The organism is Paenibacillus cellulositrophicus (assembly GCF_009363095.1).
In the GTDB taxonomy this organism is placed as follows: domain Bacteria; phylum Bacillota; class Bacilli; order Paenibacillales; family Paenibacillaceae; genus Paenibacillus_AQ; species Paenibacillus_AQ favisporus.
In genome coordinates, this window is record NZ_CP045295.1 from 3,251,201 (window position 1) to 3,637,500 (window position 386,300).

Genomic DNA, 386,300 nt, shown 5'->3' on the forward strand with positions numbered 1-386,300 from the left:
AGTCGTCCACGTAGAATCCGGTATACCGGTCCACTGACACGGGAGAAGTCAGTCGGTCAAACAGGCGGTCGCTGACCACGAGGCCGCTGAAATCGCCTTCCCGCTTCCATTTCATCTCCCGTAGGACATGCTCAGGCACGGGTACCCGCGACGTGTACCCGATCTCCCGGATTTGCAGCCTCTCTTCCGCCAGCGTATAGACCTCCATCTCCCGGATCCGGGTGTAGGTACGGTCGCGCTCGGAACTGATCATCACCAGGGCGTCAATGCCCTCTAGCGGCTTCTCCAGGTCGCTGTCCCCGGCGGCTTCCACCGCCTGCTTGTAGCTGGAATAAGATATGACCGGAAGCAGCGCACGGTCCCCTTCGCCGGCTGGCAGGCCGACCTGGATGTTTTTGACCGGAAAGCTGACGATCGCTGGACTGAGCCCCTTCGCACGAAGTTCGTCCTCAAGCTGCCGCACATGCTGCGCTTCCAGAGAATTTCCGCCCTTGGACAGATAGCTGACCGCCGCCGGGTAGTCCTCCCGGAACTGGCCGGAAAGCGTATTAATGGAAGCAAACACCCCGACAGCACAGAACGAAACCGTCGAAATGATCGTCACCATGAACAGCATGTTCGCGTTGTCTTTGAGCCGGTACGCCAGATTGGAGACCGTCACGATATTCGTCTTTTTCCAGAAAAAGAGCCTCCGCTTCTGCAGCAGCCGGACGACCCATACGCCAAGCTGGGTGTACAGGAAATACGTGCCGGCGATGGTCATGATGACGACCGGAAGCATGCGGATGTAGATCGTATTCACCGTGGTCGTCGCGGCCAGCGCATAAGATGCAAGCAGCAGCACGGCCGCCAGCAGCGACTGGATGCCGGACGTCCGCGGCGGCGTCTTCGGCCTTTGCCCGGACTGAAACAGCTCGATGAGCGTCCGGTTCCGGAGCATGACGGAGGTGCAGACCGAAATCAGCAGGAACAGCAGTGCGAATGCGCCCGCTGTCAGCGCCAGCGCCTGCCAGGGCAAGTAAAACGGAATCGGGGCCATGCCAAAGGAACGGGAGCCGATCATCAAAAAGAGCTTGCCTGTGATAAGGCCGGCTGCCATACCGGTCAGGATAGCCCCGAGGCCGATCAGCATGTTCTCCATCAGGACCATCCGGTTCAGCTGTCCCTTGGTCATCCCATGCATCAGCAGGATTCCGATCTCCCGCTTCCGCGAGGTCAGAAAGGAGCCTACCGAATACAGCACGAAGAAAAAAGAGAACAGATACATGATGCATTCGGCGGTGATCATCGTCTGCATCACGATCGGGTAGATCAGCTGCCCGCGGATATAGGGGCTGAACAGGAACAGGGCGCAGATGAAGAAGATCATGACCGAGAAGGCGCTGCTGAGAAAATAAGCCGCATAGGTCCGCTTGCTGCGGGCGACGTTTCTATAAACGAACTGTAGAAAGGACACGATTGTCTCCCCCCAGCAGCGACAGCATGTCGATGATTTTCTGGAAAAACGCCTGCCGGTTGCTGCCCTGATAGATTTCGTTATAGAATTTGCCGTCCTTGATAAAAATGACCCGGTGGCAGAAGCTCGCCGCGACCGGATCATGGGTCACCATCAGCACCGTCGCCTGCTCCTGCCGGTTCATCTGATCCAGCGTCTCCATGACATCCTTGGACGCCTTGGAGTCGAGATTGCCCGTCGGCTCATCCGCCAAAATCAGCGAAGGCCGGTGGATCAGCGCCCGTGCGATGGCTGTCCGCTGCATCTGTCCCCCCGAAATCTCGTAGGTGCGCTTGTCCAGAATCCCGCGAATGCCAAGCTTCTCCGCCACTTCCTCCAGCCTGCGCTCCATCTCCCGTACGGGCACCCCGTCCAGCGACAGGGACAGCACGATGTTCTCCCCGACGCTCAACGTATCGAGCAGGTTGAAGTGCTGGAACACGAAGCCCAGCTCCCGCCTGCGGAACAGCGCGGTCTGTTTGCGGCTCAACTGATGCGGGTTGGTCCCGTTAATCCAGACTTCGCCGGCCGTCGGCTCGTCGATGGTCGCAATCACGTTGAGCAGCGTAGTCTTGCCGCTCCCCGAGGGGCCCATCACACCCACGAATTCGCCGGCGGACACCGCAAACTGGATATGGTCGAGCGCCTGCAGCGGTACGCGGCCTTCATAGATTTTTGACAAATGCTTCACTTCCAGAATCGTCACGTGCTCCAGGCTCCTCCGCTTTGATTTCTGTCATAGGCTTATTATAGGCAGTGCCTGCTTCAGCCTGCCATCGCGCAACATTACACTAGCTTACACATTTGTAAGCTTGAATTTGATCCGGACGGTCGTTCCCCGTCCTTCCTCCGATTCGATCTCGACGCCGTGTCCCATGCGGCTGCAAATCTGCTTGACCAGGTACAGTCCCATCCCGGTCGATTCCTGGTACAACCGGCCGTTCTCGCCGGTAAAATACGGGTCGAACACGCGCGGCAGATCCCCCTGAGGAATGCCGATGCCCTCGTCCTGGATGTCCAGGACCGCCTCGCTGCCGCTCTGGTATCCGCGGAACCGGATTTGCCGGTGCTCCTCCCCTGCAGAATACCGGACCGCGTTCGTGACCAGCTGGGTCATGACAAAGGACAGCCACTTCTCGTCCGAAGCGATTCGAAGCGGCCGTTCGAACTCGATGACAGGAAAGATGCGGCTCCGTATAAACAGCCGGCGCTGTGAGGACGTCACCGAACGCACCACCTGCTCCAGATCCAGCTCTTCCACATAAAAGTCTTTTTCGAACGTGTCGAGCCGGGCGGTGTACAGCACCATGTCCAGCCCCTTCCGGAGCCGGTCGAGCTCATCGCCGATCGCGGTGAACTCCGGCTTGTCCTGATGCTGAATGATCAGATGGATGACCGACACAGGCGTCTTCATCTGATGCACCCACTGGTTGATGAATTGAATATGGTAATCGAGCTTGTGCTTATACTGCTGCAGCTCGGTTTGATAGCGGCGGTACTGCCCCTTGATCAGACGGTGCAGGCTCAGGGACAAGGGAGTCTGCTGCTTGTTGTTCAGCAGCTCTTCCGTCGTCGGGGACGACGCGGACAGCCGAGCATAGAAGGTCCGGTTGCGCCAGTACCGGATCAGGAGGTAGCCGGCGAACAGGAAGCTGCTGAGCAGCGCCGCATATAGGCTGACCTCGGTGTTCCGGTATCCGTCGAGCCGGTATACCAGCGTGATGAGAAATAATTGCAGAATATAAAGGGCGATAAGCGGGGCTTGGTCTCTCAGATACAGCTTCATGCTTCGTCCTCCCAGTTTGGAAGCAGCCGGTAACCTTGGCCCCTGACGGTCTGGACGGCATCCTGCACGCCGAGCCCCGACAGTTTTTTGCGGACGCGGGTGACGTAGACGTTCAGGGTGTTGTCATCCACGAACGACTGGTCGTCCCAGATCCGGTCCAGCAGCCGGTCGCGGCTGACGACCTGCTCTTGGCGGGTCAGCAGTTCCTCTAATATTTTGGCTTCGGTATGGCTGAGCTCCACCTTTTGCCCGTTCAAGGTCAGATAGAGCCGGTCCACGTCCAGCGTAAGCCCTGAGACCGTGACGGACCGCATCTGCTGGGATGCGGCATACGAACCGTACGCCCGGCGAAGCTGGCTGCTGATTTTGGCCACGGCGATTTCATAATCGAACGGCTTGGTCAAATAATCGTCCGCCCCGTTTTCCAGCGCCATCACTTGGTCCATCTTGCCCTCCCGGGCCGATATGAAAATAATCGGGCAGGTCGACAGGCCGCGAATTTGGCGGCACCAATAGTATCCGTCGTATTTCGGCAAATTGATGTCGAGCAGCACCAGGTGAGGATCGTAGCTCCGGAAGTCGCTCAGAACCGCAGCGAAATCCGTCACGGAACGCGTGTCATATTCGAATTTATGCAAATGCTCCTCCAGCAGGCTGACAAGCTTCTTGTCATCTTCGACAATGAAAATTTTAAACATGACGAAAAATCTCCTTTGGAAAAGTAAAGGTATCTTCTCACTCCTTTGGTATTGTACCATGTCCGGCCTGCCGGGCCGAATTCCAGACTGGAATGCCATAAAAAAGGAGCCGCAGCCCCAAAGGGCGCAGCTCCTTGTCTCAAACGATCCAATTGCATACATTCACTGAAAGCAGACCGCTTGCAGCGAAAATCTTGTTACCGAATATGGAATGGTCCAGCATCGCTGAGGCCTTTATTCTCTTCAGTCAGGTGCTCAACCGGTGAGCCCGAAGCAAGTGTTGCAACGGCGCTCTCATGGGTCTCATGACGACTCTCCCGATCATGCAAAGTACATTTCAGCTGCATCGAGCTCGCGGCTTCCGGATACCTGATAATTCTCCTGAAGGAGAACACCGTCCTCATCCTGCAGCTCGATTCCCCGGCGCTGCAGCTCCGACATCAGCAGGGCCAGAAATTCCCGATCCAGTTCCAACTGCTTGGCCAGCATCACGCATTCCAGCAGCTGTTCATCAGACAAGATTTGCATTTCAATCCCCCCGATCTTCCAAGGTTCCCTAAGAATCCTGGAGATCTTCCAGGAGGAAAGGAACCCTTAATGATGAGTAACCGATTTTGCGAGGAAAATGGGCTTACCCTATTTAAAACCAAGTCAGCCGGTTTGTAAACGCACTTTCATCGGGATGAATGTTTTCCATAAAAATATCAATTCGTCAAATTAATCCCTAATCAGACAAAACTTTACTTCCATTACGCTTAATTACAAAGATACCAAATCAGTGCTTAAACGGTTCAGCCGCTCCACGCCGTTCTCCGTAATCAGAAGCATATCCTCAATCATGATGGCTCCAATCCCGTAGCCGTAGTAAGGCGTCTCGATGCAGACGACCATGTTCGGCTCAAAAATCGCCGTCTCGGACGGGCTGATGAACGGCCCTTCCTCCGCGGCAAGGCTTAGCCCTGCGCTATGCCCCAGATGGCCCCGGTTGTACTGGCTCAGCCCCGCCGCACGGATGACGCTCATCCCCTCTTGGAATGCCACCTTCATTGGCATCCCCGGCTCGATCGTCTGCAGCAGGCGGTCATGCCCGCGCCGGAGGGCCTCATAGATCCGCTTCGTGACATCCGTAGGCTCGCCCAGCACGAAGGTGCGGGCGATGTCCGAGCCGTAGCCGGCCACCTCGACGCCTACGTCAAACTTGATCACGTCCCCCGGCTGGCTTGGCCGGGTATCAAACACTTGTACAGGGGCAAAGTGGTCCCCGACCGAAATCATATGGAACCGCGGCGTCGACCCGTCCGGATTCCGCATCAGCGATCTCCGGAATGCATCCACGATCCCTGCGGCAGAAACACCCGGCTCAATTTCGCGCACGGCGTACTCGACGCCTGCTTCCGCATAAGCGCATGCCCTGCGCAGCTGCTGAATTTCCCACGGCGTCTTGATCGCTCGAAGCCGCGTGAAGATCGGCCCCGCCTCGGCCAGCTCGGAAATGTCTGGGCACGCCTTGCGCAGCGCCATCACGGAAGAATGCCGCATCAAATCCAGCTCGGCCGCAATTCGCCCCCGGGAGATGCCGTACTCCTCCAGCACCTGCTGAAGGACGCCGAACATCTCCTCTGCCTGCGGGGACACCGGCCGCTTCCCTTGATAGCTGCCGCCTTTCAAATGAAGCGGATCATCCACATCTACCCAAGTAGGGTAGGTGCGAACCTCATACTGCTCGGAATCCCCGGCAAACCCGGCGGCTTCGAAATCATTCATGATGATGACTGCCTTCCGCCCAGGATCGCGGAAATGAACAGCCAGTCCAACCTCACTCATGCGCAGGGTATACATAAAGGCACTCTGATGCCCTGAGAGATAATAAAAATTTTCGCTGCTGGTCGCGACCAGCGCGTCGATATTTTCACTGTCCATGATCCGCCGTACCCGCTCCGAAATCATGTCCAGATGCTGCTGATGATGATCATTCATGCTGCGCTTCAACTCCTTCGGATCAGGCTGTCCTGTCTCCGTTTTTCCGTTCTTAAGTCCGTGTATCATCGTTTATATTCCAGCCTAGACTGGCTCCTGCGCCATCTGGCGAAGGAACTTGCGCGCCCGTTCCGTTTTCGGTCCGGCAAAGAAATACTCCGGCGCCCCTTCTTCCTGAATGATGCCTTCGCTCATAAATACGATCCGATTCGCCACTTCCTGCGCGAATTTCATCTCATGCGTAACGACGACCATCGTCATTCCTTCTTCCGCCAGCTGCCGCATCACCTGCAGCACCTCGCCGGTCAGCTCCGGATCCAGCGCCGATGTCGGCTCGTCGAACAGCATGATCTTCGGCTCCATCGCCAAAGCGCGGGCGATCGCCACCCGCTGCTGCTGCCCGCCGGACAGCCGCGAAGGATACTCGTCCCTCTTCTCCGCCAGACCTACCTTGCCAAGCAGCTTTTCGGCAATGTCAATCGCTTGTTCCTTCGGCATATTTTTCACCGTCATCGGGGCCATGATCACATTGTCCAGGACGGTGAGGTGAGGGAACAAATTGAACGATTGAAACACCATGCCCGTCAGGCTGCGCAGCTCGTGGACTGCCTTTTTTCGCTCTTTGGCGCGCATCGCAGCTTCGATGTGGACGCTGTCGATGCGGACCGAGCCGGCATCAGCCTGCTCCAGGCCGTTCAGGCACCGGAGCAAGGTACTCTTGCCCGAGCCGCTGGGTCCCAGGAGCACCACGATTTCGCCCTGCCGAATGTTCAGGCTCACATCCTTCAGAACCGATAACGATCCGAAGCTTTTGCTTAAATGGCTGACTTCGATCATGCCTTCTCCCTCCTTAATAAGCCTTGGACAGCTTCCGCTCAATGACGTTCAAAATCGCCGAAAAGCCTGTGCTCATCACCCAGTACATGACGGCGATAGCAAGGTAGAACGGCATTGCCACGTAATACTGGGCGATCAGCAGCTGCGCCGAACGCAGCAGCTCTGTAACCGTGACGATGGACACCAGCGACGTTTCCTTAAGCATCCCGATGAACGTGTTGCCCATCGGCGGAATCGCCGTCCGGGCCGCCTGGGGCAGAACGACCTTGCGCAACGTCTGCCATGGCGTCAGCCCCAGAGACAGCGCCGCTTCGGTCTGCCCTTTATCCACGGACAAGATCGCCCCGCGGATAGTCTCAGACAAATAAGCGCCTATATTAATGCTAAGCGAAATATAGGCGGCCGTCATCGGCTGCAGTGCAATCCCGTAATCGGGCAAGCCGTAGTAAATGATGAAGATTTGCACGATAATCGGGGTTCCGCGGATGATGGACACATATACCCTGGCGATGCCGGCGATCAGCCGGTTTCCTTTTAACCGGGCGATGGCTGTGAACAGTCCGATAAACAACCCAAAAAACATGGAGACGATCGTGATGAGTAGGGTGTAGTAGGCTCCCGTAAACAGAAAACCCAAATTATCCATTACCAATTTCATTTAAAACGGCCTCCCACAGCTGTAAGACTCATAACTTAAAAGCTTGGATCGACGCCAAACCATTTTTGGTGGATTTCCTTCAGCGTTCCGTCGGTCTTCATTTCGTCCAGCGCTTTGTTGATTGCATCCAGCAGTTCCGGATTGTTCTTGCGCATCGCAACACCGGCATAATCGTCCTTGATGGAATCGCCGACCGCTTTGATCTTCAGATGGTTCTGGTCGATAAGAGGCTTCAGGGCGAACATGTTGTTGATCGTTGCGTCAATCCGGCCCGTGTTCAAATCCATCAGAGACGAAATGACGTCGTTGTACGTTGCGATTTCAAACTTGCCAACCTTCGGCATCGCTTCGTCGCGCAGGTATTTCTCGTCATTGGTGCCAAGTCCGACACCGATCTTCTTGCCTTTAAAATCGTCGATCGACTTGATCGTATCATTGTCGCTCTTCACGACCACATTCACAGAGTTCTTGATGTAAGGCTCTGAGAAGTCCATCGTTTTCTTCCGGTCATCCGTGATTGTCACCTGGCTGATCAGCACGTCGTATTTTCCCTGCTGCAGCCCTTCGATCAGGCCCGAAAATTCGCCGGTAATGAACTCAGCCTCAACTCCGAGCTTCTTAGCGATCGCTTTGGCGATGTCGGCGTCGTATCCGTCTACTTCCTTCTTGTCGTTCAAGAAGTTATACGGAGCATACGTACCCATCAAACCTACCTTGATTTTTCCGTTCTTCTTGACCTGCTCAAGCAGATTGCCAGCCGAAGAAGACGCCTGATTGCCGCTTCCACCGGAAGCATTGCTGCCCGATGATGCCTGATCTTTGCCGCAGCCGGCCAGTACCAGAGCGATAACGGCGATCAGCGACAGCGACATAAATAGTGATTTGGCTCTAAACTTCATTTCTATAATCCCCCTTAAAATATATAGATTGAACTAATGTTTTTATTGAACTTCCTGTTATACGGCCCAATAGAGGCCTGTATTATTCATTTCTTTAGTTCATTCTATATAGGTTGTAATATTTAACCCAGCAGCCCGCGGAACTCGAACCGGGCCGTTTCTTCGGCAATCTGCGATGCGGTGTACACAGGCTCGTAGTCCACGTCATGCAGCGGACCGAACAACCATTTGGTCAAAACGCCCGTGATGAGCGACACGAGAATGTTCACGCGCAGCGAAACGTCCGTAAACTGCGGCAGCATGCCCAACTCTATAGCGCGGAGCACATTTTTCTTAAAGGCCTCTTCAAACGCGATCCACACTTCCGATACCGCCGAACGGACCTTGGGATCAGCGCCTTGCCCCTTGATCAGCAGAAAGGCCATCAAATTCCGGTTTTCATTGGCAAACTCGAACAGGTTGGTCAGCAGGTTGGCTGAGGAATTCACCATGTCGTCTACAGATCCCGCATGCTTGCGGTATCCCTGTTCAATGACCTCGACCAGCTTGTCCCGACCGTTCTCCACCAAACGGATGGCCATCTGCTCCTTCCCGTCAAAATACCAGTAGAACGTCCCCTGCGAGACGCCGGCCGCCTTCACCACTTCCGATATCTTTGTATTATGGTAACCTTTGCGTGCAAACAGCTCGAGGGCTGCCTGCCTCAGCTCCTGCTCGCGCTGTGGTTCCTCATTAGTTTGCGATGGCAGAATCAGGACCCCTTTCATCACTTGACTGACGAGTCAGTTAATTTAATTCCGATGGGTTTACTATAGTATATGAAGCCTTTGGGGTCAAGCGTAATTTCTTCCTCGCCAGCAGCTCTGCGCTTTTTGAGAAGCGTTGAAGAAGCAAAAAAAAAAGAGCTGCTCAGCGCAGCTCCTTTCAGACGATCAATATTCCCGGGTTATAGGCTAATAGCTCCTCTTTAATCTTGTTGTACCTTTTAAACGCCATGGTGCAGCATTTGGAGCCCTTATGGATTTCCGGCTCAAAATACGCCTTCTTGTACACGCTGTCGATCAGCATAATCCTGTCCACGTTGACGAGGTTCCGGTCCACGTTGCGGAACGTATACCCGCTCGCGCTCAGCATGCCGGACCAGTATTTGAGCGTGCCGTTCATATAAAACTGCTCTTCCATCGTATGAACGACAACCCGGTCTGCCGGAATGCTGAATTCCATGAACAAAATATCGTGTACCCGAAGATTGACGATGCCTGATTCCCCTTCAATATCTCGTGAAACCGTAAGATATTGCATCTGAATCAGCTCCTCCATTTCACTTCAGCAGCTCCTCAGGCGTCTCACCGCTGTAAATATACACAGGACTGGCAACACTTACGAGATACACAGCTACCAGCGTTAATGCCGAAGCAATGGCTGTGAATGTGCTGTGCTTAACTTTGCTGATCAGTGACATGGCGTTTCACCTCCTTTCGGTGGATCAGGCTGAGGGCTTGGACGAAGAAGACGACGGCAAGCGTCTGCGACTGAATCAGGACGTTGGCCAGTACAATGAGGACTCCGATCACCCGCAGCTTGGGATAATGCCTGCGCGGTATTCTGGATTGCTTTTCGATTTTGCACGGAGCAAATGCAGCCACAAGCACCATGCTGAGAACGTTCAGTACCTGAACATAGAAGGCGGATAGCTCGATGAACGACACCAGGGTGAACAAGGCGGTAGTGACAAGCACGCACCATTCCCCGGTTTTCAGATGAATACCGCCCGTGAATTGGCGCAGCAGCGCAAATCCGATCAGCGCCGTCGCCGCGCGGGCCATATGCCCTGTGAAGAACGCGATCAGCAGCGTGAGGACGATGATCAACACCACGTTCAGAATGACGGCAATCGCATGTTTGAGGATGTTCACCGAGGATTTATGATCCGGAACCTGCCGCTTGATCCCTTCAGCGATTCGTACGGCGGCCGTTTCAATCAGCATGGATATCCTCCTCCTCCTTGCGGATGGTGTAATACAAAAAGAGACCGAACGTGCAGGCGAAAAACAGAACGTTGATCCATACCTTGTTGTAATAGAAAATAAATTCCACCAAGACGAGCGTGACCATAATCAGCAGCACCAGCACGATGTGCTCTTTCTTGAAGCGCAGCCTTTCAAAGTCAAAGGCGAACCCGATGCCAAACTTGTACATGAGCCACGATACCCCAAGTCCCGTTAACGCCGAGACAACCTGCAAGCTGTAAGAGTTAACGTCCGTGGCGCTGGCTTCCTGAACCGATCCGAACAACCAGAGCACATAGACGGTCTGGATGAGCGCATACAGCGCATAACCCAGAATCGTGCAGATAGCCGACCAGGCCAGAGGAATCTTCATCACGGTCGTATACAGCAGAATGTAAATCAGAATCGTGATTAACGGTGCCGCAAATGCCAGCGACAGCTCGTCCCTCATTACATAGCTCTGCACATTCGCCAGCAGCGTGATACACAGAGTCTGCCACAAGTAATCCGAGGTTTTGAACCTAAACAGCGACATCGTCAGCGAATAGATCGCAAATGTCTCCAGCGTTGAAAAAAACATGAAGCCGAGAGCTTCCACCTAACTTCCTCCTACTACCGTACCATTCCTATGTTTGACTTTTCTTCCGTTATTCTCACGGTTCACAGGCGGCGGCCAGCATCCATACGCCGGGGGACTTCCCCGGTGCATTTTGCTTCCCTAATATATTTTATAAATTGGAATTTTTAACTTACTATAAACATACGACGTTGTCGATAAAAACGAAAGATGGAATTTTATGTTTTAGCGAATTTTTTTACGACATGTTCCCGGTTAAATCGACACAAACCCTATTTATTTGAATACGCTTTCAAAAAATGTGGTAGCTCACAGCTCTTGAGGCTGTATCATCCGGCAGCAAATCCACGTAATGCGCTCCGCACTCATCGCATCCCGCCGCCAGCCGGTGAGTGTGCATATAGTATCCGGTCTTCAGCACCTGTCTGGCCTGGTGCTCCTTCACGAGCTTGCCGCATCCCATACAGTAAATCCGGTCTTCGAAACATGATTGATTCATACAGGTAAACTCCCTTCGATCTATTTCTTTTCACCTCTATAACATATACTTCATGTGAATGCGAATCCCTCCCCATCCGGTACTTTTTATCCAAGGGAAACCTTTCCTGATTGTACGTGAATTGGGCCCGGTGCACTCTGGAGCTACAGCCAGCCTCCAAATAAAAAGGCACAGCCTGCATGCATGATGCGAAAACTGTGCCTTTCATTTTTTTATTATGTCTATCAAAAAAACAACCCGTTACGGCAGCTCGCCCGTGGATGAGTAAATCTCCATCCTCTGCTTACCCTTTGCTCGCTCCCGATGTTAAACCGTCTACCAGTAGGCGCTGCAGGAAAATAAAGAGGATTGTGATCGGCACCGCAATCAAAACCGCCCCTGCGGCGAAGGTGGTAAAGTTCGTATTCTGATTTGTGCTGACCATGTCGAACAATCCGACGGCCAGCGTCCAATTTTCTTTCGTCCGCAGCACAAGGCGAGCAAAGATGTAGTCCACCCATGGGCCGACGAACTGCGTCAGTGCCATGTAGGTCAGCATCGGCCGGGACAGCGGTAGAATAATACGGCTGAAAATCGTCCAGTTGCTCGCTCCGTCGATCTTTGCCGCCTCATCCAGCGTCCGCGGGATCGTGTCGAGAAAGCCTTTGGCGATAAAGGTGCCGCCTAGCGGCGCTCCCGCCGCATAGACGATGATCAGTGCGAGATGCGTATCCAGCAAATGCCACTCCTTCAGCAGCAGGTAAATCGCGATCATACTCATGAATCCCGGGAACATGCCGAGGATGAGCACGGTCGACAAAGCCGTCTTGCGCCACTTGAAGCGGAAACGCGACACCGCATAGCTCGTGAGCAGGGTCAGGAAGACGCCGATGATCATCGAGCACACGGCGATTTTCAGGGTGTTCATGTACCACTGGCCGAACAAAATGCTGCTGGACGTAAACAGTTCCCGATAATGGTCCAGCGTGAACGCTTCCGGAAGAAGCGTCTTGCTGTAGAGCGATTTCCCCGGGCGGAAGGAGCCGAGAATGACCCAGAGGGCCGGATAGATCGAGCCGATGGCCATAATGATGAGAATGATGTAGCTGACCGTTAGCCGAACTGCTTTTCTGCCTTGACGTCCGCTCATTGGATCATATCCTCCTCTTTAAATGATTTGGTCCGCCGGTAATTGTAGATGGAGAATATGGCGATGATCAGGAAGATAATGATGCCGACGGCCGACGCCATATTGTATTTGTTCTGATCCAGCGTCAGTTTGTACAGCCAGGTCACGAGAAGGTCCGTCGCTCCCGCATACTGGTAGTCTCCGACCACCGGGTTCCCGTTTGTCAACAGGAAAATCATGTTGAAGTTGTTGATGTTTCCGGCAAACTGCATGATCAGTGTCGGTGCCGTCGAGAAGAGGATCATCGGCAGCGTAACGATGCGAAACTTCTGATACGCGCTTGCCCCGTCGACTTCAGCCGCTTCGTACATGTCCTTCGGAATGGTCGTGAGCACGCCCATGATCAGGATCATCGAGACCGGAATGCCCACCCACATGTTGACGAGAATAACCGTCACCTTGGCCCAGAACGGATCGGTCAGCCAAGGAAGGCCGCCGAGCCCGAAGTAGCCGAGGTACTGGTTGATCGGCCCGAACTGGCCGTTAAACATATTCCTCATGACGAGCAGCGAAATCAGCTGCGGAATGGCATAAGGGATAACCAGGATCGTCCGCCACATGCCCTTGAATTTGATGCCCTGCTGGTTGATCAAAAGCGCAACGAGCAGGCCGCCCAAATACGTGGTCGCCGTGGACAGAACCGCCCAGATAATGGTCCAAGTTAATACGCCGAAAAACGTATGGCTCCAGGTTTTCAGCGACACCAGATCTTTGAAGGTCTGGAATCCGACCCAGTCCACCAGCTTCGCCGGAGGGATATGGTTCGGTGCGGAATAGTTCGTAAAAGCCAGCATGATCATAAACAGGATCGGCATGATCGTAAAGAACAAGATGCCGAGTGCCGGCAGCGTCAAAAAGGCTTGGGCGAATTTATAATCCATCACAAATTTAATGGATTTGGCGAAACTGTTCGGGACTTGCCCGTTTTCCCGCTTGATCGCCGTATGGTACGCGTCTCTGACGTTCATGACATATACGAAGATAAAGATCAGCAGAAACAGCAGCGTGATCAAGCTTTGAATCATGATAAAGATGGAATGGTCGCCATCGATCCACTTGCCTTTCACGAGCAGACGCGGCGTATCCCCGAGCGACGTAATCCCCCAAAGCGCTCTTCCCAAATTGTTGATGAAGTAGTAAATGCCAAAAGCCTCGACCAGCAGGAACAAGATGCCTTTGATCCATTGGCGGTTATAGATTTGTCCCAATCCCATGCTGATAATCGACAGTAAAGCGGCTTTGCCGCGGAGCCTGTTCATCGTATCCTCTTCTCCTCTCCCCGGGTCAACGGAAGCACCCCCGGAGGGTACTGCTTCCAAGAAGACAGGCCGCGCTTTCCCGGCCCTGTTCCTTGGCGATACCGGCAGCCGAAGCGTGCGCGCTTTCCAGCGGTACCGGTATGTCAGGGAATGACCCGCCGCGGTTGATGGCGGCGGGTCATACTTCCATTCATAACGTTTGCCTTACCTGACAGCGGTGCGTCGATGCCTTACTTGGTTGCGCCGTTGTTCAGATCTTTGATTTGCTGTGCCGCTTTATCCATCGCTGCCTTCGGATCCGCGTTGTTGTCCCAAATTTCAGGCAGTGCCGCGTTCACCGGACTCCATACGTTGCCCATTTCCGGGATGGAAGGCATCGGCTGGGAGTTTTTCGTCTGCTCCGCAAAAGCCGAAATGTACGGATCGTTTTTGATTTGATCGGATTCCAGCGCCTCTTTGTTCGTCGGGATGGAACCAACCTTCGTGTTCAGCAGCAGCTGGGCGTCCTTGCTGGAGGCGAAGTTCGCGAACAGTTGGGCTGCATTCGGATACTGCGTAAAGGAGTTGACGTACCAGGCTTTGATGCCGGAGAACGAGATTGCCGCTTTGCCGCCGATCGTAGGGATCGGAGCTACGCCAAGGTTGTCGCCGAGCGCTTGCTTGTAGCCGGCAAGCTCCCATGGGCCGTTAATGTCCATCGCCACGTCACCCGCGTTGAACAAGCTGCGCTTGATGTCCGGCGAAATGTCGCCGCTCTTCACCGGAAGGATTTCCTTCAGCTGCACATAGGTTTTCAGGCCTTCGACCGCGCCTTCGCTGTTGAGGCCGATATCGTCTTTATCCGTACCGTCTTTACCGAAAATGTATCCGCCGGTCGTTGCGATAAACGGATAGTTGAAATACATGTTGCCCGTTTCCCACATGATGCCGTATTTCTTCTTGGCTTTGTCGGTGAAGGTTTTGCCAAACGCAATGACGTCATCGAACGTCTTTGGCGCTTCCTTCACAAGGCTCTTGTTGTAGTACAGGGCATACGTTTCGGCCGCTCTCGGGTACCCGTACAGCACGCCGTCATAGGTAACGCCTTGAATCGAGGCTTCCGTGTTGTTTTTCACCGTTTCGTCCTTGAACGCATCGTTGGCGAGCAGCAGTCCCGCTGCCGCGGCTCTGCCCAGGTTATCGTGAGGGAACATCACGATGTCGGCTGCGAGCCCCGACGGACCATCCTGGGACAGCTTCGTTACCTGATCTGTTGCCGCTACCTCTTCAATCTTGACCGGTACGTTGTACTTTTCGGTAAACTGCTTGGCGATTTCGTCGGTAAAAGAGCGCTCCTCTTTGGACTCCCATACGACGAGGGAAGCCCCTTCTTCCGGCTGAAGGCTGTCGCCCGAAGCCGCTGTGTTATCCGACTGGCCGTCTGTAGCCGCCGTTTCAGTTGTTGTAGTCGATGGAGTTTGCTCCTCCGCCTTGCTGCCGGAGCTGCCGCACGCCGTAATCGAGAATGCCATGGTCAACGTTGCGACCAGCGCCATAACCTTTTTCATCTTCATTCCAAAACGAACCCCTCTCTGATCATTTACTCGTTACACTACTGACTTACTGACTCCCTTTAATACCAGCTGCCTTGCTGACTCCCATTCATGCCTGATACCTCGTCGATTCCAATGAATACCTGATGCCTGCCGACTGATGCCCTGCCGACTCTACTTGAGGACCTGCATACTTGCGCAAACGATTTCATAAACATGCCTAACTTCCCATTTGCAAGCGCCTTTCTTGGCACGGCATGATTGGATGCATGTTATGAAGCCCTTCCCGGATAATGATCGACTAAGCAATCAGATGGCAAGGTCAGCGTAAATCCGCAGTTTTTTTAAGAATCGTCGGTATTTCCTTGTGCGGAAGTTACCAAGTAAGCGCTTTAAACATGCGTTTATCATACACAACGTCTATATTTTTGTAAAAACGTTTGCACAATGTGTTTTAGCCCATTTACAGAATATAAACAACATTTTTCTTTATTATTCTATCCATATCGCATTATATCTTTAAATTACGTCAATTTTATTCCAAAACCACACTGGAATATGGAGGGATGTGAAGCAAATTTTGCTCTAAAACCGTGGATTTACTGCTGCTTTTGAGTACCTTTTCGATTCCCCTTCCCTGCCCTGCTTCGAGCTGGACTTGCTGCTCCTTGCCTGACAAGTTGTGCAAAACTAGCACAGTTTGTTGTGCACTACGGCGCACAAAGGACACCACGGCCGGATTGCCGGAGTCATAGCTCTGGATGTCGCCATCCCGCAATGCGGGAACGTCCTCTCTCCAGCGGATCAGGTCCCGATAGGTGGACAGCAGCGAGTTCGGGTCGGCCGATTCAGACTGGACACTGATTCCTTTCGCTGCTTCTCCTGTGAGAAGCGGTTGTTCCCACGACGTCTGGCCGGGCTGAGGAGACAGATCACTCCACACCATCGGTTCCCGGATTCGCTCGTCGGGCTTCACGCCGCGCATGCCGATTTCCTCGCCGTAATAAATAAACGGGTTGCCCGGCAGCGTCAGCAGCAGCGCCGCGGCCATCCGCGCATGGTCCGGATTTCCGTCCAGCTGGCTCATTACGTGGTCCTGGTCGTGATTCGACAGAAAAATGGCGTCGGTGAACTGCCCCTGTGATTGTTTGCCGTAGAACTGCTGTGTCCGCTGCAGCGTAAAGGCAAGGCTGTTGTCCTTCTCGTCCTTCACCGCGCTCAGGATACTCTCCGCCAGGCTGAAATTAAATCCCGAATCAAAGGCCTGATCCAGATATGGCGCGATGGCAGCGGCCGAATTTTCCCATACCTCACCCACGATATAGGCTTCCTTGTTCACCGGATTCATGCCGGTCCGGAATTCCTGCCACCACGCCGTGTTTTTGGCTGTGGCCGCCTGGCCCCGGTCGCTCTGCAGGTTCTCGTAAATGTGTTTGGCGCCGTCCACCCGGAATCCATCCATGCCGAGCTTCAGCCAATATTGGCCGATCCGGACGGCTTCCGCCCGCACCTCGGGATTGTCGTAATTCAGATCCGGCATACCTTCCCAGAACGTGGCCAGATAGTGGCTTCCGTTCAAGGCATGCCACGGACTGCCGCTGCCGGCTGCACTGACCCCGGTGGGACTGAGCTTCTGGTCTTCCGCCCACACGTACCAGTCCCTATATTTGCTGCCCGGATCCTTCGAAGCGCTGACAAACCAGGGGTGCTGCGTGCTGGTGTGGTTCAACACCAGATCCATGATGACCTTGATCCCGCGCTTGTGCGCCTCGGCGATCAGCTCCTGCAGATCTTCCAGCGTCCCGTAATCGGGATTAATGCCCTCGTAGTCGGTAATGTCATACCCATGGTAGCTGGGCGACGGCTGGATTGGCATCAGCCAGATGCCGCCGACACCGAGATCATCCGTCGTAGCCAGATTGCCGTCGTTCAGGTAATCCAGTTTCTGTGTCAGCCCCTTCAAATCGCCGATGCCGTCCCCGTTCGAATCATAGAACGAGCGGACAAACACCTCATAGAACACGGTCGATGGCTGCTCGTCAACGGCCGTGGCGGCAGTTCCGCCAAGCTGTTCCCCTGCTGTGGTTCCCGTTCCCGCCTGCCCCTGTTGTTCTGCCGTCTGGCTGCCAGCTTCTGCATCGGGCTGCCGCTCTTGAGCCCCGTTGTCATTCGCAGCATGGTTTCCCGTGCTGCTGCATCCCGACAGCAGGGCAACCGCCATGATTACCGCCGTTACGCTTGCTGCCAGCCTCCGCAGTTGTTGTCCTGCTGGCATGCCCCATTTGTTTGTTTTCATGACATCCTCCTTTGCTTGATCCGGCATCCCTTGAGCAGAATACTGCCGATCAGCCCCGTCAATCACCAGGAAAGAAAGCGGATACAATTGCTGGCGAACTGGACTGACCCTGGGCAGCTTTCGGACGACACCGGTCTGTATGGAGAATACGACGGCTTAATTTCTATGAAAAGCTGGATTTATACCCGATTTTTCGCAATATATAGCGATACATACTGTATTATCTTTTATTTTCTTGACTATTCTATCTATATCATGGTTTTTTATATTACCGCCGCCCATTCCTGCTTGTAAAAAGTGCCTCAAGCTAGATCCCACCGGCTTCTTTCGCCGCCACAGGTTGGATATTTACAAGCTTGGGGCTTTCGGCTAAGATAGCAATTGTAAAATAGCCAGCGTCTATGAGACGGCCGTTTCTCATTTACGATATAGTGCAAACGGTTCCACAGGAGGTAACAAATGTCTGTAACGATTAAAGATGTCGCCAAACGAGCGGGCGTTTCCCCCTCCACCGTCTCCCGAGTGCTGTCGAATAACTCCAGAATCAGCCGTGAAACGTCGCAGAAGGTACGGGATGTCATGGAGGAGCTCGGATACCACCCCAACATGACGGCCAAAAGTCTGGTTTCCAAGACGACGAGCAGCATTTGCGTCATTTTGCCCAAGCCTGCCGAAGAGCTGTTCCTGAATCTGTTCTTCATGGAATTGATCCGCGGTATCGTCACCCAGGCCAACCGCTCGGGATACGATGTGCTGATCAGTTCCGGAGGCAGTGAGAAGGAGGAGGTCGAGGCCGTCTCCCGGCTGCTGAACGGCAAGCGCGTTGACGGGGCGATCCTGCTCTATTCGCGCAAAGAGGATCCGGTGGTCGATTTTCTGCAGCAGAACGGCCATCCGTTCGTGCTGATCGGACGCAGTGAGAAGTACCCGGACATTCTGTCCGTGGACAATGACAACATTCAGGCCGCTTACGACGCGACCAAACATCTGATATCCCTCGGCCACCAGCGGATTGGTTTTGTCAGCGGGCCTCCGAATCACATCGTCTCGCGCGACCGGCTGAAAGGTTACACGAACGCTCTGAAAGAGGCGGGGCTCGAGATGCGCAAGGACTGGATCGTCGAAGGCGAGTTTCTCCAGGAGAGCGGCTACCGGGCGATGTCGTTTTTCATGAATCTGCCGGAGCGTCCCACTGCCCTCGTGGTCATGGACGATCTCGTCTCGCTAGGTGTCCTGCGTGGACTTCACGAGCTCGGTTACCGTGTTCCGGACGACCTGTGCATCGTCAGCTTCAACAACATTTCCATCGCCGAACTGTCCACGCCGCCCATCAGCAGCATGGATATCGGCATCTATAACTTGGGCTACACCGCAGCCCAGGCGCTGATTCAGTCCATTCAGCACGACGGGGACCGGCAGTTCCAGAAGCGCCACATTATTCCCCACCGGCTGGTGATTCGGGAATCGTCCATTTTTACGCCGCCTAAACCATCGTAAACGTATCAAAACCATGTGGAGCATCCCGGTGCTTCATTTCTTTTCACCCGTTTGTTCAAACGTTTGCACAACTACATAAGGAGGAATGACAAATGACAGCTGCAGCTCCCATTAAAGCTTGCCTGTTCGATTTGGACGGGGTCCTGGTCGACACAGCCAAATACCACTATCTCGCATGGAAACGCCTGGCCGAAGAGCTCGGCTTTGTATTTACTCCGGAGGATAACGAGCGCCTCAAGGGTGTCAGCCGAATGGCGTCGCTGGACATTTTGCTTGAAGTCGGCGGGCTTGAGCTGGACGATACGACCAAATCCGTGCTGGCCGACAAGAAAAACCGCTGGTACGTCGAGTATATTTCGCATATGGATGAACAGGAGATCCTTCCGGGGGCGCTCGCCTTCCTGCGGGAGCTGCGTGAGAACGGAATCCTCATTGCCCTGGGATCAGCCAGCAAAAATGCGATGACCATCCTGAACAACACCGGCCTTGTTCCGTATTTCGACGCGATTATCGACGGAACCAAAACGGCAAGCGCCAAACCCGATCCGGAGGTTTTCCTGCTGGGTGCCCGGGAGCTTGGCGCACAGCCGCAGGAATGCGTCGTGTTCGAGGATGCCGAGGCCGGCATCGAAGCCGCCAAGCGGGCCGGAATGCGCAGCATCGGCATCGGCTCGCCGGAAGTACTGGGCGCGGCGGATGCCGTGGTGCCTTCGCTGCAGGACATGACGACAGTCCGCCTGCTTGAGCTAGTTTCTCACCGCTAGGTTCCCCGAACCAGGCGGCGTTCGTGCAGCAGGGAGTCCTGGCAGAGATGAAAACCAGGACTCCCCTGTCCTGCGCAGCACAATGATTATACGTCGCATAACAAAGAGTTAATAACACTTTTTTTTCCGAAGGAGCCAGTTAACTATGAAACAATATCTAACGTTGGACCCATGGAATATTATCGAGGAGCAGTACGATCCCCAGCAGCAGGAAATATCCGAGAGCGTCTTCAGCATCGGCAACGGATATATGGGCCAGCGCGCCAACTTTGAGGAGGATTACAGCGGTCCGTCTCTGCAGGGAAGCTACATGGCCGGTGTCTACTATCCCGACAAAACACGGGTGGGCTGGTGGAAAAATGGATACCCCGAGTATTTTGCCAAGGTGCTGAACAGCACCAACTGGATCGGCATCGGCATCTCGGTTAATGGCACCGAGCTTGATCTCGCAGCCTGTCAGGTCAAGGCTTTCAGACGCGTGCTGAACATGAAGGAAGGTACGCTGTCGCGCAGCTTTACCGCCGCCCTGCCGGATGGGAAGGAGATTCGCGTCGAGGCGGTCCGTTTCGTCAGCCTGGCCCGGTATGAGATCGGAGCGATCCGCTATGCGGTGACGCCGCTGAACTTTAGCGGAACGCTGACCGTCACGCCGTACTTGGACGGCGATGTGCAGAACAAAGATTCGAACTATGACGAGAAATTCTGGGTCGAAGTGCACAAGGAAGTGACCGCGGACAACGCCGCATTAACGGTCCGGACCAAAAAGCTCGATTTTCACGTCACCTCGGTCATGACGTTTGAGATCCATCAGAACGGCGCCAAGCTGGTGCTGGAACCGGAGCAGATCGAGCAGGAGAAGTTCGCCGGCTACCGCGTACAGGTGGAAGCCAAGCAGGATGAGGAGACCGTCATCTACAAATACGTAGCGAACGTGACCTCGCGCGACTACGGGTACGCCCAGCTGCTGGACGCAGGACGATCGGCGCTTCAGGATGCTGCTGCTGCCGGTTTCGGGCAGCTGTATGAGGAGCAGGTGCAGGCTTGGGCGGCCAAATGGCGCGAGAGCGACATCGTGATCGAAGGGGACGTGGCGGCGCAGCAGGCGATCCGGTTTAACATTTTTCAGCTAAACCAGACATACACCGGCGAGGACGACCGGTTGAACATCGGGCCCAAAGGCTTTACCGGGGAAAAATACGGCGGCAGCACGTACTGGGACACCGAAGCCTACTGCCTGCCTTTCTATCTGAGCACGGCGGATGCCACCATCGCCCGCAACCTGCTGATCTACCGCTATAAGCACCTCGAGAAGGCGCGCGAGAACGCCCGTAAACTCGGCTTTGCCAAAGGCGCACTCTACCCGATGGTGACGATGAACGGCGAAGAGTGCCATAACGAGTGGGAGATTACATTTGAGGAAATCCACCGTAACGGAGCGATCGCCTACGCCATTTACAACTACGTCAACTACACCGGCGATGACAGCTACCTCGCCCAATACGGCGTGGAGGTGCTCGTTGAAATTTCCCGTTTCTGGGAAGAACGGGTAAACTACGTCCCAGCCAAGGACCAGTACATGATTCTGGGCGTGACCGGGCCGAACGAATACGAAAACAACGTCAACAACAACTGGTATACCAACCGGATCGCCTGCTGGACGTTGGAGTATACGCTGCAGGTGCTGTCCGACCTTCAGGCAAGCGACCCGGCACACTACGAGGAACTGGTGGCCAAGCTGGCGCTGGCGCCCGAAGAAACGGCCAAATGGGGCGACATCCTTGCGAAAATGTATTATCCGGTTGATGCGGAGCGCGGCATTTTCCTTCAGCAGGACGGCTTCCTCGACAAGGATCTGACGCAGGTCAAGGACCTTGCCCCGTCGAACCTGCCGTTGAACCAGAACTGGTCTTGGGACCGGATCCTGCGCTCGGCGTACATCAAGCAGGCCGACGTGCTGCAGGGGCTGTTCTTCCTGGGGGACCGATATGACCTCGATACGAAAAAGCGGAACTTCGACTTTTACGAACCGCTGACCGTGCACGAGTCTTCCCTCTCCCCTTGTGTTCACTCGATCATCGCCTGTGAGCTGGGCTACCGGGAGAAGGCGTACGAAATGTACCTGCGCACATCGCGCCTAGATCTGGACAATTACAACAACGACACCGAGGACGGCTGCCACATCACCAGCATGGCCGGCACCTGGATGTCCGTCGTGCACGGGTTCGGCGGGCTGCGCGTCAAGGATGGAGTGCTGAACCTGAATCCGTTCAATCCGGGACATTGGAGCTCCTTCTCCTTCAAAGTGATGTTCCGCGGCGCGCGTCTCCAAGTAACGGTAGGCGAACAGGATGTGACCGTGACCAATGAGACCGAAACTCCGGTCAGCATCAGCGTTTACGGGCGCGGCTATCAGCTCGGCGGGCTGGGCCAGGTCCAAGCAGGCATCGGCAATCCGAGCAGCAGCGCGATTGTAAGCTGACATGGGCAGCGCAGCTAGGTGACATTAAGCAGTACAGCGTAACTGACATTGAACAGTGCAGATGTAATCTAAATTGAGAATACTGTCTTGGACTAACATCAACTCCACTGCCGAAAAGCGGCCTGGCTTTTTGAAAGCCGGGCTGCTTTTTCCTATGCAAAGAGCGGGCGTTTGCCCTTGACAAGAGCAAACCCGAAGATTATGATGACAGTAAGTACTGACAGTCAGATCATGGAAAGTGGGCAGAGTCACATGAACGAAAACAACCAGTTATGCACCCAGGATAAGCTGATGCAGGCGGCAATCGATCTCATCTCCGCCAAAGGCTATGACGGGGTGTCCACACGTGAAATCGCCGCTGAAGCCGGGCTGAGCGAGAAGACGCTCTTCCGTCATTTCGGCAGCAAACAGAACCTGCTGGAGAAGGCATATGACCGCTATTTGTATGCAGCTGAGATGCAGAAGCTATTTAAGGAAAAGCTCACGGGAAATTTGCACGAGGACCTGCTTATGATCAGCCGGACCTATCATAAAATTATGGACCGCAACCGAAAGCTGGTTATTATCAGCATTCAGGTCGGCGATCATTTGCCCGGCTTCCGGGATTATTCCGAAAGCCACCCCCGGCAGTTTCGGGAGGTTCTGACGAATTACTTCAAGTACATGTCCGATCAAGGGAAGCTGGTCACGAAGGACCCGTCGCTGACGGCTGTCGCTTTTATGTGGATGAACCTCGGGGCCTTCCTCAATACGACCCATGCGGTCCAAACGTTTACGGATATCGAGATGGACGCCTTTATTGAGGAAAGCGTCCGGCTGTTCACCAGAGCGTTAACCCCTTAACTTTTATCGCAAGAGTGGCGTTGAACCCGCTGCTCGACCGCCAATAAATGCACCTATTTTTTCATATCGGGCGTATACCTTGGAAATTAGTGCCCTTTTGCAGTCAAAAAAGGCTTTGAGCTTAAAAAAAGCGCATATTGCAGCGCTTTTCTGCACTATATGTCAGTAAGTGCTGACAGACATTTTGTCCGCCGCCGAATGGCTCCTCAGCTAATCACTTATCCGAAAGAAGGGAATAACGATGAAATCTACGGCCGAGTCCGTCAATCAAGGCAACAAACTGATCCAGATTCTCATGTTCACGCTGGTTATTTCGGTCATGAACGTTTCCATGTTCAATATCGCGCTGCCCGGCATCCGGGCGGAATTTCACCTGAGCGCCGCCCAGGTCAGCTGGGTGTCCTCCGCCTACATGCTCGTCTATGCGGTCGGATCGGTGACCTACGGAAAGTTGGCGGACAAATACGCCCTGAAAAAACTGATCACCATCGGGCTGATCGTGTTCGTGCTCGGCTCCGTCTTCGGGCTCGCCGCCGGCGCCTACTGGATGATCGTCATCGGCCGGGTATTTCAGGCGGCCGGATCGTCGGTGATCCCGGCGGCCGCCATGATCATCCCCGTCCGCTATTTCCCGCCGGAGACCCGGGGCCGCGCCCTCGGCAAGTCGGCGATCGGCCTCGCCGTCGGCAATACGCTCGCCCCCGTGGTCTCCGGGCTGATTATGGGCTACGCCGGATGGCGCTGGCTCTTCTGCTTCTCGGTCCTCGTTCTGCTCACCCTGCCCTTTTACCGGAAATACCTTGACGATGCCAAAGAAAGCAGTGGGCGCATGGACGTTCTGGGCGGCGGACTGCTCGCCGCCGCGACCGGTCTGATCCTGTTCGCCTTGACCGGTGGAGGCTGGGTTGCGGCAGCCGCCGGAGCGCTGCTGCTTATTCTGTTCGTCATCCGTATCCGCAAAGCAGCCGATCCGTTCGTGCAGCCCCGGCTGTTCCGGAATCTAAACTATACTTTTGGCATCGGCATTGCCTTCGTCATTTCCTGTATCGCGTTCTCGATCCCGTTCCTGATCCCGCAGCTGCTGGCAGGGTCCAATCATTTGGACGCCAGTGTCATCGGCTTGATCATGATTCCGGGTGCCGCGGCTTCCGCGCTGCTCGGCTTCGCGGGAGGAAAGTTCGCCGACCTGAAGGGCAACCTCTTCGTCGTCTGCATCGCAGCCCTTCTTCAAATGATCGGCTTCTTTCTCCTCTCCGCCTTTGCCGGCATCAATGCTTGGATCATCGCCATTGTGCTGATCTTCAGCAATGTCGGCCAGACCTTCATGCAGGTCGCGCTCTCGAACACCGTCTCCCGCACGCTGGCCAAGGAAGAGACCGGCGTCGGGATGGGACTGCTCAGCATGCTGAATTTCATCGGTGCAGCGGTTGCCACGTCCGTGTACAGCAGCATTCTCGACACCGGCTCCTCTGCCCATTGGAACCCACTGAACACGTATCCGGGCAGCTATTTGTACAGCAGCATTTTCCTGGTGCTGGCCGTCATGATGATCATCGTCGCTGTCGTCTACCTGCTCCGCTTTGGACGCAGCGCGGCACCGCAGCAGAACACCCGCGCCGGTGTCGGCTCATAATCCGTCCCGCTCATGCACTTGGCTCCGCCGCAAACCCCCATGCCGATTCCGGAACCTTGCGGGACTCCCTGGACATTCATAAATTTTCTATTGAACAAAAAAAGGACGAAAAGCAGAACTTTCTCTGCTCTTTCGTCCTTTCGCGGTAAATCCCGAATCGTACCTATAGATTGAAACTTACGGAATCATAATTTGCTGTCCGACCTTCAATCCATGCACGTTCGTAATGCCGTTGACATGGGCGATGGTCTTCCAGTCCACACCGAACTTGATGCCGATGCGGTACAGGTTGTCACCCTTCTTGATGACGTATACTTTGCCGGAAGGCTTCGTTTCCGGTGCCGGAGCCGGTTTGGACGGCGTGGACGGTTTCGAAGGCTGCGCCGGCGTCGATGGCTCGGACGGCTTCGAAGGCGTCTCCGGTGTGGTAGCCGGAGGGGTCACCGGTGCCGTACCTGCCGTGCTAACCGACAAATCGAGTCCGTATTTGGCAAAGCCGTCTTCGGCCGCGCCGATGTATTTCATGTTTTTGCTGCTGGCCGCAAGGTCCTTCGCATCCGGAGAAGAGGTAAAGGTCACGTTCAGCTTGGCATCCACCGGCGCAAAAGTCCAGTTGCCGTCAGCGGACGGATTGATGGTTCCGTTGTCACGGATGTAGTCGATGATGACCTGACGGTTTTCGTCCGGAGCGGCCATGATGATCCGCTTGCCGTCCGGGTTGGCGAGCTTCGAGGACGAAGCGCGGTAGTTGTTGGTCGCCACGACAAACTTCTGCTTCAGGTCGATCGGCTTGCCGCCGAACTGCAAATTCTTGATACGGTTTGCCGAAGGATTCACTACCGTGCCCTTTGCATCGTATTTGTTCGGTTGGGTCACATCGATTTGATACGTTACGCCGTCGATGACATCGTAATTGTATGTCGGGAAGTCCATGTTCACGAGCGGCTGCTCGGTCGTCTTGGAAGGATCGATCTGGTTGAACTGGCCTGCGGACCACTCCAGCCATTCCTTCACCTCGGCTCCCGTAACGACAACGGCATGCACGGTGTTCGGGTACACATAGAGGTCGGAGACGTTCTTGATCGCGATCGTTCCGGCCGGAATGTTCGTATAATACGAAGCGCCGTTACGTCCGCCCGCCTTGAAAGGAGCCCCTGCCGACAGCACCGGAAGGTTTTCGTATTCGGTCCCCTTCAGGTTTTTCTCGACATACCATTTCTGGGCGTTGGTGACGATTTGAATGGACGGATCGTCCTGTACGAGTGCAAAATAGCTGTTGATCGGCGCACTGGTTTTGCCTACCGGTCCGCGTACATAATCGATTGTTGCATCATGTTCTGTTTTAACTGCGTTCACGATTTCTTGATCGGCGTCAACGAGCGCCTTTTTGTTTGCCGTATCGTAGATCGGGCGCGCTTCGGTTTTCGAGTCAACTACTTTCCACTTGCCGCCTACGTTCTCCAGGTTCAGGTCGATGATGCCGAGGTGATCGCCCCAGAATCCAGGTTCGACCGAAGGAACGCCGTTAATCGTGCCTTTCTCCAGGTCGACGCCGGTTTTCCCCTTAAATTCTGCGCTCGGAAACGTTTTATGGGCATGTCCGAACAGGATGGCGTCAATACCTTCCACCTTGCTCAGATACAGAACGGTATTCTCCATCAGAGGCGTCTCCGGAATATCCTCAAAGCCGGAGTGAGGAATAGCGACGATGACGTCGGCTCCTTCCTTCTTCATCTGCGGAATGAACTTTTTGGCGGTCTCAACCATGTCCTTCACGATGACTTTGCCTTCAAGGTTGGCTTTATCCCATTGGGAAATTTGCGGAGGAACGAATGCGATCACACCGACCTTGATCGTCTGCTCCTTGCCGTTCTCGTCCGTAACCTTTTTGTCCAAAATCGTATAAGGGGTAAAATAGTTCACGTCGTTGCTGTCATCCTTGTCCCCGTCGTCTTTGTAGACGTTGGCGTTGACAATCGGGAAGTTGGCTCCTTCTTCCGACAGCTTCAGGAAGTCCAGACCATAGTTGAATTCATGGTTGCCGACGCCGCCGGCATCGTAATCCATCAGGTCCATCGCTTTGTAAACCGGGTGCACTTCGCCCTCTTTAAGCGGTTTCACTTTGGCCACGTAGTCGCCAAGCGGATTCCCTTGGATCAAGTCCCCGTTATCGAACAGCAGGCTGTTCTTCGCTTCGTTTCTGGCTGCCTTGATCAGGCTGGCCGTCTTGGCAAACCCGTATTCGTCAGTGGGCTTGTCCGCATAGTAGTCATAGTTGACCATGTTCACGTGCAAATCGGATGTTTCCATGATCCGCAGCTTCACCTTGGATCCGTTGCTGCTGTCCGCAAATACCGGCACCATTGGAACGGCGAGCACGTTGATCGCAACGGCTGCGGCGGTGATGCCTTTGAGGACTTTTTTACGGGACTTCGACATGTTACCCCTCCTAATAGATGTACATCGAGTACGGTGGGCAGAACAAATTTAACCCCTTTATTTAACTAACCATTGTTAAATTAAGTTCTGTCTACAAGAGTAGTTTATATCGATGTAACCTATGAAATAAAGACAAATACATCCAATTCCCAAAAAATAATGCCCGAGAACAAGGTCTCGAGCATCAGGGCGTATCACGGATCTATGAAAATGGTTCCAATTGCTTATGGACACAGTGAATCTACTCGATCCATTCGTGCTTTTCCCCATCTTTCCCCGTATATTCTACACGGACGGGCGTAATTTCAAGCAGGACGTAATCCGGATCATCGGGACCGGTAAACCGCTTCTTGAATTCTTCCTTCCAGATCTGCTTACGCAGGGAGTCCTCAGCCGTTACTTTGCAGGTTCCTTCAATCTCCACAACCTCACGCGATCCCCCGATTTCATAGCCCAGCAGCAGGGAAACGTGAGGGTTTTCCTCCAGTTCCTCGACTTTATGCGTCTTGCGGTCGGTGACCAGATGGATGCTGAGGCCCTGATTATATAAAGCCATATACCGCTGCTTCGGCCGGTTGCCTTCCACTGTGGCAAATGAGCAAAACTGGTTGTGATCCAGTATTTTGGCCAGATTTTGTTCCAGGATGATTTTCGCTTCCATCTCTAGATGATCCGCTCCTTTCTGCTTCGTGTTGTCCATGGGCGCAGCCCGTACCCATAGTGTACCCTGTCCGGTATAGGATGAACCTTCGAACACGGCAGCTTTTATCCAAGAATAGGCATGACGTGCCCTGAATACCTTGTTATGATGGAGATACCGGCCGTCATCCGGCTTGTCCGCACCAAGAATTTAATACTGTAAAGGAGTTCCTCATGAAACGACTCATTTGGATAGGATGTCTATCCTATTTTCTGATCGGCCTGGCTCATGTCGTGCTGGGATCGGTCCTTCCCGTGCTGCTGGAGCATTATGACCGCGAATACAGCGAAGGCGGGACGCTCATCTTCACCCAGTTCGCCGGTTTTCTGGCCGGTGTGCTCGTATCCCCGTGGCTGAACCGCCGTTTTGGTAAAAGGGGAGGGCTGCTGATCGCCATCGGCCTGCTTACGGCCGCCGAGCTGGTCTATACCCTGCTGCCGCCTTGGGAATGGCTGTACGCCATTGCCGTGTGTGCAGGCTTTGGTTTCGGCATGATCGAAGCGGTGATCGGGACCATTATTATTGCGGCGATTACTGATAAAACCGCTGTGGCGATGAGCCGCCTGGAGGTCTTTTTCGGGGTCGGGGCCATGGTCATGCCGCTAATCGCAAGCGGATTCATTACGGAAGGCTGGTGGAGGTTCTCGTTCCTCGTGATTTCGCTGATTGCACTCGTCACGCTGCTGTTCTGGTCGAAGGCCTCCTTCGGTGAAATCGATGCCGTGTTGAGCGCCAAAGGGTCTGCCGCTTCCGTATCCGGTCAAGAGCATTCCTCGGCCAAACGCTTCCCTTATCAAGGCGGAGCCTTCGGCATTCTCGTCCTCTTTATCGTATTCTTCTTTCTGTACGTCGGCACCGAGATGAGCCTGGCCAACTTTATGCCCGCCATCCTGATTGAGAAAATGGGCATGAAGGAAGCCGCCGCGGCGCTCAGCGTCACCTGCTTCTGGATCGCGATGTCCGTCGGCCGGATCTTTGCCGGCGTCGTTGCCGAAAAGATTCATTACCGGGTCTACGTGCTGTTCAGCTGCCTCATCACCCTGGTGCTGCTGATCGTGTTCCCGCTGATGGGCCAGGTATGGTCGGCTTTCGCGATCATCCTGCTGCTCGGGCTGTTCATGTCGGGGATCTTTTCGATTGCGCTCGTATTTGCGAGCAAGCTGCTGCAGGGCAGCGAAGAATCGACGCCCAGCATTTTGATCGCCTCCGGCGGCGTCGGCGGAGCCATCCTGCCGCTTATCATGGGCTGGAGCCTGGACCATCTGGAAGTAAACCAGTCGGCTTGGATGCTCGCGGTGTTTACCGCCGGCATGGTCGTGCTCAGCTTTGCGGCCTTCCAGCTGCAGCGGCGGAAGCTAGCTCACCAGGGCGGACTGCAGGGGTCGTCAGGTGCAGGAAAATAAGCCATTCAAATTAAATGCGGGCCAGCAGGTCCGCTTTTTTTTTATTTTTATATAACCACTAAAAATATATTTACAGGTTATATAAATGCGATTATAATCCAATTATAACTTGTAATAAAAATTTTAAAGGTTATACGAAGGAGATGGATTGACATGGAACTTCAAAAGCTTCCCTGGGCAGGCATTCGGGTGACGGCAGGAGCCACATCGGTGGTCATTGACCCGCTTTATCATTTTCCGGAAAGATACGCCCAGTCTCACGAAGCGCTCTTCCCGCTTAACGAATACGGCCCGGCAGATGCGGTGCTGATCACCCATGAGCATACGGATCACTTTGATCCCCAGGCCATCATCGATGCCTACGGGGCTGACATTCCCGTGTACCTCCCGCAGGAGAGCGTCCTCCTTGCCGAAAATAGCGGCCTCAACCGCGTAATCGGTGCTTCCGTCGGCGATGCCTTCCAAATCGGTGCGCTGGGCGCAGCCGCCACGTACTCCGTCGACGGGGTCGGAGACGTGCAGATCGCCTGGGCGCTGAGCGACGGCGAGCACCGCCTGCTCCACTGCGGAGATACGCTGTGGCACGGCTACTGGTGGAAGATTGCCGCGGCCCACGGCCCATTCGATGCGGTATGCCTGCCGGTGAACGGTGCCGTTCTGGAACGTCCTGATCGTCAGCCGCCCAGCGGCATGCCGATTACGCTGCTTCCGGAACAAGCGGCCGCGGCCGCACGCGTTCTCGGGGCCAAACGGCTGGTGCCGATCCACCATACCGCCATCCACCATCCGCCTGTATACCTGCAGACTCCCGATTGGCAGAATCGCCTGCGGACTGCAGTTGGTGATACAATGGACATAGCATTCCTGAACACAAAGGAAACGATTACTCTATAAAGGATGACGCATCATGGATAAATCCCCTTCCCGCAACGTGCTGGGGGGCGCCCTGTGGATCAATCTCGCCAATACGGTTCGCATGCGGGAGCATCGGGTCACGGATATGCTGGCGGAGCCAGGTTATTTAGACGAATGGCTCCACGATAATGAATTGCACGGTTTGAACAATACCGCAGGGGCCGCTTCAGCTGTGACGCGGGAAGACCTGCTGCCCGAACTGCTCCGTCTGCGCGGCGTGTGCCGGCTCGTTCTAGAAGACCTGGACCATGGTGGCTTGTCGGATGAGGCATTCGCCGCCATGGAGGCCGAAGCTTCGCGGTTAGACGTGGCGCTCCGGGCTGAGCGGGATGCACAGGGCACCCCCCTTCTCATCACCTACGGACAAACCGCCGTCCAAGGCGTGCTGTACCCCATCGTCCGCTCCCTGTTCGAGACGCTGGCAAGCGTATCTTCGGACCGCATCCGGATCTGCGAGCATGACGACTGCATCCTGCACTTTGTGGACACCTCCAAGAGCGGCAAGCGGCGCTGGTGCAGCATGGAAACTTGCGGCAACCGCCATAAGGCGGCCGAATTTTATGCGAAGAAGAAGCAGCGCGGGAACTAAAATAAGCCTGGGATCGTCTGATGGACATCCCGGGCTTTAGTCAAATGAGCCTGTTGCGTTATTCACTGCCCTTGATTTATATGGCGGACACTCAGCAGTTTAGCTCCTTTGTCCAACGACTTGTATGAGTATGTCGATAGGTACGTTCTTCCGACCTCTAACAAGTTCCAAGTGTTTTCATTATCGACTTTAATTTTAACTGGTCCTTCTTCTTTACTATGGGTTTTCTCGACGACAATCCAATATGTCGAGCCAATGAGCTGCTTATCGAGTATCGTTATGTCCCCTCCGCCAGACGTTGGCCCGGTACATGCTGTCAACATACACATGAAAAGCCATGCTGCAATTATTTTTTTCAGGACCCTCTCCCCCGTTCCTGACTGTTTCAATACCTAACGAAGCCACCAAACAGCCTATAATTTATAAACAATGATGTTTGCATAAAGTTGCCTTACAACTCGGATTTAAATGCTATAATGGCCTTAATTTAGGGCAAACCCATTACTTATAAGTACTATGAAAAGGAGCTTATACATATGGCTAATAAACGTTTGGATCATGTCGGCATCGTCGTACGGGATTTGGAATCAACCATCCGATTTTATACCGAGATCGTGGGCCTGGAGCTGAAAGGCCGGCTGACGCACACCAACGGCGTGTTCCAGCTGGCGTTTCTCGGCTTCGGGGACAGTAACGAGACGGAAATCGAGCTCATTCAAGGCTACAGCTACGACCTGCCTGCCGAAGGCACGGTGCACCATTTTGCGATCCATGTCGACGACATTCAGAAGGAATTTGAGCGGATCCAGGCGCTCGACGGCGTGGAGCTGATCGATCAGGAAATCGTGACCCTGCCCAACGGATACCAATATTTCTTTATCTATGGTCCGGAAAAAGAATGGATCGAATTTTTCCAGAGATAATCTGGAATCGGGCGGATGTCTGGACACCCCCATGGGGATGGACTATAATATGGGAGGAAAACAACCCGAAAACCTTATAGAATCCGGGGTGCTGGAATTGGCCGGCTGAGATTGTATCCCTTCAAGATACTGACCCTTTTAACCTGATCTGGGTAATGCCAGCGTAGGAAACCGTTTGTCACGGCATACAAGCCGTGCTGATCTTGCGCATATGAAGCGTCCCGTTTACGGGGCGCTTTTTTCATTCATACTAATGAAAAACGGGATTACGCCTTGCGAATGCTTCTATGATTCAGTCACTCAGATCGGCTTACGATTCTAAATATAACGGGGAGAGGGGATCACCGGTCGATGCTTCCACAAAAGAGAATAAGAACGGCCGGACATCAAAGGAGAGAGAAAGCCATGAAGAACAAATCCATCGGACTGCTGCTGGTCTGCATGCTCGTACTGGCGCTTGCCGGATGCGGCGGCGGCCAGAACAATACGGGCAGCGGAGAAGGAACATCCGCTTCCGACAGCACGGCAGGCCAGGATAACACCGCAGCGAAGCCGCTGAAGGACGTCAAAGTCGTCCTCGACTGGACGCCCAACACGAACCACACTGGGCTCTACGCTGCCAAAGACTTGGGCTACTATAAAGAAGAAGGCTTGAACGTCGAAATCGTGCAGCCGGGCTCCACCGGCGCCGATGCCATGGTCGCTTCCGGCAAGGCACCCTTCGGCGTTAGCTATCAGGAGAGTGTGACCCAGGCCCGCACGCAGGGCGTGCCGCTCGTCTCGATCGCCGCGGTCATCCAGCACAATACGTCGGGCTTTGCCGCACCGGTGGACCGGGGCATCAAGACGCCGAAGGATTTTGAAGGCAAAACCTACGGCGGCTGGGGCTCCCCTGTGGAGGAAGCCGTCATGGGCTCCATCATGGAGATCGACAAGGCGGACGTGAAGAAGGTGAAAATCGTCAACATGGGCGACGCCGATTATTTTACCGCCGTGAAGCGGGACATCGACTTCGCCTGGATCTTCTACGGCTGGACTGGTATCGAGGCGAAGCTGCGCGGCGAGCCGCTGGACATGCTGTATGTCAAAGATTATTCCGAGAAGCTGGACTACTACACGCCGGTTCTCGTAACGAACGAGAAGCAGATCAAGGACGACCCTGAGCTGGTTAAAGCGTTTATGCGCGCGACCGCCAAAGGCTATCAGTACGCGATCGACAAGCCGGAAGACGCTGCCAACCTGCTGCTGAAGGACGTGCCGGACCTCGATAAGCAGCTGGTGATCGAAAGCCAGAAATGGTTAAGTCCTAAATATCAGGACGACGCAGCCCGCTGGGGCGAGCAAAAGGAACAAATCTGGAAGGGCTATTCCGACTGGATGTACGAGCACAAACTGCTGGACAAACCGCTGGACGTGAAGAGAGCGTACACGAACGACTTTTTGCCGGAACAATAAGCCGCATCTAACCTAAAATACACGTAATCTTATCAAGAGAGGAAGTTGATTCGCATGGCCAATACGCTGTTAAGCATTCAGGTGATCCCGAAGACGCCGGGCAACGAAGACTCTTACGCCTACGTCGACCGTGCCATTGAGGTCATTCAGCAGTCCGGCGTGAAGCATGAGGTGCACCCGCTGGAAACGACAATGGAGGGCGAGCTGGAGGAGCTGCTGGACGTCGTGCGCAAAATGCACGAAGCTCTGGTGGCCGCAGGCAGCCCGAGTATCATCTCCCAAGTCAAAATCGCCCATAATCCCGGCGGAATCAGCATGGACAAGCTGACGGAGAAGTACCGTCCATGAGAAGCTGGTGGAAAAACGTATGGCCGCCCCTCGTGGCGGTCATCTTCTTTTTGCTCGTGTGGCAGCTGCTGACCTCCCTGTTCCATATTGAACAATGGATTTTGCCTGCGCCGAGCGACATCGCCCGGGAAGCCGCGGCCGCTTCCGGCGGCTTGTGGGAGCATGTATGGGCCACGCTGAAGCTGACCGTGTTCGGCTTCGCCATCGGAACCGCCATCGGGCTGGTCATCGCACTGATTCTGCATTTGATTCCGTTTTTAAAACAGGCGCTGTATCCGCTGCTCATTCTAAGCCAAAATATTCCTACAATCGCCCTCGCCCCCCTGCTGATGATCTGGTTCGGCTTCGGCCTCCTGCCCAAGCTGATCGTCATCACGCTCGTCTGCTTTTTCCCGGTGGCGGTCGCCGCCCTGGGCGGCTTGAAGCAGACCGATCCCGTCATGATGAACTACATGCGCATGATCGGGGCGGGCAAGGGCCAAATTTTCGCCAAGCTGGAGCTGCCCTACGCGCTCCCTTCCATCTTCTCCGGCATTAAAATCGCCGCCACCTACAGTGTCATGGGTGCGATTATCGCCGAGTGGCTGGGGGCCGACAAGGGCATCGGCTATTATATGATGCTGCAAAAATCGGGCTACCGCACCGACCGCATGTTCGTGGCGATCATGATTATCGTCGTGCTGAGCCTGTTGATGTTCGGGCTGATTGCGCTGCTCGAAAAATGGTTCGTCCGCTGGAAGCCGAAGCAGGGCTAGCGGGCCTGGCCGGAAAGGAGATATACCGTGATGAATAAAGAAACCACGCCCGCGCTGGAGATCGACTCCGTCAGCAAAAGCTTCAAGGAGAAGCGCCGGACGCTGCCGGTACTCAGCGACATTTCGCTGACCGTGGGCCAAGGCGAATTCGTGTCCATCATCGGACCGTCGGGAAGCGGCAAGAGCACGCTGCTGCACGTGATCGGCGGGCTGACCCGCCCGGATGCCGGCACAGTCCGGATGAACGGTGCCGAGGTGACCGGGCAGCAGGGGCATATCAGCTACATGCCGCAGCAGCCCGCCCTGTTCCCTTGGCGGACGATCGAGGACAATGTGCTGCTGGCCCAGGAGGTGCACGGCCCCGTCAGCCGGGAGGCCCGTGAAGACGCGCGGCGCTGGCTCGCCAAAGTCGGCCTGGCCGGCTTTGAGAAGGCGCATCCGCATACGCTGTCGGGCGGCATGCAGCAGCGGGCGGCCTTTCTCCGCGCGCTGCTCAGCCCGCAGGAGCTGATGTGCCTGGACGAGCCGTTCAGCGCGCTCGATGCGCTGACCCGCAGCGACATGCAGCGCTGGCTGCTCGACATTTGGGAAGAGAACCGCCGCTCGGTTCTCTTCATTACGCACAACATCGAGGAGGCGCTGCTGCTCTCGAGCCGCATTTACGTCTTCTCAAGCCGGCCGGCCGCGGTGCTGCACGCCATCGACGTGCCGTTTCCGCGCCCGCGGCGCGAGGAAGTGACGGAGGCTCCCGAGTTTCTGCAGCTGAAGCGTCAGCTGAGCGAATGGATGCGCGAGGAGCAGCGAAAAATGCAGGCTGCACAGCAAGGAGGTTCACGCCTATGAGCGGCAACCACAGCGAAGTAAACCCCGCAAACGGCCAAGAGATGGTCCTCGACCGGGCAGCAGCGGCATCCGCATCGCCGGCGGAGGCGAACCGGTCGCCGCTTGCGCCCTTGATCGATGCCCATATTCATCTCGATACTTATAAGGAGCACGAGATGCAGGCACTGCTCGGGAGCCTCACGGATGCCGGCGTCGAAGCCGTCATCGGCGTGTCCATGGATTTGGCATCGAGCCAAGCCAATCTGAGGCTTGCCCAGACTTGGCCCGGGCAGGTCTATCCCGCCTTCGGCTTCCATCCTGAGCAGCCGCTCCCTGCTGACCGCGAAATCGACGCACTCTTTGGCTGGATGGCGGAGCATGTGGATGACATGGTCGCCGTCGGCGAAGTCGGCCTGCCGTACTACTCGCGGCTGGAGGCTGCCGAAGCCGGGCTTCCATGGGATAACGGGCCGTACGAGGCGCTGCTTGAGCGCTTCGTACGTTTTGCCCGGGACCATAACAAGCCGATCGTGCTGCATGCCGTGTACGAGGATGCGGATATCGCCTGCGATCTGCTGGAAAAGCACGGCGTCTCCCGCGCCCATTTCCACTGGTTCAAAGGATCGGCGGACACCGTGCGGCGCATGGCGGATAGCGGATATTACGTCTCGTTTACGCCGGATATCGCCTATGAGGCGGAAATCCAGAAGCTCGCGCGCCGGTATCCCGCCTCCCAGGTGATGACGGAGACCGACGGGCCTTGGCCGTTCGAAGGGCCGTTCGCCGGTCAGATGACCCATCCCTGCATGACCGCGGAGGTGGCCCGCGTATGGAGCAGCATTCGTGGCGTCCCCCTGCCGGAAGCCAGGGCGCTGCTGCATGCCAATGCCTGCCGTTTTTACGGCCTTCCGCGCTAAATCAAAGAAGGGTCTGCCCGCTACGGACAGGCCTTTTTCTTTTTACAAACCCAGGATATGCCCTTAATACAGCTTCTGCTTGTTTTCAATCCGCTTGGTATCCAGATTCAGTTCCTGATAATAGATCATGTTTTTGTCCACCTTAGTCACGTTGAAAATGACACCGGTCTTCCGGGACGTTTCAGGGCCCTTCACCACGGTGACGGTCTCAGCGAACACCTCGTCCGGGTCCGGCACGGCTTTCAAGGAATCCACACTGATCTGGCTTCGGTACGTATTCGGATGCTTATCGAAATACTCCGTAGACCGAATCAACCTGCCATCCTCGTCCCATCTGGGCTCGCCGAAGGTGTTCAGCACAGCGTAGGACTTCAAATCCCCGGTATAGTAAAGTTCCGATTTATAGCGGTCGGGATTGCGGCTCGTTACCCGGTTGACGATAAAGTAAGGCCCGGTAGGACTTAGGGATACACTTGACTCCTTGGCGCTGTATGTATGCTTGATGACGAGCTTTTCCGTTTTCGCCTGATAGTCTCCGAAATAGACCTCGAAGCTGCTGCCGGCCGCCGATTTAATGTATACGTATTTTTGGGTGAGCCGGGAATAGCTCAAGCTTTTCACAGTCCCCGTGTTGGTCAGGGCCTTCATCTGATCGGCAAAAGAGGCGTTACTCCCCTGCACCCCCTGCTCCGCTGTTCCAGCTGCCCCACCTGATGGATGCCCGTTCTCCGCATTGCCAGGCTTTCCTGCCTCCTCGCCGGCGCCGATGGGAGCAGGAGTCCTTCCAAGGCCGTCATTCAAGCCGCCCGGTTCCGTGCAACCCGCCAAAGCCAGAAGCATACAGCATCCCGGCAGTACCATTTTGAATCTTGTCCGCATGTATGGCTGCTCCTTTTCCATAAAATGATCATTTCTATATCTTTCAATCTGGGATATGCGATTATAAGCATTATAGAGACCCCTGCTTGTCTATAAAAGGGCGGCTCCGTTACTTTTGGATGAAGGTTTTGTCACCATTCCTAAGTTATTTACCCAGGAAAAGGAAAATTGGCACAACAGACACAATAAAAAAAGAGACCTGCGCTTTTTAATCGCAAGCCTCTTTTTATATCATAATCGAGTTACGGCGGCTGCCGGTTTATTTTTTCATAAAGCCTTTACCGCTCAAAAACTCCCGCATATGCAGCCGGATTGGCTCGGCCAAACGATCGGCCATAATCTGCGACCATGGCGTATCCCGCTTGCCGCCGGTACGCTCGGACAGGTAGCGCTGCATCGTTTGGTCATATGCCTGCACCGGCTCCTGAATCCGCTCCTCCTGGTAACCGTTGCGGTGCAGAACCGCCTCCACCGGCAGACGCGGACGAATGCCCGGCTCCTGATCCGGCACACCCAGGCACATGCCGAATACCGGGTAGACAAGCTCCGGCAGGTTCAGCAGCTCGGACAATTCGGCGATCCGGTTACGGACGCCGCCGATATAGACGATGCCAAGCCCGAGCGATTCCGCGGCGACCGCCGCCGTCTGTGCCGCTAAGGCCGCATCGACCGTGGCCACGATAAAATTCTCCGTCGAATCCACGTACGACTCCCGGCCGGCCATGTGCCCGGCGGTGACCTGATCCAAACGGTGCAAATCCGCGCACCAGATCAGAAACACCGGGCATTCCTCGATATAGGCCTGATTGCCGGCTAATTCGGCCAGCTGCTTCTTCAGGGCCGGGTCCGTGGCCGCGATAACGCTGTAGGCCTGAACATTGCTGGAAGTGGAAGCGCACTGTGCCGCAGAAATGATCTCGTTCAGCTGCTCCTCCGTAACCGGTTCATTCTTGAACTTGCGGATGGAGCGGTGGTTTTTTATTAAGGATATAACCTCGTTCATCAGTCATACATCTCCTAACGCGAGTGGTTATTGTCTAGCCGCCTCATGATTTGTATCGCACCTGCAATCGCGTGAATACAGGCAGACATGGACCCTTTTATTATAAACCAATCCTCGTCCTTTCAAAAAATGGATGCGCTGTGTCCTCCCGTGTTCTATTTTTCATAGAAATCCATTAGAATGTATTTAGATGATTATCTAATTTCGCTTACGTTAAATCAATTGTTGTTTGTTAATCACGTTAACGATTTGAACCGCAACACGAACTGTCTATGCCAAGGAGGCCCCTTCATGAATCCGATTGCCACCAGCACCACCTTTTATCTCGTCAGACACGGCACCAAGGTCCGCGCCATAGGCGATGTCCCGCTTTCCCCCGAGGGAGTACTGGAAGCCCGTCAGACCGCCCGGCATTTAGGCCGGCTGCCCCTGGCCGCGATTGTGTCCAGCCCGCTCCGGCGGGCGGCGGACACGGCCGGATATATCGCTGAAGCGTCCGGCCTTCCCGTGCACACCGATGTGCGCCTGAGGGAGCGCGCCAACTGGGGCGACCTTCCCGGCCAAACCTTCGAAGCGTTTGTGCGCATGTGGGATCGATGCACCAACGACCGGGATTACGTCCCACCCGTCGGCGACTCCGCGCGGCAGGCCGGCGACCGGCTGTCATCGCTGCTGTCGGAGCAGGCTTTGCAGCATCCGGGCCAACATCTCGCCTTGATCACGCACGGCGGACTGATCACGGATTTTTTGCTCAATGCCTTTCCCGAGAGCGAGCTGAACCGCTGGCACCCCTCCTTTGTCTCCAGGCAGAGCGAGCTGGTGCCGGAGTGCTCGATCACGACCGTCCTGTCCGGCGGGCACGGCCGATTCGTTCTGGCCGGGTTCGCCTTCATCCAGCATCTTCAGAAGTAACCGGCAGCACAAAGCCCCGGCAGGGGGATTGTGGCAAAGTCCCTGCCAGGGCTCAGATGGATCCGTCCATGAAGCGCATGGCGATCCGTTATCTGTTGAGCGAGTTCACATCGAAACATGGCTTCATTACAGTGTAGCCATATCAATGACGAACCGGTACCGCACGTCGCTGCGAAGGACGCGTTCATAGGCCTCGTCGACCTGGTCGGCGCGGATCACCTCAATTTTAGGGGCAATGCCGTGCTCCGCTGAGAATTCAAGCATCTCCTGCGTTTCCCGAATGCCGCCTACGAGCGATCCGGCGATGCTGCGGCGGCCCATAATTAAGGAGAACACATTGTACTGATCCGGCTTGCCCGGTGCACCGACATTCACAAGCGTACCGTCGACGCGAAGGAGTGATAGATACGCATCAACGTCAAGATTCGCGGATACGGTGTTCAGGATGAGATCGAAACGGCCGGCCAGCATTTTGAACGTATCCGGATCGCTGGTAGAAAAGTAATCGTCTGCGCCGAAGCTTTGGGCTTCGTCTTTTTTACCCATGGAGCGGCTCAAAACCGTGACTTCCGCACCCAGGGCATGCGCATATTGGATCGCCAGGTGGCCGAGTCCGCCCATCCCCACAATGGCTACTTTTTTGCCGGGACCAGCGTTCCAATGCTTCAATGGGGAATACGTGGTGATGCCGGCGCAGAGCAGCGGGCTTGCCTCGCTCAACTCCAGACCTTCCGGGATCCGAACTACGAATCTTTCCGTAACGACGATCTTTTGGCTGTACCCGCCATAGGTCGGATTGCCGTCATAGTCCAGCGAATTATAAGTCTGAACGACGCCCTTCGTGCAATACTGTTCTTCCCCCATGAGGCAGTATTCGCACGCTCCGCACGAGTCTACAAAACAGCCCACGCCAACGCGGTCACCCACCGCAAATTGGGTCACTTCCGAACCTACGGCCGCTACGATGCCGGCAATTTCATGACCGGGAACCATCGGGAACATCCCCCCGCCCCACTCATCGTAGGCACTATGTATATCCGAATGGCAAATACCGCTGTAATGAATATCGATTAAAACGTCGTCCGGCCGCAGCTCTCTCCGCTCAATCGTTGTTTTTTCAAAAGGCTTTTTTGCGCCTGGGGCGCTGAGCACGCGTGTTTTACACATGTTATCTCACTACTCCTTTACTCATGGAATTGGATTGCCTTATGGGATTGCATGTTTAGCATAAATCTTAAAGTTCACTTTAAGTCAAGGGTATTTTTCCATCACTTAAAAGACCACGATCCTTTGGCATAAACACTTCCTATTCCTGAGTTCTTTACGCATATTTCGCTCAACATCCTCTGCTTTTCATACTGTGTTCCGTTTTCTCTAACAACCTGCTGCCTGTCCCATCGGCATTCGATCCATCCAGCCGCTCATTTCAGTTACTTCTGAACACCACTTATGCTAAAGTTAACTTTAACGACAAAAACAAAGGGGTGTATCCATGAACAGTATAAAAGAGGTCACGCAGATGACCGGAATATCGGCTTCCACGCTCCGGTACTATGAAAATGAAGGCTTGCTCCCTCATGTCAAACGCGATGAGAACGGGAAACGCCAATACGATGATGAGGACCTGGAATGGGTCCATTTCATTACCGCACTTCGGGCAACGGGCATGCCCATCGTGCAGATACAGAGATATGTCCAGTTGTATCAAGCGGGCGATTTCACCATTGCGGAACGTAAAGCGATGATGCTCCAGCATAAAAAGGATATTGAAAACAAAATAGCCGATCTCTACCGCAATTTGGATAAAATCAATTATAAATTGGCGCTGTACGACGTGCTCGAAGCTCAAAGGAATCATGCGGACATTAAAATTTAATCGAACCGGGCCATATTGCCAGGCATCAGTCCTGTTCAGGGCAGCCGGGGGAGATGATTTACACGCAAAAAGCCCAAGGGGCCGGCGTTTATCCGGTTCCCTTGGGCGTATTTGATGTGCAGCATATGCAGTTACACTAGCGACAGGGATAACCCTTGCCACCGCCGTTTAAGTCTAATCGGCGGCAGAGTCACAGCTTCACCCGTTGCAGGCGCAGCGCGTTCAGCACGACCGACACGGAGCTGAACGCCATCGCGGCGCCGGCCAGCCATGGCGCCAGGAAGCCCGCCGCAGCGATCGGGATGCCGACCGTGTTGTAGGCGAGCGCCCAGAACAGGTTCTGCTTGATGTTGCCCATCGTCCGGCGGCTCATCAGAATCGCGTCGGCGATGGCGTTCAGGTCGCCCCGCATCAAGGTGACGTCGGCGGCCTCCATCGCCACGTCCGTCCCTGTGCCGATCGCCATGCCGATATCGGCCGTAGCCAGGGCCGGGGCGTCGTTGATGCCGTCCCCGACCATCGCGACCTTGCGGCCGGCCTGCTGCAGCTTCTTCACTTCCTCGGCCTTGCCTTCCGGCAGCACCTCCGCCAGCACGCGGCGGATGCCGGCCTGGGCCGCAATCGCCTGCGCTGTCCGCTCGTTGTCGCCGGTGATCATGACGACCTCGATGCCCATCTCCTGCAGGCGGGACACCGCCTCGCGCGACGTCTCCTTGATCGTATCGGCGACGGCTACGAGCCCGGCATATCTGCCGTCCACCGCTACCAGCATCGCCGTCTTCCCGGCCTCCTCCAGCCGATTCATCACCGGAATGGCGCTGTCCAGCGCTACTCCTCGTTCGGCCATCAGCTTCCGGGTGCCGATCAGCACGAAGCGGCCGTCGACCCGGGCGGAGACACCGTAGCCCGGCAGATTGGCAAAATCCTTCGCTTCCGGCAGCGGCAGCCCTTTGCTCCGCTCCTGCCCGCCCGTCACGATGGCTTCCGCCAGCGGATGCTCGGAATGTTTCTCGACCGCGGCAGTCATCCGCAGCAGCGACTGCTCGGTCATGAGCGGCGCGGGCACCACGTTCGTCAGCTGCGGCTTGCCGCTCGTCACGGTGCCGGTTTTGTCCAGCACCACCACCTGGACGTCCTGCGCCGACTCCAGATGCTCCCCGCCCTTAAACAGGATGCCGAACTCCGCGGCCCGGCCGGAGCCGGCCATGATGGAGGTCGGCGTCGCCAGCCCGAGCGCACACGGGCAGGCAATGACGAGCACCGCGATGGCCTTCTCCAAGGCAGGGGCAAAGTGGCCCGGGTCCACAAGGAAGTACCAGGCCAGCCCGGTTACAATCGCTATGCCGACCACGATCGGTACGAAGATGCCGGAAATGACGTCGGCGATCCGCTGGATCGGTGCCTTGGAGCCCTGCGCCTCCTCCACCACCTTGATGATCTGGGCCAGCGCCGTCTCGCTGCCGACCTTCGTCGCCCGGATGCGCAGCACGCCGTTCTTGTTCAGCGTGGCGCCCACGACGTTGTCCCCGGCCCGTTTCTCGACCGGGAGGCTTTCGCCGGTAAGCATCGACTCATCTACAGAGGACGATCCTTCGAGTACCCGCCCGTCCACCGGGATCTTCTCCCCGGGACGGACGATCACGGTATCGCCGGCGGCCACGTCCGCGACCGGGATGCTGACCTCCTTCCCGTCCCTCAGAACGAGCGCCGTTTTGGCCTGCAGCCCCATCAAGCTTTTGATCGCCTCCGAGGACCGGCCTTTGGCAAGCGCCTCAAACCACTTGCCCACCAGAATCAGCGTGATCAGAATGCTGCTCGTCTCATAATACATTTCCACCGAATGGTTCATTCCCATCGCGGCGGAGGCAATCGTCAAATACAGACTGTAAAAATAAGCGGCCGATGTACCCAGAGCGACCAGCACGTCCATGTTAGCGCTCCAATTGCGCAGCGCTTTATAGGCTCCGACATAGAACTGCCCGCCAATGATGAACTGTACCGGCGTAGCCACGATCAGCTGGAACCACGGGTTCATGAACAGCGAGGGTACCGGGATCCATGCCGTAAAGGAAAAGTGGCCAACCATCGCCCATAGCAGCGGCAGGGAGAGAATGGCCGACATCATCCACTTCCACCGCTTGTGCTGGATCTCCTGACGGCGGAGCTCGGCGGTATCCTTGGCTTCCTGCTTCGGAATCGCCTTGTACCCGAGCTGCTCCACCTTATGCATCATGTCCTGCACGGTCACCGTCCCCGGCATATATTCCACCCGGGCCGTTTCCAGCGCCAGATTGACATTCGCCTCCGTCACGCCGGACAGCCGGCCGAGCCCCTTCTCGATCCGGGTCGCGCAGGCCGCGCAGGTCATTCCCGTAATGTCAAAATCCATCGTTTCCTTCATCGTGCCGTAACCGAGCGATACGATTTTGTCTTCCAGCTGCTTCAGATTTGTCTGCTTCGGATCATAGGTGACGGAGGCCTTCTCCAATGCCAGGTTCACGTTCGCCCGGCTGACGCCTTCCATCCGGCCTAGCCCCTTCTCAATCCGGGCTGCGCAGGCCGCACAGGTCATTCCCGTAATGGGCAGGGTCGTATGCTTCTCCGATTGATCCGGCGTATGCTGTTCCATAGCCGCGTCCTCTCCTTTCCCCAAGTCTATGGCATACCCCAGCGGGGTATAAACTAGAGTCAAAAAAGGCAGCGCCCGCAAATCACGTAAATTCGCATCGCTGCCTGGTATAAGCGGAGGACATCCTCGCCTCCGTTATCTTCTGAAACTCGTATTCGAGGCGTAACATCCGCCTGATCTAATGTTTAGACAACATCGTAGCCTTGATCCTCAATCGCTGCCTTAATGGTGTCCAGGCTTACCTTGTTCTCGTCGTAGTCCACAGTCACCGTATTGGACGGCAAGTCAACCTTGCCTGCGGCGCCGGCATTCTTCACCGCGCCTTCTACCGCATTGACGCAGTGGTTGCACGACATGCCTTGAACGTTAAGCGTAACCTGTTTCATCATATATTCCTCCTTAAGTTGGATAATCCCTGCTTCTCATGCAGGTATTATTTCATTAATTTCTTCACCGTAACCAGCAGTTCGTCAATCACTTCATGGTCCCCGGCTTCGATCCGCTCGACCACGCAGCTCTTCATATGACCCTCCAGGAGCAGCTTGCCTACGCCGTTCAGGGCCGATTGGATCGCCGCGATCTGGTTCAGCACATCATCGCAATAGGTATCCTTCTCGATCAGGCCTTTCACGCCGCGGATCTGTCCTTCAATCCGGTTCAAACGGGTAATCAAATTGTTCTTGGTTTGTTCCGAATGGTGGCTGTGCCGCTCGCTGCATCCCCCTTCGCAGGAGCTGTCAGGACCGGCAGCGGAGAGCAGGGCATCGCCCGTCATTCCTTCGACCTTCATTTCGACCTTCGCCATAAGGACACCTCCTATGCCGCTTTGATACTGTCATTATACGATACCCCCCAATAGTATGCAAGCACAGAACCGTCAGATGATGATTCGTTTTCCATTCCGCCTTGAAAATTAAAGGAATTAAGATTTAACAAGGCGAAATAAACATCTGATTCGAATATCCATTTTTTTGCTGCAGGGAGATAAATCTTATGTTCAAAAAACGTCTAATTACGCAGCAGCAAATTCCCGGGTTGGTCGGCACGACGGTGTTCTGCCTGCTTGGCACCCTTCTGTTCCTGCTCCACATGCGCAGCCTGTCCCTCGCATATACTTCGGCGGACTGGTTTCTTCTTGGCTCCATGCTTGCCGCGTCGCTGGTCCTGTATATGTATACCTTCCAGGTTCCCCCGGACGGGAGCAAGCAGTCGATGGACTCGGTCGTGTATCTGGCGTGCATCTTTACTTATGGGAGCGCGGCTTCTCTGGTCATGCTGCTGGTCAGCGCGGTCATCTTCGCCTTCATCGAACGGAAATTGGCATGGTGGAAGCACCTTCTCAACTTCTCCATCTATTCCATTATGATTTCCGGTGCAGGCGGCATGTTTCATCTGATGGGCGGCCGTCAAGGCTACCTTCAGAACGTTCATTTGCCGGCATACTTCAGCGCCCTCGTTGCTTATTTTATACTGAACTTGATATGTATCAGCTTGTACTACTGCTTGATGTACCGCAACCGGGACAACCTGTATGCCCTGCTGAAGGGGTTGCTGCGGGAATCCATGCTTGTCTACTTATGCATCCTGATCCTCTCTCTCGTGCTCACGATCATGGTCGTTCATAACGGCGTGACGGGACTGGGGCTGTTTCTCGGCATCAGCCTGCTGCTGTCCCACCTGTTCCGGATGCAGTTCGGCATGTATCAGCAGGTGCAGGAGCGCGCCAATACGGATCAGCGGACGGGATTGTACAATCACACCTACTTTGAGCAAATTCTCGACGTGCAGCTGCAGCAGGCGAGAAATACCGGCAAGCCGCTGTCCCTGGCCATGGTCGATATCGACGATTTCAAAAAGTACAACGACCACTTCGGTCATCTGAAGGGCGACCGGCTGCTGGGCCTCATGGGCCAAATTTTAAAAGAAGAATCGGAAACGGCCGGCATTTCCGCCTCCCGGTACGGCGGTGAGGAGTTTTCCCTGCTGATGCCCGGTTACGATACGCAGCAAGCCCTTGAGTTTATCAACCGTCTGCGCAAACGGATCAACGATACCCCTTACGAAGGCGTAGAAATTTTCCCGCATGGATGCTTGTCCTTCTCAGCCGGCATTTCCGGATACAAGCCCGACATTCACGACAAATCGCTATTGGTGGATCAGGCGGACCAGGCCCTCTACGGTGCCAAAAAACAGGGTAAAAACACCGTACAAATCTTCGGGGAATCCCAGCCTGTTCAGGATGAGCAGGACATCGCCCAGGACGTCAAAAACATCGAGCAGCTGCTCAGCCTGTTTCTGTACAAGGATATCGATACGTTCAAGCATTCCAAGCGGGTGTTTCGCTACGCCATGGATATGAGCAAAGTACTCGGGCTGGACCCGGTCAGCCGGAAGCAGTTCGTGCTCGGGGCGCTCATCCACGATATCGGCAAGCTCGAAATACCGCGCGACATTATCCGGAAGCAGGGCAAGCTGAGCCCTTCGGAATGGGAAACGGTGAAAAAGCATGTCGTTTGGGGCAAGGAAATCGCGCTCATTCAGGAGCCGTTCAAAGCGCTGGTGCCTTATATCGAGCTGCATCATGAACGGTACGACGGCAAGGGATATCCGCACGGGTATCAGAGGGAGGAAATCCCCCTGCTGTGCCGGATGCTCACCGTGATCGATTCCTTTGACGCCATGACCTCGGAGCGCCCATACCAGAACACCAAATCGGTTGAAGATGCAATCCGCGAGCTGCGCGCCTGTGCCGGAACCCAGTTTGACCCGGACCTGACCGAGCTGTTCATCCGGTATATCGAAGCCAGACAGAAGGGCAAAGCCCTTCCTGCTGCGGATGTGAACCTTCTCTATGCGGGTTCGCCAACAACGTCTTGATTTCACACGTATTCTATTTATATGAACGAAAAACCCGGCGCATGTCTGCAAGCATGATCCGGGTTTCTTTAACTTGATTTCATTGCTTTCTTAATCTAAAAAGATACCCTTGCGGGTACCCTTTTTCTGTCCGTCCGGATCAGCCCAGCCGGCTTACCCGCGCTCCGTGTTTAACTCGTATGATGTTTGGTGTAATTCCTTAATCATGTGCTGCAGGAACATGTTCTGTTGACGGCTGATTCCGTACTGGTTATCCTTGATGATCAATTGTTGAATCCGTTTCTTCAGCAGCTCACTCCGACGTTCCAATACAGCCAAACTCATGAATAACATCACTCCTGATTTCAATTTTTTCGTTCATTGGGAACTCCCTTTTTATTATATCGAGACCTGAAACTTATTGAAAATGTGCTGAAAATGGCTGATCCCGGCCCTCGCGGGCTGAACCGCGATGACCGGGGCTCAGAGCCCCCAGCCGGAGAAATCCTGCCGTATCCTCCGGTATCCGGCAAGTCAGCCGCCAAATATCCCATTTCATGGAAAAATTTAGCTTCCGAAAAAGAAGAATCTCCTAGATCCATCCAGCTTCATGGCGAAAGTTCACGAAATCGATGAATCCTGTGGTCCGCTATAGCCCATTAGGGTCATTTTCATCTCGGAATGATGGCTATACAATTACCAATGTGCCGGCCGCAAGCGGCGGTAACGGCACCGAATTCAAAGTAGGTGAATCCTTGATATGTTCAAACGTAATATGAAAACGCTATGGGTGTGGATGCTGGTGATCTTCATCGGAGTGCTCATTCATCCTGCCGCCAGTTCGGCCCATGCCTATCTGACCAAATCCAGCCCGTCCGATAATGAAGTGATGACGCAGGCGCCAGCCAAAGTGACGCTTCAGTTCAACGAAGCGCTGCAGCCGGCCTTTCACTCCATCATCGTGATGAATTCGTCCGGAGCAGAGGTTAACCAGGGCAACAGCAGAGTTCCGGCCGGACAGCCGGCCGTCCTGGAAGTCGACCTGAAGACCGGTCTTCCGGACGGTATTTATACAGTTCAGTGGAAAGCCGTGTCCGGCGACGGCCATCCGGTGAACGGAACGTTTCCGTTCCAAATCGGCACAGGCAGCCAGAATACGGCCAGCCACATTGTGTACGCTGGTTATACGCCGGGCGCCGATCTAATCCTGATCCGCTGGGTCTTTTATGTAAGCTTGGCTTTTCTGCTTGGCGTTTTATGCTTTTATCTATATTTGCTTCCTGCGGGCGGAGGATCCCGGCATCCGGTGTTGTCTCCTCGGAGCCGTAAGCTTCTGGGCATATCCTATGCCGCTCTGATCCTCGGTGTTCTCCTGAGCCTGCCGATGCAGACGGCGATCGAAGCTGGAGTCGGCTGGGGCGAGGTGTGGAACTCGGAGCTCCTCGGCAAAATGCTGCGCATTACGAGCTTCGGCCATATTTGGCTGGTGCAGGTGATCCTTGTGCTGCTCCTGGGCGCGCTGCTCTACGCCGCAACCCAGAGCACCGAGCAAAAAGGGCTCCGTGCGTTGTATGCGGGCACGCTGCTGACCGGCGTGGGGCTGCTGCTGTCCAAGGCATTCATTGGGCACGCCGCTTCGGCCGAGTCGATATGGATGCCGGTATTTATGGATTTCCTTCATCTCGTGTCAGTTTCCATCTGGCTCGGCTGCCTGCTCGCCCTCTGCTTGATTCTGCCTAGGGAGGCATCGCTGCCAGACGATCCGGATCTTCGCAAAAAGAGTTACTTCGCGGTCATCGAGCGCTTCTCTCTATGGGGCACCACCTTGGTGGCGGCTGTGCTGATCAGCGGCGTGTACGCCTCGCTGACGTATGTACCGACCTGGTATTCGCTCCTTCACACCGCCTACGGACGCATCCTGCTGCTGAAATGTGTGCTGCTGCTGGTGATGCTCGGCTTCGCCGCCGTGCACCTCATCCGCGGACAGCGCCGCAGCAAGCCGCTTGGCGCCGGCGTATGGATCGAGTTCTCGGCCGGCATTGCGGCCCTGGTGCTCGCCGCAGCCCTCTCGAACCTGCCCCCAGCATCTTCCAATCCGGGGCCGGTAAGTGTGCAGCAGACGCTGGATAACCGCACCGTCGTCACGCTGCAGATCAGCCCGAATATCGCGGGCGAGAATACCTTCGAGGTAGGCGTGAAGGATGCCAGCGGCAAGCCGGTGCAGGGCATTCAGCAGATCAAGCTGACGCTGACCTCGCTGGACATGGAGATGGGCAAATACGAGATCGAGATTCCCGGCGCTGACAAGACGTATAAAGCCCAGGACCTGATCAGCATGGCAGGCCGCTGGAACGTCCATGTCCATATTTTGACCGAGTCCCTCGACGCCTGGGATACCGATTTCCAGATTACCGTCGGAAGCAGTTGAAGCATGCGGGGCAAGTGATATCGGCCTCATCACCAAATACAATATAAAGGGGTATTGAGCATGAAAAAATTGTTGAGCAAACGCATCCCGTTCTTGATCACGGCAGCCGCCGGCCTGCTTCTGTTTTCCGGCATCGCCAGCGCCCATGTGACGGTCAAGCCGGCCACATCGGCTCCGGGAGCCTGGGAAACGTACACGATCAAGATTCCGTCTGAGAAAGAAGTCGCCACTACCAAGGTAACGTTAAAAGTGCCGGAGAACGTGGACCTTAAACAGTACCAGCCGGTGCCGGAGTGGAAAGTCACGACCGAAAAGGATGCCTCAGGTAAAATCAAAACCATTACGTGGAGCGCTACCGGGGCCGGCATTAATGCCGGAGAATTCCAGCAGTTTAACTTCGTTGCGCAGAACCCGGACCAGGATGCCGATGTCGCCTGGGACGCCTACCAATATTACAAAGACGGCAGCATCGTGGAATGGACGGGTGACGAAGGCGCGGATTCGCCGCACTCCATCACCAAAATCACCGCCACGGAAACAACAGAGCCTGCCGATCACGGCCATGACGACACAGCCTCCACGGATAACGGAGCCGGGGCCGACACGTCCGCTCAGGACCAGACTGCCGCATCGACTCCCGCCCCAACCGCAACGGATTCCGGAAGCAGCGGCGTTCAGACCGCGACACTGGTCGCTTCGATTGCCGCCCTGCTGCTGTCCATCGTGTCCTTGATCACTTCGTTTACGAAAAGACGGCAATAAACGACCGGCAAAAACAGCTGATCAGAGGAACTGCCCATGACAGCTCGACAAAGGAATATTAAAGACAAAAAAAGCTGCCCCGCATCAAAACGGAGCAGCTTCTTTTTCGTTACCGGCAGGCGGGTATCAAGCGTTGCCGCCTGGGCACTCTATATGCTAATTCCTATTTCTTACCACTGTGTTCAAGGATCATATCCACGAACAAATCGATTTGGCCCATAATAGCAATCGGATCATAGCGGTAGAACGTGTCAAAGTCGTTATAGAAGATGCGGTCGTTCTTCGCGGCCGCCAGGCTGTTCCATACCGGGGAAGCCTTCAGTTCCTTCAGCTTATCGCCTTTCTTCTCCGGATCGTAGGTCGTCAGGAACATGTAGTCCGCCGCATACTCCGGCAGGAGTTCCATGGACAGCTGCAGCGTCTGGTTTTCCTTGCTGTTCTTCGCAGGACGTTTCAGCTGAAGCGCATTGTACAGCACCTGGCCGCCGCGGCCGGCATTGTCGCCGAACGTCCACAGCTCGCCCTTGTCCGTCAACTCGTAGATGCCGAAGGTGGCATTCTCGTCCACGACGCCTTTGAGCTTCTCCCAGGCAGCCGCTGCTTTTTCGTCGAACGCTTTGATAAATTCCTCCGCCTTTTCCTCCTCGCCGGCAATGTCGCCGAACAGGCGCACCGTATCGTCAACGTTAGTTGCTGTGCCGTAAGGAATGTAGATGGTCGGTGCGATTTTGGACAACGCCTCATAATTGTCGTCATACATGACGACGATCAGGTCGGGCTTGAGCGAGAGCGCCTTCTCGGTATTGATTGGATAGCCTACATCCTCTACTCCGTTCAGCTTATCCTTCAGGAACGGGTTTTGGAAAATGCTCGGTTCCGCGCCCACCACAGGGGCTCCGACGGACAGCAGCTCGCCTCCATAATAATCGGTTACGATGCGCTGCGGCTTTACGGGAATCTCCACGTCGCCTTTTTCTGTCTTGTACGTACGCGTTCCTCCGTCCGACGCCGCTTCCTTCGAATCCGATGCGGCTGTCTCCTTGCCTGAAGTTTCGGCTGCCGTCCCGCCGGATGCCGCTGACCCGCTGCCGCCGCTATTGCCGCCGCAGGCCGTCACCAGCATGGATAGCATGACCACCAGGATCATGACCGTAAACGATGATTTGGACCTTGTAAACATAATAACCCCCCATAGGTATGTAATTCATCAGTAATGATAATCATTATCAATTGAAAACTTATCAGCTCGCCGGCCCCTTGTCAATCTTTATTTCTTGCCGGGAATTCAGCATCGTCCACAGATTTACCCGATACCTGTAGGGTTTGACCTGCGCACTTCCTTATGGAGAATGGCCTTTTTCCAGTGCATTGCAGAACCAACGCTTAATTGTGCCAGATTTATGCCGATTTCATATTTCTCATTGCCAAGAGGCCTGCTGTTCATATAAAATGAGTAATTGAGAATGAAGTGAGAATGAGAATCAATTTCATGGAAATAGGTGACAATATATGAATCAGCAGGCAGCAGCGAATATGACCCCGGACTCCAAGGAACGCCTTCGTTCCCGTCCGAAGACCGCCAGCCTGATCCTTATCGGCGGCCTTGCCGCTCTCGTTCTGAGCATGGGATTATCGATCTCCTTCGGGGCGGCCAATATCCGGCTGTCTGAAGTATGGTCGGCCGTGTTCCATTTCCATGCGGATGTGGTCAATCATCAAATTATTCGGGATTTGCGCCTGCCGCGGGTCCTTGCCAGCGCGATGATTGGTGCAAGCTTTGCGGTAGCCGGCGCATTGATGCAGGGGATGACCCGCAATCCGCTCGCTGACTCGGGACTCCTTGGCATTAATGCGGGTGCAGGCTTCGCCCTTGCGCTATGCTTTGCCTTCTTCCCCGGTCTGTCCTTTATGTACCTGATCCTGTACGCCTTTCTCGGCGCGGGCGTCGGTGCCGGACTCGTCTATGGCGTCGGATCGCTCGCCCCGGGAGGGCTTACCCCGGTACGCCTCGTTCTGGCCGGTGCAGCGCTCAGCTTGCTGCTGACCGCGCTCAGCGAAGGCGTGGCGCTGTACTTTCACATCGGCCAGGATCTGGCCTTCTGGTATGCCGGCGGCGTAGCCGGTACGAAGTGGGTGCAGCTCAAGATCATGTTCCCATGGATCGCCGGTGCCCTGATCGGCTCGCTGCTCATTTCGCGGTCGATCACGATGCTGAGTCTCGGCGATGAGGTCGCCAAGGGGCTCGGGCAGCGCACCGCCCTAATCAAGCTGGCCGCCGTGCTCATCGTGCTCGTCCTGGCGGGTTCCTCGGTAGCCGTGGTCGGATCGGTGGGCTTCATCGGGCTTATTATCCCGCATGTCACCCGCTATCTCGTCGGCGTCGATTACCGCTGGATCGTCCCTTGCTCGGCGGTGCTGGGCAGCCTGCTGGCGGTCCTCGCTGACTTGGCGGCAAGAATGATCAATCCGCCGCATGAAACCCCGATCGGGGCGATCATCTCGCTGATCGGCGTTCCGTTCTTCCTCTATCTTGCACGAAGAGAGGTAGGGGATCTGTAATGTCCGAACGACAAGCGGTTTCTACTTACGAACAGCGGAGAAAGCTTCGCGGCATGACCGTCATGCTGATTCTCGCGCTGCTCATTGTTGCAGTCTTTATTATCAGCATGAACACCGGCTACATACGGTTAAGCCCGCTCGACCTGATCCGGACGCTGTTCGGGCAGGGATCGGATCAGGAGAACCTGATTCTCTTCGAATTCCGGCTCCCGCGGATCGTCATTTCGGTGCTGATCGGCGCGGGACTGGCGGTGTCCGGAGCGGTCATGCAGGGGATTTTCCGCAATCCGCTGGCAGACCCCGGCATCCTCGGCATCAACTCGGGAGCGGGGCTGATGGTCATGCTGCTCGTGTCGTTCTATCCAACGACACAGGCGATGCCGGTGTTCCTGCTCCCTCTCCTAGCCTTTGTGGGCGCAGGATTGACGGCAGCGCTGATCTACTCCCTGTCCTACACGCGGAACAAGGGAATCCGTCCGATCCGACTGATGCTGACAGGCATCGCCGTCGCCGCCGGCATTCAGGCGGCCATGATCGTGCTGACGCTCCGGCTGAAGCCTGAGCAGTATCAATTCGTCGCGACATGGCTAGCAGGGAGCATCTGGGGAACAAACTGGAAGTTTGTCCTCTCCCTTCTCCCCTGGATCGTAGTTCTGGTGCCGTACATTATTTATCGGGCACGGGTGATGAACGTGCTGCAGATGGGAGAGCAGATGGCGACCAGCCTTGGCGAAAATGTACGCAAAGAGCAGTTCCGCCTGCTCGCCGCTGCCGTCGCCCTTGCTGCGGCCAGCGTAGCCGTCAGTGGCGGGATCGCCTTCGTCGGGCTCGTCGGTCCGCATTTGGCCAGACGCCTCGTCGGTCCGAAGCATCAGATGCTGCTTCCGGTCTCAGCGCTCATCGGGGCGCTGCTCGTTATCGCGGCCGACACGATCGGCCGCTGGATTCTGCAGCCTTCCGGCGTACCGACGGGCATCGTGGTCGCCGTCATCGGCGCACCTTATTTTCTGTATCTGCTCGCCAGAGCGAAAAGTTAAATGCCAGTGCTTGATATAGATCGTATTTTCCGACTTTTGGATCGGATCATACCTGAATGGACTTGGAGGGAAAACCATGAGTGAATCATTGGAGCTGTACGACGTAACCATCATCGGGGGTGGCCCTGCGGGCATGTATGCGGCTTTTTACAGCGGGATGCGCGACCTGAAGACCAAGCTGATCGAAGCGAAGGACGAACTGGGCGGACGGATGCTGATTTATCCGGAGAAGATGATCTGGGACGTCGGCGGCACGGGACCGATTCTATGCCGCAATCTGATTGAGCAGCTGAAACAGCAGGCGCTGACTTTTGATCCGACCGTCGTGCTGGGCCAGCAGATCGTCGGCCAGGAGCGCCTGGAAGACGGCACCATTCTGCTTACTTCCTCAACCGGAGAAAAGCATTGGACCCGCACGGTCATCATGGCGATCGGTTACGGCATCCTGGAAATGGCGAAGCTGGACATCGAAGGTGCCGACCGGTACGAAGTGAGCAACCTCCACTATACGGTGCAGGAGCTCGAGCCCTTCCGCGGCAAACACGTGCTCATCTCCGGCGGCGGCGATTCCGCCGTGGACTGGGCCAATGAGCTCGAGCCGATCGCAGCCAGCGTCTGCGTGGTACACCGGCGCGAGCAGTTTGGCGGCCACGAGCGCAACGTTGTTCGCATGAAGCAGTCCTCCGTCCAGATCCATGTTCCCTATACCGTCCGCCAGCTGCACAGCAGCGACGGGTGCGCGATCAACCAGGTTTCGATCTGCCACGAAGAGAGCGGCGATACCCTTCGCGTGGACGTTGATGCGGTCATCGTCAACCACGGCATGCGGTATAACTTTGGGGCGATCCGCGACTGGGGCATCGATATGGGCGAATGGACGGCAAACGTCAGCGACAAGCTGGAAACGAATGTGCCGGGAATTTTTGCCGCAGGAGACTTTGTGGACTACAGCAGCAAAGTGAGACTAATTGCTGGCACATTCACCGATGCTGTGCTTGCCACGAACAGCGCCAAGCTCTACATGGATCCCGAAGCGCCCAAGGTTGCTTATGTCTCTTCGCACAATGAGCGGTTCAAAGAGAAAAACCGGGCGCTTGGCGTCATCGACGAAGACCACTAACACCGGGTACCGGCCAGGAAAGACTGTCTAGGGTTCAGGACATAAACCATTAACAAGATAAATTAATTAACCGAACCAGAACCTTCAATGGGGATAACTTCGATCCGAATCCCATAGAAAAAAGGCCTGCATGATCGTGCAGACCTTTTTGCCGTTTATATCGGATTATTCTATGATTTCACACGGGTTCATTGCTTAGGAGTCGATCTTGACGCCCTTCTTGGCCGATTTCTGATCGGCACTCGAATTGTTCAGAACAGGAAGCATTTTCGTATCCCGTACCATCGGGGAATTACACAACCTGCAGGTCGGCTCATGCTCAAAGGCGAAATTGTCGCGCATCCACCCTTTGCACCCTTCCTTCGTACAGGACCAGATCGCTGTATTTTCCTCAGGTATTTCCTCCATCGACTTTTTGCGGTAGTTCATGCTCAGTCCCCCTTTTATGAAGTATAAAACCAAACTGTATAAACGGACGCCCTGCAGCAGTCAACCTCCGCCAAGAACGGATCTTGGACAAGCCTGCTTGGTCTATATGAAAAAACTGCCCTTAACGAATCTGTTAAGGGCAGCCGCTTGTTGATGTTACAGTTTCACTACGTTCTCAGCTTGTGGTCCACGGTTGCCTTCAACCACGTTGAATTGGACGCGTTGTCCTTCGTCCAACGTTTTGAAACCATCGCCAGTGATTGCACTGTAGTGTACGAAAACATCGTTTCCGCCTTCAACTTCGATGAATCCGAAGCCTTTATCGGCATTAAACCATTTAACTGTACCTGTTTGCATGGGGCTGTACCTCCAAAATAGAAATTTAATATGATCCTTCTTTTAAATAAAGCTAAAAAAAATTCACACATTGAAAAAAGTTCCATCGTAAACATGATACCCTTTTCAATATGTGAATTGGTTTCAAATTTCAGAACTGAATACAGTGTACCACGGAAATCACCAAAATGCAAGGATTTGGGAAATGTTGATATGCCATGCCAAGATATGACTTCGAGCTGACGGCATTTGGGCAGGTTAATCATTTTATCGGGCTTACAGCAATATAGTGTTACGAGCACGTCGGGCCGACATGCTCCTTAAAGAGGTTGTTCAAAAAGTCCGCTTTTGATCACGAAGTAAATCGGGAAGCTGATTCGGCATCGAATCTTGAATTCAGCCGGGCCTTCCGGTGCTCACGTACCCACTACGTACGCTCTGCTCCTCAGTCCCTTGCTTCATTCAATCTTCTCGGTGCTGAAAACCGAACTTTTTGAACACGCACTTAAAGGTTACATAGGAAGGGAGGTATATTTCTGATCGAATTCAAGAACGTCAGTAAATTTTACGGCAGCTTCCATGTCCTCCAGAATATCGACCTTCGGATCGAAGAGGGCGAAGTGGTCGTGATTATCGGACCGTCCGGTTCCGGCAAGAGCACCCTGCTCCGCTGCATCAATCGGCTGGAAAAAATCTCGTCGGGCGAGCTCTACGTAAACGGAACGGCGCTGCATGACAAAAAGATCGACATTAACCGGTTCCGCCGCGAGATCGGCATCGTCTTTCAGCATTTTAATCTGTATCCCCATAAAACGGTGATCGACAACATTGTGCTTGCGCCGGTCAAGGTGCTTGGCCTCTCCAAAGAAGAAGCGGCCGAGCGTGCGACCTCTTATCTGTCCCGCGTCGGCATTGCGGATAAGGCATCCAGCTACCCTTCCCAGCTCTCGGGGGGACAGCAGCAGCGGCTCGCCATCGCCCGGGGCCTGGCCATGCATCCGAAGATCATGCTGTTCGACGAGCCCACATCGGCTCTCGATCCCGAAATGATCGGCGAAGTGCTGGACGTAATGCGCTCTCTCGCCTATGACGGGATGACGATGGTCATCGTTACGCATGAGATGGGATTCGCCCGCGAGGTTGCCGACCGTGTCGTTTTTATGGACAACGGTCAGATCATCGAGGAAGGCCCGGCGGCAAGCTTCTTTGACCATCCGCGGGAAGAGCGCGCGCGGACGTTTCTCAGCCGGCTGATTCATCATTAAATTCAGCGGAAAGCATATGGAAAGGGGTTATTGAATTCATGAAAAAACCTTTGAGGTGGAGTGTTGCGTTTGTTCTGTTGGCGATGTGCCTGGTGTTCACGGCCTGCGGAGGCTCGAAGAGCGAGCCCACGGCCGCGACCGGCGGCGGTTCGACCGACACGACCGCAAGCGGGAACAAGGACGACGGCGGGGACACGGCCGCCAAGGGCGGTACGCTGGAAGCGATCAAGGCCCGCGGCAAGCTTATCGCCGGCGTGAAATACGACACCAAGCTGTTCGGACTGAAGGACCCGACTTCCGGAAAGGTAGAGGGCTTTGACATCGACATCGCCAAGGCGCTGGCCAAAAAAATACTCGGCGATGAAACCAAGATCGAGCTGAAAGAAGTAACGTCCAAAACCCGCATTCCGCTGCTGCAAAACGGGGACATCGACCTCATCGTCGCCACGATGACCATCACCGAGGAGCGCAAGCAGCAGGTCGATTTCAGCGACGTCTATTTTAAAGCGGGTCAATCCCTGCTCGTGAAGAAGGGCAGCGCCATTCAAGGCCTGGAGGACTTGAAGAAAGGCGTGAAGGTGCTGACCGTCAAAGGCTCCACCTCGGCTAAAAACATCCGTGAAAAGGCGCCGGACGCCACCGTGCTGGAGTTTGAAAATTATCAGGATGCATTTACCGCGCTGAAAGCCGGCCAAGGGGAAGCCCTGACGACCGACAACGCCATCCTGCTCGGCATGCAAAAACAGGATCCGAACTACGTGCTGGTCGGCGGCACCTTCACCGACGAGCCTTACGGAATCGCCATCAAAAAAGGCGACGCGGAGTTCGTAAAGACAGTCAACGATCTGCTCAAGGAAATGAAGGACAGCGGCGAATACGACAAGCTGTATGAGCAGTGGATGGGTGTCAAACCCGAGTAGGGCCTTGGCTTTCGCTGCCTTTCCCGGTACGCTGCGGGGAGCCCTGAAAACCTTTAAGAAAGGACGAAGGCCATGCCGGGCAAATTTGACATTCACGTCTTGTTTAACCACTGGGACCGTTTTGCCGAAGGCTTTATTCACACGATCGAAGCCAGCGTCCTCGCCTTGATCGGGAGCTTCGTGCTCGGCGTTATCATCGCCGTGATGCGGATCTCCCCGATCCGGGTCCTGAATGTGATCGGAACGGTGTATGTTGAGTTTATCCGCAACATCCCGCTCCTGCTCGTCGTGTTTTTCTTTTTCCTGGGAATCCCGTCGCTCGGACTGCCGCTGGACGGCTTTACCTCGGGGACGCTTGGGCTGATGGTCTACACCGCCTCTTTCATCGCGGAAGCCATCCGTGCCGGCATCCAGTCCGTACCGACCGGCCAGACCGAGGCCGCCCGCGCGACGGGACTGTCGTACATCCAGACGATGCTTCATATCGTGCTGCCCCAGGCGATCAAGATCGTGCTGCCGGCCATCGGCAACCAGTTTATTAATCTCGTTAAAAATTCGTCCATTCTGGCCGTCGTGACCGGGATGGACCTGATGTATTACGCCGACCTGATCAACTCCGACACCTTCCTGCCCCTGACGGTGTATACGATCGTCGCCGTCTTTTACCTGGTGCTTACGCTTCCGCTCAGCTTTGCGGTCCATTATATGGAACGCCGTTTCCGCTCGGCTGACCGATAAAGGGGCTTTATTCTGGCAAGAGGAGAAGATGCCGCCATGGATTTTATAGGTGCCTATTCCCTACCCAACGTCAAGTTTCTGCTTGAGGGGTTTCTCGTTACGATCGAGGTCGCGGTGTTGTCCATCGTGTTCAGCTTTGTGCTTGGAACCGTTCTCGGGACGCTGCGTTACGCCAAAATCCCCGTATTGTCCCAGATTGTCGCAGCCATCGTCGATATTATCCGGAACCTGCCGCTGCTGCTGATCATCTTCTTTATGTACATCGTGCTCCCTCAGCTCGGCATCAAGATGTCCCCCTTCTGGGCGACGGTCGTCGGCCTGACCTTGTTCGAGGGGGCCATGATTTCGGAGATCGTCCGCGGCGGACTCAATTCCGTTGACCAGGGACAGATCGAGGCGGCCCGCTCTTCGGGGCTGAGCTATATGCAGACGCTCCGGCATATCATTCTGCCGCAGGCGCTGCGCCGTATGGTTCCGCCCTTGGTCAGCCAGTTCATCTCGCTGCTCAAGGATACGTCGCTCGCGGTTATCATTTCGCTTCCCGAGCTCATGCACAACGTACAGATCCTGCAGGGACACAGCCCGAACTACGTCATCCCGGCCCTCATCTTCGCCGCCGCCCTGTACTTCATCGTGAACCACATTCTCTCGATCATCGCCCGGCGGCTGGAGGCCAAGACACTCTGACACGGCTGCTCGGCCCAGACAAAGAAAACAAGCCCAGCTCTCCCCCTTCATGGGTGAGGCTGGGCTTGCTTGTGCTTGAGGCGTATCCGCATCAAGTATGGTGTGGGCGGTTAACGCGCCAGCGATACCACCAGCGTTTTGATTTCGTACGGCTTGAAGCGCAGCTCCGTACCGTTGCCCGATACGCTCAACGGCTCGCCGCCTTCTTCCATTAAATTCGTCTCGGCCGCCGCGCTGACCGCACCGGCCAGCGGGTCCAGCTCGACCCGGGCGCGGGTGCGGATGCCGCCGTATTCGTACATGCGGATGACGATATCGTCGCTGTCCTCAGCCTTTTTGACCGTGTCGATCATAATATTCGGCTGATTCACCTTGACCAGGCCAAGCGCCTCCGGCAGAATGCCTTCCTGTACCGGCACGGCCAGCAGCGGCGTGTTCAGGCCGCAGGCCGCCTGGTGGGTTCCGCCTTCATACCAGCCGCCGCGGTGCGGATACAGCGAATACGTAAATTCATGCTCACCCTGATCGGCGGTTCCGTCCGGATAGACGGCGGACTTGATCAGGCTGAGGCGGATGACGTGGTTGCGGATGTCATGCCCGTATTTGCAGTCGTTCAGCAGGCTGACGCCGTAACCGCCCTCGGAAAGGTCCACCCAGCGCTGCGCCACGGATTCGAACCGGGCGTAATCCCAGCTCGTGTTCCAGTGGGTCGGACGCTCCACGTTGCCGAATTGGATCTCGTAAGTGGCCTTGGTGGAGCGGATGTCGACCGGAAAAGCTGCCTTGAGCAGCTGCTGGTGCTCCTGCCAATCCACTTTGGTCACAAAATCGATCCGCGGGTCGTCCCGGTACACCGTGAACCGCTGCTCGATGGTGGAGTTGTGATACGCATACACCAGCTTGATCACGCCGCGCAGCGGACCTTCCTCCAGGACCGTCAGTTCCTTCAGGTCCTCGACCGTCCGCATTTTTTCCTGGTAGAAAATATCGATGTCCCAGGCGTCGTGCGCCATCGGCTTATCCTCGAACACCTGCAGCACGTTGGCCGGCTCGCCCGGCTTCAGCACTTCGCGGTCCGCCTGCTTGTCGTACAGCGATACCAGCTGACCGGCTTCGTTCAGGCGTATGCTGTAGAACGGCGTTTCCACGACGTCTCCCGTGATCTGCCAATCCGTCTCACCCGCTGCAGCGGAAGCTGAACCTTGGGTTCCCGCCCCCTCGCTGCGGCCGTAAATGGTCGTGTAGCCGTAGGCCGGCACGTCCTTCACGGTAACCAATACGCGGGCTGTTTCACCCTCCTGCGCCGGAATATTCTGGGATGGCAGCTCTTCTCCGGCTGCGGAATACCACACCATCTGTGCGGCCCCTTCCACGGAAACTTCGCTGACGAAAGAGCGTTTCCAGCCGAGCGGATTGAAAATCCGGACAGGGAAGCCTTTGCCCACCGCCTTGGCGGAGTCCGGCTGTGCGCCCGCTTCTCCGCGGCCCTCGGCGGTAAACTGCGACAGCCCCTGTTCCAACACCTGTACGGCCAGCTGCTCGGCTTCGGCATACTCGACCCGGCTGTCCTCATACACTTCGTGAATAGACGAGCCCGGGATGATGTCATGGAACTGGTTGCGCAGCACGATTTCCCAGCTGTCCGCGAGGCCTGCGGCCGGATAAGCATAGCCCGGATTCAGCATCAGCGCCAGCGCGTTCACGAATTCCGCGTTGTGAAGCAGCTGCTCCATCCGGCGGTTCATCCGCTTGTTATAAGCCTGGGACGTATAGGTGCCGCGATGGTATTCCAGATACAGCTCCCCGTCCCACAAGTGAAGCTGCGGATCATCCTTGACCCGCTCCTCCAGCTGTTCGAAGAACGCTTCCGCTCCGCCCTGCTTCACCTGCGGCGCTGCCGGCATGTCTTCGTAACGGCGGGCCGCTTCAAGCATATCCCGGGTCGGACCGCCGCCGCCGTCGCCCCAGCCGTAGGCGAGCAGCAGGTTCTCGTTGATGTCCTTCTGCCGGTAGTTATCCCACAGCCCCTGAATCGAGGAGCCGGTAATGTTGCCGTTGTACGTATAGAACCAGCTGCCGTCGTTGTCCGGCGTCGTGATGTAATGCGTCAGCATTTCGGTTCCGTCGATGCCGCGCCACATGAACGTGTCGTACGGGAAGCGGTTGTACTGGCTCCAGCTGATTTTGGTCGTCATGAAGTAGTCGATGCCGCTCTTCTTCAAAATTTGCGGCAGCGCCCAGCTGTATCCGAACACGTCCGGCAGCCATAAGACGCGGTTGTCGGCGCCGAACTCCCTCTTGAAGAAGCGCTTGCCCGTCAGCAGCTGCCGGACCAGCGACTCCCCGGAAGGAATGTTGCAGTCCGACTCCAGCCACATCGCCCCGGTCGCTTCCCAGTTGCCTTCCTTCACGCGATCCTTGATTTTCTCGTACAGCGTCGGAAAATCCTTCTTCAAATAAGCGTACAGCTGCGGCTGGGACTGAAGGAAGACATACTCCGGAAAGCGGTCCATGAGCGTCAGCACCGTCGAGAACGAGCGCCCGGACTTCTCACGGGTATGCTTCAGCCGCCACAGCCAAGCGACGTCAATATGGCAGTGGCCGACCGCGGTGATCTGCGGCCGCGGGCCGCGCGGAATCGCCTCAAGCCGCTCCTTCAGCACGTACAGCGCCTGCTCGGTGGAGGCGTAGAAGCGGTCCGATCCCGGCGCGCTCCAGTCCAGCAGCCGGAACGCCTCCTCCAGCGCAGACGTCATCGCCTGCTTCTCCAAGGCGCGTTCGTCCAGCAGCTTCACCGTCTGCAGCATGTGCAGCGCCGTGTAGTACAAATCGTCGGTTGCCGCGTCCAGTACTGCAAGTTCCAGCACATCAACCCGGTGATCAAACGGCATATGGCTGCCGTTCGGGGGCGTCAGTCCGCTCCATGCGCGGATGGCCAGCTCCACGCGGCCTTCGTCCACAGCCTGCGCCGGGAAGAACAGCTCGGCATGGTTGCGGTCCACGGCCTGCGCCGGCTCCCCGTTTAGATACACCTGGCCTTCATACCCGCTGCAGTTGCCCCCGCCGGTTTCCCCTAGCTTAATCAGTCCTACGACGTCCTGCGCCCGCCACGATGCGGGAAACGTCACGTCGGCGATGAACCAGGCGTAGCGGTCCCTTCCTCCCCAGCGGTCCCCTACCTTCACGACCGGCTGGCTGCCTGCGGCGGCCTTCGCTTCCGCCAAACCGTCCACATCCGGTACGATATGCATGTTCTCCAGCGGCTTGCGGTCCCGGTATCTCAGCCCGGCCAGCTCCTGAATGCGCCGCTCCAGCTTTTCAATCATAAATCTCATGGATGATCACCTTTTCCCCTTCTGCATCCTTCCGTCTCCGGCCATGCATGCTCCCGGAATTTCCGGAGTAATAAATTGCTGCTTCGTCGGTTACAGCACATCGGCAATAAGTTTTGCTCGTATTAATATATATAATATAGCATTTATGTTTAATATAAAACAAAAAAAACAGCATCTCTTGTTTCAAGAAATGCCGTTTCTCGATTCCTCTGGTTATACCGGGCCTGTCGTATGGTGTATGACGAGACGGGGTTTAAAGATCCGCTTCGTATACTTGACGTCCTTGATGTTCCCTTCCAAAATGTCCAGCAGCAGGCTTGCCGCCTCGCGACCCATTTCTTCCTCGCTTTGATCGATATACGTAAATACGCTGAGCTCCTCGAGCATAGGACTCGGGTTATCAAACGTGACGATGGACAGGTCACCCGGGACATCCAGCCCCAATTCCTTGGCCATGGACCACAGGTTGACCCCAAGCTTGCAGTTCAGCGCGATAAACGCTGTCGCCATCCGGCTCTTGAGGAAGCGGTACAGCGGGTGATCCGTACGGGAACGCCCCGTTGGGATACTGAAGTCGGTAAGAATCAAAGCAGGATTGATCATCGCGCCCTTGTTCTTCAGCGCTTCGTTATATCCTTGAATCCGTTCATCGACCGTCACCGTCGGTATTGGAGAATCCGAGCATATCGCAATGTTCCGGTGTCCCAGATCCCACAGATGATCCACCGCCAGAATGGAACCCAGAGCCGGATCGGACAGGACCACGTTCGTCTCTACGCCGGGCAGATGCCGATCCAGGAGCACGAACGGGTAATTCTGCATCTTCAGCGCGATAATTTCTTCACTGTACACCTCGGCATCCACCGGAAAAATAATCAGCCCGTCCGTCGTGCTGCGGAGCTCGCGGATCGCTTCCTTCTCCAGTTCCTTGGAATTGTAAGTGAACATGACGACCAGCGAGTATTTACTCCCCGACAGCGCGCTGCGGATCCCCCGTACCATTTGGATGGCAAAATAATCTTCAATGGAAGGAAACACGAGCCCGATCTTGGGAGCCGACGACGATTTGGCCTCAGAGACGAGAGAGACCGGATTACCCGATATGTACTTCTCAGGCACGCCCTTGACGTAACTTCCCCGGCCCGGAATCCGGTAGATCCAGCCTTCGCCCGCCAGCTCGGCCAGCGCATTGGCCACGGTGATCCGGCTCACCTGAAACTGGTCGATCAGCTCCTTCTCGGTCGGAATCCGGTCGTCTTCCTTCAGCTGCCTGGAAGCAATCAACTGCTTGAAATGGTTTTGTATTTGAATGTACAGCGGCTCCCTGTCCTGGCTCATGACAATAATCCTCCAATACCTGATCTTTCGGTCATCTTCCTTTTAGCATTATATCCCATGGGACATACATGTCAACGCCGCTGCCCAGCCGCACGATCATCCGGACCGCTGAATATCGTACCGGATATCCAGGAAACGGAGTCCGAAAATCCACATCCGGTGGCGGGCCGTCAGCCGCTGACCGGACTCCCCCTCCCGGATCCAGAAGGTTTCCTTCAGGGGCAAACGCATCGTGAACCATGAGGCATGCAGGTAAATGCCCTCATCGCCCCGGTGAGCCGGGCTGTGGGCGCTGGTCAAGACGAGCCCGGAGCCTTCATTATACAGGCGCAGCATCCCGGTCATATTGGCGCCCGGCAGCGGCAGGGCGATATTCATGTAGGGCTCGTCTCCGAACCAATGCAGGGAATAGAGCGCAATGAAAATCGCCTCCCCCTTCCCGTTCAAACGCTGCCAGGCGCGAACCCGCTGCCTGCCGTCCCTGCCCGACGCCACCGGAAGAACCCGGCCGTACATCCCCTGCCACCCTTTAAATGTGCCAAGATGGATCTGCCCGATCCGGCGGCTGATGACTTGGTAGACCACAGCCAGCGGCCTAAACCACCCGGCCCAGCGGATGTCGGCCCGCATCGCGTACTGATCGGTATGCTCGTAGAAATCCCGAATGACGGGCGACAGCCTCCGGGCGCGGAACGAGGCGGAGTCAAACCCGTCGATCCGGTCGACCAGCCCTGAGTAGGATGCCGTTTCGTCAAGGAGTCCTTTCCTGCTTAAGAAGTGGCGCCCGATATGCCTTCCGCCGGTGATGGAGCTTACCGGTTTGCCATAATAGCTCTCCTTCGGGAAGTTTCCCTCCAGCAGCCAGCCCGCAAGCGACGGAAGAGCTACGCCTACCGCGTTCGTGAAGCCGTGAATCCAGATCATCCGGTTGATCGAGAGACTCCCGAACCCCATCGCCCTTCCGGCTGCGTAAATCAGGGAGAAAAGAATTGTCACCATCAATACGAGCGCCGAAAAAGATATGAGGTATTTGGCCTCCCGCCGGGTAAAGGAAGCTTCGAAAACAAGCAGTCCGTAGCCGTACAGGGCAGCCAGGTACGCCGCCACCAGAATGAACTCAAGGGCGGTGGAAAAAGCAATGCCCAGCGCAATGCCGGCCGGGGCCAGCATGATGATGACGGTCGAGGTTAAGTACAGCTTCCGTCCAACCGTTATTTTTCGCCCCAGCAGCCCGGCCAGGATCGGGATAATAAATGAAGAGTAATGAAAATGAACGGCTGTCAGCATGATGAGCACGTCCGAAAAATCCATTATACGCCAATGCAGCGACGCAGCCAGGAACCAGAAACCGCCCCCGGCCAAGTACATCAGTCCGAAATCCACCGCGGTTTCAGCAAGCGGATGCAGCCCCCTCTCCAGCAGCCGTCTCAGCCCATACAGCGCCGTAATCACCGTAAAAGCCACCCAGGGAAGGCATAACAGCGGGATATCTCCCATAAAGGAAAGTGCCGCACAGACGGCAGCCGGGGGGTAAAGGATCGTCATGATTTTGTACAAAGCCATCGTTTTCCCGTTTCGCAGGCGGGCATCCACCAGCATCAGGAAACCCGGTACCAGCACCAGCACCGCCAGCATCAGTACCGCTTCAAGCACTTGAAGCTGCCGCCCGCTGACGCCGAGAAACATCACATACAGCAGCAATCCGAACCATGCGTTACGCTTCATCCCGGCTTCCTCCGCTCCCGTCTTTCCTTGTTCCCGTAAAGCTCCCCTTATAGGCGAAAAGGGTGCCGAACAGCGGATTGCGCACATGCACCCGAATCCGGAAGCCCTGCCGCTCCTCGTCGTAGGACTCCACGATCTGGGCCGCCCCTTGAAAAACCCGGGGAAGCGGGATCCGCATGCCGAACAGGGGCAGCCACTGGCTTCTGGAGGAGATGTGCATGGCTCCTTTGTCGTCCACGTGGAGGGACAGGGAGGAGCCGAGCAGCGCCGGCTTGCCGAACAAGTCCAGGATCTGCTCCTCCTCACTGTCCCATTTCATCACGGCATCGAAATGGCGCTTTTTGCCCCGGAAATCAAACGTCCGATCCCAATGTACCGTCTCCTGGCCCTTTGCATCCCGGGATACTTTGTTGTGGATAACAAAAGGGATGTTCCGGCCCCGCTCGGGAAAGAACAGACGGGCCCGAATGCCCAGCACCATCATGGCCCGTACGGCGAACGAACCGCCGCTGATTTCCTCCATCCGGCCGGCCCCGGTAAACACCGCATCTCCCGTCAGCCGGTAACGCTCCTGCAGTTTGGGATGCAGCAGCTGATAGGTATCGCCGAGCGCCTGTTCATAGATCGATTTCATAGGTCACCTGCCTTCTTTCGGCGGCAGCGGGCAGCGCTGGGCAGATGTCGGCTGTTCCCGTAGCCGATCAGCGACAGGACGATCAGCATACCGTTTAGCGTCACAGGATTAAACGGGGCAACAAAACTGCCGATGTCCCCGATCCCCGCAGAGGCGGTCAGACCGCAGATGGCGACGATCTGGAGAATAAACAGCGGGCGCTTCAGCTTATACAGCGGCAGCAGCCACACGAGTCCAAAGAGCATTTCCAGAATGCCGACCATCCGGATCATCGCCACACCGCTGCCCATGCTCCCGGTTACGGCTTCCATCATCCGAATTTCGTCCGGATGGGCCATGATTAGCTTGGGAACGAGGCCGTGGTACAGCCATACAAATGCGATCACCCCGCACACGGTCCAGTACGTGAGAAAGCGCTGGAGCAGCAGCTTCGGATAAAATCCCTGCTCCAGCCACATTTTTAACGCGTCAAAGCTCCAAGCCGTCGCCCATCCGAGCAGCGGCCTGAACAGGTAGGCATCGGCAAGACGCCCCGCCGCGCCGAAAGCCGACTCATATTGGTACAGCGTCTCGAAGCCGATACTGCCGTCTTTCTTCGTATACTTCCAATACCCGCTGCCCTTTCGGATGAGCGACAGCCGGTCATGCGTCCAAAACTTCAGCGAGGAGACCCGGTCCCCGGATTCCTTCTCCACTTGTCCCGCCGATTCTCCCTCGCCTGCAATGTCGATGCCCATGCCGATCCGGGTTCGGTACCGAAAACGTTGAGGCTCATCCTGTGCCCGCGGCAAATACGAAATTTCCGTAAACCGGGCATCCCATACGGTATGCAAATCCGGGTTCTGGGTATATTCCCATAGCTTATCCATCGTTGTGTCGATATCGATTTGCACATAGATGGGCCGTTGCTTTTTCATGGCGTCTCCCCCTTGCTTTGCTCCCTTCCTAATTCGCGGAAAAAGCCCGATGTCCTTCTAAATTCCCTCCTGTTTAGACAAGATCATACACCGATGGAATTTGTTTGGAGGCCTCCGGCGGCGCGAAAGCTGGAAGGAACTGGCGAAGAAAGGGCGAATCCTTAATAGATTGTTATAATCTGCCGATGTTGGGGAGGAAAAAGTCCATGAGTTTTTTAGACCGTTTGGAAAAATACGCCGAGCTCGCCGTCCATGTTGCGGTTCATATTCAGCCGGGGCAGTCCTTGTGGATCAGCGCTCCGATCCATGTGCCGGAATTCGTGCGCATGATCACCAAGCAAGCGTATCAAGCCGGGGCGAAGCTCGTTCATATTGAGTGGCAGGACGAAATCAGCACACAGCTGAAATACCATCTCGCTCCTGACGAGGCTTTTCAGGAGTATCCGGTATGGAGAGCAAAGTGGGTTCAGGAATTCGCCGAGAATGACGGGGCATTTCTTTTTATCGAATCGGCCAATCCCGAGCTGCTGAAGGGCGTGGACCCCAAGCGGATCTCAGCCCATTCCAAAGCGGCCAGCGCCGCACTCTCCAAGTGGCGGGAGTATATGTCCGCAAGCAAAATGACCTGGTCCATTATCGGCGTTCCGTCCGAAGCCTGGGCGAAGCTGGTTTTCCCGGACCTGGCACCGGAAGCCGCGGTCGAAGAGCTGTGGGAGGCGATCTTCCAAACCGCCCGTGTGAGCGGCGGCGATCCCATCCAGGCTTGGAACGAGCATAATGCGAATTTGCGCAGCAAACGCGAATATTTGAACCGCAAGCAGTACAAGCAGCTTCATTATAAAGCTCCGGGCACCGACCTGCTGATCGAGCTTCCGGAGCATCATGTCTGGAACGGCGGTACCGCCCGAAACGAAGCGGGCAATGAGTTCAACCCGAACGTTCCAACGGAAGAAGTGTTCACTTCGCCCCGCAGGGAAGGGACCCGGGGAACCGTCCGCAGCACCAAGCCGCTCAGCTACCAGGGAAACTTGATCGAAAACTTCAGCCTGACGTTTGAGGACGGAAAAGTCGTCGATTTTACGGCAGAGAAAGGCTACGAATTTTTAAAGGGAATGCTCGACATGGACGCGTCGGCCCGCTATTTGGGCGAAGCCGCGCTTGTGCCGCACCACTCGCCGATCTCAGAGACCGGGCTCATTTTCTTCAATACGTTATTTGACGAAAATGCATCGAACCATCTGGCCCTGGGCGAAGCCTTCCCGACCTGCATCGAGAACGGAACCTCGCTCACCCGGGAAGAGCTTGACCGTGCCGGGCTGAATCACAGCATGATCCACGTGGATTTCATGATCGGCTCTGTGGACATGGACATCGACGGCATCACAGCGGACGGCCAAAGGGAACCTGTATTCCGTACGGGTAACTGGGCGTTCTGATCCACCGTAGTTAAGCAAAGGCCCTCCACCCGCCTCACATGCAGGCCGGATGGAGGGTTTTTTCTTGTCATCGGTTCCAGCCGTGCTGCGAGAGCAGCCTTTACGACTGATTCGATCCAATCCGAAACGAGATGCTCCGAAGGTCCGACCGCTGCATCCAGCGCTCAAAAGCCTGCACGGCGGCCTCCGCCACCTGAATATCCTGCTCGCTCGTCCCTCCGCTGACCCCGATGCCCCCAATGATGACATCACCTGCTTTTAACGGGATTCCTCCCCCCAGGATGACCACCCTGCCCTGATTCGTCGTATTGATCCCGAAGGATGGCTGCCCAGGCTGAGCCGTTCTGGTCAGATTCGAGGTCGGCATCTGCAGGGCCACGCTGGTCCAGGCTTTGTTCTGGGCGATATCGATGCCCCCGATCCGGGCGTGGTCCATCCGGTGAAAGGCGACCAGGTTCGCGCCGTCGTCCACGATGGCGATGTCCTCTGCGAGCCCCATTTCCTTGGCTTTTTTCTCGGCTGCTTCAAGCAGCATTTTGGCAAGATCCAGCGTCATTCTCATGATCAGGCTACCTCCAGCTTCAATGTTCTTTCCCCATTGTATGGCCGCCAGCCCATAAGCGTGTTATTGGACGGAGAACGCTGTGAATTTGCCTGCAATGTGCAACATTTGGCATGACCGCCTCGTCAGGAACTATGAAGAGCAAGCATCATTTACCAATTGCATGCACGGTGAAACATTCCGATCCGCACTCGCAAGAACGCCATATAGAGGAGGAAAATGACAGATGAACAAAATTTACAAAGTATTGGCAACCGCATCAATTTTCGCTCTGGCAGCCGTTCCAGTTGCGGCCAGCGCCCAGGAGGTTCCGCCCGCAGCCGCTCAAAGCGGACAAGGCCAGGTTCAAAATGAGGCCAAAGTGGTTCCTGCCACCTGGGGACAAATCACGAACTTCGTGAACGACAAGACCGGCAAATCCGTTACGGTTACGGGACGGGGGCTGGCTCCAAGCGATCAAAGCCAGATCGTCCTGGCCATCACGCCGGAGACCAAGATCGTCGATGCCCGCGGGAAAAGCGTTCCTCTGAAAACCGTGATCGATGAGAAAAAAGTCGTGAAGGCGTTCTACGGTCCGAATATTACGAAAAGCCTTCCGGCCCGCGGTACGGCGCTAACGCTTGTCGTTCAGGATAAGAGCTTTACCGCCATTGACGGTACCGTATCCGAAGTGAGAGAGAACGGCATCCTGGTCAAAGGAACCGATATTTACACCTCTAATGAGGACACGATTCTTCTGCACCTGGCCGATAAGGCCACCATCCTCAGCCAGGACGGCAAGGCGCTGACCAGCGGCGACATTAAAGAGGGCACGAGCATCCGGGCTTTCTATGGTCCTGAAGTGGCCATGAGCCTGCCGCCGCAAGCCGGAACGAATTATGTGATCGTGAACACAGAAGACACCGGAAGTGGTGAAACCGGAAATACAGATCAGGAACTCAAAGCCGGCACAGATGGCATCGTCACCAATACGGCGGATGGCAAAGTAACGGTCGTCGGCAAGGCGCATGACAAGGGCGGCGTCAACTACGTCATCCTCTCCGTCGATGACAAAACCCAAATCGTCGACGAAGACGGCAAGGCGCTGACCAAGGATGCCCTGAAGGCGGATATCCGCGTGGACGCATATTACAGCGATATCATGACGATGATTTATCCGGCCCAAACACATGCCGGCAAAATCGTAGTGAAGAAAGCGGAAACGGTCAGAATTGAAGGTACCGTTAAAGCATCAGACCGCGCTTCAGCCGATCAGGTCTATGTAAACGTAGGATCCGATGATTCCATCGACAACGACGTCATTCTGAACATCTCGAAAGATACGCCGGTCATCCCTACGATGGGCGGCGATACCAAGCTTCGCCCTGGCACCAAAATTATCGCCTATCATTCTCCGATCATGACCAAATCGATTCCCGGCATCACGAGTGCCGAAGCGATTATTGTGACGTCGGACGCCGATACGATACAGCCTATGTAATATCAACGTATACGCAGCTTGCATAAAAGCGCCAAAACCCTGCCGATTCTTCTGAAGAATCGGCAGGGTTTTTTGGGAGGTACGAACGTATAACTTAGGGCTGCCTGATTCACGGGCGGGACCCGTTCATCCGATAATTGGAGAGCCTCGGACGATCTTGAATCCCTTGCCGGTTCGTCCGCCGTTCCATTAGCTCTTCCGCTTTCTCCCGGCGAGCGCGACCGTCATCGGAATGATCAGCATCGTGTAGAATCCAAGCACCGTCATGCTGAGGATAAAGGCGCTCGTGTAGCTGCGCGCATTCGACTGCGATACGCCGTCCGCCACCAGCCTCTCGGCACCGCCGGCAGCGGAAGCGATAACCTTGCATGCGCCGGGAGCCGCCTGTGCCTGACCGGCCGCTGCCGGGAAGCAATCGCGCAGCCTGGCCAGCGCCGTCTGCCCCTGCTCCTCCGACAAGGCGTAGGATGTCAGATGCTGCCGCAGCTCAAGCTCGGTCCGCGCCTCCGCCTGATTGGCATAATGGCTTAATGAACTCATCCAGACGATTCCGATAAGGCCGATACCGATGGCAGAGGCGAGCTGCATCCCCGTCGTCAAAATGCCGGAGCCCGACCCGATATCCTGCTTCTCTACCTTGGACAGCACCACATTGGTCAGCGGCGCGGCGATAAAGCCTTGGCCTATGCCCAGCAGGACCAGAGCCGGCAGCCAGAACCATACGTTCGGCGACCACCCGGTGGCCCAGATCGTCAGCGCGACCGCGAAATAGCCGACGGAGGTCAGCACCGAACCGACCGTAAGGACGTGGGCTCCAATTTTGCCCGCCAGCTTCGGTGACAACAGCGAGGCCAGAAAATACCCGATGCCCATGGGCAGGATGATCAATCCGGATTTCAGGGCACTGAATCCATGCCCCATTTGCAGCAAATAGGCAGTGATCAGAAAGAAGGCGGCTTGAGCGGTCATCATGAGAAAGATCACGGCCAGGCCCAAGCTGAATGCTTTCTGACCGAACAGCCTTACGTTCATAAACGGCCGGCGTCCTTTGGCAAGCAGCCTACGCTGCGTCCATACGAATACGGCGAGGACAGGGCCGGACAGAATCAGGCTGATGATGAGCAGCGCCGGCCACCCCTCCTTCTGCCCCTGGACCAGCGGATACACCAGGAGGAGCAGTCCTGCTGCCGCCACGGCCGCACCGAACCAGTCCATCCGCGAGCGGTCCGAATCCCTTGATTCCGGAACGAACGGAGCCATTGCCAGGATGATCAATCCGATCGGGACGCTGAAGAAAAAGACCAGCCGCCAGTCGAGATGCCACGGATTCCAGCCGAGCAGCAAACCGCCGATCAGCTGGCCGGTCGAAGCGGCCAATCCCTGGGCTGCGCCATACAGCCCGAAGATCATTCCCCTCTTCTCCGGCGGGTACTGCGCCTGAATGAGGGACAGCACCTGCGGCGATATCAGCGCCGCACTAAAGCCTTGAAGCACGCGGATGGCCGTAAGCACACCGACACTGCCTGAAATGCCGCATAACAAGGATGTTAATGTAAAGCCAGCCACGCCGATCAGGAGCATCTTCCGCCGTCCGTACCGGTCGCCCAGCCGCCCGCCGATAATCAAGGCCACGGCATAGGACAAGGTGTAGGCCGAAACGACGAACTGTACGCCGTAGAAATCGGCGTGAAGCCCCCGCTGAATCGAAGGGGTTGCCACATTGATGATAAAAATGTTCGCTACGGCCATAAATACGGACAGCAGCATCACCGCCAGCATTAAACGCGGCCTCTGGCGCGGCTCAGCCGCCGCCTGCGCAAGAGGCGCGGGAATGGAATTGACCGGTTGGTTCATCGCTTGCTTCATCCTCCTCTGGCGGGTCCGGATATTTGACAGCAGCCGGAATCAGCCATTAAAATAAATGAGACAGATCTGTCTCGTTTGATAACCGTATGATACAGACAGATCTGTCTCATGTCAACAGCGAATTTACCTTATTTTAGGAACAGGTGATTAGAATGACCAAGAAGGAATCCGCCAAAGAACGGATACTGAAGGTGGCGTCCGATTTATTTTATAACGAAGGCGTGCGTGCCGTGGGGATCGATCGGATCATTGAGGAATCGGGGGTCGCCAAAGCCAGCTTTTACCGCAACTTTCCGACCAAGGACCATCTGGTCGTGGCCTATTTGGAGCTGCGTTCCAAGACCAGGATGGAAGCATTTGAAGAAATAAAGCGGCAGTTCCCCGATTCGCCAAAGGAACAACTCTACGCCCTCCTGGAGGAATTGGTTGAACGAATGAAGAGTTCCAAGTTCCGCGGCTGTCCTTTTATGAACGCCATCGTCGAGTTTCCGGATGAGGACCATCCCGGACACCAGGCAGCCATGACACACCGCTCCACCCTTTGGAAAAATGTTGAGGATATTGCCCGCCAGGCCGGCGCCCGCGACCCGGTTCAGCTCACTTACCAGCTTCAGCTGCTGAAGGAAGGCGCCATGATGAGTGCCTACATGGATAAGGGGTATTACCATGCCGAATATTTTCTGAACGCCTGCCAAGTGCTGATCGACCGGCAGTTCGATGAGCCCACTCCGTCCCGCCGGACAACCGAATAACATGGCGCCGCGGGCAGCAAACATGCGGGCAAGACCGAGGGCACCCTTCGTGCTTATTCCCGGCCTTGCCCGTTTTCATGCCTTACGACTTCGCTATCGCAAGCAGGTGGGAAGTGACGCCCACATACTCCCGGAAGGAGCGGATCCGTTCCTGCTCGAAACGGAACACGATTACCAGCTCATTCGTGTACGGCATTTCGTTAAAGATCCCCTCCGCTTGAAAGATAACGATCCCGGTATCCTCCTGCTCTACGCAGATGACCGGCGTTAGTTTGGCACTCATGCTTGCCCGTTCAAGCTCGACCAATTCCCGGAACCTCCCGGTTCCCTTCTGCTCTCCCTGCCATTCCTCAAAAGGGATCGGGACGATAAAACCAAAATCAGAGGTCACCAGCGCTTCAAACGCCCCCGTATCCCCTTCCTCAATCGCCCGGCGAAATGCATGAAACGCTTGCAGACTGCGCTCGTTTCCTTTTTCCATTGGTTCCATACAGCATCCTCCTCTATTGGGGTTGATTATGCCTTTCCAAATCTTATGAACTCATCATATCGTTTAAACACGACAGGTGCTGTCTTGTTTTTGTGATACACTTGAGAAAAAAATGAAAGGACGGGACGCCGATGTATAAATCCCAGCGGTTGATCCGGCTTATCATGCTCGTCAATGCCAAGAAAAACTTTACCCTCCGCGAGCTTGCGGATGAGCTGGGCGTGTCCCAGCGGACCATATCCAGGGACCTCATCGAGCTTGGCGAGCTGGGCATCCCCGTGTACTCCGTTCAAGGACGCGGCGGCGGTTTCCGCCTGTTAAACGAGCGGCTGCTGCCCGCAATCGCTTTTACCGAAAGCGAAGCGACCGCCTTGTTCTTCGCTTCCCAATCGCTGGCTTATTTTGGTTCCGTCCCGTTCGGTAAAGCGGCCGCTTCCGCCCTCGACAAGTTCTATCACTATCTCCCACCGGACCTGAAAGAGAGAATCAGCCGCTTAACCGGTAAAATGGCGATTTGGAGCCCCCGGCGCAGCATGCCTGCCGAGTGTCTGGAAGTGCTGCTGCAGGCGGTTATGAGTCGCAGCGCCGCAACCATTGTCTATCAATCCGGCACATCCGCGGACGAAAGAGTCATTCAGCCGATCGGCCTCTACTCGGACCAAGGATACTGGTACTGCCCTGCCTACTGCTTTACTCGTAATGCTTATCGCCTGTTCCGGGCCGACCGCATCCGCTCGGCCGTGCTGAATGAAGAGGTCTGCTGCCTTGACGAGGTTGATGAGAAAACGGTGTTTAACTGGAATGAGGATGAGCTGAAAAAGGCGCCAAAGACCGACTTCATCGTCCGATTGACTCCGGAAGGCGTCCGAATGCTGGAAGGAAACGGCAGGCTCCAGCCTCATATCGAGTGCTCGCCCGATGGCAGCGGCAGGATCGATATATCCATTCCCCGGAAGGACGTGGCGTTCTTTGCCGATATGGTCTGGTTGTTGGGGCCCGAAGCGGTCATTATAGAGCCTCCCGAAGCCCGGGAATGGGTGAACGGCCGGCTGGCCGCCATGCAGCGGCAGTACGCGGAGCGCATTCCGGAATCTGAATCTAGGCAGGTTACGGACATACCAAAAAGCCAGGCCCCTTAAGGACCTGGCTGTAGTTTATCCCATTAATTACTCTGATGCTGTAAAGTGGTGCCGTACAGGTATTTCTGGACCCACGTGCAAGTTATAATACTACAGCCGGAAGTATAAGTCTATATTTTTGGCGGATTTTTTCTATACTTAGACTTATTCTTTCACAGGGAGGGTCTAAGATGTTGAACCAAAGCGAAGCCGATGAAAGGCGTTATGCCGAATCGATGACAGACAAGCTGGGACGGGCGCTGGAAGACATCCGCGGGAAAATCTCCGCTTCCTACCGCGACGTCATCGAGGCGAAAAAATATATGTGGGAAAACATTTCCCAGCTGGATCCCGCGGAGCGGGCCGCGAACAAGGTCGACATCTCGCTTCAGATCAACTCGGGGGAGAAAGCGATCGACAAGGAGCGGAAGCTGCATAAGCTGTACCAGTCTCCTTATTTCGGCAGGGTAGACTTTCGGGAAAATGGCCTAAAAGAAGCCGATGCCTATTATATCGGGATTCATTCCTTTGCCGGGACGGACGGGCATACGAATCTGATTTATGACTGGCGCTCGCCGGTCGCCAGCATGTTTTACGATTTCGGCGTCGGGCCCGCCTATTTCCTAGCTCCGCTGGGGCGGATCGAGGGCGAGCTGACGGTGAAGCGACAGTACAAAATCAGGGACGGCCGCATGGAATATATGATCGAAAGCTCGATCAACATCGACGACGACGTCCTTCAGAAGGAGCTCAGCAGCACCTCGGACGAAAAGATGAAAAACATCGTCGCCACGATTCAAAAGGAGCAGAACGTCATCATCCGCAATGAAACCTCCGATGAGCTCATCATTCAGGGCGTGGCCGGTTCCGGAAAAACGTCGGTCGCCCTGCACCGTATCGCCTTCCTGCTGTACCGCTACAAGGAGACGCTGACGTCAAGAAACGTGCTGATCATCTCGCCGAACAACGTGTTCTCCGATTATATTTCGAGCGTTCTGCCTGAGCTCGGTGAAGAAAATATGATGGAAATGCGCCTCGAGGAGCTGGCGGAAGCGGAGCTCAAGGGGATTGCCGGCTTCCAGACGTTCTACGAGCAGGTCACCGTATTGATGGACCAAGAAGACCCGGGCATGGTCGAACGCATCCGGTTTAAGGCGACTGCCGACTTCATCCGGAAGCTGGATGAGTTTGTCGCTTATGCAGAGCAGCATTATTTTGCGCCGGAGGATGTGCAGGCCGACGGACTGCGGATTTCTTCCGCGGAGCTGCGAGCCATCTATGACGGCACCCGCCGGATGCCCGTACTGTCCAGGCTCGAGCGGACCGCAAACCAGGCTGCGGCAAACCTCAGGGACAAGGATGGACAGAGGCTGTCCGCACCCCGGATTCGCAAAATCAAGGCGGCTGTTAAAAAAATGTTCCGTGCCTCCACCCTGCTGGCGCTGTACAAGGATTTTTACAACTGGCTGGGCAGTCCGGATCTGCTTCGCATGGCAGGTCCGAAGAAGCTGGAATATTCGGATGTCTTTCCCCTCGTCTACCTGAAAATGTACTGGGAAGGAACGGCGCCGTTTGATTTCGTCAAACATCTGATCGTCGACGAAATGCAGGATTACACGCCCATCCAGTACGCTGTCCTTTCCAGGCTGTTCAACTGCCGCAAAACGATCCTCGGCGATGCCGGCCAATCCGTCAATCCCTACTCCTCCTCTTCGCTTGCCGAGATCAAAAAGGTGTTCCCGAACGCGGATACGGTAGAGCTGTTAAAGAGCTACCGGTCCACCTATGAAATAACGACCTTTGCCCAGCAGCTCAAAGACAACAGCAGCGTCGTACCCATTGAGCGGCACGGGGAGAAGCCTCGAATGGTTGCCTGCGAAGACAAGGAGGAGGAAATGGAGCGGATCCGGTCTGTCCTCCGGAAATTTGTACATTCCGGGTCGCGTTCCATGGGGATCATTTGCAAAACAAAGGCCCAGGCAGACGAGGTCTATCAAAGCCTGAGGGACGCATTTGACAACCTGTATCTGCTGGATTTCGACAGCGAGGAGTTCCGCGAGGGCATCAGCATCACGTCCGCCCATCTGGCGAAAGGCCTGGAGTTCGATGAGGTGATCGTTCCTTTCGTGAATAGCGAAGTCTACCGGAACGAGATGGACCGATCGCTGCTCTATATCGCCTGCACCCGGGCGATGCATAAGCTGACGCTGACGCACAGCGGGGCACGGACGACGTTATTAAAAGAGCCCGGGGAGCTTTAGCCCCCGGGCTCTTCCTTTTTATCCAAGATAAGATTCCAGCATCCAGACGTGCTTGTCGAGGTCCGCCTGCATCCCGATCAGCATATCTGCCGTCGGATGGTCGCCGGCGTCTTCCGCCAAACGGATCCCGTCCTGCAGCTCCTTGCTGACTACAGAGAAGTCATGGATAAGCGACTGCACCATACCGCGCGCGTCCTCTTTTCCCGTAGCTTCCGCTACCGTGCCGATTTCAAGATATTCTTTGATCGTCGCGGCCGGTCTTCCCTTGATCGTCAGGAGGCGTTCGGCGATGTCGTCCGCTTTTTGCGTAATGTCGTTGTACAGCTCTTCGAACTTCGCATGGAGCGTGAAGAACTGTTCCCCTTTTACGTACCAATGGTAGTTATGGATTTTAACGTAAAGAATGCTGAAGTTCGCCACCTGCTGATTCAATACCTGTTCCAGCGTAATTGTCGTGTTTGCCATTTGTCATCCATCCCTTCTTTATATGTTATGGACCGCCTTAGGCGATCCGGCTGACTAAGAAACTTTTGCGGCGGCCGTTCGTTACGGCTGCTTGGTGTCTTCTACGGGGACAACGGTAATGTCATCCACGTTCGATTCGCAGTGCGGGCAATAATGGCGGAGTTCGACTTCGTGGCCGCAGGCGGTATGCTTCAGGCTTTTATAGCATTTATCCAGGTGCTTCTCTCCCCACAGGATAAAAGCATGAAAGATCATTTCCATATCCCGTCCGCTTTCCGTCAATTCATACTCATACCGCGGAGGATGCGCGGAGTACAGGTTGGATACGATCAGCCCGTCCTCCTCCAGCTGTCTGAGCCGCTCGGATAACACATTCGCAGAGATCGTCGCCAGCCCCTGTTTGATCTCGTTGAACGTTTTTTTACCGACCAAAATTTCATGTATGACCATCAAAGACCATCGATCGCCAACGATGTTCAATGTCTGCGCAATGTTGCAATCCAGGTTGTAAATATTCTTCGGCATATCCATGACCCCCCGTGTATCTTTGCCTCAAATGTGGTACTGCCTTCTAATCCTACAGTGCCACAAATGACCGCTTCACGCAAACCGGCCCCAGCGCGGCTCCCGTCAGAATCCTTCCAGTACGACCTTGCCCACCGTACGGCCGGTCTCCAGCAGAGCATGGGCCTTGCGAAGATTGGCAGCATTGATCGGTGTCAGCGTCTCGCTTGTAGTGGTCCGGATGACGCCCTCGTCCACGAGGCGCGCGACTTCGTCCAGCAGCTTGTGCTGCTCGATCATATCCGGCGTTTGGTAAGTGGAACGGGTAAACATGAGCTCCCATACGAACGTGACGCTTTTATTCTTGAGCAGGGTCAGGTTGAGCAGTTCATCCGTCTCCACGATCGAGCAAATCTTGCCTTGCGGCGCGATCGCTTCCGCCATGTTCGCCCAATGCTTCTCCGTGCTGTTCAAGCAGAGGATGTAATCGACCTGCTCGATGCCGACCGCCTTAAGCTGCGGCAGGAACGCTTCAAAATGGTTGATGACGTAGTCCGCCCCGAGCCCTTTCACCCAATCGGCCGATTCCGGCCGGGAAGCCGTGCCAATGACCGTAAGGCCGGAATATTTGGAGAGCTGTGTCGCAATCGATCCGACCCCGCCGGCTGCTCCGATAATCAGGATGGTTTTGCCGGTGTTGTCCGCCTGGTTCTTGGAAACTCCAAGCCGGTCGTACAGGCTTTCCCAGGCAGTAATGGTCGTTAGCGGCAGCGCCGCCGCCTGTGCAAAGTCCAGCGTGGATGGCTTCTTGCCTACAATTCGTTCGTCCACCAGATGAAATTCGCTGTTGCCGCCAGGACGCGTAATGCTGCCGGCATAATACACTTCATCGCCCGGCTTAAACAACGTCACATCCGGACCTACCTGCTCGACGACGCCCGCGACATCCCATCCCAGCACTTTCGGTACGCTTTCCACGCGGTCTTTAGGCGAACGGACTTTATAATCGACAGGATTCACCGAGATGGCGTGGACTTTCACCAGCAAATCCTTGCCTGTCGGCACCGGCTTTTCCAGCTCGACGTCAATCAGGCTTTCCGGATGATCAATCGGTAAATACTTATATAGGCCTACGGCTTTCATCGTCTCTTTTACTTTCGTCATGGTTGTTCTCTCCCTTATAAATGTGATTTATCGTGTTAAGCTGAGTGACGTTGTGTCCGTCAATATGTAAGCGATGAGCTCGTAGAAAGAGCTCACTGGATCGCGCCGAGCAAGTCGTTAATCGTCTCCGCCATCGACGGATGCGTAAAAATGGTATCGCGGAGTACAGTGTATGGCTGCCCGGACTGCATGAACACGGACACGATGTTCACAACCTCGCTGGATTCCGCACCGAACATGGTGAACCCGAGCAGACGGTCCGTTTCGGCGTCGACGACCGCCTTCAGCAGCCCTTCCGTCTGTTTCAGCTGGCGTGCCCTCGTCGATGCGGTAACAGGTAATTTTGCCGTTTTCACGGTGTGCCCCCGCTTCAGTGCCTCCTGTTCCGTATACCCGACTTGGGCCAGCGGAGGATCGATAAACACGGAGTAAGGGACGAATCGCCGGTCGCCGGTTGTACGCGTCCGGTCGCCGAACAATTGATTCTTGAGAATCCGGTAGTCGTCCAGCGAAATATACGTAAACTGCGGGCCGCCGTTCACGTCGCCGATCGCCCAGATATGCGGCACATTGGTCTGAAGCGTCTCGTCGACCCGGACGAAACCGCGCTCCGTCACTTCAACGCCTGCGGCTTCAAGATTCAGCCCGTCCGTATTGGCCTGTCTTCCGGTGGCGACCAGTACGGCATCCGCTTGGAGTGTGTCCTCACCGTCAGGCGTGGACAGCAGCAGCTGAACGGATTCCCCTTGTTCCGTAATCCGGGACACCTTGGTCTGCAGCCGGAAGCGGATGCCCTTGGCCTCCAGCACCTTTTTGACCTCTTCGGCAATCTCCCGGTCCTCTCTCGGCATAAATACGCCGCCATTCTCAAGAACGGTCACCTCTGAGCCGAAGCCTGCATAGATGGAGGCGAATTCCAGGCCGATATAGCCGCCGCCGATGATGGCCAACCGGGAAGGCAGCTTCGCCAAGTCCAGCATTTCCGTGCTCGTATAGACATGAGCTCCGTCAATCCCGGGAATGTCAGGAAGGACCGGCTTTGCCCCCGTATTGATGAAAATCCGCTCGGCCTCGGCGAGGATGCTCCCAGCTTCCGTTTCCACCTGAACTTCGTGCGGGGATTGGAACGAAGCCGTCCCGGTCAATACCGTGATCCCCGGATGGCTGTTCAGGTTATGGAAGTTCTTGCCGCGCAGCAGGGTAACCAGCTCATCTTTCTCCTGAAGGGCGCGCGCATACTTCGCCTGCCGGGACTCCGGACCGTTCCCTTCCTCCTGCGAAACGATATGCGACTGATAGGCCAGCGCCTTAGTGGGAATGCAGCCGATATTGATGCAGGTTCCGCCATACATCAGAGGTGACTTTTCCACGACGGCGACTTTCAATCCCTGCTCGGCCAGAAAGGGGGCCAACGTTTTTCCGCCTTTGCCAAAGCCGATAATTAACGCATCGAACGTTTCCTTGATCATCGGATGATCCATCCCTTCTCGAATGAAGCTCTTACTCAATTTTTTTCTCGTCATGATCTGCTTTGCTGAGCGCTCACCTGATGTGATCGTTTCTATGTAAGTCATAATACAATACTTAGTTAGTTTTTACAACCTACTAATTTAAAAAAACTTTCTTTTTGGCTTTTTGGAACCCATTCGTTCCCTTAACGAAGGGGAAAAAGGTAAGTTTGACGCCGGTTGATCAACGGTTCCCCGCTGTTCACTGCAGCAAAAAGACAGCCGATCCTCATGGCGGCTGCCTTCCTTGAACTGCTTTATCTGCTGCTTCTTATCGTTATATTTGTCGGGTTTCGTTCCCGCCATTACATTTTCGTGATCATCCACGTTACCCCGAACCGGTCAATGACCTCACCATAATAAGCGCCCCATGGCTGAAGGGCAAAAGGATATTTGCTTTCTCCGCCCTCACTCAGCTTGGTATAGGCCGCTCTGGCTTCCGCCTCATCGGTATACGTTAAAGAAAGGCTGACGCTGCGGCTATACGATACCGGTTCAAACGCGTCGGACAGCATCAACGGATTCGTTCCCGCCACCGTTACCGCCAAGTGCATCACTTTATCCTTCATCGCCTCAGGCGCTCCGGGCGCGTCTCCGTATGTACTGACAAACTGGATTTCCCCACCGAGGGCCTCGATATAGTAATTCGCCTGGCTTCTTGCATCCACCGACATCAGATAAGCGTTCATTTGTGCTCCCATATTGTTCAACAACCTTTCACCTGTTTTTTGTCTTTACATCAATACGACGAATGCATGTCGGCGAAATCGACACGGAAGCAAAAAAAATTTTAAAAAGTTTTTTAATACAAAAAAGAGCTGCTTCCACGGTCATCTTCGCCCCGTTCGAGCAGCCCTTCAATTATAGTTATCCATCTGTTTTGTTTTTAAGGTTGAATGGATGCACCGGTCGCATACCATTTTCCGGATTTGAGTTGGAGTGTCAGCCGGACCGGCTCCCTGAACCCGAAATGCTCACCGGAGTACTGCTGGGTCACATAAGCCAGAGATACGCCGAAGAAATGCAGCGGAAATACGAAGCCGATGTCGTGAACGGCGGGGTCATACGCATACTCCTTGTCCGTCATGCCTCGCTGGACCGGATGGATGTCATGATAGACAGCCTCATCCATGTATTCGGTATAGTCCGGATCCCCGCTCATGGCTGCCACCAATATCCGTTTCGTATCGTGGGCGATCCAAGCCCCAAACCCGATGTACGCAGCCACAATAGCGATGATCAGCGATAACGCTAGCCTTTTCCCCTTCATGCCGGTCCCCCCTTGGTTATTCCAGGTTCCGCAGTTCTGAAGTACTCCCTGCTAGTGAACGAGCCGCGTAATCTGCTTCTTTTTCCATGAGAAGCGGTAGTAACTGTATACCAGAATGAAGCTGGCGATGAACGCTGCCGGATACCCGATCCAAATGCCTTCGATGCCAAGGCTTGTGTGGTACGAGAGCACATAGGCCACAGGGACCTCAACGCACCAGATCGACACGATGTTGAACACCGTCGGCCACAGCACCGTGCCGCTGGACCGCATCGTCGCCCCGTAAATCTGCGTGTGGCCGAAGATAAGGTAGCTCCACAGCGTGATCATGAGCAGCCGGTGGGCGATGTCCAGCGTATCGCTGCTCGTAATGAACCAGGACAAAATATGCTCCGAGAACAGGTACACCGGGATAATGATGATGGCCCCAATGATATAGTTGAGCATAATACCCACGCGGATGACCTGTTTCAGCCGGTCCAGCTGACCGGCCCCGATCGACTGCGCTCCCAGGACCGATACGGTCATGCCCAGGCTGATCGCCGGCATCTGGACGTAGCTCGCCACCTGGTTCCCCGCGCCGTAGGCGGCGGTTGCGTCCGAGCCGAACCGGTTGACGAAAATAATGACCGCAATCTCGGACAGCGACACCAGGATCATGCTGATACTGGACGGAATGCCGAGACGAAGCAGCAGCTTCAGCATTTCCCGGTCCATCCCCAGGTGCCTGCGCACCGAAGCGTCGAACTGCAGCGGGTGCTTCTTCCAGCGAAGATACCAGAGCATCGCGATAAAGGTCACGATCGTGGAGACGAGATTCGCGTAAGCCGCGCCGTACAGGCCGAGCTTGGGCAGCCCGATCCAGCCGAAGATCAGCACGGGCAGCAGAATCAGGTTCAGCGCCGTACTGACGATCAGAAAATAAAACGGCGTTTTCGAATCGCCCGTTCCGCGCATAAATGTCGTATAGACTGCATACAGGAACAAAAATGGCAGGCTCCAGAACATGATGCGGGCATAATGTACGGAAATGTCGATGATGTTGGACGGGGTTCCGATCAGAAGCAAAATGTCCTCGGTAAAGATGCCCCCCAGCACCGCCAGGACGATGCCGAGGATGACCGTGAAGGTCAGCGTCGTGCCGACGACCGCCTTAAGCTTCTCCTCGTTGCGGGCACCGTAGGCTTGGCCGATCAGAATGGCACTGCCCGAGCCGATCCCGATCACAAAGGATATGACCAGAAAAAATAACGGGAAAAACGCGGATATCGCCGCCAGTGCCTCAACCCCGATCCAGCGCCCCACGACGATGCTGCCGACCAGCTGGCCGACGGACTGCAGGGCGTTGCTCAGAATAAGGGGGATAAGGAAAGCGATCATGGCCCGCAGTACCGTATCCTTCTTCTCGGGAGCACCCGGCCCCGGCCTCTCGGATGGCACGGCACCGGAGGCGCCTTTTAAACCTTGCTCGGTAGAACTCATGTAAAACCATCTCCTTTAATTATCTTCCAGTAGAAAGACCGCTTCGTACCCATCAATATCCCATGTCCTTCAGCAGGCGGGACAAAATGCGGAACCGCTCGCCCAGCAGCTCACCGTCTTCGTTCAGCGCTTGGGCAAACAGCTTGATATCCTCGTCAATCATTGGATTGTCCGTGCATACCGCCACTTCCATAGCATCGCCCTGTACCCCTACACGGTCGATTGTCGTCTCTTCCGGGTCATACAGCTTGGGATAGCGGTACGCCTCGCTGAAGTAAGCGCTGCTGCGCAGGATCAGAATCGCCAGATCCAGCACCCGGTGCATCGGAAGCTCTTCGGATTGGCGCGACCATTTCTCGCCGGTATATCGCCATACCTTGGCGGAAATGTCCACCTTCCCGCGCTCGTTCCACTGGGCAAGGCCCAGGGACAATCCCTTGGCATCCGTGCTGTACGCCTTTCTGCCGTCGATGTTTTCGTAATTCTCGGATACGATGACCGGTTTATGTTTTAACGTTGTTGGGATCCTCATGGTTAGATCATCTCCACATTTTCTAATTTATCTTTCCAGATGTCGCGCAGAAGCTCCAAGTCCTCCGTATAGTCGGTTTTAGACTCATCCTTGTCGTAGGCGAGCGTGTCCACGACCTTCACTTCAAACTGGCTCTCCCCGTATTCGTTCCATTCCCGCTGCAGCTCCCTGCATTTGTGCAGCCCGGATCTTAACATAAACTGGTGCCTGTTCAGCATACTTTTCATATCCTGGGTGAAACCCAGATAGATGCGTCCGGAAGGGACACACTTGAGCATATATACACCCATTTGGGGTTTCATTTCTTTGTATTGGGCGATCAGCTCTGCCCTGCGGCTTTTATCCATCCGATTCATCTCACCTTCCCGGTTAATATTTAGTAATTTACTAAATCAGTAATTTACTAAATAACTAGATCATTTATATTACAGATATTGTATCCTGTCAAGGAATTTGGAAAACCTTAGGGATGGAATATCGGCATCCGCCCTTTTGCGATGGGGAAATTGCATTGCATTCAAATGCAGAAAAAAAGCACCCGGCCGTTAGCCAGGTGCCTCAGGGAATCGGCGCAGCCTCGCGCCTTCCTATTTATTTTCCAGCTTCGCCTGCTCCACACGCTGCTGCGCCGCCGTATAGGTGTCGATCAGCTTTTGGACGCCGAGGCCGTTGATTTCCTCCACATATTTATCCCACTCGCTTAATTTCCGCGTGCCCAGGACGAACTTGGAGAAGTTCTCTTCGCGGTATTTCTTCACAGCCTGCCCGGTCACCGACAGCACCTCGTTCTCCGCGTCAGTAAAGGCCGGCTTCGGCTGCATCGCCGGCGGATCGTATTTGGCCGCTTCCTCATAGGCCTTCTTCAAATCGTCCGAGAACAGCGACAGATGCGCATTGAAATCGATCCACGTATACGTGCCGCTCGTCTGCAGACCGGTCTGCTTCCGCATTTCCGTCACGTCGGTATACTCCGGCTTAAATTTCTTTTCCCCGTTTTCCACCGTATAAGTCTCGCCTTCCTTGCCCCAGCTGCTTAAGTTTCGCCCATCTTCACTGTAGAAAAAGTCCATATACTTCATAATTTCGTCTTTATGCTTGGAGCTCGAGGCAACGGTCAGACCGCCCTCTAGATAGTGGAAATACGGGTTCAGCTGTTTCATACCCGGCAGTCCTGCCGGCGGCGCCATGAACTGCAGGCTGTACTCCGGATTGTCCTTGCGCATCGCGTTGTTGAAGAAGTCGACGCGGCTGATGTAATCGATTGTCACAAAGGATTGGCCCGTGGACATGACGTCCTGCCACTGCTTCGTCTGGATCGACAGGAAATCCGGCGGAATCAACCCTTCCTCGTAGAAGGTATGCCACATTTCCACCATTTTCTTATAGTTGTCCTCGGTCGGTCCGAACTTCCACTTGTTGTCGTCAAAATCGTAATACACGTCCGTGCCCGTATCGAAGTTGGTCGTCAGGTTGGCGTACATTTCATCCGGTATTTGCCCGAAGCGCATCGACAGCGGATAGCTGTCCGGGTATTGCTGCTTCAGCTTTTTCAGTACTTGGTGCAGCTCCTCATAGGTCTTTGGCGGCTGCAGTCCGTTTTTCTTGAACACATCCTCGCGGTACAGCCAGATCATCCGGTTCGTCTCCCCAAAGCCCTGGTTCGGGAACATATACATTTTACCGTCCGCGGACAGCGCGGCCTTGGCTTCCTCCGGATACTGCTCCATCCACTTTTTCAGGTTCGGCATTTGGTCGACATGGTCCAAAATATTTTCCAGCGCGCCCTGGTCCCCGTATTTGTTGGAGTCCCTGCGGCTCGACATATACATGAGGTCCGGGAGATTGGCCGAGGCCATGACGAGGTTCAGCGTGTCGCTCAGCTTGCCCGAAGGCGTCTGTACGTTCAGCGTGACCCCGGTTTTCTCCTGAATCCACTTCCAGAGAGGCCAATCCTTGCTGTACGGGAAGGTCGCATTGTTGTCAAGGAGAGCCGTTAAGGTGACCGTCTCCTTCTGTCCCCCGGTTCCGGCATTTGGTGTCGTACTCGTCTCTTCCTTCTTCCCGCTGGTGCATCCGGCTGCGGCAATGACGATCAGCAGTGCGGCCAGCAGCGCTGAAGCGATCTTTCTTTTCTTCATTCGTTTCGCCCCTTTGATCAAAATTGGAACATCACAGTTATCCCTTCACCGCGCCGATCATCGACCCTTTCACAAAATATTTCTGGACGAACGGATATATGATCAGGATCGGAATGGTGGATACCATGATCGTTGCAAACTTCAGCGAATCCTCGACCACCATGTTGTCCCCGCCGATCTGCGTCACCTGCCCGGAGCTGACGCTTCCGGCAAGCACCAGATTGCGGAGAATGACCTGAAGCGGGAACAGGTCGGGATTACGTAAATACAGCAGCGGATTCATGAAGTTGTTCCAGATGCCTACCGCATAGAACAATGAGATCGTAGCGAACACCGGCTTGGATAACGGCACGATGATGCGGAAGAAGATGCCGATGTCGTTCAGCCCGTCGATCCGTCCCGATTCCTCCAGCTCTTTCGGAATGCCGCTGAAGAACGTCCGCATCAGAATGAGATTCCACGTGCTGACCGCTCCCGGGAGCACCATGCCCCAGATCGTATCAACCAGCCCGAGCGAGCGGACCACCAGAAACGTCGGGATCATGCCCCCGCTGAAGAACATCGTAAACACGATCAATAGCGTAAAGCCCTTGTGAAACGTCATATCACTGCGGGACAGCGCATAAGCGCCCATGGACGTAATGATCATCGCAATCGCCGTGCCGAGCACGGTGTAGATGATCGTGTTCCGGTAGGCCGACCAAATTTTCGGGTCTCCCAGCACCAGATCGTACATCCGGAGATTAAAGCCTTTTGGCCACAGCGTGACTTCTCCCTTCATGACGTACACGTCCCCGCTGAGCGAGACCGCAAGCATGTAAACGAACGGATACAGCGTCACGACGGCGACACCGAGCAGAATCAGCGTATTGACGATGGTAAACAGGCTGATCCTGCGGCGGCCGCGCACCTCCCCTGCACTTACCATAGGCTGGTTCCCCCCAGTCTGCGGCTGATAAAGTTGGCCGAAAAAATAAAGATGAAGCTGATGACCCCCATGAACAGATCGATGGAAGAGGCATAGCTGAAGTTCCCCTGCTCCATCCCGACCCGGTACACATAGGTACTGATGATGTCCGCCGTATCGTAAATGGCCGGGTTATACATCAGAAATACTTTCTCGAAGCCGATCTCGAGCACCTTCCCGATATCGAGGATCAGGATGATCATGATGGTCGGGGCAATGCCGGGCAGCGTCACATGCCACAGCTTCCGCCACCGGCTCGCGCCGTCGATGCTGGCCGCTTCATACAGCTGCGGATCGACCGCGGTCAGCGCCGCCAGGAAGATGATCGTCTCCCATCCGATGTGCTGCCAGATTTCCGACAGGACATAGACCGGCCGGAACCATCCCGGCTCCATCATGAAGTTGACCGGCTTGCCGCCGAGCGCGGTAATCAGCTCATTGATGATTCCGCCATTCGGGGACAGGAACATGATCACCATGCTGGCCACGATGACGTTGGAAATGAAATGCGGCAGGTAGCTGACGGTCTGCACCCATTTTTTGAACACGGCATTCCGGACTTCGTTCAGCAGCAGGGCCAGAATGATGGGCGCCGGGAAGCCGAAGACCAGCTTGTAAACGCCGAGCAGCACCGTGTTTTTCATCAGCACCCAGAAATCCGGGTTTTCAAAAAACATCCGGTAATACTTGAAGCCCACCCACTCGCTCGCCCAAATGCCCTTGAACACGTTGTAGTTTTTGAATGTAATGACGAGGCCGAACATCGGTGCATACTTAAAAATCGCGTAATACAGCAGGCACGGGAGAAACAGCAGCCATAAGTATTTGCTTCGTCTCCAGGCCCGCTTCAGCCTGCTCTGCATGGTCATGCCGCTGCGGCGCTTTACGTTCAGGCCCGGCAGGCCTGCCTCAACGATTCCCGACACTTCCGATTGTGCTTGTTTCACCCACATGCGCACCTCCCTCTTTGGTCATGGGCCGTGAAACCCTGTACCCGAATCATACTTGAACGCTTCCCCATAAATAAATCTGCACGTTTGTGAGGATATCCCCTTTTTCCGGGGTCAGCCGGAAGATTGTAGAGATACCCGAAAAGGTGAATATTGTTTGAACGCGAAAATAAATCTTATGATATACATAGATTGAACTAAAGAAAGGAATGTTCTAGGCCTCTATTGGGCCGTTATAACGGAAGTTTCAATGCAAAACTTTAGTTCAATCTATATAGATAACAGAGCGCACATTGCCGGAGGTGTTCAAGAGATGTCACTCATCCTGACGAAAAAACTGGGGTATACGACGCTTTTCACGAAATTGCTGCTTGGATTTCTGGCCGTCATCTTGCTTCTTGCCGCCTTCAACCTGGTTTCCTTCTTCTATTTAAAACGCCAGATCCACCAGGAGATCGTCAAGTACAACGAGCTGAGCATTAATCACGCGGTGGAGGGCTATGAGGACCATTTTCGCCTGACCCGGGAAATGGTGCTCGGTCTGAACCAGAACAGCCTCTGGGCGACCCACATCAATTTGCTCCGGCATGCCCGAGTCAACAAGGCTTACGGTTACGTCAACGACGTCATTGCCGAGATGAAGCAGCTGTACACGAATCCCTTCCTTTATATTGACAACCTCATCATTGACTTCCGCAGCGACGCCTACGTCATCGAGAAGGACGGGACAAGCAGCGCAAAAGCGATGTTTGGAACGTATTACATTAGCCCTTCCTACCCGCCGGAGTTTTGGGACCGACAGTTTGACGAATCGTACGCCTACCGCGTGTTTCCGGCTGCCGCCTTTACCGAGAACACGGCGGGCCATACGGTGTCCAAAGGCATACTGATGCCCATGATCATTAAAATGATGCCTTACCGCGACATGTACTTCATCGTCATGATCGATGCCCAAAAGCTGACGCAGGACCTGCACGTTTCGATCAGCGACCAGTTTTATATTTTGAATGCTGACGGGCAGCCGCTCTACCAGACGTCGGCCGACATCAATTCGGGTCTGGTCACTTCGTTTGACCCGGGCCACTCCTATATGCAAACGAAGGATTACTATTATTTTTATAAAAAGGGGGCCGGTACGGGTTTCACCTATGTCAGCCGGGTTCCGGTCCAGAGCATTTCCGGCCAGCTCCTCAATCTGAACCTGATCCTGCTGTCGCTGCTCGCCATCGTCGGCGTACTGATCGTGCTGACCTTCCTGTTCAGCCGGCGCATGCACCAGCCGATTCGGCTCATCGTCGACGAACTGAAGGGCTACGAGACCGACGCAGGCAGCGGCACGGATAACGAACCCGTTCGCGAAATCGAGCTGATCACGCGAAAAATGCACCACATGCGCATCTCCCACCAAAGCATTTCGCGCGATCTGGCACGCAAAAATTCCATGCTCCGGCATTACGCCTACACCAACAAGCTGAAGAACATCCATATGAACCTGAAGGAGATACAGGAGCTGACCGATACGAGCCTGCCTTACGTGGTGGTGGTCTACCAGGTGCTGTTCAAGGATGCTTTCGAGCATTATCAGCAGAAAACGGGTAAAGGCTCTTATTACCTCCGCGTGTACGTCGACAATGTATGGCGTCAGGCTTTTCCCGATGCCGTCACGATCCAGACAGAGCCCCATCAGATCCTGACGCTGCTGTTCCTGCCCGATCCGGAAGCGGATCTCACCCCGTACATGCAGCGGCTGCTGCAGGTGTTCTCCGTGGACCGCGACAGCTATCTCGTCACGATGGCCCATGGAGCCGTTCAGCCGGCGGGGGCGGACTTCACGGCTGCGTATGAGCAGGTCCAGGAGCGGCTGAAGCTGCGCCGCCTGGTGGATGAAACGCAGTGGATTCGGCCGGACGTCCCTGACGGCGGAGCGCGAGGCGAGCGCTACCTCAAAGCGATGTGGGAGCAGGAGTTCCAGACCCGCCTGATGAGCGGCAGTGAGGAAGGCATGCAGGAGTGGGTCCGGCGCAGCCTGGACCAGCTCGAGAAGAAGCAGGCGGTGGCCAGCGACTACCGGCAGTTCGCCAAAGATGTGTCGGGCGAGCTGGATAAAGCGCTGCGCCAGCTTCCCGCGGCCGCATCGGCCGATGCCGGCGGCCGCCCGCCGCTCGAAGAGACCCGGCGCTTCTACTGCCGGGCGCAGTACGAGCGCTGGTTCGCTGACCTGCTGCACCCTGTGCTGCAGGGAATCCGGCGCAAGACGGAGGAGCATGATCCGATCACATCGTTCGTGACGGAGTATATGTGCACGCATCTGGACGAGGACATCAACCTCGACATGATGGCCGACAAGCTGAACATTACGTCCGGCTATCTGTCGACGTACTTCAAGGAGAAGACGGGCGTCAATTTCAGCGACTATCTGAACGACCTCCGCATCCGCACTGCCAAGGAGCTGCTGCAGAACCTGGATCTGCGCATCCAGGACGTGGCGGCCCGGGTCGGCTACCGCAACGTGAACTCGTTCATCCGCATGTTCAAGCGGCATGCGGGGATTACGCCTGGGGAGTATCGGCGTAAATATGCGTCGTAGGGGGAGTGATGGCGGGCAGGCTGGGCGTGGCAGCGTGGTGCAGGCAGGCGTCCGGTAAATGACAGCTCATATTAAAGCGGGTACTTCGGCGCCCGAGTGGACACTCCGTTGGCATTGATGCTTCATGATACTTCGGCGCTCGCATGGACGCTCCGTGTACGGATCGTTCTTCCGATCGCTGTTGTCTTTGGATTTCTTTACCGGAAACATAACAAGGGTGAAATCCAAAGACAAAGGCGACCGCTTCGCTTCTCCAGATCGATTCCGCCCACTCCGCTGGGTCGAGGTTGGAGTTACGGTACTTAAAGATTAATGGCATGAAAGGCCGCCGAACCTCAGCAGGGCCTGCCGCCATTACATGTGGGTAAGTAAAAAACCCCCACCCGGACTGCGTATCCGGGTGGGGGTTCATGTTTTGGTTCAGCCCGCGCTATGCTTGGGACTGGATAAGACAAAAGCGACCGCTTCGCTTCTCCAGATCGATTCCGCCCACTCCGCTGGGTCGAGGTTGGGGTTACGTTGCATAATGATTAATGGCATGAACGGCCGCCGAACCTTAGCAGGGCCTGCCGCCATCACATGTGGGTAAGTAAAACCCCCACCCGGTCTGCGTATCCGGGTGGGGGTTCATGTTTTGGTTCAGCCCGCGTTAAGCTTGGGGCTGGATAAGACAAAGGCGACCGCTTCGCTTCTCCAGATCGATTCCGCCCACTCCGCTGGGTCGAGGTTGGAGTTACGGTGCATAAAGATTAATGGCATGAACGGCCGTCGAACCCCAGCAGGGCCTGCCGCCATCACATGTGGGTAAGTAAAAACCCCCACCCGGTCTGCGTATCCGGGTGGGGGTTATGTTTTTGTCAGCCCGCGCTAAGCTTGGGGCTGAGTATTGGCCTGCGATGCGTGCGTGGTGCGTGGACTAGGGGTATGGTGCGAGGTGAGTACATCTTCGGGAAGAGATGGCCATGACTCATGGTGCGAACGTCATCGGGTGGAGATGGCCATGACTCATGGTGCGAACGTCATCGGGTGGAGATGGCCGCGATGTGTGGTGTGGGCATCATCGTGTGGAGCAGCGCATCGCGTATCGCGAGGGTGTCATCAGGTAGAGAGAGCTGCTCGCATCGTGGCGGGCAGCATCATGTAGAGAGCAGCGCGCATCGTGTGGACAGCATCGTGTAGAGAGAGCAGCAGCGCGCATCCTGTGGGCGTTATCGTGTAGAGGCTACTGCGCGTGGTGCTGGTGTTATCGTGTGGCGATGGAGAGCTTGCACCGCGCGGGCGTCATCCCATGGTGCCGGCGTCTTGCTCATCGCGGGCGTCGTACTTTAGCTGCCCGCGCTTGTAGGTGCGAAGGATGCGGATGCCCGCCGCATCCTTCGTGAAGAGCGCCACGTCTGCGGGCGCGCCGGGCGCAAGGCCCTGGGCCGCTGGCAGGCCGAGCAGGCCCGCGGGGCGCACCGAGGCCATCGCCCATGCCTCGCCGAGGCTGGCGATGCCCCGCCCCGCGAGGTGCGCGATGCCGGCGGTCATGGGCAGCGCCGAGCCCGCAAGCAGCGCTGGCTGCCCGGCCAGGTGCAGCCGCCCTGAAGGCGTCAGCGTGACACGGCCGCCGATGTGCGTGTCATACGTGCCGGGCGGCATCCCGCCGAAGCTGACGGCATCGCTGACCAGGATCAGCTGCTCGCCCTTCACCTTGGCGGCGACGCGGAGAAAAGCGTCCGGCAGGTGAAAGCCGTCCGCAATCACGCTCGCCCACAAGGGCTCCTCCGCCAGCTGATCCCATATGTAATTCGGGTGGCGGGGCAGCACCGGGTGGGCGCCGTTGCCCAGATGCGTGGACATGCGCGCCCCGGCTTGAACGGCCGCCTGGATCTGTGCCGAGTTGGCCGCGGTGTGGCCGATCGAGACCAGCACGCCGCTGCCCGTGCACCGCTCGATAAAATCCACGGCCTCCGGCCACTCCGGCGATACCGTGACGACTCGGATCCGCCCTCCGGCAGTCTCCTGCCAGGACTGGAACAGTTCCCAGTCCGGCGCCCTGACATACTGGGCGTCATGGGCGCCTCTCGGCCCGTCTTCCGGGGAGATAAACGGCCCCTCCAGGTGAATTCCCGCCATATTGTGATTGGGGTCCGTTTCACACACTTCGGCAATCGTGCCGAGTCCGCTGCGCAGCGCTTCATCGCTGTTCGTAATCAGCGTGGGCAAATACGAGGTAACGCCCTCCGCCCACAGCCTCTCGTTTAACTGCCGGACAGTTTCCGCTTGCAGCGGATGGGTGTTGAGATCCAGCCCCGCGTACCCGTTAATCTGCAGGTCCACAAGTCCCGGTCCGATGAGGGGCAGCTCCTGCCCGCCCGCCTGTGCCCCGGCAGCCTGCCGGATCTCCACCTCCTCCGGTGTCCCGAGCACCTCGTACCCGGCAATCACCCCGCCTGCCAGGGTGAGCCGGATATGCTCCCCGGTCAGGGCATGAATGCCCTCCAGCCGGATCAGGGCGTCACGGCCGCCTGCTGCCGTGGGTTCCATCTCGCGGCGGTCAGATTCCATACGAATCCCGGTCCAGGTATAACGTACAGTTCGGGTGCTCCCGCAAAATGGAGGCCGGGCAGGCGGTCGTGATCGGTCCCTCCAGCGTCTGCGTCACCGCGCTGCGCTTCGTCGGGCCCGGCACGATGCAGAACAGGCGGCCGCCGGAGAGCAGCGTAGGGATCGTCAGCGTCATCGCGGTTTCGGGCACCTCCCGGAACCGGTCAAAGCAGCCGTCCCGAACCTGCTGTTCCCGGCACATGTCGTCGAGCTCGACGATTTTTACCGTCTTCGGGTCGTTGAAATCGGCTACCGGCGGATCGTTAAAAGCTAAATGGCCGTTCTCCCCGATGCCGAGGCAGACGATATCGATCGGGGCCTCCTGCAGCAGTGCCGCATACCGTTCGCACTCCGCGGCGGGATTGGCGGAGCCGTCGATCAGGTGGACGGTTCCCGGGCGGACCCGGGAGAACAGCCGGGTATCCAGAAAAGTGCTGAACCGCTGGGGAGCATCTTCGTCCAGTCCGATATATTCGTCCATGTGAAACGCGGTTACCCGGCTCCACTCGATATCTTTATCCGCTGCGAGGTAGTCCAGCAGCTCGTTCTGCGACGGGGCCGCGGCAAACACGATCCGCAAGCTGCCCCGGTCCGCCAGGATCGCCTTCATTGCTTGGGAGACATCGGCTGCCGCCGCTCTTCCCATCTCGTCTCTCGACGCGTACTGCCGGACCTGAAGACGGTCCTTCCACCACTTTTTCTCCGCCAAACGGGGACTGGGCATGATCATTCCTCCTCCATTAATTTACGAACCGCTCTTGCTTATTGCTTGCTTATTGAAATGGAGCTCCGCTCCAGCAGCTCAAACAAGGAATTCAGGCAGTCGATCGTCGCCTCTTCCCCTCCCTCGGAAAAAGCATATCCGGCCGGGCGCTTGAGCTGCTCTTCCGTCAGGCTCGATTGAAGCCTGTAGTGGGTTTCGACCACCAAATAGCCGTCATACCCCTCTTCCACCAGGCGGCGCAGCAGGCCGGCGTAATCCACCTGACCTTTTCCGATCGCCACCGCTTCGGTATGATCTCCCTGCTTGACCGCATCCTTCAGGTGGATGTGACAGATCCGCCCCCGCAAAGCATCGTAGCCGTCAGGGTAAGGGACCTCCCGGTCCGGATCCCACAGGTCGTTACCCGGGTCATACAATCCTTGAACATAAGGCGAATCCACCGCCCGGATCAGAGCTGCGGCTTTGGCCGCATTGGAGGCGTAGACCGCCGGATCCGCTTCCAGCGCGTAAATGACGCCATGCTGCTCCAGGATCGGCACTACGTTCTTTAATTCCCGGACGATGTCGCCAAACGCCTCCTCCAGCGGGCCTTCGGCCCAGAAGCTGAAGCCGCGGACATACCGGGTGCCGAGCCGCTGCGCCAATTCCGCATAACGGGTCAAAATTCCCCGGTGTTCGGCTACTTCTTCCGCATTTCGGAGATTGCACTTAAACACCGGGGCAGATAAGCCGCTGACCTTCAGGCCAGCCGCCCGGATCGCCGCACCGATCTCCTCTATGCGCGAATCGCTCAGCTGATACAGCTGCTCTCCGTCCACGGAGCGCAGCTCCAGTGCGGCCAGCCCGTATCTGTGGGCAATGCGGATCGCATCGGCGATGTCCTGGGAGATTTCGTCGGTAATGACGCCCAGTTGAAAAGCCGCATTCATTTCTCCCTTCCCCTCCTTTCATCACCATCATTCATCGTCTATGCAAAATCAGATCATTGCACATCTTCATCTTCTTGCATGTTTCAGATAACCCGTTATAGACTCCCAGGGTGCGCTTCGTCCAACCGTCATAGTTGGGATGCGGCAGCAGTATCTATGACACCGAGCCGGGAGCAAACCTGGATGGCTTTTACCGCGCCGCACAAAGCAAGCGTCAAAATCAGGAGCTGGCAACCGGGCTGATGCCCGTATCCAGCTTCACGGTTCTGCCGGTCTCCCGGCTTTCGTTGGCGGCCTCCAGAAACGCGATGACTTCCAGCGTCTCCGTCATGTCGATCGGAGCCGCGCCCGTTTGGAACATTCGGATGACTTCCTCCAACATGCTAGCATAATAGGGCTTGCCGTCCGCATACACGTCGACATGTTCGGTCCCCTGCTCACGGTGAATCAACGCTCCGAAACGGCGGTTGCCCTTCCGGTTGCCGCGCAGCGTTCCGACCCTGCCGTCCTCCCATACACCTACGGCCAGATCATGGTCGGCATTCGTGGTGACTGTGACCTCTTTACAACCTTTGCCCATGCTGCGGTACAGCATATCGGCGGCATGAATACCGTACCAGTAAAAGCCCGGCTGCGTAGACTGCAGCTCCATGGGGCCGTAGGTATCCACCCCGATGATGTTCCCCTGATCGGCTGAGTCCAGCGCCCGGCCCAGGCCTTCCGACCAGCGGACGGAGGAGCAGCTCATGAGCGGAATTCCGTGCTCCTGTGCCAGCCGGTAAATCGCCTTGGCGTCACGGGTCGTGACAGCAAACGGCTTGTCGATAAAAACCGGCTTACCATAAGGAACGATCTGCCGGAACTGCTCCAGGTGCACGCGCCCGTCCACTGAGAGCAGCAGGATGGCATCGGCGCTTTCGGCTGCCTCCTGGATGCTCTGGACGATAGGGACGCCGCTGTTATCCCTGACTTCCGCCGTGAATTTGTCGACCCGCCCGATACTCAGCTCAAAATCCGGCGATCCGCCCGGATAGGCGGCCGTCACTTTCCCGCCGCGCACATGGTGCGGGTGATCCGGGTTGTTCAGCAGCTCGGCAAAGAGCGGCGCATGCGACGTGTCCAGCCCAATGATTGCGATCTTCAGCTCTTCTGTACTCATTTCCGTTCATCGCCTCTTCCTACAGTTTGATTTCCTTGCCCGTACGCGAGGACTCGTAAATGGCCAGGATCAGGTCTACCGATTTCCTCGCTTCCTCTCCCGAAATGAGCGGCTCACGATCCTCCCGCACCGCCTGAATCAGGTCGTCGATCAGAATGTAGTGCCCGTCGGAAGAAATGGCATTCGGGTCATCCGCACCTTCGGCGGAGCCTTCCGACACGAGCGGGGCTGCATCACCGTCAACCGTTTTCCATACTTTAAAACCGCTGTCTCCGTAAATGATCGTCCCGTGCTCGCCGTGAATTTCAAAACGCGGCTCCTGGCCGGGATTGACCGACGTCGTTCCCTGAATGACCCCAAATGCCCCATTCTTATATTTCAAAACCGCAACCGCTGTATCCTCCACCTCGATGTCATGAATTAATGGAGCCGTGTAGGCAAAGACGCTGTCTACATCCCCCATCATCCAGCGGATGATGTCGATGCCGTGCACCCCCTGATTCATGAGGGCGCCGCCTCCGTCAATGGCCCATGTTCCGCGCCATCCGGCGCTTTTGTAATATTCCGGGCTGCGGTAGTACTTCAAGTAGGCGTCTCCAAGCACTAACTTGCCCAGCTTGCCTTCGTTAATGGCCTTTTTGGTCAGCAGTGCATGCGGCGTGGTCCGCTTCTGGAATACGGTGGCCAGCTTGACGCCGTGGCTCCGGCAGGCTTCGATCATCTCGTCCATGTCCGCCTTGGTAATGCCGAGGGGCTTTTCGCACAGCACATGCTTGCCCGCCTCCGCCGCCGCGACGGTTGCATCCCGGTGGCCTCCGCTGGGTACGCAGATGCAGACGGCGTCCACGTCACACTCCTGAAGCATTTGCCGGGTATCCGTATATACGTGGGCCGCTCCGAATTCCTCTGCTATTTTTGCCGCTTTTTCCGGAACGGCGTCTACGACCGCCGCCAGCTCCGCTTCCGGATGGCTCTCGATGGCTCTCGCGTGCAGAGGGGCGATCACGCCGGCCCCAACAATTGCAAAACGCATTTTTTTGCTCATACCAATCTCCTCCCGGTGGGAACCACCTGTAAGTTTACAACCCCATTCTAGTGGGACCCGTCTCCACGGCCAATCGCCCATTCTGCGGCTTTGCGCACAACTTTGGCGTCATCCGCAGGATCGAAGATGAATCCGTAAAGATGTATATGACAGCGCTCTCCGGGACTTGACCATAAGCCAACAAAAAAAGCGCCCCCTGCCCTCCGGCAGGAAACGCTCTTCTTACAAAAAATAATTTGTGATCGACTGGTCGCTGGCCAGCAGGCCCTCGCTGTCCAGCTTCTTTTTCAAATACTTTTTATCCGAGGAAATAAACACGCTCATGATCAAATCGACCACGAACAGGAACGTAATATGATTGGACATAAAGGCGCTGTTATTGACGGATATTTTATCCGGGACAATAATATCAACGGCCGCGTTCTCCGTAATCGGCGAAGCGTCGTAGCAGGTGATCGCGATCACCTTCGCCTGATTGACCCGCGCGATGGATACCGCATCGATAATTTCCCTCGTTGAACCCGAACGGGAGAAAGCGATAACCACATCGTCGGGACCGCACTGGGAGGCAGCGATCTTCATTTCCCTGCTGTCGTTGATGGCTTCCGCCATCATGCCGATAATCGCCAGCCGGTTGCGGAGCGCCATTGCCGCCAAAAACGAATCGAACAATCCGATGACCACGATCCGGCGGGCATTCTTCAGCAGATCCACGACCTGGTTCAGCTGCTCCTCCGTCACGAGCGCGGATGTGTTCACGATCAGCTCATTATAATCCAAAGCGAGCGCATCAATGGGATTGATCTCGCGTCTTTCTTTCTTCTTCGCCTGCATATCCCGGTAGAATGCGTCCTGGGCAAAGGCAATCTTGAAGTCGTTGAAGCCTTTGTAGCCGACCTTTTTGCAGAAGCGGTTAATGCTCGTCTCGGACACGCCGATCTCATTCGCAATCGCCGTGATGGTATTGCGGGTAATAAACTCCGGATTATGAATGACAAAGTTGGCGATTTGATTTTCGCCGTAGGTTAACTTTTGGGTTTGCGATACGATTTTGGCGATGACGGCCGGAACCTGTGAAGACATGTGACCTCCTCCTGACCTACCTGTGGGAAAATAGCTAATCCGGTAACCCCCGCTAGCACACCCCATTATATCATACAAGGGAAGGTATTTAGAAAACGATGTCACAACGCCGCCGCATGGCCGCTCTTCCAGGCCTCGACCTCCCGGTAAAAGTCCTCTTTGCTTAAAGAACCGGTTTGGATCAGGAAGGCGTAATCCAGTACATTCGGCAGGAAAGGCAGGCCCATCATCTCCTTACAAAAGGCGTGGGCAGCGATTTCGCTGCACTGAACAACGCTCGAGCGCTTCACCAGCCGCCTGCCCAGCCGGAACACCTCGACCGGCTCGAGCATGTCGTTGGTAAACTGCGCGGCCCGGTACTCCACATAGTGAAAAAATTCATGCGCCAGGTGGATATCGACCAGCCGCTCCAGTTCATCGTCCTGAGGGGTTAAAGAACGCTGCGCCTGTTCTCCCGGACTCATGACCGCCCGGTATGCATCAGCCATACCGCGGAGGGATGCGGCGTAAATGACTACCTCCGGCGGCGTTTGGTTGAAATCGATCCGCGCCCGCAGAGAGATCTGATGAAACGTACCGGAGCGGTCGGTGATTTCGTAGCCGAGGCCTTCCCTGCGGTACAACTCGCGGATGGACATGCCCCGGCAGGCCTGTGCCGCTTCCCTGCCCCTTTGAAGCGACCTGTCCACATAATAGGCCAGGCGATCATGGGGAATTTTGCGGTACAGCGGGTCCTTGGTGAGCTCCGCATGGGCGAGCACCTCATCGGTCAGTCCAAGATGTTGAACATTCCAACCGTATTCCTGGAACTCCGGCATGCCTGTCATCCCCCTCCTCGTGTTCTAACCTTGATCTATCTCTTCATCATCTCTTTAGCTTTTCTATTGGTACGCAATGACGATCATTTCGTCCTCGGACTTCAGCATCTCCGTTTCAAGCGTCAGAATCGACAGCAGCTGCTCCTTCGTCTGCATGCCGGTCAGATCCAGCATTTTCTCCTTATAAAAGGCAAACACCTTCGGGATCGTCGCGTTGGCGTCGGAGTAAATCGTATTGTCGTCCAGAAATTCGTTAAGCCGGTCATCAGCCGCAGCTTTCGTCACTTTCGTAAATTGGACGCCGCTTTTCTTGAAGCGGACAACCCCTTCGCGGTCCAGCACCGCTACGTAGTTGACCTTCTTCTTCATCAGGCCGAACAGGGACTTCTTCGTCTGCTCCGCTTCGAACAGGCTCCACCGTCCGCTCTGTGCCGCCAGCCGGGTGTTCTCCGGCGATTGGTCGACCGAGCTGGCCGCGACCGCCGTCATTTCTTCCAGCGGCATGGCCTGCTGGCCGAGGTCTTTGGAGCGCAGCTCGGTGGAGCCGGTCGCGATGGCCCGCAGAATGTTCTTCTGGCTGTCAATTTCAATCGTGACCTCCACGGTCTCCTCGCTGGCTCCCGATTGGACGATCCGCTCCACGATGTCGGCCCGGATCCGCTTGATATCCTCTTCCGTCGGATTGACGACGGTCCGCTCCAGCTGCTCCTTGACCATGGCCAGCGCCACCCCGATCGTGGAGACATAAGGTGCGTTGCTGGCGATCTGGCTCTTGAAGCCTTCCCGCTCGGCCATCGCCGGCACCAGCACCGCCCCGCTGCCCCCACCGCCGACGAGCGTAACGAAGGCCCGGTCCAGCTCATAATCCTGAATCATTTCATTTACGGTTTTCATCGTTTTATCGATCGCAATGTCCATCACCTTGCGCGCGGTTTCCTCCACGCTCAGACCGACGTGTGCGGCAAGGGCTTCCCATGCTTTTACCGCCGCTTCCTTGTTACCATATGCATAGTCGCCCTCCGGCACGTAGCCGAGGATGTTGGCTGCACCCGCCAGCGTATACGAGAACTCCCGTCCATTTCCGCACTCGCAGATGGCGTATTCGGCCGGATCGCCTTCCCGGGGGCTGACGAATTTCACCTTCGGACTGACGATTTCGTCCGCCGGTGCAAACGCCTCGTACTCCTTGCCGGCGATGTGTGCGCTCCGCGGGCCGACGTCGGTAATTTTGCCGCCGGACACCTTGATCATACTGCCGCCGGCAATGCCGAGCGTGCGGACGTCCAGCGACTGCAGGTACGTGCGGTGGCCGCCGACCTGGGCGTTCTGGATCATGACCTTGCCGTTTTTAATAACGGAAATGTCGACACTCGTTCCGCCGACCTCGAAGAAAATGCCGTCCGAAATTTTCTCATACATCAAAGCGCCCGCCACCCCGGCCGCGAGGCCTGACAGCATCGTCAGGATCGGGCGCTTCCGTACCTCATCGATGCTCATCACGCCGCCGTCACAGCGCATAATCATCAGTTGGGACTGGATATTGGCGTTTTTGACGGACTTCTCGGTCATGTTGGCCGTTTCCATCATTTTCGGAATGAGGGATGCATTGACGACCGCCGTCCGCGTCCGCGTCTTCAGCCCGTACAGCTGAGAAATTTCGTGGCCGCCAGTGGCATAGATGCCCTTGCGGTTCGCCAGTTCGATGACCCGCAGCTCATTGGTCGGATCGTCGACGCTGTACGCCTCGGAGGCGACGATGACTTCGGCCCCCTGCTGAACCAGGGCGTCGATGGCGATTTCAATGTCTGCGTCCGTGAGATTTTTGGAGTCGAGGAACGTATGATATGTTTTCAAAAACTTGCCGGGCGCCAGCTCAATATCCCCCGGATTGGACTCGGACCTTGCGCTCATGCCGTCGAGTCCCGTGCCCATACCGATGATGCCGACTCTGGCCACGTCCCCTTCGAGCAGGGCGTTGGTCGCCTGGGTTGTCCCATGGGCGATAAACGTGACATCCTCCGGGAGAATGCCCTGGCTCTCCAGAATCCGGTTCAATATCTGCACGATCCCTTTCGCCACACCGTCCTCATCATGGTGGGTCGTCGGGATTTTCATTTTGCCGATGACTTCAAACGTTTCGTTGTCGATGACGGCCGCGTCCGTAAACGTTCCGCCGACGTCGATGCCTACCCTTACTTTTTTTCTCTCCATGTTACCCTCCTGAAGTCAGGACAGGGGAAGGCCCGCATCAAGCCGCGCAGTCCGTTCCCCGTCCGGAATCATCCGTAAAAGCCGTCTTTATCAAAACACCATGAATGCGCCGATGATCATCGAGATCAGGACGGCGACCATCATCCAAGGCAGCGTCTTCTTCAAGATTTCGTTGATGTCTGTCTTCGTAAAATCCGAAACCCATACGTTATGCGAGTTCGTCGGGTCGGACACAGCCTGCACGTTGCTGACCACGCGCAGCGCCAGCATAGCGGCAACCGGCGTCATGCCTGCCGTCACGAACAGGGCGGCGATGCCGCTGCCAAGACCCCACACGTTGAGCGGGCCGCGGTAAATCGCCAGCGGCGACAGGATGGTGAAGAAGAGAATGTACATGATCGGATTGCCGGGAAGCACCGCCTCAATGAGCGGGGAAATCAGCGCCGAAACCTGCGGCGCCATAACCGAATTGAGCAGGATGCCGATGCCAATCATCAGCGCCATGGCGCCGGCGACGTCCTGGATGCCCTCGATCAGCGCGCTGGAGAGCACGTGGATCGGTCGCTTCGGCCAGGCCAGTAGGATCGTGACGAGCGCTCCGATGATGACGGCGGGAACGATATCGATTTTAAAAGCGAACACCAGAATAACCGGCACCAGCGGGCTGATCAGCGCATAAGTCGGCACCTTCTTGCCGTCACCGCCGGTAGCTGCGGGCATCGCCCACGCTCTGCGGCCTTTGCCGTCCTTGCGGATATAGAACACGATCATGGCCAGGGAAAGCACGATCAGCGGCAGCGCGGCCACCAGCGTGTAGTCGGCGATCTGGTCGACCGAGAGTCCGAGCACATCAACATACACGGCCCAGTTGGATACGTTGAAAAGCGCGCCCACCCCGACCGCGGACAGTACAACGATCGACGCAACGAACTGCGAAATGCCGGCGGTCAGCATGATCGGAATGACGATCGTACCGACCAGGATCACCATGCCCAGCCCGCCTGCGGCGGAGAAAATAATCGACGCGGTCACGAAAAACAAAATCGCGATCAGCATCGGCTTATCCCCGGCCAGCTCGGCGGCTTTGCGGATAATCGATTTGGTAATACCGACCTTGTTCAAGATTTGCCCGAACCAGGCGCCGAACACGAGGCCGGCTATCGCCCCGGACAGCCGCATTGAGCCGGACGCCAGGATCGTTTTGGCAATGCTTGTCGTATCGGGATTATTCGAGTTCCATGGTACCCCGGCGATGATCGCAAACAGGATCGCCATCAGCGGAAGCGCCAGAATTGCCGGGATTTTACGCGTCATCATCAGCCCGACGAACACCAAAAACACAATCAAAATACCGATCGCTTGCACCCACATTACACCAGTCACTTTGGTTACCCCTCTCGTCATGAGATTCCTTCACGTGGTTACTTCATATGCTTAATAATTCATGGACTATATTTCCAAATGGGCTCCTTGCTCCTTAAGCTGAGCCTGCACCGCTTTGATGTCCACATCCTGCACGTTAACGCCATGTTTGGCCGCGTACGCCGCAGCCACGCCTCCCGCATGGCCGATCGCCCCCGTCGTCGGGGTCGTTCGCATGGCCGCCTGCGCTTCAAACGTCGCCGAAATGCAGCGGCCGATGACGATCAGGTTTTTCACAGAATTCGTGATCATGCAGGAGTACGGAATGCTGTACATGCCGCCCCACTCCAGCTTCTGATGCTTCGTCCCTTCCCCGTCCGGGCTGTGAATGTCGATCGGATAACCGGAATGGGCAATGGTATCGTCAAAAAGCTTCTGTTCCAGCAGATCCTCGGCGGTCAGCGTGTACACCCCTTTGATCTGGCGGGAGCTGCGCACCCCGATGTTCGGACCGGTGGACTCCACAACTGCGTTCTCGAAGCCCGGAATGTATTTGCGGACAAACAGCTCCAGCTCGCGGCACTGCTTCCGTCCTTCCATCTCGGCCAGGCTGAGGCTGAACGCATCTGTCGGATCGTGGCCTAGAATCCGGGTTGTATTCAGAATGACCTCGCCCGGATTGTTCGTTTCGAAGAACAGCACGTTCTCGCGCTGGATCGAAATTTCGCCGCGCTCCTTCGCCTTCCGGAACAAGCTGTCAAAACCGCCGACCGACAGGCGCGGCGCCTTCTCGATGATGGAGGTGTCGCCGTTGTATAGCGGAAAATCCTCCGGATGCGCATGGATGTACTCCTTTACTTTGGGGATGTTCACGTTGTACATTTTCATTTTCAGCGTCATTGGCTGCATTGCCCCGTCGGACTCCCGGCCTTTCGTAAACTCCGCCCCGGCGCCTACGGAAAGGTCCCCGTCCCCGGTTCCGTCGATAAACACGGATGCCTCGATGTCGGTCAGGCCCGACTTGTTGCACACCTTGATGCTGACGATGCGTCCGTCTTCCGCCTTCACGCCGGCGAGCATCGTATGGTACAAAATCTCCCCGCCGCTCTCGGTCACCATCAGCTCCAGTTCATGCTTCATCGCCTCGGCGTCGAACGGGGTTACCGAATACGTAAAGCCGACCGTGTCAAAAATATGCCCCGGCGACTTCCCCTGCCGCTTCAGCCGTTCGATCAGCTGGTCGGTAAAGCCCCGGATCGCCAGCTTATCCCCCGCATGGAAGGTCATCATCGGTCCGACGCCGTTCGCCGTCAGCGTACCGCCGAGAAACCCGTACGACTCCACGATCAGCGTCTTGGCCCCCGAGCTTGCGGCCGCCACCGCAGCCATCGAGCCGGAAATACCGCCGCCCATAACCACCACATCATACTTCAGCTTGTTCTCCAATTCGTCCTCACTCCTCCGGTAAATGATGTATGATTGCTTCTTGATTCATAGACTATCAAAACCACAGGTTTATGTAAACGCTTTTAAGAAAATATTTTTCTATATATCCGGATTTTTAGTAAATTATTTTCCGACGGTTCTATTTCGGGGTTATACGGCATATAACAATGAGTTTGGAATGGGAATGGGTGCAGAAATTATTGGGACGGGAAAGTGGTCAGAGGAAAGTGATAGGGGATAGAGTAATAGGGAAGATTACAGACACAGTGGTAGTGGATAGTAGTGGGAAAGAAAGTAGGTAGCTTGGGGAAGTCAGTCTCGCCTGCCCACAAATTGCCGCCCTTCACAGCACACCCGAAACAAAAAAGCACCGGATTTCCGTCCGATGCTCCCTTCAACAGACCTGCTAACGCTGTTTGTTTTATAGATTACTTCTCATAGTTTTTCGCCATAAACGGCTCCGCCAGTCTCGACGGGTGCAGCTTGCGGCCGAGGCCAAAAAACTCGCAAAAGCTCATGATTAGCGGGTTCCACCGCTCGGGGTTGATGTAGTTTTTCTCCCCCATCAGCAGCTCCTCATCGATGTGGATCCGCTTGATCTTCATCTCCATCGCCGCGATGGAGCTTGGCTCTTCGAAGGAGTGGATCTGCACCAGCTCCGCCTCCAATTGAACCGGGCACTCCCCGGCCCGCGGCGCTTTTACCAGGTCCGACGGGATTTGTGTAAACCCGGAAAGACCGAATTTATCGGGCTCGTACCGGTAGCCCATCTCCGCCTTGTAATCAGGGACGGGGCTCGCCCCTGTCGTCAGCGCCAGGCGATCCACCTGACTGACCAGATCGGCCGACGGCAGATTCAGCACGCATTCGCGCTCACGCTTGATGTTCTGGACCGTCTTCGATTTGCCGCTCATGCCGAGCATGCAGGACTGATTCAGCCACCAGGCCGAAGACATCGGGGCTAAATTGGCCGAACCGTCCTCATTCAAAGTGCTGATCAGAACTACAGGCGTACCAAAGTAGAGAATATTAGGTTCAATCGTTGTAAGCATCCTCTTACTTCCCCCTATCCATTTGTAAAAAATCGTTGACCAAGGGATATCCTGCAGGGCTGCAGCCACCTCAAGAAATATCTCGGCTTAAGTATACTGCCGCCGGTGAGAGCTTGGAAGGCTTCCCAAGTATAAGCGCAAGATAACAAAACCGCACAAACAGGCGCAGGTGCTCAGGGTCTATCTGAAGTCGCAAGCCAAGAAGCACCGGGATCTCTCCCGGTGCCTCAACCTATCATATAAAGCTACAGCAAAGCGGATCGTATCTGGCTGTCGGCATATGGTGGCGAACCTTTGACATGCGCCGCCATAGTGAACCTGCGCTCACCGGACTGCCCTTATACACACGCTTTACCCTACACCGAATACAGCCGCCCGTCGTCCTCTTCCTTCAGCCAGACCTGCATAAATCCCGGCTCCCGGTTGTCCCACAAATGGTACGGGACGAAGCGGTACCCCCGCTGCCCGTCGAACCCGGTGAGCGCAACGATGCCGCCCAGCTCGTCCCGCGGCTCCAGGCCAAAGGAAATGCCCGGCCGGACCGCAAACTCGTCATAAACGAGTTCCGTGTTATCCGCCTGCTCCAGGCAGTACACCAGCGGTCCGCGCTGAACCGCGACACGTCCCCGGTCGGCCTCGACCTCCGGCCGCGCGTGCACCTGCTGAACCGGCATCTCCATCACGTAATCAATCGTGTCGCCCATCTGCCAGCGGCGGCTAAGCACGAGGAATCCCCGGTCTATGGTCCAATCCGCAGGAGCCACGTTCTCCCCGTTAATGGACAGCTTCGCCCCGCGGCACCATCCCGGCAGGCGCAGCCGCACTGCGAATTCGGCCTCCCGGGCCGGCTCCACCTCGACATGAACATGTCCGTCCCAAGGATAGCGGGTTACGGTCTTCATCAAAACCCGGCTGCCGTCCTTCAGCGTCAGGTCGGCCGTACCGGCGACGAACTGCAGCATGACGGGGCCTTCCTCGTTCACGGCATAATTGTATCCGCCGATCGAAGGCAGAAACCGCACCAAATTCGTCGGGCAGCAGGACGTGTCGAACCATTCGGTCCGGTGATGATCGCCCTGTGACGCCAGCGGGTTGACGTAGAAAAAGCGGTCGCCGGACAGCGAGATCCCCGCCAAAGCCCCGTTGTACATGGCGCGCTCCACGACGTCGGCGTACTTCGCCTCACCAAACAGCAGGCTCATCCGGTGGTTCCAGAACACCATCGCGATCGAGGCGCAGGTTTCGCAGTAAGCGCTCTCGTTCGGGAGGTCATAGTCGTGCGTGAACCCTTCATTATGCCGGGACGGCCCGATGCCTCCGGTAATGTACATGTTCCGCTCGACCGTGTGCGCCCACACTTTGCGCAGGGCGTCTTCGTAGGTCCGGTCTCCGGAGGCAAGCACCACGTCCGCCATGGCGGTGTATAAATACATCGCACGGACGGCGTGCCCGGTCACCTTTTCGATGTCGCGGACAGGCACATCGTCCTGGCAGTACGCTGGTCCCCACTCCTCGCGGTCCCATATCGCACCATGGCCATGCCCGTGCCCCCGCTCCTCGAGCAGCCACAGAGCGAGCTTCCAATAACGCTCCTCACCGGTCGCGTGATACAGCTTGATCAGCGCCAGCTCGATCTCCTCATGGCCTTCCACCCAGTGCCGCTTGCCCGGCCCGAACAGGCTGTCGTAATGGTCAGCCAGCTTGCAGGCCACGTCCAGCAGCGTGCGCTTGCCGGTAGCCGCGTGGTACGCAACCGCCGCTTCGATCAGGTGGCCGCCGTTATACATCTCGTGCTTTTCCATATCCGTCCACTTCTGGTCCGGGGCTTCAAGCGTGTAATACGTCGTCAGGTATCCGTCCGGCTCCTGCGCCGCTGCAATCAAGCCGATGATCCGGTCGATCTCCGCCTCCAGCTCGGGGTCCCGGTCCGCCATCAGCAGATATGCCGCGCCTTCAAGCACCTTGTACACATCGGAGTCGTTAAAATAGATACCCTCGAATTCCCCTTCCATAAGGCCGGCCGCTTTGGCGAAATTGCTGATCCGCCCGGTCGATTCGCATTTGTCCAGGCAGGTCCGGAGCGTCACCTGCTTGCATATCTCCAGCCTCTGCTTCCACAGTTCATCTTGGATCTTCACTTGAGTAAAAGGCACGCCCTGCCAGCCCTGCTGCGAATGAGTCGTTGTCATCCTGCACCCTCTCCCTTCATGCAATATGTTGCGATGCTTATCCTTTCAACCCCGTCAGGGTAATTCCTTCTAGAAAATAACGCTGTCCCAGCAAAAAAATGACCACGCACGGGAGGATGACCACCGCAGAGGCTGCCATGAGCAAATCCCACTGGGCCGAGTAGCTGCCCTGGAACATCTGCAGGCCAAGCGCCAGCGTGAAGCGGCTGTCGCTCTTCAAGTAAATGAGCGGTCCCATAAAGTCGTTCCATGTGCCCAGGAAGGTGAACAAGGCAACGACGATCACAGCGGAGCGGCTAAGCGGCAGGATGATGCGCCAATAGATTTGAAAGTAACCCGCCCCGTCGACAAATGCCGCTTCGTCAAAGTCCTTCGGAATCGACATATAGAATTGCCGCAGCAAAAAGATGTTGAAGATCCCGCCTCCGAAAAAGGACGGCACGATGAGCGGATAATACGTATCGTAGAATCCGAGCTCCTTCCAGCCGAGAAAGCTCGGGATGAGCGTCACCGCTCCCGGCAGCATCATACTCGACAGAAGGACGGCGAACACGGCATCCCGCCCTTTCCAGCGGATCCGGGAAAACCCGAACGCCGAGATCGTGCTCGTCAGTACCGTTCCAATCAGCACGCTCGCCACAATGACCAGCGTATTGACGAAGTACGTGCCAAACGGGAGGGACGTAAGCGCCCTTTTATAATTGTCCCAGTGGAAGGGATGCGGAATCCATTCAGGCGGCATCACGAAGATTTGCGATAAATCCATCAGCGAGCTTCGGATCAGCCAAATAAACGGGATGATAAACAGCAGTGAGATCACTCCAAGCGCCACATAGCCCGCGCCCAGCTTCAGTCTGGATTCCCTCATGACGGACCGCCTCCTTCGTAATGAACCCAGGATTTCGACGATCGAAACACGAGGAACGTAAACGCCAAAATGATGACGAACAGCACCCAGGCCAGCGCCGAGGCATAACCCATTTCCGTATCCCGGAACGCGGTCCGCCACAGGTAGAACACGAAGAACAAACTCTTGTCGTTCGGTCCACCCTGGGTCAAAATATACGCCTCATTAAACACCTGGAAGGAGCTGATGATGGTCATCACCGCATTGAAAAAGATCGTCGGCGTCACCATCGGAATCGTAATATGACGCAGCTTGTGGTACCACCCGCCTCCGTCCACATCAACCGCCTCGTAGTACTGCTTGGGAATGCCGGACAAGCCCGCCAGAAAAATGATGACGGTCCCTCCGATGCCCCACAGCGTCGTCAGCACGATGGAGGGGATAACGCTCTTTTCGGAAAAAATCCAGTCGCTCGTCGGCAGATGGAGCCATTTCAGCATCATGTTGATCAGCCCCAGGTCCGGGTTGAGCAGCCACATCCAAATCATCGCTGAGGCCACAGCCGGCACAATGCTCGGTAGATAGATAATCGTCCGAAACAAAGCTCGCGCCTTAATGTTCATATTCAGCAGCAGGGCGATAATGAAGGAAATGATGATGCAGGCCGGCACCCGCAGCACGACGAAATAAAACGTGACGCCAAGCGAGCGGTAGAAGCTCTCGTCCTGGCCGGAGAAGAGCCGGGCATAGTTATCGAAGCCGATAAAGGACACCGACTCCTTGAATACGTTGTAATCGGTCAAGCTCAGCACAAAGCTCGCGATCATGGGACCGGCGGTAAACAGAATAAACCCGAGTACCGCCGGAGCCGTAAACAGCAGCCCGTAGAACAGAGCTTTGCGTTCCCGTACGCCCGCCTTGCGGCGCACAGGAACCGGAGCGTTCATCGGAATGTTCGTCTGCATGTGTACTTTAAGCCCCCTATTTTACGTCTCGCCGTCCCTGCACCTGTGCCTGAGCCTTGGCCGCGATGCTGTCCATCGCCTCTTTGGCCGTTGTCTTGCCCAGCCATACGTTATCCATGGCAGGATTGACGATATCCATGATCTTGTTGAAGTTCTTAACGTAACCGGTAGGTGTAGCATGGCTATGATTGAGCACGACGTCAATAACCGCATCTTTGTAGCCTGATGGCCGGGAAGGCTGATTCACCGCCCATTTCGACAGCAGGGCATCATCCGTATACCAGTCCTTCAGCGAAGGCATCCATGTGCCGTAAGTCAGCATCTCGATTGACGCGTCTGGGTCAATAAGCGCCTTGAGCAGCTCCCAGGACTCTTGGGGATGCTTGGTCGATTTAAAGATGGAAAACATCGCGCAAACTACCGTGGTCGCCGGCTTTTTCATGACAGGAAGCACCCCGACGTTAAAGTGAACCTTCGATTCCGCAAGCGTGCTGGTATTCCATTGTCCGTCAATCACCATCGCCACTTTTCTCGTCTGCAGAGCCACATTTGTTGCCGGAATGTTCTTGGCCTGCAGCGGCGACGGAGCAACGTGGTACTTATTGATCAGATCGGCGATATTCTGCAGCGCCTCGACGGCTTCCGGCTGGTTTAAAGCAAACGTCTTGCCGTCCGGGGAGACAAAGTCGCCGCCGTTCGAAAAAATAAAGCTGCTGTACGCTCCCCACCAGTTGCCGGGGTTCACACCGTATTGCTTAATGTTTTTCGGATCAAAATTTGGATCGTCCGCATTCCGCCCTTTATTGTCCAAGGTCAGCTTCTTGGCGGTATCCACGAACTGTTCCCAGGTCCACGCTTCCGATACCTTGGAAGGCGGCGGCGTCAACCCAGCCTCTTTGAAGGCATCTTCGTTATAAAAAAGCGTAAACGATTCCGGGCCGGGGGCTATACCGATGATATTGCCGGGCTCCGAGGAATAGGTGATATTCGGAACCAGAGAATCGGCCTTAATTTCGGGGTCCTTGTCCAGGAATTCCTGAAGATTCAGGAATTTCCCCTGTTCCGCAAGCGGAAAGGCGATCGTCGCCGATTCCATCATCGCCACGTCCGGTTCATCGTTGCCGGCAACCATGGTTGTCAGCTTGGTGTCGTAATCGGTAGGAATCTGCTGCAATTCGACCTTCACGTTGGGATGCTCTGCTTCGAACCGGGCGATGACCTTTTTGTTTACGGCAATCTCATTAGGCGCTCCCCATAAGGTGAGTCTGAGCTTGATCTGCTCGCCGGCCGCCGCCTGGGTTCCCCCCTTGTCCGCGCTTCCGGCTGCAGGCCCGCCGCTTTCCTCCGACCGGGTGCAGGCGCTCAGCAGCAATCCTGCCGTGAGCAGAAATGCAATCGCTGCCGTCAGCGGCTTTCGGTGTTTTTTCATCATGAACTTTAACCCCTCTCCTGCTTTACGATGGTTTCATAGCTGCAGCCTATGTTGCCTTTGATTATAGATTTTAGGCAGCGCTTTCAAAACCGGATTATTTTTGGAATGGTGGACTTTGATTAGAAAAGTGGGGCAGTGTGATGATCACGCGTGTTCCCTTGCCTACAGCGGATTCGATATCGATGCCGTACTCGTCCCCATACGCAAGACGAATGCGGGAAATCGTATTTTTGATGCCGATCGAGGCGGACTCTGCATACAATATCCGCTGAATCGTTTCCCGGCTCATGCCGCGGCCGTTATCCGAAACAACCAGCACACGAGTCCCGCCCTTGATCTCTCCGGTAACTTCGATGCGTCCCCCTTCCTCCATTTGCTCGAAGCCGTGGAGAATGGCATTTTCGACGAACGGCTGGAACAGCAGCCTCGGCACCGGGGTGTCCAGCAGCTCGGGAGCGATGCCAAAATGAACCGTGAACTTCGATTCAAAGCGGGCCTCCATAATGTAAAAATAGTCCTTCATCCACTCGAGCTCTTCGGCAACCGTTACGGCTCCCCAGTCCTTGCGCGAGGTGTAATGCAGCATATTGGACAGGCGGACGAGCATCCGGTTCAGCTCCCTCTGTCCCGATTCGATGGCCATCCAGTTCATGATGTTGAGCGTATTGTAGAGAAAATGCGGGTTCATTTGCATATTGAGCGCCATGATTTCCGCCTCTTTCTCCTTGATCCGGATTTCGTAGTTTTCCTTCACCAGCGTTTCGATACGCGAATTCATCCGGTTGAACCGCTGCAGCAGCACCCCGAACTCGTCATGGGTTTTGACCTCTACCCGGGTCTGAAAGTCCCCTTCGCCGACCGAGCGCATGGCGGTGAAGAGCTGCCGGATTGGGCCTGTCATTTTGCGGACGATGAAATAAGCGAACAGGTATGCAATCAATGCCAGAAGCGCAGCCAGCAGGATCGTCGACGTGCGGATGGTCGGAATAAAGCCGCGGACGAGCGTGGATTCCGGAATCAAGACCACCGAGAGCCAGCCGGTTACGGCGGACCGGTCGAAGCACAAGATCGTCTTTTGGCCGTCCAGGACCAATCGCTGCGTTCCGCTTCCAGCCTTTCGAATGGCGTTCACCCATTGTTCATTGAACACTTGGGTCACCTGAGAGGCGTTCGAGCTCGCCACGACCTTGTTATCCGGATCAATCACCAAATAGCTCGATCCTGTCGGAATGCTCTGCTCGAATTGGGAGTTGAAAAAGTCCGCTTTAAAGCCAATCGTCAGTACCGGCCGCTCCACGTTCGGCCGCAGCCTGGCAATCGTGGAATTATCGACATAGGAAAATTCCATCAGGCGGGTGGCGGAGAACATATACCGGTATTCGATATCGCTGTTTTGCAGCCAGGGCTGATCGAACATTTGGACAAAATCGTAGGTCGGGTACCAGACCATTTTGCCATGTGCCCTCTCCGCCTCCTGATACAGCGCCGTGCGGGTCGGATCCCCCTGCGGAAGATTGCGCTGTGAACCGAAACTGTAATAGGAAGTCCACAGCTGGTACGTGTACACATCCTCATTTTGCGTAAAATACTTGCTCAGAATGGCGGACACCTGCCTGTCCGCATTCAGCAGCTCCGACGGGACGGAAGGATCCAGCTGGTTGAAGATCCGAAAAAGGTCCCGGTCGACGAACAAGGCCAAGCTGCCCTGGTCTACCTTCCTCAGCTTCGTATCCATCACTTCATTGCTCTTCTTGACGATTTCGAGCACGTTGTTTTGCGCCTGATCCCGCATCGAGCTCAAGCTGTTCCGGTAGTAGATGAAGCTCAGGAGCAGCAGGGGCAGCGCAATGAGAACGACATAGCTGGCCAGAAGCCTGGAGCGGAATTTCATCTGGACCTCCCCTCCCCTGATTTTTGCTGCCCGGCCCAATGACGGTACGCCTCCGGCGTAACACCGACATGCTTTTTAAAGCTCCGTGAAAAGTATTTCGTATCGCGGAATCCGCACCTTTCGGCAATCTCGTACACCTTTAATCCGCTCCCGTCCCGCAGCAGCTCTTCGGCTTTACGCATCCGGATCTCAATGAGAACATCCGAGAAAGAACGGCCTGTCGCCTCTTTGAACAAGGTGCTGAAATAAGACGGGTTGAAGCGGAACGATTCCGCCACCAATTCCAGCGATAAATCCTCCATGTACCGCTCGCGCATCAGCTCCAGGCAGCTGTCGATCACGAGCTCGCGTTTGCTTTTTTTCTGCTCCTTCAGCGTGACGCCCATTTGCTCGAGCACCGAATCCAAAATCTCCAGCAGCTCCACAAACCGCCGGCAGGTGCGGATCTGCCGCACGGCTTCTTCCGTCAGCGGGTTCATCCCCCACCCTGATTTGCTGTCCGCCAGCTTCAGCAGGAGCAGGCAGGTTTGGTCCTTGACGGACTGCGGCTCGGCCATGCCGTCAGCCGACATGGCGGTCACGGCTGTACGGCACAATTCCTTTGCACCTTCCGTATCGCCGGCATTCAGGAGATCCAGCAGTTCTGCGGCAGAGCACATTAAAACCGGATGTACCGGCAGAAGCTCGCCATGAACCAAGATGTCCCCATGCTGGTCGTAAAACAGATACGGCAGCGCAGCCAGTGCCGTCCGGTAAGACTGAGGGCCCCCTTTGGCTAGGTCAACACATTCTTCTCCGATCGCATGCACCCATCTGCCGGAATACCCCACAGCGGTGAGTTCTGCCTGTAGGCTCATAAGCCCCCTGCGCATGTCTTCCCGCTTTCCGCCAAAGCTTGTACCCGTTTGGAGGATCGTGACCCACCTCGGCCGAGTCCAATCCGCCGCATCCCAGGCGATCGTCAAGGCCTTGCCGAAGGCAGAGCAGGCGCGCTCCAGCGCTCGGTGCAGCCTATCAGCCGTCAGAGAGGTGGAGCGGGGTTCGGTGTAAGTGTCAGGTGATGGGGCGTGGAACCCTGATGACATCCCGCGATCCGAATGTTCCGTGGTAGATCCGCTCCCATCCCCGCTGGCCGGCTCCAGCTCTGAAACGATGACCACTCCAGGACCATCCACGATTCCGGTCGAAAGCCAGCTCTGTTCCTCCTCCAAGCTCAGGCTGCAGGACAGCCACTGCTGCATCAAACGCCCTTGATGCGCCAAGGAAGCTGCCGTCATTTGCTGCTCCAGTGCTATGGTTCGAGCCCGCGCCTCACGCTCTTCACGGTAGATGTGTTCCAGCCGCTCCAGCACTTCCTCCAGCTTGTCGACATCAACCGGCTTTAACAAATAATCAAAAGCCCCCTGCCGCAATGCCTCCTGGGCATATTCGAAAAGGTTGTACGCGGACAGCATCACGATCCGCGGCTTGTAAGGCAAGGCTTCGTTCGCCCGCCGCAGGAACGTAAGCCCGTCCATTTGCGGCATCCGGATATCTGTAAATATGACCTCGGGCCGGTCGATGCCGGCCATTTCAAGCGCCTTGGCTCCGTCCCCGGCCGTAAACACTTCGCAGCCGGGCCGGCTCGCCAGCAGCATCCCGGCCATGCCCCGGCGGTGCCGCGGCTCATCGTCTACAATCATGAATTTCAAGCGGTTCACCCCCAGAATATTCATAGCATTAAATTCAACAACATCGTATCAGATGGGAGGAGAGGTAGGTATATAAAAAAACGTCTATCGACGTACCTTCAAAGAAAACAGACCGCGTTTAAAGGAAGTTTTTCTTGCGAGATCCGGAAGCGGAGGCTCCGAATCTTATACTTTCTGATCTCTTAAAAAAACAACCCGGGCAGGAGGGATCCTGTCCGGGTTGGTTGGGTTTATGGTCTCTGTTTGAAATGATCAGAGCGTTGGAAGAACGGTATAGTGAACCTTGAAAGCCTGCCCAAGCGGGATGAACTGTTCTATGTCACCTGTTTGTCTTCCCCACTGCAGTTCTGCAGTGTATTCTCCAGGTATAGGCACATTCCCTTCATCCACCGGGGCAACCATCCGTAAGGTGAATTCCGCTCCATCCGGCGTTGGGCCATTTTCATTCACAAGTCCTAAATTTATCGCAGCCAATTGCGGCGGAAGCAAAACATCAGCAATCCCGTCGCTATTCGTTTCCCCTACAGCAACTTCCTCACCGTTATGCAACAGCATGAATTGAGCACCAGGTGCCGCCACGGATTCCTCCCCACTCCCTCTTCTAAGGTCGATCTGCAGACCTAGGACGGCCTCGGGTGTGATTGCGCCGGCTTTTACTCTTAGTGTTCTATCCAGGTCGGTGCCCTCTACTGGGTAAACCTCTGTCGACAGCTCATCAAAAACATGGACCTCTTTGGTCACGGTCACGAGCGGATCGCCGGCAACCTCTTCATCCTTCAGCAGCTCAACCTTTACCTGGTAGTCGCCGACCTCCGGCAACCTGGTTTCAAAAGTAATCGGCGTGCCGTTCAGTTCGCCCAGGGTAAAGGCTTCCCCTTCTTCCCCGTCTGCTCCGGCTTCCTTTGTTAGGATTATACCGTCAGGGCTTAGTTGGCCCTCTTTAATGGCCTTTTCACCATACGAATACGTGTAGTCCGTTTCTGCTAGGTTAATGCCCGTTTTAGAGCTGTAAGTCACTCGTACCTTTACTTTCGTATCTTGATTCGATTGACCGCTGCTAAATCCAAACGTGAACTTGTGTGAAGAATTGAGCGGCACTTGTTCCGGAAAATCCGGGCTGAAAACAGCTTTAATGTCGACAGGCTTTGGATCGACCGGAGGATCCACTGGCGGTTTCACCGGAGGTGTCATCGACCCACCCGGCGAATTTGGCTGCTGCGTAGGAGCGGCAGGCTGCTGGCCTCCCATTTGAATCCGCTCCTGTTCGCGCCGTTTCGCTTCTTCTGCAAAACGCTTCTTTTCATCAGCGCTCAGCTGCTGCTGAAACTGGATCACGGCCTGCGTAGCTCTTTGCTCTACTGCCTTTTGGTTGGCCTGCTGCATTTCTGCGATCGTTTTCAGGATCTTGTCGATCATAGCCTGTAATTGCTGCTGCATCTGCTGCTGCAGCAATATATCCTGCATCTGTTGCTGCTGCAATACTTCCTGTGTCTGCTGCTTCTGTTGCTGAATTTGCTCCTGGATCTTTTTTTGCAGCTCCTGCTGAGCCTTCTCCTGCTCTTTGCGTTTAGCCTCCAACTGCGGGTCCAATCCCACGGTCGGATCAAACGGACGCACATTTCCAAGGTCAATTTTTCCGTTCGGGTCGTCAATCCCGCGGTTCACCTGATCTATCAACTGATCCAATTTACTTTTTTCGATCTTGCCCTGACTACTTGCCTCCTTGGCTACATTGCCGACCAAGACATTCAAATTTTGCTGGATTTTTTGAAGGTCTTCCAGTTGGCTTACCAAAAAGAGGTCGTTTGACCCGTTTGATGCCGAAGAACCGGAAGGTTTGGACTGACCTTGTTCCAATTGCTTCTTCTGCTGCTCAATCAGCTCCTGGTTCTCCCGGTCGATCTGCGCCTTGTTTTGGATGATCGCTTTAATGATGTCCGGTGAAACCTGATGAACAAGATCCGAAATATCGACGCTAGTCGGCGTTTGAAGGGATGGATCCACGCTGGGCGTTAAGCTGATTTGCTGGGCTGGATATAAAGTGACGGGCGACTCGGCCTTCCCGGCAAAGCTTTGAGGGTTCGTACCCGAAACCTTGACCACACCTGCTCCCGCGACAACATCAGGGGTACCTGTCAATGGATTGATAATGACAAAAAACTGCGTTCCTTTGACCTCCAGCTTCTGCCCGGGGACATCCATCTCGAACACGTCCCGGGACTCACGCAGATCATGGACGCTCGTATACGCCTGGCCTGACATCAGCTCCAGCTTGGTCGTCGACTGTACTGCTCCACCCATCAGCACCTTGATCCGAATTTCGCTGTTCGGTGCCAACGTGATTTCGTCCCCTTCATCCTGAATGGACAGCACCGCGCCGCCGGATTCGGTAACAAGGGTGTCGCCCTCATGCAAAAGCATTCCCGGATACGCCTGAATGCGGAGCGCGCCCCCGCTCTGCTGGATATAAGCCGGTCCGTCGATGCGGCTGATGGTCATGCTGCGTGCGCTGTCGGCGGAAGCCTGCGTCGTCCAGGCCGCCGAGCCTGCAAGAAGCAGAATCAGCGCCGAGCTGACCATTTTCCAACATAATTTTCCTCGTCTCACGTTGTTTTCAACTCCTTTCCTTTATTTATCACGGATAACCACGGTTTTCTCCGAAGCCAGCCATTTCACGTCCTTGTCCAGCAGGTCCGTCAGCGTCCGGATCGGCACATACAGCTTCCCGTCGATGGACTGGGCCGTGCTGCCGGCCTCCAGCTGAATCATACGGTCTCCCGATTGAACCACGGCAGACTTGGCCGAAGCCGATACCAGCTTCAGTCCAAGCTCGGAAGCGATAGATCGCAGCGGGATGAGCGTCTGGCCGTCCTTGGTCACCCGCGTATCGATCTGCAGCCATTTGGCGTTGTAGGCCACGTAAACGGCACCAGCCGGTTTCATCGGTTTATGATCCGGCTGCCGATACAAGCTCCACTGGCGCAAGCCGTTTCCGGCAATCCAACCGACACTCCCATCCTGGCTTACAGCAACGCCCTGCGGATAAGAAAGCAAAGAGGTGCTCTCGACACCGTCTGCTTTCCCTTCTTCTCCCTGCAAAGAGCCCACAAGCGTATGGACCTGGCCGTCTTTCAACGTTCGCACGACCTGGTTGAGCGAATCGGCAATGACCAGCTCATGCTGAGAGGAGGACCAAGCCACATCAACGGGACGATTAAATTTCGCCGAAGCCGCAGCGCCGTCTTGGTAACCTCCGTCCCGGTAGAGTTTCCCTGATGCCGCCCCTTGTCCATCGCCCGCTACCGACCCGGCGACCGTCGTGACCATGCCGGTTTTCAGATTAATATAGCGAATGACCTGGTTGCCGGAGTCACTGACGTAGAGGTTCCCCTCATCGTCCAGCGCCAGCCCTGAAGGCTCGTTAAACCGCGCATCCTTCAGCGCCCCGTCCTTGTAGTCGCCAGCGAATGCCGCCACTCCCGAATAGACCTCTACTACACGGTTGGAAGATCCGGTTAGCGTGTTGACCGTACCGTCTGCGGCGATTTTCCGAATCACATGATTCAGCGTGTCGGCAACGTACACGGATCCGTCCTTCGCCACCGCTACATCCTCTGGCGTATTCAACGCGGCTGCCGAACCGATGCCATCCTTGAACCCCTGCACTCCGTTTCCTGCCAGCGTGCTGACCTGCCCTGTAGGGGTAATTTTGCGGATCGCATGGTTCCCCGAGTCGGCGACGTACAAATTGCCGGCGGCATCCGTATCCATGCCCATCGGCTGATTAAAAAGTGCGGAATTCGCAGCCCCGTCCAGCAATCCGCCCAGCGGCTTGGCGTTCTCCTTATAACCCGCAAACCGCATTCCCGCAAAAACGGTCCGCTGCGTGCCGCTGACCTTCCATATCACATGGTTCACCGTGTCGGACACCAGCACGCTGCCGTCCTTTGCGGCCAGCACCCTGCCGTTTCCAACCCATCCCGCGGTGAGCAAATCCCCTTTCGTGCTGGCGGTAGCATCCGGCTGCCAAGTGCTGACGCTGAGCCATGCCGAGTCCTCTCTGACCCCTGCGCCGAAAGCCAGTGAAGGCACACCAAGTGCCATGCACAGCGCCAACGCGGCGGTAACCCACCTTTTACCGTACCCTTGCAAATTTCATTCCTCCTACGTATTTATGAATGGATGCAAGCCACAACGCTGAATTGTTCTGCATCGATCTTATCCTGATTAAAGACATCCGACTAGTAAAATTTTTCTATTTTAGGGCCCGGACCGGCAGGGTATCTTCCTTTTGAGGAAAAAAAGATTCCCGCCTAACATTCAGGCAGGAATCTCACCAATTTCTATATGCTATTGTTTACCGGGACAGCGACTCCACGACCCCGCGGGCAATCCAAACGCCGGCCGCCCCGGCTTGGGCCAAACCGCGCGTGATCCCCGCTCCGTCGCCGCCGCAGTACAGCCCGCGGATTTCCGTCTCCAGCGTCTCCGACAGCTTGGGACGGGCGGAGTAGAACTTGGCTTCGACGCCATAGAAAAGCGTATGCTCCGAAGCGATGCCCGGCGTGACATGGTTCAGCGCCTCGACCATTTCGATCAGGCTTTTCATCGTGTTGTAGGGCAGAACGAGACCCAGGTCCCCCGGTACAGCCTCCTTCAGGGTAGGCTCCAGAAATCCTTCCCGGATCCGCCCTTCAGTCGAGCGCCGTCCGCGCAAAATATCGCCGTACTTCTGGACAATGATCCCGCCATTGGACAAATCGTTGGCCCGTTTGCATATTTCACGCGCATACTCGTTCGGCTTATCAAACGGTTCCGTAAATTTATGTGAGACGAGCAGCGCAAAGTTCGTGTTGGACGAGCCCAGCGCCGGATCCTTGAAAGAATGGCCATTGGCCGCCATCGCTCCGCTGTGATTCTCGACCACGACATGGCCGGAAGGGTTGCTGCAGAACGTGCGGACCCGAGTGCCTACGGAGGTGTTAAAGACGAATTTTCCCTCGTACAGATGCTCGTTAATTTCCGACATCACCACATCGGAGGTTTCGACGCGAACGCCGACGTCGACCTGGTTGTTGTACATTTTGAGCCGGCGCTTTTTCAGGATGCTTGTCAGCCAGGCTGATCCGTCCCGGCCGGGGGCAATGATGACGCGGTCCGCCTCGTAACTGTCCCCGTTCTTCAGGACGATGCCCTGCACCGTGTGGACCCCGTCTTCCTTGACGGTGAGGATGTCTTCCACCTCGGCCTTGAACATCATGTCGATGCGCGTGTTCAGAAACTCGTAGATCGATTTTAAAATTTCCAGGTTCTGTTCGGTGCCAAGATGCCGTACCTGTGCCCGCAGCAGCTTCAGACCCGCCGCATAACCGCGCTGCTCGATACCCCGGATGACATCCGTCGTCGGATCGGTAATATTCGTCGTAGCGCCATGCTGCAAGTTCAGTTCATCAACGTAACGGATCAACTCAAGCACTTTGGATGGTGGCAGATAGTCCGTCATCCAGCCGCCAAATTCGGTCGTAATGTTAAATTTTCCGTCGCTGTAAGCTCCGGCTCCGCCAAAGCCCGCTGTGATCGAGCAGGCGGGCACGCAGCCCGCAAACTCCTTACGGCCGCCGGCAGGCGGACATAACTTGATTTTGTCCTCCAGAATCGGACAGCTGCGGCGGTAAATATCATGCCCTTTATCCACCAGAAGCACCTTCAGATGAGGCGCCTTTAACGCAAATTCATAACAGGCAAAAATGCCGGCCGGACCGGCTCCAACGACAATGACATCATATTTATTCATCATGTTCCTCCTGAAATGGGTTAGGTCAGCAAAAAAAATCCCCGGCATAGAATAGGTATGCGAAGCAGCCTATTCGTAGCCAGGGATTTACGGCCCCTAGTAGAAACCCTCAAACCATATCATTGAGGTTATACGAACAATGTATCTGTTATTTATCGTTTACAGGAGTTAGTGTAATGGAAAAATACGAATGTGTCAACACCTTATACGACAATCGTTCGTATTTTATTAAAAAATAATTAAATAAAATGCATTTTACATAACATAATACCATAAAAGACGAACATTATGCATACTCGAAAATAAAAATTGCCAATAGCGCTTTGATTGGATAAGATGAAAGCGTTACCATAGGACGACGAATCATACCGAATCGGAATTCTAAATCAATCTATGGGAGGTAGACCGGATGATTAGAGGGATTGGGCATTTGGCCTTTGATGTAGCCGATATGAACAAATCGATCGATTTTTACTGCGGCATTCTCGGATTTAAAAAGGCCTTTTCGATTGAGGATGATCATGGCAACCCCTGGATCGAGTATATCAAGGTGCGTGAAGGCCAGTTTATCGAGCTGTTTTATGGGGCTGAAAATAAACCCGAAGCGGTGAAACGCCCCATCGGATTCTCGCATTTGTGCCTGGAAGTGGACAGCATCGAAGAAATCGCCGCCCATCTGAAACGGCATGGTGTCCCGCTGGACGTGGAGCCCCAGCAGGGCAAAGACTCCAATTGGCAGTGCTGGGTGAAGGATCCGGACGGCAACCGCATTGAATTTATGCAGCTTAACCCGAATTCCCCGCAAATGAAGGCTTAAAAAAACCCCTTAATCGCACCTTTCGTGTGATTAAGGGGTTTCCTTTTATCCATTTATGAATTTCTATCAATGGGGCCAATCTGTCCTGCCACTGAAATTCATCCTTATTTCCCATCTGTCGACGGCTGATCGCCGGATGCCTTTTCGTCGGTCGTATCGCCGGTTTCCTGATCCGTGTTTCCTTGCCCAGAATTTACGGTCAAAACAAACGATCCTCCGGCCGCGTTGACTTTATCAATCTGGCTAATGTCCAGCTTTTTGCCCAGCTTCACGGTTACAGTGCTGGTGTATTCGTCCGTCAGCGTATTACCCGAACCTGGTGCACCTGTAGTTCCCGTTGTTCCTGAACTGTCCGCCACTCCCCCGGTGCCACCGTTACTGGTGTCTGCGCTGCCTGAAGCCGTACCATCTTTTCCGCCGGCAGTGCCAGTCGATGCATCATCCGATGGATCGGCAGCCTTGTCGGACGACTGACCGGCGTCCGCTCCCCCACCGTTCGAGTCCGTTCCCGACGTTCCATCCGCGGCGTTCGTCTTTCCGGAAGACCCGCCGGTATCCGCCTGTCCGTCCTTCGTCGTATCCGTATGGGTCCCGCCAGGCGTTTCGCCGGTCTGGCCGCCTTCCGTCGCATCCGTGCCTGACGTTCCTGCCGAATCGGAGGTCTGCCCGTCGGTTGCCTTGCCGCCTGCCGTATCTCCGGACGTGGAATCCGTTCCCCCGGCCGGATCCGCCGCGCACTGGCTGACCGTCTGCGGATCAATCGCCTCAAACAGGATGTTACCGTCCTTGTCCAGGACGGTCACTTCACCGGCTTTGAAGTTCCGGCAGGCTTCCGGCTGCTTGAAGTGGAAGGTGAGCTCCGTCAATTCCCCTTGCTCCCCATCCTTGACCTGCTCCGCCGTAAGCAGCGGAATTTCCGTTGCCGTCTCCGTCACCGGAGGCTGGGAAGCGACTGGCGGTTTCGTAACGTCTACCGGGTCCGCCTTCCGGTCAAAGGCGCCGTTCGCCTGCAGCGTCAGCATCGTTACGCCTGCCGCAATCACGATGACCAGCAGCACCGAGCTGAGCATGATCGGCTTGCGGTTGTTTCTGAAAAACTTCATCCACGATGGCGCAAGTTCCGACCGTGCCCGGGCGTAGGCCGGCTGAAGCGCCTGCGGAGCGGAGTCAAAGTATCTTTTCACCTTGTCTTTGTTCCGGAAAGCGCCCGGGTCATTTCTTTTCATAAACGACACGATCGCCGCGGCATACGCGGGCACCAGGCCGCGCGGACGAACAAACAGCGGCTGGTCCGCAGACCACTGGATGTACTCATACACCGTCTCCGGGCTGTCTCCGTATTTATACACGAAATCCAGCAGGGATCCGTAATCCACCGCGCCGGTCTCCACATCCTGACAGAAGGCAAGAGTAATCCACTCGAACACCTCCGGCTTCACTTCCCGCTGCAGCCAGCCACGGCCGATATACTGCACCTGATCCCGCTCGGCAAAGGACAAACCGTCCAGCACGTCCTCCCTTTTCGGATGGTCGGTACCGAACCATTGATAGAGCGCCAGCATGACGTTCGCTTTGGAGCGGATGCGGGCATCGAATCGGGATACCCACGATCTTAATTCCTTCGCCTCCCGCAGAAATCCAATATCCAGCAGTTGCTCTCTCGAAAGACGTTCCAAATCCAGATCCTTCAGCAAAAAGAGATTGGCCGCATACACCAGCCGGTCGACAAACCGCGACCCGCCTTCGATTTGGCCCAGTCCGCGGCCCGGATCCCGCTCGAGATCGTCCAACTGGTCCATCACCGCATTCACGGCGCGGACCGGATCGGACTCCCGGCCCAGCTTGTCCATCAGCTGCGTTTCCGCAAGCTTGGTGAACACCGCGTTCTCCAGCACGATCGGGTGATTCTGCACCCAGGCGCCGGCGAGCTCGACCAGATCGCTGGCTGTCGCTGCCTGTTTCAGCCTGTTTTCTATGTAAGGCTCGAACAGCAGGGCGGGCAGCCCCGGGCTGCTCAGCACACGGGCGAAGAAGGTGCGGCTCAAGGCCGGTGTGCTCTCCAGCATGCCGTACGCGGCTTGCGCAATATCCTCACGCTGCTGCGACAGCGCATTGTTGATCGTACGGATGAAATACTCCACGATGCGCAGGCCAAAATTTTTGCCGTCGACGGCATAGTAATCCTTGATGCTTTCGATGATGTCCGTTCCTGGCACCTCGCCCAGCTTCACCCGATCCAGCTCCTTGTCAAAACGCGTCAAGAACAGCTGATTCAGCTGGGCTTTGGCATGAATGGCCCCCGGTGTGGACAAATAATCAAGGATGCAGCGCAGCACCGTGCCGGGTTGCGCCGTATACAGCTCTTCCCGCCCCTGATCGATCTGGTACAGCACGCAAAGCTCATGGTAGCCCGCAACCGAGATCCGCCGGATCGGCTCCATGCCCTCCATCATTTGGTCGGCAAAAGCATAAAAATCCTCCAACCGTTCCGGATTCCGAAGATTCGCCCAGGCAAAATCCAGATACGGCTGCTTGGACCAGTCCAAGTCCACGTTGATGACGCGGCCCGCCGCCAGCTCAAACAAATAATCCTTCTCCACGCTGCGGTCGCCGAGGCGCAGGCCCCCTTTTTCCACGAAGTTCAGGTGGATGCCCTTTTTGCTCTGCGGCTCTTTGGCATACGTCAGAAAACCGAGCTCGCTACGCAGCGCGTAAGGCAGGCTGCCGTACAGCACATGCAGCAGTTCGCGCGCCTTGACGGACAACTGCTCCACCGGAACGTCCAAGACGATGTATACCTTCTTTTTGCCCGATACCGACGACATGGCTGCAAACAGCAGCTGTTTGAACACCTTCTCGTCAATATGCAGCTCCTCCAGGAGCGCCATGACCTCGGCCGCCGCCATATTCTGCCCGTCTTTCGCCACCGGCAAATCTCCCAGTTCGGGGAGGTCCGGGCCCAGCTCAATGTCGTAATGTTCGGCAAACTGGGCGTTCAGCAGCCTGCGGTAATCTGTGCCCGTCTGCTCCATCCAGCCCGGAGGGAGTACATAGTTATGGGTAAAAAAGGCGCTGCGCAGCCCGGTAAAATCCGCCGGCTGGTACACGCTGCGCCCCAGAACCGTTTCCCCGGTCTCGGCCCGAAACAGATGCAGGGCGTCCGGATAAGCGGCTGATTCCTTCTCGCTCCGAGCGGTCAGCTCCGCCGGAGCGTCGTATTGGCAGAACGGATGCAGCACCTTTTTAATAAAACCATGTTCCAGCCCCAGCGATCTGGCGATCGTATCAAACCCTTCGGTAGAGCGGAAAATCCCGCGCCGTTCGCGGGTATACATTTGCTGCTGAACCTTTTTGGGAGTGAAATCCGGCACTAGTCTTCTCTCCCCTCAATGTATTTCAGCTTGTACAGCAGCCAGATAAAGGGCTCATCCACCCGGATCGGGCTGACCACGCTCTGCAGCTTCTGCCCCACCGGATTGCTGCCCAGCGCAGACACCGCGAAATAAGCCGTATTGGAAAAATACACGTCCATCGTCCCCTTAAACGGGCGGTCGACCTTTTCGATGAAGCGGCGGATTTCTCCGTCGATATTTTCGAACTCGGTCAGATTCAAATATTTGCGGTGCACCATGTTGTTGAAAATGTTGCTGTTCGGCTTCACGTACTCGCCGTCCTCGTCCTTTAGCGAGTGGAGCATGTCGCTCTTCGTCAGCACCACCGCTGTCGGTATGTCGGTTTTGCCCTTGTCCTCGTAGGCGATAAAGTCGCCAAACAGGGTCAGCACCACGTCCCGCGGCTCATCGTACTGCGACACCCATTCGCCCGGCTGGTCGCCTAAATTGAGGCGGATCTTCTCGCGGATCGAGCGGATCTGCAGCGGATCGATCATGAACAGGATGCCGGCGGAGTTTTTGATGTGCTGCCCGTGCAGGCCGAGGTAATCCTCGTCGACCATGCCCTCGCCGGCCACATCGAAGAACACCAGCGTGAGCGGCGGCTTGGTCTCGTCCTTGAACACGAATTGGAAAATAAACGGCTCCTGCATCTTCTCCTTCTGCGTGGAGGCAAGCAGGTCCCCGCGTTCAAACAGCGGCTCCTCGTACATCGTGCGGAACTTGCGGCTGATCTCCGCATTCAGCGGCATACAGGCCGCATTGAAATGGTCCGCCGTCATATGCTGAAGCGTATGGATCAGCGAGGTCATATACACCGACTTGCCGACCTGCGAGGCGCCGATGATCGAGATGATATTGCTCGGCACTTTGCCCGCCGTTACCGGAAGTTCGTTATGGCACTTCGGGCACAGCCGTCTGCGCGTGACCACCCCGTAGCGGTCGTTCAGCCCGATCAGCACGTGATCGGAGTAGATCTGATGCTCCTCGGGAATATCCCGCGGATAGAGAATCGCTTCCATGTCGTACACCGAATCCAGGCCGAAGCGTTCCCGGTAGCGGTTCAGCTCCTCATCCTCACGGAGCGCGTAATCCTCGTCGTCTTCCCGATGGTGGGCAGCGCGGAACACGACCTCCTCCGGCGAAAATTTGCTGAAGCAGTACGGACATACGATATCGTAAAACAATGGCCGGGGCTCCGGCTCCGGCTTCCTCTTGAACCTGTCAAAAATGCCCATGATGCTGTCGTTCCCCCTTTCCCGTACTTCTATGTTCAATAGCTGGCTCGAAGAGCCGCTAGTAATCTCATTGTAAGCTGGCTCGAAGAGCCGCTGATGCCTTTTCATGAGCTGACTCGAAGAGGCGCTGATGACCTTTCGTGAGCTGACTCGAAGAGGCGCTGATATCTCTCGTTTTGCGGAAGCAAAACATCGAGAATATCTTCTTCGAGCTGTCGCAGAGAAGCTACAGCCCGCTCCGATGCCGGATCATTCTTCCGATCGCTGTTGCCTCCAAATTTCCTGATTTGATTAACCCTATTAAAGGTTGAAATTCCGCGGCAAAGGCGACCGCTACCGCTTCTCCAGAATGATTCCGTCCTCTCCGCTAGGTCATCTCCGGAAGCATTTCTTCCCTGGGCCTCGCTCTGCTTTAGCCCTATGGAGTTCTGTAACTTTGGCATTCAGCCGTTCAGGCCAGTCTGCCCTTAGCGCTATGATGGTCCAGGTTGCAAATTTAATCTCTGAACATTAAGTTCAAAGCCCTAATCTTTAAGCTCACTCTTAGGCTCTAAGCTCTTTCTCTCTATGCTTGTTTCCCTCTAATTCTCTAAGCACTTCTCTCTATCCACTTCTCTCTATCCACTTCTCTCTAAGCTCTGCTCCCTTAATGTATACGTCCTGCTAATCTATTCGTTCTGGTCATCTATTTGTTCTGCTAAACTATTTGTTCTGCAGATCTAAAGGTTAGCCCTACTGCGAACCCTCAAACTCTATTCTGCAGCTTTGCAGGTCGATTCCGCAAGCTTGCGTACTTTTAGCCTGTATTATTTCGCCTCTCAAAGCTAGCATTTCGCCTTTGAATCCAATTCCGTTCACTCTAACCCTTAATTTCACTAGTTTAATAGTTCATATGTTTAATCTCTATATTTTATCGCTCATTCCTGCCCATAAGGCAGCCGGTACGGCCTGCCCCGGATCCCTGAATCGGCTTGCACCTGCCATCTTCGAGCTATCCAGCTTCTGCCTTCTCCTCTGGGTCAGCCCACAATGCTCCCAGCCAATCGAACATAGGGCACCCTGTGTCCGCCAACAAACGCTCCCTGCCATGTCGATATGGAGCATCCTGAGTCTACCCACAAATTGCCCCCTGCCAAGCGGAATATATGGACCGGAGAGTTTACGTGCTTCCTTTGAAATCGTGTTATTCCCTTCCTATCTCATCAAAATAACACGATTTCAACAGAAGCCGGAGGTGCTTATATGGAGTGTAACTCATACAGCTGCCCGTACTTCTTGCCGTCCGTAAAAAACAGGCGCACATAGTCGTTTTTGCCCACCTCGATGGCGGGCAGCACGTTTTTCCCTGCCGCGAAATCCATGACGAACGGATACACCGTGCCGTCTTCCTTGTGGGCGGGGTAACTTCCCTGCTTCTTGACATAGCAGAGTGCTTCCTTTGGGATCGGGACCTCGGTCGTCACCCGGATTTCCACGGTCTTGAACCTCTGCAGCCATCCGCCCTTCTCACGGATGGAGACGGTCACGCGGGCTTTGCCTGTGCTGAAGACGGCACGATTGGCCCCGTCAGGCTGGCGGAACAGGACGGCATCGCCTTGTTCCGTTACCGAAGCATAGACGGTGTAGATGACGCGTCCGACGCCCTCGATCCGGTCGTGATAACCGTTGTTCGCTTTATATTCGTTTCGGGTATACAGCCTCAGCTTGTCGGAAGGCGAATCGGACGGAGCCGAAGCTCCGCCCTCTCCCGCGTCGTCCGCAAGAATGTCAAAAGCTCTGCCGATGTACACGGCCTGAATCCCCTCCGGCCACTGCCAACGGAGGGTGCAGCGATCCTCGTCCAGCTGGTGGGACAAGCCGCGGATGACCGGGTCGCCCGGCTGTGCATCGATAAACCGCATAAGTCATGCGCCTCCCTGCTTAGAATCCTCTGCTCGTGTTGTCTTTCTGGCGCCGATCGAAACCGGACTGCGTCCGTCCGGCCTGGCCTGGACGCTGAAGACCGGCCGCCAGCTTGCCGTTCTCCTTCACCGGAATGACGCCGGTGAACAAGGCGAGCACGCCGGCCAGGATCAGGCACGACAGCAGGCGAACCATCTCGTCGCCAACGGTGTGGCCCGACAGGCCGAATTCGAGCACGGCTCCGGCGATCAGGCCGGACACCACGCCGCCAATACCAAAGCTGCGGGCCAAATACCGGTTGTCGAAGATCAGGCCGAGGGACAAGCCGATCGCCCCGCCGATGATGGCGATGAAAGCGATGTGCAGCATCCGGTAATAGATGCTGTCCTGCGTCGGGCCGGTCCGCTCGGTCAGAAGCGTCCGGTCGCCTACGTCTTCATAGATTTGCTGGAAGACCGGCGACAGGTCGCCTGCATTGGACACGTCGTAATACTGCCCGCCCGTCTCCCGGGCAATGTCCTGCAGCAGCTGCGCCCCATCCGCCTGAACCAGGCTGAGCCCGATCGTGTTGACGGCGATTTGGCGCTGCTTGTACGCCGCAAGGGCGCTGTTCAGGTCGACATCGCTGATGCCGTCCGACAGCAGGATAACCATCGTGTTCCGGCTGGCGTCATTCGTTTCCTCGATATGCTTCATCGTATCCGCCAGCGCCAGGCTGATGTTCGTTCCCCCGTCGGTTGCCTCAAGCCCGTCAATTTCGGAGATGACCTTATGTTTGGCATCCTTATTTTTGACCTTCATAAACGGCTGCAGCAGGGTCGTCTGGTCGTTAAAGACCATCACCGCCACCCGGTTGTCACTGTCCATCCGGTTGATCAGGTTTTTGGCTGCCGTGTAGCGGTCATTGTCCGGGTCAGTCTCCCCCATGCTTCCAGAGTTGTCGATGACCAAAGCAATGTCCTTGACCGGCTTCGCATGGCCGGGATTGATTTCATAGACGAACTCCAAAACCAAACCCAGCACGAAGACCAGCACCAGTGTGGCCGGCACGAGCAGTTTCCAGGAAGTCCCCATATACCGCTGTCTCCAGGACGGCCCATTCAGGCGTGGTGACATCATCTCCGCGATCAGGCACCCGGTGCCGATGCAGAGAGCCAGTATTCCCAAATATAATCCAATGGCCACGATTCGCGGAAGATCGCTGCCCCACACGTGCAGCACGACCTCTCCGATGACGTAGCCGGCCGCGCCGCCGATCAGGCTGAGGAGCAGCAGAAGCAGATTGATTTTACGCTGCATGATACCATGCTTCCTTTCTTAAGTGGCACCCGGGCTCTTACCGCAGCTCCGGCAGCTGCCCGGGGTCCACACCGTGAAATTCGTAGCCGTTCTGGACGTACGTCTCATAATAGGCTTTGCCGTTGCGGTAATACATTAAGTCCTCCAGATGGAATCCGCCCATCAGGTTCAGCTTCTCGACGCCGCTGCTGCGCTTCTCGTGCACGACCCCGAGCTTGTAGATGCGCGAGGTCTCGTCTGCCCCCAGGGCATACCGGACGAATTCGCTGCTGGCATCGCCAAAGAAATACTTTTCCTCATAGCGGTGCTCCTGCGTGTAGTCAAACAGCCGCACGTTAATGACCGCATGCTCCTCAAGGGTTCGGTACAGCATCTTGAACAGGTCTTCCTTCGACAGCACCTGCTTGTTGCTGTAATCGATCGTTACGTTGGCCCGGCGCAGCAATTCGTCCTCAAAGGTCTGATCAAAAGGCTCTGCCGTCAGCAAATCACGCTCCACGACAGCAATGAGCCTCTCCAGCAGTCTGTCGGTCCCCGCAGCTGCCAATGCGGACAGGTTCCCGACATAACGGTCCTCGAAAAAGATAAACGGCCCTCTCCTCGCCTCCAGATCGCGCACGATGTCTTCGGTCACGAGTCCGTAATACTCCATAATGTTCTGCCCGATATAATCGTCGGCAGCCCGAATGCTCTGCTGCGCGGAGGCATGCAGCTCACCCTCCAGCTGCTCCAGCCGCTGCGCCTGCCGTTTGTAGTGGCCGTGCAGACGCTCCAGCTCCGCCTCGTAGCGGCGGTACAGCTTCAGCTCGGTCTCCAGAAGCAGCAATTCCAGCTTGCGCTGATAGATGGTTTCCAGAAAATAGCGGATAAAGCTCCGCACATTATGCTTGTCCATCAGCGGCCGTTTTGGAAAAGGCAGGTTCCCCACCTGCTCGCCGTAATACCGGTCGAGCTCGGCCCGGTCAGCCTCCAGCTGGCCGGCCATATCGCGGATCCGGGCCCGTAGCGCCTCCAGCACACCGCCTGCCCCGTCTTTCTCGCCGGTCCATGCCGCAATGTGGAACACGCTGATCTCCGGATGCTCCGCCATCCGCTGCCGGATGACGGAATCCAGCTCTTCCGCCCCGTCCAGGCGGCCCAGCGCTTCGTTTGCCTCCTGCTCGTAGTTGGCTTGAAAATACCGCCGGCATCCGTCACCGAACAGCGCCTCCTCCGCTTCGCGTACGGACATGCCTTTCAGCGAAGCGAAGCCGACCGGCCGGGTCATCATGCCGTTCATTTCCTCGATCCGGCTGCCATCCGGCACCACATGGTCCGCTCGCGACGAAACCGCCGCCGGATCCAGCCCGAAGAACGCCAGGCGTTCCTTGATGCCGAGCTCCCTTCCGGTCTTCATCCGCAGCAGCAGCTGGCTGTAAAAATGGTACAGCACCGTCAGGGCAATCGGCTGGTTCGGCCGCTTGACCCTGGAGAAACCGGCGGAGACATATCCCTGCCGGCCGGACTCGGTCATGATGTTGTTTTTGAAGGAGGTATTGTTATAGCTTCCTGCCTGACCGTCGACCTGATGTTCCTTCTGCTTGCGGTTCTTCAGCAGGCCGAGGTGGCAGATGATCTCATAGTTGTCCTGCATGCCGCCAGGATCGGCGATGCCGCGCTCGTTTTTGTCCGACAGCACGTACACCAGATCGAAGAGCGGCGAAGCCGGATGTCTCACCGGAATGGACAGTCCATCCTCCGTTACGTGCAGCGGCGCAGAGAACGTGTACTCGGGGCGCTGCATCATGTCGAGCTCCCGCAGAAAAGCCATCCCTGCCGAGCTGGCGTATCCGAACGACTCCAGCTGCTCCCGTTCGCTGATCAGCGCGTACAGGTCCATCTGGACCGACTTAAAGGACTGGCTGAAGATCGACTGGGCCAGCAGCGAAATTTCCGGTATGAACACATTAAGCGGGTCGTCGACCCGCGTAATGACAGAGAGATGGATCCGGTCGAACGAGGAATACATCCGGCCGTAGCCCGCAATATGAGACTCTAGCCGGCGGATCGCCTTATTCAGCTCGAACAGCTGCTTTTCGTTCCGGTAGAACGCCCGGTGCAGCTCTTTGCGTATCGTTTTGGGATCACCCGGCACAGCGGAGTCGTCCAACAGAAACCGGCTCAGCAAGGAGCCCCCGTTTTCGGAGTGCACCTCGCCGAACCCGTACCCTTTGGCTTCAAACCTTTCATTCGCATGACTTCCCCTGGAGGCCATGGACGCCAAAGTGCCGTGGGTTTCCTCTGAAACAGCACCTCCCCGGTCGTTGCCCGACGCCGTGCCGACATGGAAATACGTCACTCCGGCGCTGTTATCCCACTTTTGCCGGTGGATCTTCATGATCGGGCCGATGGCGTCCGCCGTCTTGTCGCCGATAAACAGAAGCACCGCCGGGTAATGGATGCTGCTCTGGTCGTCTCCCTTACCCGTCAGGCTCTCCTGGGCCGCGGCATAGCTGGATGCAAACCGCTCTAAAATGCCGTTCATCGCTTACTTCAGCCTTCTGCGGATATCGTTCAGCTTGGAAGAAATCTGTCTGTAGAACTGATAGCGGTCTTCCCCGTCCGCCAGCTCCACCTTCTCGTATTCGAGACGGTCGCGGGCTTCCAGGAAGGTCGCCGACAGCTCCTCCAGCTTGGTGAGCAGCGGGGTGATATCCTCCGAAGCGGTCAGCTCGGCATCCCGGCGGGACGATTTGCGCAGCAGGGTGCTGCGGCTTTTCTCATCCAGCCCGCGGAAATGCTTAAACACTTCGTATTCGACGTAATTGACGCTTTTCAGCAGATTGGCAAACGGCTGCCACGCTTCTTCTTCCGGGTCGCGGTCGTAGACGTACAAGGCGCCCTTCTTGCAGATCGTGCCGGTGTACATCGCTTCGATAAACTGGTCCAGCCATTTCTCCTCATCCTGATGCTGGCTGATGATGTCTTCCAGCTCGGCAGCCTTGGCGGCAATGGCTGTATATTTGGCCAATTCGGCCCGTACCCGGGCGATGAGCTCCGGCGAACGGATCAAGTTCTCCTTGGCCAGCTCCTCATTGATCGAGCCGAAGATATCCTTCGATCCTTCCCGCTCCAGGCCCTCGCTCAAGTAACGCTTCAGCTCGGTCAGTGCCCGCTTCACTTCGCCAAGATTCGGCTTGGCGGAATTCAGCTGCATGTCGTACGCGCGCAGCGCCGACTCCACGTCAAACGGCTTCGTAAACACCACAGCATAGCGGTTGCTGGTGTTCTGGTCTGCATCCTTCAGCTGAACCACCTTCAGCTGCAGCGCCTGGTCGAATTCGGTGCGGACACGGGCGTTGTAGCTCTGCACCCGCGGGTTTACGTAGGTCTCGCCCCACGATTTTTCCGGAATCGGCGAAGGCAGGTACGTCCAGTTCACACGATCGGTCTGCACCAGGTGGCGGCCGATGCCTTCTTTGTCCAGAATCGTGCGTTCGTAGCTTTCTTCGTACACTTTAAGCGGCGTATACACAAACAGCGGCACGCCATTTTTCGTGTTCAGCCAGAAGATCCGGTTCTTCACTTCGCTCTCTTTGACAGTAAAGTGCGATTTGCCCACCGAATTGTTCTGATAATTGCGGATCCCCTTCAGGATGCTCGGCGCCTGCACCGGCACGGAGACAAACCCCCAGGACGGGAAGTACAGATTGCCTGCGCTGTTGCTCAAGTGGAAGACCGGCACGGCCTCTTCGTCCAGCTTGCTGGCGATGTTCCGCTCCACAAACTTCTCGATCGACTCCTCCTGGCCGAACTTCATGATCAGGAAGTCTTCCATCGAGCGGGTAATGAGGTCGCCGAACTTGTCAGTTAGAAACTCCGAAATGGAGCTGACCACGTCGATCTCCTGCTCGCGAATCCAGCGATTGGAATGGTCCAGCAACTCCTGCGCAAAGTCGCGGATCAGATCGTCAACATCCTTCTGCTCCATCATGCGGTTAATGACCTTCGAGATGTCGGGCACGCTGACCAGATTCCAGTAGTAGGTTTTGTTGCCCTTGTGATCCTGCTGCTCCTCCCCGTTCAGGAGAATGTCCCCGTTTTTGGCGAAAATGGAGTTCAGTGCGTTCAAAATTTCGGTATATACGTTATAAATACGGTTGTTTTCCTTGTTCAGCAGATCATACAGATCCTCGTAGAACTCGATCATCTGCTCGGTACGCTCTACATCCGCCATCAGCCAATACTCGTTGATCTTGGCCTCGATGTAGACGTTTTTCTTCTTTTCTTTGGATACGAAGGCGCTCTTTGCATCACCCAGACGCTCATCCGCCTGCTCCCGGGCCACCTCGATGTCCCGCGGAATGCGGGTCAGGTTCTCGCGCAGCGTCTCAATATAGGAGAGCAGCATTTTGAGCAGGCTGAATCCCTTCTCCGTGTAGATCAGACGGGACACATAGAACGGCCCTTGCTGCGGGTGCAGGAACATGCGGCGGATCTGGTCGCTGAACTGCGCCACGATTTCGCCTGGCAGCTGCTTCTTCGCCTTGATATATTCCTCCCGTGCCCGCGCCAGGAAATTTTGCTCCAGCTCGGTGTCCATGTTGATGACCTGATTTTTAACAACGTTCGTGTAGCTCAAGCGCTCGCTGTTCTGGTAGCCGGGCAGCGGCTCCGGCACGCGCGATTCAAACGTCTTCACCATCGTGTCGAGATCGACGCCGAGCTTGCGGGCGAACTTCTCCACGTCTTCCTGATTCGGCGCTTTTTCGAACATCGTTTCCATTTTGCCGAACAGGCGGTACGCCAGGAACGTCGTCATTTCCTCAATCGGAAGCACGGCCGACGAGGCACCGATGATGTTGTAATCGTAGTTGGCCGGATACGCCTTGTTCATTTGGGCGATGTTCGTGCGGATGTTGCTGATATAGTCGTGAATGGCGAATTCTTCGCCGGATTGCTTTTCCTCGCTCGCCATGAAGTTCGTAATGTTCTCGGCGGTGACGTTCATGCAGTAATCGTAAGCATTTTCCAGCAGCTTGCCTTCCGTGTTGGTCGCCGAAATCAGATGGCACAGGTTAAACGGCGGGAGCGGCGAGTTGACGGTCAAAATGTTGCCGTACTGCTGCTTGAACCGCTCCCCGCGCGCATCCACGTTCATCCAGTAGTCGAGCTCTTTAAGGGCCGCATAACCGTTCTTCTTGATGTACTCACGCGTATGTTCGCTAAGGCTCTTGTTCGCCAGGTTAATATCCGGCGTGAACAGATAACCGAGCGTGTTGACCCGGTCGATCCCGGCGGAGCCATGGTCGCGCTCGATAATGCCGCGGACGATATAGGCAATGTCCAGGAAGCAGCCGCTTCCGGTACCGCCGGAGAGGCCGGTCAGCAGGAACACCATCAGCTTCTTGTTGGTGCCTACAGAGAGCGTCTTGATCTTCTTGTCGATGGCCTGCACGACCTGGTTGATCTTCGTGAAAAGCAGCAAGCGTCCCGCCTGGCGGACGCCCGCCGCGCCGTTCATGCCGTCGGTGATGCTGAGCTCGGGCGACAGCCAGTCCGTAATGTACGGCTCCAAAATGCTGCGGTTCTGCAGCAGTCCGCCGATCTCGGCGTTCGACAGCAGCACGAATTCGTTGATCGGATCGAGGCCCACGCCTTTGTAGCGTTTGTTCCGGTCCTGCTCGTTCGTTTCAAAAGCCAGGAACTCAACGTTGTCCGGCTTGTCCATTTTCTTCTTGGAGAGCGGATCCTCCGGCAGCTTAAAACGACGGTTGATCTGGTATTTCAGGCGCAGCAGCGCATCAATGCCGGTGCCGCCGAGGCCGATGATCAGAATCGGGTTGTCAATCGTGTCCACCCGGATTTTTTCGCTGACGATACCGCCTCCCAGCGACACGTCCAGCTGCTGTATATGTTCTCTAACGACCGGTTTCATAGATTCCCCTCCTGGAAAAGGTGTACGGATATGAATAAACTGTTACACCAAATATTCAAATTGTATCGTTTTATCAATCTGCTGCAGAGACACACTCAGGCGGTCTCCGCTCTTCAGCTCCACGCCGATGGAAGCATCCAGAACGCGGCCGGACCGCTCAATCGTGCAAGGCGAGGCATTTTTCAGCACCAGGCGGTCGTTCTTGCCCGGCGTAAACATGATTTTGTCGGTTTCCTTCAGTTCCGGCGCCAACTGGAGCAGCTGGTGCAGGTTGAACTTGCCCCGGAATGAGGTCAGCTTCTTATATTGCGGGTACGTCTTCTCCCCGGTATTCTCGTCGCGGATCTCGATGACCATCTGCCCGACAAAGCCCCGATTGGCCTTCTTCACGACATTTAATATAAAATACGCCGCGGCCGCGATGATCAGAAGGGCAATAACCCCGATCACGACGAGCATCGTAGGGAACGGTTTATCCTTAGACGCTCCTGAAGCAGCCGTCCCGGCCCCCGTGCCTGAAGCCGCCGGCTTTGCGCTGACGGTCACCGGCTGGGTTTCGCGGTAGAAGCTTTGGTCTTCCGCACGCACCTTCAGTTCGTATTGGTGCTTGGAGGGAATTTGGTAAGAACCCTCGAAATGGTCTCCTTGGTTCGTCAGCTTAACTTCCTCGGTCTTGCCCGTATCGAGGTCCTTCACCAGAAGCTTGGCGGCCATACTGCCATACAGCGCCTGATCCTGAAGCTTCTGGCCGCTGCTGACCAGATACGACTTGATCTCTATCGTGTCACCCGGCTTCACCGATTTGGACGGCAGCGGATCCATCGTCAGGTCCAAATCATAGTTAAAGACGAGATTGATGTCGATTTTGTCCTTCGGAACGCCCTTCACCTGAAGCTTCCAGTCGCCCTGCTTAGGCTTCAGCAGCTTGATCAGGGAGTACGTCTTCGACTTGGAGCTCAGCACGTTCGCCGAAGGAATGGTCTGAGCCGTCCCGGCAGGATCGGTTAATTTCACGTCGACCGGGCTTCCGGACATCATTGAAATGTTCGCTTCCAGCACGTTCGCATTCGGAACGCTGATGGTCACTTCCTGATAGCTGCCGTTCGCGGTGATCGACTGCACCGGAACGATCTTCAGCTTCTGGTGGCTGGCGAAAATTTCGCTCAAAATTTGCGGCAAATCATCCGCCGAGCTGGTGGAGAACGATTTGGCCCCGGTCTGGCTGGCCAGATCCGTCAGGGCGGCCTTGTTCAGCTTGCCGTCGGCATTCAGCCCGATCGTATAGATCGGGATGCCTGCCTGCTTCGCCTCCTGCACGGCGGCGCTCAGCTGCTGGTCGGCCTGCTGCTCCGTCTTGCCCGATTTCGGGTCAAGCTCATTGTTGCCGTCCGCCAGGACGACGATCATCGGCTCGTGGCTCTTGTCCATGCCCTGTTTCAGCACCTTCACCGCTTCATCCACGCCGACCGAAATGTCGGTATAGGCGCCGCGGTCAAGCTGGTCGATGAACTGCTTCAAATCTTCCTTGTCCGCCGCGGATTGAATTTCAAGCAGCGCCTTCTCCCGCTGGATCTTATCTGTATAGGAGACGATTCCGACCTTGTCCCCTTGGGTGGACAGCATGTCGATGAACATCTTCATCGCCTCACCGCTGATCCGGTTGGGATCGCTAGCCTTCATCGAATTACTGGCGTCCATCACCAGTACAGCGTCAATCTGGGATGACGGCTGCCCGGCAGCCGATACCGGCGGCAGGAAGCCGCACCATGACACAAGCAGCAGCACCCCGGCCAGCAGGCACAGCGTCCATTTATTTTTTAAATGCATAGCGTTTCTCCTTCACAACGTTAGTCTTCGGTTTCCAATATTCGAGTCAGTATTCTGCAAAATTCGACCTTTCCTAGCCGTAAGAGTGCCATTATTAACTCTAGGCAAAAAGTCTTAAATATTCCTTAAGAAACGATAAAAAAACGTGAAGCACCGTTTCTAGTTTCATTCCATATTCAGTAGAAACTTCCATGCCGAGCGCTAAAATATCCCAATCTATAACATTATGATATAATTATACCTGCCAAAGTTCAATGTTTACAGGAGCTCTGCGGAGTGTAGGCATTAGGACCTAACTATCAACTTGCATAATTATCCATCCGATAGAAAGGAATATTGATATGATTGCTTACGGATGTCTCGCCGTTTTGTTTCTTTTTGTTTTGATCAAATCCGTCAATTATTTCAGACGCCAGAAGACCGCGCCGCTGCCGGAAGAGCTGGACGAAACGCTGCTCACCATTGCCAACCCGGGAGACCGCCATGGTTAAGAAGAAGCCGGTACGTCTGCGCCCTTATTATAGAACGAGATATGCCTATCAAAAGTTAAGAGTTTGCAAACATTGCCATCATTTTACCGTCCTGTGGGAAGACACTTGCGCCAACTGCGGCCGTCACGCGCTGATCCCAGTCATGGACCAGGCGGCGATTAACGCCAAGCGGTCGATGCAGACGGAAAGGCTTGCCGCCCTTCTGCTGACGCTGGTGGCCGTGCTGCTAAGCCAGACATTCCAGCAGATTGCCGTCTGCCTGGGCGGGGGCATCCTGCTGACGGTGCTGCTGTGGCTGCTCCAGCGGCGCATGCTGCCGTCCGAGACGCGCCGCCAGCTGGACAAGCTGCTCCACGGGAGCCAGCGCCTGATCCTGGAAGGCATCTATTTGAATCTGTCGACCGCCTCGGCCGCCATTAAGGATGACGAGCAGATCGGGTACGAGATTCTGCGAGAGATTGCCACCATCGTGCATAACGACCGGATCCAGCTGCAGCAAATCGTGCTGCTCCAGTCGTTCGTGCTGCGCAAAGATATGGATCTCGAGCTGGAGCCGCTGCTGATCGAGGACTTCGATTCCGATCTGGCCGCTTATATCGGCGAAATCGCCAAGGTCAAACGCGAGCTGATCAAGGCCAGCGCCATTCGTTATCTGCTCATTCATGAGCGTTACATCCTGCAAATGAAGCAGGGTGCCAGCATTATGACGGCTGCGGCCGGCGCTGCTGTACGGATGAAGAAGTACGTGGATATGTATCCTGATTTCATCCGGCGCTACGCGCGCGGCCTGCCGCGGGAGCGGTTTTTGCGCCTGTACCAGATCGTGCGGCGCAATCCGGACCAGTCCTGGGACGGCTTACGCGACGAGGTATCCGCCATTTATAATGAAAAGTACCGCTGGGACCCAGATTTTCAAAAATGGGAATAAAGAGGCCATAAAGATATGACGATGAAAAACGCGCTAACCCTGCGTAATTTGTATATTTTGCTCTGCGCCGCGGTTTTGGTCCTGATCGGAGTCAAGGGTTATGACATGAACCGGAAGATCGATTGGGTCGCCACAGCGGGTCAGTACTACGACCGGAAAGATCTGATCAGCGCAGAGGAATGGTATCAAAAAGCCGCTGCAAACCGGTCCATACGCTATAAGGAAGATCTGATCGCCTCCCGGCTGAAAGAGCTTGAGCCGATCACCTCCATGAGGCAGTCGCTGTCCCGTTTGGATCAACGCGCGGAAACTGCTGCCAGAAACCGGGATTTTGACGGTCTTATGAATGTGTACGCCGACTTGGTTGCCGCCAAGAAGGAGTATATGGCTGCGAGCCAGCCGCTGGCCGCCTACTATCCGAAGATCTCCGCCATGTACGGCATTTCGGAGGATCTGACCAAGGACTTCAAGCAGTTCCAATCCCTCTTTTACCAGCAGGCGAAGGATCAGTTGGCCCAGGGGGACGTTAACGACAATGCCTTTAAATGGAATCTGCTGGCCATTCCGGCGGAATTTTACGGCGGTGCGGAAGCCAAAAGCAAGCAGTTAAGCGGAAAATTTCAATCGTATGACGAGGCTCTGATGGCCCGCATGGCGGGTGCCGGGCAGTATCAGAACATGCTGGACTGGTCGCTGTCCATGATGACCGAATACAAGAGCCGCAGCTTTAAGGCGAATTGGGTAAAAGAAAAGGCCGACTCCCTCACCCGCACCCTGCTCACAAAGGACGTGCAGGGAGACCAGGCGGCAAACTTTGCCGCCCACGCCAAGATGTACACCGCCTACATGGCCGGCGCCGGCATGAAGCAGTCCGCTGTCCAGGATTACATTACCCGGCAAATCGGCACCTGGCTGAAGGGCGCAGACCGCAAAGTGAAGAACCATAAGTATGAAGAGGCGATCGCGATTTACCAGGCCATATCCGGCTACGAGGATACGGAAGACAAGATCAAGGCGGCCCAGCTGGCCTGGACGGTTCACGATCCGGTCCGCCTGCTGCAGAGCGCCGATCCTTCCCCCTCCTACGACTTCGTCAGCGGAGGAGCGGATCGCTTTGGCGGCAAAGCCTATGCCATCGGGGCGGACGGCAGCAACACCGTCTATTTCACCCGGATGAACAGCGATGAGACGGTGCAGGGTTACAGCAGCCATGATTTCCCGCAGGGAGCCGCCATCCGGAAAGTCTCCATCGAACCGTCGCTCAGCACGGGCAGCACGCCGGTCATTCTCGTCGAAGCGGACTCAACGTCCCGGAAGGCGCTGTATGCCGCTTATGAAGTCCGGGAGAACGGCATGGTCCAGCTGTTCCAATTCAGCGCGGACGGCTATAGCGTTCAATCGGACAAGTCGCTCCTGGTGACGAATCCGGAGATTGGCGGAGACAGCGTGACCGGCGGGATGGACGCTGCCGGAGGCACGGCACCGGAGGCGATATATGAGCGGCGCGGCGACGCCTATGAGTTTACGGGCTTCCAGCAGGACTTTACGGATATCGTAGCGACCGATCTGCCGTCGCATCCGGGAGAGAAGGTTCGCTTTACCATCTATATCGTCCAAGGCGGCCAGGGCGAGGCGCTCGCAGAAATGGAAGGGTCGTATATCAAACTGAGGGGCAATTTCCAATTCACCGAGGGCAGCGTGACCGTCATCGGAACCTATAACGAGTCCGAGGAGATGTACCCGGACGGCGATCAAACCGTCGAGTCTGTGAACATACCGGTCGTAGACGTGGAACGGCTGGAGTAGATTCGGTGGCCAAAGACCAATTTCAAAAAGAATATCGTGCATGAATCGTTCCTGGTCTAGTTATTAGGATCGTTCATGAACATTAAAAGGCTTCCGCTTCGGCGAGAGGCCTTTTTTACTATGCCATCTTTCCAATTACGACAACTTTTGTCGTATATATGAATTATTCTAAAACCATCCAAGGTACCGTATCGCAAAATGAAAGAGAGGGATGGATTCGTGGATGAATATATTGAAATCGAAGGGGCCCGGGAGCATAATCTGAAAAATATTTCGCTCCGCATTCCCAAACGCAAGCTGGTCGTGCTGACGGGCTTGTCCGGGTCGGGCAAATCGTCGCTCGCAATGGATACGCTGCAAAAGGAATGCCAACGGCAGTACATGGAGTCCATGGGGATGGTGACGGACTTCATCAGCAAACCGCGGGTGGATTCCATCCGCGGCCTGTCTCCTTCCATCAGCGTCAGCCAGCATGTGACCAACAGGAACCCCCGGTCCACCGTCGGGACCGTTACGGAAATCTATACGTACCTGCGTGTGCTGTACGCCAAGCTTGGCGTGCGGGTATGTCCAGCTTGCGGTCAAAGCATTCACCCCGTCTTCGAAGACAGTCCAACGGTGTCCGAAGAAGTTCTTGAACCATCGGAAGATGCGATTGAGGAGCCTAAGCATATGCCCTGCCCGCACTGCCATGCCCCGATCCCGAAGCTGACGATGGCCTACTTCTCCTTCAACAAGCCTGAAGGAGCCTGCCCGACCTGCACAGGAATCGGCATCGTGACCGATATTGCCGTGGACCGGCTTTTGCAGGAAGACCGCAGTATCTTGGAAGGAGGCGTAACGCTCTGGGACGGCTGGGTTCGCGAATACTATGCGGACGTGCTGCTGGCGGCATCTAAACATTACGGTTTCCCGTACGAGCCGCACCTGCCCATCCGCGATTATGGCGCGATCGCACGCGACATGCTGCTCTACGGCGCAGCCAGTGAGCAGTTCCAGCGCCACTTCCCCGGCGTTAAGCCTCCCAAAACGGTGGGCCAGGGCAATTTTGAAGGCTTGATCACCCATTTGCTACGCAAGTACAGGGAACATGACGGAGACCCGGAAGAATCGGGCTCTAAAAAATGGGACCCGTACTTTATGAAGCAGACCTGCCCCGATTGCCGGGGATCGCGATTGGGGAGAGAGGGCCGGCTCGTTACCATTAGGGGTACGACTATTATCGAGGCGGCTTCTTACACCCTTCTCCCGCTCTATGCCTGGCTCAAGCAGTTGAAACAGGAGCTGCCAGGCGAAAGCCTGGCCGTATGGGAGCCCATTTTCAACGGGTTGGCCGACCGTATCCAGCGGCTGATCGACGTCGGGCTCGAATATTTGTCGCTAGACCGGAAGGCGAGCACGTTGTCCGGCGGGGAAGCCCAGCGGCTCCGGCTCGCTTCGCTGCTCGGTTCAGGCCTCACCGGCGTCCTGTACGTACTGGACGAGCCAACGGCCGGTCTCCATCCACGGGATACCCACAAGCTGATCCGGGTGCTGAAGCGGCTCCGCGATTTGGGAAATACCGTGCTGGTCATCGAACATGATACCGAGGTGATGAAGGCCGCGGACCATCTGATCGAGATTGGCCCCGGCTCCGGAAAAGAAGGCGGGACCGTCGTCGGCACCGGAACACTCGAACAGTTGAAAGCAATCCCCGAATCCGCTACCGGGCGGTATTTGCGGGAGGTGGACATCGCCGGCCCTCCGGTTACGCGGAGAGCGGGCAGCGGCAGCAAGCTTACGATTGAGCAGGCTTCCGCCCATAACCTGAAGCAGCTGACCGTCAGCTTTCCGCTCGGATGCCTGATTACAGTGACGGGGGTTTCAGGTTCAGGCAAATCCACCCTCCTCTTCGATATCCTCGAGCCTGCGGCAAAATCCCATCTTCGTTTGTCCGGCGATATGCCAGGCCAATACGAACGCATCACCGGCCTGGAGCTTATCGACAAGGTCATCGCCGTCGATCAAGCCCCGGTCGGGAAAATTTCGCGATCCAATATCGCGACCTACACCGACCTGTTTACCCCGATCCGCAGCTTATTCGCGGAGCTGCCTGAGGCCCGGAAACAACGGCTGAGTCCCAAGCACTTCTCCTTTAACACGCCTGGCGGCCGGTGCGAGAAATGCCGCGGCATGGGCACCCTGCAGCTGGATATGCACTTTCTGCCGGATGTCGAGGTGCGCTGCCCCGTTTGCCTGGGAAAACGGTTCAAAGAGAATGTGCTTGCTGTTCAGTACAAGGGCTTCAGCATTTCGGACATTCTGAACCTGACCGTCCTCGAGAATGCTGCCCTCTTCGAGGAGCCGGTAATAACCGACATGCTGAACCTGCTGGGTGAAGTGGGGCTCGGCTACCTGCAGCTGGGGCAGCCCACGACGACGCTGTCGGGCGGAGAAGCCCAGCGGATCAAGCTGGCGAAGGAGCTTGGCAAAAAAAGCAGAGGGCATACCTTGTACTTGCTGGATGAGCCCACGACCGGGCTTCATCCCAGTGATGTCCGGCATCTGTGCCGTCTGTTGAACAGGCTCGTGGACGCCGGCAACACGGTCATGGTGATCGAGCACCATCTCGATCTGATCGCCGCGTCTGACTGGATCGCCGATTTTGGACCCGAAGGCGGGGATGCCGGAGGGCAGTTGGTCGCGCAGGGTACGCCGGAAGACGTGGCGGCCGTTCAGGCCTCTTATACAGGCCGCTATCTGGCCGAGCATCTGTCACGCTGATCGCGTTTCCCCATCGCCATGGCTCCTGCAGCTTGCGCAGGCAAAAAAGAATCACCCTCAGTCACATGGACTGTGGGTGATTCTTCATATTCGGATCGCTTTGATCCGCTTATGTTCTATTGCACTGTAACGACCACCTTGGTCGATTTGCCGCCGAAGCTGACCGTGATCGTCGCTTTGCCTTTGCCGTTAGCCGTGATCTGGCCGTCCTTCACCGTGGCCGTCAAAATTTTGGAAGACTTCCAAAGGGCCGGCTTGGAGACATCCACATCGGTTCCGTCCATGTAGGTCGCCGTGGCCGCCAGCGTCAGCTTGTCGCCGACGTTCAGCGTCACGCTCACCTTGTCAGTCTGCAAATATTTCAGCGTATCCACTTCGACCGGAATCCGGACCGTCTTGTTGCCGTACTTGGCCGTCACTGTCGTTTTGCCGTAAGCGGCGGCGGTAATGACACCGTCGTTAACCGATGCTACTTTATAATTTCCGGTTTTCCATTCCGCCTTGGACGTCACGTCTTTGGTGCTGCCGTCGCTGAACGTCACTTCCAGCTTGACGGTGGCCGTTTTATCCTTGGCTTTGCCTGCCGTCTTCAGCGATACTGCGGTCTCGCTCGCCTCAATGGCGGAGATGACGTCGACTTCCACCGGGATCGTTACTTTCTGTCCGCCGTACTCAGCGGTAATGTTGGCTTTCCCGCTCTTCAGACCGGATACCAGGCCATTATTGTCTACCCCGGCAACCGTGGAGCTGCTCGACTTCCAGGACGCTTCCTTGGTCACGTCCACCACCGTACCCGTCGCATCCTTCGCGGTCAAGGTCAGCTGCTTCTTGTCACCGGCGGACATGATCACGAGCGTATCCGACGCTTTCAGGTCGCTGACCAATCCGACTTCCACGGTCATCGTGTACGATTTGCCTTCGTACTTGGCCGTAATCGTCGCGGTGCCTGTCGCCACGCCGGTGATGAGTCCATTTTCATCAATGTCGGCAATATCCTTTTTGTTTGTGCTCCATTCTACCTTGTCCTTGGACGAGATCGTCTCGGCTGCACGGTCCGCACCGTAATCCAGCACGATGCTCGCCTGGTAAGTGGCGTCCACCTTCAGGGACAGCTTCTTCACCGGCAGCGAGATGCTAAGCGGCATGTCGACCGCTACCGATGTCGTTACCGTCACTCCGCCGTAGGTGGCGCTGACTTTGGATTCCCCTTTTTTGAAAGCCGTCAAATTCCCGCCGCTGACAAAAACGACGTCCTCATTGCTGGATTTCCACACGGCTTTGCTCTGAACCTTCTCGGTTTCCCCGTTCGCATAGGTAGCGATCAGGTCCAGCTGCTTCGTCTTCTCACCCGTCAGGCTCAGCGCAACCTTCTCGACCAGATCGAGGTGGCGTGGCACGTCGACGTCGACATTAATAGCCACGCTCTTGTCCCCGTATTTGGCGGTGATGATCGCTGCGCCCGGCGCGATGGCCGTGATAACGCCTTTGTTCACATAAGCGACCTTCTCGTCGCTGGAAGACCATACAGCATCTCCTGTAATGTCCACCGGATCCTTGTCCGGATACACCGCTTCAACCTTGATCGGCTGTGTGGTGGAGTCCCCTGCATGAAGGAAAATATCCTGCTTGTCCGCCTTCAGGCGGACCGTCTTGTCGACATCGACCTGAATCGTTGCCGTTTTCGTACCGTACTTCGCCGTAATCGTCGCGGTTCCCGGACCGTAAGGAGTAATCTGCCCCTTAATGACGTCCGCCACGCCTTCGTTGCTCGACGTCCACTCGGCGTCGGCCGCAACGTTATCCTTGGTTGTGCCATCCGGATAGGTCGCTTTCAGCGTCACTTGCACCGGCGTCTTCTCGCTCAGCAGCATGGACACCTGCGCAGGGTCCGCATCGAGCCGCTTCACCACTTCTACGCTCACCGGAATCGTTACGGTCTGCTTGCCGTACACCGCCGTCAGCGTAGCCGTACCCGGACCCACCGGCGTCACCGTTCCGTTCACGACCGTCGCCACGCTGGCGTTATCCGTCGACCAGTCCGCTTTGCCGGAAACTTCTTCCGTATTGTTGTCTGTATAAGTTGCGGTCAGCTTGATCTGGGGCTTGTCCCCCAGCTTCAAATCCAGGCTCTGCACATCTTTCGTAAGCGCCTTGACCTTCTTCGTTACGGTCACCGACACCGACTCGGATACGTCCCCGAATACGGCTGTTACCGTTGTCGTACCTTCGCTCTTCGCGGTTACGGTACCGTTATATATGGTGGCAACTACGTTGTTCGAGCTGCTCCAGCTCGCCTTTACCGTCAAATCTGCCGTTGAATTATCCGAATATACACCCGTCGCGGTTACTTTCGCCGTATCGCCGATTTCAAGGGTAAGCTCATTTTTGGACAAAACCAGCTTGGTCAAATCCGCCGTGGCAGCCCAGGTCGTTCCGGCATAAGCCATGCACAGCACCATAACCAGCGACATGACCAGTACCCTTTTTAATCTGATTCGCAATGTAAATTCCCTCCAATTCCCTTATTTTGAGTAGAAACAAAAAAAGACCCTACCTCCCATATCGGTCAGTCCAGCCAAAAATGTTAGTTTTTTGGAGATTTTCTGCAATTTTTTGATAAAAACCGCCGTTTGATTCTGAAATTTGCGCGTCACGCACGCTAAAAAGGGGTAATCCTCTAATTGGTAAACTTTCTAGCGAAACCTGTACGGGGGTCATGGCGTCTAATTAAGATAGGAGGTGCCATAAGCGCATGATCATTCCTGACCATGAAATCATTGAAGAAGCCAACTACCTGGTGCAGGAGCATTACGGGGAAAGAAACCCGCTGAGCGTCACCATCGGCATTCTGGAGAACGGGGACCATTTTTACACCGGCTGGGGACAACCTCCGGGCTTCGATTACGCATCAGCCATCTATGAAATCGCATCCGTAACGAAAGTTTTTACGACCTCACTTCTGTGTATTCTGCAGCGTCAGGGCAAACTGCAGCTGAAGGATACCGTAGGCCAATACATACCTGAAATCGCCTCTAACACCAAAGTCAGCGCCATCACGCTGGAACAGCTCGCCACGCATACCTCCGGACTCCCCCGGCTGCCGGTCGGTCTCAAGCAGACCGTCACCGACAAACTGAACCCGTACCAAAACTACACCGAGCAGCATCTGCTGCAGGACCTGCAGAAAACCAGGCCCTCATCGGGAGGAAGCTTCGAGTATTCCAATCTCGGCGCAGGCCTGCTTGGACTGATCTTGAGCCGCTGCACCGGCCTGAGTCTGGAACAGCTTATGCGGGAAGAGATCTGCGGACCGTTATTTATGGAGGACACGGTATTTGAACTGAATGAAGAGCAGCAGTCCCGTCTCCTCCCGGTGTATACAGCCAACGGCAAGCCGGTTCCCCACTGGGATTTGGGCGTTCTCGCCGGCGCGGGAGGCTTGCGTTCCACGGCGCGCGATCTGCTCCAATTTGCAAAAGCGAACGTCGGCATGGGCTCCGCCCCAATCACGGCCGCGCTTCGCGACGGTCAGAAGCCCCGCCACCGGGTGCGCCGCGGCGAGGACGTCAGCCTCGGATGGATGGTCAAAACCGGCATCTACCACGACCGGATTCACTGGCATAACGGCGGTACGTACGGCTCAAGCAGCTTCCTGGGCTTTCACATGGAAAAAAACACGGCGGTCGTCGTGCTGTCCAACAACGGCAGTTTTGCGATGAAAATGCTGTCCATGATGAGGCCGCAGAAACGGCATGTGGACGAGATCGGTTTCCAGCTGTTCAAGCAGCTGACCAAAACGGTCTATTAACCGGTCTAACCGCATCCTCATGTAAAAAATCCTTAATAAAATATACAGCCAAAAAGGCTGCCTCCCGGATTGCTCGCAAGCCCGGTTGTAGGCAGCCTTTCTTCTTCTAACAGCCTTTATTCAATTCCAGGCGCCTTGCGGCGAGCGCAGCGTTTACGCCTTTTTATCCGTCGGCACTTGGCAGGAGCCGTCCGTGCAGGAGAGGTCATCCCCCTCAGCACTATTCCCCAGCAGCGTTAACGGATGCTCCTCTTTCCAGATATTGTCCAGCGCTTCGGCAAACACCTGTGTCGGCTGGGCGCCGGAAATGCCATATTTCTGGTTGATGACGAAGAACGGCACGCCGTTGATGCCGAGTCGTCCCGCATCTCCCTCGTCCTTGCGGACATCGTTCGTGTAAGCATCGCTCTCCAGCATGGAGGCTGCCGCAGAGGCGTCCAGCCCGATTTCGCCGGCTAAGCGCGCCAATACCGCACGGTCTCCCAAATGTTCCGAATCGGTGAAGTACGCCTTGAACAGCCGTTCCGTCATCTCATACTTCTTCCCGAACTCCCCGGCCCACTGCGTCAGACGATGCGCATCAAACGTATTGGTCGGGACCAGCGTATCGAAATTGTATGTTAGCCCCACCGTCTTGGCCTGCTCGGTCATATTGTCGTTGGCCGCCTTGGCCTGTTCCCAGCTCATGCCGTACTTGGAGGCCAGGATGCTGTGAATGTCCTTATCGTTGTCTTTCGGTGCGCCCGGGTCCAGCTCGAAGCTGCGGAACACAACCTCGACTTCATCCTTGTGCGCGAACGGCTCGAGGGCAGCCTCAAAACGGCGCTTGCCGATATAGCAGAACGGACAGGCAAAGTCCGACCATACTTCGATTTTCATATGCAAACCTCTCCTTTTCGGGTGATGTTCTTTGGTTGGTAAACTGATACTTTTTCCATCACAGTAAGAGTCAAAAGAAAAGCAGTCACTCAGCTGTAACTGCATCAGGTACATTATATCGCGATTACCGGGAGCGCGCAACCTGCCTGCGCCGATCTCCCGTTATATCCAGCTTCCTTAACCTCCCGGTTAACCGGTTGTCGGCACTGTTGCCGGCACGGCCTCCGGTCCGTCCTGCGGTTCGATCAGCGCATGCTTCTCCCACGCCCGGCTCCGCCAGCGGAAATACATGATGACGGCACGGGCCCATTCGTCCGCGGCAATGGCGAGCCACACGCCGGCAAGGCCCATGTGAAGCTTGAATATGAGGAAGTATCCCAGCGGCAGAGACATGCATACCATAGACAATAGCCCCATGTAGACCGGGAACTTGGCGTCCCCCGAAGCGCGCAGCGAGTTGATGATGACGATGTTGACGGTGCGGCCGGTCTCCAGCACGATGCTGAGCAGGATGACCTGCGCCCCCATTTTGATAATGAGTGCATCGTCCGTAAACAAGCCCATCAGCGGAACGCGGAACAGAATAATGATCAAGTCGATGACGATTGTCGCGGCCAGCGCCCACTTCACGCTCTGGAACACCCGGGTGTAGGCGTCCTGGTTGCGTCTTTCACCGACGTAATGGCCTACCATAATGGCCGTGCCCATGCCGATCGCCATGCTGAACAAATAGATGTACATCGAGATGTTCACGGCATACTGCCGGGTGGCCATCGCCTCTGCCCCAAGGTAGGTGACGTACAGCGTGAAGGTCAGCTGGCACATTTGGTATACGATGCTTTCCAGAGCCGACGGAATGCCGACATTCAAAATTTTAAGCACAAATTTCTTCGACAGACGGATGTAATAACGCCATTCCACGTGCACTTCCATGACCCGGTACAGCAGCCAGAAGAAGATCAGCAGGCAGACCAGGCGGCTGAATACCGTCGAGATCGCCGCCCCCTGTACGCCCAGCGCCGGAAGGCCGAAATGCCCGAAGATCAGCGCGTAGTTCCCTGCCACGTGAATGATGTTCATCAGAAGCGACACGACCATCGTTTCTTTGGTGAACCCGTGGGTCCGGATCGTTGCGGCAAGGGCGTTAATGAGTGCCTGCAGGAAAATGCCGCCTCCGACGATCTGGATATAAGACTGGGCATACCCGTAAATTTCCCCGGTAACGTTAAGCAGGCGCAGCATCATTCCGCCGAAGGCGAGAAAAATAACGCTTAGGAGCACCCCTACGGCCAGGTTCAGCGTGATTGCATTTCCGGTCACCTGCGCCGCGTCGCTGAGCTTTTTGGAGCCCAGGTACTGGGCCACCACGATCGCCGCCCCGCTGCCGATCACCTCCAGCACGAGGATGGCGATGGATATAATTTGGTTAGCGGCGCCGACGCCGGAGACGGCATTGTCGGAAACCGAACTGAGCATCAATGTATCGACACTGCCCATCAGCATGAACAGGAACAATTCGAGAAATATAGGCCAGGTGAGGCGGACAAGACTGAGCCGTTTTTCTGACCGTGCAGAAGGCTCTTGAACAGTTGCGGTCATGAGTCAGAATTCACCTTTCTTTCAAACGTATTCTTTGAAACAAAGGTATGTTAGCACAGTTTTCATGAAAATACATGACATTTAACAGAAAAACACTGAAAATTTAATATTCTTTTTTTGGTAAGCCCTTACTTCCCTAAAAATGACCATTATTCGTACCGGGACAGCAGTTCAGCGAGTTTTTCGCGGATCAGACCGACCAGTGCCTGAGGCTCTTTCACAGTCGCATTCGATCCCAAGCCAATAAAAAATTGGGCGTAAAACGAAAGGTCATGCTCCGGAATCATTCCGTCCACCCAGCCGGTCCCATCCTCGCGGATATGCAGCTTGGACTCCAGCCACAATTCTCCCTCGCACCGTTCCACGCCTTCCGGGGTCAGTTCCACATAGCAGCGAAGCTCCGCCGAGTCCTCCCCGTGAAATGACTTCCGATTCCCAAGATGCACATGGCTGAGGTCGGCCGCTTCAAGGCCGGTTGTATCTTCGGCGGCATCGGTAATCCGGTCGCAGCGGAACAGGCGGAAATCCTTCCGCTGGAAGCAGTACGCCGGGCAGTACCACAGTCCCTGGCTGGCATAGATGCCGATCGGCTGGATCTGCCGAATCGAGCTGCTGCCGCGGGATTCGTAAACGATGCGCAGCACCTTCTGGTTCACGGCCCCGTCCAGCAGTACGGACAAATGGGGCGCACCCGCCCGCCGGGACGGGGTTATAAAGTCGACCCGGTTCTTCATCCGGTCGATCCGGTCGCGCACATCCCCGGGCATGTAGTGGTAGAATTTCTGGAGCGCGGACGAGCTCTCCGTCTCAAACGGGATATGGACATAATGCCGGAGACCGTGCACCGCGAAAAAAATCGCCACCGCCTCTTCCTCCGTAAAGGCGATCGGGGGCAGGATCCGTTCCTTCAGTACTTGGTAGCCGCCATGCGGCCCCACTTCCGAATATAAAGGGACGCCGAGCTCGCTCAGCTCCTGCAGGTCCCTTAAAATCGTCCGGGTGGACACCCCGAACTCGTCGGCCAGCTCCTTGACTTTGAAGCGGCGCATCCGGTTAATCGTCATCATCAGGTCGAGCAGTCTTTTGGATTTGGACATGTCGGCACTCCCGTTACTGGATTTGGCGGTACACACCATCGGAAACAAATAGGGTCGGTGACAAACCTTGTCATTATTATAAACGACTATAGGAATCTGCCCAAAACATCGGCCACAGCCCCGATTCCTCGTACCCCGCAGGATCATGGAAGGGCTGCCCATTTTTCTGCTATATTAGTGTTATATTTCATAACATATCGCTGTGAAACAGCGGAGGATAGTGGTATTGAGCAGCTAATAAAGTGAAACATGTCTTTTTCCAATCCGAAAGTCACGTCGCTAACCGGCATAAGCCCGATTTTTTGCTTGAAATCATGAAGATTTCCATGTCAAATGTAACCTTTTATGACAGGTAACGCTTACAAGCCTGAAATTTAGTATTGATTATTTGCAGACCATCCACTATGATAATGGCAACAGGCAGGAGATGAAAGTTAAAGCACTTTAACTTTTAAGATTATAACCCGCTATTATAAATAAATATTTAGGGTTTAATTTGTCCTATAAGTTAAAGCGTTTAAACTTTTTTAAACTTTGTGAGAAAGGTTGATGCTCCCGTGACCCATCGCGAAAGCAGGCGGCAGACGCTGTACATGTATCTGTTTATTTCCCCCTGGCTCATCGGCTTTCTGGTTTTTGCCCTGTATCCCATCTTGTCCTCGCTTTATTACAGCTTCACGGACTACGACATCATTCACCCGCCCCAATTTATCGGCCTGGCCAACTATGCGGAGATGTTCGGCAATGATCTGTTCTGGAAATCCGTCACCGTGACGCTGAGGTATACGCTCATCAGTGTGCCGATCCAGCTGCTGCTGGCCCTTGGATTCGCCCTGCTGCTGAACCAGAAGATCCCGCTGCGCGGATTTTTCCGGACCGCGATGTATTTCCCGAGCATGGTATCCGGCGTGGCGATGTCACTGCTCTGGTACTGGATTTTCAACCCGCAGATCGGGCTGTTCAACTACATGCTCTCCTGGTTCGGCATCAAAGGCCCGGCCTGGCTCATGAACCCGGACACGGCTCTATACGCCTTGATGATTATGTCCTTCTGGACGGCAGGCTCGGGCATGATCCTCTTTCTGGCGGGACTGCAGGGCGTTCCGGCGAGCCTCGTGGAAGCCGCCAAACTGGACGGGGCGGGACGCTTCAAAATTTTTCTCCATGTCACCCTGCCGATGATCTCGCCTGTACTGCTGTTCCAGCTCATTATGGGCATGATCGATTCCTTCCAGGTGTTTACCCAGGCTTTTGTCATGACCCAGGGCGGCCCGAACTACTCTACCTGGTTCTATGTCTACAACCTGTACACCAGCGCCTTTAAAGAGTACCGCGCCGGCTATTCCTCCGCCTTGGCCTGGGTGCTGCTCGTCGTCGTCATGCTTTTTACCGCGCTTGTGATGAAGCTGTCGAACCGATACGTTCACTACGAAGGAGGCAAACGCTAGATGAGTACCCTTCCGGCCGCCGGCCCGCACGCGGACAACGCCGCCCCCAAGCGGCGGCGCAGCACTGACCCCGTAGGCATTGTCAGCTTTATCGCGCTGGTCGTTACCACCTTTCTGATGCTGCTGCCCCTGTTCTTCATGGTATCGACGTCGCTGAAGTCGAAGAAGGAAATGCTGAAGTTTCCGCCGACCTTTCTGCCGGAAAGCTGGCAGTGGAGCAATTACAAGGAGATTTTCGATACACTCTCCTTCGGCACGATGTACATGAACAGCCTGATTATCGGCGTTCTTACCGTGATCGGAACGCTGCTCTCCTCAGCGCTCGCGGCCTACGGCTTTGCCAGATACCGCGGCAAGGGGAGCAACACGTGGTTCCTGCTCATGCTGAGCACGATGATGCTGCCCTACCCGGCCATCATGATTCCCCAGTTTATCCTCTTCTCGAAGCTGAACTGGATCGACACGTTCCTGCCGCTGATTGTCCCGGCGTTCTTCGGCTCGGCGTACAACATCTTCCTGCTGCGCCAATTCTTCTCGACGCTCCCTGAAGAGCTGTTCGACGCCGGGCGCATCGACGGCTGCAGCGAGTTTCGCATGTGGCGCCAAATCGCCCTCCCGCTTTCGGGACCGGCGCTCGCCACCGTAGCGATCTTCGCCTTCATCTACAGCTGGAACGATCTGTTGACGCCTGTGCTGTACCTGAGCTCCACCGAGAAATTCACACTGCCGGTCGGTATGGCATCCCTGACGTCATCCCGCTTCCGGATTCCACCGTGGCACCTGCTGATGGTCGCCTCCGTGCTGGCCATGCTGCCGATCGTGACGCTGTTCGCTATAGCCCAGAAGCGGTTCGTGGAGGGCATCGTGCTCACCGGGATCAAGTAGTGGCACGGATCTATTGGAAGACCCGTCGTCCCGGCAGTCATCCTCAAGCGCCACCGGGGCGCCGTCGAAGCCGGCATGCTGCAAGCACCTTCCCCACAGGACTAGCAAGCCGGCTTTTACTTCAACAAGTTCAGACAGCAGCAGCACCCATTACATGAAGGCAATGGAGGTATCGGTTCATGAACAGGAACAGGAAAAGATCAGGTTTTGCCCTTCTTCTGACGACGCTAATGCTGGTTGCGGCCGCGCTGTCCGGCTGCAGCGGCGGCAAATCGGCGGGCGATGTGGTTTCCGGAGGCGAGAGCTCCGCAGGGGGCGATAAAGGCGGCACAGTGACGATTACCCACTACACGATCGACTCGGAAGACCGCACGTTCGTCGAGAAGCTGATTCCCGACTTTGAAGCAAAGCACCCGAATATTAAGGTCAAGGTCGAAAAAGCGCCTTACGAGCAGTTTGACAGCAAGCTCCAGACGCTGATCGCCGGCGGCAAGTCCCCGGACGTCACCAGCCATTACGGCTACGGCGGATTTGCCGAATATTACAACAAGGATATGCTGCTGGATCTGACGGACATCATCCAGGAGGACGGCTTCAAGGCGGAGGATTACGGCATTCCGGACAACCTGATGAGCATCTACAAGGTAAAGGACCGTACTTACGGCATTCCGGTCAATATGTATGTCACGCTGATGCTCTACAACAAGGATATGTTCGACGCGGCGAAGGTGCCTTATCCGCCAAGCGATTATGAAGACAAGAGCTGGACGTTCGACAAAATGGTCGAAGACGCCAAGAAGCTGACCGTTATTTCGGACGACATCGCCAAAACCCAGTACGGCGTGGACTTTACCTGGGCTGAGCGCGATAACCGCCCTCTCTACTTCGGCGCCGAGCCTTATTCGGAAGACACCTGGACCAACGGCGGCGTTCCTTCCGCTACCCATTTCGATTCGCCGGAAGTGATCGCAGCTTATAACAAGCTGTTCGGTTTGATTTTCAAAGAGAAGGTCTCCCCGACGACCGAGTGGAGCAAAAGCGTCGCCGGTCAGAACGGCGATCCCTTCGTCGCCGGCAAAATCGGCATGTCCGTCGGCGGTTCGTGGAACCTGGCGGGGGCCAACGATTTTCCGTTCAAAGTGGGCGTAGCGGCCGTGCCTTGGGGCGGCAACGACAAGGTGCGCAGCACGCTGTACGTCGATCCGCTCATGATCCTGAAGGGTTCCAAGCATCCGAAGGAAGCTTTTGAATGGATCAAGTATCTGGTCACCGCCGACGTGCAGGAGAAATCCATCGAGCTCAGCGGAGGCAATCCGCCGGTGAACACGCAGGCAGCAGAAGCTTATTACCAACATTTTGAGGGCGTCGACCCGCAGGATATTAAGAACGTATACGAAGGCGCCATTAAATACGGCTTTGAGTCCTATAACCACCTGATCACGAATTACTCGCAAATCAACGACATGTTCATTAATGAGATGCAGCCGATCGAAAGCGGGCATAAGACGGTAGAAGAAGTCATGCCGACGATCCAGAAGAAGCTGCAGGAGATCATCAAGCGGTAAACGGAAAATTTGTGGAACATGAATAGAGAAATTTCCCCTTCCATCGTAAAAATGTCCTCCTCGGTGGAGCGGGCCATCATTTTATAATGTAGATATTCGATTCAATTCGGTATACCTTTTTACGACGTATCGGCGATCGGATGCCGTCCTCTGCGCGGCGGTATCCGGTTTATGCCATCCCATGCTTCGCGGACAGACTTCCGTCCATGTATACTAGGGATAAGTTTATAGGTTCGGAAAAATCTGCCCAAGGAGAAATGAGAGATGAAAGTAAGTATTTTTGACGTTGCCAAAAAATCAGGACTGTCCGTTGTAACGGTATCCCGTGTGTTGAACGGGGCCGAAACCGTCCGGGAAAAAAATCGGCAGAAAGTGCTCGATGCGATCAAAGAACTGGGATACCACCCGAACGCCGCCGCCCGGAGCCTTGCCCGCGGGAAAACCGGCATCATCGGCCTTATTGTAACGACCCTGCAGGATTCCTTCTTCGATGCCGTTGTCAAAGAGCTGAACGAAGTGTTAGCGCTTCACGGCTACTACCTGGCCATTTCGGTATCGACGGGCATCGGTTCGGACGAGAGCCATTACCTGATTCAGGAGGACCGGGTGGACGGGCTCATTCTGCTCTCCCCCATGGAAGAAGACAACTATATCGTAGAATTAAAAAAACGCGGCATTCCATATGTACTGATCGACAATCAGAAACCGGAAAACGACAATTTCTCGGTAACGATCGACAACTTCAAGGGCGGCTATGCAGCGGCAAGCCATCTGCTTGATAACGGATATACGTCCATCGCCCATTTGTGCGGACAGGAGATGTTCCGAAGCACCCGGGAGAGACGCGACGGATTTATGCAGGCGCTGTCAGAGCGGGGGCTTGCCCCCTTTGAAATCGTAAACGGAGACTTTGAAATCGGGTTCGGCTATGAAACGGCCGTACGGTGGCTGAAGGAAGGGCAGCTTCCGCAAGCGGTCTTCGCCGGCGACGACAATATCGCCCTCGGCGTGGTGAACGCGCTGATGGAAGCGGGCGTTCAGGTGCCCGGCCAGGTAGCCGTCGTTGGCTATGACGACCAGACAATATCCTCCCAGCTTCATCCATATCTGACGACGGTACGCCAGCCGGCGGACCGGATCGGCATCGCCGCAGCCGACATGCTGCTGAAGCGGATCGACGGTACGATGAAGCGCGGAGCCAACTTGAAAATCGATCCGGAGCTCATCGTCCGGGAGTCGTCCGTTCCTGGGCGCCGAGCCTGACTTTAATTACCCGGCTCCGGATCATCATGTACAGCAATAGCATGAATTGATCATATAGGAGTGACGACTATTGGCTTACTATTTGGGAATCGACGGGGGAGGCACCAAAACCTATGCCCTGCTCACCGACGAACAGGGGCAAGTGCTCGGCAAAGGCCAGAGCGGCAACGGGAATCACCAGATTGACGCCGCCGTGGCCGCCGAGAGCATTCGCAGCGCCGCTTTCGGTGCCATCGCCGACGCCGGGCTGCAGCTTGCGGACATCCGCCACGCCTTCTTCGGCCTGGCGGGAGCCGACCGTGAGCCGGACTACCGGATCCTGCATCCCATGATCCGAAATATGGGCTTCACGGATTATTCGGTCGACTGTGATACCGTCATCGGCCTCCGGGCCGGGACAAAACGGCCGTACGGGGTCGCCCTTATATGCGGCACGGGCACCAATGCCGCCGGCCGGAATCCGCAAGGCAAGCATGTGCAGTGCGGCGGCTTCGATTACATGTACGGCGATTTTGGCGGAGGCGGAGCCCTGAACATCGAGGTGTTCCGCTCCGTCATCCGCGCCTGGGACGGACGCGAGCAGCCGACGCAGCTGACGCAGCTGCTGTTGTCCCTGCTGGGATATGATACCGTCGGCGAGATGTTCGACGATTTCTACGACAACCAGCGCAGCGTGCCCGTAGACGCCGCACGCCTGCTGTTTGCAGCTGCTGCCGGTCAGGATGCGGTGGCGCTGGAAATTTTGAACCGCCAAGGTGTGGAGCTCGGCAAATCGGCCGCTGCCGTCATCCGCAGGCTCGGTATGGAGAACGAGGCCTTTGATGTGGTGCTTGCCGGCAGCCTGCTGACGCGGGGTGACCGCGGATGGATCCGCGGCCCGATTGAGCAGGCCGTCCGAGCCGTTGCACCAGCGGCCTCGGTCGTGACGCTCGCGACGGAGCCGGTCGTCGGCGCCGTGTGGGCGGCCATGGAGGCGGACGGTCTAACGATTCCGGAACAGGTCTATGAGCAGATGCGGCTGTTCCGCGATTTTGAACATATTCACCAAACTACCCGATAGGAGTGAAGGATCATGACTTCAAAGCAGGGGTTGAAAATAGCAGTAATCGGCGGGGGCTCCTCGTATACGCCGGAGCTGGTGGAAGGGTTTATCCTGCATCACCGCGAGCTTCCGGTCCGCGAGCTGTGGCTCGTCGATATCGAGCCAGGTCTGCGGAAGCTGAACATCGTCGGCAGCCTGGCGAAGCGGATGGTTGAGAAATCCGGGCTGCCAATCGAAGTGCATCTGACCACCGACCGCCGCAAAGCGATCGAGGGCGCCGACTTCGTCAGCACCCAAATGCGCGTAGGCATGCTGGATGCCCGGGGACGCGACGAATCGATTCCGCTCAAGTACGGGGTCATCGGTCAGGAAACGACCGGTCCCGGCGGCATGATGAAGGCGCTGCGGACGATCCCGGTCCTGCTCGATATTTGCCGGGATATGGAGGAGCTGGCGCCAAACGCCTGGCTGCTTAACTTTACCAATCCGGCCGGCATGGTCACGGAAGCCATCCTGAAATATTCCAATGTCCGCAGCATCGGGTTATGCAACGCGCCCATCGGCCTGATCAAGCAAACCTCCGCCAAATACCAGGTCGCTCCTGACCGGGTCTACGCTGAGTTTGTGGGTCTGAATCATCTTCACTGGGTCACCCGCGTCGATGTCGAAGGCGAAGACAAACTCGATGAACTGCTCGCCGATACCGCCGGCTACAGCGCTTCGAATGTGCCGGCCCGCGAATGGAATCCCGAGTTCCTGCAGTCGCTGCGCGCCCTGCCTTCCTATTATTTAAAATATTTTTACATGACGGACGCGATGCTGGAAGAGCAGCTCGAGTCCTTCCATCAGGGCATCAACCGCGCCGAGGTCGTGAAGCGGGTCGAAGAGGAGCTGTTCGAGCTGTACAGCGACCCGGATCTGAAGGAGAAGCCGAAGCAGCTGGAACAGCGCGGCGGCGCCTTTTACTCCGAAGCCGCCGTCAACCTGATGCGATCGCTCTATAACGGCACCAATGACATTCAGACGCTGAACGTGGCCAACCGCGGGACGCTGCCGTTCCTGCCCGAGGACGCCAGCATTGAGGTCAACTGCGTCGTAACGAAGAACGGGCCGCTCCCGCTGCCTGTGACGTGCATCCCGCGGATGGCCGTCGGCCTGATTCAGGCCGTCAAAACCTATGAGCAGCTCGCCATCGACGCCGCGGTCACCGGTGACCGCGGGCTGGCGATCCAAGCGCTGGCCCATCACCCGCTTGTGCCGTCGGTCGAAGTAGCGATCAAGATGCTGGATGAGATGCTGGAGGCCAACAAAGAATACTTGCCGCAGTTTTTCGGAAAAACACCGGCTCATCCCTGAGGCAGAGGGATGGTCTCAAGGGATGAGCGGATGATCGTGACGCCTGTCTGCGGAAGACCCGTTCTCCTTTTCCGTGAAAATAAATGCAGATTTGCATTACTTCCGCTGCAAAGCACACAAAAAAACCTTGAACGGCACGTTCCCGTTCAAGGTTTTTTCAGTCCGCGCCGCAGCAGCGGCACGCTGTGAAGGCGGCCCAGTGGCCTGGTGGCCGCCTCCCAGCCATGCTCTGCGGCGTCCCCGGCGTCACAGCCCTGCCGAGGCGTCCGTCGAGCTGGCTTGGCTGGCACGCGTGTGTCGGCGCACCAGCAGCACGTAGCACAGCACGGCGCCGACGTCCGCGCAGGCGATGACGATGCCCATCGGCAGGGCCGAGGTGCTGCCTCCGATGCCCACGAGCGGGCTGACGATCCCGCCGAAGATGTAGGAGAGCAGCCCGAGCAGCGCCGAGGCGCTGCCTGCCGAGCGGCCGTAATCCTGCAGAGCCAGCGAGGAACCTGCGGTTCCGACGATGCCGACGCAGGATACGACCACGAACAGCGGCGGCAGGATCGCCGCAAGGCCTGCCCCGGCGGCGAGCAGGATCAGCAGCAGCATGCCGCCGATCGTCGCCAGGGTAATGCCGGTCACGAGCAGCTTCTTCTCGCTGACGCGTCCGGCCAACCGGCCGGTGATCTGCCCCGCGATAATGATGCCGAGTCCGTTCGTGGCGAAGATCACGCTGAACATTTGCGGGGATACCCCATAGATTTCCTGCAGCACGAACGGCGAGCCGGAAATGTACGCAAACATCGCGGCCGATATAAAGCCTGAGCTGAGCGCCAGGCCCATGAACTTGCCGTCGCGCAGCAGCTTGCCGAACGTCTTCACCATGCCCAGCGTCCCGCCGCCGGAGCGGTTGCCGGGCGCCAGCGTTTCCGGCAGTCCGAGCATGACGGCCAGCAGCATGGCGACCCCGATGGCCGTCAGCACGATAAAAACGCCGCGCCACGAAGTCACCTGAAGCAGCTGCCCTCCCAGGATCGGCGACAGAATCGGCGCCGCTCCATTCACCAGCATCAGCATGGAGAAGAACTTGGTCAGCTCGCTCCCGGAGTACATATCCCGGACGATCGCCCTCGAAATGACAATGCCCGCCGAGCCGGCAATGCCCTGGATAAACCGGAGCAGAATCAGCAGCTCAATCGACGGGCTGAAGGCGCACAGCAGCGAAGAAACCCCGTACACCACCATCCCGATCATCAGCGGCGTGCGGCGTCCCCTCACATCGCTGATTGGCCCCGCCAGCAGCTGGCCTACCGCAAGCCCGATGAGGCAGGACGTCAAGCTGAGCTGGGTCAGCGAGGCCGTCGTGTGCATCGACTTGGCCATTTCCGGCAAAGACGGCAAATACATATCAAGCGAAAACGGACCGAAGGCTGACAGCGCCCCCAGCACAATAATCATCCAGACCCGGTTCGCGCCCGGTCCGGAAGCAGCTGCGGCCGCAGAGCCGCCTGCCTTCGCATCCGTATGTGTGCGTTTATTCATAAGTTCTAACTTGTTCCCCCTCTGTGTTCCCTGCTCCGATGCATGGCCTTTATAAAGTGAATTCTCTTCACTAGAAAGATTGAACTAAAGTATAGAGTATCATATTTCCCCCGCAAAATGAGCGGCTTGCCTATATTTCCAGAAGCATCGTCCTCCCCTTCAACTGTCCCCCCCATACCGCTATCCCCATTTCCTTGGCGCTCGTTCATCCCGCCTTTTTGGCAGCTTACGTCTACAAAGAAAAACAGCCTGGCCAAAGAAATTTGGCCACGCTGCGGCGTCTTGCTAACAACGTTTAACGACATACTTTTTAAGAAGACAGACTGCGTTAAGCGGAAGTGTTTCCTGCGAGATAAAGAAGTTTTGCCCGGGAAGTTAATACTTTCTTATCTCCAAACATAAACATAACCCGTTAACCCTTGATCCCGGACAGCGTAACGCCCTCGATGATATACCGTTGACCGATAATATACACAATCAGCACCGGAATCAGCGCAATCGAGGCGCCGGCCATCATGAGCGTCCAGTCCGTGGAATACATGCCGCGGTACAGGTTCAGCATCATCGGGACGGTGAATTTTTCGGGAGTGTTCAGGAAAATGAGCGGATAGAAGAAGCTGTTCCACATGCCGAGGAACGTGAAAATGCCGAGCGCCGACAAAGCCGGCTTCACCAGGGGCAGCATGATCCGCGCATAAATCGTCCAGCGGTTGGCACCGTCCACGATGGCGGCCTCCTCCATCTCCTTCGGAATGCCTCTGAAAAACTGACGCAGCAGGAACACGCCGAAGGCGTTAAACAGCGCGGCGGGCACAATGATCGACAAGTGCGAGTCGAGCCAGCCGATGCTTTTCATCATCAAATACAGGGGAATGATCGTGACTTGCCCCGGCACCATCATCGTCGCCAGGAACAGGACGAAGAGGGGCTCCCGAAAAGGAAAGCGGATCTTGGCAAACGCGTAAGCCGCCATCGAGCAGGTGAACAACTGCGAAGCAACGACGATGATGTTGATATAGAAGCTGTTGAAATACGCCCTTCCGAAGGGCAAAGCCGTTAACGAGGTTTTGAAATTGGACCACACGAACGGATCGGGAATCCATTTGGGCGGCACGATAAAAACTTGGGACAGATCCTTGAGCGAGCTGAGCAGCATCCAAACAAACGGCAGTGCCATAATGCACGCGCCGATCAGCAATATAATATGAAGCAGGACGGTGGACAAACGTAGTCCTCTGGTCTGCATGCGTTCTCCTCCTTATCCGGTCGATTCTAGTCCTCGTAATGGACCCAGCGTTTGGACATTTTCATTTGGAACAGCGTCAGCGCCAAGATCATAATGAACAAAATGACTGCGGTCGCCGTGCTTTTCCCGAACGTAAAGTCCACGAACGCCGAATCGTAAATGTGAAACACGATCGTATAGCTCGCTTTCGCGGGCCCGCCGGAGGTCATGACGAACGACTGGTCGAACACCTGAAACGAACCGATGATCGTCATAATCGTCACGAAAAAGGTCGTCGGAGACAGCAGCGGAACGGTTATATTGACAAACTGCTGCCATTTGCTGGCGCCGTCAATCTGTGCCGCTTCGTAATAGCTGGCGGATATGCCCTGCAGCCCGGCCAGGAACAAGACCATATTCCCGCCAAGCCCCATCCAGACGCTGAGCATGGCGATCGACGGCATAACAAACCGCGTGTCGGTCAGCCAGCGGGGACCATCGATCCCGAACCACTCCTTCAAGTAAAGGTTGATCAACCCGAAATCGGCGTTAAACAGCCACATAAAGACGACGGCGACCGCCACGGACATCGTAATGTTCGGCATAAAATAAATGAGTCTGTAGATCAGCTTGCCTTTTACACGGTTCAGGCCCACCGCGATGAGCATCGCCAGAATAATGCCCGTAGGCACGGTAAGCACCGTATAATACAGCGTGTTGACCACGGCGATCCGGAAATCCTCATCCTTGAACGTGTTGATGAAGTTATCCAGTCCGACAAACTGCTTTTCCCCCATCCCGTCCCATTTCATCATGCTGAGCACGAAAGCCGAAATCAGGGGAATTAAGGAGAACAGCAGCAGTCCGACCAATTGGGGAAAAATAAAGACATAGCCCCATATGCCATCCGATGTCTTGCTCGTCATAGCGGTCTTCCGTTTGTTGTCCGGCTGCAAGGCCGGCGCAGAAGCCGTTCGATCGGCCGTCTGATTCTGCATAAACATCCACCTTCCTCTTGCGAATTACGCCTTATGAAGCGCTGGCCGCCAGCCGCCGGCCGGCATGGAAAGAGGGAAGGAACGCTGCGCTGTGCCCTGCGCTCCTTCCCTCCGGACTTTCGTTATTTGCCGTTTTTATAATCGTCGATTTTTTTGTTGGCCATTTCCTGGATGTCTTTGAGCGATGCGTCCAACTCGCCGTTCTTGAGCCACAATGCCTCGAACTTGGAAGTAATATCCGTGCTCAATCCTGGGATGCCGGCCTCGAATGGCGTCAGCGAATAACCTACCTCACGGGCATCGAGGAACAGCTGGGCATGCTCCGGCAGATTGCCTTCCAGAACGACGTCATCCACGCCTTGAACGGACGGAACGGCATTACCCCCGCCTTGCAGACGGAACTTCTGTCCATCCGAGCTCAGGAATTCGGAGTAGAAGGTATAGGCGGCGTCTTTATGCTTCGATGCGCTGTTCATAACCAGAAATGCCGTCGGAATCCCGGCCGGTTCAATCTTGTTCCCGGTGTTCGTCGGCCAGGTCACGACATCGTACTCCAGGCTGGAGTTTTTCTTGAACAGCGGCAGATACCAGCGTCCGGCTCCGACGAACCCGACTTGGTTGGACATAAACATCGCGTCACCGCCCTGCCCCTTCGGCAGCGTACCGGCGAATGTAATATTTTTCTCCTTCACGTTATCGTACAGGAACTGGAACGCTTCCTTCGCCTTCGGATCGTCGTAGCCGATGAACTTGCCGTTGTCGTCGTAAACTTTGCCGCCGTTGGACGTTACCCAGCTGTAATAGCTGTTCCAGGAGTTATCCAGCACGTACCCGTACTTTTTCGAGTCGCGGATTTTCTCCACCATGCCTTTGAACGCGTCCCAGGTCCATTGACCCTTCGCCTGAAGGTCGGCCGGCATCTCCGTAATTCCCGCGTCATTCAGCACTTTCTTGTTGTACCACAGCACCATCGGATTGCAGTCGACCGGCACGCCGTAGATTTTGTCGTCACGCTTGGCCGCGCCCCACAGCCCTTCGAAGTAGTCGTCCGGTTTGATTTTGCTGTCTGCCGCCGTCATTCTCGGCGTTACTTCCTCGATGCTTTTGTTCTCGATCAGTTTCACGACGAAGCCATCGCCGGCATAAAACACGTCAGGAGCGGTTCCTCCCGTCAGCTGTGTCAAAATTTTCTGGTCGTATTCTCCCGGAATCGGAATCAGCTCCGCCTCAATGTCCGGATGCCTCGAGTTGAAATCCTTCGTAAACTCCTGGAAGCGGGTCAGCTCTCCGGGATTTCCCCAGGTCGCCCATTTAATCTTGACCTTCTCCCCGCTGCCTTTGCCGTCTTCCGCCACCGCTCCCTGGTTATCGCTGCTGCCGCCACCCGATCCGCATGCCTGCAGCACAACCGTCGCCAACAATACCACCGCGAGCAAGGACTTTCTGAGCTTCTTCATTTCTTTACTCCCCCATTCAAAAGAGTAGTCATCGGCTTAGCACCTTGGTGTGAAAACGCTTACGTGATTATTATAAAACGACGCCCTTCGCCTTTTGAACGGCACATATTTCCGAAATCGTGTCATGTTTTCCTGTGTTTTTGGACACCTCACCTGCGCGGCATGCCCTGGAATTCCGCCGGCGTCAGTCCGACGACCTTTTTGAACTGCTTGCTGAAATGCTTGGTATCATTGAAGCCGGACATCTCCGCGACCTCATATACCTTCAGCGTTGGATTTTGCAGAAGCTCCTTGGCCCGGTTCACCCGCAGCGTAATCAAGTAATCGATGAAATTATGTCCGGTGACCCGCTTGAACATTTCACTGAAGTAGTTGCGGCTGACGCACACCTTGTCGGCAACCTGCTGCAGAGAGATCGACTCTGTAAAATGCTCCGAAATATACTCGACCGCCTGCTGGACGATCCGTTGGTGCAGCGATTTATCCGGAGGCGGACAATCCGCAGGGAGGGGCAGCGGCATCACCGCAACCGCCGGATCTGCACTGTTTTTTTCTTTGTACTGCTCCAGAATGCGGTGATCCTCCTTCTCCTTCTGCAGGCTGTGGCGCATTTCATATAGCACCGTTTTCAGCGATTCCGCACTCAGCATCGGCTTTAAAATATAGTCAAAGGCACCCAGCCGGATCCCCTCGCGGACGTACTCGAAGTCGCTGTGGCAGCTGAGCAGGAGCACCTTGACCCAAGGACAGATTTCCCTCGTCCTGCGCGCCAGCTCAAGCCCATCCATGACCGGCATGGCAATATCGGTAATCAGAATGTCGATCTCCTTGCTTTCGACCCATTTCATCGCCCGCTGGCCGTTGGAGGCTTCTCCCACCAGCTCGAATCCGTTGACTTCCCATTCAAAAGTAGACCGAATCCCCATTCTTGCGATGGCTTCATCATCAACCAACAGCACTTTGTACATCCTGATCCCCCTTTAAATTTGAAAAAGTAATCGTGACCTCCGTCCCCTGCATGAGCTCGCTGGTCACGCTGACCCCGTATCCGATGCCGTAATACAGCCGAATCGTTTGGTGCACATGGCGCAGCCCGATGTTGGTCATCCCCCGGTGATGATGGGCACGCTCGTCAGCGAAGATGTGGGCCAGCCGCTCTTCGCTCATACCTACGCCGTCGTCGGCGATGCTGACGATGATCTCCTCCCCCTCTTGCCGCGCACGGATCTCAATCGTGCCTGGTTCGTCTTTGGGCGCGATACCGTGGAAGACCGCGTTCTCAACGATCGGCTGCAGCAGCATGCGCGGAATCGGAATTTGCTTCAGCTCATCGGGACAATCGATAAGCAGGGTGATGGCATTGTCATACCGGTACCCTTGAATGACCATATATTTCTGCAGCAGGTCCAGCTCCTCGCCTAACTGGATAAAGACGCCGCTGCGCCCCATACTGACCTCGAGCAGCTGGACGAGCGAGGTGACGGCCTGGTCGACATCGTTCGTACGGTTCAGCTTGGCCAGCCAGCGGATCGAATTCAGCGTGTTGTACAGAAAATGGGGATTGATCTGGTACCGAAGCGCCCGGATTTCGGCTTTCTTCTTCTCGGATTCCTCCTTGGCAATCCGCTCGATGAGCAGCTCGATCTGTTCGATCATCTTGTTAAAGCTGCGGCCAAGCTGGCCGATTTCGTTACGTCCGACACTGCGGCTACGGATGGTGAGGTCGCCGGCTTCCCCTTTGCGCATCAAGCGGCTCAAGTTGACGAGCGGATTCCCGATTCTGCGTGTAACGTAGTAGCCCATGCCGATCGCCAGCACGATCGAGCAGAGGGTAATTAACACCGTCAGGTTGCGGATGCTGGCCGAATCGGCTGTCATCTCCTCCAGCGGCACGACGCCGACGACGCGCCAGTCGTTGTCGAGCAGCTCGGGAATCATCAGTGTGTTGCGCCGCCCTTCGCGCAGCTGCGTCTTCCGGGTCGGCAGCGGCAGCTTCGACGTTTGGCCGTACTCGTCCGGGTCGGGATGGTAGAAATACTGATTCCGGTCGTTGACGATGTAGACGTATCCCGTATCGCCGAATTGAACGCGGTTCAGCTCATCGATCAGCACGTTCCCCATCACCTCGACAAACATGACACCGATAATTTCGCCGGTCTCCCAGCTGCGGATGGCCCTGCCGAGACCAAACACCGGGAAGCCCATCCCGGTCTTTTTCAGGTATGAGGTTTCGGAGAGCCCAAACCATACGGTATTGCCATTGGCCTTCAAAATGGCTTTGTACCAGTCGGAATCCCACTGATTCGGAATCGACATAAGCGAGTCTGCGCTGAGCACCGAGTTTTTGCCTTTGACATCAAAAATATAAATATCGAGAATTTCCGGTGAATTGATCATAATCGAGGTCAGCATATCTTTACCGTCCTTCACCTTGAGCGTCGTTTCATAGGCGTTGTCGCCCTGCCTTTGCTCCAAAATGTTGTGGACGATTTTGCTGTTTAATACCATCATCGAGGAGTCATCCAGTTTCTTGAAAAACATGTTCAGCTTGTCGCTGACCTGCACGATCGTTAGCGCGGCCACCTTGCTGACCTGCTGTTCAACGATCAAGGACGATTTGTGGTAGGACAAAAAACCTCCTATAAGGACAGGAAGAGTCATCCCGAAGAAAAAGAAGAGGAAGAGCTGCACGACAATCGAGTGTAGCGGGGGAAAGCGCGTGAGGAGCCAGGATCTCATATGCGAATCACCCTCTTTTTCCAAGTGTGAATTTCGTAATGTTATTGTATATACGAATGATTGCGCTTTCAAAGTCTTGTTGCATAAATTCCGAACAAAGCACGAAAGATCAGAAGAAAAGCCCTATCGACGTAAACTCATGATAGCTGAACCGCGTTTAGCGGCATCCTCAGACTAGGCATCTGCCCAGTCCGGGGATGGCCAAAGCGCCTATATCGGCGTTCGGCTGCCTTTCTACAACCTCAGTTCGGCTAACGTTTCATACCAGCGGGTGAGGACGGCTTCGGGCTCCTTAAAGTCGACCTGTATGCCGGACCTAATGTCTGCATACGCGGCCACGTCCGCTCGGACGGATAAGATGTCCGCCTCAAAACGCTCCCGTGGATGCTTGGCTGCGGGAAGCACCGGCAGAAGTCTCAGCGCAAGCTTTACGTAATAGGCCTTACCGGAGTAGACCAGAACGAGCGTCGCTTTTCCCGTACGAATCATGTTTCGGGTCGTCGCGGTTCCGTTCCACATGGCCAGCCGGACCTGCCCCCGGTCCAGGGCGACGATCTCGCCTACACTGATCATGGCCGTATGCGGCCAGCCCTCCTCCGTTACGGTCATCAGCATCATCGCCTCATGCTGCTTCGTGATCAGCTCCCTGCCGTCCAGCAGCTCGTACAGCTCGTCCGGAAGTTCCGCCGTCTCCATGTATTTCATTGACTGACACCTCCTTTCTTCCCTGTAGTTCTCCTATTGTACTCTATGAAACAAACGATGGCTGTATAAAAAGAAACACGTAAGCTCCGGCGATCCCCGCCGTTTTCGCTCCGCTTTCCTGTACAAAACAAAAAGCAGCCCGGCCAAACGAATTTGACCAAGCTGCTCTAATTCACGGCGAAATCCTTAGGGTAAATACCCCAGCTCGACTTCCTGCAGAACGCTTCTTGCGCGCTGTACCCACTCGTCCTCCAGATGTGCGTCAGGATCGAGCGGTGCCTGAAACTGGTCGAATAAGGCGCCGAGCAGATGGGGCATGGCATGCTTGTCAGTTCCCGTGTTGTATACGTACTTGAATACGAAAGGTCGTCCCAGCTTAACGGTCGCCCGGCAGCCGCCGCATTCGCCGTCCAGGTTGCCTTTGGTTACATGAAAAGGGATCCGCAGCCACACCATTCTTTCCTGGTCAAGGCGCTTATCCAGATAGCCGTGCTTATAATCCCAGTTGCCGGCCAGCGAAAAATCATGCTTGCATAGGTAGCTGTCAATATTGACGAATTCGTCTTCCACATTTTCGAGTCTGGACTCCAAATTGATCATTCCTGCATCCTCCCTGTCGGTTTACCTTCAGGATGAGCAGGAATATCTTTCTTTATACTTCAGCGGCCGCCGTCCGGCGGGATTAGGCTGATTGGACCGGCTTAACCGATTCCGCCTTGACCAAAGTCACATAAATCCGCTCATTTTCGACCGGCTTGCCTTCAATAATTTTGATCAGCTGCTCGGATGCGAGCGAACCCCACTTTTTCTTGGAATAATCGATCGTCGCAAGCCTTGGGCGGATGTACTCGGACAGCTCGATATTATCGAAACCGATGATGTGGATGTCCTTGCCCATCTCCAAATCCGTTTCGGATAAATAATCATACATGCCGATCGCCATTTCGTCATTCAGGCAAAAGACCGCCACCGGACCCGCGAATTCCGCGGCAATCTGTTTGCCTGCCCGCTCGCCGCCCGTGCGGTTAAAGTCACCGGGAATTTCAATGCATTCCACGTCGCTGTTTCGTTCGACCGTTTGTCTGACCGCAGCCATACGCTGCTTCGAGTCGTAAGAGCCCTCGGGACCGGTAACCACGTAAATTTTCCGGTGTCCCAGGTCGATCAGATACTCCATCGCGAGGCTGGCCCCGGCTTTGTTATCAAGAAGAACGTGATTGATATTCGGATGCTTCAGCTCCCGGTCCAGCACCACCAGCCGGTGCCCAAGCTCGGCAAAGTTCAGCAGCTGCTCGTCCGAGAACGTGTGGTCGAGGATCAGCGCCCCGTCAAACAGTTTCTCGGCCAGCAGCCGGTGCGACTGGGGGCCGCTGCATACTACCAGATCGTATCCTTTTTGAATCAGCGTGCCCTTCATTCCCTGAAGCAGATCTCCGTAGAAACCGCCGCTAAAATCCGGCAGAAAGGCGCCGATAATTTTCGACTCCTTTTTCTTCAGGCTTCGTGCCGCCGCATTGGGTACATAATTCAGTTCTTTGGCGATGGCCAAAATCCGGGCGCAGGTCTCATCCGTCACCTTCGAGCTTCCGTTCAGCGCGTAGGATACCGTTGATATGGATACGCCGGCTTTTTTGGCGATATCTTTAATGCTGGCCACGGCTTCTCACTCCAATCGTTTGGCTTATCATTTCATTGTATCATTCTGTTTGAATCGTTTCGACACCGGTTCCCCGTTCCCCTGCACAACAGCGCTTTCATACAGGCTAAAATTCATTTCTACCAACGGCACTGACCTGTTCCTGAAAAAGAAAAGGACCGCCGGGCAACAGATTTGCTGTCCCTGGTCGGTCCCTCATTTATACCGCTTTGGAAAGGGGCAGGATGCCGATCGTTGGCAGTCCTCACCGCATGGACGGCAGCAGGTCCCTCTATTGAGATGGATCCCTGCGCGTCCTTTTTCAAATTACTTCTTGGCGTTGTACTTGACCGTAACCTCAAGGCTTGCCTTGTTCCCTGCCAGGTCGGCTGCTTCCAGCACAATCCGGTTTTTCCCGCTGGCCAAGGTCAGCTTATGATTGAACTTGCCGTTCACGACTTTTATGGTAAAAGGCTTTCCGCCATTTAAGGAGACGCTGATCGTGGAATCCTGCAGAGCCTCGTTAACGCGGCCGGAGAGCACATAGTTCCGGTTGTTTTGCGGTTTGCCCTTGTCGTCCACCGTGATGACCGGTGCTGCCGTATCCGTGCTGCCGGCGATATCGCCAAGAACAATGCCGAGGCCGTTGGTCGCCAAATATACGCGGCCGTAAACCCTTGGATCCCCGGTGATCGCCGAGTTGGCCGAACCGAACTGGTGCTGGTCGTCATTGATGCGTGTCCACTTCTTGCCTGCGTCATCGGAGCGGTAAATGCCGTCCACATTGTTGATGGTGGCATGGGCATACAGCGCCATGTATTTCTGGCCGGGAGCGGCTTTGCCGAAACCGATGGCCGCCGCTTCCTGAATCTGTCCCAGCTTCGTAAACGTACGTCCCGAATCCGTGGAATGCCATAATCCAAAAAGGCTGTCCTGATTCTTGTTATCCGCGGCAGCGGCCACCCAGATGTCGCCTTCCACGCCAGGTACGGCTTTGAAGTTACTTGTCAGGTTGGTCGGCAGGCCCGCGGCTGCCTTGACGAAGGAGGCGCCTCCATCCTGGCTGACATAGAACGTGCCGTCCGCAATCGCGAAAAACTTATTCGGATTCACCCGGTCCGAGGCTACTCTCGCGCCGCTTGGAACCCCGGACGAGGCCGTCCACGTGGCGCCCAGGTCCCGCGAGTAGCTCACCGGCTTCGGAGCGGCCGAGTTGGACGGGCTCCAGACGATGGAAGACCCGTCCGCACCGACCGCGACATAGCCGCCCTGCGTGGCATCGTCGGATGCCGACGCCCAGGCGTTGGCCGCCGGCTTCCATGTCTTGCCGTTATCCGTGGACACGCCCATCCTCGGGTTCGCCCCGTCGCTGTTGCCGACGCGGACGGCGATGTCCGGGTTCAGTTCGGCGTAGTCGATATCCGTGCTTGTCCCGATATACGGGTTCGTAATCATGGACGGGGCCTTGGTCAGATCCTCGTGGCGGAAGCCGCCGATATCCCCCATCGCGCTCAGCAGATGAGCTCCGCTCGGCGGACTGATCAAACCGAGAATCGCCGTCTCTTCGATCCCGTCGGCCATGACGGAGATATTGACGTTTTCTCCTTTGTCCAGGGCAGTCACGTTCTCCGAGCCGTACAGCGTTGCGCCCGTACCGTACATGATCCGATCCGGATTAAACGGATCGATCTCCAAGTCGCCGATCATCCAGCCGAGCTTCGGATTCTGTTCAGGCAGATTCTTTTTTTCGCCCCAATCCAGCCACGGAGACAGGGAGTAGTCAATAGTATAATTGTTCGTCCTTACCGGGTCTTTGGCATAATCCAGCGTCCAGAACGGCTTCCACGTCTTGCCGCCGTCCGTACTCCGGTAAATGAACTCATCCGGCCACCATTTGTTCATCGTGGCGACCATGATCGTATCCGGGTGCTGCGCATCGACGGCAAGGCCGCCGTACGGACTGTCCGTAGAACCCGCACCGGTCGGGCTGATATCGGTCCACTGTCCGGTTAACGTATCGTATTTCCACACCGAGCCTTCACCGCCGTTATACGGACCCACTTCCTTGGTGTAGGTCACGTAGAGGCTGCCGTTCTTCGAAAGCACGCCATGGTGCGGGAGGAATCCTTGGTCAGGCTGTCCCGGCACCGGCTCCCAGGTTTGACCGCCGTCGGTGCTCCGATAGATGCTGTGCTCGGTATCGGCGACTCCCACGTAAATGGTCTGGGTGGTTTTCCCTTGGCTTCCCGTCGACGGGTCAAACGTCACCCACACGACGCCGACGAGATCGTTGTATGGGTCCTTCACGTTGCCGGCTGCAGTGAAGCTCTCAACCTTTTTCCAGGTGACTCCATAATCGGTGCTGCGCCACAGCCCGTTGCCGCTGCGGGTACCCATGTAGAGAATGCGGTTATTGTTCGGATCGATCGCCAGCCGCTCGCCCATCGACCTTCCCGGCATATTTCCCCCGAGTTTAAAAGGAAGCTCCGTGCGCTGCCACGTCTCCCCTTTATCCGTAGAGCGCAGCAGCACGCCGTTCATGTCGGTCCAGTCGTTGGTGTAGGTTCCGGCCGCCACATACAAACGGTTCGTTTCCACCGGATCCGTCGCCAGGGTGTCCACGCCAAGCATGTTCCATTCTTTCGCACTGACAAAATCCAGCAGCTGCTTCCAGGTCTTCGTGGCCGGGTCCCAGCGGTAGGCCCCTCCGATATCCGTCCGGGCGTAGATCAGGTCCTTTTCGCTCGGGTTGTAGACAATCCCCGGAACAAAACCTCCGCCGACAACCTTGACCCGGTCCCAGCTGTACGTTTGGACAGGTGCCTTGGGTCCTTTACCATTGTTCACCTTGTCAGCGGACACCGGGCCCCCCGCACCGGCCAGCGGCAGTGCGATGGAAGCGGCGAGAACCAAGCTTAACGTCTTCTTGAACATCATTGCCCTCCTCAATCATAAAATGGATTGGTTATTCGAAAGCGTTTTCAAAAAATGCGATGATGACTGACATGAGAATTTGCTGCAGCCGCAGCACTTTATGTAAGCGGTTACCAATGATGAGTAAATTTATTGTACGGGCAAAGAATCCCGTAAGAATACCCTAATAATTGGATTATTTTTCATATAAAAATTAGACATGTGTAATAAAAACAGCCCCTGGAATCAATCATCCAGGAGCTGCGATTTGCGGGCCGATGATCGACAAGTTAATGCCAATTCCGTTGTCAGCCCTTTGTTTTGCTGGAGACGGTTGCCTTGGCTTCCGCCTTCTTCAACAGTTTATAGTCGCCGGATTTGTCCGGCGTTCCTTGCGGTGAGTCTTTCACAACCTGATAAATGCTGCCTTGATCGCTCACCAGCTGGTTTTTGACGTACTTATCCGCCTTATCCTTGTCGAATGGCGTCACGAACATATAACCGGCATCGGAGGAAAGCACGCTTTTGGGTGCCTGCTCCCCTTTCAGCACGGACAAGACGTACACCAGATAGCTGGCATTCGTATCCAGCTCCTGGCCGTAAATATCTTTGTCGCCTGCCTGGAAGGCTGTCTCGTAAGAGCCTTTGTTGGCCTTATCAACCTTCTTGAAGCTGTCCGGTACCTCCTTGACGGATTTCGCCGTCATGAACGTGGTTGATCCAACCGGCACGGCGAACACCTTGTAATAATCGATGGTGCTTTCATCCGCTGCCTTCGCAAAGGTAACTTTGACCTCTTCATCCTTTAGTTCCGAGGCGGTAACACGGGTCACCAGCGTCGGGTTGGACTGCAGTGTGATTTCATTGGAAGGTTTCGACAGGACGCTTCCTTTACCGGACGTGGTCATCATAGACAAGACCAGCACCTTATAAGATTTTCCGTTCTCAATCAGTTTATCGTCGATGTCTCTGGCATCCGGACTGAGCGTTTGTTTAAAGTTCTCTCCCTTCCGTGCCTCCGTATAATTCCGGATCTCTGCTACTGCTTCCGCCTTAAGTCCGTCTGCTTTATCGGCAGGCACGACCAAGACGCGGTATCCGTAAACATTGCTCTCATCCGCTGCTTTGGTAAAGGCAACCTCCAGGTCACTGCCGTTGTTTCTATCTCCTACATCCGACACGCTGACATCCGTTACGGGACTTGCAGACTTCGTGGACAGTGTGATCGGCGCAGATGGTTCAGACAGCGCATTGGTACCGTTCGCTCCTACAGACAGAACGAACACCTTATAGCTGAGGCCATTTTTGATGGCATTATTATCGACGTCGCGGGCCCCTGCATTCAGCGCGCCGATTAAGTCCGATCCCGTTTTATCCACTGCGGTATAACGTGAGCTAGGCACGCTTTCAGCATCGGAAAGGCCGAAGAAACGAGCCGAATCTGCCTCGACGACGAGAATCCGGTAACCTTTAATGTTGCTTTCGTCCTTGGCACGATTGAAAGTCACTTGCAGATCGCGTCCATCGCCGTTATCGCCGATATCCGCCGCCTTCACATTCGTTGCCGGATTGACGTTCACGTTGCCCGCTAGCGTGATGGATGGCGAATACGAGGAGAGAGCATTCGTTCCGGCGTAGCTGCCCGTTCCTACCGACAAAATAAATACCCGATAGGAGATGCCGTTCCGGATGGCGTCCCCATCCACATCCCGCGCTCCCGAAGCGAGGGCCTTGCTAATGTTGGCACCATTCGGCGTGACTGCTGTGTAGTTCGAGCTGCGCACCGCGTTGGCGTCATTCAGGTCAAAACGTGCGGCATCCCCGTTTTTCACGACGAGAATCCGGTATTGGCCGATATATCTTTCGTCGTCGGCACGCTTAAAGTTCACAAGCAGATCCCGGCCGTCGCCGTAGTCCGAAACGTCAGATACGCTCACGTTGCTTGCCGGTCCTACGTAACCGTTGGTGCCCAGCGTAATCGCCGGGGAATAGGAAGACAGCGCGTTGCTGCCGGAGTAGCCGCCGGAACCGATCGACAGAACGAACACCCGGTAGCTGGTGCCATTGCGGATATAGTCGCCGTCCACGTCCCTTGCTCCGGAAGACAGCACCTTCGTAATGTTATATCCGGTTTTGTCTACCGTCGTGTAGTTCGAGCTGGACACCGAGTTCGCCCAGGACAGATTGAAGCTTCCTGCCTGGTTCGACTTCACGACCATGATCCGGTAGCCGGAAATACGGCTCTCGTCGGATGCCCGGTTAAAGGTAACCCGCAGATCGCGGCCATCGCCGTAATCGCTAATATCGCTGACATTCACATTGCTTGCGGCATCGACGTTACCATTGCCGTATAGCACAATGGAAGAAGACGCCGAAGACAGCGCATTGCTGCCGGAATAGCTTCCCGTTCCCACGGCCATGACGAACACGCGGTATACAACGCCGTTCGCAATCAACGATCCGTCGACGTCACGCGCTCCGGAAGACAGCGCCTGACTGATGTTATAACCAGTTTTGCCCACCTGCGTGTAATAAGCGCTCGGAACATTATTCGCTGCCGAGAGGCTAAAGCTGCCAGCTTTGCTGTCCTTCACGACGAAAATCCGGTAAGAACCGATGCGGGATTCGTCGGACACCTTATTGAAGTTCACGCGCAGATCCCGGCCGTCGCCATAATTGCTGATGTCATCCACACGGGTAATGACCGGTGCGGATACCGCATTGGCCGCCAGCGTAATGGACGATGAAGCGGCGGACAGCTGCGACGTGTAGCTGCCGGTATTGCTGACGGACATCACAAATACCGTGTAAGGAACCCCATTCCGGATCAGTTCGCCGGAAGTATCCCTTGCCGAAGAAGAAAGATTGCCGGACAAGGTCGTTCCAGCCTTGTTCACCACCGTGAAGTTTGAGGACGGCACCTTGTTCGCAGCGGTCAGATCAAAGCTGTTCTTATCGTTGGTTTTGACCACATAGATGCGGTAATTCGTAATATTGTTCTCGGTTTGGGCCTTGGTAAAGCTGACGGACAGGTCCCGGCCGTCCCCGTAGTCACTCGCATCGGATACTTTGAGGTTCGAAACCGCTCCAACGGATGGAAGGGTCGGAGCCTGAGACAGCGTGATGGTCTGGGATACGCCGGACAGAGCGCTGTTTCCGCGTTTGCCTACGGTGAGAACAAATGCTGCATACGATTGCCCCGACCGGAGCAAATCACCGTTCACGTCGCGGGTCTGGGACGACAAGGTAATCGACACGTCATCCCCGTCCGGGCTGATCGAGGTGTAGCTGCTGGTCGAAAGCGCCTGGGCGAGATTGAAATTGTATGCATTTCCCGATTTGACCATCAGCACCCGATATTCGCTTACGCCGGACTCCGGCGAAACTTTCGGGAAGCTGACCTCCACATCGCGTCCGTCGCCGTTTTTGGAAATGACCCGGGCCGAAACATAGGCCACGGCATTAACCGGTCCGCCGGATGTCGTGATCGTTACCGTCTTGTTAGAAGCATTCCAGTCTACCTTTTCACCCAGCGCCTCGCTGACGAACCGGACAGGCACCATCGTGCTGCCCTTGTAGATCTGGCCGGGTACATCCAGGGACAATGTCCGGTTGTTGACGATCGCAGACTTAGAGCCGATCTTCAATACAATCGTCGTTTGATCCCGTTTCGCGGTGACGGTTTTCGTCTTCGCATTCCAGTCGAGCGTGGCGTCGAGCGCCTCAAAAATGGCTCGCATCGGGAGCATGGCCCTGCCTTTCACCATAATGGGAGCCTGAGGGGAGTACAGCTTCTGGCCGTCAATATAAATCGAGATTTGACTGGCTGCGGCTGCTGCCTGCCCCTGATTGGCGCCGAGGGCGACCGAGAAGATCATCACGGCGGCCATAAGCGTTAACCAAATTTTTTTCACAAACGCGCCTCCTTTTGCTTTTCCTGATATAGAAATTATTGACTGTGTAATATCTGACGGAGGAAGACAGCAAAAAGTTATCTGCTCCGAAAAATAATTTTTTCAACGGAATCTCCGGACCCTTATTTTTTGTCCCCCGTTTCCCGTCCAGAACCCTGGCCGCCTGAATCCCGCAGCGGTTTACGTGTATAATGATACTGAGTTAACGATTATAGGAACACGAGTACTGCTTTCATAAGGAGAATTCGGATATGTATAAAATATTGATCGTCGAGGACGATCCGAAGATCGCCGGTCTGCTTCAGTCCCATATCCAAAAATACGGAGACGAGGCCATCGTGATTCACGATTTCGACCGCGTGCTGGATGAGTTTACGGCGGCCGCCCCCCATATCGTGCTGCTGGATGTCAACCTGCCGAGCTTCGACGGCTACTACTGGTGCCGGCAGATTCGTCAGGTGTCGACCTGCCCGATCGTTTTTATTTCGGCCCGCAACGAGAAAATGGACCAGGTCATGGCCCTGGAGAACGGCGGCGACGACTATATCACCAAGCCGTTTCACTACGAAATCGTGATGGCCAAAGTCCGCAGCCAGCTCCGGCGGGTCTACGGGGATTACGCTGCCGGCGGCGAGCGGACGGTCGAACAAGCCGGGCTTGTTCTGTATCCCGAACGGATGGAGCTGAAGCTGGGGGACAAGCGGATCTCCCTGACCCGGAAGGAAACGATCCTGATCGAAACCTTGCTGGAACGCAGTCCGCGGCTGGTCTCCCGGGAGACGATCCTCGAGAAGCTGTGGGACGACACGTTCGTGGACGACAACACCTTGAGCGTGAATATTACCCGTGTCCGCAAAAGGCTGGCGGAGCTGGGCATCGGGGAGGCGCTGGAAACGGTGCGCGGCTCGGGCTACCGCCTCAATATGGCCTGGAAGGATGAGACATGACGGTGAAGCTCTTCATTCGCGATCATATTCCGCTGCTGATCTTCACGATGCTGGAACTGCTGGCCGTTGTGGTTGTGTTCTGGTTTGACGGATACGACCATCCGCTCACGGCGCTCTATGGCATTTTTCTCGGCCTGTTTATTTTCGCCGGATATCTCATCTTTCGTTTCCTCAGCCAGCGGCTGCTGTACATGCGCTTATCCCATCCATTTGAAGCCTTGAACGAGTCGATCGCCGCAGGCGGTACCGCACCGGTGTCCCAAGCCTTTAACCACCTGCTGGAGACACAGTACCGGCATTACCAGAACCTGCTTCAGACCTGGGAACGCAAGCAGCAGGAGCACCTGACCTTCATGAGCCAGTGGGTGCATCAGATGAAGACGCCGGTATCCGTCATCGAAATGATTACGCAGGGTGAAGACGATGAGCGTCTGCTGAGCATATCGGAGGAAACCGACCGCATCCGGCGCGGCCTGGAGATGGTGCTGTACGTGTCCCGTCTCGAAACCTTCGAGCAGGACTTCAGCGTGGAGCCCGTCGGGCTCAGGCAGACCGTAAACGAAACGGTGCATGAGCTCAAGCGGTATTTTATCCGCAGTCATGTGTATCCGGAAGTTCAGGTGGACGACGGGGTTATGGTGCAAACCGATGCCAAATGGATGCGGTTCATGCTCGAGCAGCTGTTGTCCAACGCCATCAAATATGCCGCCGGCTCCGGCAGCAAAATTACGGTTTCCGCCAGGATTGAAGACGATCGTTCTTTGACCCTGGAAATCCGGGACCGGGGCGTCGGCATTCCGAAGGCGGACCTCGGGCGGGTCTTCCGTCCTTTCTACACGGGCGAGAACGGCCGCAGGTTCAAGGAATCGACGGGTATGGGGCTGTATCTCGTAAAAGAGGTCGCGGACAAGCTGGGCCACGGCATTCGCATCGAATCGGCGCCCGGGGAAGGGACGGCGGTCCGTCTCCATTTTGAGCGCTCACAGGTACAGGTGCGGAATCGCTGATTTCGGCGCCTTTTTGCCGCGCGTCCGGACAAGACAAGCCTGCAGGCGGTGACGCAAGCTTACATCCGTGTAAGATTGCTGAAAGGTCCATCCATAGGAGATTTGGGCTCCATCGCTTACACTGGACCTAGATGAACCCTGCAAGCATCCTTTTACATCGATGCGCCATCACTGATCTTGTGGGGCCCTAAAATTGAACGGACCGCCGGCTCCGCCGCTCTCCCGCGCGCGGGCAGGTGTCCGGGTTGAAGAGAAGGAGTGCTTCGGATGACGGACATTTTATCCGCCAAAAATATAGGCAAAATTTATAAAGGCATGGTTTCCTACGAGGCTCTGTCCAATATCGATTTAACGATTCAGGAAGGCGAGTTTGTCGGCATTATGGGGCCGTCCGGGAGCGGAAAAACGACCCTGCTGAACATCGTGTCGACCATCGACCGCCCGACCTCGGGCGAAATCCGCATCGGCGGAGAGGATCCGTACCGCCTGTCCCAGGATCAGCTGGCACTGTTCCGCCGCCGGGAGCTGGGCTTCGTCTTTCAGTCGTTCAATCTGCTTCATACGCTGACGGTGAAGGAGAACATTATACTGCCGTTAACGCTGGATGGCGTTGGCGTGCAGGAAATGAACGAGCGGGTCGCCTTGCTGGCCGAGAAACTTGGCATAACCCCGATCCTGGATAAGCGGACCTACGAGATCTCCGGAGGGCAGGCGCAGCGAACCGCGATCGCGCGGGCGCTGATCCACCGGCCCAAGCTGCTGCTGGCCGACGAGCCGACAGGCAACCTGGACTCCAAGGCAGCGCGCGACGTGATGGAAATTCTCGAGAAGCGCAATCAGGAGGACGGGGCCACGATGCTGCTCGTCACCCACGATCCGGTGGCGGCGAGCTACTGTCACCGCGTCATTTTTATCAAAGACGGCCAGCTGTACAACGAAATCCATGACGGGGATAACCGCGCGGCGTTCTACCAAAAGATCATCAACGTGCTGTCGCTGCTGGGAGGGAACGGACATGAATTTTCGCCAGTTCGCCTTTAATAACGTCTTCCGGAACAAGCGCGCGTACGTCGCCCATTTTCTGAGCAGCGCCTTTTCGGTCATGATTTTCTTCATCTATGCCCTGCTGCTCTTTCATCCCGACCTGAAGGGAAACATCGTGTCTTCCAGCGAAACGCTGAGCATGCTTGGCACGATGGGGCTGCGGGTGTCCCAATGTATCGTGTTCATTTTCTCGTTCTTTTTCCTGCTGTACTCGGCGTCTTCGTTTATCAAGCTGCGCAAAAAGGAATTCGGCATTCTGCTCCTGCTCGGCATGTCCCGCAAACAGCTGAACCGGATGCTGTTTATTGAAAATATCGCAATCGGCGCCGCCGCCATTATCGCCGGGATCATCGTCGGTGCCGTGTTCTCGAAGCTGATCCTGCTAATCTCCGCCTCGATGCTGGCGATCGTCGACGGGCTGCCCTTTTACCTGCCGGGAAAAGCCATACTGCTGACGGCAGGGGCGTACCTGCTTCTGTTCCTGCTGGTCGCTTCCTTTACCTCGGTGATGACCCGGAAGGGCACGCTCATCGAGCTGATCAAAGCGGAGGATAAACCCAAGCCCGAACCGAAGGCATCGGTCCTGCTGTCCGTCCTATCCGCCTTGCTCATTCTGCTCGGCTACGCCTGCGTGTTTCTGTTCGCGCTGCGCCGGATGTTCTCATTCCCTCTGCTGCTTGGCGGCGTGGCCCTGGTCATCTTCGGCACGTACTTTCTGTTCACCCAGCTCAGCGTGTACGTAATGAGAGCGATGAAGAAGCGGCCCCGTATCTTCCTCAAGCGGACGAACCTGCTGACGATTTCTGAGCTGATCTACCGGTTGCGGGACAATGCCGTCATGTTCTTCATGGTTGCGATCATTTCCGCTACCGCTTTTACCGGGATCGGAACCGCGCTGGCCATCGGCGATCCCGGGCTCGCCGCGATGAAGAACCCGTATGCGTTCACGTACGATTCATACCACGATTCGGACCATAAAAATTCGTTTGAGCAGAAGCATGTCCGCCTGATTGAAGATACGCTGCGGAGGGAGGGTTTTGACTACCGCAAAGTATCCTTTATACCGACTTATTCGGATAACGGGTTCATGCTGATCAAGCTGGACGATTACAACCGCCTGGCCGGGGCTCTGGGCTACGAGCAGGTGACTCTACGTGAAGGGGAAGCGTTCGCCACGCCCTCGACGGTCACGCAAACCAGCGAGTTCAAGCTGGACGGATTAACCCAGGACCGCCTGACCCTGACGAAGGAAGGCTCGGAAATGACCCTGCATCTGCTCAAAGCGCTGCCGCATATCGTTGTTCCCAATACCACCAACGTGTATGTCGTTTCCGACGCAGACTATGCGAAGATGAACGCCGGCAATCTGCTCAAGATCGTCTCTGTGCAGTTTGTCGTCCCGGACTGGCATCACACGCTGCGTATCGCGCAGGAGCTCCGCGACACCATTAATAATGACGTCGATGAGTCGGGAATTATGAATTACAACTTCCAGGCGCTCGTCATCGACTGGGTCGAGTCCCGGCAGTTAAACGGCCTGCTGCTGATCGTCAGCGGGCTCGTCGGGATCGTGTTCTTCACCTTCGCTGCGAGCTTCATCTACTTCCGGCTCTATGCCGACCTGGCCCGGGACGAAGAACAGTACCGGATGATCTCCAAGGTGGGATTAAGCCGGAGGGAATTGGGGCGAACCGTCTCGAGGCAGCTGCTGCTGATGTTCTTCCTGCCGATGCTGGTGGCGGTCATCCACAGCAGCGTCGCCTTTCTGGCCCTGCAGCAGCTGGTCGACTTCTCCGTCGCTTCGCATACGCTGGCCATCTTCGCCACGTTCCTGGCGATCCAGGTCGTTTATTATTGGATCACTCGCTGGCGCTATTTAAATCATTTACATCAGAAAATGATCTGAAGCGGGGTCAATCCCTAGGAAACAAGCCCTGGTGCGTGTAAGCGTGCCAGGGCTTGTGTTATGTAGCCGGGGGAGCCACGGCTCGCTCAAAGCTGCTCCATTTCATTCTTGATATCCCGGCGCCGGTCTTCAATATATTCCCTGATGACATCCGGTTCCGTATCAAATATACCGACATCCCACTTATATTTAGGGTCATCATAGATATCCTGAGCAATGGCGCTGTGCATTTTCCTGACCACAGGCATCAGGCGGGATAAGGTAAAGTTAGATTCCAGTGCCCGCTCAAGGATTCGCTTATACTTCTGTCTGTTCGCCTTGTAAGCCAGCACTTTTCCAGTCAGCACGTTGTATCCCTTAATCCTGACCAGGTCGGATTTTACAGCTTTACCATAGCAGTTTCTGCCCCATGTGCCCTCATAATCCCAAGGGATCATTCCATACTTACTGCGTTTGCCGGATTCGAATATCGTATAGTTCTGGAGGAACCCGTCGTAATTTCCGGTCAGCACCGCCCCGCATAACCAGCGCAAGTAATTGTCCATATCCAGTCGCTGCCGAAGATAATCGCTTAGCTCGGTCCCTTTTTTCCGGTGAATGCTTCGGATGAAGTCGCTGAGGCGGTTCCTGTCCGTTTCGCCGCCTTTAATGAAAGCGTATCCTGACAGCAATCTGCTCGACTTCGCATTTTTTTCCGGCATTGCAAAGTCAGCATTATCATTGACCGCATAGATGATGCTTCGTGCATGGAGCCCCCTTTTGCGGAAAAAAGCGGACTTCACTGCCTCGATTCTTAAATACACCCCTTCCTTCTTTCCATTCATATAAAGTACGCAGTGTTTCGTCGAGGGGCTGGGGACGCCAAGCACATTAAAATAATGAAATGAAAGGGCGTTTCTCATCAGGGACGGATCATCGTGTTCCGCGTTAAAGTGGTACGTCGCCTTGGCCGTCCGAATCTCATAGGATTTTTTCGGATATTCACGGGTATGGCCCCCGCGGTAACGAATGCGAATCGGCGTCCTCCGGCCATCCATACTCATCGTTCCACTGACAAACGAATCGGACCATATGTTGCTCTCCAGCTTTTTCATCGCCGAATCCTTTAACTCGATCCGGTATACAGGCAGACCCATGCCGTAACCGCCCTTCTAGATTGAATCGCCTGATCTACGGCCTGCCCGGCCCACTGGGGCTGAACACAGCGTGATCATTTGCCCTATTTAGGCTTTGTTCAACCTATGCGGCCCCGGCAGTTCACGTAAGGGCTCCCGCCTTTCTAGTGTAAAAACTATTCGGCAGACATAGAAAGATAGACTCCGGTTTGATTTCGGATAATCTAGTATTTTCGGCTAGTCCCCTTTTTTGCAAGACACATATAAATAGATTACAGATAGACTCGAAGGACAAATAAAGCCCTTCATGAGACTATCCAAACTATCTTGGAAGGGGTAATTGGTATGTCGTTAGCAGGTCTTAACACAATGAACTCCATTGGGAGCGAGGTGAAAATCAATCGCGGCGGGCCCGATTCGATCGTAGGCGTTCTGGTGGGCGTACAACACGGTTACCTGGCCGTTGCGACGAAAGAGGGCATCGTCTATGTCAACAGCAGCCATATCAAAAGCATCAGCAGCACAGGCAAATCCGGAGGGGCAAGAGCCATGACGGCGGACCCGATTATGGCAGGAAATTTCACTGGATTGCTGCACGCGCTCCGTTACCAACACGTACAGATTAACCGCGGCGGCCCCGAGAAAGTCGAAGGTGTGGTTGCGGATGTAAATCACTCCACCTTGACGCTAGTAGCCAAAAAGGATGAAGTCATCAGTATTCCGATTTTCCATGTAAAATCCGTTATAGTCATCGGCTCAAACACCAGTGGAGGAAACAAGAACAAGAGCGGCGGTAACAAAAACCAATCTAAGGGTAACCAAACCAAAGGCAATCAGACCAAAGGCAATCAGACCAAAGGCAATCAGACCAAAGGCAACCAAACCAAGGGTAACCAAACCATGGGCAACAAAACCAAAGGCAACAAAACTATGGGCAACAAAACCAAAGGCAACAAAACCAAAGGCAACAAAACTCGCGGCAACCATACCAAAGGTAATCTGACAAGAGGGGCCATGGAATGGGCTAACAGATCCTGGAGAAAGACCAAAACGATTAAACGTACGGTACGCAAGCGCAAAATCGGTAAATAAGCCATGACTGCATTCAACCAAATAGACCCTTCGCGTTGAATCCAATCCACAAAGGGGGGAATAAACCATGTATGTATTTATTGCAGTTTTAATTGCCGGAATCCCGTTGTACTGGATGATTCGTCCAGGAAAAGCTACACGGACCGCAGATCCAGTCATTCAGCCAGTATCCAGTGTTCTCCCCCTGGGAGGTGAGTCAAAGTAAATGTCTGACTACCAAATGTGGCTAACAGTCGGCGTATTTGCCATCACCGTCATTTTCTTGATGTGGCGTCCCCGCGGAATCAACGAATCCATTTCAACCACCGCCGGAGCATTTATTCTGCTCGCCGCCGGGGTCGTCCCTTTAACGGACCTGATCACCATTTTCAACATCGTTTCCGGAGCCGCTGTGACGATTCTGTCTACAATCGTGATGTCCCTGGTGCTGGACAGCGTCGGTGTTTTTCGCTGGGTTGCTCTCAACCTGATTGAACGGGTAAACGGTTCCGGCCGAAAACTGTTCTGGTACGTGATCCTGCTCTGCTTCCTAATGACGATTTTCTTTAATAACGATGGCAGTATCCTGATCACAACGCCCATCATTATTCAAATCTGCTCGATGCTGAAATTAAAGCCGCATCAAAAAATACCGTATCTCCTGTCTGGAGCACTCATCGCAACGGCATCCAGCGCACCGATCGGCGTGAGCAACCTCGCGAATCTCATTGCGCTTAATATCGTAGGCCTGGACCTGAACAGCTATACCCTAATTATGTTCGTCCCCTCCATGATCGGGATCGCAACGATCGCCGTGCTGCTCTACCTCTATTTCCGCAAACAGATTCCCGTTACCATCTCCCGTTACCCCGCCCGTGATTATTCATTGATTAACATACACCCGCTTCAACAGCCAACCGAATCCAGGACCCAAATCGACTGGTGGCTGTTTCGTGTCAGCATCTGCATCGTAGTCCTCTTCCGGGCTGGTTTTTTTCTAGCGGCAAGCTTGGGTATACCGCTCGAATATGTCGCAATCACCGGGGCTGCCCTCATCGTCTTCGTCCGCTGGTTTCGGACCAAAACCGGGATCAAGGACATCGTCACGAAGACGCCTTGGCATATCCTGCTGTTCGCCTTCAGCATCTATATTATCGTCAAAAGCCTGGATAACGCCGGGTTAACCGCCGCTTTAATCAACGGATTACAACCTTTTGCCGGCATGGGTGAAGCCAGTCTGATCGCTGCATTCGGACTTTTGCTGACCCTGTTGTCCAATATCGTGAATAACCTGCCGTCCGTCATGATCGGAACCTTAGCGGTGCTCGGCATGGGACTTGATCCGCAGCATGTCCATCTCGCTTATATGGCAACGATTATCGGAAGCGACATCGGTTCGCTGTTGACGCCTGTCGGAACCCTCGCTACCTTGATATGGATGTTCATGTTAAGAAGCAGCAAAATTCATATCACATGGAAGCAGTATATGCGCGTTACGTTCATTGTGATACCTGTCGGTCTAATCGTCAGCCTCGCCAGCCTTTATCTCTGGACCCAATATGTCATATGAAAGGAGGCAAGCTATGGAGTCCATCCGTTCTCTACTTGGAAAAATAATAGAATTAAAGATCTCGGGCTATAAAATCCCGATCATCGGTGAACTCATTGATGTCGGCAGTGATATTTTGGTCCTCTACTCGGAAAACAAATATATTTACACTCCGGTACACCATCTTCAGCACATGAAGGTCATTGAGGAGGCCGAGGATTCGTCTCAAGCTAACAAAGAGCCCGTTCTTGACCATGCCCATATTTCTTTTCGCAAGATGCTGATGAATGCAAGAGGCATATTTACGGAGATCCATCTTGGCGGTGCCAGCTCGATTCATGGGTATGTAACCAGCATTATGAATGATTATTTCCTTTTCTACTCCCCTGTTCACCATACCGTCTATATCCCGCTGCACCATGTAAAATATTTGTCTCCGTACCCTCCGAATATGACCCCCTATGATTTGAGCGATTCGCATTTTCCCGTGCAGCCGGGAACACCGGCCCTATCGAGGAACTTGGAACAACAGCTTGAAAAATTCCAGAATGGTCTGGTCGTGTTCGATTTGGGTGAATCTCCCCTCAAAGCCGGGCTCCTCAAAAAAGTAGACAGTCATATTATAGAGCTGATCGAGGCCGGAGGCCAAACCATCCTTCTTCACACGGATCATATCAAATCCATTCATCTCCCCTAACCAAAAACAGCCAGTGCAGAGCATGCTCTGCATTGGCTGTTTTTGCATAACGCCGGAATCCGGCAGGGGGGCCGTTTCCGGTTTCCGGGGAGCTTCGCGGCAGAGTTGCGGGGAAGGGGGATCTAGGAGCCAGGAGCAGGGACCTTTCGTGGGGAGAATGGCGTTGTTTGGTTAACTGGGGTGACCGGCTCATCGTCTCACTTTCCGATCTGCGCATATTTTAACCGAAGAACAGGCCTTTGGCGATTAACGAAAGTTAACGGATCGGCCGTTTTTTTATATAATGAGAGAAAAAGTACGGAAAAGGCATCCATTTTGTCGGAAATTTGGAGGATACAATGATCACGCGGACCGATGCAATCATCTTAAAAACAAAAATCACCCTGCCCTTTCCGAAGGATGGCCTGGTCGAGAGGGAACGCCTGCTTCAATCTCTGTCGGGTGGAGTTCATGGCAGACTCACCTTGATTTACGCCCCTGCCGGCTCAGGCAAAACCACCCTGTTGACGCAGTGGGCCCGAAGCGAAGGCGTCAACTGCGCCTGGCTGGCGCTGGACGGCCGTGACAACGATCCGGTCCGGTTCTGGCGCTATGCGGCGTTTGCATTGGCGGAAATCCTGCCGGCCCCGGCAGCCCTGCGAATGCTGGAACTGGCCAATGCCCTGCCTTCCCTGTCGGCAGACGCCTTTCTGGATGCGTTAATGAATCAGCTTTATGGACTGTCCGAGCCTGTAAAGCTCGTATTGGACGATTATCATTGGATAGAGGATGACCGCATCCATAACGGTTTGTCTTACCTGATCGACTATATGCCCCCCACCCTCCATGTGACGATCGCGAGCCGCAAGGAAGTACCTTTTCCTTCATCAAAATGGCTCTCCAAGCGGGAATGCATCGTCATTGACGCCGACAGGCTCCAGTTTACCCGGGACGAGTCCGAGCAGTTCTACCACAAGTCCGGCATCATGCGGTTGACCCCGCGGCAGATCGACCGGATTGCGGAACGAACCGAGGGATGGGCAGCCGGTCTGCAGCTGGCTTCGCTCTCTTTAAGAACGGCGGAAGATGTGGACCGATGGATCGAAGGGTTCTATGGGGACCACCGGGATGTGGCCGATTACCTTTTTCAGGAGGTACTTGCGCAGCTTCCTGCCGACTTGAGGTCGTTCGTGCTGACGACGGCCGTTCTCGACCGGATGGATGCGGGCATATGCAGCCTGCTCACGGGCGACCCTGCGAGCGGGGACAAGCTTGATGCGGCCCGGCGGTTCAATTTATTTCTCATCCCGCTGGACCTGAAGCATGAATGGTTCCGCTACCACCATTTATTCGCCGGATTTGTCCGGGAACACCTCAAGCGGCATCAGCCCGATGAATGGTTGCAGCTGAACCAGCTGGCAAGCCGGGGCTTTGCGTCCCGCGGATTGCTGGACGAAGCCGTAGACCACGCCATGGCTGCCGGAGATTACGCCGAGGTGGGCCGCCTGCTCGAGCAGCATATTCCAGCCGTGCTGGAGCGCGGGGAAGTTTCCGTCCTGCTGCGCTGGTTCGAGGGCTTCCCGCCAGCCTATGAGCTGTCTATGGAGCTGTCGCTCCTGTACGCGTTCGTATTGGTGCTCACCGGGCACTTCGGCCAGGCTGAAGCCAGACTCGGATCACTGGAGGCGTCGACCCGGATGCTGAAGGAATCGGAGCGGCTGAAGCAGCTGCAGAGCGGCATCCTGTTCGTCCGTTCCAATCTGATGTTCGCCAGCGGAGACTTCACGAATTGGTTTGCCTTCATCGGTACCATGCTGGACGATATCCTCCCGGCTGACCCGACTTATTATATGTTTAACTACAACAAAACGGAGCCTCTTGTGAGACGGACCTCTCTGGGGCTAAAAGGAGTTCTGTCGGCGGACACGGAAAAAATCGGCACGCTGTTTATGGGTGTGCTCGCCGCCCATGGCTGGCAGGGGTCGCTCATTCATCTCTACGTGAAGCAGTCGCTCGTTGAAGGATATTATGAATGGAACCGTCTCGGCGATTGCCGCCAGATGCTCCAGGAGATGACAGCTCTGACCGAAAAATTAAACGTACCGGGACTGCTCGTCCCCATGCTGCTCATGAAGGCCCGCCTGCTCATTGCGGACGGGCGGACCGCTCTGGCGCATGACGTCATCGACGAAGTGCTGGATGCCCCGCTCTCATCTTCTGCTGGCTGGGGCACGCCCTGGGTCCATCTGCTGACGGCATTCAAAATCCGCATGCATCTTGCGGACGGGCAGATGCCGGCCGCCAAGAAGCTGATGGCCCGGCTGGGGCTGTCCGTCAAGGACAAGCCGACATTTCAGCGGGAGTATGAAATGATGACGCTTGTGCGCCTGCTTGGCAAGCAGCGGAAGGAGAACGAGGCGCTGCGGATTCTGGAGCATCTGCTGCCCCAATCGGAGCGCGAGCAGCTCGTTTCCGGCATCGTGGAGAACCATATCCTGCAGGCGCTGCTGAAGGAACAGCTGGGGCAAAAAACGGCCGCCCTCCGCCACCTCCATACCGCCCTGTTCCTGGGAGAACAGAACGGGTATATCCGGAGTTTTGTGGATGAGGGCAAGCCGATGATGTCGCTGCTTGGCCGGTATGAGGCGGTCGTCATTCGCGGAGAGTCCGGTGGAAGCCATGAGGACTTTGGGGCCGGGCTCCCGGGCGAAGTATCCGGGGATTATGTCCGCGCGCTTATGGGAATATTCGCTGTGGCCATGCAGGAGACGGCGGCTGCGGCTGCAGCTCCGGCGGCCACGGCCGAGCCGCTGAGCCGCAGCGAATCCGAGCTGCTCCGGCTGATCGGCCAAGGGGCAAGCAATAAAGAGATGGCCGCCGAGCTGGCGCTGTCGGAAGGGACCATTAAGGTCTACTTATCCCGCCTGTATGAAAAGCTAGGCGTATCCTCGCGAACCCAGGCGCTCGTTACGGCCCGGCAGCTCGGTCTGCTGTCTTAGGCAGCCGGACCGTCATTTCCGTGCCTTCTCCCGGAGCGCTTTGGACCGAGACGCTGCCGCCGTGCATCTGCACGATTTTCTGAATAATCGATAGTCCCAGCCCGCTTCCCCCGCCGGAGCGGGTTCTTGATTTATCCGATTTAAAGAATCTTTCAAAAATATGCTCGAGGTCTTCGGCCGGAATGCCAATGCCCGAGTCCCTGACGCGTACGACGGCTTCCTGCCCGCTTTCCTCGAGAAAAACCTGGACCGTTCCGCCCGCCGGCGTAAACTTAATCGCATTGTGGAGCAGATTCACCCAGACCTGGCTGAGCAAATCCCGATCCGCCTCGATCGTCACGGGTTCAAACTCTACGGACATATCGAGGTCCTTGCCCTGCCACTGGGGCTCACAGGAGAGAACGAGCATCTGCAGCTGTTTGTCCAGCCGGACGGGTTCGGCGTGAAACGGATGCTTGTCGGAATCCAGCGACGCTAGGCGCAGCATGTTCTCCGACAGCCGGGAGAGCCGCACGCTTTCTTCTTCAATGATATTTAGGTAATGATCCCGCTGGCCGGGACTCAGGTTCTCCTCGCGCAGGACGCGGGCAAAGCCGCTGATCGAAGTCAGCGGGGATTGAATCTCGTGGGACACGTTCGATATAAACTCCTGGCGCATATGCTCCAGGTTGTTCAGGTCGGCGGCCATGTTGTTGATCCCCTTCACAATCCCGCCCCAGTGGCCGTTTTCACCGAACACCGGAATTTCCACCTTGAAATCACCTTTGGAGATCCGCTTCAGCGCATCGATGACCAATTGGTAAAACTCCGACTGTCTCCGCTTCGCAAACCGCGAAATAATCGAGATGGAGACGCCGAAAATGACAAAGCCCAGCACGGAGTTCAACAGCTGCCTCACGAGCGGGGAGATGTGCCAGCGAAGGCCGTGAGTTAAATAGAACGCAGCGGTCCAGCAAACGATAAGCGCTGACAGCACAAGGATCATGAAAAAGATGATCCGGACGCGCAGCCAAAAGTTCGGCGGCTCACCATCCATGCCCCGAATCTCATTCTCTCTGCGCTTTGCGACTTCCTTCCGCTTCCTTCTTCGCTCTTCCTTCCGGAGCCGGCGGGCCTCCTGCCGGTCCTCCGGCTTCGTTCCCCTCGCGTGATTCATGCGCTGCCACGTTTCGTTCTGCTCCCGATCCAGACGGCGGCGCTGAATCCGTTCCCGTTGGGTGCTGTAACGATCCGGCCCGCTTCGCTCCAGGTTCCCGGAACGGGCATCGGTACCGTCAGCCTGGAACGCATCAACCGATTCCTGTTCCCTATCCTTCATGACAGCACCTCGAGCCGGTAGCCGAGGCCGCGGATCGTGCGGATCTGAAAGCGGTCCTGCTGGTCGGCAAACCGTTCCCGCAGCCGCTTGATATGCACATCGACGGTCCGTTCGTCACCTTCATAGTCATAGCCCCAAATATGTTCAATGATTTGATCCCGGGAAAACGTCTTGCCCGGGTAGCTGCCGAGCAAAAACAGCAGCTCAAATTCCTTCAGCGGGAGCGTCAGCGCAGCCGATCCTGCGTAGCATTCGTACGTTTTGCGATTCAGACGCACGTCGCCAAACTGGATTTCCTGCGAGGCCGATATTTTGTAACGTTTGAGCAGCGCCTTCACCCGGACAGTCAGCTCGAGCGGGTCAAACGGTTTGACGAGATAGTCGTCGGTCCCGAGCTCAAACCCTTTGACCTTTTGCGAAGTCTCACCTTTGGCCGTCAGCATCAGCAGCGGGATGTCATAGGCCGCATCCAGCTCACGGCACAGCTCCCAGCCGTCCATGCCCGGCATCATAATATCGAGGATGACCAGATCGGCCTTGAACGACTCCATCGCCTCCAAGGCTTCATTTCCGTTCGCCGCCTCCGCTATCGTATAGCCCTCATTCTTCAGCAGATGGCTGACGAGCTCCCGGATATGAGGATCGTCGTCAACAACCAGTATATGAGCCAAGTCGCCCCACTCCTTTCGATAATAGATATGAAATGAACGCGAACGTTCGCGTTTATGCGTTCCGTGCATCCATGCCCCAACCGGAGGGGCCATTTTCGTCCTACCTGCATTTTACCGATTCCGTTCCGATCTCGTAAACATCAATGTGCCAACGATCGTGAAGACCAGGAAGAATCCGGCCATCACGAGCAGATCCGTCACCGGATGGTACAGCACGACCTGCGAGTACACCGGCGTCCCGGAATAAAACACCGCCCGGGCCAAATCGATGCAGTACGTCATCGGCATAATATGGGCTAGAAAGCCGAGAATGCCGGTGGAATGCTGGATCGGAATCATCGCTCCCGACAGGAACATCTGCGGCATGACGAGCAGCATCGAACCGATATCCGCCGTCTTACTGTCTTGGACAAACCCGATGAAGAAAATACCCAGCGATCCGCCGATCAGGCAGAACAGCGGCGTAATGAGAAACAGCCATACAATATGCATGCCGCCTAATGGAATTTGCATCAGGAGCGCAACGATCAGAATGCCGATCAGCCCCACGATGCTGGTGAAGCTTGAACCGATCATTTTACCGAGGATAATGGAATACCTGGAGATCGGGGACACATACAGCTCCTGCGTCAAATTCTGGTTCCTTTCCTCGATCAGGGAGCTCATCCCCGTGATAAGGCCCGTGAACACGCTGTTCACGATCATGCCGATCATCATGAACTGCAAATAATTGTAGCCGAGATTGCCGGCCATGTTCTGCGACAGGCTTCCACCAAAGATGCCGATGAAAATGATCGGAAAGACGATGCTCACGATCATCAGCACCGGATTTTTGATCCCTTTCGTAATTTCCCGTGCGGCAATCGCCACGACCGCATTGCTTTCTTTTTGCGCTTTGGTCATGAGCATTTAGACCGCCCCCTTTCTCGATTCGTCGTTCTGACTCTGCTGCACCAGGCTCAGATAGGCTTCCTCCAGCGTCTGCTGGTGCACTTCCATCCGGCTTAACGGCGTTTGCAGACGGGCTACGAGGGACTGCGGCGTTTTATCCTGAAAACGGACTCGGAAGCACTGCTCCTCTTCGGTAAAGGAAACCTGAAGCTCCTCCAGCTCCGCCCGCAGCGCCTTCCGGTCGCCTGCATCGATCAGCATGCTTTTGTCACCCAGCAGCTTGTGCTTGATCTCTTCCGGCGTTCCGAGCACCGCCACTTTGCCATGCGTGATCATGCATACCCGGTCGGCTTCCTCCGCTTCCTCCAAATAGTGTGTCGTCAGGAAAATTGTAATGTTTTCCTCCTTGCGGATCTTCTGCAAGTAAGCCCACAGCGATTGGCGGGCTGAGGCGTCCAGCCCCTGCGTCGGCTCATCCAAAAATAAAATTTGCGGCTTGTGCATCAAGCTGCGCATGATTTCCAGCTTGCGCTTCATCCCGCCGGAGAAGCCCTTGACCTTCTTGAACAAATTGTCGTGAATGCCGACGATGGCGGCCAGCTCCTCGATCCGCTGCTTGTATTCTTTCGGCATCATGCTGTAGAACGGCCGGTAAGCATAAACGCCGTAAATGCTGACATGGAGGCGGATGTTCTCTTCCGCCGTCAAATCGAGGTCCAGGCTCGGGTTCTGAAAAATAATGCCGACATTCCGGCGCACCTTCGCCGCTTCCTTCTCCACGTCGTAGCCGGCGATCATAACCGTGCCTTCGGTTTTGGACAGCGTGGTGGTCAGGATCGAAATCGTGGTCGTTTTCCCCGCCCCGTTCGGGCCCAGGAAGGCGAAAAATTCGCCCAGCCCCACCTCGAAGCTGATCCCGTCCACAGCCGGACGTTTGCTGCTTTTATATTGTTTTCGCAATTGTTCTACGCGAATGATAGGTTCCATCTTCATACCTCCCTTGATTCTGGGTCACCGGCCAGGCCTGCAACAAGCAGCGCCAAGCTTGTGAACGGTACTAAGATTAAACCTGTAATGTGAACTCAATATGAACTGGAGGGGCTCCGCATGCGGATCATGCTTCCGAAATATCCCCTTACCCTCTCCCCTTTTGATTAAGCCAGCTTTTATTCCCTTGTCTGGTTTGTGAAATGGCTTCAACGGAGCAGGCGGAATCGTGCTGGAGAAACGAAGTGGTCCCCTTTATTCCCAGATTTCAACCTTCTACCCGTTCCATGGAAATCCGGGAATAACAGGGATCGGAGGCATGATCCGCATGCGCAGTGACGATTAGGCTGCGGACTGGATCGATAAAGTTTGGATTTAGTCAAACTTTATCTTGAAACACTTCCAGATTATTGTATGATGGATATTATTTGCATCCGGTCAATTATGAAAGCCGGGCGAAAGCAAGTCACCATACATAAGGTTTCGTTTGGAATTGGGGGGTTTTACCATGCAACAATCCGCAAAGCCGTCGATGTCCTGGCTGCTGAAGTATTTGAAGCCGGTCCGGGGGCGGCTGCTCCTGCTGCTTATTCTGCTGCTCGCCTCGACCGGGGCGCAGCTGGTCAATCCGCAGATCGTGCAGCGCTTTATCGACACGGCCGCCGCGAACGGCATCGTCTCCAGCCTGCTCGTGCTGGCAGGAATTTACCTGGTCTTTGCCGTGCTGAACCAGGTCCTGACCGTGGCGATCAGCTATCTCGGCAACGACGTGTCCTGGCGCGCCACCAACCAGCTGCGCGGCGACCTGCTGAAGCACTGCCTGCGGCTCGACATGCGGTTTCACAACTTGAAAACGCCGGGAGAAATGATCGAGCGGATCGACGGGGACGTCACCAACATGTCGAACTTTTTCGCCATGTTTATCATTAAAGTCATTGGCAGCTTCGTGCTTCTTGCCGGCATTCTCGGCTATATGTTTACGATCAATTGGCCGATCGCCTCGGTCATGACCCTGTTCACTTTGGCATCCATTGGGGCCATGATGTTCATCCGCAATCTGGGCGTCACTTCCTCCAAAGATGAACGCGGCGCCAGCGCGGCACTGTTCGGCCTGATTGAGGAACGGATCGCCGGCATTGAGGATGTTCAGGCGAACGGCAACGTGCCGTACGTCATGAACCGCTTCTACCGTTCCATGCGAAATGTGTTCCTCAAAGGTCGCAAAGCCTGGATGCTGCGCGTCATTCCCTGGAATACGACGGTCGTGCTGTTTGCTATCGCCGTGACGGCGGTGCTGATGCTCGGTGTTCATTATTTTCTGACCAACCAAATATCGCTCGGAACGCTATTCCTGATCTATCAATACACCCAAATGCTGAACGATCCGATCGAGCAGCTCGGGGATCAGGTTCAGGAATTCCAAAAGGCCAAATCCGGCATGCTGCGTTCCCAGGAGCTGCTGGCGAGCCGCACCGAAATCATGGAAGGATCGCAAACGGCGCTGCCTGACGGAGCGCTTGGTCTGGAATTCGACCATGTCCATTTCAGCTATAACCCGGATAAGCCGGTACTCCACGATATTACGTTCACCGTCCGGCCCGGCGAGCGTCTGGGCATCATCGGACGTACCGGAAGCGGCAAGTCGAGCCTCAGCCGGGTCCTGCTGCGCCTGTACAATATCAACAGCGGCACCGTCCGGGTAGGGGGCGTAGACATCCGCGACCTGAAGCTCGAGGCGCTGTACCGCCGGGTCGGCATGGTCACGCAGGACGTGCAGCTGTTCGACGGCACACTCCGGGACAATTTGACACTGTTCGACGGCAGCATATCGGACGACTATATTCTGGGCACGACGGAAAGGCTCGGACTCAAGCAGTGGATCGACTCGCAGCCGCAAGGTCTGGATACGCATCTGAAGGCCGGCGGCGCCTCGCTGTCCGCCGGGGAAGCGCAGCTTTTCGCCCTGACACGGGTCTTTCTGACCCAGCCGAGCCTGGTGATTCTGGATGAGCCGTCGTCCCGGCTGGATGCCGCTACCGAAGCGATGCTGCAGTCTGCCGTGGATCAGCTCATGCAGAATTGTACGGGCATCGTGATCGCACACCGGCTCTCCACGCTGGAGCAGGTCGACCACATTATGGTGCTGGGCGACGGCCGGATTCTTGAATTCGGGGAACGGGGGGTATTGGCGAAAGACCCAACCTCTCACTACGCCCAGCTGCTGATTACCGGACGAGAGGAGGACTTGGCATGACCGTAACCCGGTTTATCCAACGCCTGTTTACGTATAACATCTCGCTGTTTATTGTGAACGGCCTCTTGTGGGGGCTGTTCCATTCCATGCCGCTGCTGCTGGGTCTTGGCATGCAGTGGTTTTTCGACAGGGCGACCGGCGAGTCGCATAACTATTTGTGGCTCGTCGCCCCGCTCATTTTTATCGCGATCGTCCGTATATCCCGGACTGGCGTCTTCTTCTGGGCCTTTTTTAAATGGGTCACCTATATTTACGACATCCAGGCGATTCTCCGCACGAATATGCTGAAAGGCATCATGCGCTGGCCCGGACGGAACCTCCCCGCCTCGCCGGGCGAAGCCGTGAGCCGGTTCCGCGAAGACGTGGATGAAGTGGTCGAATACGTGGAGTCCTGGGTCGACTTCTGGGGACGGTTTGCGTTTACGATCATCTCCTTGGTCATCATGGCCCGCATCAACTGGCAGATCACTCTGGTCGCGATCCTGCCGCTGGTTGCGGTAACGCTGCTGAACAATCTGTCCGGCAACCGGGCGAGACGCTATGGCCAGCAGAACCGTGAAGCCACTGGGCGCATTACGAGTTTCATTGCCGAGTCTTTCGGCGCGGTGCAGGCGCTGAAGCTGGGTCAGGCCGAGGATCATGTCCACCGGCGCTTTGTGGAGCTGAATGAGTCACGGCGGCAGGCGGCGTTGAAGGATAACCTGTTCAAGCAGTGGATGCGCTCGCTCAATCAGCATGTGCTCAGCATTTGTACCGGGATCATCCTGCTGATGTGCGCCTCGGCGATGAAGGCCGGGCAGTTTACCGTCGGCGATTTCGCCCTGTTTACCTCATACATGACCAATATTGCATTCAGTATTTCCCTGTTCGGATATATGGTTTTTCAGCATAAAAGACTTAAGGTGTCCCTCGACCGTATGAGTGTTCTCTTCCGGCCGGGGGAGCAGGAGCGGATCATGGATTTCAGCGAAACGTACCTTTACGGCGAGCCGCCAGAGCTGCCGTTGGTCGAGCGCAACTCCGATGACCAGCTGCAAACGCTGGAAGTCCGGAACCTTTCCTACACCTATCCGGGCTCGGAGAACGGCATTGCCGATGTGAGCTTTGCGGTGACAAGGGGTCAGTTTGTCGTTATTACCGGACGGATCGGTTCCGGCAAATCGACCCTCGTCCGCACACTGCTAGGCCTGCTGCCCAAATCGGGCGGTGATGTGCAATGGAACGGCCGAGTCATCGATCCGGCGGCGTTCCTGGTTCCGCCGCGCTCCGCTTATACGCCGCAGGTTCCGCGGCTGTTCAGCGACACACTGCAGGAGAACATCGTCCAGGGCAGCCCGCCCGAGGCGGATGCGCTCGCCCGGGCGATCCGGCTGGCCGTCATGGAGAAGGATATCGAGGACCTGGAGAAAGGTCTCGATACCTTCGTCGGCCCGAGAGGCGTCATGCTGTCCGGCGGCCAGATCCAGCGCGCCGCCACAGCGCGCATGATGATGACCGAGTCGGACCTGTTTATCTTCGACGATCTGTCGAGCGCGCTCGACGTCGAGACGGAGAAGAAGCTGTGGGAGCGCCTGTTTCAGGAACGCGACGTCACCTGCATCGCCGTGTCCCACCGCCGGGCGGCGCTGGCGCAGGCCGACCATATCATCGTGATGAAGGACGGCCGCATCGAAGCGGAAGGCAGCCTTGCCGAACTGCTGGAGTCCAGCACGGAAATGCAGCTGCTGTGGCAGGGGGAACTGACGGATTCATCGGAGTCGGGTGAGCAAACTGACAGCAAAAACGAGACGGTGAAGGTCTGAACCACTTCATCACTTGGGGATAGCCAAACAGCCCCGGCCCAATTGCGGCCGGGGCTGTTCATGTTATTTTCCCATAGACAGGCTTCCCCAGAAATTAATACGTCCACCAGTTGCCGGACATCACAAGGAGCGAGAACAGCTTAATGCTGTCCTCATAGTATCCTTCGCTTGAGCTTCCGGCCGTATATGTCCACACAGAGTTCAGCCAGGTCTGGTTCGACGAGGAAGTCATGGCGCTGACGCCGAACGGGGCGAAAAAGGCGCCGCTGTTATACGAGCCGATGACGCTTCCGTTCAACTTGTATCCGTCCTTGACTGCGCCCGGGTTGCTGTTCACCTTGCTTTTGATCCAGCTGCTCATCTGGTTCAGCTGATTCAGGGCCCGGTTGTCGCCGGTCATCAGGTAATCGGTCGTAATCCGCCAAGGCGTACGACAGGAATTATAGGCGTAGGAGCCGTCGGTCGTATCTTCCAGGAAGTCGGCCGGCGCCGGCTTGTACGCGCCGCCCGAGTAGACGACAAAGTCGGGCAGCAGTCCCGTCGATGCACTGTAATTTGTATAAATCGAATTGATAATGGAGTAGGTTTTATCAATGACCTTAGTCCACCGGGTATCACCGGTAGCCTGCTGGAACGCCTTCAGATGATTTAGCATGAAGTCTGAAGGACGGGTCGCCGTAGCGTAGGAACCGTCGGTAGCCCAATCGCCAAGCCGGAGGGTCCATTGCGTCTGGTTCACGTCGTTTTGCATAATGGCGTTGATGATATTTGTGGCGGCCTGCAAGTAGTTCACTGTGCCGCTGCTGCCCCACTGCTTGTCCGCTAACAGGAGCGAATAAGCGATGTCCATATCGCCGTCGGTGGCGGAATCGGCTCCCTCAACATTCTGAAAGCTGCTGTTCTGCTTCCAGGCCATCAAGTAAGGATTATTGTCGCTGGGATGCTCGGTGTAGTACTTATACAGTCCGTTAAAATAGGTCTGCGCGCTGCTGTCGTATCCGGCCATCAGCACGGTCAGCAGCATGCCGTAGCCATGCGCTTCGGACACCGTCGCGCCGCTTGCATCGTACTTCACATAATATTTGCCGGTCCCGGCCGGCTTCAGGTAAGCTGATTTCCAGCTGTCCCATTTGGATTTGACTGCATCGTCCATCGTGGTCTGGGTTACATGACTCGGCTTGATCGAGCCGCTGGTGTAAGTCGTATGCTGAGGAAAAGGCTTGTTCGGCGCCGCCAGCGCAAATCCGGCGGGAACCATCAGAAAAGCGAGACAACCAATCAGGACGGCTTTGCCGCTTAATGAAAATCTCTTATTTCTTTTCATCACCCATTACGCTCCTTTAATTTCATAGATTAGGAAACAGGTTATGCCTCGGTTCATCTCAGCTGTAACCGCCCGGATGCCATTGGCGCGGGCAGCAGATCACAGGATTAACGCAGTCTCACCCCCTCCGAAAGTTAAAGCGCTTTAATATTAGTTTCTCTATTAGTCTACCTGATTTCCAATTATTTGTAAAATATATTTTTATATGTAATCCAACAGCTGCACGGCATTACGCCGCATATCCTCCGTCCGCTGTCTAAAAGCGCAGTAGGCGATATGGTCCAAGCCAATGTGGAGCAAACAGCAGCGGAGACGCTCCTCCATCTGCGAAGGAAAGCCTCCCTGCCGTTCCCAAACGTCATTCAGAACCTGCTGCAGATCGATCACCTGCCACTGCGGATACCAAGGCCACCAGTATAAAAGCCAGGCAATGTCATACAAGGGATCGCCGTAAATGGCATTTCCCCAATCGATAATGCCGGTCAACCCGCCGCGGTCCACCAATACATTCCGGTTCAAAAGGTCGCAGTGAGCGATACCTCTGTACTCGGGAAGACGGGGGGCGAGCCGCCGTAAAGCCGAGACACCGCTATCAAATATTTTGGACTCCGCAGGGAATAAATCCAGCCGCTCCCGCCAGCCGGGAAGCCGGTCCCTCGGTCCGGTCACGGACAGCAGCTCCTCACTCCAGCTTGCGCGACGGCCCCCAAGACGCCACTCTCCACCATGGCTTATACTTCCTGCATCTACCTGCTGAAGTCCCGAGAGCGCATCAATCAGCCCCGGAAGGATCAGCCGCATTTCCCCAGCCTCAAGCTCATCCAGATGTCCGCCACGGACCCGCCTCGATACGGCATAAAAACCTTCGGATGTCTCTCCGATCAAGGTAACCTCAGGAACGGGTACCATTGACGGGGCGAGTGAACCCATGACCTGATCTTTTTGAAAATCTTCCACATGAGCGCCGAAACGGATCACCATTTCCTGGCCGTCCAGCGTGAATCCGTAAGCCGTTGACCAGTCTCCGGCACCCACCGGGGCAATATCCTTTGCCCGGCTGCCGAAACGGCTGTTTATAAACCGGACTGCGCCAAGAAGATCAATAGTCATGAGGCTTCCTCCTTTAATTACCAGATTACAAGCAGTCTACCAGCCTTGTTCTCTCGCTTCAAGTTTAAGGTCAAAAAACCGCATCCCTCTCGGATACGGTTCGATTTCACAGCTCCAATTTAAGATTTTTAGATCAAGCGGCGTCCTTCCGATTTCCGGTACTGCTCCGGCGTCATGCCGGTCATTTTGGCAAAGGCCCGGAAAAATTGGCTCGTGCTCGAGAACCCGAGGTTGAAACTGATATCGGTGACCGTGTCCGCGGACTTCTTCAGCTGTTCCATCGCTTCCCTCACCCGTAGCTGCAGCACATACTGATACGGGGGCACGCCCGTCAGGGACTTGAACGACCGGATAAAATGGTACCGGCTCTGCATCGCCATCGCTGCGAGGCTGCTGACGCTCAGCTGTTCCGTGAAATGCGCATGCACATATTCGAGCACCTGTGCCAGATGCCGGTCGGCGGCAGCATGGGCCATCTTGGGGCTGGCTGGAACGGTCCCCTCCCAAATCAGCTCCCGCAGATCGCAGATCATCCGGGCTTCCAGCTCCTCCTCCACGAGCGGATCAGCCATGTCGAGAGCCATCATGTCCGCTGTCCATTGCCGAAACACCCTCGATACCCGGCTCACGTCAAACTGCTTTCTGTGCCGAAGCTCACTGTAAATCGAGGAATCACCCGGGTACAGGCTCTCGGGCCGGATCCGGATCACCACCACGCCCGTGCCGTCGCCGATGTAGAAGGAATGCCGGTCGCTAGGCTGCAGCACAATTCCTTCACCGGGAGGGAGCGCCAGTTGTTTATGCTCATGCGTAAAATGGCAGGTTCCTTGAAGTGGAATCGTGATCTGGTATTGATCGTCGTGCGTATGCGGTGTATTTTCGAACGGGCTGGAGAAGCGGTGAACCTCCAGCTGCGGCATTACGATCTGCATTCTCATGTACCCTCACCCCGCTTCAGTATAGCATATCGTGCTCTGTCCAAAAGGCAATTTTCGCTGCGACAGCTGCGTGGTCGATCCGCTATGATGGGTAGAAAAAAAGAGGATGTGGAGAAATGTCACAATCTGAAATGACCGTGGATACGGCGAAAAATACGGCTCTGGCCGTTCTGCTCGGCGTCAGCTGCGCCCACCTGCTGAACGATGCGATGCAGTCGGTCGTTCCTGCGGTGTTTCCGCTCTTTCAGCAGCAGATGCACCTGAGCTATACCGAGATCGGCTGGGTTGCCTTCACGCTCAATATTACGGCTTCCATTCTGCAGCCGGCCATTGGGTACTATACCGACCGCCGACCGCTGCCGCTGCTCCTTCCGCTTGGCATGTTGTTCACCCTGCTCGGTATGGCAGGTTTAGCCCTGGCTCCATCGTTTTGGTACCTGCTGCTGTCAGCGGCCCTGATCGGGATCGGTTCCTCGGTGCTCCATCCCGAGTCGTCCCGGGTCGCCCACCTGGCCATGAACCGGCGGAAAGGACTGGCGCAGTCCGTGTTCCAGGTCGGGGGCAACACCGGCCAGGCGTTTGCTCCGCTGATGGCCGCATTCATCATCAGCCCGCAGGGGCAGCTCGGTTTTCTATGGTTTATCGTGCTGGCCGGACTCGGCATCGCGCTGCAGCTCGGCGTCAGCCGCTGGTACAGCCGGCAGACCCGTCCCGCCCGGACCGCAAACCGTACCCATCGCCAGGAGTCCAGCCGGTTCAGCAAGCGCTTCATAGCGTATGTGCTCGCGATCTTGATCCTCATGCTGTTTTCCAAGTTCGTATATCTCGCCAGCATGACCGGTTATTACGCCTTCTATTACATGGATCAATACCACCTTCCGCTAACCAGCGCGCAGCTGAGTATTTTTGCCCTGCAGTTCGCCGGCATGGCCGGTACGTTCATGGGCGGTCCGCTGGCGGACCGGTTCGGGCGTCAAAAAATCATCTGGTTCTCCATCCTTGGCACGTCCCCGTTCTCCCTCCTGCTGCCCTATGCCGGGCCGATCGGGTCGGTGATCCTCTGCGCGGCCATTGGCCTGATCCTGATGTCCGGCTTCTCGGTGATTATCGTGTACGCACAGGAGATGCTGCCGGGTCACGTGGGAACCGTTGCTGGTTTGTTCTTCGGACTGGCCTTCGGCATGGGCGGCCTGGGTTCGGTCATCATGGGCTGGCTGATGGACTCACACGGGGTTGCGCTGATGACGCAGGTATGCGCTTTTCTCCCGCTGCTCGGCCTGTTCGCGCTGCTTCTGCCTAAAGACTCGGTGATCATGGGCGCAGCCGGTAAGGCCGGCAGCAGCTCGTCTTCGGCTGAAGCGCTATAACAAAAACATTTATCGACGTACATTCTAAGAAGCCAGACCGCACTTAGCGGAAGTTTTTATTGCGATATAAAGAAGCAAAATCTCCGATGCTTATACTTTCTTATATCTAAAACAAAAACATTTATCGACGTACATTCTAAGAAGCCAGACCGCACTTAGCGGAAGTTTTTATTGCGATATAAAGAAGCAAAATCTCCGAAGCTTATACTTTCTTATATCTAAAAGAAAAACGTCTATCGACGTAGATTCAAGAAGCAATTCCGCACTTAGCGGTAGTTTTAGAAGCGTATATTTTCTTATATCTAAACAAAAGCAGCAAAAGACGTACCGCCTCTCCCGATGGAAAGGGACAAGGGCGGTACGTCTTTTTTTCAACTTATATAGCGTTGATATCAAGGATTCACGTTGATGGTAAAGGTCGACGTATTGTTTTTGATTGGCGTGGCCGTGTTCACAATTTTCAGATTGTTGAAGGTCACCGATCCGACCGCCGGCCCCTGATTGGGCTCAGGCATTTCGTTAGCCCAGATCCCAAAGCCCGACTTGGCGTCAAATGCATCGCCGCTCTTCTGTGCTCCGGAAATCGTAACGTTCGTGAAAATGGTGTCCTTGATTGGATTTTGCGGCTGTCCGTTAAAATAGTTGGTCTGGAACATGATGCCGTGATAGGTCGGGTCCACGATATCCAAGTCGCTTACCCGAATGCCCTGGAACACTTTCGATGCCGAGAACAGCCACATCGCCGGGAAGGTCTGCTGGCCCCAGAAGTGCCCGCCGGCCCGGACGATCGAAATATTCTCAAAATTGGTCGTCGGCGAGGCGCCGAATCCGTTCATCGGGTAGCCGAAGTCCAGCGAGCTGATCGTTACGCCCGAGTAGCACAGCGTATCGGCAATGTAAATGTTCCGGAAGGTGTTGGCGTATCCGCCGTAGACGGCGAGGCCTGCGGCACGCCAGGTCAAGAGCGAAGTCAGGTTTTCATAGACGTTGTCCTTTTCGTCCGCCCCGCCCGCGTCGATCGCCGAGAACAGCGCGAAGCTGTCGTCGCCGGTAGCCCGCGCTTCGACGTTGCGCACCAGATTGTTCGTACTGCCGTTGGTCATGTTGATGCCGTCGGCAAACGTGTTGCGGATGCGCGAATTGGTAATCGTCATGTAATCGGTGTTGGCTCCCCAGTACATACACACCTGATGCTCGGTCCAGATGTTGTCAATTGTCATGTTCGCCACGTTCGAGAAGTCGAACACCTTGCCCGGACCGTCGATACGTGAGGTATAGTTGCCGAAGTAGGCAAAGTTCGCGAACGTGGAGCCGTTCGCCGTGGAGTTGGCCGTAAATCCGACATCTGTGTTGGATTGGTTCGCCGGGGCCACGAAGCGGGTGTACCATGGACCGGCGCCGACGATTTTAATTGGCTTGCCATAGACCTGGAATTTGTTCGAGGTCTGATACGTTCCCGGCGGCAGGTATACTCCGACCAGATTGCCTGTCGTATCCATTCGCACTTTATCCAGCGCATTCTGCACGTCCTGGTGCGTGAAGCCGGCCGGCACCGCGTATTTGGCCGGATCCGGATTCGGAATCGGCGCAACCTGCTCCAGGCTGATGAAATCGATCGCGTAGTTTGTCGTATTGGCCGCATCCTTCTGGAGCCGGATTGTGCTGCCTTTCGGGATGGTGCTGTCGAACATGATATTGGCCTCGTCATAAATATGCCTTGGCGCACCGGCTCCCGGGCTGTTGCTCGGATTCGCTTCGTCGCCATACAGCCAGGCGTAGCGCGACGTCAGATTGATCGTCTTGGCGAAAGTGCCGTTGACATACACGTTCAGCGTCGCATCGATACCACCGCCCCCGGGTGCATCCGGAATGGAGAACCGGGTCACCAGCGTGTTCGTATTGGCTTTGGTCGTGAACTCAACGTAGCTGCCCGTGCTGTTTAACGTCACCGCTTTACGTCCCGAAGCCTCGCCGGCGAGGTCGCCGATGTTCCGGTTCGGACCGACGATCGCCGCGCCGCCTCCAACGACGCCGTCTTCGGCCTCGTACATATCGTACGGCATGTTCGCGCCGCGTCCGACGAAGAAGGACTGCGTTGTAACGTTGTTGCCCTGCTTCACCGGCAGTTCGTTGCCGTCAACGGCGATTTCCGTCTTGACGTTATACTTCCCATTCGCCGCTGTCCAGCTGCCTAAGCTGACCGGTGCAGCCGAAGCCCCGCTGGCGATGACGCCGCTGACCGAGCCGGTCAAGGTCTTGATCACCGCGCCGGTCGTCGCATCGGTTAACGTCAGCTTGATATTATGAGCGCCTCCCGCCGAGGCGGCCGTTCCTTGATTTTTGACCGTCACCGTAAAGTTCACCGTGTTGCCGGCCGAAGGGTTGCCCGGCGTCCAGGTCACCGAAGAAGCTACCAGATCGGAGCTCGATACCGGTGCAATCACCAGTGGGGATGGATTGGTGAAGGCGTTATTGTCTTCGTTTTGCTCGATGACCGACTTTTCTTCATCCACCTTTGAGGTCAATTGGTAGCTCCCGGCGTCTTTGGCACCAATGGACAGGGTTACGTTCGTGGAAGCTCCTGCCGCCAAGGCGCCCACTGGTGCGGAACCGACTTTAGTCGTGCCCAGGTAAAAGTTCACCGTCGTTGCTCCGGAGGAAGCCGCCCCCACGTTTTTGACCGTGGATGTCAGCGAAACCGCATCGGTCTCTACCGGAGATGCCGGCGTCCAGGACATGCCCGTGATCGTCAGGTCCGGATTCGGAGCAGGCGTTCCGATGACCTGCAGCTCCGCCACTTGGCCGCCGGTCGAACCCGAGTTGGCGGTGAATTTCAGCTGGATGTCGCTGGCGGTAGCCGTCACCGGAATCGTCACGGTGTTGCCGGACGCCGGGCTGAAGCTGTACTGCGCAGAGGAGACCAAATTCGTGAAGCTGGTCGAATTCTGGTCATGGCCAAGCACCTGAATCGTTTGGGTGCGTGGTCCCCAAGCGCTGTCCGGATTCAGCTTCAGCACGATGGACGAAATATTCGCATTCGCGCCCAGGCTGAGTGTCAGTGTATTCGGATACGCATTGGCAGCTCCTTCCCAATAGGTGGTCAGGCTGCCGTCATTGGCATTGGCCGGCACGTAAATGTATTCATTCGAGGACGCGGTGATCGGCTTGTTCAGCGCCAGATTCGTGCCTGTACCCCCGCCCGTGCCGGTTCGGGTCACGGTATTGCTGGCGGCCGATACGTTGCCCGCCGCATCCTTGGCTTTGACGTAATAGGAGACGGTGGCCGATGCCGGCTGGTTGTCGGTATACGTCAGAGCACTGCCGGCAACGCTCGCACGCAAGGCGTTATTCGCGTAGATATCATATCCTGTTACGCCCACATTGTCCGTGGAAGCGGTCCACGTCAGCTTGATCTGTCCGGAAGCCGGCTCAGTAAAGGCCAGGTTTCCCGGGGCAGACGGGGCCTGCGTGTCGCCACCAGCGGCGGCGCCGTACACCTCAAACTCGGAAATCTGCCCAGCAGGCCAGCCCGTATTTGCCGTAAAGACCAGCCTGACGTATCTGGCAGGAGCCGCGGTAAAGCTGACCGTTACCGTATTGTTACCGGCCGGATCGAAGGTGTAGCTCTGCGAGGCGGCCAAATTCGTAAAAGTTGCCCCGTCCGCGCTGCCCTGTACCGACAGCGTCTGAGCTCTTTTCTCCCAGCCGCTGACCGGAAGCTTCAGGACCACCTGGTTAACATTGTAGGACCCGCCAAGGTCAACCTGAAGCCACTGCGGAAAAGCGTTATTATTACTCTCCCAGTATGTAGCCTGATTGGAGTCGCCTACATTCGCCGGCGCGTAGGTCTGGGTATACGAGCTCGCGCTCATGTTCTTGCCCGCCGCCAAATTGCCCGGCTCGGCGGCCGCAGCGGCGCCCTCTGCCGTTGCTGCCGGCTCAGCGGAATTCAGCCCGCTGGCGGAGCTTCCAGCCGGCGTATCCGCAGCTCCATCGGCCGGATTGCCCGCGTCTGCGGAGCCTGCAGCCTCGCCCGGAGAATCAGCCTGGCCCTTACCGCCGGCCGGATCCGGAGTGTCATTACCGCCTTGCTGCTGGCTCCCGGAGGCAGGTACAGCCCCCGCGGGTTCTGCAAAACTCCAAGACGGGGAATAAAAAAACTGCGAAATGAGAAGCACGAAGATCAGCGCATACAGAGCCGCCGTTTTCCGTAAAGCCTGAAAATGGTGAGCCGTCATAATCATCCTCCTGAATGGGATACTTGGACCTGGACTACCTGCGACAGGAACTGCCCCGTCTTTAAAAATAAACCGCTTTCATTTTTCTGGGAACCCGGTAATTTCTGGAGCTCACCTCCTTAGCAGCATGGACGGATATTGGCGTTTGTTGGGACGCCCTTCTCGGGATGGGATGGTATGGGTAGACAGGCTGGGACGAATTGTTGGAATGCGAAGGGGTTTTGATTTGCTGCAGAGTCCACTGCTACAAATGGTTGGGTCTGTGGCTGGGCCTTGGTGCCGGATTTGTGTTTCTGGGAAGGAGATGTCAAGTTACGCATTCACTATACTGGAAAAATCTTACGTATGACGATGCGTGTTTGTAAGCTTTTTGTGTCTGTTCCTATGATTTTGGTGAATTCAACCATACGGGAAACATAAAGACCGGTAAAAGGCATCCCTTTACCAGTCTTCGCATGACTTGATATACTTGCGGCTTACCAAAGCGTCTGAAATCACCTCGGTCGGAATGATGAACCATGGAGAGCACATAAATTATTCGTTGAATGCCATAAGGGTCTTTACAAGCAGGGTAGCGTAAAATTCCGAACCCCTGCGGTTCAAATGCACGCCATCCCGGGAAAAGAAGCCGTCTTTGCCTTTGCTGGCCGAATACCAGTCTACTACCGCAGCATTGCTGAATTCATTGGCAACTTCTGCGATATCCCTGTTAACGGCAGCCTCCCATTGCCGCGGAACACGCGTATTCACCAGCAGGACCCGCTTGTCGCCGCCCAGCGACTGCAGCAGAGATCTTAATTGCTTTTTGTTAAAAGGCCCGTTGGTGCCGAGCTCGATGATAATCCGGTCGCCGAGCCGGCCCTGGGCTTTCAACCGTTCGACCACATCCCCTGCCTGACGCATTTGCCGGCCGACCTTGCCGTCCACGACGATGCCGGGAAGCATCTTTTCCAGGAAAGGCGCGGCGTCCAGCATGACGGAATCGCCGATGGCGGTGATGCCTTTGCCGGAACGCGGCAGCGGATCAGTGGTCTTGGCTGCGGCTGAAGCCGGCCGCCCGTTTGGCTCTTTTGCTTCCATAGCCTCAACCGGCTTGTCCGCTGGGTTATTCGGTGCGATCGCCGCGCTGTCGGTCTTGTCATCCTTCTTTTCTTTCGCCTTTTCATTCATTTTCACATTCGTCTTTTCTTCATCGGGCTCATATGTACGCTGCACCGGTTGAGCAGTTGTTCTTCCCGCTTCAACGATATGTGCGACCGGCTCAGTCTTGTTCAAGACGTAGTAACCGCAAGCGGCCATGATCAAAATCACGGGAATAAGAGTGCTTAGTACGATGGGGCGAATAGTTCCTTTTCCGGCAAAAAACAATCGGCTTCTTTTCAATCTGAATCCTCCTCTATGAAACGGTACTTCTTCGATATATTGATAGGAGCATCGAAGGCAGCCCAAAACTTTCGAAGTAGGATACTTTATGATAGATAAGCCATTAATTATTCATATGAAATAGCAATGATAGAAAGACTCCGGTGAACCAACGTAATCCGGTGTGACGCTATATTTCCAGGCACTAGGGAATCTTCCAACAAAACGGTATCCGGAAACGTTATAATAAATAACAACCGATTGAAAAAGTGCCGGATATCCCTTCCCGTCGCCTGAGCCAGGCACTAACAAGGGCCGGATCATTTCCAACCGAAAGGAGAATGGCTATGGATTTTCGTAACCCTCCCGGACAGTATGACCCCGACGTTCACAAGAAGCGCCACGATGAAAAGGCAAATCAAGGTGCCGGCCGCGGATTTCTCTGGAACCTGGTCAATCTGCTGATAGGTCTAGCCATTGTGGCCGTGATCATCCTGTTGGTATGGCTGTTTTGATGCACGGAACTAATCGGTGGGAAACGTCGGGCCTGTCCGCCACCCGGACTACCGGAAGGAATGCAAAAACGGGCTTACCCCATCTCTGCCTCGAAGCAGCAGAGAGAGGTAAGCCCGTTCATTTTTTACATCACAGCGATGCCTTTATTTGAATTCAGGCAGCCAGCTGCCGTGCGCCTCGATGAGATCGTCGCACAGCGCCACGATATCGTCGATGGACAGCTCCGCAGACGTGTGCGGATCGAGCATGGCCGCATGGTAGATGTGCTCTTTTTTCCCGGTGACGGCCGCTTCGACGGTAAGCAGCTGCGTATTGATGTTCGTGCGGTTCAGCGCGGCCAGCTGCGGCGGCAGATCGCCCACGTACGTCGGAGTCACGCCGGAGGCATCCACCAGGCACGGCACTTCGACGCAGGCTTCCTTCGGCAGGTTCGTGATCAGTCCGGTGTTCATGACGTTGCCGCCAATTTTGAACGGATGGTTCGTCTCCATCGCTTCCATGATGTAGGATGCATACTCCTTGGAACGGCTGTGCCCGATGCTTTCGCTCGCAAACAACTTCTCGCGCATTTCCTTCCATCCGTTGATCTGGTTAACGCAGCGGCGCAGGTATTCGTCGAGCGGAATGTTGTATCTTTCAATGAGTTCGGGATAATTGCGCTTGATGAAATACGGATGGTATTCGGCATTATGCTCGGACGATTCCGTGACATAGTAGCCGAAACGCAGCATCAGCTCGAAGCGCACCATGTCATGATGCTTCTCCTTCTGCTTCTCGGCGGCACGGCGCTTGATTTCGGGGTACAGGTCCACCCCGTCCTTCTTGACCTCGAGCAGCCAGGCCATATGGTTGATGCCCGCGATTTTGGATTCCACGCCGGTCGGATCCATTTCGAGCGTTCTGAACAGGTCGGATACGCAGTGCTGCACGCTGTGGCACAGACCGACCGTTTTCACGCCGCCCACGGTGTTCATGACGTTGGTCAGCACCGCCATCGGGTTCGTGTAATTGAGGAACCAGGCGTCCGGACAGACTTCCTGAATGTCCTTCGCGAAGTCCAGCATGACCGGAATCGTACGCAGGTTGCGGAAAATCCCGCCGATGCCCAGCGAGTCGGCAATCGTTTGGCGCAGGCCGTATTTCTTCGGTACCTCAAAATCGGTGATCGTACAAGGGTCGTACCCGCCTACCTGGATCGCGTTAATGACATATTTGGCGCCGCGCAGCGCCTCTTTACGGTCCGTGTACGCCTTGATCTGGCATGTGCTGCCCAGCGTCTCCTTGATGCTGTTCAGGAGCCGTTCCGAATCGTTCAGCCGCTCCATGTCGATATCGAAAAGGGCCAGCTCAAACCCCTGCAGCGCCGGAGTTGACATGACGTCTCCAAGCACGTTTTTTACAAATACCGTACTGCCTGCACCGATAAACGTAATTTTGGCCATATTGATTCAATCCCTCCCGTAAATGTTGGCTTTCTTCAAGCCCATCGCATGACCTAAATATATAGGCCCGGCCCTGGAAATAACATGGAGCAACCCCTGCAATACCTGTCATAATCCCATTTTAGAATTCGCTTTCATCTCGTTTTACAGCCGTTTTACCTGTTATAATGTAAAAAAAATGTCTATCGACGTACCTTCACAGAAGACAGACCGCTTTTAAAGGTAATTTTTCTTGCAATATCAGGAAGCCATGGCTCTGGAGTTTATACTTTCTGATATTATAAAAAAAACGTCTATTGACGTACCTTCATAGAAGACAGACCGCGTTTAGCGGAAGTTTTTCTTGCGAGACAGACGGGAGGGACTCAGAGCGCAAATGACCCGGATCAATGTCGACTACTATATGCCCGCCTTGCAGGGCCAAACGGATCTCCGCCTGCACTTTTTCGGCATGGAGGAATGCCTGCCGAACCATTCGTGGGGACCCGGACTGCGGGATGCCTACATCCTGCACTATGTGCACAGCGGCACGGGGACTTTCACCACCGGCGGCACCACCTACCGGCTCGGCGCGGGACAAGGATTCCTGATCGTGCCGGATATGCTGGTGCAATACACGGCCGACGAGTCGGATCCGTGGACGTATACATGGTTCGGCTTTCAAGGTGTGCTGGCCAAGACGCTCCTGCAGCGCGCCCACCTGAATGCGTCCCATCCGGTCTACGAGGCAGGTCCGGACGGCGGCTTTCCGCGGTTTTACGGACAGCTGCGCGCCGCGATGGAAGGGCCCGGCGGCGACGTGCTCAGCCAGGGCATCCTGTACGGGCTGCTCGGCGAGCTGATTCGGGACTGCCGTGACAACGGCGAAGCCCCGCGGCCTACCACCTCGAAGGAAGCCTACGTCCGCAAGGCCGTCGGCTATATCGAGAGCAGCTACAGCCAGAAGATCAGCATCCAGGACATCGCCCGTTCCGTCGGGCTGGACCGGACATACCTGTCCGGCCTGTTCAAGGACCAGTTCGGTGTGTCGCTGCAGGCGTTCCTGCTGGAGTACCGGATGAAGCGCGCTGCTGTGCTGCTGCACAACTTGGAGCTGTCGGTAAGCGACGTATCCCGCTCGGTCGGCTACACAGACCCGTTCCTATTCTCCAAAATGTTCAAAAAAACGATTGGCTGCTCGCCCCGATCCTACCGGGATCAGCAGATTTCCTCTGGCAGCTGAGGAGCAGATCATTCTGCAAAGACATTGCAGGCTCCGGCTTTCGGCCCGTCGACTGTGCACTTTGAGGTGTCCGAAACGCCGGCTGAAGATCGTCCCCAACGCCAACGCCACGCCAAAAAAAGCCCTCCAGTCCTATTAGACTGGGAGCTCCTTGGCTCTACAAATCGGCTGCCTGCCACTCATGGCTTATCCCTGACGCAGCTCCGCAAACCGCGTGCGGTATTGCGCATATTTCCCTTCCCAGATGTCCTTCCGGGAAGCAATGGTCCGACCGTCGAGCAGCGCCTCGATAACGTCCAGGCAGACATCCCATCCGGCAACGTCCTTAGGCGTATGATCGGTGACTTGGACGATCGTCTCGATCAGGACGAGGCGGCAGCCCTGCTGCTCGGGATACAACTCAAACCGGACGCGGTCCTTCGCCCAGGTATACTCAAGTACCGACAGGGGCTTCAGCTCCAAAATTTCGAACTTTTCATAAGTACCGTCCTGCATATCGAATGAGATGACTCCGCCTTCACGCAAATCTTCGACGCGAAGCTCCGCAAACCACTGCTTCAGCTGGTCATTCTCGGTCAGTGCCGCCCATACCTTCTCCACCGGATGCTTCAAATGCCGCACGAACCGCACGCGGGTTCCCTGCTCGTCCTGCTCAACCACAGCCAATTCATTGGAATTCACGGCTGATCCTCCTTTTTCACATGCTCCTTAAAGTTTGTCATTCCGTCAGGATACCCAATCGAACTAAAATTTTGCCATACCCCTGCGGCGGTTATTTCCTGCTCAGGGCTCATCTTCATTGAGGAAGCGCTCCAGGTCATCCAGCTTGCTGGACCAGAACCTGCGGTAGGGCCCGAGCCAATCGTCAAGCTGCTCCAGCGGCTTTGCGTTCAGGCTGTACAGCCGCTTCTGGGCATCGCTGCGGACGGTCACAAGCCCCGCTTCCCGCAGAATCCGCAAATGCTTGGACACCCCCGGCTGGCTTAGGGACGACAGCTCCACAAGCTCCCCCACAGAGCGGTCCTGCACTCGCAAGTATTCCAGAATGCTCCGCCGGTTCGGTTCGGATAACGCTTCAAACAGTTTGTCCGTGTTCATGTTTATTATATTACCCTTTGGTTATATAAATGTAAAGGAATATAAAGAATAATGCTGTATCGTTCTTCCACCACAAAAGGGCCATCCCTCCAAGGCTCAGCACACGCTTCCTCGGAAGAAAGGCTCCAAGGAAAAAGCATACGGCTGCCTAGTATGAGATGTCCCTAAGGTTACAGGGTCAGGGTTTGCATTTTAGTTAAATCCGGCAGAGCTACCGCTCGGCACCATCGGCGAATACCGATGTGCCCCGTAAGCGCGCCCAATCGGCTACCCGGGCGGGATCGCCTTCCCACAGCCGCTCCCTGCCCCACTGATTCGCCTCGGGCTTGCCTTCGCATTCCACGCGGATCACCGGGAAGAGCCGCGTCGGCGCCTCCCGCGGCAGCCCGTGAATCCACAGCTCATCGCCGTTCTGTTCGAACGCGAGCTCCTGACCTGTGGTCAGGAGCGTGACGCCCTTCACCCGGGTGTTCAAGTCGGCCAGCCTCATGTCCGGGCGGCCATCCCAGAACCGGATGATCAAATACAAGTTATTGCCGCGGGTCGTCTGCCGTCCGCGGGTGATAAACTCGGTGACGGAGCCTCCGTCCGTGCCGTACACCGCCTCGCCGTGCACCTCCAGCCAGCGCCCGATCTCCAGCACACGCTTCACGAATTCAGGGGGGAGCTGACCGTCCGCCGTCGGGCCGACGTTGAGCAGCAGGTTGCCCCCGTGGCCGCCGCCTTTCTCGGCGCTTTCGCAGAGCATATCAAGCAGCACGTCCGCCGGACGCCACCGCTCGCCGATTACATGGCTCCAGAGCCGCCACGTCGTCACCTGGCACGACTCCCACAGCCGCTTCTGCTCGGCATGGATCACATGCTCCGGGGTACCGAAGTCGCCGAGCGTATCGGAATCGCCGGCACCCACGCCCCCATCGGCCCGATACCCGTCATGAGCGGCGGAATAACCGAGCCGGTTGTTGATAAGAATATCCGGCTGCAGCGCCCGCATTTCCTCCACCAGCTTCACACTTTGCAGATCATCCGCATTCCGCGGCCATACTCCGTCGAAGAAGAAGTGGTCGATCTTTCCGTAGTTCGTCAGCAGCTCTTTGACTTGGGCGTGAAGATAGGCACGGACCTTCTCCCACCCCTCCGGATCCTTGGCCGGACCGTCGAAATACGCCGGCAGCCGCCAATCGATCCACGAATAGTACAGTCCGATCCGCAGCCCCTCCTTGCGGAAGGCCTCGGTGTATTCACGGACAAAATCCCTTTGCGGAGCCTGCTTGGCGCTGGAGTAGTCCGTATAAGCGCTGTCCCACATGCAGTAGCCGTCGTGGTGCCGGGTCGTAAAGCAGGCATATTTAAACCCGGCTTTTCTCGCCGTATAGGCCCACAATTCAGGATCGTAATGCTCCGGGTTCCATGCGCAGGCCTGCTCCGCATACTCCTTGTGGTCCAAATGCTCACGGAACAGCACCTGTTCCCCGCGCCCGTACTGCGCGTAAGGCCCCCAATGGATAAACATCCCGTAACGGCTCTCGGTAAACCACTTCCATTTGTCCGGAACGGTAAAGGCTTGCGATTGAATAGCGGTCATGATCGAAGTTTCCTCCTTACGATTGGGTCTCGGATGTCACGGATTTGCGCGCATCATACGCTTCCTGGTAGATCTCCAGGTACCGGTCCAGCCCCATGCTCTTCAGCGTCGACTGGTACTCGTTCCACTGAGCGTTGAGGTCGGCGTCGCCGATAATGAACCGCGCCATCATTTCGTTCGTGTAATCGAAAATCGTCTTGGACAGGTCAGCCAGCTCCTGCGATTGGTCCACTGTAAAATTGAGCGGCGGCAGCACCGTCTCCACCTTGACACGATAAGGCTCGTATTTGGTCTTCGTCTCGTTGTACAGGATCGATTCCAGCGGGTTCTCCTTATCCTCCACGGCGCCGAGGCGCAGCGAATTCGGACGGTAGGCGATGCCTGTTTGCGCCCAGTGCTTGTTCTGCGTCACCCCGAATTGGGACATGTCTTTATAGACCGCCTGCTTGCCGTTTAATCCAATTTCGCCGTCTTTGGCCCATCTCCAGTCCTTATCCGGCTCCCCGATCGTAGAGCGCAGCGTCGTTTCCCGGTCGTACAGGGCGTCCGCGAAGCGGAAGGCCGCCGCCGGATTTTTCGCCTTGTTCGTGATCACGAACTGCCCCGGAGCCACCTGGTAAGGATCGTACTGCGTCACCTGAAGCCCTTCCGGGCCTTTCAGCGGAGGTACGGCGACATAATCCTTCCACCGGCCACTAGCACCGCTCAGTTGGGTGAGCACGCTCATATTGGGGCCGGAGGCGGCGCCCAGAATCGGCACGTCCGGATTTTCCCCCAGCTGAACGAGCTGCGCGGGATCCCGGGTCAGCGATTGCGGATCCATCAAGCCTTCGGCGTACAGCTTGTGCAGGAAGGCCAGCCCTTCCTTCCAACCGTCCTTGACGAACGGAACGTCGACTTTGCCCTCATCATTCACATACATCCGCGTATACGGTGCATACGTGAAAGAGTTCATCAGAAAGTTTTCCACGCTCGTCGTCAGGGTTGAATTTTGCGTCGTTTGCGGCGCTCCCGAGAACGGGATTTCGTCGGCCTTCCCGTTTTTATTCGGGTCTTGGGTCTTGAACGCCTTCAGCACCTTATAAAATTCATCGATCGTGGTCGGCATCTCCAGATTGAGCGCCTTCAGCCACGGCTCGTAGATCCACAGCTTCTGGCGCATGGAGCAGTGGTAGCATTCGTTCGGAGCCGGCAGGGCGTAAATGTTCCCGTCGGCCGAGGTGATCGTCGGTTTGACCAGCGGACTTTCCTCAAACATTTTTTTCGTATTCAGGCCGTATTTCTCAATGTAATCGTTCAGAGGAAGAATGACCCCCTGTTCTCCGTACAGCGCCTGCTGCTCCGGTGTGACGTTCATGCTCATGATGACGTCCGGCAGGTCGCCGCTCGCCAGCGCCAGGTTGAGCTTCTCGGCGGTGGCGATTTCCCACTCCACATGAATATTCGTTTTCTCCTCAAAGTATTTGGTGAATTCGTTTGTGTTGAAATCTTCGACGGCCGGATTGGCGCCGATCATGACTTTGAGCGTTAGTTTGTCGTTCACGATCGGGAACACGCCCGCATCGCTCACAGCTTCACCGGCACCCGGCTCCGCCGCCGGCGCACCCCCCGAATCCCCGCTGCCGCATGCGCCGAGCAGGCCGATCATGACCGCGGATATGAGTAGCAAAGACAGGAACTTTCTTTTCACACCGATCATCTCCTTATCCCTTTAATGAGCCGATCATGACGCCTTTTACCAGAAATTTCTGAACGAAAGGATACACGACCAGAAGCGGAAAGATGGAAATCACAATCAAGGAATACTTCAGCAAAATTTTGAGTGCCTCCCTGCGGGCCGCATCCTGCGGATCGGCCGCCAGCATCGCCGTGTCGACATCGTTCTGGATCAGAATATCGCGAAGCACAAGCTGAAGCGGGTAGTGGTCCTGGGATTTCAAATAAATCATCGCGTTAAAATACTGGTTCCAGTTGGCCGACGCATAATACAGCGTAATCACGGCGAGAATGGGTCCCGACAGCCGGATGACCACTTTCCACAAAAACTGGAAGTCATTGCAACCGTCCAGCCGTGCCGCCTCCAGCAGCTCATCCGGTATGGACATTTGAAAATACGTCCGGGCGATGATGACATTCCAAACGGTCAGCGCTCCCGGAATGATCATGGACCAGATCGTATCGAGCATACCGAGCTCCCGCACCAGCAGATAGCTGGGGATCAGTCCCCCCGTAAACATCGTCGTGAACATGAACAGAATCATGAATACGTTTTTGCCGTACAGGTCTTTACGGGACAGCGGATAAGCGGCCAGCACCGTCAGGAAGACGTTGAGGGCGGTGCCTGTCACGGTGTAGACGACGGAGTTTTTAAATCCGGTCCATACCATCTTGTAGTCGAACACGGCGGCATAGCCTTCCAGCGTCGGACGAACCGGCCACAACCATACCTTGCCGGACACAACGGCATTGGAGTCGCTGAAAGACGCGCTGACGATGTACACGATCGGATAGAGCACGCTGATAAAAAACAGGGTGACGATGGCGCCGTTCACGAGTGAGAACACCTTGTCCCCCCGGGAATCATTGCGCAACGTGCCGTTCATGGGCTTCCCTCCTTACCACAGACTTGCCTGCTTCGACTGCTGAGCGATCTTGTTGACCACGATGAGCAGCACCAGGTTAATGACCGACTTGAACAAGCCGATGGCAGTTGAGTACGAGTAATTCGCCACCTGCGAGGTCAGACCGACCTTGTACACGTACGTGTCGATAATCTCGGATGCCTTCAGGTTAATGGGGTTCTGGAGAAGGAGCACCTTCTCAAAGCCGACGTCGAGCACATGCCCGGTGCTTAGGATCAGAAGGATGATCGCCATGGGCATAATGCCGGGCAGGTCGATATGCCACATCCGGCGCAGCTTGCTGGCCCCGTCGACCACGGCCGCTTCATGCAAGGCAGGGTCGATCGCGGCAAGCGCCGCAATGAAAATGATGCAGTTAAAGCCCGCATGCTGCCAGACATCCGACCAGACATAAATGGAAGAGAACATCGAAATCTCGCCCATAAAATTGACCGGCCCCACACCGATAAAGCCGAGCAGCTTGTTGACGATACCCGTTCTCGGGTCGAGCAGCTCCCGGATAATCCCGACGATGACGACGATCGAGATGAAATGCGGGGCATACGTGACCATCTGCACCGCCCGCTTGAACACCCGCCCCCGCAAATAGTTGAGGCCGAGCGCCAGCAGAATGGGAAACGGAAAGCTCGCAGCCAGGTTGTAAAAGCTGAGGATCAGGGTGTTTTTCAAAATCCTCCAGAAGTCGTACGAGTGGACAAAGCGCTCAAAGTGCTTCAGCCCGACCCACTCGCTTCCCCAAATGCCTTTGGTCACAATAAAGTTCTTGAAAGCGATTTGTGCGCCATACATGGGTACGTACTTGAAAATGATCAAATACAGGAGCGGCAGCGCCATCAGCACGTATAACTGCCAGCTGTGGATCAGCTTCTTTACGGCGGGTCTCCTTCCCGTCCTGCGCGCTGCCCTGGTCTTTCGCTCGGTCACCGACAAGCTCATTTCACTTTCACCCCCTTGAATGGACCCAGCATAGACCGGGACCGCCCAAGGTGTAAATTGCCTGTTCCCCGGCGGGTTTACCCTCGTTCAGAAAGGCCGTTGACCTTTGCCCGGCTTGTATACATTTGGTTAGATTCGGGCGTATTTGCCTTAGGCAGCCGGCCGCTGGCGAGGTATTCTCGTGAAAGCGAAAAGGCCAGGAAATCCCTGGCCCAAAAACGCTTATGCATCCTGACGGTGAAGAGGGGATGCCGGTTTCTTATGTGCGATATCGCGGTACGCCGTTGCGCTGATGCCGCTGCCGCGCTTGAAGGCCCGGCAGAAGGTGCTGGACGCGTGGTACCCGACCTGCTGCGCAATATCCCGGATCGGCAGCCTGGTCTCGGACAGCAGCTGCTTGGCTTTATCCATCCGGATGTTCTCAACGTATTCGGAAAAATTGACCCCTGTCTGCTCTTTGAAAAATTGCGACAGATACCCCTTGGATATATTCAGATGATCCGCCGCGGCATCCAGGCTGAGATCAGCCTGTCCGTACTGGTGATGAATGTAGTCCACTGTATCGCGGATCAATTGGACGTTGCGGCTCTTCTTGCGCCGATCGATGTCGTCCGAAATTTCCGCGAATCTCTCCGTAGCGTTATCAAACGCCTGCTTCGGATGATTGGCCGTGCCGAGCTGCTGCAGCAGCTGCCTCATGTCCGCCTGCTCCTTCACCATCAGCTGATCCTGCACTTTGACCAGGCAGCCGACCAGGTCAAGAACGAACAGCTGCTGCATCGCCAAGGGAAGGTGCCTCTCCTCGAAATTTTCCCGGTACAGGGAGGCGAGCAGCTTCCGGACCTCCTCCGTTTCGCCTGCTTTGATGTAATTCATAAGGCGGTTTTCCGATTCCGCCGGAAAATAAAAACCGCGGTGATCATGGGCCAGATCCTCGAACCAGACGGACTGGCCGGCCCCGGACTCATACAGCCGGGGGAGCGCCTGCCTCGCTTCTTCAAAGGACTCCGGCACTTCGAGGAGCGAGGTGCGGTAGCCTCCCACCGCAAAGCCCGCCTGGAGCCCGTGGCTGCTGATTTCCAGCGTCAGCTGCTGCAGCTCCCGTTCCACCGTCCTTCGGAAGGTGCCGGGATCGCCTTGTCCGTTGACGAACAGGACGGCGATTTTATCCTCGGCGACCGGGTAGGTGAAGGGACAGCCCTTCAGCGTCCGGCCCAGCATATCCTGGATGAGGACGCGTTCGATATCGAGCTCCCGCAGCTCCTCCTCCTGAAACCGGTGCCCGCCGCGGTGAAACTGAACGATTCCGACGGCGAAGCCGCTGCCCTGAATATCGGCGTTTTGATGCTTCAGCAAGGATTCGACGTGTTCGGCCATCAGGTATTCGCCCTGAAGAAGCCGCCCGAAGAACGACTCCCGCAGCAGCGGAGCCTGCCGCTCGATTTCCTGCTGCAGTTCGTCGTTGTTGTCGATCAGGCGCGCGAGCGAGTGCTGGATATAGCCGTACATATCCTTCGGCCGCTTCAATTCCCCGCCGTTCAGCCGGGACGTCAGGGCAGACGTGATGTTCACGATCGGCCTGCCGCTTCGGGTAGCGAACAGATAGGCAAGGATGAGGCCAAAAATCAGGAACGCAAGAAGAATGGTTACGGTGGTATGCTTGATGGCCAGCACTTTGCTCAGGACGACATGGGGCGGCTGGGCGACGACATAGGACCATCCGTTGTAGGACGAGGTGGTATAGGTCATCATCATGCCGCCGGTAGCCGCTGAAGCTTCGATCACTCCGGATTTCGCTCCCGGCGGCAGGCTTTGCCGGGTCACCATGCCGCCGCTTGACAGGGATGTAACCAGGCGTCCTTTCTCATCCACGATGGATACCCAGCCCCCGTCGGATATGTCGATTCCACGAAGAAGCGACTGCAGGCGCTGGTTGTCCACCAGAATCATCAGCGCCCCCTGAATATGACCGGGGTACCCGAGAGACTGGACATAGGTCAGCAGATCCGTCGTCTTGCCTTGATACACCGTGGATCCGGACGACATGATTTCCCGGTTGCGGAAATGGCCAAGGAGATCGTTCCTCCAGGTCGTGTAATCCTTGCTGGGTTCAGAGAACATGTAACGATAGAACGAGGGAAGTTCATAAGTGGAATCCGGGGATAGCGCCAAATCGCTATTTTTGAAGATCAGATAGTAGTTAAGAATAAAACCATTGGCTGCATTGTAGCTGTAGAGGCTTTTTTGCGTCCGGTACACCTTGTACGCCGTCGTGTCCCGGAACGGTTCCTTTACCTGCTGAAAGCTTTGAACGGCCGCATCGCTTTGCAGCTGCAGGGAAATCCGGTTAATCTCGTTGAAGCGGCTGTCGACCGTTTCTTTCACCTGATCCAGCATCTGCAGGTTGCTGTGCGTGACTTCCTTTTTCACCACGTCATAGGTTTGCCTGTAAAACAAGGCCCCTGCAAGCAGGGTAAACAGCATGAACAAGAAATAAGGGATCATGAATCGAACGAAAATGTACTGGATTTTCCATCCATTGGCCCATCGCATGGATCACTTCTCCTCTCTTCATTCTGGGATGCCGATTCGACAAAACACATCGCGAAACATGTCTAAATAACCATATTGTAAGTGCTTTCATATTTTTTATCAACGAGTTTGTAAGGTTATATGACATACAAAAAAGCAGCCGAAACCTTCGGCTGCCTCCATCTTACACAGAACCTCAGCGGGTTCCCACGTTAAAATCCACTTCCTCGATCAATTCGATAATTTCGCCGTTCGGGCTGTGCAGGACCGCATTGCGGACCCTAAGCGGCGGCTCACCCAGCTCCAGATTCCCCGGCTCCACATAAATTCGCGCCCCGTGAGCGAGCGCCTTGTCCACCATCTCGTCCACATGATCCACGTAGAATGCCAGATGCAGCAGGGCGCCGTGCTTTACTTCCTCGCGCGAAGGCGCCTTATCCCCCTCGGCCGGAACCTCGGCGCCGCGGTCGAACACCTCAATGCAGGTCCGCCCGTCAGGCGAAACTAGCATCGAAGCCGTCTTAATTTTAAACGCAGGCAGGCTCCAGGAGTGACCGACCGTAAACCCGAGAACCCGGATATAAAAATCAAGCGTTCCTTCATAATCCTCTGCCTGAATGGCCGCATGGGCCAGTCCTTTCACGCTCATAACCATCTCTCCCTTTGTGTTTTTCGTACCGTTTTTATTTTATAGATTCATTTTCGCGATCGACATGCATGGAATAAGGAATTGGTCCTTCCCGATTTGCATAAAATAAGTTATTTTCGTATGCTTACCTTATCTTTAGATCAAGTTACAGGAGAGATGGCGAATTTGAGCACGACAGTTGACGAGATCGACCTGAAAATTTTAAAGCTTCTGCAGCATGAAGCGCGAATGCCGATCGCCCAGATCAGCAAGCAGATTGCCATGTCCCAGCCTTCCGTGAAGGAGCGGATCGTTAAGCTCGAGGAACGGGGTGTGATCACGGGGTACAGCACGGATCTGAATTTGCGGGAGCTGCAGCGGGGAACGACCTCCTTTATCCTGATGAAGACCGAGCAATGCAGCGAGCTGGTGGAATTTTGCACGCAGTCCAAGCAAGTGACGGGCTTGTTCCGTATCAGCGGGGAGTACAACTATCTCATTCACGTCCAGACGGGGTCCGTGGACGAGGTAGCCGACTTCCAGGACGCCCTAGCAAGGTTCGGCCCGTCGAAATCGCATATCAGCCTGAAAAATATATTGGATCACCGGATTTTGCTGTGATAGAGCCGGTGTGTCCTTATTCTGCCCAATAGGAGGAGAACCGTAATGACGGCACAGCTTGTATTTCGTTAAGTCAGAGCCCCGCCTTCGGATTGCACGGTAACATTTTGGCCTATGTTCAAAATCCAACCGCGAATCAGGAGGATACGATAAATGGATATTCAGATCAGGGAAATGACAGACCGGGACCACCCGGAGCACATTCAGATCGACGGCAGCTTTACGGTAGATTCCGAGCTCGTTTTGTCCGTTACGGACCAAGGGATCGGTTACACGGTTAAACCCGTCGTGCCCAGTTATCAAAAAAGCTACCCCGACGAGGCGGACCAGGGCGACAGCGGAAATTTGTCGGAGTACATCGGCCGTCCGGACCGTGCAGTCTACCTGGCCATAGCGGGAGATCGGGCCGTCGGCCGGATCATGCTGGCGAAAAATTGGAACGGGTACGCTTATATCGAAGATCTTCGGGTGGATCGAGACGCCCGGGGACACGGCATCGGCCGGAAATTGATCGAGCAGGCGGTGCTCTGGGCCAAGGCCGGCCACACGCCCGGCCTCATGCTGGAGACGCAGAGCAACAACGTGCGGGCATGCCAATTTTATGAAAGCTGCGGATTTGTTATTGGAGGCTTTGATTCTTATCTATACCGGGGCTTTAAAGAGCATTCGCAGGAAACGGCTGTTTTCTGGTACCTGCTGTTCTAGCGGTCAAAGGGATGTCAACTCAGCATATAAACCGCGATGAGAATCAGCAACGCAGCCATGATTAAATAATTCCTCGTTCTAACGGGAAGTTTGTTGGCTTTCGGGCCGATGACCTGACGGTGGAAGACGAACAGCAGCATCAGATCTGCAAGCAGCACCAGCAGCACCAGATCCATTCTGCCGTCGATTCTCGCCGTCAGGTTTTTTTCTGCAAACCCGCACACGCATAAACCAAGGAATAAATACACGACATTTCTGACGATTTCTACAAAATTCCAGATAACCTTCATCTCGCGACACCTCGCTTAACTCCATTTTTATCCATCAGGGACTGTTCGATCAGCCGATCGGCAGTCCCATTTCCACCGTCGTCCCCTTGCCGGGCTCGCTTGTAATGTTCAGGATGCCGCGGTGGGAAGCGATAATTTTCTTCACGATCATCATGCCCAGACCGTAACCTTCCAGCTTGGTCGTATGAAATGGTTCCCCGATCCGCTCCAGCACCTCTTCGGGCATGCCGATTCCGTTGTCCATGAACCGGATCCGCTGGTAGCCGCCGTCTGCCTCGAGCACGATGTCGATCCGGCCCCCGCCGGGCAGCGCTTGAATGGCATTTTTCAGGATGTTCAGAAACACCTGCTTGATCTGATTGCGGTCGCAGGAAATTTTCTCTTCCCGGATGCAGGTGCACCGGATGCGGACATTGTTCTTCGCCGCCTCGATTTCGATCAGGCTCAGCACTTCCTGCAGAATCGTCATGCACCAATCTTCCCGGAAGCGGATTTCCTGCGGTTTGCCTAAAATGAGGAACTCGCCAACGATCAGGTTCATCCGGTCCAGCTCCGACATAATCAGGTCATAATGCCGCAGTCCCGAGGTCGGTCCCGCCAGCTGAATAAGGCCCTTGACGGTGGTCAGGGGATTGCGGATTTCGTGCGCAATGCCGACCGCAAGCTGGCCGGCGAATACCAGCTTCTCCGTATTCCGCAGCACCTCCTCGGTCCTCTTCATTTCCGTAATATCCCGCAGGGTGCCGATAATGCGGCAAAGGCAGCCGCCCATATCAAAAACCGGCAGAACGTCCAGCATATAATAGCTGTCGGAGTCCATCTGGGTGTCCTGCAGCTCTACGCCGATGCATTCCTCCTGTCTGGCCAGCACCCGCTCGAAATAGGGGGAAACCAGGCGGTGCTCCAGCACCGGCGTGCCCAGGTATAGATGTTTGTCCCCGCCGTCTAAGCGGAGCATCCTCAAGTATTGATCGTTCATGTCGATAATCCGGCCGGCGGCGTCCGTCACGACAACCCCCTGATAATTCGCCTCCAGCAGCACTTGGTTCAACGTGTGAAGGTGGGCGTTGTTCCGGCGAAGCAGCATTTCCCGCTCAACGGAATCAACCATGGTACACAGCAGGGTCAGCAGGTGCGGATGGGCCGAATCGACCCCGGTCATCAGGGAAAGCGTTCCAAGCACCGCCCCGTCCTCCCGGTGGAAAGGAGCCGAGTAGCAGGCCATGCCATGGAGCGCCTCGAAGAAATGCTCTTCGCCCAAGGTTTGGAACGGACGCTTAAACCGCAGGCACAGCGGGACCGATCCCGTGCCGGTCTCCTCGTTGTAGCGGACCCCCTTGGTAATGCCCAGCCCCGCAATGGCCTCGAGAAACATCGGCTCGCCGTAGCATTCCAGCAGATATCCCCATTGGTCGGTCACCGTGACCAGGATCGGGGTCCCTTGAATGGTCGACAGAAACTTGTTGACGAAAAAAAGAATGATATCAATATATTCCTTATAAAAGGACAACCGTTCCTCCAGTTCCTCTGTGGTGTAGCGCTTGCTGAGAACGGGAAACTTGGCGGGATCGAGGCCCCGCTGCCTGTAATGCGCGTTAAAAGCTGCAATGATCTGCCGATCATCCATTTGGTCTATCTCTTTATCCATTGCCTATACCCCATTTATGCCGATATTCCATCCCAAGATGACGTTCAATTCCCTCTATTCTATCATCCTTTGGGACGAAAGCGTCCGCATAATATGAAGATTTTACCTGAAAATAAATCATCCCCTTCCCGCAGAGCCGTCAATGCCCCAGGAAAGAGGATGTATTAGGATAAGGATAAGCCATTTTCGATCAACGGCCTGTCAGGCGCTTGATAATCTCCCGGCTTTTTTTCAAATACCGGACCGATTGATCGTATTCCCGGCTGGCCACGCCCAAATATAAAATATCGATGACGTTCAGTTGGGTCATCCGCGACGACATCGCGCCGCTGCGGATTTCGTTCTCCGTCGATGACGTGTAGAGCGGATAATCGGCCTGCGCCGACACGGCATTGTTGCCGTACTTGGTGATGGAAATCGTCTTGGCTCCGCAGGCGCGCGCCTCCTTCAGGCATTCGATGACGTGAGCCGTCTCGCCCGAATACGAAATGCCGACCGCCACGTCGCCCGGATTCAGCATGACCGCCGAGGTCAGCTCCAGATGCGGATCGGTAAAGGAATGGCTTGTCTTGTTGATCCGCAAAAATTTGTGATGCGCATCCTGCGCAATCAGATGGGAAGCCCCGAGCCCGTAGAAAAAAATTCGGGAGGCTTGGCTTAACGCCTCCACAGCCAGGTCCACGGTTTTCGGATCAAGAATCGTTACCGTGTCCCGGATCGACTGAATGTTGTTGGCGGACACGGTTTGAATAATTTGCTCCATGGAATCGCCCGGACGAATCTCCCGGTACTCATAGCGCTCCTCGTTCTGGTTCAGGTCCCCGGCCACCTTCAGCTTCAGCTCCGGGTATCCTTTCACCCCCATGGATTTGCACAAGCGGATGATCGCCGCCTGGCTGCCGCCGCTTTCCGCAGACAGCTGCGCTACGGACATGTCGAGTATGCTGTGCGGATAGCTGATAATGTATTCAGCCACTTTGCGCTCTGAGGGCGTAAGGTCGTCCAAAATCTCTCGCAGTCTGACTAGTCCCCCGTTCATGATGCTCTCTCCTTTGCCCGTATCGTATCGTAGCAGATCTCATCCCTGCTCATTCTCGTTCGCATCGTTATCAATCTCTGACGGCGGCGGTAATCGCATTGTGCACCGCCGCCCGCAGCACGCCAACGCTGCCGCTTCGGCCGTAATAGACCCGGTTGGTGAGCAGCACCACCGCCAGGTCCAGATCGGGCTCCACCCACAGGCTGGTCCCGGTAAACCCGGTGTGCCCGTAGCTGCGCGGGCCCATCCAGTCGCCGGAGGCGTCCCAGCGGTCCCCTTTGAGGACCCAGCCGAGCCCCCGGTTTGCCCCGGCGATGCCGGCGGTATGGGTCCGGGTCGCGGCCCTGACGGCCGCCGCCGACAAGACACGCTGCGGCTGGCCGCCCGGCGCGGTCGGCTCTGGCACGGCGCCGCCGGCCAGCCACATCCGCGCATAGCGCGCCAGGTCGCCGGCGGTGGCGAACAGGCCGGCGTGCCCGCAGACGCCGCCGAGGGCGCGGGCTTTCTCGTCGTGGACCACCCCTTGGAGATGACCGCCGGCAGCGTGGTCATATTCCGTCGGGGCGGTCAGCGCCCGCAGCCCGGCTGGCGGGGCGAAGACGGCGCCGGCCATGCCGAGCGGCTCCCAAATGCGCGCCTTGGCCGCCTGGTCCAGAGGCATGCCCGCCGCCTTCTCGACGATCCGGCCGAGAAGGAGGAAGCCGAGATCGCTGTAGACGGCGGCCGTACCCGGCGGATACTGCAGCGCTACGCCGGTGACCGCCTCCCACATTTGGGGCTGCGTCCAGCCGTGCGCGTGGATATTTCGATCCGCCGGCAGACCGGAGGTATGGGTGAGCAGCTGCCCGATCGTCACCTCTTCCCGCCCCTCACCGGTAAACTCAGGGATCCAGGCGGCAACCTTTGTACCAAGCGTCAGGACGCCGTCATCGATCAGTCCGAGCACAAGCGGCAGCGTGACGCTCACCTTGGTCAGCGAAGCACAATCATACAGGACATCCGGCCCGGCCGGGAGCGGATGATCCGAACCCGGGTTTGCGCTCCCCGCTGCATAAACCCATTCCTTCCCGTGCCGGGTGACGGCCAGCACCGCCCCGGGTATTACCCCAGCGGCCATCTCCCGCTCAATGGCACGCCCGGCGGCCTCGAGCCCTTTGGGGTCCAGTCCAAGCGCCTTGGCGCCTTCCGCTATACCAGCGTACATGATCTTCCCTCCCGATTTTCGGCTCCCTCCAGGGTCGTCGGCTGACTTTATAGGCGGCGCAAAAATGTTCAGAACTGACGGAGCATATCCATATACGCTCGCCAATAGGCCAAACAAACTTACCTGTATGCTGCCTTGAGATGTTAACATTTCTGGTGCCTATTATATCGCTTGCGAAATTTTATTTCAACTTACAACGATTATTTAGAAATTTTTATTTAAAGTTTGGCGGAATCCATTGATCCACGGTCATTAAGGACCGTTCCTACTAATGTGTATGACATTTCGTTCATTTTAAGACACTTCCGCCTGGGCATCTGCATAGGATGCAGCAGGTCAATTCCAAACGGAGGTCAACGTCATGAGTGTGCAATATTCAGGCTATCAGCACCAAACGCTGTACCAGGCAGAGCCTCATATGAGCCAAACGCTTCATTCGGCTCGGGAACGCTTCAAGCAGCTGTGCCGCCAACATGTCAATAAGCATGTCCGGATCGAAACGCTGGACGGCGATGTATTTGAAGGAACCCTCTTGCACTGCGACAAGGGTATCGTGTATATCCAAATTCCGCAGTCACCCGGACACCGGGCTTTCATCCCCGGACGCCCCCCTTTCTTTAACCAAACCATCCTGCCTCTGGTCCTGTACGAACTGCTAGTCATCAGCTTATTAGCGTAAGCTCGCCATAACTATGCTCAAATGAGCAAAGAAAGGAGTCATTCCCATGGCATTCATGCCCCCCTTCGGCCCTCAAGGCCAGGTGCAGCCGCCTTCATCCCCGCCGCCGCAATTTACGCCTGCACAAACCGGCGCATCGGCGCTCGCCGTTGATCCCGGCGCGATCTCCGGCTGCCTTTTCCGCAATACGTTCATTTGGCCCGTACGCGGTCCGGGCTTCTGGTTCTATCCCGTCTTCGTCGGCCGGACCTCCGTTGCCGGATTCCGCTGGAACGGATTTTTCTGGATGTACACGGGGCTCGACCTCAGAACCATCCAATCGTTCACCTGCTTCTAGAAACACCTGCTGCACGACAAAGCGGCGGTATCCGGAAAGCGTCCCTGACGCTCCCGGCGTACCGCCGCTTTTTCACGGGTCATACACGCTCAGCATGGATCATACACGCTCAGGATGGCAGCCGCAGCCGTAACCGTCACGCCAGCCTCCGGTATGCCTTCCTGCCAAGAAAGAAGCAGACGATAGCGGCTCCCAGGCCCAGCGCTACCACCGGACCCGCGACCCAAGGATTATACAGCACGGTGGAGGTGGCGCTGATCACGGCTCCTCCCATGCCTGCCCCCGCCGCCAAGCCTAAATGCGTCACCGACGTATTCAAGCTGAGCACGAGATCGGAGGATTCCGGCGCCTGCTGGATAAAGTAAGTTTGAATGGCCGGTGCCGTTACAAACATGGCGAACATCATCACGCCGATCAGAATGAGATCCGGAACGAGCCAGGAGGAAAACGCCGGCAGCAGCGCCAGGGCCGCGGCATGGACGAGCAGACCGGCTAGCAGAATGCGTACGGCCCCCCACCGGTCCACGGCGTAGCCTCCCAGACGGGAGCCGATCACCCCGAGAATGCCGAAGCCCAGCATGGTCACCGCCACGCCTGCGGCGTTCATGTGAAGTACGCTTTGCAAAAACGGGGTCATATAGGTATACATCACCGAATTCCCGGTCTCCCGGAACAGCGTAATGAACAGAGCACTCACGATAACTCCGCTGCCCAGCAGGCGCAGCTGGCGTCCCAAGGAGACGGGCTCATCACCTTCCACGGCAGGGAGAAGCCGGTAAATCGCCGCCATGATCAGCAGGCTCAGCGCTCCCAGCAGGACGAAGATCATTCTCCAGCCGATCCAGCCCGTAATGGCGATGCCAAGCGGGACCCCCAACACCATGGCCAAGCTGAAGCCCAGAATAATCGTGCCGATGGCGCTGCCGACCTTCTCCGCCGGGACGAGCTTGGCGGCGGCACTGAATACAACGACCAGGTACACGCCCGAACCGATGCCCAGAATGATGCGCGACGCAATCAGCAGGACAAATTGGGTGCTGGCGAAGGACAGTCCACAGCCGGCTGCGAAAACCAGCAGCGAACCCAGCATCACCTTTTTTCTGCCGAGACGGGAGGTCAGCGAAATCAAGACCGGCGTGCCGATCGCAAAAGCTAAAGAATATGCCGTAATCAGCTGCCCTGCTGCACCGACGGAAACGTTCATATCACCGGCGATCTCGCTGAGCACGCCGCTGACGATCAGCTCCGAGGTGGCCGTCAGGAAAACGCCCAGCGTCAGTAAATAAATATAGAACCGATTCATTTGTTGGATCATGTTCATACCCTCCATATATACGACCGGCAGCCGGTGGATCCGAGGCATGGCCGGCACATGCCTTGGTTGCACCCTGAAGCCGATACTCATAGAATCAATGAGCGCAAGAGCGGTACAGCGCCGGGCCACGTCTGGCACATCAACGTGCACCGTTCTTTTCGCTTGATTGAATTATATGAAAGGTACAAACAAATCGTAAGAACGCAAATGATTTGGAGATAATCCTACTATTTTGACTAACTAACAATTTGTAAGTGTTTATTCAAGTTACACAAAAAAACCAAAGGAGCCTATCCCCTTCGGTTTGTTTTCTGTCCGTTATATATCACCATTTAATCCGCTTGGCCGTTTCCAGCAGCAGGCTTCGCTCCTCTTCCGCGAGTGGCCAGGTATGGATCTCTTTTTGTATTCGCTCCAGGCTCGTGTATCCTTTGGCTAGTCCGTTCAGCCTGGCGGCCAGCGTGGAACTCACCAGCTCCTCATGCGTCGGATAGAGCCGGCTCAACTGCTCGATCGCATCCGGATGCCTTTTCAAGTAGTATTTCTGGTGGCGGTCTTCCGCCGGGTACCAGGCCGTAAGGGGAGCGATTTCCGTATCCGGCCGTCCTTTGCCCTGCTCCTCGCGCCAGGCCAGGACCTGGTGAATCGCCTTTAGCTGTCCATCACCGCGATAGAGGAGCAGCGACAAATACTGCCTGCCTTTGTAATCGTTAATATTAAAAGGGTTATGATTGTCCCAGAACGCGTTCAGAATGTCGGAAAAGGATATGACGCCAGGGTCATACACGACCTCGACCATCTCTGTATGATCACCCATGTTCCGGTACGTTGGGTCTGATGTCGTTCCTCCTCCATAGCCAACCCGCGTTCGGATCACCCCCGGCATATGGCCAAACAATGCCTCCGGGCTCCAGAAACAGCCCATCCCCAGCGTCACTATCTCTGGAGTAACACCTGACTCTCGAGAATGATGGGATCCGGAATCCTGTATGGGCAATGGTTTCACTCCCTTCAACATTTAGGCGAACATCGTACTGATATCGTCGACCTGGAGGCCGAGTGTGCTGCCGATCAGAAAATACAGCAGCGTCCACACGAACGCCGTCGTGTAAGAGACCAGGGCAAAACGGCGGTAAGCCATCCCTTTCATGCCGACGGCATACGGCGTCACGTTTCGCAGAACAGGCAGGAATACGCTGATGCACATGGCCATATTGCCGTATTTCCGGTTCAGCAGCTCCGCTTTATCGATATACCTGGCCATCCGCTTGGACCTAGTCAGACGGTCGAGCAGGCGGCTTGCCGCCAGACGGCTGACGACAAAGCCGACGGTCAAGCCTGAACAGATCCCCAGGTAAATCGTGATAAACGAAGAGACCGGTGCCAGATGCCCCGTCCCGGCAAGCACCCCGCCGATCATGACCACCACCTCGTTCGGAAGCGGGAGGCCAATAACGCCTAAGCACAATACGAAAAAGAACGCAAAATAACCCACCTGCTCAATGAGTCCCATCAACGTATCCATACTCTTTCGGTTCCTCCCATACCCAGCAAAAATAGTCCATGCTGAAGCCCTGAAGGCACGCTGCCAGACAGGCCCCCCTTTTAACTTATGCCGCCTTCCGGTCCATTGAGAATCCCATCCTCAACAGTTTGACCCTTTCTTAGCCCAGCTCTTCCTTCAACTTCCGGTCAAGCGCCCGGAACGCGTCCCGGATCCGTTCTTTGGGCACCTTGGCATACAAGTCCCCGATGCTGACTTCATAGGAGGACTCCGAATCCCCATTATCTTTCACATAATGATTCAATTGAATGCCTGTTTCGCTGATGATATCCACCAGGAGCGCCTCGATCCGCTCTTTGCCAAGCTGGATATGGACGTGAAACATATTCGATACGGGAACGGCCGGCCTTGTGGTGACGCCGTGGCATTCGTTATAGAGTACTGCAAGCTCTTTGGCTTCCTCATAATACTGCTCCATCCGTCCAATACGCCGGTCAAAATAGTAATCGGCGCTGACTACATAAGGATACAGGCTGAACAGATCCCCGCCGTGCCGTCTCTTCCATACCTTGGACCGCTCTGTAAAATCCGGGCTTCCCGCCAAGACCGCACCGGAAATGCCTCCGATACCTTTATAAAAAGAAACGTAGACACTGTCGAATAGCGAGCAAATTTCCGCGGCGGTTTTTCCATAGTAAGGCGTAACCTCGAACAGCCTCGCTCCATCGAGATGCAGGCGGATGCCCTTTTCGCGGCAATAGGCGGAAATCGCTTCGAGCTCGCCGTAGTCAGGCAGCTGGCCGCCGATTTCGCGCTGGGGCAGCTCCAGCAGGAGACAGGAGACGTCCTCCGGCATCCGCTCAACGTCCTCCAGCCGGATCAGGCGATCCTTGTCCGCCAGAAGCACCGGTTCAATATGATGCAGCTCTTTTAAACCGTCTTCCTCGTGGATTTCCAGGTGGCACAGCGGGTGGTATGCTACCTTCTTCACCTGCTTCTCATCGCACCAGATCCGCAGCGCAATCTGCTGCGCCATCGTCCCGCTCGGGAAAAAGACGGCCGATTCCTTGCCCAAATACGCCGCCAGTTTGTTCTGAAAATCCTCTATCACCTTGCCTTTGCCGTAGGCATCACCACCGAGGGACCCGTCCACCTCCCGGAAGGCCTCCTTCAGCACCTCCAGATTTCGGGGACCGTGCCCTCCCAGTACATATTCTGCCTGCTTGCCTGCTTCTGCCAATGATATTTTACCCGTATTCATTTGTCCGGACCGACTCCCTTTCAACTCGCGCATTGCAACCGGACTATGCATCCGGCTGTTCACGTGACATGTTCAACAACGATCGTTGTTTGCTGTCTTTAGCATACTAAATCTTGAAAGGGAGATGCAAAATTTTTTGCGTACGCAAACAGCCCCGCTCCAGCTGAAACTGAAACGGGGACTGCCTTCATATCTCCTCTATGTGTCTGTACGGACTGCTCAACTTAAGATTGAGCCGCCGCTTCAAGCTCCTTGATCTGCGCCTTGTATTGAACGAGCAGCTTGGCGAGCGCGTCCTTGATGGCCGCCTCGTCCTTGGACTCCACGGCGTCATGCAAAGCGATGTGAGCCTTCATAAACGCAATGGCGGACTCGCTTGCTTCCTTGCTGACGGCAATGCTCACAGTTTTGGAATGCTCTGAGTCGCCTGCCGCCGCCGGCTCAGTCTTAGCCGCCTCCACCTTCAGGTCCCCCAGCTTGGAGATGATGACCTTGGCAGGTCCGAGCGCCTTGGCCTCATCCACAGGTTTGGCTTGTTCCGCCGCTTCGGATTTCACCAGCTCCTTGATCTGGCCCAATACCTCAGCTTTGTCCAATTCCAGGATCTGGCCTGGCACCTCGGCTTTATCGAACACCTTGATCTGACCCGGCACATCGGCCAGCTCCAGATCCTTTGCCCGACCCAGCACCTCGGCCGCCTTGTCCTTCAGCTTATCCAGGATTTCAATCCGGATCTTCTCCCCCGGAATTGCCGCTGCCGGCTGAAGCGTCTCCGTAACCGGAGAAGCTTCACCCGCTTTTACTTTCGCTGCATCTTCCACCGGAACCGCTTTGATTACGCTGAAGAAGCGTTGGCCTTCTCCCGCCACCTTTTTGAACTGCTCCAATGTCTGCTTCCAGTCCTCTACGGTGTCCGGCGCATATTTTTGGGCCAGCTCGAGCGGATCTGCTATGGCGGATTTCATAACCACTCCCTTGATTGCCGGTATCGCAGCTACCTTGGCTGGAACATCGGAAGGAACCTGGGGCTGTTCACTCGCGTCTGCATTTGTTACGGCCGGAGCCGCTACGGCGGACATGAGCAGCGCAGAGGCGACCGTCTTTTTAAACCATGCGTTTCGAATCATTGATTCAGCACTCCTTTAATTCGGATATGGTGTTACATGTCCCAGTCTACGGAACGATTGTGGCAGCCCGCGGGAGAAATTATGGAAAAACAATGGCAGAGCTCCATACGCAGGCGCCCGCTTGATATACTGGAGATGAATTTTCAATCCGGGAGGTACATGGGATGAACAACAGTTACGTCATCGCCGTGGTCGATGATGATGAACATATAAGGGATCTTGTCGAGGCGTATTTACAAAAAGAAAACTACCGCACGGTCGGCCTCGGCAGCGCGGAAGAGGCCTGGGCTCTGTGGCGGACGTCACCGCCGGACATGTGGGTCCTGGATATCATGCTTCCGGGCATGGACGGCTACGAATTTTGCCGGCGGATCCGGCAGGAGGCGGAAGTGCCGATCATCATGATCTCGGCCAAAGACAACGAGGTCGATAAAATATTGGGCCTGGAGCTGGGCAGCGACGATTACCTCGTCAAGCCATTCAGCCCCCGCGAGCTCGTCGCGCGTATCAGACGGCAGCTCCAGCGCTGGTACAAGCTGAGCGGATCCGGCGATGCCGCAGCGGGCCTGTCCCATCCGGCCCGGATCGAAACGGGCGGGCTGCAGCTGATCCCCGACGAACGGCGCGTATTCTGGCACGGGGAGGAAGTGGACATGACCAGCAAGGAGTTCGCAATGCTGCAGGTGCTGGCCGAGCATCCGAACCGCGCCTTCACGCGGGACGAGCTGCTGACCCGGGTCTGGGGCGACGACTATTTCGGCAGCGACCGGGCGGTCGATCATTTGATCAAACGGATGCGCAAAAAGCTGGAGCATGTGCCGATCGAAGCCATTTGGGGACATGGCTACCGGCTAAGAAATGAGGGAGGCGACGTTCACGATGAAGCTCGTGCATCAGATTAATTTAGCCTTCGGGATCGCTCTCTTGCTGGTCCTGTCCGTTACGGCGGTGGTGATCCATTTTGTCCTGCTGGACCATCTGATCGGCTCCCAGAAGGAGGACCTGAAAGCCATGGGAGCCGTCATGTCCGCCAAACTGCGGGTCGACAGCATTCAAACCGTTGCCACGGATTGGTCCTCAACAGTGCCTGCTTTGCCGGTTAAAATGGCGGAAACCAGCGGAGTTGCGGCCATTTTCACGGATATCCAGGGGAAAAGCATGCCTGTAACCGCCCCGAATCCCGCCATGAAGATCGCCGAGGCCGTGAAGGGCGTCTCCGGCGAGCAGGCTTTCAAGGACATTGTAGAGGGGACGGACAAAAGGTTTATCACGTCCGTAAGCATCATGCCCCAGGGGACCCTTACCCTGCTCACGCCGGTGAGCCGGGTCAAGTCGATTGAACAAGCGCTGCTGAAACGGCTGCTGATCATTTTTGGCGTCGGAGGCGCGTTCATGGTCGCGTTCAGCTTGTTTATTACAAAGAAGCTGATCCGGCCGCTCATGAGCCTGCAGGAGGAGCTGATCAAAGTCAAGGAGCGCCGGTTTTCTGAGGTCCGCTTCGTCAGAGCCGGGGGCGAGATCGGCTCCGTGGCGGAGTCCGTGTATGACATGGCCGGGGAGCTGGACCGGTTTAACCATGTGCAGAAGCAGTTTTTCCAAAACGCGTCGCATGAGCTGAAAACCCCGCTGATGTCCATCGCGGGTTATGCGGAAGGCATTCGTGACGGGGTATTTGAAGGTGAGCGCATCCGCAAAGGCCTCGATATCATCATCAGCGAAAGCGGCAGGCTCAAGAAGCTGGTGACGGAGATGACCCTGCTCGCAAAACTGGATAGCGAAGAAGACGTATTCCGCAAAAACGCCGTGTGCCTGCAGGAACTGATCACAGAGGCGTCGGAACGCATGAATCCGCTGCTGGTCAAAAAAGGGATCCGGCTGAAGATCGATTACGCCCCGCCGTCCGGGCCGTTCGAGGTCGTTGCCGACCGGGACAAGCTGCTTCAGGCGCTGCTGAATATCATGTCCAACGCTGCCCGCTATGCCGTTGAGCAAATGAATGTACATGCCAAGGTCGTGGAGGGTCGGATCGAAATGACCATCAGCGACGACGGGCCCGGCATTCCGGATGAGCTTCTCCCTTTTCTTTTCCACCGGTTCGTAAAGGGCAAGGACGGAGAGTCCGGCCTGGGGCTGGCGATCTCGCGGGCGATTGTGGAGCGTTGCGGCGGGATCATTGCCGCAGGCAACCGGCAGGAAGGAGGGGCTGTGATTTCGATGAGCTTTCCGGCAGCTCCAACGGCTACAGGGTCCAATACAAAAATGCCCCCTGGAAACGGACCCGGTAAACCTTAAGGTTCATCCAAAATCCATTCCAAGGGGCCATCGGGATCGAATCATTTGAACCAGCCCTTCTCTTTAAAGCGCGTGATGGCTTCCACCCGATTCGTGACTTGAAGCTTATCCAGAATAACGGAAATGTAGTTCCGGACCGTTCCTTGCGTGATATCCAATTGACTGGAGATTTCCTTGGTGTTCTTGCCATCGGCAATGAGGCCGAGCACGTCCTTTTCCCGTGGGGTAAGCGGGTTCTCCTGACCGGAAGCATCGTCCACGAGCTCTGTCGCATAAATCCGTCTGCCCGCCATGATACTCCGAATGGAACTTGCCAATTCTTCGCTGGGGCTGTCTTTTAACAAATATCCATATGCCCCGGCCTTAATGGCCCGCTCGAAATAGCCAAACCGTGCAAAGGTCGTCAGAATCATCACCTTGCAGCCGCTTCCTTTCAGTTCCTCGGCCGCTTCGAGTCCGCTCTTCCCCGGCATTTCGATATCCATGATACAAATATCCGGCTTCAGCTGCTGAACCAGCTTCACGGCATCCTCGCCGTTGCTCGCTTGGCCCACAACCTGCATATCCTTTTCCAAATTGACCAGCGAGGCAAGCGCGCCCCGCACCATTCGTTGGTCCTCGGCTATAACGATTCGGATCATATGATGACCTCCTTATCCGGGTGTTTAACGGCGTTCGGCACTTTAATGATCACCTTCGTGCCCGGATCGATGCCCGAGGCGATTTCCATGCTGCCGTTTACGAACTCCAGCCGTTCTTTCATCCCGCGCAGACCGCTTCCTCTGACCAGGACCGGGTCCACTTGGATTCCAATCCCGTTGTCGATGATCTTCATCGTCAGCTCAGTTGCAGACGACTCGATGACGATCGAGCAGACGGTGGCGCCGCTGTGTTTGACCACATTCGTCACCGCTTCTTTCAGGCACATGCTCAGCACATTTTCAACCAGAAGCGAGGTATTGCTGAGTATCGGGTCTCCTGCCATGACAAATTCAATCTCGGCCGCCTTAAGGATCTGCTTGATGCGGAACATCTCATCTTCGAGGCGCGTGCCGCGCATCTGCGTGACCATGTCCCGCACTTCTTTCAAAGCATTTCTTGCCGTCTGACGCACATCGTTGATCTCGGACTGCGCTTGAGCCGGGTCTGTGCTGATTAATCTGCCGGCCAGATCACTCTTCAGCCCGATAAGGGACAGCTTCTGACCGAGCGTATCATGAAGGTCACGGGCAATCCTTTGACGTTCCTCCAGCTTCACCAATTCGGAAATCCGCTTATTCGCATCCTCCAGCTGTACCTCAAGCTTCCCTCGTTTGTTCCGATAATATGTGGTGACAGGCAGCAGAATCACCGCGATCAGACTGATCAGAACGAACGGAATTTGGGTAATCATGACGGGATCCTGCGTCACATATTCATAATTCACCGTAACCATTGTCGTAACGAGGTGAATCGTATACAGCGTAACGAATCCAACCCGGTGATGAATATTTCCGATAAAGAACGCAACGAAGAGCGCGAAATAGACATATCCGAAGATCAGCGTCATGGCCAAGGATATCAGAATCTGAATGGACGTCCAAAAATACAACCACCAGCCCTTGGATACAAACGACAGCACATAGCAGCCGAAGAACGCCAGAATCATCAGGGTGCCAAACACCACATGAACCGTGGACGAAGAACGAAATATGAAGTAAAAAGGGAAAATATAAAAGATGACCCATACATAAGGACTCAGTCCTGTGCTCCTGTGGAAAATTTGGTACCATTTCTGCAAGGCCGCTGCCCCCCGACGTGCGAACGATAGTTTTTCCTTGTAGTTTATCATAAACGCCGGATAACAGCGCTATTCCCCTTGTATGCTTGCTCTGCTTGCTTTGATCGGTTTAGCTCCACGCTCGGTTTGCCGCCGACTAAGTTTGATCTGCTTAAAGCTGACAAATGTTTTGTTCTCCTCATCCCACAGCCGGAATTTAAGAGAGGCCAAGCTCGTCGCGAGCGTAATTGTCGTAGCCTTCTGAAGCGGCGGCGTCGCATTATGCGCCTTCTCCAAATTGTAATTGGGCACCTTCGGGCTCAAATGGTGAACATGATGGAAACCGATATTGCCTGTGATCCACTGCAGCACCTTGGGCAGCTTGTAGTACGAGCTTCCTTCCACCGCAGCTTTTACGTAGCTCCATTCGTCCTCATTTTCAAAGTAGGAATCTTCAAACTGGTGCTGCACGTAAAACAGCCAAATACCCAGCATCCCGGATACGAATAAAATCGGAAGCTGTACCATCAGGAACGCCTCCCAGCCTACCGCCCAGCACATCACTGCATACAAACCAACAATCGCTGCATTCGTCACATGAGTGTTGATGCGCTCCTTCCGCTTCGCTCCTTTACGGTTAAAACGGTACGATATGACAAACACGAAGATCGGCCCGAGTCCGAGCATAACAACCGGGTGGCGATAGAAGCGGTAAGCCAGCCTCCTCGTCCATGACGCCGCGGCATATTCATCCACGGTCATCACCCACATATCGCCGATCCCCCGTTTATCCAGGTTGCTGCTCGTGGCATGATGAATGGAGTGCTCGTTCTTCCACTGCTGGTACGGAACAAGCGTCAGAATCCCCGTAATCATACCGATGATTTCATTGGCCCGCCGATTCTGAAAGAAAGAATAGTGACAGCAGTCGTGAAAAATAATAAAGGTCCGAATGGCGAATCCGGAAGCAATAAGGGTTATAGGAATCGTTATCCAATACGATACGGATAAGCTTAAATATGCGGCGTACCAGAGTAATAACAGAGGTCCTAGGGTTGTCACAACCTGTATGATGCTCGATTTCGTATTGCTTTTCTCATAGGGGGCCATTTCTTTTTTTAGATTGGTGACCTTGGTTTGTGTTTTCATCTGTCTTCCTCCCTGAATGAAGCATGCCGTCATACTCGGGGCTTCCGAGGACGTCTTCTAGCCTAAGTATAGAAAACCAGACCTTCACCGAGTAGTCATGAACATCAGGTAGGGAGTATGACAAACGTCATATACGGGGGCGTGAGAGACAAGCGAATAGGCACCTTAGCGAGGCTCGGAAATAATACACCTTCTCTTTCGAAGAAACAACCCATAGGCGGGTGTCATCACGGGCTCCATGTGAATAGGTTATAGTATTAAATTCAAATATGGAGGTTCCCCATGATTACGAATGGACATCCGTACGGGCCGTGCTGGCAGCCATGCGTGGACCCGTATGCTTATGCTTACAACCAGCGATCCTCTTATCCATACGCCCTTCCCTATACGTGGCCCCAGTACGTCTATCCGGTTCCCTACCGCACGTACTATGCATACGACACGATCGGGCAGCTTAACTCCTATCCTTATCCGTTTGCCCCCATTGCTCCGCAGCCGTTCTCCTATGATTGGAACCGTGTTGAACCTACGCCCCAAGGCTACAAATTCAAGATTAACCCTACTACCGAGAAAACAGAGCTCGCAAAGCCCGAGAATACGGCAGTCAAACCTGAGGCCGCAAAGGAAGCTCCTGTGAAAAGTGAAGCGGCAAAAAGCGAGCCCGTCAAGGAAAAGGCCAAGAAAGAGGAGCCAGTGAAAAGCGAAGCCGTAAAGGGTGAGCACAAAGCCGAATCCACAAAAGGAATTCAGATGAACACCTCCATGGAAGTCGGGGGAAAACATGGCGTTGGAGTTAGCGCCAGCGGCCAGATGGACAGCACCGGCGTCAGCACCCAAGCCGGCACGCATGTCGGCGGCGAATCTTACGGACTTGGCATGCAAGGTGAGGCTGGAGTAAGCGGCAGCCACGGCCTCAGCTTCGATACCGGCGCCCAACTGGGCGGCAAATATGGCTTGGGCGTCCATGCCGACGGTCATGTCGGCATCAAGCAGGGGATCGGCTTGAATACGGAAGCCCAGCTTGGCGGAGACCACGGCGTCGGCGCCTATGTGAACAGCCAGGTTGGTGGCGGGCAGGGGGCCGGCGTCAGCGCAGGTGCCCATGTGGGCGGCGATCACGGACTCGGGGCACATGCCGGAGCGCAAGTTGGCGGCGGTAAAGGCGTCAGCTTTAAGGTCGGCGGCAACGTCGGCAGCCATGACGGTGAGCTCGGCCTGAACTTTGGAGGCTCCGACAAGAAAAAATCCTAACGTTTTGCGAGTATAGCGGGAGGCCCATGGGCCTTACCGCTTTTTTTATGTGGGGTCCGGTCCTTCGCTGCCTGGTCCGGAAATGTTTTTTTCGAGCGGCACGCTGTTCACGTATCCTTAGGCCCGCTTGAATCGTTATTCTGGTAGGGAGATGTATCTTCGCATCCCATTCGCTATGAACTGACTATAAAGGAGGTGTTCCCTTGATCATTGAACATGGTGTAATCATGCTGGAACTGCAGATTGACGGATTTGGCGGCCCCCAAACGTTACACCCTACGCTTGTTTGGGACGGACAAGACGCGGTGCTGATCGATACCGGTACGCCCGGCCAGTGGGGGCAGATCCGGAACGAAATGGAGCGGCACGGCGTTCCGGCAGAGCAACTGCGGGCAATATTGCTGACCCACCAGGATATCGATCATATCGGCAGCCTGCCGGAGATTCTGGAGGAAGCCGGATTCAGCATCAACGTATACGCTCACCCGTTGGAGAAGCCGTATATCGAAGGCGAGCTCCCACTAATGAAGGCCACAATGGAGCACATGGCCTGGCAGCTGGAAAGCTTGCCGGAAGGTGAGCGCACGCAGATCGTCTCCTTCCTGATCGCCAACCTGCCTAAGGGCAGGGTCGATCACACGCTGGAAGACGGAAAGGTGCTGCCCTATTGCGGAGGAATCGAGGTGATCTATACACCGGGACATACGCCGGGACACCTCAGTCTGTATCTGCACCGGAGCCAAACGCTGGTTGCCGGGGATGCGATGTTCAGCGTTAACGGCAAGCTGATGGGACCCCACGGCCCTTCCACGCCGGATATGGACGCGGCGGTACATTCGCTGCAGAGGTATCTGAATTACGAGATCGAGAACGTCATTTGTTATCATGGCGGATTCGCCCGCGGCGCCATTCGGGCTCAACTTGAAGCGCTGGTGGATATGGACTGAGCCCCAGCGGCTGGAACAAAAAAGCTGCCGGGATATTCCCGGCAGCTGCCTCTGCATATTCTATAGTGTTTATACGATCAGATGAGGCCTGACTTCTCCAGCAAACGCTGAAGGATCTCGGCCGTTTCCGCTCGGGTGATCTCTTTTTTCGGCTGCAGCTGAGCGCCAAAGCCGTTCAAGAGCTCGTTCTGAGCCGCTTCGGCCACGGCCTGAGCCGCCCAGCCCGACACAGCCTGGCTGTCTGTAAATGCGGACAATGCTTGGCTTAAGCCTTCCTGATCGGCACCGGATTTCAGGCGGGCCAGCTTACCGGCCCGGTTGAACATGACCAGCGCCTCCTCGCGGGTGATCGTATGGCCGGGACGGAACGTGCCGTCGCTGTAACCGTTCACGATACCGTATCTTTGGGCGAGCGTGACGGCCTCCGTATACCAGTCGCCCGGCTTCACATCGGCATAACTGCTTGATTGGCCTCCGCCGGCAAGCCCTAACGCACGGACCAGAATGGCCGCGAATTCTGCGCGGGTCACCGTACGGTCAGGAGTGAATCGGCCATCCCCCGTTCCCTGCAGAATCAAGCGGGACGCGAGGTTTTGTACGACCTCTTGGATATGCCCGCTCACATCGCTGAAGCTTGTGCTGTAGCCAACCAGGGCGAACGTACCGCCGGTTACGCTGCTCACGACCGCACTGCGGCTGCCGTTCTCTCCGGTCAACCGGGTAGGCACCGGATGCACGGTTCCGTTCTCGTCCAGCATGACCCCCGTGGACACCATACCTTCACCTGCTGCCGGAATCGGCAGGATGTGCTGCACATAAGTGTTGTACGGGCTAACGTTCAAGGTTTGACCCTGGAACGAAGCGGCAATCCGGAAATCGACCGGCCCGGTCACCAGCTGCAGCCCCATCTTTTGGGCGGCTGCCTGCAGCTGTGCTGCCTTTGCCGCTTCATACCCGGCGATGGTGATCTGGACGTTCATGCCCGTAACATCACCTGAAGCTTGGAAGAGCCGGGTCAGTCTTGACGTGCCGATCTCAGAAACCGGAATCTGATAACTTCCGTTTGCGGTTTGGATCACCAGCTGACTGGCGCCGTTTTCCAGAGCCCTCAGCGATTCTGCTGTCAGCCCCACCGTCGTTGTATTTGCCGCCTGCATGACCTGAATGGTGACGGATTGTCCCGGCCCGGCCTGGCTCAGCATGGCCTGCAGCTTCGACGAATCAAGGACCGCCGTTACGGACGTCTGCCCGTTATTGGTAGAAGTCGTCGTTTGAAGCACACCATCGTAAGTCTTACCGTTCACCACGATCGGCGCAGGAACGCTGGCAGCCGAATTTCCCGAAGACGCTGGCGTGGTTGAGCCGCCAGTGCTGCCGCCGCCGTTATTCGATCCGCCGCTGCCGCCCGAGCTATTGTTGCCACCGTTACTTCCACCGCCGTTAGATCCGCCGTTATTGCCGGAGCCATGATCCCCTCCGCCACCTGAACCGCCGTCTCCGCCGGAGCCGTTATCTCCTCCGCCGCTGTTTCCGTTATCGCCACCGCCTCCCGGAGGAGTTACCGGCGCCCATACCGCATAGAGCGTTATATTTTCCGAACCGACCGAAATGGTGTCGCCTTCCTTATACAGCGTACCGCTTCCGTCCGAATGCCGGCTCCACCCGGCAAAATCGTACCCATCCTTCTTAAGGCCGCCGGCGTTCCCCTGAACGGTTACGCTATCCTCAGTACCATAAGCTTGTTCGTCTACTGGGACTTCGCCTTCTGTGCTGCCATTACCGTTGTAGGTCACTGTGTATTGGCCATGACCGGGATCGGAGGGATTCTCGTCCGAGACCGTTACCGGACTGAAGCGGATCGCCTGGTTGCTTTCGATCATAGACATGCGATGCGAATAGAGGAGGTAATTTAGGGACAAGCCCTGAGCGGCTTGAATGCCGATTGTTGAAGCCTCGCCGTCATCGTATTCGCCGTTTTCTATCGTGATGTTCGGATACTGATATTGGACATCCCCATTTTCGAATAGAATCGCCTGGAACGTAATCGGGGCATCGGCGTTATAAAAATACATATTGTTCCATTGGACGATAAACTTTCGGTCCCCTTCCTCCCCGATCGTTTTCGTCAGGATTTTGGAACCGGGATCGTTAGGATTCAGTCTCAGACCGGATACATAGGCCTGCAGAGCAGGCGGTGCATCTACATCTGGATAATTCTCTGGACCCGGAGTGGAATAATTGTCAAAATAAATTCCTCCGTTGATATCGATCCAGATCTGGCCATGCTTCTCTCCATAAAACGGAAATTCGAACGGAAGTTCGGCCTCCTTGGACGTATTGTAGGTTTGCCCGCCGAAATCGACCGCCTGTCCATCGTCCGCATTCAAGCTGTCGTCCATCCCATTCAGTTGTTCTACCGTGTACGGGACAAGAGGATCAGCGTCTACTTCAAAGTAAGTATGGATCTGGTTGCCCTCGAGCAGCGTTTTACTTGGGAAACGGTTCACCCCGGTAACCGGCTTCACCAGAGCTGATCCATAAGGGTCACCATCAACTGAGGCTTCCACAAGGTAGGGTCCGCCCTTCGGCAGGCTTACCTTATAATGGACCATGTGTGTTTCTTCATCGTATTTAAACCCTTCATCGCCTTCGCCTACGGAGGTCCCGAGGCTGTCTCCGCTCGCCACCAGCACTCTCAGGTCGTCCACCGATCCGGGTGCAACAGGGATATCCCCTTCCACGGTCGCCATTGGGCTCCACATATAATCGACGCTGTCCACAATCTCTTCGCTGTTTTCATTGCCGGGAGCCGCCGCCACACTTGTGCAATCCCCTTGAGGTACATCGGAGCTAATCGATTCGATACCGATTCCAGGCAAACCTTCGGGCTCCCTGGAGTTCCCGGAAATTGGATCGCCTTGCCCCGCATCTCCGGTTTCACTTCCGCCGGTGCCGCCAGAGGTCTCAGGGGATGCTCCCTCCCCTTCCGAACCGCTGCCATTCATTTTAATCGTCTCCACCCGGAACGTAATTGGATGCGGGTCATCCAGATCCACGTGCGGAATCCATTGATTTTCGTACGGATTAATGGAAATGACGAAAGGCTCATTCGGCGGGTTCTCGCTGGTCTCCTCGTGCAAAAGGTCTTCCTGATCGTTATAGGAGCTAACCCTCAGCTTGTATCCCTCGCCATAATCGTTGTCGCTAACGTAAAAAACAAACGGGTCCTCCTGCGGCTCCACTGCAATTTCGGCAAATGCCGCCACCGGGTACAGCTGCTGCAGGCCGAACATAAGCACGGCTCCCAGACTTAGCTTTTTTAATCGGTGCATTTCCTATCTCTCCTTGCTCTTTCAGATATGAAAATTGTCCCAACCCCAAGCCGGCATGAGTCTTTCCGTCTAGGTCTTTTGAATCGGGATCAAAAAGGCATCCCTATCGTAGCAAGGCAAACAGGCACCAACAATTAACGAAAGTTAACTGGGCCGCCAAAATTCGATATTTTTTTCTGTCCGGTCGTACCCCCATTCTAAAAACTATCCATTTCCGTAACCCGTACCATTAAACAGACGCCAAAAAGGCATTCCATGGCGCCGATATTCAGCCTCAAGGAATGCCTTTGATTAAGAAGCATATAGGTGAGAAAAACAGAGGAGTACAAAAAAAGTCCGCTCAATGACAGCCGGTTGCCGAACGATGCCATGCATCCGATTACAGCAACGCCGGAATGAAACGCAGCCTCTTTTGCAGCCTAAGAGCTAGCCAATCAATCCACCGCTATCATCGCGGCTATGATACGCGACTATTCCTGCTGGAGCCCCTTCATAAACTGCACGATCTTGTCGTTCAGGCCAGGGAGACCTTCGTGGCCGAAATCCGGATAGATTTCAAGCTTCACAGGCGACTTCATTTTGTTAATGGCGGCGAACTGGGTCGATGGCGGGCAGATCGTGTCCATCAGTCCTACGCCAACCATGACGTCAGCCTCAATGCGCGAAGCCAGGTTCTGAATGTCAATATAGCCAAGCTTGTTGAAAATTTCGTCCTCGCGCTGATGCTGCGGGTCGAACTTGCGGAAATAGGTACGGAGTTCCTCGTACGCATGAACGCTGAGATCCATCTCCCATACCCGCTTATAATCGCTCAGGAACGGATATACCGGGGCCGCCTTCTTGATTCTCGGCTCCAGCGCGGCGCACGCAATCGTCAGTGCTCCGCCCTGCGACCAGCCCGTCGCCCCCACGCGGTCTGCGTCGACCTCCGGAAAGCCCATCACGATCGCCGCCAGCTGTGCGGTGTCCAGGAACACGTCACGGAAAAGCAGCTTGTGCGGGTCCTTGTCGCTTAGGCCGCGGATAATATGTCCATGGTGCGTGTTGCCGACCACACCGCCTTTATCCTCGGACAAGCCGCCTTGACCGCGGACGTCCAGCGACGCGATGGAGAAACCCATCGCCGGGTAGACCATTTTATCCATCCAATCCCCGCTGTCTCCCGTATAACCGTGAAATTGCAGCACGGCCGGGTGAGGCTGGGCAGCCCCTTTTGGCCTGGCGTACTTGGCATGAATTCTCGCGCCGTTCACCCCGGTGAAATACAGCGAAAAGCATTCGGCAAACGGCACTTCAAAATCCGCTGGAACGAGTTCCACCTGCGGATCAACAGCCCGCATTTCTTCCAGTGCCTGCGACCAGTATGTATCAAAATCATCCGGCTTCGGATTTCTTCCTTCATACTGCTTCAACTGGGACAGCGGCATATCTACGAGTGGCACAATCATCAACCTTTCTTTGTTTACAAAGTCAATTTAGTCATTTTTAATCTTACTTACATTCGCCCGTTACCGTTTTATTTCCTGCCCGTGCCTGCAACCAATAAGAAGCTATCCTCGACAAGGTTTGCCAACCCATCCTTAACAAGTTTTTTCCATTGCGCTCGCCTTGCTCACTCAACTACCTTACCATTTTTCTCATAACCCCGATAAGGTGAAAAAAAGCAGCAGCTGTGCTACAATACTTGGGTTATAGTTGCAGGTGGCAATTCATTTAGGGGGTACACGACTCGTCATGCTTATTATTGGTATCGCCGGCGGCACTGGCTCCGGCAAAACGACGGTGGCCCGTTCGGTCATCGATCGTCTCGGTTCGGGAAAGGTCACCTTCATTTCCCAAGACAATTATTACAAGGACAACCCTCATCTTAGCCTGGCGGAACGGGAGCTGATCAACTATGATCATCCGTTCGCCTTTGATAATGAACTACTTATCGAGCATTTGAGCCAGTTAAAAGAAGGCCAAACCGCTTACGCGCCGGTGTACGACTTTACGGTTCACGCCCGCTCCTCGGTTGACAAGGTGGAGCTGACGCCGAACAATATCGTCATCATCGAAGGCCTTCACGTCCTCTCGGACGAGAAGCTGCGCGAGATGCTCGACATCAAGGTGTTCGTCGACACCGACCCGGACGTCCGCATTCTGCGCCGCGTCCTGCGCGACATTGAGGAACGCGGACGCAGCATCCAGTCGATTCACCAGCAGTACCTGGCGACGGTAAAGCCGATGCATGAGGCCTTTATCGAACCGTCCAAAAAATACGCCGACCTCATCATTCCCGAAGGCGGGGAAAACGAAGTCGGCATTCAGCTGCTGTCGATTCTGACGGAGAAGTTCCTGACGGGCGACCGGAACTGGTCGGACATCTAAACTCGGCTTGAGCGGTTTATAGAACCGTTGATTCCCAGCGGGCAGTGAACAATAAACCGGACAAGCCAATACAGCCCTTCGCAATCGTGTGCGAAGGGCTGTTTTCTATGCACGAAAGGATCATATTTATGCCGAAAAATCGAAGCCTTAGCCTCTCCGCACAACCCGTAGCCGTGCCCTCTAATCCGCCGCCCTATTTCCGGGTCAGCTCCCGGATCAGCCGGAAAGCCGACCTGAAGCGCGGCCGTCTCAGATGCTCATGGACATAGCCGTAATGGGTCAGTTCCACGCCCGCATCCTTCAAGCCGTACGCAAAGTCGTCATCAAAGGGCAGCCGGAACTCCCACACCCGCTTCTCCCACTGCGGAATGTTGGCCAGCATCCACGCATCCTCCGCACCGGGATGAATGTAGGTCTCTGATACCCCTTCCGGCAGGGCGTACAGCTTGGCGATGATCGACCGTTTGAAGCGGTCATACGTTTCCCCTTCCACCAATCCGAAGGGATGGGACAGCAGATAATCGGGGATTGGCACCCCGAAGGTGTCCGCCAACGCCGCTGCTTTGGCTACTGGGCGTTCAATGCCGCTCAGCGAACGAAGGAGCGGGTCATCGGGGTGGATGTAGCGGAAAAAGCGGGAAGGCAGGCCCCAGCGTGAAATTTTCCAAAAGGTCTGGGGCAGCAGGCTGCGCCCCGTCTCCATGCCGTACAGGCTGCCCATGTGGTTGTCGACATGGCTGATTCGGATGCCGGCCTGCTTGACCCGTTCGTACTGGGCGTCGATCTCTTTCACGACGGCGCTCGTCTCTGCGCCCAGCTCAAATTCCCTGACCGTCCGGTACTGCTTGCCTTCAGCGTCATGCAGCGACGGGTGCCCGGTCAGACTGCTCCAGCGCAGGGCGTCGAACTCGCTCGTCAGGGTCAGGTGCAGCCCCACATTAGGCTGCTGCCGGCGCGTGGCCCAGTCGGCCGCCTCTTCAAAACCGGGCGCCACCGCCATGATCGTCGCCGAGGAGACCTTGCCCTCCTCGAGCAGATGCATGATGGCCCGGTTCATCGCCGGGCTCTGCCCGAAATCGTCACAGTTGATGATGAGCCTCTTGGCCATGCTTCACCTCTCCTTTCCCCGTCATATGAAAATCAAACCGGGCCATAAAGGATATCACAACCGATATGACCAATAAGCATAACGGCACGACACTGATCAGGTAACGAAACGTCGCTTCCGGATTCGATCCCGGATTGTCACCGCTTTCATAACCAAAGATCAGGCCGACCACGTAAAAAGCCAGCGCCGAAATCAGCCCGCTTGACCGGGTAATGAACCCGCTGACTGCCGTATAAATGCCCTCGCGCCGCCGTCCGGTCCGCTCCGCATCCTCGTCGATAATACGTCCGCTGACCATCGCCGGCGTGACGAGGAAACCGGCCAAACCAAAACCGACCGCAATGCCGGCCGCCACGCCGCTCACCAGGTTGTAACCGAACCAGAGCGGAATGACCGACAGACCGTACAAGATCAGCGACAGCCGCCAGGCTTTCGCCGTCCATCCGCCGGACGATCCAGTACCATACGCCCACGAGTGGAATGACGGACACAAACACGGCCGCCAGCAGAATCGACACCTGGCCCTCCGAAATCCGCAGCACGTATTTGGCGTAGAACGGGATCATGGAGCTGACCAGTCCGTTCACGGTCTGGGCAAACGAGTTGGAAATGTTGAAGACCCAAAACTTCTTGTTGCTCAGTGTTTCCTTAAAGGCGGCTGCCAGCTTCATCGGCTCCGGCCTGCCAGGGTCTCGCTGCTCCCGCACGCTAAGCATGCAGATGAGCATGCAGATGCCGAACACGAAAGCATACACGATCGCCATGTTGGAGAAGTTGATCGCCGCGTAAATGATAGGCGTCAGGGCAGTGGCGATGAGAAGAGCCAGCACCTGATAGCCCTGCTGGATGGCGGAGGCTTTGGCCCGGATCCGGTCGCCGCGGAACAGCTCGGGAAACAGCGCCCCGTAGTTGACCCACAGAACGGTCGCCACCGCCTCATACAGCACCAGCGTCACCAGAAACCAGGTGAACAGCCCGTTTTGCGATAATCCTCCCGGCGGGGAGAAGACCAACACGAAGGTAAGCATAAACAGCGGAATGGAGGCAAACACCCACGGCCTGCGCCGGCCGTAGCGCGTCTCGGTCCGGTCCGACCAATAGCCGAACAGCGGATTGTTCACCGCATCCCAGATCAGGAAAATGGTTCTGGCGAGCGTGGCGAGCCCGACGCCGAGTCCCAGCTTTTCCACGTAAAAATAGCTGTAAAACGAACTGAATGCCTGACTCGGAACCATCATCGCAAACATCCCCAGCGCAAAGGCGTACGGCGAATTTACCCATCGGCGCGCCATGTGTATTCCTCCCCTACGAGAATAGGCTTCTTGGCCTAAGGCCTTACTGAAATACTATTCAACAAATGGATGATTTTACCTTTGTGATTCAGCGAAAAACCATTTTTTAACCAACCCTCCGGATGTTAAAGCGTTCTATATCATAAGCTATAATTTGGATCAGCAGGTCATCCTAAGCTTTGTCGCCATGCAGTTCACCTATGACAAGCAAAAAGACAATTATCTACCAGGAGGGATACCAATGGCATTGGTCGTCGGAGCGATCATCGTACTCGCTGCGTTAAGCTTAGCCTTTGAGCTCAGCAGGGGGAAATCGGCGAAAAGAAAATACATGGTGTGGGGAATCACGACGATGCTGCCGATCGCATTTGTATTTTCGTGGCTCGTTGCGTTGATATACGGGGACTGGATCGCCCATGACGGGTTCGCTGCCATCGGCCTCATGATGCTCCTGATTCCGCTGTTCTTTTTGACCGGGGTGATTCTTTTGCTGGTCGGTCTCTTTACGAAGGAGAAGCTAAGCTAGATAACAAGCTGTGATCCTTCCTCATTCGGATACATTCGCAATAAGTACAATTGCCAAGACATCCCGTACTAAAACAAAAATACTCCGGCTCTACGTGGTAGAGTCGGAGTGCGATGAACAACTATACATTTTCTACAAACATCAATCTCGGCCACCCAGCGCAGCCATCCCCCGCCGGTCTACCCCACCGCCTCGGCCTTCTTGGACATGTTGCGCTGCGCGGTGATGAGGTTGTAGTAGATCCCTCTTTTAGCCACAAGCTCGGCGTGCGTGCCGATTTCGGCAATCTCGCCCTTGTCGAGGACGATCAGCCGGTCGGCATGCCGCAGCGTAGACAGGCGATGCGCGATCGCCAGCGTCGTCCGGTTGCGCGTGACCCGCTGCAGCGCCTCCTGGATGGCGCTCTCCGTATCGATATCGAGCGAGGCCGTCGCCTCGTCGAGGATCAGGATCCGCGGGTCGTTCAGCACCGCCCGGGCAATCGCCAGCCGCTGCCTCTCTCCGCCGGACAGGTTGCCGCCGTTCTCCTCCAGGCGTGTATCATAGCCGTCCGGCAGGCGCAGGATAAAATCATGCGCATTGGCGATCCTCGCCGCCTCAAGCACTTCCTCGTACGTCGCTTCCGGCTTCGAGTACCGGATATTGTCCAGGATCGTGCCGCTGAACAGAAATGTCTCCTGCAGCACGACGCCGATCTGCGAGCGCAGATGCGCCTGCTCGATCCGGCGGATGTCCACTCCGTCGATGAGGATCTCGCCTTCATTTACGTCATAGAACCGGGAGACGAGGTTGATCAGCGTCGACTTCCCTGACCCGGAATGTCCAACCAGACCGATCATTTCCCCCGGCTTGATCTCCACATTAATTTCTTTCAGCACCGGCTCATACGATTTGTAGCCGAATATCACATTCCGGAACGTAATCGTTCCCTGAATCGAATGCTTGACGGACGCCTCGGAATCCATCACTTCCGGCTGCTCATCGATCACCGAGAAGATGCGGTCCACTGAAATAATGGCATTGGACAGCCATCTCGGCATAAACATCAGCCACGCGATCGGACCGTATATCATCCCGGCGTAGCCGCTGAATTGCACCAGCTCCCCAAGGGACATCTGCTTGCCGAGAATCATATTGCACCCGATGAGGAGCACGAGATACTGCCCCATTTGGATTAAATAGTTCGAGATCGGCGACAGGATACTGAATACTTTCTCGGTCTGGATAGTCGCCGCAGCAAACTCGGCATTGTACTGTTTGAACCGCTTCACCTCGCGCTCCTCCTTGCCGAACGCCTTGACGACGCGGATCCCGCTTAGCACGTCATGCAGGAAGGAGTTCGCCTTGTCGTACACCCTCCACTGCTTGCGGAACAGCTTCCACAGCACGCCTTTCCAAATATACCGCTGGATGTAGGCGACGAGCGGCGCCGGCAGCAGCACAACGCAAGCCAGGCGCCAATCGGCTGAGAAGAGCAGCACGCTCGCGGACACGAGAATAATGAGCTGAAAGACAGCCGTCGTAAATAGCTCCTGAACCAGATTGCGGATCCGGTCCGTATCCGAGGTGACCCGGTTCATGATGTCCCCGGCCCGCTGCGTGGTCAGAAATCCGAGGGACAAGCTCTGAATCCGCTCATAGACCAGCTTGCGCAAGTCGGCCGCGATTTGCGAGCTGACCCCCGCCATGATCCGCCCTTTGATGATCCCGAGCCCCTCTCCGCCGACAAGGACGAAGAGCAGGCCGAGAATGGCCCAGATGAACACGGGAACGCTCGGTGATTGGCCGGGAGGGGGCTGCAGCGAGGAATTCACCAGCAGCTTTTGAAAGTAAGGGCCGGCCATCGATATGGCGGATGCAGCTAATGTCACTGCAAGCCCGATCGCGAAGGTTTTTTTGTGATTCATCGCCACCGAGACCAGCCGCTTGAAAGCAGCTGCCTTGTTCATGCACTTCGGGCACACCCTCGTTCCGGGAATGAGCGAACCGCCGCAGCTGGCGCAGACGGGCTCCTCTTCATCGTTGTAAATGCGGATTGTCCGCTGCCTGGACATATCGTTTAGAATTTGGGCGATATAACCGTACCTTGCTGCGTGCTTCATGGACAGCCTCGTAAGAATAAATTTGGTGCCGGCCTCGTCCCCTTCCAGCACGGCGCTACCGATCAGCGGCACCACCTTGTATTCCTTCGCGTCAGTAATCAGACGGCTGTCGACCACACGGCCCTCCAGCAGCAGGGCCCATTTCTGCTCTCCAATTACGAAATAACCTTCCGTCCGCTGCCCGCCCAGCGTCAAATCGACAGGCACGCAGTAACGGATATGCTCCCCCACAGCCTGCGAGACGGCCTCCAGCTCGCGCTCCGGCAGTGTAAAATTAAGGTTCATGAATACCTCCGTCCTTGTATCGACAGGCGTCGAAGTTCAACCTACATGCATACCTCAACCATCTTGTATTCCTTGTCGCTCAGTCGGTCCAGATGCGGGATGATAAACCGGTTGCCGTCCACATCCACGATCAGCAGCCGGCTTGCGGTCATCAGCTTGACGCTCCCGCCGCCGCCGCGAACCGTAAAGCGGCAGTACCCCGATGTGGTTTCCGCATCCCAATACGAATATCCGAACTCCTCTTTGACGGAGAGAACCTTCGAGATTTCAGGGGCAAAATACCGCAGCTCCACCTGCTCCTCCAGCATCCGCTGCGTTTCCTCCGGGAACTCGTCCAGGGAGCGAATCATCCCGATCTCCTCATTCTCGACGGTTCGAATCGATAGATAGATCCGCTTATTCGTATGCGGAAAAGAGCAGTGCACGTACACTCCGACGTGCTCCTTGCCCCCCGCCTTCACGTTCAGCATATGGCCTTCCGTCAGGGTAAACTCCGTATCGTCCGGGGACAAATAGCGGATTTGCGCCGCCTCCGCGAGGCCAGGGCTGCTCCCGCCGTCCTCGGGCCTTAGAATCTCGCTAACACTTACATCCTTAAGCGTCATGCCGTAATCACCTCATTCATCTTCAGCGCCTCGTCATGCTTTTTGACCAGGTCGTAGTAAGCCCCTTCCTTCACCAGCAGCTGTTCATGCGTCCCTTCCTCCACAATCTTGCCTTGCTCCAGCACAACTAGATAGTCGGCGTTTCTTAGCGTGGACAAGCGGTGCGCAATCGCAATCGTCGTTCTTCCCTTGATCAGCGTATCGAGCGCCTCCTGGATTTGCAGCTCGGTCTTCGTATCGAGCGAGGCGGTAGCCTCATCCAGAATCAGTATTTTCGGATTGTGCAAAATGGCCCGGGCAATGCTGAGCCGCTGCTTCTCGCCCCCGGACAGGTTATGCCCCCCGGTCCCGACAATGGTATCGTAGCCGTCCGGCAGCTTCTCGATGAAGTCGTGTGCGCCGGCCACTTTGGCAGCGTGAATCAGGTCGGCCAAGGTGCAGTCCGGATCGGCATAGGCGATATTTTCCGCGATGCTTCCGGACATGACATAGACGTCCTGGGATACGATGCCGATATGCGTCCGAAGGGACGCCATGGACACATCCTTGATCGGGATGCCGTCGATCCGGATCTCTCCTTCATTGACGTCATACAGCCTCGGAATCAGGTTAACCAGCGTCGATTTCCCGGCCCCCGAGTGCCCGACGACGCCGATCATTTGACCGGGCCTTGCATGCAGCGACACCCCTTTCAGGATCGCCTTGTTCGGCTCGTAGCCGAAGGTGACGTTCGATATGCGGATTTCGCCCTGCATTTCCGTAAGCTGCATCGCGTTTGGCTTTTCCACTACGTCGGGCACCGCATCATGGATTTCAAAAATCCGCTGCGCCGCGGACATACAGTAGGACCACCAGTTCATAATATTGTTCATAAACTGGATCGGACCGTACAGCAGGAGCATGTAGTTCATGAAGGTCATGACTTTACCGAACGTAAAATCCCCCTGCATGACCTTCCAGCCGCCAAAGGCCCAAATAAGAATGCCGCCGATTTGCGTCAGAATGTTCAATACGGGAAACAAGGTTACGCCCATTTTGTTAAAAGACTGCTCCGCATCGGAAAAAGCCCCGCTGGCCCGCTGGAAACGGGCATTCTCCATCTGCTCCATCCCGAACGCCTTCACCACCCGCGTGCCGCGGATCGTGTCGCTGATGATGGCATTCATCGCGCTGACCCGCTTATGCCGCCTGATGGACAGCCTCCACAGTTTGGGAAATACTTTGCGGACGAGCAGGAACACGAAGGGGAGAGGAAGCAGGCACAGCAGGGTCAGCTTCCAATCCATGATCAGCAGCACGGTGACGATTCCGATGATATTCATGGCGTTGACCACGAAATACGAAATGCCGTCAACGAAAAAATACTGCAGTTCGGTCGCATCATTGTTGATGCGGGTCATCAGCTGCCCCGTCTGCTTCTTCTCAAAGAAGCTTAAGGAAAGCCTCTGCATGGCGTGAAACACGCTCGATTTCAGGTCAAAGGCGATATTCGCCGCCATCTTGGCGTTGATGACGCCGAAGATGACCCCAAACAACAGCGAGAGCGTCCGGAAAACGATAATAAGTGCGATGACTAGCCCGATTTGGCCTGCGAACGTGCCTTTGCCGCCCAGTGCCTGGTCGAACAGCAGGGTTCCCTGAAAATAAGGGATAACCAGCCCCGCCGCCGAGTTCAGCAGCATAAACAGCACGATCCAGAACATCGAGACTTTGTACTTGCCCGCAAAGGACAGCAGCCTGCCGAAGACGGCGTGCTTCTTCATGCATTTGGGGCAAACTTGGCGCCCCTCTTCGGGGTAGATCATGCCGCATTTCGGGCATGTGGCCCGCTCCTGGTCGTCCCGCAGCTCTTCCGGACCGAGCTCTTCGCTTTTCTTCAGCTTCTCGAAAATTTTGGCCAGCCTGGCTGCGCTCCGCATGCCGCCATTCGTGAACGCGGCAACGGCCCTCTCCTCTGGTGCCTTGATGACGACCATGCCGGAGGCTACCAGATTGACGATGCTCAGCGATTCGATGTCCCGAATCTTCAGCGCTTCCAGTTCCCAGTGGGCCTCTTTTTCCGGAGAAAGCCCTTTCAACGGGGTGTTTGCCGCATACCCGCTGTATGTCTTCTCCCGCGCTGGCGCCTGGTCATGGGACAAGATCAAGAGCTCCTCACGGGTCAAAAGTACATACGTATCCCTGAACCCGTTCTCCAGGGCCCGGTCGCACAGCAGCCAGCAGAGCACGCTTTCACTTGCCACGCCGTGCTGCGCCAGTGCGTTCATGATTGCCTTTGGAAGTGTATCCATGAGTCCTCCAAATTCTGTTGTCTTTTCAGTCGTCTTATTAGGTACGAAATATCATACACCGTTTGCCTCTCCCAAGAAAGGGAAAATTTACTTATCACAAAAATTTTACACACTGAACTTTGGGCAACACCAGCTCCCATCGGTTTACACGATTGCTAAATTCCCCATACTAGCGGGAGTTTGCACCGGTTTTGATCCAGATCCTTTAGCGTAGGCCTATTGAGCACATCCATTTCTAATAAGCTAAAAAGGCCCCCCTCCGCCGCGGCCCGGCAGGAAGGAAGCCTTTTTATCCTAATATATACTTATTCAGCCGCTATGCTGAATATTACTTCGTTGCGTTTTTCCAGTCAGCAGCAAATTTCTCGATGCCTTGATCCGTCAGCGGGTGTTTTACCAGTTGAGCGATGACGCTGAATGGAACGGTAGCAATATGCGCACCGGCCAGCGCTACGCGGGTTACGTGGTCTGGATGGCGAACCGAAGCAGCGATGATTTGAGTGTCCAGGTTATGAACGCGGAACAGCTCAGCGATTTTGGAGACGAGCAGCACGCCGTCTTCCGAGATGTCGTCCAGGCGGCCCAGGAATGGGGATACGTACGTTGCGCCTGCGCGTGCAGCCAACAGAGCCTGGTTCACGGTAAAGATCAGGGTTACGTTCGTTTTTACGCCTTTTTTCGTCAGGTAACGGCAAGCTTCAAGACCAGCCAGCGTCATTGGCAGCTTGATCGTGATGTTTTTGTCTCCGCCGTTGATTTTGATCAGTTCATCGGCTTGTGCGATCATATCTTCCGCAGTTTCCGCATCCGGGGTTACTTCTGCCGATACGGATTCCACTTCAGGAACAGCCTTCAAAATTTCTTCGATGCGGTCTTCGAACTTCACGCCTTCTTTGGCAACCAGAGAAGGGTTTGTCGTCACGCCGGAAAGAACGCCGATTTTATATGCTTTTTTAATGTCGTCCAGGTTTGCAGTGTCGATGAAAAATTTCATGATTTCACAACCTCCACTTATTTTTTGTATTTATTTAAGATTAGTTCTTAACTACAGCATGGCCGCCAAACTCGTTACGCAGCGCGGCAACTACTTTACCTGTGAACGTATCGTTCTCCAGGGAACGGTAACGCATCAGCAGGGACAGAGCGATAACCGGTGTAGCGGTCTGCAGGTCAAGAGCGGTTTCCACAGTCCATTTACCTTCGCCGGAAGATTGCATAATTCCTTTAATTTCGTCCAAGTTCGCGTCTTTGGCAAAGGCCTTTTCCGTCAATTCCATCAGCCAGGAACGGATAACGGAGCCGTTGTTCCATACGCGGGCCACTTTTTCGTAGTCAAAATCGAAATCACTCTTCTCCAATACTTCAAAGCCTTCGCCGATAGCAGCCATAAAGCCGTATTCGACGCCGTTATGGACCATTTTCAGGAAGTGGCCGCTGCCGGATTTGCCGGCATACAGATAGCCGTTCTCTACAGCGGTGTCCTTGAAGATCGGTTCAACGATGTCCCATGCTTCCTGATCTCCGCCGACCATGTAGCAAGCGCCATTACGAGCGCCTTCCATACCGCCGGAAGTACCTACGTCGAGGTAGCTTACGCCGAATTCCTTCATTTGATTGTATCTTTCAATCGACTCTTTGTAGTGCGAGTTGCCGGCTTCGATCACGATGTCGCCTTTGGACAACAGTGGTTTCAGCTCGTCAAGGACCGAGTCTACAACGGAGTGAGGCACCATGATCCACACGATTCTTGGCGTTTCCAGCTTGGACACAAGCTCTTTGATGCTTGCAGCGCCTTCGGCGCCTTTGTTCTTCATGTCTTCAACAGCGGCTGTGTTCAAATCGAATGCAACGACGCTGTGGTTATGATCCATCAAATTTTGTCCCAAATTCAAACCCATTTTGCCTAATCCAATCAATCCGACTTTCATTATAATTCCCTCCACACCATGCATTTTCTCTATTTTTGTTTATTGAAACCTTTACCAGTATGGTTTACAACCTGGATCAAGATTGACCCACAAGTACCTTTTCTTCTTCTTTCACAACTTCAGGCTCTGTATCCATCCACCATTTGAAGCCGTCTTCGGCCAGCAGCTGGTCAGACGCTTCAGGTCCGTTCGAACCTGCAGGATACTGATGAAGCGGAACGCTGTCCTCCTCGAAAGCATCCAGAATCGGCTGCACGTACTGCCAGGACAATTCGACTTCATCCCAATGGGCAAAGAACGTGGAATCCCCGCGAACCGCATCGAAAATCAGGTTTTCGTAAGCTTCCGGTACGTCCTTTCCATTTTCATGGAAGTGAATGCGCATCGGCTCCAGCTTGGAATCGTTCCGCGGATTCTTTTTGTTCAATTGCATAAAGATGCCTTCGTTCGGATTGATTTCAATCACGAGAAGATTCGGATCGTTGGTGGTATTTTGTCCCTTCAACGGCTCCTTAAATTCAATGACGATCCGCGTAGATTTTTCCTTCATTCTCTTGCCTGTGCGAATGTAGAACGGAACGTCGCTCCAGAAGTAGTTATCGATCCAGAGGCGCGTAGCGATAAACGTATCGTTCTTCGAGCCCGCAGGGACGCCAGGCTCATCAAGATAACCGGGAACCGGCTTCCCTTGCATTTGACCGGAGGCATATTGGCCGCGGATCACGTTCTTCGCGATATCTTCCTTCTGCAGCGGACGAAGGGACTGCATGACGTTCTTCTTCTTCATGCGGACTTCGTTCGCATCGCCTCTGCCTGGAAGACGCATACTAACCATCATCAGCACTTGCAGCAAATGGTTCTGCACCATATCGCGGATTGCGCCCGAGTTGTCGTAGTATCCAGCTCTCTCTTCGACGCCGACGGTCTCACTTGCCGTAATTTGGACGTTGGCAATGTGATGGTTGGACCACAGCGCTTTGAGAATCGGGTTGGAAGACTCGAGGATTTCCAGGTTTTGCACCATCGGCTTACCGAGGTAGTGGTCGATGCGGTACACTTCGCTTTCATCAAACGCTTTGCTGAGCTGCTCGTTCAAATGGCGCGCAGACTGCAGGTCGTGTCCGAAAGGCTTTTCGATAATCAGACGTTTCCATCCGCTTGTCGAACCAAGTCCGCTGTCTTTAATATTTAAGGCGATCACGTCAAAAAACTCCGGCGCCACCGAGAGATAAAACATGCGATTCTGAGGAATGTTCAATTCCTGTTCACGCGACTCTACTAGGCTCCGCAGCTTATGGTAATCCTCCACTTGATTGGCATCAAGGACGGTATACCGGATCGTTTGGAGAAAAGCTTCCAAAGCGGCCGGATCGTTTACGGTTCTTCTTGAAAAAGTTTGCAGCGATTTCGCTACGTTTTGCTGAAAATCTGCACTAGATTGTTCTCTGCGGCCCAAGGCGATAATCGAGAACGCTTCAGGCATCTTTTTATCTATAAACAGATTGTAGAGTGCAGGGTATATTTTTCTCTTTGCCAGGTCCCCTGTTCCTCCAAACAAGACAAATGTCATGTTGTCCACGTATGACTCCTCCATTCCATTCCCACCAAAAACCATGCGCATGCTGGCAGATAAATCCGTTGCAACAAGGTTACTTTTAATAACCTGTTGAATTCACATTGGCAATCATAAACCCATTTAAGCGATTAGTCAACAGATTCTTGTCCAAATTATGAACGGAAATAAAATCCCTTTGATGACAGCGCTTTCTATGATATTATAATGGCAATGTATGACCATTGACGGCTGGATTTGGGAATCTTTTGGAATCCTTACAGAGATCATAACTTGTTAATATTAAGTAACCAGTGCACAGGGGGGTCAGCACTAATGGATGAGAAACGCGCCAGGCTTTTATGCGAAAAGGTCGAGCTCGCACACCAGATTACCGGAAAAAAGTGGGTCAGCCTGATTGTTCATACCCTAATGGAGGAACCAAAGCGTTTTAGCGAAATTCATGCATACATCCCTGATCTCAGCAAACGCATGCTCAACGAACGCATTAAAGAGCTGGAGGATAACGGTATCATTATCCGCAATGTCATTACCGAGCGGCCGATCCGTACGGAGTATTCTCTGACGCGAAAGGGAACCGAACTCGGCAGAGCGCTTCAAGCCGTGGAAGAATGGGCCGAGAAATGGTTCTAACCCGAGCCTGTATTATCATGACTTATCATTTGCGAAAAGGAAAAAGATCAACCCCACCGGAGTTGATCTTTTTTAGATATTAAATGGCTACGGTTACCCATAGAATGTTCATTCTAATCAGGTTAGAACTAAGCCGTACAGTTTTGTTTATACATGACATGCCGCATGTGTTGAACAGGGAGATCGATTTTTACAAAAATGTCTTTCGCATCGTCTCCAAGTATTCCTCAATCGGCACGGACTGTCTGAGCCGCATCAATTCATGGGCCGCATTCCCCACGAGCGTACGGAACTGCTTGTTCTTGCCTGTGGCCAGATCCGAAATGACATCCACGATCGTTTGAGGATCATCCGCGTCGGCCCCCTCCGGCTGTTCTAGCCGCTTCTTCAGCTGGGCCGTGAGCTCATCGTAGTCGTGAATGTCGGGACTCGTGCTCCAGACCATATTGTTCATAAAGTTGTTCCCCGATGATCCTCCCTGCTCCACAAGCCTCAGTTCGATATTCAGCGGTTTCAGTTCGTAATAGAGGCCTTCCGTCAGTCCCTCAAGGGCAAACTTGGACATGTTATACAAGGAGCCCAGCGGAACCGCGCTCGTTACGCCCATGAAGGAGCTGATATTGATGAACATCCCTCCCCCGTTCGCCCGAAAATGCGGCAGCAACGCCCGGATCACATTGATCGGTCCCCGTGTGTTTACGGCAAACTGCCAGTCAATCGCCTCTTCTTCCGCCAGCTCAAGCGCCCCGTAAGTGCCCATCCCGGCGTTGTTAACGACGACGTCAATGGTGCCGAAAGCATCGATCGCCTGCTTCGCGGCGGTTTGAACCTGGTCTACATCCGTCACATCCATTTTGAACAGTTGAATGTTGCTGTATGCCGTCAGTTCCGTTTCTTTTTCCGGCATGCGCATCGTCGCCGCTACATTCCAGCCCATTTTCGCAAAATGGATGGCCGTTAATTTGCCCAGACCCGAGCTGGTTCCGGTAATTAATATCGTTTTGCTCATTGTATAAGCTCCTTTTCTCCTCTATATCGAACGTTCACTCTAACAGGCTGGAAAAACCACACCTATGGTGCGGCGTTATTTGGCAACCGACTTCCAACAGGAGTTAATTACCGTCTGAATCACTTCATCCGTCAGCGTAAAATGCTTCTGCAAATGCCCTTTGACCAGGTAAGCCATCGTGCCGTAATGCATCTGCACCATCATGGCCGGCTCCTGCTCGATGAACAACTGGTAATCGATCGCTTTGGCGTACAAAGCCGCCATCGGCTTACACCAGCCGCCATCGTACGATTCCCGCTTGACGGCATCGTTAATATACGGGGAGAACGAATACTGTTCGATAAACTGAAAACCTTCCGGATGTGTAAGGCTGACTTGGAACACCTTCTCCCAGGCGCGGTTAAAACGGGTCCGGATCGGTTCCTTGGCGTCCATCCCCCGTGTAACATACTCTCCGTTGTATAGAACGATCGCTCGATACAGTTCGTTTATAATTTCTTCCTTACTTGAAAAATAATGATAAATGCTTCCGGTAGACACGCCCGATTCCTTGGCGATCAGCGCCATCGACGTCGCCTGCAGCTCTTTTTCGATAATAATGCGCAGCGTCGTTTCCAGCACTGCCTGTTGAACTTTGTTATATTTCTCAAACATGATCGGTTTAGCCTCCAGCCTGCTTTCGAAATTTGAATCACGATAGAACGTTCATTCTAATCTTAACGATCCATGGTCGTCTTGTCAAGGGACACTCGATCGGAGGATAGACTGCCCTGCTCCAAACCCCATTATATATAGTAGGAAAAAAAGCCAACCCGACATCATCCTCCGGATTGGCTTTAAAGGGCATAACATGGAGAGCCCTTTTAAGCGTGGGCTTTCTCCTTCTGCCGAACGGTGTGCAGCGCCTCGCTCCAGGACACAAGCTGATCCAGCATGGCGTGAACCGCCGCTTCCTGATGGGCGCCCGGTTTCAGAACCGTGTAATTTTCAAAATCGGTATGCAGAGACAGCCCCACCTGTGCGCGAACATCAGCTACCATCAGCTCGCCAAGGATCAATCGAAGCGCCTCCGCTGCACGCGAGCCTCCGCCGCCGCCATAAGCCACAATGCCTGCCGCCTTGTTGTTCCATTCATGGTACAGGAAATCAATGGCGTTCTTCAGTGCTCCGGGTATGGATTTGTTGTATTCGGGAGTCACGAACACGAAGCCGTCAAACTCGGCGATTTTCTGCGACCATGCCATCGTATGTTCCTTGGAGTACTGCCCCATAATCGGGGACATCGGCTCATCAAACAGCGGCAGCCGGTAATCCGCGATATCGACCAGTTCAAATCTGGCGTCGCTCCGACTGCTTGCGATTTCATGCACCCAGCGGCCGATCGCCTCCCCGTTGCGTCCCGGTCTGGTACTCCCAATAATAATTCCAATATTCATCATGATTTAATAACCCCTTCCATTATTCAAAATAGATTAGTAGCTCATAAATAGAATAATAGTTCATTCATATATTACAGTAAGTACTTACTGTCATTCAGGGTACATTTCTTTCACAGGTGCTCAACTCACAGCCATCCCGTCACCCGGCTCTCGCCGCCCGCCTTGTTTACTCAATGGTTGCCCCGTATGCGGCCTCAACCGTATAATAATCGCCTTCTGCCCCTTCGATCAGATCCTTGATCTTGTCGTAATGCGCTGAGAAATCCGCCTGTTTAAGCCAGGATTGGTGAGCTTCTACACTCTCGAACAGTGCAATGGCTATGGCCCGGTCCCGATGGGATGCGCGCAGAAGGCGGCTCCCAAGCGCTCCGTTTACGGTGTCCTGTTCTGCAAAAGAACGCAGCTCCTCAGATTGAATCCGCATGAATTCATCCAGCTTGCCCGGCTTCACTTGAAAGGCATTGACCCACACGACCGGTTTTCCGCCCATTTTATCATCTCCCATTTCCTTTCCTCCTTCATTTTAAAAATGCCAAGCCAATAATGACCGTCAGTACTTACTGTCATTTATGGAACCATCTTATTCCAGAATATGCCGATTGTCAAGAGAACGAATCATCTTTCCGTTGAAGGTCCATTGCCGGCTGTATTCAACGCTAAGTTTTGTACATTGTATAATGAAACCTATGTAAAGTTGCTCGCTTGTAATAATTATAGTATACATATGTATAGTGCTTTTTTTGATAGATAGAATGAATTAAAGTTTTACATTGAACTTTCAGTTATAGCGGCCTAATAGAAGCCTAGAACATTCATTTCTTTAGTTCATTCTATATAGAACAGGATTGGAGGATGTTATGCAACCACGTTCCAAAAAAAAGAAGAAAATGAGCCGGCTCCGCAAGTGGATGCTCAGCATCACGGCCGTAATCGCGCTCCTGCTGATCGGAGTAGGCGGATTCCTTGGATTTTTGCATCATAAAGCGATATCAACCTTACATAAAATATCGGCTGCCGCCGAATATTACGCACCCCAGTCCCAGCAGCAGGAACAGGGGGAGGCCGTCAGCGAGCCGCCTGTTGAAAGCGTAACCGAGGCCGACATGAAGCCGATGACTTTTCTGCTCGCCGGAATCGACAACCGCGAAGGCAGCGGGGGAACGATCAATACCGATGTGATGATTTTGGGGGCGCTGAATCCTGAAAAGAAATCGGCCAGCTTAATATCCATCCCCCGGGATTTAAAAGTCAGCCAATCCCAGCTGGGGACGCACAAAGCCAACTACTATTACGCCCATTACTATATCAAGGACAAAAAGGCGGCCATGGCCGACACGAAGGAGTTCTTTGGCGACTTGTTCCACATTCCGGTCGATTATATGGTTATGATCAACTTTGAAGGATTCCGGCAGATCATCGATGCTGTCGGCGGCGTCGATGTTGACGTCGACATGGACATGCGCTACAAGGATACGGCGGACGGCACGGATATCAATCTGCGCAAGGGTATGCAGCATCTGGACGGCAAACAGGCGCTCGACTTCGTCCGTTACCGGAAGTCCAACGACGGTTCGTCGCCGTCTTCGGATTTCGACCGGAACCGGCGCCAGCAGCAGGTGTTGAACCAGGTCCTGGACAAGCTTACTTCATTTAAAGGCATCAGCCAATGGGGGCAAGTGCTGGACATTATCGGGGAACAGGTCCAGACGGACATTCCAGCCAAGAATATGGAACGTTGGCTCCTCAATTACAAAAAAATGAAACCGGACCAAATCCAGATGCAGACCGTCGAGGGCCAGTGGAAAAGCCCATATGTGTATTGGAATGAGCAGCAGCTCAAAGAAGCACTGACCGTCTTGGCCGGTGAGCTGGACCAAAAGCCGAAGAGGCTGTCTACCCTCGGGAACCGTATCGGCCTATATTCCGGAGAGTAACTCAAACGCCTTTCCGGAAAGTAGGGATTGGGATCCGATCCAAATTTGCGTGAGCACCCTTAGAGGGTGCTTTTTCATTTTCGATGCTTATCCAATATTGCGAGGAGGGCGATGAATCCGTAATAGAAATTCTTCTACGAGCATCGGCCTGGAAAATAACAAAGGGCCACTTGATCGTGGCCCTGGATGGTTTAGGGGGTATTCGGGACGGTTATTTGGCAGCCGACAGCTCGCTTCCCGTAACCCACATATGGTTTTTGACCGGATCACCGCCCGTCGTTGGCTCATAATCCACCATATACACCGTAGTTTTCTCGGCGGAATCGATGGTCGCCTTGGCGCCCTTCATTCCTGGCATATGGTCCGCCTCCAGAACGACCTCGTCCCCCGGCTTGAACGGCTCGGCCCCGGCGTTCTCGATCTCCTCGTGGATCACCCACTTGTGGTTCGTCACCTTGGGACCGCCGGTTGTCGGCGTGTAGGAGACGGCATAGGCCGTCGTGTCATAGGCACCGACAATGGTAGCCTTGGCGCCCTTCATCCCTTTCATGTGGCCGGCCTCGATGATCGCCTGGCTTCCCACCTTGAAAGCCGGATTTGCCGCTTCTTTCAGCCCTGCGGGGACTTCCCCGGAGCCGGAATGATGCATCTCGTCCATCTGGTCCATGTTCATGTCCGAATCGTCTGTTGCCTGCTCGTGCTGCGACGGAGTCACGGATGCCGGCTCCGACGCGGAGTCATTATTTTGGCACCCTCCCAGCACCAGCATGGCCGCGGCGATGAGCATTAGCCATTGTTTTTTCATCATGTCAGCACTCCTTTTTGTCTTCAGAATGACTGTTCTCTCCTAATATACCCTAGCACCCTATACTATAATCATGAACATTTCATGGCATCCATTGTGCCCGAAACACTTTCTTTTAAAACTCCGCTCACATAAGCAGCCGTTCAATCCGAAGATCCATGGGGAAATGACGAAAGAACCTCCCTGTCGGACAGGGCCGCCATCCGGGAGCCAGTCCGGTGTCTCCAACGCAAAACGCAAAAAAGCATGCCATCCTTTCGGATGACATGCCGTATAACGAACTTATTAGAACGAATCTAACGAGGTCAGAGCTTCCCCTCCAAGTAAGACAAAAACTCGAATGCCGTCGTGCCGTACACATGCTTGTAATGGCGGTTCAAATGGGCCAGATCCACAAAACCGCAGCTGCTCACCGCCAGGTAAATGTCCCGGTGCTTTTCGATCAGCTGCCGGGCCCGCTCCAAGCGGCAGTTCAGGAAGTACTGGTAGGGTGAGAGCCCGGTATTGGCCTTAAATGCCCGGATGAACTGGTATTTGGACATCCCGAACTCTCCACTGATTTCGTCCAGGCGAAGCACATGCTCCAGGTTCTCGTGGATCCGTTCCTTGGCTTTGCGGGTGAACGACGGGGCCTTGATGTCCATCGGCCGCAAAATGTCCTGCGAAAAGTGGCCCGCAACCCGAAACAGCAGCTCGCTGCATACATCCTCGGATTGGCCGCCGGCAATGGCGGTGGACAGATCGAGAATGCTGCGCCGCAGCCCCGCGTCGTACACGATAGGGTCGGAGAAGCGGAGCACTTCCTTTTTCCCCAAAGCCTCCAGGAATTGATCCGGGTGAATGTAGAGCATGACATAATCGATGCCGGAGCGTTCCTGCGACCAGCCGTCATGCGTCTGCTCGGGATGAAACAGCATCACGCCGCTGCGGTGGGAGGACTGCAGGCTCCCTTCCAGGTCGTACTGCTGAACGCCGCGGAGGGTGACGCCGAGCGCGTACTCCTCGTGGCAGTGCTTTTTGTACGTAAAATCGGCAATGCTCGCCGACAGCGCGGTAATCCCCGCCGCCTGCTTATACTCGAACCGTTCCATCCTCCGCTCACCCCCTCGCGATGTCTGTGATCCCGGATACCATTATGGCCGAGTATACCAGAAGCAGGGCGAAAACGATATTCGAGATTTTTTGGTATTTTTGCAGAATACCCTTGAGCAGCGTGCCGAACAGTCCCCAGGAAAAATAGGCGGCAACGCCGATCAGCGAGACCAATCCCACAAACAAGGCCAAGACCCAACCTGAGGAATAATAGGGCATGACGTAAATGGGAATGACGGTAATGGTGAACAGCACCACTTTCGGGTTCAGAAACTGCATCCAAAATCCCGACATAAAAGACGCCGTCTGCTTGGCCGCCGCCTTGGACACGTCCATGCGGTAAATCTGGTAAGCCAGGTACAGAATGAACAGGCTGCCGGCGATCCGCAGCACCGTCAGGATCACAGGCATCCCTGTAACCAGCTCACGGTTCACCACGACCGAAGCGGCCACCAGCAAAGAGTAAGCGATAGAAGCACCGACAATATATTTGGCCGCCTGCCTGAAGCCCTCCTGCCGGACCGCCGCCAAAATGACGATATTCGATGGCCCCGGCGTAAAGGTTACAATGACACAGTACAGCAGAAAAGAAGCAATGTTCATGTTGGATACTCCTCACACCATCGTTTTTTAGCATTATAGGGTGTGGAGCCGGCAGGCGGATAGTACATTATTGCAGGGGCTTCTTCAGCCGCTCTGCTGTGTTACTTTTGCACAATCTGGATAAGGTTGCCGCATGTATCGTCGAAGACGGCTAATGTAAGAGGGCCCATTTGGGTCGGCTCCATCGTAAACTTTACGCCGTTTTCCAACAGCCGCTTATACTCTGTATGAATATCCTCCACACCAAACATCGCTGCCGGGATGCCATCAGCAAATATCTTCGTTTGATACTCTTTGGCAGCAGGATGGTTATTCGGTTCGAGCAAGAGCTCAGTGCCGTTCTGCTCGTCCGGAGAGACAAGCGTGATCCACCTGTATTCACCGACGGGAACGTCCTCCTTTTTGACAAACCCCAGCTTTTCTGAATAAAACTGAAGTGCCCGATCTTGGTCTGATACAAATATACTGGTCACAACGATTTTCATCCTTTGTGCCTCCTTTGAAATTGGTGTTGGTGCTCTTGTTACAATCGGCACCTTTACATTACTCTACCCATCCCTCCAGCAAATTTTCAAGAGGATCGTTGTTGAATAGATTTTAGCCAATATAAAAAACCGCGCCGAAGCGCGGTTGGATAACAGCTGCACGGTATGCTATTAAAGCCCTACGGTCTGCAGCCGCTGTGCTCGGCCTGGGCGTTCGCCCTTGTCCAGCATACGGTTGATCGTTCCGATGAGGGCCGGCAGCTCGGCCAGCGTATCGATCGTAAAATCGGCCCCGTTCGCCAGGAACGCCCGTCTCGTGCGCTCGATCGCCTCGGACCGCTCGTTCACGGGCAAGCGACCGTATTCCTCCTGGCTTAAGCCCATCTCCGAGCTGCCGATGACGACGCCGACCGACCATACGCCGGCCTGCACGCCTTCCTGGATATCGGAGGCCGTATCGCCTGCCTTGACCACCTTCCAGGATGCCGACAGCTTCAGATGCTCCATGTTGCGGAAAATCATGTACGGATACGGTCTGCCGTAAGATCCCGTTTCGTCAGGGGTGACGAGATGGTCGGGATAGTACCCCTTTTCCCGTGCGCCCTGAGTGACGACGTCCATCATGGAGCGCGTATACCCTGTAGTCGAGCCGATCTTCAGTCCGTCTGCCCGCAGCGCTTCCACCGTCTCGATGACGCCGGGTATCGGATCCGTATATTCGGACAGAGAGGCCATCAGCGCAGGCTCAAACGCGGCGTACAGCCGGTGTACGTCCTCTTCGCTGAAATCCCGTCCGTACTTGTCCTTCCAGAGAGCAGAAATTCTCTGCATGGACAGCATGGCGCGGATGTGGTCGATCTTGAGCATGCCCATCGGTGCTCTGGCTTCCTCCATCGTAACCTCAATGCCGGCCTGGTTGAAAATATCGACAAAGACGTTCACCGGCGCAAAGCAGCCGAAGTCCACGGCCGTTCCGGCCCAATCCAAAATCACACCCTCGATCCGGTTCATCGCTTCATTCCTCCCATATATTCCTCGATTATACCGCACAACTGCTCGATGTCCTCCTCATAGATCTCCCCGATGTTGCCGATGCGGAACGTATCGACGTCCGTCAGCTTGCCGGGGTAGATGACGAAGCCCCTTTCTTTCACATAGGCGTAAAAGTCGGCAAAGCTGAAATGCTGCCCTTCAGGGAACAAAAACGTCGTAATGATCGGCGACTGTTTCGCTTCCTCGATATAGGCGTACAGCCCGATGCCGGCCAGCCGGTCGCGAAGCAGCCGGTTGTTCTGGCGGTAGCGTTCGAACCGAGCCGGGACGCCCCCCTCCTCCGCCAACTCGTCAAGCGCCTTGGCAAAGGCTGCCACGACATGGGTGGGCGAGGTAAACCGCCATTTGCCGTCCTTGTCCATGCCCTTCCATTGGTCATAGAGATCGAGCGACAGGCTGCGCGCCGTGCCCTGGAGCTCCTTCAGCTTCTCCAGTCTGGCAATGACAAACCCGAAGCCGGGTACGCCTTGAATGCATTTATTGGCGCTGCTGATCAAATAATCGATTCCGAGACCGGTCACGTCGATCGGAATGCCGCCGAAGCTGCTCATGGCGTCGATGATCAGCGTTTTGCCATACGCTTGAGACAGTGCAGCCACCGTTTCGAGCGGATTTAATATGCCCGTCGTCGTCTCGCAGTGAACCATCGCGATATGGGTAATGGAAGGATCGGCTTCAAGCAAGTCGCGAAGCTCCGTTTCGTCGGGATGCTGGTCATAATCGATGCGATATTCCGCATAGTTCAAGCCGATATACCGCGCCATCTGGACGACCCGCTCGCCGTAGGCGCCGTTCGTGATGATCAGCACCTTGTCCTGGTCGGAAATGGCCGAGGTCATGACCGATTCGACCGCAAACGTGCCGCTGCCCTGCATCAGCACGGCGGTGTATTCCGCAGGATCGGCGCCGGCGATGCCGAGCAATTGGGACCGGATCCGCTGCGTGATCGATTTATAGTCATCGTCCCAGGTGCAGCGGTCCAGGAGCATCTCCTCCTTCACCGTACGGGTCGTTGTCAGCGGTCCCGGGGTTAAAAGCTTGTATTGGTTCATGGGTAAGTCACTCCCTGCCGTGTATTGGGTTCATTCTTGGGTCGTCGCCATTTGTTATTTGGCATCGTTAAAAAACTTCTGATGCTCCTCAAGGAGCTCCACCGTCAGCGGTTTGGCAAACTTCATCGATTTGGCCGGCTTGTTGATGTCTTCCACCGTCTCACCTTGGTAGAGGGCGACCGGATAGTTCGTGATCAGGTCCTTGCGCGCATCCTTGATGATCGTCTCGGCCATTTTCATGGCGAGGTCGGTCGTGGCGTTCTTCTTATCGACGACCGCGATCGACTCGGTCAGCGAGAAGTTGCCTTCCGACGGGTCGACATAATCGATTGGCGCGCCCGAAGCCTTGGCTTTGACCGCCTGATGGCGCAGTCCGAAGCCTGCGGCAACTTCGCCGGCTTCGACCTTCTTGATCGGGCCGGAGCCAGAGCTCTCCAGATGCGGGCCGACGTTCGCGATCAGATCGTGCAGCACCTGCTTGCCTTCCTCTTCTCCGTACTGCGTGATGACGGCCTGCACGAGCAGCCAGCCGGTGGAGGAGTCCATAATGTTCGGAATCGATACCAGGCCTTTGTATTCCGGCTTCGTCAAATCCTTGATCGATGCCGGCTTTTCCAATCCTTTTTGCTTCAGTACCTCGGTATTCACGAAGATCGATCCGGTATTGGCCAGAATCGGCGTATAGTAGGAAGGGTAGGAATCCATGGCGTTCGTGGTAAAAGACAGGTCCTTGTACATGTGGTACTTGCTCTGCGAACTGTCGATAAAATACGAGCTCATCGTGATGAGATTGGCCTCGATGTCGCTTCCCTCCGCCATCAGCTTTCCGCCGAGCTCGGAAGTGCCGAGTGACTGAAGCACGTATTTGCCGTCGTAACCGGCATTTTTCAGCGCGGTCTCCATGGCGGCCACCGCTTCTTCATCACCGTTAGTGTAGATGACGACCTTCTTGGATTCCTCCGCTTTACTGCTGCTGCATCCGACCAGGGCGAATACGAGGCTGATGGCGAGCAGGGTGAGCAGAAGACCGTTGAACGTTTTGGACTTGGACATGGGTAAATTCCCTCGCTTCAAATAAAATGATGGTAATGCTGGCTTGCTTCTTGCGTGCCTGCTGAGGCCGCTCCGGATCCGAATCGGTTTTCCGATCGCTGTTGTTTCCCTATTTCCCGATTCAAAATTTCAAGGTGGAAATATGGAAACAAAGGCGAACGCTGCGCTTCTCCAAACCGATTTCGGCCCCTCCGCTGGGCTTGGCATTTGAGAAAATGTGATGAAAACATTTCAAGTCGTTTCATTATCAAAGTCGCAGTCTCTCTGGTGGTGGGCAACCCCCGGGCTCACCGCCGCACAGCCCTCCTTCTCTGCAGTACTTCGCACAGCACCTTGATGATCAGGTTGGTTGCGAAGATCAGCATGGACAGCACGAAAATTTCATTAAACTTGGCGAAATGCTGCAGTTCCTTGATTTTGCTCGCCACCACCGACGTCTGCGCCGATACCAGAAAGATGATACCGCTGATCGTCACCATCGCGTTGACGAAAAAGTATCCGAACATTTCGACCACCGTGGCGGCCGAATTCGGCAGCACGACCCGCCGGACGGTCCGCAGCCAGCTGTCTCCAAGCAGTTCCCCGGTCGTTTCCCAGGAAGGATTCATCCGGGAAAGGGCGTTTTTGGCCATCAGGTATGGCGTCGTGAACAGATGGACGATGTTGCACAGCATGAGAATCGTAAACGTCCCCTTCAGACTGCTCCCGTTCAGAAACAGCAGGTACGAAATCCCCAGCACCATGCCCGGCACCGTGTTGGTGATCATCGAGATCGTATCCGTGATTCCCCGCCACCGCAGGTTCGTACGCACATTGAGCAGCGCTGCGGCATAAGCAGCCAGGGTGCCGAAGAAGGACGTCAGCAGCGCAACCCACAGCGAATGCTTGTACACCCCTGTGAGATCTCCCGATTCCAGCACACTCGCCACATGCTTGAAGGTAAACGTAAGATCGTACGGATATCCGTTCATCCACGGTGCGATAAACATAACCGCAAAGATAGAGAGCATGCCGAGCACGACCAACAGGGAGAGGATCCCGAAGCTTGTATCCCGTATGCGGTGCTTGGGCAGCGGCGTATCGGCCATTTTATCGACGTGGAAGTTGAGCTTCTCCAGCGCCTGCAGCAGCCAGATGCCGAACACCGCCGGAATCAGCATAACGATCGCAACGACCGCCCCCTGGTTGAAATCCGGGATGGAGCCGAGCATCACCTGGTACAGCTGCCCTGCAACGACCTCGTAGGTACCGCCGACCGACGCCGGAATCCCGAAATCGGTAAAGCTCAAAATAAACGACAGGATCAACGCACCGCCCAGCGCTCCCGTCAGCGGCCGCAGCACCGTATTTTTGAAGCTGCGCAGCGTGCCGTCCCCCATCAGCCTGGAGACGATGATGAACTTCCGGTCCACGTAGCGGAACGCATTGTGGATCAGCAGAAAGGCCGGCGGCAGCGTGTAAATGACATAGCCGAGCAGCAGTCCGTTGAATCCGTAAATTTCAAACCAGTTCCGTCCCGTGATCCGGGTGATCAGCCCCTGGTTGCCGAAGGAGTACATGATGGCGAATCCGTAGGTAATCGTGGGCAGGAGCATCGGGAGCGCGACCAAAATCCTTACTGCGCCCTTGATGGGCCGGTACACGTTGGTACAGTGAATACCATAAGCGAGAATAAAGCCGAGCACTGTCGTGATGAATGCGGTCAGCGCCGATACCTTGACGCTGTTCAGAATGGAACGGGTCAGGTCCCGTCTGCTCCACACATCGGTATAGTTTGTGAGCGTAAAGCCCTGATCATTTTCCAAAGAGCGAATGAGCAGCACCACCAGCGGGATGAACAGAAACACGGCGAACAGCAGCACGATCAGGATGAAGATCACCCGCATTTCAGGCTTGACTTTATGCATGGGCCGCACCAAAAAGCTGGTAAATGTTCTGCCGTTTGATCTGCAGCTGCCGGATAATAAACTGTTCCACGAAAGCATCCGCCGGCTGCTGGATGATGTCCTGCGGCGTGCCGTATTGGGCGATTTGGCCCTGGTTGATAATCAGAATTTTGTCCGACAGGGTCAGCGCCTCTTCCGGGTCGTGGGTCACAATGATCGTCGTAAGCTTGAACTCCCGCGCGATCGATTGAATCCGCTGCTTGATCGATTCCTTGATCACCCCGTCGAGGGCGCTGAGCGGCTCGTCCAGCAGCAGAATTTTCGGCTTGGTGACCAGCGTTCGGGCCAAAGCCACCCGCTGCTTCTGGCCCCCGGACAGCTCGCTGATTCTTTTTTTCAGATGGGGCCCGAGCTCCAGAAAATCGATCGTTTCCTGAACCTCCTCCTTGCTGATGCCCTTCTTGTTGCGAAGCCCGTATACGATATTGTCGTAAGCGTTCAAATTCGGGAACAGGGCATAATCCTGAAACACGATATTGAAACCGCGCTTGTTCATGGGCACCCGGCTGATGTCGTTGCCATTAAACAGGATCTTGCCTTGATCCATATCGGTTAACCCGAGAATAATGCCGAGAAGGGTCGTCTTCCCGCTTCCACTCGGACCGAGGAGCGATACAATTTCGCCCGTGCCGATCTCGAGACTGATGTCTTCCAAAACTACCTTTTCGTCGAATTGTTTACGAATATGCTGCAGCTTGAGCAGACGGCTCACCTCCCATAAACACAACCCCAGTATAAAAAGCGAATGTCAAACCAAATCGTCCATTGTGTAAAGTCGAAGTAAATTATGCATATGTCTTTCATATATTTTGACTAACTTCATCCTAAATCACCTTAATTTCTTCTCATATATAGGTAAAAAAAAGCGCCCAACCAGTACTTTGGAGTACCGATTCGGCGCTTTGACGTTTGACCAGGCTTACTGTGCTAATTCTGTTGTGAAGTCCGCATAATAGCGGATCAGGAAATCACGAAATGTATGAGCCGCTTTGGATAAGTAATGATGTCTCGACCAGGCCAACAGAAAAGTGCGCTGGCATACAGGCTGCTCAATCGGAAGCAGGACAAGTGAGGGTTCTTTTAATTTCGCTGGCTCGGTTAATAAGGCAATCCCCATTCCCGCTTTGACAAAAGCACTCATAACGGTCGTATCGTCAACCTCGCATGAAATCTTTGGTTCAAAACCCGCCGATTTACACAATTGATCGGTTAACACCCGGTAGCTGTGCTTCCTGTCCAAACCGATAAAGGGTTCCTCGGCCAACTCGCTCAAGCAGATACGGGTGCGATTCGATAAAGGATGCCCGGAGGGTACTGCCAGAAAAATCTCCTCCCGCAAAAATTCAATACTTTCGATCTCCTCATGTTCAATCGGCAGTGAAGTAATGCAAAAGTCCAGTTCGCCGTCAAGAAGGAGCTCGATCTTCTCCTCATGCGAGGTCGTTTGGGTAAGGCGAAGATTGACCTTCGGGTACGCCGATAAAAATGAACTGATAAACTCCGCGTCACACTTGTGGTTCGTTGTGGCCAACACAATACGTCCCTGCTCGAGGCCAGCCTGATCCGCAACCTGGCGTCTCCCCTCTTCCAGCATCGTCAGGGCCGGCTCGACCTGCTGTAAAAACAGTCTGCCATACGAATTGAGGCGGATTTTTTGTTTGTGGCGGTCGAATAGCGGAACTCCTATATCCTGTTCCAGCCGGGCAATCGTTTTGCTAAGGGCCGGTTGGGCGATATGCAGTTCCTCGGCTGCCTTCGTCATATGTTCCAGCCGGGCGACGGTTTGAAAATACTTCAATTGCAATAATTCCATGGATTCCACCCTTCCATTCTGATGGACCGAATCAAGTTTATATCTTTAGAGTTATGAACTTATGACCAATTTATATTTTTAACGGTCATTTATCAACTTTATAATGTGGATGAATCTCCATCTTCACGATGGAACGCAAAGGAAAGGGGACTTACGGAGATGGAGGGTCAAAAGGATGCGGCCAATAAGCTGCTTCATATCATGTACTTCACCTTGATCATATCGGTCATGAACGCAACGATTTTTAACGTGGTGCTCACATCCATTCGCGAGGAGTTTAGGCTGACGGCTTCACAGGTGAGCTGGATGACCACGGGCTATGGAATCATGTATGCGATCGGTTCAGTGACCTACGGTAAATTGGCAGACCGTTACCGGCTGAAGGATTTGCTGACTTTCGGCTTCATCCTTATGGTCACGGGCTCGCTCTTAGGGCTGTCGGCACAGCATTACGGGATGATGGTGGCTGGACGGATGCTGCAGGCTGCCGGAGGAGCGGTGATCCCTGCCGTATCCATGATTATACCAGCGAAATATTTCCCCCCGGAAAACAGAGGCCGGGCCATTGGCACCATGGTAAGCGGACTGGCTCTTGGAACGGCCATTAGCCCTATAGCGGCTAGTCTGGTGACAGGTATGCTTCATTGGCGTATGCTTTTTTGTTTTTCTTTGTTCATCCTGCTGGTTCTGCCTGTATTTCGCAAATATTTGCAGGAAGAACCGGAGCGGACAGGGAGCAAGCTGGATTGGATCGGCGGATTTCTGCTCGCAGGTACCATTGCGTTAATACTTCTTGCTATCACTTATAGTTCATGGCTGTTCTTTGGTACCGGCTTCGTCATCTTTGCATTATTTATCCTTCGCATCCGGTCCGCAGAGGAGCCGTTTGTTCAGCCCGCCTTGTTTCATAATCGGCGTTATGTCCTGGGCGTAGGGATTGCTTTGTTAGCGGCGAGCCTGAGTTCCGGGATGCCCTTCATTATGCCGCAGCTGCTCACGAACATAAGCCATGTATCTCCCGCATTCATTGGTTTTGTCATGTTTCCGGGAGCCATGGCATCCGCCTTGCTGGGAAGAACAGGTGGGAAACTCGCCGATGAAAGGGGAAATGGTTTTCTCTTCTATCTGGCTGCAGCCCCGCTCTTAGTTTCCTTTGGTATCTTGTCCGTATTCCCCGGGATGCCGCCCGCCTATATATGGATCTTCCTGATTCTAGCCAGCACGGGGCAGACCTTTATCCAGGTAGCTACGTCAAATAGCGTTTCCCTCACTTTGTCACAGGAGCATATGGGTATCGGGATGGGCTTTCTTACCATGATGACATTCATCATCGGAGCCGTCTCTACTTCTTTGATCGGCAAAGTACTTGATTGGGGAGCGCCTGTTCAGCTGAATCCACTGCTCTTTCACGAACAAGCGATGAGCTACAGCAACGCGTTTTCCCTGCTGTTCACCGTCCTGCTCGTGGTTATCGCGCTTTATTCTATTCTGGTGCGAGCCCGTAAAACCATTGGATCCTCAATATCCAGCACACAAAAATGATTTCGAAGGAGATGGAAGAATGACTTCAAACCTGATGCAAGCTGTTCATATTCACCAGTATGGAGGACCGGAGGAGCTGAGACTGGAACAACTGCCTGTGCCTGTTCCTAAACCGGAGGAAGTTTTGATTCGTGTTCATGCCGTCGGCGTACTGCCTGTGGATTGGGCGTATCGTCAAGGACTGATGAAGGAGCATGTCCCGCTGCAGCTTCCTTTCATCTCGGGTTCAGCTGTAGCGGGAGTCGTCGCCGATGTCGGTTCCCGTGTATCGAAGTTTCGAAAAGGTCAGGCGGTATTCGGCAGAGCCAGTCAAGGCGCATGCGCGGAGTTCGTCACAACAACAGTGGACACTCTTGCAAGCATGCCGCCCAAACTCTCCTTCCGCGAAGCAGCCACCATATCAGGAGGGGCTACCACGGCATGGATGGCGCTGTTCGCTCATGGTCATTTGCAGCCAGGCCAGCGTGTTCTGGTTCATGCGGCGGCCGGAGGGGTCGGGTCGTATGCCGTTCAATTGGCCAAATGGAAAGGCGCCGAAGTCATCGGCACATGTTCGGGGGACCATATCGACTACGTCAAATCGCTGGGTGCCGACACTGTCATCGATTATCGAACAACCCGATTTGAGGACAGAGCACACGACGTGGACCTGGTTCTGGACGGAGTTGGCGGTGACACGCTGGAGCGCTCCTGGTCCATCGTGAGACGCGGGGGAACCTTGCTCTCGCTTGTAGACGTCCCCTCTACGGAGCGGGCTCAGCAATTGGGCATTACTGCGCGGTTCAGCAACGAGCTCGCACCCGATACCGTTTTCCAGCAAATAGGACAGTTGATCGCAGACGGACAAATAAAGGCACCGGTCGGAAGGGAATTTCCATTGCATGAGATCCAACAAGCTCACGAGCTATGCCAAACCGGCCATGGACGGGGACGAATCGTGCTTCGGGTCGCGGATTGAATTCAGAAGGGCCGACAACGGCCCTTTTTTAGCTGGTGCAAGACCATGCAGTATCGGGTAGGATGCTCAACAGAAACCTGTGGCTCCAAGGATAAACGGTATTGAAGTTGCAAGGTGTAATCAGTACACTGGAATTGACTTAACTTGAATATCGAGACTTCCACGTCATAAATACAGGTGAAAAACATGCTGCCATTAGAGCGACAAAAGAAAATCATCGATCTGCTGAACGTCCGCAAGGTGCTGAAGATGAACGAGCTGACCGAAGAGCTGGACATCTCCGTGGACACGCTGCGCAGGGACATCAATGTGCTGGCCAATCAGGGGAAAATCGTCAAAATCTATGGCGGCATCAAGCTGGCCGAGCCCAAGTATGGCGAGCCTTCCATGGATGAGCGCATGATCGACCGCCTGGAGGAGAAGGAAACCATCGCCCGGAAATGCTGCGAATACATTCAGGACGGGGATTGCATTTATATCGACAGCGGCTCGACGACGTACCATATTGCCAAATACATCAAGGACAAGAAGAAGCTGACGGTCATTACCAACTCCATCCCGGTCATTACCGAGCTGATGAACACCGATATCGAGCTGATGATCATCGGGGGAAAAATCCGTAAGGACGAGCAGTCGGTCGTAACGTTCGAGTATATTTTCAACTTTCATGAACTGAACGTCCTCAAGGCGTTTATTTGCTGCAGCGGCATCACAACCGAACGGGGAATTTCCGACTACAACCTGGAGGAAGCGACCACGCGCAAAAAGATGATCGAGCTGTCCAAAGAGGTTTTCGTCGCCGCCGACAGCAGCAAATTCGGCCGGGACGTCACCATTGCGATCGCGCCGCTGGACAAAATCGATGCGATCGTGACAGACAACCTGGTGGACCGCAGCTATGCCGCCAAATTTAAGAAGACGCAGACGAAGCTTATTATTGCGGACGAATAGCGGACGAATAGCGGAGCAACCGCCTAACGCAAAAGGACTTTCCCTGATCGGCTGGCAAGCCGGGGAAAGTCCTTTTTTTTACCGTAAATATGGATATCGTATATATTCAATCGATCAAACGGTGCTGATACCACTTCTTGCCCATGAAACGCAGCAGGAAGACGGTGCCGCGCACACCCCACTCACAGTTCATCGCCAGCCAGACGCCGACGATTCCCCAATGCAGCACAATGCCGAGCACATAGCCCAGGATGACCCGGAACAGCCACATCGACAGCATGGAGACCAGCGAGGTGAACTTGGAGTCCCCCGCGGCCCGCAGCGCCGATGGCATAATAAAGCTGATAGCCCAAAGCGGTACCTGCGCGATCAGGTTGATGAGCAGGACCGTGAAGATGTCCCCGACGATTTCTTTCGGAGGGTGGAACAGGCTGACCAGCGGATGGAACAAGGCCATCATGATCACACCCGTCAGCACGAAGGAGAAGGACGCCAGCCACAGGAACGTCTTGGTGAACTTGCGCGCGTCCTCCACGTTTCTCCGTCCGATGCACTGCCCCACTACCGTCACCAGCGTGAGCGAGAGCGCGTTCGCCGGAATTTGGGATACGCCTGCCAGCGACCCGCTGATCGCATTGGTGGCGATGGCATATGTGCCAAGGCCGACGATGAAGATCTGGGTCAGCATTTTACCGCCGTTAAAGAACATCTGCTCCGCTGCAAACGGGATGCCAATGGAAAAGATTTTGCGGAGCATCTTCAGGTTCACCTGAACGATGGACCGGAGCTGGAAATGCAGATCGGTGTCCCTTTTCACCAGAAAGTACAGCGCGCAGGCGGCCGCCAGGTACCGGGCAATGTTGATCGCGATCGTCATGCCAAGCACGCCCATGTGCAGCAGGTTGATAAACACCAAATTCAGCGCGACGTAGGTCAGGTTCATGAACAGGGACAGCATGAGCGAAGCCCTCGATTTGCCGATCCCGCGCAGCGCCCCGCACACCGCTTCAGTAATGGCGATCCCCACAAAAGACACGCCGCCTCCGAGCAGATACACTTTGGCATTGTCCATGACTTCCGGCGAAGCCGCTCCGAACAGCACGCTGAGCAGCGGCTGGTGGAACAAGACCAGGATCAGACTGAGAGCCAGCGCCAGGATCGCGCAGGCGGAGACGGTGCTGGACGCTGCTTTGGAAACCATCAGGTCGTTGCCGCTGCCTTTATACTGCGCGACGACGACCGTTCCGCCCGTCGACATGGCGATAAAAACGCTGACCAGAAAAATATTAAGCGAGTCGACCATATTGACGGCGCTGATGGCGGCGACTCCGGCCGAACTGATCATGGCGGCGTTGACCATGTTCAGCGAAATAATAAACGCCTGATCGATCAGAATCGGTATGAACAGGGAAATAATCTGCCGGTAATCGATCGATTCACCGGTAAGATGTTTGTCTAGCAGGCGCTCGGTGTTCGCCTTAAACTTTAGCTGATACAAGGGATCACTTTCTTTTTGTCGGATTAGGCATCTGGCAGCATGCCCACGTTTTTATAAAATGAAAAAACCCTTCGGAAAGAAGAGTCGGCTTGCCAGGTATGCGGATCTATGGGTCCACAAAGGACATAACGTCTTGAAAAAACGGCTCCTCAAAGGTCTGCCGCGTTAATCAATCATACATATCGTATAGCAGGTTGGCTTTTTTCCTCTGGTTGAGGTTATCACCGGGGGTGGTCCCTGTCAACGGTTAATTTCTATGTTTTTTTCAAGGTATGAAAATATAGTTTATTCCGGTCCGTTTAAAAGGGATTTCGTTGGTCTGCAGCGAAGACAATGGAGTTTTGAAACGAATAGGGATGGAGGATTCATCGATGGCAAGAATAATAAGGCCGGGCATTGTCGCAGCATGTCTTGCCCTGATCATGCTGCTTACGCTGGCCTTTCCGCAGCGGGCTTTTCTGGAAGAAGGCCCGAAGGTCATTTACGTGAAAACACTGACCGGAAAAACCATTACGCTGGGCGTTGAATTGTCAGACACGATTGAGAACGTTAAACAAAAAATCCAGGACAAGGAGGGGATTCCGCCCGACCAGCAGCGCCTGATTTTTGCCGGGAAGCAACTCGAGGACGGCCGGACGCTTTCGGATTATGGCATTCAGTATACATTTACCCTTTACCTAGTACTTAGGTTCTCTCTTCAGGCAAGCGATTTTGATTTGGCCACCACGAAGAATTCGGTTCTAGCGTTTACGGAAAACATGTTTGCAGGCCACATTAGTGGGAGCGGAGAAGACGCTTTGAACAGCGTGCAGATTACCTCGCTGCCTGACCCGGCTTTGGGGAAACTGCAGCTTATCGAAGGAGAAACCTCGAAAGACGTGACCGAGGCTGAAGAAATTGATGCTTCCGATTTGGGGAATTTGAGATTTGTCCCTGCACCCGATTTCATAGGCACGGCTTCATTCACCTGGAGAGCTAAGACCAATGCAGGCCTGGTCTCCACGGAAGCTAAGGTTAATATTACGATCCAAGAAACTCTAAGCAATAATGCTGATTTGAGCAGTTTGACTTTTTCGGCAGGGCAGTTGAGCCCGGAATTTGCTCCGATTGTTTCGGATTACAAATTGTCGGTGCCCTGTGGCGTTTCAGAAGTGACGTTGAAAGCCACGGTGGCGGATTCGAAAGCAACGATGACGATCAACGGCAGTCTGGCGGTAAGCGGACAAGAGACTCGTGTCTCGCTAAAACCCCTCTCGACTGAAGTTTCCTTGATCGTCACCGCACAGGATGGGACGACAGGTCTGTATACAGTGGAGGCATCCCATCCGGCCGACTGCACAGCTCCTGAGTGGCCGGCCGATAGCCGCTTGACCTTTTCCGGCGTCACGTCAGGAAACCTGACCTTGAACTGGCCGGCGGCGAAGGACGACAACAGCGTAGCATCCTACCGTGTCGCGTCCGGTTCAGGCGACGCAGTGACAGTCAGCAGCAGCGTCTATGCGTATAACGTTGCCGGGCTGTCGGCCGATACCGCCTATACGTTCAGCGTCACCGCCCTGGATGCAGCCGGCAACGAAAGCCTGCCGCTGACGGGAAGTGCCGTGACTGCCAGCAAGCCTGGCGGAGGATCCGGCTCCTCGAGCAGTTGGCCTTCTACTACGCCTACCCAGCCGGTTCAGGAGCCGAAGCCTCCTGCCGAGCCGGACCCGGAGCAGGAGCTGCCGACGCCTGAACCGGATCCGTTCAGCGATATCACCGGCCACTGGGCCAGTGCGGATATCCTCCGCGCGGTGAAGCTGGGGCTGGTCCGCGGCTACCCGGACGGTACGTTTGAGCCGAACATGCCGGTTTCGCGGGCGGAATTTACCGTCATGCTGGCGCATAAGCTGAATTTGCAGCCTCATCAGGATAACCCTCCGCACCGGTTTACCGATCAGAACTCGATCGGGTTCTGGGCCGTTGATGCTGTAATGGCCTCGTACCAATCAGGCGTGACTGCCGGATATCCGGACGGAAAATTCCGGCCCTGGGCACCCATATCCCGTGCGGAGATGGCGGTCATGACCGCCAAGGCACTTGGCCTGGCGCAAGAAGCCGCGGGGCGCACCTCGTTTAACGACGACGCCCTGATTCCGGCGTGGGCGAAGCCCGCAGCGGCCGCCCTGGAGGAGCGCGGCCTGACCGTAGGCCGCGACGGCCGGAACTTTGCGGCCGCAGCCCGGACGTCTCGTGCCGAGGCCATCGTCCTGCTGCTCCGCCTCATGGACGATCAGCAATCCTAAACCGGGTGCAACGCTTAAAAATGGTATAACATGTAAATAACCACCGCTTGCATTGAACTATTCTCTCGTTCGTTAGGCATCCGCTAACCGTTGGAGGTCCGTTCACAAAGGCGGTGGTTTTTTTGTATAATTCACGGGCAAGAAAGGAGAGCCACATGAAACGGGGTCGACTTAAAGTCAGTCAAATAATGATCACTCTAATCTATCCCATGGCGTTCTTCTGCTTTTTGAATCTGGATCAGCACTTGGATTCGTGGGCGATCCCTATTGCCGTTTTGATTCTATTTAGCTTGCTGTGGGAAAACCTGGCCTATCTGCTGATATCCAACCTGTTAACCTGGGTGGTCGCGATCCCTTTATGGCTGGTTATCATGAAGCCTCAGGAAGAACAAACCTTCGCTATTTTCACGGCCTCCCTTCCGTTCATCATCCTGCTGTATATCGGGTGCGTTCTCATCCCGGAAGTGCTGATCGTCTCCGCAAAAAACTTCATCATAAAAGAGTTCAGGCGCCGTAATACAACGAAGTAACGGGGTAACCCCGACCACAGCTATAAGCGCAAAAAGCCGCTGTCTCCAGCGGCACTACAGCACTTATGTACGCTAAATAGAACGACTAACCGGCTATTTGCTGTTTCTTAACCATTGAGATCCTGTAAACTCCCACTTTTCTTTACCCATGAAAAAACTGTAGTTGTTGTTTTCATCTCTACTCCAGTGAAGGCTTTTGACCGTTCCTTCTCTTTGATTAAAGATAAGGCTCCACTCAACTCCACCATCCATAGAAACGTAGAATAGGCTTTTCGATGATTCTGCTGATTCGTCCGTTTGAGTTGTCATCATAACACATATGTCTTTATTCAAAAAGTAAGGGAGAACGGCCTTTATGTTTGAGCTTTTTAACTCGTCTGGAACAGGCAGGTTAAGATCGAACCATGACTTGCCTCCGTCGATTGACTTATAAGCCCCAACCTTCCCTTCAGCTGGTGTATTCGTTACGATCCAGCCGGTATTTGCATCGGTAAATGTGAAGGACTCTGCCCCGCCAGGTATTGTGCTGCCTTTCTGATCGCTGCTTGTCACGATAGTCCACGTTTTACCTTGATCTGTGGATTGAGATAAAACCATTTTTACTGCAAACATTCCGATGGGTTCATACTGAGCCTTCCAAGTTATGTTTCCCGTAATGGCAGTTTCTTCTTTTGTTGACTGGGGATCTTGGCCCTGAGAATTCGTTTTTTCCGAATTCATCAATGTGGAAGGAGTATTCGTATTTTCTTTAACGTTGGAGTTACCCGAACATCCTGTAAAAATTAGAGATAGCATGACGATTGAGATAAAAGAAACAGCTCGCTTCATTAAGAACACCTCAATCCGGTTTTACTATATAGATGCCAAGTATACCCAGATTGTTTCTCTCAGCAATAAAACAAGTCCACTATTACGCTTATTCAGGCTGTCGAGAACGATCTCGGCAGCCTGAACCGCTGTCTCCAGCGGCTATTCAACATATATGCGCTGCACCCGGCTGCCGATCCGGCTCACGATTTCGTTAGTGACCGTTCCGCAGCGCGCGGCAATCTCACCAGCGGTGATCTGCTCATCGCCATCTTGGCCGATCAGCGTGACGGTGTCCCCTAGCATTACGCCGTCGATACCGGTGACGTCGACGGTCAGCTGATCCATGCAGATGCTGCCGATGATGGAGGCCCGCTGCCCGCGGATCAGGACTTGTCCACCCCCGTCCGACAGCATCCTTGGAACGCCGTCGGCATAGCCGATGGACACCGTGGCGATCCGGATATCGCTTTCCGGCACGAAGCGGCGGCCGTAGCCGACCGGCTGGCCGGCCTGCACCTCCTTCACCTGCGTCACGGTCGCCTTGAGCGCCAGCACAGGCCGCAATTCGGCCTGGCACCGCACGGCGTCGCCCTCCTGGCTGAGCAGGCCGTACAGCGCGATCCCCGGCCGGGCCCGGTCATAGCGCAGCTCAGGGTAATTCAGCATGCCGTAGCTGCTCTGAAGATGTACAAGGCCTGGATCGATGCCAGCTTTCTTGATTTGCGCGACCACACCATCAAAGTGAGCGATCTGCCGGCGCGTAAATTCGGTCTCCTCCGGTCCAAGTCCGTCCGACATGGACAAATGACTGAATATGCCCGTCACCCGAAGATTAACAAAGTCATAGCACCGCAGAATGGACTCCGTATCCTGGTGGGGCACGCCGAGCCGGTTCATGCCGGTATCGATTTTGACATGAACCTCCAGGTCGATACCGAGCGCTTCCAAGGCCTGCCCGTATTCCAAACTTACCATCGTCTGCGTCAGATGGTACCTGGCCAAATCGGCGGCCCTCTCTGGATCGGTGTAACCAAGGATTAGAATCTCCCCCTGGATGCCTTGTTCCCGCAAAAGGATCCCTTCCCCGATTTCCGCCACAGCGAAGCTATCCATCCCCGAACGGTTCAAATGCCCCGCGATCTCCGTAATACCGTGTCCGTATGCATTAGCTTTAACCACCGCCATCAGGCGGCACCCGGAAGGGAGAAGCCGCTGGAGCTCTGCGGCGTTATGCCGCAAGTGATCCAGGCTGATTTCCGCCCACGCCCGGTGGGACAGGGAAGGCCGTGCCTCTCTCTTTTCGCCTGGAGAAGTAAGCGAGTATCCCCATCTCACAGGAAACGTCTCTGCCCGAAGACGATGCGCCCTCAACCCACCAGCCCCTTCCGCAAATCATGGAAGATGGTGATGATGCAGCCGTCCACATTGTTCCCAGAGCATTCCACTCTTGTTTCAGGGCGGACCTTAATCGTCAGCACCTGCTCTTCTTCATGAACAGGAACATAGTACATCTCCACAAGATGTTCCTTGACCTTTTTGAACAGATGCGGACCATCTAGGGTAAACTGCTTCAAGTAATCCGTGTATTCCTCCAGGCACATCCCATACTGCTCCATGATGATGGCATGCGGCACGCCCACATAGCGAAAATGCCAAGGCTCGCAGGCAATGTGCGTCAGATGCTCTTTACCCTGCTTGTAACGCTGGATGAAGCCATGCTCTGCTGCCAGCTTCCGGAAAGAGGCATAAACGCCACCCTCCGGAAACGAAGGGCATAAATAGTCGACCCCCGTGTGCTTATCGCCCACATCGGCCGCCAGCCCGGTCTGGTGTTCGCTTTCTCCGGGACGAGCCACGTAACTCGCAGTAAAAATCTCCCCGTTCTCCACCAGCGACCGGTCGTAGATGCGCTGCTGCTCCATCGCGGTGCGGTAGCCGCTGACCACTCCGATGCCTCCCCGGCCCCCGCAGGCGTCCAGCAGCGCCTCCAGTTGCTGCAGGCAGCTGCGTTCCAGACGCATCACCCGCTCATGAGTGCTGCCATGAGCGAGTGATTCCACGGGAGCGAGGCTCTTGGAATAAGGCGCCTGGCGGAGCGGATGCTCGCTGTTAATGAGGACCAGGTGTCCCCGGTACACCATGCTCGGCTGGATGTGAATCACGCGGCCTTCCGTGCCTACAACCCCGATCATCGGACCACCTCCATCGCTTCGGCCAGCTGGATCAGCCGGTCCATCAGGTCCGGGTACGGCAGGTGGCTGGCCCGCATCATGTTCGGATAGCGGCTGGCGGCCGTGAAGCCCGGCATCGTGTTCACCTCATTGAATACGATCCGCTCCCCTTCGGTAATGAACATGTCCACCCGGGCCAGGCCGCGGCAGCCGAGCGTCCGGTAGACGCGGCGCGCGGTCTCTTTGACCCGGTTCGCCGTTTCTTCCGAAATCCGGGCAGGCAGATGGATCTTAGACGAAATCAGCTGGTATTTTTCCGTATAGTCAAAAAACTCACCCTGCAGCTCGATCTCGTCGATTTCTCCGATGAACGGTTCCCGATGACCCAGAACCGCGCAGCCCACTTCAAATCCGGCAATGTTCTGCTCGACCACCACCTTGTCGTCATGCTGCAGTGCCTCACGGATGCCGTCCATGAGCGCCAGCCTGTCGTACGCCTTCGTAATACCGAAAGAGGAACCGGACTTGGCCGGTTTAACGTAGACGGGGTAGCCCAGCGTCTCAGCCGATTTGGCGGCCGCATACAAGTCGTCTCCTGCGAGGACCGTGACCGAACCCGCCACTTCCACTCCGGCCGCTTTGACCAGCTTGCTGGCAACCTCCTTGTCCATACAAAGGGCAGAGGACAGCGTGCCGCAGCCGACAAAAGGAATGCCCGACAGCTCCAGCAGCCCCTGCAGCGTGCCGTCTTCCCCATTTTTGCCGTGAAGAACCGGGAATACGACGTCCACCGGCGTCAAACGGTATTCCGTCCCGACCAGCTCCACGATTCCGCCCGTTTCCCTGCTTGGCGGCAGAAACGCCGGGATGCACCCCGGATGCTGATGCCAGCGGTCCCTGCGGATCTCCTCCGGATCTCCGTGGTACCTCAGCCAGGCTCCCTCCCGGGTAATGCCGATGAGCACCAGCTCATATTTAGCCTTGTCCAAATGATCTATGACGGAAGCCGCCGATTGCAGCGAGACTTCATATTCCGTTGAGCAGCCGCCGAACAGCACGGCGATCGTTTTTTTCTGCATCTCTTTCTCCCCATTTCCGGTCCGGTGCCCACTCCGCGTGAGCGCCTGAGCGTGAACCTAAGATGCTTTTGATTATAGGGAGAGGATGTTAAGCAAACAGAAATTAATATTAAAGGAAACCTAAAGAAAGATTAAAGAGCCGGTCCCGCTGGCATGAACGGGGCATCCATGCTCAACCGATGCAAAGCCCGATGTTGCCAAACTGCTCGCCAGCCGTTGCCCGCCTTAAAAAAAAGGACGATGCCGGCAAGCGCAGCATCCTCCCTATTGGCTCCCATTTCGGCATTACTGCCGCTGGGATTTCTCGTATTCCTTTTTGGCTTTGTAGGCGAAAACCGAGTAGACGATAATCATAACCGGAATGACCATCCAGACGATTCCGCGGAACAGCGCAAACGGTGTCTCGAACAGGAACGCCTGCCAAAATCTTGTGCCGTTCATTTCCCACAATCCCGGCGTGTAATACAGCGATTGGGGCTTCAGAATGACGGACGCGTCAATGGCGTCGGTCGAAATCAGCACTGCGAAAATCGGGATAAAGCAGCAGCACAGCGTCATCCACATGTCGGAAATCCGCTTATACCGGGCCGCTTTGGAGTCGGCATCGGAGAAAATATCTTCGTTCCCCTGGTCACCGTTCTGCTTGAAATATTGAGCCCCCGACCCCTTCGTGCCGGCGACATGCGTCCAGCCGCTGTCCTCGAACAGGGCAACATAATCCTCAAAGTCCCGCTGATTCTTAAACGTCCGGAAGTCGATCCGGTAGTTGGCTTCCTCCGGTACGCTTCGCTCGAATTGATAGCCGAAGGACTTCCGGACAAGCGTATAGCCCTGCCGGGCCATGTCGTTCAGCCACTGTTCTTCCTGGTCCAAATTCGTGAAAAATTTATATTTTTTCATGCAGCAACTCCTCCTTGCCCCACTGCATATTGGTTACTTCGATCATATGGCGCATCCGCTCGTAATCCTGTCTCAGCATTTCCCGACCCAGATCCGTGATGACATACACCTTGCGGCGGCTGTCCTCGCTCGCCGTCGGCTGGATGAATTTCTGCTTCAGCAGATTGTCCACCGCCCCGTACAGCGTGCCGGCCGCCATCCGGACCTGCCCCGCGCTGAGCTCCTCCACCTTCTGCATAATCAGGTAACCATGCGCCGGCTCCAGCAGCGCCAACAAAATATAATATACCGTTTCGGTCAGCGGTAAATGTTTATCTCTGCTCAATGAAGTGCCTCCCTTTTGCTCAGTCACACTTTATATCGTTCAACTGTATATTTACACTATATACAGTGTCACTGTATATTGCAATAGCAATAAGACCAAAACCCGGAAGTATCGGGCTTGGCCTTAATTTCAAACGGTCTCCATCCTTGCGGGAAGCATCTGCTTGCGCCGATAGATCGATAACAGCAGCCCCATGGCGCAAAAATCAAACACCTGCGTGAACCCGCCATAGCCGACAAAGGGCAGGCTCTGCCCCACGATGGGCACCACGCCGTACGCCATAAGCAGCGGCCACAACAGTCGAATGCCAAATACGACGATAAACGCGGAAAATATACAGGTGGCATATTCATCCCTAATGGACACACTCATCTTCCAAATTCGTATCATGAATCCAATGATTAGCAGCCCGATGACGATCCCCGCACCCCATCCAAAACAGTAAATAAGATACGGGTACATCGATTCGTCATAGATAAACGGGAGGGTTTCGTTCGCTGCCGCAAATCCGTGGCCCGTCCATCCCGCCGAACGGATCGCTCCGATCGTCTGCAAGGTCTGGTAATCCTTATCCTTTTCGCTCAAAAAGGAGTGCAGCCGCTCTACAAGGTAAGGGGTTTGCGTTAATTTATATATGTACAAAGAAAGGATCGGCAGTCCGATAGCCATCAGAGGAAACCGGTTGTGCCGCAGTGCAATGATGGCGAACCCCGCTAAATAAATGCAGCCGTACAGCAAGGAGCCGCTTTGCCAATACAGCACGACTGGAACGGCCATTTGGCCCCCGAACTTGATCCAGCCGACAATATCACTGCGCCGGAACTTATAGTTCAGTCCTGAAGCCGCAATGAGCAATGGCAATATGGATGCAGCCATTACATTAATGCTGAAGGAACCGATGGCCAGACTGGTCGTCTGCCCATACGTCGTGATGCCTACCTTCAACGTTAAAGCCATTAAAGCGATGGTCCCGCAGAATATTATTCCGGAATACTTCCTCAGCTTTCGGTAGTCCAGGAAATAACAAATAAACAGACCGACAAATCCTAGCGCAACATAAAACAGCTTCTTCTCAAAAAACTGAGCGAGCATCCAAATCCTTCGGCCAGACATCTGCACATTCAGTAATCCAAACAACCCCACAATCGTCAGCAGCCCTAATAGAACAACAAGCTTCCAGTCGAACACAGGTTTATGCGCCCGGTGAAGGTTTCGTCCGATGTCGTCGGGATCGCCCATCAGCTTAATCGCTTCCTGCGCGCAATGCTCTTCAGCAACTCCTTCGGATGCCAGCATGTCCATCCGTTCCGTAATATGACTTCCCAGCTCCTCGCGGATTTCGGCATGCATGGATTTAACGCGGATATGCCGGCACACCCGGTCGAGAAACTCCTGAACCGCCGCATCCTTTTCCACAGCCCGCATCAGATTCCCTCCCCGATCACCGTATCGACCGCCGTGCGGAACCGGACCCACTCCTGCTGCTTTTCTTTCAGCTGACTCCGGCCCTGGTCGGTTATCCGGTAATACTTCCGTTTGCGGCCGTCATGCGTGCTCCAGTACGCTTCCAGCCAGCCTTCCGACTCCAGTGTGTGCAGGATGGGATATAACGTTCCTTCCTTCATGGAAAAGACGCCCTCGGAGCTCTTCTCGATTTCCTTGATTAATTCGTAACCGTACATTTCCTTCTTGTTCAGCACCGTCAGCAGCAAAATGACCGTGCTGCCCTTGAGTAGCTCTTTATTAATCGCCATGCTCATTCTCCTAATACCTAGATTTACAATACATCGTATTACTATGTATATAAGTATATCGAACAGCATTTGGATTGGCAATAGATGGGGACCAAATGAAAAAAGCCCGGCCAAGCAGCTAACGCTGCCCGTCCGGGCTTTCATCCAAACCGCTGTGATCACCGGGTAACGGTTCATCACGTACGCGGCTTCACTCATGCTTATAGCGTGCTTACAGCACCTTCTCAAGGAAGCTGATCGTACGCTCGTTTTTCGGCCGGCCGAACACTTCCTCCGGCGGTCCTTCCTCAACGATGTAGCCGCCGTCCATGAAGACGACCCGGTCCGCCACCTCGCGGGCAAAGCCCATCTCGTGCGTGACGATCATCATCGTCATGCCTTCGCGGGCCAGATCCTTCATGACGCCGAGCACTTCGCCGACCATCTCGGGGTCGAGCGCCGACGTCGGCTCGTCGAACAGCATGACGTCGGGATTCATCGCGAGCGCGCGGGCGATCGCCACCCGCTGCTTCTGCCCGCCCGACAGCTGGCTCGGGAACGCCTCCGCCTTGTCGGCGAGTCCGACGCGCTCCAGGAGGCGCATCGCCGTTTCGCGCGCCTGCTTCGCGTTCATTTTGCCCAGCTCCATCGGAGCGAACATGATGTTCTTGAGCACGTTGAAATGCGGAAACAGGTTAAAATGCTGGAACACCATGCCAATATTTTCACGCGCTTTGTTGATGTCCGTCTTCGAATCGTTCAGATCCTGGTCATCAACGATGACACGGCCTGCAGTGATGTCCTCAAGCCGGTTGATGCAGCGAAGAAACGTACTTTTCCCCGATCCGGAAGGACCGATCACGCAGACGACCTCGCCTTCCTTGACCTGCATATCGATTCCTTTCAGCACCTGATTGGCGCCGAAGCTCTTCTTTAATCCTTCAACCCTGATTTTACCCACGGCGCAATCTCCCTTCCAAGAAGCCTGAAAGTTTCGTTAAGATCGTGATCACAATCAAATACATGATGGCTACAACCAGCCAAATATCAAATGACGAGAACGTTCTGGCGATAATAATTTTGCCGGACTGCGTCAGCTCGACCAGACCGATCGCCGACAGAATCGACGTATCCTTCAGCGTAATGACCAGCTGGTTGATAAACGCCGGAATCATGACGCGGATCGCCTGCGGGATGATGATCTTCATCATCGCCTTGCGGTACGGCAAACCGAGCGAACGGGCCGCTTCCATTTGTCCGCGGTCGATTGACTGAATACCGCCCCGGATGATTTCCGTTACATAAGCGCCGGCATTCAGGGTCAGCGTCAGAATGGCCGCCAGGAACAGCGGCATCGTGAAGCCGAACGCCTGCGGAATACCGAAGTAAATAAAGAAAGCCAGGACGATCAGCGGAATGCCACGGAAGACGTCCACAAATACCGTTGCCAAACCGCGAAGGAACTTATTGCGACTCACCTTCATAAAGCCGAAGATCAACCCCAGGATAAAGGCGAAGAACAGCGATACGATCGTGTACAGCAGCGTCTTGCCCAGACCCGTCAGCAGCGGTGGCAGCGAATCCTGAATCAGTCCCCAGCGGCTTTGATTTGCCGGTCCGGACGCATTTTTACCCAGATATTTCTCGAGAATCTGGTCATACTCCCCGCTGGCTTTGAGATTGGTCAGGCCGGTATTGAACTTTTGCATCAGCTCCTGGTTCTTGCCTTTGCTGACCGCAAAGCCGTAGGAGCCACCTGCTTCCTTCTCGGTTACGATCTTGAGTCCATTGTTCTGGTTCACGCCATAAGCCAGCACGGGATAATCGTCAAAGCAGGCCACGGAGTTTCCAGTTTTGACATCGTCGTACATTTGCGAGGAATCGTCAAACGGGACGATGGTAAATCCATATTTCGAGGCGATGGATTCAGCGAAGCTGTAGCCTTCTGTACCTGTCTTTACGGCTACCTTTTTCCCCTTTAAATCCTCATAGCTCTTGATCGTATCATTGCTCTTGCTAATGGCCATCACCACGCCGGATTCGAAATAAGACTCGGAAAAATCGAATTTCTGCTTCCGTTCGTCGGTAATGCTCATCCCTGCGATGACGCCGTCCACCTGGTTCGACTCCAGCGCCTGGACGGCTGCGTTAAAGCCCAGCGGCTTGATCTCATACTTAAAATTCTGATCCTTGGCGATGGCCTCCATCAGATCCATGTCGATCCCGACAAATTTGCCGCTGACGTCCTGAAATTCAAACGGAGCAAACGTAATGTCGGTACCGATGACATAGGTTTTGCCGGAATCCGGCGCAGCTGCGGCGCTACCCGTCCAACCGGACCATCCTGTCACCACGAGGAGCAGCAGCGCTAATGAAAATAATGATGCCTTAAAAGATGATTTCATGTGTCCTCCCCTTCTCGGTCAACGCCGAATGTTGTCCCCTTCATACTTTTTCTTTTTTGGCAGCAGGTATTCTCCCACCTGGTATCCTATTTTACCAAAAAACCAATCATTCCTAAAAATACATTTTCAACCATTTACTTAGTTCAATCTAACCATTAACCAAGAAATTTACTACTAAGACTAACACAGTCTGCAGATAAAGGAAGCAAGTTAGCTATCATTCATTACCCATTCTAGACAGGTTTGCCTAACCATCATTAGAACTTTCGTAAAATAATAGTCAAGCTATGAGCTCATTATGATCTTGACGGTCAAAGATAACCGCGACTATAATTCAATCAATTAATTGAATATTATAGCAAGGTGGGAATTGATATGGACCACGATTTTCCCGTTCGTGCTTTCAAAGACGACTTGTACCGGCAGTTTGCCCGAATCGGGAAATGCTTGTCCAGCGATAAACGGCTCGAGCTCATGCATTTGTTATCCCAAGGACCCAAGTCTGTTGAAAAATTGGCCGAGGCCACAGAAATGAGCGTAGCCAACGTATCGCGGCATCTCCAAATTTTACTGGATGCCAACCTGGTGAAGTATAGCAAGCGGGGGACGTATGTCATCTACTGCTTGGCTGGTCCCCATATTGAGGGCTTTTTGAATGCTCTATGGCAAATGAGCGAAACGCAGCTGGCTGACATCACCCGTGTGAAAAACGACTTTCTGAGTCAGTGCGAGGATGTACAAACCCTGTCTTTAAATGAAGTATTGTGCAAAATGGACGAAGGCAGCATGATTTTACTGGATGTACGCCCGGCCGATGAATTTGAGGCAGGACACATTCCCGGGGCGATCTCTGTTCCGATGGAGGAGATTCATCAATATATGCAAAGTCTGCCCAAGGAAACTCCAATTGCTGCATATTGCCGCGGACCTTACTGCGTTGCAGCGGCCGAGGCGGTTGAGAAATTGCAACGTGAGGGCTTTACAGCATTCCGGGTGGAGGAAGGAGTTTACGAATGGCGGGAATTTCAAGCACAGAGGTAACGAAACACATTTATCTGGACTATAACGCCAGCACCCCATTAGATCCGGAAGTGCTCCAGGAAATGCTGCCGTTTTTCGAGCAGCACTATGGCAATCCTTCTTCGTCGCATTGGGCGGCAGCTTCACTCAAAGAAACGATCGAGCACGCCAGAAGCCGGATCGCCGCAGCGATTGGGGCGAAATCCAGTGAGGTGATTTTTACCAGCGGAGGAACCGAGGCCAACAATCACGCTTTAAAAGGGGTTTACTTTGCATCCAACCAGCCCCGCAGACATATCATCACGACAACCATTGAGCATCCGGCGATTCTCAATCCCTGTGCCTTCCTCGAAACGCTGGGCGCTGAAGTGACCTACGTTCCCGTTGATCATTGGGGCCGGGTGTCACCGGCAGATATCGAGCGTGCCATCCGCGAGGATACCATCCTCATTTCGGTCATGCACGCCAACAGCGAGGTCGGAACGATTCAGCCCATTGAAGAGGTGGCCAGTATCGCCAAACGCTACGATATCCTGATGCATACGGATGCTGCACAGTCTTTTGGCAAAATTCAGGTAGATGTCGACGCCTTGGGCGTCGATTTGTTATCCATCGCCGGCCATAAGCTGTACGCCCCCAAGGGCATCGGCGCACTGTATGTGCGTGAAGGCACGGCACTCGCCCCGTTTGTGCATGGGGCAGGCCATGAATCCGGCCGGAGGGCAGGAACGGAAAATGTGCCTTATATCGTCGGTTTGGGCAAAGCCGCAGCACTGGCAGCGCAGAAGGTCGGTTCCCGTGAAATCCGAAACCTCCGGGAGGCATTGAAGGAAGGGCTCAAGGAAGCCTTTGGAGACCGGGTCCGGTTTAATGGCGATCCCGGCAACCATCTGCCCAACACGCTCAACGTAAGCTTCCTCGGGCTGAGCGGGCAGGAGATTTTGAGTCGTTTTCCGGAAATCGCCGCTTCCACCGGATCCGCCTGCCACTCCGGAAGCACAACCCTTTCACCGGTACTGCGGGCCATGGGCCTTAGCGATTACGAAGGGCTCGGAGCGATCCGGTTCAGCTTGGGCCGGTACACCACCACAGAAGAAGTGGAGACCGTCATTTCTTTATTCCAGGACCGTCTGCAGTGAGGGGAACAGCAAATCATTTATGAATCGGATCGACTAATATAGGGAGGATCAATAGATGTCAGAGACCACGGTTGTAGAAAGGGTGAATCCCCTCCCTGCACCTCTAAGGCAGTACGTTGAATCGCCTGAGAGGCAGCGGCAGCTCCATAAAAGGACGATGTTAATCGTCATCATTTCGCAAATTTTCGGCGGGGCCGGTTTTGCTGCAGGGGTTACGGTAGGAGCGCTGCTTGCCCAAGACATGCTTGGATCCGACAGCTATGCCGGGGTTCCTTCCGCCTTAATTACGTTAGGATCCGCAGCGTCAGCCCTGATCGTCGGCCGTCTGTCCCAGCGGTTAGGGCGCCGGACGGGGCTGGCAGCGGGCTTCCTGGCGGGTGGGCTTGGTGCGCTAGGCGTCGTTTTGGCAGCCCTCATAAGCAATCTGGCACTTCTCTTTATTTCTTTGCTGGTGTACGGCGCCGGAACGGCAACAAACTTACAGGCTCGATATGCCGGAACAGATTTGGCCTTGCCAACGCAGCGGGCTAAAGCGATCAGTGCCGCTATGGTCTTCACCACATTCGGTGCAGTGGCCGGACCGAATCTGGTCAATATTACGGGACGTTTTGCCACTTCCATAGGTTTCCCAGCGCTTTCGGGTCCATTCATGCTGGCTGCTGCAGCCTTTATTATAGCCGGCGTCGTCCTCCTCATCTTCCTTCGGCCAGACCCGCTGATCGTGGCCAAGGCCATGGCGGAGGCACAGCGGGCAGATGAAAGCCTGAATGGCACGCAGAACACCGGCGTAAAGGACGCAGCCATGAATAAAATGGGAATCATGATCGGTGCGACGGTGATGGTGCTGACCCAAATCGTGATGGTGGCCATTATGACCATGACACCGGTCCACATGAAGCATCACGGACACGGGCTGGGCGAGGTCGGCCTCGTCATCGGCATCCATGTGGCTGCGATGTTTCTGCCTTCGCTGATTACCGGCGTTCTAGTCGATAAGTACGGACACACTCTGATGTCCTATGCTTCCGGAATCACCTTGCTTGCGGCAGGCTTGTTGGCTGGGCTCGCGCCCGGAGAATCGATGGTATTTCTCGTTCTTGCGCTTGCGCTCCTTGGGCTGGGCTGGAACTTTGGCCTGATTAGCGGAACGGCAGCCATTGTTGACGCGACGCCTCCGCATACTCGGGCGAAGACCCAAGGCACGGTGGATGTCCTCATTGCCTTAGCTGGGGCATCGGGAGGGGCGTTATCCGGCATGATTGTGTCCCAGTCCAGCTACTCTACACTTTCTTTGGCCGGAGGGTTCCTGTCCCTGCTTCTAATCCCGGTTATTGTCTGGTCGCGGAAAGAGAAAGCTTGATACGAACTTCAACCGATACTCTCTTCGTGACTTTAATTAGGAATCGCCGGGTTAGGTAATAAGGTGATCATCACAATAGCTCTCCCCTTTCGTTTTTTCGGTTAATGCAGCGACAGCCGGTGGACGAAAGGGGTTCTTTCTATGCTTCAATCGTTGCCAGGCTGATGCGCCGATCAGGCCATCCTCCTGTACCCGTCTCAACGAAGCTGCTGCTGAACAGCCCGCCGCGAGCTCATTTTCGTGAATATTTTTTGCATCAAACCCGGTCCGGAAATCCGGCTGTTCTGAAACGCGGCGATGCGCCATTCGCCGTTTTGCTTTACAACCACATTGGTGTTAATGGAGTCACGTTTCTTTGGCGCCCGCTTCTGCCATCTCATTTTGACGGCGCCCAGTCCGTGAAAGATCGCCAGCTCTGGCGTAATAAAGTCGATTTTCGCAATCTCCCCGTCCAGCGTAGACCCTCTCAATACGCCGTTCCACAGCTCCTGATGCACATCGGCGATCGCCTTTCTTCCTTTCAGATGCTCGCCTTGAAAAGTAACGTAGTCTGCCTTGTCGGTAAAGCATGCCCCATAAGCCTCGCCATCCCCTTTTCCCCAAGCCCATTTCAGCTTTTCAAACAGCTGCTCAATTTCCTTCCGGTCTTGCGCCTGATTTGTATTCATGTTCATCTTCCTTCATCTCCTTTGATTGAATGGCCGCCTGATTACGCGGATTTGTTTGCTATTCAAGAAACGGTTCGCTGACATTAACTGGACTAATTAATTATCTTGATTTATATAATATCTTGATTAATTAAGATAATATGCGGCAGGAAGTGATTTGTCAATAGATCCCTTAAGTTTTTAAAAACAAGAAATGAAGCACATCCCGCCCCGTCAGCGAAAAAGCAAAAAAATCCCGGCCCCTTCGGGCCGGAATCAAGCATGGTTATGGTGTTGGCAAAAAGCAGGCTGGCAATCCCGCTTCCCGCCGGAATGGAATTCCTCGTGGTAGGAATGGATCATTAAATGACTCGTGATTACATTAAACGGCTAATTTCGTTTGGACCGCGGCTTCCGGAGCATTCTGCTCCTTCTTCATTTCCTCCATGGCGGCCAGTCCGGCCGTATTCAGCACATTCCACGGCTTGTTGTAATGCGGCTGGAAGAAGAAGTCTACAAAAGCCAGCTCCTGCACCGTCATCCGGTTCTGGATGCACACCGACAGCGTATTGGTCGCTTGGGTCATATCCGCCTTCGACATCACCTGGGCTCCGACGATCCGGCCGCCGGCCGCTTCGAAGACCAGCTTCAGCATGACATCATCGTAGGTCGGCATGAACTCCGGACGGTTATTTTCATGGATTGTTACAGTTTTCACATTCAAGCCTGCAGCAAGTGCGGCGGCCTCGGTCATGCCCGTCGAAGCGATGTTCCAGTCAAACAGCCGGATGGCCGACGTTCCCTGCGTACCTTGGTAGCGCACGGTTGGCTGAACCAGGTTCATGCCAGCCAGCGTACCCATCCGAACGGCATTGGTGGCCAGCGGAATGTACATCGCCGTTCCCGTCGGATTGTAGCGTACGGCGCAGCTGTCTCCAGCGGCCAGCACATCGGGGTTGCTGGTGCGCATATAGTCGTCGACGATAATCGCGCCGTTCGGCAGCATATCAACCTGGCCCTTCAGCAGATCTGTGCCGGGGCGGAAGCCGATGCACAGCACAACCATATCGGCTTCAAACGTGCCGTCTGTGGTGACGACCTCGCGCACTTTGCTTTCGCTGCCGCGGAAGCCTTCCACCGTCCGGCCCAGCGCCAGCTGCACGCCGCGGTCCTTCAGTGCCTGCTCGGCCAAGTCGGTCAGATCGCGGTCAAGGTACTTGGCCATGACACGGTCCATGTTATCGATCAGGGTGACCTGCTTGCCAAGCTCGTGGAACGCTTCGACGAGCTCGATGCCGATATATCCGGCGCCGATGACGGTGATGCGCTCTGCATCCGCAGCGCGGGCAATGATTTCCTGCGCGTGAGCGTAGTTTTTGCACAGCTGGACATTGTCCAGATCGATTCCTTCCATCTTCGGAATAACCGGCCACGAGCCTGTGGTGACCACCAGCTTATCATAGCTGTCCGTAAATTCCTCGCCGGTCACCAGGTTGCGGACATTCAGCGTCTTGGCGTTCGTGTCGACGGCCAGCACTTCGTGCCGCATCCGGGTCACGGCGCCGAGTCCGGCCAGCTCTTCCGGATTGCTGTAGAACAATCCGCCTGCGTCCTTGACGACGCCTCCGACGTGAAGGGCGATGCCGCACGACAGGAACGAAATGTTATCGTTGCGTTCATACACCGTAATTTGGGCTTCCGGGTGCTGTGCGGCAATGCTTTTTACAGCGGCGGTTCCGGCATGGGTACATCCAATGACTGCGACTTTCATGGTAATTCCTCCTTATAGGGAATGAAATGGATGAATGTGAAACGGTATGGATAACTTAATGGATAAGCAGCGGAATGGAGGACACTGCTCGTTTGTGAAATAATGCACAATATACTTCAAAAAAATATTTCCGATGATTTATCTCCCTTGATCTATTTGTGATTTATATCACAACCTCTTTATGGCTTAATCATACACCTTCCCTTTCACCTTTGCAAGGGATTTGTGAAAAAAATCTCAAAATTATAATCTTAACAAAAAGCACCCCGTCCGGGGTGCTTCATATCAATTTACAATATGATTAGATGTCATCGCGAATTTGAATGCGTTTGGTGCGTTGGTTAGGTTGTTTCGGAATTTCCATGTTCAGTACGCCGTCTTTCAGGGACGCGTTAATTCCGTCTGCATGAATATCGGGAACGTAGAAGCTGCGCGTGTATTCACCATAGCGGCGTTCTCTGCGGACGACTTGTTCGTCTTGGTTGTCCACGCTATGGTCTTCCTTACGAACGGCTTTGATCGTCAGGTAAGGCTCAGCGTAGCTGATCTCGATATCTTCTTTTTGAAAACCGGGCAGTTCCGCCTCCACCAGATACGATTGCTCCGTTTCCCGGATATCGGTCTTGAAGGACGTCAACGATCCTTTGAAAGATGTAAACCAATCGTCGCTGAACACGTCGTTAAAGGATTTCACCAATTGTCCAAAGGCATCTTCTCTGCGTTTTCCAAAAGGAATCAAGTCAAACATGCTTCATTTCCCCTTTCAATTTGACCTTGTTTGACCTTACGACTTTATTATATGCCCGTGGGTGTGAAAAGACAAAAACGATTACAGCTGATTACACGCGATTATAGCCTGATTTGTCTTGTTTTATGGTGGATTTATCGTGAAAATTATTATTTGACCTTATTTGACCTTCGGATAATCGTATGTAAATTTTTTGCCTTAATCCTCGTAATTCCCCGCCGTTTGCACCGCCATATGCCGGATCCTCTCGGCTACATAAGCTGGCTCAAGCACCCGCAAATCCGGCCCGTAGCTCAGCAGCATGCCGTACATCCAATGATTATCCGGGTAACTCGCCCGGACCAGCAGCGATCCGTCCGCTTCCGTCTCCACGTTCTCAACGCCAAAAGCCTCCTCCACCCGTACTCTCAGCCGTTGCTTAAAACGCAGAAGGAGGGAAACTGCCGGTCCGGTCTCCTGGTTGCCCCACCTTGCATCCAGTTCTTCCATGCGCACGCCGCGGGACGGAAATTGTTCCAGATGCACCTTCAAGCCGCTCAATCGGGAAACCCGAAACGTCCGATAATCCTGACGAGTTCGGCAGTAGGCGTATAAGTACCAGGCGTACCCCTTCCAAGCCAGACCGATGGGCTCGACTTCGCGCTGCTCGGCCGTTCCCTCCGTATTGGTGTATAGGAAGGACACGACCGACCGGTGCTTGGACGCCTGCCTTAGCGAAACGAGGACCGACTTGTCCTTGATTCCTCCTCCATGCCACAGGTTGGTGTCAAACACGAGCGTTTCGCCCTCATCCTCCATTTGGTCCTGCTCGGATTTGGCGACAAGCGCCTTGATTTTGGTCAGCAGATCGTCCATTTCCCGGTCATCCAGCGAAGCTTGTACGCCTTTTAAGGCGACGAGGATCGATTTCAGGTCTTCCAAGGTGACAATTTGCCGCTCGATCCGGTACTTCTCCATAATTTCATATCCGCCATCCGTTCCCGCATAGGACACAATCGGAATGCCCGCAGCGTTAATCGTCTCGAGATCGCGGTAGATCGTGCGCAGCGATACCTCGTACTTATCGGCCAAGGTCTGGGCGTTCACCCTGCGCCGGCTTAACAGGATCATCGTAATGCCAAGCAGCCGTTCTACTTTCAAGCTACCCCTCTCCTTTGTCAAAGAAATGGCGATTCACAAAAAAGATCACTTTTTATATCCATGCATTTCTCGCTGACATACTGTTGTCAAGGTGGGGCGCCTACAATAAAGACATAAGAACCCCCAAGGAGGATGTTAAAAATGAAAATGTTCGCTAGTAGCCAAACCAATCCAGGTACGATCCGCCCCTTCCGCTTGGAAACGACGCCGGCAGAGCTCCAGGACCTCAAGCAGCGCTTGAGCATGACCCGCTGGCCGGATGAGCTTCCGGGGGCTGGCTGGAATTACGGTGCACCGATCTCGTTTGTGAAGGACATGGCGGCTTACTGGGAGCATTCCTTTGATTGGACCAAGCAGGAACAGCGCCTCAACAGCTATCCTCAATTTATGACGACGATTGACGGTGCGAACATCCACTTCTTCCATATTCGTTCCTCCGAGCCGGGTGCAGTGCCGCTCATGCTCATTCACGGATGGCCCAGCTCCCCTGTGGAATTCCTGAAGCTGGTCGGTCCACTGACCGATCCGACATCGTACGGCGGCGATGCCGCAGATGCCTTTCACCTGGTCATCCCTTCGCTGCCGGGTTTTGGCCTGTCAGGCCCGACAACCGATACGGGCTGGAGCCCGTTCCGGGCAGCCCAAGCACTGGATGCGCTCATGACGCTCCTCGGCTATGAGCAGTACGGCGTGCAGGGCGGGGATATGGGCGCCATGATCGCACCGGAAATCGGCCGCATCGCCGCCGGCCGCGTCATCGGGGTGCATGTGAACGCGGCGACCATGGGCTTTGTGCCGTTCGGGGCTATCGAAGACGATGTATTTGCATCGCTGACCGATGCTGAGAAGGTGCGGGTCGGTCGGCTGGAGCATTTTATGAAGGAAAGATTCGGGTTTAACATGATCCAGTCCACCAGACCGCAGACGCTCGCTTACGGGCTTCACGACTCCCCGGCCGGACTTCTGGCCTGGACCTGCGAATTGTTTAACGGCTTTGGCGATACGGTCGATGCCGTAGACCGCGATGCGTTCCTCACCAACCTTATGCTGTACTGGCTGACGGGAACGGCAAACTCCTCTACGCGGATGTATTACGAAGGCGCCCACGACCCGGGTGCCTGGGCTCCGAAAGACATGTCGCCAACTCCTGTAGGTGTCGCGGTATTCCAGTTATCCGATGTGGCGATCCGCCGCTTCGCCGAGCAGGGCAACCGCATCGTACATTGGAGCGAGTTCGAGCGGGGTACGCATTTTGCCGCGATCGATGCACCGGATCTGATGATCAAGGATATCCGTACGTTTTTTCGGAATGTGCTGTAACCGTTAAAGTGGATAGATGGAGGGTGGGCACCTGAGCGGTGCCCTTTTCCCTTTTATTGCTGCGGCTTCTTTTTACGATGACGATGAAGCCCTCAACGCATACAGCTGCGAGATCACCCGGTCGAGCCGATCCTTGATCAGGATGGCCTCCGCATACTTCGCCGGAATCCCCTCATAGCCGTAATAGATGCCCGCCAACCCGCCGGCGATCGCTCCAATCGTATCGGAATCGCCGCCCAGGTTGGCTGCCCGCTGCACCGCATCGCTGAAGTCGGTCGCGTGAAGCAGAATATGCAGCACCCATCGGAACGTATGGACCACGAACCCGCTGGGAGGACAGTCCGGTTCGTCTTCGATCATCCCTTCATACTCGCTGCCCTTGATCTCAGCCAAGATGGCTTCGCTCAGGTCCTCACCGCGCAATAGACGATCGGCAATGCGATTATAAATAACGCAGGCTTCCGCGCACCTTGGATCGTAATGCGTCATGCGTGATTGCATGATCGTTACCCGCTCAACCTCAGCCGGGTCGTTGTAGGCCAGCACAGCCGGCAGGCAACGCATCAGGGAGCCGTTCCCGCCGCTCTGACCCATGTCTGCGTGAGCAATAAAAGCGGCTTCGAGCCAATCGCCCTCATATTTTTCAAACACGTGCCGGATGATGTTCCCGATGTCCTTGGGCCGCGATTGATACCATTCGAGAAAATAACGCCCGATCGCCTCCATCGGCTCTGCGGGATTTTCCAGAATCCCTTCCGCCACGCAGAGCGTCATCATCGTATCGTCGGTCACTTCCCCCGGTTCGAGCTGCCATACTCCGCCGCCGATGATCTCCGTCAAATAGCCGTACTGGGCTTTTACTTCCCGGACACTCATAAACTCCGTCGTTCCGCCAAGCGCATCGCCCACGGCCACGCCGAAGAGGCCGCCCTTCAAGCGGTCGAGCATTTGGTCCTGCATGCCAACACCCCCTGTTTTGATCTGGAAAAATGGTCCAGCCGTTCTATTAGCTATGATTATAATAAAAATATTTATCGACGTACATTCATAGAAGAAAGACCGCGTTTAGCGGAAATTTTTATTGCGAGATCAGGGTGTTTAGCCCGGAAGTTTATACTTTCTGATCTCTAAATAAAAATATCTATCGACGTACATTCAATGAAGACAGACCGCGTTTAGCGGAAATTTTTATTGCGAGATCAGGATGTTTAGCCTCGGAAGTTATACTCCCTGATCTCTAAGCAAACAGAAAGGCTGACGTTTGGGCATGCAACTCACAGACAACAAAAAAAACCAGCCTGGGGTGGCTGGGTTGGGTTTATTTATAGTACGGCAGATAAGGTATCCAAAACGCGGGCCGCAAATTGTGCCCGTTCTTCGGGCGACTCCTCTTTGCCCAAAAAGTTAATTTGGAACGCATGCTGGAAGCAGCTCCCCAGAAGTAAATCGGCAATCGCTCTCGAATCCGTGTTTTCCCCGATTCTGCCGAGCTGCTTCTCTTGATTCAAATAGGCTTCCACGGCCTCGTTGGCCCTATGGGGACCTTCATTCCGCAGCTCAAAGCCTTCCCGCTGACGAAGCAGTAGACCTGGCTCAGAGAAAATAGAACCGATCAGGGACATGGAGCTGTGAAAATCCTCCAGCGCCGCAAGAGCAACCTGCTCCAGATTGCGCCGAACGGTTTCTTTACCCGCGAGAGCTTGCAGCGACTTTAAGGTTCTCATCAAATGCTTTAATTGTCCCCGGATCACATGGAGAAATAAATCTTCTTTGCTGGAAAAGTGGTTATACAGCGATCCTTCAGAGCAGCCGGCAGCCTTGGCGATTTCCTTGGTTGTGGTCTTGGCCAGCCCGTTCCTTAATAACACCTGTTCTGCGGCATCGGCTATTTTATTTTTTAAGTCCAATGGTATCCCTCACTCTATTGACATTGCAGTCATTACTGGTTATGCTTCCATTATGAGTGTGCACTCACTCATTGTCAAGCGAGTTAATCTGGTAGTTGAACGGGTTCCTTTAGCCAAAAATGAGTGTGTACTCACTCACGGTGAGAATGAAGATGAGCTAGCCTGTTACTTTCTTGGATACTCCGTCCCTCCTCAAATGAGTGTGCGCTCACTCAAATATCGTGAAAGGAGGTTTAAGATGCAATCACAAAATTATAAAAATCATGTGAGGATGGTTCCGGCGTTCCATTTTTTCCTGGTGCCCCTGGGTATCATTACGCTGATCGCTTCCCTCATCCATCTGTTTGTCGCTGAAATGCGCGGGATATCACTGTTTTCCTCGCTGCTGTTCGTGTCGGTCTCCCTGATGGCGGTCATGACGATGATCTTCGCCCGGAGGTTTGCCTGCAAGGCTCAGGACCGCGCCATTCGGACTGAAGAAAACCTGCGCTGCTTTGCACTCACCGGCAAGCTGCTTGATCCCCGTCTGACAACGAATCAAATCCTTGCACTGCGATTCGCACCGGATGAGGAATGGATGGCTTTGTGCGACAAGGCCGTAAATGATCATCTCACTCCTGAAAGTATCAAGCGGTCTATTAAAGCTTGGAAAGCCGATTTGGAACGCGTATAACCCCTAAATGAATGGAGGACGAAAAGTGAAGCATCTATCCGAAACGTTAAAAGAGAGGACCCTGCATGTGCTCGCTGCCCATGCCCAGCAATATATCGATGACCAATGGAAGCCGGTTTGGGACCGCCATATCGAGGAAACGGAACGAATTTTTGCAAAAGGCGGAGATTCCGCCTATGGCTTTTACTGCCTTAAACTGTTCCAGCCCTTGGCTGCGGAAATTGTAGAAGCGGGATTAGTCACCCGGCCGGTTCTGCCGGGAATTTTCCCCCAATCGGAAGAGCACTGGGGACCATGGGAGAACCGGGAAAGGCGATTTTGGAGCGTGATCCAGCAAGAAAACGGAAAAGCGATCGGCACGCTGATTACGCGCTTTTTTCACGACCATACCCGGCTGCGTCTGCCTAGACAGCCGCATGTCTACGCGATTCACGAGACAGACCCCGCTGAAATTTCCCGTATTCTTATTCAAGCTGACCCCTGTGTTCTGGATTCGCGAACGGTCGGTGAGGCATGATGGTAAACAGATCCTACTCCCGGATAGCCCGTATCTGTTTTATGACGCTCGCATGGCTGTTTACCATCTCCGTTGCACTCCAGGTATTTCTCGCTGGGCTTGCCCTCTTCGTCAGCCCGGATAACTGGCTAATCCATGCAAATTTCGCCAGGTATTTCTCTTTGCTGCCTCTAATTATGGCTGTGTTAGCCTGGACCGCCCGTTTGCCCGGCAAAATGATCCGGAGAAGTTTAGGGCTGCTCGGCATGACAATAGGCATGTTTCTGACCGCGGTGCTGTCATCCCGAATCGGTATGTTATCCGCGCTGCATCCGGTCATTGCGATCATGCTCTTTTGGAGCTGCACCCTCATCCTCCGCTCGACTTGGGAGGATAGCGTAATGAACGCAACATTAAATCATTGATAGATAAAAGCGCAGGTTAGGGCACCTTGAAGGGTGCCTTTTTCCGTTCCTTCCGATACAACGGATTCATTTATATAAAAAAAGCACGATATCTCCTTTCTTTTGCTGTAAGACGCACGTTTCAGGCAACGGTAAGATCGCGCCGCAAGGTCCACTTACCCGGGCTGAGGCGGCGGTCATTTTGTATCGGATTTGGAAGTTGTAGCATTGGGGAGTCATACTTTGAAATGGAAAGGAGACGCCGGTTAGTTGACCGGTGTCTCCTTTTTATCCCCAGATCATCTTATCTGTGAACAGGTTCAAATCTGATTTGATCAGCAATCAATTTATTTTCTGCAGGATCGAATTTATAGGTGATCTGAAAATCGCCTACGTATTGCGGAGAAATGCCAACGCTCGCGCCTAACGTGGTGACGATTTGTTGATTCTTCATCCAATAATAGACGACGCCGCCAAAACTAAGCTTGTCCTGTTTAAAGTTTATACCGGCAACCTGATAATCAAATTGATGTTCTTTTCCCTGTGAATTTACCTTAATAGCCAAAGTCTGATCATTTTTCCGGGTAACCCCCGTTTCGATCTGGCCGGCGACAATCTCCTGGTAGCTTTGCACTTTGATTTCGGACAGATCCGTCCCGTCCAGCACATGTAATTCATCAATATTCAGTCCTGTCCCTTTTCCCTTATTAAGGATGATCACTGCTTCTTCTTTCCCGTCCCCGGTAACATCCGTGTAGTAAATACGCGGGTCCTCAGTCGTCGAAAAGCTCCAGTCGAATGCCTTGTTCACACCACTCACGTCAACGGCTACGGATTCATACGAATATTGCCCTTCCTTAACCGGCGTCAGCTTTACCTCCTTGTTCTCCGAAGACCAAGATTTCGCATCCAGTGACGGATCCGCCGTATCCACACGAGTTTCTTGTTGCAAATGTGTTGTTACCTGAGAGTTTTTTGTTGCTTCCGTACCTATTAAGGGACTGTTTATCGTCTGATCTTTGCTGCAACCCACAAGAAAACCGAACATTAAAATCGAAGTCGAAAATAATGCGAGCTTGTTAATGACCATCCTCTCACTTTCGCTAGTTGATGCACATCATTATATACGTTCTATTTTCCATATAATTTAAGAAATGGTTATTATGATTTGAAAATATCGTAACCTCTTATCTATAAACGCTGTTAGTCGTAAGAAGTAACGCCCCGGGAATGCCGAGGACAGAATAATCCGGCTCTTGAAGTCCAGCCACCCCAGCCATGAACGATTGAGTGAGCTAATTGCTCCACGCTCGAAGGAAAAAGCCCCCCGCGTCCAGAATATATCAGCTATGAGCGTATGATGATGGGAGAGTGAGCGCACATGAGCGATGAGCAATGGCTGAAAGTTTCCGATTTGGCGGGACAGCTTGAAATCCCTCAGCCAACAATCAGGCGATACATGGACCGGCACGGACATCACTTGCATACGAAAAAGCAGCATAAAAGTTATCTGATATCTTCCGCGTCTATTCCCACGCTGGCCCGGATCCGTGACGAATACTCCAAGGGGCTGAACGGGGAGCAGGTCGAGGAGGTGCTGCTGGGCCAGTCATCCACGATCACGACCGTGAGCGATACCAGTGTCCATAAGGATGAGCGCGTGAGCGATCATCTTGCCGAAGCCTTGTCCGAATTGGAGAAATCCGTGATCGATCGCTTTAACAACCAGGAGCAATTTAATCAGCATCTGCTCGAACTGCTGCAGCGTGAGCAGGAAAAAGTCGAACGTCTTACTGAGCTCCTTATGAAGCAGACCGAAGCGGCGGCGTCCTTGTCCCCAGCGGTTCAGACCCAGAGCCGGAAACAGGCGGATCACCTAACGGAACGAAGGGTGAAGCGTCAGCTGGAGAGCGAGGCCTTGGAGCTCTGGCTTAACAAGCCTGCGCTTGAACGAACGAAAAGGAACGTGCTGTTTCAAAGGAAAGAGGACAGCGAGGCTAAGGAAAAATTTGTGAGAGACTACGTGCTGGAACATTACGTGAGCCGTTTAAACGAGGAATTTAATAGAAGCTAAACCTGTTCGAAAAGCATAAATAGACGAAAAAGAGCGGTCCGTATTGGATCGCTCTTTTTTATAGAAATCCGGCCCGCATTTAGCGAAACTTTCTCTTGCGATATAAGAAACCTGAGTTTCGCGAGGCTCACACTTTCTTATATCTCTTAAAATAAGCCTTGGGCGGCCTGCCCCCAGCTCGCGACCGGGAACGGAACACGAATTTGCGCTGGCACCAGTAGCTGAACACGAACAAGGAGCCTTCGGTGAGCAGCTTGGCGATGAAAAGCGGAATCACCAGAATTCCATGGAACAATACCAACAGCCCGTAATTTAATCCCATGACCAGCGCGACCAGCGCAAAATATTTCGGAGCCGATTCGATCAGCCGGGGGGCGTCCTTTTTCACAAATACATAGCGACGGTTCATGGCATAGTTGAATATGGCGCTGCACAACCGTGAACCGACTACGGCGGCCAGCAGGCTGCCGGTAACGAACTGAAGCACGAAGAGCATCAGGAAATCCAGCCCTGCCGAGAGTACGGACGAAGAGCAAAACTTTAGGATAGGGGCATAAATCCGGATGGAGTCCGCAACCGGGCGAAAATGGGAAGACTTGTTCTTTTCCAAATAGACGGTATCAATGGGCACCTCATGGATCGGATAGCCGTCTCCGCGTGCCTGCAGCAGCATGTTCATTTCATACTCAAAACGGTCGCCCGGAATGCCGCACAGCCAGTCCAGCATCGCCGGCGAGAAGCCGCGAAGGCCCGTCTGCGTATCCGTGACGGAGCGGCCGGTCGTCAGGGCGTACACCAAGCGTGTCGCTTGGTTGCCGAACCGGCTCCGCAGCGGTACCCTGCCGGTAAAATGCCGGCAGCCGAGCACGATATGGTCCGGATGCTCATCGACCGCTGCGGCAATCCGGACGATATCGGCCGGCAGGTGCTGTCCGTCGCTGTCCGCACAGACGATCCCTCCCGTCTCACCCGCCTTCTTCAGGAAGGCGAAGCCCGTCTTCAAGGCCCGCCCTTTGCCAAGGTTGTGGTCGTGGGTCAGCACGATGCAGCCGGCCTGGCGAGCCGAATGGAACAGCTCCCCATAGGCCTCCCCGCTGCCGTCATCGACCACGACGATCCTGCAGCGGCAAGCCGCTTTCAGGTCGGCAATCAGCTGCAGCAGTCTCTCGTCAGGCTCATAGGCCGGAATCAATACGGTTGTCATGTCGGTAGCCTCCTTCAGCTTCGTCGGTCCGTTATTCGCCAACATAAATAATGTCGCTGACGCCGCGCTCCTGGCCTTTGCCCCCAGGACTGTTGACGACCCGGCCCATGAAGTACATGGTCGATGAACCGCCGCCGTCGAGGTTGTAGGCCTCGGTCGCTCCCAGGTCCTCAAACAGATTCGCAAACTCGTTCAGCGTCATGCCCCGGCTGTAATTCTGCTGCCGCCCGTCCACCACGACAAACACGTAGTGACTCGCCGAAATGATGCCGATCCCCGTCCGCGGATTCGATTCGTCGATCGTGCGGTTGCCGAAGTTGGTATCGATTTTGACGTTATCGAAGTTCTGCACCGCCGTGCCGTCTTTCACCAGAACCGGTCCGAACGAAAAGGTATTCGTTACCCCTTGGGCAAGCAAATCCTCGGCGGAAACCTCCTCCTCGTTATACGATTTCATCGTGCCGTCACCGAACAGCGCCAGCCCGTCACGCGCAGGCTCATCACGGTACAAGGTGCCGTTACGGATGACGACGCCGTCATTCCGGAACCCGTAATAGTCCCCGTTGATGGCAAGAATGGCATTGTTGGCGGATGCGATCTCCGAGGTATGCTCGGTAATGTTGCGGCCGAAGGAATTATCCGCGAAGGCTGTCCGAAGGTTGGACGCGTTCTTCAGCTGAACATCGGCGACGTAATACGTAATTTTATCCGCGCCTGTACCGGTCTCCACTTGCTTGATCGAAATATCGACGTTATCGCTCTTGTAGTTCCAATCGTCAGAGGTTGCGTTTACCGCTGAGGCCGTGGATGCCGCAGATTCCGTGTTCGTCGATGTATTCGTAGCAGCTGTTTTCGTTGTACTCGCCGACTGCCTACCGGAAGCGGAGGACGATATGGCTGCTGCCGTGCTGGGCTGGGCAACGACCTCCTCCACATGCGGGATCAAATACCGGTCGGCCAGCCCGTACAGGATACTGCCGACCGTGGCAACAGACAGCGTAAGACTGATGAGCAGAATGCGCTTGGACTTCTTTTTCTTATTGTTCATGGATGATTACTCCTTGTGGCTGTAATGGGATAGCCCTAGAGTAAACCCCAATATTTAAATGGAACTTAAATGGAATATGAAGCTGATGGAATGGTGCAAAAATCGGGGATCTGACGAAGGCGGCCATAGAGCGGCATGGCCTCATCTTGATTCGAAGCATATATGTAGGGAAATATTTTTAAAAAAGAGAAGAAATCTATTGCAGCTGTAAAGCTTGAGAGGATGAACTGAGGTCCAAAAAGATTGAAAGGCAGGAGGATACAACCAATGATGCAAATCATGACTTATGTGGCTAAGGCTTCTTTCGTGATTTTCTCGATATCGATCGGGGATCTGGATCCTTCGCTGACTAAATCGGGGAGAATATACTGTAAAAAATAATCGACGCAATGGAGCTTGATTCCTTTAATTTTGATGAGGGCATCTCTATACATGACGACGAACTCTTTTTCCGTGTTTCCGCGCTGCAGCTCTGTAAAGGCCTCGTAGATTTGATCCAGTTTATCGGCTACTTCCAGGATTCTGCCTTCGACGGAGTCATCCTTGCCTTCACGCAGTTGTCTGCGAAAAATCGGCTGAAACTCTGACGGAATATGCTCATCAATGAAATGAGCGACCATGCCTTCCTCCACTTGCTGAAGCATTGCCCGCAGTTCGAGGGAGTGGTGCTTCACGGGCGTTTTGATATCCCCGATAAAAATCTCGCCGTAATCATGACTGCTGGTAATTTCGTACAGCTTCTTCCAGTCCACCGTGACTCCGTTGGTTTCCTCAATGTCAGCCAGCGTTTTGGCGTACTGGACAACCTTCCAGGAATGGGCGGAAACGCTGTGCTCCTCAAATTTGAACTTGCCGGGACAACGAATGATGCGTTCGAGGTCGTTCAGCGATTGAAAGTACGTATGAATTCCCATAGCTGCACCCTTTCTTTGTGTAAAATGGTTGATATACTGCTGTACTTCTAGTATACATTCGGTTTGTAAAAGGACCGTAAAGTGACGCAAGAAGTTATTGGGAACCAGCGGAAGTTATTCATGGGATACCTCGGCGGTCCCATTTCACATTGCAAATTGACATGACACCAGATGGTGTCATACAATTAAATTGTCACCAAAAGGTGTCACATCATGAGACGACAATCATGCTTAGGAGAGAGTGCTGTGAGCGAGAACAATGAGAACCGGGATGTATTTGACGCCGTTGCAGATCCAACCAGACGCCGACTGATTCGTCTGTTATCCGAAGCGGAGGAGCTCCCGCTTCATGAACTGACGCCACATTTCCAGATGGGCCGGACAGCGGTATCCAAGCATTTGACCATCCTGAAAGAGGCCGGACTGGTCGTTGACCGGAAAGTCGGCAGAGAAACGCGATTCAGGCTGAACGCTTCCCCGCTCCAAGAAATTCAAGATTGGGTGGCTTATTATACCCAGTTCTGGAGTACAAATATGCTGCGCTTGAAGCAACTTTTAGAGGAGGAAGAAGAATGAGTTTTTAAAAAGACCACCCATAGAGGTGGTCTTTTTCATGGATCTACATGGGGAAGAATCAAACGCTACAGCCGTGGATCGATCTCCTGCTCCTGGGCGACCTCAAACAGCAGATTGGCCGCCGCTTCCTGGTACGCCGCATGCATCGGTTCGATCTCATCGTATTTCACGCCGAGCATCCAGAGGCCAAGCCGATATTCGTTCTGCGAAGTCCGCAGCTTGCGGGCGATGCTTTTCTGCTTCAGCAGCTTCCGGTACTTATGCGGGAACCGGTAGTCGTAGCCGTAAATAATGGACAGGTAGTCCGGGTTGCGCACTTTCATGTACGGTACCGTCCGGCCGTCCCAAGCCTCGGGCTTGATGACGACGCCTTCCATGTGCTTCTCCGTCGTCAGCTTGGCAAAGAACCGCTCCGCCTCTGCATAACTCTCCGGTTCGGACAAATCAAGCGAGACCGATTCATCGTCCGACAAGAAGCCGTACATCTCCGATGTCGTCCACTGCGGCAATTCCTCCCCGCCGTTTTCAAAGACGATTTTCAAGATGGCGAACGGTTTATACTCCATCTCCCCTGCTTCGGCATACAGCTCCAACTGTCTTTTGTACGTTTCGTAAGCTTCGGAATGCTCTGCCAACGATACGGACGTCTCCACAATTTCGTGCATATGCTTGTAGTTCTGGTACAGGTTGGCGCCGTATTTGTCGTTTAGGTCTTTTTTAGGCATGCGGTATTGATCCTGCTCGAAGCCGCTCGCCTGATACTGCTCGGTCAATGACTGCAGAGCGGTTTCGAAACCATGGTCCTGCAAAAAGGAAAGCTCGCCCTCCAGCGCCTTCTCGATCGGCTTGAACTGCCGCTGGATCAGCCCTTCGCCGAGGGCGTTCCACGGCATCAGCTCGCCGTCCAGGATGAGCATGCGGATTCCCCGCTCCTGCATATAAGGGCCGAACTTGGCCAGCAGCCGATGGTAGACTTCCGTCAGATCCACCTGCTTCACCTTGTAACCGTTGCGGCTTACCGCGAAGCACTGCTCTATGTCGGGATGCAAATAAATATTGCAGCGCGATCCCATATATTTCGGCTGCAGCGCCACCTTCAGGACACCGTTCTCCTTGAAATAGTCCAAGCCCCGCTTCAGCGACTCCAGCTCACTTCTCTCCATATCTTTATCCGCCGGGGACATCGTGCCGGAAATGAAGTTGATTTTATGCCGGGAACAGTAGTGCAGCCTGCGGATATCGTCCTCCTCCAAATCCTGCACGGACACCTTCCGCTTTTCCTGGAACAGCGTCGGGAGCTCCTCGGTCAGCACGGATGTGCGCGACTTATGCGATTTCATGAACGGTTTGAACGAAATCGTCACGGACGTTAACCCATTCCCATGCACGGCGCCGGTGTCGAGATGGATTTTGTTCCGGATCCGGAAAGCCTGTTTGGCGGCCACGTGACCAAAGATATGATACGGGTGGTTTCCGACCGCCTCATCCTTCAGGAAGGACAGCTGTTCCTCCAGCGGCGCCTCCCGGTCGATGCGGAAATTGCGCTGATGACGGGCCGACTGGGCGTCCAGCTTGCCGATATACTTTTTCAAGCAGGGTGCATGCGTTACATAATAAGAAGGGCCGTCCGTTCCTACATAGTGGTAAAAGGGCTTTGCCTTTTCCACCAGTGCGTTAAATTTCCGGAGCAGCTCAGCATCGTTTGCCAGTGTCTCGGTAGAATCAAAATACGTCTGCAGCAGCTCCTGATCCACGCCCTGGATCTCGCCCCGCAGGTATTTGTAGACGAAATTTTCGTGATTCCCCAGCACGAACAGGAAATGCTCCTGATTCTCATACAGAAATTCGATGATTTCACGCGTCTGCTTGCCTTTATCGATCCAGTCGCCAGCCAGGATGACCTTCGTAGGCCGCAGCTTCTCCCCTGCGAGCAGCTTGCCTGCCTCCATCCGGAAGCCGTAGCTCAGCAGCAGGCCCTTCAGCTCTTCCACGCACTCATGAACATCCCCCACGATGATGTACTGCGGGCCATGCGGGAGAACCGTCTCCCGGTAAGCCTCCAAATCCTCGATCATCACGCGGTAGTCGGGATTGGCCTTGCTGCTTTCTTCAGGCCGGTAAAAGTCCTTGGCCCGCACCTTATGAATCTTCTCGTAGCCTTCGCGCGGCAGCGCGCCGAGCACGTCTTTCTTCAGGCGGTTGATATGATTCGTGATGAGCCGTTTGGAGCGTTCCGATGCGTAGTAGTCCTCCCTTTTCCGGTAATCGAAGACGATGACCTCAAGGTTGTAATGATTGCTGCGGGCGATCTCCCGTACCTTTTCGCGAAAATCCTCCGCCAGCCCCGTCGTGTCCACCACCACGAAATCGGCATTGACCGGAAACGACGTAACCATCTTCAACCGCTCAAACAGCAGGTGAAAAGCCTGTTCGCTCGCCTCCAGCATCACTTGATCGTATTTATCGTAATCATATCCGAGCACCTCCTGGCGGATCCGGTCGGAGGACAGATATTGAATGTTTGCTTTCAATTTCGATGTCTCATCCTCAAACCGCAGTCCCGGAATCAGCACGTCTTGGGCAAACGTCGTTTTGCCGCATTCCGTGGAACCGACGAGCATGAAGATGGTATGCATTTTTGTGCGGATTTCCATGAGCTCTAAGCCCCCTCTTTCTTCAAAATAACGCCCTGTGTCGTCCGGATCTGGTCGACCTCATCCCCGATCGTGGCGAAGTCATGCGACAGTCCGAGCCCCTGAATCACATCCAGCATCCACGTCTGGAACTCATCCTGCCCCATCTCCCACTTGTGGTCGTCATGGCGGAAGCCGGACAGCTCGTAATAACGGTTAAAGTCCGCGTTCGGCGTTGTGATCACCAAATGATCAAAATCTACCCCGGCCACGATCTGCCGAATCAGCTGCGCCGCCTCCTCTCTGCTCATATGCTCGATAACTTCCGTCAGGATCACGTCGACCTGTTCGCCGTTATAGTCCTCGAGAAAATGGTCCATCGAGTGGAAGGGCGCAATGTTATCGATTTGCCGGGACTCCGCTTTGCGGGTCAGGGCCGCCAGGCTCTCTTCGTCGATATCGACCGCGTAGTAGCTTCCTTCGATTTTGCCGGCAAACGGCAGCGCATAAAAGCCCTCGCCGCACCCGATGTCGAGAATGGACTTATCGAAAGGCAGCACGCCGCCGATGTAATTTCGGCGCTGCAGCGCCGTACCTCCATACGCAAATTGGATGGTATAGCGTGCCGACGCTTCAAGCTCCGCCTTGTACTTGTTATACCGCTCCCGGGAAGCCAGGAAATTGCGGACGAACAGGCTGCGGATGTAAAACGGTGCGTCGATCACGTTGATGCTGCGGATGTATTTGTCCAGCACATGCTCGGAAATGTCGATATATTCGTTGCCGAACATGGACAGGAACAAGCACAGCACGCTTACGGCGTGAAGGAGCTCATAAAGGCTGCGCTGCGTCGTCACCGTGAGCGAGTAGCTCTTATGCGCCTGATGCGTAATCTGAAACGTGAAGTCCTTGAGATGCTTTTCAAAAAAATCGATGTAGCGCGTGAGCTCGATATGAATCATGCCGATCATCAACGTATGCTCATACCCCTCCGTATCTCGTTCGTCTTGGTGCTTGAGCGGGTGAGCGAAAAACTCGCTGATTGCGTTGAGCGGAAATAACGGCGTGTTGTAACGCGACACGTTCAAATATTCGAACTGCTCGTCGGCATGCTGCTTATAGGAAATTTCATTATCGGCGTCTTTGAAATAGACGTTGAACGTCTGCTCATCCGAATACCAGCCGTAGGCCATCCCTTTGCGGATGCTGCGGAGAATCATGCCGGAATGCGGGTTCTTTTTGATCAAAAATGAAAACTGCGGATTCGTGGACTTGATTTGCACGATCGCCATACTGCACTCTCCTTGCTTGCGGGTTTCAATTCCTTGCTGTCATCATCGCTTATTTTCGTGCGCACGAACATGGCGCAAGTATTACGACCCGGCATAGAAATCTGGTGAAACAGGCGTCATTCGCGTTTCCGCTCACACGATCATGGCACGCTCATGGTAAGGTTCACGTGTTAACCAGCCGGTTCTCCTGCTACAATAGAATGAGATCGATACGGAAAAGGAGAACCGTCAGATGGCCAAAGAGAGCTTTGATAAAGAAATCCAGTTTTTGCGCTTGCTGGTGCTGACGAGCGGGGCGTATAACCGGAAGCAGTTCGCCAAGAGGCTGGGGATTTCCGTGAATACGTTCGATAAGACGATCCGCCGCCTCAAGGAGATTGTCCAGACCACGTACCAGCAGCTGCCGGAGGAACAGGGCAAGGAGTTCAGCGAAGGGCTGCGTTACAACTACTACGATTCGGCCGACCCGATGCTGCTGTTCCTGTTCCGCGCCAAGTCGCTGAAAGAATCGGAAAGCGAGCGGCTGTCCCTGCTGCTTGGGGCGCTTGGTACGCAGTCCTTTACGGCGCTGGAGCTGCTGGACTGCTGCACGAACGCGATGGCCGCCCATCTCCCGCTCCCGGATGAGAAGACGATCCGCAAGGATCTGAAGTACCTGGAAGAAGTAGGGGTGATCCGCAAAATAGGCGGAGCGCGCCCTTACCGTTACGCCATTCGCGGCGAGCTCGTTCAGGAGCTGACCGAGGATGAGCTGCTGGATTTGTATGATTTTGTGGACGTCATGGCGGGCACCCAAATTCCTTCCGTGCAGGGCTACCTGCTGCGGGACGGACTGAAGAAGCAGCTGATGCGAAGCCATTCGGAGAAGCATGCGGTCGAGCCCTTTTTATATAAATATCACTATCACTCGCGGATTTTGGACGAAGCCCATTTGTTCACCATTCTGGATGCGATCCGCAAGCATCGGAAGGTCCGGTTCCTGTACTTCTCGCCCAAAGCGGAAAAAAGTTACGCCTCCCAAAACACTAACCCGCTGTTTGAACGGAAAACGCAGGGCAAGCTGGAGCAGACGCTACCGCTAAAGGTCGTGTACGACCATCAATACGGCCGCTGGTATCTGCTGTCCTATGGCCGGGAAGGCATCCGGAAATACCGGATGGAGGGCATCACGCAGTTTGAGGAAGCGGAAGAGGCGGATCCCGTCTGGTTTGCGGAGAAGCAGCAGGAGCTGCTGGAGAAGCTGCGCTACAGCTGGCTGATCGACACCGGCGCACCGGTCACGGTCCGGGCTAAATTTTACAATCCCAGCGACGGACCGAACTTCATCAAAGAGCGGGTGCTGCTGCAGGGTCAGTGGGGGCAAATCGTCGAAGAAGATGACGAAGCCTTTATTTACGAGATTACCGTAAACGGCACGACGGAAATCAAGCCGTGGCTGCGGAGCTTCGGTTCCAGCTGTGAGGTGCTTGAGCCGATCCGGCTGCGCCGCGAAATGATCGCGGAATGGAAGGAGATACGCGCCTATTATGAATCTGTTTGAAAAGATTTTTAACTACCAGATCATCTCGCGCCTCGACGATTCCGGCACCTTCATGGTCACCGCCCACGAACGCGCTTGGCTGAAAACCGTGCTGGAGCACCCCGCCGCTTCCGAAGCATTTACGCCGGAAACGCTGGCGAAGCTGGCGGCTCTGCTGGCCGAAGATGAAGCGATGGACACCGGCGCTCACCTGATCGAGAAAGCGCGGAGCCGGGAAAAGCAGGTATACCACCCCCTCCTGCGCCCGCTGCGCCGCCTGATCATGAACCGGAGCGGCATCCGCGTCACCCACGCCCTGAAAAGCGGGCAGGTCTACTCCAACCAACTGGGCGTGCCGTACCGGCTGGAGTATTCCATGGTGAAGCGGGAATGGTACCTGCTGTGGCACCATATCCGCAATCGCGCCTTCATGAGCACGAAGCTGGATAACATTCTCTCTGTCACCGAGCAGGAGCTGCCGCTTGAGCGGGTGAGCGATATTTTGACGCGGATTAGCGAGACGCTGGAGAACCGCAAAGCCGAGGTGCTCGTCCAGATCATCCCGCAGTATAACCAAGAGATGTCGCGCATTCTGTATGCGCTGTGCTGCTTTGACAAGGAAGTGCAGTATGACGCACAAACCGATACCTATACGGTCAAGGTATGCGTTATGGGCGATGAGAGGGAATTTCTGCTGTCCAAGCTGCGCTTCCTGGGCAAACGGGTGCGGGTGTTTGAAGGAGAGTATGTGAAGAGACGTATGCTGGAGGCTTCGGTGAAGGCACTGGAACGGTACGGCGTGGTGGAGGAAGTTACGGTTATGGTTAAGGATGAGGATGCGCTAAACCCCGCTCAATGAGCGGGGTTTAGCTATTTGCGGACTACTCTTCATACCATGGATTTAAATGAACCATAACCTCTCCGACATCGGAGCAATGCTTCATAATCGTTTGTTTAATATTTCTGGAGATATCATGCCCTTCCTGAACACTAAGCTCAGCCGCCACCCCGACTCGAATATCAACAATAATATAATGGCCGTGGTCTCTCGCACGAAGGCGATCCAGACGCTTTACTTCCGGAACCGTTTTGACTAACTCCGTAAGCTCGTTCATTTTCTCCAAGTCCACGTTTTTCTCCATCAAAACATCGACCGAGGATTTTCCCATATGAATCGCCAGCTTTAACACCAAATAAGCGACGACGATTCCGGCAATAGGATCGCCATAAGAGAGAATCGCGATATCGTAATGATCGCCGAGCATGCCCAATGCGATGCCGATGACCGCGGCAATGGAAGCATAGACATCTGCCAGATGATCATAAGCTGTGGCAATGAGCCCACTGCTTCGATGACGTTTTCCGATAGCCATGGTATAAACATAGAGAACTTGCTTCAAAATCAAAGAAAAAGCCGCTGCTGCCAGCGCGACGACGGTCGTTTTGTGCGGGGGTTCGAACAGCACCATGACGGAGTGATAGGCCATATATAGAGCGGCCAGCGCTAAAATGATGGCCACGCCCCCTGCCCCCAGCACCTCTGCCTTCCCATGACCATAGGGATGATCCTCATCCGGAGGCTGCTTGGAGATTCGCATGGAGCTGAGGGCTGCGCCTGTGGCGACGACGTCTCCTGCATTATGAACGCCATCGGCAATGAGTACCGGACTATTGGATAAAAATCCAACACCGAGTTTAATAGCGGTTAATACGATATTACTTATGAAGCTGAGCCAAATGGCAAATGTCGATTGTTTGTCTTCATGGTTCACGTTTTTAACTCCTTACACATTCAGTAGCATCCGTGTTGAAACGATAGGTTTTAATAGTAGCGTACAAATACCGTGTGGGTCCAGAGAAACAGTTTTTGTGTGTCCCTAAAAAGTATGACTTGGCATAAAGAGTTGTACGGGTGAAAAATATTTTTACATAACAAAAAAAGCCTCCTATCAAGGAGACTTATCTGAAATTTGGTTGACGACCTCGACCATCGGTAAGCTCGCCTCTTCCCTGTTGGCTATTAGCTGGCAAGGTCGTTTTTTTGATTCATTCTAAATTTATAGTCCGAAACTTAAAAATGAGTGTTTACCCTTGAGAGGCTTGCCCATTCCCAAATGTTCATTATCCATAAGATATGATTATCTATTTACCGCTTTGCCCATACCCAATCCGAATTAAATCATAAGATACATTGTACTTTAAACTCAAGGAGGTAGTAAGGGATGAGTGGAGTTGTAGGAGGAGTTGGCGCAGGGTACGGTTACGGCTTGCACAACAATGTTGGTGCTATCCTTGTGTTGTTTATTCTGTTGGTAATTATTTTGGCAGCATTTTGTTGGTAAACCAAATATCAGGATTGACGAAAACCCTGCCGGCTACCTGTTGGCAGGGTGGACGCGCCGTTGTGATCTGAAAACATTAGATCTTTCTTTTTCTAAACAAATAACATTTTTAAACCCTGACAGCTTTGTGCTGCAGGGTTTAATTTATTTCTGAATTTTTTTTAAAAGGTTTAAAGCTGCACTTTAAAGTTCGTTTCTCAAAATTTCGTAAACTAGCGGAATCGGCCTCATTCATTGGTATAACTGCCGTGACCTCTTGTCCAACGCGTTCATATGATGCTTTGTCAAAGAAAGGAATGATGAGATGGATGCCTATTATAGCTGCACGCGATTCATGAGCCAGAGAGTCCGCATTACAACAAGAGGCGGTTATGTGCACGAAGGAAGAATCGTAAAAGTGGATCGTGATCATGTGTACTTGGAGACAGATCGAAGAGATGGACGTGTAACGACCTCCGCTTTCCTCCCCTACGGATTCAGGGCTCGCAACTCTATTTTGACGTTAAGTCTGTTCACGCTGCTCGCGATTGCTTTAATCTAAATCCCAAAGCGATAAAAAATCAATCACCATATTCACAAGAATAAACAAAAAAATAGACTACTTACTTCGCAGTCTATTTTTAGTTCAATTTACTTCGGGAACACGCTCCACATTGGTAGAGACCTGCACAAAAGCGTTTTCAATAACGATTTCGCGCAGCTTTCCGGTCAAAAAAAGGCCGCACAGCAGCAAGGGAAGAACGGCCACCGATATAAACGTAACGGCCAGCTTCTTCCTTATTTTCATATCATTCATCATCCGGATAAAAAACATGGCGCTACCTCCCGCGTTATCTGTTCTGCTGCGCGCAAAAAGCCCCTTTTTCGCTTAAAAAAGGGGCTTAAACTCCATCCATGGATGCTCTTTCGGGCTCAGATCAATGGTTACGCCTTGCCGGGCTTGAGGGCCCGCAGTCTAAACCATCGGCTTTGATAATCTTTATGCTCGTAGGCAAAGGGCAAACCGAGCTGCATCAGCCGGTCTCCCCCAAAGATCGAAATCTCCCCGCCGGTTCCGGGCTCCACTTCGTATTCCAGTTCTGGGTCAAGTCCGTCCAGGCGCAAGGTCCGCTGGGGTGCGTTCGGCACGGCCATCACTTGAAAAGCGTAGACCAAGGCATCCTCTTGATCTTCCGAAACAAACATCCACGCCGACTCGTTCCCCTCGAACGGACTTTTCAGACGGTACAAGTCGCCTTGCTGCACTAAACCGCGGATCTGCTTGTAGGCGGCGACTTGGCGTTTGACCGTTTCCTTTTCGTCATCGGTAAATTTTGTGAGATCCAGCTCATACCCGAAATTTCCGGACATGGCGACATTGCCGCGAAAATCAAGCGGTGTGATCCGTCCGACCTGATGGTTCGGTACCGCCGACACATGCGCTCCGATGGCGCTTACAGGGTAGACCAGGCTGGTCCCGTACTGAATCTTCAGCCGTTCCACCGCATCGGTATTATCGCTGGTCCAGGTTTGAGGCATGTAATACAGCATGCCGGGATCAAAGCGTCCACCGCCGCTGGAGCAGCTCTCGAACAAAATATGCGGAAAATCAGTTGTGATTCGCTCAAGCAGCTCGTACAGCCCAAGAACATAGCGGTGAGCGGTCTCAGCTTGGCGCTCCGGCGGCAGGGCAGCAGACCCGATTTCCGTCAAAGCGCGGTTCATGTCCCATTTCACGTAAGCAACCGGCACGGTGGAGAAAATCGCAGAGAGCGAATCATAGATGTAATCTCGCACTTCCTGGCGCGTGTAGTCCAGCACCAGCTGCCACCTGGCTTCGCTGCGTCTACGCCCCGGAACGTGAAGGCACCAGTCCGGATGCTTCCGGTACAGCTCGCTGTCCGGCGAAATCATCTCGGGTTCGAACCACAGCCCGAATTTCAGGCCCAGCCGGTTGATGCGCTCCGCGACATCCGCCAGTCCGTCCGGCAGCTTCCGGCGGTCCTCGTACCAATCCCCCAGCGACGAATTGTCCGCATCCCGTTTGCCAAACCAGCCGTCATCCAAGACAAACAGCTCAATGCCCAGCTTGGCTCCCTCTTCCGCAATCGAAACCAGCTTGTCTGCATTGAAGTCGAAATAAGTGGCCTCCCAGTTATTGACCAGAATCGGCCGTTCTTCGTCCCGGTATTTCCCCCGGCACAGCCGGGTCCGGTACAGGCGGTGATACGTCCGCGACATCTCTCCCAATCCTTGCGCGGAGTACACCATGACCGCTTCCGGCGTTTGGAAGCTCTCCCCCGGATTCAGCTGCCACGCGAAATCAAAAGAGTTCACGCCAATGCTAAACCTTGTGGAGCCGAAGGAATCTACCTCTGCCCCTGCTTCAAATCCGCCGCTGTACACCAGGCTAAAGCCAAAAGCTTCCCCATGTCGTTCCGTCGTTTCCGGTGTGACCAAAGCGGCAAAAGGGTTAAACTGGTGGCTGCTCATGCCCCTTTTGCTGTCGATCCGGGTTTCGCCTTGTTCAAGCGGTCTTCGCTTCATATTTCCTTCCCGGGCCCACGCCCCGGAAAGATACACCATCTCCAAATCGCTATGACCGGAGAAATCGACGCTGGCACTAAGGGCACGGCGAAGCCGAAGCTTCTTGTCCCCTTCGTTGATCAAACGAGCTGACCGAATGATCACGTTGCAATCCGTGAAGATGGAATAAAGCAGGACAACCTTAAGTCCCGAGTAGGCATCTTTTAATACCAGTTCGAGCGTCTCTGCTTCGGACTCGTCCTCCGTATAAACGGCCGGAAGTCCGCTTAATGGCGGCTTTCCCTTCAGGATCCGGTAACCGTCGTACTTGAGCTCCGTAATCCTCGTCCCATCCTCCAGTTCGGCCTGGTACGCCGGATTCCGGAAGTCTCCGCTGCCGTACTGCGGGTATTCCTGTGGCAGCCGGTCAAGCCCAGCCCTCGCGGGAGTGTGTATCAGGAGGTCGCCCATCGTTTCCCGATGCTTCAGACTCCCTCCCCAATACCCATGTACAGGATAACCGTCCACGATCTGAATCAAATAGCTCATGCCTGACGACTGTAGATGAAACAACCCTGCTTGCTCTTGAACGATTACGCCCATTGGTAAACATCCCTTCTTTCCTGCCTATCGGTACTTCATGCATCGTAACATGGTCTAGAAAATGGCTTGTACCACATCCGTATCTATGAACCATTACATCTCCGCCATCCGGGGCAATGCTCCGGCATCTTTGTATTCAACCTATCTTTGAAACATGGCTTTAGGATTGATTTACGATTCCAGAAATACAGGCTTATATACAAAAATCATATATGATCATACGATAGGTCGTACATGGCATGGTGCTCACTAGTTATGTTATTATGCTAGGTATATTGAACAAGTTTAATAGAGGCCAATAACAATTATTTCTTTAGTTCATTCTATATAGCTATTCTATTTTTTAGGGGATGGGGTTAGCTTGTGTTAGAGTATCTGCCGCGAAGTAAACAGCACACGGAGCTGCATCTGACGCAGTTTGGCATGGAGGATTGTATATCCGGTCATTATTTTGGGCCCGCCGTAAGGACTCACTATTTGCTCCATTATATATTCAAAGGGGAGGGGATTTTTGAGGTAGGGGGAGTGAGGCACCACCTTCGCAAAGGACAGGGGTTTCTGATTTGTCCCCATATCGTTACCTATTATCAAGCCGACGAAGTTAACCCTTGGTCATACGGCTGGTTTGGTTTTAACGGCACACTGGCTGAACCCCTCCTTATGCAAGCAGGGCTAACCCCATCATCTCCAATTCTGCATTATGATCGAGATGACATGATCCATCAGTATTTGCAATTGATGGCCCAGTCGAGACAAAGCCATAAAGCCCGGGAAACCAGACTAACGGGGCTGCTGTATTTGATGTTATCTCTGCTAGTGGAATCCGGTCCGGAAACGCCCACCGTTCAAAGGGAAAGCCGGGCTGAGGTTTACGTGGAGCAAGTGATCGATTTTATCGAAACGAACTTTTCTCAAAAAATAACTATCGAGGACATCGCGCATTTGATTGGGCTTAATCGAAGCTATTTGTGCTCGTTATTCAAACAGCAAATGAACATAAGCATTCAGGATTACCTGATTCGCTACAGAATGGATATGGCGGCTAAAATGCTGGGAAACACAGACCTTTCAATCGGCGATATCGCCCGCTCGGTCGGCTATGCCGACCCGCTCCTTTTCTCCAAAATGTTCAAAAAAGTGAAGGGGGCCTCTCCGAAACATTATCGGTCTGCCACTGCATCAACATAAAGACAAAACCAGCCTTCCCTTCCAAGTGTTAATGAAGAGAGGCTGGTTTTTGTACTGCTTTTAAGCCTTTTCGCCAGCTTAACTAGTTGGCATTCCGGCTATCGATAAGGTTGGCCTTGATCAAAAACCGCTGTACAATCGCCGCAGTTTCAGCTCGGGTCAGGTTGCCAGTAGGGTTCAAGCCCCCTGCAGATCCTTCCACGAGGCCATTCTTCACGGCTGCGGCCATGGCCGGCTTTGCCCAGGAAGCGACCGCTGTCCGGTCTGCAAACGAAGACAGCAGGGACTCCGCATCGATTCCGTCGGCTTCAAGACCGGCCAGCTTCATCGCCCGGGACATGATCACCAACGCTTCCTGCCGGGTAATCGTCCGGTTAGGAGCGAACGTCCGGTTGTCGTAGCCTTCGATCAAGCCGTATTCCACAGCCTTGGCTACAGCGCCTGCATACCAATCAGCAGAATTGACATCGCTGAACGTGGTGCCGCTGCCGTTGTCGGACAAGCCCAACGCCCGGACCACGATGGCTGCGAGCTCCGCACGTGTTATAACCGCATCGGGATTATAATGGTTCTCATCGCTACCTTTGACAATCATTCGAGAAGCCATGTCATTTACGGCCTGCTTCGACCAATGCCCTTCCACATCCGCGAAGGTTTTCGGATTCCAGATCAGGAAGTAATCGCTATTGGTGAGGCTGTTTACAACTGCATAATGCTTCCCATCACGAGTCGTGATATAGGTAGGAACATGGCGCACGCTGCCGTCCGGGTTCAGGACGGCTGCCGTCGTCACCTTGCTCGGGTCAACGCCGGCGGGAAGCGGAATTTCGCGTTCCACGTAGCTGCTGAACTGCTCGACGCTTACTGTTTTACCGTTGTAGGAAGCCGTTACATCAAAAGCGACAGGCGGAGCCGCAACCTCAAAATTTCCTTGGGCCGCTGCATTTTCAGCAAGAACCGCTGCAGCCTCACCGCTCTTGGCAATCTCCACATGAACAACAATATCTGAAAGCTTGAGCTGTGCGCCCAGTTTAGAGGAAATCTTGTCGATGGCGATTTGCCCGGCAGGCAGCTTGTAGATACCGCTTGGCGTCTGCACCTCCAACACCGCTTGCTTGTTTTCCATACTCTTCACCGCTTCACCCGTCAGAACCACCGATACCTTGTCCACGCTGGCGGTTACGGGAATAACAACGGTGGACTTATCTGCCGCCTGCTTGAGCTGATCAGCCAGCTTGGAGGGGTCGATTGTCGCCGTCAGTACCGATTTGCCGTTCTCCTTAGTGGTCGAACCAGCAGCAATTTGGTCTTTCACGACGCCGTCGACAATGACTTGGAGACCGGCAGGCTTCTCAGGGGTCGTGCTTGGAATGGATGGCGTGCCCGAGTTATTCGAATTGCTTGAATTGTTCGAGTTATTGCTCGAGTTGTTCGAACCGTTTGAACCATTGCTTGTCCACTTCGCATACAGCGTCATATCGGACGTGACCGTATCCGCAGCGAAGTTCCAAGCGTTGATTCCCACTGCTTCTTTGTACCAGCCTGCGAATGTGTAGCCCGCTCTCGTCGGTGCTGGAGGAGCGCTGATTGTCGTGCCGCTGTCCACATTGGTGATGCTGGAAACTGCACTACCTCCTTGTGGATCGAACGTCACGGTGTGCTGCACCGGTCCCTCTTTGACCGTTACTTTGCCAGGGGTCAACGTTTTGTCCATCTCAGCCCCGAATGCATCCAAGATTGAGAAAAGCGTCGGCTCTCCTGTTTTCACCGTCAGTTTCTTAACGCCTAGTTCTGCCCCGCTCTTAATTTTAAAGCTCACGGTAAACAGCTTATCTCCGGCCTTGATCGGCGTATCGCCCGCATCGCTGTCTACCCATGCTGTTTTGAGCCAGCCTGAGTCGTTATCGTAATTGGAGTCGAAGTAATCTCCCGCATTTCCTGTAACGCCAGTTACCTCCAATCCCTCCGTATCAAAATCAAGCTGGACGCCGTAAGCTGCTATTCCATAGGTGGAGTCGGCTACTTTGACCGGTACGTCCACCGTAGATCCCGGCGTTCCGTCCACCGAGCCGATCTGAATCTGCACCGCGTGCCGCATCCACTTCGCGTACAGCGTTACATCAGACGTTACCGCATCCTCTGCGAATTTCCACCCGTCTGTCCCAGCTGCATCCCTGTACCAGCCTTCGAACGTGTAACCTGCCTTCGTCGGGGCCGGCGGTTCGCTGATCATCGTACCGCTGACTACACCGGTCGCGGGCTCAACCGTGCTGCCGCCCTGGGAATCGAACGTCACAGTATATTGCTCCTGTGCGGCCGGTATCCACTTCGCATACAGCATCATATCGGACGTAACCACATCCGTCGCAAAGTTCCACGCATCGGTCCCAAGCGTATCTTTGTACCAGCCTGCAAAGGTAAAACCCTCCTTTGTCGGGGCCGGGGGTTCGTTGATCGTCGTGCCGCTGACCACATCCGTTGCACTCTCAACCAGGCTGCCGCCCTTAGTGTAAAACGTCACGGTGTGTTTAGTATTCGGTGCCTTTACGGTGATTTTGCCCGATTCCACCGTTGTGGAGGCAATCTCGTTACCCTCATAGAGATCGTGCTTGAGCACAGTCAGGTCTAAATCACCAGGCTCTGCAGAATCCTTGATTTTAAAATGAAGGGTGAACACTTTTTCCTCATCCCAAATCGAATAATTGACCAGATTGGCTTTAACATTAGCGATTCCCGAATTGGAGAAATCCGTTTCGAACGTATCCCCATTTTGACTGACACCCAATTCATTTGTAACTTCATTCCCAGACACCAGTTCGAGTGAAGTCGCATCGAAACCGATCGAAATATCGTATTGATTGATCAAGTCCTCCGGTGTCAAAAACACCGAAACGTCCACAGACTCTCCGGGATACCCCTCTTCACTGCTTACTCTCATCGAGTTCGAAGCTGTATCCGATTCGGCATAGCCCATCGTTCCGAAAGGCAAAAGCATAACAGCCACCATCATTGTCGAAATCCATTTTTTCCAACGCATAGAATCACCCCTTTCCTACGGAGACGGCAAGAATCGCTTTGACATCCTCATCGTCCCATTTTCCGTCGCCGTTCATGTCGAGCGCCTGCAATTGCTCCGGCGTGAGCGTAATTTTGCCTTTGATATATTTGCTTAACAGAAGCGCGTCCGCAGCTGTCACTTTACCGTCGCCATCCGCGTCTCCCATGACAAACGCCGTGTAATACGCGGCATACGTCACATCAGCCGTCACTGTCAAAGCCGCTACCTCTTGACTGCTAAGCTTCGTAATGCCACCATCACTGCTCCATCCTGCAAAATGGTACCCCTCATCAGGCGTAACCGTTGGTACCGATGCCGGATGCCCGCCGATCTCTACCTGCTCGCTCGTGTGGCTAATCGTGCCGTGATCTCCAGACGCATAACTCACCGTCGCAATCTGCGGTGTCGAATCGCTGATCGCAATCGCCAGCGTTTGTGATGCTCCCGAACTGAACGCGAAGGTCAACGTTGTCGTCCCGACCGGTTGTGCTGTCAGATACTCTTTCACGAGCTTCACCGTATTTCCGCTGACTGTGTAATCCCCGTCCGGGATCAGGGGCGACCCTTGATTGCTGATGAATTTCAGCGTATTTCCATTTAGCGACATTGTGATGTCCACATCGGTATGATCCACAGATAAAGGATTCTTATCGAAACTCACATTCGCCTTATCAAGGCTGGAGTCTTTCTTGATGTTCTCGTCGGCGACCGCTACATCCGCCCACTTGACGATTTTACCCGCGCTATCCAACTGCACAACGAAGAGATGATTCCCGCTTTCGACGGCAATGTCTTCATCCTTATTCAAGGTCAGCGTATATCCTAGCGAATTCGCATCGTCGCCAACCATCGGCCGGGAAACTTGCCCCGCGCTGCCAAGGATATACCGGAAGGCCGCGTTGTCATCGGGCAGATCTGTCGCTTTCGTTGTCCCCGTCTCGCTGCCCTTGGCCCAGCCCAAGCCCGTTAAATCCGGAGCCTCTACCGGAATTGTAAGCTGTGCGCTCGCTTCCACTGAGAAGGAGCTCTCCCCATTACCGTTAACGGCCGTCACGACGAAGTAGTAGGTCTTTCCACCCTCAAGCCCCTGAACTTTATAATGACCGGTCGTGCCATCTACTGTCGTGATCGGATCGGGGCCGTACAACCCACTGGCAGTGCCTTGATAAATCTTGTAATTCGCAACCCCGCTCCCCAAATTCCAGCTAAGCTCCGCTTCCTCATTTCCTGCAACCGCTTGTAATCCTGTAGGGGCCGCAGGCGGCTCCCGACGCTCAGACACATAAATTTTCGAAACGTCGGACCAGGCCAGATACATTGCGTTGTTCAATGTGGCAAATGAAGTAACGTTGCCGAGATTCGTGTCCGCCAGTCCCTGGTTCGCCGGGCTCCAATTCTTGCCATCGTATTCCTGGACCCGGAGGTCCCACTGGAACCCTTGTGAATTCACATCGTTCCAAACGGCAACCAGCTTCTGATTATATACAAATAAATTCGGAGCTTGTGATTGGGCCCCCGCCGGTTTATCCAAATTCCCGCTGCCGACAGGGCTCCAGACACTTCCATCGAAGCTGCTTACCTTCAACTGCGCGGGATTGTTATCCCTCCATACCGCGTATAGCAGCCCGTTATAGGCTTGCAGAACCGGACTTCCTGCCGATGTCGTCGTATTCGTAATCCCCGAGTTCCCCGATACATTTGCCCAAGTGACCTTTCCTGCACCGTTGACCGTTCTTTTCATGACAGGAATATAAGAGTAATATGGGCTGTCCACCATTTGCTCGCTCCACGTTAAATAAAGCTCGTCTTGATAGACTGCGAGCCGCGGCCCAAATACCGTTCCGTTTGGAACGAACGTCATATCCACCGCTTCGTTGGTCCAGACGCTGCCGTCAAATTTTTTCACTTGAATTTTTCGGCCCGTACTCCCGTCCGAAGTACCTATCCAAGTCGCATACAAATCGTCATGATAAACGAGGAGCACCGGCATTTCACCTCTGCCGCTGCCGCTTACCGGATCGTTTCCGCTTGTCGAAACCCATCCGCCTCCACAATTTTTCTTGGCCATAATCTGGTTGAACGGATACCCCCCCATGAATGAGGTTTCAGCTTCCATCCAGATGGCGTACAAGCAGCCCTGATATACTGTAAGCGAAGGACTGCTTGCACTGCTGCTCGACATAAAGTTCAGGCCACTCCCATCATCAGCCGCCGACCACTGACTGCCGTCCCACTTCATTACTCTTATTTCTGTTTCCTGCTGCATCTGGTTATTCATATATTCCTTTTGTTCTGACCATGCAGCATACAAATGGTCGTTCCAGATCGCGATGCTCGGGTCCCTCGAGTTGGGGTTCTCACTCGACCCCGCATTGAGCCCACCCCCATCGATTGGCTCCCATACGACTCCCGGGGCGGCGGAAGCTTGTCCCGGCCCCACCAACAGTTGGAGAATCACCCCGAACAACATGATCAGGCTTAAAACGACGGATATGACCGCCCTGCCTGTGGTGTTGTTCCTCTTCTGTGCGTTCATTTCTGACCCCCTCCTTCTGAATTTGTATAATACAGAACCTCATGGTCATGAGGTCTCCTGCTCTGCGCCCATTGTAACAAGCAGCTCTCAACATTTTCACAACATTACTCCCAAAAAACGACAAAAAACGGCCTCCAGACCCATGTCTGAAGACCGTTTTTCGACATTTTTAGCGATTACTCTACCGTTCTAACCTTCGTCTAAACGCATCTGCTCCTTCATGGCATGCACCCGGCGGACGCCAGACTGATCCCCAGCCCGGCTTAACACCTCCGCCAGCAAATCATAATAGTGCCCTTGGCTTGGCTCCACTTCGATCAGCTTCCAGAGGAGCAGCATGCGGGATTCATCCGCTGCCCGGTCCAGGGCTGCAGTCATCGTTGACAACAGGGTAGAGCGAAGCTCGATCCGATAGGCGCTTGCCCAATCGTAATACTCCATCTCCAAATAGTCGCCGGCATATAGCTGAAGGATGTCCTTGATGCCGGCTCCAGCTCCTCCCTGCTTCAATCTCCCAAGCAGATCTTCCAGATCGCTGCGGACAGACGACGCATCAATCCAGTACCGATCATCTCCGTACTTCACAACCGCTTCATATCCAACCGACTTAAACAAGCTCCGCAAATAATAGAGTGAGGTGTGCAGCAGCTTTTGCCCCCGCTCCGCCGGATCATCCGGCCATAAATGCTCCAGGATGGCGTATTTGTAAACCGGCTGCCTCCGGTGATGCCAGAGAAATGCGAACAATTCCTTTGTTTTCTTGGTGCGCCATGTCAACAGCCGCCCGTCCGGAGCATACAGTTCCATACTGCCCAGCACTTTGAGCGACAGTGCCGGCTTATCTTCCGCACGGCTTCCCGGCTCAGCTTCCGAACCGGCAGCACTCCGCGACCTTACGACAGAATCATCGCGGCGATTTTTCTTTTTGGCTTGCCGATTCGCATAGCGGGACAATACCTTAACAAGCTTGTCCTCCGCAACGGGTTTCAGCAAATATCCGATGGCTTCGGTGTCATATGCATCGATCGCATATTGATCATGGGCTGTGACAAAGACGATTTCCGCGTCCGGACAGCTCGCAGCCAGCTCTCCTGCAGCATCGAGCCCGCTCACCCCAGGCATCTCGATATCCAGAAAGATTAAATCCGGCTGAAGGGCGCCGCATTGTGCCAGCGCTTCGCCAGCCAGTTGAAATCTGCCGACGACCTTCACCCCGCCAACCCTATTCAGCATAATATCCATGACGTCAAGCGCGATCTCCTCATCGTCAATCAGAATGGCTCTCCACATAACGCTCCTCCGTCAAAAAAATCGTTATTCTCGTTCCTTGGCCCGGGCGGCTGTGAATTTCCAGACTTCGCCCGTACCTCATTTGCAGCCGCCGGTTCACATTGCCGATGCCGATTCCTCCAACCTTTCCTTGCTCCAGCAGTCTTACCGTACCTTCATCCATTCCAGCCCCGTCATCTTCGACAATGATTTCGACACCCTTGTCGGCAGGGCGAATGATGATGTCCACGGTCCCTCCCTCGGGCTTTTGCCCGATCCCGTGGCGGACGGCATTTTCGACAATAGGCTGAAGGATGAGCGGGGGCAGGAGGCAGTGGGCGTTCTCGTCGATCGTATAGCGTACGGCCAACCGTTGACCGAATCGAAGCTGCTCAATCGCCAGATAAGCGCGAACCAGCTCCAATTCCCGCTCCAGCGGAACTTCATCCCCGTGAAAAACGAACGTGAACTTGGCTCGCAGGTAGGTGGTTAAATGGTGAATCGTTTCCCGCAGCTTCTCCACATTTTTGTAGCTAAGCCCAACCAAGGCATTCAGGCTGTTGTATAGAAAATGCGGGGGAATTTGTGCCTGCAAGAAGTCCATCTCCCGGCGCACCGCGCGCTCAGAGGAGCTTTTCATCGCCAGCAGCGACTGTGCCCGGGCCCGAAGCTCCGCCAGTTCAAAAGGCTTATGCAAAATGTCGTTGGCCCCCGCCGCAAAGGCGGCCAGAGTATCGCGCGTCTGCCCCGAGGCGGTCAGCATCAGTACCGGAAGCTCGGCCAGCCCGTGCAGAGAGCGGATTTCCCGGCAAATGTCGAGCCCCGATACGCCGGGCATCATCAAGTCGAGCAGCACCAGATCGGGCTTCCTGTGCCGCAGAGCCTCCATTGCCTCTGCCCCGCCGGCCGCCGTTGTATAGGCATGTCCCATGGAGCCGATCGCGTCCATGGCCACCTTCAGGTTGGAGGGCTCATCGTCGACGATGAGAACATGGAACAACTCCTTCTGTCCGCTTGGCGTAGACTGGGGAGGCAGGTGAGATTCTTTGTCATCCCGTTGTACTGTGTATTTCCCTCTCTCGTACTCTGGGTACTGCCGATCCCCTGGATATGCTTGGGTAGTGGCGTTTTCCGCGGCCGCTGCCGCTTCATGCTCTCCGCCCCAGGCAATTGGCAATGTAAACGTGAACCGGGAGCCCCGGCCTACTTCGGATTCCACCTGCATCTGACCACCCTGCAGCTCGACCAGCTGCTTCGAAATGCTAAGCCCCAGCCCGATGCCATCACCTGAATGGGACCCTTCCTCGTCATGTTGGAAGAACGGCTGAAACAAATCGTCCATGACTTCTTCCGGGATCCCCCTCCCCGTATCGCTTACTGAAACAGCCAGCAGTTCCCCCCGCCTTTCGGCCGAGATCGAGACGGTTCCCCTGTCGGTGTACTTTAATCCGTTCTCGAGCAGATTGTGCAAAATCTGCCGCAGCCGGTTCTCATCTGCCAGGACAAGGGGAAGCGCGGGAGGCAGCTCGTCCGCAAGCCGGACGCCATTCTTGATGGGCGCAATCGACAACGTTTCCATGACAAAGCGAGTCGATACGTACAGATCGACCGGCTTCGGCTGCACATCGAGCTGACCGTACCGAATCCGGTTCATATCAAGGATGTCATTAACCAGTCCGGCAAGCCGCCGCCCGATCAGATGCAGCAGCCTGATGTTCTCACGGTGCTCCGCTGCAAGCGGTGTCGTCTTGTTTTCCAGCAGCGTCTCCGACAGATTGATGATGCCGTGCAAGGGCGTACGCAGCTCATGCGATGTTTTTGCCAAAAATTCATCCTTTTGCCGGTCATGGACCAGCAGCTGCTGAGCCAAACGTTCACTCCGCAGGAAAGCTCCGCGAATCCGATCCGTCATGAGGAACGATTGCGACAGCACAACCAGCAGCAGTGTGACGATAATGTAATAGGGACTATCCAGCGCCAGCTGATAGCGGGTTTGGGCAAAGATCCAACTGATAATCAAAAAGAATGCGCCGAGCAAAATATAATAGATCCGCACCCCAAGATGGCGATTGCGAAAAATTGAGGTGAAAATGAAGCCGAAAGCCACAACCTGCAATAAAACACCGGGCCACAGCAGAACCAGCAGACGATCATTCGGGAGCAGGATGAGCAGAGCCAGATATCCGTAGGAAACCCAGCGGAATCCCTTGAACCAGTGCCCGCTCCTGTCACTTAGATAGAGGCGCACATAGTGAATGAAGAACAAAATGGCCAAGTACGGAAGGATGAACAACAGCTTCTGCAGCAAAAGATAGGACATGGAAGGAATCAGGTTCGCCATAACGATTTCGTTATCGATGCTGAAAAAAATCCCCAGCGCCCAACAGAACAAGCTGAAGAAAATCAGATACGGCTCCCGCCGCCACTGTCTAAACATGCCCGCAAAGTAAATACCAAAAACCAGGAGTGTCGTAATGACGATCACATCGGCCATACGGGCGTTGTCCCGGCGGGTCAGCACATCGGCTGTCCGTCCAAATTCAGGAGCCTGCACAAGTCCGCCTTGCACATTGTTGTAACTCGCCACCTGGACGATAATTTCGATCGTTCGGTCCTTCACTTCAGCTGTTCCGAAGAACGGAAAATTGCTGGGCACAAAACCGGTGCCAGACAATGCGGTTTGTCCGGTACCGCCAAGCTCTTGCCCGTCCATGTAAATGTGGCTCGACATCCGAATCTTTTTAGCCCGAAGGCTGTAATCGCCAAGGTCGCTTACCAGCAGGCGCAGCCGATACGTTCCCGCGCCATACCCATCGTCCGATACTTTCCCCTTCCATCCTCCGGGTACCTGGAGAAAACGACGCTCCGTTTGCTGGTCCGATACCTGATCGGCGAAGTCCTGGGGCGTCAGCAGTTGGTCCTTGTAAAATTCCCACTCCCCTCGAAGCGGAATGATCCCCTGCTGTGAAAAGTCCCAGTCCCTGGCATCCAACACGCCGTCCCGCGCCTCCGGATAGTTAACATTTGGGTGAAGCCATTCATAAATAAAGATCGAGGTGGCGACGGTAAAAACCAGCACCATGGCGATCAGACCTGACAATTGCCTTTTCATAAGCTGCATAATTCCTTCCTGTCGTAGGAGAAAAATAACCCTTTTATTTCCAATTTGGTATGGTTAAGGTTATCATACCACGGCTCTGCGGTTTTGTTGTATATGTCCCGCGCCTTTGCTTGCATTGCCAAAAGTATGCACTGTCCGGGATGGCACGACAAGATTATTTTATACAGAGTTAAATATTTTTTTAGTGTTCATCAAACTGATGAGAATGCCAATTAATAGATTTACTTCTTCTTTGTATATAAACTTTGCACACAAATAGACCCAGCCCCCAAAGGCTGGGTTTTTAGTGATAGAAGCGATCCGTGACGGCGCCAGCCACCCCCTGCCAGCTTTGAACTACGCCATCTACCGCAGACGGGACAGCTTCTCCAGAAAGTCTGCCACGATTTCCAGAGATGCCTCATCGAAACTAGCCAGCAGTTCCATCGCTTTATGATCCTTCTCCTCGTGAAAAACCCGGTGCAGCTCAGCCAGTTCGGCGCCAAGCGGTGTCACAGAGTAATAAATTTCTTTCTGGTTGTCCGGCAGCTGGTTTTTTCGTATCAGGTCCTGCTCCAGCAATTTGCGGGTGATTTTGGAGACGGCGCCTTTTGTTAAACCCATCTCGCGGGCGATATCGATCCCTTTAATGCCGTCATTCGCATAGATGACGTCCAGAACGTGCAGGCTTGAGACGGATAGACGGGGCAGCAGCTTTTTCAGCCGGTCGTCGGAAATGCGCTCCATGAGCCAGAGCCGGTCACTGTCATCCTCGGCTTCGCTGACGAGGATCTGGTATATGGATTTTTCGATGCGGTTTTTGAGCTGAAGCAAATCATCATTCATATCAGGCATAAGGCAAGCCTACCTTTTTTCTTTTCATTATATCATGGTTTCCGCAGAAACCATTTGACAAAACATCTTTTCCTTGTTATCGTGGTTTCCATGGAAACCATATGATTGGAACGTGGTCTTCATGCAGCTTCTGCAGAAATCACATCACATTGATTTGGAGGGAATTTTTATGAATGAGGTCATTCAATTGATCCGCCAGCATCGCTCCATCCGCAAGTTTACAAATACGCCGTTAACCGGCCAGCAAATCGAAGCCATCGTCGACGCGGCGCAAATGGCACCAACCTCGGCGCATATGCAGCCGTTCTCGATCATCGGCGTTACCAATCAGGAACTGCGCAAGAAAATTGCGGAGCATTCTGAAAATCCGTGGATTGCGGAGTGCGGATACTTTTTTGTCTTTTGCGCCGATCTTCACCGCTTGATGCTGGCCGCTGGCCCCGACCAACAGGAAAAAATGAGCCGCAACCTGAACTACTCGTATTTTTATCAAACGGCTGTGCTCAGTGCCGCGATTGCTCTGCAAAATGCCAATTTGGCCGCCGAATCGATGGGCCTCGGTGCCGTTATAATCGGCGGGATTAACAGTGCTCTGCCTGAACTGGACGAATGGCTGGACCTTCCGGACTTTGTTATTCCTTTGGTCGGTCTTGCGGTAGGCGTCCCCGATGAATCCCCAGAACAAAAGCCGCGCCTGCCACGGTCCGCCGTATTTTTTGAAAACCAGTATGATCGTGATCTTAAGGCACAGGTTGAAGCGTATGACCGGGAAATAGAAGAGTATTATGGCGCTCGAACCAACAATAAGCAGAAGGCCAGCTGGTCCGGGAAATTCATCTCGATGCTGGATCGAGATTTGCCGCTGGGCGGGTATACGGAGTATGTGAAGAGCAAAGGGTTTGATTTGAAATAGGCTCGTCAGAAATGCAAAATCCACAGCCCCTTAAGGTTGTGGATTTCATTTACGTGATAGGTGAGGGGGAGTCGAACCCCTTTCCGGACATAACGCCCACCTTTTTTCCGCGTATAGATGGTGACCATTGTGGCGAATTGCGGGCCTCGCTTTTTTTAATGCTTCGTCTGATTCGGACTTGTATTTGTTAAAATAGGCAGCATCTTCTGACTCTTCTCCATGAAGGAATTGCATTGGCCACAAATCGGTTGGATCAGAAAAACAAAGTTATCCCTCATCCATCCGTTGCACTTTTCATTGGTGCACGACCATATCGTTGTCATTTCCTCAGGAAGATCGATCATCAGTCTTTTCCGTGAATAGTACAAGCAGCATCCCACTTTCTCTTCTGGAATCATGAGCGAAAAAAAGGCCCCGACACGATGTGCGGGACCTTTCTAATTACAAACTTAGAGTTTAACAACATTCTCGGCCTGTGGGCCACGGTTGCCTTGTACTACATTAAATTCAACTTTTTGACCTTCATCCAACGATTTGAAGCCGTCGCTCACGATTGCACTGAAGTGCACAAATACGTCGTCTCCGCCTTCAACCTCGATAAAACCAAAACCTTTGTCTGCATTAAACCATTTTACTGTTCCTTGTTGCATAGTCCATTACCTCCATAATTCTATTTTTTACATGATCTTCGAGTTTCCAAAAAAAATCACATATTGTACAAGGTTACATCATCAAAATCTAACCCTCTACAATATGTGATCTCAGGTCGAAATTCCAATAAATTAACTATAACACAACTGGAGTTGAATAACAAGTTTTTTTGAATTTTGCTTCCATTTTATTTGGAACTCATCTTATCTGCAGTATGACACTGTATAATCTTCCCCGGGTAGTATACTTAGTAAACCACAATTAAAGTGGAGAAAAATATTGATTAAGAGTCATTGCGCAGCCATCCCAATAAATACAGAGATGCAAAAAAGCGGCCCATTACGGGTCGCTTTTCTGATACTCATTATGGAGGCGAGGGGAGTCGAACCCCTGTCCGAAGATAACGCCACATAAGCTTCTACGGGTGTAGTAACAGTTTTGATGTCACCCTAGAGACTCCCCGTTACCGGATTCCCTTCGGGTCAGCCTGTTTGTCTTCTTCAGCTAGCCGCAGGCGGAGACTAGACAGCGTATCCCACTAAAGTTGAGCCCTCATCCCGGCACATGGGCGATGCAGAGCGAGAGCACGTCTGCAGGTTATTAAGCTGCGAGAGCGTAGTTGTTTTGTTGTTTGCCAGTTATTATTGGCTTTAGCGTTGATGAAGTGGACGCGTCCCCACTACCCGCTACTCATGCTCGAACTATCCCCGTCGAATCCAAGAACGCCCCCTTATTAAAAAGGGCTTCTATTGGATTAGATTAGAACCGTTGAAGCATAAGAAGCAATCTATCCAGCATCCTTCCCCTCCATGAAGAAAGGATGATCAGAAGCATTTGTCATGTAAAAGGCCGGTCTAGCCATAACCCCTTACATACATAGTATATCACACATTCCGGCCAAAATGACACAGAGGTTGAAGGAAACGCAGGTGAAACTTGCCTGTAACTTCACATAACCCCAAATTAACGCGCGATCTTCTGCTTCTCGCGGAGTGCCCGCTGAATGTCGCGCTGCGCGTCGCGTTTGGCGGCCGAATCACGCTTGTCATACTGCTTCTTACCGCGGCCAAGGCCAAGCAGCAGCTTCGCATAGCCGTTGCGGATATACACCTTAAGCGGAACGATCGTATAGCCTTCCTGCTTGGTCTGTCCCAGCAGCTTGTGGATCTGTTCCTTGTGCATCAGCAGCTTGCGGGTTCGCGTCGGATCCGTCGGATTGTAGCGGTTGCCCTGCTCAAACGGGCTGATATGCATGTTATGAATATGAATTTCCCCATTGCGGATCGTTGCAAACGCATCCCCGATATTGGCCCGTCCGTTCCGGATCGACTTGATCTCGGTCCCGGTCAGCACCATGCCGGCTTCGTACGTATCCTCGATGAAGTAATCATGGGAAGCTTTTTTGTTCTGGGCCAGGACCTTCCCGTCACTCTTCTTACCACCCATGCTATCACTCCTCCCACACTTGCTATAACAGCAATGGACTTCCGGTGTACAGCACAAGGGGAAGCAGCTCAGCGCCCTAACGAGAGCGTCTAGAGGCCGCAAACCCGGCCGGTATACCAGAAATCCATTGTATCAACTGGGCTGGGCAAAATCAAGATTTCGGCGAAAAGGCGCACGGGTGGCGCCCATTTCAGGCGAAGCCTGATTTAAAAGATACTGCCCAGAAACCCTTCTACTTTTTCTTCTTGCGCACGAAGGCGGCTGTGCCATTCTTGGCCGCACCCTTCTTCTTGCGCTTGCGGACGACGCTCTCGCCGCTGCCGGCATTGTCTTCGCGGGCGGCAGCGGCCCCATCCCCGACAAAAATACCACTGCGCGACGTTTTCTTCTTGCGGCCGCTGGACGGCTTGCTACTGCTGCCGCTTTGGCTTCCGCCAGGCGCCGGGGCACCGTAGCCACCCTTGCCAGAGCCGAAGCCGAAGCTCGCCGGCCGCTTGGCTTCGCCGCTGCGGCCGCCTTCCCGCGCGGCGCCCTGCTGCGCTGCGCCGCCCTCGCGGGCGCTCTTGCCCGGCCGAGCGCCGCCCTTGCCACCGCCACGGGACGCACCGCGCCCGCCGCGGCCATTCTCGCCGCCCTCACGGATGGCGGCGCCTCTGCCCACGCGGCCGCCACCACGGCCGCCAAAGCTTCCACCGCGCCGGCCTTCGCTGCGCGGCTTCATGTCCACCATCTCGAAGTCGATGGTGTGATCATCCATGTTCACGCGCTCGACGCGGATCTTCACTTCGTCGCCGATCCGGAACACGCGTGACGTGCGCTCCCCGATGAGGGCCATGGAGGCCTCATCGAAATGATAATAATCGTCCGTCAGCGCGCTCAGCCGGATGAGGCCCTCAACCGTGTTCTCGAGCTCGATGAACATGCCGAAGCTCGTCACGCTGCTGATGATGCCTTCGAATTCCTCGCCGACCTTGTCGAGCATGTATTCGGCCTTCTTCAGCTGGTCTGTGTCACGCTCCGCATCCACCGCCACACGCTCACGCTCGGAGGACTGCTGGGCGATGTCCGCCATCCGGGAAGCCAGGTATTCCAGCCGGTTCTCCGGCAGGACACCTTTGTTCTCCAGCACTTCCCGGATCACCCGGTGAATGACCAGGTCCGGATAGCGGCGGATCGGGGACGTAAAGTGCGAATAGTATTCGGCGGCCAGTCCAAAGTGTCCGGACATTTCCGCATCGTATTTCGCCTGCTTCATCGAGCGCAGCATCACCGTGCTGATGACCTTTTGCTCCTTCGTTCCCTGGATGTCCTCCAGCAGGCTTTGGAGCGCCCGTGGATGCACGGAGTTGCCCCGGCCCTTCACATGGTGACCGAAGTTGGCCGCAAACGCCATGAACGTCTGGAGCTTCTCCGGATCCGGATTTTCGTGGATCCGATACAGAAACGGCACCTTCATCCAGTAGAAATGCTCGGCCACCGTTTCGTTGGCCGCCAGCATGAACTCCTCGATGATCTGCTCGGCGATCGAGCGTTCGCGCTTTACGATGTCGACCGGCTTGCCGTTCTCATCGACGATCACCTTGGACTCCACGAAGTCGAAGTCCACCGCCCCGCGGTTCATCCGTCTCGCCCGCAGGCGCAGCGCCAGCTCCTTCATCAGCTTGAAGGTGTCGACCAGATAGCTGTACCGCTCCGTCACTTCCGGATCCTCGTCGTTGAGGATCTTCCGGACGTTGTTGTACGTCATCCGTTCCTTCGTCTTGATCACGCTGGTAAAAATATCATGTCTCACAAGCTTCATATGCTCGTCGAATTCCATTTCGCAGGACATCGTCAGGCGGTCCACCTGCGGATTCAGCGAGCAGATGCCGTTGGACAGGCGGTGCGGCAGCATCGGGATGACTCGGTCCACCAAATAGACACTGCAACCGCGATTGTACGCCTCTTTATCGAGCTCCGAGTTCTCGCGGACATAGTAGCTGACGTCGGCGATATGAACGCCTAGAAGGAAGTTGCCGTTCGGCAGACGCTCCACGTTTACTGCGTCATCGAGGTCTTTCGCGTCCTCTCCGTCGATCGTGACGATCGTTTTGCCGCGAAGGTCGCGCCGTCCCTGCTGGACGATTTCCTCTTCGGTGATTGAATCCGGGGCCTGCTCCGCTTCCGCCATGACCTCTTCCGGAAAGGCTTCCGGCAGCTGATGCTTGCGGATAATGGACAGGATATCGACCCCCGGATCATCCTTATGCCCGAGAATCTCGACCACTTCGCCTTCCGCAGCGGATCGTCCCTCCGGATAATTGACGATTTTGACGACGACCTTCTCGCCGTCGACCGCCCCGTTAAAGGCATCCTTCGGAATAAAAATATCCCGGTTGATCCGTTTATCGTCAGGCAGCACAAAGCCGTACGCTTCATGCCCTTGGAAGACCCCGACGATCTGGGTAATGGCCCGGTTCACGATCCGTACCACTTCCCCTTCCAGCTTGCCGCCGGCCGGGCTCTTGGCTGTAACCCGCACCAGAACGGTATCCCCGTTCATGGCGCTCTTCATATCATTGGCTCCAATATATACATCCGGATGCTCCCGGTCTTCCGGGATCAGGAATGCAAAGCCTTTCGCATGGGCCTGTAGACGGCCCTTCAGGAGATCCAGCCGTTCCGGCACGCCGTACCGTTCCGACCGGGTCCGCACGATGGTCCCTGCCTCCTCCATCGCGTTCAGCGTTTTCAGAAAATCCTTGAAATCCAGCGCATCGTCAATCGCGAAATGCTGTTCCAGTTCCTGATACGTCATCGGTTTATATTCGGGATCCTGCATCAAATCAAGTATCATCTGTTCCGTAATCATCGTTTCATCACCTCAGGTGACTTGCAGGAATGCCTTCCGCAAGTGACTATGTAATCGTTCGTTTGTTGTATTTGTCCAGTAATATACACATACCCTAGTATACACGAATTTAATCGGTTGCATCCCTGCCCGTAAGCCTTAATCAACCTAAAAAACCTCCGCTCATCTTCCAATCGAAAAAGAGCGGAGGTTTTGGTGTGCTGCTATTCTTTACTTGACGACGACGGCCACCACAATGGCCAGGATAAAAAAGCATGCCGCGACGACAACCGTCACGCGCTGCAGCACGAGATCCATGCCGCGTGCTTTCGTTTTACCGAATAGATGTTCCGCGCCACCGGAGATGGCCCCGGAAAGACCCGCGCTTTTCCCTTTTTGCAAAAGAACAATCGCGATCAACGCGATGGAGAAAATCACGAGCAGCACCTTCAACAAGATTTCCATTTGTTCCACCTCCCAATGGCTTAACATCTCAATTATATGAATGTCAAAATTTCGATTCCGTTATGGCCGGACTTAGACTGCAGCCCAGCGTGCACAAACAGCATTCTTATTGTATCATAGCCTATTTGCGAACACAAGCTAAACCCGCACTGCACCGCTGTTTATAGCATCAATCACAAGCGCAGGGAGGCACATTCCCAGACGCACGATCGTTTAAAATCCGAGTCACCGATCTTTGATCACTATGCTGGGCAGCTCCTTCTTGAAATAAAAACTCCATAAGACGCAACTTTAAAAAAGACAGATCGCGTTTAGCGGAGGTTTTCCTTGCGATGATTGAATCGTTCAGCCCCACTGAAATTTATAAATAAAAAAGCGCCCCGGAGTTACCCGGAACGCTCTTTGATTAAGGCTGTACAGCCTTATTTTTTCAGGTTGTAGAACGACTTCAGGCCGTTGTACTGCGCCAGTTCGCCCAATTCGTCCTCGATGCGGAGCAATTGGTTGTACTTCGCGATACGGTCCGTACGGGACGGAGCACCGGTTTTGATTTGACCGGCATTCGTTGCTACGGCGATGTCAGCGATCGTGCTGTCTTCGGACTCACCGGAACGGTGGGAGACAACCGCTGTGTATCCTGCGCGTTTCGCCATTTCGATCGCATCAAATGTTTCTGTCAGCGTACCGATTTGGTTTACTTTGATCAGGATGGAGTTGCCGATGCCTTCTTCGATGCCTTTTTCAAGACGCTCGGTGTTCGTTACAAACAAGTCGTCGCCAACAAGCTGGATCTTGTCGCCGAGTTTCGCGGTAAGGAGTTTCCAACCTTCCCAGTCGTCTTCGGAGCAGCCGTCTTCGATCGTGATGATCGGGTATTTGTCGACCCAGGAAGCGAGCAGCTCAACGAATTCACTGGATGTGTAGGATTTGCCTTCGCCTTCAAGATGGTACTTGCCATCTTTGTAGAATTCGGTGGAAGCGACGTCCATACCCAGGAATACGTCAACGCCTGGCTTGTAGCCGGCTTTTTCGATAGCTTCCATAATGGAGGACAATGCGTCTTCGTTGGACGTGAAGTTCGGAGCAAAGCCGCCTTCGTCGCCAACTGCTGTGTTCAGGCCTTTGCCCTTCAGAACGGATTTCAGGCTGTGGAAGATTTCTGCACCTGTACGGAGAGCTTCCTTGAACGTAGGCGCGCCAACTGGCAGTACCATAAATTCTTGAACGTCGACGTTGTTGTCGGCATGAGCGCCGCCGTTGACGATGTTCATCATTGGTACAGGCAGTTGTTTAGCATTGAATCCGCCAAGGTATACGTACAGCGGAAGGTCCAGAGCGTCAGCAGCCGCGCGGGCTACGGCCATGGATACAGCCAGGATGGCGTTAGCGCCCAGCTTGCCTTTGTTAGGTGTTCCGTCCAGTTTGATCATCAGCTTGTCGATGCCGAGCTGGTCGAGCGCGTCCATGCCGATGACTTCAGGAGCGATGATTTCGTTCACGTTCTTCACCGCGTTCAGAACACCTTTACCGAGGTAACGGTCTTTGTCGCCGTCGCGAAGCTCTACAGCTTCGTGAGCGCCTGTGGATGCGCCGGATGGTACGATGGCGCGGCCATGGCCGCCGGATTCCAGATATACTTCAACTTCAACCGTAGGGTTACCGCGGGAGTCGAGGACTTCGCGTGCGTACACGTCAGAAATAATAGTCATTTTGTGCTAATCTCCTTTTCCACATTCGTAATTGGTTATTCAGACCACATGATATAGATTGAACTCAAGTCTCGAATGGAGAACCCTGTTGGAACAGCCTTATCCAAGCCCTGCAACACGAACTTCTTGAGTTCATTCTATATTGCTTGTCAGCTACTACAGCCATTATAACGCATCGGATCACCGGAATCGAATTTTCCGCTTATTTGCGGGTTGCAATCATCGATTCGCCGGTCATTTCGGCAGGCTTCGGAAGCTGCATCAGATCGAGAATCGTCGGCGCCACGTCGGCCAGAATGCCGCCTTCGCGGAGCGTTACGTTCTCATCGGTCAAAATAAACGGCACCGGGTTCGTCGTATGAGCGGTGAATGGGCGTCCTGCTTCGTCAAATACCATGTCGGCGTTTCCGTGGTCAGCGATAATAATCGCTACCCCGCCTTTGGCAATAACGGCGTCCACTACTTTGCCCATGCACTCGTCGGTGACTTCAACCGCTTTGATCGTCGGTTCCAGCATACCGGAGTGTCCGACCATATCCGGGTTGGCAAAGTTCAGAATGATCGCATCATGCTTCTCGGCTTCGATTTCCTTCACGCAGGCGTCCGCCACTTCATAAGCGCTCATTTCCGGCTTCAGGTCATAAGTGGCGACCTTCGGCGAATTGATCAGAATGCGCGTTTCTCCAGGCAGCTCGACGTCGCGTCCGCCGCTGAAGAAGAAGGTAACGTGCGGATATTTTTCCGTTTCGGCAATACGCAGCTGCTTCTTGTTATTCTGCACCAGCACTTCGCCCAGCGTGTTGTCCAGGTTCTTCGGCTCGTAGGCTACGTAGCCTTCCACCGTTTCGCTGAACAGCGTCAGGCAGACGAAATGGAGGTTTTCCGGGAACTTCGGTCCGCGGTCGAATCCGCGGAAGTCCTTGTTCGTGAACACTTGGGACAGCTGGATCGCGCGGTCCGGGCGGAAGTTCAGGAAGATAACGGAGTCTCCGCTCTCCACCAGCGATACCGGGTTGCCCTGCTCGTCAACGATGACGGTCGGCTCCACAAACTCGTCGAATACCGACTTGTTGTAGGATTCCGTTACGGCAACCAGCGGATCGGTGTATTTCGGTCCATCCCCGTACACAATCGCACGGTAGGACTTCTCTACGCGTTCCCAGCGCTTATCGCGGTCCATCGCATAGTAACGGCCTTGTACCGTGGCGATTTTGCCGACGCCAACTTCCTTGATCTTGGCTTGCAGATCCTGGATGAACTTCTTGCCGGAATCCGGAGCCACGTCGCGTCCGTCCAGGAAAGCATGGATGTAAACCTCATCCAGCCCTTCTTTTTTCGCAAGGTCCAGCATAGCAAACATATGCTCGATATGGCTATGTACCCCGCCGTCGGACAAGAGACCGTACAGATGGAGCTTCTTGTTGTTATTCTTTGCAGCTTGCACCGCTTCGACTAGCGTCGGGTTGTTGAAAAACTCCCCTTCGCGAATCGATTTCGAAATCCGGGTCAAATCCTGGTACACGATGCGGCCTGCGCCGATGTTCAAATGGCCGACTTCGGAGTTGCCCATTTGCCCTTCCGGCAGACCTACCGCTTCGCCGGAAGCGGTCAGCGTCGTGTTCGGATACTTCGCCATCAATCGGTCGTAGTTCGGTTTCTTGGCCTGCGCTACCGCGTTGCCTTCGTCCGTGCTGCGCAGCCCGAATCCGTCCATGATGATCAGTGCTACGGGTCTAGGTGCGGTCATCTTACTTCGCCCCCTCAACGAGCTGGATGAACGAAGCCGGCTGCAGGCTGGCACCGCCAACGAGCGCGCCGTCGATGTCGCTTTGGCCCATGTATTCTTTAACGTTTTCCGGCTTCACGCTGCCGCCGTACTGGATACGAACCTGATCCGCCACCTCTTTGCCATACAGGCCTTCAACCAGGCTGCGGATATAAGAGATCACTTCGTTTGCGTCCTGCGCAGTCGAGGACTTGCCGGTTCCGATCGCCCAGATTGGCTCGTAAGCGATAACCACTTGAGCCGCCTGTTCTGCGGACAAGCCTTGGAACGCTGCTTCCGTCTGTACTTTGCATACGTCTTTCGTTTGGCCGGCTTCGCGCTCTTCCAGCTTCTCGCCGACGCACACGATTGGAGTCAGGTCATGACGGAATGCCGCTTGAACCTTTTTGTTCACGGTCTCGTCGGTTTCGGCAAAGTACTGCCGGCGCTCGGAGTGCCCGATAATGACGTAGTCTACGCCGAGGTCTTTCAGCATCACGCCGCTGATTTCCCCGGTGAACGCACCGTTATCTTCAAAATGCAGGTTTTGCGCACCGATTTTGATCGCTGTGCCTTTCACAGCTTCCACCAAAGCGGGAAGGTTCGTGAACGGAGCGCAGATGACGCTCTCCACGCCTTCAACTTCAGCTTTGCCTTTGACTTCTTCGATAAACGTTTTGGCTTCTGGAACGGTTTTGAACATTTTCCAGTTGCCGGCTATGATAGGTGTTCTCACACTTTTCACTCCTTTTTTGTCCTTACGGGTCCGTACGTTCCGCGCTCTTTCGGCGCTTCTTGCTTACTTGTCGTTCAGTGTCACGACGCCAGGAAGAGCCTTGCCTTCCATGAACTCGAGGGATGCACCGCCGCCAGTGGAGATGTGATCCATTTTGTCAGCCAGATGGAATTTCTCTGCCGCTGCCGCCGAGTCGCCGCCGCCGATGATGGTGTAGCCTTCGGTTTGGGCGCAGGCTTCTGCCACTTCGCGTGTACCGTTGGAGAAAGGATCGATTTCGAATACGCCCATCGGTCCGTTCCATACCACGAGTTTGGAGTTCTTGATGATCTCTGCATACTTGGCACGGGTTTTCGGTCCGATGTCCACGCCTTCCCATTTCTCAGGGATGTTGCCGACTTCGACGATGTCGACATTCGCATTGGCGCTGAAATCGTCCGCGATGACGATGTCAACCGGAAGCAGGAAGTTTTTGCCGAGATCCTTCGCTTTTTGGATAAATCCGAGCGCGACATCCAGTTTTTCATTATCGCACAAAGACAGACCGATTTCATAGCCCTGTGCCTTCATGAACGTATAGGACAGGCCGCCGCCGATCAGAACGTTATCCGCGATGTTCAGCAGGTTGTCGATAACGTCGATTTTATCCTTAACCTTGGAACCACCGATGATCGCTGTGAAAGGACGCTCCGGATTGGACAGTGCTTTACCAAGTACGGAAAGCTCCTTCTCCATCAGCAGGCCGGAAACAGCCGGCAGGTAATGGGCGATACCTTCGGTCGAAGCATGCGCACGGTGAGCGGCACCAAACGCGTCGTTTACGAACAGGTCAGCCAGCTCAGCGAACTGCTTCGCAAGTTCCGGATCGTTTTTCTCTTCGCCAGGGTAAAAGCGGACATTCTCAAGCAGCAGCACGTCGCCATTGTTCAGCTTCTCCACTTGCGCTTTGACCGCGTCGCCAACTGCTTCGTCAGCCTTGGCAACCGGTTTACCGAGCAGCTCGGACAGGCGCTCTGCCGCAGGTGTCAGACGCATGGATTCTACCACTTCGCCTTTCGGACGTCCCATGTGGCTGGCCAGAATCACTTTCGCGCCATGCTCGATCAGGTAGTTGATCGTTGGCAGCGTTTCACGGATCCGTGTATCGTCGGTAATTTTGCCGTCTTCCAATGGCACGTTAAAATCAACGCGCACGAATACGCGCTTGCCGTTTACTTCTACATCACGTACAGACTTCTTGTTCATCGTATTGTTTCCCTCCGCACCCATATTTTTAACGGGACAGTCTCCTGAGCCCCGTGGTTCAGCATGTTAGGACATTTAGCTTGCAATCATAGAATGGCTCAGCTCTGCTGAAAATTTATACATTCTATATTTTAAAGAGCGGAAACATAGGATGCCTGTTTCCGCTCGGGATGTTTTCGCTATGGGATGGCCGATATTACTTAGCGATCTTAGCGAAGTATGCCAATGTGCGAACCAATTGGGAAGTGTAAGACATTTCGTTGTCGTACCAAGCAACGGTTTTAACCAGCTGTTGGTCGCCAACAGTCAACACTTTCGTTTGAGTAGCGTCGAAGAGCGAACCGAACGTGATGCCTTTGATGTCGGAAGATACGATTTCGTCTTCAGTGTAGCCGTAAGTTTCTGGATCGGAAGCTTCTTTCATTGCTGCGTTTACTTCGTCAGCCGTTACTTTGGTGTTCAGAACTGTAACGAGCTCAGTCAGGGAACCTGTTGGTACAGGTACGCGTTGAGCGGCACCGTCCAGTTTGCCTTGCAGTTCTGGAAGAACCAGACCAATCGCTTTTGCAGCGCCAGTGGAGTTAGGAATGATGTTTTCTGCAGCTGCACGCGCACGACGGAAGTCACCTTTTGGATGCGGAGCGTCCAGGGTGTTTTGGTCGCCAGTGTAAGCGTGGATCGTTGTCATCAAGCCTTGAACGATACCGAACTTGTCGTTCAGCGTTTTGGCCATAGGAGCCAGGCAGTTCGTTGTGCAAGATGCGCCGGAGATTACAGTCTCAGTTCCGTCCAGTGTCTCATGGTTAACGTTGTATACGATCGTCTTCATGTCGCCTGTAGCCGGAGCGGAGATTACAACTTTCTTAGCGCCGCCTTTCAGGTGTTTCTCAGCAGCTTCTTTCGTTGTGAAGAAGCCTGTGCACTCGAGAACGATGTCTACGCCAAGATCGCCCCAAGGAAGTTCTTCAGGGTTACGGTTCGCCAGAACCTTAACTTCTTTGCCGTTCACTTTGAAGAAACCGTCGTGAACTTCGATGTCTCCGTTGAAAGTGCCTTGCGTTGTATCATATTTGAGCAGATGGGCCAACATCTTAGCGTCAGTAAGGTCGTTGATGGCTACAACTTCGATGCCTTCCACATTTTGAATACGGCGGAAAGCGAGTCGTCCGATACGTCCAAAACCGTTAATGCCTACTTTTACACTCATTGAATAGTCCTCCCAAAAGTTCGTATTTTATTTATTCAAAACAGGTAGATACCTGTCATGACATCAAAAGGAATGTTGTTTACTCGCTGTCGATTTCCCGGCAGATCTCGATAGCGGCTGCTTCGTCAACCACCAGAATGTCCTCGTGGCCGAATTTGAGCACCGCATGGATCGCTTTGGCCTTGCTTCGGCCGCCCGCAATGCCGATGACGGTCTCGGTCCGCATAATGTCCTCCAGCCGCAGCCCCAAAGTCATCATTTTATGAACGACAACGCCTTGTTCATTAAAATAGTAGCCAAAGGATTCGGCTACGGCTCCTTCCGACCGGATCTCCTCCACGGCGGCGGGATCCAGCCTTCTGCGGCGGGTCATCTCCATTGCGTCCCCGATGCCGTGCATGATGATGCGGCAGTGCCTGATCGCCTGCACGATCTCCTGGATGTTGCGGTCCTGCACCAGCGACTGATACGCTTCATCGCTCAGGAGGTCCGGCACATGCAGCAGCCGGTACTGCGCGCCGACGCGCTTGGCCATCGTGGATGCGATCGTGTTCGCCTGAAACTCCACGCTTTCGCCAAGTCCGCCCCTAGCTGGCACGAACCAGCTGTTCTTCATCGGTACGGCCGCCTGCGGCGTCAACTGCTCCGCCACTTCGGCGAGCGTTGAGCCTCCAGTCACCGCTACGGTGTCCCCTTGGTTCATGACGCCAAGCAGCGCTTTGGCACCCGCGCGTCCCAAGTCACGCTTCGTGAGCGGCGACGATTCGCAATCCCCGGGCACGACCACGACTTTGCGCAAGCCGTACGTCTGGCGGATCTTCTCGCCAAGATCATTGAGGCCGAACAGCACTTTCACCATCGGCTCCATCTGTTCGAGCAGCTTGCTTCCCGCCTCGCTGACCCTCATCCCAGAGCTCTCGATCTCAACCAGGCCCTGGGACTTGAGAAGATCCGTCTCGGCCCGCAGCACCCGCTCGGTCATATGCAGGGATGCAGCGAGCGTTCTCCGGCCGATCAGCTCCGACAGCTTGATCTGATGAAGAATGGTATATCTGGTCTTGAGAACGTCCACGAGATCAGGCAGAAGCTGCTTTTGTATCTCTAATATATCCCGCATTTCTTTCCACTCCTGCAACTTCGCTTCCCTCTCTCCCCTGGCCCTAAAATGTCCCGGGTCAACGTTTTAAGTCCCACCACTATTCTACTCAATAATGGCGCTGGTTGCAAGTAGTCCACTGACTATAATTCACATCAGCCTTTCCTCCTATACAGCATTTTCCTGATTCGAAAAAATTAATAACTTAACCCTTGCATTTTGATGCAAGCTATCATATAATAACTCTTGCTATTGAATTTTGCGCCCGTGGTCCAATGGATATGACGTAGGCCTCCGAAGCCTGAGATCGAGGTTCAATTCCTCGCGGGCGCGCCATTTTTCTTCAATAGAAGAGAACGCAGAACGGCAACCGTTCTACGTTATGTTTTTAACCAAACGCACCACAGCCAATCAGATGGCTATTTTTTTTTACCTCGAGTTTGACTTTCTTTGACTTTTTGTTTGAAATTGTTTATCATGTGGTTAATACGGTAACAGTATGTATAGAATGACCTATTTTGAGCCAATTAAGGGAGGTTTTCCACGTGAGTTATATTCCTATGGTCGTCGAACAAAGCAACCGCGGTGAACGGGCTTACGACATCTATTCCCGTTTGCTGAAAGACCGCATCATTTTCCTGGGCACCGAAGTCAATGACGTGGTCGCCAATTCTATCATCGCCCAGCTGCTGTTCCTCGCAGCCGAAGATCCGGAGAAAGACATCCATTTGTACATTAACAGCCCCGGCGGATCCATTACGGCCGGTATGGCGATATTCGATACAATGCAGTTCATCAAACCGGACGTATCTACAATCTGCGTAGGCTTGGCCGCTTCCATGGGCGCGTTCCTGCTGAACGCCGGCGCCAAGGGCAAACGCTTCGGCCTGCCGAACAGTGAGATCATGATCCACCAGCCGCTCGGGGGTGCGCAAGGCCAGGCTACGGATATCGAAATCCGCGCCCGCCGCATTCTGAAAATGCGCGACACCTTGAACCGCATCCTGTCCGAACGTACCGGACAGCCGCTGGAGCGCATCGAGAAAGACACCGACCGTGACTACTTCATGAGCGCAGCTGAAGCGCAGGAATATGGACTGATCGATAAAGTTCTGGAAAGCACTCCAATCCAAGGCGTGTAAATATTCGCGGCTTTGGAACCGAAGTAAAACAGGGAATCTCCCCGAATCGATCCGCTTACGGATCACCGGGAGGCTCCCTGTTTTTTTGTTTATCAAGGCGTCAAGCAGGCTGCAAGGTGCGCCCATGAACATGATTCTCATAGTCTTGACCACATCAATATATTGATGTATTATTCTTAATACCCGCTTTAAACCATCTACATATTGATTGTCAGCGGCATAGTATATATAACATAATTTCCCACTACACACCATTCATTCCGGTGTTATTTTAAGAAGATTAATTTTAATTTTTCAGCGAAGCTGAACCATTCTGTGATCACAAGAATAACGACCACGATATGTGGTGTGGTTATCTACAATGACGTCAAAAGACGTTTTTTTTGCGCCCGTGACCACGGCAGAGAACATTATTCAGGAGTGAAGGATCATGCTGATCGTCTATGATTCCAAGACCGGCAATGTCAGACGCTTTATCAACAAGCTGAACATGAGAGCCATTCCGATCGAAGAGCAGGAGCAGGTGAATGAGCCTTATGTGCTCGTAACGTATACAACGGGTTTTGGGCAGGTGCCTGAGAAAGTGTCCAACTTCCTGTCGAAGAACAACCGCATGCTTCGCGGCGTGTCGGCCAGCGGCAACCGGAACTGGGGGCCACGTTTCGCCAAGAGCGCGGATACGATATCGGAGATGTACCATGTGCCGGTCATCACCAAGTTCGAGCTTTCGGGAACGATGCGGGATACGGAGATTTTCAAAGAGAGGGTGCGGAGCATTGAAGCATATTGAACTCAACAACGAAATTATGCAGCGCGGATCGGACGGTTACTTTCAATTGGAAAAAGACCGGGAGGCGGTTGCCGCCTTTATGGAGGAAGTGGAGCGCGATACGATGAAGTTCGGCTCCCTGCGCGAGAAGCTGGATTACCTGATCAGCAACGACTACTATGAGAACGTGTTTGATCATTACACCTACGACGAAGTCGAGTCCGTGTTCAACCTGACGGCGAGCAGCGACTTCCAATTCCAGTCCTACATGGCGATCTCGAAGTTCTACAAGGACTATGCGATGAGAACCAACGACAAGAAGCAGTACCTGGAGCAGTACCCGGACCGCGTCGCCATCGTGGCGCTGTACTTGGGCGAAGGAAATATCGGTAAAGCGCTCCGTATCGCCGAAGCGATGATCGAGCAGCGGCTGCAGCCAGCGACCCCGACCTTCCTCAATGCCGGCAAAAGCCGCCGCGGCGAGCTAGTCTCCTGCTTCCTGCTGGAAATGGACGATTCGCTCAATTCGATCAACTACGTGCTCGGCACCTGCATGCAGCTGTCCAAAATCGGCGGCGGCGTAGCCGTCAATTTGTCCAAGCTGCGTGGGCGCGGTGAACCGATCAAAGGAGTGGCCGGAGCGGCCAAAGGCATCATGCCGGTGCTGAAGCTGATGGAGGACGCGTTCTCCTATGCCGACCAAATGGGCCAGCGCAAAGGCTCGGGTGCCGGATACTATAACATTTTCGGCTGGGATGTTATCGAGTTCCTTGATTCGAAGAAAATCAACGCCGACGAGAAGCTGCGCATCAAGACGCTGTCGATCGGGCTGATTGTCCCGAACAAATTTTACGAACTCGCCGCCCAGAACAAGCCGCTTGTGGTCTTTGGCCCCTACTCGGTATACAAAGCCTACGGCAAGCATCTGGACGACCTCGATATGGACGAAATGTACGACGAGCTGCTCGCCAATGACCAGGTGACGAAGAAAACCGTCATGAGCGCCCGTGACATGCTGACGAAAATCGCTTCGATCCAGCTCGAGTCCGGTTATCCGTACATCGTGAACAAATCGAACGCTAACAAGGTGCATGCGCTGAAGGATGTCGGCCAGATCAAAATGTCCAACCTGTGCACAGAAATTTTCCAGCTGCAGGAGACTTCGGAAATTAACGACTATGGCGTCGACGACGTGATCCGCCGGGACATCAGCTGCAACCTGGCCTCATTGAACATCGTGAACGTGATGGAGCAGGGCAAAATCAAGGAATCGGTCCGCGTCGGCATCGAGGCCCTTACGGTCGTCAGCGATCACTCCCGCGTGGAGAACGCGCCGGGCGTGAGCCTCGCCAACAAGGAGCTGCACTCCGTCGGCCTTGGAGCCATGAACCTGAACGGTTACCTGGCCAAAAACAAAATCGCATACGAGAGCGCGGAAGCGCGCGAGTTTGCAAGCACCTTTTTCATGATGATGAACTACTACTCGCTGGAGCAAAGCATGGAAATCGCGCGCGATCGCGGCGAAACGTTCCGGGACTTCGACAAGTCCGAGTACGCGAAGGGTACCTATTTTGACCGCTACCTCGAAAAGGACTTCCGGCCGCAATCGGAACGCGTGAAGCAGCTGTTTGAAGGTATCGAGATCCCGTCCCCTGAGGACTGGGCGCAGCTCAAGGCGCTTGTGCAGAAGCACGGACTGTACCATGCCTACCGTCTGGCGATCGCGCCGACGCAGAGCATCTCGTACATCCAGAACGCGACGTCCAGCGTCATGCCAATCGTCGAGCATATCGAAACGCGTACCTACGCGAACTCGACGACATATTACCCGATGCCGTTCCTCAGCGCGGAAACGCAGTGGTATTATAAATCAGCCTACAATATCGACCAGTTCCGCCTGATCGACATGATCGCGGAAATCCAGCAGCATGTGGACCAAGGCATTTCCACCGTGCTGCACGTCAACAGCACCGTATCGACCCGGGAATTGTCCCGTTTCTATATTTACGCCGCCCAGAAAGGGCTGAAATCGCTGTACTACACCCGGACGAAAAAATTGTCCATCGAAGAGTGCACCAGCTGCGCTGTCTAAATTCGAATATTACGCAAGGCGACGGCGGGGGCTTGAACAGCCCCTGTCGCCTTCTTCTATAAAAGGAGCAATGGTCTGATGAAAGCAGTAAACTGGAACCGGCCCGACGATGATTTTACGCTCATGTTCTGGCAGCAGAACATCATGCAGTTTTGGACCGACGACGAAATCCCTTTGTCTGACGATAAAATGGACTGGATCAAAATGACCGACGAGGAGCGCACCGCCTACAAGCATGTTCTTGGCGGACTGACGCTGCTGGATACGCTGCAGGGCGGCGTCGGCATGCCGAAAATTTTGGAGCATGTGGAAGGCCTGCAGCGCAAAGCCGTGCTCGGCTTCATGTCGATGATGGAGCAAATCCACGCCAAATCGTACAGCAGCATTTTCACCACACTCGCCTCGACGGAGGAGATTGACGCCATTTTCCGCTGGGTGGAGGACAACGAACAGCTGCAGTTCAAAGCGAAGAGCATCGAATCCTGGTACGCAAATATTCAAACCAAGCGCGATCTCTACAAGGCGATGGCCGCTTCCGTCTTCCTGGAGAGCTATCTGTTCTACAGCGGCTTCTTCTATCCGCTTTACCTGGCCGGCCAGGGCAAAATGACCAGCAGCGGTGAAATCATCGACCTGATTATCCGCGACGAGAGCATTCACGGCCTGTACGTCGGTACGCTGGCCCAGGAGCTGTTCCAGGAGTTCTCTTTCGAAGAGCAGGAGGAGCTGCGCCGGGAGCTGTACGAGCTGCTTGAGACGCTGTATCAGAACGAGGTGAAATATACGGATGACCTGTACAGCCCGATCGGACTGCAGGAGGAAGTGAAAACCTATGTCCGCTATAACGCCAACAAAGCGCTGATGAATCTCGGCTTCGAGCCGCATTTCCCGGAAGAGCCGATCAACCCGATCGTCTTCAACGGGATCAGCACCCACACCAAGCAGCATGATTTCTTCTCGAAAAAAGGCAACGGCTACGTCCGCGCGATCAACATCGAGCCGCTGTCCGACGACGACTTCGTGTTTGACGTATAAGTTCAGGCAAGTAACAAAAGGAGCTCCGCTCCACAACAAAATCCCCTTTGAACAGACAAGTGCAGGAAAGCGCACTGCCGTTTGCTCAGAGGGGATTTTTTCTGGGATTGTCGTACTGCCGTACGTATTGGTCTCCCCTTCTATTCCTTCCAGGAATACTCGATAACCTTCGCAGCTTAATTCCTTGTTGACATTTCAAATTATTTTGAAATATAATGTTCCCGATCCAATCATTTCAAAATAATTTGAATTATAGGGGTGAACTACGAATGTCTACTGATCAACAATCTCGGCTAAGCGGCTCTACATCCGAGATCGCTGCTGTCAAGCAGCGGGGCATGGGATGGAGTTTGGCACTGCTTGCTCTAGCACAGCTGATTTACGGGCTCGACATCAATATCGTTTTCGTCGCTTTGCCTGAGATCGGACATGGCCTTGGCTTCTCGGAACAGTCCCTGCAATGGGTGGTGAGTGCTTACACGGTTTTCTGCGGAGGCTTCCTGCTTCTTGGAGGGCGTGCTGCCGATATGCTGGGACAAAAGCGAATGTTTATTTTTGCGTTGGTCCTTTACGCCCTTTCTTCGCTATTGGGAGGCTTGGCTTGGGACCCGCTCGTCATCATTATAGCCCGTGCCATCCAAGGTATCGGAGCAGCGTTCCTGTTTCCCGCCACGTTATCGCTGATCAACCGATTGTTTGAGGAAGGTCCGCGCCGAAACCGCGCTCTTGCCGTATGGGGCGGGGCCGGAGCCAGCGGCCTGACGATTGGCTCGATCCTGGGCGGGGTATTGACCAATGCATTCGGCTGGGAAGCGGTCTTTTTGGTGAATGTTCCATTAGCAGGAATCGTTGCACTAGCTGCGCTGTTCGTTATTCCCCGTGACGAACGGCGGAATCAAAAGCGCTATTTCGATGTGCCCGGCGCCGCCACGGTAACCGCAGGCGCTACTCTCCTGGTATATGTTCTTGTCCAGGGGCCCGAATTGGGCTGGGCCTCCACGGAAATGATCATATGTGCTGTCCTTTCTCTGATCCTCTTGTCGATCTTTGCTCTGATCGAAATACGAAGCACCGCTCCTTTAATGTCGATCCATCTTTTCCGTAACCGCAGCTTGGCTGCCAGCATGGTCATTACATTCATCTACATGGGGACGTTTGGTGCCTTACCTTACTTCCTGACAACCTTATTTCAAAATGTGCACGGATACAGTGCTCTGCAAACCGGGCTTGCCTTCATTATCCCTTCCTTGGCGATCGCCGCAGGCACCCAGCTCGGCGAACGGCTGGCGTCCCGTTTGGAGGCGCGAAGCACGCTGCTTATCGGCATGATCATCGGAATTGTCGGGACCATACTGATTCCGTTAGGTGCGTACACAGACAGCAGCTATCTGATGATCGTTCCGGGCCTTGTAATTTCCGGGATCGGCCAGGGCATCACTTGGACCGCTATGTGGATCACGGCTTCAAACGGTGTAGCCCCGGAGGACCAAGGCGTCGCTTCCGGGATGGCCTCGACCACCTTGAACATCGGCAATGCCATCGGGCTTGCCATCTTGATCGCCATCGCCAACTCGGGTACGCATCAAATGACGGGTGAAGCTTTTCGCCAAGCATTAGCTGAGGGTAACCGGACAGCCATTTATCTTGCGGCGCTCGGCATTCTCCTCGGCGCGCTTGTCGCCTTGTTTTTGCCCCGCAAACGAAAAATATGACGGCTGTGGCCCGTCCAGCAAAAACAGCCAAACCCCCGTTATAGGTTTAACGGGGGTTGGGCAACATTAAATCATCCCTTGAGGACCGTTGACCGGCTCCCGGTTGGGATAAATCGTTCTATATCATCTGACTCAGCTTACATCATCTCAGCTGTAGCGGCTCCATTATTTCGCCGCTTCGAACGGATCCGTCCCCTTCGGCAGCAGGTCGCTGAAGTTGAACGTATACGTCGGGAAGCCGGCGGCATACGGCCCGATTTCATACTGCTGGAAGAAGATCGTCAATCCGCTTTCCTTCACATAGAAGTCCGCGTCCTTTTTCAGTCCGTTGAAGCCGTCTGTGAAGCCGTCTTTGGTCGCTTTTTGCTTCAGCAGTTTGTCCAGCTTGGTCTTGGCGTCGGCCGAATTGTGGAGCAGGCTGTCCAGCGTCAGCTGTTTGCCGTCCTTCAGCGAGAACGTAAACCCTTCGCGTGCCGTCATCCCGTGAGCTCCGCCTGTGTATTCATAAGAATCCGTCACGATGCTCAGGACGCCTTGGCGGTTATAAGTAACCAGGAACGTTCCGTCGAACTCATACGGGTGCTCCACCTTCGCATCGCGCTTTTTCGCCTTGGCCTTGGCTTCTGTGGCGAACGCTTCCGCCTTGTCTTTAAATACTTTGTTGATCGTCTCCTGGGCGTCCGCGTTAGCCAGCCCGCTTAACTGAGGATAACGGATCAGAATCGTTGCATTGGCGTCGCTCGCCTTGATGAGTTCGGTAGAGATTGTCACCTGGTTCATCTGACGCTTGGACAGGCTCAACGTCTTGGAAGACGCGGTATACACGCCCTGGAAGCCCATATAGTCGTTCAGCAGCTTGAAAGGAACGTACAGCTTGCCGTCGATCAATTTTCCATCGTAGCTGTTCGAATTGTCCCCGACATAGCTTCCGTTGATATAAGCGCTGACCCCGTAGTCGGAAACCTCCAGGTTCAGCTTCGTTACCCCGGATCCGACAGTGTACGTCTTGATACCCGGATTATAAGACAGCGGCAGACCGGCGGCATCGCGCAAAATGGACACCGGAATCATGGTGACCCCGTCAACCAGTTTCCCCTGCAGCGATAGCACCTTGCCGTTATATTTTAACGCCACTCCCGGCTGCGCAGCCGGCTTCACGACCGGCTTTGAGGCTGCAGCCGACACCTGCGATCCCCCAAACACGCCGGCATTTCCGATCAATACGCCTGCGGCCAGCACCGCGGCTCCCCATTTCATTCCCTTGTTCATCCTTATCAAATCTCCTCTCCAAACATTGCTGCTTGTGCTAGTCATATGATTTATTACCCAAATTCACCACTTCCCTATTATAAAAAAGACCTCAGCCGATTTGTTTACAACCGGGGTTACAGTATTGTCGTTTACGCCAGCCAAAAGTATAACTCTCTTAACCTTTACGTTAACTTTGTGTTCCTTCATCCGATCGGTCACGGGCCTTGCGATCATGAAGTCCCCCTTCATAGAACACCAGCACCGCGCCAGGACTTAAAAAGCTCACGAAATAAAAATAATGCCCCGTTCCGGAAGCCAGCTTAAGCATGGATCCCGAAACAGGGCAATTGTTCTTAAACGATATTAACGGTCGTTGTAAGGCCTCTGCTTACTACCGTCCGCTCTTCAGCTCCGTCCAGTAACGGTCATAGAGCTGCAGGGTATCCTTTACGTCGCCGAGCCATTCCGTCCGGCCCAGCTCTTCTTCGGAGAGGTTGATCATATGGTTGTTCCGGTATTCCTCGCTGTGGAACTCCATCGCTTTGGCGTTCGGATCGCTGTATCCGATCGACTCATAGTTCTTTGCACTGACCTGCGGATCGAGCATGTAGTTGATAAACTTCTCCGCAAGCTCCTTATGCTCGGCCCCTTTCGGGATCGCATAGTTGTCCGAGAAGATCGTCCCGCCCTCTTTTGGCACGACATATTCCACATCCGGATTGTCCTTCGAGATAAAAGCCGCGTCGCCGGACCATACCGTTCCGATCCAGCCTTCCTCCTGAATCATCTTCTGCTTGATGGTATCCGTGTCGAAAGCAAGAACGCTCGGCAGCAGCTTCTTCAGGTCGTCCACGGCCGACTTGATCTCGCCTTCATCCTGGGAGCTGTTCGAGTGCCCCTGCTTCTTCAAGGCCATGCCAATCACTTCGCGGTTGTCGTCCAGCAGAAGGACCTTGCCCTTGTATTTCGGGTCCCACAGATCCTCCCAGCTGTCGATGGTGTCCTTCACGTATTTTTTGTTATACGCGATACCCGTTACGCCGGAAGTGTATACGATCGAGTATTTATTGCCCGGGTCAAAATCAGGGTTCTTCAGCGATTCCTGAATGTTCTCGAAGTTCGGAATGTTGTTCTTGTCCAGCGGTTCCAGCAAATTGTTCTCGATCATCGTCCGGACCATGTAGTCCGAAGGCTGGATCAGATCGTATCCGCCGCCGCCTGCCTTGATTTTGGCCAGCAAATCCTCGTTGTTCGCATAGTTGTCATACGTAACCTTGACGTTGAATTTACTCTCGAAGTCCTTGAGCACCTGCTCGTCAAAATTGTCAGCCCAGCTGTAAATATGAAGCGTCTCCTTGGAAGATGAGCATCCTCCCAGGGATGCAACCGACACGAGGGCGAGTGCCCCAGCCAGTACGAGACCGGCGATACCCTTTCTTTTCACAGTAACATATCTCCTCTCTTTCTCCTTATAGCATGTAGTCCATATCCTTTAGCTCAATCAATAGTTCCATCAATAGTTCAATATCTAGCAGCTGCGTTAAATCGGCAGCATTTTATGCTTCTTCTGGCCCTTGCCGCGGTTGAGGAAAAACTGCGCCAGCAAAATCAGCACGACGCTAACCACGATCAGCAGCGTACAGAGTGCGTTAATTTCCGGCGAGATTCCCCGCTTCACCTGGCCGTAGATGTAAATCGGCAGCGTAGTCGAGCTTGGCCCGGCTACGAAGAAGCTGACCATAAAGTCGTCCAGCGACATCGTAAACGCGATCAGCGCCCCCGAGATGACGCCCGGGAAAATTTGCGGCCACGTCACATGGCGGAACGTCTGCCAAGGGGTGGCGCCAAGGTCGGCGGCCGCCTCCTCCAGCTGCTTGCCCATTCCCGCAAGGCGGGCCGTCACCACGACATAGACGTACGACATGCTGAACGTGATATGGGCGATGATGACCGTCGCTTTACCCAGCGGGACATGCATCTGGTTGAACAGCACCAGCAGCGACAGCCCCATGATGATATCGGGAATAATGACGGGCAAGTACATGAGCCCGTTCATGCTGCCCTTCCATCGCCGGCCAAGCCCCCGCAGGGACAAGGCTCCCACGGTTCCAAGCAGCGTCGCTACGATCGTGGATACGATCCCGACAGTCAAGCTGTTCATGAGCGCTTCAAGCACGTGGTCATCGGTCATCAGCGAGGCGTACCAGTCGAACGTAAACCCTTCCCAGTCCCCGCTGAGCCTCGTGTTATTAAATGAATAAATAATAATCAGCAGGATCGGTACATAAATAAAGATCATCATCAGCACGGAGTGAATCCCCAGCAGGGGATGACTTTTTCTCTTCATGCTCTCCCCTCCTTCGCACGGTCCGCCCGGGACTGCATCGCGCGGTTAAACAGCAGGATCAGAATGAGGGACGTGATGACGAAAATCACGGACAGCGCCGAGCCGAACGGCCAGTTGCGCGCCCCCAGATACTGCTGCTGGATGATGTTGCTGATCATCGTCGACTTGGCCCCGCCAAGAATATCCGTGACGACAAACATCCCCGTCGTGGAGACATAGACCAAGACGCAGCCGGTCATGATCCCGGACTTGCTCTGCGGCAGCGTGATGTGCCGGAACGCTTTCCAGCGGGTAGCCCCCAGGTCGCTGGCCGCATCCAGCAGCCGCTTGTCCATCTGTTCCAGTGCGACGTAAATCGGCAGCACCATGAACGGAATGAAGTTGTAGACCATGCCAAGCAGCACCGCGCCTTTGGTATACAGCATTTGCAGCGGCTCCTGAATCCATCCAAAATGGATCAGCAGCGTATTCACCACACCCTGCGTGCGCAGCAGCAGCACCCAGGCGTACGTCCGGATCAAGAAGTTGATCCAGAACGGAATCGTGATCAGCACCAGTCCCCAGGTCTGCACCCTGGGAGAGGCATTGGCGATGAAATAAGCGAGCGGGTAGCTGACCAACAAGCATACGACGGTCGTCACCACCGACAGCACTAACGTATCCCAATAGATGCCGAGATACAAAGAGTCAAAAAAGGTTTTATACCCGTTCAGCGAGAAATGAAAGACAACATTGCCCAGTGTGTCGCGGCTCATCAATGACATGACCACGACGATCACCATCGGGACGAGCAGAAACAGTGCCAGCCACAGCAGAACCGGCGTAATCAGCAGCTTGGATCGTCTCATGCCCCGATGACCACCTCATCCCGCGGATTCCAGTCCACCCCGATCCGCTGCCCAACCTTCCAAACGATCTCATCTTCGAAGTCCAGAGCGATCGTCACCATCATCGGTTCGCCATCAAGCTGAACGGTTAGCTTATGAACGTTGCCAAGATACAGCACATCCTGAATGACTCCGGTCTTGCGGACCCCTTCGGTTTCCCGTTTTGGACGCAGCTTCTCCGGCCGTACGGCAAACAGCTCCGAACCGGAACTGAAAATATTGTTCTCCCCGACGAAGGTCGCGGCGAAAAGCGTCTTCGGCGCGGCATAGATGTCCTTCGGCGTGCCGATCTGCTCGACTTTGCCGCTATTCATGATCACGATCCTGTCGGACAGCATCATTGCTTCCTCCTGGTCGTGCGTGACATACACAAAGGTAATGCCCAGCGAGCGCTGCAGATGCTTCAGCTCAGACTGCAGACTCTTGCGCAGCTGCAGGTCGAGCGCGCCCAGCGGCTCGTCGAGGAGGAGCACTTTGGGCTTGTTCGCGATCGCCCTCGCGATGGCCACGCGCTGCTGCTGTCCGCCGGACAGCTGATGCGGATAACGCGAAGTAAGCGCGGTTAGCTGCGTCATCTGGACGGCTTCAGCAACCCGTGCTTTTTGCTCTGCCTGGGGCAGCTTTTTCATTTTCAAACCGAAGGCGATATTGTCTCCCACGGTCATATGCGGGAACAGCGCGTAGTGCTGGAACACCAGGTTCAAATCCCGCTGGTTAGGCGGAAGCTTCGTGACGTTCTGCCCTTCCAGGATAATCTCGCCGTGAGTCGGCTGTTCGAATCCGGCAATCATGCGTAGTATGGTCGTCTTACCGCAGCCGCTAGGCCCGAGCAGAGTCAGGAATTCCCCTTCTTCAATGTTCAGTGACAGCGGATGCACGACAACTTGTCCTTCAAATTGCTTCTCAATCTGGACAAGTTCAATCATATGCATCAACCCCTTATCCATTACTAAGAAAAAAGCCATATCCATGGGTATGGCTTTTTCGGTAAATTATTTTTTCTCCGTTACGATCAACGGAAGTTGTCTACAACTGTTGCTGCATGTACAAATTTTCGCATATTCACTATAACGTTTTTTGACCCTTGGTACAATACCTTTCTACGTTTTCCCGCTGGAAAAGGGGGGATCGGGACCCACATCTGCGCAAAAAGCCGCCGCTTCAAGGGACGTCTGTCCCCGAAACGGCGGCTTGGCTCGGACCAAATCAGCCCATGCTTATTTCATTTCGTACTGCACGCTCAGCTGCGTCGATACTTTTACTTCTCCAGGCTCAACCGAAGTAGCGTTGTCGGCGGTGCCGGCCGTATCCATTTTAGCCATGGAAGATTCGGCATAGATGATCGGGTTCTGTGCATCGCCTTGGCTTACGACCAGGACGACTCCCAGCTGACGCTTGGCGGCCTTGGCAATTGCGCCTGCTTTCAGATCAGCGTTAGCCATCGCTTTCTCAATCACTTGTGCCTCATACTGGTCGCGGTTCTCAACAGAGAACTGTACGCTTTCAATGTTGTTGGCACCCGCACCGGAAGCGGCGTCAAGCAGCTGTCCAACCTTGGACAGGTCGCGGTACGATACCTGCAGCGTATGGTGAGCCGTATAGCCCGTCACTTTTTGTCCGTCCTTCTCGTTGTAGGTGTAGTTCGGCTGCACATAGAACGTGGTGCTCTTGATATCTTTGTCTTCGATTTTCCACGTCGTCTTCAGCAGCGCGGTGATCTTTTGGATTTTGTCTGCCGTTGCCTTTTGCGCGCTTTGTGCCGTTGCCGCCTGCGAGTCCACACCGATCGACAAGTATGCGATATCCGGCTTGACCGAAATCTCACCCTTGCCTACAACATTGATGACATTGCGCTGTACATCCTGGTCCGCATAGACGGTGGTCGAGCCACCCAGTCCGGTGACGCCCGCGCCTCCAGCCAAGAGCGCTCCTGCGATCAGCACGGAACCTACCGGTTTCAGCCATGTTTTCATTACCTTCAGCCTCCCTTTATATACTTCCAGTGTATCCATATAGCCGAAAGCGCAAGCACGGACGCAGCCTGTAAGTCAAACGGCCTGCGCGGCCGCCCTCACCTTCCAACTGTATTTGTCTACTAGACGTAGGGGACTGTTAAATGTTGCACATGTTAGAAAAATAATCTTCTGCCTATGAAACGGTCAGCTGACGATCGATTTCAAGTGGCTCTGCGCTTCCTTAATGCCGGCCAGGCTCTGCTCATTGTTGCCGAGGAGGGACTGCAATGTAGCCGACAATTCCTGCAGCGTCGCCGACGTTTGCTCGTTCACCGACGCGAGATGCGAAGTGGACTCGTCAATGGAACCCGAGAACGTCTCCACTTCTTGAAGCAATCCGCGGTATCCGTCGGAAATCTGCAGCAGTCCGGCAACCGATTCTTTAATGGATTCAAAGGCTTCGTACGTCTCATGCGTCATCTCGCTGCTCTTCTGCATCCGCTCCGCAACCTGATCCATCCGCATCAGGGTGTCGCTCATCAGCTCGGAGAAGCTGTGAAGTTGGAGCGAAATTTTCTCCGCCGAGTCCGAGGCATTCTCCGCCAGCTTGCGGATTTCCCTTGCGACCACAGCAAAGCCTTGGCCATGCTCGCCTGCCCGTGCCGCCTCGATACTGGCGTTCAGCGACAACAGGTTGGTCTGGTTCGCAATCTCCTGAATGGTCTGGCTGAACTGCGTCGTTTCCTGCACCTTCCCGGTCAAGCTTTGGATATCCTGCGACATGGCGCCGATTTCTTCCTTAAATTCGATAATCGCTTCGTTCAGCTGCTCCACTTTGTCCTTGCCGGATTCCGACAGCCGGTTCGCCGTACCTGTCTGGCTCAGCAGCGTTTCCGTCGAGTTGGACATCTGCTTGATCATCTCGTTCATCTGCTTAATGGACTCGTTAATGGCATAGGTGGAATCCACCTGGGATGATGCCCCGCCCGATATTTCCTGAAAGGCGACGTTCATCTGCTGGAACGAGGCGGTATTATCCTCGACCGCCTGCGTCAGGTCGTCGATGCTGCCGGTCACCGCAGCCACGCTGCCCAGCACGTGTTCCTTTTGTTCCTTCTGCTCGGCCAGCAGCCGCTCGGTCTGATCGCTTGCCGCTTTCATATTGTTCATCAAGGACCGGGTCACCCGCAGCAGCAGGAACACCATGACGCATACAAGCGCATACATAATGATGACCGTTAAAGGCCCGTCCTTCGAACCGGTTCCGAGCTGAACCTCATCAGCCTTTTGCAGGCACAGGTAGAGCATCAACCCCAAGCCGTACAGCATCGTGATCGAGGTTAATACGATACGCAAGGTGATCAGCGCCAACACGAGCAAATAGTATATGGAAAACAAGCTGCTCGGGCTGGTGGAATCCAACGCCTGAATGAGGATCGTCAGCGCCACCCCCGTAATGGCAATAACGGCCGCCTGATGAATCAGCTTACGCCGGACTTGGCTGTACACCATCACCAGCAGAACTACCAAATCAATCAAGAAGCTTAAGTTGTTGAGACTCGTCAGATTATCGAGGCTTCCCAGCTTGACCGTGGACACGGCCATCAGCGTGGAGATTAGAATCGCGATCAGCAGAATCCGGTTTCTGCCCATCGTGTCCCGCTCCGCGATCGTCAGCCTCCGTCCTTTCCCCGATCCTTCAGCATCATCTGTGTTGGTTGTGGTACCGTTCCATTTCCCCATACGTTGACCCCTCTTTATCAAAATAAATGCATCCGGGCTTCCCCGCTGCCGCCGCTTGCATGAACGGCTATAGCTATGATATCGGATGGCAGATTTATTTTCATAAGAGCCAAATCGTCCCAGATCCCGTCAGACAGCAAAAAACAGCCCGCCCTCCCCAAGGAGAAACGGACTGCTTTGTGCAGAAAATGGCCTCAGCGCCGCATCATTCGCAGCCGCAGGGCCCATTCTATAATTGTTTATTATTGGTTTTCAAGCTCTTCTTTGCCCACCAAGTTGACTAAAGCGGTTACAGCCTGTTCTGCGTCCGCACCTTCAGCACTGATGTTTACTTCCGTACCCGAGCTAATGGCAAGGCTCATAATTCCCATGATACTCTTGGCATTCACCTTTTTATCATCTTTTTCCACGAAAATTTCAGACGAGTACTTATTCGCTTCTTGGACGAACAATGCTGCCGGTCTGGCATGGAGACCCGTTTTCAAACGGACAACTACCGGGTGCTTTGTCATGGAAACTTACCCCCTATTAGATCAATCTGTATAGCTCACACACAACACATTTTATAACATTATACCATTATACCATGAAGGAAACTAGAAGAAAAAAGGCTCAGCCGCCACGAATCTTCTCGGCCATTTCGTCAATCTTGCGCAGCCGGTGGTTCACACCGGATTTGCTGACGGTGCCCTTCAGCAGTTCACCGACTTCCTTCAGGTTCATATCGGGATGGGCCAATCTCACTTCGGCCACTTCCCGAAGTTTGTCCGGCAGATTATCAAGGCCCACTTCCTTCTGGAGCAGCTTGATATTATCGATTTGCCGGACGGCGGCCCCGATTGTCTTGTTCAAATTCGCGGTTTCACAGTTCACGATCCGGTTGACCGAATTCCGCATATCCCGCATGATCCGCACGTCCTCGAATTTGAACAAGGCCTGATGGGCCCCAATCAGGCTTAAAAATTCAATGATTTTCTCGCCTTCCTTAATATACAGTATGAACCCCTTCTTGCGCTCTATACAACGGGCGTTCAGATGAAATTCATTGGCGAGGTCTACAAGGGCCTGGCAGTGCTCCTCATACATTGAGGCAATTTCAAGATGGTATGACGACCCTTCCGGATTGTTCACGGAGCCCCCTGCCATAAAGGCACCGCGCAGATACGCCCCTTTGCAGCATGGTTTGCGAACCAAATCCGGATGGATATGCGAGGTGAACAGGAAGCCTTCGGAGACAATCTTCAGCTCCTTCAGTATTTCCTGAACCTGTGCAGGAATACGTACGATGTACACATTATTTTTCTTCAAACGCATTTTTTTACGCACGAGAAGCTCGGTATGCGCCTGGAAATGCTTTTTGATCAATGTGTAAATGCGTCTGGCGATGGCTGCATTCTCTGTCGATATATCCAGAATCACCTTTTTATTGGAAAGCTGGACGGCCCCGTTCATCCGGATCAGTGCCGACAATTCAGCCTTTTCGCAGCAGGGCTCTGCTTCGATCATGGTCAGTTCTTTTTTAGTCAGCGCCGCAAACGACACGGGACTCACCTCTTTCGTTTAATCCAATTTTGAACCAGCTGGTAAATATGCCGGCTCAGCTTGTCGGCGTCATGGCGCAGATAGGTCCGGAACAGGACCAGCGTATCGGCGATGACCTTATAGCCAAGACTGGTGACCTCGTCGTAATCGAGCTCCACCGGTTTCGCGCCCTTCTCGGCATATTTGTCCTGCACCTGGGGCGGAATTTCACCGCTGTTCACGATGACATAATCGAACAGATGCTTGCCGACATGGTCATATACCGCCTGAAGATGGTCGCTTACGGTGTAGCCGTCCGTCTCCCCGGGCTGTGTCATGACGTTGCACACGAAAATTTTGATCGCGTCCGACGACATGACCGCTTCGGCCAGCTTCGGAACGAGCAGATTCGGCAGAATGCTCGTATATAGACTTCCCGGGCCGATCAGGATGGCATCCGCCTCCCGGATGGCCTCGGTCGCTTCCGGAAGCGGCTCGACATGGGCCGGCTCCAGAAACACTCGCTTGATCCGACCGCCGGCTTCCGGAATTTTCGACTCACCGGTCACAATGGTGCCGTCCTCCATCTCCGCGTTCAGGATTACGGCTTCGCCCGCCGCCGGAAGCACCCGCCCCCGCACGGCAAAAACGCGGCTGAGCTCGCGCACAGCCGTTACAAAATCGCCGCTGATGTCGGTCATGGCCGCCAAAATCAGGTTCCCCAGGCTGTGCCCGGCCAGGCCCGAGCCGCTGGAGAACCGGTATCTCAGCATTTCCGACAGCAGCGGCTCCACGTCGGCCAGTGCTGTCAGGACGTTCCGGATGTCCCCGGGAGGGGGCATCTGCAGCTCGCTGCGAAGGATGCCCGAACTCCCTCCATCATCTGCTACGGTGACGACAGCCGTGATGTCTAGCGGCATTTCCTTCAGTCCCCGGAGCATGACCGACAGTCCGGTGCCCCCGCCCATCACGACGATCCGCGGACGGTCACTTCTTTGTTCTGCCACTGTCATCACTTCCACTCTCTTTAATGCCGATCACGTTCGGAATCCCGATGGCTGACGGAGACCGTCTCGGTCTCGCTGGCTCCCAGCATTTTGCCCAGGTACTCGGCAATCGCCACCGAGCGGTGCTTCCCGCCGGTACAGCCGATGCCGATGATCACCTGGCTCTTGCCTTCCTTACGGTATTGGGGAATCAAGAAATGCAGCATATCCAGCAGCTTCGTCAGAAAAGCCTGGGTTTCAGGCCACTTCATGACATAGTCATACACATCGCTGTCCTGACCGGTGTGTGGACGCAGGCTATCCACATAGTGGGGATTCGGAAGAAAGCGGACGTCAAAGATCAGATCGGCGTCGATCGGAATACCGTACTTAAATCCGAATGAGGTTACGTTGACCGAAAGGGTATTGCTTTCCAAGTGGGAAAATCTCGAGATAATTTTGTCCTTCAATTGTCCCGGCTTCATATTGCTCGTGTCGAGCACCACCGTGGCCGAGCTCTTGAGCTCCTCCAGCATTTTGCGCTCCAGCCGGATGCCGTCCAGCGGCATGCCCTCCGGCGCAAGCGGATGCCGCCGGCGGGTCTCCTTGTAACGCTGCACGAGAACCGAATCGGTGGCCTCCAGGAACAGAATTTCGCAATGAATCGTGAAATGATCCTTAATATAACTCAATGATTCGGATAAGGCCGTAAAGAACTCGCGGCCGCGCAGGTCAATGACCAGCGCCACCTTGGCGATTTTCCCCTTCGATTGTTCAATCAGTTCCGCAAATTTGGGAATGAGCACCGGCGGTAAATTATCCACGCAGAAAAATCCCAAATCCTCCAAGCTTCGTACGGCCAAGGATTTACCCGCCCCCGACATGCCTGTAATAATAATCAGGGTGGCCATGGCCGACGCAGTATTATTCTCCTCCAGCATCAGCTTTCCCCTCCCTTGTGGAATATGGGCCCGTTATTACTTGGTATACCCAGGTCACCCCTCATCTTAACCCGTGGGCGACCTCCTGAATTTGCTTACGAACGGAGCAGCAAACCGGCCGCGCCGACGATGCCCGCATCATTTCCGAGCTCGGCAGGAAGAATCGACACCCCGCGCTGCAGCGGTTCCGGCGTCAGCTTCGCAAAGACTTCACGAACTTCGTTAAACAAGATGTCCCCGGCTTTGGATACGCCGCCGCCGATAATGAACACTTCCGGATTCAGAATCGCCGCCACCGCAGCCATGGACTTGCCCAGGTAGAAGGCGGCGCGGTTCACGATCCGCAGCGCTACTTCGTCGCCGGCCTTAGCCGCATCGAAGACTTCCTTCGCCGCGATGCTCTCAACCATCGACAGGGAAGTACGGTCCCCGCGCTCCACCGCATCTTCGGCCATGCGGATAATGCCTGTTGCGGAAGACACGGTCTCCACGCAGCCCATTTTGCCGCATCCGCATTGGATGGCTTCCAGATCAGGTACGACGGAGATATGTCCCAGCTCGCCGGCAAGTCCGGAGAATCCTTGATAGATTCGGCCGTTAATAATGATACCGCCGCCTACGCCAGTTCCGAGCGTATAGCATACGCAGTTGTCGATGCCGCGTCCGGCGCCGCTCCAAGCCTCGCCCAGGGCCGCCACGTTCGCGTCATTATCTATTTTGATCGGCTTGCCAATCTTCTGCTCCAGAATGGAACGAATCGGTACATCCCGGAAACCTACGTTCGGCGCGAGGATGATGATCCCTTCACGGACGTTCGTAAATCCGGCAACCCCGGCCCCGACGCCCGCCAGCTGATCCCAGCTGTAAGGGGACTGCTCTACGATATGGCGCACATATTTCTCAATATTGTTGATAACCGTATCGACGCCTTTATCTGTTTCCGTGGGACCTTCATACGTTTGAATCAGCTGTCCCGCTTGATTGCAGATGCCCACTTTAATGGTCGTTCCGCCCAAGTCGACACCGACGTAGATTTGCTCAGACATGTTACAAGCCACCTTTTTTCCTCAATAATAGTTTGCTCCTACTGTACCAACTATAATTGAAGCCCTCTCTCCGGTCAAGAGAAGCGGGCCTTACCCGGAAGTGGGTCCATCGCTTCTGTCAGAAGGCTTGACGGACCTATCCCCTATATGAAAACCCTGCCAAAAAACATGACACTTGTCACCTTCATTCCATGACAGAGTCCACTAACGAAGGGATGCCCCCTCGTCTATGATAACGATAGATCAATCAAATACGGATTCACCTGATCATAGGAGGAAATGACAAAATGGAACATATTGCCGAACTGCAGCATGTCACGAAACGCTTTGGAAGCAAAGCGGCGGTCGATGACGTTTCATTCACGATTGATAAAGGATCCATCGTGGCCGTCCTGGGGCCCAACGGAGCCGGGAAAACGACGACGATCTCGATGATGCTGGGGCTTCTCGAGCCGACGAGCGGCTCTGTCCGGCTGTTCGGGCAAACCCCGAAGCAGCCGCAGGTCAAGCAGCGCATCGGGGCGATGCTCCAGGATGTCAGCGTGATCGACGGCCTGAAGGTGCGCGAGGTGCTGGCCTTGATCCGCAGCTACTACCCCCGGCCGATGAGACTGGAGGAGCTGGCTGCCCTGGCCGGGTTCACCGAGGAGGACCTGGGCAAACGGGCGGAGAAGCTGTCCGGCGGCCAGAAACGGAGGCTCGGGTTCGCGCTGGCGCTGGCGGGGAATCCCGATCTGCTGTTCTTCGACGAGCCGACCGTCGGCCTGGATACACCGGCACGCCGCTCCTTTTGGGAACAGGTCGGAGCGCTCTCGGACCGGGGCAAGACCATCCTCTTCTCCACGCACTACCTGCAGGAGGCCGAGGTCGCCGCGGACCGCGTGATCCTGTTCAATCGCGGAAAAATTGCCGCCGACGGCACGCCGCAGGCGATCACGGCCCAGCTGACGAGCCGCTCCGTGACCTTTACGACCGATACAAGGTCGCTCGAGGGCCACGCTCTGATGAGTGCCGATACCGAACAGCACATCCGCGAGCGCCTGCTCCCGGTTCCCGGCGTCCACGACTGCACCTGCCAGGAAGGACGCTGGACCGTCACGGCGGACAATACCGATACGGTGCTGGCCGCGATTTTCCGATACCAACTTCCGGTTCACGATATCCGGACCCAGCAGGGCCGGCTTGACGACGCTTTTGAAATCATGATTCATAATGACGACACACAGGGGGCTGTTTCCTAATGCAGATGTTATTCATGCAGTGCCGGGCCGAAATGCTGCGGATTATCCGGAATCCGTACTACGTCTTCTGGTCCTTGCTGATGCCGATCGTGTTCTATTTCATTTTTACCCGCCTCGTGAATGCCGGCATTGAAGACGCCTCCGAATGGCAGGCACGTTACCTGATGTCGATGACTTCCTTCAGCGTGATGGGTTCGGCGATTATGACGCTGGGCATCCGCATGGTTCAGGAGCGCACGCACGGGTGGTCGGTCTTTATGCGGATTACCCCGCTGCCCTCCAGCATTTATTTCTTTGGAAAAATGTTTGGCCAGATGGTCATGCACATGTTCTCCATCATTGTTATTTTTGCTGCAGGCTTTCTTATGAATGGCGTCCATTTGTCGGCTGGCCAGTGGGTCGGCAGCGGACTGTGGATATGGCTCGCCTCCATCCCCTTCCTGGCCCTGGGTACCCTGGTGGGGACAATGAAAAGGGTCGATACCGCCAGCGGCGTCAGCAACATGGTGTATATGATTCTGGCGATCGCGGGCGGTATGTGGTTTCCGATCGACAGCTTCCCGGCTTTCCTTCAGAGCATCGGCAAGTGGCTGCCTTCCTATAACTTCGGAAGCGGAGCCTGGGATATTGCCGCGGGTCATTCCCCCAGCTGGCAGCCGGTATTGATTTTGCTGGGATATCTCATCTTGTTTATGGTATTATCCACCTATATACGAAAGAAACAGGAAGCGGTGTAATGCCATTGGCACGTCGAAAAACAGAGATTTTCCCAAGAGCGCTCGGGTTTTCCCCCTATGTATGGCTCGTGTATATGGTCATTCCGTTGTTTAATATGGCCTATGAGCGCGGCATCAAAATGGTGCTCGGCTACGCCATGATCGCGATCTTTATCGTGTCGTATCGTCAGCTCTTTTTCTCCGAAAGGTTAACAGCCTTCTGGCTTGCTGTTCAGATGATTATTATTGTGACGCTGTCTTTGCTCTACCTCCCTTTTTATTCGTTTATGGGCTTTTTTACCGCCAACTTTATCGGCAATTATCAGGATGACCGGAAATTCAGGATCGCCTTCGCTGCCTTCGTGGCGTCCATCCTGCTCCCGATCCTGGGGAACATTCGTCATCTGACCGTATCGGACTACTTAACGCTCGTTCCCTTTATTATGATTATGTTGATGACCCCCTTCGGCATGCGTTCCATGAATCTGCGAAAGCAGCTGGAGCTGCAGCTGAACGAAGCCCGGGAGCAGATCGAAATTTTGGTCAAAAAGGAGGAGCGGCTGCGTATTGCCCGTGACCTTCATGATACGCTGGGACATACGCTGTCCTTGCTCACCTTAAAAAGCCAGCTGGTTCAGCGGCTGACGGACAAGGATCCGGAGAAGGCACGGCTGGAAGCTCGTGAAATGGAAGAGACCTCCCGGGCGGCCTTAAGGCAGGTACGTGAGCTGGTTTCCGATATGAGGACCTTGACGGTGGCGGAAGAGATCGAAGAAGTGCGCTCGATTTTGCACAGCGCTGACATCACCTTGGAATCCGAGGGGGATACGCGACTGACCGGAATTCCCGATCTGACGCAAAACATCCTCAGCATGTGCCTGAAGGAAGCAGCAACCAATATTATCAAGCACAGCCGGGCCACGGCATGCGCTATTACTATTCGGAAGGGAACTTCCGACGTACGGATGGTCATTCGGGACAACGGCGTCGGTCTGGAGGACAGCGGGCTGTCTACGAGCCAGGGCAATGGGCTGAAAGGCATGTCCGAGCGGCTGGCGCTGATCGACGGAACGCTGGAGCTGTCCTCTTCCGGCGGGACCGAGCTCATCATTACCGTGCCGATTATTATTAAAGGGAAGGAGAGTGTAACAGCATGATCCGTATTCTGATCGCTGAAGACCAGCGTCTGCTGCGAGGCGCTCTCGCTTCGCTGCTCGATATGGAGGAGGATATGGAAGTGGTGGGCCAAGCCGGCGACGGCCAGGAAGCCTTGGACCAAATCCTGTCATTACAGCCAGATGTCTGCCTATTGGACATTGAAATGCCCGTTATTACCGGGCTTGAGGTCGCCGAGAGGCTCAAGGCACAGATGGCGGCTTGTAAAATCATCATATTAACGACGTTTGCCCGCCCGGGATATTTTGAACGGGCCGTGAAAGCAGGCGCCTGCGGATATTTGCTGAAGGATGAGCCGAGCGAGAAGCTGGCCGAAGCCATCCGGCGGGTCATGGCCGGTCACCGCGAGGTCTCACCAGAACTCGTCTTTGGCTCATTCCGCCAGGAAAACCCGCTCACCGCGCGGGAGCGCGACATTTTACGGCTGATTGCGGAAGGCAGGACAGCGAACGAAATTGCGGCAACCCTGCACCTGTCGCACGGCACCGTTCGGAACTACATTTCCGAAACGCTGAACAAATTGTCGGCCAAGAACCGGATCGAAGCGATTGGGATCGCCGAACAGAAGGGTTGGCTCTAAGAAGGACTGAAAGGCCTCATGATTTGAAAAAAGACGAACGGGGACCGGCTCATGCAGCTGGTCTTTTTGCCGTCGGTGTAGGCTTGGGTTCTCCTCTTTTCGGAACAGCATGATTTGCGTCCGCGTCACCTTCTTCCAGACTCAAGCCGGATAATAGATGACCATGCTTAATCTCGTCAACGAGCCGCCGGAATTATGGTACGTATGCGGCCGGTCGGCCTTGAACCGGATCGAGTCACCGCTCCCGATGGTATGCTCGCTGTTGTTCACGCGGATGGTCAATTCCCCCTCGTACACCGTAATGTACTCCTCCGTTCCCTCACCATGCGATTCCGAAGCGAGAAATCCTCCTTTATCGATCTCGACCGCATACATTTCGAAACGCCGCTCTTCATCAAACGGGAAATAAGGATAGACACGGTATTTGCCGTTGTCTTCAGATAGCTGCTGGACCTCGCTTTTCTGAATCACTTTGGTGTCGGGCTGGGGCTGGTTAATCAGCGACGTGAACGAAATTTTGAGACCGTTGGCGATTTTCCAAATGGTTGTGATAGTCGGGCTCGATTCGCCCCTCTCGATTTGGCCGATCATCGTCTTGCTGACCCCGGTGAGCTCGGCTACTTTTTCCAGACTGAGCTTTTTATTGTCACGGATGCTCTTCAAATTTCGCGCGATGATCAGATTGATTTCTTCCATGGGCACACCTCTTCCAATCGATTGTGTACAATATAACGATCACAATGTACAATATGAAGTATAAATGCGTTATAGCGTAATTTTTGGACATTATAACATACAAACGGAGGAGACCCAAGATGCCTTTATTTTCGTTTCTGGTCTATATTGTAGTAAGCACCTTTACCCCAGGCCCCAACAACTTTATGGCGATGCTGTTTGCTCACCGGTACGGTTTTCGACGAACGATCCGATTTTGTCTGGGCGTTGGCGCCGGCTTTTTTGTCGTTGCACTGCTGTGCAGTTACTGCAATCTGCTGCTCAAAAATCTCATTCCCGGCATCCGGTGGTGGATGACGATTCTTGGAGCGGCCTACATGCTGTATCTCGCCGTTAAAATCATGTTCCACCACAAGAAGGCCGCGAGCAGCAGAGAGGACAAAAACAACCGCTTTCTGACGGCGGTGCTGCTGCAGTTTATCAATCCCAAAGGCATTTTGTACGCCATAACGGCCGTATCCACCTTTATTCTCCCGTACCATTCTTCCCATCTGGCCTTGATCGGCTTCTCTTTGTTTCTGGCACTCTTGAGCGTAATGAGTACCTTCTGTTGGAGTATGTTCGGCTCCATATTTCAGCGATGGCTGTCAGCATACCAGACCCCGTTTAACGTCGCGATGGGCCTGCTTCTCGCATACAGCGCGGTTTCCATCCTGGTCGAATAAATGTGGAGTTCGGCACAGCGTCTGCCTGAAGATCATCCACAGAAATTTGCACACATATAGGAGAAAACCCTCCTCGGCAGGATCAGAGGTAGCAGCCCGTTCCCCCATTCTTATGTAAAAAGGAGCCGTCCCCGGCTCCTTTTCTATGTTCGTATTGATCCGCTTTACAGCGTTTCGCTCCAGTCATGCACCATGCTGCCTTCCAGGAACTTCTCGCAGTCCATGGCGGCCATGCATCCGGTACCGGCAGCGGAAATCGCTTGGCGATAGCGTACGTCCTGCACGTCGCCGCAGGCGAATACGCCTGGAATGTTCGTTTCGGTCGTTCCCGGCTTCACCTGGATGTAGCCGATTTCGTCGGTCGTAATCTGGCCGTCGAGGAACTTGGTGTTCGGCGTATGGCCGATCGCCACGAAGACGCCGTCTGCTTCGATCAGCTCTTCTTTGTTCGTTTCATTGTTGAGGACCTTCAGTCCCTTCACGCCGTGCTCACCAGCCACGATTTCAAGCGGCGTACGGTTAAGCGACCAGATGATCTTTTCGTTCTCGCGGGCGCGGTCCTGCATAATTTTGGACGCTCTCAGCTCTTCTCTCCGGTGAACCAGCGTAACGCTGGAGCCGAAACGGGTCAGGAAGCTGGCTTCCTCCATGGCAGAGTCCCCGCCGCCGATCACGACGATCTTTTTGCCGCGGAAGAAAAATCCGTCGCAGGTCGCACATGTGCTGACTCCACGTCCGACGTTTTCCTGCTCGCCCGGAATGCCCAGGTATTTGGCCGAGGCGCCTGTGGAAATAATTACGGATTCCGCCTCAATCTCTCCCATGCCTTCCACGGATAGCTTGAACGGGCGTTTGGAGAAATCGACTTTGTTGACCCAGCCGGTTTTAAACTCGGCGCCGAAGCGTTCCGCCTGCTTGCGCATGTTGTCCATGAGCTCAGGGCCCATGATGCCCTCCGGGAACCCCGGAAAGTTCTCTACCTCAGTCGTGGTGGTCAGCTGTCCGCCGGGCTGCATGCCTTCGATAACCAGCGGCTTCATGTTGGCGCGTGCCAGATAAATCGCGGCCGTCAGGCCGGCAGGTCCTGTTCCGATAACGATGGATTTGTACATGAGAATTGCCTCCTTTTCGAACGGAAATGAATGGGTCTATTTAGATATTCTCCGTAAATGGCCGGAAAATATCATCGCTTTCTTCATCCAGTGAACATACGCTGTCGATCCGCTTGACGTTGCGGCTCACCGTGGAGACCGAAACGCCATAGCGCTGGGCCACCTCCTGGTAAGTCAGGGCGCGTCCGTGCTTCTTGGCCGTCAAGTATTCCAGAGCCGCCGACCAGCCCTCCGCCTGCCTGATGAGAAGTGTCTCGGGATACAGCTTATTGATAAACTGGTGCCATAATTGCTGCAGATGGTTTTTCTGTGCGCGGTCGGCCACCGTCTCCATGCTTTTCAGGGCCTTGTCGACGACGGACTGCAGCGTCCCATCCCACTTGGGCAGACCCGCAGCCACTTCACGGTAAGCCGCTGCTCCGACGGCCGCGCCAGGAAGCTCGGAGCTCTCAACCCCAAGGTCCCGAAGCACCCGACGCGCTTCAGCTTTGAGCTCGCTCAGCACGTCCGGGTCTTCGAGGAAGGTCATCAGCGTCTCCTTGACTTCGTCATCGGCAATCCAGGCCAAGGCCCGGATGACCTGCAGCTTGGTACCGGAATCTCCGTACCGGAGCGCCCAGGAGAAGGAAGACCGAATCAGCGGGTTGTTCTTGATTTCCTCGGACATGCCTTCCCCGTCCTTCTCCCACCGCTTCAGCTGCTCTTCAAAGGGCAGATGATATTGATAGCTGAGCTTGACGCTTCCGCCGAAGCCTTCCTTCAGCTGGTCCAAATAAAACCGGGGAATTCCCGATTCCGGATCCAGCTTCATGGCCGTGCTCCAGTAACGGGCCGCCTCCTTGCTTCTGCCGCTATTATAAGCGGCGACCGCTGTGTAATGGTAGAGGCCCGGATCATCGTTGAGCTCGTCATCCTTCAGCAGGCGGCGGAAATGACCGTAGGCCGCTTCATGCCGGCCCAGAATCCCCATCGTCGTCGCAAGCTTGAATACATGTTCCTGATGAAAAGGAACCGTAACCTCCAGCATCTTCATCAGGCCGTCTAAAGCTTCAGTATCCCCTTCATGCTGGTAAAAAACCGCCAGGTTGCACAGTCCGTGCAAATTTCCCGGCTCCAGGGACAGTACTTCGCCGATGGTCTCCTTGGCTTTGCGGAACAAGCCCATGTAATAATAAGCAAGGGACAAATTGTTGCGCGCCGCAAGAAAGTCGGGGTCTTCCTTCACGATGCTTTCCAGCAGCTCGGCCGCCTGGGCAAACTTCCCTTCTTCCATCAGGGACCGCGCGCGCTCGTGCTCCACGATGCCCCCGCGGCTCTTGATCCGGCTCAGCTTGGTCGGCCGCTTCAGCTCATACTGAAGCAGCTCCATCATTTCTTCCGCTTCGTCCAAAAATTGCCCGGCCGGGTCCTCCTCCAAATACGTGACCAGTGCGCGTTCCGCTTCCTCAAAGTTCTCCATGTTGGCGTAATTGTTGGCCATATAGAAGTAACACTCTGTCATGGTCGCATCCACATGCTCCAAAATGTGCGCAAGAACGGCGTTTGATCCTTCATAATCGCCCATCTCTGATAATATACCCGCCATATTGCAATGATTCACCGGATTTTCCGGCTCATATTCAACAGCTTTGCGAAAATATTTTAATGCCTTATCGTATCGGTGCCGGTCCAAAGACCGAACCGCTCGTTCAAAAAAGAAATTGGCATCCATTTGAATGGGTATTACTTTTTGGTGTAGGTCCTCCGCCCGCAGATGATAATCGTTCATTCCTAAGCAAGGCACCTCCTTGATTGCTGGATAGAACGAACCGAAGCCACCGCTTCGCCCCTCTGGAATCAGAGAGTACATACGCCGAACTTTAAGTTCAATCTATCCAGAACAGTATACCATAAGATGCAAGGGGCATCTAAGCCATAATCTACTATAAGAAAAATGTACATCGGTGCATTTCCTAAGAAGCCAGACCGCGTTTAGCGGAAATTTCTCTTGCGATATAAGGGAGCCGTTTCTTCGAAGCTAATCCATTCTTATATCTAAAGAAAAATGTACATCGGTGCATTTTCTATGAAGCCAGACCGCGTTTAGCGGTAGTTTTTCTTGCGATATATGGGAGCCAGCATCTCTGAAGCTTAAACTTTCTAGTATCAAAAGAAAAGTGTTCATCGAAGGACATTCATAAGAAACAGACCGCGTCCATCACCCGCGCAAGCGCAAAAAGACCCCGGGGCAGCTATACCCCGGCGTCCTTGAATAAAGTGGCGATCGACCCGCCCTCGATAATAATCCGTGTGGCCCGCGCCAGCATCGGCGCAATCGTCAAGATGTGCAGCTTCTCCGGCCGCGCTTCCGGGATGGCGATCGAATCCGTCACCACGATCTCCCGGATATGGGGATGATCGAGCCGCTGCAGCGCGTCGCCCGAGAACAGGCCGTGCGTGGCGCATACGATCGCCTCGGACGCCCCGCGTTCCTTCAGGCCCTCGACCACATTGACGATCGTCGATCCCGTATCGATCAGGTCCTCGATGATGATCGGCGTCCGTCCCTTCACATCGCCAATAACATGCGTAATGACGGACTCGTTATGCGCAGGTCTCTTCTTGATCATGATCGCAAACGGAGAATCGAGGTGATTCGCCAGCTTCTCCGCGGTGGACGCCCTTCCGGCGTCCGGCGACACGATGACCGGCCGGTCGATTTGAAGCGATTTCAAATGACCGCTGATGAGGTCCAGCGCCGTGAGATGGTCGACGGGAATATTAAAAAAGCCCTGAATAGCAGGTGCATGCAAATCAACAGTAATGACCCGGTTCGCCCCGGCCGTCGTCAGCACGTCCGCCACCATTTTGGCCGTAATCGGTTCACGCGGTGCGGACTTGCGTTCCTGGCGGGCATACCCGTAGTAAGGAACGATAATATTCACCGTACGGGCCGAAGCCCGCTTGGCCGCGTCAATCATGACCAGCAGCTCGACGAATAGTTCATTAATGGGGTGAGACAGGGACTGCACGAGGAAGACGTCGCAATTGCGGATGCTTTCCTCATAGTTCACATAGATTTCCCCGCTTTTGAAACGGGAAAGCTTAACGCTGCCCAGCTCCGCACCCAGCATATCGCAAATTTTTTCAGTTAGAACAGGATTCGATGATCCGGAAAAAATACGCAGCTTATGTTGCATACGACCCTCCTGATAACCCGTCTTCTATACTTAGATTATACATCGGTTCGCTCCCGGAATGAAATCGCGCCGATGAGTCCGGCGGAAAAAATGTTTCCGTCCCTGTCATTGGCGCCACTTCAAACGGCCCTATGGCCGCAGCAGACCGTACACTTACAAGCCTGCTTATACCTCCAACGGAATCCGGCTGCGCTTCCGCCCTTCGAAAACAACGAGTTCGCGGAAGCCAACCTCCCAGAGCATGTTCCGGGCGGCTTCCAGATTCTCGCCCAGCTTGAGCGGATCATGAGCGTCTGAGCCCACCGTGAGCGGAATGCCCAACCGGTATGCCTCCTCCAGCATGCGCCGGGACGGGAACATTTCCGCGCAGGGCTTGGACAATCCCGACGCATTTAGCTCCATCGCCACCCCGCTGGCCGCAACAGCGGCAAGGGCGGCGTTTTCCAGCGCTTCTACTTCCCTAGTCGCCTCGGGGCCTGGATGGTACCCGAACCGCTTGATCACGTCCAGATGGCCCATAATGTCGTAAAAGCCGGTGGCAGCCGCCTTTTTCACCGCATCATAATACGTTTCGTATACCTTCAGGACATCCTTGCCTTCCCAGCCTTGCACCTGACGGTGATCCGTAATGTCCCATTCGCCCAAAAAGTGCACCGAGCCAATAATGTAATCCCAAGGGTATGCGTTCACGATCTTCTCAATCTCCGCCTCATAGCCCTCGATATAGTCGCCCTCCAGGCCGATCCGAATGTCGATTTGGCCGCGGTAGCGCTCCTTCAAAGACAGGCACTCCTCCACATATCGCGGAAGCTCGTCCATCGGCATCGCCATCTCCGGGTAATACGAAGCCGGGTCCACATGAAGCAGCGGCATATGGTCGGACAAACCGATCTGTCCCAGCCCGATGTCAACCGCGCGGCGCACATATTCCTCGAGCTCGCCTACGGCGTGGCCGCACCGGACATGGTGGGTATGGTAATCGATGTACATAGCGGTTTCCCCCTAATCCCGGCGGGGACGCTCGTGGCGGCGGTCCAGCTCGGCCATGATATCATCCAGGGGCAGCTTGCGTTCCTGAAGCAGCACCAGAAGGTGATAGATCAGGTCGCTGACCTCAAGGCGCAGCTCGTCGTTGTCCTTGTTTTTGGCTGCGATGATCGTCTCTGCGGTTTCCTCGCCGACCTTTTTCAGAATTTTATCGACGCCTTTGTCAAAAAGATAGGTCGTATACGCGCCTTCCGGACGCTCCTTCTCGCGTTCCGCGATCACCTGCTCGAGCTCCTCCAGCACCGCAAAGCGGTGTCTTCCTTCGGCCGATTGCTCCTGTCCCGGAACGGCAATGCCACGGTAAAAGCACGTTTCCTCGCCGGTATGGCATGCCGGACCCTTCGGATGGACCAGGAACAGCAGCGTATCCCCGTCGCAGTCATAGCTGGCGGACACAATGCGCTGAGTGTTGCCCGACGTCGCTCCCTTGTTCCACAGCTCCTGCCGCGAGCGGCTCCAGAACCAGGTCTCCCCGGTTTCGATCGACCGCTTGAGCGATTCTTCGTTCATATAAGCCATCATCAGCACTTTACGCGTCGTGGCGTCCTGAATAATGGCGGGTACGAGGCCGGCCTCGTCATAACGGATTTGCTCCTGCACCTGCTCCAGGGAGAATTGCTGTGTGTTGCTGCTCATCGGATTTCAACCCCTTTTTGCTTTAAGTCCTGCTTTAATTCCGGTATCGATATTTCCTTGTAGTGAAAAATGGTAGCTGCCAAGCCCGCATCCGCCTTCCCCTGCGTGAAGACTTCGGCAAAATGCTCCTTCGTCCCCGCTCCGCCTGAAGCGATCACCGGAATCCGGACAGCGTCCGCGACCGCTGCGGTGAGAGGAAGGTCAAAGCCGTCCTTCGTGCCGTCAGCGTCCATGCTCGTCAGCAAAATCTCTCCCGCTCCGAGGGCTTCCGCTTCCTTCACCCAGTTCAGCGCCCGGATGCCAGTGGCTTTGCGTCCGCCGTGTGTGTAGACCTCCCACTCGCCCCAAGCCTCGTTATACTTGGCATCGACGGCCACGACGATGCACTGCGAGCCGAACCGGCGCGCGCCTTCCGCTACGAGCTGGGGATTCAGGACAGCCGCCGTGTTGATGCCGATTTTGTCCGCGCCTGCGCGCAGAATCCGCTTCATGTCATCGACATGGGAAATGCCGCCGCCTACCGTGAACGGAATCGCGATTTCCCCTGCGGTTTGCCGCACGACCTCCACCATGGTGGCGCGTCCTTCCACCGACGCCGAAATGTCCAGGAATACCAGCTCATCCGCGCCTTCCTTGTCGTACAGCGCTGCGAGTTCCACCGGATCGCCCGCGTCCCGCAAATTTTCAAAATTAACACCCTTCACCACACGGCCGTCCTTAACGTCCAGGCAGGGAATGATTCGTTTTGCCAGCATGGGCCTCGCTCCCTCTCTTTTCGTGCTCACATGGTAGTCTGACTACCGTTTATCCCTTTATATCTGCAAAAGAGAGCTTCCGCTCTCTCTATCTCACGCTTATCCTTGTTCAGCGATTCGCCGCAGCGCATCCGCAAGCTGAATGCTGCCCGTGTACAACGCCTTTCCGACGATAGCTCCGCCCACGCCGTCGCTGCGGTGTCCGCTGAGGTTCAGCAGGTCCTCGGTGACCGTCACGCCGCCCGAAGCGATCACGGTGCGTCCGCTGGCTTTGGCCAGTGACACGATGGCCTCGATGTTCGGCCCCTGCATCATGCCGTCGCGGGAGATATCGGTGAAGATGAACGTTTCCGCTCCTTTGGCCGCCAGCTCTTTAGCCAGTTCCTCTGCCTTAACCTCCGACGTCTCCAGCCAGCCGCGGGTCGCCACATAACCGTTCCGCGCATCGATTCCGATCGCCACGCGGTCTCCATAAGTGCCGAGCACCGCCTCAGTAAAGGCGCGGTCCTCGATCGCCGCCGTGCCGATAATGACCCGGCTCACGCCAAGGCCCAGCAGGCGCTCCACGTCATTCAGGGTGCGCAGTCCGCCCCCGACTTGAACAGGGACTTGAACGCCTTTGGCAATGGCTCCAATGACCTCGTCATTCACCGGGCGTCCTGCCTTGGCGCCGTCCAGATCCACCAAATGAATATAGGCACCGCCCTGTGCTTCCCAAGCCTTGGCGGCCTCGAGCGGGCTGTCGTTATATACCGTTTCCTGATTGTAATCCCCTTGAACCAGCCGTACGCACTTGCCTCCGCGAATATCGATGGCCGGATAAATGATAAATGAAGACATCGTTCTCCCCGCTTTCCTGTTATTCCACGCCGGTCAAGAAGGCGTTAGACCTTCGCTCCCGTCAGCCGCAAAAAGCTGCGCAGCAGCTGCACGCCCAGCTCTCCGCTCTTCTCCGGATGAAACTGCATGCCATATACCGACCCCCGCCCCACGATCGCGGTCACCGGACGGCCGTAATCCGTTACCGCCAGCAAATCGGCGGGTTCGTCCGGCAGCACATGGTACGAGTGGACAAAGTACACATGGCCCTCCGTAAGGCCGCTGAAGAGCGGACTGTCCTTTTGCACAAACTCCAGCCGGTTCCAGCCCATGTGCGGCACCTTCAGCTCCCCGTCCGGGAAGCGGACCACCCGACCAGGCAAGATGTTGAGCCCCTCGTGATGGCCATGCTCCTCGCTGCTGCCAAACAGCAGCTGCATGCCGAGGCAGATGCCGAGCAGCGGCTTGCCGCCCTCAGCGGCCTCCCGAACTACCCGGTCAAGCCCGGTTTCGCGCAGGTGCTCCATCGCGTCGCCAAACGCGCCAACGCCGGGCAGGATGACGCCGTCAGCCCCAAGAATGGCTTCGCGGTTGCCCGTCACAAGCGCCTCAGTGCCGAGACGTTCGACGGCCTTGCTGACGCTGTGCAGGTTGCCCATGCCGTAATCCACAATGGCGATCGTCACGGTTACAGCACTCCCTTCGTTGATGGAACCCCCGTAACCCGTGGATCGATGCTGGTCGCCTCATCCAGCGCACGCCCCAGCGCCTTGAACACCGCTTCGATCATGTGGTGCGTGTTCTGGCCGTAATGAACGATGACATGCAGCGTGATGCGTGCCTCCAGCGCCAGCTTCCACAGAAACTCATGCACCATTTCGGTGGAGAAGCTTCCGACTTGGCTGGAAGGATACTCCGCCCGGTATTCAAAATGGGGACGATTGCTCACGTCGATCACGACCTGAGCGAGCGCCTCATCCATTGGAATAAATACGTTCGCGTAGCGCTTGATGCCCTTTTTATCGCCGAGGGCTTCCCTTAACGTCTGGCCGAGGCAGATGCCGATGTCCTCCACCGTATGGTGGTCGTCAATTTCGATGTCGCCTTTGGCCTTCACTTTCAAATCAAACTGGCCGTGCTTCGTAAACAGGTCCAGCATATGGTTCAGAAAAGGCACATCTGTTTCCAGTTCGGATACCCCAGTGCCATCTACGCCAAACGTCAGCTGAATGTCGGTCTCGTTCGTTTTGCGGCTGATGCTTGCACGGCGTTCGCTGCTTTGATTTGTCATGTTTTAGTCTCTCCCTTCGATTTCGCGTTTCAGCCGGACCTCAATGGCCCGGGCATGCGCTTCCAGCCCCTCGCCGCGCGCCAGCTCCATAATGGCTTCGCCGTTTTTCAGGAGCGCTTCCTTGCTGTAGTAGATCATGCTGGACTTTTTAATAAAATCATCGACATCGACCGGTGAAGAAAACCGGGCCGTGCCGTTTGTCGGAATGATGTGGTTGGGCCCGGCAAAATAGTCCCCTACCGGCTCGGAGCTGTATGCTCCGAGGAAAATCGCCCCGGCATTCTCGATAAGCCCGACGATCGCCATCGGATCCTGGACCATCAGCTCCAGGTGCTCCGGCGCCAGCCGGTTGACGACCGATATGCCTTCCTTCAGCGACTCCACCACGATGATGGCTCCGTAGCCCTCCACCGAAGCCGCCGCGATATCCCGGCGGGGCAGGCTCTCCAGCTGCCGCTTCACCTCGGCAGCGACCGCGTCCGCCAGCTGCCGCGAAGGCGTCACCAGAATCGCGGACGCCATCTCGTCATGCTCGGCCTGGGACAACAGGTCGGCCGCCACGAATTCGGGGTCGGCCTGCTCGTCGGCCAGCACGACGATTTCGCTCGGCCCGGCGATGCTGTCGATGTCGACCGCACCGTATACTTCCCGCTTGGCCAGCGCGACATAAATATTGCCCGGCCCGCAGATCTTATCCACCGGCGCAATCGTCTCCGTGCCGTACGCCAGTGCCGCGATGGCCTGGGCACCGCCAACCCGGTAAATTTCATGGACGCCGGCTTCCGCGGCCGCCACCAGAATATACGGGTTGATGCCCTCTTTTCCGCCCGTCGCCGGCGGTGTCACCATGACGATCTCCGGAACGCCCGCCACCTGGGCCGGAATGACATTCATCAGCACGGACGACGGATAGGCCGCTTTCCCGCCCGGCACATAGACGCCGACCCGCTTCAGCGGACGGATGATTTGCCCCAAGATGCTGCCGTCAGGCTGCAGATCCATCCAGGAGTTTCTTTTCTCTCTCTCATGGAACGCGCGAATATTGCGCGCCGCAGCCGAAATCGCTTCGACGAACGATGGCTCAACCTTTGTGTAGGCCGCCTTCAGCTCCTCTTCAGTCACGCGCAGGCCCGATCCCGTCAGCTTCGTGCGGTCGAGCTCTTCTGTGTACCGGAGCAGCGCTGCATCGCCCTCCTGCTTTACGTCCTGCACGATCCGTTTGGCGGCTGCATTTTGCTCCGGCGTGCCGTACTCGACCTCCCGCCGCAGATCAAAATCCTCAACCGGTACGATTTTCATCCCATTCTCCCCCTCTGCTATCTCTTCGCCATCCACTCTGCTTGGCTTTATCCCGAACTATTCCGAAGCGGAAATCACTTTCTGAAGCCGGTCGCAGAGCGACTGGATTTGCCCGTTCTTCATCCGGTAGCTCACCCGGTTGGCCACCAGGCGGCTCGTTATTTCAAAGATGCTGTTCATTTCCACCAAACCGTTTTCCCGCAGCGTCTGACCAGTTTCCACCATATCGACGATCCTATCGGAAAGCCCGATCAACGGCGCAAGCTCGATGGAGCCGTTCAGCTTGATCACCTCGACCTGCTGCCCCTGCTCGCGGAAGTACTGCGACGCCACGTTCGGGTACTTCGTTGCCACGCGCTGCTGAATGCCCGGCTTCCAGTCGGGCAGACCGATCACGGACATCCGGCATCTGGCGATACCTAAGTCCAGCAGCTCGTAGACATCGCGGTTTTCTTCCATCATTACGTCCTTGCCGACGATGCCGATGTCCGCGGCGCCGTATTCCACGAAGGTCGGCACATCCACCGGTTTGGCCAGGATGAATTCCATGCCCAGCTCCGGCAGCGGAATGACCAGTTTGCGCGACTCATCGACCTCTTCCGGGATCGGAAGACCGGCTTCACGGAACAATGCCGACGCTTTTTTATAGATCCGCCCTTTCGGCATCGCCACTTTTAGAGTTTCTGCCAACGTTCTCCCTCCTGCTTCTAATTGTTGATCTATCTCAATTCGCTGTTTATGTTTTTCGAATCCTGCCCCAGGTTCCCTTTACCCCAAACTCCCGCCATAAGTGATAACCTCTCCATAAGCTTGGCTGGTCGCCCCTGGTTGCGCCGCATCCGGGCCGGTATGATCTCCGTCGATCAACAGCGTAACAACCGATTGTCCCTGCGCACGAAGCCTCGCCGCCTCCGCCAGGCCTTCCTTGCGATGAGCTGCGTCATATCGGACGAGAACAGGCAGCACAGCCGCTTCCTGCACGCCGTTGACGCCATCTAGAATACGGTTCGTTTTCAGCGCGAATCCCGTCGCCGGAACGTCCCGTCCAAACTGCTTCAGCAGATTGTTGTACCGTCCGCCGCTGCAGACCGGGAAGCCAAGCTCGGAGGCGTAGCCTTCAAACGTCATTCCTGTATAGTAGGAAAAGTCTCCGATCATCGTCAGATCGATAAGCACGTGCTCCGACACGCCATACGCCTCCAGCACCTCCCATACTTTGCACAAATGGCTGATGGATGCTCTTGCGAGCGGATGACCGCTCAGCTCCAGCGCCTGATCGCAAATTTCCTGGCCTCCGCGCAGACGGAGAAGTCCTTCGAGCCAATTCCGCTGTTCATCCGTTACACCCAGCTCGCTGATCGTTTTACGGAAACCGACGAAGTCGCGGCTGAGCAGTCCCTCTTTCAGTGATTGCTGAGCTTCGGTTGATCCCGGGAGGATTTCATCAAACAACCCGTTGAGAAACCCAACGTGGCCCATGGCGATTTTAAAAGAAGACACACCCGCCGCCTTCAAAGACTCGATGGCCAGCGCCACGACCTCGGCATCCGCTTCGGGTGAATCGTCACCGACGAGCTCGACGCCGGTCTGAAAAAATTCCGCTTCCCGTCCGGCTTCTTCCTCAATGGCCCGGAACACGTTCGCGTGGTAAGACAACCGGATGGGCAGAGGCTCTTCCTTCAGCAGCGACGAGACCACCCGGGCGATCGGAGCCGTCATATCCGAACGAAGCACCAGTGTGGTGCCCCGGTTATTCAACAATTTAAACAGCTTGCGGTCCGACGTGGAGCTTGCCACGCCTACCGTATCGTAATATTCCATCGTCGGCGTCATGATTTGCCGGTAACCCCAGCGGCTCATGCAGTCAAGCACGTCGCGCTCGATCCGGCGCAGCTTGGAGACCGCATAAGGCACATAATCGCGGACGCCTGAAGGCTTTTCAAAACCTTTCGGCTTGGTCACGTCCCATCACCTCGAACAGTTATATTTCTTCATCACATTAAAGTGCTACCATACTACCAAAGTAAAGAATAATGGCTATATTAACATGAAAAGGCAGATTCGTCAATTGCCATACGTTTCACTTCCGTGCACTTGCCTCGGCTTGATACAAAAAAAACATTCAAAATCCAAGCTTTTGAATGTTTTCGTATGTGCGGCCGCTGCCATTATTCATCCGATGCCGGCACGGACGAGGAATGCGCATCCTCCTCCGTTTTCGAATCCGAACGTCTCAGCTCGCGCAGCGGGTTACCGCCGACAAAGGCACCCGCCGGCACGCTCTTGTGAACGACGGACCCGGCGGCAATGACAGCGCCGTCCCCAATCGTGACTCCCGGCAAAATGGTCGTATTTGCTCCGATCAGCACATTGCTGCCGATCAGGACTTGTCCCAGCCGGTATTCCTTAATCAGATATTCGTGGGCGAGAATCGTCGTGTTGTACCCGATCACCGAATTGTCCCCGATCGTAATGTTCTCGGGAAAAAACACGTCCACCATGACCATCAGGCCAAAGGCGGCATGCTCTCCCACCTTCATCCCCAGCAGGTGACGGTAGATCCAATTCTTTAGCGGAAGAATCGGGCAGTACCGGGCCGCTTGTATACATATGAAATTTTTAACCCCTTTCCAAGGGCTGACCGTTCTATAGATTTGCCACAGCGCATTCGGGCCTTCGACCGGGTAACGGGTCACGTTTCTGCTCACAATCGCCTTACTCCTGTTCCACCAAGGAATATAAATCGGTCATATCATGCAGTATGTAATCCGGATTATACTCGCGGAGCACCTTCTCGCCTTTCAGCGACCAAGCGACCCCGGCAGACCGGGCGCCAGCCGCCTTGGCGGATTGAATATCCACCGGGCTGTCCCCGACCATCAACGTTGCTTCTAGATCTGCTCCAAGCTGCTTGATGGCCATCAGCACCGGCTCCGGATGCGGTTTGGGATGCTCGACGTCCATCACCGTAACAATCGTCTTCATATACTTGTCCAGCCCGAACATCTCCAGCACGCGGAACGTCCCCGGCTTGTTTTTGGTGGTCACAACCCCCATCGTAATGCCGCGCCGGTCCAGTTCCTTGATTACCTCCAGCACATGCGGAAAAGGCTGCACCATCTCGTCGTGACGAGCGTCGTTATAAGTCCGGTAAGCCTGGTGAAAATGGGTCACATCCTCGCTCCCCGAGAAAAACTGGAGCTGCTGCTCCAGCGTCATCCCCATTTTTGGAATGATCACTTCCCGAGTCAGGGGGGGCTGGACGTGCTTCTCCAGTACATGCATAAACGAGCTGATAATCAATTCATTCGTATCAATAATCGTTCCGTCCAAATCAAACAGTACGGTATCTATCATGCTGTCGTTACTCCTTTTTGTCCTCCACTACGGCGTTCTCCTCGCGGTGCTCAGGGGTAGCAACGGGTTCTACTTTAGCATCATGATCCAGCGCAGTTGCTTCCGGCACCGTATCTTTCGGCGCTTTCGTCGAGACGATCGGATCCAGATAGTGCTCCTTCGCCTGACCGGTTGTACGGCGCACAATAATCAATACGATGGCGACGACGATAATCAGGATCGCCAGCAGCTGGGAAATGCGGACATTTCCGTAGTTCGGGTCAAGCGCACCATGCTCGAATCCCATCCACTCCATCGGTTTCCACAAACCGTTAACCATCGATGCCAGCCATTCCGGACCCTTAAAAGCAAGGCTGTCCGTCCGCAGTCCTTCGATAAAGAACCGCCCGATCGAGTACCAAATAAAATAAGAAAGGAACAATTCAGCCGCGCGCAAAAACTTTTGCCGACGGAGAATAAACAAAATGATGATGCCCACCAGGCTCCATAACGATTCGTACAGGAAGGTCGGATGGTGGTATACACCCTCGACGTTCATTTGGTCTACGATAAAAGCAGGCAAATGCAAATTGTTCCGCAGGAAAAACTCATTCACCGGACCGCCGTACGCTTCCTGGTTCACATAGTTGCCCCAGCGACCGATCATTTGCCCCGTAAGCAGGCTGGGTGCACAAATGTCGGCAATGCGCCAGAAGTTGTACCCTCTGTAACGGAAATAGATGATGGCGCAAATGATCGCTCCGATCAGCGCACCGTAGATGGCAATCCCGCCGTTCCATATTTTAAAAATGTCCAGCAGGTTGTTCTTGTAATCGTCCCACATGAAGGCCACGAAATAGATCCGCGCCCCGATAATAGCCGACGGTACTCCCAGCAGCAGCAAGTCCATGAAAAATTCAGGCATAATGCCGAATCTTCTGCCTTCCCGGATGGCCAGGAGGAGGCCAACCAGCGCCCCCAAGCCCAGGATCAGACCGTACCAGTGAACTGACAGGGATCCAATCGAGAAAGCGATCGGATTAATTAGCAATGTAGCCATGTATCCACTCTCCTAGTCCATATCGTCCATATCTTCTGCAATGGTGGCTGTGAGCTTATTCGTAAACTGCAGGGCCGCATTCAGACCCATTTGCTTCAGCCGGTAATTCATGGCCGCCACTTCGATGATGACCGCAAGGTTACGTCCCGGACGTACTGGAATGGTCACGAGAGGAATGTCGGTATCGATGATTTTGGTCGTTTCTTCATCCAGTCCGAGCCGGTCGTACTGTTTATCCTGCTGCCAGGCCTCAAGCTTGACGACAAGCGTAATTCGTTTGTTGTTCCGGATTGCTCCGGCTCCGAACAAGGTCATGACGTTGATGATCCCGACACCGCGGATCTCCAGCAGATGGCGAATCAGCTCAGGAGCCGATCCATGCAGCTGAAAGTCCGAGGTCTGCCGGATTTCCACCGCATCATCAGCGATCAGCCGGTGGCCCCGTTTGACCAATTCCAGTGCGGTTTCACTCTTGCCGATGCCGCTGCTGCCGGTAATCAGCATGCCTACCCCATAGACGTCGCACAATACGCCATGAATGGTAGTGGTCGGTGCCAGCCTTCTCTCCAGAAAGCCGGTAATCCGGCTGGATAGGATGGTCGTCGCCATATTGCTCCGCAGGATGGGCAGGTTCTTTTCCTGGCTAAAATGGATCAATTCCTCGGGCACCTCAAGCCCTCTCGTGACAACAATACAAGGCGTCTCCTCGCTGCTGCACAGGCGCTCCATCCGTTCTTTCCGTTCTTCTGCCGTAAGCATGGCAAAAAAGGCCAGCTCCGTTCGTCCCAGCAGCTGCACCCGTTCCTCAGGATGATATTCAAAATAACCTGCCATTTCCAGACCCGGTCTGTTTAAATCGTCTGTCGTGATGGCCCGTCTCAGGCCGTGTTCCCCTGAAATGACCTCCAGCTGAAATTGCTGGACCAATTCAGATACTCTTACTTTCTTAGCCATTTCACGTCTCCCTTTCTATCAGCTGGCTCTTCTGTCAGCCGACTGCCGCCGGTCAAACCATGAATTTTCTAATGTACCCATCGTAAATGATATTTCCCATGAATGCAATGTCAGCCGCCTATTCGCTCCTAATACAAAAGAGCCGCCCGAAAGGGCGGCTCTTCATCTTCAGGCATTCCGCCTGGAATTAGTCAGCCAACAATACGTTCAGCTCAGACTCTTTGTCGAAGATATGAATTTTGTTCATGTCGACAGCCAAACGAGCGCTGTTGCCTTCACGAGTCGTAGAACGTCCGTCTACACGGGCGATAACGGTGTCGTTACCCAATCCGCTCAGGTAGAGGAGCATTTCGTGACCAAGGTTTTCTGTTACGTCTACATGGGCCGTGAAGATCGTATTCGGAGATGCTTCCAGGAATACAGGCTCTTCATGAATATCTTCCGGACGAACGCCCATGATCACTTCTTTGCCGATGTAGCCTTTGCTCTTCAGGATTTGCGCTTTACCGCCTGGAACTTCTACGTCAAGTCCTTGGGATTTGAAGCGTACAGAACCGTTGGACTCGCTGAGTGTTCCGTTGATAAAGTTCATGGTAGGCGATCCGATAAAGCCGGCAACAAACAGGTTGTTTGGATTGTTGTACAGTTCTTCCGGAGAAGCGGCTTGTTGAATAATGCCGTCCTGCATAACTACGATACGGTCGCCCATCGTCATGGCTTCCGTCTGGTCATGTGTTACGTAAATACAAGTGGTTTCAAGGCGTTTCACCAGTTTCGTGATTTCCGCACGCATCTGACCACGAAGTTTAGCGTCCAAGTTGGAAAGCGGTTCGTCCATCAGGAAGACTTGAGGATCACGCACGATCGCACGTCCCAAGGCAACACGCTGACGTTGACCACCGGAAAGAGCTTTTGGCTTACGATCCAGCAAATGCTCGATATCGAGGATTCTCGCAGCTTCACGTACACGTTTATCAATTTCATCCTTTTTCACTTTACGCAGCTTCAGACCAAAGGCCATGTTTTGGTATACGTTCATGTGTGGATACAAAGCGTAGGACTGGAACACCATCGCGATATCGCGGTCTTTAGGAGCTACATCGTTCACGACGCGGTCGCCAATGTAAAGTTTACCGTCAGAGATTTCTTCCAGACCGGCGATCATACGAAGCGTCGTAGATTTACCGCAACCGGAAGGACCTACCAACACCAGAAACTCCTTATCCTTGATATCAAGGTTGATATCCATAACTGTTGCTTTGTCAGAACCCGGATACTTTTTGAAAATATGCTCTAAACGTACACCTGCCATGTGAATTTGCCCCCTTAGTGTATAGTTATGAAATCGAATACATTATGATAGTTATATATTACCCAACATCTCGCAGACTGGCTATACACAATCTGCACAAAAAACCTATTTTCTTTTCGTCACTTTATACAATAGCATCGTCAGCTTCACCAAAACCGCGTCCCCAAAGCTTCTAACGTCCAGATTGGTCTCTTGTTTGATCTTATCGAGCCGGTATAAAAGGGTATTCCGGTGAATATATAGTCGCTTCGCCGTCTCGCTGACATTGCAGTCGAGCTGAAAGAAAGTCTCCAGCGTCGACAACGTCTCGTTGTCGCTGAACAATACGCCGTGGTCCCCTGCCTGTTCGAGAAAGCGGCGGCGCTGCTCCATCGGGATGCTGTAGATTAAACGCTCCAGCAGCAGCTCCCATGGGAAGTGGACATGCTCCGACACATGAAACGTCCGTCCCAAAAAAATGGTTTCCCGAAGCATGCCTACCGTGCCCGGCAGTGACTTCAAGGGGATGAACGAAGGCGCGGCGGATAGATGAAAAGCACCAACCCATTCGCTTGCAATCAGCTCATAGAGCCCCATACTGAACGCGGAGAGCATGTCTGTTTCCGATTCGCCGTTATCCTCTTCTTTCTCGTCATTGCTGCCGGCCACCAGTTCTTTTCTGGCCAAGATGAGCCACTCGTTGTCGCGCAGAGCCGCAAGCACCACCTCTCCATCGAAGTAGCTGCGCAGCAGCTTTTTCAGCTGGCTCCCCTTAACATCGGAGGCATGGATACTCTCACAAGTCAGCAAAAAGGGAGTCATCTCTGTGGAAAGCAGACGTTTTAGTTCCAAATCGTCAGGCAATTCGGCATCGCCGTGTCCCAGGTCGAGCTGCTCTTGAATCCATTGACTGAGCCTCAGGAGTTCCCGTTCCTCATCACCCTGGGCTTCCACGGCATCACCCGTTTGTTCTCTTACCGCAGACAGCAGTACACCGATCAAGCGGGATACTTCATCATTGACCAGCTCAGAACTGGCTTCAATTACGTGTACCCGCCCGTTCTTGATAAACAGCGGGAACCAAACCTTGTCCTCCACCATCACCACATCCTGGAGGCTTCTATGCTCGGTCTGCTTCCCTTTCTTCGAAGAAGCCTTGCTGGATACCGAAACGGGTAAATAAACCGCCTCCGACTGCTGTTTGCTCAGCTCCTTCATATGTAACGTTCCGCCTACGACTTGCTCCAACTTGCTTCGTAATGTTTCCATCTCCACCATTGATGTCATCCACCACTTTGCCATTTTTATTAATCATCTTACCATATTCCTATATAAAATCGAAAACCACACTTCTTATGCACATCAGATCGTCAGGCCATAAAAGACAAAAAGACCATCAACCGAAAGGTTAATGGTCTTTGTGATGAGCCATGAAGGACTCGAACCTTCGACACCCTGATTAAAAGTCAGGTGCTCTACCAACTGAGCTAATGGCTCTTACAACTGGTGGAGGCTGATGGATTCGAACCACCGAACTCGTACGAGAACAGATTTACAGTCTGCTGCGTTTGGCCACTTCGCTAAGCCTCCATATAAGGTGGCTCGGGACGGAATCGAACCGCCGACACGAGGATTTTCAGTCCTCTGCTCTACCGACTGAGCTACCGAGCCATACATGCAAAAATAAAGCGGGTGATCTTAATCTTCCCACTTTACGCTGTGGAAATTCACTATACAAAACATCATCTTCAATCTATATCAAGCGTATAGATGAAGTAAATAATAATGGCGGGACCGACGGGATTCGAACCCGCGGTCTCCTGCGTGACAGGCAGGCATGTTAGGCCTCTACACCACGGTCCCGCATTATTAGATGGTGCCGGCGAGAGGACTTGAACCCCCAACCTACTGATTACAAGTCAGTTGCTCTACCAATTGAGCTACACCGGCATATGATGGTGGAGGCTGAGGGGATCGAACCCCCGACCCTCTGCTTGTAAGGCAGATGCTCTCCCAGCTGAGCTAAGCCTCCAGGTATGTATGGTAGCGGCGGAGGGGATCGAACCCCCGACCTCACGGGTATGAACCGTACGCTCTAGCCAGCTGAGCTACGCCGCCATACTAAAACTTGCTAAGATGTGATTCAAATGGCGGAGAGAGAGGGATTCGAACCCTCGCACCGCTTACGCAGTCTAACCCCTTAGCAGAGGGTCCCCTTATAGCCACTTGGGTATCTCTCCAAGCATAACCTCGGTATACAAATTGTATAACCAAGAGTGGTTTCAAAACACATTCAGGAATTTGACTCCCTGAAAACTAGATACGAAACGAATCTACATTTTATATAAGCATATGCTTCCGTAGCAAGCTTTCTGTAAGAAAGCTTTTAGGATAAGCCCTCGACCGATTAGTATTGGTCAGCTCCATGCATTGCTGCACTTCCACCTCCAACCTATCTACCTCGTCGTCTACAAGGGGTCTTACATACTGGGAAATCTCATCTTGAGGGGGGCTTCACGCTTAGATGCTTTCAGCGCTTATCCCGTCCGTACGTAGCTACCCAGCCATGCTCCTGGCGGAACAACTGGTGCACCAGCGGTACGTCCATCCCGGTCCTCTCGTACTAAGGACAGCTCCTCTCAAATTTCCTACGCCCACGACAGATAGGGACCGAACTGTCTCACGACGTTCTGAACCCAGCTCGCGTACCGCTTTAATGGGCGAACAGCCCAACCCTTGGGACCTACTTCAGCCCCAGGATGCGATGAGCCGACATCGAGGTGCCAAACCTCCCCGTCGATGTGGACTCTTGGGGGAGATAAGCCTGTTATCCCCAGGGTAGCTTTTATCCGTTGAGCGATGGCCCTTCCATGCGGTACCACCGGATCACTAAGCCCGACTTTCGTCCCTGCTCGACTTGTAGGTCTCGCAGTCAAGCTCCCTTCTGCCTTTGCACTCTTCGAATGATTTCCAACCATTCTGAGGGAACCTTGGGGCGCCTCCGTTACTCTTTAGGAGGCGACCGCCCCAGTCAAACTGCCCACCTGACACTGTCCCCATACCGGATTACGGTACCAGGTTAGAACCTAGATACGATCAGGGTGGTATCCCAACGGCGCCTCCACCCAAGCTGGCGCTCAGGTTTCAAAGGCTCCCACCTATCCTGTACAGATCGTACCCAAATCCAATATCAAGCTGCAGTAAAGCTCCATGGGGTCTTTCCGTCTTGTCGCGGGTAACCTGCATCTTCACAGGTATTAAAATTTCACCGGATCTCTCGTTGAGACAGCGCCCAAGTCGTTACGCCATTCGTGCGGGTCAGAATTTACCTGACAAGGAATTTCGCTACCTTAGGACCGTTATAGTTACGGCCGCCGTTTACTGGGGCTTCGGTTCACAGCTTCGGGATTACTCCCTAACCGCTCCCCTTAACCTTCCAGCACCGGGCAGGCGTCAGCCCGTATACTTCGCCTTGCGGCTTCGCACAGACCTGTGTTTTTGCTAAACAGTCGCTTGGGCCTTTTCACTGCGGCCCCCTCGTGCTATTCACACTACCGGGGCACCCCTTCTCCCGAAGTTACGGGGTCATTTTGCCGAGTTCCTTAACGAGAGTTCTTCCGCGCGCCTTAGAATTCTCTTCTCGCCTACCTGTGTCGGTTTGCGGTACGGGCACCTTCACCTGGTTAGAGGCTTTTCTTGGCAGTGTGAGATCATGACCTTCGGTACTGTAATTTTCCCTCCCCATCACAGCCCAGCCTTAAAGTGTGCGGGTTTGCCTACACACCAGCCTCACTGCTTGGACGAGCATCCATCAGCTCGCGTCACTACCCTCCTGCGTCACCCCATCACTCATAACGGTTTACGGTGGTACAGGAATTTCAACCTGTTGTCCTTCGATTACGCCTGTCGGCCTCACCTTAGGTCCCGACTTACCCTGAGCGGACGAGCCTTCCTCAGGAAACCTTGGGCTTTCGGCGGATCAGATTCTCACTGATCTTTTCGTT

320 protein-coding genes, 9 tRNA genes, 1 rRNA gene, 1 other RNA gene, 1 pseudogene and 2 riboswitches (2 of these 334 running past the window's edge) are annotated in these 386,300 nt (G+C 54.7%); of the genes and pseudogenes, 101 read left to right on the forward strand and 231 right to left on the reverse strand.

The genetic code is table 11. The features are described from left to right. The 19 genes from GCU45_RS14630 to GCU45_RS14720 form a co-directional block, all read right to left on the reverse strand. Nucleotides 1-1,456: the 5' portion of an ABC transporter permease gene (locus tag GCU45_RS14630; protein ID WP_152399461.1), read on the reverse strand. Its footprint begins 494 nt before the window's first position; 1,456 of the gene's 1,950 nt are visible here — the first part of the coding sequence; its start codon is at nucleotides 1,454-1,456; the stop codon falls past the left edge of the window. Beyond that, entirely contained in the window at nucleotides 1,431-2,201 is a 771-nt protein-coding gene (locus tag GCU45_RS14635; protein ID WP_116232892.1) for an ABC transporter ATP-binding protein, read from the reverse strand. The genes GCU45_RS14630 and GCU45_RS14635 overlap by 26 nt, the downstream gene beginning before the upstream one ends. Before the next feature lie 90 nt (nucleotides 2,202-2,291). Beyond that, nucleotides 2,292-3,281, reverse strand: coding sequence for a sensor histidine kinase (locus GCU45_RS14640; protein WP_152399462.1), 990 nt, complete (start codon nucleotides 3,279-3,281; stop codon nucleotides 2,292-2,294). Then, nucleotides 3,278-3,979 carry a response regulator transcription factor gene (locus GCU45_RS14645; protein WP_152399463.1) on the reverse strand — a complete coding sequence of 234 codons (702 nt, stop codon included), beginning with the start codon at nucleotides 3,977-3,979 and terminating at the stop codon, nucleotides 3,278-3,280. The genes GCU45_RS14640 and GCU45_RS14645 overlap by 4 nt, the downstream gene beginning before the upstream one ends. 321 nt (nucleotides 3,980-4,300) lie before the next feature. Further along, on the reverse strand, nucleotides 4,301-4,507 hold the full coding sequence (gene sda, locus GCU45_RS14650; RefSeq protein ID WP_152399464.1) for a sporulation histidine kinase inhibitor Sda: 207 nt from the start codon (nucleotides 4,505-4,507) through the stop codon (nucleotides 4,301-4,303). Between the two features lie 231 nt (nucleotides 4,508-4,738). Then, nucleotides 4,739-5,956, reverse strand: coding sequence for a M24 family metallopeptidase (locus GCU45_RS14655; protein ID WP_152399465.1), 1,218 nt, complete (start codon nucleotides 5,954-5,956; stop codon nucleotides 4,739-4,741). Nucleotides 5,957-6,040: 84 nt separating this feature from the next. After that, entirely contained in the window at nucleotides 6,041-6,793 is a 753-nt protein-coding gene (locus GCU45_RS14660) for an amino acid ABC transporter ATP-binding protein (RefSeq protein WP_152399466.1), read from the reverse strand. 13 nt (nucleotides 6,794-6,806) lie between these two features. Further along, nucleotides 6,807-7,451 carry an amino acid ABC transporter permease gene (locus GCU45_RS14665; RefSeq protein WP_089549199.1) on the reverse strand — a complete coding sequence of 215 codons (645 nt, stop codon included), beginning with the start codon at nucleotides 7,449-7,451 and terminating at the stop codon, nucleotides 6,807-6,809. A gap of 35 nt (nucleotides 7,452-7,486) precedes the next feature. Further along, nucleotides 7,487-8,350 carry a transporter substrate-binding domain-containing protein gene (locus GCU45_RS14670; RefSeq protein ID WP_152399467.1) on the reverse strand — a complete coding sequence of 288 codons (864 nt, stop codon included), beginning with the start codon at nucleotides 8,348-8,350 and terminating at the stop codon, nucleotides 7,487-7,489. Nucleotides 8,351-8,472: 122 nt separating this feature from the next. After that, entirely contained in the window at nucleotides 8,473-9,117 is a 645-nt protein-coding gene (locus GCU45_RS14675) for a TetR/AcrR family transcriptional regulator (protein ID WP_105445773.1), read from the reverse strand. A gap of 157 nt (nucleotides 9,118-9,274) precedes the next feature. After that, the gene (locus GCU45_RS14680; protein WP_163880297.1) at nucleotides 9,275-9,652 is read right to left on the reverse strand and encodes a LytTR family transcriptional regulator; all 378 of its coding nucleotides are present in this window, start codon (nucleotides 9,650-9,652) and stop codon (nucleotides 9,275-9,277) included. Nucleotides 9,653-9,671: 19 nt separating this feature from the next. Next, nucleotides 9,672-9,812, reverse strand: a complete 141-nt coding sequence (locus GCU45_RS14685) for an AgrD family cyclic lactone autoinducer peptide (protein WP_089549203.1) — start codon at nucleotides 9,810-9,812, stop codon at nucleotides 9,672-9,674. After that, complete coding sequence (locus tag GCU45_RS14690) at nucleotides 9,790-10,338, reverse strand: accessory gene regulator ArgB-like protein (RefSeq protein ID WP_244364572.1); 549 nt, start codon at nucleotides 10,336-10,338, stop codon at nucleotides 9,790-9,792. Before GCU45_RS14690 ends, GCU45_RS14685 begins: the two co-directional genes overlap by 23 nt. Continuing rightward, nucleotides 10,328-10,957, reverse strand: a complete 630-nt coding sequence (locus tag GCU45_RS14695) for a hypothetical protein (RefSeq protein WP_145026995.1) — start codon at nucleotides 10,955-10,957, stop codon at nucleotides 10,328-10,330. Before GCU45_RS14695 ends, GCU45_RS14690 begins: the two co-directional genes overlap by 11 nt. Nucleotides 10,958-11,228: 271 nt before the next feature. Then, entirely contained in the window at nucleotides 11,229-11,435 is a 207-nt protein-coding gene (locus tag GCU45_RS14700) for a hypothetical protein (protein ID WP_152399468.1), read from the reverse strand. Between the two features lie 283 nt (nucleotides 11,436-11,718). Continuing rightward, nucleotides 11,719-12,564 (reverse strand): sugar ABC transporter permease, encoded by an 846-nt coding sequence (locus GCU45_RS14705; protein WP_076172723.1) that lies wholly within the window; start codon nucleotides 12,562-12,564, stop codon nucleotides 11,719-11,721. Continuing rightward, nucleotides 12,561-13,862, reverse strand: coding sequence for a sugar ABC transporter permease (locus tag GCU45_RS14710; RefSeq protein ID WP_152399469.1), 1,302 nt, complete (start codon nucleotides 13,860-13,862; stop codon nucleotides 12,561-12,563). The genes GCU45_RS14705 and GCU45_RS14710 overlap by 4 nt, the downstream gene beginning before the upstream one ends. A gap of 230 nt (nucleotides 13,863-14,092) precedes the next feature. Next, on the reverse strand, nucleotides 14,093-15,415 hold the full coding sequence (locus tag GCU45_RS14715; RefSeq protein ID WP_076172721.1) for a sugar ABC transporter substrate-binding protein: 1,323 nt from the start codon (nucleotides 15,413-15,415) through the stop codon (nucleotides 14,093-14,095). A 514-nt stretch (nucleotides 15,416-15,929) separates the two neighbouring features. Beyond that, the gene (locus tag GCU45_RS14720; RefSeq protein WP_244364069.1) at nucleotides 15,930-17,690 is read right to left on the reverse strand and encodes an alpha-amylase family glycosyl hydrolase; all 1,761 of its coding nucleotides are present in this window, start codon (nucleotides 17,688-17,690) and stop codon (nucleotides 15,930-15,932) included. Nucleotides 17,691-18,149: 459 nt separating this feature from the next. Between GCU45_RS14720 and GCU45_RS14725 the strand changes: the two genes are divergently transcribed. The 5 genes from GCU45_RS14725 to GCU45_RS14745 all read left to right on the forward strand — a co-directional run bounded on the left by GCU45_RS14725 (nucleotide 18,150) and on the right by GCU45_RS14745 (nucleotide 24,906). After that, nucleotides 18,150-19,187, forward strand: coding sequence for a LacI family DNA-binding transcriptional regulator (locus GCU45_RS14725; RefSeq protein ID WP_089549206.1), 1,038 nt, complete (start codon nucleotides 18,150-18,152; stop codon nucleotides 19,185-19,187). A gap of 92 nt (nucleotides 19,188-19,279) precedes the next feature. After that, nucleotides 19,280-19,951, forward strand: a complete 672-nt coding sequence (pgmB, locus tag GCU45_RS14730; protein WP_152399470.1) for a beta-phosphoglucomutase — start codon at nucleotides 19,280-19,282, stop codon at nucleotides 19,949-19,951. A 145-nt stretch (nucleotides 19,952-20,096) separates the two neighbouring features. Then, entirely contained in the window at nucleotides 20,097-22,430 is a 2,334-nt protein-coding gene (locus GCU45_RS14735) for a glycoside hydrolase family 65 protein (RefSeq protein ID WP_152399471.1), read from the forward strand. Between the two features lie 252 nt (nucleotides 22,431-22,682). Then, nucleotides 22,683-23,273, forward strand: a complete 591-nt coding sequence (locus GCU45_RS14740) for a TetR/AcrR family transcriptional regulator (RefSeq protein WP_145161546.1) — start codon at nucleotides 22,683-22,685, stop codon at nucleotides 23,271-23,273. Nucleotides 23,274-23,514: 241 nt separating this feature from the next. Continuing rightward, entirely contained in the window at nucleotides 23,515-24,906 is a 1,392-nt protein-coding gene (locus GCU45_RS14745) for an MFS transporter (protein WP_152399472.1), read from the forward strand. Nucleotides 24,907-25,083: 177 nt separating this feature from the next. Here the strand turns inward: GCU45_RS14745 and GCU45_RS14750 are convergent, their stop codons facing one another. Further along, entirely contained in the window at nucleotides 25,084-27,345 is a 2,262-nt protein-coding gene (locus GCU45_RS14750; RefSeq protein ID WP_152399473.1) for a bifunctional 2',3'-cyclic-nucleotide 2'-phosphodiesterase/3'-nucleotidase, read from the reverse strand. 241 nt (nucleotides 27,346-27,586) lie between these two features. Continuing rightward, entirely contained in the window at nucleotides 27,587-28,006 is a 420-nt protein-coding gene (locus GCU45_RS14755) for a pyridoxamine 5'-phosphate oxidase family protein (RefSeq protein ID WP_076172713.1), read from the reverse strand. Nucleotides 28,007-28,140: 134 nt separating this feature from the next. Here GCU45_RS14755 and GCU45_RS14760 point away from each other — a divergent pair, with 134 nt between their 5' ends. The 9 genes from GCU45_RS14760 (at nucleotide 28,141) to GCU45_RS14800 (ending at nucleotide 36,172) form a co-directional block, all read left to right on the forward strand. Beyond that, complete coding sequence (locus tag GCU45_RS14760) at nucleotides 28,141-29,448, forward strand: MFS transporter (protein WP_280117555.1); 1,308 nt, start codon at nucleotides 28,141-28,143, stop codon at nucleotides 29,446-29,448. 153 nt (nucleotides 29,449-29,601) lie between these two features. Next, a complete protein-coding gene (locus tag GCU45_RS14765) occupies nucleotides 29,602-30,342 on the forward strand; it encodes an MBL fold metallo-hydrolase (protein WP_152399475.1) in 741 nt (246 codons plus the stop codon). Between the two features lie 13 nt (nucleotides 30,343-30,355). Then, on the forward strand, nucleotides 30,356-30,952 hold the full coding sequence (locus GCU45_RS14770) for a CGNR zinc finger domain-containing protein (RefSeq protein ID WP_152399476.1): 597 nt from the start codon (nucleotides 30,356-30,358) through the stop codon (nucleotides 30,950-30,952). A 536-nt stretch (nucleotides 30,953-31,488) separates the two neighbouring features. Then, entirely contained in the window at nucleotides 31,489-31,875 is a 387-nt protein-coding gene (locus GCU45_RS14775) for a VOC family protein (RefSeq protein ID WP_116232908.1), read from the forward strand. Between the two features lie 74 nt (nucleotides 31,876-31,949). After that, nucleotides 31,950-32,062, forward strand: a riboswitch (TPP riboswitch). Nucleotides 32,063-32,280: 218 nt separating this feature from the next. Continuing rightward, nucleotides 32,281-33,330 (forward strand): ABC transporter substrate-binding protein, encoded by a 1,050-nt coding sequence (locus tag GCU45_RS14780; protein WP_152399477.1) that lies wholly within the window; start codon nucleotides 32,281-32,283, stop codon nucleotides 33,328-33,330. 54 nt (nucleotides 33,331-33,384) lie between these two features. Next, the gene (locus GCU45_RS14785; RefSeq protein WP_076172706.1) at nucleotides 33,385-33,678 is read left to right on the forward strand and encodes a thiamine-binding protein; all 294 of its coding nucleotides are present in this window, start codon (nucleotides 33,385-33,387) and stop codon (nucleotides 33,676-33,678) included. After that, nucleotides 33,675-34,433, forward strand: a complete 759-nt coding sequence (locus GCU45_RS14790; protein WP_152399478.1) for an ABC transporter permease — start codon at nucleotides 33,675-33,677, stop codon at nucleotides 34,431-34,433. The genes GCU45_RS14785 and GCU45_RS14790 overlap by 4 nt, the downstream gene beginning before the upstream one ends. Before the next feature lie 30 nt (nucleotides 34,434-34,463). Next, nucleotides 34,464-35,276 (forward strand): ABC transporter ATP-binding protein, encoded by an 813-nt coding sequence (locus GCU45_RS14795; RefSeq protein ID WP_152399479.1) that lies wholly within the window; start codon nucleotides 34,464-34,466, stop codon nucleotides 35,274-35,276. 41 nt (nucleotides 35,277-35,317) lie between these two features. Beyond that, nucleotides 35,318-36,172, forward strand: coding sequence for a TatD family hydrolase (locus GCU45_RS14800; RefSeq protein ID WP_152403091.1), 855 nt, complete (start codon nucleotides 35,318-35,320; stop codon nucleotides 36,170-36,172). Between the two features lie 63 nt (nucleotides 36,173-36,235). On the opposite strand, the gene GCU45_RS14805 is transcribed toward GCU45_RS14800, so the two are convergent. Continuing rightward, nucleotides 36,236-37,051: a hypothetical protein gene (locus GCU45_RS14805; protein ID WP_152399480.1), complete on the reverse strand. Its 816-nt coding sequence runs from the start codon at nucleotides 37,049-37,051 to the stop codon at nucleotides 36,236-36,238. 259 nt (nucleotides 37,052-37,310) lie between these two features. Further along, nucleotides 37,311-38,054, reverse strand: a complete 744-nt coding sequence (gene nfsA / locus GCU45_RS14810) for an oxygen-insensitive NADPH nitroreductase (RefSeq protein ID WP_152399481.1) — start codon at nucleotides 38,052-38,054, stop codon at nucleotides 37,311-37,313. Nucleotides 38,055-38,234: 180 nt separating this feature from the next. Here nfsA and GCU45_RS14815 point away from each other — a divergent pair, with 180 nt between their 5' ends. Beyond that, a complete protein-coding gene (locus GCU45_RS14815) occupies nucleotides 38,235-38,966 on the forward strand; it encodes a histidine phosphatase family protein (protein WP_244364073.1) in 732 nt (243 codons plus the stop codon). Between the two features lie 126 nt (nucleotides 38,967-39,092). On the opposite strand, the gene GCU45_RS14820 is transcribed toward GCU45_RS14815, so the two are convergent. Further along, nucleotides 39,093-40,133 carry an NAD(P)-dependent alcohol dehydrogenase gene (locus tag GCU45_RS14820; protein WP_152399482.1) on the reverse strand — a complete coding sequence of 347 codons (1,041 nt, stop codon included), beginning with the start codon at nucleotides 40,131-40,133 and terminating at the stop codon, nucleotides 39,093-39,095. A gap of 325 nt (nucleotides 40,134-40,458) precedes the next feature. On the opposite strand from GCU45_RS14820, the gene GCU45_RS14825 reads away from it, so the two are divergent. Beyond that, complete coding sequence (locus GCU45_RS14825) at nucleotides 40,459-40,842, forward strand: MerR family transcriptional regulator (RefSeq protein WP_145161577.1); 384 nt, start codon at nucleotides 40,459-40,461, stop codon at nucleotides 40,840-40,842. Between the two features lie 190 nt (nucleotides 40,843-41,032). Here GCU45_RS14825 and GCU45_RS14830 read toward each other — a convergent pair whose 3' ends face one another. The 3 genes from GCU45_RS14830 to GCU45_RS14840 all read right to left on the reverse strand — a co-directional run bounded on the left by GCU45_RS14830 (nucleotide 41,033) and on the right by GCU45_RS14840 (nucleotide 44,246). Next, a complete protein-coding gene (locus GCU45_RS14830; RefSeq protein ID WP_152399483.1) occupies nucleotides 41,033-43,471 on the reverse strand; it encodes a heavy metal translocating P-type ATPase in 2,439 nt (812 codons plus the stop codon). A gap of 185 nt (nucleotides 43,472-43,656) precedes the next feature. After that, nucleotides 43,657-43,857, reverse strand: a complete 201-nt coding sequence (locus GCU45_RS14835; RefSeq protein ID WP_076172696.1) for a copper ion binding protein — start codon at nucleotides 43,855-43,857, stop codon at nucleotides 43,657-43,659. 47 nt (nucleotides 43,858-43,904) lie between these two features. Further along, a complete protein-coding gene (locus GCU45_RS14840) occupies nucleotides 43,905-44,246 on the reverse strand; it encodes a metal-sensitive transcriptional regulator (protein WP_116233140.1) in 342 nt (113 codons plus the stop codon). 218 nt (nucleotides 44,247-44,464) lie between these two features. Between GCU45_RS14840 and GCU45_RS14845 the strand changes: the two genes are divergently transcribed. Beyond that, nucleotides 44,465-46,348, forward strand: coding sequence for a bifunctional diguanylate cyclase/phosphohydrolase (locus GCU45_RS14845; RefSeq protein ID WP_152399484.1), 1,884 nt, complete (start codon nucleotides 44,465-44,467; stop codon nucleotides 46,346-46,348). A 153-nt stretch (nucleotides 46,349-46,501) separates the two neighbouring features. Here the strand turns inward: GCU45_RS14845 and GCU45_RS33795 are convergent, their stop codons facing one another. Then, nucleotides 46,502-46,672 carry a hypothetical protein gene (locus GCU45_RS33795; RefSeq protein WP_163880247.1) on the reverse strand — a complete coding sequence of 57 codons (171 nt, stop codon included), beginning with the start codon at nucleotides 46,670-46,672 and terminating at the stop codon, nucleotides 46,502-46,504. A 415-nt stretch (nucleotides 46,673-47,087) separates the two neighbouring features. On the opposite strand from GCU45_RS33795, the gene GCU45_RS14850 reads away from it, so the two are divergent. Next, nucleotides 47,088-48,755: a copper resistance CopC/CopD family protein gene (locus GCU45_RS14850; protein WP_152399485.1), complete on the forward strand. Its 1,668-nt coding sequence runs from the start codon at nucleotides 47,088-47,090 to the stop codon at nucleotides 48,753-48,755. Nucleotides 48,756-48,815: 60 nt separating this feature from the next. Continuing rightward, nucleotides 48,816-49,517: a YcnI family copper-binding membrane protein gene (locus GCU45_RS14855; RefSeq protein ID WP_152399486.1), complete on the forward strand. Its 702-nt coding sequence runs from the start codon at nucleotides 48,816-48,818 to the stop codon at nucleotides 49,515-49,517. Nucleotides 49,518-49,680: 163 nt separating this feature from the next. Here GCU45_RS14855 and GCU45_RS14860 read toward each other — a convergent pair whose 3' ends face one another. Further along, a complete protein-coding gene (locus GCU45_RS14860) occupies nucleotides 49,681-50,697 on the reverse strand; it encodes an ABC transporter substrate-binding protein (RefSeq protein WP_152399487.1) in 1,017 nt (338 codons plus the stop codon). Between the two features lie 329 nt (nucleotides 50,698-51,026). Between GCU45_RS14860 and GCU45_RS14865 the strand changes: the two genes are divergently transcribed. The 3 genes from GCU45_RS14865 (at nucleotide 51,027) to GCU45_RS14875 (ending at nucleotide 54,233) form a co-directional block, all read left to right on the forward strand. Further along, a complete protein-coding gene (locus tag GCU45_RS14865; RefSeq protein ID WP_145027048.1) occupies nucleotides 51,027-52,076 on the forward strand; it encodes a FecCD family ABC transporter permease in 1,050 nt (349 codons plus the stop codon). After that, nucleotides 52,076-53,113, forward strand: coding sequence for a FecCD family ABC transporter permease (locus GCU45_RS14870; protein ID WP_076172683.1), 1,038 nt, complete (start codon nucleotides 52,076-52,078; stop codon nucleotides 53,111-53,113). Before GCU45_RS14865 ends, GCU45_RS14870 begins: the two co-directional genes overlap by 1 nt. A 76-nt stretch (nucleotides 53,114-53,189) precedes the next feature. Further along, nucleotides 53,190-54,233, forward strand: coding sequence for an NAD(P)/FAD-dependent oxidoreductase (locus tag GCU45_RS14875; protein ID WP_152399488.1), 1,044 nt, complete (start codon nucleotides 53,190-53,192; stop codon nucleotides 54,231-54,233). A 195-nt stretch (nucleotides 54,234-54,428) separates the two neighbouring features. Here GCU45_RS14875 and GCU45_RS14880 read toward each other — a convergent pair whose 3' ends face one another. Together GCU45_RS14880 and GCU45_RS14885 are read right to left on the reverse strand one after the other, a co-directional pair. Beyond that, the gene (locus GCU45_RS14880) at nucleotides 54,429-54,662 is read right to left on the reverse strand and encodes a cold-shock protein (protein ID WP_076172678.1); all 234 of its coding nucleotides are present in this window, start codon (nucleotides 54,660-54,662) and stop codon (nucleotides 54,429-54,431) included. 156 nt (nucleotides 54,663-54,818) lie between these two features. After that, nucleotides 54,819-55,019 carry a cold-shock protein gene (locus GCU45_RS14885; protein WP_076172675.1) on the reverse strand — a complete coding sequence of 67 codons (201 nt, stop codon included), beginning with the start codon at nucleotides 55,017-55,019 and terminating at the stop codon, nucleotides 54,819-54,821. Nucleotides 55,020-55,534: 515 nt separating this feature from the next. Here GCU45_RS14885 and GCU45_RS14890 point away from each other — a divergent pair. From GCU45_RS14890 to GCU45_RS14905, 4 genes are all read left to right on the forward strand, one after another. Further along, nucleotides 55,535-56,263, forward strand: a complete 729-nt coding sequence (locus GCU45_RS14890) for an amino acid ABC transporter ATP-binding protein (RefSeq protein WP_152399489.1) — start codon at nucleotides 55,535-55,537, stop codon at nucleotides 56,261-56,263. A 38-nt stretch (nucleotides 56,264-56,301) separates the two neighbouring features. Then, the gene (locus GCU45_RS14895; RefSeq protein WP_076172670.1) at nucleotides 56,302-57,183 is read left to right on the forward strand and encodes an ABC transporter substrate-binding protein; all 882 of its coding nucleotides are present in this window, start codon (nucleotides 56,302-56,304) and stop codon (nucleotides 57,181-57,183) included. A gap of 72 nt (nucleotides 57,184-57,255) precedes the next feature. Beyond that, nucleotides 57,256-57,921, forward strand: a complete 666-nt coding sequence (locus GCU45_RS14900) for an amino acid ABC transporter permease (RefSeq protein ID WP_152399490.1) — start codon at nucleotides 57,256-57,258, stop codon at nucleotides 57,919-57,921. Nucleotides 57,922-57,957: 36 nt separating this feature from the next. Continuing rightward, entirely contained in the window at nucleotides 57,958-58,608 is a 651-nt protein-coding gene (locus GCU45_RS14905) for an amino acid ABC transporter permease (RefSeq protein ID WP_152399491.1), read from the forward strand. A 110-nt stretch (nucleotides 58,609-58,718) separates the two neighbouring features. Here the strand turns inward: GCU45_RS14905 and GCU45_RS14910 are convergent, their stop codons facing one another. The 5 genes from GCU45_RS14910 to GCU45_RS14930 form a co-directional block, all read right to left on the reverse strand. Then, nucleotides 58,719-61,943 (reverse strand): alpha-mannosidase, encoded by a 3,225-nt coding sequence (locus tag GCU45_RS14910; protein ID WP_152399492.1) that lies wholly within the window; start codon nucleotides 61,941-61,943, stop codon nucleotides 58,719-58,721. Between the two features lie 213 nt (nucleotides 61,944-62,156). Beyond that, on the reverse strand, nucleotides 62,157-63,281 hold the full coding sequence (locus GCU45_RS14915; protein ID WP_145027060.1) for a GntR family transcriptional regulator: 1,125 nt from the start codon (nucleotides 63,279-63,281) through the stop codon (nucleotides 62,157-62,159). A gap of 96 nt (nucleotides 63,282-63,377) precedes the next feature. Beyond that, the gene (locus GCU45_RS14920) at nucleotides 63,378-65,006 is read right to left on the reverse strand and encodes a YndJ family protein (protein ID WP_167527144.1); all 1,629 of its coding nucleotides are present in this window, start codon (nucleotides 65,004-65,006) and stop codon (nucleotides 63,378-63,380) included. Then, nucleotides 64,996-65,640 carry a DUF4166 domain-containing protein gene (locus tag GCU45_RS14925; protein ID WP_152399494.1) on the reverse strand — a complete coding sequence of 215 codons (645 nt, stop codon included), beginning with the start codon at nucleotides 65,638-65,640 and terminating at the stop codon, nucleotides 64,996-64,998. The genes GCU45_RS14920 and GCU45_RS14925 overlap by 11 nt, the downstream gene beginning before the upstream one ends. Next, nucleotides 65,637-66,557, reverse strand: a complete 921-nt coding sequence (locus tag GCU45_RS14930; protein ID WP_152399495.1) for a DoxX-like family protein — start codon at nucleotides 66,555-66,557, stop codon at nucleotides 65,637-65,639. The genes GCU45_RS14925 and GCU45_RS14930 overlap by 4 nt, the downstream gene beginning before the upstream one ends. Nucleotides 66,558-66,763: 206 nt before the next feature. Between GCU45_RS14930 and GCU45_RS14935 the strand changes: the two genes are divergently transcribed. Further along, entirely contained in the window at nucleotides 66,764-67,993 is a 1,230-nt protein-coding gene (locus tag GCU45_RS14935) for an aminopeptidase (RefSeq protein ID WP_152399496.1), read from the forward strand. Between the two features lie 100 nt (nucleotides 67,994-68,093). On the opposite strand, the gene GCU45_RS14940 is transcribed toward GCU45_RS14935, so the two are convergent. Then, nucleotides 68,094-68,555: a GlcG/HbpS family heme-binding protein gene (locus tag GCU45_RS14940; protein ID WP_425281192.1), complete on the reverse strand. Its 462-nt coding sequence runs from the start codon at nucleotides 68,553-68,555 to the stop codon at nucleotides 68,094-68,096. Nucleotides 68,556-68,781: 226 nt separating this feature from the next. Between GCU45_RS14940 and GCU45_RS14945 the strand changes: the two genes are divergently transcribed. Continuing rightward, complete coding sequence (locus GCU45_RS14945) at nucleotides 68,782-70,035, forward strand: peptidase (protein WP_152399498.1); 1,254 nt, start codon at nucleotides 68,782-68,784, stop codon at nucleotides 70,033-70,035. 189 nt (nucleotides 70,036-70,224) lie between these two features. On the opposite strand, the gene GCU45_RS14950 is transcribed toward GCU45_RS14945, so the two are convergent. Beyond that, nucleotides 70,225-71,889, reverse strand: coding sequence for an MFS transporter (locus tag GCU45_RS14950; RefSeq protein WP_167527145.1), 1,665 nt, complete (start codon nucleotides 71,887-71,889; stop codon nucleotides 70,225-70,227). 164 nt (nucleotides 71,890-72,053) lie between these two features. Here GCU45_RS14950 and GCU45_RS14955 point away from each other — a divergent pair, with 164 nt between their 5' ends. Then, entirely contained in the window at nucleotides 72,054-72,653 is a 600-nt protein-coding gene (locus tag GCU45_RS14955; protein ID WP_152399500.1) for a TetR/AcrR family transcriptional regulator, read from the forward strand. Nucleotides 72,654-72,735: 82 nt separating this feature from the next. Here the strand turns inward: GCU45_RS14955 and GCU45_RS14960 are convergent, their stop codons facing one another. Continuing rightward, entirely contained in the window at nucleotides 72,736-73,143 is a 408-nt protein-coding gene (locus GCU45_RS14960) for a nuclear transport factor 2 family protein (RefSeq protein WP_244364075.1), read from the reverse strand. A gap of 131 nt (nucleotides 73,144-73,274) precedes the next feature. Between GCU45_RS14960 and GCU45_RS14965 the strand changes: the two genes are divergently transcribed. Both GCU45_RS14965 and GCU45_RS14970 read left to right on the forward strand, forming a co-directional pair. Then, nucleotides 73,275-74,282, forward strand: coding sequence for a helix-turn-helix transcriptional regulator (locus GCU45_RS14965; protein WP_152399501.1), 1,008 nt, complete (start codon nucleotides 73,275-73,277; stop codon nucleotides 74,280-74,282). Nucleotides 74,283-74,452: 170 nt separating this feature from the next. Beyond that, on the forward strand, nucleotides 74,453-76,522 hold the full coding sequence (locus tag GCU45_RS14970) for a HelD family protein (protein WP_152399502.1): 2,070 nt from the start codon (nucleotides 74,453-74,455) through the stop codon (nucleotides 76,520-76,522). An 18-nt stretch (nucleotides 76,523-76,540) separates the two neighbouring features. Here the strand turns inward: GCU45_RS14970 and GCU45_RS14975 are convergent, their stop codons facing one another. The 12 genes from GCU45_RS14975 to GCU45_RS15030 form a co-directional block, all read right to left on the reverse strand. Beyond that, nucleotides 76,541-76,987: a Dps family protein gene (locus GCU45_RS14975; RefSeq protein ID WP_145138775.1), complete on the reverse strand. Its 447-nt coding sequence runs from the start codon at nucleotides 76,985-76,987 to the stop codon at nucleotides 76,541-76,543. 81 nt (nucleotides 76,988-77,068) lie between these two features. After that, entirely contained in the window at nucleotides 77,069-77,512 is a 444-nt protein-coding gene (locus GCU45_RS14980) for a winged helix-turn-helix transcriptional regulator (protein ID WP_152399503.1), read from the reverse strand. Between the two features lie 105 nt (nucleotides 77,513-77,617). After that, nucleotides 77,618-78,655 carry a zinc-binding alcohol dehydrogenase family protein gene (locus GCU45_RS14985; protein WP_152399504.1) on the reverse strand — a complete coding sequence of 346 codons (1,038 nt, stop codon included), beginning with the start codon at nucleotides 78,653-78,655 and terminating at the stop codon, nucleotides 77,618-77,620. Between the two features lie 92 nt (nucleotides 78,656-78,747). Further along, the gene (locus tag GCU45_RS14990; protein ID WP_152399505.1) at nucleotides 78,748-80,124 is read right to left on the reverse strand and encodes an FAD-dependent oxidoreductase; all 1,377 of its coding nucleotides are present in this window, start codon (nucleotides 80,122-80,124) and stop codon (nucleotides 78,748-78,750) included. Nucleotides 80,125-80,468: 344 nt separating this feature from the next. Further along, complete coding sequence (locus GCU45_RS14995) at nucleotides 80,469-80,864, reverse strand: VOC family protein (RefSeq protein ID WP_152403097.1); 396 nt, start codon at nucleotides 80,862-80,864, stop codon at nucleotides 80,469-80,471. Between the two features lie 185 nt (nucleotides 80,865-81,049). Next, nucleotides 81,050-81,433, reverse strand: a complete 384-nt coding sequence (locus GCU45_RS15000) for a hypothetical protein (protein WP_152399506.1) — start codon at nucleotides 81,431-81,433, stop codon at nucleotides 81,050-81,052. A gap of 51 nt (nucleotides 81,434-81,484) precedes the next feature. Next, nucleotides 81,485-82,813 carry an MATE family efflux transporter gene (locus GCU45_RS15005; RefSeq protein ID WP_244364627.1) on the reverse strand — a complete coding sequence of 443 codons (1,329 nt, stop codon included), beginning with the start codon at nucleotides 82,811-82,813 and terminating at the stop codon, nucleotides 81,485-81,487. A gap of 154 nt (nucleotides 82,814-82,967) precedes the next feature. Continuing rightward, nucleotides 82,968-83,447 (reverse strand): DUF6530 family protein, encoded by a 480-nt coding sequence (locus tag GCU45_RS15010; RefSeq protein ID WP_105445818.1) that lies wholly within the window; start codon nucleotides 83,445-83,447, stop codon nucleotides 82,968-82,970. Nucleotides 83,448-83,449: 2 nt separating this feature from the next. Beyond that, a complete protein-coding gene (locus GCU45_RS15015; protein ID WP_167527146.1) occupies nucleotides 83,450-83,794 on the reverse strand; it encodes a GIY-YIG nuclease family protein in 345 nt (114 codons plus the stop codon). Nucleotides 83,795-84,034: 240 nt separating this feature from the next. Then, complete coding sequence (locus tag GCU45_RS15020; RefSeq protein WP_152399509.1) at nucleotides 84,035-85,585, reverse strand: extracellular solute-binding protein; 1,551 nt, start codon at nucleotides 85,583-85,585, stop codon at nucleotides 84,035-84,037. A 37-nt stretch (nucleotides 85,586-85,622) separates the two neighbouring features. Further along, on the reverse strand, nucleotides 85,623-86,513 hold the full coding sequence (locus tag GCU45_RS15025) for a carbohydrate ABC transporter permease (RefSeq protein WP_152399510.1): 891 nt from the start codon (nucleotides 86,511-86,513) through the stop codon (nucleotides 85,623-85,625). Then, the gene (locus tag GCU45_RS15030; protein ID WP_152403099.1) at nucleotides 86,507-87,421 is read right to left on the reverse strand and encodes an ABC transporter permease; all 915 of its coding nucleotides are present in this window, start codon (nucleotides 87,419-87,421) and stop codon (nucleotides 86,507-86,509) included. The genes GCU45_RS15025 and GCU45_RS15030 overlap by 7 nt, the downstream gene beginning before the upstream one ends. A gap of 394 nt (nucleotides 87,422-87,815) precedes the next feature. Between GCU45_RS15030 and GCU45_RS15035 the strand changes: the two genes are divergently transcribed. After that, nucleotides 87,816-90,089, forward strand: a complete 2,274-nt coding sequence (locus GCU45_RS15035) for a helix-turn-helix transcriptional regulator (protein WP_167527147.1) — start codon at nucleotides 87,816-87,818, stop codon at nucleotides 90,087-90,089. A gap of 969 nt (nucleotides 90,090-91,058) precedes the next feature. Beyond that, nucleotides 91,059-91,268, forward strand: coding sequence for a hypothetical protein (locus GCU45_RS15040; protein ID WP_152399512.1), 210 nt, complete (start codon nucleotides 91,059-91,061; stop codon nucleotides 91,266-91,268). Between the two features lie 102 nt (nucleotides 91,269-91,370). Here GCU45_RS15040 and GCU45_RS15045 read toward each other — a convergent pair whose 3' ends face one another. The 20 genes from GCU45_RS15045 to GCU45_RS15140 form a co-directional block, all read right to left on the reverse strand. Then, on the reverse strand, nucleotides 91,371-92,639 hold the full coding sequence (locus tag GCU45_RS15045; protein ID WP_244364077.1) for an N-acetylglucosamine-6-phosphate deacetylase: 1,269 nt from the start codon (nucleotides 92,637-92,639) through the stop codon (nucleotides 91,371-91,373). Beyond that, nucleotides 92,629-93,402, reverse strand: coding sequence for a glucosamine-6-phosphate deaminase (locus tag GCU45_RS15050; protein WP_152399513.1), 774 nt, complete (start codon nucleotides 93,400-93,402; stop codon nucleotides 92,629-92,631). The genes GCU45_RS15045 and GCU45_RS15050 overlap by 11 nt, the downstream gene beginning before the upstream one ends. A gap of 38 nt (nucleotides 93,403-93,440) precedes the next feature. Next, nucleotides 93,441-94,331 (reverse strand): sugar phosphate isomerase/epimerase family protein, encoded by an 891-nt coding sequence (locus GCU45_RS15055; RefSeq protein WP_152399514.1) that lies wholly within the window; start codon nucleotides 94,329-94,331, stop codon nucleotides 93,441-93,443. Between the two features lie 220 nt (nucleotides 94,332-94,551). Further along, nucleotides 94,552-95,490 (reverse strand): Gfo/Idh/MocA family protein, encoded by a 939-nt coding sequence (locus GCU45_RS15060; protein ID WP_152399515.1) that lies wholly within the window; start codon nucleotides 95,488-95,490, stop codon nucleotides 94,552-94,554. Between the two features lie 19 nt (nucleotides 95,491-95,509). After that, a complete protein-coding gene (locus GCU45_RS15065) occupies nucleotides 95,510-96,535 on the reverse strand; it encodes a Gfo/Idh/MocA family protein (RefSeq protein ID WP_152399516.1) in 1,026 nt (341 codons plus the stop codon). A gap of 222 nt (nucleotides 96,536-96,757) precedes the next feature. Continuing rightward, nucleotides 96,758-97,618 (reverse strand): MurR/RpiR family transcriptional regulator, encoded by an 861-nt coding sequence (locus tag GCU45_RS15070; protein WP_076172985.1) that lies wholly within the window; start codon nucleotides 97,616-97,618, stop codon nucleotides 96,758-96,760. Between the two features lie 101 nt (nucleotides 97,619-97,719). Then, nucleotides 97,720-98,436, reverse strand: a complete 717-nt coding sequence (locus tag GCU45_RS15075; protein ID WP_152399517.1) for a hypothetical protein — start codon at nucleotides 98,434-98,436, stop codon at nucleotides 97,720-97,722. Between the two features lie 63 nt (nucleotides 98,437-98,499). Then, nucleotides 98,500-100,647, reverse strand: a complete 2,148-nt coding sequence (locus GCU45_RS15080; protein ID WP_152399518.1) for a hydantoinase/oxoprolinase family protein — start codon at nucleotides 100,645-100,647, stop codon at nucleotides 98,500-98,502. Between the two features lie 90 nt (nucleotides 100,648-100,737). Further along, the gene (locus GCU45_RS15085; protein WP_244364079.1) at nucleotides 100,738-102,051 is read right to left on the reverse strand and encodes a citrate transporter; all 1,314 of its coding nucleotides are present in this window, start codon (nucleotides 102,049-102,051) and stop codon (nucleotides 100,738-100,740) included. A 45-nt stretch (nucleotides 102,052-102,096) separates the two neighbouring features. Next, nucleotides 102,097-103,455: an FAD-dependent oxidoreductase gene (locus GCU45_RS15090; protein ID WP_244364081.1), complete on the reverse strand. Its 1,359-nt coding sequence runs from the start codon at nucleotides 103,453-103,455 to the stop codon at nucleotides 102,097-102,099. A 428-nt stretch (nucleotides 103,456-103,883) separates the two neighbouring features. After that, entirely contained in the window at nucleotides 103,884-104,507 is a 624-nt protein-coding gene (locus GCU45_RS15095; RefSeq protein ID WP_116232956.1) for a flavin reductase family protein, read from the reverse strand. Nucleotides 104,508-104,863: 356 nt separating this feature from the next. Continuing rightward, the gene (locus tag GCU45_RS15100) at nucleotides 104,864-106,696 is read right to left on the reverse strand and encodes a glycoside hydrolase family 127 protein (RefSeq protein ID WP_152399519.1); all 1,833 of its coding nucleotides are present in this window, start codon (nucleotides 106,694-106,696) and stop codon (nucleotides 104,864-104,866) included. Between the two features lie 37 nt (nucleotides 106,697-106,733). After that, complete coding sequence (locus GCU45_RS15105; protein WP_076172990.1) at nucleotides 106,734-107,564, reverse strand: carbohydrate ABC transporter permease; 831 nt, start codon at nucleotides 107,562-107,564, stop codon at nucleotides 106,734-106,736. Then, nucleotides 107,561-108,508 (reverse strand): carbohydrate ABC transporter permease, encoded by a 948-nt coding sequence (locus tag GCU45_RS15110; RefSeq protein WP_411829659.1) that lies wholly within the window; start codon nucleotides 108,506-108,508, stop codon nucleotides 107,561-107,563. Before GCU45_RS15110 ends, GCU45_RS15105 begins: the two co-directional genes overlap by 4 nt. 16 nt (nucleotides 108,509-108,524) lie before the next feature. Further along, nucleotides 108,525-109,940 (reverse strand): ABC transporter substrate-binding protein, encoded by a 1,416-nt coding sequence (locus GCU45_RS15115; protein WP_208837047.1) that lies wholly within the window; start codon nucleotides 109,938-109,940, stop codon nucleotides 108,525-108,527. Nucleotides 109,941-110,034: 94 nt separating this feature from the next. After that, nucleotides 110,035-111,831, reverse strand: a complete 1,797-nt coding sequence (locus GCU45_RS15120) for a sensor histidine kinase (protein WP_152399520.1) — start codon at nucleotides 111,829-111,831, stop codon at nucleotides 110,035-110,037. Further along, nucleotides 111,828-113,513, reverse strand: a complete 1,686-nt coding sequence (locus tag GCU45_RS15125) for a response regulator (RefSeq protein WP_244364628.1) — start codon at nucleotides 113,511-113,513, stop codon at nucleotides 111,828-111,830. Before GCU45_RS15125 ends, GCU45_RS15120 begins: the two co-directional genes overlap by 4 nt. A gap of 261 nt (nucleotides 113,514-113,774) precedes the next feature. Beyond that, nucleotides 113,775-116,129: a FecR domain-containing protein gene (locus tag GCU45_RS15130; RefSeq protein WP_152399522.1), complete on the reverse strand. Its 2,355-nt coding sequence runs from the start codon at nucleotides 116,127-116,129 to the stop codon at nucleotides 113,775-113,777. 21 nt (nucleotides 116,130-116,150) lie between these two features. Further along, nucleotides 116,151-117,674 carry a stalk domain-containing protein gene (locus tag GCU45_RS15135; RefSeq protein ID WP_152399523.1) on the reverse strand — a complete coding sequence of 508 codons (1,524 nt, stop codon included), beginning with the start codon at nucleotides 117,672-117,674 and terminating at the stop codon, nucleotides 116,151-116,153. Between the two features lie 205 nt (nucleotides 117,675-117,879). Beyond that, nucleotides 117,880-119,316 (reverse strand): NAD(P)/FAD-dependent oxidoreductase, encoded by a 1,437-nt coding sequence (locus GCU45_RS15140; RefSeq protein WP_152403104.1) that lies wholly within the window; start codon nucleotides 119,314-119,316, stop codon nucleotides 117,880-117,882. Between the two features lie 56 nt (nucleotides 119,317-119,372). After that, nucleotides 119,373-119,472, reverse strand: a riboswitch (purine riboswitch). A 253-nt stretch (nucleotides 119,473-119,725) separates the two neighbouring features. Here GCU45_RS15140 and GCU45_RS15145 point away from each other — a divergent pair. After that, entirely contained in the window at nucleotides 119,726-120,133 is a 408-nt protein-coding gene (locus GCU45_RS15145) for a VOC family protein (RefSeq protein ID WP_076172997.1), read from the forward strand. Between the two features lie 104 nt (nucleotides 120,134-120,237). Here GCU45_RS15145 and GCU45_RS15150 read toward each other — a convergent pair whose 3' ends face one another. The 7 genes from GCU45_RS15150 to GCU45_RS15180 form a co-directional block, all read right to left on the reverse strand. Continuing rightward, nucleotides 120,238-123,504 carry a GAP1-N2 domain-containing protein gene (locus GCU45_RS15150; protein WP_152399524.1) on the reverse strand — a complete coding sequence of 1,089 codons (3,267 nt, stop codon included), beginning with the start codon at nucleotides 123,502-123,504 and terminating at the stop codon, nucleotides 120,238-120,240. Next, nucleotides 123,504-124,763, reverse strand: a complete 1,260-nt coding sequence (locus GCU45_RS15155; RefSeq protein WP_076172999.1) for a hypothetical protein — start codon at nucleotides 124,761-124,763, stop codon at nucleotides 123,504-123,506. Before GCU45_RS15155 ends, GCU45_RS15150 begins: the two co-directional genes overlap by 1 nt. A 1,238-nt stretch (nucleotides 124,764-126,001) precedes the next feature. Then, the gene (locus GCU45_RS15160; RefSeq protein WP_152399525.1) at nucleotides 126,002-126,664 is read right to left on the reverse strand and encodes a beta-mannanase; all 663 of its coding nucleotides are present in this window, start codon (nucleotides 126,662-126,664) and stop codon (nucleotides 126,002-126,004) included. A gap of 19 nt (nucleotides 126,665-126,683) precedes the next feature. Next, entirely contained in the window at nucleotides 126,684-127,964 is a 1,281-nt protein-coding gene (locus tag GCU45_RS15165; RefSeq protein WP_076173001.1) for a vWA domain-containing protein, read from the reverse strand. Nucleotides 127,965-128,001: 37 nt separating this feature from the next. Continuing rightward, nucleotides 128,002-130,488: a transcription initiation factor TFIID gene (locus tag GCU45_RS15170; protein WP_152399526.1), complete on the reverse strand. Its 2,487-nt coding sequence runs from the start codon at nucleotides 130,486-130,488 to the stop codon at nucleotides 128,002-128,004. A 3-nt stretch (nucleotides 130,489-130,491) separates the two neighbouring features. Further along, nucleotides 130,492-133,881 carry a tubulin-like doman-containing protein gene (locus GCU45_RS15175; protein WP_152399527.1) on the reverse strand — a complete coding sequence of 1,130 codons (3,390 nt, stop codon included), beginning with the start codon at nucleotides 133,879-133,881 and terminating at the stop codon, nucleotides 130,492-130,494. A gap of 42 nt (nucleotides 133,882-133,923) precedes the next feature. Continuing rightward, on the reverse strand, nucleotides 133,924-135,708 hold the full coding sequence (locus GCU45_RS15180) for a vWA domain-containing protein (RefSeq protein WP_152399528.1): 1,785 nt from the start codon (nucleotides 135,706-135,708) through the stop codon (nucleotides 133,924-133,926). Nucleotides 135,709-136,049: 341 nt separating this feature from the next. Between GCU45_RS15180 and GCU45_RS33800 the strand changes: the two genes are divergently transcribed. The 4 genes from GCU45_RS33800 to uvrA all read left to right on the forward strand — a co-directional run bounded on the left by GCU45_RS33800 (nucleotide 136,050) and on the right by uvrA (nucleotide 141,696). Then, a complete protein-coding gene (locus tag GCU45_RS33800) occupies nucleotides 136,050-136,199 on the forward strand; it encodes a hypothetical protein (protein WP_163880163.1) in 150 nt (49 codons plus the stop codon). After that, complete coding sequence (locus GCU45_RS15185; protein ID WP_152399529.1) at nucleotides 136,192-137,127, forward strand: hypothetical protein; 936 nt, start codon at nucleotides 136,192-136,194, stop codon at nucleotides 137,125-137,127. Before GCU45_RS33800 ends, GCU45_RS15185 begins: the two co-directional genes overlap by 8 nt. A gap of 15 nt (nucleotides 137,128-137,142) precedes the next feature. Then, nucleotides 137,143-138,933 (forward strand): hypothetical protein, encoded by a 1,791-nt coding sequence (locus GCU45_RS15190; RefSeq protein WP_152399530.1) that lies wholly within the window; start codon nucleotides 137,143-137,145, stop codon nucleotides 138,931-138,933. 219 nt (nucleotides 138,934-139,152) lie between these two features. Next, complete coding sequence (gene uvrA / locus GCU45_RS15195) at nucleotides 139,153-141,696, forward strand: excinuclease ABC subunit UvrA (protein ID WP_152399531.1); 2,544 nt, start codon at nucleotides 139,153-139,155, stop codon at nucleotides 141,694-141,696. 116 nt (nucleotides 141,697-141,812) lie between these two features. Here the strand turns inward: uvrA and GCU45_RS15200 are convergent, their stop codons facing one another. Then, nucleotides 141,813-144,197 (reverse strand): Ig-like domain-containing protein, encoded by a 2,385-nt coding sequence (locus tag GCU45_RS15200; protein WP_244364083.1) that lies wholly within the window; start codon nucleotides 144,195-144,197, stop codon nucleotides 141,813-141,815. A 251-nt stretch (nucleotides 144,198-144,448) separates the two neighbouring features. On the opposite strand from GCU45_RS15200, the gene GCU45_RS15205 reads away from it, so the two are divergent. Beyond that, complete coding sequence (locus tag GCU45_RS15205; protein WP_152399532.1) at nucleotides 144,449-145,504, forward strand: serine hydrolase domain-containing protein; 1,056 nt, start codon at nucleotides 144,449-144,451, stop codon at nucleotides 145,502-145,504. 153 nt (nucleotides 145,505-145,657) lie between these two features. On the opposite strand, the gene GCU45_RS15210 is transcribed toward GCU45_RS15205, so the two are convergent. The 3 genes from GCU45_RS15210 to GCU45_RS15220 all read right to left on the reverse strand — a co-directional run bounded on the left by GCU45_RS15210 (nucleotide 145,658) and on the right by GCU45_RS15220 (nucleotide 149,079). Then, nucleotides 145,658-146,383 carry a DsbA family oxidoreductase gene (locus tag GCU45_RS15210; protein WP_152399533.1) on the reverse strand — a complete coding sequence of 242 codons (726 nt, stop codon included), beginning with the start codon at nucleotides 146,381-146,383 and terminating at the stop codon, nucleotides 145,658-145,660. 189 nt (nucleotides 146,384-146,572) lie between these two features. Continuing rightward, nucleotides 146,573-147,982 (reverse strand): MATE family efflux transporter, encoded by a 1,410-nt coding sequence (locus GCU45_RS15215; protein ID WP_089549268.1) that lies wholly within the window; start codon nucleotides 147,980-147,982, stop codon nucleotides 146,573-146,575. 149 nt (nucleotides 147,983-148,131) lie between these two features. Then, complete coding sequence (locus GCU45_RS15220; RefSeq protein ID WP_152399534.1) at nucleotides 148,132-149,079, reverse strand: helix-turn-helix transcriptional regulator; 948 nt, start codon at nucleotides 149,077-149,079, stop codon at nucleotides 148,132-148,134. Between the two features lie 557 nt (nucleotides 149,080-149,636). On the opposite strand from GCU45_RS15220, the gene GCU45_RS15225 reads away from it, so the two are divergent. The 6 genes from GCU45_RS15225 to GCU45_RS15250 all read left to right on the forward strand — a co-directional run bounded on the left by GCU45_RS15225 (nucleotide 149,637) and on the right by GCU45_RS15250 (nucleotide 156,638). Continuing rightward, nucleotides 149,637-150,527 (forward strand): carbohydrate ABC transporter permease, encoded by an 891-nt coding sequence (locus GCU45_RS15225; protein ID WP_244364085.1) that lies wholly within the window; start codon nucleotides 149,637-149,639, stop codon nucleotides 150,525-150,527. Continuing rightward, nucleotides 150,528-151,412, forward strand: coding sequence for a carbohydrate ABC transporter permease (locus GCU45_RS15230; protein WP_089549270.1), 885 nt, complete (start codon nucleotides 150,528-150,530; stop codon nucleotides 151,410-151,412). 179 nt (nucleotides 151,413-151,591) lie between these two features. After that, nucleotides 151,592-152,977: an ABC transporter substrate-binding protein gene (locus GCU45_RS15235; protein ID WP_152399535.1), complete on the forward strand. Its 1,386-nt coding sequence runs from the start codon at nucleotides 151,592-151,594 to the stop codon at nucleotides 152,975-152,977. Nucleotides 152,978-153,241: 264 nt separating this feature from the next. Beyond that, nucleotides 153,242-154,240: a LacI family DNA-binding transcriptional regulator gene (locus GCU45_RS15240; RefSeq protein WP_152399536.1), complete on the forward strand. Its 999-nt coding sequence runs from the start codon at nucleotides 153,242-153,244 to the stop codon at nucleotides 154,238-154,240. 70 nt (nucleotides 154,241-154,310) lie between these two features. Continuing rightward, on the forward strand, nucleotides 154,311-155,300 hold the full coding sequence (locus GCU45_RS15245; RefSeq protein WP_152399537.1) for an N-acetylglucosamine kinase: 990 nt from the start codon (nucleotides 154,311-154,313) through the stop codon (nucleotides 155,298-155,300). Between the two features lie 12 nt (nucleotides 155,301-155,312). Beyond that, nucleotides 155,313-156,638: a 6-phospho-beta-glucosidase gene (locus tag GCU45_RS15250; RefSeq protein ID WP_152399538.1), complete on the forward strand. Its 1,326-nt coding sequence runs from the start codon at nucleotides 155,313-155,315 to the stop codon at nucleotides 156,636-156,638. 246 nt (nucleotides 156,639-156,884) lie between these two features. Here GCU45_RS15250 and GCU45_RS15255 read toward each other — a convergent pair whose 3' ends face one another. From GCU45_RS15255 to GCU45_RS15305, 11 genes are all read right to left on the reverse strand, one after another. Then, nucleotides 156,885-158,084, reverse strand: a complete 1,200-nt coding sequence (locus tag GCU45_RS15255) for a multidrug effflux MFS transporter (protein WP_244364629.1) — start codon at nucleotides 158,082-158,084, stop codon at nucleotides 156,885-156,887. Between the two features lie 496 nt (nucleotides 158,085-158,580). Further along, on the reverse strand, nucleotides 158,581-159,414 hold the full coding sequence (locus GCU45_RS15260; RefSeq protein ID WP_076173020.1) for a carbohydrate ABC transporter permease: 834 nt from the start codon (nucleotides 159,412-159,414) through the stop codon (nucleotides 158,581-158,583). Between the two features lie 26 nt (nucleotides 159,415-159,440). After that, nucleotides 159,441-160,319, reverse strand: coding sequence for a carbohydrate ABC transporter permease (locus GCU45_RS15265; RefSeq protein WP_145027462.1), 879 nt, complete (start codon nucleotides 160,317-160,319; stop codon nucleotides 159,441-159,443). Nucleotides 160,320-160,513: 194 nt separating this feature from the next. Continuing rightward, nucleotides 160,514-161,848, reverse strand: a complete 1,335-nt coding sequence (locus GCU45_RS15270) for an ABC transporter substrate-binding protein (protein ID WP_152399540.1) — start codon at nucleotides 161,846-161,848, stop codon at nucleotides 160,514-160,516. A 149-nt stretch (nucleotides 161,849-161,997) separates the two neighbouring features. Continuing rightward, nucleotides 161,998-162,816 carry a response regulator transcription factor gene (locus GCU45_RS15275; protein ID WP_076173022.1) on the reverse strand — a complete coding sequence of 273 codons (819 nt, stop codon included), beginning with the start codon at nucleotides 162,814-162,816 and terminating at the stop codon, nucleotides 161,998-162,000. Next, nucleotides 162,794-164,479 (reverse strand): sensor histidine kinase, encoded by a 1,686-nt coding sequence (locus GCU45_RS15280; RefSeq protein ID WP_341874515.1) that lies wholly within the window; start codon nucleotides 164,477-164,479, stop codon nucleotides 162,794-162,796. The genes GCU45_RS15275 and GCU45_RS15280 overlap by 23 nt, the downstream gene beginning before the upstream one ends. 342 nt (nucleotides 164,480-164,821) lie before the next feature. After that, entirely contained in the window at nucleotides 164,822-165,283 is a 462-nt protein-coding gene (locus GCU45_RS15285; protein WP_105445264.1) for a pyridoxamine 5'-phosphate oxidase family protein, read from the reverse strand. Between the two features lie 195 nt (nucleotides 165,284-165,478). After that, a complete protein-coding gene (locus tag GCU45_RS15290; protein ID WP_076173024.1) occupies nucleotides 165,479-165,892 on the reverse strand; it encodes a YugN-like family protein in 414 nt (137 codons plus the stop codon). Between the two features lie 82 nt (nucleotides 165,893-165,974). After that, complete coding sequence (locus GCU45_RS15295) at nucleotides 165,975-166,949, reverse strand: LacI family DNA-binding transcriptional regulator (RefSeq protein ID WP_152399542.1); 975 nt, start codon at nucleotides 166,947-166,949, stop codon at nucleotides 165,975-165,977. Between the two features lie 306 nt (nucleotides 166,950-167,255). Then, nucleotides 167,256-169,862, reverse strand: a complete 2,607-nt coding sequence (locus GCU45_RS15300) for a xyloglucanase (protein WP_152403110.1) — start codon at nucleotides 169,860-169,862, stop codon at nucleotides 167,256-167,258. A gap of 287 nt (nucleotides 169,863-170,149) precedes the next feature. Next, a complete protein-coding gene (locus tag GCU45_RS15305) occupies nucleotides 170,150-173,755 on the reverse strand; it encodes a copper amine oxidase N-terminal domain-containing protein (RefSeq protein ID WP_152399543.1) in 3,606 nt (1,201 codons plus the stop codon). A 251-nt stretch (nucleotides 173,756-174,006) separates the two neighbouring features. On the opposite strand from GCU45_RS15305, the gene GCU45_RS15310 reads away from it, so the two are divergent. The 4 genes from GCU45_RS15310 (at nucleotide 174,007) to GCU45_RS15325 (ending at nucleotide 178,659) form a co-directional block, all read left to right on the forward strand. Further along, nucleotides 174,007-174,702, forward strand: a complete 696-nt coding sequence (locus GCU45_RS15310) for a response regulator transcription factor (RefSeq protein WP_152399544.1) — start codon at nucleotides 174,007-174,009, stop codon at nucleotides 174,700-174,702. A 2-nt stretch (nucleotides 174,703-174,704) separates the two neighbouring features. Then, nucleotides 174,705-175,709, forward strand: coding sequence for a sensor histidine kinase (locus GCU45_RS15315; RefSeq protein WP_208837151.1), 1,005 nt, complete (start codon nucleotides 174,705-174,707; stop codon nucleotides 175,707-175,709). Nucleotides 175,710-175,976: 267 nt separating this feature from the next. Next, the gene (locus GCU45_RS15320; RefSeq protein ID WP_116232988.1) at nucleotides 175,977-176,750 is read left to right on the forward strand and encodes an ABC transporter ATP-binding protein; all 774 of its coding nucleotides are present in this window, start codon (nucleotides 175,977-175,979) and stop codon (nucleotides 176,748-176,750) included. Beyond that, a complete protein-coding gene (locus tag GCU45_RS15325; protein WP_152399546.1) occupies nucleotides 176,725-178,659 on the forward strand; it encodes an ABC transporter permease in 1,935 nt (644 codons plus the stop codon). Before GCU45_RS15320 ends, GCU45_RS15325 begins: the two co-directional genes overlap by 26 nt. An 86-nt stretch (nucleotides 178,660-178,745) precedes the next feature. On the opposite strand, the gene GCU45_RS15330 is transcribed toward GCU45_RS15325, so the two are convergent. Further along, nucleotides 178,746-179,795, reverse strand: a complete 1,050-nt coding sequence (locus tag GCU45_RS15330; RefSeq protein WP_152399547.1) for a CotH kinase family protein — start codon at nucleotides 179,793-179,795, stop codon at nucleotides 178,746-178,748. Between the two features lie 348 nt (nucleotides 179,796-180,143). On the opposite strand from GCU45_RS15330, the gene GCU45_RS34215 reads away from it, so the two are divergent. From GCU45_RS34215 to GCU45_RS15355, 4 genes are all read left to right on the forward strand, one after another. Beyond that, nucleotides 180,144-180,866 carry a hypothetical protein gene (locus tag GCU45_RS34215; RefSeq protein ID WP_244364087.1) on the forward strand — a complete coding sequence of 241 codons (723 nt, stop codon included), beginning with the start codon at nucleotides 180,144-180,146 and terminating at the stop codon, nucleotides 180,864-180,866. Nucleotides 180,867-181,071: 205 nt separating this feature from the next. After that, nucleotides 181,072-182,415, forward strand: coding sequence for an arsenic transporter (locus tag GCU45_RS15345; protein ID WP_152399550.1), 1,344 nt, complete (start codon nucleotides 181,072-181,074; stop codon nucleotides 182,413-182,415). Nucleotides 182,416-182,428: 13 nt separating this feature from the next. Further along, the gene (locus GCU45_RS15350) at nucleotides 182,429-183,091 is read left to right on the forward strand and encodes a DUF2642 domain-containing protein (protein WP_152399551.1); all 663 of its coding nucleotides are present in this window, start codon (nucleotides 182,429-182,431) and stop codon (nucleotides 183,089-183,091) included. A gap of 338 nt (nucleotides 183,092-183,429) precedes the next feature. Next, nucleotides 183,430-186,069: a winged helix-turn-helix domain-containing protein gene (locus GCU45_RS15355; protein ID WP_152399552.1), complete on the forward strand. Its 2,640-nt coding sequence runs from the start codon at nucleotides 183,430-183,432 to the stop codon at nucleotides 186,067-186,069. Here GCU45_RS15355 and GCU45_RS15360 read toward each other — a convergent pair. The 4 genes from GCU45_RS15360 to GCU45_RS15375 all read right to left on the reverse strand — a co-directional run bounded on the left by GCU45_RS15360 (nucleotide 186,038) and on the right by GCU45_RS15375 (nucleotide 189,936). Next, nucleotides 186,038-187,387, reverse strand: coding sequence for a sensor histidine kinase (locus tag GCU45_RS15360; RefSeq protein WP_341874516.1), 1,350 nt, complete (start codon nucleotides 187,385-187,387; stop codon nucleotides 186,038-186,040). The genes GCU45_RS15355 and GCU45_RS15360 overlap by 32 nt on opposite strands. Continuing rightward, nucleotides 187,384-188,058, reverse strand: a complete 675-nt coding sequence (locus tag GCU45_RS15365; protein WP_076173037.1) for a response regulator transcription factor — start codon at nucleotides 188,056-188,058, stop codon at nucleotides 187,384-187,386. The genes GCU45_RS15360 and GCU45_RS15365 overlap by 4 nt, the downstream gene beginning before the upstream one ends. Before the next feature lie 111 nt (nucleotides 188,059-188,169). Then, on the reverse strand, nucleotides 188,170-188,967 hold the full coding sequence (locus tag GCU45_RS15370; RefSeq protein ID WP_094598014.1) for an ABC transporter permease: 798 nt from the start codon (nucleotides 188,965-188,967) through the stop codon (nucleotides 188,170-188,172). After that, entirely contained in the window at nucleotides 188,968-189,936 is a 969-nt protein-coding gene (locus GCU45_RS15375; protein WP_152399553.1) for an ABC transporter ATP-binding protein, read from the reverse strand. Between the two features lie 508 nt (nucleotides 189,937-190,444). Here GCU45_RS15375 and GCU45_RS15380 point away from each other — a divergent pair. Both GCU45_RS15380 and GCU45_RS15385 read left to right on the forward strand, forming a co-directional pair. Further along, nucleotides 190,445-192,190, forward strand: a complete 1,746-nt coding sequence (locus GCU45_RS15380) for an ABC transporter ATP-binding protein (RefSeq protein ID WP_152399554.1) — start codon at nucleotides 190,445-190,447, stop codon at nucleotides 192,188-192,190. Further along, nucleotides 192,187-193,992, forward strand: coding sequence for an ABC transporter ATP-binding protein (locus tag GCU45_RS15385; protein ID WP_152399555.1), 1,806 nt, complete (start codon nucleotides 192,187-192,189; stop codon nucleotides 193,990-193,992). Before GCU45_RS15380 ends, GCU45_RS15385 begins: the two co-directional genes overlap by 4 nt. A gap of 94 nt (nucleotides 193,993-194,086) precedes the next feature. Here the strand turns inward: GCU45_RS15385 and GCU45_RS15390 are convergent, their stop codons facing one another. The 3 genes from GCU45_RS15390 to GCU45_RS15400 form a co-directional block, all read right to left on the reverse strand. Beyond that, complete coding sequence (locus GCU45_RS15390) at nucleotides 194,087-195,316, reverse strand: family 8 glycosyl hydrolase (RefSeq protein WP_152399556.1); 1,230 nt, start codon at nucleotides 195,314-195,316, stop codon at nucleotides 194,087-194,089. A gap of 201 nt (nucleotides 195,317-195,517) precedes the next feature. Further along, on the reverse strand, nucleotides 195,518-196,426 hold the full coding sequence (locus tag GCU45_RS15395; RefSeq protein WP_152399557.1) for a phosphotransferase family protein: 909 nt from the start codon (nucleotides 196,424-196,426) through the stop codon (nucleotides 195,518-195,520). Between the two features lie 128 nt (nucleotides 196,427-196,554). Continuing rightward, nucleotides 196,555-197,364 (reverse strand): AraC family transcriptional regulator, encoded by an 810-nt coding sequence (locus GCU45_RS15400; RefSeq protein WP_152399558.1) that lies wholly within the window; start codon nucleotides 197,362-197,364, stop codon nucleotides 196,555-196,557. Nucleotides 197,365-197,480: 116 nt separating this feature from the next. Between GCU45_RS15400 and GCU45_RS15405 the strand changes: the two genes are divergently transcribed. Beyond that, nucleotides 197,481-198,731 (forward strand): MFS transporter, encoded by a 1,251-nt coding sequence (locus tag GCU45_RS15405; RefSeq protein ID WP_152399559.1) that lies wholly within the window; start codon nucleotides 197,481-197,483, stop codon nucleotides 198,729-198,731. Nucleotides 198,732-199,123: 392 nt separating this feature from the next. Here GCU45_RS15405 and GCU45_RS15410 read toward each other — a convergent pair whose 3' ends face one another. After that, nucleotides 199,124-202,969, reverse strand: coding sequence for a discoidin domain-containing protein (locus tag GCU45_RS15410; RefSeq protein WP_244364089.1), 3,846 nt, complete (start codon nucleotides 202,967-202,969; stop codon nucleotides 199,124-199,126). A gap of 534 nt (nucleotides 202,970-203,503) precedes the next feature. Next, complete coding sequence (locus tag GCU45_RS15415; RefSeq protein ID WP_152399560.1) at nucleotides 203,504-204,352, reverse strand: SGNH/GDSL hydrolase family protein; 849 nt, start codon at nucleotides 204,350-204,352, stop codon at nucleotides 203,504-203,506. 326 nt (nucleotides 204,353-204,678) lie between these two features. Between GCU45_RS15415 and GCU45_RS33805 the strand changes: the two genes are divergently transcribed. After that, nucleotides 204,679-204,846: a hypothetical protein gene (locus GCU45_RS33805; protein ID WP_167527149.1), complete on the forward strand. Its 168-nt coding sequence runs from the start codon at nucleotides 204,679-204,681 to the stop codon at nucleotides 204,844-204,846. 144 nt (nucleotides 204,847-204,990) lie between these two features. On the opposite strand, the gene GCU45_RS15420 is transcribed toward GCU45_RS33805, so the two are convergent. Beyond that, on the reverse strand, nucleotides 204,991-206,289 hold the full coding sequence (locus GCU45_RS15420) for an alpha-glucosidase/alpha-galactosidase (protein ID WP_152399561.1): 1,299 nt from the start codon (nucleotides 206,287-206,289) through the stop codon (nucleotides 204,991-204,993). A 376-nt stretch (nucleotides 206,290-206,665) separates the two neighbouring features. Between GCU45_RS15420 and GCU45_RS15425 the strand changes: the two genes are divergently transcribed. Further along, nucleotides 206,666-207,511 carry an AraC family transcriptional regulator gene (locus tag GCU45_RS15425; protein ID WP_152399562.1) on the forward strand — a complete coding sequence of 282 codons (846 nt, stop codon included), beginning with the start codon at nucleotides 206,666-206,668 and terminating at the stop codon, nucleotides 207,509-207,511. Between the two features lie 186 nt (nucleotides 207,512-207,697). Here GCU45_RS15425 and GCU45_RS15430 read toward each other — a convergent pair whose 3' ends face one another. The 8 genes from GCU45_RS15430 to GCU45_RS15465 all read right to left on the reverse strand — a co-directional run bounded on the left by GCU45_RS15430 (nucleotide 207,698) and on the right by GCU45_RS15465 (nucleotide 216,953). After that, nucleotides 207,698-208,192, reverse strand: a complete 495-nt coding sequence (locus tag GCU45_RS15430; RefSeq protein WP_244364091.1) for an SRPBCC family protein — start codon at nucleotides 208,190-208,192, stop codon at nucleotides 207,698-207,700. A 102-nt stretch (nucleotides 208,193-208,294) separates the two neighbouring features. Continuing rightward, entirely contained in the window at nucleotides 208,295-208,609 is a 315-nt protein-coding gene (locus GCU45_RS15435; RefSeq protein ID WP_152399563.1) for an ArsR/SmtB family transcription factor, read from the reverse strand. A gap of 211 nt (nucleotides 208,610-208,820) precedes the next feature. Then, nucleotides 208,821-210,194: an alpha-L-fucosidase gene (locus tag GCU45_RS15440; protein ID WP_152399564.1), complete on the reverse strand. Its 1,374-nt coding sequence runs from the start codon at nucleotides 210,192-210,194 to the stop codon at nucleotides 208,821-208,823. Nucleotides 210,195-210,210: 16 nt separating this feature from the next. Then, the gene (locus GCU45_RS15445) at nucleotides 210,211-211,884 is read right to left on the reverse strand and encodes an ABC transporter substrate-binding protein (protein ID WP_152399565.1); all 1,674 of its coding nucleotides are present in this window, start codon (nucleotides 211,882-211,884) and stop codon (nucleotides 210,211-210,213) included. Between the two features lie 13 nt (nucleotides 211,885-211,897). Next, nucleotides 211,898-212,797, reverse strand: a complete 900-nt coding sequence (locus GCU45_RS15450) for a carbohydrate ABC transporter permease (protein WP_089549307.1) — start codon at nucleotides 212,795-212,797, stop codon at nucleotides 211,898-211,900. Nucleotides 212,798-212,809: 12 nt separating this feature from the next. Beyond that, nucleotides 212,810-213,772 carry an ABC transporter permease gene (locus GCU45_RS15455; RefSeq protein ID WP_084204012.1) on the reverse strand — a complete coding sequence of 321 codons (963 nt, stop codon included), beginning with the start codon at nucleotides 213,770-213,772 and terminating at the stop codon, nucleotides 212,810-212,812. A 222-nt stretch (nucleotides 213,773-213,994) separates the two neighbouring features. Further along, nucleotides 213,995-216,325 carry a helix-turn-helix domain-containing protein gene (locus GCU45_RS15460; RefSeq protein ID WP_152399566.1) on the reverse strand — a complete coding sequence of 777 codons (2,331 nt, stop codon included), beginning with the start codon at nucleotides 216,323-216,325 and terminating at the stop codon, nucleotides 213,995-213,997. A 175-nt stretch (nucleotides 216,326-216,500) separates the two neighbouring features. Further along, on the reverse strand, nucleotides 216,501-216,953 hold the full coding sequence (locus tag GCU45_RS15465; protein WP_152399567.1) for a VOC family protein: 453 nt from the start codon (nucleotides 216,951-216,953) through the stop codon (nucleotides 216,501-216,503). Between the two features lie 165 nt (nucleotides 216,954-217,118). On the opposite strand from GCU45_RS15465, the gene GCU45_RS15470 reads away from it, so the two are divergent. Continuing rightward, a complete protein-coding gene (locus GCU45_RS15470) occupies nucleotides 217,119-217,553 on the forward strand; it encodes an Lrp/AsnC family transcriptional regulator (protein ID WP_152399568.1) in 435 nt (144 codons plus the stop codon). Between the two features lie 153 nt (nucleotides 217,554-217,706). Next, a complete protein-coding gene (locus GCU45_RS15475; protein ID WP_152399569.1) occupies nucleotides 217,707-218,258 on the forward strand; it encodes a GNAT family N-acetyltransferase in 552 nt (183 codons plus the stop codon). Between the two features lie 14 nt (nucleotides 218,259-218,272). Here GCU45_RS15475 and GCU45_RS15480 read toward each other — a convergent pair whose 3' ends face one another. The 4 genes from GCU45_RS15480 to GCU45_RS15495 form a co-directional block, all read right to left on the reverse strand. After that, nucleotides 218,273-218,548: a hypothetical protein gene (locus GCU45_RS15480; RefSeq protein ID WP_152399570.1), complete on the reverse strand. Its 276-nt coding sequence runs from the start codon at nucleotides 218,546-218,548 to the stop codon at nucleotides 218,273-218,275. A gap of 49 nt (nucleotides 218,549-218,597) precedes the next feature. Continuing rightward, complete coding sequence (locus GCU45_RS15485) at nucleotides 218,598-220,196, reverse strand: ATP-binding protein (RefSeq protein ID WP_152399571.1); 1,599 nt, start codon at nucleotides 220,194-220,196, stop codon at nucleotides 218,598-218,600. Nucleotides 220,197-220,386: 190 nt separating this feature from the next. Next, nucleotides 220,387-221,235 carry a MurR/RpiR family transcriptional regulator gene (locus GCU45_RS15490; RefSeq protein WP_076173063.1) on the reverse strand — a complete coding sequence of 283 codons (849 nt, stop codon included), beginning with the start codon at nucleotides 221,233-221,235 and terminating at the stop codon, nucleotides 220,387-220,389. 70 nt (nucleotides 221,236-221,305) lie between these two features. After that, nucleotides 221,306-222,589 (reverse strand): serine hydrolase domain-containing protein, encoded by a 1,284-nt coding sequence (locus tag GCU45_RS15495; protein WP_341874517.1) that lies wholly within the window; start codon nucleotides 222,587-222,589, stop codon nucleotides 221,306-221,308. A 211-nt stretch (nucleotides 222,590-222,800) separates the two neighbouring features. Between GCU45_RS15495 and GCU45_RS15500 the strand changes: the two genes are divergently transcribed. Together GCU45_RS15500 and GCU45_RS15505 are read left to right on the forward strand one after the other, a co-directional pair. Then, nucleotides 222,801-223,118 (forward strand): LSm family protein, encoded by a 318-nt coding sequence (locus GCU45_RS15500; protein ID WP_105445196.1) that lies wholly within the window; start codon nucleotides 222,801-222,803, stop codon nucleotides 223,116-223,118. A 46-nt stretch (nucleotides 223,119-223,164) separates the two neighbouring features. Then, entirely contained in the window at nucleotides 223,165-223,455 is a 291-nt protein-coding gene (locus tag GCU45_RS15505; RefSeq protein WP_152399572.1) for a transporter, read from the forward strand. 136 nt (nucleotides 223,456-223,591) lie between these two features. Here GCU45_RS15505 and GCU45_RS15510 read toward each other — a convergent pair whose 3' ends face one another. The 5 genes from GCU45_RS15510 to GCU45_RS15530 all read right to left on the reverse strand — a co-directional run bounded on the left by GCU45_RS15510 (nucleotide 223,592) and on the right by GCU45_RS15530 (nucleotide 228,662). Then, nucleotides 223,592-224,770, reverse strand: coding sequence for an MFS transporter (locus tag GCU45_RS15510; protein WP_341874518.1), 1,179 nt, complete (start codon nucleotides 224,768-224,770; stop codon nucleotides 223,592-223,594). A 325-nt stretch (nucleotides 224,771-225,095) separates the two neighbouring features. Then, entirely contained in the window at nucleotides 225,096-225,695 is a 600-nt protein-coding gene (locus tag GCU45_RS15515) for a peptide-methionine (S)-S-oxide reductase MsrA (protein WP_280117556.1), read from the reverse strand. Nucleotides 225,696-225,788: 93 nt separating this feature from the next. Continuing rightward, nucleotides 225,789-226,295, reverse strand: coding sequence for a DedA family protein (locus GCU45_RS15520; RefSeq protein ID WP_076173067.1), 507 nt, complete (start codon nucleotides 226,293-226,295; stop codon nucleotides 225,789-225,791). Between the two features lie 139 nt (nucleotides 226,296-226,434). Further along, on the reverse strand, nucleotides 226,435-227,535 hold the full coding sequence (locus tag GCU45_RS15525; RefSeq protein ID WP_152399574.1) for a threonine aldolase family protein: 1,101 nt from the start codon (nucleotides 227,533-227,535) through the stop codon (nucleotides 226,435-226,437). A gap of 224 nt (nucleotides 227,536-227,759) precedes the next feature. After that, complete coding sequence (locus GCU45_RS15530) at nucleotides 227,760-228,662, reverse strand: hypothetical protein (protein ID WP_152399575.1); 903 nt, start codon at nucleotides 228,660-228,662, stop codon at nucleotides 227,760-227,762. A gap of 164 nt (nucleotides 228,663-228,826) precedes the next feature. Between GCU45_RS15530 and GCU45_RS15535 the strand changes: the two genes are divergently transcribed. Beyond that, nucleotides 228,827-229,564: a response regulator transcription factor gene (locus GCU45_RS15535; protein WP_152399576.1), complete on the forward strand. Its 738-nt coding sequence runs from the start codon at nucleotides 228,827-228,829 to the stop codon at nucleotides 229,562-229,564. Continuing rightward, nucleotides 229,542-230,954 (forward strand): sensor histidine kinase, encoded by a 1,413-nt coding sequence (locus tag GCU45_RS15540; protein ID WP_152399577.1) that lies wholly within the window; start codon nucleotides 229,542-229,544, stop codon nucleotides 230,952-230,954. The genes GCU45_RS15535 and GCU45_RS15540 overlap by 23 nt, the downstream gene beginning before the upstream one ends. A 41-nt stretch (nucleotides 230,955-230,995) precedes the next feature. Here GCU45_RS15540 and GCU45_RS15545 read toward each other — a convergent pair whose 3' ends face one another. From GCU45_RS15545 to GCU45_RS15555, 3 genes are all read right to left on the reverse strand, one after another. After that, nucleotides 230,996-231,595, reverse strand: a complete 600-nt coding sequence (locus GCU45_RS15545; protein WP_116233021.1) for a response regulator transcription factor — start codon at nucleotides 231,593-231,595, stop codon at nucleotides 230,996-230,998. Continuing rightward, a complete protein-coding gene (locus tag GCU45_RS15550) occupies nucleotides 231,592-232,734 on the reverse strand; it encodes a sensor histidine kinase (protein ID WP_152399578.1) in 1,143 nt (380 codons plus the stop codon). The genes GCU45_RS15545 and GCU45_RS15550 overlap by 4 nt, the downstream gene beginning before the upstream one ends. Nucleotides 232,735-232,803: 69 nt before the next feature. Continuing rightward, a complete protein-coding gene (locus GCU45_RS15555) occupies nucleotides 232,804-233,862 on the reverse strand; it encodes a Delta(5) desaturase DesA (protein WP_152399579.1) in 1,059 nt (352 codons plus the stop codon). A 282-nt stretch (nucleotides 233,863-234,144) separates the two neighbouring features. Between GCU45_RS15555 and GCU45_RS15560 the strand changes: the two genes are divergently transcribed. Continuing rightward, entirely contained in the window at nucleotides 234,145-235,113 is a 969-nt protein-coding gene (locus GCU45_RS15560; protein ID WP_152399580.1) for a hypothetical protein, read from the forward strand. A gap of 203 nt (nucleotides 235,114-235,316) precedes the next feature. Beyond that, the gene (locus GCU45_RS15565) at nucleotides 235,317-236,060 is read left to right on the forward strand and encodes an MBL fold metallo-hydrolase (protein ID WP_425281193.1); all 744 of its coding nucleotides are present in this window, start codon (nucleotides 235,317-235,319) and stop codon (nucleotides 236,058-236,060) included. Nucleotides 236,061-236,137: 77 nt separating this feature from the next. Here the strand turns inward: GCU45_RS15565 and GCU45_RS15570 are convergent, their stop codons facing one another. Beyond that, nucleotides 236,138-239,392, reverse strand: coding sequence for an S-layer homology domain-containing protein (locus GCU45_RS15570; protein ID WP_152399581.1), 3,255 nt, complete (start codon nucleotides 239,390-239,392; stop codon nucleotides 236,138-236,140). A 470-nt stretch (nucleotides 239,393-239,862) separates the two neighbouring features. Continuing rightward, nucleotides 239,863-240,834, reverse strand: a complete 972-nt coding sequence (locus tag GCU45_RS15575) for an acetylxylan esterase (protein WP_152399582.1) — start codon at nucleotides 240,832-240,834, stop codon at nucleotides 239,863-239,865. A 292-nt stretch (nucleotides 240,835-241,126) separates the two neighbouring features. On the opposite strand from GCU45_RS15575, the gene udk reads away from it, so the two are divergent. Next, nucleotides 241,127-241,762, forward strand: coding sequence for a uridine kinase (udk, locus tag GCU45_RS15580; RefSeq protein WP_089549327.1), 636 nt, complete (start codon nucleotides 241,127-241,129; stop codon nucleotides 241,760-241,762). A 193-nt stretch (nucleotides 241,763-241,955) separates the two neighbouring features. Here udk and GCU45_RS15585 read toward each other — a convergent pair whose 3' ends face one another. Together GCU45_RS15585 and GCU45_RS15590 are read right to left on the reverse strand one after the other, a co-directional pair. Next, on the reverse strand, nucleotides 241,956-242,870 hold the full coding sequence (locus tag GCU45_RS15585; RefSeq protein WP_152399583.1) for a polysaccharide deacetylase family protein: 915 nt from the start codon (nucleotides 242,868-242,870) through the stop codon (nucleotides 241,956-241,958). Beyond that, nucleotides 242,842-244,162 (reverse strand): annotated as a pseudogene (locus GCU45_RS15590) (MFS transporter). Before GCU45_RS15590 ends, GCU45_RS15585 begins: the two are co-directional and overlap by 29 nt. 241 nt (nucleotides 244,163-244,403) lie before the next feature. Here GCU45_RS15590 and GCU45_RS15595 point away from each other — a divergent pair. After that, on the forward strand, nucleotides 244,404-244,688 hold the full coding sequence (locus tag GCU45_RS15595) for a hypothetical protein (RefSeq protein WP_152399584.1): 285 nt from the start codon (nucleotides 244,404-244,406) through the stop codon (nucleotides 244,686-244,688). 179 nt (nucleotides 244,689-244,867) lie between these two features. Here GCU45_RS15595 and GCU45_RS15600 read toward each other — a convergent pair whose 3' ends face one another. From GCU45_RS15600 to zwf, 6 genes are all read right to left on the reverse strand, one after another. Beyond that, nucleotides 244,868-247,075, reverse strand: a complete 2,208-nt coding sequence (locus tag GCU45_RS15600) for an ABC transporter ATP-binding protein (protein ID WP_152399585.1) — start codon at nucleotides 247,073-247,075, stop codon at nucleotides 244,868-244,870. A 41-nt stretch (nucleotides 247,076-247,116) separates the two neighbouring features. Next, on the reverse strand, nucleotides 247,117-247,680 hold the full coding sequence (locus GCU45_RS15605) for a DUF1854 domain-containing protein (protein ID WP_152399586.1): 564 nt from the start codon (nucleotides 247,678-247,680) through the stop codon (nucleotides 247,117-247,119). After that, nucleotides 247,677-249,971: an ABC transporter ATP-binding protein gene (locus tag GCU45_RS15610; protein ID WP_152399587.1), complete on the reverse strand. Its 2,295-nt coding sequence runs from the start codon at nucleotides 249,969-249,971 to the stop codon at nucleotides 247,677-247,679. The genes GCU45_RS15605 and GCU45_RS15610 overlap by 4 nt, the downstream gene beginning before the upstream one ends. Before the next feature lie 328 nt (nucleotides 249,972-250,299). Next, complete coding sequence (fsa, locus tag GCU45_RS15615; protein ID WP_105445179.1) at nucleotides 250,300-250,965, reverse strand: fructose-6-phosphate aldolase; 666 nt, start codon at nucleotides 250,963-250,965, stop codon at nucleotides 250,300-250,302. Nucleotides 250,966-251,005: 40 nt separating this feature from the next. Next, complete coding sequence (gnd, locus tag GCU45_RS15620; protein ID WP_152399588.1) at nucleotides 251,006-251,899, reverse strand: phosphogluconate dehydrogenase (NAD(+)-dependent, decarboxylating); 894 nt, start codon at nucleotides 251,897-251,899, stop codon at nucleotides 251,006-251,008. A 76-nt stretch (nucleotides 251,900-251,975) separates the two neighbouring features. After that, a complete protein-coding gene (gene zwf / locus GCU45_RS15625; RefSeq protein WP_152399589.1) occupies nucleotides 251,976-253,478 on the reverse strand; it encodes a glucose-6-phosphate dehydrogenase in 1,503 nt (500 codons plus the stop codon). A 309-nt stretch (nucleotides 253,479-253,787) separates the two neighbouring features. On the opposite strand from zwf, the gene GCU45_RS15630 reads away from it, so the two are divergent. After that, nucleotides 253,788-254,105, forward strand: coding sequence for a winged helix-turn-helix transcriptional regulator (locus GCU45_RS15630; RefSeq protein ID WP_076173085.1), 318 nt, complete (start codon nucleotides 253,788-253,790; stop codon nucleotides 254,103-254,105). A 190-nt stretch (nucleotides 254,106-254,295) separates the two neighbouring features. On the opposite strand, the gene GCU45_RS15635 is transcribed toward GCU45_RS15630, so the two are convergent. From GCU45_RS15635 to GCU45_RS15650, 4 genes are all read right to left on the reverse strand, one after another. Continuing rightward, the gene (locus GCU45_RS15635; protein WP_152399590.1) at nucleotides 254,296-255,114 is read right to left on the reverse strand and encodes an SDR family oxidoreductase; all 819 of its coding nucleotides are present in this window, start codon (nucleotides 255,112-255,114) and stop codon (nucleotides 254,296-254,298) included. A gap of 75 nt (nucleotides 255,115-255,189) precedes the next feature. Next, the gene (locus GCU45_RS15640; RefSeq protein WP_116233032.1) at nucleotides 255,190-255,768 is read right to left on the reverse strand and encodes a TetR/AcrR family transcriptional regulator; all 579 of its coding nucleotides are present in this window, start codon (nucleotides 255,766-255,768) and stop codon (nucleotides 255,190-255,192) included. 209 nt (nucleotides 255,769-255,977) lie between these two features. Next, nucleotides 255,978-256,553 (reverse strand): NADPH-dependent FMN reductase, encoded by a 576-nt coding sequence (locus GCU45_RS15645; RefSeq protein ID WP_152399591.1) that lies wholly within the window; start codon nucleotides 256,551-256,553, stop codon nucleotides 255,978-255,980. Between the two features lie 166 nt (nucleotides 256,554-256,719). Beyond that, nucleotides 256,720-257,058, reverse strand: coding sequence for an antibiotic biosynthesis monooxygenase family protein (locus GCU45_RS15650; RefSeq protein WP_181153080.1), 339 nt, complete (start codon nucleotides 257,056-257,058; stop codon nucleotides 256,720-256,722). Nucleotides 257,059-257,410: 352 nt separating this feature from the next. On the opposite strand from GCU45_RS15650, the gene GCU45_RS15655 reads away from it, so the two are divergent. Further along, nucleotides 257,411-258,487 carry an LCP family protein gene (locus GCU45_RS15655; protein WP_244364097.1) on the forward strand — a complete coding sequence of 359 codons (1,077 nt, stop codon included), beginning with the start codon at nucleotides 257,411-257,413 and terminating at the stop codon, nucleotides 258,485-258,487. Nucleotides 258,488-258,698: 211 nt separating this feature from the next. Here GCU45_RS15655 and GCU45_RS15660 read toward each other — a convergent pair whose 3' ends face one another. The 10 genes from GCU45_RS15660 to GCU45_RS15705 all read right to left on the reverse strand — a co-directional run bounded on the left by GCU45_RS15660 (nucleotide 258,699) and on the right by GCU45_RS15705 (nucleotide 268,389). Beyond that, nucleotides 258,699-259,292 (reverse strand): YdhK family protein, encoded by a 594-nt coding sequence (locus GCU45_RS15660; RefSeq protein WP_152403123.1) that lies wholly within the window; start codon nucleotides 259,290-259,292, stop codon nucleotides 258,699-258,701. 305 nt (nucleotides 259,293-259,597) lie between these two features. After that, on the reverse strand, nucleotides 259,598-260,383 hold the full coding sequence (locus tag GCU45_RS15665; RefSeq protein WP_076173091.1) for an AraC family transcriptional regulator: 786 nt from the start codon (nucleotides 260,381-260,383) through the stop codon (nucleotides 259,598-259,600). A 7-nt stretch (nucleotides 260,384-260,390) separates the two neighbouring features. Next, complete coding sequence (locus GCU45_RS15670; RefSeq protein WP_152399592.1) at nucleotides 260,391-260,987, reverse strand: LysE family translocator; 597 nt, start codon at nucleotides 260,985-260,987, stop codon at nucleotides 260,391-260,393. A 101-nt stretch (nucleotides 260,988-261,088) separates the two neighbouring features. Continuing rightward, a complete protein-coding gene (locus GCU45_RS15675) occupies nucleotides 261,089-261,472 on the reverse strand; it encodes a VOC family protein (RefSeq protein ID WP_152399593.1) in 384 nt (127 codons plus the stop codon). Between the two features lie 171 nt (nucleotides 261,473-261,643). After that, entirely contained in the window at nucleotides 261,644-262,483 is an 840-nt protein-coding gene (gene phnX, locus GCU45_RS15680) for a phosphonoacetaldehyde hydrolase (RefSeq protein ID WP_152399594.1), read from the reverse strand. Beyond that, entirely contained in the window at nucleotides 262,480-263,577 is a 1,098-nt protein-coding gene (phnW, locus tag GCU45_RS15685) for a 2-aminoethylphosphonate--pyruvate transaminase (RefSeq protein ID WP_152399595.1), read from the reverse strand. The genes phnX and phnW overlap by 4 nt, the downstream gene beginning before the upstream one ends. A gap of 54 nt (nucleotides 263,578-263,631) precedes the next feature. Then, nucleotides 263,632-264,630 (reverse strand): extracellular solute-binding protein, encoded by a 999-nt coding sequence (locus GCU45_RS15690; protein WP_152399596.1) that lies wholly within the window; start codon nucleotides 264,628-264,630, stop codon nucleotides 263,632-263,634. Between the two features lie 287 nt (nucleotides 264,631-264,917). Continuing rightward, nucleotides 264,918-266,537, reverse strand: a complete 1,620-nt coding sequence (locus tag GCU45_RS15695; RefSeq protein WP_152399597.1) for an ABC transporter permease — start codon at nucleotides 266,535-266,537, stop codon at nucleotides 264,918-264,920. Then, a complete protein-coding gene (locus tag GCU45_RS15700) occupies nucleotides 266,530-267,279 on the reverse strand; it encodes an ABC transporter ATP-binding protein (RefSeq protein WP_089550443.1) in 750 nt (249 codons plus the stop codon). The genes GCU45_RS15695 and GCU45_RS15700 overlap by 8 nt, the downstream gene beginning before the upstream one ends. A gap of 216 nt (nucleotides 267,280-267,495) precedes the next feature. Next, nucleotides 267,496-268,389 (reverse strand): LysR family transcriptional regulator, encoded by an 894-nt coding sequence (locus GCU45_RS15705; RefSeq protein ID WP_152399598.1) that lies wholly within the window; start codon nucleotides 268,387-268,389, stop codon nucleotides 267,496-267,498. Between the two features lie 159 nt (nucleotides 268,390-268,548). Here GCU45_RS15705 and GCU45_RS15710 point away from each other — a divergent pair, with 159 nt between their 5' ends. From GCU45_RS15710 to GCU45_RS15720, 3 genes are all read left to right on the forward strand, one after another. Beyond that, nucleotides 268,549-269,931 carry an MFS transporter gene (locus GCU45_RS15710; RefSeq protein ID WP_152399599.1) on the forward strand — a complete coding sequence of 461 codons (1,383 nt, stop codon included), beginning with the start codon at nucleotides 268,549-268,551 and terminating at the stop codon, nucleotides 269,929-269,931. Nucleotides 269,932-269,950: 19 nt separating this feature from the next. Next, nucleotides 269,951-270,889 (forward strand): NADP-dependent oxidoreductase, encoded by a 939-nt coding sequence (locus tag GCU45_RS15715; protein ID WP_152399600.1) that lies wholly within the window; start codon nucleotides 269,951-269,953, stop codon nucleotides 270,887-270,889. 186 nt (nucleotides 270,890-271,075) lie between these two features. Then, nucleotides 271,076-271,840 (forward strand): DeoR/GlpR family DNA-binding transcription regulator, encoded by a 765-nt coding sequence (locus GCU45_RS15720; RefSeq protein ID WP_145139070.1) that lies wholly within the window; start codon nucleotides 271,076-271,078, stop codon nucleotides 271,838-271,840. A 106-nt stretch (nucleotides 271,841-271,946) separates the two neighbouring features. Here the strand turns inward: GCU45_RS15720 and GCU45_RS15725 are convergent, their stop codons facing one another. Continuing rightward, nucleotides 271,947-273,338 carry an MATE family efflux transporter gene (locus GCU45_RS15725; RefSeq protein ID WP_145949772.1) on the reverse strand — a complete coding sequence of 464 codons (1,392 nt, stop codon included), beginning with the start codon at nucleotides 273,336-273,338 and terminating at the stop codon, nucleotides 271,947-271,949. A gap of 371 nt (nucleotides 273,339-273,709) precedes the next feature. Here GCU45_RS15725 and GCU45_RS15730 point away from each other — a divergent pair, with 371 nt between their 5' ends. Next, nucleotides 273,710-275,620: an S-layer homology domain-containing protein gene (locus GCU45_RS15730; RefSeq protein WP_167527150.1), complete on the forward strand. Its 1,911-nt coding sequence runs from the start codon at nucleotides 273,710-273,712 to the stop codon at nucleotides 275,618-275,620. Nucleotides 275,621-275,775: 155 nt separating this feature from the next. Next, nucleotides 275,776-276,150 (forward strand): hypothetical protein, encoded by a 375-nt coding sequence (locus GCU45_RS15735; RefSeq protein WP_152399602.1) that lies wholly within the window; start codon nucleotides 275,776-275,778, stop codon nucleotides 276,148-276,150. Between the two features lie 93 nt (nucleotides 276,151-276,243). Here GCU45_RS15735 and GCU45_RS15740 read toward each other — a convergent pair whose 3' ends face one another. The 10 genes from GCU45_RS15740 to GCU45_RS15785 all read right to left on the reverse strand — a co-directional run bounded on the left by GCU45_RS15740 (nucleotide 276,244) and on the right by GCU45_RS15785 (nucleotide 285,573). Next, nucleotides 276,244-276,978: a VPS10 domain-containing protein gene (locus tag GCU45_RS15740; RefSeq protein WP_152399603.1), complete on the reverse strand. Its 735-nt coding sequence runs from the start codon at nucleotides 276,976-276,978 to the stop codon at nucleotides 276,244-276,246. Between the two features lie 141 nt (nucleotides 276,979-277,119). Next, nucleotides 277,120-278,331 (reverse strand): serine racemase VanT catalytic subunit, encoded by a 1,212-nt coding sequence (gene vanT / locus GCU45_RS15745; RefSeq protein WP_244364099.1) that lies wholly within the window; start codon nucleotides 278,329-278,331, stop codon nucleotides 277,120-277,122. Then, nucleotides 278,328-279,152 (reverse strand): D-alanyl-D-alanine carboxypeptidase family protein, encoded by an 825-nt coding sequence (locus GCU45_RS15750; protein WP_244364102.1) that lies wholly within the window; start codon nucleotides 279,150-279,152, stop codon nucleotides 278,328-278,330. The genes vanT and GCU45_RS15750 overlap by 4 nt, the downstream gene beginning before the upstream one ends. Continuing rightward, entirely contained in the window at nucleotides 279,149-280,210 is a 1,062-nt protein-coding gene (vanG, locus tag GCU45_RS15755; RefSeq protein WP_152399604.1) for a D-alanine--D-serine ligase VanG, read from the reverse strand. The genes GCU45_RS15750 and vanG overlap by 4 nt, the downstream gene beginning before the upstream one ends. Nucleotides 280,211-280,495: 285 nt before the next feature. Next, complete coding sequence (locus GCU45_RS15760) at nucleotides 280,496-281,110, reverse strand: DUF2812 domain-containing protein (RefSeq protein ID WP_152399605.1); 615 nt, start codon at nucleotides 281,108-281,110, stop codon at nucleotides 280,496-280,498. Continuing rightward, the gene (locus GCU45_RS15765) at nucleotides 281,097-281,435 is read right to left on the reverse strand and encodes a PadR family transcriptional regulator (RefSeq protein ID WP_116233052.1); all 339 of its coding nucleotides are present in this window, start codon (nucleotides 281,433-281,435) and stop codon (nucleotides 281,097-281,099) included. The genes GCU45_RS15760 and GCU45_RS15765 overlap by 14 nt, the downstream gene beginning before the upstream one ends. A 129-nt stretch (nucleotides 281,436-281,564) precedes the next feature. Further along, nucleotides 281,565-282,860 carry an FtsW/RodA/SpoVE family cell cycle protein gene (locus tag GCU45_RS15770; protein WP_152399606.1) on the reverse strand — a complete coding sequence of 432 codons (1,296 nt, stop codon included), beginning with the start codon at nucleotides 282,858-282,860 and terminating at the stop codon, nucleotides 281,565-281,567. Continuing rightward, nucleotides 282,860-283,189: a PadR family transcriptional regulator gene (locus GCU45_RS15775; RefSeq protein WP_076173111.1), complete on the reverse strand. Its 330-nt coding sequence runs from the start codon at nucleotides 283,187-283,189 to the stop codon at nucleotides 282,860-282,862. The genes GCU45_RS15770 and GCU45_RS15775 overlap by 1 nt, the downstream gene beginning before the upstream one ends. A gap of 211 nt (nucleotides 283,190-283,400) precedes the next feature. After that, nucleotides 283,401-284,129 (reverse strand): amino acid ABC transporter ATP-binding protein, encoded by a 729-nt coding sequence (locus GCU45_RS15780; RefSeq protein ID WP_152399607.1) that lies wholly within the window; start codon nucleotides 284,127-284,129, stop codon nucleotides 283,401-283,403. Then, complete coding sequence (locus GCU45_RS15785; RefSeq protein ID WP_152399608.1) at nucleotides 284,122-285,573, reverse strand: amino acid ABC transporter substrate-binding protein/permease; 1,452 nt, start codon at nucleotides 285,571-285,573, stop codon at nucleotides 284,122-284,124. Before GCU45_RS15785 ends, GCU45_RS15780 begins: the two co-directional genes overlap by 8 nt. Before the next feature lie 375 nt (nucleotides 285,574-285,948). Between GCU45_RS15785 and GCU45_RS15790 the strand changes: the two genes are divergently transcribed. The 3 genes from GCU45_RS15790 to GCU45_RS15800 are packed head-to-tail and all read left to right on the forward strand — an operon-like array spanning nucleotide 285,949 to nucleotide 289,092. Next, nucleotides 285,949-286,614: an ArsR/SmtB family transcription factor gene (locus tag GCU45_RS15790; RefSeq protein ID WP_152399609.1), complete on the forward strand. Its 666-nt coding sequence runs from the start codon at nucleotides 285,949-285,951 to the stop codon at nucleotides 286,612-286,614. Continuing rightward, nucleotides 286,587-287,732: a cysteine desulfurase family protein gene (locus GCU45_RS15795; protein WP_152399610.1), complete on the forward strand. Its 1,146-nt coding sequence runs from the start codon at nucleotides 286,587-286,589 to the stop codon at nucleotides 287,730-287,732. The genes GCU45_RS15790 and GCU45_RS15795 overlap by 28 nt, the downstream gene beginning before the upstream one ends. Nucleotides 287,733-287,787: 55 nt before the next feature. Further along, nucleotides 287,788-289,092, forward strand: a complete 1,305-nt coding sequence (locus GCU45_RS15800; protein WP_152399611.1) for an MFS transporter — start codon at nucleotides 287,788-287,790, stop codon at nucleotides 289,090-289,092. Between the two features lie 197 nt (nucleotides 289,093-289,289). Here the strand turns inward: GCU45_RS15800 and GCU45_RS15805 are convergent, their stop codons facing one another. The 4 genes from GCU45_RS15805 to GCU45_RS15820 all read right to left on the reverse strand — a co-directional run bounded on the left by GCU45_RS15805 (nucleotide 289,290) and on the right by GCU45_RS15820 (nucleotide 293,398). Then, complete coding sequence (locus GCU45_RS15805; RefSeq protein ID WP_244364104.1) at nucleotides 289,290-289,766, reverse strand: SgcJ/EcaC family oxidoreductase; 477 nt, start codon at nucleotides 289,764-289,766, stop codon at nucleotides 289,290-289,292. 355 nt (nucleotides 289,767-290,121) lie between these two features. Continuing rightward, on the reverse strand, nucleotides 290,122-291,510 hold the full coding sequence (locus tag GCU45_RS15810; RefSeq protein WP_167527151.1) for an FAD-dependent oxidoreductase: 1,389 nt from the start codon (nucleotides 291,508-291,510) through the stop codon (nucleotides 290,122-290,124). 301 nt (nucleotides 291,511-291,811) lie between these two features. Beyond that, nucleotides 291,812-292,258 carry an Hsp20/alpha crystallin family protein gene (locus GCU45_RS15815; protein WP_152399613.1) on the reverse strand — a complete coding sequence of 149 codons (447 nt, stop codon included), beginning with the start codon at nucleotides 292,256-292,258 and terminating at the stop codon, nucleotides 291,812-291,814. 198 nt (nucleotides 292,259-292,456) lie between these two features. Further along, on the reverse strand, nucleotides 292,457-293,398 hold the full coding sequence (locus GCU45_RS15820) for a helix-turn-helix transcriptional regulator (RefSeq protein ID WP_152399614.1): 942 nt from the start codon (nucleotides 293,396-293,398) through the stop codon (nucleotides 292,457-292,459). A gap of 141 nt (nucleotides 293,399-293,539) precedes the next feature. Here GCU45_RS15820 and GCU45_RS15825 point away from each other — a divergent pair, with 141 nt between their 5' ends. After that, complete coding sequence (locus GCU45_RS15825; protein WP_208837049.1) at nucleotides 293,540-294,718, forward strand: epoxide hydrolase family protein; 1,179 nt, start codon at nucleotides 293,540-293,542, stop codon at nucleotides 294,716-294,718. Between the two features lie 72 nt (nucleotides 294,719-294,790). Here the strand turns inward: GCU45_RS15825 and GCU45_RS15830 are convergent, their stop codons facing one another. Beyond that, nucleotides 294,791-295,678: an ADP-ribosylglycohydrolase family protein gene (locus tag GCU45_RS15830; RefSeq protein WP_152399615.1), complete on the reverse strand. Its 888-nt coding sequence runs from the start codon at nucleotides 295,676-295,678 to the stop codon at nucleotides 294,791-294,793. Nucleotides 295,679-296,040: 362 nt separating this feature from the next. After that, on the reverse strand, nucleotides 296,041-296,625 hold the full coding sequence (locus GCU45_RS15835) for a TetR/AcrR family transcriptional regulator (RefSeq protein WP_152399616.1): 585 nt from the start codon (nucleotides 296,623-296,625) through the stop codon (nucleotides 296,041-296,043). Between the two features lie 238 nt (nucleotides 296,626-296,863). Here GCU45_RS15835 and GCU45_RS15840 point away from each other — a divergent pair, with 238 nt between their 5' ends. Genes GCU45_RS15840 through GCU45_RS15850 form a run of 3 tightly spaced genes read left to right on the forward strand, consistent with a single transcriptional unit; the run spans nucleotide 296,864 to nucleotide 298,219 of the window. Beyond that, nucleotides 296,864-297,298, forward strand: coding sequence for a DUF6526 family protein (locus tag GCU45_RS15840; RefSeq protein WP_152399617.1), 435 nt, complete (start codon nucleotides 296,864-296,866; stop codon nucleotides 297,296-297,298). A 25-nt stretch (nucleotides 297,299-297,323) separates the two neighbouring features. Next, the gene (locus GCU45_RS15845) at nucleotides 297,324-297,815 is read left to right on the forward strand and encodes a DUF6022 family protein (protein ID WP_152399618.1); all 492 of its coding nucleotides are present in this window, start codon (nucleotides 297,324-297,326) and stop codon (nucleotides 297,813-297,815) included. Continuing rightward, nucleotides 297,812-298,219, forward strand: coding sequence for a DUF6220 domain-containing protein (locus GCU45_RS15850; RefSeq protein ID WP_152399619.1), 408 nt, complete (start codon nucleotides 297,812-297,814; stop codon nucleotides 298,217-298,219). The genes GCU45_RS15845 and GCU45_RS15850 overlap by 4 nt, the downstream gene beginning before the upstream one ends. Before the next feature lie 283 nt (nucleotides 298,220-298,502). Here GCU45_RS15850 and GCU45_RS15855 read toward each other — a convergent pair whose 3' ends face one another. Further along, nucleotides 298,503-299,288, reverse strand: a complete 786-nt coding sequence (locus GCU45_RS15855) for a hypothetical protein (protein WP_152399620.1) — start codon at nucleotides 299,286-299,288, stop codon at nucleotides 298,503-298,505. A 291-nt stretch (nucleotides 299,289-299,579) separates the two neighbouring features. Here GCU45_RS15855 and GCU45_RS15860 point away from each other — a divergent pair, with 291 nt between their 5' ends. Further along, on the forward strand, nucleotides 299,580-300,272 hold the full coding sequence (locus tag GCU45_RS15860; protein ID WP_152399621.1) for a hypothetical protein: 693 nt from the start codon (nucleotides 299,580-299,582) through the stop codon (nucleotides 300,270-300,272). Nucleotides 300,273-300,399: 127 nt separating this feature from the next. On the opposite strand, the gene GCU45_RS15865 is transcribed toward GCU45_RS15860, so the two are convergent. The 3 genes from GCU45_RS15865 to GCU45_RS15875 all read right to left on the reverse strand — a co-directional run bounded on the left by GCU45_RS15865 (nucleotide 300,400) and on the right by GCU45_RS15875 (nucleotide 303,438). After that, nucleotides 300,400-301,476 carry a bifunctional glycosyltransferase family 2/GtrA family protein gene (locus GCU45_RS15865; RefSeq protein WP_152399622.1) on the reverse strand — a complete coding sequence of 359 codons (1,077 nt, stop codon included), beginning with the start codon at nucleotides 301,474-301,476 and terminating at the stop codon, nucleotides 300,400-300,402. 31 nt (nucleotides 301,477-301,507) lie between these two features. Beyond that, nucleotides 301,508-302,524, reverse strand: coding sequence for a phosphodiester glycosidase family protein (locus GCU45_RS15870; protein ID WP_152399623.1), 1,017 nt, complete (start codon nucleotides 302,522-302,524; stop codon nucleotides 301,508-301,510). 284 nt (nucleotides 302,525-302,808) lie between these two features. Beyond that, nucleotides 302,809-303,438: an HD domain-containing protein gene (locus tag GCU45_RS15875; RefSeq protein WP_152399624.1), complete on the reverse strand. Its 630-nt coding sequence runs from the start codon at nucleotides 303,436-303,438 to the stop codon at nucleotides 302,809-302,811. A 246-nt stretch (nucleotides 303,439-303,684) separates the two neighbouring features. On the opposite strand from GCU45_RS15875, the gene GCU45_RS15880 reads away from it, so the two are divergent. Next, a complete protein-coding gene (locus tag GCU45_RS15880; RefSeq protein ID WP_105445150.1) occupies nucleotides 303,685-304,014 on the forward strand; it encodes an ArsR/SmtB family transcription factor in 330 nt (109 codons plus the stop codon). A gap of 65 nt (nucleotides 304,015-304,079) precedes the next feature. Here the strand turns inward: GCU45_RS15880 and GCU45_RS15885 are convergent, their stop codons facing one another. After that, the gene (locus GCU45_RS15885) at nucleotides 304,080-306,668 is read right to left on the reverse strand and encodes a metallophosphoesterase (protein ID WP_152399625.1); all 2,589 of its coding nucleotides are present in this window, start codon (nucleotides 306,666-306,668) and stop codon (nucleotides 304,080-304,082) included. Between the two features lie 5 nt (nucleotides 306,669-306,673). Continuing rightward, a complete protein-coding gene (locus GCU45_RS15890; RefSeq protein ID WP_152399626.1) occupies nucleotides 306,674-307,939 on the reverse strand; it encodes a class I SAM-dependent methyltransferase in 1,266 nt (421 codons plus the stop codon). Nucleotides 307,940-308,171: 232 nt separating this feature from the next. Here GCU45_RS15890 and GCU45_RS15895 point away from each other — a divergent pair, with 232 nt between their 5' ends. Both GCU45_RS15895 and GCU45_RS15900 read left to right on the forward strand, forming a co-directional pair. After that, nucleotides 308,172-309,479: a helix-turn-helix transcriptional regulator gene (locus GCU45_RS15895; RefSeq protein ID WP_152399627.1), complete on the forward strand. Its 1,308-nt coding sequence runs from the start codon at nucleotides 308,172-308,174 to the stop codon at nucleotides 309,477-309,479. Further along, nucleotides 309,466-310,317, forward strand: coding sequence for a WYL domain-containing protein (locus tag GCU45_RS15900; protein WP_152399628.1), 852 nt, complete (start codon nucleotides 309,466-309,468; stop codon nucleotides 310,315-310,317). The genes GCU45_RS15895 and GCU45_RS15900 overlap by 14 nt, the downstream gene beginning before the upstream one ends. A 22-nt stretch (nucleotides 310,318-310,339) precedes the next feature. On the opposite strand, the gene GCU45_RS15905 is transcribed toward GCU45_RS15900, so the two are convergent. After that, entirely contained in the window at nucleotides 310,340-311,230 is an 891-nt protein-coding gene (locus GCU45_RS15905; RefSeq protein WP_145161963.1) for a cation diffusion facilitator family transporter, read from the reverse strand. 450 nt (nucleotides 311,231-311,680) lie between these two features. Here GCU45_RS15905 and GCU45_RS34025 point away from each other — a divergent pair, with 450 nt between their 5' ends. Continuing rightward, on the forward strand, nucleotides 311,681-311,800 hold the full coding sequence (locus tag GCU45_RS34025; protein ID WP_208629353.1) for a YjcZ family sporulation protein: 120 nt from the start codon (nucleotides 311,681-311,683) through the stop codon (nucleotides 311,798-311,800). Between the two features lie 304 nt (nucleotides 311,801-312,104). Further along, nucleotides 312,105-312,341, forward strand: a complete 237-nt coding sequence (locus GCU45_RS34220) for a hypothetical protein (protein ID WP_152399629.1) — start codon at nucleotides 312,105-312,107, stop codon at nucleotides 312,339-312,341. Between the two features lie 84 nt (nucleotides 312,342-312,425). Here GCU45_RS34220 and GCU45_RS15915 read toward each other — a convergent pair whose 3' ends face one another. Together GCU45_RS15915 and GCU45_RS15920 are read right to left on the reverse strand one after the other, a co-directional pair. Beyond that, the gene (locus tag GCU45_RS15915) at nucleotides 312,426-312,614 is read right to left on the reverse strand and encodes a hypothetical protein (protein WP_152399630.1); all 189 of its coding nucleotides are present in this window, start codon (nucleotides 312,612-312,614) and stop codon (nucleotides 312,426-312,428) included. A 110-nt stretch (nucleotides 312,615-312,724) separates the two neighbouring features. Continuing rightward, a complete protein-coding gene (locus GCU45_RS15920; protein ID WP_152399631.1) occupies nucleotides 312,725-314,908 on the reverse strand; it encodes an alpha-galactosidase in 2,184 nt (727 codons plus the stop codon). A gap of 423 nt (nucleotides 314,909-315,331) precedes the next feature. Between GCU45_RS15920 and GCU45_RS15925 the strand changes: the two genes are divergently transcribed. Continuing rightward, nucleotides 315,332-316,096, forward strand: coding sequence for an AraC family transcriptional regulator (locus tag GCU45_RS15925; RefSeq protein WP_244364106.1), 765 nt, complete (start codon nucleotides 315,332-315,334; stop codon nucleotides 316,094-316,096). 82 nt (nucleotides 316,097-316,178) lie between these two features. Here GCU45_RS15925 and GCU45_RS15930 read toward each other — a convergent pair whose 3' ends face one another. The 5 genes from GCU45_RS15930 to GCU45_RS15950 form a co-directional block, all read right to left on the reverse strand. Beyond that, a complete protein-coding gene (locus GCU45_RS15930; RefSeq protein ID WP_152399633.1) occupies nucleotides 316,179-319,133 on the reverse strand; it encodes an InlB B-repeat-containing protein in 2,955 nt (984 codons plus the stop codon). 4 nt (nucleotides 319,134-319,137) lie between these two features. Then, nucleotides 319,138-321,690, reverse strand: coding sequence for a X2-like carbohydrate binding domain-containing protein (locus GCU45_RS15935; RefSeq protein WP_152399634.1), 2,553 nt, complete (start codon nucleotides 321,688-321,690; stop codon nucleotides 319,138-319,140). Nucleotides 321,691-321,879: 189 nt separating this feature from the next. Continuing rightward, nucleotides 321,880-322,980, reverse strand: a complete 1,101-nt coding sequence (locus tag GCU45_RS15940; RefSeq protein ID WP_152399635.1) for a response regulator — start codon at nucleotides 322,978-322,980, stop codon at nucleotides 321,880-321,882. After that, nucleotides 322,958-326,071 (reverse strand): hybrid sensor histidine kinase/response regulator, encoded by a 3,114-nt coding sequence (locus GCU45_RS15945; RefSeq protein ID WP_167527152.1) that lies wholly within the window; start codon nucleotides 326,069-326,071, stop codon nucleotides 322,958-322,960. Before GCU45_RS15945 ends, GCU45_RS15940 begins: the two co-directional genes overlap by 23 nt. A 354-nt stretch (nucleotides 326,072-326,425) precedes the next feature. Further along, nucleotides 326,426-326,914, reverse strand: coding sequence for a MarR family transcriptional regulator (locus tag GCU45_RS15950; RefSeq protein WP_152399637.1), 489 nt, complete (start codon nucleotides 326,912-326,914; stop codon nucleotides 326,426-326,428). 169 nt (nucleotides 326,915-327,083) lie between these two features. On the opposite strand from GCU45_RS15950, the gene GCU45_RS15955 reads away from it, so the two are divergent. After that, complete coding sequence (locus GCU45_RS15955; protein ID WP_244364108.1) at nucleotides 327,084-327,827, forward strand: NADPH-dependent oxidoreductase; 744 nt, start codon at nucleotides 327,084-327,086, stop codon at nucleotides 327,825-327,827. A 155-nt stretch (nucleotides 327,828-327,982) separates the two neighbouring features. Here the strand turns inward: GCU45_RS15955 and GCU45_RS15960 are convergent, their stop codons facing one another. The 12 genes from GCU45_RS15960 to GCU45_RS16015 form a co-directional block, all read right to left on the reverse strand. After that, a complete protein-coding gene (locus GCU45_RS15960; protein WP_308737674.1) occupies nucleotides 327,983-328,225 on the reverse strand; it encodes a cold-shock protein in 243 nt (80 codons plus the stop codon). A gap of 51 nt (nucleotides 328,226-328,276) precedes the next feature. Then, nucleotides 328,277-328,477: a cold-shock protein gene (locus GCU45_RS15965; RefSeq protein WP_076173149.1), complete on the reverse strand. Its 201-nt coding sequence runs from the start codon at nucleotides 328,475-328,477 to the stop codon at nucleotides 328,277-328,279. Between the two features lie 365 nt (nucleotides 328,478-328,842). Beyond that, nucleotides 328,843-329,208, reverse strand: a transfer-messenger RNA (tmRNA) gene (gene ssrA, locus GCU45_RS15970). Between the two features lie 233 nt (nucleotides 329,209-329,441). Then, nucleotides 329,442-329,924, reverse strand: a complete 483-nt coding sequence (gene smpB / locus GCU45_RS15975) for an SsrA-binding protein SmpB (RefSeq protein ID WP_105445139.1) — start codon at nucleotides 329,922-329,924, stop codon at nucleotides 329,442-329,444. A gap of 232 nt (nucleotides 329,925-330,156) precedes the next feature. Continuing rightward, nucleotides 330,157-332,775, reverse strand: coding sequence for a ribonuclease R (gene rnr / locus GCU45_RS15980; RefSeq protein WP_152399638.1), 2,619 nt, complete (start codon nucleotides 332,773-332,775; stop codon nucleotides 330,157-330,159). Between the two features lie 210 nt (nucleotides 332,776-332,985). Beyond that, nucleotides 332,986-333,219: a preprotein translocase subunit SecG gene (secG, locus tag GCU45_RS15985; protein WP_076173152.1), complete on the reverse strand. Its 234-nt coding sequence runs from the start codon at nucleotides 333,217-333,219 to the stop codon at nucleotides 332,986-332,988. 422 nt (nucleotides 333,220-333,641) lie between these two features. Continuing rightward, nucleotides 333,642-334,928, reverse strand: a complete 1,287-nt coding sequence (eno, locus tag GCU45_RS15990) for a phosphopyruvate hydratase (protein ID WP_076173153.1) — start codon at nucleotides 334,926-334,928, stop codon at nucleotides 333,642-333,644. Nucleotides 334,929-335,130: 202 nt separating this feature from the next. Further along, nucleotides 335,131-336,675 carry a 2,3-bisphosphoglycerate-independent phosphoglycerate mutase gene (gene gpmI, locus GCU45_RS15995; RefSeq protein WP_105445137.1) on the reverse strand — a complete coding sequence of 515 codons (1,545 nt, stop codon included), beginning with the start codon at nucleotides 336,673-336,675 and terminating at the stop codon, nucleotides 335,131-335,133. Between the two features lies 1 nt (nucleotide 336,676). Continuing rightward, complete coding sequence (gene tpiA, locus GCU45_RS16000) at nucleotides 336,677-337,429, reverse strand: triose-phosphate isomerase (protein WP_152399639.1); 753 nt, start codon at nucleotides 337,427-337,429, stop codon at nucleotides 336,677-336,679. Between the two features lie 63 nt (nucleotides 337,430-337,492). Continuing rightward, nucleotides 337,493-338,674: a phosphoglycerate kinase gene (locus tag GCU45_RS16005; protein ID WP_152399640.1), complete on the reverse strand. Its 1,182-nt coding sequence runs from the start codon at nucleotides 338,672-338,674 to the stop codon at nucleotides 337,493-337,495. Nucleotides 338,675-338,870: 196 nt separating this feature from the next. Continuing rightward, nucleotides 338,871-339,881 carry a type I glyceraldehyde-3-phosphate dehydrogenase gene (gene gap / locus GCU45_RS16010; RefSeq protein WP_076173156.1) on the reverse strand — a complete coding sequence of 337 codons (1,011 nt, stop codon included), beginning with the start codon at nucleotides 339,879-339,881 and terminating at the stop codon, nucleotides 338,871-338,873. Between the two features lie 79 nt (nucleotides 339,882-339,960). Continuing rightward, entirely contained in the window at nucleotides 339,961-340,998 is a 1,038-nt protein-coding gene (locus tag GCU45_RS16015) for a sugar-binding transcriptional regulator (RefSeq protein ID WP_152399641.1), read from the reverse strand. Between the two features lie 240 nt (nucleotides 340,999-341,238). Here GCU45_RS16015 and GCU45_RS16020 point away from each other — a divergent pair. The 6 genes from GCU45_RS16020 to GCU45_RS16045 all read left to right on the forward strand — a co-directional run bounded on the left by GCU45_RS16020 (nucleotide 341,239) and on the right by GCU45_RS16045 (nucleotide 347,727). After that, nucleotides 341,239-341,313, forward strand: a tRNA-Arg gene (locus GCU45_RS16020). Between the two features lie 209 nt (nucleotides 341,314-341,522). Further along, nucleotides 341,523-342,119: an ATP-dependent Clp endopeptidase proteolytic subunit ClpP gene (clpP, locus tag GCU45_RS16025; RefSeq protein WP_076173158.1), complete on the forward strand. Its 597-nt coding sequence runs from the start codon at nucleotides 341,523-341,525 to the stop codon at nucleotides 342,117-342,119. A 430-nt stretch (nucleotides 342,120-342,549) separates the two neighbouring features. Further along, on the forward strand, nucleotides 342,550-342,909 hold the full coding sequence (gene nrdI, locus GCU45_RS16030) for a class Ib ribonucleoside-diphosphate reductase assembly flavoprotein NrdI (RefSeq protein WP_145027353.1): 360 nt from the start codon (nucleotides 342,550-342,552) through the stop codon (nucleotides 342,907-342,909). Next, complete coding sequence (gene nrdE, locus GCU45_RS16035) at nucleotides 342,896-344,980, forward strand: class 1b ribonucleoside-diphosphate reductase subunit alpha (protein ID WP_152399642.1); 2,085 nt, start codon at nucleotides 342,896-342,898, stop codon at nucleotides 344,978-344,980. The genes nrdI and nrdE overlap by 14 nt, the downstream gene beginning before the upstream one ends. Before the next feature lie 78 nt (nucleotides 344,981-345,058). Next, the gene (nrdF, locus tag GCU45_RS16040; protein ID WP_089549396.1) at nucleotides 345,059-346,015 is read left to right on the forward strand and encodes a class 1b ribonucleoside-diphosphate reductase subunit beta; all 957 of its coding nucleotides are present in this window, start codon (nucleotides 345,059-345,061) and stop codon (nucleotides 346,013-346,015) included. Nucleotides 346,016-346,284: 269 nt separating this feature from the next. Beyond that, nucleotides 346,285-347,727: an MFS transporter gene (locus GCU45_RS16045; protein ID WP_208837051.1), complete on the forward strand. Its 1,443-nt coding sequence runs from the start codon at nucleotides 346,285-346,287 to the stop codon at nucleotides 347,725-347,727. A gap of 165 nt (nucleotides 347,728-347,892) precedes the next feature. Here GCU45_RS16045 and GCU45_RS16050 read toward each other — a convergent pair whose 3' ends face one another. The 12 genes from GCU45_RS16050 to GCU45_RS16105 all read right to left on the reverse strand — a co-directional run bounded on the left by GCU45_RS16050 (nucleotide 347,893) and on the right by GCU45_RS16105 (nucleotide 360,404). Next, a complete protein-coding gene (locus tag GCU45_RS16050) occupies nucleotides 347,893-348,996 on the reverse strand; it encodes a PdaC/SigV domain-containing protein (RefSeq protein WP_167527153.1) in 1,104 nt (367 codons plus the stop codon). A 373-nt stretch (nucleotides 348,997-349,369) separates the two neighbouring features. Beyond that, nucleotides 349,370-350,407 (reverse strand): ABC transporter substrate-binding protein, encoded by a 1,038-nt coding sequence (locus GCU45_RS16055; RefSeq protein ID WP_425281295.1) that lies wholly within the window; start codon nucleotides 350,405-350,407, stop codon nucleotides 349,370-349,372. A gap of 111 nt (nucleotides 350,408-350,518) precedes the next feature. Then, nucleotides 350,519-351,325: an ABC transporter permease gene (locus GCU45_RS16060; protein WP_076173166.1), complete on the reverse strand. Its 807-nt coding sequence runs from the start codon at nucleotides 351,323-351,325 to the stop codon at nucleotides 350,519-350,521. After that, entirely contained in the window at nucleotides 351,322-352,173 is an 852-nt protein-coding gene (locus GCU45_RS16065) for an ABC transporter permease (RefSeq protein WP_105445130.1), read from the reverse strand. Before GCU45_RS16065 ends, GCU45_RS16060 begins: the two co-directional genes overlap by 4 nt. Further along, nucleotides 352,170-353,144: an ABC transporter ATP-binding protein gene (locus GCU45_RS16070; RefSeq protein ID WP_280117387.1), complete on the reverse strand. Its 975-nt coding sequence runs from the start codon at nucleotides 353,142-353,144 to the stop codon at nucleotides 352,170-352,172. Before GCU45_RS16070 ends, GCU45_RS16065 begins: the two co-directional genes overlap by 4 nt. Nucleotides 353,145-353,429: 285 nt before the next feature. Continuing rightward, nucleotides 353,430-354,185, reverse strand: a complete 756-nt coding sequence (locus GCU45_RS16075; protein WP_152399646.1) for an SIMPL domain-containing protein — start codon at nucleotides 354,183-354,185, stop codon at nucleotides 353,430-353,432. Between the two features lie 186 nt (nucleotides 354,186-354,371). After that, a complete protein-coding gene (locus GCU45_RS16080; protein WP_152399647.1) occupies nucleotides 354,372-355,910 on the reverse strand; it encodes a methyl-accepting chemotaxis protein in 1,539 nt (512 codons plus the stop codon). A 242-nt stretch (nucleotides 355,911-356,152) separates the two neighbouring features. After that, nucleotides 356,153-356,422: an HPr family phosphocarrier protein gene (locus GCU45_RS16085; RefSeq protein WP_076173171.1), complete on the reverse strand. Its 270-nt coding sequence runs from the start codon at nucleotides 356,420-356,422 to the stop codon at nucleotides 356,153-356,155. Between the two features lie 100 nt (nucleotides 356,423-356,522). After that, nucleotides 356,523-357,452 carry a DNA-binding protein WhiA gene (gene whiA / locus GCU45_RS16090; protein WP_116233099.1) on the reverse strand — a complete coding sequence of 310 codons (930 nt, stop codon included), beginning with the start codon at nucleotides 357,450-357,452 and terminating at the stop codon, nucleotides 356,523-356,525. A 5-nt stretch (nucleotides 357,453-357,457) separates the two neighbouring features. Beyond that, complete coding sequence (locus GCU45_RS16095; protein WP_076173173.1) at nucleotides 357,458-358,444, reverse strand: gluconeogenesis factor YvcK family protein; 987 nt, start codon at nucleotides 358,442-358,444, stop codon at nucleotides 357,458-357,460. Between the two features lie 14 nt (nucleotides 358,445-358,458). Continuing rightward, nucleotides 358,459-359,358, reverse strand: a complete 900-nt coding sequence (gene rapZ, locus GCU45_RS16100) for an RNase adapter RapZ (protein ID WP_152399648.1) — start codon at nucleotides 359,356-359,358, stop codon at nucleotides 358,459-358,461. A gap of 95 nt (nucleotides 359,359-359,453) precedes the next feature. Further along, a complete protein-coding gene (locus tag GCU45_RS16105) occupies nucleotides 359,454-360,404 on the reverse strand; it encodes an ROK family glucokinase (RefSeq protein ID WP_152399649.1) in 951 nt (316 codons plus the stop codon). A gap of 287 nt (nucleotides 360,405-360,691) precedes the next feature. On the opposite strand from GCU45_RS16105, the gene GCU45_RS16110 reads away from it, so the two are divergent. Genes GCU45_RS16110 through GCU45_RS16125 form a run of 4 tightly spaced genes read left to right on the forward strand, consistent with a single transcriptional unit; the run spans nucleotide 360,692 to nucleotide 364,117 of the window. Continuing rightward, nucleotides 360,692-361,645, forward strand: coding sequence for an ABC transporter ATP-binding protein (locus GCU45_RS16110; protein WP_152399650.1), 954 nt, complete (start codon nucleotides 360,692-360,694; stop codon nucleotides 361,643-361,645). Further along, a complete protein-coding gene (locus GCU45_RS16115) occupies nucleotides 361,645-362,382 on the forward strand; it encodes an ABC transporter permease (protein ID WP_152399651.1) in 738 nt (245 codons plus the stop codon). Before GCU45_RS16110 ends, GCU45_RS16115 begins: the two co-directional genes overlap by 1 nt. Further along, nucleotides 362,382-363,518 carry a sensor histidine kinase gene (locus tag GCU45_RS16120; RefSeq protein WP_167527154.1) on the forward strand — a complete coding sequence of 379 codons (1,137 nt, stop codon included), beginning with the start codon at nucleotides 362,382-362,384 and terminating at the stop codon, nucleotides 363,516-363,518. The genes GCU45_RS16115 and GCU45_RS16120 overlap by 1 nt, the downstream gene beginning before the upstream one ends. Continuing rightward, nucleotides 363,515-364,117, forward strand: a complete 603-nt coding sequence (locus GCU45_RS16125; protein ID WP_076173179.1) for a response regulator transcription factor — start codon at nucleotides 363,515-363,517, stop codon at nucleotides 364,115-364,117. Before GCU45_RS16120 ends, GCU45_RS16125 begins: the two co-directional genes overlap by 4 nt. A 141-nt stretch (nucleotides 364,118-364,258) precedes the next feature. On the opposite strand, the gene GCU45_RS16130 is transcribed toward GCU45_RS16125, so the two are convergent. Beyond that, on the reverse strand, nucleotides 364,259-364,813 hold the full coding sequence (locus GCU45_RS16130; RefSeq protein WP_076173180.1) for a helix-turn-helix domain-containing protein: 555 nt from the start codon (nucleotides 364,811-364,813) through the stop codon (nucleotides 364,259-364,261). A 119-nt stretch (nucleotides 364,814-364,932) separates the two neighbouring features. Here GCU45_RS16130 and GCU45_RS16135 point away from each other — a divergent pair, with 119 nt between their 5' ends. Then, entirely contained in the window at nucleotides 364,933-365,517 is a 585-nt protein-coding gene (locus GCU45_RS16135; protein ID WP_145027370.1) for a LysE family transporter, read from the forward strand. A gap of 164 nt (nucleotides 365,518-365,681) precedes the next feature. Here GCU45_RS16135 and trxB read toward each other — a convergent pair whose 3' ends face one another. From trxB to GCU45_RS16270, 27 genes are all read right to left on the reverse strand, one after another. Further along, entirely contained in the window at nucleotides 365,682-366,629 is a 948-nt protein-coding gene (trxB, locus tag GCU45_RS16140) for a thioredoxin-disulfide reductase (RefSeq protein ID WP_105445122.1), read from the reverse strand. Nucleotides 366,630-366,669: 40 nt separating this feature from the next. After that, nucleotides 366,670-368,397, reverse strand: coding sequence for a tetratricopeptide repeat protein (locus tag GCU45_RS16145; protein ID WP_152399652.1), 1,728 nt, complete (start codon nucleotides 368,395-368,397; stop codon nucleotides 366,670-366,672). Nucleotides 368,398-368,860: 463 nt separating this feature from the next. After that, a complete protein-coding gene (locus tag GCU45_RS16150) occupies nucleotides 368,861-369,808 on the reverse strand; it encodes a ribose-phosphate diphosphokinase (RefSeq protein ID WP_105445120.1) in 948 nt (315 codons plus the stop codon). A 165-nt stretch (nucleotides 369,809-369,973) separates the two neighbouring features. Next, the gene (gene hisJ / locus GCU45_RS16155) at nucleotides 369,974-370,798 is read right to left on the reverse strand and encodes a histidinol-phosphatase HisJ (RefSeq protein ID WP_152399653.1); all 825 of its coding nucleotides are present in this window, start codon (nucleotides 370,796-370,798) and stop codon (nucleotides 369,974-369,976) included. Nucleotides 370,799-370,810: 12 nt separating this feature from the next. Further along, on the reverse strand, nucleotides 370,811-371,491 hold the full coding sequence (gene hisIE, locus GCU45_RS16160; RefSeq protein ID WP_152399654.1) for a bifunctional phosphoribosyl-AMP cyclohydrolase/phosphoribosyl-ATP diphosphatase HisIE: 681 nt from the start codon (nucleotides 371,489-371,491) through the stop codon (nucleotides 370,811-370,813). Then, nucleotides 371,488-372,246 carry an imidazole glycerol phosphate synthase subunit HisF gene (gene hisF, locus GCU45_RS16165; protein WP_076173187.1) on the reverse strand — a complete coding sequence of 253 codons (759 nt, stop codon included), beginning with the start codon at nucleotides 372,244-372,246 and terminating at the stop codon, nucleotides 371,488-371,490. The genes hisIE and hisF overlap by 4 nt, the downstream gene beginning before the upstream one ends. Nucleotides 372,247-372,345: 99 nt before the next feature. Beyond that, nucleotides 372,346-373,086, reverse strand: coding sequence for a 1-(5-phosphoribosyl)-5-[(5-phosphoribosylamino)methylideneamino]imidazole-4-carboxamide isomerase (gene hisA / locus GCU45_RS16170; RefSeq protein ID WP_152399655.1), 741 nt, complete (start codon nucleotides 373,084-373,086; stop codon nucleotides 372,346-372,348). Nucleotides 373,087-373,130: 44 nt separating this feature from the next. Further along, nucleotides 373,131-373,751, reverse strand: a complete 621-nt coding sequence (gene hisH / locus GCU45_RS16175) for an imidazole glycerol phosphate synthase subunit HisH (RefSeq protein WP_152399656.1) — start codon at nucleotides 373,749-373,751, stop codon at nucleotides 373,131-373,133. A gap of 2 nt (nucleotides 373,752-373,753) precedes the next feature. Further along, nucleotides 373,754-374,356 (reverse strand): imidazoleglycerol-phosphate dehydratase HisB, encoded by a 603-nt coding sequence (hisB, locus tag GCU45_RS16180; RefSeq protein WP_089549412.1) that lies wholly within the window; start codon nucleotides 374,354-374,356, stop codon nucleotides 373,754-373,756. Nucleotides 374,357-374,359: 3 nt separating this feature from the next. Then, on the reverse strand, nucleotides 374,360-375,655 hold the full coding sequence (gene hisD / locus GCU45_RS16185; protein ID WP_152399657.1) for a histidinol dehydrogenase: 1,296 nt from the start codon (nucleotides 375,653-375,655) through the stop codon (nucleotides 374,360-374,362). A gap of 57 nt (nucleotides 375,656-375,712) precedes the next feature. Continuing rightward, nucleotides 375,713-376,345, reverse strand: a complete 633-nt coding sequence (gene hisG / locus GCU45_RS16190; protein ID WP_152399658.1) for an ATP phosphoribosyltransferase — start codon at nucleotides 376,343-376,345, stop codon at nucleotides 375,713-375,715. Between the two features lie 78 nt (nucleotides 376,346-376,423). Further along, nucleotides 376,424-377,617, reverse strand: coding sequence for an ATP phosphoribosyltransferase regulatory subunit (locus GCU45_RS16195; protein ID WP_152399659.1), 1,194 nt, complete (start codon nucleotides 377,615-377,617; stop codon nucleotides 376,424-376,426). Between the two features lie 206 nt (nucleotides 377,618-377,823). Then, nucleotides 377,824-378,363 carry an acyltransferase gene (locus tag GCU45_RS16200; protein WP_076173194.1) on the reverse strand — a complete coding sequence of 180 codons (540 nt, stop codon included), beginning with the start codon at nucleotides 378,361-378,363 and terminating at the stop codon, nucleotides 377,824-377,826. A gap of 7 nt (nucleotides 378,364-378,370) precedes the next feature. After that, entirely contained in the window at nucleotides 378,371-379,012 is a 642-nt protein-coding gene (gene ppaX, locus GCU45_RS16205; RefSeq protein ID WP_152399660.1) for a pyrophosphatase PpaX, read from the reverse strand. Between the two features lie 7 nt (nucleotides 379,013-379,019). After that, nucleotides 379,020-380,051: a prolipoprotein diacylglyceryl transferase gene (gene lgt, locus GCU45_RS16210; protein WP_089549417.1), complete on the reverse strand. Its 1,032-nt coding sequence runs from the start codon at nucleotides 380,049-380,051 to the stop codon at nucleotides 379,020-379,022. 12 nt (nucleotides 380,052-380,063) lie between these two features. Continuing rightward, a complete protein-coding gene (gene hprK, locus GCU45_RS16215; protein ID WP_152399661.1) occupies nucleotides 380,064-381,005 on the reverse strand; it encodes an HPr(Ser) kinase/phosphatase in 942 nt (313 codons plus the stop codon). A 187-nt stretch (nucleotides 381,006-381,192) separates the two neighbouring features. Continuing rightward, on the reverse strand, nucleotides 381,193-382,317 hold the full coding sequence (locus GCU45_RS16220; protein ID WP_145027392.1) for an ABC transporter ATP-binding protein: 1,125 nt from the start codon (nucleotides 382,315-382,317) through the stop codon (nucleotides 381,193-381,195). A gap of 105 nt (nucleotides 382,318-382,422) precedes the next feature. Beyond that, nucleotides 382,423-383,565, reverse strand: a complete 1,143-nt coding sequence (locus GCU45_RS16225) for a PucR family transcriptional regulator (RefSeq protein ID WP_244364110.1) — start codon at nucleotides 383,563-383,565, stop codon at nucleotides 382,423-382,425. Between the two features lie 155 nt (nucleotides 383,566-383,720). Next, nucleotides 383,721-383,793: transfer RNA gene (locus tag GCU45_RS16230), tRNA-Lys, on the reverse strand. Between the two features lie 7 nt (nucleotides 383,794-383,800). Beyond that, nucleotides 383,801-383,886, reverse strand: a tRNA-Tyr gene (locus GCU45_RS16235). Nucleotides 383,887-383,894: 8 nt separating this feature from the next. After that, nucleotides 383,895-383,967 (reverse strand) — tRNA-Phe (locus GCU45_RS16240). A 115-nt stretch (nucleotides 383,968-384,082) separates the two neighbouring features. Beyond that, a tRNA-Asp gene (locus GCU45_RS16245) sits at nucleotides 384,083-384,159 on the reverse strand. 11 nt (nucleotides 384,160-384,170) lie between these two features. Continuing rightward, nucleotides 384,171-384,246: transfer RNA gene (locus GCU45_RS16250), tRNA-Thr, on the reverse strand. 6 nt (nucleotides 384,247-384,252) lie between these two features. Then, nucleotides 384,253-384,328: transfer RNA gene (locus GCU45_RS16255), tRNA-Val, on the reverse strand. Nucleotides 384,329-384,337: 9 nt separating this feature from the next. Continuing rightward, nucleotides 384,338-384,414, reverse strand: a tRNA-Met gene (locus GCU45_RS16260). A gap of 30 nt (nucleotides 384,415-384,444) precedes the next feature. Then, nucleotides 384,445-384,536 (reverse strand) — tRNA-Ser (locus tag GCU45_RS16265). Between the two features lie 147 nt (nucleotides 384,537-384,683). Further along, nucleotides 384,684-386,300: ribosomal RNA gene (locus GCU45_RS16270) — 23S ribosomal RNA — on the reverse strand (it continues 1,312 nt past the right edge of the window).

Excerpts from the sequence above, each read along its gene's own strand:
- GCU45_RS15255 (WP_244364629.1), bottom strand. The coding sequence starts at position 158,084 with ATGATTATTGTGCTGGGGGCGCTGTCAGCCTTCGGTCCGTTTTCGCTT.
- GCU45_RS15480 (WP_152399570.1), bottom strand. The coding sequence starts at position 218,548 with ATGAAGGTTATCTGGAATTTTGTAGAAATCGTCAGAAATGTCGTGTAT.
- smpB (WP_105445139.1), bottom strand. The coding sequence starts at position 329,924 with ATGGGTGGTAAGAAGAGTGACGGGAAGGTCCTGGCCCAGAACAAAAAA.
- GCU45_RS33800 (WP_163880163.1), top strand. The coding sequence starts at position 136,050 with ATGATTGCTTACGGATGTCTCGCCGTTTTGTTTCTTTTTGTTTTGATC.
- GCU45_RS15860 (WP_152399621.1), top strand. The coding sequence starts at position 299,580 with ATGAGCGATGAGCAATGGCTGAAAGTTTCCGATTTGGCGGGACAGCTT.
- GCU45_RS14725 (WP_089549206.1), top strand. The coding sequence starts at position 18,150 with ATGTCTGTAACGATTAAAGATGTCGCCAAACGAGCGGGCGTTTCCCCC.
- GCU45_RS14750 (WP_152399473.1), bottom strand. The coding sequence starts at position 27,345 with ATGTCGAAGTCCCGTAAAAAAGTCCTCAAAGGCATCACCGCCGCAGCC.
- GCU45_RS16120 (WP_167527154.1), top strand. The coding sequence starts at position 362,382 with ATGCCATTGGCACGTCGAAAAACAGAGATTTTCCCAAGAGCGCTCGGG.
- GCU45_RS15665 (WP_076173091.1), bottom strand. The coding sequence starts at position 260,383 with ATGGAACGGTTCGAGTATAAGCAGGCGGCGGGGATTACCGCGCTGTCG.
- GCU45_RS15170 (WP_152399526.1), bottom strand. The coding sequence starts at position 130,488 with ATGAACGGCATTTTAGAGCGGTTTGCATCCAGCTATGCCGCGGCCCAG.
- GCU45_RS15260 (WP_076173020.1), bottom strand. The coding sequence starts at position 159,414 with ATGCAGACCAGAGGACTACGTTTGTCCACCGTCCTGCTTCATATTATA.
- GCU45_RS15085 (WP_244364079.1), bottom strand. The coding sequence starts at position 102,051 with ATGACGAGAGGGGTAACCAAAGTGACTGGTGTAATGTGGGTGCAAGCG.
- nrdI (WP_145027353.1), top strand. The coding sequence starts at position 342,550 with ATGCTGATCGTCTATGATTCCAAGACCGGCAATGTCAGACGCTTTATC.
- GCU45_RS15530 (WP_152399575.1), bottom strand. The coding sequence starts at position 228,662 with ATGATTCGAAACGCATGGTTTAAAAAGACGGTCGCCTCTGCGCTGCTC.
- GCU45_RS15100 (WP_152399519.1), bottom strand. The coding sequence starts at position 106,696 with ATGACAACGACTCATTCGCAGCAGGGCTGGCAGGGCGTGCCTTTTACT.
- GCU45_RS15040 (WP_152399512.1), top strand. The coding sequence starts at position 91,059 with ATGGTGCGAACGTCATCGGGTGGAGATGGCCATGACTCATGGTGCGAA.
- GCU45_RS15900 (WP_152399628.1), top strand. The coding sequence starts at position 309,466 with ATGAATCTGTTTGAAAAGATTTTTAACTACCAGATCATCTCGCGCCTC.
- GCU45_RS15635 (WP_152399590.1), bottom strand. The coding sequence starts at position 255,114 with ATGAGCAAAACGATATTAATTACCGGAACCAGCTCGGGTCTGGGCAAA.
- GCU45_RS14775 (WP_116232908.1), top strand. The coding sequence starts at position 31,489 with ATGGCTAATAAACGTTTGGATCATGTCGGCATCGTCGTACGGGATTTG.
- GCU45_RS15475 (WP_152399569.1), top strand. The coding sequence starts at position 217,707 with ATGGATATTCAGATCAGGGAAATGACAGACCGGGACCACCCGGAGCAC.
- GCU45_RS15435 (WP_152399563.1), bottom strand. The coding sequence starts at position 208,609 with ATGAACACGGACAAACTGTTTGAAGCGTTATCCGAACCGAACCGGCGG.
- GCU45_RS15645 (WP_152399591.1), bottom strand. The coding sequence starts at position 256,553 with ATGATGAATATTGGAATTATTATTGGGAGTACCAGACCGGGACGCAAC.
- GCU45_RS15630 (WP_076173085.1), top strand. The coding sequence starts at position 253,788 with ATGGATGAGAAACGCGCCAGGCTTTTATGCGAAAAGGTCGAGCTCGCA.
- GCU45_RS14655 (WP_152399465.1), bottom strand. The coding sequence starts at position 5,956 with ATGAATGATCATCATCAGCAGCATCTGGACATGATTTCGGAGCGGGTA.
- GCU45_RS14945 (WP_152399498.1), top strand. The coding sequence starts at position 68,782 with ATGAACAAAATTTACAAAGTATTGGCAACCGCATCAATTTTCGCTCTG.
- GCU45_RS14825 (WP_145161577.1), top strand. The coding sequence starts at position 40,459 with ATGAACAGTATAAAAGAGGTCACGCAGATGACCGGAATATCGGCTTCC.
- GCU45_RS15070 (WP_076172985.1), bottom strand. The coding sequence starts at position 97,618 with ATGTCTTCACAGGTTCCGGCCGTCATCGCCAAAATCGTATCGCAAACC.
- gap (WP_076173156.1), bottom strand. The coding sequence starts at position 339,881 with ATGAGTGTAAAAGTAGGCATTAACGGTTTTGGACGTATCGGACGACTC.
- ppaX (WP_152399660.1), bottom strand. The coding sequence starts at position 379,012 with ATGATAGATACCGTACTGTTTGATTTGGACGGAACGATTATTGATACG.
- GCU45_RS15330 (WP_152399547.1), bottom strand. The coding sequence starts at position 179,795 with ATGGGTCTGCCTGTATACCGGATCGAGTTAAAGGATTCGGCGATGAAA.
- GCU45_RS16060 (WP_076173166.1), bottom strand. The coding sequence starts at position 351,325 with ATGAAGAGAAAAAGTCATCCCCTGCTGGGGATTCACTCCGTGCTGATG.
- hisJ (WP_152399653.1), bottom strand. The coding sequence starts at position 370,798 with ATGTACATCGATTACCATACCCACCATGTCCGGTGCGGCCACGCCGTA.
- GCU45_RS34220 (WP_152399629.1), top strand. The coding sequence starts at position 312,105 with ATGGATGCCTATTATAGCTGCACGCGATTCATGAGCCAGAGAGTCCGC.
- GCU45_RS14915 (WP_145027060.1), bottom strand. The coding sequence starts at position 63,281 with ATGAGCCAGGACAGGGAGCCGCTGTACATTCAAATACAAAACCATTTC.
- GCU45_RS15495 (WP_341874517.1), bottom strand. The coding sequence starts at position 222,589 with ATGTTAACATCTCAAGGCAGCATACAGGTAAGTTTGTTTGGCCTATTG.
- GCU45_RS15455 (WP_084204012.1), bottom strand. The coding sequence starts at position 213,772 with ATGAGCTTGTCGGTGACCGAGCGAAAGACCAGGGCAGCGCGCAGGACG.
- GCU45_RS15290 (WP_076173024.1), bottom strand. The coding sequence starts at position 165,892 with ATGATCAATTTGGAGTCCAGACTCGAAAATGTGGAAGACGAATTCGTC.
- GCU45_RS14780 (WP_152399477.1), top strand. The coding sequence starts at position 32,281 with ATGAAGAACAAATCCATCGGACTGCTGCTGGTCTGCATGCTCGTACTG.
- GCU45_RS15250 (WP_152399538.1), top strand. The coding sequence starts at position 155,313 with ATGACTTCAAAGCAGGGGTTGAAAATAGCAGTAATCGGCGGGGGCTCC.
- GCU45_RS14795 (WP_152399479.1), top strand. The coding sequence starts at position 34,464 with ATGAATAAAGAAACCACGCCCGCGCTGGAGATCGACTCCGTCAGCAAA.
- GCU45_RS16070 (WP_280117387.1), bottom strand. The coding sequence starts at position 353,144 with ATGCATATGATTGAACTTGTCCAGATTGAGAAGCAATTTGAAGGACAA.
- GCU45_RS15105 (WP_076172990.1), bottom strand. The coding sequence starts at position 107,564 with ATGAGGGAATCCAGACTGAAGCTGGGCGCGGGCTATGTGGCGCTTGGA.
- GCU45_RS15320 (WP_116232988.1), top strand. The coding sequence starts at position 175,977 with ATGACGGACATTTTATCCGCCAAAAATATAGGCAAAATTTATAAAGGC.
- GCU45_RS14720 (WP_244364069.1), bottom strand. The coding sequence starts at position 17,690 with ATGAAAACAAACAAATGGGGCATGCCAGCAGGACAACAACTGCGGAGG.
- GCU45_RS15695 (WP_152399597.1), bottom strand. The coding sequence starts at position 266,537 with ATGCATAAAGTCAAGCCTGAAATGCGGGTGATCTTCATCCTGATCGTG.
- GCU45_RS15005 (WP_244364627.1), bottom strand. The coding sequence starts at position 82,813 with ATGATCGCTTTCCTTATCCCCCTTATTCTGAGCAACGCCCTGCAGTCC.
- GCU45_RS15270 (WP_152399540.1), bottom strand. The coding sequence starts at position 161,848 with ATGAAGAAGCTCAGAAAGTCCTTGCTCGCGGTGGTATTGTTGGCGACG.
- GCU45_RS15025 (WP_152399510.1), bottom strand. The coding sequence starts at position 86,513 with ATGGTAAGTGCAGGGGAGGTGCGCGGCCGCCGCAGGATCAGCCTGTTT.
- GCU45_RS15380 (WP_152399554.1), top strand. The coding sequence starts at position 190,445 with ATGCAACAATCCGCAAAGCCGTCGATGTCCTGGCTGCTGAAGTATTTG.
- hprK (WP_152399661.1), bottom strand. The coding sequence starts at position 381,005 with ATGGCTAAGAAAGTAAGAGTATCTGAATTGGTCCAGCAATTTCAGCTG.
- GCU45_RS15030 (WP_152403099.1), bottom strand. The coding sequence starts at position 87,421 with ATGACCATGCAGAGCAGGCTGAAGCGGGCCTGGAGACGAAGCAAATAC.
- GCU45_RS14910 (WP_152399492.1), bottom strand. The coding sequence starts at position 61,943 with ATGAGATTTATGATTGAAAAGCTGGAGCGGCGCATTCAGGAGCTGGCC.
- GCU45_RS14965 (WP_152399501.1), top strand. The coding sequence starts at position 73,275 with ATGTATAAATCCCAGCGGTTGATCCGGCTTATCATGCTCGTCAATGCC.
- GCU45_RS15145 (WP_076172997.1), top strand. The coding sequence starts at position 119,726 with ATGATTAGAGGGATTGGGCATTTGGCCTTTGATGTAGCCGATATGAAC.
- GCU45_RS14980 (WP_152399503.1), bottom strand. The coding sequence starts at position 77,512 with ATGCCGAAGAATATTTACAACCTGGATTGCAACATTGCGCAGACATTG.
- GCU45_RS15690 (WP_152399596.1), bottom strand. The coding sequence starts at position 264,630 with ATGTCCAAGTCCAAAACGTTCAACGGTCTTCTGCTCACCCTGCTCGCC.
- GCU45_RS15355 (WP_152399552.1), top strand. The coding sequence starts at position 183,430 with ATGATCACGCGGACCGATGCAATCATCTTAAAAACAAAAATCACCCTG.
- GCU45_RS14900 (WP_152399490.1), top strand. The coding sequence starts at position 57,256 with ATGCCGGGCAAATTTGACATTCACGTCTTGTTTAACCACTGGGACCGT.
- GCU45_RS16135 (WP_145027370.1), top strand. The coding sequence starts at position 364,933 with ATGCCTTTATTTTCGTTTCTGGTCTATATTGTAGTAAGCACCTTTACC.
- GCU45_RS15440 (WP_152399564.1), bottom strand. The coding sequence starts at position 210,194 with ATGACCGCTATTCAATCGCAAGCCTTTACCGTTCCGGACAAATGGAAG.
- GCU45_RS14670 (WP_152399467.1), bottom strand. The coding sequence starts at position 8,350 with ATGAAGTTTAGAGCCAAATCACTATTTATGTCGCTGTCGCTGATCGCC.
- GCU45_RS16220 (WP_145027392.1), bottom strand. The coding sequence starts at position 382,317 with ATGGCAGGTGTACGTTTAGAGCATATTTTCAAAAAGTATCCGGGTTCT.
- GCU45_RS16105 (WP_152399649.1), bottom strand. The coding sequence starts at position 360,404 with ATGTCTGAGCAAATCTACGTCGGTGTCGACTTGGGCGGAACGACCATT.
- GCU45_RS14935 (WP_152399496.1), top strand. The coding sequence starts at position 66,764 with ATGAGTTTTTTAGACCGTTTGGAAAAATACGCCGAGCTCGCCGTCCAT.
- GCU45_RS15235 (WP_152399535.1), top strand. The coding sequence starts at position 151,592 with ATGAACAGGAACAGGAAAAGATCAGGTTTTGCCCTTCTTCTGACGACG.
- GCU45_RS15230 (WP_089549270.1), top strand. The coding sequence starts at position 150,528 with ATGAGTACCCTTCCGGCCGCCGGCCCGCACGCGGACAACGCCGCCCCC.
- GCU45_RS14765 (WP_152399475.1), top strand. The coding sequence starts at position 29,602 with ATGGAACTTCAAAAGCTTCCCTGGGCAGGCATTCGGGTGACGGCAGGA.
- GCU45_RS16130 (WP_076173180.1), bottom strand. The coding sequence starts at position 364,813 with ATGGAAGAAATCAATCTGATCATCGCGCGAAATTTGAAGAGCATCCGT.
- GCU45_RS14800 (WP_152403091.1), top strand. The coding sequence starts at position 35,318 with ATGGTCCTCGACCGGGCAGCAGCGGCATCCGCATCGCCGGCGGAGGCG.
- GCU45_RS15595 (WP_152399584.1), top strand. The coding sequence starts at position 244,404 with ATGGCATTGGTCGTCGGAGCGATCATCGTACTCGCTGCGTTAAGCTTA.
- GCU45_RS15060 (WP_152399515.1), bottom strand. The coding sequence starts at position 95,490 with ATGAGTACAGAAGAGCTGAAGATCGCAATCATTGGGCTGGACACGTCG.
- hisB (WP_089549412.1), bottom strand. The coding sequence starts at position 374,356 with ATGACAAATCAAAGCAGCGAACGCCGTGCAAGCATCAGCCGCAAAACG.
- GCU45_RS14710 (WP_152399469.1), bottom strand. The coding sequence starts at position 13,862 with ATGAACAGGCTCCGCGGCAAAGCCGCTTTACTGTCGATTATCAGCATG.
- GCU45_RS15875 (WP_152399624.1), bottom strand. The coding sequence starts at position 303,438 with ATGGGAATTCATACGTACTTTCAATCGCTGAACGACCTCGAACGCATC.
- GCU45_RS15600 (WP_152399585.1), bottom strand. The coding sequence starts at position 247,075 with ATGAACCTTAATTTTACACTGCCGGAGCGCGAGCTGGAGGCCGTCTCG.
- GCU45_RS15885 (WP_152399625.1), bottom strand. The coding sequence starts at position 306,668 with ATGGAAATCCGCACAAAAATGCATACCATCTTCATGCTCGTCGGTTCC.
- GCU45_RS15275 (WP_076173022.1), bottom strand. The coding sequence starts at position 162,816 with ATGTACAAAGTGCTGTTGGTTGATGATGAAGCCATCGCAAGAATGGGG.
- GCU45_RS15505 (WP_152399572.1), top strand. The coding sequence starts at position 223,165 with ATGGCATTCATGCCCCCCTTCGGCCCTCAAGGCCAGGTGCAGCCGCCT.
- GCU45_RS15350 (WP_152399551.1), top strand. The coding sequence starts at position 182,429 with ATGGAGTCCATCCGTTCTCTACTTGGAAAAATAATAGAATTAAAGATC.
- GCU45_RS14830 (WP_152399483.1), bottom strand. The coding sequence starts at position 43,471 with ATGGAACAGCATACGCCGGATCAATCGGAGAAGCATACGACCCTGCCC.
- GCU45_RS33805 (WP_167527149.1), top strand. The coding sequence starts at position 204,679 with ATGGATTTTCGTAACCCTCCCGGACAGTATGACCCCGACGTTCACAAG.
- GCU45_RS14645 (WP_152399463.1), bottom strand. The coding sequence starts at position 3,979 with ATGTTTAAAATTTTCATTGTCGAAGATGACAAGAAGCTTGTCAGCCTG.
- GCU45_RS15520 (WP_076173067.1), bottom strand. The coding sequence starts at position 226,295 with ATGGATACGTTGATGGGACTCATTGAGCAGGTGGGTTATTTTGCGTTC.
- GCU45_RS14840 (WP_116233140.1), bottom strand. The coding sequence starts at position 44,246 with ATGACGGGCGATGCCCTGCTCTCCGCTGCCGGTCCTGACAGCTCCTGC.
- GCU45_RS15855 (WP_152399620.1), bottom strand. The coding sequence starts at position 299,288 with ATGGTCATTAACAAGCTCGCATTATTTTCGACTTCGATTTTAATGTTC.
- phnX (WP_152399594.1), bottom strand. The coding sequence starts at position 262,483 with ATGAACCGGATCGAGGGTGTGATTTTGGATTGGGCCGGAACGGCCGTG.
- GCU45_RS15715 (WP_152399600.1), top strand. The coding sequence starts at position 269,951 with ATGACTTCAAACCTGATGCAAGCTGTTCATATTCACCAGTATGGAGGA.
- GCU45_RS14995 (WP_152403097.1), bottom strand. The coding sequence starts at position 80,864 with ATGGGAGCACAAATGAACGCTTATCTGATGTCGGTGGATGCAAGAAGC.
- GCU45_RS15220 (WP_152399534.1), bottom strand. The coding sequence starts at position 149,079 with ATGTCCAAATCCAAAAGACTGCTCGACCTGATGATGACGATTAACCGG.
- GCU45_RS15125 (WP_244364628.1), bottom strand. The coding sequence starts at position 113,513 with ATGATTGTAGACGATGAGCCGCGGCACCGCCGGGGCATGGCCGGGATG.
- GCU45_RS15180 (WP_152399528.1), bottom strand. The coding sequence starts at position 135,708 with ATGCATTTAAAAAATAAATGGACGCTGTGCCTGCTGGCCGGGGTGCTG.
- GCU45_RS15390 (WP_152399556.1), bottom strand. The coding sequence starts at position 195,316 with ATGAAAAGAAATAAGAGATTTTCATTAAGCGGCAAAGCCGTCCTGATT.
- GCU45_RS14885 (WP_076172675.1), bottom strand. The coding sequence starts at position 55,019 with ATGCAAACAGGTACAGTTAAATGGTTTAATGCCGATAAAGGCTTCGGA.
- GCU45_RS14785 (WP_076172706.1), top strand. The coding sequence starts at position 33,385 with ATGGCCAATACGCTGTTAAGCATTCAGGTGATCCCGAAGACGCCGGGC.
- GCU45_RS16115 (WP_152399651.1), top strand. The coding sequence starts at position 361,645 with ATGCAGATGTTATTCATGCAGTGCCGGGCCGAAATGCTGCGGATTATC.
- GCU45_RS14770 (WP_152399476.1), top strand. The coding sequence starts at position 30,356 with ATGGATAAATCCCCTTCCCGCAACGTGCTGGGGGGCGCCCTGTGGATC.
- GCU45_RS15400 (WP_152399558.1), bottom strand. The coding sequence starts at position 197,364 with ATGAGAATGCAGATCGTAATGCCGCAGCTGGAGGTTCACCGCTTCTCC.
- GCU45_RS15035 (WP_167527147.1), top strand. The coding sequence starts at position 87,816 with ATGTCACTCATCCTGACGAAAAAACTGGGGTATACGACGCTTTTCACG.
- GCU45_RS15675 (WP_152399593.1), bottom strand. The coding sequence starts at position 261,472 with ATGAAAATCGTTGTGACCAGTATATTTGTATCAGACCAAGATCGGGCA.
- GCU45_RS14735 (WP_152399471.1), top strand. The coding sequence starts at position 20,097 with ATGAAACAATATCTAACGTTGGACCCATGGAATATTATCGAGGAGCAG.
- GCU45_RS15375 (WP_152399553.1), bottom strand. The coding sequence starts at position 189,936 with ATGGAACCTATCATTCGCGTAGAACAATTGCGAAAACAATATAAAAGC.
- GCU45_RS15425 (WP_152399562.1), top strand. The coding sequence starts at position 206,666 with ATGACCCGGATCAATGTCGACTACTATATGCCCGCCTTGCAGGGCCAA.
- GCU45_RS15050 (WP_152399513.1), bottom strand. The coding sequence starts at position 93,402 with ATGCCCAGTCCCCGTTTGGCGGAGAAAAAGTGGTGGAAGGACCGTCTT.
- GCU45_RS15485 (WP_152399571.1), bottom strand. The coding sequence starts at position 220,196 with ATGGATAAAGAGATAGACCAAATGGATGATCGGCAGATCATTGCAGCT.
- GCU45_RS14940 (WP_425281192.1), bottom strand. The coding sequence starts at position 68,555 with ATGAGAATGACGCTGGATCTTGCCAAAATGCTGCTTGAAGCAGCCGAG.
- GCU45_RS15920 (WP_152399631.1), bottom strand. The coding sequence starts at position 314,908 with ATGGGCGTAATCGTTCAAGAGCAAGCAGGGTTGTTTCATCTACAGTCG.
- hisD (WP_152399657.1), bottom strand. The coding sequence starts at position 375,655 with ATGAAAATCGTACCGGTTGAGGATTTTGATCTGCGGCGGGAGGTCGAG.
- GCU45_RS16145 (WP_152399652.1), bottom strand. The coding sequence starts at position 368,397 with ATGAACGATTATCATCTGCGGGCGGAGGACCTACACCAAAAAGTAATA.
- hisIE (WP_152399654.1), bottom strand. The coding sequence starts at position 371,491 with ATGAGCAGCAACACACAGCAATTCTCCCTGGAGCAGGTGCAGGAGCAA.
- GCU45_RS15175 (WP_152399527.1), bottom strand. The coding sequence starts at position 133,881 with ATGAAACCGGTCGTTAGAGAACATATACAGCAGCTGGACGTGTCGCTG.
- GCU45_RS15460 (WP_152399566.1), bottom strand. The coding sequence starts at position 216,325 with ATGCGATGGGCCAATGGATGGAAAATCCAGTACATTTTCGTTCGATTC.
- GCU45_RS15915 (WP_152399630.1), bottom strand. The coding sequence starts at position 312,614 with ATGTTTTTTATCCGGATGATGAATGATATGAAAATAAGGAAGAAGCTG.
- GCU45_RS15535 (WP_152399576.1), top strand. The coding sequence starts at position 228,827 with ATGAACAACAGTTACGTCATCGCCGTGGTCGATGATGATGAACATATA.
- GCU45_RS16080 (WP_152399647.1), bottom strand. The coding sequence starts at position 355,910 with ATGGGGAAATGGAACGGTACCACAACCAACACAGATGATGCTGAAGGA.
- GCU45_RS16075 (WP_152399646.1), bottom strand. The coding sequence starts at position 354,185 with ATGAAAACATGGCTGAAACCGGTAGGTTCCGTGCTGATCGCAGGAGCG.
- GCU45_RS15740 (WP_152399603.1), bottom strand. The coding sequence starts at position 276,978 with ATGAAGCGAGCTGTTTCTTTTATCTCAATCGTCATGCTATCTCTAATT.
- GCU45_RS15950 (WP_152399637.1), bottom strand. The coding sequence starts at position 326,914 with ATGCCTGATATGAATGATGATTTGCTTCAGCTCAAAAACCGCATCGAA.
- GCU45_RS15655 (WP_244364097.1), top strand. The coding sequence starts at position 257,411 with ATGCAACCACGTTCCAAAAAAAAGAAGAAAATGAGCCGGCTCCGCAAG.
- GCU45_RS15360 (WP_341874516.1), bottom strand. The coding sequence starts at position 187,387 with ATGAAGGATAGGGAACAGGAATCGGTTGATGCGTTCCAGGCTGACGGT.
- vanG (WP_152399604.1), bottom strand. The coding sequence starts at position 280,210 with ATGCAGAAAAAAACGATCGCCGTGCTGTTCGGCGGCTGCTCAACGGAA.
- GCU45_RS16005 (WP_152399640.1), bottom strand. The coding sequence starts at position 338,674 with ATGAACAAGAAGTCTGTACGTGATGTAGAAGTAAACGGCAAGCGCGTA.
- GCU45_RS16110 (WP_152399650.1), top strand. The coding sequence starts at position 360,692 with ATGGAACATATTGCCGAACTGCAGCATGTCACGAAACGCTTTGGAAGC.
- GCU45_RS14975 (WP_145138775.1), bottom strand. The coding sequence starts at position 76,987 with ATGGCAAACACGACAATTACGCTGGAACAGGTATTGAATCAGCAGGTG.
- GCU45_RS15945 (WP_167527152.1), bottom strand. The coding sequence starts at position 326,071 with ATGAAAAGGCAATTGTCAGGTCTGATCGCCATGGTGCTGGTTTTTACC.
- GCU45_RS16150 (WP_105445120.1), bottom strand. The coding sequence starts at position 369,808 with ATGCAACATAAGCTGCGTATTTTTTCCGGATCATCGAATCCTGTTCTA.
- GCU45_RS15185 (WP_152399529.1), top strand. The coding sequence starts at position 136,192 with ATGGTTAAGAAGAAGCCGGTACGTCTGCGCCCTTATTATAGAACGAGA.
- GCU45_RS15015 (WP_167527146.1), bottom strand. The coding sequence starts at position 83,794 with ATGGATAAAAGCCGCAGGGCAGAGCTGATCGCCCAATACAAAGAAATG.
- GCU45_RS15385 (WP_152399555.1), top strand. The coding sequence starts at position 192,187 with ATGACCGTAACCCGGTTTATCCAACGCCTGTTTACGTATAACATCTCG.
- GCU45_RS15640 (WP_116233032.1), bottom strand. The coding sequence starts at position 255,768 with ATGTTTGAGAAATATAACAAAGTTCAACAGGCAGTGCTGGAAACGACG.
- GCU45_RS15825 (WP_208837049.1), top strand. The coding sequence starts at position 293,540 with ATGAAAATGTTCGCTAGTAGCCAAACCAATCCAGGTACGATCCGCCCC.
- GCU45_RS14895 (WP_076172670.1), top strand. The coding sequence starts at position 56,302 with ATGAAAAAACCTTTGAGGTGGAGTGTTGCGTTTGTTCTGTTGGCGATG.
- GCU45_RS14680 (WP_163880297.1), bottom strand. The coding sequence starts at position 9,652 with ATGCAATATCTTACGGTTTCACGAGATATTGAAGGGGAATCAGGCATC.
- GCU45_RS15205 (WP_152399532.1), top strand. The coding sequence starts at position 144,449 with ATGATCATTCCTGACCATGAAATCATTGAAGAAGCCAACTACCTGGTG.
- GCU45_RS15310 (WP_152399544.1), top strand. The coding sequence starts at position 174,007 with ATGTATAAAATATTGATCGTCGAGGACGATCCGAAGATCGCCGGTCTG.
- GCU45_RS15705 (WP_152399598.1), bottom strand. The coding sequence starts at position 268,389 with ATGGAATTATTGCAATTGAAGTATTTTCAAACCGTCGCCCGGCTGGAA.
- GCU45_RS15300 (WP_152403110.1), bottom strand. The coding sequence starts at position 169,862 with ATGTTCAAGAAGACGTTAAGCTTGGTTCTCGCCGCTTCCATCGCACTG.
- GCU45_RS14835 (WP_076172696.1), bottom strand. The coding sequence starts at position 43,857 with ATGAAACAGGTTACGCTTAACGTTCAAGGCATGTCGTGCAACCACTGC.
- GCU45_RS16045 (WP_208837051.1), top strand. The coding sequence starts at position 346,285 with ATGTCTACTGATCAACAATCTCGGCTAAGCGGCTCTACATCCGAGATC.
- GCU45_RS15710 (WP_152399599.1), top strand. The coding sequence starts at position 268,549 with ATGGAGGGTCAAAAGGATGCGGCCAATAAGCTGCTTCATATCATGTAC.
- hisF (WP_076173187.1), bottom strand. The coding sequence starts at position 372,246 with ATGCTGGCAAAACGAATCATTCCCTGCCTGGACGTTAAGGACGGCCGT.
- GCU45_RS15240 (WP_152399536.1), top strand. The coding sequence starts at position 153,242 with ATGAAAGTAAGTATTTTTGACGTTGCCAAAAAATCAGGACTGTCCGTT.
- hisA (WP_152399655.1), bottom strand. The coding sequence starts at position 373,086 with ATGTCTTCATTTATCATTTATCCGGCCATCGATATTCGCGGAGGCAAG.
- GCU45_RS15830 (WP_152399615.1), bottom strand. The coding sequence starts at position 295,678 with ATGCAGGACCAAATGCTCGACCGCTTGAAGGGCGGCCTCTTCGGCGTG.
- GCU45_RS15045 (WP_244364077.1), bottom strand. The coding sequence starts at position 92,639 with ATGGAATCTGACCGCCGCGAGATGGAACCCACGGCAGCAGGCGGCCGT.
- GCU45_RS14690 (WP_244364572.1), bottom strand. The coding sequence starts at position 10,338 with ATGCTGATTGAAACGGCCGCCGTACGAATCGCTGAAGGGATCAAGCGG.
- GCU45_RS14870 (WP_076172683.1), top strand. The coding sequence starts at position 52,076 with ATGTCCGAACGACAAGCGGTTTCTACTTACGAACAGCGGAGAAAGCTT.
- GCU45_RS15815 (WP_152399613.1), bottom strand. The coding sequence starts at position 292,258 with ATGTTTGACTTGATTCCTTTTGGAAAACGCAGAGAAGATGCCTTTGGA.
- GCU45_RS15870 (WP_152399623.1), bottom strand. The coding sequence starts at position 302,524 with ATGAACAATAAGAAAAAGAAGTCCAAGCGCATTCTGCTCATCAGTCTT.
- GCU45_RS16085 (WP_076173171.1), bottom strand. The coding sequence starts at position 356,422 with ATGACAAAGCACCCGGTAGTTGTCCGTTTGAAAACGGGTCTCCATGCC.
- GCU45_RS14845 (WP_152399484.1), top strand. The coding sequence starts at position 44,465 with ATGTTCAAAAAACGTCTAATTACGCAGCAGCAAATTCCCGGGTTGGTC.
- GCU45_RS14925 (WP_152399494.1), bottom strand. The coding sequence starts at position 65,640 with ATGAAATCGATCTATGAACAGGCGCTCGGCGATACCTATCAGCTGCTG.
- trxB (WP_105445122.1), bottom strand. The coding sequence starts at position 366,629 with ATGTACAAATCCATCGTTATCGGAACAGGACCTGCCGGCCTGACGGCC.
- GCU45_RS15115 (WP_208837047.1), bottom strand. The coding sequence starts at position 109,940 with ATGATGAAAAAACACCGAAAGCCGCTGACGGCAGCGATTGCATTTCTG.
- GCU45_RS14970 (WP_152399502.1), top strand. The coding sequence starts at position 74,453 with ATGTTGAACCAAAGCGAAGCCGATGAAAGGCGTTATGCCGAATCGATG.
- GCU45_RS15605 (WP_152399586.1), bottom strand. The coding sequence starts at position 247,680 with ATGACGCTTAAGGATGTAAGTGTTAGCGAGATTCTAAGGCCCGAGGAC.
- GCU45_RS15610 (WP_152399587.1), bottom strand. The coding sequence starts at position 249,971 with ATGGATACACTTCCAAAGGCAATCATGAACGCACTGGCGCAGCACGGC.
- GCU45_RS15585 (WP_152399583.1), bottom strand. The coding sequence starts at position 242,870 with ATGGCCAAGAGGCTCATCATCAACTGTGACGATTTCGGGCAGAGCCCG.
- GCU45_RS14875 (WP_152399488.1), top strand. The coding sequence starts at position 53,190 with ATGAGTGAATCATTGGAGCTGTACGACGTAACCATCATCGGGGGTGGC.
- GCU45_RS14855 (WP_152399486.1), top strand. The coding sequence starts at position 48,816 with ATGAAAAAATTGTTGAGCAAACGCATCCCGTTCTTGATCACGGCAGCC.
- GCU45_RS14985 (WP_152399504.1), bottom strand. The coding sequence starts at position 78,655 with ATGACGAAAGTAAAAGAGACGATGAAAGCCGTAGGCCTATATAAGTAT.
- GCU45_RS15140 (WP_152403104.1), bottom strand. The coding sequence starts at position 119,316 with ATGAATAAATATGATGTCATTGTCGTTGGAGCCGGTCCGGCCGGCATT.
- GCU45_RS15095 (WP_116232956.1), bottom strand. The coding sequence starts at position 104,507 with ATGCTTACAACGATTGAACCTAATATTCTCTACTTTGGTACGCCTGTA.
- GCU45_RS15955 (WP_244364108.1), top strand. The coding sequence starts at position 327,084 with ATGAATGAGGTCATTCAATTGATCCGCCAGCATCGCTCCATCCGCAAG.
- phnW (WP_152399595.1), bottom strand. The coding sequence starts at position 263,577 with ATGAACCAATACAAGCTTTTAACCCCGGGACCGCTGACAACGACCCGT.
- GCU45_RS14850 (WP_152399485.1), top strand. The coding sequence starts at position 47,088 with ATGTTCAAACGTAATATGAAAACGCTATGGGTGTGGATGCTGGTGATC.
- GCU45_RS15075 (WP_152399517.1), bottom strand. The coding sequence starts at position 98,436 with ATGCCGGAGTTCCAGGAATACGGTTGGAATGTTCAACATCTTGGACTG.
- GCU45_RS14675 (WP_105445773.1), bottom strand. The coding sequence starts at position 9,117 with ATGAAAGGGGTCCTGATTCTGCCATCGCAAACTAATGAGGAACCACAG.
- GCU45_RS15405 (WP_152399559.1), top strand. The coding sequence starts at position 197,481 with ATGTCACAATCTGAAATGACCGTGGATACGGCGAAAAATACGGCTCTG.
- GCU45_RS15190 (WP_152399530.1), top strand. The coding sequence starts at position 137,143 with ATGACGATGAAAAACGCGCTAACCCTGCGTAATTTGTATATTTTGCTC.
- GCU45_RS14955 (WP_152399500.1), top strand. The coding sequence starts at position 72,054 with ATGACCAAGAAGGAATCCGCCAAAGAACGGATACTGAAGGTGGCGTCC.
- GCU45_RS15850 (WP_152399619.1), top strand. The coding sequence starts at position 297,812 with ATGATGGTAAACAGATCCTACTCCCGGATAGCCCGTATCTGTTTTATG.
- GCU45_RS15110 (WP_411829659.1), bottom strand. The coding sequence starts at position 108,508 with ATGCAGACGAACATTCCGATGAACGCTCCGGTTCCTGTGCGCCGCAAG.
- GCU45_RS15770 (WP_152399606.1), bottom strand. The coding sequence starts at position 282,860 with ATGCGGGCTGTGGAAAAGGATGCGGCGGTTCAGGAGTTTCTCGACCGG.
- GCU45_RS15805 (WP_244364104.1), bottom strand. The coding sequence starts at position 289,766 with ATGAACATGAATACAAATCAGGCGCAAGACCGGAAGGAAATTGAGCAG.
- GCU45_RS14990 (WP_152399505.1), bottom strand. The coding sequence starts at position 80,124 with ATGATCAAGGAAACGTTCGATGCGTTAATTATCGGCTTTGGCAAAGGC.
- GCU45_RS15510 (WP_341874518.1), bottom strand. The coding sequence starts at position 224,770 with ATGATCCAACAAATGAATCGGTTCTATATTTATTTACTGACGCTGGGC.
- pgmB (WP_152399470.1), top strand. The coding sequence starts at position 19,280 with ATGACAGCTGCAGCTCCCATTAAAGCTTGCCTGTTCGATTTGGACGGG.
- GCU45_RS15000 (WP_152399506.1), bottom strand. The coding sequence starts at position 81,433 with ATGAAGGGGAAAAGGCTAGCGTTATCGCTGATCATCGCTATTGTGGCT.
- GCU45_RS15410 (WP_244364089.1), bottom strand. The coding sequence starts at position 202,969 with ATGACGGCTCACCATTTTCAGGCTTTACGGAAAACGGCGGCTCTGTAT.
- GCU45_RS14640 (WP_152399462.1), bottom strand. The coding sequence starts at position 3,281 with ATGAAGCTGTATCTGAGAGACCAAGCCCCGCTTATCGCCCTTTATATT.
- GCU45_RS14740 (WP_145161546.1), top strand. The coding sequence starts at position 22,683 with ATGAACGAAAACAACCAGTTATGCACCCAGGATAAGCTGATGCAGGCG.
- GCU45_RS15545 (WP_116233021.1), bottom strand. The coding sequence starts at position 231,595 with ATGATCCGAATCGTTATAGCCGAGGACCAACGAATGGTGCGGGGCGCG.
- GCU45_RS15660 (WP_152403123.1), bottom strand. The coding sequence starts at position 259,292 with ATGAAAAAACAATGGCTAATGCTCATCGCCGCGGCCATGCTGGTGCTG.
- GCU45_RS15735 (WP_152399602.1), top strand. The coding sequence starts at position 275,776 with ATGAAACGGGGTCGACTTAAAGTCAGTCAAATAATGATCACTCTAATC.
- GCU45_RS15775 (WP_076173111.1), bottom strand. The coding sequence starts at position 283,189 with ATGGCGATTAATAAAGAGCTACTCAAGGGCAGCACGGTCATTTTGCTG.
- nfsA (WP_152399481.1), bottom strand. The coding sequence starts at position 38,054 with ATGAACGAGGTTATATCCTTAATAAAAAACCACCGCTCCATCCGCAAG.
- GCU45_RS15650 (WP_181153080.1), bottom strand. The coding sequence starts at position 257,058 with ATGGGAGATGATAAAATGGGCGGAAAACCGGTCGTGTGGGTCAATGCC.
- GCU45_RS15760 (WP_152399605.1), bottom strand. The coding sequence starts at position 281,110 with ATGAAAAAATATAAATTTTTCACGAATTTGGACCAGGAAGAACAGTGG.
- GCU45_RS14960 (WP_244364075.1), bottom strand. The coding sequence starts at position 73,143 with ATGGAACCAATGGAAAAAGGAAACGAGCGCAGTCTGCAAGCGTTTCAT.
- gpmI (WP_105445137.1), bottom strand. The coding sequence starts at position 336,675 with ATGACCGCACCTAGACCCGTAGCACTGATCATCATGGACGGATTCGGG.
- gnd (WP_152399588.1), bottom strand. The coding sequence starts at position 251,899 with ATGAAAGTCGGATTGATTGGATTAGGCAAAATGGGTTTGAATTTGGGA.
- GCU45_RS34025 (WP_208629353.1), top strand. The coding sequence starts at position 311,681 with ATGAGTGGAGTTGTAGGAGGAGTTGGCGCAGGGTACGGTTACGGCTTG.
- GCU45_RS15020 (WP_152399509.1), bottom strand. The coding sequence starts at position 85,585 with ATGAAGAAAAGAAAGATCGCTTCAGCGCTGCTGGCCGCACTGCTGATC.
- lgt (WP_089549417.1), bottom strand. The coding sequence starts at position 380,051 with ATGGCTACATTGCTAATTAATCCGATCGCTTTCTCGATTGGATCCCTG.
- GCU45_RS15540 (WP_152399577.1), top strand. The coding sequence starts at position 229,542 with ATGAAGCTCGTGCATCAGATTAATTTAGCCTTCGGGATCGCTCTCTTG.
- GCU45_RS15730 (WP_167527150.1), top strand. The coding sequence starts at position 273,710 with ATGGCAAGAATAATAAGGCCGGGCATTGTCGCAGCATGTCTTGCCCTG.
- fsa (WP_105445179.1), bottom strand. The coding sequence starts at position 250,965 with ATGAAATTTTTCATCGACACTGCAAACCTGGACGACATTAAAAAAGCA.
- secG (WP_076173152.1), bottom strand. The coding sequence starts at position 333,219 with ATGGAAATCTTGTTGAAGGTGCTGCTCGTGATTTTCTCCATCGCGTTG.
- GCU45_RS14930 (WP_152399495.1), bottom strand. The coding sequence starts at position 66,557 with ATGAAAAAGCAACGGCCCATCTATGTGCAAATCGATATCGACACAACG.
- GCU45_RS15785 (WP_152399608.1), bottom strand. The coding sequence starts at position 285,573 with ATGAAATCATCTTTTAAGGCATCATTATTTTCATTAGCGCTGCTGCTC.
- GCU45_RS15930 (WP_152399633.1), bottom strand. The coding sequence starts at position 319,133 with ATGCGTTGGAAAAAATGGATTTCGACAATGATGGTGGCTGTTATGCTT.
- GCU45_RS15265 (WP_145027462.1), bottom strand. The coding sequence starts at position 160,319 with ATGACGAGCAAGACATCGGATGGCATATGGGGCTATGTCTTTATTTTT.
- GCU45_RS15555 (WP_152399579.1), bottom strand. The coding sequence starts at position 233,862 with ATGAAAACACAAACCAAGGTCACCAATCTAAAAAAAGAAATGGCCCCC.
- GCU45_RS14665 (WP_089549199.1), bottom strand. The coding sequence starts at position 7,451 with ATGAAATTGGTAATGGATAATTTGGGTTTTCTGTTTACGGGAGCCTAC.
- GCU45_RS15420 (WP_152399561.1), bottom strand. The coding sequence starts at position 206,289 with ATGGCCAAAATTACGTTTATCGGTGCAGGCAGTACGGTATTTGTAAAA.
- GCU45_RS14790 (WP_152399478.1), top strand. The coding sequence starts at position 33,675 with ATGAGAAGCTGGTGGAAAAACGTATGGCCGCCCCTCGTGGCGGTCATC.
- GCU45_RS33795 (WP_163880247.1), bottom strand. The coding sequence starts at position 46,672 with ATGAGTTTGGCTGTATTGGAACGTCGGAGTGAGCTGCTGAAGAAACGG.
- rnr (WP_152399638.1), bottom strand. The coding sequence starts at position 332,775 with ATGATTACGGAACAGATGATACTTGATTTGATGCAGGATCCCGAATAT.
- GCU45_RS15490 (WP_076173063.1), bottom strand. The coding sequence starts at position 221,235 with ATGAACGGGGGACTAGTCAGACTGCGAGAGATTTTGGACGACCTTACG.
- GCU45_RS15720 (WP_145139070.1), top strand. The coding sequence starts at position 271,076 with ATGCTGCCATTAGAGCGACAAAAGAAAATCATCGATCTGCTGAACGTC.
- GCU45_RS15890 (WP_152399626.1), bottom strand. The coding sequence starts at position 307,939 with ATGGCGATCGTGCAAATCAAGTCCACGAATCCGCAGTTTTCATTTTTG.
- GCU45_RS15965 (WP_076173149.1), bottom strand. The coding sequence starts at position 328,477 with ATGCAACAAGGAACAGTAAAATGGTTTAATGCAGACAAAGGTTTTGGT.
- GCU45_RS14660 (WP_152399466.1), bottom strand. The coding sequence starts at position 6,793 with ATGATCGAAGTCAGCCATTTAAGCAAAAGCTTCGGATCGTTATCGGTT.
- GCU45_RS14745 (WP_152399472.1), top strand. The coding sequence starts at position 23,515 with ATGAAATCTACGGCCGAGTCCGTCAATCAAGGCAACAAACTGATCCAG.
- GCU45_RS14920 (WP_167527144.1), bottom strand. The coding sequence starts at position 65,006 with ATGAAGCGTAACGCATGGTTCGGATTGCTGCTGTATGTGATGTTTCTC.
- GCU45_RS15670 (WP_152399592.1), bottom strand. The coding sequence starts at position 260,987 with ATGAACATTGCTTCTTTTCTGCTGTACTGTGTCATTGTAACCTTTACG.
- GCU45_RS15560 (WP_152399580.1), top strand. The coding sequence starts at position 234,145 with ATGATTACGAATGGACATCCGTACGGGCCGTGCTGGCAGCCATGCGTG.
- GCU45_RS15450 (WP_089549307.1), bottom strand. The coding sequence starts at position 212,797 with ATGAACGGCACGTTGCGCAATGATTCCCGGGGGGACAAGGTGTTCTCA.
- GCU45_RS15525 (WP_152399574.1), bottom strand. The coding sequence starts at position 227,535 with ATGAATACGGGTAAAATATCATTGGCAGAAGCAGGCAAGCAGGCAGAA.
- GCU45_RS16050 (WP_167527153.1), bottom strand. The coding sequence starts at position 348,996 with ATGAACAAGGGAATGAAATGGGGAGCCGCGGTGCTGGCCGCAGGCGTA.
- GCU45_RS15285 (WP_105445264.1), bottom strand. The coding sequence starts at position 165,283 with ATGGAGACGGCGGAACTTCCGGACGAGCTGTACGAGCTGCTGGACGGC.
- GCU45_RS15840 (WP_152399617.1), top strand. The coding sequence starts at position 296,864 with ATGCAATCACAAAATTATAAAAATCATGTGAGGATGGTTCCGGCGTTC.
- GCU45_RS15345 (WP_152399550.1), top strand. The coding sequence starts at position 181,072 with ATGTCTGACTACCAAATGTGGCTAACAGTCGGCGTATTTGCCATCACC.
- GCU45_RS14865 (WP_145027048.1), top strand. The coding sequence starts at position 51,027 with ATGAATCAGCAGGCAGCAGCGAATATGACCCCGGACTCCAAGGAACGC.
- GCU45_RS15500 (WP_105445196.1), top strand. The coding sequence starts at position 222,801 with ATGAGTGTGCAATATTCAGGCTATCAGCACCAAACGCTGTACCAGGCA.
- GCU45_RS14880 (WP_076172678.1), bottom strand. The coding sequence starts at position 54,662 with ATGAACTACCGCAAAAAGTCGATGGAGGAAATACCTGAGGAAAATACA.
- GCU45_RS14815 (WP_244364073.1), top strand. The coding sequence starts at position 38,235 with ATGTATTTAGATGATTATCTAATTTCGCTTACGTTAAATCAATTGTTG.
- GCU45_RS15810 (WP_167527151.1), bottom strand. The coding sequence starts at position 291,510 with ATGAAAGTCGCAGTCATTGGATGTACCCATGCCGGAACCGCCGCTGTA.
- GCU45_RS15160 (WP_152399525.1), bottom strand. The coding sequence starts at position 126,664 with ATGCGGTTTATCGATGCACAGCCGGGCGACCCGGTCATCCGCGGCTTG.
- GCU45_RS15515 (WP_280117556.1), bottom strand. The coding sequence starts at position 225,695 with ATGGGCTGTTTCTGGAGCCCGGAGGCATTGTTTGGCCATATGCCGGGG.
- GCU45_RS14685 (WP_089549203.1), bottom strand. The coding sequence starts at position 9,812 with ATGTCACTGATCAGCAAAGTTAAGCACAGCACATTCACAGCCATTGCT.
- GCU45_RS16125 (WP_076173179.1), top strand. The coding sequence starts at position 363,515 with ATGATCCGTATTCTGATCGCTGAAGACCAGCGTCTGCTGCGAGGCGCT.
- GCU45_RS14705 (WP_076172723.1), bottom strand. The coding sequence starts at position 12,564 with ATGAGCGGACGTCAAGGCAGAAAAGCAGTTCGGCTAACGGTCAGCTAC.
- GCU45_RS15935 (WP_152399634.1), bottom strand. The coding sequence starts at position 321,690 with ATGAACGCACAGAAGAGGAACAACACCACAGGCAGGGCGGTCATATCC.
- GCU45_RS15795 (WP_152399610.1), top strand. The coding sequence starts at position 286,587 with ATGGCGGGAATTTCAAGCACAGAGGTAACGAAACACATTTATCTGGAC.
- GCU45_RS16065 (WP_105445130.1), bottom strand. The coding sequence starts at position 352,173 with ATGAGACGATCCAAGCTGCTGATTACGCCGGTTCTGCTGTGGCTGGCA.
- GCU45_RS15960 (WP_308737674.1), bottom strand. The coding sequence starts at position 328,225 with ATGATTCCAGAAGAGAAAGTGGGATGCTGCTTGTACTATTCACGGAAA.
- GCU45_RS15155 (WP_076172999.1), bottom strand. The coding sequence starts at position 124,763 with ATGGGCATTTTTGACAGGTTCAAGAGGAAGCCGGAGCCGGAGCCCCGG.
- GCU45_RS15865 (WP_152399622.1), bottom strand. The coding sequence starts at position 301,476 with ATGACAACCGTATTGATTCCGGCCTATGAGCCTGACGAGAGACTGCTG.
- rapZ (WP_152399648.1), bottom strand. The coding sequence starts at position 359,358 with ATGCTGGAGGAGAATAATACTGCGTCGGCCATGGCCACCCTGATTATT.
- GCU45_RS14715 (WP_076172721.1), bottom strand. The coding sequence starts at position 15,415 with ATGAAGATGAAAAAGGTTATGGCGCTGGTCGCAACGTTGACCATGGCA.
- GCU45_RS15940 (WP_152399635.1), bottom strand. The coding sequence starts at position 322,980 with ATGTGGAGAGCCATTCTGATTGACGATGAGGAGATCGCGCTTGACGTC.
- GCU45_RS14950 (WP_167527145.1), bottom strand. The coding sequence starts at position 71,889 with ATGAACCAACCGGTCAATTCCATTCCCGCGCCTCTTGCGCAGGCGGCG.
- sda (WP_152399464.1), bottom strand. The coding sequence starts at position 4,507 with ATGCAAATCTTGTCTGATGAACAGCTGCTGGAATGCGTGATGCTGGCC.
- udk (WP_089549327.1), top strand. The coding sequence starts at position 241,127 with ATGCTTATTATTGGTATCGCCGGCGGCACTGGCTCCGGCAAAACGACG.
- GCU45_RS16225 (WP_244364110.1), bottom strand. The coding sequence starts at position 383,565 with ATGGAAACATTACGAAGCAAGTTGGAGCAAGTCGTAGGCGGAACGTTA.
- GCU45_RS15080 (WP_152399518.1), bottom strand. The coding sequence starts at position 100,647 with ATGGAGAGAAAAAAAGTAAGGGTAGGCATCGACGTCGGCGGAACGTTT.
- GCU45_RS15790 (WP_152399609.1), top strand. The coding sequence starts at position 285,949 with ATGGACCACGATTTTCCCGTTCGTGCTTTCAAAGACGACTTGTACCGG.
- GCU45_RS15570 (WP_152399581.1), bottom strand. The coding sequence starts at position 239,392 with ATGCACCGATTAAAAAAGCTAAGTCTGGGAGCCGTGCTTATGTTCGGC.
- GCU45_RS15395 (WP_152399557.1), bottom strand. The coding sequence starts at position 196,426 with ATGACTATTGATCTTCTTGGCGCAGTCCGGTTTATAAACAGCCGTTTC.
- GCU45_RS15210 (WP_152399533.1), bottom strand. The coding sequence starts at position 146,383 with ATGAAAATCGAAGTATGGTCGGACTTTGCCTGTCCGTTCTGCTATATC.
- GCU45_RS15055 (WP_152399514.1), bottom strand. The coding sequence starts at position 94,331 with ATGAATGCGGCTTTTCAACTGGGCGTCATTACCGACGAAATCTCCCAG.
- GCU45_RS15165 (WP_076173001.1), bottom strand. The coding sequence starts at position 127,964 with ATGCAGCGTAAAATCAATCTGCTTCTGCTGCTCCTCAGCCTGATCGGC.
- GCU45_RS14700 (WP_152399468.1), bottom strand. The coding sequence starts at position 11,435 with ATGAATCAATCATGTTTCGAAGACCGGATTTACTGTATGGGATGCGGC.
- GCU45_RS16095 (WP_076173173.1), bottom strand. The coding sequence starts at position 358,444 with ATGACAGTGGCAGAACAAAGAAGTGACCGTCCGCGGATCGTCGTGATG.
- GCU45_RS15465 (WP_152399567.1), bottom strand. The coding sequence starts at position 216,953 with ATGAGCGTGAAAGGACTGGCCCATGCGGCCATTCAGGCAGAGGATTAT.
- GCU45_RS14755 (WP_076172713.1), bottom strand. The coding sequence starts at position 28,006 with ATGGAAGCGAAAATCATCCTGGAACAAAATCTGGCCAAAATACTGGAT.
- GCU45_RS15800 (WP_152399611.1), top strand. The coding sequence starts at position 287,788 with ATGTCAGAGACCACGGTTGTAGAAAGGGTGAATCCCCTCCCTGCACCT.
- GCU45_RS15895 (WP_152399627.1), top strand. The coding sequence starts at position 308,172 with ATGGCCAAAGAGAGCTTTGATAAAGAAATCCAGTTTTTGCGCTTGCTG.
- GCU45_RS34215 (WP_244364087.1), top strand. The coding sequence starts at position 180,144 with ATGAACTCCATTGGGAGCGAGGTGAAAATCAATCGCGGCGGGCCCGAT.
- GCU45_RS14805 (WP_152399480.1), bottom strand. The coding sequence starts at position 37,051 with ATGCGGACAAGATTCAAAATGGTACTGCCGGGATGCTGTATGCTTCTG.
- GCU45_RS15215 (WP_089549268.1), bottom strand. The coding sequence starts at position 147,982 with ATGACCGCAACTGTTCAAGAGCCTTCTGCACGGTCAGAAAAACGGCTC.
- GCU45_RS15120 (WP_152399520.1), bottom strand. The coding sequence starts at position 111,831 with ATGAAATTCCGCTCCAGGCTTCTGGCCAGCTATGTCGTTCTCATTGCG.
- GCU45_RS15925 (WP_244364106.1), top strand. The coding sequence starts at position 315,332 with ATGGAGGATTGTATATCCGGTCATTATTTTGGGCCCGCCGTAAGGACT.
- GCU45_RS14820 (WP_152399482.1), bottom strand. The coding sequence starts at position 40,133 with ATGTGTAAAACACGCGTGCTCAGCGCCCCAGGCGCAAAAAAGCCTTTT.
- GCU45_RS16015 (WP_152399641.1), bottom strand. The coding sequence starts at position 340,998 with ATGCGGGATATATTAGAGATACAAAAGCAGCTTCTGCCTGATCTCGTG.
- GCU45_RS14905 (WP_152399491.1), top strand. The coding sequence starts at position 57,958 with ATGGATTTTATAGGTGCCTATTCCCTACCCAACGTCAAGTTTCTGCTT.
- eno (WP_076173153.1), bottom strand. The coding sequence starts at position 334,928 with ATGACTATTATTTCTGACGTGTACGCACGCGAAGTCCTCGACTCCCGC.
- GCU45_RS14860 (WP_152399487.1), bottom strand. The coding sequence starts at position 50,697 with ATGTTTACAAGGTCCAAATCATCGTTTACGGTCATGATCCTGGTGGTC.
- GCU45_RS15750 (WP_244364102.1), bottom strand. The coding sequence starts at position 279,152 with ATGATCGGGGTTGTAGGCACGGAAGGCCGCGTGATTCACATCCAGCCG.
- nrdF (WP_089549396.1), top strand. The coding sequence starts at position 345,059 with ATGAAAGCAGTAAACTGGAACCGGCCCGACGATGATTTTACGCTCATG.
- GCU45_RS15370 (WP_094598014.1), bottom strand. The coding sequence starts at position 188,967 with ATGCTCATGACCAAAGCGCAAAAAGAAAGCAATGCGGTCGTGGCGATT.
- GCU45_RS15065 (WP_152399516.1), bottom strand. The coding sequence starts at position 96,535 with ATGAGCAAAAAAATGCGTTTTGCAATTGTTGGGGCCGGCGTGATCGCC.
- GCU45_RS15325 (WP_152399546.1), top strand. The coding sequence starts at position 176,725 with ATGAATTTTCGCCAGTTCGCCTTTAATAACGTCTTCCGGAACAAGCGC.
- GCU45_RS15010 (WP_105445818.1), bottom strand. The coding sequence starts at position 83,447 with ATGAGGATCCCAACAACGTTAAAACATAAACCGGTCATCGTATCCGAG.